This window comes from Paenibacillus sp. FSL H3-0302 (assembly GCF_037982245.1).
Classification (GTDB): domain Bacteria; phylum Bacillota; class Bacilli; order Paenibacillales; family Paenibacillaceae; genus Paenibacillus_AQ; species Paenibacillus_AQ odorifer.
The window spans coordinates 4210012-4671384 of record NZ_CP150284.1; the positions used below are offsets into that span (position 1 = coordinate 4210012).

Here is a 461373-nt window from a genome sequence, read left to right on the forward strand (position 1 = left end):
CCGGATCCACAGGTTTGCCACGCAGTGCCTCTACACCTAGGAATGCCAGACGGCTTCCATCGAGTGCCGGAATCGGCAAGAGGTTAAATATCCCCAGATATAGACTCAAAATAGCGGCCCAGTATGTAAGATACTGAATACCTTGTTGAGCAATTTGACCGGTTACCTCAAACGTACGAACCGGACCTCCAATATCATCCATATTGAATTTATTGATCAATTGTTTAAAGCCCAAAAAGATAGCTTCTGTCGTATCGACCATAGCTTTTCCTGAACCTGTTATCGTCTCGCCAAAACCAGCTTTACGAGTAGGCAGCTCAGGAGTGATGCCTATTTTACCGCCTTCTTGCCCTTCCATACTACGAGGAACTAGCGTAACGTTAAGGGTTTCCTCTCCCCGCTGCAGCGTCCAGTTCATTTCTTTCCCTTTGGACTCCGAGGTCAAGCTAATCATTTTTTGGTAATCAGCACCGATCTTCTCACCATTGATGGAGACAATGATGTCGCCCTTTTGGAGTCCTGCTTCTTGCGCAGGCATTCCTTCGGAGACGTCGCCAATCTTAACAAAAGTAGGATTTTCAACTTGAATACCGACCATTTGCAAATGGATGGCAAAGAGTACAAAGGCTAACAGAAAGTTCATCACAGGACCCGCAACGATAGCCAACGCACGCTGACCCACGGTCTTGCTGCCGAATTGACGATCTTTAGGTGCAATTTGTGTCTGTTGCGTTCCTTTAATCATCATCGCTTGCGGATGAACATCATAAGTTGTAACTTCTCCGTCCACATCTAAGGTAATCTGCAATTTATCCTCGAGATCGGTATTCAGCGCCTCACCACGGATAACATTTCTACGGGTGTCTAGTGCATCCAGATAAATGTTTTTAACTTTATTGTCTTGTCCGAGCCTTACCGCAATGGTCTGTCCAGAACCTATCTCGACAATCTCAGGATCTTCACCAGCCATGCGGGCATAACCGCCAAAAGGCAGTAAGCGAAGAGTGAACTGAGTCTCATTCCGTTTATAAGAAAACAGTTTCGGACCGAAACCGATAGCAAATTCCCTCACGAGAATACCGGCGCGTTTGGCAAAATAATAGTGACCCCATTCGTGTACAGTCACAAGTACAAAAAACATGAGCACCGTTAAAAAAACGACCTGAACCATTTCCAAACGTATCATCCCCCTTTAGGTGTAAGACCGAAGTATGTCCTCTTAATTTATCATTATTCTCCGATCAGGCACAAGAGAATCAACTGTCCCAACCTATTTTTAGGGCAAAGTAAGTATTTCCAGTCAAGCAATAACACCATCGGTGTCCCTTAAGGAGTCGGTACGCGTTTACGCGAGAAATATAAGGATACTGTATAAAGTGAAACTTATACTTTCTTATATTTCTAAAAGGAGATCTTTCAACGTTCTACAGCGTAGCTGCCAGTTCTCGAACACGTCTATCACAGGATTCAATTTGTTCCAGATTCGGATTATGCTCGTTATTATGACGATCTAGCACTTCTCCGATAATTTCCTCAATACGCAGAAAAGAGATCTCATGACTCAAGAATCGAGCAACAGCTATTTCGTTCGCAGCATTAAAAGCCGTAGTCGCTGTTCCACCAGCTTTTCCACAATCTATCGCTAGCTTCAGTGCAGGGTAACGTTCAAAGTCCATTTCACGGAAGGTCAAACGTCCTATCTCTGCTAACGACAAACGCTGTGCCGGAGATTCCCAACGAGCTGGATAAGTAAGTGCATATTGAATCGGGACACGCATATCGGGATTGCCAAGCTGGGCAATAATACTGCTGTCACGGAATTCAACATATGAGTGAATGATGCTCTCCGGGTGCAGCAGCACATTCACTTGTTCATACGGAAGACCGAATAACCAATGTGCTTCAATAACCTCTAGGCCCTTGTTCACCATTGTAGCAGAATCTATCGTTATTTTCGCGCCCATGCTCCAATTCGGATGACGAAGCGCATCTTTTACCGTCACATCCTTAAGCTGATCACGCGTAAAGTCACGGAATGAGCCGCCGGATGCTGTTAAAGTAATGTAGGCAATATCTGAGATGTTCTCGCCATTGAGACATTGATAAATAGCTGAATGCTCACTATCAATCGGCAACAGCTTAACTCCCTTACGATTAGCAAGATCAGTGACCAAATGTCCGGCCGTTACTAATGTCTCCTTATTGGCGAGTCCAATATGTTTGCCAGCTTCAATTGCCGCTAGTGTTGATTGAAGCCCTACGCTTCCCATAACAGCCGTTACGACCATTTCGGCATCGCCGCCAGCCGCCACTTCAACAAGCCCTTCATTCCCGCTGTAAAGCTCTATACCAGAAGGTAGGCTGGATCTAATCTCATCTGCCAGCTCTTTCGTTGCCACAGAGACTCTACGCGGGTTAAAACGACGAACTTGCTCCAGTAATAATGCTGTATTTGTTCCGGCCGCCAAGCCATCTACTTCAAAAGAGTCTGGGTGCATTGCGATGACATCTAGAGTCTGAGTGCCGATCGAACCCGTCGAACCTAGAACACTTATTTTTTTCATAGTTATACTCTCTCCCTTCGTTTAATAGTAAGGCATAAGCATTACAATATGTACGAATGGAAATACGATAATCCAGCTGTCACATCGATCAAGAATACCGCCATGCCCTGGCAAAAGTGTACCTGAGTCTTTAATGCCATACGCACGTTTATAAGCTGACTGCACAAGATCTCCAAGCTGTCCTAATATCGCACAAGAAAGCCCAATAAGCAATGCTCGTCCTATCGTCAAGTGTTCAGGAGCAAGCAGCGCAAACACGATAGAAATAAGCATCGAGATCAGTACCCCGCCAACAGCACCTTCCACCGTTTTGTTAGGACTGATGGCCGGCCAGAGCTTGTTCTTGCCAAAGCTTCTGCCTACAAAATATGCCCCCGCATCACTGCCCCAAATGCAGAACAGGAGCAAAAAAGTCCAGAACAAACCATGTCCGTCATCCGATGCACGAGCCACGGCCATATAAGAGAAGCCCATTCCAATGTATACAATACCAGTAAACAGCAAGGCTGTTACTCGAATATCTAATTTATTTTTAGTAAAAACGGTGACCAGAAGGAACAATAACAGCAGAATCCAAATCCCTTGCTCCCAGGACAACGGCTCATTAACACCAAGCAAATTCCATGGGATCATGAAGCTTAGAATAGCTGCGTAACCCAGAACAGTAGTACCGGAAAGCGTAGGAATACCTATCATTTTGACAAATTCATAAAAACCTATAAGAGCCATAGCAATAAGCAGAACCTGATACGGCCAGTTTCCCAGTACACATAACCCTAAAAATAATACTCCGGCAACAATTCCGGTAATCAATCGCTGCTTCAAAGGTTCCATCTCCTAACAAGCTACTTCAGTCCACCATAACGGCGTGTTCGTCGTTGATATTCAGCAACGGCCTGATGCAAATGCTCTTTGTCGAACTCAGGCCAGTACACATCAGTAAACCACAGTTCACTATAGGCAACCTGCCATAACATAAAATTGCTAAGCCGAATTTCTCCGCTTGTACGTATCAGCAAATCAGGATCGGGTAAACCAGCAGTTAATAGTCTGTTGTTAATCAACTCTGATGTAATTTCTTCTGGCGACAATATACCAGCTTGGATATCTTTCCCTAAGCTGCGCATACAGCCTTCTATTTCATTGCGTCCACCATAGTTAAGAGCAAAATTTAAGATCAATCCAGTATTCTCTTTTGTTCGAGCTACCGCCTCTTCCATAGCCTTACGGGTATATGAAGGTAAAGCGTCAGCGTCACCCATCATGCGTACTTGAACATTCTTCTCGATTAGCTCATCAAGCTCAATCGCCAGAAACTCCCCAGGCAAACGCATCAAGTAATCGACTTCTTCTTTCGGGCGTATCCAGTTTTCTGTCGAGAACGCATACATCGTTAAGTATTTAATACCTAATTCGTCTGCAGCGATCGTAGCACGTTTGACAGCCTTCATGCCGTTCTGATGACCCATAACGCGCGGTAAGCCGCGCCGTTTAGCCCAGCGTCCATTACCATCCATTATCACAGCCACATGCCGGGGAATGTTATCCGGTGAAATCTCGACTGACTGTTGCCTGTCTTTACGGCTCAGCCACGCTTGAATCCGTTTGATCATTTCCGTTTCCTCCAAGCTCTTATCAGAAAGAGACAAACCCCACCATTAACGGAGGGGCCTTAAGTCTCTTGAATATCATTAAACTTCCATAATCTCTTTTTCTTTGGAAACAAGCACTTTGTCAACTTCGGCTATGAACTTATCCGTTGTTTTTTGAATGTCTTCCTGATGACCACGGGACTCATCTTCAGAGATACCGTTTTTCTCCATCTTTTTAATATCATCGTTGGCATCACGGCGAATGTTGCGGATCGCAACTTTCGCTTCTTCACCAAACTTTTTAGTCAGCTTAACCAAGTCCGTCCGACGCTCTTCAGTCAGCGGAGGGATAGAAAGACGAATAATGGTGCCGTCATTGGCAGGTGTCAATCCGATATCGGATTTCATGATCGCCCGTTCAATATCAGACATCGATGTTTTGTCCCACGGCTGAATCAACAGTGTCCGGGAATCCGGAGTACTAATGTTGGCCAGCTGATTAATCGGAGTAGGTGCCCCGTAATATTCAACTTGAATACGATCGAGAAGCGATGTTGTTGCACGTCCTGCACGTAATGTCGCCAAGTCACGTTTCAGCGATGAAATCGCTTTTTCCATACGCTCTTCAGCATTTTTTTTGACCGATTGTGGCATTAATCTACACTCCCTTTAACAATCGTTCCGATCTTCTCACCGAGAACGACACGTTTGATATTGCCTTGTTCTGTAATGGCAAATACAATGAGCGGTATATTGTTATCCATGCATAAAGATGAAGCTGTTGAATCCATAACACCGAGGTTTTTGTTCAGAACATCCATATAAGTAAGCTGTTCGAATTTCTCAGCGGTACTATCTTTGAACGGATCAGCAGAATATACTCCATCAACCTTATTTTTCGCCATCAGAATAACTTCTGCTTCGATCTCTGCCGCTCTAAGTGCTGCAGTAGTATCTGTTGAGAAGAATGGGTTACCTGTGCCTGCTGCAAAAATAACAACGCGGCCCTTCTCCAAGTGGCGAATCGCACGACGACGAATGTATGGTTCAGCAATTTGTTGCATCGAGATCGAAGTCTGTACTCTTGTTGGCACATCGATTTGCTCCAATGCATCCTGCAGTGCAAGTGAGTTCATTACTGTTGCCAGCATACCCATATAATCTGCAGTAGCGCGATCTATGCCGCTTGCGCTGCCCGCGATCCCGCGCCAAATGTTCCCCCCGCCACAAACAATCGCAACCTGAACGCCAAGTTCTACAACTTCCTTGATCTGTTCAGCGATGGAAATAATCATGTCGGCATCAATACCATATCCGTTTTGTCCTGCCAAAGACTCTCCACTTACCTTAAGGACTACTCTCTTAAATACCGGCTGTTCCAAATGTATACCCTCACTTTCTGCAAAAGACGGAACACTACGTGTACGTGTTCCGCTCTTCTGATGCTTGCCTTTATTCAATTCTTCACATTTATGATGAAACTATTATTGATTAACTTGTGCCATAACTTCTTCAACAAAGTTATCCACTTTCTTTTCCAAACCTTCGCCTAGTTCAAAACGAGCAAAACGACGGATCGAGATGTTTTCTCCGATGGTGCTGATTTTTTCATTCAACAATTGGGAGATTGTTTTGTCAGGGTCTTTAACGAAAGTTTGCTCAAGCAAGCAATACTCTTCGTAATATTTACCAATACGTCCTTCAACCATTTTTTCAATGATTTTCTCAGGCTTACCTTCGTTCAAAGCTTGAGCTTTCAGGATTTCTTTTTCTTTCTCAACATCTTCTTGTGGAACTTCTTCACGACGAACATAACGTGGGTTTGCTGCAGCGATTTGCATAGCGATATCGCGAGCAAATTCCTTGAAGGAATCTGTTTTACCAACAAAGTCAGTTTCGCAGTTGATTTCTACAAGTACACCAATACGGCCGCCAGCGTGGATGTAAGATTCTACAACACCTTCAGTAGCAATACGTCCTGCTTTGTTTGCTGCTGCGGACAGACCTTTTTCACGAAGCAATTCTGCTGCTTTAGTGATATCGTTATTAGCTTCTTCAAGCGCTTTTTTACAATCAAGCATACCAGCGCCTGTTCTTTCACGAAGTTCTTTTACTGCTTTTGCATCAACTGCCATTGTTTATTCCCTCCAGGTAATTGTCGTTTTCTTACATTATTCAAGGCCTTTATCCTAAAAAAAGGGCAGTGAGAGGTTATCCACCTGCCAACCACCCTTTTCATTTAAGTTCTTGTATGTGTTAGTCGCTACTTAAGCAGTAGTTGTGTCTTCGCCTTGGTGAGCTTCAACAACAGCGTCTGCCATTTTACCAGTCAACAATTTAACAGCGCGGATAGCGTCGTCGTTACCTGGAATTACGTAGTCGATTTCGTCTGGATCACAGTTAGTATCAACGATAGCTACGATTGGAATACCCAATTTGCGAGCTTCTGCAACTGCAATACGCTCTTTACGCGGGTCAATGATGAACAGCGCGCTTGGAAGACCTTTCATGTTCTTGATACCGCCCAAGAATTTTTCAAGACGATCTTTCTCTTTGCGAAGAAGGATAACTTCTTTCTTAGGTAGTACTTCAAAAGTACCGTCTTCTTCCCAAGATTCCAATTTCTTCAAGCGATCAATACGCTTTTGGATAGTTTGGAAGTTGGTAAGAGTTCCGCCCAACCAACGTTGGTTAATGAAGAACATACCGGAACGTTCTGCTTCTTCTTTTACGGAATCTTGAGCTTGTTTCTTTGTTCCTACGAATAGGATTGTGCCGTTGTCACCAGCGACGCTTTTTACAAAGTTGTAAGCTTCCTCTACCTTTTTGACTGTTTTTTGCAAGTCAATAATGTAAATTCCGTTTCTTTCAGTGAAGATATAACGATCCATCTTTGGGTTCCAACGACGAGTCTGGTGACCGAAGTGTACCCCAGCTTCTAGAAGCTGTTTCATGGAGATTACTGCCATCTTCACACACCTCCTAAGTTTGGTTTATTGTGTGTCTCCTCCGCCATGCGTCATCTTTCAGCAAGACTTTCTTCAGAAGAAAGCACCCCTTGTCGAAATCAACCGGCGTGTGTTTTAACACCGTCAATTACTATACCATATTATCTCAGTGTATGCAACGATCACTTTAAAGTTATTAATTTTTCTATTATGGAGTCAATACTCTCTCCCTTATTAAAGCTATAAGAACCGGATTGAATTTTGGTATTAATCTTACGTTTGTTTGCAGCCTCTAGAAAAGTAGACTTATCTTTAATGACGCCAGCCTTCGCTAAAATATCTGTTGTTGCTGTCAATGTGCTGCCAGATGGAATTCGAACAGAAACACTAGCATTTGCTGTGACTTTAGGCGTTACAGGAGCTACAGCGGTTGGAGCGGCACTGGCCTTTGGAGTGACCTTTGGCTGCTCAACCTTCCCGTCAGTAGGCGTAGATGGCTTGTTCGGGGCAATGGCTTTATCAGAGCTATCAGGCGTTGTAGGTGACACTGCCGGCGTGGGGGAGGCTGCAGCAGCCGGCGCAGAGGGGCTGACGTTCTCCTTGCTTTCTGCTGTCGGCCCCCCGGTCTCTGTGACTTCCTCTTTATTATCATTCTCAGCTTCGCCCGAGGAAGGTTCTGCAGCTTCATCGATGACTTTCATATTCAATTTCTCCGCACCCTGTAGAACTTGTTCTTTGGTAAGTGGAGCCGCTCCACCGGAGATCATTAATTGAAGTAATAAAGCGCCAGTAATTAGCCCTGTGCCTAGCCCGAACAAGAATGAACGGTTCTTAATCATACCGATTCCTCCTGTTTGGCAAGTTGCAGAATCAGTTGCACTTCCCCTCGCTGAAGTCCAGCCGTCTTGGCAATGGAGTCTATCGATTTGCCCTGCTCATGCAGTTCAAACAATCTTGGGTAACGTAATTTTATCGAACTAATAGGTTTCGCTTTCACATCTGGCGACACTGAACTCATCTCTGCTGGGAGAGACGGATCTTCGTTAACACCAACTTTAACCTTCGAACCTTGTTCAACCGACACTGCAAGTTCTTTCAAACTCTTCTCTTCCTCGGCCACTCGTGCTTCTAGCTTTAAAGAGCTGTTCTGCAACTCTACCACTTGACGCTGTAATTCATTAACCTGTCCCTGCAGTACATTATGATTAGTTTGCGATTGTTGTTTAATACTACTAACTAATTGTACCAGTTCCTCATTCTCGCGCTCAATGTCTGCCATATATAGCTCAAGCGCAGCCTCTGTTTCTTTGAGGCTCTGCTGATTAGCTTTTCCTTCCTTAACACGTGCGGGAAGTAAAAGGGCATAAAGAATAGCGGCGACACCTACTAGCACAATATAAACCCATGGTTGCAAGTGCCTTATCTCCTTTTACATATCAGATGTTGATTCGTGTAGATTCTTATTAAAGACTTAGATCAATGCGTTGGCCTTTGTAAGGATGCTCAGCATCACGGGTTGCAGGCGGGTTCGAATGTTTATCTGACGAAGAATTGCCACCTGAATGCTGATTGCCTTTTCCACCGCCATCCCGTAAAGCTGATTCAGAAGACTCATCCACTTCAGTGCTCCGCATGGCCAATTCCTGACTTTGTTTTACATTTTGCCCAGCCAATTGATGTTGGTCGATAGCAGGACGTTGCTGAGATTCATTCTGAAGCTTGCCCGCCTCCGTGGTGCGAGGCAAAGCAATTTGCAGTTCCACCGGTTTTAGGCTCATCTTAACCCTTCTCTCACAAGTAATGGCCGGCCGCAAATGCTGCCCGCCCGATTAATTGTACGGCGTTAAAGATATATCCCCATCACTGTAAATAAACACAACCCGCTCCGTAGCATCCTTAACAAATCGGGTATATCTGCCGATCATGATCTTTGAACCGCCATAAATGGTTTTGATAACCTCAACTCTCGCTCTACCTGTATCTTCTAACATTCTTTCTATCTCTAGCACCCGTTCTTTAATTCTTTTTTCTTCACGTTGATGGGATTGTTTTGTAGCATTTAATTTGACGCGAAGCGCCACTTTATCCGCAGGGAGCTGACCGTTAGTAGCCAATTGATTTAATAGATACAAAGCTTTAGAGGTTTTATCCTCGTTCTCCAGCAGCTGCCGCAGCTCTTGACGAAGTTCGTTAATCTCATTTCTAAGCTCTGGAACCACACCTACCTCAATCACAGTCGCAGTGGACATGGTGTTACCTATAGTTCTTGCTACAACTCTTTCTCCAGACTGAACGATTCCACCCACTATCAAACCTTTAGAGCCGTTACAGATAACATCTCTACCAGCACGTATATTGGAGTGCATAATACTCTGAGAAACAATTACATCTTCCCCAGCGGTTACGTTTCCATCTTGAATGAAAGAAACCTTCACACTTTTTCCAGCGGTAACTTGGCCTTTGTTATATCCGATAATTCCACCAGTAATTTCAATGGAGCCCCCAGAGATTAACTCTGCACCTTCAACGCCGCCTACAACCCGAATATCACCGGCAGACTTTACCGTAAAGCCTGAAAGGACATTCCCACGTATGACGACTGTACCTACAAAATCAATATTTCCAGTGCCGTAATCGACATCACCATTCACTTCATATACAGGAAACACATTGATTTTCCCGTTATCAGTTAACGTGACCAGTCCATCAATCGCTGCGTACATCGAAGTGCCATCGTTATCAATGAGTACATTTTTCCCGATTTTAAAATGAGCTTCCTTTCCAGCCTTGAAAGCAAGCTCATCACCAGTAACAGTCATCCCTAACTTTCCAGGCTGGGCAGGGATAATTTTAGCTATTAACTTTCCTTTAAGCACATTACGAAGCCGAACCAAGTCCTTGTAGTCGACCTTACCATCCGCTTTCTCAAGCGGTTTGCGGTCCTCTTCCAGATCAACTGTAAGCATAACTCGTCCATCCGTGCCATGCACAGCAGGATAACCTGCAGCAATCGGAACTTTACTCCAAAAAAACTCCTCAGGATGACTACTAATACGTTCGACAACATCACTCTTGATACCGTAGCGAATATTGTGACTGTGCAGGAAGGCTTCCAGTTCTGTAGATGAGCAGGAAAAATTCTCATCCTTTTTGGAGAACTGCAAATACGCGATTCCTTTGTCCTCCGAAAAAGTTATACTCAAGTACTGATTCAAAGCATATTGACCGATCAAATTTTGCTCCCCCTTGTCACCGCTAACGGTTAATCGTTCTGCATAAGGAGATCACGGTTCTTCTCGAGCGTTCCCCTCAGCCGCAAAATAGCTTTGGAATGCAACTGCGAAATTCTTGAAGGAGATAACGACATGACCTCAGCAATCTCACTTAAAGATAAATCTTCATAATATAAAAGGGACACAACGGTCCTTTCTTTCACCGTTAATTTCTCAATACCTTTGGTGAGCGCTTCGCGCAAGTAGAATTCATTTACCTTGCTATCCGGATTCTTAGCTTTATCGTCCACCAGTATGGACATTCGGGTCTCTGATTCCTCTTCACGAATCGGGTCTTCCAGTGAACAAAGTGACATCACAGCCACATCCTGCAACATATTTTGAAATTCCAGTTCACTAATATTAAGGTATTGGCTCATTTCCTCGTCACTAACTGACCTTAAGTGCTTCTGCTCCAGCTGCTGATAAGCGTCCTCAATTTTTTTAGCTTTTTCCCTAACGGATCTAGGTACCCAATCACTTTGGCGTAATGAATCTAATATCGCACCACGCACACGCCAGGACGCATAGGTCTGAAATTGCAATCCTCGTTTGTAGTCGAATTTCTCAATCGCATCAATTAGTCCCATAACCCCATTACTGGCTAAATCATCTTTGGATACATTTTTGGGTAATCCCACAGCCAAACGACTGGATACATAATCAACAATATGGAGATAACTCTCTATCAGCTTCTTTTTGGCATCAGGGTCTCTGTGTTCTTTCCACTGTTCCCATAGCTCGTCAGTTTCCAATTGAGAAGCTTTACGCTCGTTCAATAGCTTTCACCCTTCCCAAAGTTTAGTCAGCGAGCATTCGCGGCGAAATGTACCTTCCAATAAGATCACCGATTCCGCCTCAGCCCTCACTTATTCTTCTTTCAGGTGACGAACGGCCTTGGCCAATTCTTCAGGATCCTTCATCGAAACTAGCTTAGGAGGTGTAAGAGGCTTAAATCCCTCGCTATTTTCGTTTCCTTGTCCTGGCTTCGGTTTTAGTAGATTGATTAATTCTTCATCCTCATTAGGCGTGCTGATATCCAGCTTCGCCCCAAGTTCTTCACCACCAGTATCCACTTCATCCGGAGGCGATGTTTGAATCATAATAAAACCCAATACCCATCTTACGAGGAAAGCAAGCAGAAACCAGATGATAAATGCAATTAGGCTTCTTAATAAACTAGTACCCAATACATTGTTACTGTAGGTTACAAAAAAGGTAAATATGAAACCTACCAAACCCGACACCAAGTTTATCAAAATGTTTCCAATCATATTCATAATTATAGTTCCTTAGCGCCTTTTTGCACACTGCGAATAAACAATATACCAGTGTTGCAGGCTATTTCTATCGTACGGCCATAATTGCCGCCTGTGTCTTCTGCGATTAACGGAATTTTTAAATTTTCAAGTGCTAGTTTACAAGATTCAACATTACGAGGCCCGATCCTCATGGTGTCGCTCCCCCCGGCAAAGGCAAACATTTGTGAACCTCCGGCCATCTTGGCTACGATCCGGCTCCGAACCGCCCCAAGCTCTAGCAGACGGGATAAGAGCTCCGGCACTGCAGTATCTGCAAACTTAGCGATGTTTAACTGCCCTTCCCTAGCAATCTCAGATGATGGGAGCATTACATGCGCCATCCCTGCAAGCTTTTTTCCAGGGTCAAACAATGTTAATCCCACGCAGGAGCCAAGACCTGTGGTACGAATTAATCTGTCTTGGCTACCCACGTTAAGATCCGCCATCCCTACTTTAATAATGCTTTGTTCTTCAATCATTTTCAAAAGGAACTCCTAGCGATTTGAAGATTTTCGGGAATGATTCCGGATCGGGAATAAGGAAAAATTGCCCTTCAATTTCGTTTTTCCCTTCGAAGAAGGTAGTGTCGATCAACAATGCATCGTCCCCCATCTGCCCGAATTGCAGCAGACCGTAGCTAAGGATAGCGCCAGCCATGTCCATAGCAAGGGCCGGCACCGTTGGATACATAGAAAGTGCGGTGAAATCTGCTAGAGAAGAAAGATACGATCCTGCCAAAATATTGCCAATTTCGCTTAGTGCAGAGAGCTCCATTTCTCCAAGCTCTTCATTACTCGATAGCTCAATGCCCGCAATACGACTAAGTAAGTTCATAGCCGCTTCTGGTGACAGAATGAAAAACAGGTTACCTGGAGCTTCACCCTCCACACGTAGAAACACCGCATATACAAGTTCTTCGGCTCCGCCAACTTTATCTGTTATTTCTTCAAAGTTAAGGAGCTGTACCTTAGGAACAGCCATATCTATCGGCTTATTCAAGAGCTGTGATAATGCGGTGGCTGCATTTCCAGCTCCAATGTTCCCAACTTCCTTAAGCACATCCATTTTGAAATCTTTATAGTGCTTAAATAGTTCCACAGGTTAGCCCTCTAGGCTTTCTAATTGAACGATTTCGCTTTTGTTAAGCACTTCTGACAAGTTAAGCATAATCAGTAAGCGCTCGTCTCCAATCTTGGCCACCCCATCCAAATACTTTGCCTTGATGCCGCCAACAACATCAGGAGGTGTATCAATAGAATCTCTGTTCAAATCTATAACATCATTTGCAGAGTCTACAATGAAGCCTACTTCCATTTCATTAACAGACACGATGATGATTCTTGTCTGATCGGTGTGTTCAGCCTCTTCGATGCCGAAACGGCCCCGTAGATCAATTACAGGAATAACAACCCCACGTAAATTAATTACACCTTTGATAAATGAATAGGTCTTAGGTACACGAGTAATGGGCATCATGCGCTCAATAGTTTGTACCTTTTCAACTTCAATTCCATATTCCTCTACGCCTAATTTAAACACTATCACTTTAATATCTTCAGCCATGGAATGAACCTCCCTGTTCTATCCTAGTTATTTAATAAAAGCGTTCGGATCAATAATAAGTGCTACTTGACCATCACCAAGAATGGTTGCGCCAGATATTCCTTGTACATCAGGCAAATATTTACCCAGATTCTTAATCACAACCTCGTTCTGGCCAATAAAATCCTGTACTGCTAAGGCAACTAATCTTTCTCCCTTGCGCACCACTACGATTTCTGTTTCTTCTTCGGTACTCTCATCATAATCTGGTACTGAAAAGAGACGACTTAGCGAAACCAGAGGAATATGCGAATCACGGAATTCTACCATTTTATTGCCATGGATTGTACGGATCTGAGATTGCTTCACGATTCCGGTTTCCACTATAGAGGTCAAAGGAATGGCATACTTCTCGGAACCTAATCGGATAAGCATTGCAGCAATGATTGATAGAGTTAAAGGCAGCTGCACTGAGAAATTTGTTCCTTTACCTGGAGCAGAATAAATCGTTACATTGCCGCCTAAAGAAGAAATCTTAGATTTCACTACATCCAGCCCTACCCCGCGGCCTGAAACATCAGAAATGACCTCTGCTGTACTGAAGCCTGGGGCAAATAACAACTGAAAAGCTTCATCGTCCGACATACTGGCTGCCTGCTCTTGTGTTATAACACCCTTCTTCACAGCAGATTTCAGAACCTTCTCCGGATAAATCCCTGTTCCATCTTCTTCGATCTCAATGAAGACGTGATTACCACTGTGGAAAGCCCGCAAATAGACCGTTCCGGTCTCAGGCTTACCAGCAGCAACACGATCCGCAATGGATTCGATACCATGGTCAACTGCATTACGCAATAAATGCACCAGCGGATCCCCGATTTCGTCAATGACCGTTCGGTCCAGCTCAGTTTCTGCTCCTGTGATGATAAGATCTACTTTTTTGTCTAGTGACTTGGCTAGATCACGAATCATACGTGGGAATCGGTTAAATACTGTATCTACTGGAACCATCCGCAGCTTCATTACAATATTCTGGAGATCTCCGCTTACCCGGCCCATATGCTCAACCGTTTCTGTAAGATCACCATTTTGAACCTCAGAAGCCAGCTGTTCCAATCGGACACGGTCGATAAGAAGTTCACTGAATAAATTCATCAACACGTCCAAACGTTCAATATCTACACGAATGGTACGTGATGGTGCCCCACCTGTTTTGTGAGCTGCCGGTTTGTTCCCTTCTTCTTTGGTTGGCAGGGGTTTAGCGGCAGAAGCCGCAGGTGTAGCTGCTGCTGGAGCCTCAGTAGTCGTGGCAGCCACTTCAGAGGCTGCTGCTGCTGTTTCTTGACCCAGCTGTTGCAGAGAGTCTTGATCCAATGCTACTGCCGATACCTTATCAATCTCAGACAGATTTAGTATCATAGCCTGAATTTGATCAGCACTTTTTTGAGTTATGTAATAGAGAGAGAAGCTTTGATCAAATTTCTCTTGTTCAATATCCTGAACGGATGGGAAGGATTTAACCACTTCACCTGAACGCTCCAAAAGATCAAACACCATATATGCACGTACTGCCTTAAGCTGACAATCCTTGCGAATGGTTACGTCCACATATAATACTTGATGTCCTTCTTGAATCGACTGTTCTAGAACAGAAAATTGAAACTCATCTAAATGAATCGGGGTTTCAACCGCTTGTGCAGCAGTTCCTGAGACAGAAGCTGCCTCACCACCCGCAACAGGAATCTCTCCCCGGACTATAGCCTGTAAGGAGGAGACGATAGACGAAACATCCGCTTTACCCTCGCCTCCTCCCGTAATATCCTCAACCATAGACTCCAAGGCATCCAAACTTTTGAACAACGTATCAAAAATGAAATCCTGCATGCGCAGTTTGTTGTTGCGTACCAAATCAAGAACATTTTCCATTTGGTGTGTGAGTGAAGCCAAATCTTCAAAGCCCATAGTTGCTGCCATACCTTTTAAGGTATGCGCAGAGCGGAATATTACCTGTACAATACTAATGTCCTCAGGATTCGCTTCCAGCCCCATCATGCTCTCGTTCAATGACTGCAGATGATCGTTCGACTCATCAATAAACATGGATAAATATTGGTTCATGTCCATCAGTGAGCACCTCCCCTTTGAGTTCGCTTTTCTGTTATTTAACAGCTTGCACCAGCCTTGGAGCAATTTCTTGCAAAGGCAGTACGTGCTGGACGCACTGTAATTCCACCGCAGATCGCGGCATTCCATATACGACACAAGTTTCTTCGCTTTCAGCAAAGGTTGAGGTTACCCCAGAGTCGTATAAGGATTTCATCATTCTTGCCCCATCACTACCCATCCCTGTCATTAGTAACAAATGACGTTCTAACGATGTGAGCGGCAGCAATGATTCAAATAAAACATCCACAGAAGGTCGATGGCCATTACGTGCCTCCTCCTTTGTGAGTACAACCGCATATTGCCCTCTAGAGGATGGGACAACTTGTAAATGATAGCCTCCAGGTGCTATATAAGCAGTTCCTTTTTGCAATATCATCCCCTGCTCAGCTTCAATCACTTCTAGCGGGCTGAAGGTATTCAGTCGCTGGGCTAGTGATTTGGTAAAGTTAGGCGGCATATGCTGCACAATAACAATAGGCGCTGGAAAATCTGCAGGAATCTTCTCCAGAAATACCTTTAGAGCACGTGGTCCACCTGTAGAGCACCCCACGGCAACCAACTTTTGCAGATCATTACTCCCATACTTCCGGACCTGAGGATTTGCAGGAGCGTCAGAAGACACTTCCACTTTAGGTTTAGGCAACGGTTTTGGTGGGGTAGCGTTATTCTCTACTCTTGACCTTGCATTACTCTTTTCTGATAAAGGTGGTGGAGTAGAGATTAATGGTTTTGCTGCTCTTTTAGGAACAGTATGATCTAACGGCTGCTTCACCCGCGGTTTTTTGGTCACTTCATTTTTGAGTGAAGCTTTAGGTTCTACCTTGGGTTTGCCGGGCATCACTCTCGGTACAGTTGGCGGTGCGACTTCTACTGGCGGTATGTCTGGCAACTTAAATGCAGAAGCACGTGCTTCGCGCTGCTCCCGGGCCATCATAGCCTCTTTCATTTGTTCCCTTAAGGATTCTCCCACTCCCATGATATCCTGAGAGTTGGTAATCGAAGGTTTACGAATAAAGTCAAAAGCGCCCCATTCCAGTGCAAGAATGGTTTCCTTCATGCCCTCTTCATTGATCCCTGACAGCATAATCACTGGCAGAGGGTCTGAGGCCATTATTATTTTCAGCGCTTCCAGGCCGTTCATTTCTGGCATTTCTACATCCATAGTAACCAGATCTGGACGAAGCTCATTAATTTTTTCGATAGCCTCACGACCGTTTTTTGCTGTTGCCGTCACCTGAAAGTCAGCGTCATTTTCAATTAAATCGGAAATGATCTTGCGCATAAATGCCGAATCATCAACAACCAATACTTTATATGGCTTCATATCATTTCCACCTCTGTCCCAAATTCAGAACAACTATTTACTTCGCTTTAACCATTTATGGATAAAGCCTTTAATCCCTTGGACTTTTGTGGTCTTTTTAGAATCAATGGTCAAATAACTTAGGGCAAGCCGATGTATATCCTTTGCAGCAATACAGTTTGGAAAAGCCAATGTGAATGGCGTTTGCCTTTTGACAGCCTGCACTACATGGGCATCTGAGCTTATATGACCAAGATAAGAAATATCTAATTGCAAAAAACGACTGGCGGCCATTCGGATCTTGTCGCTTGTCGCTATGGCTTCCCTTTCATCACCTGCCTGGTTCACAATCAATTTAAAGGAAGTCTCAGGATAGGTACGATTCACAACCTTCATTAATGCGTATGCATCTGTGATAGCTGTTGGTTCTGGTGTAGTAACGACTAAGCAATCGTCGGCAGAAGTTATAAACTTCATCGTTTCCTTAGATAATCCAGCACCTGTATCGAATAAAATATAATCCATGCTGTCCGCGATAAGTGCTATCTGATTTGTGAAATAATCAAGATCAGACTCTGAAAGAGTAAATAGCTCATCCATTCCAGAGCCACCAGCTATAAAAGGGAGCGAATTCGGACCGTATTGAATAATCTGCTCGATATCCGCTTCTCTTTTTAACAAATGATAAAGATTATATCTCGCCGATACGCCCATCAACACATCTATATTAGCCATGCCGATATCTGCATCAAACAGCAAAACCCGTTTGCCCATAGCCTTTAAAGTTAGAGCGAAGTTAAGTGTAAAATTCGACTTACCAACGCCCCCTTTACCACTACACACCGTAATGATCCTGGCGGATGATCCCCCTCTTACAGCTACTTTAGAATCCTGACTGGATACAAGCTGTCTTAAGGATTGTGCCTGATCCATCATGTTTCACCTGTTCCAAGAAGCAACTCACTAAGCTGTCCTTTGGTAGCCATAAGCAGATCATCAGGTACATTTTGACCATCAGTCATATAAGACAAGGTAAGTGGGAAGTCATTCAGGACATTAAAGAGCGGGCCGTAACTCCCCGTCTCATCCAGCTTTGTGAAAATAACCTTATCCAGTCTATATCTGCCGAAATGCTCTGCAATAAGTTTCATATCACGGCTTTTGGAGGTCAGGCTAAGCACAAGATAGGTTTCACTTCTCAATTCCTTCGCAAGCAAGCTTTGCAGTTCTGCTACTAGCATATCATTGCGATAATTTCGGCCAGCTGTATCCATTAATACTAGATCACAACTCTCCAAGCGAAAGAGTGCTCTTTGCAAATCTCCTGGCGATTGGACAACCTCCAGTGGAACATTGAGGATAGCAGCATAGGTTCGCAACTGTTCAACAGCTGAGATTCTATACGTATCGGAGGTGATAAAACCTACCTTGCGTCCGTGCTTAAATAGCTGTTCTGCCGCAAGCTTAGCTATGGTTGTGGTCTTTCCAACTCCAGTGGGTCCGGCAATATATACAATTTGAGTATCCCGGGCAATTCCATCAGCAATTCGTCCCGTCAGGAAACCATCAATCTGTTCTTTAAGAGATCCCATAAATTTCTCTGGTCCCCAAGTACGCCCTTCATCTACCCAACGTTCCGAGATGTTACTGATCCATTCCTCAACAAGCACAGCATCCATTTCTTGCTCTAATAAAAGATCCCGTAGCTCCTGCAGACTGTCTGGAAGTTCTCTTCCACCTGAGGATTGTCTGGCAATTCGCTCCATCCAGAGCTTCATATCTCTAATCTCACGAAGAACATCATTTTCGAGAGCAGTGGCAACCTCTGGCGATTGTTCTAATCCTAATGATTCATACAACGCTGATACAGAAGGTGCATCTTCCAGATTTAATTCAGGAAGTTTTTGCTCAGGTACTGGCTCCGGATGCTTGGCTATCGATTCTTGTACATTGATAGCTTCCGATAAGGCTGCGGCAATCTCAGCAAACGTCCGTGACTCTTCTGGCTTTTCTAATGAAACAGAAGGTACGGAAGGTATAGAAGGTGTAGTGGAAGCAGATGACGCTTTTTGATAAGCCTGTGGTACTGCACTCCGTGGAATGTTCATCGCTGGCGCAGCCGGCTTTTTTAGAACATTATTCTTCTCTGCCTTTTCTACTGCAGCTACAACTTCTATTTTTTTCTTCTTAAATAACCCTAAAAATCCGCCGATTTTGATTTCCTTTGTACTTAAAATGACGGCCTCGCTCCCAAGCTCGTTGCGAATGGAGAGCATGGCGTCAGGCATCGAATCGACCACGTAACGCTTCACTCTCATAAATTCACCACTCCGACGCTTTGTATTTCAATGTTAGGCTCTAGCTCGCTATAAGACAGTACAGGAATGTCCTGCATCGTTCGTTCAATCACCTGCCGCAAATACATACGAATAGTTGGTGATGTGAGCACTATTGGCTGTTGCCCTGTCTGCAGCAATCGATTGATCTGTTCACTTAACCGCTGATAGATCGTTTGTGTCGAAGTTGGATCTAGGGCCAAATAACTTCCCTGTTCAGATTGCTGCACACTCTCGGAAATTTTCTTTTCAAGATTAGGTCCAACTGTGATGACTTTCAGTGTCTCTCCTACTTGTGAGAATTGCTGAGTAATCTGTCTGGATAAGGACTGACGAACATATTCAGTGAGAATATCCGGATCCTTGGTGTATGTCCCATAATCCGCTAATGTCTCAAAAATCGTAACCAAATCTCTGATCGATATCTTTTCACGAAGCAGCTTAGCAAGAACCTTCTGCACATCCCCAATCGCCAATACGGAAGGAATAAGATCGTCGACGAGCACTGGATAATTATCCCTAAGGTTGTCCACCAGCATCTTAGTTTCTTGTCTTCCTATCAGCTCATGTCCATGACGTTTGATTAACTCCGTCAGATGTGTTGCGACAACAGATGGAGGGTCAACTACAGTATAGCCGGACAATTCAGCCCGCTCTTTAACCGATTCATCAATCCATAATGCTGGAAGCCCAAAGGATGGTTCGATGGTCTCAATACCGTTTATAGATTCATCATCATATCCTGGACTCATTGCAAGGTAATGATTAAGTAATAATTCACCACCGCCGACTGTATTTCCTTTAATTTTTATGACATATTCATTCGGTTTTAGTTGAATATTGTCGCGAATGCGAATAACAGGTACTACAAGACCCATTTCTAGGGCACATTGCCGTCGAATCATGATGATACGATCTAACAGATCGCCTCCCTGACCTGTATCCGCCAAAGGAATAAGACCATAACCAAACTCGAATTCAATGGGATCAACCGACAGCAAATTAATGACACTTTCCGGACTTCGTACCTCTTCAATCTGCTTCTCTTCAACAAGTTGCTCTTCGGCAATCTGTTTCTTATTTAAATTTTGTCCCATACGGTAGGCTGCAAAAGCCAGCAAACCGGCCAATGGGAGCGTTGTAATCATATGTATGGGTGTAAAGAGTCCAAGAAAAGCTACCGTAACTGCGACAATATACAACAATTTCGGATAAGACAATAACTGTCCTGTCAGCTCTTCTGCAAGATTACCTTCCGAAGAAGCTCTAGTAACAATCAAGCCGGCTGCTGTCGAAATCAGCAAAGCTGGAATTTGACTGACGAGACCGTCCCCGATGGTCAATACAGAATAAGTGGATAACGCAGTAGCAAAGTCCATCCCGTGAACCATCATACCGATGATAAATCCACCGATGAGATTGATCAGCAAGATGATAATACTCGCAATCGCGTCTCCTTTAACGAATTTACTCGCACCGTCCATGGCTCCGAAAAAATCCGCTTCGCGTTCTACGTTACGACGACGCTCACGTGCCTGGGTTTCGTTAATCATGCCTGCGTTAAGATCGGCATCAATACTCATTTGCTTACCGGGCATCGCATCCAAGGTAAATCTAGCGCCTACCTCAGCTACGCGCTCTGAACCTTTGGTGATAACAATAAACTGAACTACTACCAAGATCAGAAACACGATAAATCCAACAGCAATTTGTCCGCCAGCGATCCAGCTACCGAAAGTAGATACCACTGAACCGGCATCTCCATAAGTCAGGATCAGTTTTGTAGTCGAGATGTTAAGTGACAGACGAAACAGTGTGGTTACTAGGAGCAATGAAGGGAAAATTGAAAATTCGAGTGCATTTTTCGTATTCATAGCAACCAGAATGATAATTAATGCGATTGAGATGTTAATAACAAGCAAAACGTCCAATAGCCAGGACGGGATAGGCAGAATCATCATAAGCACGATCCCGATGATGCCTAGCAAAACTGTTAAATCTTTAGCTTTCAATGTCCTAACCCCCCCGCCTTATCTCCTCTTACCTTTAAGCTTATATACATATGCCAGCACTTCAGCCACAGCCTGGAACAGATCATTTGGAACGACATCTCCAATCTCTGCCCTTTGGAATAATGCCCGTGCCAGCGGTTTGTTTTCCATAGTCACGACGCCGTGCTCTTTAGCCAGCTCCCGGATGCGAAGTGCTACATAATCCTGCCCTTTTGCTATAATCTGCGGCGCTTCCATCTTGGTACCGTCATATTTAAGCGCAACAGCAAAGTGCGTAGGATTCGTAATGATTACATCCGCATTTGGAACTTCCTGCATCATACGCTGCATGGCCATTCTACGTTGGCGTTCCCTGATCTTACCTTTGATTAGAGGGTCACCCTCCATTTTTTTGTATTCATCCTTGATATCCTGCTTGGACATTTTCAGGCTTTTTTCATGCTCGTACTTCTGATACATGTAGTCCAGAAAAGCCATAGCCAATAGGGCAGCCCCGATTTTCAAACCAAGACTCATCGTCAGCTTGGCCGCAAATTTAAAAATCCCCTCCGCACTGATATGCGACAGGGATGCAAAGTTCTTCTTTTCTCCCCATAAAGTGCTATATACCAGATAAGCGATAATTAGAAGCTTAAATATGGATTTCAGGAACTCGACAAACGAACGCATGGAGAAAATATTTTTGAACCCTTTTATCGGATTAATCTTGCTGAATTTAGGGGTGATCCCCTCTCCTGTGGTCATAAATCCCACCTGCGCCAAATTGCTTACCAGCGCCATAACAAAAACTATTCCAAGTAATGGAGCTAGCAAAATCAGTATTTGTAGTCCATATTGATTAAATAGCAGCGTTATATTCTCAGGAGTAACCTCCAGTGTCATTTGATTCTGAAATACATCCATATATAGCTTCATGAAGCGCTCTTTCATAAAACCACCAAACATCATCAAGCTAACTACTGCTGATAACAATACAACTGCACCGGATAGCTCAGCACTTTTGGCTACTTGACCCTTTTTACGAGCATCTTGCCGTTTCTTCGGGGTTGCTTTTTCCGTCTTTTCACCGGCGAATTGTTGAAGATCCAGTCTATACCGCTTCGTCTTAGGCATAATACGCTCCCCTTACGGTCACCTACGGACTCTTCCCCATGAGACTCAATAAATTCTCCATGGATTCGAACATGATATCGAAGAGATTCTGAAACAGCACAGCCAGACCAGGCATGAGCACTAAAAGCAGTGCAAGACCTATAATGATTTTGAGCGGAACCCCAATAACAAATACATTATATTGCGGAGCCGTTCTCGCCAAGAAAGCAAGGCCAACATCAGTCAGAAACAGCGCAGTTACTAAAGGAGCCGACATTTGAAAAGCGAGTACAAAGGACTGCACAAATGTTCGAACCAGAAACTCTGATAAACTACCGTCAATCATGCCTAGAAATAAATCATTATTCATAGGAACCCATTTATAACTGTACACAATAGCATCTAGCAGATGGTGATGACCATTCATGCTCAGAAACATTAGCAGGGCAATCATATATTTGAAATTACCGATAACAGGTGCAGATGTTCCAGTCATAGGATCAATGACATTAGCAATACCGAAGCCAATCTGAATATCTATAAACGAACCTGCTGTCTGAATCGCCATAAACATCAAATATCCAATGAAACCTAGCAATAAACCTATTAATACCTCTCTGGCAATCAGCAAAATATAACTGAAATCCTGCGGGATTGTAAGTCCTGTTCCGTTAGCACTAAAGACAACCAATGCTACAAAAAAAGAAATGCCAATCTTAAAGGTTGTCGGGACCCCTTGTGAAGAAAATACAGGAACGACAACAAAAAAAGCGGTTATTCGACAAAAAATAAGCAAAAAGACGGGTAAACTTTGCAGTATGGTCTCCATGTTCATTGTTTAACCAATATACATGTAGAGATTACCTAAAATTTGGCTTGTAAAGTCAATCAGCTTCGTGACGATCCACGGACCAAATAGCAATAAAGCCAGTAGCACTGCGACGATTTTGGGAACAAACGCTAGCGTCTGTTCCTGAATCTGTGTCGTAGCCTGAAAAATACTGATTATTAGCCCTACCACCAGACCAAGAATCAGCATGGGTGCGCTGACTTCCAGCACTAAATATACGGCTTGGCTTGCTAGCCCGATTATAAACTCCGTACTCATCCCTCATGCCTCCTCTTTAGGTCAGGTGTTAAAACTAAGAAGTAGTGATTTAATGACTAAGTACCAGCCGTCTACCAGTACAAAGAGCATTATTTTAAAAGGTAATGAAATCATAACCGGGGGAAGCATCATCATCCCCATGGCCATCAGTGTGCTCGCCACAACAATATCAATAATCAGGAATGGTATGAAAATTAAGAAGCCCATTGTAAAAGCTTTTTTCAATTCACCAATTGCGAAAGCTGGCACCATCACCGTCAGTGGAATATCACTGTATGTAGCCGGCTTAGTAGATCCGGTATAACCGGTGTATTTCATAAATAACAGAAGATCTTTGGTGTTCGTCTGTTTAAACATAAATTCTTTCATCGGATCAGCAGCTTTATCGAAAGCCTCGGTCTGGGTAATTGTCCCCTTCATATACGGCTGCAACGCGTTTTCATTCACTGTGGCCAGCGTTGGTGACATAATGAACAGGGTCAGAAACAGAGCAAGTCCTACCAGCACCTGGTTCGGAGGCATATTCTGAGTACCCAGCGAGGTTCTCACAAAACCTAATACGATTACAATTCTAGTAAAGCTAGTCATAAGAACCAGAAACGCCGGAGCAATACTCAGAACCGTAACAAGAAGAAGAATTGATATGGAACTGGTACCACTGCTTGAACCTTCATTACCGACCTGAATATTAACATTAGGTATAGGATCAGCATGTATCGGCGTCATCATAACCACACTGATAATACCGAACAGCAGAATAGCAAGAATTAGCTTCTTTTTCATATATTCCTCGACTCATCCTTAGTAACATCATCCCGAAGCAGCTCTTCCATTTTCTCTTTACGCTCTGGTGCAGAACGAAGCTTGGATTGCAGAGTCTCGTAAAAAGATGATGTTTCACTAAGTTCAATTTCCTGAGATGGAACCTCCCCACGCAGCTTTACCTTAACCTTGGCAATAAGCGGTGCGAGGAAATTATTCTGGTTAGAGGACTGATCCTCAAATGCCGCAATGATCAATGCTACCTCATCCGGATCGGTGACTTTATCCAAAATGGATATATTCTCACCAATCCCGATTAAGTAAAGACTGCTTCCCAGTTCGATAACCTGCATCGACTTATTAGGTCCAAGCCCAATTGCACCAAGCGTTCTTATGGAACGGTTGCTCATAAAGGTCTGATTACGTCGTCCAAGAAAACGAATTAGTACCACTATAAGTACAATGATTATCGCCAGGACAATAATAACTTTAAACAAATTCAGCAGGGTGTTACTGCTTCCGAGCGTTTCGGAATATAACATGACTTTATCCTACGCGCCCAACGTTTTGTTAATAGCTTCGATAACCCGGTCAGCTTGGAAAGGCTTCACGATAAAGTCTTTAGCTCCTGCTTGGATTGCATCGATAACCATAGCCTGCTGGCCCATGGCTGAACACATAATAACCTTTGCAGCCGGATCTACTTTTTTGATTTCTTTCAGGGCGGCGATTCCGTCCATCTCAGGCATAGTAATATCCATCGTGATGAGGTCCGGACGCAGTTCCTTGAATTTTTCTATCGCTTGAGAACCGTCCTGAGCTTCGCCCACTACTTCAAATCCGTTTTTCGACAAAATGTCACGGATCATCATTCTCATAAATGCTGCATCGTCCACGATTAGAATTCGGTTAGCCATTTTTACAAAATCCTCCCTAAGTATGCTTATTGTAATTTCTGAATTCGGTCCCACTGGCTGACGATATCCGTAACGCGTACGCCAAAGTTTTCGTCGATAACAACGACTTCACCTTTGGCAATAAGCTTGTTGTTAACCAAAATATCTACAGGCTCACCTGCGAGCTTGTCCAGCTCAATAATTGAGCCTTGTGACATTTCTAAAATATCTTTGATCTGCTTCTGGGTCCTTCCTAATTCTACGGTTACTCTAAGCGGTATGTCCATCAATAAATTTAAATTATTTTCATCAATATGACCAAAGGCCCCACCATTCAGATTTGCAAATTGCACAGGCTGTACATTTACATTGCGATTTGCCTCAGAATTAAGCGGTGGTGTCTGTCCATATGGCATCCCTTGCGGTGGCATACCGTATGGTGGCATCCCAGGCATTCCGTATGCTGGCATACCCGCTGGAGGATAATAATACCCGCCTTCTGGCATCCCTGGATACGGTGGCATACCCTGCGGTGGATATGGTGGTTGCGTTCCTCCTGCGGGCTGTGAGGGCGCCTGTTGCACCGGAGGTGCTGGAGGTGGTGTCTCAGCAGAATTCGTTATGGCAGGTGTTTCAGCCATTGTGACCGCTGCCTCCTCCTCTGCAGGACTAACATCACCAAGAAGCATGGACACCATATCTTTTGCGAACTGAACAGGCAAGAGCTGCATAATAGTAGAATCTATCAAATCACCAATTTTAAGCCGGAACGAAATACGAATTAGGGTCTCATCGTCTGGCAGACTGCCTACTCCTTCTCCGCTGGACATATTCAAAATGTCGATACCCGGAGGCGAGATATTAACAAAACGATTAAAAATCGTAGACATCGATGTAGCAGAAGAACCCATCATTTGATTCATAGCTTCTTGCACAGCGCTAATATGAATTTCATTCAACTCTTCATCCTTAGGTTCGCCAGCACCGCCAAGCATCAGATCGGCAATAACCTGCGCATCCCTAATCTTAATAACAAGTGAGTTAATCCCTTGAAACCCATCCACATATTGAACGTGAACAGCTACATGCGGTTTAGGAAAAGCAATTTCAAACTCCCCGCGTGTAATGATCGAAACTTGAGGGGTTGTAATATCTACTTTTTTCCCTAGTAAAGTGGAAAGTGCTGTTGCTGCACTGCCAAACGTTATATTACCAATTTCGCCCAAAGCATCCTGTTCAAACGGTGTTAGATAGTCATCTACCGTTTTCTCCGTAGGAGCTAATGAGCCCTCCGCAGATTGTCTCAGAAGGGCGTCGATTTCTTCTTGGGATAAATAATCTTTACTCGTCAAATTCTTCAACTCCTTCATTGACAATTTCGTCTATTTGCACGGCTACCCGATCTTTAACCATTCCGGGACTTCCGATGAACTTAAGCTTCTCCCCTACCTTAATCGACAGTCCAGAATCTACGTTTCTGTTGAGAGAAATCACGTCACCGACACTAAGCCCTAAGAATTCAGATATGGATAAGCTCGATTCTCCAAGTTCAGCAACAATCGGCAGCTTCGCTTTATGAACTCTAGCTCTAATGGCCAGAAGCTCATCTTCATCCCGCGTCTTCTTCTCTGTCACAAACCATTGGTGAACAGAAAGTCTGGACATGATAGGCTCTAGAACGACATGCGGTATACAAAGATTGATCATGCCTGTTGTGTCTCCAATTTTGGTACTTAGAGAGATTAATGCAATGGTCTCATTGGGCGATACAATCTGCATGAACTGCGGATTCGTCTCAAGAGCTTCCATCCGCGGATGAATATCCAGCACCGTTTTCCAAGCCTCCTGCAGACTCTCAAAACATCTACTAAAGATGCGCTCCATAATTGTTGTTTCGATCTCAGTAAGAGCATTAATCTTAGAAGGTGCAGTTCCAAAGCCTCCAAGCAACCTGTCCAGCATAGCAAAAGCAATGTTAGGATGAACTTCCATTACCATGCGGCCCTCTAAAGGTTCTGCTTCAAAAATGTTCAATATCGTCATTTTCGGTATGGAGCGAATAAATTCATCATAAGGGAGCTGCTCTACTTGAACGACATTAATCTGAACGAAGGTGCGCAATTGGGCTGAAAAATACGTTGTAAGATAACGGGCGAAATTGTCATGTATCCGTGTAAGACTGCGGATATGATCTTTGGAAAAGCGGACAGCCCGTTTAAAGTCATAAGAGCGGATTTTCTTCTGAGTTTCTTCCTTTTTAAGTTCATCGGCGTCCATCTCACCTGAAGAAAGTGCAGCAAGTAGAGCATCAATTTCGTTTTGTGATAGTACATCAACCAATTCAATCACCCCCCCATCAAAGAATTATCAGGAATAAAGCTACACAGAAGCCAAAAGGAATTTGGTGATTTCGATCTGAGTAATTTGGCCCTCAGTCAATGTCTTATTGATCAGATTAATAAGCTTACTGCTAAGCTGATCTTTTCCATTCGCTCCATTAAGGTCCTCAGGTTTGGTATCTGCAAGCGTCTTGATAATTATTGGTTTGATTTTGATCTCTTTTATTTTTTCGAATTCTTCCTTTGATTTCGCAGAACTCAGTTGGAAGGCGAAATCTACTTGAAGGATAAAATCGGGATCAGCAAGATTTGTTTTGATATCAATGATCTCTGCCGTCAATTCGACGATTTCATCTGCAGTTAAATGTTTTGTTTCCACATTTTGAACAGCAGCACTTACCTCGTTCGTATCTTTCGGAAAGATCCTGTCCATTAGTAAAAATGCGGCGACCACGATCAGAGTAATCGCTAGTAATATCGTGATGAGCCACGGCATCATCTTTTTCATGTTAGCTCCTCCATTGACTGGATTTTAATGGTGGCAGCATATGTGCCTATGTCCCTGTTATAATCCCGGATCTTCGTAATAACCTCATCGGCTTTTTCGAGAACGATCAGTCTTTTTCCGGTTACGAGCGTAATATATGTATCCGGGCTTTCTTCTACCATTTCGACCAGTAGGGCATTGATCCACATCGGTGTTCCATTTAATCTTGTTACCGATATCATAACAGGCCTCCTAACAAAATAGGGGGAGGAGTAACTCCCCCACGACTCCGCATGAACCATTTAAGAAAATATAGAATTTATTGATTAAATTAACGCTTCAGGTTTACTACTTCCTGCAGCACTTCATCAGAAGTTGTGATGATACGGGAATTCGCCTGGAATCCACGCTGTGATACGATCATTTCTGTAAATTCATTGGTAAGATCCACATTGGACATTTCCAGCTGTCCAGAGATGATTGCCCCGGTGCCATCTTCTGTATTGTTCGCTGTAGTCGGAACTAGTTCGCCTTCTGCATTCGCATTAAGTGTCATACGATACAGATTGCCTCCGATTTTCTCCAGACCAGATGGGTTAGTAACCTTGGCTACACCAATCTTCACCCCAGCTCCAGTCGTTCCATCTTCCATGGTCTGAACAATTGTTCCATCATTAGAGATAGAAAACGCCGTTACATCGTCACCTAATTGAATGATCCCACCGTCGGAATCTAAAACATGAAGTCCGTCAGCGGTAACCAGATTACGCGCAGCGTCAATGTGGAAATCTCCGGCGCGGGTCAAAAATGCAGTATCTTGATCCTCAGTAAGCTTAACCAGGAAAAAACCATCTCCATCGATACGTAAATCTGTTGGGTTGTTGGTGGTTTGAGCACTGCCAGCCAAATGTAGGGTATCTATAGAAGCAATACTAACACCTAGTCCAACTTGTTTCGCATTTACCCCACCTTGACCATCCTCACCCGGTGCAGTAACACCAGAAACGGTTTGGCTCATAATATCCTTGAACATAACACGTCCGGATTTAAACCCGATAGTGTTTACGTTAGCAATATTATTACCGATTACATCAAGCTTAGTTTGAAAGCCTCTCATTCCTGAAACCCCTGAATACATTGATCTTAACATGTTTAATGTCCTCCCAGATTATAGAGTCCTAATAACTTTCCAAGTGAATTGGGACCGCGTCAGTCGGTCAGCGGCCGCCTCGGCTTTCCGTTAGGACCAGCCTATTATGAAATCACTATTGCACTATCGATTTGTGTAAATACATTATCTTTGATCGAGTTACCATCCATAGCAGTAACTACTGTGCGATTAGGAACGCTAACGATAAACGCCAAATCCTTCATTAATATCAAGGATTCTTTACTTCCCTTAGCAGCAGCTTTGTCCACAGCAGATGAAATTTGATCCAACTGACCGCTTCCAAGCTCTATCCCTCTTTGTTCTAGGCGCTTAGCAGCATGATTGCTGAATTTTAATAGTTTCTGTTGCAGTAAACTCTCAAAAGAAGCTTCCCCCGCCACAGACTGCTTAGGCAGCGAAGATCGTTGTAACGTTGTAGAATGCAGGGACGCAGGATACAGTTGGCCTATAGTTAGCCTGTCACTCATATGCTCGCCCCGCTTCCTCCGCTATTCTCCGGAGTATTACTATCTGTACCAGAACCGCTTTCTGGTGTTGCTGCGGCATTCTGAATTTGTGTAATATCGGTTAAAGCAATTCTGTCTTTTCCCACAACCGCATATTGAATACCATTGCTAACAACGATAGATTCAACATTACCTGTCTTAGGCAGCTTTGTGGCGGTGTCTGTCCAAGTAATATCTTTACCAATCAACCCGGATACAGATCCAAGGGACTGATTCATAGCATTAAGCTGAGTAGAGATATTCATCAATTGCTCCACGGATGTAAACTGGGCCATTTGCGCAATAAATTCTTTATCTTCCATCGGTTGCATCGGATCTTGATTTTGCAGCTGAGTAATCAAAATCTTCAAAAACTGATCCTTACCTAAAGTAGAATTACCCGTTGTCCGTGCACTAGAGTCGGGAGTTGTATAATTCCACTGATCTTTAGTAGAGACCGGAACTGTTGTCGCCATAACCACTCACCTCTCTTTCCTTTGTTATTAAAGTTAAGCCTTAGCAGAAAAAGATCCACCTTGGGACTGATCTTCTTGTCCCGCATTTGAAACCCAGTCCTTCCATTCACCATTCAGCTCTGCGGCTAGAACAGCATCACTGGCTTCCTCTCTGCTTTCTTTGGAACGTCTACCCTGCTGTCCACTTCCGGAATTAGGTTGGCGTCCTTCCTGCCCCCATTGCGAATTGAGTGGGGTATTATTTTGCGTAACTTCCAGCTTCTCCACTTGAAGACCTTGAGATTGCAATGCAGCGCGAAGCTGGTTCATTTGTTGTTCCAGCATATCTTTAGCGCCGGTATGTTCAGTCATGAACTGGGCAACTAAATGACCATTTTGCATGGTGATCTTAACATCAACTTGTCCGAGATTTTCTGGAAAAAGGGATATAGTCGCTTCAGCGATCCCACCTTTTTGCACAATCTCTAATTTGCCTGTAATGAAACCTGTCATTTCTTGAGCAAATTGCTGAACCGGAACAGGTGCTGCTGGCACTTCAGCCTTCAGCGGTGCTGTAATTCCTCCGCGCAGAGATAACTGCCCCGCAGTAACAACCTCATGATCCCCTTCGTTAGCTGTAATTCCTAGCGGGGAATCTTGAGCAGATTCTGTTGTCTTCGTTTCCCCGGTTACGCCTGTCTTGATTAACGGTGTGTTCGCAGTCTCTGCTTCAGCTTCTTGCACAGTTCCTGATGTCACAGGCGAGCTTACAACCGTATCATTTTTCACTACAACAGCTTCTCCGGAACGACTGCTCACATTCTGAATTGTTTTATCCGTTGGGTTATTTTTGCTTTCAGTAATAACGGGCTGTTGTAAGGAAGAATCAGAATTAATACTCACATTGCTGGTCTTTCCCTTCCCCTTATTAGTGTTAGAGGAGGACTCTTCTAAAAGCGCTGTGAAATTATTCAATAAACTGATTCCCTTAGTTGCAACTTCCTCATTGCCACTTACTGCAGCTTCTTGAATCATAGAAACTAAACTTTGCAAGTCATCTTGAACTGCAAATCTTAATGTATCAGCATTCTGTGCCAATGGTGACAAGCTTCCAGCCACTTCTGCTTCCGTTGTAGTAGTAACATTCTCTGGAGCATGGCTTCCAGATAGAAGTGCAGATACCTGAAGAATCCAAGCTTGCAAGGCTACCAACAGAGCTGGATCACTACTGATACTTTCATCCAGCTTCTCAACATCAGCAGCAAGTTTTTCAAGGAGCTCACCCTTCTGAGTGTCTTGCCCTGCTTGCTCTTCTCCAGTCGGCTGCACTTCCTTTAACAGGCCTTGCAGCAAAGAAGCTAGATTTCCCAATAGGGGTTCAGCTGGAGTCGACGAGGTGTTGGTATTGCCTCCCATGGTTTGTACCAGGGTTTGAGCAAATGGTGCAGCCGTCGTTGTTGTGCCAGTTGTAGTCGATGAACTCCCGTTTACTGCAGTTGTGTTTGCACTGACAAGCGATTGAACGACTAAACTCATTTATTTTTCACCTCCTTTCCCTATCTATTTAGCACCCATCAGACGATTAACAATTTTCGCAGTTTGCGCGCTATCATTTTTAGTCATTTCTCCCAAAATAGATGAACGAACACTATCACTAACGGTATTCATAATCGTCACGACCTTATCAGGGCTAATCTTGTACATTTCTCCTAGTAACGATGCCGCATTAGCAGGAGTCATTGAGCTGAAGGTCTGATTCAACTTTTCCTTATCCAAATTTTTACTGGTTGTTGCTGTTGCTGTTGTGCCGGCATCTTTCTTCAATCTAGATTGAAGGGCTGCGATCGCCATGTCACTCGAAGATGTGGTTTCTTTTAACTTAATCGTTACATCTGCAGCCTTTTGCGGATCCATTTTTTCCAAAATTGCAGTTTTACTCGCTTTATTCATGACACTGAAGATCTGTACCATTTCTTCTGTAGTTAAATTCTCCATGATCGGTGCAGCCTTCGAAGCTTTCATGCCCGCATACAGCTTAGCCAAATCAGAAACCTGTTTCTGATAAGGATCTTCAGTTTCTTCTGTGCTTGCCTCTGCGGTTTCAGCTTCCTTCTTCATACCTTCAATCTGTGACTCTAGCGCCTGAACCTTGGTATCCTGGGCTGTTTTTTCATCTGTAACCTTCTTCAGGTTTTCTTCCTGCTGGGCGAGCTGAGCTTTAAGCTCCTTAATCGTTGTCGCTGAGCTCACTTCCTGCTTTTTGCTTTCTTCCTTCGGTTTAGAAGGATCTGCAGGCGGATCAGGAACCCATTTTTCCAGGATAGGAATTTTATTCGCAACTTCAAGCACATTATTACGAATGTCCATATTAAAAAGCGTCAACAGTACTCCAAGCAGTACTAGCGTGAAGATAATCGGTATCATTAAGAATAAGAACCGCTCAAATTTCCCCGCTGACCCTTCATTTTCAAGTTCCATATCATTATCAATATTAGCCACTAGCGGAAACCTCCCGGGTTAGAGGGATTTCATCGCGAAGCGGACGGTTGCCATCTCATCCAGTTCGTTTTGTTCCCGTAAAATCATACTTTGCTGAAACAGTGTCTCAGCCTTGTCTTTTGCCTTCAACCATACTTTTTCATCTAAAACCTTAGTGCTTAACTGATCTTGTTTCTTCTGGACTTCTTGATGCGCACGGCTAATGTCCGTATGCTTACGGGCAATGCATTTATCCAGATATTCCACATACTCCTGCATTTCACGAATCTTAATCATAGGTGTCTTTTGCTCTGCGGCATTTTGTAAGGATAGCATGATAGCACTCCGCTGAAAGATGAGTTCATCCAGGCTTCTTTCCTGTGCCTGCAATTCTCCAAGCGCGCTTGAGAGCATCCATTCTGCCTGTGTCTTCTCATTGCCCTTCAAGTCAACGACTTTTTGAAAAGTATAATGAAACCTCATAATACCGAATCAACTCCTTGAGAACTGTGAAATTAAAGACTGTTGAACTTCAGCCAGCGTAACTTTTTCATTCACCTTTTGTTTGGTGAAATCCCATATACTGTCGATAAATTCCATCGACTCGTCGATTTGAGCATTAGAGCCTCTCTGATAAGCTCCAATATTAATCAAATCCTCTGAATCCTTGTAAACGGCCATAAGGCGCTTCACATTCTCCGCTGCTGCAATCTGTTCTTCTGGAGCAATATCCTTCATTACTCGACTTATGCTGGAAAGAACATCTATTGCTGGAAAATGTCCTTTGTTAGCAATATTTCGATTGAGTACGATATGTCCGTCAAGTATCCCTCGGACTGCATCTGCGATTGGCTCGTTCATGTCATCACCATCAACCAGTACCGTGTAAAAGGCTGTTATAGAGCCTGTAGGACCTGTACCGGCACGTTCCAGCAGTTTGGGTAAGCTGGCAAACACCGAAGGTGTATATCCCCGCATGGCTGGCGGCTCTCCAACTGCAAGTCCAACTTCACGTTGGGCCATGGCATAACGGGTGACCGAATCCATCATCAGCATTACATTAAGGCCACGATCGCGGAAATACTCGGCAATCGTTGTAGCGATAAGCGCACCTTTTATGCGAATCAATGCAGGTTGGTCTGAGGTAGCAACAATTACTACGGATCGCTGCAAGCCCTCTGGTCCCAAATCCCGTTCAATGAAATCCAATACTTCTCTGCCACGCTCACCAATCAGAGCAATAACATTTACGTCAGCCGATGTATTCCGGGCAATCATCCCCATCAAAGTACTCTTGCCGACCCCCGAGCCAGCAAAAATACCGACCCGCTGTCCCTTGCCAATCGTTAGCAAACCGTCAATCGCTCTCACACCAATACTGATGGGTTCCTGCACCCGCGGTCTATTAAGTGGATTGGAAGGAATATTAAAGGTAGAGCTATGTGGCATTCGTGCTGGAATGAGAGAGCCATCAAGCGGCTGCCCCAGACCATCCAGTACTTTTCCTAACAATTCAGAACCTACTTGCACGCTAAGCGGCTTACCAGTGCCCACTACATCACAACCAGGTCCAATCGCCTGCAGTTCACCAAGTGGCATCAATAGTACCTTGTTATCACGGAAACCAACGACCTCAGCTTGCAGCGGTTTGTTTCCTTTAGAAGGGTAGATGTAGCATACATCACCTATACTTGCGTCAGGACCTTCCGATTCAACCATTAGACCGATTACCTGCGTCACTTTCCCATTGATCCTCACCGGATCGAGATTACGAAGTTGCTCCTTATAACGGTTGCTATTAAGCATCGTCTTCCCCATTTCTCTGCTCATCGGTGTCCAGCGCAATTCTTACCAGCTCTTTCTTGATCTCTGCGAGCTGAGTGTCGATTCGAGCATCAATGCTGCCAAAGGAAGAGCGGATAACACATCCTTGGTCTTTTACCGTTGAGTCGGGCAAGATTTGCAGTTCAGCCTGTGAATCAACAGCTAGTGATAATTCTTCCCGAGCAGCATTCACAAAAGCGAACTGCGCTGGGGATACACAAAGTGAGATCAAACCTTGTTCTCGCTTACGAGCCAGATTTTTGCGAATTAAGTCCATTGCGAATTGTGGTTCTACCGTTAACTGCTTGTCCACAATTTTCTCTGCAATATCACAGCTTAACTCTACTAAAAAAGGCTCCGCTTCCTGAATAATCACTTCTCTTGCTTTATACGCCTCAGTCAAAACAGCACGCGCTTCTTCCATCATCTCTGCGATCTTATGCTTCATCTCTTCCTCAGCCTGAGAAACACCTTCCTCATAACCTTGCTGATGAGCTTCAGCTTTGATAGCTTCGATCAGATGTTCATCCTGCTCACGCCGTTGTTTCCACCACTCTTCAGCCTCCGCTTTCGAGGACTCTACAATCTGTTCCGCTTCAAGAGATGCATTCCGAACCTGCTCTTCAGCAAAATCCTGAGCGTCCTTAAGCATTTGCTTACGCGTCTCTTCTGCCTCTTCACGTGCGGGATCATGATAGTCAGTCTCGCTTAAAGTCTCCTCGGGAACGGGCTCCTCAGTTAGGCCCGCATATTGCCGGGCCTGTTCCAGTCTCTTAAAGACATCAACCGGAACATACTGGGAGTGTTTGATCAGCTTAGACAATGATGTCATCTCCTCCGCCACGAGCGATGATAATTTCACCAGACTCTTCGAGTCTGCGGATCGTGCCTACAATACGAGTCTGTGCTTCTTCAACATCACGCAGCCGCACAGGACCCATGTATTCCATTTCTTCTCGGAACGTTTCTGCCATACGCTTGGACATATTTCTGAAAATAACATCCCGTACTTCTTCGCTGGCAACCTTGAGTGCAAGCTGTAAATCCGCATTATCGATATCACGAACAATGCGCTGTATTGAACGATTGTCCACATTAACAATATCTTCGAATACGAACATCCGTTTTTTGATCTCTTCGGCAAGCTCTGGATCTTGAATTTCGAGAGAATCCAGAATCGTACGTTCTGTCCCCCGGTCAACCCCATTCAAGATTTGTACAATTGATTCGATACCACCAGCATTTGTATAATCCTGGGTTACTGTAGCGGAAAGCTTCTGCTCCAGCACACGTTCAATTTGCGTAATTACTTCTGGAGAGGTACTGTCCATCACAGCAATTCTTCTCGCCACCTCTGCCTGCTTCTCTTGAGGAAGTGAGGAAAGGATTGCAGCAGCTTGTTCAAATTGCAGATAAGACAATACAAGTGCAATAGTCTGTACATTTTCATTCTGGATAAAGTTGAGAATCTGATTAGGATCCGCTTTTCGTGCAAAATCGAAAGGTCTTACTTGCAATGTTGCAGTCAGACGATTAATGACCTCCATTGCTTTTGTTGACCCAAGCGCTTTCTCCAGAATTTCTTTAGCGTAGTTAATACCGCCTTGTGATATATATTCCTGGGCGAGGCATATCTGATGGAATTCAGACATGATCGACTCTTTTTCACCGCTGTCCACTTTGCGAACATTAGCAATTTCAAGAGTCAGCTGTTCAATCTCCTCGTCTCTTAAATGTTTGAAAATTTGCGCCGATACCTCGGGCCCTAGTGTGATAAGCAGGATCGCAGCTTTTTGACGGCCACTAAGTCCCTGCTGGCTAGCCTTTGCCATTAGTTCACCTCTGTTCGTCTGCAAGCCATGTACGCAGCAGATTTACGAATTCGTCTGGCTTCTTCTTGGCCAAACTTTCCAATTGCTTACGAACTTGACTTTCATTCGTCACGCTCTCCAAGTTAATAGAAGGAAATTCAGTAGGAACCTGCAATGGAATGTCTTCATCTTCCTCTTCCACAGTCTGTTTACGACTCCGGTAGATTAGATATCCTCCACCTGCTCCAACCAGCAATGCTGCTGCTCCGATAGCCCATATCATCCAAGAAGCGAGACCACCTTTAACGGTATTGGCATCGGTGCCACCAAATTGTTGCGAGTAGACCGAAACCTTTTTGGTCAAATCAGCGTCTGTATATGTAGTACCTGAATCTGCAAGAGAAGCGCGAACAATATTCACCAAAATATTTTGAATTGCAGCTGATGTTGCATCATCTAAACTTTTTTCTCCTGAAGGTGGTTCAACTGCAACATTTATGGTTAAGTCTTTAACAGTATACGGACTAGCAATAACATCTTTAGTAATTCGGTTAACTTCGAAGTTCCTCGTTTCCGAAGATTCCTCCGAGGTAGAAGTATCCGCACCCGCATTAGAAGGATAGCCCGTAACATCTTGAGAACCAGTGCCAGCCACTCCGCCAGTCGTGTTACCTTGACCCGAATACGAATTACTAATTATTTGTGAACTGATCTCAATCCCCTTCATGTTCTCTGTATCCACAGGGGTAACAAGATCTTCCTTCCGGTTTTCCTTGTCAAAGTTCAACTTTGAGAACACAAGAACATCCACTTTATCAGGACCGGTAAGAGTGCTAAGGAATTGTTTCACATTTTTCTTTACTTCTTCTTCGAATTTCTTCTGAAGAGCGAAGTTTTCTTCAACTTGGTTTGTGACACCAGCCTGTCCACCTTTAGCTGTTGGCATTAATTCAATTTCATTATTTGCAATAGTAATGTTGTCAATTGGTAAATTAGGCACAGCAGTTTTCACAAGATTGAAATACCCGTCAATATTGTCTTGGGTAGGTCTAAATCCTGGATCAAATGAAAGCACAACGGATGCAGACGCCTGCTCCTGATCAGCCTGTGAGGCAAAAACTGTCTCTTTAGGCAAATTAATCAGCACTTTTGCATCTTTAATCCCTTGCATACGTCTCATTAACTGTTCAACTTCACCGTTTAATGCATTATTGTACTTCACGTTAAACTCGCTATCTGTTGTACCTATCATTGACGAATTTTCGTCAAAGACTTTATATCCGATAGAGCCACCTTGAACAATCCCCTGAGAACCGATATCCACCTTGACCCGAGCTGCTTCTGTACTTGGTACAGAAATACTCTTTCCATCTTGACTTAATCGGTATGAAACACCTGCTGAATCTAAGGCTTTCATTACTCCAGCCGAATCCGTACTGTCCAAATCTTGAAATGCTACTTCATATTCTGTTTTTGAAAGCTGCATGGTCATAACTACGATTATTATTAGAATGATAAACAATGTTGAAAAGAATAAAATCTTCTGTTTACCACTAAATCTGTTCCAATACAAGAGAACCTTCTCCCGATATTGGGCAAATCTTTCATTCACAGTGTCACCCCATCCGAAACTAAGCTAGGATTTATTATATTTGAGTTCTCATAATTTCTTGATAGGCTTCAATCACTTTGTTCCGGACTTGTGTAGTCAACTGTAAACTCAGTAGAGCCTGTTGGGAAGAAATCATCACTTCGTCAATGTTCACTTCTCCCAATACAAATTTATTACTCATATCCTTAGCTTGTTGTTCCTGATCAGCCACTTTATTGAGCGCATCCTCAAGATAAGAGCCAAAGCTCTCCATCGAATTAGCAGGAGTGGATGAAACTTCGGAAGATGTCGGTTTCATTGCAAGCTGCTGTACAGCCTGAACCCCATTAGATATATTCTGTATCAACTGTTTCCCCCCCTTAAGTTAATTAACATTCATTTATCTACCAATTTCGAGTGCCTTGCTTACCATAGCTTTGGATGCATTAAGCATCGTAACATTGGCATCATAAGAGCGAGATGCAGATAACATATCAACCATTTCTTTGGTAATGTCTACGTTTGGCATATAGACATATCCTTCAGCATCCGCATCGGGATGGCTCGGATTGTATACCGGCTTCAATGGTGAAGTGTCTTCTATGATCGACTGCACCTTAACCCCTTCATTGCTATTATTCATTTTCGAATTTAGTATATTCGAGAATTTATTACTTTCGTTCGTTTCCAAAACAACCAACTTACGTCGGTAAGGAACAGCCTTGCCATCCACCACGGATGCTCTTGTAGTTTCAGCATTGGCTACGTTGGAAGAAATTACATCCATCCGCAACCGTTGAGCCGTTAATGCAGATGCGCTGATCCCAAAACTACTTCCAAAGTTCATACTCTCTTATCCTCCTTGAATTACGGCTCGCATCATCGAAATCTGACTGTTAATCTGTTCAACATAAGAACTATACCTAAGCTGATTCTCTGCGCTTAACGCCATTTCGCGATCTACATCCACATTGTTGTCGTTATTGTTCATAGAGGTAGTTTCATCAGTATTTTCAACAGCAGCGGGAACAATTGTGTTGCTGCCAAATTGATAATGCCGGGTATCCGAAACTTTCGCTCTAAGTGTAGATTGGATTCCACTTTCCTGTTGTTGCAGGATACTTTCGAATGAAACATCAGAACGTTTGAAATTGGGCGTATCTTGATTAGCCACATTATTTGCTAGAGCATTTTGTCGTTTATAGGCAGCATCAATGCCTCCCTGCAATCGTTGAAAACTGACACTATTCAGCAATCCCAAGACAATTCCTCCTTTCAAAGCTATCATAATGAAAAGAATTCCACAACTTCCATCAAAAAACCTGCTTGCTTTCGACAAATAAAGAAAAAAATACTCTAAATTTACGGTATTCCGTCGAACGCTGTCGCAATGAATAACACTTAGCATTTTCACATACATTGATTTTCATTTAATTTGTATATTATTACAATAAGAAATAAGCCCTATCTTTTTAGAAAAGACAGGGCTTTTAGCACTTTATTACTATTTATTTACATTTTCAACTCATTTTTTTCTTTTTAATTGCATGTTTTGACATAATTTTACGTTTTCACGACACCAATTTGTAATTTATCTAATCCGTTATGCCCAAATTCAAAATACATAGATTTTTTGTTTTTTTGTCGCTTTAAAGAATATACTGACTTAAATCACGATCCTGAGCTATACTTGCCAATTTCTCGCGCACATACTCCGGGGTAATAACCATTTTTTCTAAAGTCAGCTCAGGTGCTTCAAAAGAAAGATCCTCTAACAGCTTCTCCAAAATAGTATGAAGACGCCGTGCACCTATATTCTCCATATTTTGATTCACTGAAGCCGCTATTTTGGCGATCTCATGTATAGCATCCTTCTGGAATTCCACTTCTAAATTTTCTGTTTTAAGCAGATTCACATATTGTTTAGTTAAAGCATTCTCTGGTTCCGTCAAAATAGAAACGAAATCCTCTAACGTTAGACTACTCAGCTCTACGCGAATCGGAAAACGACCTTGAAGTTCTGGAATCAAATCTGAAGGCTTAGCAATATGGAAAGCTCCGGCAGCCATAAAGAGTACATAGTCAGTCTTCACAGGACCGTATTTCGTCATAATGGTCGAGCCCTCTACAATCGGCAAAATATCCCGTTGCACGCCTTCACGCGACACATCCGGTCCAGACCCTTTTCCCTGACTTGCTACTTTATCGATTTCATCAATAAAAATAATGCCTGATTGTTCAGCCCGAGTCACGGATTCCTGGATCACATCATCCATATCTATCAGCTTGGCCGCCTCATCCTGAATGAGTACCTTGCGCGCTTCGCGAATAGGAAGCTTACGTTTCTTCGTCCGCTTAGGCAGCAAACTGCCGAACATCTCTTGCATATTCATACCCATCTGGTCATTTCCTTGACCTGCAAACATATCCATCATAGTTGGAGCTGTATCCTCAACATCAATTTCAATGATGTCATCTTCCAGCTGACCAGCTAACAGCTTAAATCTAACCCCACGGCGGCGTTCACTTAGGCTTCCATCCTGCTCAGCGTCTTCTTTAGAGTCCTCTTGGGCAGAATTCCCTCCAAAAATCATCTCGAAAGGATTCTTTTGTGATTTATTTTTGGAAGAGGAAGGGACCAATATAGAAACAATCCGCTCATTAGCCAGTTCTTCCGCACGATCCTTAACCTTCTCCGTACGCTCAAGCTTCACCATACGAATAGAAGTCTCTACCAGATCACGAACCATAGATTCCACATCTCGACCTACATAACCGACTTCAGTAAATTTAGTGGCCTCCACTTTGATGAACGGTGCATTAACAAGCTTTGCTAGACGCCGGGCGATTTCTGTCTTTCCCACACCTGTAGGTCCGATCATCAAGATGTTCTTAGGAACGACTTCATCACGCAGTTCCTCTGCTAGCAGACTGCGCCGATACCGGTTACGAAGCGCAACGGCTACCGATTTCTTGGCTTGCTTCTGACCTACGATATATTTATCCAATTCGGCTACAATTTGACGGGGTGTAAGCGATTGATTCACCATCGTGAATTCCTCCTTGTCTCTATGGCACTGAGTCTATAATTGTTCAACAATAATGTTGGAATTAGTGTACACACAAATTTCAGATGCTACCTGAAGCGATTCTCTAGCAATATCCGCAGCGGAGAGATTGGGTGCATGACGTTTGAGTGCTCGACCTGAAGCCAGCGCAAAATTACCACCGGAACCAATCGCAAGAACGTCATCATCCGGTTCGATAATTTCACCATTTCCGGAGATCAGGAGCATTCCTTCCTTATCCATAACAATCATCAAAGCTTCAAGCTTCCGAAGAATACGATCTTGACGCCAGTCCTTCGCTAATTCAACTGCAGCCCGCTGCAGGTTCCCATGATGCTCCTCCAGCTTGCCCTCGAATTTTTCGAATAGGGTAATAGCATCCGCAACGGACCCCGCAAAGCCTGCTATTACTTGTCCTCTGTACAGGCGACGGACTTTTCTGGCCGTCGTCTTCATAATAACACTCTCTCCGAATGTAACCTGTCCATCACCTGCTATAGCTGCCTGTCCGTTATGTCTTACAGCACAAATTGTAGTCGCATGAAAGCTGGGTACCATGATTGTAAGTTACCTCCTTAAGATGGGCTTTGTTCGCTATCGACAACCTCCGGCTCCGAATAAGCGAGTCCTGTACGGTTGGCATACTCGGCAAGACTGTCCAGAGCGCGATGAGCTAACATTTCATTCTTTTCCTTCTTATTGCGGATCTTCTTCTCTACCTTCGGCAACAAACCGAAATTGGCATTCATAGGCTGAAAATGCTCTGGATCGGCAGAAGTAATATAAGCTGGCATGCTGCCTAGAACAGTATCCTGCGGGAAGATCAGTCCTTCCTGTCCGAGTGCTGCCCGTGCAGCATTAATGCCAGCAATGAGCCCGGAAGCAGCTGATTCCACATAACCTTCTACACCTGTCATCTGTCCAGCAAAAAAGAGTCTTTCCTTGCCTTTCATCTGATAGGTTGGGTGCAGAAGCTTAGGAGAATTAATAAATGTATTTCTGTGCATCACACCATAACGAACATATTCAGCATTCTCAAGACCAGGGATCAGCGAGAATACACGCTTCTGCTCGCCCCATTTCAAATGGGTCTGAAAACCAACAAGATTGTAAAGTGTGCCGGCAGCGTTATCCTGACGGAGTTGCACAACCGCGTAAGGAAGTTTACCTGTATGCGGATTGATAAGTCCTACTGGCTTCATTGGGCCAAATAACGCTGTTTGCTTGCCGCGTTTCATCATGATTTCAATAGGCATACAGCCCTCAAAGTATATCTCTTTCTCAAAATCCTTGAGTGCTGCTGTCTCAGCAGAAATCAACGCATCATAAAACACGTCGAACTCCTCTTCTGTCATCGGACAATTCAGATAAGCCGCTTCTCCCTTATCATAACGGGAAGCCAAATACACCTTGTTCATATCAATGGTGTCTTTCTCAACAATCGGTGCTGCTGCATCATAGAAGTAGAAATACTCTTCACCCAGCAGCCCTTTTATTTCAGCAGATAATGCCGGTGAAGTTAGTGGGCCCGTTGCAATAACAACAATCCCTTCCTCCGGTATATGCGTAAGTTCTTCATTTATGACTTCAACGAGCGGATGATTATGCAAAGTATGGGTGATCTCACCTGAGAATCCGTCACGATCTACGGCGAGTGCTCCTCCTGCGGGTACCGCGTGTCGGTCAGCAGCACCTAATACAAGAGAGTTCAAACGCCGCATTTCTTCCTTCAATACACCTACAGCATTTCCTAATCCATTCGCACGCAAGGAGTTGCTGCATACCAGTTCAGCAAATTGATTCGTGTGATGGGCTGGTGTCTTTACTACGGGTCTCATCTCATATAATCTTACCGGAACTCCTAGTGATGCTATTTGCCAAGCGGCTTCGCTTCCTGCGAGACCCGCTCCAATTACTGTTACTTTTGCTGTATCTGACACTGTCTTTTTTCCTCCCATAGAGACTATTAATCTGCTAATTCTTCTTCGTTGTCTAGAACCGCCTCTGTATGATCACAAGATGTACATTGTAGCTTGGTTCCTTGCTTATTACGTTTCTCAATCATCCAAGATCCACATGATGGACATGGTTTTATAGAAGGTCTATCCCATGAAACGAAATCACAACCAGGGTACTGGTCGCAGCCATAGAAAACTCGCCCTTTTTTGCTGCGTCGCTCCACAACCTTACCTTCATGACATTTAGGGCAAGTTACGCCAATATCCTTGATAATCGGTTTCGTGTTTCGGCAATCCGGAAAGCCAGAGCATGCTAGGAATTTCCCAAAGCGACCCAGCTTATACACAAGAGGTTTGCCGCATTTCTCACAGATCTCATCAGAGACTTCATCTTCAATCTCAATTTCTTTCATCTCTTCTTCCGCGAATACCAAACGCTTCTCAAACGATTCGTAAAACTCTGCAAGAACCTTTACCCAGTCTTCTGAGCCCTCTTCCACATGGTCAAGATCCCCTTCCATGTTCGCGGTGAATTCAACGTTTAGGATTTCCGGGAAAAATTGCTCCATCTGCTCTATAACAAGCTCGCCAAGTTCGGTTGGCATGAATTTTTTCTCTTCAATAGCCACATAACCACGCTTCTGGATGGTTTCCAGCGTTGGGGCATATGTACTTGGACGACCTATACCCAGCTCCTCAAGCGTCTTTACAAGTCTTGCTTCCGTATATCGTGGAGGCGGTTGTGTAAAGTGTTGCTTAGGCTCGATCTCCTGCTTATTTAAAGCATCTCCCGCTTGAAGCGGCGGCAAATACTTGTCTTCATCTGTAGTTCCGTCATCGTTGCCTTCTACGTAAACCTTCATGAACCCGGGGAATGAAACCTTCGAACCAACAGCTCTGAATGTAGCAGTACCTGCAGCAATATCGACCGAAAGCGTATCCAGCAGGGCAGAAGACATCTGACTTGATACGAACCGCTCCCACACTAGCTTGTAGAGACGGAATTGATCACGGCTCAAGAACTCTTTGACCATTTCAGGTTCGCGTAATGCCGAAGTAGGACGAATCGCTTCATGCGCTTCCTGTGCTCCAGCTGCCTTTTTAGAATACTGCCGTGGGGATTCTGGCAAGAACTTCTCACCATACTTAGCTGTTATAAGCTCTTTAGCTTCATCCTGAGCGGTGACAGAGAGACGCGTGGAGTCAGTACGCATATAAGTGATCAAACCTACGGTACCTTCTTTACCGAGTTCCACACCTTCGTATAGCTGCTGTGCAACAGACATTGTCTTAGCGGCACGGAATCCAAGCTTACGGGCTGCTTCCTGTTGTAGGGAGCTGGTGGTAAAAGGAGCCGAAGGATGACGTTGTCTTTCCTTCTCCTTCACATCACTCACCTTAAAAGATGCGTTCTTAATGGCTTCAAGAACTTCCTGAACATCACTTTCCTGGTTCAGTTCTTTTTTCACACCATTCAGCTTATGAAACTTAGCTTCAAAGACGGAATCCCGGATTCCAAGCTTCGCTGTTATGCTCCAATATTCGGTGGGTACAAAAGCGGAGATTTCATTCTCACGATCCATAATGATCTTCACGGCAACGGATTGTACACGTCCAGCAGATAAACCTTTTTTGACTTTCTTCCATAATAGAGGGCTAATCTTGTACCCTACCAGTCGATCCAGAATACGTCTAGCCTGCTGTGCATTCACGAGATCCATATTAATCTTACGCGGTGTCTTAAAAGCATCTTTTACCGCTTGTTTGGTGATCTCATTAAAAACAACTCTGCATTCTTGTGTATTATCTAAATCCAGCGCATGCGCCAAATGCCAAGCAATTGCTTCCCCTTCGCGGTCGGGGTCAGCTGCGAGATAAACTTTTTTAACTTTTTTACTAGCGTCTTTCAATTCCTTCAATATAGATCCCTTACCGCGGATAGTAATATATTTGGGACTGAAATCATTCTCCACCTCAACACCAATTTGACTCTTCGGTAGATCTCTAATATGTCCCATTGATGCCTTTACAATATATTTACTACCTAGATATTTGCCAATTGTCTTCGCTTTTGCAGGCGACTCGACAATAACTAATGCATCTGCCATAGACTCTTCCTCCTCGTTAACACTCGCACCTCTATATTAAATTACCTTATAAATAGCTCCTGGTAATTGTGTTACCGCTTTTTTTATGATTAAAGATAACAGAACTGAATGCAAATGTCCAAAATCCCATCCTGTTCTTACAAGCAGATCGTCCAATATAAAAGGGCCTTGATGCAGTATATGGTATAGGTGAGACTCCTCATTTGTCAATTTCTTTTCAATCATAAAGTCGTCTGCTGTCTGTTCGGTAGTGCTATTATTCCCTGTTTTTATTACGTTTGTCGGCAAATAAGAAGTGTATTCTTCTATAATATCTAATCCACTGGTTACCAGCTTTGCACCCTGTTTGATAAGCTCTAACGCCCCTCTGCTCTTAGGTGATGTAATAGGTCCGGGAACTGCGAAGACATCCCTTCCAGCTTCCAAGGCAGCATCGGCTGTAATAAGTGATCCACTGCGACTGTCAGCCTCCACTACCACTGTCCCCCGTGATAAACCTGCTATGATCCGATTACGCTGTGGAAATAATCCAGGATGACTTTTAGTTCCAAGAGGATACTCTGTAATGACAAGCCCATCCTGAGAGATACGCCGCTCCAGTTCAATATTCTCAGTTGGATAGACTTTGTCCAACCCTGTTGCCACTACCGCTATGGTCCCTCCACCACTTCTTAGCGCCGCTTCATGACAAATGCTATCGATCCCCCTCGCAAGTCCGCTAACCACCGTTAGACCTGCTGCACTAAGCTCCTCCGCGAGAATCTCCCCTACCTTTCGTCCATAAGCTGTTGGCACACGAGTGCCAACCATCGCCACACTAGGAGTTGATAACAGTTCCAAACGCCCTCGATAATAAAGGATCCACGGTGGCTGTGCCGTCTCCTTCAACAAAACAGGATAAGCCGCATCAAACACAGTGACCATCTTCACTGCACATTCTTCCATTAATAAGCGCCTTTTGGTGATCCATTCTAATGTATATATGGAAGCAAGATAATTCGACAGCTTTCCGTTCAATCCGATCGTTTCCCAATCTTTTGCACTACAGGAAAATGCTCGTTCTGACATTAAGCCGGCTCTGCGAATCTTGTCGATACTCTTCCAGCCAATCCCCTCCACTTCATTAAAACCAAACAGCAGATCTTTTTCTTCCATATAAGCTTACTCTCCTTTAATGGAAGGGTTAGCCTTCCCTATTTTGTAACATGAATTAGAGGAATGCAATATTTTCTTGTAATTCAATATTTTTCTATGTTAAAAAAACAAAAAAAGCAACCTTTTATCCCTTGGATAGGAACAAAAGGTTGCTTACCTCTGAAATAATTATACACGAAAGAAGCCCACTCGCGTAGAGTGAATTCCTTCAAGTAAATAAAATAATTAATGCGTTGTAAAAGCGCTAAGAATACCGCGTTCTTCAAGCACACTTACTAGCGTTGAGCCCATTTCGGCAGGTGTAGGAGCAACCTTGATTCCGCACGATTCAAGTACGGCAATTTTCTCACTCGCTGTGCCTTTGCCTCCGGAAATAATAGCACCCGCATGCCCCATACGTTTGCCAGGAGGTGCAGTAGCGCCGCCAATAAACCCTACTACCGGCTTAGTCATATGCTCACGAATCCACTCTGCTGCTTCTTCCTCTGCGGTTCCGCCAATTTCACCAATCATGATGACTGCCTTTGTACCCGGATCCTCATTAAAAAGCTTCAGAATATCAATAAACTCTGAGCCTTTAACAGGGTCTCCGCCAATACCTACAGCTGAAGATTGCCCGATTCCACGCGTGGTCAGCTGATGAACAGCCTCATAGGTTAGAGTTCCGCTGCGCGAGACAACACCTACGTACCCTGGCATATGAATATAACCCGGCATAATTCCTATTTTGCACTCACCAGGAGTGATAACTCCCGGACAGTTAGGTCCGATCAATACAGTAGAGCGCCCCTCCATATAACGGGACACTTTTACCATATCAAGTACTGGAATCCCTTCGGTAATACAAATCACCAGGTCGAGTTCTGCGTCCACGGCTTCCATTATGGAGTCTGCTGCAAATGCTGGCGGTACATAGATTACACTAGCGGTTGCGCCTGTAGCCGCCTTAGCAGCTACAACAGTATCGAATACCGGAAGGCTAACCTCACTGCCATTTTCAAGCGTGATGTTGACAGATGTTCCACCTTTACCCGGTGTTACCCCTCCAACCATCTGTGTTCCATAATCCAGCGCACCTTTAGTATGGAACAAACCCGTTGATCCTGTAATTCCCTGCGTGATAACTTTCGTATTTTTATCTACAAGAATGCTCATGCCTTAAGTCACATCCCTACTTATATTGTCAAATACGATAACTGGCTTCCTAAATCAGGCCATTATTGCACAAGAGACACAATCTTACGGGCACCGTCCGCCATAGAATCAGCAGCAACAATATTCAGTCCCGATCCGGCCAAAATCTGCTTGCCCAATCCAACATTTGTTCCCTCAAGACGCACAACCAGCGGTTTGGTCAAACCCAGTTGACTAGCCGCTTCTACAACACCGTTAGCGATAACATCACAGCGCATAATACCACCGAAAATGTTAACAAAAATTCCGTTCACTTTTTCATCGGATAAAATGATTTTAAAGGCTTCTGTTACCTTCTCGGTCGTTGCACCGCCCCCTACATCCAGGAAGTTGGCGGGTTCGCCCCCATAATACTTAATAATATCCATAGTCGCCATCGCGAGACCTGCACCGTTTACCATGCACCCAATATTGCCATCAAGTGCAATGTAACTAAGGTCATACTTCGAGGCTTCGATTTCCTTTAAATCCTCTTCATCCAAATCCCGCAGCTCTAGAATATCCTTATGACGGAACAAGGCGTTGGAATCAAAATTCAGTTTGGCATCCAGTGCCATCACATTCCCATCCGCAGTCACTACCAATGGGTTAATTTCGGCAATAGAGCAATCTTTATCCACGAAAGCTAAATATAGCGCTTGCATGAATTTCACAGTTTTGCCTACCAGCTCATTAGGAATAGAGATACTGTAAGCCAGCTTACGCGCCTGGAAAGTCTGCAAACCCACTGCCGGATCAATGATCTCTTTAAAAATTTTCTCCGGATGTGTTGCAGCTACTTCTTCAATCTCAGTACCGCCTTCTTCAGAAGCCATCATGACCACTCGGCCAGTACCTCTGTCAACTACGATACCAATGTAATACTCCTTAACAATTTGACAACCCTCTTCAATGAGCAGTCTTTTTACTACCTTACCCTCCGGTCCAGTCTGGTGAGTTACTAGAGTCTTGCCCAGAATCTCAGTTGCGTAACTACGCACCTCATCGATATTCTTAGCAACCTTTACTCCTCCAGCTTTACCGCGTCCACCTGCGTGAATCTGAGCTTTAACTACAACAACCGGTGTGCTCAGTGACTCTGCGGCTTCTACCGCTTCCTCCACTGTATAAGCTACTTTTCCATTCGGTACGGCTACACCGTACTTCTTAAGCACTTCTTTTCCCTGATACTCGTGGATATTCATAGCGGTAGCCTCCTAAAGTAGCGTGGTGACTAAACAGGCAGCCTGTTGTCATCTCGCTTTCCGTTTTGATTGCCGCGGGGTTAGGGATAGGCTGATGTTATACATGCAGCACTATTCCGGAACCAGCAGAAAATGATCTACCACTCGTAAAAAGAATGGCATTATTTCTGCAAGAGACATTGTGTAAATCTATAAGACTAAGCTTATATTTACCTATATGCCATACAAAGGAACCCAGAATAGTGTAACATGTTTTTAAAACGCTTACCTTAAATATATTCATGATTTGTACACATTTTTTCGCTTGATTTGATGCCGGAATGCGAACGATCGCATTGACTCCTTACTACGCTTACTTTTTACTATCTTGGATATTAGCTTCGTGAACACGATTCAGTAAGTCTTTAAACTGATCAAGTAGCTCTATGGATTCATTATTTGTCAGTGTCGTTTCTTCCATCATTTTGCCGGGAATACACACGGCATCACTTTGAAGTGCCCAGCCTTGTTTCGTTAGTGAGATTAATACCTTTCGCTCATCCTGCATCGAGCGTTCACGTATAATTAGGCCTGCAGCTTGCAAGCGTTTCAATAGCGGAGTCAGCGTGCCTGAATCCAAAAATAACGCCTCACCAATCTCTTTTACTGTACATTGCTGCCGTTCCCATAACACAAGCATTACTAAGTATTGGGAGTAAGTTAAACCAATCTTATCCAAATACGGTTGGTACAGCTTTGTAATCTCACGCGAGCAAGCATAAATGGTAAAACAGAGCTGATTCTCGATCAGCAGCTCTGGGGTTGTAGTCATTTTCTGCATATCTTCTTCACTCATTTTCATATTTATTCACCCGCCTTATCTCTTTATTTTATCATAATTCCCTCATATATCATAATAATAGCAAAAAATTAATTTGACTTTTATATTAATTGTGATAAATTAGATTGTACACAAACTAATTAATGAATAGGAGAGATTTATTATGATGACAATTCAACAAAAGATGTATGAAACCACAGTTAAAGCCGTTGGGGGAAGAAACGGTTATATAGAATCAGAAAGCCCTAAACTCAACCTTACGATCAGTACACCACGTGAAATGGGGGGTGCCGGTGGTGAAGGCACTAATCCTGAACAATTATTCGCAGCTGGCTACTCCGCTTGTTTTGACAGTGCTCTAAACATGGTTGCTCGTCTTGGAAAAGTGAAGATTGAAGGCAGTGAAGTTACGGCTACTGTAAGCTTTGGTAAAGTTGAAGATGGCGGATTCGGCATTGCGGTTAAGCTTGACGTGCTGGTTAAAGGCGTTGACAGAGAAACCGCAGCATCTTTGGTAGAAGCTGCCCATGGCGCATGTCCTTACTCCCGTGCCACTCGTGGCAATATCGAAGTAGAACTGAATGTACTGTAAGAAATTATAGAGAAAAATGTATGTGAAATTTGCTAAACGATCTAACCTTCGTTTGAATACGTGGCATTTCACATTCGAAGTCGCTAACGGACACAGTTGATCTTAAACGCAACTTAATCCCATATTTGGGATGCTATCGGACCTCATAGCAGCTATTGGAATGAAAACCACTCAATCGAAGGAATAGCGTCTCCAGAGTCCGAATCTACGCTCCAAGGGCTAAAAACTTGCAAACAACGTCCTCTAGGTCCGTTCCATAAGCATCAGAGCATAATAATGGTTCGGCGGTGCTCGTCACTACCGGTCCATAGTATAGAGCAGCGATTCTCATTAACGGGAATCGCTGCTCTTTTATCTTTATTCCTCCGCTAATACCTGTCGATCCAGATTACGGTATTGCACAGCTTCCGCGAGATGTGCAGAAGAAATATCCTGTGCACCCTCCAGATCAGCTATGGTACGGGATAGCTTAATAATCCGATCATGCGCTCGCATGCTTAGACCTAAATTCTCCAATATGTCATACAGTATTTGAGCACTCTCACGGTTTAGGCTTGCATATTTCCGAAGGGAAGCACCGGAAAGTTCGCTGTTCCATGAAATCGCCAGTCGTTTGTAACGTTTAGCTTGGATGGCCTGAGCAGCCAACACCTCCGCACGCATCTCTGCTGACGATAAAACATGCCCCTGCCGATTCCATTCCTTCGGGCGGGGAACATCAACCTGTAAGTCGATCCGATCCAATAATGGACCGGATATTTTGGCTCGATATTGGGCAATCCTTGATGGACTACAGGTACAATTTTGCTGGGAGATACCGCTTCCAAAAAAGCCGCAGCTGCACGGATTCATCGATGCAGCGAGCATGAATTTGGCAGGAAAAGTAAAGGAAGCCCGGGCACGACTTATAGTAACCACCCCATCTTCGAGTGGCTGTCGCAGCACTTCAAGCACATTCCGGGAGAATTCAGGCAATTCATCCAGAAACAGAATACCTCGATGCGCAAGACTTACCTCACCTGGCTTGGGAATACCGCCCCCTCCAATTAATCCGGCAGAAGATATCGTGTGGTGTGGAGAACGAAATGGACGACTTCGCAGCAAACCGTTGTGTGCATCCTTCAATTTTCCAGCCGCACTAAAAATTTTGGTTACCTCAAGTGCCTCACTGTCCGACAATTGCGGAAGGATACTGGGAAGGCGTTTGATCAGCATCGTTTTGCCTGTGCCAGGTGGGCCGATGAGCATAATATTATGCATCCCTGCAGCCGCGATAGTTAGTGCTCTTTTCACATGTTGCTGTCCAAGCACATCACTGTAATCATCCATTATTTCATTCGCTTCGGAAGAAGCAGCCTCAGAATCAGAATATTTAGGGTTATATTTGAGATGCTCTACAGAAAGAACAAGCACCGGAGGTTGTTCTTTTGCCCCCGTCCCCATACTCACGGATACAGGAAAAGGAAGTGGTGATCCTTCAGATTCTTCAAGAGGAACTAGCTTATCTATAATCGGACCAAAGCTAGCCACAGATTCAGCAGCATTCGCTAACGTTTGCAAATGGTCGATGGTATAAACATTCATGCCACTGATTAAAGCGGCTTCTGCCGCATTGCCTTGCGGGAGCAGAACGGCTTTAAACCCGCTTTTACGCGCTGCTTCAACCATCGGCAGCACACCCGAAACCGGACGCAGACTGCCGTCGAGCGCAAGCTCTCCAATCAAAAGCATCTCTTGAGCTGAAGGCATAATCAACTGGCCACTAGTTATCAGTATCCCTAAAGCAATCGCTAGATCAAAAGCGGAACCTTCTTTACGCAGGTCAGCTGGAGCAAGATTGATCGTAATACGCTGCTGTGGATAGCGGTAACCGCAATTTTTAACGGCAGCCCTAACTCGCTCAACAGCCTCGCGAATCGCTGAATCTGGTAAGCCAATGATATTCGTCTGCGGCAGTCCATTTGCAAGATCGATTTCCACACCGATCATTACCCCTTCAATCCCATACAGACACGCGCTAAACATTTTCCCATACATAATAAAAACACCTCATCTCCTGAATTACACCCTAATTTGGGGTGTCATAGCTTCAAGAAAAAAGGTGCTTCCTTATTTTCCAAATATATATTAGCTGTTAAGTACATTATAGAAGTTGTGTCCTAACGCAATCTGTGAGCAATTTATCTTTAGAATAAGAAATTCAAGTTTTACATAAAAGCGAAAGCACATCTCTAAAGACCTACATCAATCCCCTTCTTTAACTACGACCGAGTCCCTAATCTGCTCAAAAGTCAACGGTTTATAGTTCCAATGCTCTACACAAATGTTAAAATGATTGTTCCCCTCATATTTTTGCCCATGAATATGGCCGTGCACATTTACGTAAGGCATATGTTTATTCATGTACATAGGCTCATGTGAGAGGAAAAAGAAATCCTTATAAATCAAAGGATATTCACTAACCTCATCAAAACCTGCCTCAAGCCACCAACTTCGGCTGCGGCCGCGATCATGATTGCCAAGGATCAGGATTTTGTATCCATGCAGTCTGGCCACAATCGCACGAGTTGCCTCCTTATTCAGAAAAGAAAAGTCTCCCAAATGAAATACTTTGTCGTCCGGATTCACTACCGAATTCCAACTTTCAATCATAACTTCATTCATTTGCTCTACATCGTTGAAGGGTCTGGATTCAAAATCAATGATCAACTTATGCCCAAAATGATGATCTGATGTGAAAAAAACCTTAGCCATGTGCACCCTCCTTTTGTTCCTATTCTAATGACAGTATGTATGAAAAAAGCTCCGACTACCCATAAACCCTAGGAAATTCGGAGCCCCGAGGACTTTTCCGCCTAATTTCTCACGAAATTATACGTATCATTCTATGTCATGAGGCGATGACGGAATACCTCTTTATTGTTAATGTTACTTTTCCCAGTCGCGCCGCTTACTCGAACGTTTATTAACATCACTCTGAATCAGTTCAGCTAAAGGAGGCGCCTCCTCATTGTCAATGAGCCAGCCACGCATCTCCTTGATCGCTTCCACCTGTCCATTGCCTTTGTCACGCCATGTAAGCAGTTCAATAACTCTAATTACAAGCGCTAAGAGACTGCTATTGCTGTTTTGCGACTTTTCAGCCCGGATTTTTTGAAATAACGCTTCATTTTCCCAATCTATTAATATTTCCTCCGCTATAGTGGGCCGCATTACCGTGAAGGTCTTATTGCAATTATCGCAACAGACGACAGATATTGGCTCTGCTTTAAATTCCACTTCAATCTTCTGCTGGCAATATTGGCATGTAAAACTAACCTGCATTTCAGAAGGTTTATTCTTCACTAGACAGCCCTCCTCATGATGACATTAAAAAGTTACTCCTAATGTTTACCCATTTCTTTTGAGAAATGACCCACAGTGCGGAAGGTATGTAAAGACTTTTTTATCAGAACAGCAGCAAATTCATAAAGAATCGCATGAGAAAATAGAGTTACTCTTAAAACGCCTCGCGAATATGACTAAGTGAAGCTAGGCTAAGATCGTCATTTAACAAGACGCTAATTACATCAAAAGAAACCCGCCGTTCCTCATAACCCTTCATATGCAAATAAACCTGTGTTGTACTCCGAACCTGGTTTATTTTGCGAGCATTCACCGATTCTTCTGGAGTTCCCTGAAGCAGCTCTCCACTGCGGCTACGAACTTCGACAACAACAATACAGTCTTCACGCTCCGCAATGATATCAAGCTCTCCAGTACGACAACGCCAATTCCGTTCCAATATCATATACCCGCTAGAAGATAGGTACTGCACAGCTCCGTTCTCTGCAGCAGTTCCTTTCTCTTTGCGGTTATAGTGCTTTCTTACATAGGGCTCTTTCATTCTTGTCCCCGTTCACCAGCGGAACGATCGCTCTGATACACAAAGCTGAGGATTTCCGCCACCAGCTGATAGAGCTCAGACGGAATCTGTTGGTCCAGATCAAGCTTTGAAAGCACCTCCACGAGGGCTGCATCTTCCTGAACAGCAACCCCGCTCTCCTTAGCCTTTTGCAGAATAAGGTCTGCTATCGCGCCTTGTCCCTTGGCTACTACGACAGGAGCCTCGTTTTGTCCGGGACTATATTTGAGAGCGACCGCTTTTTTGAGCCCTTGTGAAATTGGCTGTACAGGCTCATTCATATACGGTAATCCACTCCTTTGTAAGCCTCAGGAACATAATCAACAAACTTATTAGTATTGGAGCCAGCAAGCTCTTTAGGCAAATTCAATTCTGGCAAGGGTTCGGTTCTTAAACCTGATAATTGATAACCGATGGATTCTACCGCAGTTTTTATATCTTCACGCCGCGTCTCCAGCAGCTCAAGCACCCACGGATGATCATTATGAAGCTTAAGACTAACGATTCGATCTACAACCTGCACATCTACCAATGTCTGCCCTAGCTGCTTCATGTCCAAATCGAACCACAATCGACAGTTAGCTGCATCCAGCTCCCCTTTGCGGCCCCGCCTGGACTGGATATGAACCGATGCAGTTTCCTGCCCATCTGGACCTTGCAGCGGCAAGAACAGTGTAACCTGCGCGAAGGGAGCAGTCCGATCTGTATTCAGCAGCAGCTGTTGGCCTGTCAGCTGCTGCACTAGCCCGCTCGCGGCATCTTTTACCGCGGGCGGCACCTCGCTGCTGCTCATAAGCTGCAGCAGCACGCCCTTCAACGTGTCGGCAGCTTGCTCGCCGCCGACACTGCCTAGCGCGGCTGCAGCTGTCCCCGCTGCCGCTCGCGCCGTCTCCGCGGCCGGCAAAGCGCCGCCGCGCACGGCCTGCTGCTCGTGCTCCGCACCGAGCAGCTTCAACACCCGCCCCACCCACGACTCCGCATCCGCGGGTGGGGCGGTGTCTGGCTGCACTTGAAGCCGCAGCAGCCGTGGTCTCCCCGCGCGGCGCTGCTTACGCGGGGGCAGGTTCTTGTCCCGCCGCGTCAGCGGGCGGGACGTTCGCGAGCTGCGGCATGCTGCCGCGCAGCTCGGTGAGCACGCCCTGCAGCTTCGCGAGCAGGGCAGCCCCGCTAGGCGCAGCAGCTTGGCTTGCTGCAGCAGCTTGGCTATCTGCACCAGCTGATCCAGTGGCGCTTGTAATCGCGCCACTGACACTACCCTGCGCTCTATCTTTATTTAGACTCATTTCATTGCCATGAGTTTCGCTCTGATTAGAACTATTTTGATTGCTTACAATTCCGTCCCCTTGCGTGTTAGCAGCACTACTCTGAGTTCCTGAAGCAAGCGTAGAAGTTATTTTCCCAGTCAAAGGTTCACCAGTATTTCCACTCTTCAAGAGCTGAACTACCTCACCAGCCTCTTCGGGGACCACTGGCTTGGCAGTTACAATACCGGTTTCATTCTCAGGAGTTTCAGCTGTACTTGCAGCTGCACTTCCTGATATTTCTGATTTCACTGAATTCAAAGGAATTATTGGTTCATCAGAAATAACTCCGGCTCCCGTTGCCCCTCCTGTTGCAGCAGCACTTCCGCTTGTAGTAGTAGCACCACCACTACCCTCAGCAGGTTTACTTACAGGTTGTCCAGTTCCTTTAACCGCCACCTGGTCCATTTCCGCATCAGCATCACCTGCTGATACCGCTTCCGCGTTAATCACAGCGCCCGTACCTGTCGTTACAGGAGCATTCAGCTTTCCGGTTGGGGTACCCATTCCAGTTTTAGCTTCGGCTGTTGTTGTTTCTTCACCGGCGACTTGACCTGCCCAAATCGTAATCTGTTCTTCGAGCGCTGACAAAAGCTGATGAAGCTGCGGACCAAAAACCGCCTGCTGCAATCCTTTCACACTTTCAGGGGTAACCGGCAAGCCCCGCTTTACAGAAATGACAGCTGCATCAAGCCACTCTGAGGTCGGCACGCCCGCAGGTTTCGCACTCATTACAGCATCCAGAATCGCCGCTGTCTCTTTGGTAAGCGGAATACCACCCGACTGCATCGCCAACACAATTTCCCGACCCGCTTTGGAGTCAGTAAGCCCAAGCGATTCCAATGCCTCGCCCATGTTTTGCGGGGTGGCTAACACCGTTTCGCCGAGGGAGACCGGCTTCAATACGGGCAATCCGCCTTCTCCGGGTGCTCCAACCTGTAAGTTCAGGGTCTCTCCTGGCAGTAGTGGTGTTTCCAACTCCGCACGAACAGGTGTACCTTGAATCTGCACAACGGCTTCTTTTCCCGAATCCGAGACAGACAATACAACACCACGTACAACCTGCCCTTCCTTCAATTCCAAAGACTTGGCTGCTCCCGGTTTATTATCCCCGAGCAATCCACGGATCAATGTTCCGATATTCATACCGTTTCTCCTCCCTCCATTTTCTCTCTTCTTACTATATCGGTATTAATCCGACTTTTTTGAGCGGTGAATTCATCCAAGCTTAAACGCCTTTGGCGTCTTTTATATTCTGATATTTCTAAAAAAGGGTTTGCTGTTCAGCAAGAATCTTCCCAATAAAGCTGCGCCGATGCATAGGTGTCGGACCTAACGCCGTAATTTGTTCCCTGTGAAGCTTGGTCGCATAACCTTTATGTATCGCAATCCCATAATCAGGGTATAATTCCTCCCACACCCCTTCACACAGTCTATCTCTTGTTACTTTAGCTATAATCGAAGCTGCCGCAATGGACTGGCTGTTTGCATCTCCTTTTATGATCGCCTGCTGCGGCAACGGAAGATCAACTTTTTCAGCATCGATTAACATATAGTCCGGGGTATGACTAAGACCTTCTACCGCTTTTTTCATCGCCAGACGAGAAGCCTGTTTAATATTAATTTCATCAATCATGTGGGAATCCACATAACCTACACCAATAGCTATCGCCTGCTCCATAATAATCTCGAATAAGGCATCTCTTTTTTTCGCTGTAAGCTTCTTAGAGTCGTTGACGCCATCAATAATAAGCCCTTCCGGCAAAATCACCGCTGCTGCAACAACATCCCCAAACAAACAACCTCTGCCTACTTCATCTACGCCGGCTATACGGCGATAAGACTGTTCCCAGCCCTCTTTTTCATAACTCAACATATCTATCGTACTCACGATCTGTCACCGCCAATTATAAATTATTCTATAAACTACATAAGTCAGCTTACCATAGTAAAGCTCACATGGTCATGTACAAATAACCACTCCAATTTGATCCAAATCGGCAAAAAAAAGAGCCCCCGAAAATTTCCGGATGACTCTTCCATACCCATTCATTTAAACGCCTTTAAGGTGTTTCCAGCGTAAAACGACCAAGCTTACCTGCCCGCAGCTCATGCAGCAAAGCACGTGAAGCTTTTTCCAGATCAACACGTCCACCGCTAATCAGACAACCGCGTTTGCGGCCCACGGCTTCCATAACTGCAACGATCTCATCAGGGTTCTCAAGATCCTCAGGAAGCTTCTCAATACCAAAGCGTTCTTGAAATCTGGAACCATAATCCTTGACCAAATACTTCACTGCATAAAAAGCAATGTCCTCAATGTTCAGGATTTCTTCTTTGATCGCACCCGTCACGGCCAAGCGGTAACCCACGTCTTGATCCTCAAACTTCGGCCATAAGATACCAGGAGTATCCAGAAGCTCCAGATTACCTCCTGTTTTAATCCACTGCTGGCCCTTAGTAACCCCTGGGCGATCACCCGTAGCAGCGATACTCTTACCAGCCATTCGATTAATCAGCGTTGATTTACCGACGTTAGGAATACCGACGATCAATGCGCGCATAGCTCGTGGGTTCATTCCCCTTGCGATCTGCCGATCAATCTTTTCCTTCAACAGCAGCTTGACCTGCTCCGGAATCTCCTTAACGCCTGTTCCAGTAGATGCGTCCACAGGATGGGCAACATGCCCTTGTTCCTTAAAGTACGCCAGCCACTTCCGAGTAATTTCCGGATCCGCCAGATCCGCTTTGTTCAAAATAATTAATCTCGGCTTGTCCCGCAAAATATCGTCAATCATCGGATTGCGGCTGGAAAGCGGCAGACGGGAATCGAGCAACTCTATAACAACATCAATCAGCTTCAGCTTATCCTCGATTTGCCGCCTAGCCTTCGTCATATGACCAGGAAACCAATGAATGGCCATTGCCGTCACCTCCTTTGACTTCTGTCAACTTAATGGTTAATCAGTGTAATATCTTTTATCGGCCAGAAGATTAAATCTGCACGACCCACAATATCACCCAGCGGCACATAGCCAATCATCCGGCTGTCTGTACTATCCGAGCGATTATCCCCCATAACGAAAATATGTCCTTCTGGTACAGTACCATCCGTGAATTTTTCATTTGGGAAATCTTTATTATTATACAGAGCGTTGTTACTATGCGCAGCATCAATAGCGCCTTGGATGTAAGTCTCGTTAACAACCTCACCGTTAACTGTAACTACATCTCCTTCTACTTTCACAGTATCTCCAGCCACACCAATTACACGTTTAATAAAATCTCTGCCTTCAGATGGCACGTGGAATACAATAACCTCACCCCGCTGCGGAGATCTTATATCGTATAAAATTTCATTAACGATAACACGTTCCCCCGTATGGAAATTAGGCTGCATGGAAGGTCCATCTACAATAAAAGGCTTGAATAAAAGCCAGCGAATCAGTATAACCAGAACTAAAGCAATCGCAATGGCCTTGACCCATTCCAGCACTTCATTTTTCTGTTTACGTGGGTTCTGCTCGCTTGATTCCAAAGTTTCGCTTTGTTCCTGCTGCATAGTTCACCGTCCTCTCTTAATACTACTCTTACTATACAACACAAAAAAACTCCTGCCAAAAACCCCTCCACAGATACTCCTTCAGGAGGCCTTTTCGGAGAAGCTTATCCCCAAGCGTATATGTCACACGCATTGTATACCAAGCTAAAACGCCCTCAGCGTCCTTTTAAGGACGGTATGCGTTTATGCGAGAAATATAAGAATAATGTATAACGTAAAACTTATGCTTTTCTTATATTTCCAAAAAAAAATAAAGCGAAAGGGGCTTGAACTCAAGCCCCTCTCCTCTGTCACTATTCTAGCGACGAATTTCTTTAATTCTCGCTGCTTTACCACGTAGTTCACGAAGGTAATAAAGCTTAGCACGACGCACTTTACCACGACGAGCCACTTCGATTTTTTCGAGTTTAGGCGAGTTGATTGGGAATGTTCTTTCCACACCAACACCGTAAGAAATTTTACGAACCGTAAAAGTCTCACTGATTCCACCGCCACGACGTTTGATTACAACGCCTTCGAACAACTGGATACGCTCACGAGTTCCCTCGATAACTTTTACATGCACCTTCAAAGTGTCACCCGGACGAAAACTAGGGATATCTTTACGAAGTTGCTCTTGCGTAATAGCTTGTAGGATATTCATTAAGGACTTCCTCCTTCCGTACAGGTGTTCTTGCCTCTTCCGGAGAGATCTGAGCTCTCCCTCATTATCCGCAGCGGACCACCGTATTCCACACAACAGAGTTAATAATATCATAAAGGACGGGCTAATACAACTTATTTTTCTATTTTATAACGGTAACATATCTCTTTTTTTTGCCTTAGACTGGCAGTCTTTACACAAGCCGACCACGGTTCCATTGTCTTGAGCGTAGAAGATCAACTTCCCATTCTTCTTCTTGCAAGAAGAGCAAGGTTGCTCCCCTGGACTCTGTTTGGCTTTGCGATGACTATCCATTGAGATCACATTACTGCTAGTCGTGCGCAAAGGATCGCTTGAGCTACTTGTTTTCTTTTTCTGAACGATATAATACCCAACACCCAGCGCTAGCAAGACAAGCAAAATAACTACATATTTCATCTGGCTCCCTCCGCTCTTCATGATTTACTTGAGGTAAGAAAATAAAAAGACCGCCCTGTGATGCAAGTAAGGCAACGGTCTATATCGTATTCGCAAACTAGCCTTAGCACATCTCACTATAAAAAGCGCTTTTCAGTAGCTGCTGAAGATTATATATGAGAGCATCTTCGCTCTTTTTATATGTACCCTTACCCATTTTAATGTGAGCGTAAGATCTATATTTCATTTTAGCACAATTGAAATTTGAAGTGTAGTGAACACTTTTTAAATACCTAGTCTTTGGTCCAGTATATTAACCCGCCTACAGCCGTTTTTACAATAAATCCCCATAGGCTATACTTACAGAAGTACGTACATAACGTAGCGCTTAGGGAAGAACACATATACCCAAAAATAAGGAGGATTTTATTCAATGAAAAAGAGTAATACAACTAGCGTAATGGCAGCTGTAGCCGTCTTGTCCATCGTACTTCTGGCAGGATGCACAGAGTTACCGGGTAGGCAATCCGCTAATAATGAACTAGGAAAGAATATTACTGAAGATGTGCAGCAAAATATTGGTGAGGCTGTGAAGCAAGAGCTGGGTAAAGCCGCTGCAAGCGTGGAACAGGCCGTTCAGGATACAGCTACCAAGGTGGTCGACGAAGTTAAAGCAAACAGCATTAGCAAAGAACTATCCTTATCTAAAGAGATCGGCTCTGCTTCAGTGCTTAGCATGAACAATGCAGTGGGAGAAATAGAAGTTACATCAACTACGGGTGATCAAATTAATGTGAGTGCGACAATCTTAGCCCATAACGGCTCCGCTCATAAAGCTGACCGCCAGAAAATTTTGGATGACGCTGAGATTTCAATAGACGTTAGTGGCGATACTCTGAAGGTATCTACAAATTCCAAATCAAATCCGAAGAAGGATTTATGGACTTGGGCTCAAGACAAATACGGTTATTCAGATTTTAGCATTAACTATACCATTGAGATCCCCACCCGTATGGATGAATATCAAATCACCAATAATGTCGGGCAAATTCGTCTCCGCAATCTGGACGGAAATTACCGCATCGTCAGCAACGTTGGAGCTATTGATATCGAAGGAGCTAACATCACCGGTAAGTCCACTCTAGAGTCTAATACAGGAAGCATACGTATGGATATAGCCGGAATGAAGAGTGATAGCCGTCTTAAAGCGACAACAAATGTAGGTAGCCTCAATGCTGTTCTAGCCGATGGCGTGAAATGTAGCTTGGTGGCTAAAAGTGATCTAGGCCAGATCACCGGGGTTGAGGGTGGCAAACGTGATGTTAACGGAGGAGGTCCTTTGTTGTCCTTAAGCTCTGATATAGGTGCAATTACAGTAGAGTAACCAACCACTAAAAAACAGACCGTCCGGATTAGCGGACGGTCTGTTTTTGCATCATCATATCAGATTAATGCAATAGCCAACAGCGTGAACAAGCTGAGAGTTAAAATATTGTCAGCAGCATAAGGGTAACCAAAAAATGCAGAAGTCTGCACAGGTCCATTGGACCCTGTTCTTAAGTAAACATTATATCTGTCCACATCTGTAATCACACCTTCATGCTGTCTGCCATCAGTAGTCAGGATACGTACCCTTCTATTCTTACAACGTAAGCAATTATAATAAGCCTCCACTAGTGTACTCCTCCTCATTCGTAATGATATACTCTATGGTGAGGAGTACAGGTCGGTAACGGCTAAGTTACATAGGTCATTTGTTTGGATCGATATTTACTTTCCGTTCTCTGCATTTTTTGTATTCCCAAAGGTTATATATAAGGAAAGACATATTCTCGGCTTGTTAGCCGTACCATCCTATCCATTCAAGGAGGCCAATCGAATGAATGTAGCACGTAAACAGTTTATTAAGGAAGGCGTACTGCGTATTACCATCTTTATTATTTTATCATCGCTTACCTATACCGTTCGCAACTATGCATGGGCAGTTACTGTTCTCGTATGTTTTGCGCTTTACGCTCTACTTACAGGAGTATATCGCCTCTTTCGCAAAGAGTAGAATGCGCCTCCACGAATTTTTATAGTTAACCAAACGCCCCCTTTCCAAAGAGTTTTTAATTCTCCTTGAAGAGTGGGCGTTTACATTCTGATCAGAATCACAGGGTTTGACCTCTTAGTAGAGCACAATAAAACCATTAGATGTAGTGAACTTTCGTTCGCTATACTCTAATGGTTTTATTGGACTTGCTTATTCATACTTAATTATTAATCTTATATGTTCAAGCTTTAAAGGGCGAATGGGAATTACGATTTGCGATTTGTATAATAATCGATAATATCATTCACGGTGCGGAGCGGCTCCGCATCTTTGTGGATCGTGTCCACGCTAGGCTTGAATTCTTCACGCGTCTTCGTAGTCACTTCAGTTCATTCCTTTCAATAGTTAAGCTTGCTGCATCGTAAGCTGCATATAGTATTACGCCACCTCTATCTATTACCCCAAATAGAAGAGTTCAACGCACCTATGCTCATTTGTTTTGGAAATTACGCAAAAAAAATACGAGATTATTGCCCTTCTTATACTTAAGTAAACATAACAAAAACGCCTCCTTAACGTAAGATACGTTAAAAAGACGTAAAATATGCCTGTTTTATTAAAATTTTACTCCGGCTTGATTTCATTTTTCAGACGTTCCAGTGTTTTCTTGTCTTTCAATGTTAGTTCTGCACTTTCGAGCAAATCAGGTCTACGTTCAAGTGTACGCTGTAACGCTTGCTCTCTCCGCCATACTTCGATGTTGGCGTGATGGCCACTCAGCAACATATCTGGTACCTTCCAGCCGCGAAATTCAGCGGGTCGAGTGTAGTGAGGATATTCCAACAGCCCTGTACTGAACGAATCGGTGATCGCAGAGGTTTCGTTTCCAAGCGCCCCTGGCTGTAGCCGAACTACTGAATCAATAACCGTCAGTGCTGGTAGTTCTCCACCCGTTAACACGTAATCGCCAATCGACAGTTCATCTGTAACCAGATGCTCCCGTATCCGCTCATCGTAGCCCTCATAATGACCACATATAAAGATTAGATGCTGCTCTTGTGCCAGTTCCTCAGCAATCTTCTGATTATAGGTCTTTCCTTGTGGACACATAAGAATGATGCGCGGCTTCACAGAGGAAGGCGACGGGACTGCAGATTCAGAACCATTCTCCAAAGGACTAGCCTCGATCCCCAATACATGTTCTACCGCTGCAAAGATCGGGTCAGGCTTTAGTACCATACCCCCGCCCCCGCCATACGGTGTATCATCCACACTGTTGTGCTTATTTCCTGAGAAATCACGAAAGTTCACAGCATTCAAAGATACAATCCCTTTTTCGCGTGCCTTACCAAGAATACTTGTGCTAAATACGCCTTCGCACATCTCCGGAAAGAGCGTTAGCACATCAATTCTGATCATGGCAATAGTCCTTCCATTAAGTGAACCGTAATTCGTTTGGCCTCAATGTCCACGTTCAGCACTACATCGTTAATTACAGGGATAAGGATGTCTTGACCTTTAGCAGGCTTAACAACCCACACGTCATTTGCACCTGGCTGTAAAATTTCCGTAATTGTGCCAAGCGGTTCACTTCCAGCATCATCCGTATAAACTTCACAGCCAACGATTTGGTGGAAGTAATATTCGTTCTCTGGCAGATCAACCAGATCATTACTTGGCACCTTAAGCAAACTTCCCTTATACTTTTCCACTTCGTTAATATTGGTATATCCCTTAAGCTTAACGATAAACATACCCTTATGCTCTCGAGCGGATTCTACAGTCACTTCGAATTTTGCACTGCCATCCGCAGGGATGACGAACAGCTTCTTGTCTTTAGCGAAACGAACCTCAGGAAAATCGGTATGGGATAATACTTTAATCTCCCCGCGAATTCCATGTGTATTCACAAGCCGGCCTACGGTTAATTCTTCCGTCATATAACCCTCTCCTCTACAAGCTTCATCTATATATTTGAACAAAAAGGAGCCGGGATATACTATCCCTAGCCCCTCATTGTACGCATTATTTAAGATAAAATATCTACAGTTACGCGTTTATCGCTCTTGACTGCTGCAGATGTGACTACTGTACGGAGCGCCTTGGCGATCCTGCCTTGCTTGCCGATGACCTTTCCTACATCATCTGGATGTACGGACAGCTCATAGACAATCAAATGCTCTTTCTCCACAGCCCGTACCGTCACATCTTCTGGATGATCCACTAAAGCCTTAGCAATTACTCCAACTAATTCTTCCATAGAGGACCCTCGCAATCAGTCATTATTTCTGTTGCTTAAGCTCATGAAACTTCTTCATCACGCCTGCTTTGGAAAGCAAGTTGCGGACGGTATCAGATGCTTGCGCACCTGTTTGAAGCCATTTAAGAGCTTTTTCCTCATCGATCTTAACTACTGCCGGTTGTTCAATCGGATTATAATAACCGATTTCCTCGATAAAACGACCGTCACGAGGGGACCGGGAATCGGAAACCACTACACGATAGAAAGGCGCTTTATGCGCTCCCATTCTTTTTAGACGAATACGTACTGCCACGAAAAATCACCTCCTTATAATAGTTTCCAACATTAGTTGGACAGACATTCAAGATCATTTAAAAGGGAATTTCAGCCCTTTTCCACCACCAAGACCTTTAAGCTGCTTCATGGCATTTTTCTTGGAGGCTTTGCCGCCTCCGCCCATCATGCCGGAGAATTGCTTCATCATCTTACGCATCTCATCAAATTGTTTGATGAGGCGGTTGACCTCAGCGACTGAGGTTCCGCTGCCGGTTGCAATACGCTTGCGGCGGTTATGGTTAATGATCTCAGGCTGTTGCTTCTCCGCCTTAGTCATAGAATGAACTATGGCTTCAACGCGTCCCATTTGCTTATCGTCGACCTTTAAATCTTTAATGCCCTTGGCTTTGTTCATACCCGGGAGCATATCAAGAATTTGATCGATAGGGCCTAGCTTCTTCACCTGATCCATTTGCTCTAGGAAATCGTCGAACGTAAACTCTGCATTACGCATCTTACGTTCCATTTCTTTAGCCTTGTCAGTATCAATGTTCGCTTGGGCTTTCTCAATCAGCGACAGCATGTCGCCCATACCCAGAATCCGCGAAGCCATACGTTCCGGATGGAACGGCTCCAGCGCGTCGATCTTCTCCCCTAAAGCAGCGAATTTAATCGGGCAACCGGTAACAGCTTTTACTGACAGTGCAGCACCACCACGGCTATCGCCGTCGAGTTTCGTCAATACGACCCCTGTAAGCTCAAGCTGTTTATTAAAGCTCTCGGCTACATTCACGGCGTCTTGACCCGTCATAGCATCTACTACAAGAAGTACTTCATCAGGATTTACAACATTGTGAATCTGCTTGAGTTCTTCCATTAGTTCTTCATCAATATGCAGGCGGCCTGCAGTATCGATAATAACATAATCAAGTCCGTTATCCTTCGCATGTTGTACAGCTTGTCTGGCAATTTCTACCGGACTAGTCTGATCACCAAGTGAGAATACAGGAACCTTAATCTGTTCTCCCAGCACTTGCAGCTGCTTGATAGCAGCAGGCCGGTAAATATCTCCCGCAACCAGGAGCGGACGATGATTGCCCTTCTGTAACAGCTTAGCTAGCTTACCCGAAGTGGTTGTCTTACCAGCCCCTTGTAGACCCGCCATCATAATGACGGTCGGCGGCTTGTTCGACTTGGCCAGCTTCGCTTGGCTTCCGCCCATCAGCTCGGTTAGTTCCTTGTTGACGATGTCGATAATTACCATGCCAGGCGTAAAGCTGTCCATGACTTCCTTGCCGATGGACTTTTCTTTCACCTTAGCCACGAATTCTTTAACTACCTTGAAGTTAACATCGGCTTCCAGAAGGGCTAACCGCACTTCACGCATAGCTTCGTTTACGTCTTCTTCGGATACTTTACCTTTACCGCGTAGCTTGCTGAACACATTCTGCAATCTTCCGGTTAAACCTTCAAACGCCATATGCAGATTTCTCCCTTCATGCTACTCTAACCTCTGCAAGCGATCCACGATCTCCGCGAACCGAAGTTTATATTGCTCAGGCAGCATCCCATTCTCCGGCAGTCTGCGCAGCTCTTCTAAATATTTAGTACGACTCTCATGTTTTACTAATAGTCCAAGTTTTTCTTCATAATTCTCAAGGACTTGCTCAGCGCGCTTAATATGCTCATAAACAGCTTGGCGGCTGATTTCAAATTCAGCGGCAATCTCTCCCAAGGAAAAATCATCGTGAAAATAATATTTAAGAAACGTTTGCTGCTTATCTGTAAGCAGTCGTTCATAGAAGGCAAAAAGCAAATTGATACGATTCGTTTTCTCGAGCCTATTCTCCTGACTCATTAAGGACAACCCCTTCGTCAAGGAAAAACACTTTACACCTTCACAACGTCCCTTATGATACCTAAAAGAAAGAGAGATGTCAAGCACTTTTGCTTGTCATCTCTTTCTTTATTAAAAATCCATATTTTCCGCGATAAATCCGCTTGAAATTATTGGATTGGCAGTACATAAACCAATATGGCGAAGAAATGTGTGACACTGCCTGCAAGAACAAATACATGCCAGATCGCGTGATGGAACGGAAACCCTCTCCATACATAAAAAACTGTACCTAGAGTATAAAGCACTCCGCCAGCCATCAGCAGAATCATACCACCGTCCGCTACCACTGCCGAAAGAGGATTCCAGGCGATAACAATCAGCCAACCCATAGCAATGTAGAATACCGTAGACATGAACAAGAACTTTTTAACAAAAAACGCTTTGAAGAAAACGCCAAATACTGCGATTCCCCATATAACACCAAATAAACTCCAGCCAAGTGTTCCCCGAATAGCTACTAGCAAAAAGGGTGTATACGTGCCTGCGATAAACAGATAAATAGAGGAGTGATCGAAAAATTCGAACAAATCCTTTGCCTTGCCCTCTTTGAGACTATGCACAAGTGTTGAATTGAGATACAGAAGCAGCATTGTCGTTCCATAAATGGAGAAGCTGACTACATGCCATGCCGTTCCTTTCAGACTTGCAAAAACAACAAGCAGGACAAGTGCAGCGACGCTTAATACAGCTCCGATCCCGTGCGTAATCGCATTCGCGACTTCTTCTCTCCGGGTGTAGGTGTGAGTATTTGCCATATCCATATCCTTCCGTCTAAGCTTTCTTTCTATTATACCACGCGGACCTAACTGGATTACAGTTTGTAAATCTCCGTGTATTTCTCCTCCAAATAATCAGCCAGATAATCTGGACTGAGCGGCTCACCTGTTACTTGTTCGATAATTTGCGAAGGGGTCAGACTTTTTCCGAAACGGTAGATTTTTTCTGTTAACCATTCTTTAATCGGCAAAAGATTTCCCGCAGCAATCCATTCATCGTAGTTCGGCAGCTCCTTGCGGAGTGTATTCAAGATTTGGGCAGCATACATATTTCCCAAAGAGTAGGATGCAAAATATCCGAAGTCTCCACCGGACCAGTGCACGTCCTGCAATACACCAAGCGCATCATTAGGCGGTGTAATACCTAAATATTCTTGATATTTAGCATTCCATACCTGAGGCAGATCTTTGACAGATAGTCCTTCATTAAAAATAAGCTTTTCGATCTCGTAACGCACAATAATGTGCAGATTGTATGTAAGCTCATCTGCTTCAATTCGGATGAATGAATTTTCCACACTGTTAATAGCCCGGTAGAAATCCTCTACATCTACATTAGCAAGTTGCTCTGGGAAATGCTGCTGCAGATCACCGTAATAACGTTGCCAGAACGCACGGCTGCGGCCAATCATATTCTCCCATAGTCTCGACTGAGATTCATGAATCCCCATCGATGCGCCTTGAGCCAGCGGTGTTCCCACTAAATCTTGGCTGATATTTTGTTCGTAAAGCGCATGTCCACCTTCATGCAGTGAGCTGAAGACGGCGCTAGTCACGTTATCAAGTAAATAAGCGGTCGTAATACGAACGTCACCTGGATTCAGCCCTGTAGCAAAAGGATGCACACTCTCATCCAAGCGGCCTGCGTCGAAGTCATAGCCCATTTGCTTCAGAATAAAGTTACCAAACTTTTGTTGCTGCTCTTTAGGGAAAATCTGCTGCAAGAAGCTGGTATCTGGTTTATTAGGTGAAGCAGCGATAGCTTCCACTAACGGAACCAAGCGGCTGCGGAGGCGACTGAACACTTCATCCACCTTTTCTACTGTGAGATCAGGCTCATACATATCTAGAAGCGTATCGTAACGTGTGCCATTAACACCCCAATAATCGATGAACTCTTGTTTCAGAGCTACGATTTTACTCAAATAAGGTTCAAATGTAGCAAAGTCATTGTTCTCCTTAGCTTCTTCCCAGATCGTTTGGGAATGAGCAGACAGGACAGCGTACTCTTCAAATCTTTTGGACGGAATACTCTTACTGCGCTCATACTCTTTGCGGCAATCGTTGACGATCTTTTGTTGATTAGCTGTAAGCTGGCTCAACACTTCTGGACGGCTGAAAAATGCTGTAAAGTCACCCATCTCCTGTGAAATCTCAAGTCTGAACAATTCTCCACTCAGCATCCCAATCGTACCGGAACGAACTTCTACTCCCTTACGTGGTGCACCTGTGCGCAAATCCCAGTGCATTAATTCTATGGCCTCTGAATATCCACTAATTTTTGCTAATAACTCGCTGAATTGTTCCCATCGTTCCTTTACTTGTTGTTCCATTCTACTCCACCTGCTTTCTCTGTTTTACAGACTCCTCTTGATGATACTTTTTTGAATGAGTATAATCAACTTCAGAGATACATCTCTAATTTTAAATATTTAATGAGTTACATAAGAAGCAGACCATGCTTCGAACAAAAATCAAGGAGCGTGAACAGGGCTATGATGATTCAAGTTACACCTCTCGCAGAAAGGAAGTTGAAGGAAAGGCTTGGAGATCAGCCAGGATTTTTCAAGCTCTTTTATGATACGGTAGGCTGCGGGTGTGACGGAATTAATGTGTTACTGATTGTTTCAGAAGTGGAGCAAGGCGATTCTAGGATAGAGACGAATTCTCTTCCCTTTATCGTAAGCCGGCAACAGGAAATCTTTTATGAAGACAAGATGCGACTCGATGCAGAGGAACGTTTCTCTTCCTATAAGCTGGTCAGTGATTCTCAGATTTATGGCAACAATATCATGGTAAGAGATATGCGCAACGTAAGTACAATTCAAGGAATTTAAGGGAGGAAGCTAATATGAGCCACGTATCAGAAATTATTAACTTTAATAAAAGTTTTGTAGAGAATAAGGACTATGAAGCTTATTTAACCAGTCGTTATCCTGACAAAAAAATGCTGATCATCACCTGTATGGACACTAGACTCGTTGAATTATTGCCGAAAGCCATGAATTTCAAAAATGGTGATGTCAAAATCATCAAAAATGCTGGTGCGGTTATTTCTCAACCTTTTGGTAGTGTTATGCGTAGTGTAATGGTAGCTCTATATGAACTAGATGCTGAAGAAGTAATCGTGGTTGGACACTATGAATGCGGTATGGCCTCCCTCAATGCGGACCATATGATCAATTCCATTAAAGAACGTGGAGTATCTGAAGAAGTGCTGTCTACACTGGAGAATTCCGGAATCAAACTTACAAAATGGCTGCGTGGGTTTGACAATGTCGAAGAAGGGGTAATTCAGACTGTGGACCTGATTAAACGTCATCCACTGCTTCCCCCTAATGTACCTATCCATGGCATGATCATCGATCCGGCAACCGGAGCGCTTGAGCTTGTCGCTGATGGGTATAAGTAACAAATGACGACTCTCTAACTGCTGTTTGCGTGGATCCTGGATCCACGCTTTTTTTGTGTATAAAAGTATAAATTATGATAAATAAAATTGAAACCTTGTGGGGCATGTCTGCGTATTACCGACCATACACAAAAATTCATGCTCACAGGAGGGTTTTCGTACTAAATGAAACCAATGAAACGCGTAATGATGATTCTAATGGCCTTCACTCTGTTTTTTGCAGTGGTTGCTCCAGACTTTGCCGATGCACGTCGAGGTGGCGGCGGATTCAAATCCGGCACTCGCAGCTATTCAACAACTCCAAAAAAATCAACAACAACAAATAACATCAAAAAAAGTGACAGCACTAAAAGTTCCACAGCAGGATCTGCTGCAAATACAAAACGTGGCTTCTTCAGCGGCGGCAGCTTAATGAAAGGCATGATGATCGGTGGTTTGGCCGGATTATTATTCGGTGGAATGTTTGGTGGAATGGGAGCTTTTGGTGACTTCCTAGGCTTTGCCGTTAATATGCTAGCTATTTATGTATTGGTTATGCTCGTGATGTCCTTCTTCCGTCGTAGAAAAGAACGTCGCCGCTTAGAAGAACAGGATGGTCGGTACTAATGTCTACAATTGTTCTAAGCATGGATGAGATCATCAATGCCCTCTGTCTGCACATGGCGGAACGAAAGGCTGTTCGCCCAGAGGATGTTCAGGTAGAACTGAGCTGGGAAGAAGATACCGGTTACTCTGCAGAGGTTTGGGTACAGGGCCGCAGTCAATTTCTAGTGGAGTCCAATATGATTGAAGCGATCTTGCGTTACATGCTCAGCGAATATGGTGTTCGCGCCTATCGTGAAGATGTAAGACTGGACCTGGATGAGGAAATCACAGCGATTGTAAATACAGGGAACTAATGATAGTAAAAGGGACAACCCGAGGGGTTGTCCTTTTTTGATATAACGCTATTCATAGAAATATTGCTTTACCGTCCCTACTCCGTCTGCCACTTCAATTTCTGCATAAGCTCCATTAATAAAAGTAACCTGCGGCGGGACATGACCACAATCGATATCATAAACGATCGGTACCTTAAGCTCTTCGAATAGTTCAGCATAGATATCCTCGGCAGTATAGTTATCCACAGGCCGATTAGCTGGACTTCTGCCAAACATAATCCCCGAACAATTCTCAAACCACCCTGCCAGCTTCATCTGCACTAAAGATCTGCGTAAATCCGCTGTGTTCAATTCACAATTTTCCAAATACCAAACTATAGGTTCGTCATGAATCATTTCTTGCTGAAAATGCTGGAGCTTTCCATAAGGTGTGCCGATCAAATGCCTAATTACATCTATACAACCACCCAACAGACGTCCTTTCATCGTTACAGCATCTGTAGTTAGAGACTTCCAATAAGTCTCCTCTGTCAAATGAAAAACGCATGGCGAAGGCACATCATGTTGCCATTCCCGCTGATATTTAAGAGATGAATGCTGCACAATGGACTCACCCACTGGTGTCTCTAGAACCGCATGCCAGAGGGCTGTAGTATCATCCGAATACTCTCCCCGTAAATCAATGAGATTCGCTCCGTGGGCAGTAGCCAACCCGGTTGTCAGCGTGACCGCAAGCAGCAAGACGCTTATATCTGAATATCCCACGATCCATTTGTCCTGCAAAGCATCAAAATCAATAAATTCCAGAGCTTCAATTAACAATTCCCCGCCCCAAGGCGGAATTAGGGCATCGATTCCATCATCTTTGATCATCTCATTAAACTCATGACCACGAACATTGGCTGGTGCAGATTTAGCCTTATCTTGCTTCCATGCCGTTTCGCCGATAATGACATTAAATCCTTGCGACTTCAACCGGCTGGAGGCCAGTGTTAGTAGTTCTGCATTTTGAATGCCTACTCCAGATGAAGGTGCTGTAACGCCTATCGTCGCATTTTTTTTCAAAAAAGGGTATCTAATCATATGCCACCTCCCAGAGTTTGTACCCATTATATCCCTAAAGTGATAATGAGAACACCTTCTTCTAACACATACTTTACGCCTACAAAAAAAGGACCTGGCGGGATGCGTCAACGTATGACCGCAAATCCTGCACATGTCCTTCTTCAATTAAACCCAAACACTAGATTAAAGAGATAGCAAGCAGTTCAAACAACACAAGCGGTAAAATCACATTATTATTGTATGGGGGACCTGGATAAGGTCCTGGATATGGGCCAGGTCCCGGGCCCGGATGAGGATGATAAGGCTGATGAGGGTTGTAAAACCCTCGGGGCATTTGCCCATTAGCTGCAACGTTCAGATACAAGTGTTTATTATCTACTCCGGCTATAACGCCTTCATGTACAAAGCCATCTATTGTCTGTACGTTCACCTTATGGTTAAGGTATGGCTTGCAAGATTGATGTAGGGAATCGCGGACACCGTGCAGGTGCCGGATCACAGCAGGATCAGCCTGATAAATCACATTCTGTTGCTGCCCAGTGTTAAATGTCGACATGGATGTTCTGACCTCCGTAAATGGATTTGCTCCATTCTATGCAGAAGCCTAGATTACGGTGCCTATTAAATGGGCTATTCTTAGAATGGCAGAGCGACCTTCTCAACCTTAACATTTACAGAAACTAGAGACAGTCCCATCATATTTTCAACAGCATTTCTTACATTTTGCTGCAGTATATAGCAGACCTCTTGAATCACACATCCGTAATTAACTATGACCTGAAGATCGATGGCAACATCCACTTCTTTTACTTCAACGGACATTCCTTTTTTTACATTTTTACCGCTTAGACGTTTAGCCCAGTTGTCCGAGATACTGCTTCCTGACATGCCGGCAATACCCGGTGTGTCCAGAACCACTTGCCCGACGATCGAAGTCACCACATCATCTGAAATATGAATTAGTCCTTGCTCCGTTCCTTCATTCATAGAAATCCCTCCATAATGTTTTATTAACTTAAGAGATATCAGGACTCTCCTCTACCTCTATCTCTACCCGGCGTTGCTTGACAAACAAATAATAGGCCTTGGTCAAGACGATTTTAACAATCATATACAGCGGAATAATCAGCAATATCGCAATGATCCCGCCTAAATCACCGCCAACTAATACCAGGATAATCGTTGTCAGTGGATGAATATCGAGCTTTTTCCCAAAGATGTAGGGAGCGATTAAATTATCCTGTATCTGCTGCGCTACCAGAACAATGATGATGGACCAGACGGCGATAGACGGCGATTGAATGAATCCGATGATGAAAATAGGGATACTAGACAGTATCGCACCAATAAAAGGCACGAAGTTCATCACAACTGCGATTACAGTCAACAGCAATGCATATTGCAGGCCGATAATAAGGAAACCAATATACATCAGAACGCCTAAGGCTAAATTAACAAGCACCCGGCCCACGATAAAGCCACTAAGCGCACTGTCGATTTCAGTCATCATTGTAGTTCCTTCTTCACGATACTTCTTTGGAAAGAAACTTACAATCTTACGTCCGAATTTCCCACCTTCCTTAAGCATGTAGAATAACATAATCGGAAAGGTGAATAAAATGATCGCGAAATTCGAAACAAAAGAGAACAATCCTGATACGTAATTCGTTAACAGCGTAAACCCTTTATTCAAATAATCCGTCAATGTGGAGGCTGGATTCGCATCAGCAGGGATCAACGCAGACAGAAATTCATTATCTTCTAGTTTCAATAGCTGTTGATTCAAGGAGGCAATGAGATTCGGCATATTATCGACGAAATTAACTAATTGTGTGCGAAGTGAAGGCCAAACGCCGATAATAAAAGCAAACAGAAGCACTAAAATAACTACATATACGATGATAATCGCCAAAGAACGATTCAGCTTATATTTCTCCAAGGTATCGATCAGTGGCCGCAGCAAGTAATAAAAGAAACCCGCCAGCATTAAAGGCACTATAATGACACTGAACAAAGACAGGATCGGTGTGAATAAAAAATCTACGCGTGAGCCTAAAAATACAATGCCTAACACTAAAAGAATCGCTAGACAAACTTTGATGAAATTGTTCAGTTTAGCCATACTTTCTCTCCCGTCTTCTGATTTGGATGTCTTCCAGCTCGTTATTTCGGAATCCGGATGGTGAATACCGTAGGTTCCTTCTTTCGGCGACTGAGATGAAGCGTCCCCCCCATTTTCTCTGTATTTTTCATAGCTATCGAGAGACCTAGCCCTGTCCCTCCCGAAGCTGTCCGCGCTTTATCTCCCCGAACAAACGGATCAAACATTGTGGACCACAGCTCTTCTGGAATACCCACTCCAGTATCAGCGATTTCAATCGTGACTTCTTTCTCCAAAGGAATCACCTCCACACGCAAATGTGTACCTGGAGGATTATAGATCAGTGCATTGGAGATCAAATTATGAACCACACTCGAGAGCAGCTCCGCATCAAAGTTCAAGAACACATCCTCTTCGGGAACATTTAGATGCAAAACAAAATTCTTTTGTTCAATCTCTCCGTAGGTATCTGCAATGATTTCACGAATAAATTCGCCCAGTTCTTGATGCTCCATTCGTAGCAAGAAATCCGGTGAATCTATTTTTAACAGCTCCAGCATGTTCTGAATCAGCTTAGTAACTTGTGAGGATTTATTATAAATATAGCTTAAATATCTTTTTTGGCGTTCTTCATCCTCGCCTCTACCCTCTACAAGCGCCTGGGCAAAGCCCTGTATACTCGTTATCGGCGTCTTCAGATCGTGGGACAGATCAACCATCATCCGTTTCTTACTTTCCTCTGCCTGGCGTTTTTCTTTGGTCGTCTTTTCAATTACGTCTGCCATATAATTAAAAGTCTCTCCAATTTGCGAAAATTCCTTCTCTGCATATAAAGCGATTCGAGTATCATAATTCCCCTGAATCATCTGCTTCAATCCAAGCGTGATGATACGCAGTGGTTTCCTGATTCGCCGCGCCACCCAATAGCTGTACACGATAATTAGCAAAAGAATCATTCCCACACCCAAAAAGACGTAGTATGAAAGCGAATGATTAAAGTAGGCCACGAAGGGATCACTATTAATGGTGATGGTGATAGCTTCCCGCGGCAGCTTCAGCAGCAGCCACTCCGATTCGCTCTGAGCATTTAGCGTGGTCAACGAGTAAAAGTAAGCTTGTTCTTCTCCATTTTCCAAACTTTTTAAAAGCTGGTTACTGGTATATTGGGTTACACCGTCTTTTTTTTCTCCAACAACCTTGGTGACCTTCATGTCTTGATCCAAGACCTCGATCCATCCCCCGCTACGCAGAAGACGTTTGGTTTCTATCCCATGCTCCAGATTATCTCGATAAGCACTAGCTTCCACCTTCAAATCAGGATCAGCGATTTTATTTTTTTCAAAAATATGGGTCACATCAAGATTAATAAACAAATAATATACAATCACGAGAAAAAACAAAATACAGATAAACAACAAAAAATCCAGCGTCAGCGATGATTGTAAAGGTCGTTGATCTCTATTGCTCCATAGGCGCTTCAATTTTGTATCCCAGCCCTCTAATAGTCTTTAAATATACTGGCTTTTTGGAATCTTCCTCAATTTTTTCCCGGATATTGCTGATATGTACCATGATACTATTATCTTCGTACACATAGAAATCTTCCCACACGGCCTCATATATTTTTTTGCGTGTAAAGACTCGTCCAGGCTGCTTCATCATTAGTTCCAAAATTTTGTACTCGGTAGAAGTAAGCACCACAGGTTCACCTGAACGATAGAGCAGACACTGGCTTTGATCCAGCATTAATTCACCTAATACAATCTGTTCAGCTTCTTTTTCCTCAACGACTTGCGCATCGAAATGATGTACACGCCGCAGCAGTGCTCCAACACGGGCTACTATTTCTAATGGATTAAACGGTTTGGAAATATAATCGTCGGCTCCTAGTTCAAGACCCAGAATTTTGTCATGATGTTCGCTTTTGGCAGATAAAAATAACACTGGAAAATGATGCACCTCGCGGATCTTTTTCAATAATTGCAGTCCATCCAGACCCGGCATCATAATATCCAGAATTGCCAAATCAACTTTATGGTTCTGTACCTGCGTTAAGGCTTCAGTACCACTATTTGCTTCCAAAATGTTGTACTCTTTCTCTAGATATAATCTTAGCAATTCCACAATTTCTGCTTCATCATCAGCGATCAATATTGTATACATGATAATCCCCCCATCTAACTATATTCTGTGATTATTAACAGAGCCTAAACACAATCTAAAGAATAGCTAAATTATCACATAGTAATAAAATAAAAATCGCACACGGGAAACCGTCCCATGTACGATCGTAATTTGTCTGGATTGTGAGGATCACTACTTTAAAAAGCTACGCCAATTCCGCCTTCCCCAGCATAGGTTCCCATAACCGGACCCATACTTGAGAGTAAGACTTCTTTGAAGGGATGCTTTAGTAAAATGCGTTCTTTAATCTCGAGTGCCAGCTTCTCACAATTACTGTGTACAATAGCGATAACCGCTTTCTCGTAATCATGCTGCTTCTCATCCAAATGCGCTAGCAGACGATTCAGTGCTTTTGGAAGACCCCGGGTCTTCTCCACTACTTCGACAGTGCCTTCTTCGCTGATTTTGAGCAGCAACTTTATATTGAGTACAGACGCTACGGCTCCCGAGAGCCGACTTAGACGTCCGCCTTTCATTACATTCTCCAGAGTGTCCAGCGTAAAATAAGCGTTAACTTCCTCTATCTGCTGAAGTACCTTTTCCTTGAGCTCTTGCAAGCTTGAACAAGTTAAGGACCACTGCGCCGCCAGGCCGACAATCAATGACAGCCCGCCTGAGAAGTTTTTGGAATCTATAACCTCTATTGCATTGGTATGTCCTTCATCCTTATACATTTCCATAGCAATCATAGCCGTCTGATAAGTGCTACTAATATTAGAGGACATACAAATGACCATAATGTCAGTTCCCTCCTCCACTTGCTTGAACTTCTCAAGGAATTCGTTGGGACTTGGACTAGCTGTGGTAGGCAGCTCCTTGGATTCGCGCATTTGAGCATAAAAGCTTTTCGTGTCCGTATCTGCCGGCATTAACTCATGCCCAAAATGAACCGGTAGGTGGATCACGGAAACATTATACTTCTCCATGTAGTCAAGGGGTAGGTCTGAACCGCTGTCTGTTATGATCTTGATTGCCATAATATAAGTACTCTCCTTTCAATATCAGTACTATTATAGCCACCATAAAATGAAATCTCCAGTAACCTTTATAACTTGAAAAATTCTTCGATCTGTGCTATGTCTTTCTTCCTTAACTTGTCCTTATATGATATGGTTTATGAATAAGCGTATAGAAATGGAGTGTATGTATGAGTAAGGGTAGAGTATGGAACAGAGGCAAACATGATGGTACAGGACTATCGAGGAAAAAAACCGTAGATCAAGAGGGTGCAGCTTCTACTGAAACTGAATCCACAGAACCTTCGAATGAACCTTCCAATTCAAGAATTGATACCGTAAAACCGATGAATCGCACGAATTGGGTGACCAGACCCACCCGTGTCAGCAATAAAGATTCGAAAGACAAACGATAATTCATACATTCTGAGATTTGAGGACCCAGATGACGTTATTGGCAAATTTCCAGCCTTTTGAGCAGAGTTTCGGACTCCAGAGCCGTTATTCCGTAGAATGAGGTTCATATATGGTGTTTTCCGTGCCAATAGTGGCTATGGAGTCCGTTAGCATCCCAAATGCGGAATAAAACTGCGTTTAAGGTCATCTGTGTCCGATAGTTATCTTTGTACATGCAAAAGTAATGAAATCCAGCGAACAACAAAATGGGTTGTCCCAGTAGCCATTTCATCATTTCATGGCTTATGGAACAACCCTCTTCTATTTTCTACGCCATATATCCTAACTCCGCTTCATCTCTGGAGGGGGCTTCGCCAATTAACTGCTTCAATAGTTTTTTCATCATTACCGAAGCCTTTACTTTGGTATGAAGACACGGAGAAACCTCTATTTCATAGTTCCCTTGTTTGATAGCTTCCTTCAATTCTTCCACAGTTGAGCAGGAGTCTTGCAGACGATTCACAACACTGCCATATTGCAAACACTGATGACTGTCACTGCCAGCAATCACAGGCACACCCAACTTCTCAGCAAAGGGCGTGATCAGGTTCTTATAAGTCTCCACCCCCTGCATGTAAATATCCTTAGCGTTGAAATCAAAAGCGTCTAATCGCTGAAGCAATGCCGGATCCAGTTGATGTAAAGGCGTAGAAGTTCGGAAGGGGTGGGCTCCGATTTTCCAAAGATTATGTTCATCGGCCATATCAAGCAACTGCTTAAAAGGTATGAATTCCCCCTCCTGCGTATGCTCATCTAGTAAAGCGCGGACAGCTAGAACATTCTCCTTCAGTCCGATCAACAGGATGTGACCTGTCTCCGCGATATCCACTTCCATGCCTGGAAACAGTTTAAGTCCGTTCACATCGTAATAATGCCCGTTATAGGGATAAGTCTGATCCAGCGCATCATACATCGCAAAGAAATTAGAAGTATTAAAATGCTCGGTCAATGCTACAGCCTGTAATCCATTCGCCTTGGCTTCGAACATCATCTCCGCAAAATATTCGGGTGAAAACGTAGATTTCTTAGATAATTTACCATGGGTATGCAGATCAATATTCATCATGTCTAATTCGTCTCCTTTGAGCTTGTAAGTTATGTTAATACACCAGTTCAGGGTAGAGATAACCAATACAGAATATCAAGATGACATAAGCAGTGGATCCGGATAAAAAGTACCAGTCGGACCGCTTCATTTTCAAATAAGATAACTTGATCTTCTTCACTTTCTTATTATTAAGGCCGTAGCTAAATCCCCGAGTCTCAAGTGCTTCAATCGTTGTTCGAGAACGTTTAGCTGTGTTCAACATGAGCGGGTAAAATGCCAGAATGACGATTCGCAAATAATACGTTATTGTTCGCCAATAGAAAATTCCATGTTGAAGCGGTCGTTGCCCTCTCAATCTAAAGGAAAGTAGGATCTGATGGAATTCCTCTAGTAAAGTAGGCAAAATACGATAGCCATAAGATAAGCTGAATGCAAAGGTATCAGGGATTCCTAAAGACAGTAAGCCGTCACTAAGTCGTTCCGGATCAAGACTAGAGAAAACCGTTATACTCGCCAGCGAAATCACCGAAAGCTTAAGCGTCAGTGTCAGCATAGGCAGCAAGGATTCAATCCCCCCACCGAAAAAGAGCGACAATATAAACATCCAGCCAATCTGGCTGATTAAGCCGAGACATAATATAAAAATAATATAGGGGCTGACCCGGGAGAGGACGGTTGTTAAAACCATAAGCACGAACATCCCTAACAGGATTGTCCGGTTATGTACAAACCAAGGCACGATGGCAAAAAAGAGATACCAGAGCAGCAGGGTTCGCGGGTCCAGCCTGCCCAGAAAAGTGCTGCTGCTGTTATATGCGGTCCCGAGCAACTCCAATTTGATTTGTTCTACAGATATACGGTCAAGTGCCCGTTTAACGGCTTCCATGGATTGCAGCTACCTCCTTCTTTTCCACTAAACTCACAAACTCTTCTAAGCTACTGCAAATTCTAGGGAGACCGAGCATACGACTTAGCTCCATCAATTGGGTCTGAGCCAGACCCGCACGCCGTAAAAGAAGGCCGTCAGCGAAAATTTCATCCTTCGTCCCATCCGCAATTATCCGCCCTTGATGCATTACAATTATTCTGCTGGCCCATTCAGAGACAAGCTGCATATCATGAGTTGCGATGACGACCGTCTTCACATGATTACGAAGCGTCTCCAGCACATGTACCATTTCTTGTTTGGTCGAAATGTCCAGATTAGCTGTCGGTTCATCAAGCAACATGATAGCAGGCCTAACCGCGGCACCAATCGCCAAGGATACCCGGCGCTGCTGCCCTCCACTTAGCAGTCGGGCATCCCGTTCAGCCAGCTCGCTTAAGCGAAATGCCTTTAGCATCTCATCCACTCTTCCATCCGTATCTGGTAGTTTCCGCGCCTTCAGATAATAAGCAATTTCCTTACGCACAGAATCCTCGATAAACATTTCCTCCGGATTCTGGAATACGTAAGCTACCGTACCGGAGAGACGTTCAGGCGGCAGCCCGTTCACCGTCATATCTTTAACCTTTACGGTTCCAGCTGTAGGTCTGACAATACCAGCAATCAGCTTCATTAATGAAGATTTACCTGCTCCGTTGTTGCCAATAAGAGCAATGGACTCTCCCTGCCCCAGTTCTAGCTGAATTCCATTCAGTACAGGATGCAGCACCTTATGAATCGTACGGTAAGAGAGGTGAACATTCTCCAGCTGAACGATAGAATTTTCTTCTTTTGCAGCTATGGGGAGCTGCTCTTGCATACGTCCGATTGGAAGTGTCTCCTTGGCATCCTGACGAAGCGTCATGCGGGTACTGCCTTCCTCAGCATTTAAGGGAAGCAGCTTTGACTTCTGATCATCAGGCTGTAGCAGCCAAGCCGCCCGGGTCACATCCGGTGGGTATATGCCCAGCTCTAGCAATTCTTGTACAGATGACAAAGCTTCACGCACAGGCTTCTGCCAGCGCATTTTACCCTGATCCATCAGGACAACATTTTTGCAATAATCCGCAATAAATTCCGCATGATGCTCAATCACTACAATGGTCTTTCCATGCTCCTCATTCAAACGCTGCAAAATATCATAGATATGACGGGCATGCTGCGGATCCAGCTGGGCTACGGGTTCGTCGATCACCAGAATTTCCGGATCCATAGCTAGGGCTCCAGCCAGAGCGAGCAGATGTTTTTGCCCACCACTTAACTGCCAAATAAATTCATGCCTCAAGTCACTAAGTCCGGTTAGCGCCAGCGCACGCTCTCCCCGTTCCTTGTAATCCGTAAACCCATAATTCAGAGGTGTAAAAGACACATCATCAAGCACAGTCGGTCGTACCAATTGATTCTCGAAATCCTGATAAACATAACCGATACGTTTGGACAGCTCTGCTACACTTTTTCCATCCGCAGATTGGCCGCAAACTGTCACCTCTCCACTGAAATCACCAGTGTAATAATGAGGAATTAAGCCGTTAAAGCATTTGCAGAGAGTAGATTTCCCGGAGCCATTACTGCCGATGATCGCAATAAAATCCCCTTCTCCCAGTCGTAAGTCTACGTCTTGCAGTACTGGTTGTTCAGCTCCCGGATACGTAAAGTTAATTTTGTTCAATTCAAGAATTGTATTACGCATCTGCTTGACCCGCTTCCTGTCTTTTTCGTGCCGAACGCCGAAGCAGTGCAATAATCGCCGTTGCCGCTACTACAGCCGCCACCAACATACTGAGCCAAATCAAGGTCTTTTCATTCGATTCCGCCCCTGCAAGCTCAAAATCACCGAAGTTCCAGCCCGATTCCGATAACAATTCCGAACCCACTGCTACCATCACTAGAAAGGTTCCGGCAATGACCAGCTTAGGAGATAGCCACGCTCCTGTTGCATATTTCATATTCCGCTCACGCGGTTTCATGCCGAGTAATGGTTCAATTTTTCCATATAAACGCGGAACCAGATACATGGTAGGAATTAGCGCGAACAAAATGCCGGAGAAAAGGACATCATTCAGGAACCCTACTCCCTCAATTACAACGATACTTTCTGCCAGCCCTTTAACAGCCTCTAGCTCTTCTACCCCTACCCACACCTTCACAATATCTATAACGGAGCTAAAAAACTGGTGAATCGCCACGCCGGTAATCGCAGCCACTCCAACTTGTCTTCGATTTTTCGGATCAGACACCATACGGCCTGCGGTATACATCGCCAGTGAGAAGGTAATGAATTTCTCCAGCTCCCCTAAACCTCCAAATTGGCCTAACATCAATTCCCCGAAGATTACCTCACCAACAGCTGCTCCGACCGCCGCATATAAGGGGTGAAACAACATACATAATGTCAAAGGAATGAAGGCGAAATATTCAATGGATAATTCAATCGGGCCCAGTTTGATCCCAGGCACTAGCTCGGTAAACATATTGGACAACCCGTAAAGCGACATCGACAGTACAAAAATCATCATTTTTTGTGACTGAGTCAGTGTGTAACGCGTTTTTATCGTGCTCATGAAATATTTGGCCTCCCAATAAGAATTTATCTTCATTATAAGAAGGCCATGTCATCACAGCTTTTTTCATTTGTTAAATGAGAGTAATATTTTTTTCAATATTTTTAACGTTGTAAAAATATTTACAACATATTCACACGTTATATTCTATCTATCGCATCATCATAGGAGGATTGAGAGATTGTATAAAGATTGGAACCACCGCGCTTTTTCGCCTAATCAACGGATAATTGCCGACTTTATTCAAAAAAATGAGCAACGTGTGGTCTACATGACCGAACAAGAAATGGCAGACGAGCTGCATTTGAGCATCGCCTCCGTTTCACGGTTCTGGAAAGCTGCGGGATACAAACATGCCAAAGATTTTAAAAACCGGCTCCGTTTCCGCTTTGAATCCACACCTTCTGTAAAAATGCGTGATGCCATGCAGCGATCAGACGATACCTCACTCCCTCAACTGCTGCTGGACAATTGTTCACATCATTTGCAAGAAACACGCCGCTATTTAAGCGACGATGTACTAAAGCGTGCAGTAGATGCGATATCTACAGCTCGGATTATTTATGTATACAGCCCTGGACCTTGCGCCGGATTAGCAGAGCTAATGATCTATCGAATGGCGCGTTTTGGTCTTCAAATGAAAAAAATGGCCCCCAGCGGCCATGAGCTGCTAGAGACCTTAATGCATGCTGACAAACAAGATGTCTTGCTTGTGTTTGGGTTTGTGCAAATACTGCCTGAGATTGAAGTCATACTGAACCATGCACGTGAAGCAAATTACCAGGTCATCCTGATCACAGATAGACTTGTCTACCCGCGATCCCAAGATGCAGATATCGTACTTTATGCGGGGAGAGGTGAGGTTTGGGAGTTCCATTCCATGGTTGGCCCCACCTATATTATTGAGAATCTGATCCTTGGAGTGGGATTAGCGAACAGGGACAGTAGTCTAAGCAAGCTGGATAAATTGCAGCAATTGCGCGCGCAGTATGGGGGGAAGCTCCCACGGAGTTAGGTTTAGATTTGACTGCAAGGATAAGGGGAATTTAATTCATTCCTAAAGCTTCTTTAATTTGTGGGATAGATAAACCGTTTGCTTTCATTTCTTTGATCCAAAGAATGCGCGCGACGGTTTCTTCTCTTTTATATCTGCGTGTTAAATTCTCCTCTGCCTGTTCAAAGGGCAGCATGCCTTCTTCTGTATAATGTTTGAGTGTACTATAACGAGCATTTGTGATTCTTACTAATTCCCCTATCGATACATATTCTGACGCCATAATATTCTCCATGGATCGTTGTCTAGACATTGATAACCAACTCCTTTACAGCGGGCGCTTCGGAATAAGACGCACACCTTGAATTGGCACTTTCATCATTACAAAATGTGGGATCGCATCGTAGACCAAATTATCAATTTTAAGGGTCGCAATCGATCCTCTCTCCAGCACCTTAACTTCATGTCCATAGGACATTAATCTTGTAATAACTGCGTCTAACCTTTGATTAGAATTATCAAACCAGGACTCTGTTTCTATAAAGACAGCTCGTGATCGCTCTAAGGCAGGGAAGATAAGATTGAGACTGCTGCCGATAAATGTCTTCGCAAACTTTGTCTTCAATGCTAAAAAACGTTTGATGCCTAACTCAACTCCCTGGCGGATTTGTATAGGAAACAATGCCTTTGCCCATAAGTTACTTTGGTATAGATCATGTAATTTGATATTCACCTGTTCTAATTCGTTCAGCGAGAAGAAATCATGCATACATCCACTTTCACGAAGTAGCCATAGCATACAAATGACCTCATCCGTTACTGGACCCTCTTCCAAAATTTCAGCCCGCATATTCTCTGTAATGCTTGTGTACGCCTCCATATTGCTGCGATAGGCTCTAATTTCAACTTCAGCTGAATCAAAATACATGTCGCTCCCTATCAGGCTTGGTATATCTTCAAGCAAATTCATTGCTTGAAGATAATCTGAAATCGCGGTTTCGAACTTTTTTAATTGATGGTTAGACTTCCTCGAAGCCTTCTTTAACCACCAATTTAGGTCACCCGTTACCTCAGCACTATTATGAAGTATGGGTTGTAGAACAGTTTCTCTATAGAGTGTTGAATGAGATTGATCAAGTGCTTCCTTGTGCAAAGTTAACTTGTTCTCAGATTGTGTAAAACATCCCTCTAAGTAAAGCTCCAATATAACCGCTGCTGCCATGCAGCGCAAAGACACTTTCTTAACAGTAGTCATCTGAAGACTTCTCTGTGCATTAAGCGCAATCAATGAAAAATTTGGTGCTAATTTAAGATCCATCATAACCATCCACCCCTATCCATTAATTCGTATTTACAGGATGATATTTATTCCGTATGGTGAGCGTTTGATTTACTTACTACTTACTACTTACTACTTACTACTTACTACTTATCACTTACAATACACCATCTTTACAATAATTGTCAATGGTCTGGAATAACGTACAGCAGGCCCTGCCCTTAGCACCTGCATGAGCCAACAGATAGTTCTAAGCGCTATCCCAACAAATAATAATCCGCAGCACAAACAAGCTCCTGTGATAATCACAGGAGCTGTTCACGTTTAGGCTAAAAATAGCCTGAAATTAGGGGATGCTCTTAGATACCGCTCAGGCCAGCAAGGTACGGGCTACCTGATCCACAATGTAATTGATACCTGTCGGTCCGTAGCAGCCGATCCATGTAGCGGCATCTACCGGGTATATATACGGCCGCTCATCGGAATCCAACATCCCTCGGACGCTTTGCTCTGTCGCTGATACCCCCTCCTGCATCATCTCGTTACTAAGTAAAAAATAATGGTTGGCATGCACAGCTGGCAGTCTATCAACTGTAATATGATAAGCCGTGTCGGAAGTGTCTGCGACAAATAGAGGAGCAGGCAGACCAAGATCACGGTACAGCACGGCACCTGTGCGATGGGAGGCAGTATGTACCCGTACCAGCGACTCACGCGGACGGATCAAGGCCACGCTCTGACCCGCCAGCGCCGTTGCAAGCTGCTCAGACAGCAATGCTGTTCGGCGCAGGTAATCCGCAATAATACGCTCCACCTCTATCCGCTTGTCCGTCAATTCACCGAACAGGCTCAAAATCGTCTGCCAGCTCTCATTCCGTTGAAACATTAGGGTTGGCGCAATCCGGTTTAACCGTTCATAATGCTGGGCATGCACCTCAGTACAGACAATCAAATCCGGCTGCAGCCGTTCGACAGCTTGCAGGTCCGGGTACTCATAAGTTCCGAGCATTTCCGTTGTCTTAAGTCTTTCCCTGATATATTGGGGGAATCTTAACCCTGCACTGCCCGTTCCTACACTCCCTGCCGGGGATATCCCAAGCGCAAGCAAATGGTCTGCATATTGAACGTCGAGTACGGCGATACGCCTCGGAGAAGCGGTGACGCAATATTCGCCTCGCATATGACAAATTACCGGGCCTTGCAGCGACTCGTACGATGAGGCCAGGCGATCCGGCAGCCCAGAATATGCTGAGAGAGCACGGATCCCTGAAGCGGTAGTGCGCCTGTAGATCTGCGGGGGAACTCCATGATATTTCTTAAATGCCCTGCTAAAGTAATACATGTCGCGATAGCCCGTTTTTTCTGCAATTTCGCCGATGGGAGCATCCGTATGACGCAACATCCGCTCGGCACTCTCCATCCGCAGCTGGATTACATATTCCATCGGTCCTAGTAACTTCTCCTGTTTGAATCGCCGCTGTAACTGTCTTGTACTGCATCCGGCAAGCGCTGCCAGCTCCTTAAGCTCCAGCTCCTGACGATAATGCCCCGCTATATAGGCAGCGACAACATCCACCATATCCGCCTCTGTGCCTTTCTGACCACATTCATACTCCATAATAAGCTCGTAAAGCATTCCTTGCAGTAGCGCATTCGCATGGAAACGCTCCAGCCCTTCGCCCCGGCTCCATTTGGCTTCGATTTGTTCCGCAGTCTGATGCAGTTCAGCCAGGAGCACAGGACGGTGAACAAATGAAGTTCGTAATGGGTGATTGCTCTGCGGAAACAGAACATGGGCAGCCCCCAACATTGGAAAAGCCTTGTACATAATAACGGTATAATGAATGGTTTCTGATCCAGCAGTCAAAGTAAATGCTGATCCCTTGACTGCGTGACAAGCGAAATAGGCCTGGATATGGCAAATTTCGCCATTCATCACAAGCCTACCTTCCCCGCCGCCTGCCAGCAGCAACACATTGGCTGTTAATCCGGTTTCGCTCATAACGCCGCCGGGTGGCAAAGTACCGCTAAGCACATCAAGCATCTTGATCGTTGTATCACTCCATAAACTTGCCTGTTCTTTGAGCGGCATTTCTCTCATCTCCTGACAATAGCATCCTCTGTTTAACGGGCGCACTTGAATAGGATTAAATGCTTTAGTGAAAGCGCGTCCGCAACATAAGTGAGTGCGTTACTGTTGTCATTTTAATTGAGATTCATTCTCATTGTCAATTTTCGGACATTTTCCGCAATATTCCGCCGACATCCTGTAATAAAAACAGCAGGTGATACGCTTGTTTTTTGCAACCGGAGCTAGGTCATTGTTCTCTGTGAACCTGGTAAACGGATTGCGTCTTACGCCGAACAATTGTCCGGGAGCTATCCGGGTTAGGAAAGCAAAATCGGCTTGCATTCGTTGCCTTTCTTGCCCAAATTCATCTGTTCCAGGAGAATACAACGGGGCAATGCGTACCATAATATTCTCCCAAAGTACTGCCATGGAGACGGGACCAATTGCAGCAAGTGTGTGCAGCAGCGGCGCAAGACGTACCGCGAAAATTTCCTCTACGATCTCTTCTCGCCAGGCTTCCCTGTCTTCGGGTGCCGCCGTCGCTCGAAGCCCGTTTAGCGCAAGGAAAGGAAAACGCGTATCCCCTTTAAAAGCTGGGGAAGCCGGATGATAGAGGAAGCAGTTCTCCAGCGGGATGGAGACTTCCCGGTTATGAAGGGTCATAGCGGTCAGCATCGGCGCGATCCACAGATAACCGATCCGCTTGGCCAGCATGGAAGCGGCAACCTGCATATCAGGCGCACCGATATAACCCTTAAGCCAGCTTACATACTCGCGGCATGCAGCTTCTTCGTGCAACTGGCTAAGAGCAATTGTACGAACGTTGCCTTCAGGCGGTTCACCTACCCACAGACGATATTCCTCCGCCATTTGCTTCCAAGAGGCAGACGACAGATAGTTGTCCATTTTAATGTGATCCCAACAGCGCTTCCGCCGTTTGATCTACAATAATGTTGAGGGCAATTGGGCCATAATAAGCGATCCAGAGCGTTGAATTCACATTGTATACGCGGTTATTTTTAACGGCATCATGAGATTTCCAGACCGGACTGTTCGCCATTGCCTCTGCCTCTTTGGCAAACAATTCATCCGATAACAGGAAATAGTGATCTGCTCCGATATCAGCGATGGTCTCCATCGAAATTTCAACGGAGGTATCATCTTTGATCTCCTGAACGAATGCAGGGATATTCAATCCCAAATCCTCATAAAGAATGCTTCCGGTCCGATGTTCGGGACCGTGTACGCGAATACCTTCCGGTCTTGGGCGAATCAGAGCTACCGTTTCGTCACCCAGCTTCGCCGACAGCTGTTCCCGCAGTCCGACGATTTTGTCCTCGTAGACTTGACGCACTACCTTCGCCTCCGCCTGCTTGCCCGTTATCATACCGATGGTAGCCGATGTATCCCGCCAATCTTCATAGAAGTCGAGTACTATTGTGGGCGCTATTTTACTAACGCTGTCATACACCTGCTCCTGAAAGTCCGTCATCAATATAAGATCCGGATTCATCGCTACAATAGCTTCAAGATTGGGCTCATCGCGTGTGCCCAGGACCTTCACATCACCCAATTGTTCACTTAAATATTCTGGAAACTTTGCATCTTTCGCTCCAGCCACAACGCTGCCTGCCGGATGCTCGCCTATCGCTAACAATTGATCGACGAATTTCACATCAAGCGCGGCGATGACCTTCGGCTTCTCAGTCAGCGTATATTCACCCTTCATATGCGAGATGGTAACCGGGAAGGCTGTAGTCTGAGCCTGTGTCTCAGATGTAGGTGACGGCTCGGCTGAAGCAGATGGCAGTGCGGCAGTGCCCGCATTTGCTCCCCCTCCAGTACCGCAAGCCGTTAGCACAAGTACCAGTGCCATCATCCATATCATTAATAGTCCTGCTTTTTGGGCAGCATCTACCTTTCTAGCGGTTGCTTGCCTCTTCTTTGTTCTTTTCATGCTGACTCCCCCTTATGTATGATAATGATTTTCATTATCAGATCAATAAAGCGAGTATAATCTATCTTCATACTCTATTTCCATGTACTTTTGCGACATTGCAGCCGGATTAATGCGACATTGCACACCATAGGAACGACTCAGGAGAATCGCGACTGACTACAAAAATTCCACACAAGCACCCAATTCTCCAATTTCAACAAATTTTCTTTGCTCCAGTTCTGCAATTATGCCAACACAGTCGATGGTAATATTGCTCAATTCAAGCTTTTCCTTCTCCAGAAACTGATCATCGAGCAATCTGGCTACTTCAGAAATGTTTCTCCCATTGCACTCCCTGCTTCTTCCCAAAATGAAAAAAGGTATCTTTGTGTAAAACAAAGATACCTTTTTTCATTAAAAGCTTACGGCTCAATCCCCCACACAAGCTGACCATTCATATACCCGGTGACCTGTTCATTGTTGATGAACTGACTGCTGGATGCCTTGAACGAATAATCATTAGCCTGGTTGTAATTGGACCAGTCGGTTTTGGAGAAACGGGTTTGAATTTCTGCGCTCTGACCTGGATTAAGTGTTCCAGCCGAACTCGTGAAACCAATTTCCAAAACATAATCTGCACTGGCAACAGGAGTCGCCAGCTTAACGAAATTTCCGGTTACATTCGCATTTCCGATGCTGGCCCAGTCGATCCAGAAACTCTGATCTTTCTCGCCATCAATCGTATAGTAATACCGGACCTTCACATCACTTAGTTGAATCGCTGAATCACCGGTATTGACTACTTTGATTTTGGGTGAAATCCCGTTGGTGGAGGCACTTGTGTTGCCATTAAAAGCTTGGACCGTCAAATCTCCAGTGGGTACTGGAACACTGCTATCCGCTACGTTCACTGTAAGAACAGCATTATTTCCTCCATTAAAATGAAAGGTTAGGGTATTCTGTCCCAGCGGCAGCGTGGAAAGATAGGATTTTTTCAGAACAACAGCAGCGCTTGATGCCGTATAATCCTGACTCGCTAAAAGTGTAGAATTTCCATTTGTGATACTTGCAAGCTGGTGTCCATTTAAGGTAAGGACTACGGAAATATCCTGGGCTAGATTCGCCGCTTTATCAAATGCAGCGCTCACGGGCGCAATGGATGCGCTTGGCGTGGAATCGACAATTTTCACTTTTAATACGGGATCTTGTCCTTTATTAAAATTAAAGATGATCGAATGCTCGCCAACCGGCAGTGTCGCCAGAAATGCTTTTTGAGCAGCAGCGTATTTCCACTCAAGGTATAATCCTGAGTCGCTGTCAATGCATTGGCGCCTGCCCGGAGAGCGGTTAACGTATTGCCGTTTGAATTCACGGTGATGGCTTTGTCATTCTGATTGGAGGCATTTTTATCAAATTCGACGTTTGCAGGTGTAATAGACGCACTTGGAATTGGATTGTTAACCTTCAAATCAGGCAGCTCATCGAGCGTGATTACATAATTGCTTTGGTACAGCGTTGTTAAGGTAGCCGGATAATTAAAGGCGGAACTCATGAGATGCTCACCATACCACGGTAAGAAATAGAGCCAGCCCGATTTTTCCTCTGTCAGATTCTGAACGCTTGGAACGGTGTCGTTCTCCGTCATGGCTACCATTTTCGTACCGCCGGTTAAATCAACAAGCTGATAGAAAATCGAGGTAATCGCGTCCTCATTGGGCACACCAGACAAACCGTCATAGCGGTTATAGATCGTGTTGTATTTATCATAGCCTACAATATCCACCTGATCATCGCCGGGATACCATGCGGGAGAAGTGCTGTACACATAGCTGTTGTAGGTCCAGATCAAATTGTGCAGACCGTACGTTTCTGTAAGTTCAGTATAGAGCAGGTCCCACAACTGCTTGTACACCTCCGAGCCTGCCGAAGCCCACCAGAACCATGCACCTTCTCCATTCAATCCACCGTTGCCCTCCGCCTCATGGAAGGGTCTGAAGATAACCGGCACATTGTTATTTTGCAGAATCTGCAGTTGCTCCGCCAAATCCCCAATGGCCAGTTGTACATATTGGTATTCTTTCGTACCTGGAACTACTGCATTGGCTGTATTAAAATTGGTTTCTGTCGGCTTGTAGGTGGCTTTCTTCCAATCCACAAATTCCCCGAGCTGATAGGCGGTGAAATCTCGGGGCACAGTGATATGCCAGCTGTTTGTCGCAATACCACCCCGGTTATTCACCCAATCGATCATCCGGGCGGTCGTACCATCCTCCCAGCCGTAAAGCGGATTGTAGTTCATCAGATCAAATCCGCGGATGGCCGGATACTTTCCCGTTAAATTATGAATCCAATCAAACTCCAGCTCGGAATTGCCGTCATTTCCGCCTCCGTAAATCTCCTGCTGGCCGGAGATCATATGATTGCCGTAAACCTCCGTTAAATAATTCATCAGAAGCTGAGTTTCTGGAGTGGCTTGAGAATCACTGAGGACAGGTTGCACATCCAGGGGATCAAGGTCAGCATAATCCACAGTGAAGGTATCAAAATAAGCGAAACCCCAGCCAGCCTTCAGTTGAATAGTGTTGCTGCCTTGATTCAGCTTGTGATAGCCAAAATCGAAATTCGACCATGTGGTCGTATAGGGCAGCATATACGACCCCTTCGTAACGCCGTTAACGGCTAAAGATTGAAGCCTGCCGTCAGCACTGAGCTCCTGCATATAACGTGTGGAGATCGTATACATGCCGGTTTCTGGGACAGTCACTGTGAAGGAAATTGTACCGGAATTCTGCATCCAGACAAATCCGCTTCCAGAGTATCCGGGTTTGGGCTGTCCGTAAATTTGGGTCGTCACTTGAAGATCGGAGGTGAGCTGAGCGTTTTCGCTTTCAATTGTGAAAAGTGCGTTGTCTGCATGAACGGGCGGCGCTGTCATCAATCCAAGTAGCAGAGTAAATGCCAGCATCATTGTGATTGCCTTCTTGAGCAAATTTTTCATTTCCACCTTTCCTCCCTATGTTAAATATGGTAAATAAAAGTTCAATATACCATCTCTTGGATGCGCTTTCATAGATAAGATAGCATATATTCCATATTTTGTAAATCTATCAAATCGAGAAAATTTCCACATGCAAAAAAACTCCCACCAATATTTATTAGGAGGAGTTAAATAACATTGATTCATACAAACTACTCATTAATGACAGGTACGTGTGAATCAACAAATAGTTTACCCAATAGATAAGAAGACAGGTTTGTTATCATGTTTGTAGATTTCAAAACTTCTTCGGACCACGGGGAACCAGTTCACCGGATTAGAAACACTTATGGTGAAACTAGCTCGGCATTTTTACAACTTATAGAAAACTCACTTATACTTGTGACATGAATTTTTTCGGAAATGATATTGTGTGTTATATTACATACATCTCTAATTATAATTTCATTTTTATTTTCAAACACCCTGATTCCTTCAATACTTTGAACACCATTTAAATCAAATTCTACCTTTACATAATCCATGTCAAAATTAGATATACTTTTGCCGAAATAACCAGTGATATAAAATGTATGTGTTAATAACACAAATAATATGAAAAATGAGACTATTGGCGATAAGATATTAAACAAAAGTTTAGATAATCTGCCTTTTCTTTTATTCGAAAGAATTTTCATGCCAATTAATAGCAGTATTGGAACCAAAAGCATCCATACTTCGATTATTAAAGAATACTTGATCTGAGAATTTAGATACTCTACATTTAACAAAACTATATTGGGTATCGACGTTATTTGTCCCATTATTCTTCTAATAATAAGTTCTAATAAACTTGCATCCTTCGATTTATATAACATGATATAAGCAAGGTATGGAACTGAAATCAAAACACCCCAGAGCAATGAGAAAAATATGAATAGATATAGTAATGTTATTACTATAAATTTCAAAAATCTTTTCTCACTATTTCTTTCAGAAATGTTTTTCATAGAATCCTTTAAGTAAATGTGTACTCCACATGGAATTACAAAAGGAAGTAGTGTACAAATGACAATAAAACAAAATAAAAATGAATAGCTATAAACTAATGTATCATCAAATTTAATCGGATTTTGATAAGCTGTAATTATTGAAAGAGCTTCATTTTTAGCCTTACTTTGCAAAACAATAAACCCAATTGTGTAATACAATTTTACTGTAATGAAGCCTGTAACAATCCCAATGACTAGTTTTAAATACCAAGGCACTTTTAAATACCAGATAAAAAAAGAAGAAAAAGGAATGTACTTTTTATTTCTTTCTAAGAAATCAATTATTTTTTTGATAAAAACTTTATAAATCTCAAAATAGTTCATCAAAAAATACTCCTCGGTTTGCTAGGCTCGTATGTTTAAAATCTAAAAATAGTTGATTACTTTTGTAACTTCCATAAAAAATAATATGAACTTTTTTCAATTTCTTCATCAGATGTTAGTGCTTTCCCCATTTTGTTATACATGTCATATAAAAGTCTAGTTCCCCCTACTGCTGCTACAATTTTCCCAATATCTTTTGGAAGTAATCCACTATACAGACCGATTGAAGCAATAGAAGATACAAAAATAATATCTTTGACTATTGAGCCTGTGAGATGTTTTCTATTTCTCTTAATAGTCTGTTCTATTTTATTCAATTCCGGATTAATTTTATCTCTAAATATTCCCTTTAATTCTTTTGAATTATAATTATGATTCCCCTTAACTACACTTGATAAGGAATCTCTATATACTGAAAAAGCTTCACCATCTTTTAATCGAAGATTTACAATCTTCTCAATACTTGTATCTCTAAGAACCGGTAGTAGATGCGTAAGGCCTTCCATTAGATTTGTGGACTTTTGAGCGTCCTCTTTGGAGTGAAGAGCATTTAAAATATCAAAGTCAATATCTCTATTAGTAAGGTATGAAATATCGTATAAATTCACTAAAGAATTTTGATGATATAAATCTTCAAAGATCGGAGAGGTCAAAGATTCTAATAATCCGCTCTCGATAATAGCGCTTTTGGGTAGTTGAATAGAGCGCCCCTTCTTAGCTAATCCTTTTATGGAATCAGGGATATAATTACGGAAATGCACAAATGATTTTCCATGTATTATGTATTTTTCAGGACCACTTATTTCAACAAAAGGCTCTTCATCTACATAATTAACTGTATAATCTACATTATCAAGGTATTCTTCTATAAGAATTTCCTCGACTAATGACATATTCTCTCCGAAACTCACTTCTTCTTTTGCTAGTTTATCTAAGCAAGAAGAACACAAGCATAGATACTCAGATGAAAATTTAATAATATTATTTTCTACCAATGGCCGCAATTTTAGTAAAAGACATACATCAAAAAAAAGTTCACTTAAAGGAATATTGGTATCTTCTTGATACTTATCAAAAGGTGAAGGTATAAAAATCGTATCAGCATATAAAGATGCAAATCTGGCTAGATTATCAATATTATTAATTCTACAATCAAAATCTGAACATGGCGTCGGAAATCCTGCTAAACTCCTGTTTACACTAAAGTTAAATAAAGAATGATCTAGAGGGGGACTGACATCCACTAGCACAAACAAATTTTTCATGAAAGTCTCTCTATCTCTCTTATTCCATTCATAATGAATTTTTTTGAATGCTTTATCTGGACGCTTCAGACCAATTGAGTCGAGATATTTATATAACTCCATCAACATCACCCCTAATAACTTTGTAGTTCAGATACCGCATCTATCAGTAATTCCATATATAGAAGTCCAATTAGGCCATCCTATTGTTGCCTGTTCATAGCTCTTCCTAGTAAGGATAACATATACTTTTCACAAGTGGAATATATTGTACTTTATTGTCATGTTTTGTTTCAAAACCCAATTCAAAGTCCTATCCTTATTAAATACTGACTAATAAAAATAGAAGAACCAAAAGCACTATTAAGGCGAGGACAGCAGCTTCTTTTTTTACTAAAAATTTTAATACATCACCTATAAAAACCGTCAACTCCACCCGATTCCCTTCCCGATCATACACAATCCGCTCCACCAGCTTCTTCAAAGCTCGATTCTTCTCTTCACTCGTCACTGAAGTGCTCCACAACTCCCTAAACTCACCTATCCGCTCATATATCTGCTCCACAGTCGGATAATTACCTTCATCTACTACTACCTTCCGCAAATCCTTCAACTCTTCCTCCAGCTTCTGTATCTGCCTTGACCGGATAGCTTTACACTCCAAAAAAACTTGCTTCGTTATCATGTCCTCTTCATACGATTCATGCAGCTTGTCCAACGCTCGTTTCTGCTTCTTCAATTCCTGCGCTTTGACCTCGATGATCACTTGAGTATCATTATACCGACTGCCATGCATTTCAATTTCCCGCAAAATGTTTGGATCAACATGGATAATCCGATCATACAGAGCATTGAAAAAATCAGCATCCATTACCTTGCCACGCTGTTCACATTTGCTGCCATCTTTGTACTGGTGATAGCACAATGCACTCCAATGTTGCCCCTGCTTCTTGTTCTCTCCCACCCGGAACCTCATCCGCGAACCGCATTTCTCACAATAAAGCAAGCCTGACAAAGGAAAAATATTACGTCTTGAATTGGGATTCAACATACGATTTTTAAGCAGCCGCTCCATAATCGCTTCATGTTCTTCCGGCGTTTTCATCTTTTCATGTGTTCCCATGACTTTAATCCGCTCTTCTACGGGTACAAGTTCCACCTGACCACGCTTGGAACGGGTTTTGCCATAAGTGATATAACCCAAATGGATCTCGCTTGCTAGCAATCTTTGAACCGTAATATTTGACCATCCCTTGTTCTTTCCATCGGGCTTAATGTTGTATGGCATAGGTATCTTGTTATCCGTCAATCAAATGGCGATATGACCAAGGTTTGTTCCATTCAAATACTTTTCAACAATCGCTCGATAAATCGGACGCTTGGTTTCATCCACCAATACCGACCTTATGTTCTTATCGTAGTAGTAAGGAAACGGTGGCTTTCCGTTTGTCCACATGCCTTTCTTCGCTCCGGCCTCCTTGCCCTGCTTCATTCTTCACTTAATCGTTTTGTATTCTATTCGGGCAAAAATAGACATGAAATCAAAGGATACATCGTCATTGTCTATTTCTAGATCGTATATCTTGTTTGGTGTGATAATGACCGTTTCTGAGTTTAAGAATGTATCTTTAATGAGTGCCCAATCCTTGTTTTCTCCACGCCCTAAACGGTCAATATCCATGACTACTACCCCATCATAGAGCTGGTCTTCAACATGTCGAAGAAACTTCTGCATTTCCTTACGGGACTCGATCTTTTCACCTGAGGCCACTTTTTCATATAGCCTATAAGTCCAATTTCGATTATCGACCAAGGTCAGAAGGGTATCCCTATGCTTCGAGAGAACGTCTTCAAACTCACCATCATCCCGTGATTTTCTTAAATAAACGGCTACGTGTTTAATTGTTTTACTTTCCATAATAGTTTCTACTCCAAACCTGTTAAATTTTTGCTGCCTTTCAAGTAGAATGTTGAGCATTTTTGATGACAAATCATCGAATATGACAACTGTAAAATTTCGGAGGCGTAGTTCATGAAGAAATGTGAATATGTAATCAAGGAAAGTAATCAGCCATCCGACAAAGCGTTGCGGCAATTTCATGAACATGTGGCCCGGATATTGAGCCAAACTGTCCAAGCCGAGGCCGAGATAGACATACCTCTCCCCAAGTGCATCATTCTACGCAAGACAGTCAGAAAAATTAACAAAATAAAAACAAGCCAGAGCACATGACAAATCCATGCTCCGACTTGTTCTATTTCAGGCTATTTTGAATGAATTCCCGTTTCGACTTTTTCAGATACCTTAGCGAATTCTCGAAGGAATACAGGTACATAGAGCAAAGCATCTTCAGCTTTTCGACTGAGCCATCCGCAATCACTTGCATAATGGCCGGGTGCAGAATCTTACTAAACATAATGTTTTATTTTTATAATCTAGGTCTTATAAACCACAGTCCCATTGTACTGTAACATGGTAGAAGATGTAGCGCGATATTTCCATGATTCAACGCAAAAAACTTCTAATCAACACTGAGCCGCAAAAGCTTCTTTGAAAAATTGATTCACCCAAACATCCCATCAATGACAAGTCAAATATCCCATACGGAGGGAAATTCGCTTATTTATTTATTTGTTTGTTTACTTAAATGCCCATAACTTCAAGCGTACCAAGGCTTCTTACAACTTAAAGTTTCGGAGCGGCTTTCCGTACCATACCAAAACATGCCATAAGAGTTTTAATTCTTGAAGTACTTCTTTTTCGGTTCCTCGGTCCCGCCATGCTGAAGGATCATGCTTTAAGTGCATAGCAGCAGATCCAATCATGCTCGCATCAATATAACCGTGATGAGCAATACGCTTAGCCAAGGAGGGCATCGAAGGCCCTCTAAAATCTGAAGGCACTTCGTTTACCCACATCGCGAATCCCATGTGCCAATAGAGTTGGATGGCATACTGTAAACATATTTGCTCCAGGACTCGCCCTGTTGGAGTACCCTTGAATGAAGGATCGGCAACTAAAATTTCCACATCTTCCTTTAGACGAATGTTTCCATGAACTTGCGCCTCAATATAGTGGTTAAGATTACGTTTAGCTTCACCCTTTGAAGGGTCTGTAAACGGCATTGTGAGGTTGACCCGAAGATGGTCGACTAATTTTTGTGATTGAAGATCTTTTTCCCCTAGAGCGGAATCTCTTAAGAAAATCTCCTCTAATAATGCCGCCATCATATCCTCAAATTCTGCATATGTCCCTTTCTGTACAGGGTTTTGATGCGAATCCATATAGGTGTATGTACTGCGATAAGAAACCTCAGGGGATAGGAGGAAATAGCAGGAGCCAAAGCGCGGAGCTGGCCCATCCGAATGACGCATCAAATCAAGAGCGCCATATTTAGGGCGTTCGCTATTCGAAGCACCCTCTTGTTGGTATGCCCCTCCAAATAGTCTTTCCTCCCACAAATCACGTGGACCGCCAGAATAGGCTGATACACTACCACTGGATAACAAGGTCTCAAATTGGCTCTTGTACACGCCTTGCTCCAATAGCGCCTCTGCAACACTTTTCTTTACCGGATCTAGTCGATCTGGATGGAAATGTAGAGCAATCTTCGCATGTGACTTTATCTTGACCACAGCATCTTCAAACTCTTCCCGATCCACATTAGACATTTGAAGAATTTCATGGATGGTCTGAACTGCTTCACTTTTTCGAGTTCGCGCGTAATTCGTAACATATTCTAAAGCCGATAATTGTGACTCCGATAGTTCCTCAGTGAACTGAGACTCTCTTTGTTTATTGGCATTTGCATCGCCTTTCCACTCCATTGCTTATTCACTCCTTTCTAGACCCAGTACATAAGAAAAGAGACTTGATTTCTCCTCTCACTGTATCAAACGCTTCTTCACTTAAAACTTCATATCCTTACCATCGCAGATTCCGATAACTTTACATGGATCTCGAATGATATAAATTCAAGATCGAATGTTGCTGGCTTGAACATCGTATGCGCGTTATGCGTAATCTTCCTTTTTCGCAGGAGTAATCAACTCGATTTGCTCGTAAGGTGCTGTCAAATAGGGACTCAAAACAAATACCATTCAGTTAATCGTCAGTGTCACAACCACTCAACCATAATTAGAGCGTCTCAGCCAATTTCTGAATCTTTGAGTGGGAAATTAAATATACATTGCCTATAATGTCGATTTTGCTGCCCTTCACACGTACAGCACCATCTTTGTCTGCCGCCACATAAATATCCATTTTATTTGATAAAGGGAAACGCTCCTCAATCATTGCGGTGTTATCATGATCAAAATGAGCTTCAAAAGAAAAGTGATTAAGAGCCATACCTTCACAAACAGTGCATTCATCCACATATTCATCAGACATGTTCATCCCACCAGCACTTGTTCCCATTACAACAGCATTGCTTTTTTTAATCAAATCCGATAATTCATATTCCGTCAAAAGGTGCTTTTGGTCCCGAGCGGTTCCACCACATAAAAAAACGACAGAGGCGTTTTGAATTAATCGCTGGGCATCTTCCTTCTGCGTGCGGTCATCAATGAAATGATATTCATCAAAAAAAATGTTAGCCTGATTAAACCATGTCCTTTCAAAAACACTATCAATATTAACTTGTTCATCACTAAAATCAGACGATTCAGCGCTAATCATAACCAGCGATTTTCTGTCTGTTATATCCTCATGCAACACATTGACTAGCTTCTCAGAAAAACCCTTATCATAAAACCAATCTAAGTAATAGTGAGTTTTCATCCGTAATTTTACCTCCATATGTAATATTTAAATTTATCCATTCCATTTATACCATGAATATCGTACCATATAATGGAATTCAATAAATCTTACAAATTGATTAAAACAAAATAATGCCAGCATCATTAGTTCCTTCGGTGAATAGCAAAAAGACTTACTCGAGGTATCGATCCCTTCAAGTAAGTCTTTATTTCTAAAGTTATAACGTTACTAGTCCCTTAAACGAAAACATACTCCCCATCACCAATCGAAATCGTCTTCCCTTTCAGCTCTAACGAATCCGTTTCAAAAACCACCTGCTTGAATTGGTTCTCGTCTCCTTGCACGAAAGCAAATGATCTATCGCCAATCTTAAGGCTGAAGGTATCATCCTCTGACTTCGTAACAGGCAGTCCGAATATGGTTCCCCAATGGTTGGCTGCAGCTTCAGGATCGGAGACATGAAATACAGCACGGACGATTTCGACTTCTCCCGCAGGATGAGGTTTAATGACTCCAGATGATGTTAATCTTTCCACTCGCTCTGTATCCGTTCCGCTCCATTGAATGATGAACGGATAGACCAGTCCCCCAAAGTCACCAGCAATGGTCATCATCCGCCACTCTATTAATCTGCCCTCGTTATCTAGACGTTTACCATCGATAATTGGAGATAATGATAAGCCTGCTGCTTTCAGGGAAGCCGCTACTTCTTCAATATCATCCGTCCGGATGACTACTCTACTTAGAACTTCATGTTCTGGTAAAAGTTCAACTGCATCTTTCACCACTAGATTATGTTCAGTTGCCTTTGCCAGCTCAAGATTCTCAATGCCCAGAAACTCGAGATAGGTTAGCCCAAAGTAACTTAAGGCATTATAGGTTCCCCAATCTTTATGAGAGCCTCCCTTAAAAGCAACCAATCCATGAGCTCCAAAGATCTCAACCGGTTTGGCCAAATCATTGACATAGTGAACTAAATGATCCCATTTCATCGTTGCCATGATTACTTCACTCCCAGCTCAGTAGTACGTTTTACGGCTGCCAGAACACTTCTTTGCAGACCCGCTGCGAAATCACTGTTGTTTAATTCGTACAAGCCATGCATTCCGACACCGCCAGGTGAATTATTAATATCCAGCAGCTGTCGTGGATGCAGCCCTGTCTGTTGCAGCATTGCTACCGAGCCCATCAGATTCTCCAGTGCAACCTTCCAGGCTTGCTCACGCGGCAGTCCGGCAAGTACACCTGCATCCACGAGAGATTCAATGAAATAATAGATATAGTTAGGACCCGCCACACCAAATCCAGTGAAAACATCCATTAACGCCTCATCCAGATATTGTACTTTTCCAAAGCCGAGTAGGAAATGCTCCACTTGATCACGAGTAGCATAAGCATTTAACGCTACACCACTATAGCCATATCCTGTATCGGTTAAAGTATTGGGGATAACCCGGATAATGGACCGTTCAACTCCAAAATACCCAGCTAACTGATCATTTGTCACACCCGCCACAATCGATACGATTGCGGCAGAAGCTGTAGCGAATTGTTGTACGTTTTGACCAAGGGTAGTTAAATCATCCTGTGGGCGAACTGCCACTACAATCACATCTGCTGTAGACAGGTTATGCTCTTGCGAACTCTCCGTATCTACACCGTATTTGGTATTCAAAAACTGCAGACGCGTTTCATTAATATCCGATACACTAATTTGATTTACAGACAAGGTGTTATTCGCTATACATGCGCGGATGATCGCTTCCGCCATCTGTCCGCCACCAATAAAATGAATCTTTTCTTTGGTCACTTCGTTCACTTCCTTAATTAATTGTTGTCCCAAGCTTCAGGTAAAATGAAACCATCATATTTTTCTAATCCAAGAATATATTCTTCAAACTCTTTGGATTCATAAGCAGCTTTCAAATCTTTAGCCCACTGAGAATTTTCATCCTTTTTATTAACCGATACGATAATTCTGTGTTCCATAGGTGTGTTTTCTATTTTCAAAGCATCCGTAATCTTTCTGTCCGAATTAGCAATATAATTACCATTTACAACGCCATAATCAACATCTTGAAGGGAGACAAGGATTTGAGCGGGGTCCAATATTTTAATATCAATATTATATTTATCCGGTTCCATACTATTAATATTAAAATCCGCTACGCCTGCCCCTTCTTTAATTTTGACCCAACCCAATTCTTCCAGAATACGCAGTGCACGCTCTTGGTTTACCGGATCGTTCGGAACAGCTACGGTTGTACCGTCTTTAACATCGTCTAGCGTGGTATGATTTACAGAATAAAGACCTTGTGGAGCACCTGGAACATAAGCAATTCCGACCATATCTGCATTGATTTCTTCGTTAATGGCCTCCATATAAGCTGTACTTTGGAATATGCTTGCGTCAATGGAACCTTCCTTCATTGCTGGATTGACCTGCATGTTTTGCGAGAAGGTTTTAATGTCAACGGAATACCCTTGTTTCTCTAGAATCGGTAGAATCGATTGGCGGAATTGTTCCTCATAGGTTCCAACACCAAATCCAACGGTAAGCTTTTTCTTATCTCCAGAATCCCCCGCCTCTTTATTGCCACAAGCCGTCAACACTGCAAGAACACCTATCATCATCACTAACATTAACTTTTTCATACTTACTTCCCCTATTCCAATATAGATTTTTTAAATTGTGCCAACGCCTCATCCGTCACATTGAGTGGGATTGCGCAATTTGGAGATAGAATAAACGGCTGGTCTTTCATTAACTTTAATGCATCTTCAGCCTGCTGCTTGATTTGGGCAATATCGTTTACCGCAAACAACCCATGATCGACTCCACCCACTTTAGTAGCTTTGAGATTTGCCTCTAACCCTGGATTCCCCTCGGCTATCGTATCCCAACTGATCCCGTCAATCCGATAATCGTTGAACTTCTCAGGCTGGGCGTAGGCTCCACAAGTATGAAGAATGTTTTTTCCATAGCTTGCTGCTTCTAACACAATAGAATCATAAGGTCTGGAGAACTCATCAAAACTTGCTTCATCAAATAATCCGGGGTGAGCTGTGCCCGTCACTGCGTAGAACAAACCGTCAGAACCCGCTTGCTGTAACTCTTGTACATAATCGGCTAAGGTTAAGGAAATCGCATGTAGCGCATGATGTGCTGCCGCTCGATGTTCTTTAAACAAGGATTCCAAAGTTACCGGGTGCTCAATACCAAACACCGTTTTAGTAACGTAAGCAGAACGCCCTACAATAAATAGCAATACTGTTAATGGAGAAAATACAGTTTGGATTAGCGGGGTGTCTGGTAACCCTTGACGAATTCTTCTAACCGCATCTAAATGCTCTGCCAAAGGGGCTGACTGGACTGCCTTTTTGACGTCGATATCCCACAGACTAGCCGCTGTTGGAATAGCCGTCGTTTGCTGTCTCGGAAATACGGTCTGATAATCCGTAAAATCGTATTGATTCCCCCAAGCTTCCGCCAGATAAGTCGCTCTTGGATTAATCTTGACCCAATCCCAATCATATTTTTTCGTAAAAGAAATCGTAGTTTCTGCTAAATCATCTGCAGTTTGTTCTTTGTCGATAAAATGGCGCCAACCACTTCCGATTGGACGATCCGCCCGTTCTCCAGATAATAATGCTTTAAAACGATCTTGCTTACTCCATTCACTCATCTGTCGAGTCCCTCCCAGAATATGTAGTAACTAGTAACGGCGAATTTTTCTTGCTAGCGTGTTGCCTAAAGATTGAATACCTTGCACTAAAATAATCAGGATAATCACGGTGGCTACTACGACAACAGTGTCAAAGCGTTGGTATCCATATACGATCGCCAAGTCTCCCACGCCGCCTCCCCCTACCGTTCCAGCCATTGCAGTTGCACCTATCAGACCAATCGTCGCTGTTGTAAGAGACAGGATTAAGGATCCAACCGCCTCTGGCAATAAAAAGTACCAAATGACTTGAAAAGGAGTGGCTCCCATCGCCTCAGCGGCTTCAAGGATTCCCGGATTCACTTCAAGCAGTGAGTTCTCTACCAACCGTCCTATATAAGGTGCGATATAGATAATCAAGGGTACGATCGCTGCGCTTGTCCCAATTGAAGTATGAACAATCAATCGTGTGAAAGGCACAATCGCAACCAGTAAAATAATAAAAGGCAATGAGCGAATGATGTTGATAATTGGATTTAGTACGGCGTAAAGCGCTTTGTTCTCCAAAACCCCACCCGGACGAGTGATGACAAGCAATATCCCAAATGGGATCCCAATCAGGGAACCAACAAACAAGGAGAACCCTACCATTTGAATTGTTTCTATAATCGCCTGCAGAAATTGATCACCTGTTACTGTGGTCGAAAACATTAGATTCTACCTCCTCTACACCGACTCCATTTCTTGTTAAGAAAGATAATGCATTGTTAATCTCTGCTGCCTCACCATCGAATTGAATGATCACTGTTCCCAGTGTTGTTTCTTGAATCTCCGTCGTATTCGCAAATAAAATATTGACCTTTATATCGCAGGAGCGAATCATTTCAAACAGGATAGGCTCAGAGGCACTTGCTCCCACAAAATTAAGCTTGTACAGCTGACTTCCGGGTTCTGTTTTGATAGATTTCCGCATGCTAGAGGTCATGCTATTTTGAATAACCGTCTTCACGAAATTTTGCGTGGTCAGATGTTTTGGACTTCCGAATACATCCAGAACACTTCCTTGCTCAATAATCCGGCCTTCTTCCATGACCGCTACCTTGTTACAAATCTCTTGAATCACGGACATTTCATGTGTAATGATCATCACGGTAATGTTGTATTCAGCATTGATTTTTTTTAATAGCTGTAAGATAGAATGTGTGGTCTGTGGATCTAAGGCAGAGGTCGCTTCGTCACATAAAAGGATAGACGGATTCGAGGCAAGCGCTCTGGCAATCCCGACACGTTGCTTCTGACCACCTGATAGCTCACTCGGGTAACTCCCCGCTTTGTCACTTAATCCAACAAACTCTAGCAGCTCCATTACCCGCTGGCGGATTTCATTTTTATTCTTTTTTAGGAGAACTAGAGGGATCGCCACATTATCAAATACTTTTTTAGATTCTAGTAGATTAAAATGTTGAAAAATCATTCCGATATTTTTCTTAGCGGTACGCAACTCTTTATCGTTGTATGTTCCCAAATCACGTCCAGCGACCATAACTTGTCCTTTGGTGGGTCTTTCCAAATAATTGACTAAACGAATTAATGTGCTTTTCCCAGCACCGCTATAGCCGATAACCCCAAATATATCGCCTTTTTCGACCTTTAAATCGATCCCCTTAAGAGCATCAATAGTGGTCCCTTTCCGAGTGAACGATTTGTAAACATTCTTTAATTCAATCATTTCCATTCCCCTCAATCATCTTTAGGATTAAGCTTCCTCTTGCAGCTTCACCAGCGCTTGTTCTGCCAATAAAGCGAAGTACTTAGCAGCTGGCAATATCGCAGCTTCATCAACATCGAAACGAGGGTGATGTAAGGGATAGGCTGGACCCGATCCTATATTCACAAAAGCACCCGGTATCTGTTGTAAATAAAAAGAGAAATCTTCTCCACCCATCTGTGGAGGAATATCATGTACTTCATAGCCGAAATCTGCGGCGATCTCTTTGGTAAAGTCCGCCCATTCCCCATGATTTATCGTTGCGGGTGGACCTGGATACCAGTGTAACTGGGCCTCTGCCCCAGCTCCCGCAGCAATCCCTTCGATAAGACGAGTCATTTGTATTGGAATATTGCGGCGAATCTCTTCATTGTAAGTTCTTACTGTACCTTCTAATTCGACTTTTTCCGGCAATACATTCCATGTGAAGCCTCCATTAATTCGGGTAATACTTAACACTACTGGTTCCGTGGTGCTGTTTTGGCGACTTACGATGGTTTGTAGTGCGGTAATGATCTGAGCCGCAGTTACAATCGTATCCACACCTTTTTCAGGATAAGCAGCATGAGCGCCGACACCTTTTATTGTAATTTCAAACCGGTCAACACCGGCTGTTAAAGCTCCTGTTCTTGTTCCAAAAGCTCCCGTAGGCAAGTCAGGTGAATTATGGAGACCAAATATAGCCGCCACATCCTGGAGTCCTCCCGAGGCTAAGACGCTTTCCGCCCCATGCCCTGTTTCTTCCGCGGGTTGAAACAATACTCTAACCTTTCCAGGTAGTTCATTTTCACGAGCCTTTAATAATAATGCAGCACCTAAAATAGTAGCCGTGTGAAAATCGTGACCACAGGCATGCATCTTTCCTGGGATCTCTGAGGCAAAGGACAATTCAGTTTGTTCCTCTATGGGAAGTGCATCAATATCACAACGAATGGCCACTATGGGTCCGTGACCCTGCCCGATCTCTGCGATGAGTCCGGTTTGTAAAGGCAAGTCAAGGATGTGAATATTGGCTTGGGTCAGCCATTCCCGTAATTTTGTTGTGGTTTTAAACTCTTCATACGCTAATTCAGGCTCACGATGCAGGTTTCTGCGAACCTCTATTAATTGATTAGCTAAAGCTTGCTCAACTTCAGTCAGTGGTTTCATAGGTGACGTACTCCCCTTTCGTTATGCTTCCAGCTTTTCTTCAATCCCTTTGATGCGATCAAGCGCAGTCGATAGACTGCTTAAAATATGATCTTGCATGGCTTTTTCAGCACCATCTTCATTTTTAGCAGCGATCATTTGTAAAATAAGATCATGTTCTTCATCCGCTTGTGTGTTCCAATCCCCATGCATAGAGACGAATCGACAATAACGAAGCGAATGATCTCTTAATTGATTCAGAACCTTCTCGAAGGTTTTTAGTTCGCTGATTTCTGATAAATAATCATGGAACTCAAATCCATATGTAACAAAATTCTGATTATCACCAAGCTGGAACGAGTGTTTCATTTTTGTAATCATCGTCGTTAAATTCACAATATCTTTCTTTGTGGCATGCTTAGCTGCACTTCTTGCAATATAGCCTTCAAGCATGCTGCGAATAAGAAATATTTCTTCAACCTCTTTAAGGGTTACTGAAGCTACCCGCAGTCTTCCATTTGGCTGTCGAACCAGAAAATCCTCGTTCTCCAGTCTCTGTATCGCCTCTCTTAGAGGTGTGCGGCTGACCCCGAGCAAGGCCGCCAAATTTTCTTCATTTACAGGTTGATTCGGTTCAAACTCGCTATCAATAATTTTTTGTTTTAATTCATAGTAGGTATTATCCTTTGATAACCTTCGTGATCGTATCGCCATTTCTATACTGCTCCTCATCGATAATCTGTGGGGTCCGAATCCCAATAATATATTTGTATAATTGTATACAATTATTAGTTAAGAATGGATTGGTTAGTTACATTCCCTTCCATACCGTTCAAGCTTTTTTATACTATATTCCAATTATTCCACCTAGTCAAGTAGGAATTAAAAATCAATTTAATCCCCTCTTTTCAACACAAAAAAACCCTACAACCCTCAGGGGTTGTAGAGCTATTTTTGGATAAATAAATTTCAGAATTAGAAGGAAATAATCCCCGAGGTATGGAGTAGCACTAGGAACACTAGGATCGGCGCCACATAACGGAGCATAAACAGCCAAACACGGAACCAGCGCGCCTGTAGTCCAGCGGCTTCCGCTGCACCTTTCCAGAAATAACCGGCGAAGATGGTAATCAGCAGACCTCCAAGCGGCAGCATAATGTTAGAGGTGATAAAGTCCAACCCATCAAATAGAGATTTGCCACCAATCGTTAGCTCCGGGAACATCCCCAGTGACATCGCTAAAGGAATACTAAGAAGGAAACAGATCAGCGTCAAAATCCAAACCGAACGTTTCCGGCTCCAATTCCAGCGCTCCATTGTGAAGGATACAGGCACTTCAAGCAGCGATACAGCTGAGGTTAGAGCAGCAATCGCCAGCAAGATAAAGAACAAACCGCCGAAAAGCGCACCAAAAGGCATAGCCGAGAAAGCGGCTGGCAAAGCGATAAAAATCAGCGAAGGCCCCTGATCAGGAGCAATACCAAATGAGAACGTCGTCGGAAAAATAATCAAGCCTGCGATAAACGCGTATAACAAATCTCCTGCACCGATTGCGATGGCAGCGGTACCCAGCGATTGTTTTTTATCAACATAAGATCCGTAAGTCAGGAGAATCCCCATCCCGAGCGATAATGAAAAGAAAGCATGTCCCAATGCAACTAGCGCAGATTCCGCTGTCAACACTGAAAAGTCCGGTTTTAGGAAAAAAGATACCCCTGCGGATGCACCCGGTAAGGTTACTGCGCGAATCATTAACACTACAAGGAGTACGACCATACCAGGAATTAATACTTTGTTAAATTTCTCAATCCCGCCTGATACGCCAAGGATGACTACACCTGCCGTAATCAGAATGGCTATCCCCTGCCAAACGATCGGCATATATCCGGAGACAAACGAATTGAATTCACCTGCATAATCAGTAGTGCTGAATAGTTGTCCATTAAAAGCAATCATCGAATAGTTCAGCGTCCAGCCAGCAACAATAATATAAAAGGAGAGAATTAGAAACGGCGCAAGTACCTGCAACATTCCAGCTGCAAACCAACTCTTCCCGCCTCCAGCCCGCATAAAAGAGGTCGCCGCGCTACCACGCCCGCTGCGTCCGATAGCCAGTTCTGCCAACAGCACCGGTAACCCTATCAGCACTAAACAGACGATGAAAAGCAGGAAAAAAGCTGCCCCCCCATTTTCTCCTGTAATATAAGGAAACTTCCACATATTCCCTAGCCCAACCGAGCTGCCGATGGCGGCAAAAATAAAGCCCGCGGAAGAGAAGCGTTCCTCCTTCTCCGAGAGAAGATTTTTGTTACCCTTCATTTGATTCATTATAACGCCCCGTTTTCTTTTTTAGACCTCATTATAGCTTAAGTAACAAAGCACGTCATATGGAAATTTTCTGACTATTTTTATAACCACTCGAATTCTCTGTTTGTAAACGCTTATATTATTCATTCGGCCCTTGAATCTCATTATATCCACTAATGTCGTGCCCCATTGCTTTAATGAAACGAATTGTCTAGATCCTGACAATATTTTTAACGAAAAAGACTCCCACTAAGGGAGCCTTTTCTAAACATTATTTGCGGACAGAGAGAATGAACCTCTCAAGCTTAGCTGTATCGGTTATGCTCCGATTACATTCCAGATTATCCAGACATACGTATTGACCCACAGCAGAAATATTATCCGGCGAAACGTTCACATTCTTGGTCTTAACATAAAAGAAAGCAAGCTCTTGATGCCGATTGCAGAACATGCAGTACCCTTTTTTGTGCGTTGGTGTGATTCTACCCTCAATACCAATGAACTGTCCTTCGTACGGATAGATAATGAATAATTTATTACTGGCAATATCTATCCAACTCAAATACGTTATGTTGCGATAGTCGATGAGTTGTAGATCAGGTACTTTCAGTTTCTTATTCTTAGGGAATAGCTTCTGAATCTGCTTCAGCGTAATCGTCGGATATGACTCTAGGTATGGTTCTAATTCACTAAGATATCTCTGGAAATCTTCTGCAGTTTCGAAAGTCGATATTTGTTCCAGCATCTGCTTGTGATTCTCCGTAAGAGAAGGAAATGCCTCAATAATGTTCGTAGCAGCACTATATCTTACAGTCTCCAAGACTCTACGATCCGCAACGGTTCGCAGGGTATGCAGAACAAATTTCGTTTGTTTCTTAATTAAGTTATATTGATGGTTTCTAATAAATGGTGTACACATCGCTTTTCAGCCCCTTATTTATATTAAAAGTTCATAAGGTGCAAAGCCCATTTATAGAAACGATAAAATTAAGTTGGGCGATATATCCATCCATCGCACCTCACGCAAAGTATCGCCCTATATTAGGCTTTGCGTGAGAAACTTCTAGCTAATGGGCATTTCAACATTAGCACTGTACCACCTCCGAGCATATTTCATGCCAAAAGTATAGCACCGTATTTTAGAAGGCGCAATTCATCTGGGAATGCTTATTTGCATGCCATACCTACAAAAAAAAAGGGAGCTACATGGACTAGTCCAGTAACTCCCTCTTTTTTGACTATTCTTTTACAGCGCCGACTACGATCCCTGTCACAAAATAACGTTGCAGGAATGGATAAACTAATAATATCGGTAGCGCACTTATGAAAATCTGTGAAGCCCGTATGGTCCGTTGAGACAAGTTAGCTACAGCTGACGGATCAAGCTTGGACATATCTGCCTGAACGATAATGGTCTGCATAAACGTCGCCAGTGGCAGCTTATCCGAATCTCTGATATAGATTATACCGTCAAAGTAAGAGTTCCAATGGCCCACCATCATGAATAGGGAAACTGTTGCAATGACTGGTAAGGAGACTGGTAAATATATTTTCAAAAAGGTCTTAAAATGTCCTGCTCCATCAATAAAGGCTGCTTCCTCAAGGTCCTTAGGTACACCACGGAAGAAGTTCAGCAGCAAAATGATGTTAAACACGGCTACCAATCCAGGTAAGATAAGTGCCATCAAAGAATTCATCAGCCCGAGCTTTAGAATCAGGATATATCCCGGAATCAGACCCCCACTGAACAGCATGGTTACGACAAAATACCAAAGATAGATATTACGCGCCCGGAAAACTCTAGTTTCCTTAGAAAGAGCATAGGCTGCAACCGTATTTACTACCAGTGCAAGTGCAGTTCCTAGTATTGTCCGCTCTACCGACACCCACAGGGATGTAAGAAAATTAGTATTGTTAAAAGTTTTTGCATAGGCCTCCAAAGTGAAGCCAATTGGCCAAAAGGTGACCAACCCAGCATTGGCTGGGGCGGACGCACTAAGAGATACCATGAGTAAGTGATACAATGGCAGCAAGCAGAGCACCGAAAGGATAGTTAGGAGCACATTATTGAATATGCTAAATATTCGATATGGAAGGGTTTTATGGTACATTTGTTGTCATCCTTTCTAGAAAATTCTGTACCCTGCAAATCTATAGGCAAGTCGGTATGAAATAACGATTAGAATTAAACTAATTGCTGATTTAAAAAGATTAACTGCGGTCGCAAAGCTGAATTGTCCGCTGAGAAGACCTTCTCTATACACAAAGGTATCAATGATATCCCCTTGTTGATAGATCAAAGGACTATATAGGTTAAATACCTGGTCAAAGTTGGCGTTCAATACATTGCCCAGTGCCAAGGTCGCAATTACAATAGCAATTGGAATAAGTGCTGGTATGGTAATATACATCGTTTGCTTCCAGCGACCTGCCCCATCCACTTCAGCAGCTTCATAAAGTGATGGATTAATGCCGGATAGCGCAGCTAGGAAAATGATCGTGTTGAAACCAAATTCTTTCCAAACATCACTGGCTATGATGGTAAATCGGAACCAGTTGCCGTCCCCTAGAAAAAAGATCGGTTTTATGCCGAAAACGGACGAAATAAACTGATTCACGATCCCTGTTTGAGCTAGGATATCGATCAGAATTCCTGAAAGGGTAACCCATGACAAGAAATGCGGTAGATAGACGAGTGTTTGAATCGATCTTTTAAGGCCCATATTCCTTACCTCATTAAGCAACAAGGCGAATATAAAAGGAATAATCAGGTTCAAAACAATCTTGGAGCAAGCAAAAAACAGTGTATTCCAGGTAATTTGCAGGAAGTAATCGTTCTCCCACATGTACCTAAAATGCTTAAGTCCGACCCATTCGGAATCAAAAAATCCTAATGCAGGCTTATAATCCTGAAATGCCATGAGTATTCCTGACATGGGGATATAAGAAAAAATAAAAACCATAATTGCCGCCGGTAATACCATGAAGTGGAGCACCCATGGTTGTTTATAGCCTTTTTTTCTTTTTCTTTTTATACTTGGTTTATTTTCCAGGCCTACCTGCTGTATTGAATTAGCCTCCATAGCTCTCTCCTGTTCCCAAAAAAAATATTTTGTGTGTGATGGGGATCTCTGCTATAAATAGTATCAGGCGTTTCTCAGGTTTGACTATATAACATTGTTAGGCTTGATATGGTTTTATTAGGACATCATCTGGAGGGTACATTTATGAATATTTGGAAGCGCTTTACATCCTTGAGAGAATTAACACAATCCCGGTTTAGTTTGTTTGCCAAAATAAACTGCCTGATCATACTCTTATTCATCCCCATCATTATCATGTATACCTTTTCAAATAACGTCACATACGATGTTGTAAGCAAAGAGCTGCAGGTGTCCAATACGAAGCAGCTCACTTTTCTGTCCAGTCAAATTGATTCGCGTATTAATCAGATGATGGACTTCACCCTTATCCTTTCTAGAGATCCCAATGTCAGAGCCTTCAACGGATTAAACATTTGGGCTGATCGATATGATCAGATGCAGACCCGGTATGTCATTCAGGAAAAGATGGTGCTTCAATCTGGGGTTGCAGATATTTGGCCTGCCAGATATGCCGTACATTCACAGCAAAATAAAGATGTCATCTCCAACTACAATCGAGCATTTGGGTATGATGAGGATTACTTAAAAAGAAATATGAGTGGAAAATGGACGTATGGCGATCACAGCTTGGAATCTAAAGACGAGTTAAAATCCTTCTACTGGTTCTATACAGATTCCTTAGCTCAGCCGGGGATGTTGACGGGAAGCAACTTGGTGATTGAGGCCAGCTTCAGTTATGAGAATATTCAGAACATGCTGGATACGTACAAGGAAGGTGGACAAGGTGATCCTTTTCTCTATCATAAAGGGAACTCGCCAATTCTGAATCGCAGTGCGGACAAGCAGCTATCTGAAGAACTCATTCGTTACCTGGATAAACACTCACCTGAGAATACTACCCAGGATGTAGTCAAACTCAATGGCAAGAACTACCTGGTCAGCTCTGTGAAGTCCTCCTATTTGGATTGGAATTTAATAGATGTTGTCCCTCTATATCAAATTCTAAAACCCATTTCGCTCAGTCAGGATTTGTTCTATATCTCGATGATTTTGCTGTTTGTTATGGGAATTTCCGCTTCCATATTACTATACAGAAATGTTCAATATCCTATCAAAAAGCTAATTAAAGGCTTACGGCGCGTGCAGCGTGGAGATTATTCTGTACGTCTTCATAATGAAGGCCGGAACGAGTTTTCGTTTCTATTCCATCGCTTTAATGATATGTCCCATCAAATTCAAGACCTGATAGAGAATGTGTTCAATGAGAAAATCCGTGCCCGCGAAGCTACACTTAAGCAACTGCAGGCGCAAATCAATCCGCATTTTCTCTATAACTGCCTTGGTTATATTATCAATATGGCCCAAATGAAGGATGAGGACGCTGTCGTCTCCATGGCTTATAATTTAAGTGCTTACTACCGTTATACTACCCGAATGGAACGGGAAACTGCGTCACTGGATGAAGAAATCAAGCTGCTCGTCAACTATTTGGATATTCAAAAGCTGCGCAATGCCAGAATTGATTATCATATCGAAATCCCTGAGAACATGTTAAGCCAGTCTGTGCCACGTCTAATGCTACAACCTATTGTGGAGAATTCAGTCATTCACGGAGTGGCAAAATCGTATTCTTCGGGTGAGATCAGCATTAGTGGTGAGATTTCGAACGGCTTCTGCAAGATCTACATTGATGACGACGGACCTGGCTTGAATCCGGAGCAGCTGGAAGCTTTGAATCGTAAAATGCAGGAGCCATTGCAGGAAGAAATGGGCTGCGGGCTCTGGAATACGAATCAGCGGATCATGCACCTGTTCGGTAATCAATCCTGTCTAACCTTTAAACCATCCCCTCTTGGAGGTTTCCGAACAGAGATTATCTGGGAAATCCCTACGGAGGATGAATATTCTAAATTTAAGAATCATCAAGGAGAATAACAACATGCAAATGATTATAGTAGACGATGAAGCACACTGGGTAGATAATCTTGCCATGACTAAACCCTGGCATACGCTAGGCATTGAACAGGTGCATAAAGCGTATTCAGCACGTGAAGCGCTACAAATTATCGATACAAACCCTATTGATATTGTGATCTCGGATATCCAAATGCCCGAAATGACGGGAATTGAATTAATAGAGCGGATAAGAAAACGTGATAAAAAGATCAAATGTATTATTTTATCAGGCCATTCGGAGTTCGATTACGCCAAAAAAGCACTTCAGCATAATGCCGTCGATTACTTGCTTAAGCCACCTACCGATGATGAAATTATCGGTGCAGTCAAAACTGCCATCGAGCAATTGAACACAGAATGGGAACTTATCAGTTCGCTTAAACGAACCCAGTTTACCCTACGGGAAAATCTGCCGCTTTTACGTGGTCAACTGCTGCTTGATGCCTTGCAAGGTCATCAATTTCAAGCTGGCGAATGGGAACGGAAGCTCGTAACTTATGATTTGCCCTTCCATTCTGGCGATTGCGCTTTGATGCTTGTACGCATGGAAGAAGAATTTAGCCATTATAACAATAATGATCAAACCTTAATTGAATATGCCATCATCAATATGGCTGAAGAGATTATGGGTGAGTTTATGCAGGTCTGGGGCGTTAAAGAGGAACATGGATATCTTGTGTTTCTGCTTCAGCTTAAAGAGAAAGGATCCGACATCGGCAAAGAAACCATCCTAGAAAAGCTTTCTTTACAGCTTCAGTATAAGGTTAAGCAATTTCTGAAAGGTTCCCTGTCCATAGTAATCACTGAATGGTTCCAGTTTCCCGAGAAGGTGTCGAGCCGTTTCCGTCAGGCTACAGCTTATTTCCGGCAGATCGTGGGAGACGAGCGCGAATTCGTAATGCGGGTCAGCGAATTTGAACCTTCCACTACCCAAGGACCTTTGGATGCCCTTTACACCCCGCCGACACTAATTCACCTGCTTGAAAGTGGGCATTGGGATGCTGCGGAAGAGAAACTACTCGCTGTCTGCGCGGAGCTGGATGAGAAATGGTCTGAATCGTGGGAGCATTGCATGGAGGCCGGTTTTTTAATCACTGCATCCTTCACGAATCTCGCACACCGAAATGGGCATACTCTAGCTAACTTAGTGGGAGACGATCTCGGTTGGTTGCAAAGCGGTGAAGCGTTCTCGACCATCGGTAAACTTAGAAAATGGTCCCTCAGCATTCTGAGCAAATTGAAAGAAGGAACGTCTAACGAAATTAAAGACATCAGGTCTGAATATGTGAAAAAGATTCAAGATTTCACAGACAAAAACCTGCATTTAGATGTTTCATTACGGGTTCTGGCTGACCATGTAAACCTCCATCCGACTCATTTATCAAAAATTTATAAGATTGAAACGGGTGAAGGAATAAGCGATTATATCTCGCGCCTGCGCATGGATCGCGCCTGCCATAAGCTGAAGACTACCTCTAAAAAAGTTTATGAAATCAGCATGGAGATTGGCTATATGGACCCTGCTTATTTTATAAAAGTGTTCAAACGACAGTTCGGAGTAACGCCGCAGGAATATCGAGACAATAATAAATAGCATGATAGAGTCCTATCGAAACTAAAAATCTCATATAGATGCCATCCCCGACTAGTTGTTAAAGTTACACTTGTAAAGATCATACACAGTAGGGGGAATTAAAGAATGATCAAGTTCAAAAAAATGTGGTCGTTGTTAACGGTCACAGCACTTATCACACTCACAGCCTGTGGCAGTGGTGGCGGAAATAATGAAAACGCCAAACAAAACAATACCACATCGTCTGAGACTAGTTTATCTGAAGCAGATGCTGCTTTTGAAAAAGGTAAATACGATCCACCCATCGAGTTCAGTTCGGTATTGATGCCGAAGAAATATGTTCAAGGTGATACCAAAGAAAACAATGTTCACGATCGCTGGATGCTGGAAACACTGGGCATGAAGCATAAAGATACTTGGTATCCTGCCAATGACGATCAATACAGACAAAAGCTTCAGCTTGCCATTGCTTCTGGCGAAAAGCTGCCTGACTTCGTTTCTGTACCAACCAATGCAGTATTGACCAATCAACTGATTGATTCCGGTCAGTTCATTGCTATCGATGAGTTGTTCGACAAATATGCTAATAAAATTCTAAAAGATCATGCTGCAGCACACCCAGAACTTTGGTATCCATTCACAAAAGACGGTAAGAAATACAATATGCCGATCCTTGAATATACTGATAATGACGATACTCTTCTCTGGTTACGTGAAGATTGGATGGAAAAGCTGAACCTTCAGGCTCCAAAAACAATTGCCGATCTTGAGAATATCATGGACAAATTTAAGAACGAAAACCCTGATGGTCTAGCACCTAAAGATGTTTTCCCACTTGCGATTTCTTTGAAAAATAATACAAACACCTGGATGGGCCAACTCGACTGGTTATTCGGTGCTTACGGTACGATTGAGGAACAATGGAATAAAGATGCCGACGGCAATCTGGAATACGGTTCCATTAACCCTGGTGCTAAACAAGCCCTTGCTAAGCTTAGTGAGTGGATGGACAAAGGTTATATTCACACAGACTCTGCACTTTGGGATGAAGGTAAATCTGCTGAAAGCTGGACAAAAGGCGCCGCAGGTATTCTACCAGGGGCAAACTGGGTTCCAGACTGGCCGGCTCCCGATCTTATGAAAAATGTACCTGGAGCGAAGATCAAAGCTTATCCGGTTCCAGCAGGTCCAGACGGACTCATCGGTACCAAATGGCAGAACTCTGGGGTAAACGCTAGTATCATGATTAACAAAGATGCTAAGCACCCTGAAGCAATTTTCTTATACTACAACTACTTGCTTGATAACCTAGCTAATCCAGCAGCTGGTAGTGAATTTGAATACGGCTTTGCTAAAGGCTACGATTGGGACATGATTGATGGAAAGCCTACTAGTGATAAAGAGAAGATTAAAGACTTCTCCAATGAGTTTCCTTTCTTAACTGGACCGGCTCGTATTCCTGATCTGTTCATGAAGACATTGGTTAAACTTGCTGATGGTGAAACCCCTGTAACTCCTTATGAAAAACAAATGGCTGAGTTCCGTAAACCGGAAAACTGGGCCGCTGCAAAAGTTGTTATGTCACAAATAGACATTCGTAGACAGAACTATTTCACTGGCGCTGCGACACCAACGATGGTATCCAAATGGAATCTGCTTCGTCAATCCGAAATGGAAACCTTCAACAAAATCATTTACGGTAAGCTACCTGTAGATGCCTTTGACTCCTTTGTTTCCAACTGGAAAGCAAATGGTGGTGATCAAATCACCAAAGAAGTTAACGAATGGTTCAAGTCTGTATCCACCAAATAGACTAAAGTAAATAAAAACAAGCCAGAGCGTGATCCTTTCGCTCAGGCTTGTTTTTTTATGAATTCCTATTAACTTTCGCTCGCTAGAATCCCTTTCAAATACCCCGTCAACTCTTTTGCCGCTTGTTCATGAGCTAATGCTCCCGGATGACTTCTTGCCCCTATGGTCTCACCCGTCATATTTGGAAGCTGCAATACAGAAACCTGCTTGTCCCCTGTTTTCTTGCTATAAACATCGACCGCCCGGTAGATCGCTGGCATCATCGGGATACCAAGCATCCCATATGCCCATACGAGATGTGCATGTTGATTATTTTTTCTAAGCTTCATCAGAAATTTCTCAGCGGCATCGACAAAAGCTTGTATATCATCCTCATGATAGGTCCCGTCTTCATTTAAGCGTTGTTTATGGCTCTCCCCTGTTACCTCATCTTTCCATTCTGGCGATTGAAAGGCGCCCCCATCATTTGTTCCTAGATTAACTACCACAACATCTGGCTGCCAGGTTTCAAAAGAATGTTCTTGAAAAGCTCCTAAAGCTTCGTTTTTTGCTCCAGTTAGAAGACCACAAACCTGCTCATAACAATCAGGGATATTACCGTGCGGATTATTATCCCAGCTAGTAAGGACTCCCCAGCCACTTTGAGAAATAACTCTATATTCTGCATTTAAAGCATCTGCTGTCATTCTGGTATAGTTGTTGATGGCGCTAAACCACATTGGAATCCAATCTTCTTCAGCCTTGGCACCTATACTTCCTTCTCCGGATGTGATGCTGTCACCTATGAACTCTATCTTGTGGGGTTTGTCCGCAACCGGCAGGAATTTTCCATCCATCTTCACCGCATGTATCTGCAAAGAGCAGCCAGGATCTCCACTCATTGCCTGCACATCTTTTACAATACGAATATTGTTGACAACACGATCATTCATGCCTCTAAATACACAAATCCAATACCTGCCTGCTACTAACATTTGTCTGCTAACAGGAACGGAATTGATCAGGATGCTAATCCAGGGTTCATAAACATCATAATCTGCTTCTACTTCAAGCCATAGCTCAGAACTTTTAACATTTAATTCGACCGCACTGCCTGTCCAAAATAACGTTAGTGGAGAAAGTGACCCTGTTGTTCTGCCGTGAATTTTCAGATGTTCGATATCAGCTAATGTATGTACCTTTAAGTTTGTATTCTGCTTCATAAAATCCCTCCTAATTTACCGCTAGAATCCTAATCTATACTTCTACTTCACTACTTCTTCAATACTATCTTATAATCCTTTTCCAAATAGCATATACTCTTCCTCTGGTACAATAGAATTAAATGAGGTCATGAACAAAGGTGGGATTGAAGTTGAAAGTTATACCTAACTGTATCACACTTGGCAGAATTTTTTTGGCAATAATGCTGTTATTCTTCGAGCCGCTAAGTTCGGCCTTTCTTGCAATTTATATCCTTTGCGGAGTCACCGATCTGATAGATGGTCCAATTGCCCGAAAATCAGGCACAACAAGTAATCTCGGAGCAAAGCTGGATTCTGCTGCCGACACGATACTAATCGGGATCTGCTTATTTACTTTGTATCCGTATCTGGGTCTTACCCTCGACTTCATCCTATGGATCTTCTTGATCGCGGCCATCCGCATAACATCGACAGGGATTGCCCTCCGCAGATTCAAAACTTACGCAAGTATCCATACCTACGGCAATAAACTCACCGGGCTTCTCTTATTTGTAACTCCTATATGGCTTTCCCATAGTAACCCCACCATTTGGACAACCATTGTCTGTATAGTTGCAACCTTATCCGCCGTGGAAGAATTGATGATTCAAATCACATCCACTCAATTACAGCTGGACAGAAAAGGATGGTTTTACAACCCTCCTAATCAGGAATAATGAAAGACACCGTAGTTCCCACCCCAGGAATACTTTGAATCTTCAAGCCTTGTCCATATAATTGTGTTAATCTCCGATCTGTATTAAGGAGCCCAATTCCTTGATCCTTAAGACTTTTTGGTTGCAATAACTTACTGACTTGAGCTTCATCCATTCCAATCCCCGTATCAGCAATGATAAAATGAACAGCCTCCGCATGTGTCTCGATGTGAATACGCAAGGTTCCACCTTTTGCCCGACTTAAGATCCCATGCCGGACGGCGTTCTCGACCAGTGGCTGAATGGTCAGCGGAGGAATTAGAAGCTGTAGATTCGCGTCTACCTCCCATTCAACCTGCAGCCTCTCCTCAAAACGCTGCTGCTGGATATATACATAATTCTCGACCAGCTCCAGCTCTTGCGACAGTGAAACAAGTTTGCCTGCATTTAAGAAGTCAAAGCTGATCCGCAGATAAGTAGTGAATGCATCTGAAAGATCTTTCATTTTGACAGTGTCAAAATCACTCAAGGACATAATCGAATTTAATGTATTAAAGAGAAAATGTGGATGGATCTGCGCTTGTAAATAAGCAGCCTCCATTCTCAAACGATCATTGACTGCTTGCTTCATAAAAGTGAGCGACGAAGCACGATACTTCAATTCCATGGCATCTACTGGCTTGGTTACATAGTCATTAGCGCCAGCCAAGAAACCTGCATAGACATCCTCCTGCTCACTGCGAGCGGTCAATAGAATAATAGGAAGTTCATACATCGTGAACCGCTCGCGTATCAATCTTGTCAATTCATATCCAGACATGCCCGGCATCATCACATCAGCGATAACCAAATCGAACTGCTCATGATGCAACATATCCAGCGCCTCACGGGCTGAAGTCGTTGTATCAATCCGATAGGCTCCATCTGATAAAATATTTTGCAGAACTTTTAAATTGACCGAATCATCATCAACCGCTAGCACATGTATGATGTCAGCGTCTGTATCGAGCTTCGAGAGTGCCTCTACTTCCTTTGTGTTATAGGTGGCAGCCACCATAGCTGATTTCTCCGCAGTTATCCACATGCTGAATGGTGACAATGGATCCGAATCTTTTTCAGTATGAACATCTGGAATAGATGACTGCAGACTCCCTTTGGCTACAGGTAATTTAAAGCTGAACTTACTTCCCTGACCCGGCTGCGATTGCAGCAATAATTCACTGCCATGCAGTTCGACCAGCTCCTTACAGATACTAAGCCCCAGCCCAATGCCGCCTTGACCGTAAGCCCCTTGTTCATAGCGCATAAAAACACGCTTTTTCAAAGCTTCATCCATACCTACTCCTGTATCCGTAACATGTATCCATACATCCCCACCCACTTGTTCTGCGGCCAGTTCAACACTTCCCTGTTCGGTGTACTTTAGTGCGTTATGAACTAAATTAATCAGAATCTGCACCAATCGCTCCTCATCAGCATAAACACGAGGCAGATTCTCATCTATAGACATTCGAAGCTCCACCTTCGTCCCACCGGTTAAGAAACGTAACATATCCAGTACACCTTCAGCCAATGACCTCACTTGCAACGCCTTTATATTCATCACAATCCGCTTATCCTGCAATCGCACAACATCAAGCAAGTCATTCAGCATAAGCGACATCCGGCGACTGACCATAATTAGCAATTCCATGTCACGCTGGCTCTCTTCATCCAGCACATGTTTTTTTCTTGTTAACACACTTTGGGCAATATTCATAATCCCATGCAGTGGAGTGCGCAGCTCATGTGACGTATTGGCTAGAAAACGGTCCTTTAATTTATTGGATTCCGCCAATTGAGCGTTCAGTAACACATTTTGATGGGATTGATGAAAATATCTCCTAAACCAATAGGCGGAAAATGCGGCAAGGGCAGCAATTAAATCTACGGGATAAAACATAAATTGTGAGCTACCGGCATAGTAGACAGCCCCCCACAACATATTATTTAGTACTGCTAACACTGAAAACAATAAAAATAGAGCACCTTCAGCTCGTAAGGCTACCATCTTCCAAAAATAATATACCGTCCAACACACTGGAACGTAATACAGGATCATGTAATACCCTTTTCCGATGATATATAACACTGCCTCTTCAGGACCTACAATAATAAATAAAGTAAAAATGAGAACTGACAGGATGTAACTATAAAACGCCTTGCCTTTCCGTCGATTCCCCAATAGTTCTCTTCCCATCAATAAAAGGAATAAACAAAACCCTATATACGAAAGAACCTTTAACCTCAGCATCCAGGCAAAATCAACATGAAGAAACCTGAACAACAGTCCATTATGTTCAACCCCAATGGATACAGCCGCAGCGACCATCATTAGGAAAAAAATAATCAGCTCTGTTTTTCGTACATCCATCAGATAGATAATCAATAAATACAACCCATGTAGAAGAAGCATGACCCCTACGACTAGCTGCAAGCCAATGGAATTCCAGTATATAGTGTCTACCCCATGTTGAATGCCAAACTCCACGGACCGAATTATGCCCCCTTTTAGTGGAGACTCATAGTTTGACGTCCGAACAAACAGATCCAGATGCTTCTGATCTGTAGGTGTATAACTGATTAAGAATGCTTTCGTCACATAAACATGCTCTTCCTTCTCGTCAGATAACACTCCAAACCGTGAGAGAATTGTTCCATTAATCTCCACTTCAGAAGAAGTATAGATGGATTGGAACCAAAAGCTAAGTGGCTCAGACAAGGGACGATCTAGCAGAATCCGCAAATGATAAGTTCCGTATCCATACGCCTTCTTTTGCTCAGCAGAATTGAATACAGAATTCCAGTTACCCGGCACCTGAAGCATCTGGCCTTTTAAAACACCATCCACATTGGCGGCATTCACCCATTGTTCAGGATAAAACTCCCATTCTCCATCCAATGGAAAGGAGCTTAGTGATTCAAGGTCTACTCCCCGCAAATCGAGCACACCTTGCTCCACTACAGGAGGATTGGACAGAGTAAAATGATTGTACCAGCTCCAGCGTATTGCAATCAGCAGGCAGATGAATACTACTATGTACAACATATGACTTAACTTAATTTTATTCTCCGAAGTTCTCATAGACTCCTCATTCGTCAATAGTATTTAATAGTGCTATATCCCTATCTCCAACTTTGAGCAATACAGTATGATTATACTATATTAAGAGGCCTATAGACGTATGTAATCCTATGTTCAGAGGAAAAAAACCAACCATCCCAAAGAGCAGATGGTCGATTCCTTTATTGTGATTTATTGATTAAAGCAGATCGCATCGCCGCGAACTTACTAGGCATTACTCCCACATTTGTTTTGAACGTCCGACTGAACAGATGAATACTAGAAAACCCCACATCTTCGGCAATCTTCGTTAGATTTTGCTTTCCCTGAATGATTCTCAATTTAGCCTGCTCGATACGAACATGCTTCAAATAATTATGAATGGTCACCCCAAGCTGAGTCTTGAACACATACGACAAATGATTGGCAGTCACACCAACATGCCTACTGATAGATTCATTACTTAACTGCGGATCTTGATAACACTGGTGTATGTGATGAATGGCGCCTTCAATTAAAGGCCATCCTTTGGTTCTCTTCCCTTCCGTTCCTTTGGACAGGTTCTGATTTCTAAAGAACAGAAACAACAATTCCAAACAGATAGACTTGTTGATTAATACCCCGCCGTACGTTGGATCTAGCAGCTCTTTTTGCAGTTGCATGAATCTTCTCTTCAATTCGATTCGATCTGGGAGCTGCAGATGAGATAGCGGATAAATATCAGCAAGCTGCATTTCACTTGGCATGATATCCTGGATCCCGGGCCTAAGTCCATCCGCTTGATCCGATGAGCTTTTATCCTCGTTATCATACAAATCAAAATGAAAGATATACTGCACTAAGGGTAAAGCCGAGGTGGACCTAATTATATGGGGCAAGCATGGATGCATGAGCAGCACATCCCCTTCTCGAACCAGGAACTTCACCCCATTCAAGAAAAACTCCGCCTCTCCCTGATCTATATAGGTATACACGTGATCTTGATCCAACCATTCACCTGCTAGTAAGGAGGATTCCATGACTTTGGCTACTCGAACATAAGGGGAAATGCTGTTCATCCACGACTCATTCACCTCGAATCTTCTCCTTCTTCTGACATTTTATTGATCTTATTTTATATCCTAACCGGAATCTTTAAGTGATCTTCTACATAATCTCGGCAGATTTCCATGGTATTGTACGGGCTATTTAGCGATTCGTCCACTTCGAGTGTCATCCAACCGGAATAATCAATTTCATTCAGCGCTTCAATAGTTGCGTGTAGATCAACAGATCCTTTGCCTAACTCACAAAAATGAGGAAGCTGTGTATCAAGTGTAGCGGCAGACCTGTCTGTCAGGTCCTTCAAATGAACATAAGCTACCCTGTCCTGATACGTTCGGATGATAGATGCCGGGTCCATCCCCGCTCCGAGCAGATGTGCTGAATCCGGGGCAAGATATACCACCCGCGGATCTGTCAGGCTCATCACAATCTCAATTTCTTTCTCGTCTTGCAATTCCGTCCACAAATGCGGATGAACACATGTCTTTACCCCTAAGGCATAGGTTCTTTTCGCCACTTCATTCATCGTGGCTGCGGCAACCTTCAATTCTTCCAGCGATGAGGGTTGATCCCGAGTGCCACCTGGCCCTAGGACAAGGATGTCTGCTCCACACTTCGCTATGATTTTAGCAAGTCGCACATTGTAGTCAATGATACTCGAAGTGTTCGCGGCATTGCCGAATTTTTGCTGCTGTCCCCCAGCCGTACCTCCATACAACGCAGTCATCTCCAGCCCGTACCCAGCCATGAGCTCTTGTAATTGTTCTGGACTTTCTTCATATTGAAGTGCAAAAGACGCCCACGGCTCAATCCCCGTGAAACCCAGTCTGGAGACTTCCTCCAACGCTTTGAAATGCGCTTGCCCCCAAGTGATGGTGTGTGCAGCGATTCTACCCTTGAACAGACTCATCCTTAACGCTCCTTCCAATGTTGGATTCGATGGGGTTAGATTTCCAGTGATGAGAATACTTTATCGAAGCCTGCTTTGGAACGAGAAAATAGTTCAGATGAACTTTGTGATGAAGCTGGCGCTAGCACTTCTTGAGCGATAACGCCCTTGTATCCGATCTTTTTCAAGCTTCCCAAGAATCCGGTAAGATCAATGGATCCTTCCCCTGGATACAATCGATCGGAATCTAGCAATTCCTCTATCGGCAGAGGTTTAGCATCATTAATATGGACATACGCAATTTGATGCGGTTGTAATTTCAGCAGGTCCTCACTCGTTAATCCATTCGTATGCCAATGATAGGAATCCAGTAATAAACCGATATTTCTCACTTGAATTGTATCCATCCAGTCCAACGTATCTTGCATCGTCCAGATTAGCGGATTTGCCCATTGTGTACGTAAGTGATGAGGACCAACGAACTCTAAGGCTAACGAAATACCATAGGCGCCTAATATTTCTGCACATAGTCTTAAACGTCTAGTGGCTGCAATCATGAACGATGCGACCGGAAGATCTGTCGAAGGCAAAATATAGGTACAGCATGTGGTGCAATTTAATGCAGCAGCGGCCTCAGCCATCAGCGTAAGCGATTTCAGACTTTCCCTAAAGCTTTCCTCTGTCGTGCGCCAATCTACCTCTAAACCAAATGATCCTAGCATGATGCCATGACTTTCCAGTAATTGGATGGCCCCATCCTTGCCATACTGCTGTACCAACTCTAATGGATTGACGTCTATGGCCTGAAACCCGAATTGGCTCGCAAGTCTGATATATTCTTCATTAGAAGCAATTTCTCCCAAACCCGCTGTTGTTAATCCTCTTATCATCGTCGTTCTCCCCCTTTATGACCAATCAAACAGTACGCCATTATACTGATCTTTGTTGGTTCTTAATCCCTCATAGGCTTCGCTAGCTTGCTCCGGCTTGATGACATGGCTAATCAAAGGTTCGATGTGCAGCTTCTGTTGTTGCATAAGCTCGAAGACAATGCCAGAATTACGCACCAAGGAATGTTTCACAAACGAATTAGGCTCTGTTGGATAACGCCATTCGTGAGCACCTTTAAATGTAATGCATCCCCGGTTATACAGATGACAGTAATTAAGCACATCCGTAATATCTGTATTGTATTCTCCACGCGGGCTACCCAAAAAGATGATTTCTCCCTGTGAGCCGATGTATTGAAGACTATCAACCCCAACTTTGGAAACACCGGTTGCCTCAATATGACTGGAAACACCCTTGCCCTTAGTTAACGTCATAATCTGCTCTTTTACCAATCCTTCGCCACTGTCCAGTGTGTAATCCACACCGCATTGACGCGCGGTCCGCAGCCGTTCTTTGGACAAATCCATACCAATTACCGTAGCCCCCTGCAAACGCGCCAATTGAGCTGCAAGATTGCCTACCAATCCAAGACCTGTCACACTCACTTTGTCTCCAAGTTCGATATCCGACACACGTATCGATGTAAAAGCTACCGTAGCCATCCGGGTAAACGGTACCCATTTCAAGTCTAGCGCATCCGGCACTCGAATGAAAACATCCCTAGCTTCAACCACTTGATATTCGCAATGAGTTCCGTAATGAAAAACCACATCGCCCGCTTGAAATTCCTGAACACCTTTACCACATTCTACGATACGACTGACGCTTGCATAACCTGGACACAGCGGGAGTTTTGCCCAATCCTCTTTGCCAGATAACATTGCCATCTCCGTTCCCGGACTAATCAGCGAATAAATCAATTTTACGAGTACCTCATGGTCACCTAAAGCCTTAAGTACAAGCTCCTCTTCAACCGTTTCCACATGGTGTGGGCTCATAAACATTATCTTTCTATTTTTCATCCTCATTACCTCCCATGATCCTCAAACTTTCTATTTAAATGTATGCGTTTTTAGACATCATGTCTTTGACTGCAAAAATGTTTTTTTGTCTAAAAGTAAGATGGGAGGTAGAGTTTAAGTGAGGAGACGACATGTCATTCCTTTCATTTTCGTTCAAAGATCCTTATACTTGCTTGGAGAAGCATTTCAAGGGAGAATGAAAAATATGGACATAAAAAAATTACAATACTTTATCGCAGTAGCAGAGGAACTGCATTTTAACCGTGCAGCTGAGAAGCTAAATATGACGCAGCCTCCCTTAAGCCAGCAAATTCAAGCTCTGGAGAATGAGATTGGTGTGAAACTATTAGAACGGAATAAAAGACAAGTTCGTCTCACGTCAGCGGGGGCGGTATTTCTAGAGGAGGCTAAATCCATTTTATCTCAACTGGAACGCTCTATTAAAACAACACAATTAGTCGATCAAGGAATTATCGGACATTTGAACATTGGATTTATAGATTCTGCAGCTGGTGGAGTATTGGTTGATATGTTAAAAATGTTTCGGGAACGTTATCCACAAGTACAACTCACATTACATGAGATGACGTCTGCTCAGCAGTGGCAGGCTTTACATGAAGGAACGATTCACATTGGATTTGTACGTTATACAGAGTCGGGCAAACATATCGAGCATCGTCCCTTAGTCAATGAATCGCTTATTGCCGTTTTGCCAGAGCAGCATCACCTAGCTCATTTACCGGTGTTATCCATTCGCTCTTTAGCTTTAGAGCCATTTATATCGTTCCCACGTCATTTAGGAGCTCCTTTTCATGACCTCATTATGAGCTTCTGCGCCCAACACGACATGTATCCGAATGTTGTACAGGAAGCCATTCAGATGTACACCATTGTAAACTTGGTAGCTGCTAATCTTGGAGTTTCCATTGTGCCCTCATCAGTTGCTATTTTTCAGCGTGAAGGTGTCGCATTTCGTCCCTTTGAAGAAAGCACACCATCGATTCCCCTTTATGCCGCTTGGAGAACCGATTGCGATCGTGCCTCCTTATCCGCGTTACTAGAGATCATAGGACAAATGAGTTCAGAAGCTATTAATGGTGAATAATATAATATTCAGCCCGTTTTTCTAGGATCACGTTCAACGAGTCCTTCTAGCACCCTATCGATTTCCAACATCACTTCCCTATCCAGACGAACTCCCGCAGCTTTGGCATTTTCTATAACCTGCTCAGGTTTGGATGCCCCAATAATTGCAGATGAGACTTGTGGATTTTGCAACACCCATGCTATAGCCAACTGCGGAAGCGTCAACCCAACTTCACTGGCGATGGAAGAGAGATTCGAGACCGCCTCAAGCACCTCAGTCCGAAGCCACTGACCCGCCAATTTATTCATAAATGGTGAGCCCGCAGCTGTTGAAGCACGAGAACCCTCTGGCAATGGTTGACCTGGCATATATTTGCCTGAAAGAATCCCTTGAGCTAGCGGTGACCAGACCACCTGTCCAATCCCTTCCCGCTCACAAGCTTGAACTACCTCCGTCTCCATCACACGCCATAACATCGAATATTGAGGTTGACTAGCCACCAATGGCACCTTCAATTCCCTCGCCAAAATAGCACCTTCTGCTATCTGATCCGCCGTCCACTCACTTATCCCGACATAGAGAACCTTACCTTGACGCACCAGATCCGAAAAAGCCAAAAAGGTCTCTTCAAGGGATACTGATGCGTCAAAGCGATGCGCATAATAGATATCAATATAATCGGTCTGTAATCTGTTCAGTGAAGCATGGCACGCCTCCATAATATGCTTGCGAGACAGACCTCTTGCGTTACGTCCCGTCCCTGTGGGATGGCACACCTTGGTACACAATTCGATATCAGCTCTGTGCACTCCTTTTAATGCTTGGCCCAGCACCATCTCAGCTTTCGTATCGGAATATACATCTGCAGTATCAAATGTTGTGATCCCTACATCCAATGCAGCGCGAACACAAGCATGGGCAGTATCATTGTCCACTTGAGCACCATGTGTAATCCAATTACCATAAGCAATCTCACTTAGATGTAAGCCACTCGTTCCTAATTTACGATAGTTCATTTTATACCCTCCTTTAGATAACAATCTGATTGTAACAAAGAGATATTAATACGAGAAATACTCTTTAAGATGCGATTTAATTCAAAAAAGATATTACTGAGATCCTTAAAGATAATAAAAAACGCCCTTTAGGCGTTTTTTTCGGTACATATTCTGTTTCGAAACTCTAACTTCGCCTATACTCCGGTGAGTATTAACCTCCAAGCCTTGTTACCGCACCACAACTAACAGTACAATAATTCCGAGCCAAAACAGCCAGCTTACTGGGTGACCGAAATTTAATCCCCAGCCGACTCCGAGCCTTTTCTTGACGATTAGGTTTGGATCTTTGCGATTGAAATAAATCATACCTAATCGCCATTTATCATCGTCATGGACAGGTCTGACATTGGAGCTATCGGCAGATCGCTCCAAGCGGCTTTCGCCCTGACCAGCCCAGAACGTTAAGGCCAAGGCGTATAGGATGACAAGGGCTATTATGATTAGGATAATAGGGATAGCGAAACTCATGTTAAGCAGAGATATCATGTTTAGTTGCACGACGGAAAACAGGATAACTATTAAGAAGCTTGCTGTAAGCATAAAATATGACCAAGTACGGCGGTAAGCTGCGTCTTGTCTGATGGAACGGTTAGTATCATTGGGTTGAACCTGCTGCTTTACTCTGCGAATACTCCAATTCTCAAATATGAACAAAAGTGTTATGAACACTTGCATGATCGTAGGCATAAACACAGAACTAAAAGATTTAGCTGCATAGCGGTCTACGTTCCAACTGCTGTTGTAATGGATCGGAATCTGATCAGGAATCAGATCGTAGTTGCGCAGCACAGTTACAATACTAACAACAGTAATTAAAACATGAATGAGGAACCAATTATTAGACAAGCCAATGTTTCTTTTCCGAAATCCAGTGTCCACTGCCATGATCGATGGTTCCAGAGCAATAGGCAGCATAGGTAGTAAACTTTTCATTTTGAAATGATAGCTAATGTTTATGACTAGGGAGATTCCGACCATGGCGAGTGAATAAGTGACAATGATCCAACTTTGTTGCTTGGAATGTTCATCACCGTATATTAGACAGAGGATACAAACCATGAATAGGATGGTATGCACGGTAGCACTAATCCTAGCATATGACTTCCGCATCTGGCGCAGAGGCTCACTATGGAATTGTACAGGGCTGACGGTGACCCCAAAACTAATCGTCTCTTTTGTTAAATAAGGCATGCATACCATGAGTACAATGGCAGGTACAAATACAAAGATCATTACTATAACAGGCATTATCGTCATATCATTCGCCTCCTCTTATACATAAGTGTGTATTTGAAAACTCTATAACCCTTATAGCATAGGCAATTGAGCGCTATGCCTTTTTGCGTATGATGATCCTATTAACTTAGGATAGGTGATCGACTTGAACATAAATTTTATTATAATCGATTTTAGTGACTATAGGGGTGAAATTAACATTTATCCAGTTTTTTTGCTGCGCAAAGCTACTCATCTGACAACTCAATTATGGCAATTACATCTGTTTGAAATTCTGTGTTGGTAAAGGACTCGCCTCTTATCTGCAATGGTGCGGATTACTGCGTCAGAGTATAAATAAGTCCGTCCATGCTTAATATAGTACTTGCTCAGGTTTGTTCCATTAACTCATGCATGGTCATATGCAGCACTTCTTTAGCATTTGCAAGAATGTACTCCGCTACTTTTTTCTCTGATTCTGGCAATTCATTTAAGTCTAGCTCAATTTGCGAAATCATACTTCCCCGCAATTATACCCGCTCCAACAAATGCAGGAATCATCAGTATGAAAATATTTCCGATTTTTTGCAAAAAGTTCTTGAACGGTTTATCATTCTTCTTTTTAAGCTGCCCCTTCATTTGTGCACTTTGTGCTTGTAATTGCTCAGCCGAAGTCGCTATTTTCCTAATACTCATTTAGACTATATTGAGCAATCTAAATTTTGTATCACTTCTATGATTCCCCACGTTCCATTATTGACGAAATTTTTTTTCAACATTAAACTATAAGGTAAGAAATTAAATTTCAAAGAAAACCGTTTTTTTTCATTTATTAAATTTATCCCAACATTACGGCGCAGGAGGAAATGAAAGATGACGACGACACCAAACATCATCGTAATGAACCATCCAACTAGAGAGCAGCTTGAAAAGATTTACGATATTTTAGATGAATGCTTTTCCGTAGGCCGAGCTTTTTTCCAAGAAAGATTAGACCTAGACACCACATATGATCCAGATACAACATGGTTTGCGATGGTTGACGATAAGATTGCATCTAATGTACAAATTTTTCCGTTTCATATTAGAGTCGGTCAAGCGATCTTGAAAACGGGTGCAATGGGGAGTGTCGGTACAGATCTAAATTACCGCGGGCTGGGGCTTGCACACAAAATTCTTCATGCGCAGACCAACTATATGAAAGAAACCGATTATGATATAAGCTTGCTTTTGGCTAGTAAGCATGCGTTTTATGAAAAAGCTGGCTGGAGACTTATTCCCGAGACTGCTTTCGCAATTGAAAAACCAGCAAGTTTGGAGCAGCAGCAAAGCAGTGATGAAATCATTCCTTTTGAAGCCTGTTATCTCGATGATATCCGTTTCATCTATGAACAATTTAATAAGAATCGTACCTACACCGTGATCCGAAGTAAAACGTATTGGAATGATTTATTGACCTGGCCGGAATGGAAGAAAGTTGACTGCTTGCTCCTTCGCAGAAATGGAAAAATCGTCGCTTATGGCATCATTGAAAAGAAAGATACTGAACAAGTATTTATTAATGAATTATTGTATTTGAACGAAGCCGAAAACGGTGTTGAAGCTTTGTTTCATGCCTTATGTCAGCTGCGCCAAAATGCAAAGCAAATATTAGCGATGCTCCCAGAGGACCATAAGCTATATTCCTATTACCAACAGCATCATGCAAATTCAATTCAAATCAATATGGCGATGTGGAAAATGATCAATCTCAGTTCAACTTTCCATAAGCTTCAGCCTGAATTAGAAGATCGCCTAAACCGTAGCAACATAATTGCAGGCCAGGAGCTGCATATTGCACTTCGCAGCAATGAGGACTGTATCTACTTGGATTATAAGCAAAAGCAGCTTTCTGTTTCGGATGCTAGTAATCATACCAATCCCTATACTTCAATAGAAGTAGATGAACGCGAGCTAATGACTTATATCATGTTCGGCTATAATGAAGCAGGCGCAGCAAAGGACAGTACGGAGGACGCTAACATCCTTCAAGCTCTATTTCCGAAACAACAAGCCGTGTTTTATTTGACCGATAAATTTTAAGCCATTTTTGATTCCTACCATTTTAAAATAAGGGTGTGTCGCAAGTCCAACTGCTCGGACTTATGACACACCCTTATTTTTCCATAGCAACAAAAACTAGTCGTTGTTCATTTTTGATCTTCCTAACAGGACAGCACCGTAGGCTGCATCCTTAATCGGCAAAATCAGCTTTGTTTGCGGGTAGCTCTGTGCGAGCTTTCGCTCCAAGGCTTCTTTCACAAAGCGAGACTTTTGCAGCACACTTCCTGCAATCGCAATCGGACTTTCATATAGCTTAAGCCGTTCAATAACAGGCACAACAAGCTCATATAGATTGGCTGCACATTTCTCCGCTAACGCTAGTGCATGTGCATCGCCCTTCTCGCATGCGGTCGTCATAATCGGTGCGAGCTGCGCAATATCTTTTTTCGTCGTATTTTTATCATAAACAAAGCCAATAATCTCTTTCACAGTACTTAAGCCAAGCCGCTCATATACCATCGCTGGGATGACCGTATCGGTTATTCTTCCGTCCTCCACTTGAACTAATGCGGATAATAGATCGCGCCCAATGCTATAACCGCTTCCCTCGTCATCAATCAAATGACCAAAGCCTCCTGTGCGATGCTGCTCTCCTTTTTCATTCACCCCGAAGCAAATCGATCCTGTACCGGCAATGAGAATGATGCCTTGCATCGCATTTTGTGCCCCGTATAATGCGGTTTCTTGATCGCCTGTAATCGTTAATGGCCCGATATAACCGTTATTTCTCACATGCTGCTCCAAAAAATTGATGACCAGCGGATTACTTATTCCTGCCGCACCTATACATATATGAGCAACTTCTTGTAAATTACCGCAGTAGAGCTTCGTTTGACTAAAAATTTCCTCAAAGGAGGCGGCAATAGAGTCAGCATCACCACCGTTATAATTAATAGGCCCTACAGTAAAGGTGAATAAAGAGTCATCCTGGTCATGCGTAATGGTGACAGCTGTTTTCGTGCCACCCCCATCAATTCCAACGATAAATGCCATACCTATGTCCCCTTGTTGTACTTTTTATCTACATCTGTATCGTAATCTTGGCGGTGGGTACAACCTCACCATTTAGGATTGGAAGGAGTGATTTGAATGCATCAAGTGTATACTCAAATGCCGCAATTCCGCAGAACTCGCCTTCGATTAACGGTAAATCATACGGGCGACCTAATGTAATGGCCGTTACTTTGCAGCCTGCTGCCAGCAGCTTCTGAACAAGCGCAAGCTGACCTTTGTTTTCACGCGCATTGAACAAGCCGATAACAATATGCTTGTAGCCTTGTACCTTTGGCAGCGCAGCGTTGATTTGCTCCTCGCTCGGGTCAATGTCGATAATCTCATAAGCTGTATTAAAATGCTCCCCCATATATTGCGGAAAGCTAAGAGCTTGATTCAAGCTGCTGGACGCAAGATCGGTGCGGTATGAATAGGAACCCATAAATAACACTTGCTCGTCACCGGTATGAATGGGCTGGAGCTCTCCTTTCATGAGGCAGATCGTTTCCGTACGCATTAGCTCATTTGCTCGGCGATGTACATCGCAGCCAACTAGTTCATAATCCAGCTCCTCAATCGTCGCATATTGTGCTTTATAAGCTATAATTTTTGTAACAGCTGCATCAATCAGCGCTTCATCCAAATCACCGGTGGCTACAGCTTCTTCGATCAAATGAATCGCTTCCTTCACTGTCTCAGGAGTATGACTAATGAATACCAAATCAATACCTGCTTTAACAGCTCCTAACGCTCCTTTTGCCGTACCATAGTATCGTTTGATCGCGTCCATTTCTAAACAATCCGATACAACTAACCCTTTATATCCTAATTTTCCTTTTAATATCTCTGTAATAATGGTATGAGACATAGTTCCGGGCACACCGGATTTTTCAATTTTCGGAAATAAAATATGTGCACTCATAATCGCTTGAGCGCCTTGCTCAATTGCGGCCTTAAACGGCAGCAGCTCAAGCTGCTCTAATTCCTCAAGTGTTTTTTCAATGGTAGGCAAGCCAATATGTGAATCGACATTTGTATCACCATGACCTGGAAAATGCTTAAGTGAGGACATGACGCCTCCATCGAGCAATCCCTTCATCATTTGAATTCCATACTGGGATACTGTTGCAACAGAATCACCATAGGAACGAACATTTATGACTGGATTCAATGCATTATTGTTAACGTCCATAACTGGAGCTAGATTAAAATTAATACCTAATGCTTTCAATTCTCTGGCAGTCATTCTGCCTGCTGCATACGCATTTTCAGGTCGTCCTGAAGAAGCAATTGCCATGGCTCCAGCAACATTGGTCGCGTCTTTAGGCATACGAGTGACTCGACCGCCTTCTTGGTCGATCGTAATAAAGCCCGGGATACCAGTATGTGTCGTGTACCATTGCTGCAGCTCAGTAACAAGCTCGCCTAATTGATATTTATTGTCGATATTATGTGAGAATAAAATAATATTGCCGACTTTATAATGCTCAATAACTTCCTTCAGCTCAGGAGTGATCTCGGTTGAAGGGAAGCCTGTTACGAACATTTGTCCAATCTTTTCGCGCAGGCTCATATGTTCTATTGTTCTCATCAATTATTCACCTTCCTCTAGCGATATAAATGATACTGCTGTGTTATTTCTGCAAATTGCTTGCTTTCCGCTGCAAACTGTTCAAGCAGCTGCTTGGCTTGCATATTGTCCGTACGATACATGTTGTCTCCCCCCAGCAAATCGATAAATGGACGAGAGCCCTCCTTCACAGGAGGCAGGAATGAAAATTGCTCGTACAAATCTCTTATCGTAAATAATAAGATTACCCCAACTTCTAAAGGCCTCAGCACTTGGAGATCTGTAATGTAAATTTGTACCCCGCCGCATAGCTCGCCACAATGTTTAGATGACGTTGGCTTGAAATGAACTGGACGAAAAAGCACACCCGGGATACCTTTTGCATTCATCTCATCTGCCAATTGCTGCGCTTGAATGAACGGAGCACCAATCATTTCAAAAGGGAACGTTGTTCCACGTCCTTCGGAGCAGTTTGTGCCTTCAAATAAACATGTTCCTGTATATAATAACGCCGTTTCATATCGTGGTATTCCAAGTGAAGGATGAACCCAAGTTAATCCTGTATCCGGGAAGGACATACTCCGTTCCCAGCCTTCCAAACGAACGACATGCAGCGATGCATTCCAATTCATTTGATCATTTGCCATCGTTGCTACCTCACCTGCTGTTAAGCCGTATCGCACGGCTAGCTCGTAATTTCCAACAAATGATTTGAAGCCGGGCTTCAAGACATTCCCTTCTACCGTTACCCCGTTAAGCGGATTAACACGATCAAGAACAACAAATTCCACACCTGCATTTGCACAATCTTCAAGTGCATACAGCATCGTATAAATAAATGTGTAATAGCGTACACCAACATCTTGAATATCGTATACAATGATGTCTACTTCATTCAGCATTTCTTTTGTTAAACGCTTGGAGTCTTTACGGTACAAGCTATAGACTGGAACATTCGTAAAAGGATCCATGTAAGTGTCTACTACTGCCCCTGCATCCAAATCTCCGCGAACGCCATGCTCAGGTGAAAACATCGCAGCAAGATTAAAATTTTCATGTAAAATAGTAATCGTTGATGCAAAATCCTTCGTAAGACCTGTCGGCGCTGTAATCAATCCTACGCGCTTACCTTCGAACAAATAACGATAATTCGTTATAGAATCAATCCCATTTAACACCATATGAAGCTGCCTCCTAGCTGCTTTTTCGCATAAATGGATAGAACAAGGGAATGTTTCCTGCTATACATAGAAACACTCCCTCTTAGCTAGTTGAATAGTTACCAAAGACTAGACTGCCTAACCTTCACCGTTTCAGCAGGCACCATAAATGCTTCTGCATATGTCTTTCTTGCTTCACAGCCGCGAACAACTGCTAGTGCTTTATAGTAATCCATGTATTTGAAAGATTTGCTATTCGTCACAAACCAATGCTTGCTTAAAGCATCTATCCATAGATCAAATGCCGCTTGATCAAAATCCACATATACGTAAGGGACATAATCAACCGCATCCTCCCAGTTTTCGGAGTAATATAATCTTGCTGCAAAGTGCGCGGGGAGCGCTCGTTCAAAGGATGATAGACTTGCGAAGAAACGGGCATCATTTACGATATGATGCGTTAGCGCATGGTCCTTATGCATACTGTTTTTCCAGTGTGTAATAATAATGTTAGGCTTCACGCGACGAATTACATCACAAACCTCCATACGAACTTCCTGATTGTCAGGCAACTCTCCGTCACAATAACCATCGAATACAATGGCTTCACCGCCTAGCATATCCGCAAAAACCTGTGCCTCTTTCACTTTTTGCTGACGATATTCCTTCATATCCTGTCCTGCCGGGACCCCTCGTTCACCCGCAGTTAACGCTAGTGTCACAATGCGATCTCCCTTTAAACTATGACTAGCGAGCACACCACCAGAAGCTAGCTCCACATCACCAACATGCGCTCCAATTGCTAATACTGTGAATTTTTCGCTCATCTTTAAAGTTCCCTCCGCAATATAGAAAATTGTTTTTCAATAGTAAAGCCCGCTTTTTGATAGATTCGAAGAGCCGGATTATTATTTCCAGTGAATAGAGACATATATTGACAGCCCACATTTTGAAAAGCTTCAACCATTCGGAAAAATAATACACTGCCAAGACCATGACCCTCATGCTCTGGGTGCACTCCGATACCGCAAAAAAATGCTCTTCCATCAGGCTGCGAAATAATTGGACCTGCAAAGCCCACAACCTCGTTGCCGTACACAGCTACTACAAGTGGTGCGCCAACCTTCACATAAGTAACAATATCCTTCTTCCACTGCGGATTTTGCAGGGCAGCAAGCGTTGCTTCAAGCCCTGTATGTAAATCAGGGACATAGGACGTAATGTAATAGTCCTTGCTATTTGCATTGGTTTCCTTATCTAAAATATCTTCGGGAACTATAAAGCTTCCGAGTTTTAAATACATGCCGCATTGCGTCGCTCGATCTTCGTAGCCTCTAGCCATTAAAGCTTCATATAATGGCTGGTCCTTACTGATGCCCGGGGCATTATTATGCTCATGCTGAGGTGCACTTGGTATACTCCACTTCAGCTTAACAGGGTTGAAAAACAATACATCCGCTTGTCTTTTCCCAAGTTCTTGGAATCTTTTTTCTAAACGCAATAGAAAAGCATCGTAAAGCTCCAGAGAAGCCACATGGGTATCTATAATAACACTCGTAATATAACCGGCCACATCTCCAAGAGGGAGATCGTCACCGCAGCAGCCAGCTGCAAAACCAACAATCCCTTTTTCGTCACAGCCTACCCATATACAGTCAGCGTCAAAATAAGGATGGTCGATGAATGTATCTTGAAACTCTCGCTCTGTAAATGGCTTATAATCATATTTTGTAGCCTCACGATTCCAAAGCTCTACAACTGCAGAGTGATCTTCAATTGAAAAGGATCTGATTTGCATCATTTAAGCCTCCTGTGAACGTCCAATATAGGGCCAGGAAATTTTGCCCATTACTACTGGCTGTGAAGCTCCAGTTACTAGCGGGATATTGTTTGGTAAGCGCTCCATCGTGTAATACGCTAGCAGAGCAAAAGCAATTGCTTCCTTAGCATCACTATTACCACCGATATCCTCCTGCGTCAGCACCTGCACGTTATGCGGTGCAAATAAGTGCTGCAAATCACGCAAAAGCGTCTTGTTATAGCTTCCACCGCCGCCAATTAACAATTGCTCAGCCTGGTGCTGCGGTGCAATATACCTTTCATAGCTATCGACGATGCTCCAGGCAGTTAAGTACGTAGCTGTTGTAACAACATCTTCTGCTTTCCAGTGATTAACCTTCATCATTTCAATAATTTGTGCCACGTATTGTTGGCCAAACCGTTCTCTGCCTGTCGATTTTGGTAACGGCATCGTATAATATTTATCCTGCTGCATCCATTTCAATAGCTCATCAATCACTTGACCGCCCGCACCAATTTCGCCATTAACATCCATTGTCATTGGTATAAATAATTGCGATACAAGGCCATCGATAATCATATTTCCAGGACCCGTATCAAAAGCAAATACCTCATCCGGTGAGGCATTTACAGGCAAAACAGTCACATTGCCTATTCCGCCAATATTTTGCATCAGAAGTGTTTTCTCTGGATTATTAAACAATAAGTATTCGGTAAATGGTACTAACGGAGCTCCTTGTCCACCCATTGCCATGTCAGCAACTCGAAAGTCTGATACGCAAGGAATCCCTGTGCGATTGGCGATAACTGCACCATCCCCAATCTGAACGGTACAATGCAGATTATAGCCGCCCATAACATTCTCTTCCGGAGCATGATAGATTGTTTGACCATGCGATCCTACTGCGAATATTTGCGAAGGCGAAAGGCCGCATTTCCCTATAACGGATAATGTGGCTTGGGCGTATAATTCGCCAAGCCACATATTCATTGCGCCAACCTTATCAATCGTAGCGCTAGCGGGATCAAAAAGCTCAAATATGGAGTTTCTAACTTGCACCTCAAAAGGTGTGTTTTCAAAAGCCAGTAATTCAATCTCTACTCCATGCTCTTTTTCGGCTGAAGGGAAAAGCTTAACTACTGCTGCATCAATACCATCTACTGATGTACCTGACATCAAGCCAACTAAGTATGTTGCATCCACTTTTGATTGTTTGTCCATTAACCTTTCACCGCTCCAACTGTTACCCCTTCAAGGAAGTATTTTTGTAAACTGAAGAACAAAATAAACATTGGAACTGCTGAAATGGTTGCCCCCGCCATCATCGGTGCAAAGTAAGTTGTATTCGCAAAGCGAAAGTTTTTCAAGCCGACCTGAATGGTTTGCATATCCATCGTATTCGTTACTAGGAACGGCCAGAAAAAGTCATTCCATGCCGCCATGAACGTTAGGATTGCTAGTACTGCCATAATTGTTTTAGATAGAGGCATAATGATATACCAGAAGATTTTAGGCTGGGAACAACCTTCGATTTTAGCAGATTCAATAATTTCACCTGGAATGGAGGACATGAACTGCTTAACCAAGAAGATATTGTATACCGTTACTATGCTCGGCATAATCAACGCAGTGTACGTATTTTGTAATTCAAAAATATTTACGATCAAAATATATAGTGGAACCTGAGTAACTTGAACAGGAATCATCATAGATCCCAGCAAAATAGCGAACAAAATGTTTTTCCCTTTAAATTTCATTTTTGCAAAAGCATATCCAGCAAGAGTAGCAAAAAATACGTTAGATACCGTGATACACGCTGCTACTATAAAAGAGTTCAATAACCAGTCCCATGTATGTGGGCTAAAGTTAAAAAAGAATTTATAAGATTCAAATGAAATCTTCTTTGGTAGGATAGAATAGCTCATTGCACCAGCTTCTACCGGATCACCGAACGAGGAAATGACCATAAAGTATATCGGGAATATGGTAGCTGCGGCGAATAGGATAAGGAACGTAATGTTTGCACCATTACGTATAAACAGATACCCTTTGCTTCTTAAGCTATTGTTGTACAAACCCATAGTATTCTGCTCCTTTTCCTAGTATTCTACATCTTTACCTATAAACTTGAATTGAAGGAATGAGATAAATCCGATAATCGCTGCTAGAACTAATGATTGTGCCGCTGCCTCACCAAACTCAAAATATGTGAACGCATTGTTAAAGATTAACAAACCTACCATTGTTGTTGCATGGTCTGGTCCACCGCCTGTCATAAGATAAGCGTTTTGGAATACTTGGAAGGAACCGATAACACCCGTAACAAGTAGGAATAGCGTTGTTGGCTTAAGGAAAGGGACAACGATAAACCAAAGCTTTTGCAGGAAAGACGCGCCATCAATTTCAGCTGCTTCATAATAGCTGTTATCAATAGCGAGTAATGCGGCTATATAAATAATAATTGCTGTACCATGACTTGATAACCATGACATTAACACAAGTGAGAACATTGCAGTTGCACTGGAACCAAGCCAGTTTTGATTTTCAATACCTAAAAAACTCACGAGCTTATTAGCAATACCTGATTTTAACGGATCGAAGATCCACAGCCACACAACAGAAAGCGCTACACCAGATGCTACGGCTGGCAAGTAATATAGTGCTTTAAAGATCGTTTGTGTTTTTTTCTTGAAAGGAATAATCAAAATTGAAATTAAAAATGATAGAAGAATATTAAACGGAACAGTTAATAGCGTATATACTAACGTGTTTTTCAGTGCTTTCCAGAAAAGTTCATCTGAAAACGAGTTAACGAAGTTATCCATGCCGACAAAAGTGGATCCTAATGGACCATATTTTTGTAAGCTGATAATAAAAGCATTGATGACTGGATATGCGGTAAATAAAGAAAACGCAATAAGTGCTACTGCGATAAACGCGTATCCCCAACCTGAGTCACTTTCGAGCTTCAATTTTTTTCTTTTAGTCAACGTTTGATTCATTGGGTCGCACCTCTCTTCTAAAAACAGTACAAGCTCTAGCTAATTTAGAAGGAAAGCTGTACGTTCTAGCTACGCACAGCTTTCACATGTCAGCCTACGACAGACTAGTCAACTACAATACCATCTTTACCGAAAGATTTAATTGCAGCCGCTTTAACTGCATCATACATTTCTTGTGGAGCAATCTCATTTGCAAGTAAGGCTTGTAGTTTAGGAATAATAACTTCTGTTTCAATTTTTAATGCTTCAGCAGCCAGATCAGTAGGAATATCTGTACGAGCCGGAAGCGCTTTTGCCATCATAGCTTTACCTGCAGCAACGTTATCTTCGTTACGAGGGAATTTTTCAAGTACTTCTGCATTACGTGCAGATTCAGTAATTGGTGATAAGAACAGCTCATTACTGTAGTTAGCAGCAATTGAACCAGAAGACAAGAAATTCGTTGCTAGGGCAATATTTTTGATGTGCTCTTCAGATGGAGCTTTTTTACCACGAAGTGCGATATAACCATCAACGATTGAAGTAGGGACATAATCGGCACCGTTGAATGTTGGGACTGGAAGTGAAATATAATCAACTTCAATAGAATCTGCAACAGCTGAACCATCGTTCGCTTTAATCTTCTCATTGTTTAGACGAGCAGAGTTTTCAAATGCAGATAAACCTTTACCTGTGATCATCGTTTGGCCCGTTAGGAACATGTTCCACCGTTTGCCAGCATCGATAGAGCTTAGCTCTTTAGGCATAGAACCATCGTTGATCATTTCGCGAATAGATGTAAGTAGACCCAAGAAGTTTTTGCTTGTATACGTATATTTAAGATCTTTATCGAAGTAATCTGGTAAACCTGCAGTTTTAGCAAGAATAGCTAGATAGTCTTTAGATGCTACACCAGATGTTGCGAACACGAAACCATAACGAGTAGTTTCACCTTTATCATTTTTCACTACGCCTTTAGAAATTGCATTACGGAACTCTTCATAAGTCCAACCGTTTTGTTGAATGCTTTTCCAATCAATTCCGGCTTCTTCAAGGAATTGTTTGTTACCACCGATAGTGTGGATTTCCATATATGCTGGTAGGCCGTATTGAGCGTCACCTAGTTGGAAATATTTCAATGGAACTTCGTCATAATCGGCCTTGGCTTCATCAGAAAGGGCACCGTTAAGGTCGATTAGTACATTAAGTGCTGCATATTTCGAAATTCCTGAAGCACCGATAAAAGCAATATCTGGAGGAGAACCTGCATTTACTTGAGTATCAAGTTTTTGCGTCATATCTTCCCAGCTCGCTGGTTCGATTTTCAAAGTCAAGTTAGGATGTAGTGTATTAAATTCTTTTTCCATATCAGCAAAACGTGTTTGATAGTTCGCTGATATCGGAGGTAAAAGTGCTGTAATCGTATCCTTTTTAGGCTCAGAACCACCGTTACTAGTTCCTGTATTACCGGAATCTGTAGAAGTTGTAGCGTTATTTCCGTTTCCTCCGCAAGCCGATAAGAGTGATACCATCATGATTCCTGACAAAAACAGAGTTAATCCACGTGATCTTTTTTTCATCGAAAACAGCCCCCTCAATTATTAATAGCATCCATCCTGTTATTCCACTTTTCACACCTAAACCAATGATGCGATTGCCTGTTTCAAGCGTCCTCCGTTTGCGTTAAGTACTTGTTCTGCTTCTTTTGCATCTAACCCCGATTTAATCATCATAATTGCCAGCTTACAGTTCATAGATGCTTTATCAAGTGTTTCTGCGGCGGTTGATGTATCTACACCAGTCGTGTTCATGATGATACGAATCGAGCGATCTACGAGCTTAAAATTACTAGCCTTCAGATCAACCATCAAGTTGTTGTACGTTTTTCCTAACTTGACCATTGTGCATGTTGTCAGCATATTAAGCACCAACTTCTGAGCAGTTCCTGCCTTTAATCGAGTCGAACCGCTAATGACCTCAGGTCCTACAACAGGTGTTATACAAACATCTACAATGGGTTCGAACTTTGAGCCTCTGTTGTTACAAACACCGATAGTGGCTGCTCCAAGTTCCTTTGCTTTCGCTAAAGCTGCAATAACGTAGTTTGCACTACCGCTTGCCGAAATCCCAATTAGTACATCTTTGTTTGTTACACCAATGCTTTCGATTAATGCGATCCCTTCATCCATATCGTCTTCACAGCCTTCAACCGCAGTACGCAAAGCAATATCACCACCAGCGATATAGCCCTGCACCAAGGAAGGATCTGTACCAAAGGTAGGAGGACATTCGGAAGCATCCAGAACACCTAATCTTCCTGATGAGCCAGCTCCTATGTAAAACATTCTTCCACCATTAGACAACCTATGATGTAGAATATCTACCGCCTTTGCAATCTGCGGAATCTCCTCAGTTATAGCTCTGGGGACCAGTGCATCTTGTTGATTCATTAACTGGATCATTTCTTCCGTAGTACATTCATCAATCATTAATGTGTCTGGATTCACAGCCTCTGTTGTCAATCCCGCAAGGTAGTCATTCATAGCCATCCTCCTTCTTCCCAGTCTCAATCTGTCACCTAGTTAACAAAACGTGTTATATTAACTTACAATTATTATGCTCTTATACTAATACAACACCATCGCTTCGTCAATAGATTTTGAAATATAATTTCATAAAGAAATTAAATTCTGATGTTTTATTTCATTTCTTACATACTATGTTATACCACATTTATAAAGCGCTTACAAGATACAATTTAAATTTTTACCAATTGCTTTGATCGCTATGGCTCTAAGGTTAAAGCGATTTTAAAAAATGCATTATTTGCTGATTATCGCTCCAAACGAAACATAAAGTTACATCATCCGCGTTCAACCGGATGATGTTTCGTCTTCGATTCCATTCATTTTCTTCCTCATTATTGTGTGCCAAGCTATTAATTATTGAATTAAACTACTTATTATATTCATTAGATCAACGTATTCATCATGTAGATAATCTGACATAGATTGATAAGTAGTACATTTTAGTACACGAATAAGCGAATGAAATACAAAAAAAAGGAAAGCATTGATCCATGATCAATGCTTTCCTTCACATTCATTCTATCAGAACCTAATTTCTAAGTTTTTTCTTTAATATATTATGCGTTTTTGTTAAGTAGGTTTTTACTTCTTCATATTCTGCACTTGCGACACCAGCAAATAATATGTCGATGATCGTAAGCATCGCAATACGTGAGCCCATAGCCCCACTGCGGATTGTTATTTCAGGTGTGGATATGCTCAGTACAATATCCGCCCGCTCCGCAAGCTCACTTTTATTGTACTTCGTAATCGCAATACATTTCGCTCTATTCTTTTGGGCAATTTCCAGTGCATCAATAATATCACTAGTTGCTCCAGAGTTAGAAATGAAAATGGCAACATCATCTTTCTCAAGTAAAGTTGCTGCCGTGAGCTGACTATGACCATCTGTATAGGCGTGACACATCTTATTAATTCGCGAGAACTTCTGTTCCCCGTCCATACAAACGAGTCCCGAAGCACCTATTCCAAAGAAAACAATTCGCTTACTATGACATAGTAATTCTACAGCTCTTGTAATTTCTTTTCGATCAATAACACTAAGCGTATCCTCAATGGACTTGCAATTATTCAATGAAATATTTGATATAATTGTCGAGAGATCATCACCTGGCTGAATATCTGTATATTGAGCCTTTGAATCCTCATCACGAGAACCCAAAGATGCCGATATACTCACAATAAAATTGCGGTATCCGCTGTAACCCATCGTCTTACAGAAACGAAGGACAGATGCATCGCTTGTCTTACTCGATTGAGCCAATTCCTTAATCGACAAATGAGGGATCTCTTCCGTATTTTCTAAAATGTAATCTCCGACCAATCGTTCAACTGGTGTAAAACTCTCTCGCATATCACGAATTTTAATTAATACGTTGTCATTTAGACTCATAATCTACCTACTCTAGATTTAATTAACACCTTTATTAATATCATAAACAATATAAACAACCAATTTCAATAACAAAATACGTTTCGGCATATCAAAGCTAATATTAATTAATCTATTAAAATCATCCTACTCTTAGGTCATCTGGTGACTTTACGTTGATTATAGCGTAATAAAGTTGTAAGGTATAGTCGATAATTATATACTTTCTGATATGGTGAAACAAGGGACCACAAAGGTCCCCGAAGATTCTTTCTATTGTTCTCAGCATACGTAATACGCATGTATTTTTAAATTTCACTGCCGTCTAAATATGACTCAATTTGTCAACTACATCCTGTGATGTAGCACCGTACTTGAACCATTTAATTTGCTAGCAAGCTGCTTTAATGTAGTCAAGAACACCGGCATGGCCGCTACACTTAGTAATAATAGTGCAATGATTAATACGAATGCTACCTGTATAAGTGTCGTTACGCCCGAAGGAATCAACGCGGCGCAGGTGATCCAACATCCCCTTCAAGCTCGTTATACCGCATCATCAGGAAGTAATCAACGCCCAGGGCTGCAATCAAGCCATCTAATGGCATTCCAAAAGCTGTCTGCAAGTTCTTCTTCGAGCTCAAGCGAATACAGTAACTCACCTTCTTCCATCATTTTAGCGAACTTCTTCAAAGGGCCATATACAGTGCAGACAATTTCTCCTCCTTACCTGATTTGACTATATCTAGAATGAATTTTAATAAATGACCGAATATTGCTTTGCTATGTTCGTCTAAGTAATATCCATCTTCATGCAAGCCTTTCTTTTGCGATTTTTTTGCGCAAGAAATAAAGAGTTCTTTATAATGTAATAATGTACATAAAGACGGATTTGGAGGGAAATAAATGGCAAGTCGTAAATGGGTATTAATCATAGACGATGAAGATGATTTAGCGCGTCTGATGAAGGCTGTTTTACATAAAGAAGGTGTTCCAGACGTTGTAACTGCCGGGACCGTTGCAGAGGGTTGGGACAAGTTCCAGGAGTATAATCCTGAGCTTATATTGCTAGATATTATGCTCCCAGATGGAGAAGGATATGACTTATGCAGAAAAATTCGGGAAACATCAAATGCACCCATCTTATTTATGTCTGCAAAAGACGAGGAAATTAATAAGCTGTTAGGACTGGCGATAGGTGGCGATGATTATATTACTAAACCATTCAGTCCGAAAGAAGTCGCTTATCGGGTAAAGGCACAACTGAGAAGAGCTGGCTTTACAGAAGAAAAAAAAGCTCCGAAAAGCTTACAAGCTGGCCCCTTTGAGCTTAGTGCCAATGAGACAGAATTAAAAAAGAATGGCGAGGTCCTCGTGCTAACCGCCAAAGAAGTCGGTTTAATGAGCTGTTTTATGCATCATCCCAATCAGATTCTAAGCAAAGAAACCTTGTTTGGACAGGCGTGGGGTGAGGACTTTTTTGGTTCCGATAATACAGTGATGGTACATATTCGGCGCTTACGCGAAAAAATTGAGGCAGACCCTTCAAATCCTTCCTTTATTTTGACGGTTAAAGGGTTAGGTTATAAATTAAATACCAAGGAGTGAGACTAGTTGAAATGGAAATTGACACTCCGCTTTTTAAGATCGGTTATGACTATTGTTGTGATCGTTGGTATTGTAAACGCGATTTTGTTCCTTTCCTTATTCGTTATAAAGGTAAATAATAATAACTTTGGCACTGAAGAAGCATCTGCAGAAACCTTTAGCCGAACCTTTTCACAATACGTAGAATTACAGGCTGGCAAACCTGTTGTGAATGAAGAAGGTCTCAAAAAACTACAAGAAATGAGCGCCTGGGTACAATTCTTGAATGACCAAGGGGAGCAAGCAGCAGCATTTTATACCCCTGAAGAATTGAAAACAGAGTATTCTCCTATTGAAATTGTACAAATGTATAAATATAAAGAATTAGATGCACGCACGACGGTTTTTGTCAGCGAAGCCCAACATTTCAGTTACTTTTTAGGGATTAATAATCCTAAAATAGGCCGCTACGTAATGACCTATGACTACGCTAAAATTTTCAAAGATGTTAATGTTTTTCTTTTCATTTTTTTAATCGTTGATGTGCTTATTGTAATCCTCATTGGATTTCTATTTGGGAAAAAGTTAACTGCACCCCTTCATACATTAATAGAGGGTATTCAACAGCTCAGGGAACGACGTTTTAAGAAAATGCCTACTCCCAAAGGTGTTTATGAAGATGTTTTTCGTAATATGAATGAACTATCTGAAAAGCTCGATCGACATGAAGAGGAACGTAAACGTCTCGATCAAATGCGTGAGGAATGGATTAGCAATGTTTCACATGACATGAAGACACCACTTGCTTCTATTCAAGGTTATGCAGAATTTATTAACGACAGTGCCACAGATCTAACAGCCCAAGAATTACAGGAATACACATCAATTATCAAGAGTAAATCGATGTATATGAAAGATCTGTTAGATGACCTCAATTTAACGACACGTTTGCGTAATCACCAGCTATCCCTGCAATTTGAAGAGGTGAATCTCGTTCAGTTTCTACGAGAAATGACGATTGAACTTTTAAATGACCCGACCTTTGGTGAACGGCAGATAGAGTTTGAGGCGAATGTGGCTAAAGCAATGCATAAAGTAGATAAGAAGTTACTAAAACGAGCGATCCTTAACTTGATCTACAACGCGCTGGTGCATAACGATGAAAATGTCGTGGTGAAGATTCGAGTGGATACAGGTCCAGAATCTCATACCCGAATTTCGATTTCTGATAATGGTCATGGAATTCCAGCTAAAGATCTGGAACAGATTTTCGAACGTTACTATCGGGGTACAAACACAACGAGTAAGCATGGTACTGGTTTAGGAATGGCCATCGCAAGAGACATTATTTGGGCTCATGAGGGGAAACTCGATATGACGAGCATTGAGAATACCGGAACCACCATTACTATACTTTTATAATACAAATGCCTTACTTACTCATTAGGCAGAGAAAAGGGCTGTGCTCCATTACCTTTATTGGAGACAGCCCTTCTTCAATTTATTAGTTTTTTATTGCTTTTAGCGGAATATCCTCTACCTTCACTTCATCATATGAGGAGACTTGATCACCTTTTTTTACATACATTTTTAAGTAGGCGCCTTTACGAAGATTTTTTTGTGCATTAAATTCCAGTGGAATTGTATTCCCTTTGGCATTTGTAGCTTCTAGTGTATAGGAATAGGAAGTCATCACTGTACCATCACTCAGTTTATATTCATGGGGTTCCCCATCCTCTGTAATTTGTAAATAATAATTTTCGGCATTCATGCGATTGAAATCAATCTTTGCTAGAGCAAAGACACCTACAACCCCAATAACAAACAAAATACCCATAGTAATTAGAAATTTTTTCATCTCAATCATCCTTCTGTTCTATTATTTAGTGTGATAATACGATTGTATGAAGCTACGGTTAAGAAATAATACAACCCATAAATTATGGTATAAGCAATCATCCAGAGCAACACTGGCTTTGCTAAATCTATCATCAGTAGACTAGAGAATGCTTTTAAAGCCACTACACTATGCAATAACCCTACTATAAGCGGTACAACAAAGATAACGAATACCTGTGACGCAATGGATTTCCGCATTTCTTTTGCACTGACACCCATTTTATGCAGCATATTGTACTGTGCTTTATCTTCTTCTGCCTCAGTTAAAACTTTAAAGTAAATGATACTGCCTGTTGCAGCCAGAAATACGAGTCCAAGGAAACTTCCTATAAAAAGTAGAGAACCCACACTTTCCAAGCTTGTTTGGTAATCTTGAGGCCTGCTTGAAAATAGCGCTTCTTCAGGTAATTGGTTTGCAATTTTTGCAGATAAATCCACAGAGGCGTCCTCTACCCCAAGAACACGATAGCGTAGCACTTCTCCATCATTCCGTAATACTTTATACTGTTCATCCGAGACTACAACTGTTATACCTGCTGTACCTGCATTTAATACGGTTTGTGTTTTAAAGCTTTGGAATGTGAGTGGATGGCCGTTGCCTGTTGTTATAGTTTTTCCTGTATACATAGGTGAGAACCTTTTGTTATATCCGATATCTAAAATAACCGCGTAGCCATCCTTTACATTTAATTTTTCTTTATGCTGTACATTTGCTAAGTTGTTGTATGTTATTTCATCGATAACTGTATACCCTCTTTTATCAGAGCTATCGAACGAGGATCGCGAGTTTAATTCTTTCGTATGAAATGTAATGGATAGCGCTTCGATATTTTCATCGTATTTTGTAGCTGGCAGTACAGCACTTACTTGTTTATCCATTTCTGCATCTGTTAATTGATACATAAAGGTATTCGGATTAATCGTTTTTGCCGAGTCGTTCGTATTGTAATACAGGCTATAGACCGCTCCACCGGCAGTTACTGTTGTAGCACTCAACACAGCAATCACAGTTAATGTACGTGCATTCCCACGGATACGATAGAGCAGCTGCGAAATGGTTATTACATGAAGGCCCTTCCACAGCCACTTTTCATTTTTCTTAATCATTGCTAACAGAAAGCCAGTCACACTGTGGAACAATAAAAATGTACCCACAATTACCGTTGTTAAAATAATTAATACGGTCATGAGAAATCCGATTTTTGCCCATACCTTAGAAGTGAAAAGGTCCTGCATTGCAAGCCAATAGCCCAAGACAATAAGTAACACTCCAAGAACAGCTACTATCATAGATGGTTTAGGCGCCACTTCTCCCTTTTTGGAAGCATGAAATAAATCAATCAGCTTAAATTGATAGATCAAGCGATAGCCTTGAAACGATGTCACTAAGAAAATAACCAGAAATACGATAGCCGTGTTCATCGCTGCCGCCATTGAAAAAGTAAAGGGTGCTACAACGTCATAACCCATTAAATGAATCAAAATCGTCATAAATCCTTTTGAACAAAGGAAGCCAAATACAATCCCTACTATTAAAGAGAATAATCCTAATAATAAATTTTCAAAAAAGAGCATAAAACCGATTTGACGATTACGTACCCCCAGCAACGCATACAGTGCGACTTCTTTTTTACGTCTTTTCATAAAAAATGAATTGGAATAAGCTATAAATATGAACACGAAAAAGATAAGAATGACTGCCGCTCCACTCATTAGGGAACCCAGTTTTTGGGATGAAGCCGTCTGTTCTGCTATCGTATCACTATATTTTAAGGTCACAAATGTAAAGTAAATGATGATACTAAACACCATCGATGCGATGTATAAAAAATATTGCGAGAAGTTTCTGGCTATATTTTTTCTTGCTAGACTAAATAACGTCATCTACCTCACCCCCAATGGCCGCATGAACATCTAAGATCTCTTGGAAGAAGGCTTTGCATGTCTGATCACGACGATAGATTTCTGTTGAAAATGAACCATCCTTGATGAAAATGATCCGGCGGCAGAAGCTTGCGGCAAAGGCATCATGGGTCACCATCATAATGGTCGAATTGTTATTTTCATTTAAAGTACTTAAGCTTTCCAATAAATCTGTTGCTGATTTAGAGTCAAGTGCACCTGTTGGTTCATCAGCCAAAATCAGTGCTGGCTCTGTCACGAGCGCTCTAGCCGCAGCGGTTCTTTGCTTTTGACCCCCAGAGATTTGGTAAGGATATTTCCCCAGTAAATCTTCAATCCCAAATACTTTAGAGATCTGAGTCACAAGGTGATTAATTTTCTTCGCTGGAATTTTAGCAATCGCCAGGGGAAGCAATATGTTCTCCTTTACCGTCAAGGAATCGAGTAAATTGTAATCTTGAAAGATGAACCCGAGATGTTCACGCCGGAAGTCTGACAAAGCTGCTTCCTTCAGATCATGAATACTCTTGTTCTTCATATATATCTTTCCTTCTGTTGGAGAATCTATGGTTGCTAACAAATTTAGCAAGGTTGATTTTCCCGCTCCGGAAGGTCCCATAATCCCTACAAACTCACCTTCATGAATGTCAAAAGACACGTTTTCCAACGCTGTGTAAGCAGCACTTAACTTCCCGTACACTTTTTTTACGTTTTCTACTTTTAATAATGGTTCCATTCATTTCACCTCATAATTTGCTGATACTTATACTATAGGCACCGAACCTTACAGCAAATTCATGCCAACCTTACAACAAGCTTAAATCTACAAAAAAAAGATACCCTGTAGCCATTTAAGACTACGGAGTATCCCTTTGCTATTGAATAGCATTCATTTTTTTCTGGTTGTATATAAATCAGAAGCTTCATCAAAGTAAAAGCGGCGTTTTTGTTTGCCAAACACGACTAATATAACATGAACGAACAATACGATCGTTAAAATGAGAGAGGTCAATCCAGCACCTAGGGTTAAGAATATAGATGCCTTATAAAATGGAGAATCCATTGATATTTCCACATTATTCAACGTTTTCGCAATGACTGTTATGAAGTACATCGCGTAAAGGGCACCAAAGCGTTTAAATAATCGCTTGTTAGTTTCCACTCGACTTATTTTACTGTCATAGCGATAACGCATTATTTTCGTACCGATTGTCGATCCATTCCAAATCATCGGAATAATAAAAAAGGTTACAGAAAGTGTAATGGTGCTCGCAATAAATTCACTAACGATATTAACGTTGGTCATACTCAACACAACTTTAACTACTAGGTTGCTGATAAATAGATCAATGATAACAGCCAGTAACACAGACATCCCTCTTACTTCATCAAGCGCTAATAATCTTTCCGCTTTCTCCTTAATTTTCTTTTTTGACGGGAATAACGCCAACACAGCTGGAGCAATAAAGAACCCCAGTACACCGCCAGTAGTATTTAACAATAAATCATCCACATCAAAAATACGATAAGGGCAATTATAAATCCCGTAAATGCCGGTTACCTGTGTTATCTCATAAAATAAAGTTAATAAGAACGTGAAGCCTAGAGCTTTCTTCCAATATTTCTTATCTTGAAAAAAGTATCGCAGATAAACACCAAAAGGTAATAATAGCAAGAAATTAAAAAACGCTTGATAGAATGAGGGTTGGCTAAATAATAGCCTATAAGTTGCAGGCTGTGATAACACGATGCCACTATTCCCAAAGGTGCCCACTATAAATTGAAATGGCATAAGTGAATAATGTTGTGTGTCCGGTTTTTGTAGCGAACAAGTGTTACGTATTTCCGGCAACGGCAACAATACTAAAAATAACGCTGCTAGAAAGTAAAAGATAAACGAAAACGAAATTAACGTGGTAGAAAAGGGAAGGTAATTATATTTTCTATAGGTATAAATGAGCCATGGGATAAAAAAGGCAAATGCTAAAACCACAAAAAAGATCGCTGCCACAAAGATCGGTTGAGTATATGCTGACATTTCTAGTTCACACCCCAAAATGATTTAGTATTCATATTAACCATAAAACTGATTCTAATTCAACTGGAGTTGGAACATTTTATCAAATTTAAGGATCCTGTAATGTTGGCATCAATTTAATGTAAGGTTCGCAACTTATACTGACTCCTAGGCAAATAAAAATATTTTCAAAGGAGCACTATTAATGAATCCCTCCATCTCGCAAAAAGAAAGAATCATTTCACTCGACATCATTCGCGGACTTGCTCTTTTTGGCATTCTGCTTATAAATGTTGGAGCCTTTAAAGTTATTATGGAAGGAGATCCCTTACCAGACTATAGTGGTATTAATGGAATCATCCATAGCTTGATAATCATCTTCGTACAAAAAAAGTTCTTTTCTATTTTTTCATTCCTATTTGGTGTAGGTCTATACATTTTCGCCTCAAGAGCCGAAAGCCGGGGAGATAAACCCAGATGGCGTATGGCTAGACGTTTACTAATCCTTTTGCTGCTGGGAATCATTCATGTATTTATCTTTTGGGGAACCATTCTGCCCGCATATGCCATTATCGGATTGTTTCTGATCCCTTTTTATCACACAACGGTTTCTACACTTAAAAAGTGGCTTATGGGTATGACATCCATTTACATCATTTCCTTAGTGGTAAAAATATTCCTGCCTTCTCAAGGGGCAATCTCATCTATTCTTGATATTTTTTCTAATGACGCTATACAAATCTTTATTATGTTTTTAGCTGGTTTTTTAACCGCAAAGTCAGGTTGGCTGACACACATACAAGAATTAACAAGACCCATTAGATGGATTCAAATGGTATCATTTCTGTTGTTCATTGGTTTTTCACTATGGATTTGGAACGCTTCTCAAAATGGGAACAGCAATGTAGATTCAGTTACGGGCTTAGGATCTCTCCCAACCACTTTGTTCTACTTAACAACATTATTTCTACTATTAGAAAATAAACAAATGGTGAAATTCCTGAAACCCATATCACGGGTGGGTCAAATGGCGTTTACAAATTATGTAGCACAAAGCATTATAGGGACGGCAATCATTTCAATGATAGGTCTCGAAGTCGTTTCACCAAAAGATATTCTCTACATCGCAGTTCTGATTTATATGATTCAAATCATTTTTAGCACCATTTGGTTCAAGTTTTTTTCCATGGGCCCTTTAGAAAAGGTTTGGCGCTTGATGACCTATGGAACAAAGCCTGCAATAAAACGATAAAAGCTTCGCTTTCCTCGCCTCAATTCAAGTCGAAATTTCTTATCTAAACCCAAAAACCCCTTTTAAAAAGGGGTTCTCAAGTTTAAGCGCTTTAACTTTTAGGCGACAGATCACAACATGAACTTTAAGAATTAGAGAATTAAGTCCAAAGCATCCTGCGAAATCCACACTTTATCTTTAATCATTACTGTCAGCACATTTAGTTTCGTTGTTTTGCCATCCTGAATGGCGATATTTTTATCTATAGGCAGCTTGAGAACTTGGCCTGCTTTTTTCACTACAACCACCGGATTAGTCTTATCGGTCTTATCTAGGGTAATCGTAGCTCCTTTGGCCTTGAATTTATCACTGGATACGTACAGTGTATCCTGAAGCTGCGCCAGATTGAGTCCGGTCACTTCTTGAATATACTTATTCACATCCGTATTCTGGATTACACCGCTGTTCATGAAATCGGTCGGTTTAAAATTAGCCGGATGGTAGGCGAACAATCCAACTTCTTCCGATGTGTGATCATCCGTAGAGAAGGTTACACCTATTTTATCCCCCAAAATTTTACCGATGACTGGCGAAAGGTTATCCTGCATTCCCAATCTGACTTGATCCGCTTCTTCTTTGGTTAGATCACTAAGTCCATAATTATCCGCAAGGACCTTTTTGAAATTGCTCTCATTAATACTGCCTTCAATGTAATAACTGGTGTGCTTCGCTTTCTTCAGCACGGAGATTAGATCTTTGGTAGAATCATAGTTCGTCATATTGAGCCCGCCGGTAGCATGATCCGAAACCGATAAGACTGCTGTATTCCCGTCCTTTTCTGCAAAATCAACAGCGGCTTTGAAGGCTTTATCAAACGCTAAGGTCTCACTCATAATCCCCACTGGATCGTTATCATGACCATACCAGTCAATCTGGCTTGCTTCGACCATCAGAATAAAACCATTCTCGTTCTGTGACAACTTCTCTATCGCTACATTGGTCATTTCGGCAAGGCTCGGTTGCTTTTGCGGGTTCAGGTCAAAATCAGCATCCAGTGCTTCGGGGTTGAATAGTCCCCAGATTTTATTCGTTTTAGAATTCATTAAACCTGCTTTATCCGTTACGTATTCATACCCATTTGATTTCAGGATTTTGGTTAAATCTTCTCCGTCCTTGCGGTTAATGTCTTCTTTGCCGGGTACCAAATACCCGGAACCGCCCCCAAGTAGAACATCTACACCACTATAGACCATCTGTTCTGCAATAGACTGCGCATTGTCACGCGTGTATGCATGACTTAAAAATGTAGCCGGTGTCGCATCCGTTAATTCACAAGTGAATACCGTTCCTGTACTTTTCCCTGCCATTCTCGCTGCATCCATAAGGGTAGGCAGAGGTTTGTTCATGTCCTCTGGTTTAACTGCGCTTACGAAAGGCATCGTTATTCGGTCTGGAAGTATGGATACCGTCTCACTCTTAACCTTATGGCCTGTGGCATAAGCCGTAGCTCCGGCAGCGGAATCTGTGGTCAGTGAATCCGTAGAATAGGTTCTCACCAGCCCGCTGAAATACTTATCCATCGCAAGCGCCTGACCTCCCTGATACCATCTGGCCAAGTTCACATCGGATAAGCTCATCCCATCCGTAATAAACAGGATTACGTTTTTGACCGATTTGTTGGTAGGAGCATCAGAGTTATTGGCGTAGGATGTTCCGTTGCCTGCTGCAAGCAGACTGCAAACCATAACTGTACTGCAAATTCTCCCGGTAACCTTTTTGCGCATTTGAATCCTCCTCTAGCAGATTTTGTTAAGTACGTTACTAGTTTAAAGGAGGATTGTTTGCGGGAGCAGCACCTATTCTCTTATTTTATATTAAATTCTATGCATATTTTGTCTTGACCTGTGCTACTGATATTTGTAAAAAAGGGGCGCCCTAGGGGCACCCTTTGCATTATTATTGTCTTATTACGAGGACATCTCGAGGCGCTCTACCCGTGCTTTGAATTTGGGAAATTTCGGAGCTTGTAAGGATACGGCCTACCAATATCAACGAAGATGTGACATTGTTAAAGTTAAAATTATTCAAGTTCGCTACGTTTTGGCTGCCACGGAATACACGGAACGATCCCTGAAAGTTAATTCGCGAAAATAGTACAAGCGTTACTTGAGAGCTCTGCACAACATTTCTGAGACGGAAACTCGAGAGAACGTTGTTAAACCGAAACGCTCCAAGATCACGAACCGCAACTCCCCCACGTCTGAATCGAATCCGGCGATTGGTAAAATTAGTACCCGACCAAAGAGTAAGACGTATATCACTGTTAGCCAACTAAATCAACTCCTTCTCTGAGATTGATATAGTCTATTACTAACTTCAAAGAACGGTACAAGACAAATACAGTTGTACAAATGATTGTTTTTCAGATTTCCCTACAGTGGTATTATCCAAATCACCGGGTCGAGCCTCGGATAGGTTAGCAGTCGAAGTGATTTTCCAGTTATATTCATCTAACTATTAGGTAGTACAATGTTGGCTGCAGCTTTACTGTCATGGATCTGCGTATTTTTGATTCACGGCTTACCTGGTGTCTATGTATGGATGGCACTTAAATTTATCATCCCAATTCTAGGTTTCGTAGGACCCACCCCAAACCCTCTTGCCGATTCTGCTCATGATCTGGTAAAAAGTGAAGCTATCTTTTGGAGGAGTTACCCTAGGAGGAATGGACAGCTTCAACAACTATGAAAAAAGACGTTAACGGATGCCTAAGCTCCGTCAACGCCTCCTCTATCCATTCATTGCATTCCTGCCTCTGCTGGAAGCGAGTTATTTCTTGTCCCCACTGCTTTAATCACGAAATTGTAGGCTTTAGCAGAATCTATGCCGTTTAATGTATAACTGTAACTCGTCTGACCGCTTACCGTCGGCACATACACGCTCCAATTTGTGCTGACTTTATCATTATTCTCGTAAATCCGGTAACCTCGCACAGGCTCAGAGCTATTTGCTGGCGCTTTCCACGAAAGAACTGCACGGTTCCCTGACTGTCTTACTGCACTTGGATTTTCTACAATGCCGGGTTTGACGTCAGTCCGTTTAATACTGTAAGCATCATAGACGGCAAGAGGTTTATCTTTAACAGCTGTGTAGGATGTGAATTTCAGCACGTCGCTTGTAATGGAAACATCCACGAACATTTTCTTATTGGGCTGGTCGTTTTTTGCTGCAAAAAAAGTGTCTGCATCTGGATTAATGGCATAAAATTTCGAAGCGGCCGAGTTGCCCATCAGATACACGGTCCCTTTGGGATTCAGCACATTTCCTTGCTCATCGGTAATAACATTCTTAATCGGAACGTTGTTCAGCATTTGAAAAGACCTCATATACATATGGTCATGTCCCTCAAACACCATATCCACACCCAGCTCATCAAATACAGGAATTAGATATTTCCGGTAAAATTCTACCCGGTCGCTTTCTGCTGAAGCATTATCCCCTGAAGAATACGCTCCCTTATGCATCGAGACGAATTTCCACTTCTTGTCGGTCTTTGCCACTTGATTCCGCATCCATTCCAATTGCTTCGTGAACTGAATATCCGCTTTATACGGCTTGACCTCCCCTTCGTACTGGGAATTGATCTGCATAAACAGGGCATCGCCGTATTCGAAAGCATATACCGACCCGTCATGAGCGCCCGTCCCGACATCTTTTGGAAGATTAAAATGGTTATAGAAGTTGTTATTCGGATAATCCTCTATCTCATGGTTGCCGATAATCGGTGCAAATGGCACATTGGCAAATTCTTTTTTCGGCACACCTAAGAACCACTGCCACAGCTGCTCCAGATCACCGTCATCCGTTAGATCCCCTGTAAGAAGAACAAACTTGGGATCTACCGTTTTCTCAATAGCTTTCTTAAAAGTATCCTGCCACAGATCGAAATTCGATTTACTTGAGCCTTGGGTGTCGGTTACATAGAGGAAATGGAAATCCTGATTATCCGCCTTGTCCGTGGTAAAAGAACCCGCCTCGCTCCAGCCGTCCGCATCACCGTTACCGGCCCGGTAGATATACTTAGTTCCAGGCTTAAGACCGCTTGCAATAACCTTGTGGCTGGCGAACTTTTTATACTTTTTGGAGCTTCTGTCTCCTGATGTCATTAAGGTTTCAATAACTGTTGCGCTGCCCTCATAAGAAGCTGCCAGTTGTTCCGGGAACTCGCTTCCTCCCACATTGGCGGCCTCCACTACTTGCACTACTGTACCTCTGACGGTTTCAGCTGTATACCAGTCAAAGGCAATACTTGTCTTCGGGTCTCCATTAAAAGTCATGTTCAGCAGCGTTGGAGTTTTGATGCCGGTATCCGGAGACTTCGTCTTAAAGCTCCAGGTAATATCGTTCTCAGGTGTACGGCCATCCGTAGTCCCCTTAACAAGCTCTTTAGGGACGGTCACGTTGTAAGTTTTGCCGGCAGTGAAATTAGGGTGGCTGACTTTGACTGTGTCTTGACCGAGGAGTGAAGCAGAAATGTTGGTAAGAGGAAGATTGTTTTCTGTGATTACAACTTGATAACTACTGTCGAGACTGATGGCTTTGTTAAACTTCACGGTGATCTCTGCGTTAAGGGGAACATCTGCAGCCCCTGAAGCGGGAGTTTTGCTTACCTCAAGTGTGGGAGTGTCCCCAGGTTCGCCGCTGCTGCGTGTTCCTTTAATTATCACATCTTTGATTCTGCTTGAGCCTGAGCTGGACACCGTTCCCCCGCTTACGCTTTTCGCAGAGTTTACCACCCAGCGGATATAGAGTACATCTTGATTGTTTGTTCCGGCAGGCAAAGCGAGGTTAGTTAATTTGCAGGAATTATTGGAACAATTAAAATTGTTCTGGGCTAGAACAAGGTTGCCGCCCGTAACATCTATCCATTCCTGTTGATCTTTACTGTATTGCACCTTGAAATCCCTAGGTCCTGTACTTGAAGAGGTTTGCTGTGAAGAGAGGAAGATCCCTTCGAAGCCTTGGGTAGAAAGCGTGGCAAGCCAGTATTTTAGGCCCGTTCCTTCATGCCAGCCCTGGTTGCGTACGCTGTTCTCACTTGACTCATAGGTGTACGCATCCGTATTAGTTCCTACATCACGAATGGATGAAGACGTCTGATATACCCCGCCGGTAGCCGGAAATACACCGTTTTCGCCTTTGTCTTTAAAAATCCACTGGGCAATCGTTTCCTGAACTGCAGTTGCTTCATTTACAAGGTCTTCCTCAATTTCTTCCCTCCCTGCTGAGACAAAACCAGTCAACTCCATGGCAAGCAGCAAACCTATAACCATTAGACTGATTACCTTGTAAAATCTATTTTTGAGATAAGATTGGTTGTTATCCATTCAGCCCATCTCCCTCTTCCTTAATCTCACTTATCATCGAACCGCCGCCTCCGAGAAGAACGGCGGTTCTGCTACCCTTACCTTCCTGTTATTGGAGTTCCCAGTCGGTGACTTGAAGGATTGCTGAATCTGCACCCTTCAGGTCTGTCTCTCCCATGTTCAGCAAATTGCTCCACTGCTTCACACGGTTCTTGCCGTTAGGCGGAGAGTTGTACTCATTAGTATCCACAATCTTGGTCCGTTCTTTATAAAATTTGGTCATAAAAGTCTTCTCATCCGTGCTGCTTCCGGATTTACCCAAAAGCCCTTGAAGGGTCTCGGAGCCGCCGGTAGCTCCATGGTTCAGCGCTGCATCCACGAAGGAACCAATAGTTAATGCCGAGTTAAAGCCGCGTTTGCGGGCCTGCTCCACACTGTATTTAATATAGATATTGTAGAACGTTTTCCACATAGCCTCTCTCCACTCGGGATCATTTTGCAAATTGCCGATTTTTCTACAAAAGCTCTCTTCGCTTTCATTGATTTCGAGGATCTTCCCTTTCATCGAACCCTTAACACCGATCCGGGCCAATGCGCCTTTAACCGAAGGATTACTCGCGCCTTTGGCAGCGTCATATGCCTTGAACAGATCCGGACCGTCGGGACCGGTATCATTTGAGCCGCCTGTAGTCGCACCGAATATTCCAATCGTATACCCGCGGTCATCATCAATATCTTCACAATATCCGTAAAAATTGATCCAGTTCAGATCGTCCTGCTCCGGTTTGTTGACAAGCATCATAATATTGTTCCACTGCTCACCATCCAGACCTGTGTTGTCACGCAAGAATTGAAGTGTTGCCGGTGAGAAATTAGAATCAGGGTTCCCTGCCGCATAACTTTTCTGTTGAGATGTTTTGGACAGACAGCCATAAGAAAAAATCATTGAAAAACTGAGCAGAATCATCAATGAAAATTTCATCTTCTTGGAAACCTTACTCTTCGTTGAATTTAGCACCGCAATCTCTCCTTTAATTGAATAGTTTAAGCGCTTTAACTTTTAGTGGCAGTGAACCTTATCCCTAACCTATCTGAGCATGACAGCCCTCCTTTTTCCAACACTTGGTAATTCAATTTAAGCTTATCTCAAAAACTTTGTCCAAACAGCACGTATTTTCTTGTAAATATTAATTTTTATACATATGTTGCTACAAACCATAGATTAAGTCTACAATCCTCTTAGGAGGTGCTGAATGAAACCGGTATTTTATGAGTCTACTCTTTTTGACATCAGCCGCAAGAAACAGGTATACACCAGCATGCCTTCAAGACACTATCATGATGCATATGAGATTCTGTATTTAATATCCGGGGATTTTTATTATTTTATAGGGGACAGAACTTACCAGGTTGCGGGCGGAACACTACTATTTATGGATATTCACGAAATGCACAAACTGGTCAATTCCGGCTGCAATATGTATGAACGGGTTACACTCCTGTTTAAAAAAGAATTCCTGCAGCATTTCTGCACCGGCAGTCAATGTGAGGAACTGCTCGAATTGTTCAAAAGTGATTACCGTGCTTTGAAGATGACCGGGATGGATCAATATTTCATCGAACAGCTTTTTCAGAAAATGATCCAGGAGGGGAAGAAGCAAGCCCGCGGATATGAACAGTACCAACAAATATTATTGGTGGAGCTGCTCCTCTATCTTAATCGTAAACTATTTGACAGCCGCGTAGCTTCATTTGTAGAATCCAATCGTACACATAAGAAAGTCCTGGACATCGTTAATTATGTAAATCAACATTATATGGAACCGCTCAAGCTCTGTGAGATTTCACGGCAATTCGACATAAGCTCTTCCTACCTTTGCCGCACTTTTAAAGAATCCACCGGGTTCAGCTTCATTGAATATATCAATAACATCCGCATTAAAAAAGCGCGTGATTTGCTGGTTGGCTCTTCTTTTAATGTTACTGAAATTGCGGGAATGGTTGGGTTCGATAACACCTCCCACTTTGGACGAACCTTCAAATTAATAATGGGCATCTCGCCGCTCTGCTTCCGCAAACAATTTAAGTCTTAATAACAAATCACTGGAATACGTCAAGACATTTCATCAAGCCTAACAAATTGCAAGTTTCTTGCCTGTAGTTGGTTTAGCACTTCTTCTAAAGCTTGCAGCATAAAATAAGGAGCATGCCGGTCCGCGCCCGCAGTCTCTCCGCTGTCGTGAAGTAAAACAACGGAGCCATCGGTGATTCCACCTAATAAAATGGCCTGCATCCGGGTTTGACAGGCCCGGATGTTCCAGTCACTCGCCTTCAGCGACCATAGAACAATTCGATACTGCTTGTGCCGAAAGAAATCAAATAGATTGATTAATCCCCAGGGTGGACGGTAATGATTGGGTCTGATTCCGACAATAGACTCTATAATATCAGCGGAGCGTTCCAGATGTTCTCGCCTAATTGTACTGGGCAGCATCAGCCAATTAGAGGTATGGCAGTAATTATGGATGCCAATCTGATGGCCTTCCCGATCCATCCTTCTGATCAGATCTGGATACTGCTCCGCTCGCGATCCAAGCACGAAAAAAGTAGCCTTCACTTGATGTAACTTCAATAAATCCAGCAATTCCGGCGTATATTTCGGATGTGGCCCATCATCAAAAGTGAATGCCACCTGTTTTTCTACCGTTCCTTTGCGAAAAACACCAAAGCCGCTCACTCGCGTAATCAAACTTGGAATAAACATGTAAAGAGTAGCGGCACATAGTATTCCTCCTATCAGATATGTAAGTATGATTACACCTCCTTATAACAAGCATAAGACCTATCCAGAGTAGTTCTGTCCGGGTGAAAATCGATTTTTCAGTGAGGCGCGTGAATGGATCAGTAACATCGGGACCAGTTGCTCTGTTCGCCGATTGATTCTTTGTCTCCCTTCAGGATGCATGGCAGACAGCAGCAATCGAAGATAGATGGTGGTGATGCGTTCGAAAACGCCGGACTTTATATTTTGTTGTTCAAAACCAAGACCGTGCGTTAATCCCCGATGGAGCAGTGTAATCCCCAATAAAGCCTTGACCTGCCTGAACTCCGACTGCGATTCGAACGCTTCATTGATTTGCTGCATTGATTTGCGCAGCATGCGAGCCGTTTGCAGTGCGGCACGATCCGATCCTTCGGACCGGATCAACTTCAGGATTCTTTCATTGTCGAGGTGGAGTTCTCCCACCCACTCTCCCTGATTGATGACCGTGGCGTCTTGGCATACAATAGGCTGTCCCCGGTGCTTTTTTAGCATCACGGTACATATACCAAAGCGTGACTTATGTGATCCGCGAAAATGTGAAAGCAACGCAAAAGTTTTTTCCCACATCATCCAGACGGACTGCACCGTGTTTTTACGTATTTTGAAACCCAACTTTTTCACCATCCTTAAACCGGTTATTGTCTCTCATTTCATCCATTGTACCTAACGAAACTTTCTTTTTTCCTAACGTCTACTTCTATTTGACGCTATTCACCGGAATTTCTCTGCGTGTAAATCTAAATTTTTGGCATCTAGTTAAAAAAACTTTCTGACCTAAAAAAAGGACAAAATTTAGTAGGTCTTAAATTAGACAACTTCTGCAAGAAAATCCAACTACATAAAGAAAAACCCATGTCTCTTGGACATGAGTTTCGGATGTTATCTTTTTGACTAAATCAATCTGGTTTCACTATCATTCCAAACTACCCAACTCTACCACATCTCCGCTGGTGGCCTTCACGGCATAATCACAATCCAGCTTTCCGCACAGCACATACCTCTTCTGCCCAGGATCATACACATATACGGGTGTTAATTCGAACCATCCCTTGAGCTTATCATAAGCTTCGTCATGGCTCACAGCAATTTTCCCTTCACTCTTGAATTCATCAAATGTATCGAGCATTAGCTTGTTATCCATATAATTTATAACCTTATAATTGTTCGTATCGATGAACAGAAGGAGCTTACGCTGAAACATACGATTACTTGACACATTCTTCCTCAATGTCGCTTGAATATGTCCTCTTTCCCGATGTAAAGTCTTCAATATCCATTGTCCGGATTCTTCCGGATAGAGCTGGCTTAAACCAATTTCGACTGCGGTTATACATTGGGCTTGTTCTATGTCTGTGATTGAAAATGAATCTGGATGCGGCTCACGTGCTATTGCCTGTTCGATTGTAACCACTTCTTGCAGACGGATCTCCGTCCTTGCGAACTGTTTCGTGTCCGCTTGCTCCCACTGCATTACTTGATCAATACTCAGTCGTGCTCTCGTTCCTGATATCATCTCAAATGGAATTGTGGTTGTTCCATCATTTGTAATGTAGATTTCTTCTATCCCATAGATCGGCAGGAGATGCTTCATCTCGTACACTGGATATTCTATAAGCTGTAGTTGGTTTTTAGCCAGTAGCTCTACCGCTTGAAGCGTGAGAGAATAATCCTCTTTTTGCACAAGGGAGCTGGAAGGAAACTGGCCATAGACACTATAAAAAATAATCCTACCTTCCCCATCGAAGCGTAACTCCATTCGCCCGCCGGGAGAGATAGGTATACCGTCTATACATTCGGCAAAATAATATTCTCCTCTTTCTTCCTTCAATAGGTAGAATTGTTTACCATATTCAAGCCCTACTTCAGCTTCCATCCACTGAATAACGCCGTTTAATTCAATGTTTTGGAACGGTGTTCGATTTGCATAAGATTTCCCTCCAACAAAAATAACACTTTTATAGTTATTGGATAGCAAGTCAAGCGTAATGACTGCAGTTCCTTCCGGATTATAATCTTCCTTCCATTCCTTAATGTGAGAAGGAAACCATTCCATACTAAGCAAATAGTCGGTTTCTCCCAGCATCGTAACTTCACGATAAATTTCATTTGTATGTAAATAGTAGTTGTCCAGTCCATAGGTTTGCTGTGTAGCATTAACTAGTTCTTTGATTCGGAAATCCATATCAGTGCACCCCACAAAATTGATACCTATATCATATCATTACTTAGCAATGATTATGAAGCGCAGCGAATCATATCTCCTACATATTCTACGATCTTATGTAACGGGTTTTGCTGGTGTTCAGAAAATGATCAGTAGCTTGGGGTTTAATAATGCAGAGTGTATCAATCGATTGGACAAGTCAGGAAAATTCACCCTGCTGACTCAGACCTTGCCAGAATACTAAACGTGTATAGTGAACACATATTTTAATGGAGGTATATCATCATGATTGACATCATCGACGGAAATGCGGCATTAATACATTTTTTTCCACTTCCGGCGCATCTTTATTCTAAGAATATTGCTTGTATTGTTGCTGTGGCGCATGCAGAAGAACGGGGTCCAAATTTAACAGGCCTCATAAATGCTCTATACTCGAAGGGATATACAGATCTTGAACATCTATTAGATTCCACATGGAAAAAACTATACCAAGTTCCGAGGTTGGGCCAGCAAAGACTGGTGCTTCTACTTAGTTTACTAGAACGAATTTCTGCAGATCCCAAGACTATAGAAACCTATACAGCTGTCCCTCATGTTACCATCCACAGTAAAAAGGAAATGAAAGAATTAACTTTAAAGAGGATCATTAAGAAGTATAACGAAACATCTGTAGAGGTATTAACTGAAGACACCGAAAAAGAAGCTCGTTTAAAGAAAATTAAAGATAGACTCCGAGAAATGGGGATGATCGTATAACAAAACCCCGTCAGTATAGTGAAGTGCACCCCTTAGAATAGACATTGGACAAACCTCTGGGTCATTCCGATTTCTATTCTAGGGGTGTGACTTTCAATTCATTTAGTAATCGCGCGCTGCATCGAACCAGCGTTGAGCCATCTCCTCTGTGATAGGCTGGCCAATCAGGTGGTCAGACTGGCTAAGTTGCCATACCGCTTCACCAAGGTCTTCTCGTTCGGTGGTTTCGATGCCCTTAAGATTGTTGAAGCGCACGGTGAAAGCGGTAATGGCGGCCTCGGCTTCAGCAAAGCTACGGGCTTCGGACAAGGTTACCTGTGCAACGTTGTAAGCTTCATTAGCCAGCTTGGCTAGACGTTTAGCCCAGGAGGAGAATGGGCGGCCAAACTCGGTCGTCCACCACTCTGGCTTTCGTAATTGGCTCACTGAAGCATGGTCGGTCCAAGGACGGGTTTCAGCGCGGGTTTTCATTTGCTTTTTTATACGCTTGCCAGCGCTTTCTTCGACATTGTAGGCGATGAATCTGTCAAGCAACGGCCACGCGTTCAAGGTCGGCAAGTCCCCCAGATCAGGCATGAAGCGCAGCTCCAGATTCGTTAACTGGGTATGATGAGCTAATAAATTCAGGTCGCAGAAGTTTCCCCACAAACTCAGTGATTTAAGGTTTGGGTACCGGTTTAGACACTCTAGCGAGATGGGCTGTCCCAGCGGTGCGTTATGTAGCGTCAAGCTCGTTACCTGGTGCAGCTCCCCCATATCGGGCAGCAAAAAAGGGGGATCATTCTTACGTCGGCCGGTGCGCGGTGCTAGTGTAAGAGAAGATGGCATTTCGCCTGTGGCCGAGAAGCGTGATAGATCGCCGGACACACTCAGGCGGAAAGGCTGCTTCGGAAGTATTAGGCTAAGGGACCTCCCGGATGGTTCCAACTCGACATGCAAGCCATGCAAATTGGACTGACTGGCGTCCGCCACCGTGTCTGCAGACAGGATCGGAGTCCATGTCATCTCTTCAATGGGACGTTTCTGTGCCCAGTCAAAGAAGCCTGAATCACTGCCTGTATAATGCAGAAATCGCGGCCAGGGAGAGCCAGCCGGTGTGGCAAAGACATCGAATACGGTCCAATCGATAGGCGCATCAGACGCGACATGAAGGTCAACCTTTTTCCCCAATTGCGACGGACCCATGGATAGACTGCCCACACCGGGCTTAAGGACAAGAGTATGACTACGTGGACCTGTCAGGTTGATAGGATAACTACCAACTTCTCTAACAGAACCAGCTGAAGGACCAGCTTGGCTATCATTTGGCATTTCTATCATCCTTTCCTCTAATGCATATCAAGATCTAACCATTCACACCTGACTCTATCTTCTCAGTAATAAATTGTTTGAATCTTGTAAAATACCGCTCTGATGCTTCCCAGCGCCTAAGATCCAAATAGGACATGTCCTGCTTGCCATATTGATCGGGCGGCTGATAATGCCGGGAAACATAAGTTCCATTGTCCACTGTATAAAAATAATACGCTTCATCTGGAGTCCTGATTTCAATCCGACCATGTAGGAGGTCTCCGTCCTCGTCCGTATGCGTTTGACGGAAGCTGTAACATTTAGAGCCGTCCCAGAACCCGCCATTATCCTCCACTTCCGAATATAATTCCCGAATTACAGTGTGTTGCAAAATGTCTTGCACATACTGTACCTCAATGTTTCGTAAATAAAGCTCAGCCATATTAACGCAGGTCAGCAACATCGTCCAGCAATCGCTAATCTCTGCTAGTTGTTCCTGAGACTCTTCTGTAATGTCCTCCCACTCAGACCCTTCTTCTATGGTTCTCTTCAACAAACCGACAGAATGATCTTGCTCCAGCCAAATATAATAGTGATGCCGGTTATCATTCATATAAACGCTAAGATCCCGCTCATCCCCGTCAGCATCAATATGCTCCAGTTGAACTTTGAAAAAAACGTCTTGCTCCCGAAAATTAAAAGAAGGCTTGTCACTTGGCATTAAAATACACTGCGTCAACTTCAATATATTTTCTTCATTGATTGTGTTATGGGTGAAATATAAATGAACAGCTTTCTTGCTAGCGGGGGATTCCTTTATTTTTTTTAGAGCAGAACGGCCTTCTTTAATTACGTTCACCAGTGTGCCAAAGGAAAAGTCCTCCTCATCCTCTTCCATATCCAAAAAAACTTCATCAATCAACACTTCATGAATGTCTACCGGAAGCTCCTGAAATACGCCGTCCCCCTCCCACACATTTACTAAGCAGGCGATCGATTTATGTCCGTCCACTTTGAAACTGTACTCGTCATCCTGAACCAAAACCGCAGCGCTGAGATCACCTTTAACAATCGTTTCCCCATGATTGTAGGAGCCGCATAATATTTCCTCAATCATCAGGTTGCCCGAAACATAAATTTCCTGACCGCCTACAGCTATATTTTTCGCACTCATATTACCGGTCACCAAAAGCCCTATGGCACCATCCGTTTCTTTATTATAAAGATTGTCTACAGTAAAATTTCCTTCTATAAAAATGATGATTACCTCTTTTTGTTGCGGGAAAGGTTGCTCCCAATCTAGATTAAGAGAAGGCAGCGTCAAATCCCCTTCATAGTAAGCGGCAAGTTGCTCGTCACTAAAATCTTGGTAAAACTTCGCCCACCAAGATCCTTCGGGAAATTTATCTGCTAGTTGGCTAATAGGAATGAATCTGAAAAGATTGCTCATAAATTATTTTCCTCTCATTTTAAATCCGAATATAGTAGACGATTTCCGAAAGCGGAGGCTTCTACTCCGCCGCTTCCGCCAACCATACTTGCATAGCTGGAGATTCTGCCCGATTCAAACGGAGGGCGATTTCAGTATTGATCTCATCCGGAGGCATGACTTCGACAAGGACGCATACTGACTCTCGCAGTTGATTCAAGGCAAACACACCTTCATCATCGAGTATTTTCATCGCCAGCTCCATGGCCTTCAGCCTCAAATCAAACTCGCGATTCCCTTCGTCATTCTCAAGAACCGCAATGAAAGAACGCTCGGTAAATCGTTGTTTAACATTATCAAAGTTCTCATCGCCGAAACAACAATAGGGCGAATCCGCATAAGACCATTTGATAAGTTCCGCAATCGTCGATGCCGGTGTGTCACTTTCGACGCCTTGCCTGGCTGCTTCTACCTCCAAAGCTTCCCACGACCAGGCGGAGATACTTGGCGCATGTCCCTCACCAGTAGTGTAAAGGGTACAGTAATAGTAACGTTCGCCATTTTCAAAAAGAGCGCGAAAAGACGTTCTAGCAGCATCGGCGATCTCTATCGCCAGCCTCTCTATTTCTTGCATCGGCTTCCTCCTTTCCGTTAGTGGATCCGTTCAGGCAGGATGTCTTCTATTTGCTCCAGCCTTCTAGAAATGATATGGCGGTGCTTTTTCTACTACAAGGTTATCAGGATGAACATCAGTTGGCTCATAGTCATTCATACGGAGAAGGATATACTCAATCTCTTCTAATGGCATCTGCAATTTCTGGCTGACTTCATAAAGATCCATGTCTTGCGAAAGTAGGTCCCGTGCTTGATTTAACTTTCCATTTAGCCAATTGTTTTCGAGCATCCATTTTTTCACTAGGTCCAGTAGTTGATTTTGGTTTTCCTTAACTGCATGCTTATTATATTTAGCAACTGACTCTGACAAATAGTTAAAAAGGTGAATACCTAATCCCTCACGTTGCTCATGCTTGGACATCCGTTGGTACTGTTCATAACTTATGCTGATATCTAATTCGAGGGTATGATCCCTGCTATCAAACCGTCTGGATGTTTTTCGACCATAACCTTCAGGTAAAACACGCAACACAAAAAAGATATCATAGGGAAACTCCCATGTATTTGCTAATTCCTCTAAGGGCAGCAGTTCATCTCTCAATTGACCCACACACGTTCCATGTGTATCCAAAGTAAAAACTAGTTTCATGCATACCTCCCTCTCCCAGACTTACGGAGCACCCAGATCAGCTGTTATTTTCTGAAATCGCTTCGCAGCCTTTCGACAAGAGCCACTGCTCCATTACGGCAAACGCCTGCCCCATATCCTGTTCATAGAAAATGGCCACCTCTTGCTGGTAGGCATAATTCAACCGTACATAGCCTCCCAGCTGCCGGTAGAACAGGAAACAAGCATAGGCATTCTCAATAAACAAATCCGGCGGAAATTCATGTTGGCACAATCCAGCCAGTTCGGGTAGCGTAAGCTGGTCCTGCCCTTGTGGCAAACGCAAAAAGCGATGGCTGCGAGTGCCCGTCCACGGTTCATAATAGACGCTCTCCCCTTGACTGATTCCATACACCTGACGATAAATTTCGTCCAGCACCAAGGCGTACAACCCTTCGTCTTCCTGCTCCCCTGCCTGCAGGGAAATCGCCTTTACGTGCTCCGCATGCCGAGGTAGCCAAAGCAGCCCAGCTGTCTGGGGATGTATTGCCAGAAAATCTCCGTCCACCGTTGTACCTATAACGATACACTCACCGATCTGTTGCTCAGTAATGGGGCTATTCTCGTCATGCTCCCATAATCCGTACTCTGCAAAAGGTTTAAGCACCTCCGCATCCGGAAACTGAACATTCAGCCACCCTCTGTAAGTCCCTTCGCCGAATCGCCGCAAAAAACGGAGGTAGCCCGGTGGATAAACAGTGGCGTCTTCCTTTGCAAGTGCTTGGTTTTGACCATCAGACAGCGGTTTTGGCCGAGATACGATGTACATAAATACTCCTCCTGCTGCCCCCAACATGCAACTCTTCCAGATAGAGAATTCTTTAAAATATTGCAGGTTGAGCAGCTTTTTTATCCAAGATAATACTGAAATTTTAGAGAGTGCAACATATCAATCCCCAATTTTTGAATTCTCCAGCTTGGCCAATGCCTCGGTGTAATTTGCCCTGGACTATTTGCCACCCATCACAAGCCCATATTTATTGAAAATCCACGATTTGCTCAAATCGTGAATCGCACCATGGCTTATACGCACAGAAGGCTTTTGCTCCTTCATAGCATCTGCATCATGCGCCGAGAAGCGAAGCGGCTTTGTCATTTTTTTAATAGCACCCGTTATTTCATCGAAAAACGTATATGTTAACGGCTTATGATCCCGAATATCCTCATAGATATAATACTTCCCTTTTTCATCTTCCAAATCTATTTGAAAGCCTTTAGGAAATGATAGCAAGATACACGGCAGTTCATCCTCTGCCCATTGTCCGTAATATGGAAAATAGACACTCTCATTTCTCGCGAAAAATCCGGAGCTTTCATTATCAGACGTAACAGAAATGGAATAAACAAAGAAAGGGGGACCCTCATTCCTTTTTTTCTCTGCCGTAAAATAATGATAAAAGGTCTGATATGCTTCATACACCTGTTTCAGATCATGCTCTGTCTGGGCATAATTGATTAGATGAAATTGCGCTTGCTTATGTTCAAAACGCTTCAAAACGCCTTCAAACTCTTCCGGCCTGATGAAGAATCTAAGCTTATAAAATCCGCTGTTCTTTAATTTATCCATTTCTTTTCGCTCACCGCCATGTATTAAAATGTCATCTCAGATGTCCTTAGCCATTTACTCGTGTATTTTCAAAATTCATATTTCACAAATCGATTTTTGAGAGCTTCTTCGTACGGGATCCACTCCCAGTCACTCCATAAAGACATGCTTACGATTTCTGACAGCTTATCTACGGCTTGTCCCGGACTCGTAATGCCAATGAAGCCGTCAAAATTCTCATTACGGATATCCAACGCTTTTCGCAAGTAATCATCATTGAGACGCTCTTCCCGGAGTTGTTCATATTCATCCCTCGTCCACTGCTCACAAAAGATCTTTTCGGCTTGAATGTCTCCATTCTCGAACAACGACAACTCGAATATCTCCTCATTCATATATCCGGCGGTCATCACTGGCTCCCCGGTAAGCTGGGACAACGTTTTACCGGCCTTCTTCACCGTACCCCATACAAAATAATCGTGGAGCACGCTGATCCAGTTTTCGTTGCTTTTGCTTACATACATGACAACTTTGCTCTCTGGAGCTTCATGATTTTTCTTGCCTAATACTTTGGCATGCGCTTCGCTTAGCTCTCTTAATGCTTCGACAGTCTTCTCAAGGTTATTCGACTTGATATGCAAATTTGCAAATGATCTTCCCACGAAATGGCCTCCTCTAATCGCTTTTTTAATCAGCCGGATTCTTATTTATATCCTATTGATCGGTTCTGTGAATGTCTCATATTTCCATTATAGTGATCGCTTGTCCTGAGTCTACCTACTTTTCACCTGGATTTTAGAAATAACCTTTGCACAAAAAGAATTATAAACTTGACCGTTCAGCACAATCTCTAGTCCCTTCCCCACTCCGCTCTTAAAAAAAGGAGGGTATCCCTCTGCCATTTTATGACGTTTAGGACACCCTCTGTCGAGCTATTCCGCACCCCCACAACACTCTTCATCTTTCCAAAACAAAATTTTTTCGTCGTCACTTATGGTAAGGATCAGCGCGCTGGCTGTAACGGCAAGTTCTGATTTTATATTACCGTTCGATCAATCCTTACTCTAGGCAGTTACCGACTCGCTGCCTCGATGATCCAGTCGGTCAAATCGTTGATTTGTCTTTTCACGGCGATTGGGTCGCGGTACCAGGATTGGTTCTCCGTCCATAAAAATACCCGATTGTTGCGAATCGGCTCTAGCGACCCCCAGATTGGATCAGCCTGCAGCGATTCCAAGCTGGCTTCCGTCGTCAGAATCAAATAATCACCCATGTACTCCGAAAGTTTCTCCAGCGAAAATTCATAGTAGGATTCCTTCAGCATAAATTCTGGAACCGTCGTCGGCGGCTTCAGCCCCATTATTTCATACATCAGCCGGCCGCCTCGTCCCGATTTCGGACCAAAAAGGCTCACGTTTCCATCGTACTCTTGCATAATCGAAAGCGTCTCTCCTTTGGGAACGGCTTGTTGGACTTTCTCCCGAATGTCTGCAATTTCCTTCTCGAATTGTTCGTTCCATTTCTCCGCTTCCTCACGTCTATCCAGCAACTCGCCAAAATACAGCATTTCTTCCTGAATGGATACAAACTGATTGTAAGGAACCGATACCGTAGGTGCGATCATCTGATATTTCTCGACTACCTCAGGCTGTGGATTATGCGTTATGATTAAATCCGGATTGAGTTCCAGCAGCTTCTCTAACGAGTCGCCTACATCCGTCACGACGTCCAGCATTCCCTCGAGATAAGGACTCGACATCAAGAACGATTCGGCTGCGATCGGCTGGACTTCCAGAGCAAGTACGGTGCCGAGATAAGAAATTGCCGCTACGCGCTGAGGGTGTGCAGGAACTTCGACATCGCCGAAAGCGGTCTTGACTACCTTGATCTCAGAAGATGCCAAAACCTCTGACTCTTGAGTGATCATGGTTGGAGAAGCGCTGACGGCAACCTGGCTGTTCGTTGCACCTCCGTTGTTCACCGACCCGCCACAAGCTGTTAACATCACGGTCAAACATAACAGCATCACTGCATAAAAACTTCGGGTTGCTCTAGTCATTTTATTCGCCCCATCCTGTTGAAATTGATAATCAATATCACTCACATAAAAAGGATAGCTTAATGACCGGCTTAGAACAACGGACGATTGTGACCTATTCCTTGCATAATCTGAAACGAACTGGCCGTATCGTTTACGATATTGACCTGGCGTCATGCCGGCATGCTTTTTGAACATGCGGCTGAAATAAATGAGGTCCGGATAACCGACATGTGATGCTATTTCCTGTTGTGTTGCTATCGTACCGGCCAGCAGAGCCTTCGCATCTTCCATTCGGAAACGAATGACGTAGTCCAGCGGACTGAGCCCTGTCTGTTCTTTAAATTTTCGCGATATATATTGTTGGCTGTAATTCAATTGCCGAGCAAGCTCCTCAAACGAGATCGGCTGGCGATAATTCCTGGACAAATGTCGAATAACTTGCTCCGATAAAGATGGCTCGCCGGCTCCGAACAGACGCTCCCTCAGGACAGCGTGAACGAAGCGGATAAAGTCTCCCTTGGCCGACAGCCGGGTCAATCCGTCGTCAGATTTAAGCCAACCGTCGCGTATCGTTTGAAGCAGCTCAAGCATGGCCAGCGGTTCGCCAGGCGGGAACCCCCAGCTTTCCAGAAACGGGTCGGATTCCTCCATCATCATATGAAATTCGCGCGAGGCCGAAGCGGGGAGAAACGCTTTGTAGAGTACGATATATACATTCAGCGCTTCTCGGCTCCGAACCGTCACCAGAGAGCCTTTGCCGGCGTGCAGTACATGGAAACGATCGCACAGCCATACCTCATCGTCAACCCACAACTCGCCTTGTCCTTGAAAAGCGAATAAAAATGCGCTTGCCGGCAAACGGTATTGATTCAAATCGTTGTCGATTCCGGCCTGCTTTAGCCGTACGTCCAGTACACTCATAATCACCTGGTTCCATATTTGTATAAGTTTCAGAACATCCATAACTGATTCGCAAACTCCCTTTAAATTCTCAAGAGATAATCATTCTCAATTGAATCATGTTTCTAAACACAATAACGAATACGTCTAGCGCTGTCAATAAGGTGTTGCCGAATGAGACGAGGATGCGAATAGCGAGGCATACGGCTATTTTGCCGGAGCCTAGCCCAAAAGCAAAAGACGCTGATCCGCAAACATACGTGCGGAACTAGCGTCTATCAATGAATCGTGAGGGCCCTTTTTTTGATCTCACAATTATCTTAATCATTGGCATACTTTAATGTCGCCTGCTTAGTAAATGCCTGTCTCTTTCGCAAGGGAATTTTTGTAGGCTGCAATTTTGTCTTTCAACATCTTCTCTGTGGCTGTTAAGTTTCTGATTTGGCTCTGTATAGAGTTACTATGATTCTCAAGAAGGTTCAAGCGGGCTTGGGCCGTATGCTCTCCTTCTAAATATAACTGCGCATATTCTCTAATTTGTGAGATCGGCATTTGGGTTTGTTTCAACCTCATCACAAATCGCAGCCAAGCAAGATTGGAGTCATCATATATTCTTTCTCCATTCGCATTCCGCATCGGAGCAATAATCTTTTCCTTTTCATAATATCTCAGTGTATATGCGGTAATCCCTAGTAATTTGGCTACATCGCTGATCGTATACATACAAGCCCCCGAATCTATGTTGATTTTAAGAGTCCCCATAATTATAAAAAATATTTGACTTAGAGTAAACTCTAAGCTTTATGATTACATCGTTGTTGAAACACTAAATATTCTTGTAAAAACGGAGGAATTCACATGAAATATACTGTAATTACAGGCGCCAGTTCAGGTATAGGTTATGAAACCGCTCTAGCCTTTGCGGCTCGCGGTAAAAACTTAATTGTTACAGCCCGCAGAAGGGAGCAACTGGAGGAGCTAAAATCTGAAATCAATCATAACTCCCCCGATGTAGATGTCGTTATTCGAGTAACTGACTTATCCGTTTCTAGTAATGCTTATAAGCTTTATGAGGATCTACAAGGGTTCGAAATCGAAACTTGGATCAACAATGCGGGGTTTGGAAATTTCGCTTCAGTGGCCAAGCAAGATTTAGATAAAATTTCTGCAATGCTGCATCTGAACATTGAATCGTTGACGATCCTTTCCTCTCTATTCGTTCGTGATTATTCCAATGTTGAAGGAACACAATTAATCAACGTTTCATCCGGTGGCGGCTATACGATTGTGGGAAATGCCATTACGTACTGTGCGACTAAGTTCTATGTGAGTGCCTTTACTGAAGGACTCTCTCATGAGTTGAAGAGTCAAGGTGCACTTATGCAGGCTAAAGTGCTAGCACCTGCCGCAACAGAAACAGAATTCGCGAAGCTTTCTTTCGATATCCCCGAATTCGAATATCATGGGACTGTGCCGAAATATCATACCGCGAAGGAAATGGCTGGATTCATGCTTGACCTGTATGATAACGATCATGTTGTGGGGATTGTTAATGGTTTGACGTACGAGTTCGAGTTGAGAGATACCCTCTATAATTATGTGGCGAGCACGCGATAAGCTCATCTTGTAATGGCAAGTTAAGAAGCATTACCATCCATTACGGATCGCTATGCTTCGACAATGATGTATCACCTAAATCCCCTATCAAAAAAAGGCTGCCAATCCCTTATGGGCGGCAACCTTTGATTTTTACTCTACGACAACGCCAACATCGCGTTCATATCTTCTTCAGCAGTAGTAATTAGCTTCAATCCAAAAAGCTCTACCAGAACATCCAGTACACCTGGTGAAATGAACTCGGGTGGCTTTGGTCCGATGCGAATGTCCTGAATGCCGAGACTGAACAAGCCTAGCAGAATGGCTACTGCTTTTTGCTCAAACCAAGACAGCACGATGCTGACAGGCAGCTCGTTCACCGTACACTCAAATGCCTCAGCCAGAGCCATGGCAATCTTCACTGTAGAACCGGAATTATTACATTGCCCAAGGTCAATGTAACGCGGAATACCGGTGTCTCCAACGGTGCCATAATCTACGTCATTGAAACGGAACTTTCCGCAAGAAGTCGTTAAAATGACAGTATCGTTCGGTAAGGAAGTCGCCAACTCACGGTAGTAATTCCCGCCAGTACCTGGCGCATCACAGCCAGCAATGACGAAAAACCGGCGGATATGCCCGTCTTTGACAGCTTGAATGATCTCTGGTGCTAACCCGATTACAGTTTCATGATGATATCCGGTCGTAAGTACCAGATCTGACTCTACATCAGCCGCAGGTAGGGACAACGCACGATTAATTAATGGGGAGAAATCGTCGCCCGTTATTTTCTCTACACCTTCCAGCCCCGCTACTTCATATGAGAAAAAGCGGTCTGCATACGTGCCTTTAATCGGCATTACACAGTTTGTGGTAGCAAGAATTGCACCGGGAAACTTCTCGAACAATCTACGCTGATCATACCATGCTTTGCCGATGTTGCCTTTCAGATGTTTATACTTTTTGAGTGCAGGATATCCATGCGCAGGCAGCATTTCTGAGTGGGTATAAATGTTGATGCCTTTCCCCTCTGTCTGCCGCAGTAATTCCTCCAGCGCATATAAATTATGTCCTGTTACAACAATACATTGACCTTCAATTTTGTTCTGACTGACTGTGATCGGTTGCGGAATGCCAAAGCGGTCCGTATGCGCACGATCCAGTACATCCATGATGCGAACCGCCGCATCCCCGACCTTCATCGCCATCTCCAAATGTTCCTGTGTATTAAAGTTGGAATTGGTCAACGTCATATACAAAGCTTCGTGGGTGATACGATCCACCTCGGGATCGCTATATCCTAGCTGCCGGGCATGTGTCGCATACGCTGCAATTCCTTTTAATGCAAAAATCATCGTATCCTGCAAACTCGCAATGGTTTCATTTTTGCCACATACCCCTACAACGGTGCATCCGCCATTCGGTGTCTGTTCACATTGGTAACAAAACATATCGTTATCCTCCATATCTAGATAATCATTCGTTACTTCCAACGTAACAGAACACCAAAGCTTGAGTTGTGATTACACACACATTTTTTTAGATCAAGCAGATTTAAATGTCCTTCTATTTATAACAACCATTAATACAATAACGCTTAAACAAATGAAAATATTAATCTCAAAAACCAATTTGAACGCCTGCAACTGACTCCCTTGTCCTGTCTCTCCACTCATCACACCAAGTCCAAGTGCTGAGCCAAAGACCATACCCGCATTTCTTGTTAAAGCAATTAATCCGCCAATCGAACCCACGTGTTCCCGAGGTGTCTGCTGCATAATGAAGCTATTATTAGGAGAGGCAATGAGCCCCATACCAAGGCCAATAAGAGATAGAATCGCCGCGATTCCATAAATCGGTATATGATCTAAATACACCAGTAACAAGATAAACCCGCTTCCCATGCAGCTCAGTCCCATAAGCATCAGACGATGAGAGCCATAACGGTCGGAGCAGTAGCCTGCGAGAGGACCTGCAAACGCCAAGGCAATGGGATAAGCCGCCATAATATATCCTGTCGTAGATGACGAGAACGGAGCCGACGCCCCCATCAAATAAAATGGAATGAGGACAAGCAATGTATTAGATAAAATAAAAGAGGCACAGCTAACGATCAAGCCTCCCGCTACAGTTGGAATTTTCAATGCTTGTAAGGGTAGAAAAGGATTCTTTTGCTTCCGCTCCCAGAATAGAAAAGTAATCAACAACAAGGAAACCCCCACCAAACTTGTCATTGTCCGCACGGACACCCAGCCCCATTTGCTCCCATTTGTTATTACGAGAAGGACCAAGGTGATGAATACCATAAACAAGCTGGCCCCCACGAAGCTGATAGCACCCGGCTTGCGCTTTTGCACACGGTTCGGGATGTACCGATATGCCATAATTGTAGCCACAATCGCCACAGGAACATGGATTAAAAATAACCATTTCCAGCTCAGCCACTCTGCAATCAAACCTCCCGCTATAGGTCCCGTCATCCCGCCCAGCGCGACAGCTGTACTTAAAATTCCGAGTGCACGACCTCTTTGCTCTTTCGGCATATGAATGGTGATGAGTGCAATATTAGTTGCTTGGAACATCGCAGCTCCTACTCCCTGTACAACTCTGAGCGTTAGCAATATTGGCAGATTAGGTGAAAAAGCGACCAGGATAGAACCCACAGTAAAAATCACAAATCCAAGATTGTGAATCCGGCGAAAACCATAACGGTCTCCCAGTTTCCCCATAATAGGAAGAAGAGCCGTAATCACTAGCAGATAACCTGTTGTGATCCATAATCCCTTCCCAAGCTCTGTCTGAAAATAATTCACAATAAAAGGAAGCGACACATTCACAATTCCAGCTGTAAAATGGGAAATAAACGCCCCCATACAAATAGCCGCCATCATTCCCAGCCGCTGCCCGTGTGTGCTTTTAAACTCTATATCTTTTGCTGCCATCATGTTGATCCCGTCCCTACTCATATTGTTTAAGAATTACTAACAATTATAAGTAGATCCCTTGCAAGAACAATCCCATAAAGATGGGATGGGAATGGTTTAGGCGAATATGTCTATCAGTATAGGTGACGAAAATCAGAGGTAATGCAAAACAGCAAAAAGCGGCACATTTAAGTGCCGCCACTGAATTATTATCTATAAGAGTCATGCGTTGGGCGAAACAAATCTTCTTCGGAACTTCTGACCATAGAAAAATGTTCGACATTGTAGTGCCCATGTAATGTTTTATTGTGATGCTTGATGATTTGTTCTGCACTTAAAACATCATTGTCCGTTGTAGAATGACCATCTCCGACCAATGTAACATCCATGCCGCTAACCGTAGCCGTCCGAACCGCAGTATCGATGCAGTGTTGAGTTTTACATCCCATAATCACCACATGCTCAATCTGCTGATCTTTCAGATATTGTAGCAGCTCAGTTCCGTGAAAAGAATTCGTTGCCAGCTTATCAAAGATTTTGGCATTTGCAGACCTGTTGATTTCATTGTGAACTTGAAAGCCTGTACCTGTTCCTTCAGCGACATCTAGATCCCTAACGAACACAACTTCGACATCGGCTTCTTTTGCTTGTTCAATCACTTTATTAATATTCCGGATAAGCTGCTCTTTATTGAATACTGCACTTTCCTTTTCGTTTCCATCCATTAATTCTTGTTGTGCATCGATGATTAATAATACCTGATTCAAATGATTTTCCCCTTTCGAATGGTGGGGAAACGTCAACACGCTTGATCAGTTAAACGTTATCCCCATATCATTTTGCAAGCTGACATTGTTTTTCATAATATCTACCTCCCAATAAAAATGGTATATAAACTTTAATCTTATAATTTAAGACTTTTTTAGTTTACCATATTTTTAAAATGTACTCTCTAAAAACTTTGATTGCTACATCCATTGATACATCATAAAAATGGTGGAAATCAGATTAGTCAGCCCGTGCAGAACCCAACCTGGAATGATCGAACCGCCGGATAATTTCTCATCTAACATTCCGATGCTCCAACCCACAAAACCTGTAAGAATCATTACAACAGCAGAATTCAATAATCCGGAACTGCTGTATAACAGCACAGCATGTACGACACCAAATAATAAAGCTTGAGCACAGTTTCCAATTCCGAATCCGAATTTCGAACTTAACCGTTTACCAATGAAGCCGCGGAACAGAATCTCTTCGGACAAGCTAGTCTGTAACCAAGAATAAATCAATGCCGGAATCAAACCTTTAAGACCTGTACCATAAAACTGTGAGCTGGCCAAAGTATTCTTATCCAGCATATAGATTGCTGTAAGCATTCCCAGGCTGGTGAATATAGTCATGGTAAGTATAAACCATAGTATGAACTGCTTCCTAGAAAGCAATTGGGGTTTCTTCCAGCCAATCCACATGGCAAAGGATGAAGTTGTTCTGCTTGTAAAAAACCAGTATGTATAGGGAATGATGCTGAATAAGATGAGCTGAAGGACTGCACTGATGAGCAATGACAATGTCAATGGAATACCCTCCCTTTAATAAGAACAGCCTCAATATATCATGGACCGCTGCTTACCAGCGGGAAGAGACCGTAACTTGCAGGTTAGGTGGAGTAGTTGGTTGCGGATTGCTACTCAGGCAGTGGTAATACCGCCAACATCATGAACTGCCCATTCTCATATCTGAAACTGACGCTTCCTTGAAGCTGTTGAACCGCATACTCAATGCTTTCGATTCCGAACCCTCTACGCCCAAAGTTCCGCTTGCTGGACAAAAAAGAGCCCTGCCCGTCCTCTGTAAGCAGAGATGCAGGATTCTTTAAAGAAATCACCAATAACCCGTCGCAATAAATCACTTCCAGCCCAATAACATTCTGCTCTGACTCTGGTAATCTCTGAACCCCTTCGATTGCATTATCTAATGCATTGCCTAAAATAATTGCAATTTCAACCTCTTTGCCTGCAAGTGACAGGTCCTGCGGGATGCGAAAATGAGATTTCATTGTAACTTGATGTAGCTCGGCTTTGGCGAACTTCTCATTATAGATGGCATCAATAGCTATATTTCCAGAAGAAATATACTTTTCTCCTGCCTCCTGTGTCGAAGCAAGCTCCGCAATATATCGCTTGGCTTCTTGTACAGCTCCTTCATCCAGCAGAGAATGAATAAGGATCAACACATGGTTCAGATCATGCCGCAAACGCTGTGCTTCCTGATTATCTTTCAGTTTACTCGTGTAATCCTTCACTTGCTGCTGTAGCACATGATTATGCAATTCTATTTGCATCCGTTTCATTAACTTTTGATATATAAACATTACAGCCACATTAACTACAAGAATCCCAAGCAGGATGAATACAAAATCAAACGGAATATTAAAAGGTTTATCACTGGAATTTCTCAGATTCACAATAATAATAAGCAAAGAACCCGCAGAAACAAGATTCAGCACAGCCCAATCCTGATTCGACAGTAACGTTGTGGTATCCACTTTGAACAACCGCAGCAATAGCAGACATAACATGATGCTTAGCAAAACAACAAATAGGAAAGCAAAAGATAACCACCAGAAATTAACTGTATCTATTCCCTCGGCATTGAGTGGGATATGCTGAATCCCATACCATACCAGCATCTCAATAACCACCGTAAACACTGTATAGAAACTGCTAAAGAACAGCTTTTGTAGCACACTGCCGCGGAAATAAAAAATAGTAATCAGACTATACACAAGCAGGTGAAGGATGACCGAATCAACTAGAGGTAAGCTAGCAGCGGTAAGCGATTTAATTATATAAAAGATAATAAGACAACCTATAAATGACTGTTTGCTCCTGCTCAGGATCAGGAATTTCTTGAGAAAAATATAAAATGTGACCCCTTGCGGGACATATATAAGGACGAGCATAAATACACCAAAAAAATAAGGACTAATCTCCCGGATGAAAGACATTTATCTTAAGAGCCTCTTTTCTATAAAGGCATGGTAGGACCGTAAAGAATCAGAGCTTCTACTGCGGCTGACGGGAAGCTCCACCCCGTTCTTCAGCTGAATAAGTTCTTTGCTTAAAGAACGAACATACAGCCAATTTACTAGGAATCCCGTATGTACGCGACAAAAATCATGTGATCCCAGCTGTCCTTCCAACTCTCTCAGTTTGCCATAATACGAGTAAGTCCCTTGTTCAGTACAAAGGACCAATTTTTTGCCTCGTTCTACCGTGATATACATAATATCATCTACCCTTAAATTATAGCTCATATGATGGATTGAGAATGACAGCACGTTGTTTCTTTGCATGCATTGCTGAATGGCTTTGACTGTGGCGGTCTGCAGTTCATGTTCATCAATGGGTTTCAGTAAATAGCGAAAGGGATGAACCGCAAAGCTTCTTCTCATATAACTTGTATGGCTGGTGACATAGATAATTAATACCCTGGCATCTTTGAGCCGGATCTTCTCTGCGACTTCTATACCGTTATACTCGGGCATCTCCATATCCAGATAAACTATATCGTATGCGGTAGTCGTCATTGCCTGAAGCAGGGTTTGGCCTGATTCAAAAATCTCAATAGAGGCAGTCATCCCTTGCAGGCTAGTTATCTGCTTCATGAGTAATTCTTCCAATCGCGAGGCATCTTGCCTCTGATCGTCACAGATTGCAATGTGAAGATTCATATTATGTATCCCTCCAAGTGAACGTAATTCTATCATATTATAATTTGAAAAAATATGAAGAACCGCCAAAAAGCCGATCCTCTCGGACCGGCCTATAAACTCTTTTTTACAGGGAAGTTTCTACCCTAGTCAATTCATCGGAATCGCGGACGCCAGCCGCCGAAACTGGATGAAAATAAACAGAGCGGTCAGCATCACCACAATTCCTGAACCGAGGAACCATAGCTGCACACCGTATCGATCCACCACAGGTCCTGCCAACAGCAGCCCTATTGGCGAAGACAACATCATAATGCTGGTCACGAGTGAAATGACACGCCCAAGCATCTCGGGTTCAAAAGAACGTTGGATCATCGCCATGAAGGGACCATTGAAGAAGGGTGCCGCACTGCCCATCAAGAACGAGAGAATGGCAAAAATCACAAATGCATTCGGACCAATCAAACCACTGATCACACAGGTAAGACCGATGACTAGCAGACCTACGCTCATATAGCTAATGTCGCTCCATTTAGATGAGAACATCGACAATAGCAGACCACCTAAAATCATCCCGATGCTGAACACCGCTTCCACCAGGCTGGCACTGTATCCTCCACGGCCAAAATGAGACAATGTCATATAAGGAAACAGTGTCGCCAATGGCATAAATGCGATACTAAACACCGCAGTAGCCCCCGTAATCAACACAATGGGTTTCGCTTGAATGAGTGCGTTCCAACCCAAACGGAATTCTTGAACGAAAGACGGCGCAACTGTAGCCTGCACTTTAGGCTGATGGATCTTCACCATGAACAGCATCAGATTCGCAATCAAAGCCCCGGCCACATCGAGTAGTAATACTGCCCCGAGCGAAGTTGCCGAGTAAACCGCTATCCCAAGTGCAGGACCCATTACATTCGAGAAAGAGAACACCATCTGCTGCCAGCCCGCGACTCTTGTCAATTCTTCTTCAGGCGCAATCAACGGAACAGCCGCCTGAAAAGCCGGAGCATGAAAGGCTGATGCCGCCGAACGCAGGCTCAGAATGACATACACAAAGCCAAGTCCCGGTTCCCCCCACATGAAATAAATACCTAATATCAGACTGAAGAGCGCAATTGCGCTATCAGCAATAATCATCGTTATTTTACGATTCCAACGGTCCAGCCAGACCCCTACAAAAGGACCCAAGACCGCTTGCGGCAAAAACGCTGCCAACCCAGCAATCATCAAAACTGCCGCTGACCCTGTCGATTCCGTTAAGTGCCAGATCACCGCGAATTGAACCATCGAACTCGTAAGAATCGAGAAAATCTGTCCGCTAAAAATAAGGGCGAAGGCTTTTTTCCATTGTATTCGCATAAGGTCATCTCCTTTGATTAAAAACTTAAATAAACTCATTCCATGAGCATAGGCACACTGAAACAGGCACATCACAAATAAACTCATTTCCTTATCTCAAAAAAAGAATGAGTCCACTTGTCTTGCACCACTGATTACCATAAACGAATGGAATGAGTCACAAGGAGCACCTCCTGAAAAAAATTATGTTCATTATAACATCGCATCTCTTCCCTGAGCCAGTTCCAATTGTTCTTTTTGCGAAAAATTTGATCTATCTCCACCTTCCGAATAAATTCCTAAATAAGGGAGAAGATAAAAATCACTTAACATCTCATTTATTTAAGGAGAATTGCATGCGGAAATTTTTTAACGCCAAGACACCTCCGTCTAATCCTAAGGTGCACCCTCAATTCGAAGCCGAAAATGAGCTTTCAATGAAGGATCTTTTTTCCCATGCTATCTCTGCGTCTCTCGAAGACAACTTACAGATTATTAATAATTGTTTTGCGAATTGTTCGGACCTAAAGGTTATTCCATGGCATTATGGCCCGGATCTTAAGTATGAAGCCTCATCCGTCTATTTCAATACACTTACTAAGTCTGACCCTACAAATTATTTTAAAGATGTCTTGCAGAATTTAGTTCCGCATGAGCTGGGTCCCACCTTGGACGTGACCGTTGAAGATGTCATCTCCTATTTTGAAAAAAATGGTGTTTCATCACCGCTGCTTGAATTAATGGACAATATCGGTCAAGCCATTAAGGGGATTCTTGATGGGAAAGTTGTCCTTTTCTTTACAGGTTGGCAAAAAGCCGTTGCCTATTATGCCTTCGATGTAGAACAGCGCCAAACCTCTGAGCCCATTTCAGAGCCTACTGTTCAAGGTCCCCACGTCAGCTTTATAGAAAGCTTGGAGCGTAATGTAGGTGTTATTCGTAGTTTGCTGAAATCTACTAATCTTAAGTTCGAGTTCTTTACCTCTGGTAAGCAGGTTCAAAGAACGTTGTCCTATGGTTATCTGGATGGAGTAGTCAAACCAGAAACATTAAATCAATTCAAACAACGGATAGCAAGTATTGATCAGGAAGAAATTCTTGACGTTTCCTATCTCGAAGAGTGGATCGGTGATTCGCTCTACTCACCATTTCCACAAGTCCGCTACACAGAACGACCGGATACAGCTATAACAGCACTGCTAGACGGAAAGATTATTGCTATGGTTAACGGAAGTCCTTCCATTCTGATCTGTCCCGGGAATTTCATGGAGTTTTTTACGAATAGCGAAGATTATTACTACCGGACCATTTTTTCATCATTGATAAGAATGATTAGGGTCGCTGCCTTCATCATCGCCCTGCTGTTACCCAGTACCTATATTGCCTTATCCAACTTCCATTCCGAACTAATTCCCACGGTTCTGCTGCTTGCCATTCTAAACACACGCGAAGGAATCCCCTTTCCGGCTATGGTTGAAGCTTTGATCATGGAGTTTTTCTTTGAGCTATTGAGAGAGGCGGGCATACGCTTACCCAGACCGATTGGATCGGCCGTCAGTATCGTTGGGGCTTTGGTCATTGGACAAGCTGCTATTCAATCGCAGATTGCCTCTCCGGTCATGGTCATTGTCGTCGCTTTGACGGGCATTGCCTCATTTGCGCTACCTCAATACAATATGGCAATTGCGCTGCGGATTTTACGGTTTCCCTTAATGATTCTCGCGGCAACATTCGGAGGACTTGGCATCATGGTCGGTTTTATTCTAATTTATCTCCATCTGGCTACCTTGCGCTCTTTAGGAGAACCGTATTTAGACTCGTTAGCTCCGTTAGATCTTAAAAGAGTACGTGATTCTATTTTTCTACTTCCGAGAAGACTGCTGCTTCATTCACCACGGAATCGACACCTATATAAAAAGACTTCGGGAAGGAAGTAGATATAGTGAAGCGGCTTACTACCATACTAATTTCCCTTCTTGTACTCACTCTAACTAGCGGATGCTGGGATAATAAAGAATTGGACGAGTATGGGTATGTGCAGGCGGTCGCCATTGACCAAAGCGAAGACAATCGGATTGTAATCACGACACATTTCTATAATCCTTCCACCAAAATAGAAATGGGACAAGCAGGGGATCCAGCGTCCAAGGGAATTAATATCGTTACGAGTGGAGAAACCTTTTTTGAAGCAATAAGGGAGATCCCGGCAAAATTTGGTCGAAAAGCCAAATGGGATCATATGCGTGTCATATTAATCGGGGAGCAACTAGCCAGAACCACGAACATCCGGGAGGTACTTGATTTTTTCTCCAGGGATCAAGAACCGCGTGGTACCGTTCTTCCTCTCATCGCTGAGCAATCTGCGGCACCATTTTTAGATATCAACCCGTTTATCGAGCAGACCATTGGTCAACAGTATAAGAGAATGGAGACGAGCGGTGCTCTATATGCCGCAAAAACTTCCAAGATTCCTCTCTATGAGCTGGCTATACAAATGTGTAGCCCCTCCAATACTTCCATCATCCCTTACCTGCATAAGACCAGTTTGGATCATAAACCATTGATATCTGGGCTGGCTGTAATTCATGACGGTAAAATGATTGACATTCTAAAGGAGAAGGATACCGAAGCATTCATGATGCTGACGGATAGATATATCTATGGAGTACTAGAATTTCCTTGCCCGGATGAGACCGAAGTACCGCTTCGGAAAAAAGAAACGCTTGAAGTGCTTACCTTCAACAGTACGCTTACTCCAATCGTAAAAAATGGTTCTGTGTCCGTCGGTGTAAAAATTGCTATTGAAGGAATGATCGGAGAATTACGTTGCTCACATTTAAAAAACAATAAGGACATGAAGCTTTTTGAGCAGCGTATCATAACTCAGGTTGAACAACAGGTTGAGCACGCAACCAAGTTTTTGAAAACAAAAAAGATCGACGCACTCGGAATTGGCAATCAGATTTACCGGAAAAATCCGCAGCTGTGGAAACAACTAGAGCCTCAATGGAAGGATACATTCGCCCAGACTCAGTTCGATATCAACGTTGATGTCAAAGTGTTAAGCACTGGAATGAACTCAGGCACAATATTTGGAACAAAGGAGAAGTAGCTATGGTGGGAAAAATAATCTGCGTTCTCTTATTAGCTTCCGCTATGCTAGCCCATGACATCCCAAGGTTTAGACAAGCCTCCATCCGCGATCGAGTAGTTTATGGAGTATTATTACTACCCGTACTTTATCTCGGATTTATCTTTATTGCAGCTAAGCCATGGCCCAATTTAGATTCCATCTTCAATTTATTCACGGCTCCAGCTGAGCACATCGTCCATTGGATCAACCCTGCCATTTCATAAGCTTAAAGAATGAGGAGGAACGTATGAATAAGCAAGAACGTGTTAGTTCGATCCAAATGTCCATGCTGTTTCTCTTCTTTATGACCGGTTCCTCAATCGTTATCGTCCCTGCGTCACTAACTAACTTTGCTGGCAACGGAGCCTGGATATCCCTCTTAATCGCCTCTGCCATAGGAATGGCTCTGCTTTCCGGTATTCTATATTTGAACCGACGAGCGCCAGATCTTTCGCTTGTGGAACAAAGCCGCTCCGTACTTGGAAACGGACTGACCCTCGTCCTCCTGATTCCTTTCACTTGTGTGCTGTTTTGGAATGTCGCAGGAATTGTAATTGAGATCGGAACCTTTTTCAAAAGTACGATGTTAAAAGAAACGCCCACTTACGCGGTAAATACCATGTTTTTTATAACGATTGCGATGACAGCTCTAGCTGGAATCGAAGTAATTGCACGCATGGCAGCCGTCCTAATGTCACTAATGTTCGGATTTATCATCTTAGTCTGGATACTCGTAGCAGGGTTGTATCATCCCGAGTACCTACTGCCCATCATGCCTGATGGATTTAGGCCTATCCTAAGCGCTGCATATGTAGTCTATGGCTTCCCCTATTCCGAGCTTATCGTTTTTTCGATGATTTTACCGTTCGTGCGTAAAGAAGACAATTCTAAACTGGGAAAACAGATGTATCTTGCACTCATCATCAATGCCCTGACGTTAATTGCTTCTGTCATTAGCAGTATTATGGTATTGGGACCACTGTCCGGCAGCTTGAAATATTCATTATATCAGTTGGCGAGACTCATTTATTTTCAGGAAACCATTGAAAGAATCGAATCCGTGATTGGTTTTTCACTCATTATCGGCTTCTATTTCAAGGCTTCTATCCTGCTGCTTATTCTTATTAAAGTACTAAAGGAGCTTCTGAGATTGAAGGATGAACGTTTAATTGTTTTCCCACTTGCTTTTGTCTGCCTGCTGTTATCTGTAACGACTTACACACAGGAGTCTGAGCTTGAGAAAATCGTGAATACTACATGGCCCTTGATCACTAACCTAGCTTACATCCTGCCGTTTCTTCTAATTCTATTGGTCACTTTTATTCGTTATCATATAAATCAACACAAAAAATAACCCGTTCTAAACGGATTCAATATCCCCTATCTCATTTCGCAGACTTCAGCTTCTTCTTTTCTTGGATCCAGCCCGCCAGCAAAAGTATTGCTCAACATAATTGCTTGCCATCGCGATTGAAGATTCTGAGATTTCCGGACCCAGAGGACGTTATTTGCAATTTTTTGGCCTGTGGAGCAGAGTTTAGGACTCCACTGACGCTATCTCATATAAAAAGACTCATATTGAGTGTTTTTTTATGGGAATAGCTGCTATACAGTCCGCTAGGATGCAAAATGTAGACCCATGACACGTTTAAGGTCAGCTGTGTCCGATGGGCTTGGTCTGTGCAAGTGTTATTGGATCAAACGAAGCAAAGTAGGGATGCCCAACAGCCACTTTTAGCTTATTAGGACACCCCTGTTAAGTTTATTACGTTACTCGCTCTAACCAATAAATTCTTGAACCCACTCGCTGTTATAGTAACCTATTCCAATTTCTGTAAAGCTACTATTCAGGATATTGGCACGATGACCAGGACTGTTCATCCATTGGTTCATTACTTCTTCTGCGCTCGACTGACCTTTGGCGATATTTTCCCCTGCTGAATTGTATGAGATCCCGAATGCTTTCATCATATCAAACGGAGATCCATACGTAGGAGACTGATGGTCAAAATAGTTATTGTCATACATATCCTGCGCTTTAGCCAAAGCCATTTTCGAAAGTTCGCTATTTAAGCTAAGAGGCTTCAAGCCTGCATTCGTTCTTTCTTTATTCACCAAATCCAATACTTGCTGTACCGATTGGGATGTATTGGTGGATGGTTGTGGATTTGCAGACTTCTGTGGGACAGCAGAATGTTGCGGATTTGCAGAATATTGTGGTTTCGCCGACTGCTGCGGATACGTTGTTTGATCTGTTGTGCTTCCTGTAGGTGGATTGGTACGGATGAACCCATCCAGCCATTTCGTTACATCGCCAGGAACTTGTTTAGTCTTAATTGTTGTATTCCCTGCATTCTCCGTGGAAATGGAAGATGCTTGCGTTAAAGTTGAACTTGAGGTAGTTTTACGAGCATGATTGTCAACCTTCGTTTGTTGAGTTGTCATTTGGTTGTTGGCCGAGTTATTACCCGAACAAGCAGTAACGAGTAATAGCGCTACTATTACGATAAATGGTTTAATTAGAACCCCTCCTGATTTGGCAAAGTAGTGACTTAATCGAATAAAGTTTTTGTAAAGTACCCCTGATTTATTCATCTCTAATTCAAAAATATAAAAAGCAAAAAAGTCCACTCGCAACATGGTTGCTGTGGACTTAATCTTAGTGGATATTTTAGATGCGTCGATATAGTTACATTTATAGTAATTTATAGAATTTTTTACTAATTAATGTTATGCTTTGTTAAGATCATAAAGTATAACATCAAATAAGATTTGGACAAACAAGCTTATAGAAATAAGCAGGCTTTGTTAGGTAAATAGATACTTTTAGATTACTTAATGTAATGTGATTGCAAAATTATTACAAGGAGTGATCATGCTATGTTAGAAGGTATCTCGATAAAACAAGTCTCCATTTATTGTCCTGAAAGAGTGATTAACAACCAATATTTTATTGACCATTTTCAAAAGCAAGGTATAGATATTAAGCGGATTCTTAAAAAGACAGGCAGAAAAAACCGCCATGTTATTGAAGGAACGAAGGAGAACTCGTTGACGATGGCGATTAATGCCGCTCAACAGGCAATTGATGCTGCATCATTGAAATCTGCAGATATAGACCTGATTCTTTTTTCCAGCTCAACTCCGGAATATTTATCACCTACGAATTCATTGCTTATTCACAAAGCTATCAAAGGTAAAGATGATACGCTTTGCTATGACTTAAATGGTAATTGTATAGGAATGTTTATTGCGGTTGAACAGGCTGCTCGTACTTTATACGATGATCCTGATAGAGATAGAGCGTTGGTTATCGGTTCGGATTTTTTAAATTTATGGGCTGATCCTTCACATCCAATAACATATTCAATTTTTGGCGATGCCGCCGTAGCCCTCATTTTAGAAAAAGATCATTCAGAGAGTGGATTAATTGACGTAAGGTATCTTTCGGACAGCCGTTTTACAGAAGAAATTGTGTACCCCGCTCAAGGATTGGCTAAGTCTTTGCGTGATGGGGCTGAACACCGCTACTTACACTGGGGGAGATTCAGCGGAATAGACAGTGTACGATTTGCGGAAGCATCTATTGTTGAATTATTAAACAAACATCACCTAACATTCGAGGATATACAAGTTTTTTGTTTTTCACAATTTACATTGGCTAATATTAAATTACTTCAAGCTAAGCTGAACCTGGATCAACATAAAATTATTTATGTAGCCGACGAATATGGCTATACAGGCACAAGCAGTCCCTTTCTGGCCTTATATTGTGCTATTGAACATGGTTTGATCAAACGTGGCGACAACTTATTATTTTGGACATTGGGGTCAGGTTATCAAGCCGGTTCAATGTTATGGCGTTATTGACATGAGGCTCCATTCATTCATCCTATCACTATCGAAACTCCACAATACACTAACAACAATCCCATAAGTATATTAAATTGACTTCTATATTTAGATATCATTTTTTTGAAAAGAGAACCGCATAAACACCAACTAAAAGTGCCCATAAACCCGATGAATGCTAAGACTATAGAGTAACTCAATAAGCTAAAATAGGAAGAATGAGAGGTAAGAATAAATGTAGATGTAACTGTGATTCCATATAATATCCCTTTAGGATTAATAAATTGTAAAAGCATACCCGCAATAAAACTGTTGTGTTTATCGCCACTTCCATCACTTTCTTGATGTTTACTTGTAATAATTTTAAATGCTAAATAAAACATGTAGACTCCGCCTATCACAGCCATAATAGATTCAATCTTAGGGATAAAATTGATCAGAAGTATATTAAAATAGCAACATAACAATATAATCACGAAAAAACCTGTGCCCACTCCTAAACAAAATCTCATTGTTTTTCGTAAACCAAACTGGTTTGCAAAAGTCATTGCCATAATGTTATTAGGTCCCGGAGTAAAGCTAGCAACAAATGCATATAAAAACAAAGAAACAATCACTGAATTACACCTCGTTGTATGTTATAATGTATTTATCAGACGCTATAACGTCCTTATGTGCGTTTTATTGTATATCCTGGTCGTTATAAAGTAAATAGGGATAGGAGAATTACCGTGGAAGAGATAAATCAAATCATTGCGGAGAATATAAAAAAGATTAGAAGAAGTAAAGATTTAAGCCTGGAAAAGGTGGCTGAATTAACAGGAGTAAGCAAAACAATGATTGGTCAAATCGAAAGAGGCGAATCGGCACCTACCATTACAACCATTTGGAAGATCGCCAATGGATTAAAAACTTCATTTTCTGCGCTGATAGATTACCCAAAGCCTGACACAAGAGTCGTATTAAGAAATGAAATTCAACCACTGCTTGAAGACAACGGAAAATATCGGGTGTACCCATCTTTCCCATTTGATGAAAGCAAACGATTTGAGGGTTATACAGTTGAGATAGACAAAGGTGGATACCTTGATGCCAATCCACATATGGAAGGAACTGAAGAATTAATCACTGTATTTGATGGTGAATTGTCTTTGCGTGTCAATGATAATGAATATCTATTAAAATCTGGTGATTCTATCACGTTTAACGCAGACAAACCCCATGTATATTATAATCCAGGACAATTATTGACCCGTTTAAGCATGATCTTATATTATTCTAGTTAGCAAAAAAACCAAGGTTCTTAAACCTTGGGATCAAATCTTACTATGATAACCTGCGGAGATAACGCTCAGCCTCCCCATTATGAACCGTCCAGCATTAACTTATAAACCTTACCGTCTTTTGCATATTCATTATTAAAAAGCAGGGCATCCCCTTCTCTTTTCAGGAATTTCAGATTGTCTCCAAAAAAAGGAAGGTCGTTTGTTTCGGCATATTTTTGCTGCTCTACGTCAAGAAGTGCCTTGTACAACAATGTTTTGGCACCTGTTTTACGATCTATCATCATGAGGAAACCTTGCTGATTGGACCGAATCAGCAGAATATCCTCGTCCATTCCCTCCACTAAATAATTATCCGAATTACCACCTAGGGTGTTCAGATTAATCGTCTCCGTTACGTTCCCTGTTCCATCTTCAATTAATCGTAATATTTTCCCATCGGTAAGCAGGAGCTGATCGCCAGCTATTTTCACATTGTCACCATAACGAAGATAGTATCCTACACTTGCGTGGCGAATGACCATTCCATCCTTAATAATCATCGTATACCATTTATTATTGATATGTGGTTCTCCGTAAACATCTGTTACGGTCAGATAGATTAGGCCTTTCGGCGTCTTCTGAAAATCGAACTGAACAGCATCGAATAACTGCGAACCAAGGTTCGTTAGCAAACGAGTTTGTCCTGCGGAATCTGTTAGATATAAACCCCCTGTTTTTTTATCCACTGTATAAGTAGATCCAGCAAATTGTGCGCTGGCACTAGCATAGTTCAATAGCCCAGTTGCTGTATATATCCTCTTCGTCGCATCCCAGCTGACCGTTGTTCCTCCTAATGAATTTACAAGAAAACGGGCAGGTACATAGAGTTGACCATTAATTTCAAAAGGAACACCTTCTACACTTACCAATTTACCATCAAGGGCCCCCTGTTTACTTCCAATACGAACGGCTATCTTTTTTCCCCATCCAGTAAACTCCGCTCTTTGATGCGATTTATCCCATACAACCTTAAGTCCTGCCGCTTCCCAGTGACTGGCTGAAACATAAGTAATCCCATCCTTTACTAGTGCAGCGCTCGTACCTTTCCCGCCTCCATCCATAATGAAAGTGAAGTAAGCGGGCAATGCCGCATTCGCAACTGGAGCAGCAAGCAATGATGCAACAAGTATTGGAGCTAGCAACCATCTTTTATCCATATCTTGATCAACCTCCATGTTAAAAAATCATAAATTCTTCATAGGGTATAGACGCAGTTTAATTCCAAAGGTTCCTAGAAGTTAACAATAATAGTAAATTCCAAGATCAAAGTCTCTCCTTCTATTCATCCTCTCATCTGCCTCTTTTTCTCCCATTTCGTTGTTCCCCCAAGAATCTGTGAAAGTTTTCTCATAAATTGATAGGGAGGTTGGCGCCAAACCTTAAACAAAAAAATTGAAAGAAGGCAATTACAATGGCTTTAGGTTGTGATACAGCTACAAATGTAACAGCAGCAAGATTAACTACACTTAAAAATAATAAATTCACATTCGTTTGCCGATATTTGAATCGCGTCGAAGGATACCAGGATGGTCTCACCTCAGCTGAGATTACACGGATTTCAGATGGGGGATTATATATCATATCCCTTTATCAAATCAGCAAATCGCTCGATCATTTTACGAAAGCCAATGGGGTTAAAGATGCTGAAACGGCTGTAAGCTTAGCAAGTGATTTGGGACAAACCAGCAGCACTCCGATTTATTTTGCGATAGACCGCGATATGACCTCTACCGAAATCACAAACAATATAGTACCTTATTTTCAAGGCATAAAATCAGTGCTAGACAGCAGTACTAAAAATTCCAAAGGTTATAAAATGGGTATCTACGGATCACGAGCAGTCTGCTCTCATATTCGAGGCACTAATTCCGCCACAACACGTTACACCTTCATCGTAGATAATGACTGGCAGGGAACCTTCGAGGATTGGAACCTGCGACAATATAATTTCAACACTGAGGTAGGAACAAGCACTGGCAAAATCAACGTAGACTATGTAGAGTCCTCCTCACATAGCGGTGGAGGCTGGAAAAAGTAATTTATTCCTCTTTTATCGGTGACGAGGCGTCGTACGAAAGCAGATTATGATAGATTCAAATAAAGTCTCGTTATTATAAAAATAGTAAAAAGACAACCAGGCATGGATTATCCGATTAATGGAGAAGCTCTGCCTGGTGTTTTTGGTTTGTAGCGGTTTGTTTAAGCAGATAATCATAAATCGTAGCTATCCGATTTTAATGTCTTCTTTGGGCAACCCTCGGAGAAAAATACGCAGAATTTTCCAATTCCCAGCCGAATTACGATCGAGCATCCATTCCACACTGACAGCAACTCGCTTTTCTCACTGATAGCAGCTTGCTTCTTCACTGACAGCAGCTTGCTTCCGCTATCCTCTCCCCGTATATTTTATCGCTGTAACTTTATGCAACCTATGAGATAATTGCACTTTATACACTTATTTCGTCTGTAAAAGGCTAACTTCTCACTTTAACTGTATTCTATACAATTAAAAATCACAGTTATCAGCTTTAGCGGCAAAAAACTAAAAAATAGCTGTACAAAATACAACTATCTTCATGAGCGAGTTTTTCGAGCGAAAATAGCTGTACAAAATACAATTAAAAGCCGCTACATATTAAATTCGTCCGCTCTCCATATAAAAAAGGGGCGAGATCTTTGTAGATCACCCCCTGCTCCACTTGCTCCTATTTAGAATCGCCTATTTGATCATATGCTGGATCATACGTCCACTTCAGGCCGTTGTCCTTACTCGACAGATAGATGGTACCTACAGTGTTGCCCTCTTTGCTGAGCAGAATAGGATACAATCCTTCTTTTCCATTAAAAATAGGTGAAAGCGGCGTTTTTTGATATTCATTAAAGGTTTCCGGAAGGGATACCACGAGCTTTTCCCATGACTGTCCCTTATCTTTGGTCCAATAAATAACAGGCCCATTATCTTCATAATATCTGAACCCTAAGAATCCGATATCCTTGTTAGAATACCCTGCCCCGGCTAAACTTTCCGCGTATAAATCGTTAGGATTTCCAAGCTCCGTCCATGTCTTCCCGCCGTCAGAGGTCTGGTATACATAATTTAATGAGCGTCCCACGCCTGCAGAACCTCCGGAGACGATCCATCCATTTTGTTTGTCGGTAAACCCGATGAACTTGGCGTCATAACCCTTTGCACCTGCAATGTTGTAGTTATTCCACGATTTCCCCATGTCATCACTGATTAATACATGTAGAGGGGATTCTTTACCATCCGCAAATCCATATACAATTGCAGTTTTGTCCTCGGAGATATAAAATCCGGTATCCGCTCTCCCCATCCCCATTTCTGTTCCAGTCGTATCAAGTTTTAAAGGCGTTTGCGCTTGGATCTCCCCTTTCCGATAGGAGACAGAGACATTACCATCCTCGTCCATGGAATACGCATTCCCAGCGTCATGCACAACCACTTGTTCGCCACTAGAGCTGTAGGAATAGATAGTACTTGGTTTGAGCGCGGTATCTGAAGATTGGCCGTTTAGGTTCGTACAGGCTGCTAGCACTGCTGTTACACCAACCACCATTAAGACCGCAAGAAATGCGCCTACTCCATTTCGTTTTTCTTTCATATTTAAAATACTGCCAAATCGCTGCTTCATCGAGTGTTTTCCTCCTGCAAAATTCGTTGATAAAGCTACATGCCGTGTAGCATTACTTTGCATAACCGATAAAATGGCTTCGCAGTATTTCTTTCGATATGCCGCATTTTGCTTACGTACAACGGTGTCATCACAATAAATTTCAATTTCGCGGACAGCTTCGCGTGCCATGAACCAGACCAATGGATTAAACCAATGCAGTGCCTGCACAATCAGTAGCAGTAGCTTATATATGATGTCATGCCTTTTGTAATGGACCAGCTCATGTTTTAAGATAAACTCCAGCTCTTCGTCACTATATTGATCATGCGGCAAGAATAGTGTTGGCTTGTAAAAACCCATTAGCATCGGATTCGGAACTTTACTGCTTATCAGAACCGCAATGGTGGTTGTTACATGCATTTCTTTAGCGACTTGTTTGAGCTTGGAGAACATATCCTCTCTCTGAAGAGAGCTGCTCCAACGTAACACCTGTTTCCTGAAAAAGAAATAACTCAGCAAATGATACCCTAAAAAAAGCACAGCGCCAGTAACCCAGATGTAAGCTAAAATATTAATTATAGAAGGGATATGGCTTACATCCCCTGTCTGGACCGGCTGAGAGATTACTGGCGTATCCGCCTGCAAATTCTGGGACACTGAGCTTTGAAAGACAGTTGCTATGGCCTGACCTTCGGGTAGCTGAATCGCCACAGGAGGATTGGTAAAGGAAAAGTTGAATGGCAACAATAATCGCAAGGTTAGGATCAACCATATCCAATAGCTCAACTTAGCCGAATAATGTTTTCTTAACAAGGGAGTTAATGTGATTAAGCCGATAATAACTAAACTAAGGGTCACAGAAATAACCAGAAAATCTGTAAAAAGACCTGTTATCATCAGGATTCCTCCTTATCTACTCTATCGAGCAGTTCCCGCAACTCAGCAAGATCGCTTTTATCAATCGCCTTCCCGTTGTATAAGGACATCACCATATCCTGCACAGAGTTGCCAAACAGCTTTTCAAGCGTAGACTTCCCTTCGCTCTCTTTATAATCTGTCTCAGAAATTGCAGCGAGATAACGGTTGCTCCGCCCTTCTTTTTCGCAAGATAGAAAGCCTTTTTCAACCAGCCGTGACAGCACTGTCATCAAAGTAGCAAGCGCCCACTTACGTTTATCCCCCAGTTGATTCAAAATATAAGAGGAGCTAACCCAACTCTCGGCTCTCCAAATCACCAGCATAATTTCCAGTTCAGCATCTGGCAAGCGTTTGATTTTGTTATTCATCCATATTTCTCCTTGTTATACATTTGTGTAATACATTCATTATACAAACGTATAATTAAAAAGCAAGCACATTATTTCTAAAATATGTATACATTCTTAGACGTTTATTATTTTAATAAAGGTTTCACAAGTCCAGTAGCAAATAATAAATAGAACCCTAGGAATTTTTATAAGATTCCAACAATGATAACCAACGCACACTCAGCTGAAATTTATAACTATTTTGGAAACTAAGTGATTGGTCTGCATTATTCTTAAGTAAGGAGGTAGGTTATGAAAAAATTTAGTATTCTATCATTTTCACTGATAATTTTACTAATTTTATTATTTGTATTAGTCAGACCCACGCAAAAGATCGTAAGTGTCAATCTTGCATCCGAAACAACAGAAATTACTTATACTGACCGTGAAAGCCTTCAAATCTTCGAAGATGCTATAAGAACTGTAAAAAAAGTACGCGGGTCTGTTGATGTGGGTGAACCGACTTATCGAATGACTGTTACTTACGCTAATTCAAAGGTGGCCGGATTCAGCCTTTATATGGATTTTAAAACGAAAGATGGTTTCCTGATTAAAGCTAGCAATAGCGAAAAGATGCTGGATTTAAGAAATAAGAATTCGGTTGAGCTAGCTGATCTGTTAAGTAAAGAAAAGGAAGATTAAAATTTGGAAACTCAATCTAAAAATAGGCATGGTCATCATACAAATGTAAAAACAAGCCATCCTTTAGTACTAACTAAGGATGGCTTGTTCGTAATTATATTATATTCCTGCGCTTCAGATATACTGTCCCGCTCCGCTCAGAGCGCTGCAATTCTCTGCTGGATGCGTGGGAATAATGCAAAGGCATTCTCATAAAATACTTTCTCGTGGTGCTGCTCAGGCACAAGCCGGCGGACGAACTCCGCATACAGGTCAATAGGCGCGAGTGGCCAATCGGTACCGAACAACATTTTTTCATAGTGATCAGAGTACACCAACGCCCGGCGAAAATGATCCATAAACAGGGGTTCATTCATGAACCGCTCAAAATGAGGCCGGTCACCAACAACGAGACCAGACAAATCGGCATAGACGTTCGGATTCTTGGCGACCACTTCGGCAGCATCCATCACCCAGGGATCGCCTAGATGGCAGATCATAAAGTTCACGTCGCGCCGTTGGAACGCCAGTTCGTCCACGGTAAGCGGATGCGCATACTTAAGCAATCCATTCATCGAATACGTATCACCGGTATGAATAACCACAGGCGTGCCGTACTTGGCTGCCAGCTCATAGATCGGCGAGTAGATTTTGTCATAAACGTAATGATGATAGTACCCGGCATAGAGCTTAATACCAGCTACCTCAGGAGCTTGCAGCCGTGCCTCAATTCGGTCCAGCTCATCCAAAGCATCCTTTCCTCCGAGCATATTCGGATTAATGCCCACGCATTCCATTAAGAATGGCGGCACACTGGCTTCCAAGTCGAGACCCATCGGATTGGGAGAGGCAGAGTCAGGAAAGGCTCCCTTCGTCTGCTCCGTGACCCCCATTCCAATGCCGAGAACAACGTCGTTCTTGTCAAACTCCGCTTTGAGCCCAGCAGCTGTGTAATCAACTTTGGAGAGGTCCAGTGCTGTCTGATGAAAGCTATCGATGTCCGACAGATGAATGTGAATATCAATGATTGGCATTTATAGTCTCCTTTTTGTCAGAAGCACTAGCAAAGGTCACCTTCATAAGATTACGAACTGCCTCTGGATCCAGAATGAGCTCTCCCATGATCATGAAGGTCGGCTGTGTCCAAGCGGTTTCTCCGTTCAGTAGTAGTAGATGGTGATTCACACCAAATGTGAATACCTTATTGTTCACGTAAGACATAGCTCTCTGATTAGGATAACTATGCACCACATGCAGCATGTCTTTACGTGAACTTGCACCGATTCGGATAAGCCCCTTGGATTCCAGATGGGCTTCGACCTTCCCTATAGGGAAGTTGCCTTCCTCTGGGAGCTCCATCCAGCCTTCCGAATAGATTGGTGAAGGCTTAAAGTAACTATCCTCGGATAGCGAATAATGCGGTAGCGTCATTCCACTTTCATTGGTTACTGAAATCAACACACAGAGCACAGGAACTCCGGGCAGCATAAGGTAATGCTGATTGATCGTGATCCCCCGGTTTGCTTCCTGCTTCTCCATCGAAGTGGTCAGTCTCAATCCCTTCCAGACGTTGCCGTGATCATCCATCTGCTCCGTCCAAGCTGCGCTTCTTGGCTCCTGCAACCGGCTAAATCCGCCTATGCCAGATATACCCACACCGAGTCCACCATGCCAAGGATTCCACCAGGAACGTGGTTCAGCTTTCGGAAAGGTGCTGTCCAGCCACTCTTCTCCTTGGTGCTTCAAGGAATGCACAACGCTGCCGAAATCAGGAGCAGCTGCAATAGATAGAACTCCGTTGCTCACTGTGTAAATGGGACCCGCAGGTCCTTCTTCTATCCCACAAACAACGCTTGTTTCCGTTTGTGGAAACCAGAGGCCTGTTCGCTCTTGAATGCGATCCTCACCACGATAGACGACCCGGACCTTACGGCCAGATTCGTTGTGTTCTGGTGATTCTGTATCCTCAGTAGAGAGTTCAAAACCAGCGGAGTGCAAATTTTGTCCTCTTTGCAACTCCATCTCAGCGACACTTCGCTCCTCTTCTCCATCAGCCTGTACATACAATTCAAGGCTTCCATCAAGCGGTGTCATCTTTCGTTCGATTAGCTCGGCATGAAGTGCCCCTGCCGCAAAAGGATTTCCACCGCCGAGCGTTAGCTCAAGATGGTCATCCAACACCGGTATGACCGAATTCTCCTGTTTTAGGGCAAAGGCGCGGAATTCCGACCACTTAAGGAAGGTGTTAAGAGCAAACACCATAGTTTTTGTCCGTACGACATCTCCAGCGGAGATTCGGCCAAGATTATGCTCCAGCCCAAGCGGATATTCCGGACGAAGCAATTTTAGCGAAGGATCCCAGCAGATTCCGCATGTGATGTTCTCTTCCTTGCAGAACAACCAGTTCTCCGTAATTTGTGCACTGTCCCAAAGACTTGGATCGCCTGAGTAAGCATCGCCCATGTCCACGTATTGGCCCTGATATGGCAAGATGAGCTGTTTACCGAAAAAGCCGAAATTCGTCAACAGATACATGTCTTCTTCCAGGATATCACTATTGGTATTGCAGACCTCACTATAAAACTCAGCGATTCCGTTGGCAAATAGCTTAGCCACTCTTTTTATCTCAAGACCCGGGAATTCTTCCGACTCGTAAAGAGATTCGAGAACCTGGCTCTCCCCTTCAGAATAGATCTTTACTTCTTTGACCTGTTTCTTAGAGAATTCTTCTGCGAATGGCTTGCCTAACTTCGGATGGGTCAACCAGAAATTATGGCTCGAGCCGGGATATTCAATCCACATTCCATTGTCGGTATTATTAAGATGAATAGAGTAAGCGCCATTCACAGCCACCCACTGATCCCCGTTTTCCCCGCCAAAGCGGCCATGCGTTCCCTTCATTAGAACGGATAGTTTGCTTATGAAGGTGACTGCCTTCTCTCCAACCGGAACGGCCGTTACCTCAATAGCCTGTGAATAAAGACCGTATGAATTTAGGGTAAAGGGTACTTGAATAGAAGCCTTACTCTTAGCTGGAACAGTAAAGCTTACTGTACGGTCCGCCCATACGAGGAATTCGTCTTCGGGCAAATCAAAAGAAAATTCTGCTTCTGCAGCAAAATTATTCTCCACATTAAGGTACAGTTCCGAAGGAAGACCAAGATACAATTCCCGGTGTGGCAGCGCTATCTTCATTTTGAGTGGAAATTTAGGAGCAACGCCAATGCGGAATTCCGCACGCTTGCCACCGATGATCCACTTGCTCATAACAACGGGGTGTGTCTTCTTATCGTTCTGTTCTTCCCGAACTGAATCAAGCTCAAAATCACCTTCCACGATAACCGTTTCACCTGGAGCGAGTATTCGCGCAGCAGATAGAGCAAAACGGATATTTTTATCGTTCTGGCCTTCGATCTCAATGGCCAGCTCAGACGTCGAACGATTCTTGATGCGATAGCGAATCTTGTAGGTCGAACCAAACACAAGATCATGATCATCAATTTCCGTAGAGATTTCATAGTCTGGTGTATCAAGAGCGGTCAGACCGCGGCCAGTCTTCTCGAATTCCGCCCGCAAGGAGAGTTTTCCCTTTTGCCAAGTGTAATCAAAGAAGTCAAAGCCACGCTCCTGGCGGCCATCTGGCTGGATGGGAAGTTCACGGGTACTGTCTGCATACCAATCCAGTTCTTCAAAATAAGGAGCAAGTGCTTCCGTTTGCAGTACTGTTGGAATGAAATTCATCAGATGGACGTAATCTTCATTTTTCTCCCAAAAAAATCCGCATTTCTTATACATCGGTACGGCTTTCGTATTACCTGCCCAGGTGAACAGATCAAGACGTGGCCAGCCCGCTTCTATTGTTTGGCGAACAGCGTTCAGAATCAGATTGCGGCCAACCTTGTATCCGTGATAATCGGGGCGTACATTCAATAGCGGGACATACAAAGCCCCTTCATCTTGACGGTAGTGGGCGAAGCTGCAGAAGCCGACTACCTCTTTGCCATCAACGGCAAGAAAGGCATTAAGATTGGACGAGATCTCCATCTCACGGCGCACACTGTCCTCAGTTCTTTGATTGGTGCCTCCGCCCCAGCTTTCGTTGCTGCGGTTCCACATTTCTGCGACTGCCCCAGCATAAGAAGAATCGTATTCGATAATGCGGATTTGTTCCGCTGTAGTTTTTACAGTCATGTCTTCATCTCCTTATTCCTCAAAAAAATATGAGTATGTATTCGTATACAGTTATTCTGGATAACCTCTCTACAACATATTGAAATAACTCCTACGAGTTCTTATTATACTATTAACTGGAAGCTCAATACGAGGTAAAAAACTCTTTCTCCTTATTTTCTACATAAACTCACTGCCAGCAGAAAGCTACAAAAAAAGCTGTCGAGTCACCCTCGACAGCCTGAAGCTGCTCCTAAGAGGAGCCTTTCTTCTTTAACAATTCTCCACACGATCCGCCGCTCTTTTCTTCATATTAGCGAGACCTACAATACATATCAGCAGTACGCAGATAGAATAAGGAAGCGCCATATTAACGGTGTATAAAGCCGTACCTATAACTGGCCCTATGAATGACCCGCCCCCTTGCAGGGCCGCAATAAAGGAAGCAACGCTTCTTTGCTCATGGTCTTGAACCGCCATTGAAGCACCCGCACTGTAGCCGAGCAGTGTAAAGCCGATGCCAATACCCAAAAATGTAAAGTCTACATACGCAAATCTGATGAACAATAACAATCCCAGCAAGCCTAAGGCAACAAATAAGAGTCCCACGAGCAGCACTTTTTTAGGATGCCATTTGAGATACTTACTGATTACAATTTGCGAGAGCACTACCATTATTCCCGAGATCGCCAGCCCCATTCCAATTAACTGAGTGGCTTGCTGAGTACTGTAACCCAAGCTATCCTGCACAAAAAATCCGATAGTAACCTGCACGATATTCAGAGCAAACGAAAGCAAAAGTCCAATCCATAAATAGAGGCGTATACGTCGATCATTGGGGGAAAGTGAAATCGCCTGCCGCTCAATCTCAATATTCTTTTCTTTAGGAATAAACACCAGAAACAATATAGCCAAGGTGAACAATAAAATAGCGGCCGCGTACATTGGTGAGGTCAGGCCCAGTGAAGCCATTCCTCCACTCATTGCGGGTCCCACTACGAAACCAAGACCGTTGGCCGCACCAAATAATGCCATTCCTTGTGTACGGGTTTCTTTTGTACTCCAGCCCATAACATAAGCTTGTGCTAATGCCGGAATTCCTCCAAAGAAAAAGCCAGCGATTGCGCGAAGTAAAAAGAAACTCCAAAACAGACTCTCTTTACTCTGTGCATTTACTGCATAATCAGCCAATAGTGCAAAAATGATGAGTGTGGCCATATAGACGAACATAATCGAAGCAAGCAGCCACTTTCGGCTCATAAACGTTTGTTTTTCCCAGAAATATCCTCCGAGCAGCCAACATAACCCCGCCACCGATACTAAACATCCTGATTGAAAATCACTCAGCCCCAAATTTCGCGCAAGCGGACCAATAATCGGATTAAAAGCAGCTATTGAGATCATTCCTGTAAGTACGATTAGAAACATAATACCCCGTCTGTATTTCATAAAATTCCCTTCTCCTCTCAAGTAAACCAGAAACAATATACGATTCGTTATAATCGCTGTGTTTATGGTACTATGCTGGAAGTCAGGCCTCTACCTCTTGGCGGATTACTTTACTGGTTAGCGGGATTTATAGTAGAACAAACAAAAAAACCTGCTCTTAAGAGCAGGGTTATAGATGTTAATCCACCGTTCCAACATTCTCCAAGTGTAATGAGCTTTCGGAGCTGACGCCTGCTTCCGTACTCAGAGTAGTAAGTGCTTGTTTTAGATCCTCTTTATTCACATAGACATACGGGCTCTTCCAAAGAGATTCTACATGTAAGGAATTAATATGCTCTGGTTTAAGTTTAGGGAAGTTGAATAACCACTGCTGCAGATCTGCTTGAGGAATATCCGTCTTCACATTTTCACCAATGATATCCAATACATTTCCCCATTGGGACACACCTTGGAAGTTTCCTAGCTTATCCAGAATCTGCTTGATTACTTGCTGCTGCCGATCATTACGCTGGAAATCGGAGGATTCAGCCGTTCCTTGATTCGATTTACGGTACCGCACAAAATCAAGAACTTGTTGGCCATCCAGCTTCTGCAAGCCTTTCTTTAAATCGATGTGTGTACCATCTGCCGTATCGGTATATTTCATATCCATATCGACATCTATAGTCAGTCCGCCAAGCAAATCCACGGTCTCCTGCAACACATCAAAATTCACCACAACCATGTGATCAATCGGCAGACCGAGCAAATTGCTGAAAAACTCTTTTGTATTCGGAATAGCCTCTGTTTTGTCTTTTATGTAATGATAAGCATAATAATAATTGGCTTTACGGGAAGGTAACGATTTAGGTTTTAGCAACAAATCCCTGGGTAAAGATAAGAAACTCGTTGATTTCGTGTCCGGATTGAAGCTGACAAGCATCAGAACATCAGTATTCATTACCCCACCGCCACCGTCCCGGCTATCTACCCCGGCAAGCAGAAAAATCATAGGTTCAACCGATACCGTCTCCTTTTTTTCCTCTGGAGCAGCAGTGGGTTGGATGGTGACTGGAGCTGCCATACGCTGTATCGCATCATCCGTCTTTTTGTATAAATACCCTGCATATACTCCAATCCCTATAATAGTTGCGCCTAAGACAAGACCAATGCTCGTCAGAATTTTACGGGTTGTTGTCCACTTGCGTTTGTTAGACATAATTTCCTCCACTCAGTTCCAATAGCTTATTCAATCAGCGCTTTCATCCTTATGAACTTTAACACTTAGCACTATGCCAATCGCTATCATATTAGTTAGCAACGAGCTGCCTCCATAACTAATAAAAGGTAATGAAATCCCCGTTAGGGGCAGTAACCCAATATGCATCCCAAGATTAACGGAAACTTGAAAGATGAACATAGCGATAAACCCGGTGACAATATAGGTACCCGCACGGTCCCTACTATCCAGCGCAATAAAGATCATTCGGTACACGAGCAGCAAATAAAGCATCAGCAGCACGGATGAACCTATAAAACCGTATTTCCCCCCGATGACTACATAGATCGAATCGGAATACGCATATGGAATATATCCTTTTCGCAAAAAAATACCTTCACTGCCCGATAATCCTCCGGAGCCAATGGCTATCATTGCGTTTTTCACATGCCAAGACTTATCTGGATCGCTCTGCGGGTCCAAAAAAGCTTGGATTCGTGACAGTTGATGGGGCTCGACAATCTTGGATAACAGGTCGAAGTTAGCATAATACAGCCATAGTATCGTGCCGATCGAAATAATCACAACACCAAGGATCAGAATCATATATAGAGCACGGATGTTACCAATCCACAGCATACTAAGTAATATGCCAGCAAATACGAGTGCTGTACCCAAATCGGGCTGATCCATTATTAAAATGAAAGGAATTAAAAAAACGAAACAGACCGGCACTAAATCTTGAAAAAATCGCAGCCGCTGGCCCTCTCGTGTACCTAATAGATGAGCAATGAGCAGCACCGTACATATTTTAGCCAGCTCGGAGGGCTGAAGCTGAAAGCTCCCAATACTTAACCAACGCACAGCACCATTGAGGTTTTCTCCAACCAGCTTGACTAGTACTAGTAAACCTAGCCCCACGCCATAAAAGAGATAGGCTAACCTGCCTAATAGAATCTTATAATCTACCAAAGCAATGAATAACATGGGTAGGCAAAATAAAGCAAATAAATACAAATAACTTATGTAAAGACCGTCTAACCGCGTATCCGTAGTCGCTTCATAAATAGCAACAGTACCCATGCCAACTAAGCAGGTGGTGAGAAAAAGTACGGATCTGTCCAGCTTTGCAATTTTGGTAGAGATAAGCATTTACAACCTCTATTTAATTTCTGTAGTTTTCTTGTTGTGTAGGGGATATATACATGAAAATGGGCATTATAAATAATCCGCTGAGCACTTTTACTTCTTTTTTCTCAATGAAGCGCTGCGGATGATTAGGTTAAATGATTACCTCAGATCATATTTGCCCTGATACGCCTTCTTCGATAACAGCTTAAGTTTATCTTCACTTAGCGTATAAATATCCATACCATTACCTGCCTCACCCAATGACCAGCCCAGTGCAAGCTCGTTATGGCCATCTTCATCAACATCAAAGAATCCGGCATAATCTAGACCATACCCAAACCCCTCAACCTCGGAAATCTTCTGCCAAGCTTCATTTTCCTGCCTCAACAACATTGCTTTTATAGTGTATCCTTTGTTTTTACTGTACTCATACACAACTACAGCTTCGTCGATTCCGTCTCCATCCATATCGCCAAAGGAGATGGCATTATCTTCTTGTCCCTTCATCGGAGTTATCAATTGAGCTTTGTCTGGAAGCCACTTAATAAATTCCTGGCTCGTTTTGTCTCGCTGCAGATTTGCTTCTGATGATGGAGGTTTAATCAGCTCTCCGGGTGTCGCCGGGACTCCGCATCCTCCGAGCAAAAATAAAGTTGTCAACAGGGTACCTATTTTTATGAATTTGCTCGGCATTTGGATCATCGACTCCTCGCTTGTCCGCATATATAGTATTTTATCTGTGAAAGAGATGAAAGTGGTTATGAAATAGTTAAATTTGAATTCTTATTCTATCGGTAAGTCAAATTGGACAATCGTTCCTTTGCCTAAAGTGCTGCTTATTCGCAGCTCTCCATGATGCAATTTAATGATCTGTTCCGAGATGGATAATCCCAAGCCGCTGCCCGAAGCCTGTTGATCCCCTTTGTAGAATTTTTGCCGCACATTCTCTAAATCCGTCTCAGCGATGCCTGAGCCTGTATCCTCTACAGAAATCACGACTTTCCCTGGAACCGTATGAGCGGTGATAAAGATTCGACCTGATGAACCAGTAAATTTGAGTGAATTATCAATGAGATTAATCATGACTTGCTTCACACGATTCTCGTCAGCTTGAATCACTGGCAGATGTTCTTCTATTTTTACATCTAGTGAGATGCCTTGTCGGGTCGCTCTAGGGGTAAGTTGTCTGCCGATATGCTGCAGTAGTTCTGTTAGATCCACAGATGTGAAGTGAACGGCGATTCTTCCGTTATCCAACTTGGAGAAATCCAACAATTCATCCACCATATGAGTTAACCTGTCACTTTCGGATTCAATAATATCAAGCCCATCATAAAACAGAGGTTGATTACTCACCTCACTCGCCTTTAAGGTAATTGCCCAACCTTTGATCGAGGTCAAGGGTGTTCGCAGTTCATGGGATACGGAAGCGATAAAATCATTCTTAAGCTGTTCACTCTTGGAGATTCGGCTTGCCATCATATTTAACGTATCCGCCAATGAACCAAGCTCATCTTGATAGCGCTTATGCACTCTGATGCTGAAATCACCTTCGGTCATCTGGTCTGCTGCCTGCTTCAAATCTTTAATGGATCTGGTTATGGTCCAAGACAGTAATAATCCAAGTAAGGTGACAATGCCAATGACGATGATCCCCACCCCGATCAGTAAAACCGTAATCTGTTTAACTGTATGTATAGTTTCCGTTAAGGACGTGATAAATCTGACTCCCCCCACGATGTTTCCATTCGCTTGTAAAGGATAGGATACCGCGTAAATCGCTTCCTCTGTGTTAGGGTCCGCACCTTTCCAACTGCCGGGCTGCCCTTTTATTGCTGCTTGCACATCTATGTACTCAGTCATAGTAAGATCGCCTTGAAGTCCATTTGAATCCTGCAACAGCCGGCCTTCAACATTAATAATCTGTACCTGTGCATCGGAATGACTCGCAAAACCCTTCAGTAACCTATCCGATTGTTCCTCCAGATCCTGGTCCCCAAAGTATTGCTGAAAAAAAGAAGCCGATAGCTCTGCTTGATTCATCAGGGTTTCCTCTATGTTATGAAAATAATAATATCGCACAGATACATTAAGAATGATTTCAAGAATGAGCACAGTAAGACAGATGACTACAAAATAGCTTCCTACTAATCTTTTCTGAATCCCCATTCTTCAACCATCCTTTCTAAAGCGGTATCCGAGCCCCCATACCGTCTCAATCCAAAGCGGATTAGAAGGATCAACCTCAATTTTCTCTCTTAACTTACGCACATGAACATCTACCGTCTTAGGATCTCCAATATAATCCTCTCCCCAGACAAGATTCATTAATTCATTCCTAGAGAGTGCTGTATCCGGATGCTCCAGAAAGGTCTTCATCATCTGAAATTCCTTCGGAGTTAATTCAATGCTGTCATCCTGCTTAAACATCTTGTTTGCATTCAGATCCAGCCGAATCGGTCCAGCTTGAAGTATCGTTTTTTGCGGCTTGAGAGCTGATTCTGTACGGCGCAAAATCGCTTTAATACGTGCTACCAATTCTAATGGATTAAAAGGTTTAACAATGTAATCGTCAGCACCCATTTCAAGGCCATTGATTTTGTCCATATCCTGTCCACGAGCGGTTAAGAAAATGATGATGACCCCAGCGTCTTTCTCTCTTAGCTTTCGGCATATTTCGAACCCATTAGAATCAGGCAACATGATATCCAGAACCAGAACATCTGGACGGCTCACCTCAAAGCTCTGCAAGGCTTCTTCTCCACAAGCAGCTTCACTAACCACAAACCCGTTATTCGTTAAATTTATAGATATAAAACGTCTAATATTATCGTCATCTTCCACAATAAGCACATGATTGCGATCAATAGTATCCACGATTTCCACCCCTATTACCCAGAGTCTAAACAAGTAAAAAAACAAAAAAACTCTCCCGGTAAAGAGAGAGTCTTGTCTCAGATCCCTATAATTAAATCACAAGTGGATATTACTCTAAATCGCTATAGTTGTCAAAATCTAATCCAGATACACAGCCTTGCCGGTCTGCGCCGATTCATAAATAGCTTCCAATATTTGCGAAACAACAAAAGCTTGTTCAGGAGTTACAACCGGGTCCTTATCCTGTTCAATCGCTTCAATCCACTTTCTTAATTCTATATCCGGAGCACTTTCAGCTTTACCTTCATAATAGGCAACGCCGCCTGCCCCAAGCTCAATTTTATTAGTGTACAGCTTGCTGAATTTCTCTCCGTTAATTCTAAGTCCGTCCTTCATATCTGCGCCTGCTTCCGTTCCACTTAAGCTGCATTTCGCTTCATGTACGTCTAGTGAATTCAGAGCCCAGCTCGCTTCCAGCATGATTGTTGCGCCATTCTCCATTACGACCATTCCAAAGGCTGAGTCCTCCACGGTGAACTTTTTAGGGTCCCACGGTCCCCATGCGTTGGCGGCTTCTTCCTTTTGTGAAAGTTCATGATATTTAGTGCCCAGCACGACTTTTGGTTTATAGTTATCCATCATCCAAAGGGTTAGGTCCAGCGCATGAGTTCCGATATCGATAAGCGGACCGCCGCCTTGTTTCTCTTCATCAAGAAATACTCCCCAGGTCGGTACGGCTCTCCGTCTGATGGCATGTGCTTTTGCAAAATAGATATGACCAAGCTCTCCGGACTCACAGGCTTTTTTCAAATATAAGCTGTCTTCTCTATATCGGTTGTCATATCCAATGGTCAGCTTCTTGCCTGTACGTTTCGCTGCTTCAACCATTCGTTTGGCATCTGCCGCTGTCTTAGCCATTGGTTTTTCGCACATCACATGTTTTCCGGCTTCTAGTGCAGCGATTGATATTTCCGCATGGACATCATTAGGCGTAAGCACATGAATAATATCAATGGATTGATCTTTTAATAGTTCAGTGTAATCCGTATAGACAGTAGCTTTATTATTTCCGTATTTCTCCGCTGCTTCTTCAGCACGTTCTTTAATAATGTCACAAAAAGCCACGATCTCAACCTTACTTTGTCTGCTCAAGCTTGGAAGATGTTTGCCATTCGCAATACCACCACATCCAATAATCCCTACACGAAAAACCTTACTCATATCCTTCACCCTCACCTCTAATGGATTTGTTTGCTGTTTCGATAAGTTGCCGGTGTCATGCCTAACCGCTTGCGGAAGACAATATGCAAATAGGTAGCATTGGTAAACCCTTCCGACTGTGCGATTTGTTCTATCGGATAATTGCTTTCTTCAAGCTTGCGGCAGACCGCTTGCAATCGGATGTCCTCAAGCGCCCTACTGAATGATTGTTCTGCATTTACTTGCTTAAACACCCGCTGCAGCTGCCTTGAACTAATATTTAGCTTTTCCGCAACATTTTCTAAGGTAACCGTTCCTGAATAATTCGCTTCCATATATTGCATTGCGTATTGATACCGGTAAGTCAGCATATCTCTAACCGGCGCCTCCGTGCGGATCCCGCCTGAATCATACGCTCTAACGGCCTTTAATAAAATACTAATCACGAGATGCTTAATTGAAGTATAATATCCGGTCAACTTCCCATCGCATGCTTCGTACGCTTCTCGAAAACACTTCATAGCCCCGTGATAATCTTGTGCTGGGACCAAGGGTAAACACTTCAGCTTCTCCACACAGGTCTCAGCTTCCGCAACCTCCCAAAGATCCGCATCATCCCGGATCCTCTTCTTGATGTCAACATGCAGGCATAGCTCTTCCATGGATTCATCTGCGGCTGCCTCTTGACGATGCATAACACCTGGTCCGGTTAGATAGAACATCCCCTCTGACAGAGGATACCTTTGATCCCCAAGAATGACTTCTCCCTTCCCGCGCGGAATGAAATGAAACTCAAATTCAGAATGATTATGGAACTCGACTACTCTGCCCGGTGGAAAAGATGTCAAATGAAATCTAAACACTGTAATCTCGTAATGTCCCCATAGAATCGTGATATCCAATCTTTCAAGCATGTCCTGCTTCTCAAACATCATCTCATAGGGAAAGCTGCTCAACGTTAAGTCCTCCCAATCGGAATTACACAGCCTTCTTTAGCCGAGCGGTTCGCCGCCTCCATTAATCTGGTAAGCTCAACTGCCATTTCAACATTTTGAGTGGCGAGTGTATTATTTTGAATATGATCAACCCATTGATGGAAGGCGCTTTCACGATTGCTTTGCAGGGCTACTTCTTTCCAGCCTTCTTCTTTATCTGTGGATTTGTTCGTTCTAAGAAGAAGCTTATTCTCTGGTGTTCCGTAAAGCAGCGTTCCTTCAGTTCCATGCACCTCGATAGTAAACGGCGAATGACTATTCACGAAACCAGCCTCCACCACACCAATTGCTCCTGAATCCGTAAATAATGTCACTACAGCATTATCTTCCACTTCTTTACCGGTTACATACCCAAAATTAGCACTAACCCCAGTCACATCTTGATCTAAGAAAAGCTTCGCCAAATACATGGGATGACAGCCCAGATCAATCAAAGCTCCGCCTCCACATTGCTCCAAGCTAAAGAAATGATCGGGAAGCCAGCTTTCCGTTGCTCCGTTATGGGATAAGCGAACTCTAACGTAAGTAATCTTGCCGAGCAGCTCCTGACTTAGAATCTCTTGAATAGTTAATGTATAGCCGTCATTTAAACGAGGCAAGGAGACCGTTAGCTTCACTTTGTTCTCGTTAACTTCTGCGATAATTGCGTTAACTTCTTTTAACGTTGGGGCAATAACTTTTTCTGTGAAAATATGTTTACCCGCTTTGGCCGCAGCCATGATTACGTCTCTATGCATATTCGTTGGTGCATCCACGATAACGGCATCTATATCCTCTTGCGCAAGCAGATCATCCAGTGATTCAAAAAAAGGAATATTCAAGCTTTCCGCAGCTTTGTTCCCACGCTCTACGTTTTCGTCCCAAACTGCAGCTAATACGGTATCTTCATGCTCCTGAGCTTGCTTGGTATAATCCCATGCATGCACATGCCAATAGCTGAGCTTACCAATTCTAATGGTCATTTACTTGTGCCTCCCGTATATATGTTATTCTGACATCTGCTATAAAAATAACACATAATAAACAGCTTTTTTAGTAGGAAAATGCGACAAAACATATATAATATTACGACACATAAAATCCGGAGTGAAATACGATCCCTAAAAAAAGAAACCCTTGCTATAAAAGCTAAAGGTTTCTTTATACTTGGCTTAATGGGTTAGTGGCTTATTATATCCTTTGTCATCAAAGGGCCGCAGTTTCTCGAACCACTTCTTTTTCAATAGTTTAAGCTCCCAGCGCACGTCGGTTACGTCTTCTGACTCCTTCTGCTCTAACACCTCATAGCTGAAGGCTTCTGCTCCAAGTTCCTTCCAGTCCTTTTGCAGCTCTGCATTTGCAAATCTGCCCATATCTAATTGCATCTGTATAGTCATCCATTTATTTTTCAGGTTGGGATAGCTGTCAACGAATATTTTCCCGCTTCTTTTGTTTGTAATTTGAATAGCACCCATGTACGTCTTGAGCTGCTTATATTGCTCCTGAAGTTCTTTACGTTTACTTTTGTCCATTATGATTTATGATTCTCCTTTCACAGGCCATTCTGCTAAATTTCAGTACCCCATTTCTTTTAATAAACGGGACAATACCGAAAGCCGTTCTCCGATCATTTCACCATCATCACTAAGCGCCTGAGCGAACAGCTTAATATCATTATCAATCATGGGATTATCTGCACATACAGATACACTCATTGCATCTCCCTGCAGTCCAATACGATCAATCATAGGGCTCTCGGGATCATACATTTTTGGAAAACGATAGGCCTCTTGAAAATACAAACTACTTCTGCAAATCAAAATTGCCAGGTCAAGCACTCTGTGCATTGGCAGCTCTTCGGACTGTCTCGACCATTTGTCCCCTGTATGTCTCCATACCTTTGCTGAGATGTCGACCTTTCCTCTATCGTTCCATTGTGCTAATCCTAGGGACAGACCTTTTGCATCTGTGTCTCCGGCGTAGCGGCCATCAACCTGCTCGTAATTTTCTGACACGACTACAGGTTTATGTTTTAGAGTTGTTGGAATTTTCATGTTAGTCACTCTCCATTTTATGATTTACTAATTTACTCATTTACTAAATTACTAATTTACTAAATCTAAGATTCATATTACCCGGCAAAAGATCATCTGTCAAACGACATTACACCCGTTTTATCCAACAAAACAAAAAATCCCTCTGCGCGTAGCAAAGGGACTGTTATTTTCATGTAAAATATATCTCTAGCTTAAATGATCATTCACATTACAAAACCAAACCATATGGACAGAATCAGGTCCCCAATAGTCTTCTACTACTTTATAAGGCTGCCCAAATTTACGTTGCCACCTGACCTGTGCACGTTTATAACCGCTGTCCAGACAAAACTGCTCTACCCCTTGCTTTTTTAGAAATATCATCATTTCCTTAATTAAGGCTGAACCCACACCTTGGCCCTGATAACTTGGCATAATGTATAGACTGCCCAATTCCCCTATTTCATCTAACTGATGATCCGTGCAGGTTTGAATATCTTCGCCACAAGGTCCAAAGGAAATCGTACCGACAACCTGCTCTTCTATTTTTGCAAGAAGGAAGTAAGGCTCTCCGGTCGTAGTATCTAGTGAAGTCATCACCATTTGCTTTTTATGATCTATTTCACTTTGGATATCGTCTTGTAAATGATCAAGCCCTTCTTTTTCAAAGGCATCTTGGATTGAAGTTTCAAAAACAGAGCATGTGGATTCAAAATCAGCTGGAGAAAGCGTGCTTATGGTCAATTGATTACTCTTATTCATTGATTCGGACACCTCTTCTATTCCCGGCCGGAATTCTTAAAAATCCTGCAATAATATACTATCAGCATTCAGACTGAAAGGTTTATATTCATAGAACTACTTTACTGGAGGTCATCATGAATATATTGTCCTTTCTGATCTATTGCGTTGTCGCTACATTTACACCCGGTCCTACCAATATTGTTATTCTTTCTTCCGTGCAGCATTCCGGGGCTAAAAAATCAATGGGGTATGTATACGGATCCACGCTGGCTTTTGGCTTATTACTTATCCTTTCTACTCTGCTGAACCGTATTCTAGTAGAAATCATCCCAAATATCCTGATCATTATGCAAATCATTGGGAGTTTATATATGCTCTACCTTGCTTATAAAATCTTTAAAATGGGTTCAATGGAAGACCAGCCTGACCCCAATGCCAATTTCCGCTCAGGCGTGCTTATGCAGCTTGTGAATCCTAAAGTGCTAGTATTTACACTAACGGTTATTCCCAACTACGTAATGCCATTCTATACCTCTTCGCTTGCCTTGTTTATATTTGTTATAATTATAACTGTGATCGGATTTTTTGCATTTACGACATGGGTTGTATTTGGGACAATCTTCAGAACATTTATGAAAAATCATCAAAAAGTTCTAAATACCGTGATGGCACTGTTTTTAGTATACTCGGCCATTATGATATCGGGAATCCTATAAAGTCGTGGAGGTTAAGAACGTGGAGAAATTTAACTATAAAAAGTCAGCAGAGATCCTGTCCTTATCCGCCAGCCTTACTGATTTCACCTATAAAAAACATTGCCATGAGGAATATGCACTCGGTGTGACCCTTCGTGGCATTCAGCAATATAATCTTGACGGTAGTTTGCAATCCTCTCATAAAAATGGCGTAATGTTGTTTAATCCAGAACAAACGCATGATGGCAATGCGTATGATAAAGGTGGCATTGATTATGTCATGCTTTATATTAAGCCAACCCTAATGTTAGAGATATTAAGAAAAAAAGAACTCCGCTTCGCCACTCCTATCTTATACGATGACAAATTGGCGCAGTGCATATTAGCCCTAAACCATGCCATTCAGAATGGCAAAGAGGAGTCTTTGTGCAGTGAACTGCTATTCACTCTGGTTCATTTAGTATCCAATACTGAAATAGTTACCGATCGTAGAACGAATAATAAATTTCTCAAAAAAGCAAAGGAAATGATGTACTGCAGTTTAGACCATGTGCTGAAGCTGGACGATCTCTGCACAGAGTTTGGTCTATCCAAATATCAGTTTATTCGCGAGTTTAAGACACATACAGGAATATCGCCCTATCAATTTTTCTTAAATTGCAAGGTAGAGCGTGCCAAGCAGTCCATAGAGAGAACCAAGGATATCTATGCAGCTGTTGTAGATTGCGGATTTGTGGATCTAACTCATCTGAACAGGCATTTTAAAAGCGTGTTCGGAATAACCGCACATGAATACCGGTCACAGCTGTAAGATCTGCCCTCCTACCATTGTCCAGAGCACTTTGAATTCATCATCCAAGAGAACCAGGTCAGCATCCAAGCCAGAGGTGATCGTCCCCTTTTGTTGAAGTTCAAGAATATTGGCCGGTGTAGTTGAAGCCATTTGCACGGCATCTGTGAGCGAAATTCCAGTTTCGACAGTATAACGTAAGGCTTCATTCATGGTAACTGTACTGGAGGCCAGCGTGCCATCTTCCAATCGCGCTATGCCACCAGATACCGTAACCTGATGTCCTCCAAATATATAATTCCCATCCCCTAACCCCATTGCCTGTAAGGCATCTGTGATCAAGACCATTCCTTCCGGTCCTTTCATGGTATGCATCAAGCGGATAATTGCAGGATGCAGATGGACATTATCCACAATAGCTTGCAGGCTCACATGCTTCTCTTCGAAAGCGGCAACCACAATCCCCGGATCTCGATGATGGATCGGCCGCATGCCATTAAAACAATGCGTAACATGACTTGCCCCAGCGGCAAAAGCTTGTTTGGCTTCCTCATATGTGGCATCCGAATGAGCAATCGCAATCACCACTCCCTGTTCTTTCAAAAAGGAAAGAAGCTCCATGCCTCCCGGCAGCTCGGGAGCAATCGTAACCATTTTTATGAGTGATCCAGCTTCTTGGAAAATGAGCTTCATTTCCTCTAAGTTAGGATGCCGCAGATACTTTTCATTTTGCATTCCTTTTCTCTTGGGGTTTAGATAAGGTCCCTCTAAGTGAATGCCTGCGATCTTTGCTCCCACTTCATACCCAATGACACGTTTGACACTACGAATCATCTCTAAAAGATCTTCCATCGTAGAACTCACAGAGGTAGCCAGAAATGAGGTGCAACCAGAAGCTGCACAAGCCTTCGATACTTCTTGAATACTCTCTTCAGTACCGTCCATCATATCAAACCCGTTAGCGCCATGAATATGCACATCTATCATTCCGGGCACTAACAAATGCCCTCCGCCATCAATCCGTTCATACTCACCCTCTGGGATAGAAATATCTCCTGAGTCTATCCTCATCACCTTTCCTTCAGAAATCCATACATTGGCCGCTGAAACTATACTATTCTGAAGCACTACTTGTACATTTTGCAAAATATAAGTCATAAACATTCTCCTCCAGTCGTTATCACTCTTGATTTCGAACCTCTTCAACTTCATCTAGGCACTCAATAACTGTGATGTTCTTCTGATCTAGAACTTCTCTGATCTCGATTGGAAGCTCTCGATTTGTAACTAAAATATCAACGAAATCAAAGTCTAGCCGATAAAAGGATTTAGCATTAAATTTGGTGTGATCCGCTACTAAAATCACTTGATCAGATCTTCGAGCCATTTCTCTTTTTACCCGCGCATCTTCTTCATAAGGATAATAGAGTCCATCAGCACAGATCGCCGATGCTCCAATAAAGGCTTTATCCGCACGAATTTCACTAAGTTTATCGATAATGGAAGAACCATATAACAAGCGGTTTTTCACATTCAAGTAACCACCAAGTACATAAATTAGCAGATCCTCGCGATGGGATAAAATCCCTACATTATCTATCGAGTGCGTGACAACCGTAATATCCTGCGCACTAATTTGTTCTGCAACAAACTGTACAGTGGTCGATACATCTAAAATCACAGTCTCACGATCTTGGATAAGCCCGGCCGCGATCTTCCCTATTCTCTGCTTACTCTCGGATTCATCGATCAAACGATCCTGATAAGATAATAATTCTTTTTGCAATTCAGGTAACGCTAGACCGCCATGCGTCCGAACAACGACGCCCTCTTGTACTAACCTAACAATATCCCGTCGGGCAGTATCTCTTGAGACTTCAAATTGCGTACAGATATCTTGAACACTCATCGATTGGTGTTGTTTCAAATATTCGAGTATTTTTAATAATCGTTCCTCTTGATACATAATGAAATTCACCTCCTAAAGTCATCATAAGTCATTTTATAAGTATTTACAAGCATTTATAAGTTAATAATTAAGTATATATAAGTATTAATGCGTAAAAAAAGACGAAAGCCAGATGCATGTGCATCCGCTAACGCCTTTAAAATGTCTATTCTTTAGGATTCACTTCACAATGTCACTTCACATCGCGGTTCCAGCTCTTCTGTATCTTTCGAATATAAACAATTTGGCCCACATGATAAGCATTATGTGTTGTTACATTTCCGAGAACTTCCCACCATTTACTGTCTGGAAATCCTTGAACATCAGCTTCCAATTGTTCTTTCTTAATCAATTCCTGCCAGTGTAAAAGAACCTCTAAAAGTTGTTTTTGCAGCGCTTCGAACGTTTTCCCTTCTGCAACGACAAAGGTATTATTATTACTATCCACTGGAGGAACCGCCTGAACACTGGCTTCTTTATACCTTGTTTGCCAAGTTTCATTCCAGTAAAGCAGATGCTGCACAATCTCAGCAATACTATTGCTTTCTTCCGTTACCTTCCAAAAAGCTTCTTCTTCACTTAAGTCTTTAACCGCCACTTCAAAGGGCACATACCAACTCGGATCATTCGCATTGGCCAGCAACTGGTTGGCTAGAACATCATAAGCATGAAACATTCTTCCTTCCCCCATTTTCCAGATAAATTATATGCAAATCAAGTACCGCAGAATGTACGATATGGACATGCGGATTCCTCAGGAAGTGCCGAGTATTCCTCTTGTTCAGAGGAGTAGGCGTATGGGTTAGTCAAAGCTTGAAGTAACCTCTCCATCACATCGTAATCTTCCCGCTCTACCGCAGCCTCAAGCGCTTCTTCTACACGATGGTTCCGCGGAATAATCGCAGGATTGCTGCTATGCATCAGCTTCTGTGAAGAGGATTGTGATTCCTGCTGCCTGCTAAGCCGCGCCTGCCATAGCTCATTCCATTGCTTAAATTCAGGGGTGCCAAACAGATCAGCATCTTCCGTTACGCCTAAAGTTAAGGACCGAAATGTATTAGTGTAGTCAGCCCGATATTTTTGCATCAGTTCAAGGAGGGTATCAATCAGAGCAACATCCTCTAACTCTTCGTTAAAGATTCCCAGCTTCGCTCTCATTCCCGTTAGCCAATATTGATAGGACCGCTCCGAAAAATCTGAAATTGCCTCCTCAGCCAGCTTAATCGCCTGTGCCTGATCGTCAGCCAGCAATGGCAAGAGAGTCTCGGCAAATCTGGCGAGATTCCATGCGCCAATCCCGGGCTGATTGTGGTAAGCATAACGACCCTGCTGGTCTATGGAACTAAATACTGTCTCAGGATTATACACATCCATGAAGGCACATGGACCATAATCAATCGTTTCTCCGCTAAGGGCCATATTATCAGTATTCATCACTCCGTGAATAAAACCTACAAGCTGCCATTTAGCAATTAGCGCTGCTTGACGTTCCATTACTTCCCGAAGCAGAACAAGATATGGATTATCTTCCACAGGAGCTTCTGGATAATGTCTTTGCAACGTGTAATCAGCCAGAATACGCAGATCCTCCACAGTCCCCCATGCAGCAACATATTGGAAGGTTCCAACACGCAAATGACTGGCAGCAATCCGGGTCAGAACCGCCCCCGGCTGTTCCGTTTCCCGAATTAGCGACTCCCCTGTAGCTACCACCGCCAAGCTGCGAGTCGTAGGAATCCCAAGTCCATGCATAGCTTCACTAATGATATATTCGCGTAACATCGGTCCAAGCGCTGCCCGGCCATCGCCACCACGAGAGTATGGGGTTCTTCCCGCACCCTTCAATTGAATATCCACACGATCACCTTGAGGGGTGATCTGTTCGCCCAGCAGCACTGCTCGACCGTCTCCCAACATGGTAAAATGTCCGAATTGATGTCCAGCATAAGCTTGCGCAAGCGACAGGGTACCTTCAGGAACTTCGTTGCCGGCAAGAATCCCAAGACCCTCCTTACTCTGTAGTGCGGTGCTATTCAGCCCAAGAGTAGCAGCCAATGGTTCATTAAAAATAATCAGTTCCGGTTTACCCACAGGCGTTGGCTTAATCCTTGTAAACATTGATTCCGGCAGTTGAGTATAACTGTTCGCAAAATTCCAGCCTATATCTATTTTCTCTGTCATATTATCTCCTTTTTATACCCTCAGTCTCTATGCCTTTATTAACTCAGAATAAGTTATGTTAAAATTTAATGCAAATCTTCTCGCAGACCTATGTTTTTGCCGAAGTGTTACAAAGACCGCCCGGCTTCCTGCCATTTTATGCAGGGAACCGGGCGGTCTTAATTATGATGTTCTATCTTGTTTTCAAATTATTTGGAAGCTAATTCGCTCCGCCTTTGGAGAGCATAATATTGAGAATGGTCTTGTCAGTATCCGCCAGCCCTTCCTGAACCAAACGCTCCATGTTGCGGATGGTATCTTCCACCTCTTCGAAAATCACACCATCCTTGGTTGTAGGAGCAATGTTGTTCATAGCCAGAGTGGCTGCCTGGATCGCCGTATTGGTGGAGGTGGAAATCTTCAGCGCACAGGTAGAATTCGCACCGTCACAGATCATGCCTGACAAAGAAGCTATCGTATTCTGTATCCCATGCTTGATCTGCTCAAGACTGCCGCCCATGAGATAAATGATCCCGCTATTTGCTCCTACTCCCCCTGCAATCCCTGAACCACATAATGGGGACAAACGCCCGATATAATGTTTGATGTGCACAGTGACCAGATTGCTCAGTGCAAGCGCCCGAGCTAGCATTTCTTCATCTTTGTCCAGCAATTCCGCCAGAGCTATAACGGGAAGCGTACAGGCGATGCCTTGATTGCCACTGCCCGCAGTTGTCATCACAGGCATTGCACTGCCATCCATTCGAGCATCTGAAGCCGCTGCGGTAGCCGCGATAATTCTGTTCGCTACATCATTGCCGAACAGATTCACCGCAGATTGCTGATTCATTTTCTTACCTACTTGCAAGCCATAATCGCCTCGCAATCCCTCATCAGAGATCGCTTTGTTCATCCGCGCCCCTTCCAAGAGAAAGCTAAGGTCTGAAAAAGGAGCGGTACAGATAAACTCGAATATCTGGTCAACTGAGCCCGCATACTCTTCCGTGTCGGAAAGACCAGGCTTGCCACAGTCGGCTTTTGAATTCCGGGGTGTTATTTTCTCCCCGTCCAGAGCCAAATATTCTATATGGGTGTGCTCTCTGGCAATAATGGCAGTCGCCGTATGGTTCTGCGTAAACAATTGGGCTTCAATATATAATTTCTCAGGAGTGTCCTTTATCTCCACTTTTAGCAGCTTTCTATCCAGCAGGTCATTTGCCATCTTCAACTCAGCCTGCGTCAGACCTGACAGAATTTCCAGCTCCTTGTGAGAACGGCCGACCACCGCTCCAAGGGCTGCTGCGATGGGCAGGCCTGTCTGGCCTGTCCCGGGAATGCCCACTCCCATTGCATTTTTGATAATATTACCGCTGAGATGCAGCTGAATCCCCGTAATTTCTTCCTCGAGAAGCTCTGCCGCCAAGGAGACGGCATACGCAACTGCAATCGGCTCCGTACAGCCTTCTGCCGGCACGACTTCCTTGTGTAAAATTTCCAATAAGTTGCTCATGTATGCATTTCCCCCTTTTCTCTCGCTGTTGGACTTATTTATATATAGTAACTCAGAGAGAAGTTTCAGGGAATCCTTTTTCTTAGGAATCACTCCTTCATCCCCCTAATATAGTGTAGGAAAGAAAGGCGGGATGTACGTGAGTAAGAGGGATGAGCAAGAGCAAAGGGCGATCTTTCTAGCTGCAGTCTGCGGGCAAACCTATACACAATTTTCAAATATAGATGGAGTTTTCGTCATTCCATTAGATTATCAGCTATGTCATCCCATTGAAGCACAATCCTTCAATAATGTATGGGAACGTTTCGGCTTTATTTTGGAGTCTCCACAAGAGATTATTATCGCTTTTCGGGGAACCAGTACGACGACCAATTGGATATCCAACGTCCTCGCTTCACAGGAACGGTTCAAATATCTTAAAGAAGACTCTCTCACCCATCGTGGCTTCACCAACATTTATTCTTCAGCTCGGGACGGCATCTTCTCTGCGCTCTCCAAGCTATCTCCTGACAAGACCTTATACATTACGGGCCACAGCCTCGGTGGAGCGCTCGCCACCTTATGTACCTTAGATATTGCGGCAAATACCTCTTACACCTCACCTAACCTATATACTTATGGTTCCCCACGGGTAGGTGATCCGGACTTCGTTAATATTTTCAAACAATATGTGCGGAAGAGTTACCGGTATGCCAATCTTTTTGATGTTGTAACCTACGCACCTCCACATGTCTATAAGCTCCCCAAACGGGAAAAAAAGTATTATTACAATCATGTCCATACTTTTAACTCACTGTCTTTCCAGAATAGATCTACAAGTGGTAATCACGTAATCAGCAGCTATTTCGCCGAGCTCTCCAAGCTCCAACCGGAATTCGCTCAAGAATTATGTATAACGAACCCTGGATTCTGTCCACTCGTGGCTACGAAAGCAGAAGTATAATGTGAACACAAAAAGAAGGTGCCCAACAAGCCATATGCTGGCCGCCGGAACACCTCTTTTCTTCGTATGATTCGAAACCATCAGCAGTCACAAAGTCACTAACGGACCCCATCGACTCTAACAGCAGTATATTTCCACTTTAAGAATTCCATCGGACTCCATGGCCACTATTGGCATAAAAAACCCGTAATATAAGTCACTTTCTAACGAATAGCTGCACTGGAGTCCGAAACGCTGCCCAAAAGGCGATTATTTAGCAATTAACATCATCTGGGTCCGATACCGGTACGAATGAAACTAGATCAGAATATAAAATAAACTAATACCACACCTAGGACTAACAGAATAAGTGAAACTATGTGCTGTTTCGTATGTTTTAGAAATTTCCAGTCGATAAACGACTGAAATCCTATTGCTACTATTATAACTACAATCCAAAACCACTTCATAACCGTACCCTCTGGGCCATCGGCAATTATTATCACAATCCCCGTAATTAATCCCACAAGTGCAAGTATAAGCTTCCCTTTTATATTAAGCTCATAACCGTCCTCAGGAAGTTTTTCTTTATCCGGGCCAACAATCCATATCCTTAGAAATAGGTTAGAAAAAGCAAGGATTATAAGTATAAGTCCAATTTTCACTTTCGTTCACCTCCACTCTTATATAGAATTCATTCGTATTTATTTCTGATCATTAGTTCTTTGATTTCTCTTAACTCATTTAATATTTCTTTTGATAGTTGTGTACTTCTAGAGTTATCGATGCCTACTTTAATCACGAATATTCCAAGCAACAAATAGATGATTAGCATTACGATGATCCCCAATTCACGTTCACTCCTCTTATTTTTGTATATTTCATTAAAGATATAGTTAGCATTAGATTAATATTATTCCCATGATACCATAATAAGGATATCTAATTAACACTCAGGAGCTTGCCGTTGGCTTGACAAATGATCAGTATATTCGATAAAATATACTATATCTTGATAATCGAGATAATTGATGTGCGAGACTTTTTTTCTATGCGGGAACGCGATTAATCTTAACTGAAAAGAGGGAACACAATGGCAGTACTTATTCTATACGCTACAAAATCTGGAGCAACAGAACAATGTGCAAAAGTATTATCAGAAGAGCTGCCTCAGAGCAAAATTTGCAATATCGAACTAGAAAAGCCAGATATCGAGGCATTTGATAGCATTATTTTAGGAGCAGGAGTAAGAGATGAAAAAATATATAAAGCCATTCGTGACTTTATCAAAAAAAATAAAGATGAGTTACTGACTAAGAAGATGGGCTACTACATTTGCAACGAGAAACCTAAGAAAACCGAAGAATTAATAGAGAAAAATTTCCCTGATGATCTGAAAGAAGCTGCGATTTGTATTGAATCTTTTGGAGGTTATAAGGCCTATAAGGCTCCAAAGGAAGGTACTGATCAGCTCAAGGGGATATCGGTAGATAAAATAAGAGAATTCTCACAAAATTTCAAATAAAAAATCCTGTTACCAAGACGAAAATCTTGATAACAGGATTCTTTTTTTATATACGTTTATTGCGCCTTGAGGGTCACTTCAAACTTCGCACCGACATCACCAACAAATACAATTTTGCCGTTGCTAGGAAGTTTGACTTGTTTAAGACCGCTAATGGTGAAGTAATTCACACATACACCATTCTCATCATAGACGGCAAAGGAACTTTTGGTTGGCAGCTCTACTGTCATTATCTTACCTGTTGCCGTTTCAGGAACTCCATACCATCTAGCATATCCATCTGATTGGATAGTTACCATAGATTGCGGGCCTGCATAAATAGGTTTAACCGCATCTTGATGTATAAACAATTGATTGCCAATCTTTAAATACTCCACACCATTTTTCTCTTCAAAAATAAGATCCGCAAGATCGCGTCCAGCGATGGTTGGGATTTGCACGGTCATTTCTGCTTTATTAGGCCCAGTTATTTTATTCGAGCCCATATAACCAGGTGCGTCAGGGAACATAGCGATTCCAGCTACCGGCATACTCATGTAATATTGGGAGCTGTACTTCTCGCTGACATCAAAATACAATTTCCCTTGGCGCTGCTGCCATGCAGTAGTGACCTCTTGAGATAGAGCATTAGGTTCAAGCTTCTCAGCTGCATATTGGGTAACGGCAGTTTCACCAAGTCCTGGAATCACCCCATACCCTTGACTCCAAAGATAGATACGGCCATTGCTCTCCTTCACAAAGCTAACTTTACTTGTACCCTCTGCATCTAAGAATTCACCGTTCGAATTATAGGAAAATTTCTGCGCCGGCATTGTAGGAGCTATAATTGAAGATATACTCAATTCCCCAGTTTTACTAACCTCTATCTTCATCAGTTGCGTAGAATCACCATAGACACCCGCATAGTTTAGCAATTCTTGCGGCATATCCTCTTTGTTCGAAGTTTTAAATGTAGGTGTAGCTTTCAGTTCCTTAATAACTCCCTTTTCCTGTAAAGCGCTGAGTAAAATTTCGTTGGCAAGCATCTGGTCCGTTGTACTTGATCCGCCAGAAGATATTACTGCTGCTGCCATCTGCTGCTCGGGCAATACAACTAATGAGGTATGATACAGACCTGTATCTCCACCCTTTGTCAAAGCCTTGATTTCGTACTGGTTAAATGGATATAAGTTCACACTGTCCCAGCCTAATCCATAAGCTAACGAATTATCGGTTCCTTTAGGCCATATTCCACGCTTATATTCCTCTTGTTCCATCGCTTTTACAGACTTTTCTGACAAAATGCCAGTCGATTGGCCTGTAAAAATAGTTGCAAAACGCACCAAATCCTCAGCAGTGGAATAGATACCACCTGTTCCAATCACGTTAATGGTTTCTTTGGGTAAAGCTGCTGAGTAGGTAGCATTATAGACACTAGCCAGCTGAGAAGAAGCTACAGAATCTACAGGCGTTTTCGTATGTTCAAGCCCTAGAGGTTCTGTGAAATTTTGATGAATGAATGTGGTAAAGTCCGTGCCACTGACCTTTTCAACAATCAACTCAGCCAACGTAAATCCATCATTACAATATACTGAGTAGGCGCCTGGATCGGCCTTCAGACGTTGTGTTGACAAAGTCTCTAGCAAACTATCTTTTGCAATAGGATCGGAATCATTAAATAAGAAAGAATTGGATAAGTTCGAGCCAGCAAGACCTGATGAATGATTCAACAGCATCCGTACAGTGATTTGCTTATAACGAGAATCTTCCATCGTAAAATTATTCAAATAAGATACGACTGAACCGTCCAAATCTACTTTTCCTTGCTCAACAAGCTTCATAATAGAAGCTGTTGTATACATTTTACTCGTCGAGCCAATACCATACATCGTTGTGACGCTTGGTGCTGTCTTACTCTCCACATGGCTAAATCCAGATTGACCGCTCACAACGATATTATCGCCATCAATAAGAGCATATTGGAGACTAGTCGTCCCCAGCTTCTCCGTTAAGAACGCCGCCTTCTCTGCTGCCACTTTCTGAGTGTTCACATACGTTTGCCCTTTGCTGCTATCCGCTGCTAAAACACTAGTAGGGACATACACCAATAGAAGCAATGCAACTAATAAGGATGCCAAATTTTTCTTCATACATAACCTCCCGATATGAAATCGTCATCCTTTAAAGGATAATTTATCCATGGAGTAATGTAAAGGAAGTTTATACTATTGGGATTATATATCTAATCTACTATTTCTACTCTATCTCCGATTCGAATTCCCCCTGTTTTGATTACTGAGGCATAGACTCCGAAATGCAAATCAAACTCTTTATGTAATTTTTTCAAAAGCACTGGGTCCTTCTGAAGACTATCCGGGTCCATCGTAATCACAACACATCTCTCACAAAAACTATCTACCTGTAGCTGTACATCCCCAATGTTGAGCCGGCGTCCAATCCAATCTCCTTCAAAAAGAGAATCATCATTCAGCGCGATAACAAAATTCCCGCGAAAACGCCGTTGATCCAAGGAATGCCCCCAGGTTGCCTCCAGTTTTTTTAAGCTGGCATCCGTAATGAGTAGAATACTAGCGCCATCCACGGATAGGAGCTGCGGATGTTCTGGCTGTGGATGTGCAGCTTTTAGACCAGACATAGTGATTGGAGTTTTGGTTTGGCTTTGGATTTCTTCCAATAGATTATCATCCCATCCAAAGGTTCGCCCGTCTGATGCCGTTACATGGATTTGTCCATCTATAAATTGCGCTTGATAGGTAAGCATATTCGGTATATTTCTAGCGGTGATATATCTTCGCCAGCCCTCTTTTGACTCATCGTAAAAGGAGCAAAAACGGTCACCAAGCATTCCATACGGTTCAATCATACAGCTTTCTAATTTTTCACCCGCAAATGACTTGACCGGGTAACGATTAATTCCTTGAATTTCACCAACAACTGATAACATAATACAACGCCTCCACTTGTCTTAAAATGCAACGTATCTTCCTATTCTACCTGATTTTATTTAACTGTTGTATGAATATCTAATAACCCAGAAATTTTATATGTTTTATTGAGTTATATGTTTTATACTATGACTGTTAGACATATTGCATTTTGAAATAACACTCACTCCCCCATAAAGAAGAGAGGTAACCTGCTGTGCGGACAAATGATTTTCAAGGTTTTGACTTTGTTTTTACTCAAGCCGTGATGGGTATGGCCCTTATTTCGCTTGATGGAACGTTCCTAAAACTGAATTCAGCATTATGCGACCTCTTGGGGTATGATGAAACCGAATTAACTACACCCTCTCCAACCGTCCGTACCCTTCTAGATCAGATTCATAAATTCATTTCACTAGGAAGCTCTCTTCCATCTACGAGTACTGATCCGCAGAGACTCGAAGTAGATTATTTCCATCCCACCGGACACCGGTTATCTTTAAAAGTCTCCATATCTATCCTTTCGGATGACATTGGTAAACCCATATTTTATTTTACTCAATTCGAGAATAAGACCCTGATCAGGGAAATGGAGACTCAGCTTCAGGTTGTGAAGACCCATCTACTTGAAAAAGAGAGCTCTTTTCTACAGCTGCTGGAGGAACTGCCTCAGCCCGTGCTTATCACTAGGGAAGGGATCGTTCTGTATGCAAATTCGGCAGGTTTACAATTAATCCATGCAGAAAGCCTAGATCAAGTGCTTGGTCTATCGACTATGGATATTGTCGACTACTCTAATTATGAAATTCTCTCAGAACGAAGAAAGAAATTCAACACTGATAGAACAACAGGTTCTGTCTGCTACCTGATTAATTGTTTAAATAACCAGCAGAAATATGTGGATGGAATTACATTGCCGATTATCTTCGAGGGAAACGAAGCGTACATTGGCATATTTAAAGATATATCCGAGCAAGTATTGGAAGATGAACGACTGATTCAGTCCGAGAAATTATCCACAGCAGGACAGTTAGCAGCTGGAATCGCTCATGAAATACGGAATCCTCTTACAGCCATTAATGGTTTTATGAAGCTACTGCGCTCTTCCGAGCGGATGAATGATAAATATATTTCCATTATTGAGTCAGAATTGAAACGCATCGAGTTCATCGTCAACGAACTGCTTGTCTTATCTAAACCCCAAACCACTCATATTAGTAAACCAGTGGATTTATTGTCTTTGCTGGAACAAGTCACCACACTAATGAATGGACAAGCTGCCCTAAAAAATCTCAAGATCCTCCCTGTCTGTACTGATCATTCCATTTGGATCAATGGTGAGGCTTATCAGCTTAAGCAGGTATTTATTAACTTACTTAAAAATGCGATGGAAGCAATGAATCATGGGGGAAACATCTATATTCATGTGCAAACCTATGACAGAGAAGCCCGAATCAGTGTGCAGGATGAAGGCTGTGGGATGACAGAGGAACAGATCAATGCCCTCGGCAAACCATTTTATACGACCAAAGAAACAGGAACAGGCTTAGGTTATATGATCACACAAAATATTATACATAATCATGGCGGAGCGATCTCTGTAGAAAGTATTCTGGAGCAAGGAACAACTTTTACTGTGAGTATTCCAACGATCATTACACCTGAGGAACCTATCATGTAGAAGTGAGGTATCGCAACATCATGCAAGAATGCCCCTAATTTTCACATTATAATGGTTATACATAATTGGAAAAGAAGGTGCAGCAATGACTCGTGAAGTTCGAACAGTAGTTTTCGATCGTGACTTAAAATTTGAGGCCTATCGATTCGAAGGTATTATGCAGAAGTTTCCCAACCATTTTCATGACTATTATGTCATAGGTTTTATTGAACAAGGAAAGAGACATCTGCTATGTAACCAAGAAGAGCATATTCTTAACAGCGGAGATGTGGTCATCTTTAATCCGGCGGATCCCCATGCCTGTGAACAGATAGACGGGAGAACGCTTGACTATCGCTGCATCAATATTCAGCCGGAAGTCATGCGTGAGTATGTGCTAGAAATTACCGGCATAGACTACTTACCGCGGTTCACACACAATGTCCTCTACCAAAGTGAACTGTCGAGCCCTTTACACGATCTGCACCAAATGATATTAGAGGATCAATCCGATTTTCAAAAAGAAGAGTTATTTCTATTTCTCCTTGAGCAGCTTTTGAGAGAATACACGGAGACAGAAACCCTCTGTCCCGCTCAAGAGCCTACTTCTGAAATTAAAATCATTTGCGAATACATAGAGTTACATTATGCGCAGAACATTACGCTGAACCAGCTAAGTGAATTGAGCGGCTTAAGTAAATATCACTTGCTGCGTTTATTTACCAGACAGAAAGGAATATCACCTTACCGTTACTTGGAAACTATTCGCATCAACCACGCCAAAAGGCTTTTAGAACAAGGAATATTGCCAATAGAAGTGGCCTCTCTAACCGGATTCAGTGATCAGAGCCATTTCACAAATTTTTTCAAAAGACTTATAGGCTTAACCCCTAAGCAATATATGCGTATATTTGTTCAACAAACGGGAGTAAAGTCATCAATGGAACTTACGAAATGATAGATCAACGCAAGATTAACACAGGACATCTGCTGGCATTACTTACGATTTTAATCTGGGGAACCACCTTTATCTCCACAAAAATACTGTTAAAAGACTTTACGCCTGTGGAAATTCTGTTCTTCCGTTTTCTTATTGGGTACTTTGTACTGTTACTGATCTATTCACGTCCAATCCGAACTACATCCTTTAAAGAGGAATTACTCTTTATCTCAGCAGGTCTTTGTGGAGTCACGTTATATTTTCTTATAGAAAATATTGCCCTAGTCTATACCCTTGCATCCAATGTAGGTGTAATTGTCTCCATCGCTCCATTTTTCACGGCGGTTATCGCTCACTTCTTTTTAGAAGAAGAGAAATTTCACAGGCAGTTTTTTATAGGATTTTTGATAGCCTTGGCAGGAATTATATTAATTGGGCTGAACGGGAGTTTTCTTCTCCAACTGAACCCCATCGGTGACTTGCTGGCATTGCTGGCACCTGTGGTTTGGGCAATATATTCAGTGTTGATGCGAAAAATAAGCCTACTAAAGGTTCATACTATAGGGGCTACCCGCAGAGTATTTTTCTATGGTCTGCTGTTTATGCTGCCTACTCTGTTTCTGTTTGATTTCCAGCTGGGTCTGAGTAGATTCAAAGAGATTTCAAATGTAGCTCACCTGCTTTTCTTAGGTCTGGGTGCCTCGGCACTGTGTTTTTTGACTTGGAATAAAGCTGTAGGGATTCTAGGGGCTGTAAAAACAAGTGTATACATCTATATTGTGCCTGTAATTACAGTGGCAGCTTCCGCCCTTGTTCTGAATGAAAAGATCACCTGGGCAATCCTGACGGGAACTTTTTTAACGCTCACCGGTTCATATATTTCCGAACGCAAACCTAAATAACCACACCATCTTTAACATTTAATAAAAAGAAGCCCCAGCAGCGTGATGCATACTGGAGCTTCTTTAAGTTTCATTCCATACTCAGAACAACGAGACAGGAATAAGCTTTCTTCCTCCCTTGATCAGGGTCGATTCCAGCATGTCCCCTTTGACGCCTCCAAAATAAAGCTGCCAATACACGCCAAAACGCACGCTGACATCATTCTTCACCAGCTCCGGCGGCGTAACAATCAGCCATTGGAATTTGAGCGCCTTGGAAATTTCGAAGACGGGGTCAAGCACGTTATTGGAGACCATTTCTCCGAAAGGATTGTCATATAAAAAGACCGTCCAGCCTTTATTCTCACGATTCACCCGTTTATGCGTCATGATCATCATTGCGACCAGCAGCTGTACAGATTGACGTTGCCCACCACTGCCGACTGCTTCATCCAGTGCGCCGCGATTAATAATCTCCCAGTCCGAATAATGATAATCTTCCGGTGCGGCGTAGAGGAAATAATTCTCCGTTACCGGTTTATACACTTGAAGTATCGGAAAGCGGTTCTGCAGCGCCGCATAGACAATTCGTCCGTCATTAATAACCTCTTTGATTACCAGCGCCGGCACTTGTTCTATCTTGGGATACTTTTTGAGCAATTCATTGATGCATTGATTGAAGTAGTCACTCACCATCGGCTCTACCTCATCGCTTGTTCTTGGCACATTGATATTCTTGTAATTCAGACGTACCAGCGGGAAGGCATAATTATTCTCGTTATGAATAATCATCCGGCGTTCCATTCGCTTCATAATATCAATGATTTGAACCACTCGTAGAGATGCCCGGCCAACCCACATCTTGCGGGAGAGATCCATGCCTTCCTTATCGCTTTGAATGCTCTCGATCTGATCGCGCGAACTGCGTAGCATGGAATCTAGGACTTGCAGTGCAATGGCGAAATTATCCCAATGGACCGTATTCAATCGATCTAGAATCTTGGTCTCCAGTTCGGAATTCCGTTCATTTTTCGTAAGTTTTTCGGTTAAGGAATTTTTCTCTTCCTTCACCTTTTTGGAGATCTCATCCTGTCTAATCCGGCTATCCTTAATGCGGAGAAGCCAGTCGGCTACTAGAGGCTCGCAGCTTTCTCTAACCCTCAGCGTTATTTCTTCTGGCACACTCCGTAGGTTGACGCGATCCTCAATATGCGCGTTCATTATTTTGATTTGATTGGATAAAGTCTGAAGGAGGACATCGATTCGGTCCAAGGATCTTTTACACTGATTAAGCATAAGCTCATTCGCTTGGCAGCGCTCCTGAATTTCTGTCTCCTTATCCCCTAGCGCCTCATTCCAAAGCTCCACGGCACGTTCATGTTTCTCTTTGATCCCCTTCTCTACTTTGCGCAACTCTTTCTGCAAGTTCTCCAATTCAGTCTGGCAGCGGATGTAACCGTCGTGAACAATCTGATAGTCTTCCTCCAACGAAGTAGTATCCGTCTTTTGGCGATTTCTTGCAGCCATAATGGTCTCAGACGTTTCCGTAGGTTCAGTCGCCTTCCGCCAATTCACATCCACTTGATTCAGGCTGGATTCAAGCTCAGCCAGATTCTCGCTTGCTGCTTTAATCTGTGCAGCTCTTGTCCGAACTTCCAGTTCATTTTCAGTTAATGATTGCTGTAGACTTTCCACGGTACTGAGCTGCTGCAAGAGAAGATTCTGCTCTACAGGATCTATAGGTATGACTTCTCCTTCATCAGAAAGCTGGGGATCTGTTGGGAAAACAATCTCAGGAAACCATCGTTGCAGTCTAGGGAACATCGCATATTCGGTTTCTCTCGTCCATTTATTGCGTTGTCCACTCAAGCTTTCCATTTGCACCTTTAGGTGTTCAAGCTGCTGATCTTTACCTGCTAACTCTTTGCTCACCAGATTCTTTCGTTCGATTATTTTTTGTTTTTCCTTATAATCTTGTTCCTGTTTCTTCGTCCGTTCAATCCAAGCTTGCAGAACCCCCGCTCTCTGCTCATGCTCCACACTTAGAACTTTGTTCTCAGCGAGCTCCCGTCCGATCCGGGTAAGCGTCCCTTCGTTCTCATCCATCTCATGGCTCAGATTGATAATGCTCTGCTGAAGTTCAGCCTGCAGTTTAATAAGGGCATCATGCTTGGCTGTAAGCGTCATGGTATTCTCAGTTTGGAATAAACGTTCATATTCTTGACGCACCGATTTTAACTTAGATAAATAAGCTTCAGAGTCCTGAAGGATCTGCTCCTGTTCTTTGAGTTTCCCCTGAATACTGCTCTTCCAATCCTGGAAACGATCCGGCTGCAAGACCATTTGCGGCCCTTGATTCGCAAAAAGCATGAAGTATGCTTGATGCGGAGCTGCCATCTCTTCACGGATAAAGATCGGCACCGCTGATTTAAGCAAGATGTCCTTCATCAGTTCCGGCTGAATTTTATCAGCTTCGCGCCGGGTCATAATCAAACTATATGGAAGTAACGGATATTGCTCCAGTTCTTCCTCACGTTCAAGATACGGACGGTCATTTAAGTAGGAACTACCTAGTGTTGATTGAATCTTTAACGAATCGAGTGTATCTTTGACCGTCAGAATATCTGAATTGGGTAGCCAGTAGGATTGGTTCTGAAGTTCCACATCCATGAGCTGATTATAGTAATCCCTTCTGGAACGTTTAGTCTGTTGCTCTACTTCATCTATTTTTCGGATAAAACGTGCCGGGATAACATCTTGTTCTTCAAAAAGGCCAGTAGCTCCTAAACGATTATGCTCTTCATACATTTCCAGCAGTACAACGAGCTGTGACCATAATTGGGATTCTTTCTGAGTCTGTGACTCAAGCAGAACCCCAAGCTCGTCCGCTTCACGCTCATAAGAACGCCGTTTCTCACTCAGCTCAGCATGACTCTTATGCAGTGCCAGCTTCCGAATCTCTTCCTGCTTGTGCTGTTCTTCCAAGTCTCCAATGTCTTGAAGAATCGTTTTGGCCGCTGAGATCGTACGCTGCAGGGCAGCTGCCGGAGAATGGGCGGCATCCTGCCCATATTGGGCTGCGAATGCTCCGAGTTCTTCCGTGTATTGGCGAATAGATAAGGTCAAATCATTGATCTGATTATCCAGCCCGGCCAGCTCTACCAAGAAACTTTCCCTTTCCTTGCGCAATCTTCTCTCTTCCGCCGTTAGGTCTTGCTGTGCTGTCCCAAACTCTCTGATCGTTTGCTGCCAGAGATTAAACACCACATCCCACTGTTTCCGCAGCTGTTCCTTGGCTGCCTGAATGACCTCCTGCCGTTCTTTCATCTCCAGAGAACCTTCGATAGCTTGAATTTCTTTTTGCCACTGCTCAATTTGCCGGGTATGGAGCAACCGTTTAGCCAGAAAATAAGCTACTTCAAGCTTCTTCTCTTGCGCTTTGGAATCCTCCAGCCGACCACGCGCACGGCTCTGATCATCACTGAGCTTCTTAAACTCTTCTTGCTTCAGTTCCGTTTCTTCCTTACTGCGTAAGTATTTAAGATTGTCTGTCTCAAAGCGCAATTGCTTCGCATCCTGATAACGTCCAGCCAGTTCATCAGCAATCTTACTTCGCTCAGCTTCTGCATTTCTCTGCTCTTCATAGATAACCGTATAGATTTGGCGTCCACGTAATTCCGTTTCTTGAACTACGTTTTCTGCTTCCACGCCTAGTTTTACCAGCTCATAAAGTGGTGCAGCCATACTAAGAAACTCTGTATAGACCTGCTCCCGCTGTTCAAGCATCGGCAAGCGCTGAGCCACTGTTGCTGTATCGATAAACATCCGCTGCAGCGTATTTTCGTCTTCCTTTAATCCTTCATTCAGACTAGATCCGATTTCAGGAATAATCAGCTTTTCGAACAAGTTATGATTGGTGAAGGCATCATTTTTTTTAAAATAACCTTTGATACCGCCCTCTTCACCATTGATCCGCCGCATATTACGCCACTCGGCGATATGGATATCCCGGGTAGCCAGGAAGTCATAATATCTTTTCAAATCCGAGCTATGGCTGCCAAAAGGTACAATCTCTCCCCGCCGATCGCGCACAAATTGCTGGATCGTTTCAAAACTCGTAGGTTCAGCAGTCACCTCGTCAAATAACGGCAACGTTGATAGCGTAAGTTCAGCCGCTTCACCGTAATCTGTAAGTGCGTACAGCAAGTAATCCACTTTGATATCCTGCTGATCAAGCGAATTATGTGCCGTCATAGCGATTCCCGTGGTCATATACTCATTGCGCTCATTGTTGTCGAGATGCCATTCGATAGCTACGTGAAAAGTGTAAGGTTTAAGTTGTTTTTTATGATTATGAAAGAATGCCTCAACCTGGTTCTCACCGTCTTTGCCCCATGGTGTTTTGGGCATCAATAGCTGGAAAATAGATTGTAGCAGCACGCCCTTTCCACCGCCATTCATGAGCGTAATAAGCGTATTAGCGGGTCCCTCTTCGTTGCAGAGGTCCAGAATCATGTCGTCGTATTTCTTGAGCATCTTCTCGTATTTAAGTCCTGTAATTCGTATGCGTTCAATCCGCGGCATAGGTAGCACCGTCTTTCTCAGCTAAAGTTCTTCCAATGAGGCTCTTTAATTCCTGGTATCGATCGACATCATGATATAAATAACGCATTCTCTCATAAAGCTCTTCCCGAGGAAAGATACGCTTCTCTGTTTCAGAGATGAATACGAGTTTCTCCTCTTCCAGAAGTTTCATGCCTTCATGAATCAGCCCAATTCGTGAGCCTGCGCCTCTGGTCAGAAGATCACTCTCTTCCTGACTCTTAGTCTGCATGTAAAGACTGGTCCATACCTTAAACATCGCTTGGATATCAAGCTGCCACTGCTGGCTGAATCGTCCTTCCTCATCCATCTGAATCCACGTCTGAAAGAGCGAGGACACCTGATCAGCAATTTGAATATAGGACATACTGTCCTGCCCCGACTTAAAATGAGTCTCATCCTGATCCATTTCGGCTAGAAAAACCAGGATAATAATATTGATAATATGTAAGTGAGTTTTACGCTCAACACGTGAATATTTGTTCTTCAACTGGGTGAAATTGGTTGCAAACACTGACCCTAGCGGATTAACTAGCAGATGGAGACGGTGCCCGGAATTCATCACCCGACAGCCCCCTTCTTTAGCAACATACTGAAGTGCATCATAAGTTCCTGCATCCTGAAGGCATTCTGCCGCTGCAGGGTCATCGAGAGGAATTACTTTTTTACGGAGCAATTCAAAAAATAGCCGCGAAGCTTGCTGTACCTGTTCTAATGTATAACTCATGTTAGTAACTTCTCACCTCTCCACGATCGTAATCATATATGGACTCATATCCAGACCAGGACACCGTACCCTTGAGGCTGGTTCTGGAGCAATGCTCGTCCGCAGCGTTTTGCCGCGTAAACTCTCCAACAGAAGATCTTCTGCAAGCACATATTGGATTAGCTGTTGGCATTCATCAGAGACGCCGCTACCACCTTCTGGTGCCTGTTCCTGCACTAAAATATCTGTATGAAAAAACTGCACCCACAGATCAACAGCATCCGGTGTGTTTGCCCACCCTGTTAGTTCTTCGGCGGAAAAAGCGTCTGCAGTAAAGGTAAAGCTTCCCTGCTCAGCCAAGGCAGCAAAAACCGGCTTCCACAGCTCCACTACTCTTGCCCACGGAATACCTTTAGGAATATATTGAACAGGCTCAGTGTCCACCTCATCTTCGAAATCATCCATCATTAAGTCAGGGATAAACCCTACCTCTTGTTCCTCCCAAGCCCAAGGAAGCGGATAAACGAAGTCCTGATTCGGAGCGAATAATCCGCTGAGCAGCAGTTCAAGACTGTCACCGCTTGGCAGACCCTCCTCTTTCACCCATTCCTCCCATACATGTGTACGGAAGTTAAACCCGGCTGCTCCCCAGAATAATTCAGGGAAGTTCAACCTTAAATTGGTCTCCATCTCAAAAATATTCAACACTACCTCAGCCAGCTCATCGTGTACACGCCTAGAAAGCTCGACTCGTTCAGAGAGAATACGGATCTCATTGAAGTCGATCACGTCTTTCTCATCATTGGCCAGCCGGGCCAGAGAACGGTGAATACTGTCAAAATGTTTGCGTTCCTCCTCGAACTGATGATGAATCTCTTCGAGTCGCTGATGCCGAGCTACTCCGAATTCACTAAAAATATGCTTTGGATTGCGGCGTAACGCATTGCGGTATTCTTGCTGTTGCTGGGTCATCTTGCGGACACGGGAGATCAGTTCATTAACATCCTGAAGAGCCCGAGTTACGCGCCCATGCTTTATATGCATTTGAATCTCGAGCAGTTTGATGCTGATCTGAAATTCATCAATAATCTCATGGCTCATAAAAATGAGCTCCATTGCATATTCAGAGAGACGATAGATGGTTCTGCCGTTCTCTTCCCAACTGCTGCGAGTCGCATCCTCATCCACCGTGAAATACTTATATTTCTGCACGGACATTTGCCGGGTCACATCATCATAGAAAAAGGATTCGAAATCCCCACCATTCCCGCTCCACAATAAACCGTCCACGAGACGCTCTACGGATTCGGTAGTCCCAAGATTGGCGATATTAAAACGTTCCAGCGCAGTCCAAGTAAGCTCAATAATATCCTCTTTGGATCTTCTCTCATTCGATTCTAGCTCCAGATAATAGACTTGCAGCAGAACGCTTAAAGATACCATTTCTTTGTAAGGTTGGATTTCGCCAAGGTTCATGCCAGCACCCAAATTCCACAGGGGATTCAATCGTTTGTTTCGTTCGCCAAAATCCGACCAATTCATCTTTCTGCTAACCTCGCCATCACTTCATAATTTAAAATTTCCTGCGGAACTCTCCGGTCCTCTTCCAGCAATCGTTCCATATATGACTTTAGTTCGGGATAATTAGAGAATTCTTGAAGTACATTGTGTAGATGATCTGGGTTACAACTCTGGGGAACATTATACATATACGGTTCCTCAGTCAGTTTCATCATCTGCTCATAAATAGGGAGCGCCAGTCCAAGGTTTAAATCCGGATAACTAACCTTTAGTTTACCGTATATGTCCAAACCTGCTTTATCCATATCCCCGACATATAACAAGGTGGTTTGAAGGGGGTCAATATCCAATTCTTCAAGAAAGAGTAGGCTACTATCAATCTTCCAACCTTCACCGTAAATTAGCATGTCTGGAAACAGACCACAGATCTTCTTTTCACTAAGCATTAATCGTTTGGCTGAATGGAAAAGACTTATTCTCCACAATAAGAATATTCCGAACGGGAACTAATGAACTGAAGTAAATAAATGGCTCCCTTGCGTTTACACTTTTTAAACTTTCCAGCGTAAGTTTAAGTCTAGTAAGAAATTGTTTACCTTCAGTTTCGGAGAGCCACTTCTCCTTACCAAACAGTTCCAGTGACCTTTCTTCTGTTGTAATGATTTCGCGATCCTTCGCCGTACGCAAAAAATTAGATACCTGCACAATCTGATCCCAAACCTCTTGTGTCTGAGTTTCAGGACGAATCAAGTAATAATGAAGATCCAGTAGATTCTGTACGCTTAACACGGCTGAAGGATCCCACCCCACTTGAGTTGAAACACTCTTATTTAACCAAAAATATGTATACATATAAGGCTGTTTAGAACTCATCGGACTGGACTTCACCGGTTCTAAGAAACTTTCAGCAACAAGCTCGTTTATACTATCCGCCAAAACACGAAATCCTCCGGCCCATAGATATTCTTCCTGTGTTTTATAAGCAGAACTAATGACTTCTTGTTCAATGCTGTCAAGATTTATTTTTCTTCTCCCTGTACGCACAGTTCCGTACTTATTCTCCAACAAATTAATTATAATTACTCTCAATTCATCACCCTCACTAAAAGAAATAAAACCCCTATACATCCTGTATAGGGTTCTGAAGCACGGGAATATATGTTTCTATTATAACAATCCTTCAAAGGTTATGCTATTTTTGTTAAACAAAATAATAGATTCTATTGTTTACACTTTCCTATCAAAAAAGAGGTTATACTACGGATTTTCACTTTAACACATAGACTTTTTTACAGTGTTAGGTATCGCTAGAACATAATTAGGGAAAAACTCCCTGAAAACAGTCGATATTCGCTCTAAATGATCTGAATTAGGGAATTGCTCCCTAAAAATCAGGGAAATCTCTTCATTTTCCACCAAATCAGCTAAATAATAGGGAGGTTTTCCCTAATTATTAGCCGGATGACAAAAGATCGCAGAATTACAGGGAGAAATTCCCTGATTTTTCTGTTGAAGCTTCATTAACCCTTATAGACTCCGCAAAAAAAGACTGCCCCAAAAACCATGAAATGGCTGAATGGGACCGCCCTTTTTTATTAACTACTCGGCAACTCCTGGCGTAAACGCCATACAATACTGCTCAAGTGTGCTATTAGATAGAGGCATGACCTTAACCGTACGGAACTGATAATGCTCATAAACGGGCAAATTGCTCGGTGTCTGTGTCTCTAATGTACATAACGTATTGCTCATACGACATTCCGCGAGTAGCGGTGTCATGATTTTTGATACATATCCTTGACCTCGATATTGATCCTGCACTGCAAGCATATCCAAATGTTTATACTTCTGATCCCCAAACATTGATAACCACAAGGAACTCATACTACGCAAAATAGATAAACCACGTATAAATCCTCGCACCCCAATGATTCGGCAAATCGGTAATGACTTAATTATCGCAAAGACAATCTGTTTCATATACCTGACGTTCGAAATCACTGTCCCTGTCTGACGCTCCGAATGGAACACTAAAGCCACTGCTTCAAAGTTAGTAGAAGTCGTTAGTAAATCCGAATATGGATACAACATCTCAATGTAACGATGAAAAAAAATATTCAACACGCGTAATCGGGTTGATTCATCAGGCAAGATATGCTGATATAACGGATCATTTTTGGCAAATGCTTCGGCCAGAACACTGGCTGCTCTTGGAATATCATGCTGCTGAATTTTTAGTACTGTACTACAAATAGTTCCACCTCATTTAATAGTCTTACGAATTAGTATAACTCGTTCAATTGAATATGGCACGATGGTTCTATTGTCATTTCTTTATTGAATACGATATGATTGAAAAGATTACAAAAATACTGGGAGGTAAAATGGAAGATATTATACTGTGGCTTAAATACTTGTTTCTAGGGTTTGTTCAAGGGGCAACTGAGCCAATCCCCGTCTCTTCGAGCGGCCATTTGATCATCGCACAGAAATTGCTAGGCTTAAAACAAAATGGGCTATCATTTGAAATCTTAACAAATACGGCTTCACTAATTGCGATTTGTTTTATTTTCCGCAAAGATATCGGAAGATTGATCACTGGATTCGTTCAATTTATTCTGACCCGCAAAGAGGAATATAAGTCGGATTTCCTCTTCTCTTTGTACATCATCATCGGTACCTTGCCTGCGGTAATTGTTGCCTTACTCTTCAAGGATCAGATTGAGGATATCTTCTCGTCGGTTCATACCGTATCCATCGCCTTGCTGGTTACAGGGGTAGCTTTATGGTTGATCCGTAACCTTCGCGGACGTAAACAAGATGGTGACTTAAAAGCGAAGGATGCAGTTATAGTCGGACTTGCCCAAGCAGTCGCCCTTATTCCTGGGATAAGCCGCTCTGGTGCAACTGTCATCTCTTCCATCGCTGTGGGAATGAAGCAAGAAACTGCTTTACGCTTTTCTTTTATGCTTTATATTCCTGTCAGTTTGGGCGGACTCGTTATGGGCGCATCTGATATTGCCCACGACCCTAACCGCTCGCAGCTAGCCATTCCATACTTGATTGCATTTATTACTACACTTATCGTTACTTATTTCTCCATGCGCTGGTTTATGGGGATTATGGCTAAAGGTAATTTGAAGTATTTCTCTTATTACTGCTTCTTAGCTGGGATACTTCTCCTCATCTTTATGTAAGTCATAATTTCAATTAAAAAACCTCATGACAATCTCTGAGATCACAGAGAGAGCATGAGGTTTTTTTATATTATTTCAACATGGATATTACTTCATCGCTCGACCGGATCTTACCTATGCGAGGGAAGATAGTTTTGCATACATAATCATGCTCTTCTTTAGCCATCGCGGTCATAGCATCTTCTACAAAAACTTGATGATAACCAAGCTGATAAGCTTCTCTAGCAGTAGTATCCACACCAATCGAGGTAGAAATACCACATAATACGATCGTGTCTATACCGCGGCGTCGTAACTGCAAATCAAGATCTGTACCGAAAAATGCCCCCCACTGCCGTTTGGTAATCAGATGTGCATTTTTGATATTCGCTAATTCTGGTACGATGTCGTCCCAACCTTCTGGATAGGTCACGGAATTCATTTTCAAATCAGTTTTAGGTTTAAGCATATCTTGCCCATCTAGCCATGACACCCTCACCAGAACAACAAATCCTCCTTTCTCCGTAAAGGATTGGGCTAATTTGCTGGCATTCTCAACCACTTGAGCACTTGTATGCGGCCCCTGCTTTGGACTGTGGACAATTCCCTGCTGCAAGTCGATCACGACTAACGCCGTTTTACTTGCCTCAATACTTTCAGATGCTAAGCTTGTTAATTCTTCCATTGTCTTCTCTCCGATTACTATCAATTTTTGTATACTACAATTACCCTATATTACCCAATAGGTGTCCCATTAGGTAATTTAATATCTGGCTTCAAGAGAACCACATCCCCTTTATCCAGTATTCCTCCAAGAACTAATACTTCTGATTGGAAACCCGCAATATTTCGAGCAGGAAAGTTAACTACCCCAATGATTTGTTGCCCTACAATCTCTTCGGCCTTATAACGTTTAGTAATCTGTGCACTTGATGTTTTGCTTCCGATATCTGGTCCAAAATCAATTAGGAGTTTAATCGCAGGTATTTTTGCTTTTGCAAAAAACTCCGCATTAATAATTGTTCCAACACGAACATCAAGTTTTAAAAAATCATCAATAGTTACCATTTGCCAACCCCCTATTTAGCTAAAATATTTTCCGACTGCTTATTTACTTATTTTGAATGTTGTACTTTAAAGATTTCGCCCAAAAATACATTCCCATACCGAATAAGGTTATTATGCCACCTATAAACTGGAATAACGATATAGTTTCCCCTAATAATAGATATGCAAGGACTATAGCAAGAACAGGCTCACCAATAATCCCAACCGAGACAGTAGTTGCTCCAATCGACTTTAACAAAAGGTTAAAGATGTATTGACCAAAAATAGTTGGAATTATTGCAAGAAGCAAAAAATAAATCCAATCTGATGAAGCATAATTAATTAATGAGACATTATTTATCAAATTGTACACGAGCATAACAGTACCACCAATAAAAAAGACGAAAATGCTGTATAGACTTGCATTGATTTTGCCGCTTACTTTTTGCCCGGCCAACAGATAGACTGAAGCAAAGAATGTGCCAATTAACGATAAACCATCGCCAATTAGTGCATCTTTCGAAACCCATATGTCTCCCCATGCAATAACAATCGAACCTAAAAGAGCAACAATCAGGCAAAAAACGGTTAGCAGGTTAACATGTTCTTTGAATAAAAAGTAAGACCCCATCATAACAAATAGCGGCTGTAACGATAAGATCACCATGGAGCTTGCAACTGAAGTATAGACCAAAGATTCCATCCAGAATAAAAAGTGTAACCCTAGAAATAGGCCGGATAAAATAACGATGACCCAATCTTTTTTATTCATCTCAGTAGACCGAGCCATTTTCCCAGATGTAAAACAGAGCATGATGATTACAGAAATAAACAATCTATACATCCCGGCCACTGAAGTAGGTGTATCTGAAAGTTTAATCATGATTGAAGAGATAGAAACGGACAAGATACTGATAAATAACAGAATAAACGGATGAAATAGTATAGACGGTTTATTTGAACTAACCATAGTTCCTCCAAAATGTGTGACAATCCCTGTGCACAGAATTGTATGATAAGTCTAGGCTGGATATAATAATATCACCGTCATGGTCTATATTGTGCAACTATATCTTTAATTTATATAGAAATATCGTCAAATAAGGAGAATAAGCACTTTGAAAAAGCAATTGCACGAATCCATTCAATTTCCTGATGATGCATTTCCATACATCATGTACACTCATACCAATTATGAATCTATTCCTAATGGCAGAGGGGTTAACGATCTACATTGGCACCAAGAACTACAAATTACTTTAGTGACCAAAGGGAAACTAACCATACAAGTCAACGGAATCAATTATGATTTAGAAGCAGGTCAGGCCATCTTTATTAATAAGAGCGTACTTCATATTGTTACGTACCTTAACCAAGAGGGTGAATATGTTAGTTTTAACTTCCCAGAGAAGTTACTTGCCTTTTATTCTGATAGTGCAATGGAAAAAAAGTATGTACTTCCGTATACCAATTCATTCTTGTTAAGTTTAGAAATCAAAGGAGATAAGGACTGGCATAATCAAATCCTACAAATTCTTTGGGATATGAAAAAAGAATTTGAATCGAAAAAAAATGGGGATGGGAGTACGAAGTTTCTATCAAAACAGTCCAGTTATGGTTAATCCTTATATCAAATTTTTCTCTATCCTCTGAGGAATCGTCTAAATATAACAGACTCCAGCAAGAGAGACTACAATTAATGCTTAGTTTTATTCACAAAAACTATTCTAATAATTTGACATTGAAGGAAATAGCAGATACAGCACATCTAAGTGTATCGGAGTGCACTCGAGGTTTTAAGAAAAGTATCCATATGACTCCGTATTTCTACTTAATTAAATATCGCATTAATAAAAGCTGTGATTTGTTAATAGCAACTGACTACACGATAACTGAAATCGCACAGCGAGTTGGTTTCAATAACGCAAATCACTTTATCCAGTCTTTTAAAAAACACTTAAACATAACTCCTAAGGAGTTCAGAAAAATTAGAAATGAACGAACTTAAAAAATCAAAAAAGGCAGAGTCGATCACTTTGTCTGATTGCCTTGTGTTAGCGTAATTTCGATGTCCTTCGTAAATCTCGAATATATTTCCAAGACACAAGCTTAATGTTTTCATTTTCTAATAGTCTATGATTTCGGGATCGCCATATAAACGATACCCCACTCTTTTCCAATAAAGTTACGTTTATATCTTCAACCTTTTCGTCCTGCATAAATTAGTGTTCAATTCTCCTATATGATAAACTTGCAAGAAGTTATCTGCTATTTATCTATTAATAAAGGAGCGGAAAAATGAGATGGGCAAAAAGAAAAAAACATTACCCGCCAATTTTGCCGAGCTGGTTAAAACGAATGATATATCTGCCTTAAAAGAGGTATTTGAGCTATGCGAATGGGATGCCCGTGGGGGTTACAGCAAAGGTACCGCCCTCAGCTTCCGGCAAATACCGGATGAAATGGTTTCCTGGCTTGTGGAGCAGGGTGCTGACATCAACGCTGCCGACAACTATAAGCGTACCCCTCTTCATGCTCAGGCTGCAACCTGGTCCGGAAATGTCCCCTTACTCCTTGAACTAGGTGCAGATATGGAAGCTCTGGATTACCAGAATGAGACACCGCTGCACTCAGCAGCAGCTTCTTACAAAACAAAAGTAGTGCGTGATCTGGTGGTACGCGGCGCAAATGTCCATGCAGAAAATAACCGAAAAAACACACCTCTCGCCAAAGGATTATTACAATGCCGGAATATCGATATAGTTCACATGGCAGAAATCTCGCGAATTATGCTGGATGCAGGAGCAGTAATCACGCCGGAGATGAAGGAATCCGTGCGGCGTATCGGCAAGGATTTTGAATTCGTCAGAACAAATTACAATAAAGATCGACTGGAGGAAACTGCAAATGCTCTCCTGGAGCTGTACCGGCAATTTGATGTCGAGCCTATAGCGAAACTGCAGAGACATGATGGAATCTCTCCTATCGAGGTAACGGAAGCCGCATGGCCCGCACAGCACCAAGAGCTGTGGGATTTTCTCGTCCCTGCTTCAGGACACGCGACAACGGTGCAGGGTGAGGTTATCCGCATCACAGGGCGGGTGTCTCATGAAATCCTTAATAATGGCGGAGGAAACTGGGATGCCGATTACCGTAAAATGCTGGATGCACTGATACGGCATTTTAGCACGGGAACGCCTTTAGAGCCCGTCCTTCTTCAAGAGGCAACATCACTCGCCAAACGGTTCCGCAACATCGCTGGCAATGAGCAACCGGCCAGATTATGCGAGCTGGCGGTGCGATGGGTACTTGCCAATCCTCAGCCTATTTCTATGACACAACCCGATTATTCCCGTTAAGTCTATCCAGAATCCTTAACGTTGTCTATTAGTTAACTAAAGAAAACAAAGAAACGCCCCGAAGAAAAAACTTTGGGGCGTCAATTTGCATATATTCTAGATCCAACAAGTTTTAAGGATAATGACGAGAAGAATGTAAAGCACAAGAATTGTACCCGTTGATGTCCAAGGATTAATACAAACTGGAGCCTTTTTTTGTTCTTGAACGCCCCCAACACAATTATATCCCATTTTAATCCCTCCCTAATTACTTTTTTAAATTTCAATTTCACAACAGCATATGACTATGTATCATCAAGTGATTGGGCATTAAATAACTTTGTCGCTTGTATCTAAGCCTATGACTCTATTCATTTTCTTTACCTTGACAAGCATCTGTTACTTTATGCTAATATAGACAAATCAATAACGTTGATATATCATCTATTCTTCTATTAGGAGAGATCATATGGATTCCAAAGACCCGCTAGGTTTAGTTATTCGCGATTTACATTTGGAAATAGCAAATTATTTAACAAAATTGCTTGCCCCTGTTCGACTTGCGCCTGAACAACATTTACTTATGGCTTTGTTGCTTGAGAAAGAAGGTTTATCTCAGAATGAGATTGCTAATAAACTCGGGAAGGACAAAGCCAGTGTTGCCCGAATGATCGCCAGCTTAGAGAGCAAAGGTTATATACGCAAAATAACAAGTACGCAGGATCGTCGTTCAGTAAATGTTTTTGTCACAGACGAAGGCAGAAAATTAGAGTCTACAATAAATGAGGTGACTATTAAATTAAACGAAGTTATCGCAACAGGACTATCTCCTGCGGATTATTCAACACTTAAGACTTTGTTAACTCGTGTGCAGGATAATGTAAGAGATGCTTAAAGCATTTCTCTCTCCCTTATAGTTGATATATCATCTATCATGCAAAAATAATCCGAATCAAAATTCTGAAAAGAGGTTCATCATTATCATGGAATCAACATCAACTGTTCAAGTTAAACGTCCCGCTCTTATGGCCTTCTCGCTTATGCTAGGTGCATTCGTCGGGCTATTCAGTGAAACCGCCTTAAACATGGCTTTTACAAATTTAATGGATGAATTTTCAATCAACGCCTCAACGGTTCAGTGGCTAACCACAGGATATTTACTTGTATTAGGAATCCTCGTTCCAATATCCGCCCTATTAATGCAATGGTTTACCACTAGACAATTATTCACAGCTTCTTTACTATTATCTATCGTCGGCACATTAATTGCTGCCCTCTCGCCCAATTTCACCTCATTATTAATTGCACGATTAGTGCAAGCCTTAGGGACAGGCTTATTGCTTCCATTAATGACCAATATTATTCTTATTATTTTCCCTGCACATAAACGCGGAACTGTCATGGGAATGATGGGACTCGTTATTATGTGTGCACCGGCCCTTGGACCTACTCTATCTGGTTTAATTGTAGATCATTTGGGCTGGGAGTATATCTTTTGGATAAGCTTACCTTTATTGTTATTTACATTAGGTTTCGGATTAACATTCATCAAAAATGTAGCCAACATCACAAAACCTAAAATAGATGTTTTATCCATCTTGCTTTCTACTCTTGGATTTGGTGGAATCGTCTTTGGTTTTAGTAACTTTGCTGATCATTCTTTGAGTGAAATCATTGTTTTGCTGCCTCTTATTATTGGTTTCATCAGCTTGATTTTGTTTGTATTACGGCAATTTAAATTGGAAACCCCAATGCTGAATTTACGGGTATTTAAATATCCTATGTTTACGATAGGTCTTATAATGCTCTTTTTAGGGATGATGATCATTTTATCTTCTGCAATTTTATTACCTTTATATTTAAAAGGAGGTTTATTGTTATCGGCCACAATGGCTGGTACTCTACTTCTTCCAGGCAGTGTTATCAACGGGGCTATGGCTCCAGTTACGGGTAGAGTATTCGATAAATACGGTCCGAAATTATTGCTGCCGCTTGGATTTTTTATCGCAACCATTGCTGGTTTTCTATTTACAAGAAACTCTACTGAAACCAGTAGCCTAACCTTTATTTTAATACACTGCGCAATGTTTATCGGATTAGCTATGGTCATTATGCCCGCTCAAACCAATGGGTTAAATCAATTACCCGTGAAATACTATCCGGATGGGGCTGCTGTTATGAGTACACTTCAGCAAATTGCAGGTGCTCTTGGTACAACGTTCGCTGTTACGCTAATGTCTAGCGGACAAACACGATTCGCAAACACACATCCAACCGCTGCACAGCCTGAAATATTAACCGCTGGAATTACACATGCTTACTTATTTATCGCAGCAATTGCAGGTATTGGATTGATTATATCGTTATTTGTGAAGCGTATTCGAGTGTATTGATTTGTATGTGAAAAAGACAGTGGACATGAACTGCCCGCTGTCTTTTTTTAAAGTATAACCCTAAGGCTTTAACTCATATGTTTTTCATAAAAAACTAATGTTAAGTTGTCATTTATTTTTTTGGTTTCCCCCGTGCTTCTATACCCTAACTTTTCATATAAATAGCAATTTCTTTGCTCCTGTATAATACTATCCAGCTCCCATTTCTTTGCATCTTTATATCTCTGTTCAATGATTGCAAAAACCTGCTGGGCAATCCCCTTTCCATGGTGTTCTGGCAATATAAAGATGATGCTGACCCGATAAGCTTTATTATCCTTTTTAACGATACGGACACCGCCCACAGCAATATCAAAATACTTAATCATATAATAATCTGCAAAAGACTGATTAATTCGATCCCTGATTTGTTCCACAGATTCATTGGCTGGGCTGGTTTCATAATCTTTATATTTCTCCAGCAATGGCATAAAGGCTTTGACTTGCATTTCATGAATAAACTCTGCGTCGCTCGCGTCTGCTTTACATAAAGAAATCTCCATAAAGTTATACCCCTCCGAAAGTTAGTAAATATATAAGCTGTCAGATATTCTTTTTATCCTTCGGTTTAGAGGAATCTCTAAAAGAGCCCAAGATCCCCGTAAACAGTCCAATTAATCCAATAAAAACGCCTATCCCGTGACCACCCTCATAGGCTAATATCACAACTACTCCAAACAATGTAATGTGAAGACCAAAAAGTTGAGTTTGTAGCACACTAGGCCGGATAAAATCTAATAATGCTCCTGCGTGAAACATTACAACAACTAGCACAATTAGAGCGGTTAAGATCCATAATCCTAAACTAATCATCCATACCTCCATTAAAATTTATTATCCACTGGGCACTCCTGATTTCAAATAAAGACACTTGAGCCTCCCGGCTCCAGCGTCTCATCATGTTGATTTATGGTTTGTTTTTGGGAAGGATATAGAGCGTTCCGTCTTCTTTATATTCAGCATAGGCAATATCCTCAATGCAATTATAACCAGACTCTCTGACGCGTTCCTGAATCTGCTCCTTGTTCATCGATCTGCCCCGCATGGACTCTTCCAGTACCCTGCCTTTATCAATAACTGTTATGGAAAAAGCAGAAGACTGCTCAGCTTCAGACTTGCGCATAACCGATAGAGAGCCGTTCGTTTCAAGCAGAGCATACCGTACTTCACTTAGGGAGAAGATATTTTGTTGCCTCAGCATGAACAGCAGTTGGGTATACTCAATATCGTATTTCTCCAACAAATCCTGATTCACTTTGCCATCGTCAATTAGCAGCACTGTCCGGCCTTCCGCCATGTTCCCGAATTTCACAAAATGGGTGGTCACCTTTTCGAACAGATAAGATAATGCGGTCCAAATAAAAAGAGCAAACAGCAGATGCCAGATCTTCACCTCATCATCATATATCGTATTGCCGACAATTTCACTTAAAATCAATGAAGACAGAAAATCGAGTGGTGTCAATTGACTAAGCGTCTTGCGGCCGGTAATAAAGGTAATGATCCACAAACCAAAAAAGCTGATGACCAATTTGACGCCTATAGATACAAATATCTCCATTGCTGCACCTCCAGATGGGACTCGTACAGGCTCATTGCCCTTTTTACACGAAATCCATTCATGAGAGGTATTACACACTCCTAGTGGGGTATAAACAGCAAAAGATACTCTCTGCAACTTGCCTATGTTGGGATAGTTATAAGGAACGTTGTCCCTTTGCCTTTTTCACTATCGACTTCAATAGTTCCTTTCACTTTATCGACGGTACTGTAGACCATAAGCATACCCAGCCCCGTTCCTTCTGCTTTAGTCGAATAATACGGCTTACCGAGTCGCGATATTTCATCTTTAGTCATGCCGACTCCGTTATCTTTAATACTGATCATAATATTTTGTTTTTTTTCAAATATATCGATAAATAGCGTACCGCCATCGGTTTCCTTCATCGCTTCTATACCATTTTTATATAAATTAATTAGACACTGCTGAATCTGGTTTCGGTCATAGTTTTTATTTAACGAATTATTAAAACTAAATTGGACATCTACTTTGTGCATAGTGGCATAAGGCATTATGATATTTTTAGTATATTCTGATTCTGCCTTCATATTGGAGTAAACCATGTTTTCAGATTGTGGCTTGGCAAAGGAGAGATAATCACTTACAATTTTTTCTGCTCGCTGTAGCTCTTGTAGAGATAACTCTACAAAGCCCTTTTCCTCTGGCGTCATCGTTTTAGATTTATTTAATAGCTGCAAAAAACCACTAGTCACTGTAAGTGGATTTCTGATCTCATGGGATACACTTGCCGCTAGCTCGCTGACGACATTTAATCTTTCCGATTGGACAATCCGTTCCCGATTTTTAATATTGGAGATAATTTTCTCAATCAAAATCATAATGACACTCATCACCCCAACATGAGTTGTCAACGCATTTAATGAAAGAATCCAAAATTGCCTGTCTAAGGAATCCTGAACAAAACCTAAAATTAACAGATAAACCCCCATAATTAGCAAAGCAATCAGACTTGCCGCAATCACACGGCCCTTCGATGGTAATTTTAAAAATCTATTTTTATATAACGGCACCAAAATCAGAATCGCTGTCGCAAATAGAAACGAATAAAATACTCCACCTCCACCCACATAGAATCTGTAAGCATTCAAAATAATATATAGAGGAAGAACGTTCCTATATCCTCCAAACAGTGCCACAATAATAAACGGAATGTACCTTAAATCAAAAATATAGCCAATTTCAAGTCTGATAGGTTTTGCAATACAGAGACTCATGGTCACTGCAGACATAAAAACGAGAATCAATCTATTGTAGGAATAGGCCCGATTCTCAAAGAATATTAGAAATGTTAATACTGGAAAAAGCAAAAACAAAAAATTTAAAAGTAGGGTTTCAAACAAGAGATGACTTCCTTTCAGCCTTTTGCTGCGTAAATGAATATATTCAAGGTTATATTAAGAGTTTTAGATCATTACCTAAGCTAACATTATAAGTCACAGTATTGACTATACACTATGTATTTCTCAACCATTTTTCAAATAATCCCAAAAAATCATACTATAGAACCACAATTAGCAAAAAAATACAGACATCTGAAGTCTGTTTGGGGTCATCAATTTTCGTATTCCTGAATATCTAAATTGTAAACTGTACCTTCGTAGTTTTTAAGGGCGCATAAATCTAGAGCTGCCACCTTTCTGTATCTGAGAGAAGGAGAGGATTTCATTGCATCCCATAACCGTAATCGAAATTGTAACGTCGGTTGGGTTTGTCCTTGTCATTTTTGTTATAGTATTAGTTTCACCTACGAGGATTAGAAAACTCGGTTTAATCGTAGCCTCTATATTAACATTACTTTTGCTTTTATCCTTTGCGATTCGTCCCGTTTGGATTGAGTTTCAAGTTTCTAAAAAAACAGAACAACTTAATCAATATCTGGAGAAAAAATACCCTTATCAAGAGTGGGAGATTAGCCGGCCAGAAGGCAGACAATATAATCCTTATCATTTAACGGTTAGATTTAAAAATGAAGCGGGCTGGGCTTATACCTATTTAGTAGCAGACAATAATATTCATCAAATCGTTTGGATCCCACCAGAAGGCAAATCTCCTGAGGAAGGAACGCATTCGGAAATGAATCATTAAGTTGTCTTTCACAGAAAACAGCCATCCCCTCAGGATGGCCGGTTTTTATTTCACTAAAAATCCGTTAACTGTGATATGGAGCGGCGCCTAATTTAACTTCGCTCGGATCTCCACTTTTGATAATAGCAATGGAGACAGCTATAAGCAATATTTTCCGGAGAAGAAATAAGTACTACAGCCTAAAAACAATTTGATTTCCTGTCTCATTGTTCTTGAAGGGCTTACCATGTTCCCTGAACTCTAATATAACACCTGAAGGATCGTCAGAAAGCGGTGGAGAAATTACGTAATTATAAGAAGCTTGTCCGGTTGAACTTCCGCCATTCATCATTCGACTATCATATTCTTCTCCTATAAACAGCTCGAAAAAGCTATGGTTATGAGAATTTGTTGGAAGCTCAGTTGTCATGTCCCAATCTATATTAAGGGTGACCACACTAGCATTACTATATTGGCGTATAGAGGTCAGTGTATAAAAAAATCCATCTTTCTCAATTGATTTAAGAACTGCAATATGTTTTCTAAAATCAATTGGCTCAACCATCGGTTTAAAATGATCTTCACTTAGCAACGTCCCAAATACCGCTTTCAAAAAATCCTCATAGAGCTCATAATTTTCTGCCCATTTAGAGATAGATTCAAACGGTGGGAATCCTGGATTATTATTCGAGATTTTCTTTCGTTGCTTGATCAATGCACATATTTGCTCGTCAATATCCTTAATTTGCAGATCGTAATGTTCGGTTGGTCGTACAAAGGGCATCCTTTTCATTTTGAACCTCCTTTTTGCACAAATGCAAAAGAAATCTCAGCTTCACATACAAGCTCACTATTTACTGTTGCGGTGCCTTTGCCTTTTACAATTTCACCTTTCATCCGATTGACTTCGAATTCGAGAAGAAGCTGATCCCCAGGCGTTACTTGGCGCTTAAAACGGGCATTATCAATGCCAACTAATAACCCTATCTTGCCCATCAGCTTCTCGTTTTTGCACATTGTGATTCCGCCTACCTGGGCTAATGCCTCCACAATTAAAACACCCGGCATAACAGGATGCTCAGGAAAATGGCCGCTAAAAAACGGTTCATTAATGGATACATTTTTAATACCTACTGCTCTTTTGTTCTCCTCCAGCTCTATAATTCTGTCCACTAAAATAAACGGATACCGATGAGGAATAAGTTCTACAATCTGCTGTATATTTAGCATAATTCCCGTCTTAGCCTCCTAAAATACTTTTTGGGTAATTTTAACATCAGAAGTGATTTTGTACTACTCAAAAATACCCGGACAACTGGCCTATAACATCACTTCTGGAGATCCTAAAAAAACAACGGCAACCCTGGACTAGAAAATAAAGTCCACGACTGCCGCTTTTTATTGATCGATTGTACCCTAGCTTAAGATTCAACTCGATTAACAAACACCTGTGTCTTTCTCCCTGCTTCAATTCGTTCAGTGAATTTTCCGCCAGTGTATTCCTCTATCACCTTTTTCCAAAAGCGTTGTGCGGGCTCGTTATTATCTATTTGGTAAACTTCCCATTGCCCCTTATGTATATTAAAAATATCTTTTGCAACTAGTCTACCTAATCCTACTCTCCGATACTTTTTTATAATAAAAAACTCTGCAATGGAAAAGTATAAATCATCATCTCTATTTTTTATTTTGACTAAAACGAATCCAGCATTTTTCCCATTCAGAGTTAACAGATATGGGAAATTCGATTCTTCTGTCCAGTAATCGTTGAGAGGATAATCATTAAATTTTCCGTTTTCTTCAAGGTGCAAATCCATATACTCGGAGAAATCATACATATAAAATTGCATTAGGTTGTTGAGGATTTCTTTTTCTTCAAGGGTCGCCCTTTTAATTTGATAGTTCATCTAAAAATCATCCCATATCTATATTTTATCTAATTAGTAACGGACTCTTCTATTTTCTCAAATAAGTTTCTTTGCATCCTTTTGAGAAATAAAATGATTGTTGTTGTACGCTTCAATGGATTGATTCCCAATGACTTTGCAGTAATATGTTACCACTCAAGAATACTCTCTTTCAACTTTACAAATTTTTACTTTGTAATTTTGGTACCATTCTTTCTTACCTTTCTCCTGAGCAACTTTGTGAGATTGATGCTGTTTCCAGTTCCTAATCGCGTCCAAGCTCTCCCAATAAGAAATCGTAATACCTGCTCCTGAAGAATCCCTGACACTTTCCACTCCTAAAAACCCAGGTTGCCCGGACGCAAGCTGCTCCATTTTTTCAGCCATAAGGTTATACCCGTTATCCCCCTCCGTACGTTGACTTGAAAATATGACTGCATAATAAGATCCGTTTGATTCATGAACCATTCCGCTCAAACTCCCCTTTAATCGTAGATGTTTTTATATAAAACAGATTATACTATTATAATTAAGATAAAAATAATGAATATTAATTGTTAGTTTAATGAATTTTTTTCATACATTATTGAGGAGAGAAATCATTATGAATCTTTTAAAATATCAAATTTTCAGTAAGGTAGTTGAGATCGGCAGCATTACCAAAACAGGAGAGATATTAAATTTAACACAATCAGCCATCAGTCATGCGCTTTCTAGCTTAGAAGCTGAATTCGGACTGTGTCTTCTCATAAGAAACAGATCGGGTATCCGGTTAACCAACGATGGCGAACGTTTAATCCCACATATCAGAGAAATCCTCCAACTTAATGAAAAACTCAATCAAGAAGTTGCTGCATTAAAGGGTGTCGAAATCGGCACTGTGAAAATAGGTACTTTCTCTAGTGTATCGATCCAATGGATGCCCCAAATCATTAAACAATTTCAAAATCAGTTTCCACATATTGAAATAAAACTACTTGATGGTAACTACTCTGAAATAGAAGAATGGATTGCCGATGGAACCGCTGACTTGGGATTTGTTAATCTGCCTACTCGAGATGCTTTTCATGTGGTCCCTCTTCAAAAAGATAGGATGGTCTGCATTATGTGGCAGAATCATCCTCTCGAGCGCCAATCAACCATCCGCCTTGAGCAATTGATTGATGAACCTTTTATCATGCCCATTGCGGGTTGTGACACCGATGTAAAGCGAATTTTCTCGCAAAATAAACTCACACCCACGATCAAATATGAATTAGAAGATGATCATGCCATAATAGCCATGGTACAAAATGGTTTAGGGTTAAGTATTCTCCCAGAAATGATTTTGTCCCATCTCCCCGACAATGTATGTTATCGCCCATTGGAAGGCGAGTATTATCGTTCTATTGGTATTGCAGCCGCCTCCATTAAAAATGCCTCTCCAGCGGCAAAAAAACTAATTGAATTCATAACACAATGGATCACCAACGTGCCCATCCCTCCGCATTACCGTGATTTATGAGATGGCTCAACGCGCTGTCTGTAACGGCAAGCTTTAAGGCTATCCTTCGCAGAGTAGTCCCTTTTTTGATCCAGCATTAACGTTAGCGTCAGGGGAAACGATTCTTCACTATGTATCTTTTGAGAAATTCACAACTCCCGGGACACGATAATTTGCACAACATAGAGAACAGCCTGCTGGCTGTTCTCTATCGCTGTCTGCCTTAGAAGCACGTGAACGAGCTAATCCGATTCAAATCAATGCCGAAGTACGACCAGAAAAAACCGTTCCATCTGAACCCTGCAATAGAATTACGTCCGACGAATACCGGAAAGAACCAGAATTGCTCGCCGTTGTTCAGCCAAATGTATGTGTTGCGGAACAGGCAGCGTCTGATCCCGCCGGGATCAATGGCAAATGTGGTAGACGACATTTGTGGCACGAATTGCGGTGGAGGAGCCGTCGGCGCTTGAACGCCTCCCGGTGCACCCCCCGGAAATTGTCCGGGGGTTCCACCCGGAAACCCTGGTCCTCCTGGTCCTCCTGGTCCTCCTGGGAATCCTGGAAATCCTCCGCCGGCACCCGGTGTTGGAAAAAATCCCATATGTGATCGCTCCTTTCAATGAGTAGGCATAATCATCATATGCATTCGCGGAGAGAGCGTTTGGGCGCAATAGACGTTTTTTCAAAAAATGAAAATCAACAATAAGATCTAACATAGGCACTATCGGAAACCTAACTTGCCTCTACTTATGGTACGTTCAGCGCATCATAGATAAACTGACCAATTACACTCAGCTTTACCTGCAGAATTTATTCCGTCCACATCACTTTACTAAGTTCTTAACTTTAATATTGAATCTTCACTGATGTGATGTAGATGCCTGGTCAGCCTTCACACAATCAATAGCGACAACGAATGCAATCATGAGCGTCTCCATCTCATCCTTCAATATTTGAACCTTATAGCTATCCCCCCAAGTGAACCATTCCTTGTTCACTTTACCGATGACTACACCATGCTGTAAAACCTGAAAATCCATGTCCCACCAATTACCATGTACCTCAATGTCAGCCGCATCAATCGTATAACGTGCTTTAAAGAAAGAAAACTCCTTCTTAATCGTCAATACCTCTCGACCATCTACTTCTACAAAAAACTTTGGTAAAAAACTGAACACTTTTTTCGTAATAAGTGCGACTTCATCTCTTGTTGTATTCATGATGGAGAATGTCTTGGGAATTTGCATAAAACTGCCCTCTACGTAATAGACATCTTGCTCCTGCTGATTCTTTACCGTGAATTTACCACTTAGACTGAATACCTTTTGTTTTATATAAAGTTGCTTCATTCTAAGCCTCCTATCGTTCCTCTTAGTTAACATCATTTTAGACAAATGTTATAGTTGTTTTGTCATAATAAAATCTATTTGTTCTTCTTCACCCATATAAAAAGAATGAGTTCCTGTATGAACAAACCTCATTTTTTCATAAAAGCTAATAGCGTTTTTATTTTTTTCCCAAACCCCTAACCAAATCTTCTCTTTATTACATTGTACCGCTATTTCTATAGCTTTATTTATTAGATATTTCCCAAGCCCCTGTTTATGAAATTTTTTTCTAATATAGATCCTCTCGACTTCAAGTGAATCATTACCCATTACTTCAGATTGAGCATCCTCGGTGTTTACCTTTAAATACCCAGCGATTTCTTCATTAAAATAAATAAAATAGAATTCTGATGAGCTATCCGACAATTCTTTTTCTAATTGTTTTAAGTTAAATGCTCTATCCAGGTAGGCCTTCATATTTTCAGGTGAATTTTGATTACTAAATGTCTCATTAAATGTTTCAACACTAATTCCTTGAAGTGAACCTAGATCTTCGACCGTGCACTTTTTTATATTGATAGCCATATTGTTTTCTCCTTTTAAAATATCAATTTACAAATAAACTCTTATTTTGAGCTCTAATTATATGGTGTTATGCAGATGTGACAGGAAAATAGTATAACATAATTGTTGTATTTGCAACAAAAAAACTAAGGATTTACCATTCATTCTACCTATTAGCGTATTGGGGTAATCAGTCTCTCTACGGCAGTCAGAACTCCAAAAGGAAGCGAGCGAGGTTTGGGGATTCGATGATGGAAGATGGTTACTTTCGGACCCAGATGACGTTATTTGCGAATATTTCGGCTTTGGAGCAAGGTTTCGGACTCCAGTGCAGTTATTCCTCCGAAAAGGCTGCTTTTGGGGTGTTTTTCAGGCCAATAACGGCTATGCGGTCCGTTAGGGTTCCAAAAGTGGGATATGGCGCGTCTAAGGGTCATCTGAGTCCGTTAGATGCTTCCGGGCGCGCAAACGTGATCGAAGAAAGTGTGGCTTGGGAGTTTGATGATGGATGACGGTTACTTTTCGGACCCAGATGACGTTATTTGCGAAGATTTCGGCTTTGGAGCAAGGTTTCGGACTCCAGTGCAGTTATTCCTTCAAAACGTCATCTTTCGGGGTGTTTTTCAGGCCAATAACGGCTATGCGGTCCGTTATGATTCAAAAAGTGAGATATGACGCGTCTAAGGGTCATCTGAGTCCGTTAGATGCTTCCGGGTGCGCAAAGTGACTGAAGAAATTGTGGCTTGGGAGTTTGATGATGGATGGCGGTTACTTTCGGACCCAGATGACGTTATTTGCGAATATTTCGGCTTTGGAGCAAGGTTTCGGACCCCAGTGCAGCTATTCCCTCGAAAAGGCTGCTTTTAGGGTGTTTTTCAGGCCAATAACGGCTATGCGGTCCGTTAGGGTTCCAAAAGTGGGATATGACGCGTCTAAGGGTCATCTGAGTCCGATTGATGCTTCCGGGCGCGCAAACGTGATCGAAAAAAGTGAGGCTTGGGAGTTTGATGATGGATGACGGTTACTTTCGGACCCAGTTGATGTTATTTGCGAAGATTTCGGTTTTGAAGCAAGGTTTCGGACCCCAGTGCAGCTATTCCCTCGAAAAGGCTGCTTTCGGGGTGTTTTTTAGACCAATAACGGCTATGCGGTCCGTTAGGATTCCAATAGTGAGAGATATGACGCGTCTAAGGGTCATCTGAGTCCGTTAGATGCTTCCGGGCGCGCAAACGTGATCGAAGAAAGTGTGGCTTGGGAGTTTGATGATGGATGACGGTTACTTTCGGACCCAGATGACGTTATTTGCGAAGATTTCGGCTTTGGAGCAAGGTTTCGGACTCCAGTGCAGTTATTCCCCTGAAAAGGCTGCTTTCGGGGTGTTTTTCAGGCCAATAGCGACTATGCGGTCCGTTAGGATTCCAAAAGTGAGATATGACGCGTCTAAGGGGCATCTGAGTCCGTTAGATGCTTCCGGGCGCGCAAACGTGATCGAAGAAAGTGTGGTTTGGGGATTCGATGATGGATGGCGGTTACTTTCGGACCCAGATGACGTTATTTGCGAATATTTCGGCTTTGGAGCAAGGTTTCGGACTCCAGTGAAGTTATTCCCCTGAAAAGGCTGCTTTCGGGGTGTTTTTTAGACCAATAACGGCTATGCGGTCCGTTAGGATTCCAATAGTGAGATATGACGCGTCTAAGGGTCATCTGAGTCCAATAGATGCTTCCGGGTGTGCAAATGTAATCGAAGAAAGTGTAGTTTTTTTGGGGGATAGCGGAGGTGACAAAAGTAGGGGGTTCGATGATGGAGGAAGCAAACGAAGTTTCAGGATTCGCGGATGGAGGAAACGAGCGACGTTTGGGGGGCGATGATGGAGCAAAAAAAAGGGCGTCCAGCAGCCATTTTCGGCTTTTAGGACACCCATCCTCTCCGCTGTGCGCATATAGCGCGGTATGGTGGACTGGTCAGAGCCCGGTTAAAGCCATCTCATAAATCTTTTTTTAGATAGTTTAATCTGATTACTTTCGGCCCATGCGGTTAGTTCTTTCATTCCCTTGTATTCTTCGTCAAGAAAACTAAAACATAATTTATAGGGAGGAAATTTGTGATCTACAGGTTTAATGCCTATTACGGGTATGAAATAGCCCTTTACATAAATATTATCAATTTGATTCGCTTGAATTTCTTTGTTTTCTACTATTATAGCGTCCGGATGAATTCGAACCTCAATGAACTTTCTAATCGTAATGATCCTATAGAGCAATATGATTACAACAATCAGACAGAAAGCCGACCATATATAACCAAAATAAAGTAATACTTTATACTCCATATTATTTCTGGTATTTAACAATAGTATGCCACTTGAAAAAATCATAGAAAACAGAAGCGACATTAACGACGGACGACTCACCTTATAAGCACCTATATTTTCCATAACCCCCTCACTTTCTCAGACTATTATAGCTTACTATATTTCATAAATTATGGATATGGCACTTCTTTTTAATCCACAGGAATCTCAATGACCTTGTTATATTCCTTCATATAATGTATTCCTTCTATCAGAATACTTTCAGGTTTCGTTTGTGTATCAAATAATAAGGTGCGTTCCTTCATGAGTTTACCGTTCGTTTGTTCTGACTCTTTTTGATTAATTGTTGTTTTTAAAGCCGTGTTTTCGTTAGCATTTTCTATAGACACACCATCCAGCATTACATCCTCATCTGTAGCAATAGTTATTTCAATCCCTTGAGCGGTCTTGGTCACATCTTTAATCCATAATTCTTTATCCCCTAGTAGAATCGGCTCATTACTATCAGCATTTAGAGGATACTTCTCTTCCAGCTTCTGATATCCAACAAACTCTTTAACAACCAGCTGCAATGAATGTAATTCTTTTGGCAAGGTGTCATAACGAATATCAAATGATCTCCCACCCAGCGAGGTTTTATTGCTACTACCTAATATTTCTACAGGCTTTCCATTGGCAATTAATTGAATGCCTTCTAACCCTAATCTTATTCGATCGAAATTCTCGACATTCATACTCCCTTTAATCACAGTCATGGTGGGTGTGGCCGTGATCGACTTGAAGGTAATTGATCCTTTGTCGGCTTTGACCTTTTTATTAATCGACTGTTTGATCTGAGTCACCATCGCTTGATTTGGATTATAAGAAAACGTTATGCTCCCTTCACTCATCTGCCCTTTCTGGGGAGGTCCCCAGTAATGAAGTGTTAGTTTTTTCGAGAATGGGCTTACGCTATCAAATGTCATCGTGCCTTTTATTTCTGTATGTTCGTCGTTGATTAAAGATACGCCGCTTCTTATGTTGGAATTCGTGAGAAACCCTTCTATTTTTGAAGGACTAAAATGATCTCCCGTCTCCTCTAGTCCCTTAGGATTGTTTAACGTGTAATACACAATAAATTGATTGGCATCTGCCATAATTCCGTTAATCGTAAGTTCTGTTCCATCTGCTAACGTCGTCTTTTTGTCTATGCTTTGTCCCATTCCTTGTTCATTGAGTTGTTGTAAAGTTCCCTCTAACACCTCATCAAAACCAAATAACTTTTTTCCATAATAAGCGAAGGCATTATAGCTGTTTCCAGAAACTACTATCACTAATATAATGACGGCTGCAATCTTCCAGAGGGGCGAGCTTTTTCTTTTTATTCTTTTTGGAGGTGCCGAGTCTAAAGCATTTCTTAATCTCATTTCTAAACCCTCAGGTGCAGTTATGGACTCTAAATTCCTCTTCTCATCCACTAATCGTTGTTCGACGTTATTGTTCATCAACATCACCTCTGTAATAATTTTTCAGCGTTTGTAATCCATTGTAGATCCTTGATTTAACAGTTCCGATCGAGACCTGTGTGATCTCAGCTATCGTTTGATAATCGAGATCATGAAAATATTTCAATTGAATTGCTTCTCTTTGCTGCTCGTTCACATGTAACAATAACGCCTGCATATCCATTTGCTGTTCACTTTTATGATAAGGATCGCCTGATGTAACATCGGCTTTTTCCTTCTCGTCAGTGATGCTCCAGTCCTCTAATAACACCAGCTTGCTTCGCTTATGAAGTTGCCTTTTACAGCCGTTTACCAAAATCGTCTTACTCCAGCTGTAAAAAGACTCCTCTTTCTTAAGTTGGTCAATCTTCTCGTATAACGTAACTATCATTTCCTCCATGGCATCCATAGCATCATGCGCATTTCCCATATAGCTGTAAGCAAGCCTATAAAAAACATCCTTTTCATACATGATTAATTGCAGCAAAACTTCTTTATTTCCCTTTTTAGCTTTTTTCACCAATCGAACAACATCCATGCCTTCACCTCTCTCCCCTATATGAGTCAGGAGCACTGTAAAAAGTTCATCTTCATAAAAAATTTTTATATATCGTGAACTATTCAATCCACCTAAACTGTAATATTCAGGAAAATTTCACTCAGACATACCCAAATCTAGTTGATTTTAAACGCTTCAATGTAATAGAATGAACTAATCTAAAAAGAAAAGGATGGGCATAAGCAATGCCGTTTAAAGAACCTCGTACACTTAGTAAAAGATCTCTGCTATTCTTCTCTCTCATTATGCTTGTAAAAAGCTATTTTGCCTGGTATTTTCTATTTGAAGATGGCCCTACTTGGACCACTTGGCTTAAAGAAATCCCTTTTGTACTTCTAGTCTTTTGCTTGATTGAATGGTTCGCTACGAAACGAAAAATTGCAATTTACATGCTTGTCAATGTATTGATTACTACTCTATTTTTCTCATTAATTGTATATCATAATCATTTTGGCATCATTGCTACTTCGCAAGTATTAGATCAGGTCAAACAAGTGGGAGCCGTAAAGAAAAGTATATTTTCGGTCCTTCGTCCTCAATATATGCTTATCTTTGTGGATATCATTGTCATCAGCTTGGTTATGTTTAGAAAACAGAAAGCGCTGGATTGGAAAAAAGCCATGTCGCGCAAAAGTAACCGTAAAGCGGTGGCAGTCCTGTTCTGTATTTCCATCATCATTTGTGCAATGAATATTTTTCCAAACCGTGCCAGTATGAACGAAACGATTAAAGCGGAACAAATGGGCATTCTTAATTATGAAGCCTACTCTCTGCTAGCTGATCAAGAGGAAGAACAAATTGACGTTTCTGAGATTACGCAATCCACTATTGATAAAACTAAAGGAATTCAAGCTAGCTCTAATCCGGTTTTATTTGGAGCCGCCAAAGGAAAAAATCTAATCATTCTGCAAATGGAGTCTTTCCAGAACTTCTTAATCAATCTAAAGATTGATGGACAAGAAATCACACCAAATATGAACAAGCTTGCCGCCAGCAGCTTCTACTTCCCGCGTTTCTACCAGCAGGTTGGACAAGGCAACACTTCAGATGCAGAGTTTATTGTGAACACTTCTTTTTATGTACCCCCTGATGGTCCAGCTACCCAAATGTACGCTCCTAAAGAGCTACCAAGCTTACCCAAGCTGTTGCAAGCACAAGGTTACGATACGGCAACATTCCATACGAACGAAGTCGACTTTTGGAACCGTGGTGAGCTTTATAGTGCTTTGGGATTCAATCGTTATTATGATAAAACTTACTTCGGGGAAGAAGACACTGTATTCTATGGCGCTTCTGATGAAGTTTTGTATGAAAAAACAGCTGCAGAGCTGGCAAGAATGGATCAGAATGAGCAACCTTTCTACTCCCATGTAATTTCGATGTCATCTCATAATCCGTTCTCCATCCCAGAGGATAAATACAAAATGACACTTCCAGAGCGATTCGAAGGAACGCTTGTTGGCGATTATATTCGGGCTCAGAATTATGCTGATTATGCGCTGGGACTTTTTATCGATGAGCTCAAACAAAACGGTGTGTGGGATAACAGCTTGATCGTATTGTACGGGGATCATCGTGGACTGCCTATCTTCTCTCTAAAAGAGGATGATCATCTCCTACTGGAAGAGATTCTCGGCCATGAATATTCGGAACGTGAATTGATTAATATTCCGTTGATCATGTCAGCGACAGGGATTACAACTCCTAGTGTAAAAGAACAACTAGGCGGGCAAGTGGATATTTTACCTACCGTATCTAATTTATTGGGTGTCTCTCTTGCAGATCATATTCATTTCGGACAAGATCTCTTGAATCAATCAACTTATAACTTACTACCACAACGGTATTACTTGCCTACAGGATCTTTCGTAAATAACGAAGAGCTCTTCTTATCCGGCAGTGGCTTCGAGGATGGCCAGCATTATACTTTATCTGGTAACGGCAACCAACCTCTGCAATCCACAGAAGACGAATTCGAGCGTGCCTTACAGCTGCTCCATTTGTCAGACAGCTATGTTACACAGCTACCGGATAGAGTTATTGAAGAATAAGCTGCAATGTATAGCAAAAAAGACTGTGCTCACCAAATCGGTGAGCGCAGTCTTTTTCTATAATGATTATTATTTTGACTCTTTAACAACTAGTTTAAGCGGTGCCGCAATCAGCTTCTCTACGGTTTTGCCTTCTAATACATCCTTAGCGGCTTGAATGGCTAGTTGGCCAATTAATTCAGGCTGCTGCGCAACGGTTCCTGTTAATTTACCAGCTTCGATGGATTTAAGTGCATCTTCATTTCCATCAAAACCAATCACAGGGATATTCTTGCCTGAACTTTGAATCGCTTCAATAGCACCTAGCGCCATTTCATCATTATGAGCGAAAACTGCTTGTACGCCAGGATTTCCTTGTAGAAGGTTCTCCATAACGGTCAGCCCTTTCGTACGGTCGAAATCAGCCGTTTGCTTAGCAATGACCTCTAGCTGGCTGTCCGCAATCTCATGGAATCCCTTACCGCGTTCCCGAGTCGCTGAAGCTCCTGGGGATCCTTCTAGCTCGATGACCTTTGCACCTTTCCCAAGCTGCTCTACAATATATTGTGCCGCCATAGAGCCACCCTTTACATTATCAGAGGCAACAAGAGCTTTGATATCCCCTTGATCTGCGGAACGGTCCAACGTAACGACGGGAATATTTAAACTGTTAGCTGTTTGCACTACTGTCGAGATCGCTGATGAATCCACTGGATTGATCAATAACGCATTCACACCTTTTTGCATCAAATCTTCGACGTCATTACTTTGTTTAGCAGAATCATTTTGGGCATCAATGACAAGGACTTCCAAGCCTTGCTTCTTAGCCTCGGCCAAAACACCATCTTTAACGGATACAAAGAAGGGGTTATTTAAAGTAGATATGGATAATCCAATCTTCATATTCTCCAGGCTTCCACCACTGCTAGGCTTAGCCCACTCTGGAGGCTCCAAGGAACAACCTGTCATGAGAATTAATAGTAAGGAAGTAAGAATCAAAGTTAACTTTTTCATGTTGGAATCCCCCTTATACGGCTTTCTTACGGTCTATGAGTACGGCAATAGCAATAACGATCCCTTTGACCACCATTTGGTAAAAAGAGGATACGCCGAGCAAGTTCAATCCATTGTTCAAAATCCCGATAATCAATGCACCAATCAATGTACCCACGATACGTCCACGACCACCAGTTAAGCTCGTACCGCCTAATACTACAGCTGCGATAGCATCCAACTCATAAGATGTGCCTGCTGTGGGTTGCGCTGAGTTCAATCTGGAAGTCAAGATCGCTCCTGCCAATGCGGACAACATACCCGTCAATGAATAGATCATTATTTTAATGCGGTCGACTTTAATCCCTGAAATAATAGATGCTTTTTCATTACCACCAATGGCATAGGTTTTACGACCAAATGGAGTTTTGTGCAATACAACCCATAAGACTGCGAAGACGATGATCATTGTTATAGCAGGTACAGGTATTCCCAGTAAATATCCACGGCCAAACAATTGGAAGGTCATGCTGTCTCCGAGACCTGTGATCGGATTACCGTCTGTGTATACAAGTGTTAATCCCCGGAAAATCGTCATGGTCGCCAACGTAGCGATAAATGGCGCCATTTTACCTTTTGTAATCATCAGTCCGTTAACCATCCCCATCAAGCCACCCGCTAAACAACCTACAATAATGGCTAAGACAGGATCCCAACCAGACAACATCAGGTTAGCGGTGAAGGCACTGGATAGGGCTAGAATAGAACCCACCGATAAATCGATACCACCCGTTAGAATAACAAAGGTCATCCCAAAAGCGATAAGCGCATTTATGGCAACTTGTCTAAGCAAGTTCAGGATATTAAGGGGCTCCATAAAGCTTGGGTTCAACACCGTAACGATAACAATTAGAATAATCAGCCCTAGTAATGGACCTAGCTTCTGTGTAATTTGCCCGATTTGAAAACCTTTATTTTCTCTCTCACCTTTGATAGTTGTCATTACTATTGCCCCCCTGTAGCTAACGTCATGATTTTTTCTTGCGTAGCTTCTTGTTGTGATAGCTCTCCACTAATTTCCCCTTCATGAACCACTACGATCCGGTCGCTCATTCCTAAGACTTCAGGAAGCTCTGACGATACCATGATTATGGCGACTCCACGTTCCGTTAATTCGTTCATGAGCTGATAGATCTCCCGTTTAGCTCCTACGTCCACTCCACGGGTAGGTTCATCGAGGATAAGCACACTTAAGCCGATCCCAATCCATTTGGCGATGACCACCTTTTGTTGATTCCCCCCGGATAAATTCCGGACTAAAGTGGAGGAAGACTGTGTCTTGATGTGCAGCCGTTTGATAAGTATGTCTACAAATTCTTGTTCTTTTTTATCAATGATTACACCCTTAGGAGCGAAGCTATATAAATTTGTAAGCACCATATTGTCTCGAATAGAGAAATCAAGCACTAACCCTTCATCTTTACGGTCCTCCGTAACGAATCCTATCCCCGCCTTCATCGCATCATTGGGATTTCGAATCGTGACCTTTTCTCCCCGCACCATAATTTCTCCACGGTCTAACGATTCCAAACCGAATAAGGTTCTCATCATTTCTGTTCGTCCAGATCCCATTAATCCCGAGAAACCTAAGATCTCACCCGAACGAACGGAGAAATTAACATCTTTAAATTGCCCTTTTTTCGTGGCATTTTTAACTTCAAGAACAACCTCTCCGGGTTTGGAGGTACGCTCAGGAAACCGGTCGGTTAATTCACGCCCTACCATCTTCCGAACTACATCATCGAAGTTAGTCTCTGGAATGGGCTTCGTGTCTACTGTTTTCCCATCTCGCATGACCGTTATTCGGTCACATATCGTAAAAATCTCTTCCATCCGGTGCGAAATATACACGATGGAGACGCCTTCCTTTTTAAGGGAAGTTATGACTTCGAACAATTTCTGGATTTCCCGTTCGGTTAATGCCGCTGTCGGTTCGTCCATGACGATAACTTTTGCATGAGTCATAAGCGCTTTTGCAATCTCAATCATCTGTTTCTCCCCTACCGAACATTCCCCCGCCTCTTGATTTAAGGGAATCGTTACGGAGAGCTTACGAAACTGTTCATTTGCTAACGCTTTCATTTCTTTCATATTTAAGATCCCTAGTTTGGAGGTTCGTTCCTTACCAATAAACAGATTATCTAGAACTGTCATATCCGGCCACACATTCAACTCCTGATGGATAAAAGCGATCCCATAACGTTCAGCCTCTTTGGGATTGTTAAAGTATGTTTCCTGACCATCTATACTAATGGTTCCTTGATCACGCTGATGCAGTCCAATCAAAATGTTCATCAGAGTAGACTTTCCTGCACCATTCTCTCCCATTAGGGCATGAACTTCACCATCCTTCAGCTCAAAATCCACACCCGTCAACACACGGTTAGCCCCAAAAGATTTATAAATATCCTTCATCGTAATGTGCATATGCTTTGAACCCCCTTTTTATCAAAAATAGACCCCGGCTTGTAAAATACAATTTGCATACGGCTTAGCTTCCCCCGTACGAATGATGACCTTCGCATGCCGGGTTAACAATTTAAATTGTTCATGTGAAATCGCCTCTATAGGTATTTCCTTAAATTTGTCATTCAAGTATTCAGAAGTGCCTTTATTTTTTGCTGCTAATTCCTCTGCCACGATAACTTTCTCTATGACCATATCCTCTGATATGATTTCGACAATCTCTTGAAAGCTGGGAACTCCCAATTTAAGCGCTAAATCAATCTTTGGAACACCAGATGGAACGGGTAATCCAATATCAGCAATGACAATCGTATCGGTGTGGCCTAAGTCAGTAAGCACTTTGGAAATATGACTGTTTAAGATTCCTTGTTTTTTCATAATTAAAGACTCACCTCCACCTCTACTCTTGTTGGCATGCCACCTTGGGCACCAAATTTTGTGACGGATAAAGAAGCGGCGCGATTGGCAAACTTTACACTAGTTCGAATAGACTTGCCTTCAGCTAGAGCAACAGCAAATGCCGCATTAAAAGTATCTCCTGCTCCAGTGGTATCTATAGCATTCACTTTATAGGTGGGAACTAAAACTTCCTGTTTACCATCGTAATAACGCACACCATTGCTGCCCTCGGTTATAAATAACTTATTGGGATATTTGCGTAAAGCTTCAGCAGTACTCATCTCAGGAAATAATATTGCACATTCATGTTCATTGGGAGTTAAATAGGTGGCATTGTTTATAATCGTTTCACTGATAGACCGAGCAGGTGCTGGGTTAAGCAACATAGGCACATTGAATTTATAGCAAATCTCACTTACATAAGACACCGTCTCTTCCGGAATTTCTTGTTGGATTAATACCATGTCAGAGCCTTTAATATTCTCAAGTGCCCGTTCAACCAATGCAGGAGTAACTAAATCATTGGCTCCTTTTACAACGATAATGCTGTTATCGCCTTCCGCTAAAATGATGTGAGCTGTCCCACTTTCGACATGTGTAACCGGTTCCACATTGGCGGTAAAAACGCGATTCTTTTTCAGATTATCCATGATAGCGGTACCATAGAAATCATCACCTACACAACCAACCATCGTAACTTCTGCTCCTAGACGGGCAGCAGCGACGGCTTGGTTCGCACCCTTACCGCCCGGAACGGTGGAGAATTGTTCTCCAAGCACAGTCTCACCCGCGTGAGGCCGCTTATTCGAAGTCACTACTAAATCCATTGAACAGCTGCCAATTACACATATCTTAGCCATATTCATCAACCTTTCTCATGTTGTCATCTATTCTTTACTTCTTGTAGTTTCCCGCTCCACAAAGCTAACGGGTAGTTGAATAATCTTCTCTTCCACCTTATCTTGCTCAATTAGCTTAATAAGTAAACCCGCTGCTTCTCTACCCATATCATGTGCCGGCTGGCGAATGGTGGATAAAGCAGGTGACAACAAGCTGCTGAGCGGAATATCATCAAATCCGATGATTTGCAGATCCTGCGGCACTCTTTTACCTAAACGATGTGCTTCATGAATGACTGCCGTCGCCACAATATCATTACTGGCAATTACGCCATCCGTATCTATATATTTATCAAATAACTCCACAGCCCATTGTTCTGCTACTGTATGGGAGAAGGATGAAGTTTCGATCACATTATAGCTGATTCCCATTTCATTAAGGACTTCAATCGCCCCAAGAAATCGATCTTGTGCAGGTTTGATATGCGCCGGTCCTTGTATCACTGTAATTTTTTTGCTTCCCCGTGCGATAATCTCCTGTGCTGCAAGACGTCCGCCCTTTTTGCCATCTGCGTATACGGAAGGGCTATCATTAGAAGTACGGTCCAGAAATACAACCGGAATCTTCAAGTTAGAATAAACGTCACTCTCAGGGAAATTGGTTGACGATATCATGCCAATGACATTGTTTTGGATAAAGGTTTGAATATAATCCATCTCTTTGTCCTCGTTCTCATCACTATTGCCAAAGATGATCCGATAACCTTGCTCCTGCATCCGATCCTCTATCCCCCGCGCTAACTGCGGGAAGAACGGGTTAGTAATATCAGGCAAGAGCAGCCCGATTAATTTAGATTTCCGCTTGTATAATGATCTTGCAACCTCATTAGGGGTATAATTCATTTCTTTGATCGCTGCCTCAACCTTTTTGCGAGTATCGATATTCACATATCCAGATTCATTTATAACCCGTGAGACTGTTGCTACCGAAACTCCAGCTATTTTTGCGACATCTTTGATCGTCATCATTCTTTCATTCATCCCCCAATATGTAACCGGTTACATGTATTACATAAATTAGATTATCACATAACCTTTTCATTTACAAATCTTTTTTTCGATCATAAAGCTAACAAAAGATACCAACTATATATCGATATCTTTTGTTATTTGAATTTATTTATCTGCAAAGCGATTTAATAATTTTATTGTATTGAAATGCATACCTTCATGGTAAAGTGTGAAATTTATGAATTCACCGATTGAATTTAAGGTTAATCCACTTCCTGTTGTAAGAGGGGTTACTTGCTCACTTAAGCGATTGTGAAAAGCTTCCTGGATCCGTTTGGGTTGCTCCGTAAGCATCTCAAGTAAAACTTCAAGCGTTGGCGGTTCCTCATTCCACTCGGCTGGTTTAGTCCCTTTCGCAAATAAGCGTTCAAAGCTTGCCGGCAATTGCATAAGCTCCCGAGCAGAATGAAAGGCAAACTTCTCTTGCACCAAATAAATATGTCCCAAATTCCATCGGATATTGTTATTAAACCCTTCTGGAATGCTATTCAAAGTTCCCTCAGATAGTCCCTCGACAGCACGCACAGTAACACTTCGCACAAACTTAATTTGTTTGAATACAATTTGATCCATTATGACCCCTCCTAATATTTTCATCCATAGTTTACCATGAGATTATCTTTAATTTCCTAAAATTATTTTATACTTAATTGTTTCATAACGAGCGTAATAAACGACTGCATATAACTTTCTTGAAGTTCCTTCTTTCTGTAGCCCATCCATATCGAATGCTTGGAGACTACATTTTCTACTGCTATTTTAGCTAATGTTCCCTGATCAAGATAAGGTTTCGCCAACAAAGCGGATACATAACTAATTCCATAACCGGCAATGACAGCTTGAATAACTTCATTCACTCCATTAAATTGAAGCCCAATCGTTGGCTGCTGTACACTTCTTTCTTCACACAACCGGACAAGCCGCTCTCTGGCTGCACTGCCCTCTTCCCTCATAATAAATGCTTCAGACATTACTTCTTCAAAGCTAGCCTGCTGATTGGCAATAGGGTGATGGGAAGAAACCACGAATACATACTCGTCCCTATATAACTCCCGATGTTCGAACACTCCTGTATTATGCGAAGGAAACTCCATATCACTGTAAATCGCCACGTCTGCTTCAAAATTATTTAATTTTTCCATGACACCATGAGAATTAGTAGTAGTGATCTGAATGTTAACTTCCGGAAAAGATTGTTTGAATAATGACGCCCACCGGGGAATGAGGATGCTTGTCGCTAAATAATTACCTGCAATCCGCAGATTCCCCTCAGGAAATTTGTGATAGTCTTCAATGATTTGCTGGACTTGATCACCCATGGCAAAAAACTTTTCAAGAGGTTCGATTAACCTTTTTCCTAAAGGGGTGAGCACCATCCTCTTTCCTTTAATTTCAAATAATAAAATATGATTCTCCCGTTCAAACTTACGGATTTGCGCTGATATAGCGGGTTGACTGATATGCAAACGTTCAGAGGCTTTGGTCACACTACCTGTGATCGCAACGTAATAAAACAATTTTAATACATGATAGTTCATCGTCAACTCTTCCTCACTTTATAAAATAATATCTGTATTCGCCGCTTATCCTCAGCCATTTTATTATAACTATACATTATGGATGTTAACTATTATATATTGTTTATTTATATTTATTTATCTTATACTTACAACTATTCATAAGGGAGGTCACGTTAATGACAAAAACAGTATTCTACTTAACCCGCCACGGGCAAACAGAATGGAATTTACAAAAACGAATGCAAGGGCATCAAAATTCTGCGCTTACAGCCTTGGGTGAACAGCAGGCGGAATGGTTAAGAGATCGTTTGGAAGTAGAAAACTTAGGCGCAATTTATTCTAGTACTAGTCCAAGAGCATTGCATACTGCGCAGATTTTACGGGGAAAGCGGAGTTTACCTATCCATCAGCAAGTTTCTTTAATGGAAATTAACATGGGGAGCTGGGAAGGAATGAATACGGATCAGATACAACTAGAATCCCCTTTACAATATTCCCATTTTTTCACCAGACCCGATCTATATATTCCTCTAACCTCAGGTGAAACTTACAAGCAGCTTGAACAAAGAGTAGTGCCGACAATGGAGCGCATCATAAACGATAACGTAGGGCTAGAAGTGCTCATCGTCACGCATCGGATGACTTTAAAAGTCATTATGGCTTATTTTCTCAATAAATCATTGCAGGAAATTGGGGAGTTACCGGATATTCTCTCTACAGCATTATGTAAAGTAACCCTAACTGATAACAATACAACCATCGATCTGTATGGAGATACTTCACATTATCAATGACTATGGGTCAAAAAATAAAAAGGTAACTCCGATTAACGGGGCTACCTTTATAGGGTTTAACATTAAATATCCACACTTTTGATTATAAAACTGCGGACCTTCATCCATTTGCCTGAAATGAATTCATCAATCGTTTTCGTCTTTGGTCTAACGCAAAAGCGATGTTTTGCCCCTTTATCAAAGCCCACAGCTTCAAAAATTAAGCTATCCCCTATTTGCTCCTTGAAGAACACCTGCTTTAATCCCAACCTATTTAACATTTCAAGCTTTACGCTCTCAATATATGTGCGCGAATACTCCTTAGACATATGTGTTCCTCCTAGTAGTGGTAGTAATATTATAAGTCAATATGAAGAAAATCAACAATAGTTCATATATTCATCCACAAAAAACAACCAGGCAGCGATTCTCCGTTGGAGGTTCACTGCCTGGTGTTTTGGGTCTGCGGTGGTTTGCTTGAGTAGGTTACGAGCTAAGCTTAATCATTCGTAGCTTTCGGATACCCACTCCGTTGTAACGCACTATCTTGTTGAAATTTGTAAGATAACTGCATTCTATACACTTATTCCATATCCACAAGGGCTAATTCTAACTTTAAGTGTATTCTATACAATTAAAAACTAGAGAAATAGCCTGTAGAGTATTAAATCAAGAAAATAGATGTACTAAATACAGCTATTTTCATTGGCCGAGCATTTTGAGCATTTTAGTTGTACAAAATACAGTTAAAACCATCTACTGTACACTTCAATACTCCATTACTTGTTACTTCAAAGCTTCCGTCGGCTCTCATATGGTAACTAGATGGGGTGTAGTCCATTATGAGTTTGCCCATTCATACTGATTCCTTTTTCCTGAACCTATCCGGATAATTCTATCTATTTAGTCCTTCAACTTCTACATCTAACTAATCGAAAACATCACTAACTTATTTAACTTCAGTTGCCCCAGTCACTTTACCTTCAATCCCTGCAGTTGCTTTCACATCTTCGTTTGCGAAGTAAAGATTTCCATCAATAGTCGAGGTTTCATGCAGATTAAATCCGTTCGCTTCTACATAAACATCACCTTTAATGGTTCCGCCTTGAACCCGTAAATTTTCACTTTGTACAGTTAACTTAGGTACAGTGAGTGTGTAATTGGCAGTAACTTTGTGATCAGCGTCTTGGGCATAAAGAGCAATCTTACGGTAGATGTCGCCGTCTGCGGCCCCTTTATCATGGAATTCGCCTTCAACAACAACATCTTGGGCAATCGTCACATCATTTAGAATGGCAATAATCCAATTTCCATCTTTACTTACAGCCTTGGTAAACGCATCTGCTTGATTTACGATTGAAGCTGTAGTAACTGCATCCGTTTGCTCTGTAGTTGGAGCCGTAGTAGCCGCCGAATTAGTCGCATTATTATTATTCGCACCACAACCAGACAAGACTGCAACCGAGACGCCTGCTACTAACATCATTTTAAATAACTTCATTTGAAATCCCCCTTGTTTTTGATTATAAATTAATTATATATTAAAATTTTTAATAAACAGGTGAAAATTTTCACAATATTGTGTCGTTATCTGAAGCGGTTTCACAAAGATCACTCCTTTCCATCCGGAATCGTATCCATAAGTAACACCTCATCTCGCTGCCCGTTTTAAGTTCATAGATCTTAATACTTATTTACCCAAATTTTAAGAAAGGTCACAAAGGTGATTAATTCCACACAAAAAGGACACTCCCAATAACTGCGGAAGCATCTCATAATCTTTATTACTATAAATCTTTAGATTAGATATTCTCTTGAAAAAGATATGGAACCATCATACTCTACACTTACTTTTTTAATGTTAGGTTTATGCAAAACTCCAGCATAAAAATAATACAGCGGAAGGATGACCATTGGGTTAATAAGCATTTTTTCAGCTTTTGCATAAAGCTTGTTTCGTATAATTTAGCTTAAGACGATTATCAAGCAGATCTTCCCAGAGTTGAATCTCAAGGGCTACATTCTTCCATTTCTAGCTACTTAACAGGGTCATCTGACTGCTCTCTCACCCCCCATTGACGCTTTAGAATCAGAATGTTAATCTTTAGAAAATATCACAAGGATAAGGGAGCTATTTACTGGTGAAAAAGACAACCATGAAGGACATCGCACTTCGTGCCAATGTCTCCGTCGCAACAGTGAGCTATGTTCTGAATCGTGTCGGCAACCAAACCATTCCTGAGAAAACGCGCCAGCAGATTCTTCAGCTTGCCGAGGAACTGCATTACATACCAAATCTGGCAGCACGTTCACTTGCGAATCAGAAAACAGGATTGGTCGGTGTGCTTGTTAACACAGCAGCCCATACCCCACACTGGAAGCTCCATGCCCAGTTCTCATTTATACATGCCTTGGAACAACGGTTAACAAATGCTGGTTACCATACGCTGCTATATTCACTTGATGTTGACCAGCCTTCTTTGGATATTATCGTAGAAAGAAAGCTGGAGGCTGTATTTCTGATCGATGTGCGCGAGGAAGCCTTTTATTCGATCTCCAAGCATTTTGTAGAAGGAATTCCTTTGATTCTGATCGACAGCATGATTGAAGATAAACTCTTTAAGCAGGTCCTTTTCAACTATCGAGCAGCTCTGCAAAAGGTAAAACCACAGGACCTTTCACAGGTATGTTTAATTATGGAGAGCTTCAATAACTCTTTCCTCACCCGCTTTATTCAGGACAGTCTTCCATTACCTCAAGAAGCGATATTCACCGTTGTCAATTTGGAGGAATTAAATACATTCTTACAGGAGGGGGGCTATAAAGAGGCCATTGTCATTAATGAGTTTATTGGAAGTTACGTTGAAAAAAACGGGAGGTTCGAACAACTCTCTGTTCTTTGCACCTGCAATTGTCCGGAAATATTAGGAGATGACGTTCATAAATTCATTTTCACAGGGGATAAAGCGGCTACTGCATTTGAACTCATGAACAAATTATTGCATCATTCTGACTACTCCGCACAAGAAAATAATTGTTATTTTGTAGAATAATTTTTTTGGCCATTCGCTTAAGCGTTTAAGTTGAAAGGAGCATAACTTATGCCTGGTCCTGTATTAGTGAAACAAGTTCCCTCTGCTGTTCAAGCTCATCCCTCTCTTTGGGGAAATTGGAGATTCCTGCTTCTACTCAGTTCGTACTCCATTTCCTTGTTCGGTAACACTTTTCATAGTATTGCTTTAAGTTTATGGGTACTGCAAACGACCGGCAGCGCCAAAATGATTGCCATCATCACGATAATCAATTTATTGCTTAGTTCTTTGCTCGGATCGATAGGGGGAACTTTTGCGGATAGGGTCAATCGTCGAACCCTCATGCTGATCACAGATCTGATAAGTTGCGGACTCGTAGTGACACTAGCTTTAGCCATTTCCCTGCCCTCTACTTCGTTCATTATCGTCGCCATACTGACGGGTCTTACGACCATTTCAGCTTTATTCCAGTCCCCGGCATACCAAGCTTCTATCACTACTGTTGTTGGTAAAGAACATCTACAAAAAGCGGTAGGACTGTTGAACTTGTCTGAAAACATCTGCCGGACTATTGGTTATTCCGCCGGTGGGATTTTCGTAGCGAGTTTTGGAGCAGCCGACGCTATTTTATTTGATGGAGCTACATTCTTCCTCTCCTTTCTGCTCGTGTTAGCGGTCCGTTCCCTTCCTTTGCCAACTCAATTAAACAACGTGCCCAAGAAGGAACGGAAATTCACACAGGATTTGATCGATGGAATTCGCTATATTTGGAGATACCCTTTTGCAAGAGCCGTTATGATTATGCTTCCTACCTTAACCTTATTTTTTGTCCCCTCCCTGATGTTGACCCAGGTTATGGCCGTCAACGTGTGGGATTCCACTCCCTTTCAGTTTGGACTTATTGAAGCCTGTATTCCACTTGGTTATATGATCGGATCCGGTCTGATCTTACTGCTCGGCTCCAAATTGAAGAATAGAGGATTTCTTATTATGACTGGACTGCTATGTCTCGGTCCCCTGTACCTCCTGTTATCATTCGTCACTTCCGCTGCGATTGCCATTCCTATCATTCTTGTAATTGGCTTCATGTTCTCATTCTGCACGTTGCTGATTAATACAATCCTTAGGCTGGAAGTTTCAGAAGACCTCCAAGGTAGGGTGTTCGGTGTATTAGGTTCTATCATGAGTGTAGCCCCATCCATTGGTCTTACTGCTGTCTCATCCTTGTCTGATCTCTTCAGCCCTGGTCCTGTCATGGGTTCAATCGGAGTCTTACTGCTGCTGTTTGCCTTATCAACTATCACTAAATTAAAGGTAATTCGAAACTACAAGTAATTTCAGAACGTATCCTGTGTTCTTTATCGCCCTCTTTTTCTAATAACGCGTCTAAGATGAAGCTCAAACAGTAATAAAACAACCAGAAAAATCAATAACAGGAGACCCGCTATTCCAGTTAGAAACGGAAATAGGAGTGGGAAGAAAATACTAGGATAGGCCTTAGTAACATCTGAATAATAGCCCATACCCATAAGGGAGGTACCGGAGAACTCGATTAGCTTGACGCCTAAATGATTGTTGCTTCTTTGCGCATAGCTGAGAACCTCTTCGTCTACTTCTCCGTCTTGTGCAATCGTGATGATTTTCCATTTTCTTGTTTCCATGGGTTGACTATCGTCGGTCAGTCTTTGGACTATATTTATTTGATTCTCACCAGTCTTTCGGTCCTTTACTGTGAGAATATCTATCCACGAAAAATACCTGCTGCCTCTGTCCCGATTGGATAGCCATATTTCATCAGGGGTGGAGATTTTTTGATCATTTAATAAGAACTGAACTTTGACAATATCACCAGGCGGGACCTTCTCCTCTTCATCCCATGGGGTCAACTCTGCTTTCCTGCCTGTTTTTTCTTCCCTGATTTTAATATTCTTATCATCAACCGTTATCTCTTGTACGTTTATTGGGTTATATTCTTTTTCAGCATGCTTTATCTCATAACGCTGATTAATTTGATCAGAGATTATGTACTCACGTATATAGTTGAACAATGGGTTAAAAGAAATCGCCAGCAAAAATAGCGAGACGCCAGATATAACTATAAACTTCTTCATAAGTCCTCCTTTTTAACGTACAGTCAGTTTAAACTTTTGGCGTGAACCCCCTTCCGGTCCATCGGAACACACTCATCCATTTATATCTTCCATCGTAGCGTTAATAACATTCATAAATAAGTTCTCCTTTAATAGATTAGGCACTACCTTCCTCTAAATCTCCCAACCATAATAAACATTGTGGAATAAAATCAGCGTAGTCGTGTAATGCATTAATCGTACGGATTACCTCACGAGTACCCAGCTCCCGTTCTGCATCATCTGAGCTCTCCAGTCCTAGCGAACGTCTGATATTGTAAGCTAACCATTCTAATTTTCCCAAAAAGCCATAGTTGAGCACAACCTGCCAATCCGCATAAATCTCTCCGCCATGCTCCAGATAGCTGTTAATCAAATTTGAGAATGCCTTTTTGCTTAAATCTCCCGATTCAGAACCTGACCAATATAAAGCTACATCTATCAGCTCTAACGTAGGATGAATAGGTCCTGCTGCTTCCCAATCGATTATTATCGGAACTTTCTGCTCATCCCACAAGACATTTTTGGGGTCTAAATCCCGATGGCTGATAACATAATGATTCGTCAATAGACTCGCTGAAGAATGAATCAATGACTCCCAATTCTCTATCTTATGCAGGTGATCTGCCAGCAAGCTTGACCATTCTGCACCCTGCTGCTCTCCTTTGAGAGCAAGCTCCTTCCAATTTTCAACTGCAGCCTTAGACGCTATAAGCGTTTCAAAGTGATGATCATCCGTTCCCTGTGAGAAATCGATGATGTGGAGCTGCGCAAGAATTGCCCCAATCTTTTTACAACAATCTAAATCTATTTCATCTAAAGGTAATGCCTTCCCCTGAACCCATGGAAACAATAAATAAAATTGCCCTTCAACCTCGTGCATACTACTGCCATTAGATACGATTGCCGGAACAGCATGGATTCCCTTTTGATAAGCCAGATTCGCAACCATTTCAGAAAAAATATAATTGGACATTGCTGTATCTCGTTGCATAATTTGAGGATTTAAGGCCTTTACTGCGTATTGCGCTTTATCCGTTTGCAGGCGATACATTCTGTGCAAGAGTCCGCCTGTTATCGGTTCAGGTTCATTCATCAACAGACCCAGATTATATTTGGCACAAAGTGTAGCGAATTTTAAATTATAGCTTATATTTTCCATGTTATGTATTCCTTTCTGTGTGAGTAAAGTCGTACTCATTTAAAATGGTTCAAGTAAATTTAAAACATATTTTTATCTTTATGAAATATTATGTACTGTTCACTATGACATCCTGTGTAACCCTCGTGAACCAAAAATGAAAAGGAGGCTTCGTTAATGAGTAAGCGGTTACATCAATCAGGGTATCTTGTAATCATTTGGTTTTTAGTCTTTACCTTAGGGACGGCAGCTTTTGGCTCTCTTTCCTCTGTGTCGGCAGCATCTGCCCGGCAAGCGGAAAAGCTAAATCGGGGACTAGTAGCAGTGAAGGTATCCAGCGGTGTATTTGTGAGCTGGCGGCTACTCGGAACAGAAGAACTGTCGGTTTCTTTTAATTTATACCGCAATGGTACAAAAGTAAACGTTACCCCAATCACGGACAGCACGAATTATCAGGATAACGCTGGCATAACTTCGTCTAGCTATACAGTTCGAGCAATCGTCGGCGGTATTGAGCAATCAGATTCCCCAGCAGCAAATGTATGGGCCAACAATTATTTGGACGTTCCGATTCAGATTCCGGCAGGCGGCACTACGCCAGATGGCGTAAGTTATACCTATAGTGCCAATGATGCCAGCGTGGGCGACTTAGACGGTGACGGAGAATATGAAATCGTGTTGAAGTGGGATCCTTCCAATTCCAAAGACAACTCGCAAAGTGGCTATACAGGCAACGTCTATCTGGATGCCTATAAGCTGAATGGAACTCGGCTATGGCGAATTGATCTGGGTAAAAATATTCGGGCTGGCGCACATTATACTCAATTTCTAGTCTATGATTTCAATGGTGATGGTAAAGCCGAAGTAGTCTGCAAAACAGCAGACGGTACAGTTGACGGAGTTGGCGTAACCCTTGGAAACACAAGTGCAGATTATCGCAACTCCAGTGGATATATCCTGACCGGGCCTGAATATCTGAGTGTATTTTCCGGACAAACGGGCAAAACCTTAACCACGATTGATTATGTTCCTGCCAGAGGAACCGTATCCAGTTGGGGTGACAATTACGGCAATCGAGTAGACCGCTTTTTAGCAGGTGTAGCCTATCTGGATGGAGTACATCCAAGCATCATTATGGCACGTGGTTATTATACACGCACAGTCGTTGTAGCTTTTGACTGGAATGGCAGTGCTTTGACCCGTAAATGGACCTTTGATAGCAATAGCTCCACCAATGCTGGAACCGCCGGTCAAGGTAATCATAGTTTAAGTGTTGCCGATGTGGATAACGATGGTAAGGATGAGATCATTTATGGTGCCTTAACCATTGATAATAACGGTGCGACCTTATACAATACAGGGCTGGGTCATGGAGACGCGCTGCATGTAGGCGATTTAAATCCGAACCGCCCCGGTCTCGAAGTTTTTAAAGTCATGGAAAACACTAGTTCTCCCTATGGTGCTGCGGTATGGGATGCTGCAAACGGGACGGTCTTATGGGGTGTATACACGGGAAAAGATACCGGCCGGGGGATGGCTGCCGATATTGATCCCAATTATCCCGGGGAAGAGGTATGGGCTCACGGCGTTGGCCTATACTCCATTACAGGCACCAAAATAAGCAGCTCAATGCCTTCTGTGAATTTTGGAATCTGGTGGGATGGCGACTTGTCCCGCGAACTGCTGGATGGTGTCAAGATTGATAAATGGAACCCTGCAAGCAACTCCGTTACCAATTTATTAACCGGAGCGAGCGTAGCATCCAACAATAGTACCAAAGCAACGCCAAGCCTACAGGCCGACCTGCTTGGAGACTGGCGCGAAGAGGCTATCTGGAGAAAGTCCGATAACTCGGCTCTACGAATCTATACAACTACGAACATCACCACTAATAAAATATATACCTTAATGCATGATCCAGTATATCGGTTAAGCATTGCCTGGCAGAATACAGCTTACAATCAACCTCCGCACACAGGATTTTTCCTAGGCAACGGTATGGCCACTGTGTCTAAACCCAATATCTACGTAGTGCCGTAAGCTTTCTAAAGAATCAGTAAGTGAACAAAAAAGCAATTGCTGTTATCCGGATGTGCCGGGGCAACTGCTTTTTTGTTCGGTTTATACCAGCATCAGCAATGATCGAGGTGCGTTAATAGTTTTTTTAATTGTTTAATGCCTTCGCATTGAGTGGTTATTATTGCATATAGGATAGGTTTTAGTGCTGGGCAGATATTAAACTGCAAAACGTTGTTTGACATTCGTACAGCGCTAGATCCCCAATTAGAACCCCAGCTTTAATAGCCAAGCTGCAAGCTTCTCCTCCCGCCTTTTCAATTCCCCATCTACGCGATTATATTTTCCAAGCCGTTGCTCAGCTGCAATGCTGCCATCTAGCATATACAAGACACGCTCAGCTTGAGCAGCGACTTTAGCATCATGTGTGGCGATTATAAGCGTTGTTCCTGATTGATTAATATCTGCTAATATGTCCATGATTTCACTAGCTGCTTTTGAGTTAAGCGCCCCGGTTGGCTCATCGCCAAATAATATATCAGGCTGATTAATGAGTGCTCTGCAGATTGCTGCTCTTTGTAATTGTCCTCCTGACACCTGTGTAATATCACGTTCAGCCAGCGCAGATATTCCTGTTTTGTTCATTAACTCAGCTGCTCTTTTATTGATAGTTCTACGGCTGCTGGTTCTCGCCCGATAAGCAGACAGGATGATATTGTCGCGGATATTCAAGTTTTTTAACAGATGCATTTGCTGAAAAATAAAGCCCATATGCTTTAAGCGCAGACCGGCTAATTCGTTCTCTGAAACTCCGCTGATCTCCTGCCCTTTAAAAATAACACTTCCCTCTGTCAACTTATCCATCCCGCTGATCGTATACAGCAATGTTGATTTTCCTGAACCAGAAGGTCCCATGACAGCTATGAATTCCCCCTGAGACACCTGAAGCTGAACATCCTTTAATATCGACTGCGGAGTTCCTTGCCCTGTTGAATAACTTTTTATTAACCCTTTCGTCTCTAATATGAACATTCTGCCACCTCCTATCATTCGGCAATTAGTTTGGCTATACTGGATTTTCTGATTGAGATCGTGCTTGTTACGGTGGTGAGCGCTACAATCAGCATGACAAGTAGAGGAAGCATAAGATAGGCTACCGCCGGATTGACTACAAACTGTATCTTAGAAGCCCCCATGAAAGAGCCTAGCATTTGAGCAATTTTTTGCCCGAGAGTGTTAGCCGCAAAAGTACCAAGAATGACGCCCAGCCCTGATATTATCAGCATCCTTACCAGATACTGCCTACGAATATCTCCTAACGTAAAGCCAACACTTCTCAAAATAGCGGTTTGCGAAGAATCCTTGGCAAGCAGCATTTTCAGAAATAAAGAGGTAATCAATATCGAAATCGAAAATGCGATAACGATGGATAAGCCTGTAACCAGCTTCAATTGGCGAATTGTATTTCCTAATGTCTGAGCTAAATAGCTTTGCAGATGAGTGATTTTTGCTGGATAAAATAATTTGGTGTACTGATCCATTTTTGCCTGGACGGAAATTCCCGGATTCACATCCAAAGCTACTACATACCAGAGAACCGTCTTCGAATCATATGGCAATTGCGCTTTTGCGGTTCGGCCACCATTAGTTATATCCTGATAGATCCCGCTAACGGTCAATTTTCTTGCCACCCCAGCAACCTCTAAATGAACGATATCCCCCATCTTTTTATTCAGTTCCTTGGCGTTCAGGTCAGAAAGAGCGATCTCATTTGCACTTCTAGGAGTTCCTCCATGAACATACGAGAGCGGAAAAATAGTAAAGTCACCGGTTTCAACATTTAGCGATTCCCATACACCATCACTACCTAATACCTTAAATCTAGAAGTAATCAGTGGAGAAAATTTAGAGATGTCCGGGTCATTTTCAAGCTTGGTTATCATCTCATTAAAACGCTTCTCTATTTGGTTCGATTGCTGCAAATCAATGCGAATATCGCTCTGACCGACGCCCATATAAGAAACAAACCGGGGAGACTGAAGAGTATTCAATATATTCACTGGCACTAGAACGATAAACAAACTGATCACAAATACGAAGAACAATAATCCGTACATGGTGAAGCGCCCGTAAACATCTTTTACCCCGAGAAAAGCATTCACGTTAACAAATTTACGCTTGCTAAGTGAAAATCTGCTTGTGTTCATCCTTGCTTCACCCCTCGTACCTGACCGTAAAGCTTCTACAACCGTGATGCGATTAAAGCGTCTAAGAATCATCCGGCAAAAGAATACAACAACTCCAAAGATCAAACCTACCGCCAGGACAGGAACAAAATAATGAAGGATACTGGCAGGAGCAACGCCCAAATACAAAGTAATATTAGCTGTAAACAAACGAACCACACCTAAAGACAGTAAATATCCACATACAGAGGCGACGGCTGCCATCACGATATATTTTGCTAAATAAATGCTGCGAATATCTTGCTGCGTGATCCCAATCGCTTTCATGACACCTATCTCTCTGTAATCCTCTTCCAAGGTAGCGATCATCGTAAATCTGAGACATAAAATAGCAATCAGCATCAGCAGAACACTTACCAAAATAATAACAACTGCGATAATCCCGTCCGTCAGTGCATTTAGCGTTTTAAATAAAGGATAGTCAATGGAGGGGCCTTTATTGGGCAGATTTGAGGATTGATACTCATTGCGGAAATCATTGAGCTTAGATAGATCTGTAAGCTGAAATTCAATCAGGTATTCAGGTTCGCCGAGCTGTTGTTTAAGCGCTGTAAAGTCAGCAGCATTTACGACAAAACGTTTGGAGCTGACCATGGCTGGATTCATTTGGACATCCCTTACAAAATCAGTAATCACAAACTTTTTATCGAACTGTTCACCTAGAACGCTAACTATGTCGCCGACTTTCAGATTCTTTTGCTTCATATAATAAATGGGGACAGCGATTTCTCCTGCCGATACCTCAATCACCTTGTTCTCTAAATTCAGCAGCAAATCAAACGAAGGGTTCTGCTCTACAAAGCCGATATCCATCACGCTGTTTGCTTCCGAGCCTTGGTTACTGCCTAGATAAACGTTAGATCCATCCAAGTTAAGCATCTCTACGGTTTGTTGATCTTTCACCAGTGGATTAGCGGCTGTAAAGCTCTCGATTGCTGAGCTTTCGATTTGTCCTGCGTGCATCTGCACGAAATGAGGGGCTTTAGATTTAATCAATAGCTGATTCAAGGACCCCGACAATTCTATAATCACTTGCGACGCTGAAGCAACAAGCAAAGCCGATAACATGATAAACACAAATAATCCGAAGGTAATGATTTTATTGCGTTGAAGGTCTCTTTTTACAATTCGTAGCAGCATTGACGGGCCTTCTCCTCTCTAATACGGAATTCAATTATTCACGTTCAAGGCAGCGAATTGATTTCATTCGGGGGATCACAAATGCCATAATAATGATGAGCAAACCAGAGATGATAAATAATAAGCCGATTCCCCGTCCTTCCCCTGTGCCTATCACCTTACCTACTGATGAAGCAAGCAGCCCTCCCTCTCGTAAAAGAGGATTAAACACTTGATCAGCCAATATGCCAGCAAAAGCATACGCAGCCACATAACCAAGTTGTGATAAAATGCCAATGATCCCCCATGCCCGCCCCTGTGTGTCATTTGGGATATGGTTGCGAATCATAACGTCAGCACTGGTATTAACAAAAGGCAACGTTGCAAAAAATAAAAAGCCAGCAGCTGTAATAAAAGCAACATTCGTGGTCAGACCCACCAAAGAAAAAAACAGTCCGGCGAATCCTAGGCCGAGCGCTAATACTTTGATATATTTACGATCGATGCTAAAAACTCCAATAATCAGACTGCCGAGCAACATCCCTATAGCACTTACAGATAATACCGTGCCTAGAGTTTTCGTATCCGTAAAGGGTAAAAGCATAGGTGTATATAAGGTTTGGAGAAAACCCACATAAAAAGTAACGACAGACAAAATGATCGTAAGCTGCAGTACACCTTTCGTGTAAATAAGAGCATCCCAGCCCTCCTTCAAATCTTTTACAAACGACTGATTCGTTGGAACTCTGTGTTCAGTCTGTAGATTCCTGCGAACAGCCATCACTGCAAGAACTGTAACTAGAAAGGTTGAGATATCTATAAGCAGGATAGTTTTTATATCCATAAAGCTAAGCAAAATCCCGGCAAGGATAGGGGAAAGAAGATATTTTGAGGACGCAGCAAGCTGAACTAAACCACTAGCCTTGGCAAATTGCTCCTCTGTTAATAAATCTGTAATGGTAGCCTTGTAGGCAGGTTCAAGCAAGGATACAAAAATCGAACTAAACGTCACGCCCAGACAAATCTGCCATAAATGAGGTTCACCCAGCAGCATGATGATGAGAACATATACAAGTCCAAAAGCAGACAACAAATCCCCTGCTATCATCATCAATCGCCGATCAAACCGATCCGCTAACACGCCGCCAAAAGGACTGAGCACAATGGAAGGGAGAAAAGCACATAAGGTTAAAAGTGCCACGCTAGAGGCAGTCTGTGTCATCTGGAACACATAGACCCCTAAGGTGAAAGCCGTCAACCCGCTGCCAATACTGGATATCCACTCCCCCATCCAAATGATCATAAAATTTCCGAAGGATTTGTTGTTCAGAATATTCCCTCTCCCCTACTCAAACATTTGAAACACATAGTCGAAGCTGCCCTTCTCCGCCCCCAGCGTAATTTCCATCGTATAGATAAAAGCTCTTATCTTCTGGATGATTTCCTCAGGCTGCCACTTGAATATCCCTTCATCAAAAAGAAATTGAGAGGTAATCAATAGAAATTCCATCGTCTCCCGGGGATACGGATTGTGAAACAGTCCCTCCTCTATGCCCTGCTCAATGACCTCCGTCAAAACAGGAGTTAGCCGCAAAATGGTTTCCACCAAGCTTTTCTGGTGCAGCTGTGCATTATCAGCCTGATGGAACTGCTCAATCATTTGGCTTTTTCTGTCCGTATCCGGCTTTTGCGCCATAATGATTTGCAGCAGCTTTTCATGAACGGTCAGCTTAGGATCTGCAGCAATTTGCTTAGCAACTGCTACACCAGCATCAATAAATCGCAGCACAACAGCATCCATGACCTCTTCCTTCGATTTAAAATAATAGTAGAAGGTTCCCTTCGCGATACCTATAGCCTGCAAGACATCATTCACTGTCGTTTTGGTATACCCTTTCGTAAAAAACAGCATTTCTGCTGTATCCAATATTTCATTTCTACGTTCTTCCGCTTCTTTGGAAATTCTCATCTGCAACGTCCTCCATTCTATCGACCGACCGTCGGTCTATTCCAATTATATACAAATATTAGATCGTGTCAAGATTAATCCGGCATCACAAAAAAGAGAGAATTCCAAAAGCTACGTTATAGCAGCTGGAACTCCCTCGTTTTGGGATATACTGTTGGGTTTAACTGTTGAGTTTTAGTCTTACTGTTTACTGTTTGGTCTTATTGTTTACTGTTTGGTTTTACTGTTTGGTCTTACTGCTGCATCTTATTTTTAGCTTGCTCTTTGATCTGATCCATGGAGATACCTTTGCTCGCGTTGTAACACTAAACTACTAAACTTCGTTTGCTTGGATCACATTTGCACTTACGACGCAGCTTATCGGACACAGCTGACCTTATACGCTGCATTATCCCCCATTTGGATTCCTAACGGACCGCATAGCACCTATTGGCATCAAAAACACCACAAAAGACCGCTTCCTCAAGGAATAGCTGCACTGGAGTCCGAAAACCGGCTCAAAGGGCTATAAATTTGCAAATAGCGTCCTCTGGGTCCTTAAGCAACACGGGATAGGGATTCAATAGGTAATCAATAGGTATTCAATAGGTATTAATTACCTAAGTTCGGACTAAGTGGCTTCCGGCTGCAGATTTTGCCCCCAAACGGCTTCCCTGTATAGAATGCTGCTATTTCGCATGAGCTTCTGCAATCCCGTCTCAAATAGATTATCTAATCCGCCGGATTGTACTAATGAAAATTTGCTGCCCAAGGAATAGGCTATATAATAATCCGCCCAACTGCTATAACGTTCTTGTAGCTGCCTTGCGGCTTCTATTTTGTATTCCCAGGCTTCTTCCTTCTTCAAATAATCCTCAACATAACCAATCCGGCTCAGATAAATTACCCAAGCTAATCCAAAAGCAGAAATGTCACCAGAAGGCAACTGATGTATACCTTGTGCAACAACCTTCAGATTAACAAAATCCTCATGATCCTTATGTGCCTCAAGATATTTACTGCGTGAGGTTTCGGAAAGTGTGGCTAAACGAGCATGTAAAGATCTATATTCTGCACGGTTGCCATCTTCTAGAAGCCAGCGAATCTGGCGATGAAAGGAGTTAGCATCCTCGATATTCCATCTTTCACAAGCATTTTTGATTAATCCTCTTTTGAAGAAGACATTACTAAAATCAAATTCATAAACCACATAGTATCTCCCTAAGAGACCACGTATGCAGGTAGAGGAAAGACAGCGGAAATACATTTCCAATCGTTTTCTTTGCTTAACATTGTATTCCTTCAGCATGTAGAGCCTCCTGATATTAGTTCGAGAATAGGTATGCTGTTTTGCAAATCTTCCTGATTTTCCATAGAAAAATAAGAATGAACACCGCATTGACAAGCGGGGGAAGCTCAGATACTGAAAAATAATATATGGTATATACCAAAATATAGAACCAGCTTAATTTCAGGAAAACCAATAGATAGAATAATATAGACCCTATAATGCTCTTTCCAATGCTTACGAGCGAAGAGATACGAAGACGTTGTGGATACATTTTTTTGTTCTTCAACATGAACTTATTCGCAAGGTAACGAAAATGAATGAACTCGTCCTTTTTAGGCTCATTAGTCTCCGTTTGTGTAAGAGCTTCCTCAATTTGAGAACATGCAATCTTACATTCCAGAATTAAACATTGCACATCTCTATTTCCAGCATCCTCTTGCAGCAAATATTCACAATCCTTCATCGCTTCCTCATAACGCTGCAAATAGTAGAGAAGCCGGCCTCTTAATAAGTAACCGTCTCTTTCGTTAGGCCACATAGCGGTTACTTGGTCCAAACACACCAGCGCTTCCATATAATCAGCAGTATCCAGACAATACTTAGCTCGCAATAATTGCAGATCAGGATCATACTGAAACAGCTTATTTGCTTCGTCGAGCAGTTGACCCGCTTCAGTATGTTTATCCTCCATCAGCATGAATTGAGCGGATTGCCTCAGATTTAGATAGTGTTCTATGTCAAACTCAAGAGACTCCTGCAAAAGGAAACACTCATAACGCATCTCCATGCTTCCGTCGACCTGCCCCAGTATGTACTCGACTAACTTATTATCATAACGTTGAAGAAATATTTCCTTGTCCTCACGAAAATGAAAAAATGAATCCAACGCCTCCCATACGGCATGAGGCAAATTCCGATGCTGATCAAGGAACAATATAAGCTTATCCCTTAGCCGATCACGATGCTCTATACTCCACATGAAATCTTCATTCAAAAGTGAATGCCACGAAGCTTGTTGAATCCGCCGCGAGAAATCCGCATACAGTTCCCTAATTTGTCTGTCAAAAATATCTGCTGGCTGTTCTTGAAGATCAGCATCAAGTTGAATGGGAAGTGGGCGAAACAGCGCCCACTCGTTTTCATGCGGTATAGTAGTAGCCCCTTCTACTTCTTCCTCGGTGTCTTCCTCCGCAACTTCTTGTTCTTCCTCCTCGCTTTCTTCCTCCTCAGCTTCATCTACTCGTATTACTGTTTCTGCTTGTATCACCATTTTTTCTATTTCTTTTGATATTGCTTCTGCTATTTCTTTCTTATCCTCACCTATAAATGAAGGGACAGTACTTGCTATACGCTGCCCGGAGCGGGCCCATTTCACAGCTGTATCATAAGCTTCTCTAAGCTGTTGGTATCCTTCAGGGTCATCTTCGGGGTGATGCGATTTCAGTTTTTTGGCATAGGCTTTCTTGATGATAGCTAGTTCATCTGTGGGTTCAATCTCCAACATACTCCAGATTGTCATGTGAAGTATGACCACCCTTCAATTTCCGCCAATTGCTCATTGAAAGCTTGTGCCGCTTTTTCAATCACTTTCTCGTTCTGAGTATATAAAGCATCTTCGAATACTTTCAGACACTGTGCGATAAATTTCCGTTGGTCCCCAAGCACCTCTTCATATAAACGCTCACCTCTAGCAAGCAGAAGCCTGTTCTCGGTACGCTCACGCGGATGAATTTTGATACTCCGCAGTTCCAGTAAACGAGCTTCAATTTGCTTTTTCGTCATTGCACCAGCATTTTGCTCAATGATCATCTGATGCTTCTGACCTGTTGAAACGGTTGTAACCTCCACCTCAAGAATCCCATTCACATCATATGTATATCTGACATCTATACTTTCTTCTCCCCGAGGTGCTTGCGGAATCTGAAACTCCATTTCTCCCAGGAAAAGATTATTTTCAACGCGAGGACTCTCCCCCTGATACACATCCACACTTATGATCTTTTGATTATCTGCGGCTGTATATAGACGTTCTACCCGGCTAACAGGAATCGGAGTGTTACGTTCAATGATCGGAAAGTAATGTCCAGATGACGTTTGTCCGCTTGAACCTCTTCGCAGAACACTGGTTCCTAATGTATAGGGGCAAACGTCCGTCAAAATCATTTCATCCAGCGCTTGATCACGCTGCTTCAGCGCCACCTGAACCGCAGCTCCCAGTGCGACGGTCTCATCTGGGCTGATATTCGCATAAGGCATTTTCCCGAACATACGGCTGATAATTTGCTTAATCAGAGGCATTTTAGTCGCACCCCCAATCATCACAATCCCATCCAGATCGGAAGGCTGCAGAGAAGCATCCCGCAATGCTCTTTCTATCGGCTGTCTTAGACGTATTAGTAATGGTTGTACCAATTGCTCAAGCTCTGAGCGTTCTATAGTCAGCACGTATTCTTCCTCTTTAATAACTATCCGCATAGTCGCAGCAGACTCTGTACCAAGAATTCGTTTACTCTGCTCAGCCTGCTTATACAACATCGACCTCGTTATTGGTGTTAACGATTCAGCGTCCAGCTTATTCTTTTGGATAAAATAGGCCACTAGTATCTCTGTGAAATCTTCCCCACCAAGATAGTTATCTCCGGCAATCGACTTAACATCCATTACCCCTTCGAAAAGCTCCAGGATTGACACATCAAAGGTTCCTCCACCCAAATCAAAAACAAGAAATGAAGTCTCCTGATTCTGATGCAGGCCATAAGCGAGTGCTGCCGCCGTAGGTTCACTAATAAGCCGCTCTACTTGTAAGCCAGCCATCTCAGCCGCTTTCTTAGTTGCTTTCCGCTGAACATCATTGAAATAAGCCGGAACACTGATTATAGCGTTCGTTACGGACTCACCTAGATGATTTTCCGCATCCTCTTTCAGTGACCGCAGAACAAAAGAAGATAACTCTTCAGGAGTAAAAGTCATCGTACCTAGCGTGTATTTCTTTGCTGATCCCATAAAGCGCTTAAAAGTCGAGGCGGTTAGCTGTGGATGTGTAATCAGTCGTTCCTGTGCGATTCTTCCAACCAATACTTCTCCCCCTGCATCTACACTAACAATCGAGGGTGTTACATGCTCCCCGAGTACATTGGGAATAATTACAGCCTGACTGCCGTCCCAATAAGCAGCAAGACTATAGGTCGTTCCTAAATCAATTCCGATTGTTCTCACTACTATCTCCACTCCTTTTATATACAATAATATACAAAGAAAAGAGTCCAAGAATCGAAATGTCACTAATTCAACATATTTACATCCAGAGCATAATAATGAAATTGCACTTCTGCAATAGACATAAAAAAGGTATCTCAAAAGCCACAATGGCTGATGGAATACCTTCATTTTTTGGCGGAAAATATTTTTCTGTACATCATCTATAAAAAAACAGTCTCATTCGTTCTCTGGACGTCCTAACATCTGATCTATCTTCTCTTTTGCACCTTCCCATGAGGTCAATAATGGAAAAGCATATTGTTCACGGGCCCGCAAATTCCATGGATGCGGAATACAAAGCACTTTTCTTCCCTCCTGCAATGCCGGAACCAGGTTATGTACCCCGTCATCGATCAATAGATCGTAGTTAATAAGATTTTTCCGCTTACAGGTAAAGAAATTTTCAATCGGAATAAACGGCATATGCTTCTGCAGCCAGTTCCATTTTTCCACCACCGACTGGGGTTGGGCTGCCGTAACAATAATTACATCATAAGCGTTATGCAGTTTCTCCATTTCTCCTACGACATGTTCGTCAAACAGTTCAAGCTCTTCATACAGACCGGGCCGCCCATAGAAAATCTCTTGTGTACAATCCGGATGACGTAAATGATCCGTATTCCAATCAAGCATTTCCTCATACCGCAGCAGATGCGTGGGAAAATCATTATTATTATGGTATATGGCTCGCTTCACTAGATGGCAAATTGTATCATCCATATCTACTGCAATTATTGGCTTCCTCATCTGCGCCTCCATTATTTTTTTAGATTACACTTTAATTATATACAATGAAATTACGGTTTTCGTCGAGAGTTAATTAAAATCCCGGTTAATGTTTATTAAATGCTTCTACGCATTTTTGGCAGATACAAGCTTTCCCTCTCAGTTCTTCCGGGATCTGTTCTTGCAATTCGAGTGGAATTTCTGTATGGAAACACCAACAGTCACCGCCTTCAGCGCCACAACGATTCAATTCTTTACATAAAGGACAATGGCGTTCTTCAACCAGTATGTTCATCATATCCAAAATTTCTACTCCCCCAAAAATCACAAACTATTTATCTTTGGAAAACCATATCAATAAAATAAATCCAACTTCAATTTCTCTATTATTCCTACACTTGTGAACTCGGTTCACTTGCATTAAGATAGTGAACATTACGAACTCAAATGGGAGAATAACAGATGAATGATAAGAAGCTGAGCTTTTTAGATACCCTACATAGTGACTTACTTGCTACCATGGAAGAAGTATATAATCCTTGCAGGTTTGATTGCTCCGAACCAATTCTTGAACCGCAAAATGCGGAATACGGAGCATATATCTTTACCTTAAATGTGCTGGCCATTAGATTCCGGGTGGCTAAAATCACACCCACTAAAGTCGGGCAATTTGTGACACTATGGGAGCGAATTGGAGATCATCCCATCCAACCCTATGACATCTCAGATCCTGCTGATCTCTTCGTTATAAGTACACGAAATGGGAATCACTTTGGCCAATTTATTTTTCCAAAAGCTGTCCTAAGAGAACAAGATATTCTATCTGATAAAGGTGAAGGTGGAAAAAGAGCTTTTCGAGTCTACCCGCCTTGGGATATTCCCACGAGTCGCCAAGCTCAAAAAACGCAAACATGGCAGTCGGAATATTTCTTGGATATCCCTGCAAATAAACCCATAGACTACCTTCGTGCGCAAGCACTCTACGGTTTACCCGTAAATCTTACGGTCTGACCTATCTCCTCCACATGTCCCTTATCACCCTGCAAAATAAAATAATAGTATACATCATCTCCTATTTTCACCGCTTCGGGATATTTAATTATAAGCGCCGCTTGATGATTCCATTCCTCCCCTTGGTCAGCAGAAGGCATAATCAACTTTGCCTTCTCTTCCTCTTTCAACCTCTCTAATGTCAGTTCAGTAATTTGCGGATTGGACCCATAAGGCTTCAGCTGATGGGAGGCAACGATTTCAGCAACTTCATCTATTGATTGTCCCTCTCCAGACATAGCGGATAATTGAAAAAAACCATCCTCCCCCTGACCCTTCTTATCATCTGCTGAATCTACGACCCATTCCGTTGGATACTTCAAAGAGACTCCATAAGCATTGGAAGTAAAGGTTGCAAGCCCAGTTTGCGTAACCAGCATACCGATTACAGTACCTGCAAGTACAATAACCGCGATAACCAACACCCATAGCCACCGTTTTTTGTATACTCTTATTTTCACGATATCCCCCTAAATCAATAATTAGTTGACATGTACAATATTAGGAAATAAGATATAAACAAACATATGAGCAATCATTCATATGTATTAGTGAGGAGGAAATTAAAATGAGCGATCTTAAAAATATCCTATCTCTACTTCTTTTCTGCATCTTCCTAATTTCTTATCTATTAAAGCTCCTTATACTTTACAAGAAAAACCACATTAAAGGAAACGTTCTGGCTAAAGGCGCTAAACTATCTAAGATCCATTATACCGAGCTATTGGTAAAAACCTCTACTTTTTTATGGGGCGCAGTATGGTTTGTTTTTTCCGTAGCAGAGTCCTTTATGGTTACACTTGTAGACAAAACGTTTGATATTCCTGTAATTCACTTTAGCGGTGTGGGTGTAGCTGCCCTCGGGTGTTCCATTTTCATTCAAGCTATGATTGCTATGCGCACTTCATGGAGAGTTGGGATTGATAAGACTACTGTAACCAAACTCATCACACACGGTATTTATAAATATAGTAGAAACGCTGCATTTGTCGGGTTTGATCTCATGTTTTTGGGATTGTATCTGATGTACCCCAATCTGTTAACACTCCTAATATTCATTCTTAACATTGCCGCGATTCATTTACTAATTCTTCAAGAAGAGCAACATTTAATGTCCGTATTCGGAGATGAATATATCCAATATGCCAATAATACACCCAGATATTTTTTATTTTAAAATCTTTTATCAAGCTCCGATAATTTATATTCACTATATCATTTTACATTTTTTACAAGTCCAGAAAACATTCTCTTAATGTAACTACTATAATATGAGACTGTAAACATACATTAGGAGGGAAATTATGAAATCACCGAAAAAGTATGGCGTCAGAACAGCAATTGTAGCGACAGCGGCAACTGCTCTTTTTGTATCCAGCATAGTCACTACAAATGCACCTAATCAAGCAGACGCAGCATCTTCGAACACAAGAAATGTAATTCTGTTTATTGGAGACGGAATGGGTGCTGCTCAGCGTGATGCCATCCGGCTTGCCACCGTAGGTGAAAAAGGAAATCTAGCAATGGATTCCATGCCATACGTTGGATTAATTCATACAAGCTCCACTGTCCCTGTTACAGATTCGGCTGCTTCTGCTTCTGCTTATGCCAGCGGTGTGAAGACTTATAATGGTGCTATCGGAATGGATGCCGATAAAAAAAGTGTTAAGACCATTATGGAATATGCTAAAGATGCCGGGAAATCAACAGGTGTCGTTACCACTAGTCAGATTACAGACGCGACTGGCGCCGCATTTGGTGCTCACGTTGAAGACCGCTCAAAGCAAAGTGATATCGCTCTTCAGCTTCTGACAAAGAGCAAGGTTGATGTTCTGCTCGGTGGGGGTGAGGATTTCTGGTACCCGGCAGGCAATCCCGGCAAATTCCCAGATGAACCCGCTGAAGATCCTTCAGAAAAAAGCAAAGGAACGCAAGGTAACCTTGTGGATAAAGCTAAACAATTGGGCTACACCTATGTAACGAACAAAGCGGATATGCAAAAAGCAAAAGACGGCAAGCTGCTTGGAATATTCGCAAACGAGGAAATGTTCCAGCAAAAGCCTGAGGGTGAAGGAGATATTTATAATCCGGTGGTATCGCTGCCCGAGATGACTAAGAAAGCTATAGATACGCTAGCAACAAATAAAAAAGGATTTTTCCTTATGGTGGAAGAAGAAGGCACTGACGAATTTGCACATCAAAACAACGCTAAAATGACGATTAAATCAGGTCAAGAACTGGACAAATCCGTGCAAGTAGCCAAAGACTTCGCCAAAAAGAATCCAGATACACTGGTTCTAGTGCTTGCCGACCATGAGACCGGCGGATTTTCTATTGAAGCAGTTGACGCAGATGATGAGTCCGGTGACGGCATATCCAAAGAAGACGGTCCATTCGCCATCGCCAATTCCAAACACAATTTTGTAGTGGACTGGACGACCTCAGGCCATACTGCGGTTGATATTCCAATTACAGCTATGGGCAAAAATGCACAATTATTTACTGGAATCTACGAAAACACCGAAGTATTCACCAAGCTTATGCAAGCATCAGGTTTTAAAGCCAATAAATAAAAGCAAATAATAAAAGACTAGCCAGATTTTTTTCTGGGTAGTCTTTTTCATTTTAAAATACAGTATTTACTTAGCATCTGTTCGCACAACAAAAAGGATATCCTTAGTCTGATCCGCCCATTTACCTGTCAGATGAAATCCTCTGATCGTTGCTCCAGGCTCATAATCTTTACTATTTGAACTCAAAAAGGCTGCCAGATTAGACTCAAGTTTAAACGTTGCTTTTCGATCTGCGAATTAGTGGATGGTTTCACCAAGCTTTACATAAGGAATAGAAGCAGCAGAATCCTTCATTAGTGCTTGAAAAAGCGCACTCTCATCATCCAGTTCTATGCCCACCTCTCTGGAGAGGGGTTCAACTAATCTGATGTGAAATATTCGATTCCCAATATGATCAAACCCAAAATAAAGATGATGATACCAATCACAAGCGGAAAACCTAAAGCTAAACTATGAATCGATTTTACAAATATACCGTTAATTAACGATTACAGCGAGGTGTGTTTATAAAATTCTATTTTTATAGCTAATCCAACGGTTTCCTTATGCTTCTAATTTACGTGACAGCTCCTTAATTAACTCGATCTCTCGTAAAACCATACTTCGGGTGTAAAAATAGAGCTCCTCAGAGTAATCCATATCCTCACTATTGCCAACTACTTTGGATAACTGCTGTAAATGGTCCAGCTTTTCGTTCATATAAGTCTCTCTGTAATCAAGCAATCTTCTACGTGTCTCCTGATCCAAAAGCTCATAATAAGCAAGACGAATAGACCATTCATTATCAATTCGAATAGTCTCCAGCGTAAATTCTGTTAAGCAGGTGTTAAACCGCTCCTCACCCTCAGTAGTTATAGAATATACATAACGTTTAGGCCGGCGTTCCTGAATTTCCGTTTTTTTGATTACCCATTTTCGCTTTTCAAATAATTTCAGCTTTGGATAAAGCGAGTTATTGTTTACGATTTTATCATTGCCCATTACAAAAATAATGTTTTTTTTAATTTCATAACCATGTTTGGCCCCTTTCATTAATTGGGCCAGAATCAAAACTTCAATATCCATAATCATCCTCCGGGCTTCCGGAATACGTATCCGGTTCATCATTTTCTTATATTACCTCAATTACTACATTCCTGCCAAATCACTCGTGATTTTTTGCACATACTTCCACCCTGTTCTTTCGCTAATATAGGTTAAAATAACCTATTTATTTTCAACCTATATGTAGAGAGGAAGTTATCATATGGAATTCACACATTTATTTAGCAAGGGCACAATCGGAAATATGGAGCTTAAGAACCGGGTCATTTTACCAGCGATGGGCACGAAAATGAATGCGCCGGGTGGATACGTCAGTGATCGTCTGATTGATTACCATGTAGCACGAGCTAAAGGCGGCAACGGCTTAAATACTGTAGAAGTAACAACTATTCACCCAACGGCGGCCTCCGATGATGCTCCTGCCCTTTATGATGATAAATTCATTCCAGGTATGGCTCAATTAGCATTAGCTATTCGAGAGGCAGGAGGCAAAAGCTGTCTACAGTTATGGCATGGAGGTAAAGTAACTCCCAACCTAATTCAGGTCTCCTCTTCACCTGTTCCGTTTGAAGGCGTGACTCATATACCACGTGAACTTGCGCATCATGAAGTCGGCGAGATGGTTCAAGCTTACGCAGATACAGCATTACGTGCGAAGAAAGCCGGATTTGACAGTGTGGAATTCCATGCCGGCCATGGTTATTTGCCCCAACAATTTCTAAGTCCTGCAATGAATTTTCGTCAGGATGAGTACGGCGGTTCTTGGGAGAATCGCTGCCGCTTCCCGCTGGCTTGTATCCGGGCTATCCGGAAAGCGGTTGGACCTGGGTTCCCTATCTTGATGAGAATCTCTGCGATTGAGGATCTACCGGGCGGACTTACGCTGGAAGATATGAAGCTCTTCTCAAAGCTCGCTGAAGAAGCTGGAATTGATGCTATTAATGTATCTCGTGGGGTCCCTGCTGGCGCTGCGATTAAATATGAAGTTCCGCCGATCGATTTACCTGTAGGCTTCAATGTAGATAACGCAGCACAAATTAAATCTGTGGTTAACATCCCTGTTATTGCCGTAGGCCGTATTAATGATCCAGCAATTGCAGACCGGATTATTGCGGAGGGTTTGGCTGATTTTGTAGCCATTGGGCGTGCGCAGCTGGCAGATCCGGAATTCTGCAATAAAGCTTTAGCCGGACGTGCAGACACGATCGTTAAATGTGTGGGTTGCGACCAAGGCTGCTTCGATGGATTCGTGAATCCTAATGTTCCATTTATCAGCTGTGTGTTTAATCCTGCAACCGGCCGTGAAAGTGAATATGAATTGCAGCAAACGAGTATCCCAAAAAAAGTACTTATTGCTGGTGGTGGCCCTGGCGGATTAGAAGCAGCTGTCACCCTGAAACGACGTGGGCATCATCCAATATTATGCGAAAAAAATAACATTCTGGGCGGACAGCTTTATATTGCCGGTGCCGCACCACGTAAAGAGGAAATGGCTGCAGCCGCTCTGAATATGGGAGAAACCGCTAAACGTGAAGGTGTAGACATTCGAATGAATACAGAGGTTACACCTGAATTAATCCAGGAAATTGCTCCAGATGAGGTCATTCTTGCAATCGGATCTTCTCCTGTTATTCCGCCTGTGGAAGGCATCGACAGTTCACATGTGGTCAATTCACATGATGTGTTATGGGGAACGGTTCATCCAGAAGGAAGAGTCGTTATTATCGGCGGTGGTTTAGTGGGGCTTGAGGTCGCAGAACTGCTTGTAGAGCGCGGACATCAAATCACTGTAGTTGAAATGCAAGCTGATGTTGCTAATGATCTAGGGCTTCTGCGTAAAATCTGTGTCATGGAAAGTCTATATGGACATGGCGTTGAATTAATGACCAACAGCAAATGTATGGCGATTCAAGGGGATAGCGTAATTGTTGAAAAAGACGGCGAACGTCACAGCCTACCTGCTGATTATGTAGTAATTGCTGTAGGTTCACGCGCCCTCAACAAACAACCCCTTCAGGACTTCTTGGAGGAAAGCTCCATCCCTTATCATGTAATTGGCGATGCGGTGCAAGCGCGTAGAGCGCTGAATGCGATTTGGGAAGGCGCTGAATTAGCTAGACGAATCTAATTAAGCTAACTATATGCTTCATGAAAATAACCCGGCAGGTCCGCCCTGCCGGGTTATTTTTTACTCAGAGTGCATTCGTGAGCGGCTATTCGGTAATCGGTATCCATTTAATCCTTCACCCTTCACCCTTCACCCTTCACCCTTCACCCATTATGCCGTTCGGACTCAGGAGACGCTATTGAGCTAAAAATAGCCTTTTTACGAATCTATCGGACCCAGATGCCGCTATTCCGCAAAAATAGGGATCAAAAGAGGTGCTGCGACGGGAATAACTGCATTGGAGTCCGAAAAGCTCAGCAAATCAGCATTTAGGTGTTAATAAGTGCAACGGTGTCCGTTAGCGAGAAAGAAGCACACAAAAGTATGGTAAGAAAGATGAAAATGGTGAGAATGATCAGAATGGTGAGAATGGTGAGAATAGTGAAATACTCATCTCAATGACCACTCACAATCATTTTGAGTATCGGCAGCCCAATAAATGAGGCATATCGCTCAGCTTCTTTAAGAACCAACTTTTCCGTATCGCCCAGCTCGGCAAAAGGATGGATCATAATCTCAATCCCCTTGGTCTTTAGGGTTCTTTTCCATGTACCCACAACCTGACCCTCCACAACAATCATCGGAAGAAAAACACCATTATTCCCCGGAACTATTAAAGGAGCAACGTCGGGCTCTAGAACGGCACTTCGGTCTTTATAACCCAGAATGTACTCATCAAAACCCGGAACCAGATGAACGCCGGAGTCCTCAGCAGCTGGCTCTAGCCGATCAGCAGACATCCAATACTCACTGCCATCAATAACCTCTGATTGCAGTTGACTTTTGGCCGCTTCCAGACCTCTTCTAGCATCGGTAAGGGTGATGCCTACCCACCAAGCAAAATCTTGAACAGTTGCTAAACCATGTCCGGTGAAATATCTCCAAGCGAGTTCATACAATGATTCATCGTAAGAAAGTTCTCGAAACTGTGGCACCCATTCCTCTAACAAAACAATCGTTTGCTGCTTACCATTCATCGGTCCGAAACAAATCAACCCTTGGTACGCAACATTCCACAACATATGATAACCACGCTGGTTCCCTGTGTGAATACCTTCTTCTTCTATTAGCTGAAGTAAAAGAGCACGATCTAGCTGCTTTCCACCTTGTAAAGCATTAACTATAATATGTCTACAACGTTCTAGTGTCTGATCATCTAGCCCAAGCTCTGCATTCCGCCGCTTTGTTTGTCCTGCTAAACGCGGCACAGATAGCTGATGCATCCACTTTACATCTTCCGGTGGGACAAAATGAAGCGTACCTCGCAGCGTCCAATTCAGAATCATCTTGCGATCAGCGATAGCACGCTCTATATCAGCTAAACTCGAAGATGGAATACGTAACCCGATCGCCCACATCGCCTGCATGTAATCCTGCGCCTGTACTGCCCCTAATTCTTTAACGACCTGTTCGGGCTTGATTAGCTTGGAATCAACGATCTTCTGGTTATATAAACGTTGCGCAGCTATCATTTTATTCGTCACACTTTGCCTCCTTAAGTGATCCTTCTCAAACCATCGTTTAACTTTATTGGAATAATTTTAATATAATTTTTTCCAATCTCATAGTTTTTCTTATTTCTTAGCTGTGGCCCGTCTTACGGCTGGTGCGACTACCGATCCCAACAAATCAATGATTTGCTCAACCTGAGCATAAGGTAAACCACCAATATCAATCTGAGCCAGAAAACGATTGTGTCCGTACAGCTCATGTTGATAAAGGATTTTTTCAATAACCTGTTGTGGGCTGCCTACGAGCAGCGCATTTCTCACACTCATGGCTTCAGCAAATTGGTCTTTAGGGTACGCTGATCCACGAAGCTCTTTCATCATGTGATTTAAATATGGGTAATAGTTACGGAATGCTTGCTGTGAATCTTTATCGATATATAAAAGGGTGGTTGTACCCACCGGCAGCTCTGCCGGATTAAAACCTGATTGTGCGGCAACCTGACGATACATATTCACAGAGGTCTTGAACGCTGAAGCAGGTCCACCTAGAACAGCCAGCATCATCGGGATGCCCATTCTTCCTGCCTTAACTGCACTTGCCGGAGGTCCACCAACCGCTCGCCAGATAGGCAGTTTACCATTCAGAGGCTTCGGAAAAATCTCCATATCATTCAGAGCAGGACGGAATTGCCCTTCCCAGGTAATTCTTTTTTCGTTATTTATTTTCATAAGCAATTCAATCTTCTCTTCGAACAATTCTTCATAATCCCTCACGTCATATCCGAACAGTTCATAAGCTCCTAATCGTGATCCACGTCCAGCAACAATTTCTGCTCTGCCTCCGGATAACAAATCCAATGTCGAAAATTCTTCATGTACACGTACAGGATCCGCTGTGCTCAATACAGTCGCTGAACTGATGAGTTTGATTCGTTCCGTTGCGTTTGCTATAGCTCCAAGTACGACCGATGCTGCTGAAGTAATAAATTTCGCCTGATGACTCTCCCCCACTCCAAATACATCTAATCCAGCATCCTCTGCTAATTTGGCGGCAGCAATGATCTCTTGAATCCGTTGTCGTTCACTGATTGGTTTACCTGTTAAGGCATCTGCAACATGATCACCTAAAGTATATAAACCTATTTCTAAACCCTTATTCTCGTCGATTCTATATTGTTCCATCATGATGATGTCCTACTTTCTTAGCTGTATTATTGGATAGGATGAAGCTTCGATGCAATCTCTTCCCGGCGTTCTTCCAGAAAAGAAGGCAAGGTCAAATTCTCGCCCAATGTGTCAAAAGATTCATCAATCTCAAACCCTGGACCATCTGTAGCAAGCTCGAAAAGAATATGGTTCGGATCACGGAAATACAAGGAATGGAAGTAATAACGATCAATGACCCCTGTGTTCTTGAACCCTGCAGCTGTGATTTTAGCAGCCCATGCGGTTAATTCTTCCAGATCCTTCACTCTTATAGCCACATGATGGACACTCCCTCTTCCCGGTCTTTCCCGGTCTTGATCATTAACTTCTTTGAGCTGAAGTTCAGTGTACAAGCCGCCTTTAGCTGTTTCATAAATATCCACCATAACCTTCGGATCACCCATGGATGGAACTCTACGAACTTGTGTATAGCCTAAAATATCCTCCAAAACAGCCTTTGTACGGCTAGCCTCACGGACAGTCAATTCAACGGGACCCAATCCAACAATGGCATATTGTGGTGGAATATCATCAGTAATCCAAGGTTCTACCAGCTGAGTCACATTATCTTTTTCTGCGGACACCAGATGAACCGTTAATTCATCACTATCCTGAAAAGTAAGCGAATTGCGCTCCTCTATACTTACGATAGCTTCATGAGCAACTTCAAATGTATCTAATCTGCTAGCCCAATATACTAAAGCCTCATCGCTAGGAACGAGAAGAGAGATTGCAGAAATACTGTTCGTTCCTTTCCGGGTCTGGCCTGCATTCGGCATTTCAAAAAAGGATACCTCGGTGCCTGGAGCGCCATTAGAGTTGCCATAGAATAAATGGTACATGGTTGGATCGTCCTGATTTACGGTTTTTTTGACAAGTCTTAGTCCCAGTACCTCTGTATAAAACCATAGGTTTTGTTTAGCGTCTTTAGTAATCATTGATACATGATGTTGTCCGGTTATTTGTGGTTGGCTCATTTTAATTTCCTCCTAATATGATTATGGTTTACTAGTAAACTGATGCTGAAAAAAGGAAGCTTTATTCAGAATAAAGCTTTTACAATACTACTGAACTCCTTGTGGAATTCGATTCTCATTCAGGCTATGGCGGTGAATCTTCTTAAGCATGCTGTAAAATACTTTCTTCTCGTCGTCCGTCAGTGGATCGAATAACGAAGCTTGGAAATCCGATTGCAAAGGAAGAACCTTCTCGATAAGCGCTTGGCCCTTTTCAGTTAAAGAAATATACTTCACCTTCCAATCCTGCTTGCGTTCAATCCATCCTTCTTTTTCTAATCTGCCAAGCATATGTGATACTCCACCTTTAGTAATGGTTAAATGCTCGGCCATTTCCATCTGTGTCACAGGCTGATGTAATAGTATTTGTACTAACGCATCAAACTGGCTAACCGTTAAATCAAACTGCTTCAAGAACTCATTGGAAAGATCGTTACTATTGTCATAAACTCTTACCAGCCGCAGCCAGATCAATAAGCTTAGTTTGTTGTCTTCAGTGAATCCATTGTCTCGCATTATGCCACATCCATTGCTTTGGAATTGGATCTATTTGATTATCAGTTTACTAGTAATCTGATATGAAGTCAAATTTCGTATTAACTTAAGAAATAGAGAAGCACAGATAAACCATTACTAAGCATGTGCGCGCCTATAGGCACTAATATATTTTTTCTTTTCTCATATAGGTAGGCAAAGATTAATCCAGCAGCCATATAGGAGAAGACATTCCACATTTCGTTATAGTTGCTCTGGAACATCACGGCTCTATAGACATGCTGGAAGCCAAATAAAAAGGAGGATATCAGATAAGCCAGAAGACGACTTTTCCTGCGGATCGTTCTATAAATGGTAACCCGATATACTAATTCTTCAATCACGGGGCCAATCCATACCACGTTCACTGTAAAAATAAATGGATACCAGGACAACATTGCCCGTAAATCCACCTCATTAACAGACTTTGTAATAGGATGAAAAATGGAAATTAGTATGGGAATCAACATACTTCCGATGATAATAATCAAACAAAGTCCCCAAACCATCCATAACATATTACGGACCCAGTATTGTCTGAAATCATGAATAGCTTGTTTATAGAATCCCCTAAAACCTATAATCACTCCTATGTAGATCAGACTATTCAACAGTAAGGCCATTCGATTTTGTTGTTCTGGCTGCCAAATAAAAACATGGTTGAGAATCCCCATAACCGGCCTGATCAAGAGAATGGAGAACAACCCTAAAAAGTACATTACTGCTAATATAACGCCTAAGATCAATTGCCTTTTACTTAATTTTTCATCAATCATTATAATCTAATCCCCCAAGTAAAATTGTTAATAGACTGAATATCAACCATTTTAGCATTGGGAAATTTCATACGACTTAATGTAATCTTACATAGACCTTAAATTTGCCGGTTCAGCTCAATTATAATTTCAAACTGGTTATCTTGCGTATTCAGCTGAACAGTCCCTCCATGAGCAGCTATTATTTTTTGAACAATGAGTAACCCTAATCCAGAACCTGCCGGGTTCAAGGCTGATGGTTGGCCGTAATTAATAAAAGTAAGCTTGGCTCCATCATTCACCTTTTCCAGCACAGCTTGAAACGTAGAACCTTGCTCCTGATAAGCGATGGCATTATAAAGCAGGTTTGAGAATACTCGATTCATTCTTTTTTTATCAAACTGTAGAATTATTTCTTCTGGCTCGATTACAAAATCAGGGATCAGACCCGCAGCCTCAAGCTCGGGCAACATATGTATCATTTCTTCTCTCAAATATTCTGAGAAATCATCTGTTGTAACATCCAAGCGGAATTCGGGACTTTCCATTCTCGATAATTCAAACAAATCCTGAATCAATACATTGGCACGGATACTATTTTCGTATATTATTTTGGCAAATTCCAAATGTTCTATCCGACCGCTCACCTGTTCTTTTAGTTCAAGCTCTGCGTAACCCATAATACTTGTTAATGGATTTTTTAAATCATGGGATATATCCAATATTAGATTTTTTCGATTGTTTTCACTCTGTTCTTTTAACGAGGTCTGGATCTGAATCACTTCTGCCATATGATTAAAAGCCTGCTCCAGTTGACTAAACTCCCGATTCCCGCCTACCTGCACTCTTGCTGAATAATCCCCATTCTTAACTTTTTCAACAGCAGCGGACAACTGGTCTAAGGGTTTAATGAAACTAACCGCCGTAATTCTCGCATAAATCATCGTGCTTAGAATCAGAATAAACAAATAACCTAACCCAATAAACCCAAGCATTTGAAGGGTATGATCCTGCATAGGTGAATCTGAATTCCAATGGAAACTGCCTGTCATTTTCACTTGTATAGGTAAAGAGACGATCAGCCAAAATTGTTCCTGCTCATTATATTCAACAGTGATCATATCTTTGTTAGCGCCAGTATTCATTAGAAAATCCGTAAATTCTTTGACACTAATCTGCTTGGACGTAAATGGATTGTTGCCAATGGAATGTATGACTTCGTAATTGGAATTCACAACCTGTAAACTGCCCCCGACATCATTAACAACACTAGTGTCAATTCTTTGATAGTCATTTTGCATAAGCTTAGCAGCCGTTAACTGATTATAAATAATGTCCTTAGATCCCAGCCTGTTCATGCAAAACAAAGCAACAATCACCAATATCGTTATAACCGTTGTTATAAGAAAGATCGCGATATAGTTTTTTAACAATTGATAGGATATATTTTGTTTTCTCATCTTATTTACCTGGGTTGTAGAATTTGTAACCTAGTCCACGCACTGTAACGATATATTCGGGATGGTGTGGGTCCCGTTCGATCTTATTCCTTAGACGGCTGATGGTAACCATAATCGTATTATTATCACTATAGAAATCTTCTTCCCACGCCGCTGCATATAACTTTTTGGGCGTAAAAATTTGATTAGGACTCTGCATCAGACATTGTAACACCTTATATTCCTTGGCATTTAGAAGAACTGGACTTTCATTTATGTACAACATACATTCCTTTAAATTCAGCTTCAATTCTCTATGTTGGATTGTTTCTTCAGTTATCGATTGGCTAAGATCGTATACATTTCTTCGTCTCAGCTGCGCCTCAACCCTAGCCACAAGCTCTGAAGCACTAAATGGCTTCACCATATAATCGTCTGCTCCAAGGCCTAAGCCCACTATCTTATCAATTTCTTCACCGCGGGCAGTTAACAAGATAACCGGAATATGGCTTTTCTCTCTTATCCGTCGCAGCAGATTAAGCCCATCAAGCCTGGGCATTACAATATCCAGAATGGCAAGATTTATTTCATGTTGATTAACAACCTCTAAAGCCTCAATGCCATCCTTGGCTTCGAATACTCGATAGGATCGATCTTCTAAATGTATTTTCACTAGTTTTCTTATATCAGTTTCATCTTCAGCAATCAGTATATTCATCGCTTAATTCCCCTAACTATTCTCAAATAGCTGAGTCTTTTCACTCAGTATAACTTGCCAATACCACTTCGGTATATAAAGCCTAAAGAATACATCTGGAACATCATGATTAAAATACCCATGGATTCAACCCGATGCGAACTCTGGACTCGTTAGTGCACACCAAGGAATGCGATTAAATTCCTCCCAAGGATCACCATAATCAAATCTATCCTTTGACCAGCCCTTATGAACCGGTTCAACTACCTCCCATGTAGAAGCATTCAGGATGTCACTAAAAAATGGAATCATTTCACGACCTCCTTTTAATCAAACTGCTTCACAAAATAGAAAAATTTTCTTATTTATTTCTCAGAAGATTATTTTATTCAATTGATGTTGGAACAACAATAGTGTATGATGCATAGTATAGATCGAATACTGTATGACACATAGTAAGTATAAACGACTTCGACGTCCTCTTAAGGACAGCAAGCGTCTAAACCAAAAATATAAGAACAATTTATAAGAGATTATAAATCCTTATATTTTAAATAATGAGGTGGGTGAATGAGTACTTTATTAAATTCTTTAATCACAGAGCTTAGAAGAGGTACGTTAACGCTAGCCGTTTTAAGTCAATTACGAACGCCCCAGTATGGATATTCGCTCGTTCAATTGTTGGAGGAATCCAGCATCATCATCGATCAAAGCACCCTATATCCATTACTTCGCCGACTAGAGAAACAGGAATTAGTGACGAGCAGTTGGGACACATCCGAGAGCAGACCCCGTAAGTATTATGTTCTAAGTGACTATGGCGTAGAGATTTTTTTACAGCTAAAGGAAGAATGGCTTAAGAATTCGAAAGAACTCTACGGCCTATTACAAGGGGAGGATGACCATGAAGCTGATTGAGATTTACATTCATGAAGTTACTCGGAGGTTACCAGAACAAAATCGGGAAGACATCGCATTAGAATTACGATCAACCATCGAGGATATGTTACCGGATGATTATGACGAAAAAGAGGTAAAAGCCGTCCTTGCAAAATTGGGCAATCCAGCTATTTTAGCTAGTGAGTACCGCGATCAGCCCATGTATCTCATCGGCCCACGCTATTTCGATTTATATGTTACGTTATTAAAAATGATTATACCCATCGCTGTAGTTGTTTCTTTAATCGCTCTGGTTGCTGATTACTTGATTGGCTACAGCGGCGATAAAACAGTTGCGGATATTGTTACTGCAGTTATAAGTACAGGAATTGGAACCTTTCTTGAAGTAGGCATCCAAGTCTTTTTCTGGATAACTGTTGTGTTCGCTATTATCGAACGGGCGGATAAAGGAAAGGAAGGTCATCCTCTTACTACAAAATTAAGGAAATGGACTCCTGATGATTTGAAGGATATCGCGCTTGTCCATAAGAAAAAAGCAATTACAAGCTTCGAAGTGTTCGGAAGTTTACTGTGGACTGCCATTTGGGCTACTGTTTATTTTAATGCTGAACAACTGATCAGAGTCTATAGAGGCGGTGAAGGCGCACTTAACTTCGTAGCCCCAGCTTTTAATCAGCATGTATTACTTGATTATTGGCCAATTATTCTTATTGTGATCGGATTAGAAGTCGCGTTAACTATATATAAATTAATCAAGAGACAATGGACTAGAGAATTAGCATTATGTAATACGGTCCTTGAGCTCATTGTACTTATTGTATTCGCTGTTATCCTTATAAATCCGAGTGTATTCAACCAAGAATTTATTAATTACATGTCTAATTTATTAAACACTACAGCTAACCAATTTGAAACGGGACTAGTAGGTGGAGGAATAGCAATCTTGATTTTAGTCGCGGTCCTCAATATATATGAGGGCTTCCGCAAGGCTCGCCTTTAGTATTCACAGAACGGCGATTCTCCTGTTATTTGGAGAATCGCCGCTTTGTTTTCTGACTCGTTGAATGCCTGCTTCAAATGCTTCAACAACTTCAACATTGTCACCCCCCTCTGAGAGTTGCGGACCCAGATGACGTTATTTGCACATTTTCTGCCTTTGGAACAGGGCTTCGGACTCCAATGACGCTATTCCCTAGAATCAGCTCCAAATCGGGGGTGTTTCAAGGCAATAGCGGCTATGCGGTCCGTTGGCATCCCAAAAGTGCGATATTTCTGGGTTTAGAGACATCTGTGTCCGATAGGTGTTTCGTATGTGCAAATGTGGGCGAAGAATACGAAAAAAAGGAGTTGTCTCAGCAGCCATTCAGGGCATATGGGACAACTCCTTCTGATTTAATTAAATAGTTCAAGCTCGATAACCGTATCCATCTCATCAGGTAACATCGCGCCTTTTAATGTAATAAAAGCTCCACCGTCAACATCCGAATATTCCTCAGCCATCCACGGCACCTCCACCTTTAGCTCGGTACCATCACGTAGTAATCTTGCCTTTTTAATCTTCCCTTTCAGACCTTGGAAATAGATCGGGCCAATTCCACGGTCGTAGACATGCGCATACAATTTATTGCCCTTTTGCGTATAACGTCCCCACTCCGGCTTAGGTAGCAAAGACTTCCCGCATCCATAAATACTATCTCCATTAAGGCGCATCCACTCCCCAACTTCGTCAAGGATAACCAGGGATTCCCGCGTCATTTCACCTTTGGCATCTGGTCCAACATTGAGGAGCAGGTTACCATTCTTACTGATACATTCGACCATCGTACGGATGACTTGCTTGGTCGATTTATAATTCTTATCCTCGGAATGATAACCCCAGTTGTCATTCAGGGTAATGCAGGCTTCCCAAGGGATGGATTGGCCGTTTACGTCAACAATGCCGCCAGGCGGAATGATCTGCTCGGGGGAGAAGAAATCACCAGCATACTCCTCAGGTTCTGCCGCACGAATATTGCCACCTAATCGATTGTCGATAATAATATCAGGTTGTATGGAACGAATCATCCGGATAAGCTCCGTCGCCTTCCACTTCTCCCCTGTCATATTATCGTAGGAGAAGTCAAACCACATAATGTCGATTTTACCGTAATTGGTGAGCAGTTCCTTTACTTGCCCATGCATATACTCCAAGTATCTATCGAAATCAATCGGCTTATCTTTGACCGCTTCGTTATCCCGATCAGGATGTGCCTTATCTCCATAACCGGGATAATCCTCATGGTGCCAGTCTATGATAGAGTAATATAGACCTACTGCAATCCCTTCAGCACGGAAAGCGTCTACATATTCCCGCACTAGATCACGTCCAGCGGGCGTATTAGTCGCTTTGAAATCAGTCAGCTTACTATCGAACAGACAGAACCCGTCATGATGTTTGGTCGTAAGCACAGCATATTTCTGACCCGCAGCTTTGGCTGCACTTGCCCATTTCTTCGGGTCATATCGAGAGGCGTCAAATTCATCGAAATACGTCATGTAATGCTCTCTACTCATCCGCTCGTTGCCGCGTATCCATTCCCCTCTAGCAGGAATTGAATATAATCCCCAATGGATAAACATCCCGAACCTATCCTGTAAGAACCATTTCGTTCTTTCTTCTCTTGTACCCATCTCTCCAACTCCTCCGTTAATGAAAGCTGTGATCAATCATTCACTCCACCTAAGCGGTATGAAATAATGCAGCTGCTCCAATTAGGCCTACATCGTCTTTGAGCGCGGCAGGTTCAATTGTAAAAGTACCCTTATAAGGATCCATGATAAATAGCTCCGTCTTCTCCACCAGTGCAGGGAATAACAAATCTCCAGCCTTACTCACGCCTCCACCGATCACGATCCGATCAGGATTGAACGTATGTACTGCATTGGCTAGACCTAGTGCCATATAATGAATACTCCGGTCAATAACCTCGACGGCCACGGGATCGTTAAGTGCCATGGCTTCAAATACGTGCCGCGAAGTAATTTTTTCTCCATTTATATTAGCCAGTTCCGTAATCATCGACGGTCTGCTCTCCATACTTCGCAGCGCCATATCCCGAATCGCTGTGCCCGAAGCGAAAACTTCCCAGCAGCCGAATCTTCCACAGCTGCATTCCGTTCCGTTCGGGTCAATAATATTATGACCTAGTTCACCAGCAAATGAATTTTTGCCAAGAAGCAGCTTGCCGTCAATGACGATACCTGCTCCAATCCCTGTGCTAAAGGTAACATAAACCATGTTGTCTGCACCTTTGCCAGCACCTCGGACATACTCTCCCCAAGCCGCAGCGTTCGCATCATTCACTACCTTTACTTCAACGCCTAGCTCCAACTCCATCCAGTGCTTCAGTGGAACATTGTCCCACTCCGGAAGATTGGTGCCGTGAATAACGATCCCGTCCTGGCTATTTACAGCTCCGGGAGAAGCCAGACCCACTCCTGTGAGTGGTCGCCCTTCGGATACGGAGCGGATCATATCGATCATTCGCTGCACCACTTCTTTAGCGGTACGTGCCCCAGCCGTTTCCATCAATTCCCGTTTCAATACGGTCCCCTTTGAATCAAACAATGCTGCGGCAATTTTTGTGCCTCCTAAATCGATTCCAACTACGTAGCTATCAACCTTCTGCATAACCCATTCACCTTTTCACTATCTATTATTAGCCGTTAGAATGAATACTCTCCGCTAACGCCCGTAAGGCTGCTGGATCGATTGGCGACAAAGCGTCTTTGTCATAACGTACAGCCGACCCAAAATGTACTTCTGTTACTCCAGTCTGATGTATAAATGAAGTAATACCTTCCGGCTTCAGACCGCTTCCAGCCAGTATACTTACCGATTTCCCCCTTGATTCCTCGACTAGCTTCCGCATAGCAGGAATAGCTTCAGGTGCCGGACCTGGCCCGGCAGAAGTGAGCACACGCGTAATTTGCGGATACTTACAAAGCGTTCGATAACCTTCTATTTGATCCTTCAACTCATCAAAAGCACGGTGGAAGGTTACTTGCAATCCCTCGGTCAACGGCAATAATGTTTCAAGCGCTCGCTCGTCGATAGTCCCTTCTGGAGTTAACGCACCAAGCACAATCCCCGCCGCACCGCTGGCTGCAATTTGCTTTATCTCTGCTGCCATGGTCAAAATGTCATACTTTGAATAGCAAAAAGAACGGCTATGCGGGCGAACCATAACAAACGCAGGAATGTTAACCGATTTGGCAACTTGTTGCACCAATCCTATCCCTGGTGTTAATCCGCCTTCCGTAATCGCAGTAATGAGCTCCAGGCGGTCAGCCCCATTCGCTTCGGCTGTAAAAGCATCGTCCATACAAGTAGCGATGACTTCCAATCTCATAACTTTCCTCCACTCTTCCGGTTGTTATTGTTGTGCCTGTTTCATAACATAATCAGCGAGCAGTCGAGCACCATAGCCCGTTGCTCCAGCTTCTGAATACCCCACATCCTGTTTGTACTGAACCGTCCCAGCCATATCAATATGGACCCAGCTCAGCGATTCCGCTACAAAGCGCCGTATAAAAAGCGCTGCTGTAATCGCACCTGCAAAAGGTGAAGTACTAACGTTGCGCAGATCAGCGTAATTGCTTCGAAGATCGACTTCGTATTCATCCATAAGCGGCATGGGCCACAGTCGTTCTCCATTGCGCTCACCGATTTCGACGAGGCTCTGCGTCATCTCTCCATCACCCCATATGCCGGCGATACCTAATCCTAACGCTGCGCCAACATTTCCAGTAAGTGTTGCAATATCAATGACCTTAGTTGCCCCGATATTTGCTGCATGAATAAGAGCATCCGCGATAATAAGCCGCCCTTCGCCATCCGTATTTGCAACCTGAACCGTCAGCCCATTAGGATAGCGTATAACAGACGATGGCAGCACTGCTTCAGCATCTGGTACGTTATCAACAACTGGGATCAACGCGGTCACATTTACATGAGCTTGATTCCGCACTAAAATATCCAGCGCCCCAAGAACAGCTGCTGCGCCACCCATGTCCATACGTGCATCGCTAATATCACTTGCGGTCTTAACATTCATCCCACCCAAATCGAAGGTAACACCTTTACCCACCAATGCCAGCATTGGCAATTCAGGGTTACTCTCATAGCGAATTTCAACGAGGGCTGGGGAGTGTTTACTGCCTGCTCCAACCGCCAGCAACCCATTCATCTGTAGGTCAACCAGCTCCTGCCCCCGGTAGACATGAACTTTCACTGCTGCGTTATCACGCTCGAAATATTCGACCATCCATTCTGCGAACCGATCCGGATTTAGAGTCCCGGGCACCTCATTCACCAGATCGCGAGCAACCACTGCTCCTTCAGCGCGCATGCGGCCAGTACTTAGTACAACTTCCAGTTCAAGCTTAGTCAGTTCAGGCCAATCGGCTGTCTGGAGCAGCAAATCAACTGAAATGTCTATTTTAGTAACACCACGATAGGTTTGAAAACGATATAATCCGAGAAGCCAGCCTTCAATCCATGCTTGCAGCTCATCCGCAGCGGAAATATCACTTTCTGCTGTCCTACGAACAAATGAAGCTGAATTTCGTCCTTCTCTTAGGGCTGTACGGGCGGCAGAGCCCGCTGCTCGGCGAACTTTCTCAAGCGTAAGAGCCCGGCGTTTTCCCATTCCGATAGCTATCACATCGGACTCTTCCTCAGAGCGAGCATATAACCATGTCACACTGCCACTCTGTTTGTGAGCTTCTCCCAGCCGAAGAGGAAAAGGCTCCTCTTCATAGGCTAAGTAGATAAGCGTATCCGCCCCATTAGCGGAATCGAACAAGATATTCATAGCTGTCCCTTCTTTTCCGTAAAGTGTACTCACATTTAAAATTATCGTTCTAGTTTCAACATTTCTTCATCAAACAGATGACAAGCGAGCTCATGACCTGGTTCAACTTCCCGGAATACAGGCACATGTTGCTTACAGATTTCCATACAGGAAGGGCATCTTGTATGAAAACGACAGCCCGTCGGCGGATCAACTGGACTTGGAAGATCCCCTTTTAGAATAATGCGTTCCTTCTTCAAGCTTGGATCGGGCACGGGAACTGAAGATAGCAGCGCTTGGGTGTAAGGATGCAAGGGACGGTCATACAATGTATCCTTATCAGCCGTCTCCACAAGGGAACCCAGATACATGACCCCAATTCGATCACTAATATGCTCGACCACACTGAGATCATGAGAGATGAATAAATAGGTCAGGCCATATTCTTCCTGCAAGTCCTGTAACAAATTCAACACTTGGGACTGAATCGATACATCCAGTGCTGACACGGGTTCATCCGCCACGATTAGACTAGGGCGTACTGACAGAGCCCGGGCAATCCCAATCCGTTGCCGCTGTCCACCGCTGAACTCAAACGCGAATCGCTCGGCGTGGAGACTGTTCAATCCAACGGTCTCTAGCAGTTCGCAAGCTAGCTTATCCCGTTCTTTAGAGGACAGCTTCGTATGAATAAGCAGGGGTTCGGCGACAAGATCCTTCACCTTCATGCGGGGATTAAGTGAAGCATAAGGGTCTTGAAACACCATCTGCATATCTTTGCGCAGAGGCCGCATCTGGTTGTCTGAGATATGGCTAATATTTTGTCCCTTAAACCACACTTCTCCATGATTGGGTTCCAGTAAGCGAGTCACTAGCCTGCCCGTAGTCGATTTCCCACAGCCACTTTCACCTACAAGGCTGAACGTTTCTCCCTTACGAATGGCGAATGAAATCCCATCAACGGCGTGTAAATATTTAGTCGTTCCGAAGAAGCCCTTCTTCACAGAAAACAACTTCTTCAAACCCTTAACCTCAATTAATGGAGTCTCTTTCATAAACATCCCGCTCCTTCCGTGTCCTCCTGCTGTGTAAGCCAACAACGGCTTTTGCGCTCTAGCCCCTCAATCGGAAGTAGCTCAGGTTCTTGCGACAGACAACGCTCCATGGCAAATTCGCAGCGTGGCGCAAACTTACAGCCGGCAGGCATTTGTGAAAGGTCTGGCACATTCCCTTTTATAGACTCCAAGCGATGTACATTCTGGCGCAGCTTAGGTACCGATTGAATCAATCCCCTGGTATACGGATGTTGCGGTCTGGCGAACAGCTCCTGAACAGAGGCTTCTTCCACCACACGACCTGCATACATAACAACTACCCGGTCACATAATTCGGCAACTACTCCAAGATCATGGGTAATGAGCAGCATTCCCATATCCTGTTCATCTTTCAACTGCTTCATCAGATCAAGAATTTGCGCTTGAATCGTTACATCGAGTGCGGTCGTGGGTTCATCGGCAATCAACAGCTTTGGATGACAAGACATGGCCATTGCAATCATAACCCGCTGTCTCATCCCGCCGGATAGTTGATGCGGATATTCATCGATTAATTCCTCTGCGCGAGGGATACCTACAAGCCGCAACATATGAATCGCATGCTCACGAGCCTTCTTGCGTCCATAACCCAAATGCAGTCTAATCGGCTCTGTTAATTGCAGCCCAATCCGCAGCACTGGATTAAGAGAGGTCATCGGCTCCTGAAAAATCATTGCCAGATCATTTCCCCGGATTTGGCGCATCTCCTTCTCAGAAATCTTCGTCAAGTCCTTTCCTTCAAAACGCACAGAACCTTCAGAAATTCTGCCCGGCGTATCTTTAAGCAACCGCATGATCGATAATGAGGTTACACTTTTGCCACAACCAGATTCACCAACCAGGCCTAACACTTCGCCTTTTTTAATAGCAAAGTCTACCCCCGCAACCGCAGTTATACTTCCATCGCCGCGTTTGAACTCCGTTTTCAGCCCTTGTACATCCAACAAATGTTGAGTCATGTCTTGTCCCTCCTTAGTTTTTCATTTTGGGATCAAGAGCATCACGCAGTCCGTCCCCGACCAGGTTAAATGCAAGTACTGTTAAAAAGATGGCTATCCCCGGAAAATAAACGATATGTGGAGCAATACTTAAATAATCCCGTCCCATACTTAACATTGCGCCCCAATCGGGCTCTGTTGTTTTTGCACCCATTCCGAGAAAGCTCAATGAAGCAGCGGCCAAGATCGCTCCGCCAATCTTCATGGATAGATTAACGATAATGCTGGGCACGGTCTCAGGAAAAATATGACGCCAAATAATCCGGCGATGCTTCGCTCCCATGGAACGAGCCGCTTCCACAAACAATGTTTCTTTCGCAGACAGCGTTACGCTCCGAATAATTCGGGCGAACGATGGAGTACCAAAGACTGCAACTGCGATAACAACGTTGGATAGACCCGGACCGAGAATGGCGACGATCCCAATGGCAAGCAGCAAGTCAGGAAAAGAAAATAGTACATCACTGCCACGCATAATTATCCGATCTAGCCAACCGCCATAATATCCGCTTAACAGACCTAGGATAGTTCCAAGTACACCTGCGATTAAGACGGAACTGAGACTGACCGCTAAGGTTAAGCGAGTACCATCAATCAGACGGCTTAGAATATCACGGCCATATTCGTCTGTCCCGGCCCAATGTGCAGCAGAAGGACCTGCCATAAGAGCATCGTAGTTTGGTTCATCAGGATTATACGGGGTGAAAAATGGCCCGAAAATTGCAATTAGGAATAGCAATATAATAAAAAATGCGGCCACAAGGGGCATCTTTTGTTTACTGAACTTACGTAAAAAAACACCCATACGGCCTTTTGTTTTCTCCGGGGCCAGTACCTCTCCGGGTAATGGAGATTTTGCTCCCATCACCGCCGAATTGTCACTCATGATATCCCTCCTGATCCTAAATTCACCCTATAAATCTATTGAAATTCTGCTTCTTAGTCGCATTAGCTACTGAGAAAACCTTATTTTCGGATTAAGTACGCCATACAATAAATCTACTAATAGATTGATAAGAATAAATTGTGTAGCAAACAGAAGCAGTAAGGCTTGAATGACTGTATAATCCCGGAACAAAATGGAGTCTACTAGCAGCCTGCCAAGACCCGGAATACTGAATACCGTCTCAACCATTACAGAGCCGCCGAGCAGGAACCCAAACTGAAGTCCAGCTACGGTAACCACCTGAATCAAAGAGTTGCGCAGCGCATGCCTGCCGATAACAACATACTCGCGTAAGCCTTTTGCACGTCCTGTACGGATATAATCCTCCCGAAGGGTCTCCAGCATAGATGACCTAGAATAACGGGCCAACATAGACATAATTCCCATCCCGAGTGTAATGGAAGGAAGAATATAGGACTTCCAGGAATCAACACCACCCGTTGGAAACCAACCAAGCTCTACCGAGAAAATTTGAATGAGTACCAAGCCTAACCAAAATCCAGGAATAGACATCCCTGAAATGGCTGTCAACGTCCCTAAATGATCCGGCCACCGATTGCGATAAACGGCTGAAACCACGCCAATTAGAAGACCAATAATTAGAGCCCAGGCCATACTAAGAAAAGTCAGCCACAACGTAGGCATTACTCTGCTTTCCAGCATGTCAGTAACCGGGATCCCTGAACGGATCGAATTGCCCAGATTCCCACTTAGCAGATCACCCATGTAGTTTATGTATTGCTTCCACAAAGGCAGATTGAGACCCAGCTGCTCCTGAATTCCACGAATCTCTTCAAGCGTGGCATCTTTACCGGCAATAAGTCGGGCTGGATCGCCTGGGATTAAGTGAATAAACAAAAAGACAAGCACCGATACAATGAACAACAGCGGAATAACCCCGAGGAGTCTTTGTAAAGCATATCTACCCAACTCATAAGCCCCCTTCAGTATCGACAAATGATTTAGTGAGGCCGCTTCCCACCATACTACAGAAGCGGCCTCGTTCATTTCTTGGGATATTAAACCTAACGTTTGTTTAGCATTATTTCACTTCTGCATTCAGGACATTAATGGAACCATCCGGGAAGACCTTAACTCCTTCCAGATACGATCTTTTGCCTGAGATGATTTGGTCGACGCCCATGAATGCCCATGGAGCATCTTCCCAAATTGTTTTTTGAATATTGCCATAGATGGATTTAGCCGCTTCTGGATCAACAGATTTATTCGCCTCAGCGATCCATTTGTCTACATTTTCATTTTTGTAATAGGCTGTATTTGAGCCAGCAGGCGGGAACATTTCACTACTGAACAACCCTCTGGTTGCACCATCTGCATCACCTGAAGACGGAGACCAGCTGACATACCACATTTGAATTTTTGCTTCTTCTGGTGTCTTAGCAGAGTTAATTTGGTCGGACAATGTGCCTCCTTCCATGGATTTCACGTCTACCTTAATCCCTACAAGTGCTAGCTGTTGCTGAATAAATTGCATACCCTTCATAGTTTCGGATTCATTTTCACCCCAAATTTCGGTTTCGAATCCATCAGGATAACCTGCTTCAGCAAGCAATTGTTTAGCTTTTTCAATGTCATAGTCATAACCTGTTTGCGGGGAATAGTATTGTGTTTTGGAAGACATCGTGGAATCAAGCTTAGCACCAAGACCCGATTTCACAACTTTGATATAAGCTTCTTTATTGATAGCATAGTTAATGGCTTGACGTACCTTCACATCATCAAAAGGTTTTTTCATCGTATTCAACGTTACATAACGGACGATTGTCGAATCGATGGTATCTACAGTAATTCCTTCAAGACCTTCAACCTCAGATACTTGCTCCGTTGGCATTGGATAAATAAAATCCGCCTCGCCGGTTTTTAGCATGGCTATCCGTGATCCATTCTCTGGCACAGGTCTAAAGGTCACACTATCCACTTTTGGCAAGCCCGCTTGCCAGTAATCAGGGTTCTTAACGACAACCAAGCGGTCGCCTTGCACCCATTCTTTGAACTTAAATGGTCCCGTCCCTACAGGATTTTTCGAAATATCGGTGCCATTTTCTTCTAAAGCTTTCGGACTAATAATAGGTGCCATAGCTACTTTATTTAAAAATGCGTTGTACGGCTCACTGAGTGTAATAACCACGGTTTTAGCATCAGGAGTCTCCACTTTCACTACCTTTGCGAAGCTTTTGCGCAGTCTCAGATTGTTCTTCTCATCTTGAATACGGGCGATGTTTACTTTAACCGCTTCAGCATTAAAGTCAGTACCGTCTTGGAATTTAACATTCTCTTGCAGCGTGAACGTGTAGACCAACCCGTCTTCACTTATGGAATGGCTTGCGGCAAGAACAGGAACCACGTTCATATTCTCGTCAAAACCCATCAGACCTTCGTACATCGTTCTGGCAGCGCTGATTGAATGCGTATCGCTTGCGTTATGAGGGTCCAGCGTAATAAAGTTAGAATTGATGGCAATTACAATGTCTTTATCATTCTTTGTAGTTGGGGTGCTAGTTTCAGTTCCACCAGCAGTATTGCCTTTTTGTCCCTCGTTGCTCGCTTTGTTGCCGCACCCTGCAGTCACTACTACTGTAATAAGCAGCAGCATGAACATTGACCATACTTTTCCTTTTGCTTTCATTTTTTACACTCCCCTATTCAAACGATGTATTAGAAAAGCTTCTAGTCCGATTAATCACCAAACTTGAAGATTATTCTTGACCTTATGCTCTAGATCTCCCATTGAAATACAGCACGGCGTTCGCCGACTACAGTACCGCCATCATTAACAATCGTGTTAGGCACGAGTGCATATAGGCGATCAATTGTGTCTTGATTGCTGTAACCAATACGTTCTAGAATCGATGCGATAATACATGGCCAGACTTGTTCTGATCCGTCGGATACTTTCAGTGATATACCCATTCGTTCCTTACGGAGTCCGATACCGTATACCCCTTTTGCTCCACCCTTAGCCGTCAGATTGTCATCCTTCAGGAGCTCTGAGCATACAAATTTCGTGTCAGCAATCATAACCGGGTTATCGTTCATAAGTTTTGCAATGGCAGCGGCTGCGTTACGTATATCCGTATCCTCAATTAAATCGGGACACGCTAGCTTTAGATAGGAATAAGCGATTTTATGAAGCGGAAGTGCGAAGATAGGAAGTCCACAGCCATCAATACCTTGCGGGATGGACGCTTTGGGAACTTCAGCGATATAAGCCATCATCTCAAGAATCTCCTGTTGTACAGGATGGTTAGGATCGTAATAAGTGTTTATATCCCAACCCATATATTTGCTAAGGCCCATTAACCCTGCATGTTTGCCTGAGCAGTTATGAAAGATTTTACGAGTGGGTTCATTTGCCCGGTGACGTTCTGCTTTGGCTTCTTCATTCAGCGGGTATGTAGAGCAGCAATGTAGTGACTCTTCTTTTAATCCCATTTTCTGAAAAAGAGCTTCAAGCGCTTCAATATGGAAGGCTTCTCCCCGGTGTGAAGCGGTAAACAGCGAAGCTTCTTTACTTGTCAAACCATATACTTCATCGATCCGGCGTTTCATTACCGGCAAAGCTTGGAATGGCTTAGCAGCAGAGCGAAGATAAGTCATATGCTCCGGATCGCCTGCTTTGTACAAAATGTTGCCCTTCTCATCAACTACACTAACTGCACCATAATGCACATTCTCCAGCAGGCCACCACGATATTCTTCTACCAATGTTGTAAATCCCATCTGTACAACCTCCCCAGCAGTAGTTAATTTAATCTAAGGCAAAAAATCGATTCTGCGATAAAAGTCCCGATCCTATAATTACACCCTTCTCATTCAGCAACGAGCGATGAATCGTAAAGGAACCACGAAGCGGCTCCCAGGTAAAGCGCGAGAGGTACAGCTGCTCAACTTCTTCGTATATATCCGGGAATTTGTCCACGAGTTCTCCACTTAAAATCACGCTGTCGGGGTTATACATGCATACGACATTATTAATGGTGATGGCCATATACATGAGTGCACGGTCGATCAAGTGAATCGCCCATTGTTCTCCTGCATGTTTTGCTGCGAATAACTCCTCAATCGTACGGATCGGGCGAATCCGATTAGCTTCAGATAATAAAGAACTGATATTTATATAGGTCTGTAAACAGCCCGCTTTGCCGCACTCACACATCATTCCGTTAGGATCTACTGTCGTGTGCCCAATTTCACCCGCACTGTTCATCACCCCTCGATAAATCTCTCCCTCGAGAATCATCGCAGAGCCCACGCCTTGACCGAAACCCAATAATGCCGTACGGCTGGAGCCGACTGCGGCTCCTTTAAGATGTTCAGCAAGAGCCCTTACTTTCAGCTCATTGTCCACAGCGATTTCAAAACCTGTCAGCTCTTTCAAGCGTTTGGCTAACGGCACATTTTTCCATCCTAGCTGAACAGAGAAGACAACAATTCCTTCTTCGTTATTCACAATGCCGGGAAGTCCAACGCCAATACCCACGATGCGTGTTCTGTCAATCACATGCTGCTGGAACAATTGCTCAATGGCTTCATGAATCCGTTCCAGCGTTCGATCCGGGCTTTCGTCTGGTGTACGGGGAAATTGACTACTGCAGATAAGCTGTCCTTGTAAGTCCACAATTCCAATAGACATAAGACTGCGATCCAGTTCAACGCCAACCGATAATACAGAAGCGTCCATCATACCTATTAACGTTGATTTCCGACCTAATCCTGATGATACCTGCTCTGAATCGAGTAAATATCCTTCCTCCGTCAACTCTCCGACAATTCGACTTACAGTCGTAGGACTCATACCAGTCTGTTTAGCAATAGAAGCGCGAGAAATCGGTTGTTGATTTTTTATAATTCCGAAAACCGTTAAACGATTTTGTCGCTTCATAAAATCCTGATCGTGCTTTTTCACGGGCATTCTCCTAATTATTTTCTCCAGTGCATTAATTGGATTAATAAACCACAAAAACAAGAAAATATTTGCAAATAAAGCGCTGATAATGTATTCTTTGATTTAAATTTTAATTTAGTTTCTCCAGTGATGGGATTAATAATAAAGGGTCATGGTTTATGTGTCAATATAAATGACATATTTTTTATTTAAAAATAAATGTAAGCGGTTAACGAAAGATAACCAACACAAAAACCACTCAATATATAACACATACATAACATACAAGCCCATGAATTAGCATTTAATTTGAATCTTGAACCTATTAATTGGAATAGAAAGACTGAAAGTGGTATTTTACTTGGATTAATGTGAGGGTGTGTGAATCGATGGTAAATTGAAGGTAACACTCGCATCAAAAGGAAACTCTCAAAAAGGAGGTAGCTTTTGATGCGAAGTGAGTTAGTTACATCGAAGGTGCTAAAATCATTGAAACTCAACGGTCTTAACCGCTGCGTCCTCTTGGATCATCGATAACAATTGTACTGGATTAAATGATTCAGGCAATCTTACAACGATTTCTACGTTTAATTCGGATTCTACACTGTTATTTTCAGCATGAAAACTTAGAACAGCGATTTTGTGTTCTTTAAGCAACTCTTGAATTCGGCCCATAGCGCCTTCTGTGTTAGCTAGACTTATAACGAGCTGTTGGGTTTTTGGTGCGGCCAGCCAGCTGTTACGACTGTGTAAGATCTTTTGCCCAAGTAAAATGATTATCGTTGCTCCTACGCCAAGAATATAAAGACCAGACCCTATAGCCATGCCCACTCCGGCTGTTGCCCAAATCCCTGCAGCAGTAGTGAGCCCTTTGACTGTGTGTCTTTGCATAAAAATCATTCCTGCGCCCAAAAAACCTACTCCGCTTACTACCTGAGCAGCTATCCGAGCGGGATCAAGAGAAAGATTAGGCCAATCCGCTTGATCCTGAAACCCATATTTGGAGATAACCATCATAAGTGCAGCACCTAAGGCCACAACAAAATGTGTTCTAACTCCAGCTTCTTTCATCCGGCTTTTGCGTTCATATCCAACTAATACGCCACAAATTCCCGCGCCAATTACACGAAGCAAATACTCAAACTCCATACCTTCACCTTCTTTCATCATGATATGTATGTTGGATTAGTACCACGTAGGATAAAGTCGATAATCTATTTATTGTATCACAAACAAAAAACCATAATACGTCCTCTCGCATTATGGTTAACTCGCTTTTTTTAATTTTATACTTCTTAGTTCGTATCGGAAGCTAACAAAGAGCAAATCTCCGCATCTACAAATCTACCTTTTTCAAAAAAAGATTCGCGCAACAATCCCTCATACTTAAAGCCCGCTTTCAAAAGAGACTTCTTGGAGGCAATATTAGCCGGATCATAAAACGCCTCAATTCGATGGAGCTTCATATGCTCAAAGCCATACGCAATAATCGCTGTCAGGACTTCTGTCATCACACCCTGCCGCCAATAAAGTGGAGATAATTCATACCCAATCTCTGCTTTGAAATTTCTGTGCGCCCAGTTATGATATCCGCATGAACCCATCATTATATTATCCTCACGCCTGGCTATTCCCCAGCGAATACTTTGTTTGCCTTTGAAACGTTCATCCCATCTTTCGATAAGGTTGATCGCTTGCTGTATATCGGTAAAGCTATCCAGATCATAATACTGGGTCACTTCATCTTTTGAAAAATAATTATATATTTCTTTAGCATCATCCAGTGTAATTCTTCTCAAAATAAAGCGGTCTGTTTCGAGCACAGGAAATCCTTCAACGTTACCGATCATATTTTCCTTAAGTCTCCTCTCATTTCTCTAGTAGTACAGTTCGTCGTGGAAAGTGAAACTTCCTTTAGGATATAATGTATTTTATAAACTAGTGATTTTTTTCACCTTGTAATCATTTGTTCATATTGCGTTCTTAATTGCTTGATACACTTCAATCATAACGATAACTACAAAGGAGATATTCTTATGAAAAAATTGTATTACACGTCTTTTTTCTATGCAATTCTTGGTTTGATAGCCGGAGTGGCCTATCGCGAAATTACTAAAATGAATGATTTCACAGGAGATACTATATTAGTTGCGCTTCACACTCACATTCTAGTCTTAGGATTCTTTTTCTTTATTATTGCTATGATCTTAGACAAGTTATTTAATATCCATGAGGCTAAATCTTTTGGTGCATGGTACATTGTCTATAACATTGGTCTTCTAATCACGATTGGTGCAATGGCTACACGTGGAATGCTGCAAATTAACGGCAGTGATATTAGCTTCCTGCCCCATATTGCGGGGCTTGGTCACGCCATTGTTGGGGCTGGAATCATCTGGCTGCTTGTGCTACTCGGTAAACGAATTAAATAATACAGAAAGAGCCGCCAGGATCACTCCAGCGGCTCTTTTAAATATCCCCTGCTTCCGTTACGGAGCAATTCCCCATACGAGAGCATCACTTTGATAAAGCGTCACTTTATCCCAGTTAGTATAAGCAGTTTTAGTAGCATCATAGGAGTAGTCATTGACTTCGTTAAAATTAGTCCAATCTGATTTATATATTCTGAGTTGAATATCTCCGGACTGGCCTCCAGCTGGAATGGAACCAGACGAAGAAGCAAACGAAAGTTCAACGTAAGTGTCTGCATTCGTGCCAGTGTAGTCTGCAAAGGCGACTTGAACATTATTATTGCCGATCTGTGCCCAATCAATTGTGCCATTTAACGTCTGATTACTATCTTTAGTGAAATAATAACGGATTTTAAGATCGCTTAAGTTCACTGCGGTTGTGCCGTTATTTTTAATATTAAAATAAGGTTTGATCTGATTGTCTGTCGCATTAGTATCTCCCGCCCGATACTGCAACGTCAGACTAATTGCTGCCGGAACTTGTGGAACAGCACTCGCTTGTGCCGAATTCACACTCTCTCCTGTACTATTGGTTGCGCTTACAACATAGTAATAGGTTGTTCCGTTCGTTAAGCCCGTGTTGATGTAGCTCGTTGCCGTTAGCCCTGTTGCTACAGTGGTGTACGGCCCTCCGCTTGTGGTCGCACTTTTCACAGTGTAACTAGTCGCACCACTGGATGCACTCCAGCTCAGGTTTACTTTTGCATCTCCTGCTGTCGCTACCAAATTGGTTGGCGCCGCGGGAACAGTCGCCACTGCTGCTGGAGCCGCACTCGCTTGTGTAGAATCCGCACTCTCTCCCACACTATTGGTTGCGCTTACAACATAGTAATAGGTTGTTCCGTTCGTTAGGGCGGTGTTAGTGTAGCTCGTGGTCGTTAGCCCTGCTGCTACAGTGGTGTACGGGCCTCCGCTTGTGGTTGCACTTTTCACAGTGTAGCTAGTCGCACCATTGGATGCGCTCCAGCTCAGGCTTACTTTTGCATCTCCCGCTGTCGCTACCAAGTTAGTGGGTGCCACTGGAACTGTCGCCACCGCCGCTGGGGTCGCACTCGCTTGTCCCGAATTCACACTCTCTCCCACACTATTGGTTGCGCTTACAACATAGTAATAGGTTGTTCCGTTCGTTAAGCCTGTATTGGTGTAGCTCGTTGCCGTTAGCCCGGTTGCTACAGTGGTGTACGGCCCTCCGCTTGTGGTCGCTCGTTTTACAGTGTAACTAGTCGCACTGCTGGATCCCGTCCAGCTCAGGCTTATTTTTGCTTCTCCCGCTGTCGCTACCAAGTTAGTGGGTGCCGCAGGAACTACAGTGCCCCCTCCGTTACTCAGAGGAATTACAGGGTAAGCATTCTGTACCAGCTGAACAAATTGATCATGGAACCAGTGGCCTGATACAGGCGCATTAGGTAATGCACCGGTCAGTGTGCCGCTTGAGCTGGTATAAGTCGGATCACACATTCTGTCAAAGCCCTTGCCCTCATTATTTGGAATGGCACTGCTGGAGCCGTCAGATTCTCCCGGAGGTTTCACCCAGACGAATGCATCCAAATGTGAGGCTGCATAACCTGCGGGTGCTGCTTGTGGAACTTCTCCAATTCCGGCGCCGCTGGCATTACACCAATTGCCGCGATGGAGACGTTTATCAATCCGACCGGAATCCGCATAAGCGTTAACGGTTGTTCCGCTTGCACTAGTCGGACGATTTGGTCCTCCCCACCCGTTACGGGAAGTATCAATAAGGAAGCCGATCGTGGAAGGCCAACCTTTTGCTACAAAACCTGAATACAATGCTGCTGTGAAATCGGCTTCATCAAAATACGGATTCCATTCATAATAACTTGCAGAACGAAGCTGCTGGCTGCCTACCGTAAGATTCGGATCTGGAAGATTAGGTTCTACTAGTGGAGTGGTATTGGCTGTATTCGTAATGAATCCATCGACACTAGCAAGTCCAGCTGTAGTGCCTGACACAACCGAAGTAAAGAGGTCTATAGCGGGGCCACGGTTAGTATCCCATCCGAGCCAGCCGGAGTGACCAATATCCATGTAAGTATACACATTTGGAATGGCATGGAGAGCATTTAAAGTGTAACGTGTAGCATCACGGTAAATATTCGTGGAGTTAGCTTGAGCACACTGTGGTGTGCTGAGATTGGTAACTAGATTCGGAAGCGAATCCGGCTCTACGATCGTCACTATACGAATGTCACTATATTTGGGCTTTGCAAAAATACTGGCGATTACGTCAACATAATCTGATTTGTAAGTTGTCAAACCCGCTGCTGTCAGTGGCAGCTCGCCATTGGAGGCCAAAGCGTGGCAATCCCGCCCAGGCATATCATAAATTACGAATGTGGCTGTAATCGGCGTGTTGGGTTGCTTTTGCGCGAGTACGGAATCTAATGTTTCCTCAAGACTTTTTCTGCCTCCGTTTTCTGTCCCGCCATAAATTGCAGCAATTCGATCCAGCCATACGGCTGTCGGATATTTTTTAATGGTCTCCATCTTGGAAACTAAAGTACTATCGGTAACCTGAGCAATAGAGGTATCAATCAGTGCGGCATAATCAGGATTAACATATGCTGTAGCTCCTACAAACGGATTGTCAACATGCGCCTCACTGGCATACGTGGTAGAAGGAGCATATCCGGTGATAACTAAAGCCATGATCGTAAGCAATAACAACATTTGCTTCCTTAGTGCTTTTGTCATTTATTATTCTCCTTTCGACAATTAAATAAATTCGTAAATAATTTATTAATAGCCACGCGATGCTACAATTGCAGTATTCACTCCTTTAAAGAATGGTCACCTCCTCTATGCCTTACCCGCACTCATCATCACCTCCTCTCCGTTTTAAAGATCTAACAAGAGCCTAAATACCCTAACTATTTAACATAAATATAATTTTATTTAATTTATAGAAAATTATCCCTTTTCTTGAATACTACCATATCCTATTTTTAATTAGAAGATAGTAGATGAAATAAAAGTTTAATAATGAGACTATAAGAATATTTGTTTATAAACTGGTAAATGATACAATGTGGAAGTGACAAGGTATTTTGAATTTTAAGTATTTTCGAAGTAACGCTAACAAACCTTTAAGGAGTGAAAAAAATGTCCATCGATGTTTATCTTAATTTCAATGGGAATTGTCGTGACGCAGCAGAGTTTTACGCAGAGGTGTTTGGCACTGAACGTCCACAAATCATGACCTTTGGTGAAACACCACCCGATCCCAATTTCACTCTTCCTGAGGAAGCTAAAGATTTGGTTATGCACACCCGCTTGAATATCGAAGGCAGTAATGTAATGTTTTCTGATGTTTTTCCAGGCATGCCTTTTATCGAAGGAAACAATATTAGTCTTTCCGTAGTTAGTAAGGATTTAGATAACATAAAGAAATATTTCGATAAGCTTCAAGAGGGCGGTAAAGTAGTTATGGAACTGCAAGAAACCTTCTGGAGCTCTTGTTATGGTAGTCTAAAAGATAAATTCGGCATCGACTGGCAATTCAATTATGATGACGGACGAATGAATATGTAATAAAAAACAACGGGCATGGAGTAACTAACCTCCTGCTCGTTGTTTTTTTTGTTTTTCGCTTAAATTAGTCCATAATCAAATCGTACACACTAACCTTCCGAATTCGCCGGGCAACAAGCATAGACACCGCATAAGCAACTACTAGAATGGCTGCACACAATAGCAATACTTGAGGCAAACTAACCGCCAGTTGGACATTATAAATCCCTAAACTCGAGAGCAATAGTACAAACGCTGAGTCTGAGAAAAAATACCCCCCTATGCTCCCCAAAGCTACTCCCACCACAATCACCGGAAACAGACTAAAGGTAATCTGCGTCATCAGATTAAAAGTGGTATAACCCATTCCTTTAAGAATGCCGAACTCACGTTTCCGCTTCAGAATCAAAGTCTTAATCACTAAATACAAAATCAGACTGACTACTATAATCGTCACCACAGTGATGACTGCTGTCATAGAAGATACTGCAGCAGTGAATGTACTGAGCGTACTATCAACCGTTTCTCGAATGTTAGTAATGTTCCATTGCTTAGGGAAGCGTGCTTCCAGATCCTTCACAAAAGCTTGCGCATCTCCCCCCTCTTTCAGATACACATTGATGGACAGAGGGGTGTACTCCGGTTGAAGTCTTCTCATTCCATCACCGGTCATACTCGCCACCATTCCAAGTTGGCTAATCTGCTGGCTTAAGCCAGTAACCAAATAATTCTCCGTCACACCATTAAAAGTGATCGGGACCTCGTCCCCTATTTCTGAATTTTCCAACATAGCAATAACACCGGAAATCACAATTTCATTATCATAAATTGGCTCTCGCCCTTTGTATATGGTTTGTGTCTCCAGCTTGCTATAATCGTCAGATACCCGGAGCATAAAGCTGGTGTTCTTAATGGAAGCGACCATGCTATCCAATACAGTCAACTTTTCAACCCCTGGCATGGCTTCTAATTCTGTAAACTTCCCCTGCTGTAGGTCACCGTTTTTCGGCAATAACAAAAAGTCGCTGCGTTCTATACCTACCAGTTCTATAACTGCTGAGGTGTCTCCCTTAAAGTTGAAATTCAATATAGAGCAAAAAATACTAGAAAAGGTTAATCCGGCAACGATCAATACGATCATCATATTCTGTTTCGCCTGCCTTACTAAAGCTTTAAGGCTTAAGCTGAATTGCAGATTCATCCGGGATGTTTCCAGTGGCATTGGGTTCCGCTTGAAATTGTGAGTGAGGATTCCGCTCTGCAGAGCTGTAATCGGAGTAATGTTCCGAATTCGCCGGCTCGACAGATAGGTAACAAGTAGCACTAGTCCAGAGACAATAACCAAACTAAGCACTGCACTGACCCCTTCAAAGGATATTGGCCACAGAAGTCCGATTGAAGACGAAATCATATTCCCTACCAACGGCATAACCAGCCCAGATAACCCGCCTCCCGGTATAGCTGCAATGATGGAAACTGAGGTGAACTGTAGCAGAAGCGCATTTTTAATCTGCCATGAAGTATAACCGTTAGCTTTTAAAATACCGATGTTCGTTAAATTGTCTTCAATATGCCCCAATATTTGAAACCTGATGACAATAAGCGAGATTAGAACCATAATCAGTGCAAATACGATTAAAATGGCTGCTAAAAGATTAACAAAAACACGGTTTCCTTCGAGCCCAACCTCTGCCCGCATGACTTGAAATTGATCCGTACTTCCTGAGGCAAAAATCCGCTCACTAAGCATTTGCTCCAGCTTTACATCCTTTGAAGGATCGGTTAAATCTGCTGATAGAAAGCTGTACTGAGCTTCAGTTCCAAGACGTTCCCCCAACTGTTTATAACCTTCATCATTCAAAAATACTTTTAAAGCTCCATTAGTTAACGTCCCTAGCAACGGCTCCTCAATAAAGCCACCTATAGTATAAGAAAATGAGTTATTATCGTATACAAAAGTAAAAGTATCCCCAAGGTTATACCCCGATCCAACATGGAACAAATAAGGCAGATAGATCATATTCGCATCCTTAGATCCTGGTGGAGTCGTTGTCTTGAACAGTCCCTTGGTCCGCGGTGTATCCATGTTAAGAATTATAAAAGCTACCGTAGTGTCCGTTTGTCCGTACTTCATTTTAGCATCTGCTAACAGAATTGCTGCTTCATTCTCCCAGGATTCTGTATATGAATAACTATCCACAAGCTCCTCATACTCTTCTAGATAATCATCTTTTGGAAAATATGCACTTATTTCTGGAGTCCTTAATTCAGTCATTTTTTCTTGCTGGAAGGAATTGAGCTTCAAAATGACCGTAAGACCAATGTTCAGCAGCAGCACAGCTATCATGATAAGAATGAAGAGCGTAACCGTAGCACTTTTTCTTTTACGAATATTGGACCAAGCTAATTTTCCTATTAGGCTGCTCATCCCTACCACCCCAATTCGGTTAGAAAGGACTGTAATTGCTGCTGCCGTTCAGGTCCGTTATCTTCGCTATAAGGGGTAAGACGCAAATCTCCCACGATGACTCCATCCCGCAAATACAATATCCGATTTCCACGCAACGCGGTTTTAAGATCATGAGTAACCATAATTATACTTTGCCCTTGTCTATTCACCTCAGTAAGGACGCGCAGTACACCTATTCCTGCTGAACTATTTAACGCACCCGTCGGCTCATCGGCGAAAACCGCTTTTGGACTGTTGATCAATGCCCGGATAATCCCCGCCCGCTGAGCTTCGCCACCTGAGATTTGCGCCGGAAACTTGCCCCAGACAGAGTCATCCAGACCTACATCAGAGAGTAGCTTTTTGGCTTTTTTTACAGCCCCTGCTCTATCCTTTTGTACAAGAAAAGCACTTGATAATACATTGTCGAGGACACTCATCGTATCCAGCAGATGAATCTGCTGAAACACGAACCCACAATTCTTCCGCCGGAATATCGCAAGCTGATCATTACTCATGGCTGTAATATCCTGACCTTCAAATAGAACCTCTCCAAGTGTTGGCTTATCCATACCCGAAATGGCATACAGCAGTGTTGATTTACCAGAACCAGAGCTGCCCATGATAATCGTAAAATCACCATGATATAAGGTCAGATCCAGATTTTTCAAAACATGCTGCTGAGTTCCTCCATGGGAGAAGGTTTTTCCAAGCTTATTAGTCTGCATCAGCACTTTATTATTCACTTCGCTCATGTTGAACACTCCATTTACATTCATGCTCATTAATTGCGCTAAAAAAAATCATAGCTCTACGCGAAATATAATGGCTGCAATCACAAGCTCATTCGTAATTGCAACCTTATCGTACGTTAAATGTTCTTAACATGTCTTTGTGCAATCCTTAGCTAATTCTTAATTCTGTCCTGCTAAAGGAATTAGCAGTTTGACTGTAAATCCGTCCTCCCGATTGGAGCACAGAATATCGCCTTGCATTTTTTGCATCATATAACGGGAAATGTACAGGCCTAGACCTGCACCATTCTGGCTCACGGCCAGACTGCCCCGAAAAAATTTATTGAATACTAAAGGCAGCTCCTCTTCAGGAACCCCGGGACCATAGTCCAGAATATCTACCTCCAGATAATGATCCGTGATCTCGAACTTAATATCTATGGGTGTGTCTGTGTAGGCATATTTGTAGGAATTATTCACAACATTATCGATCACCTGCTGCAACCGCAAGGGGTCCACCGTAATGAGACAGTCAGGCACAGATGCTGCTGAAATCCGTTCATAGAAATTTACATTATTTATAATTTGGATCAGCAGGTGGCTTTGCTCTTCCGTTAAGCTGACTTTAAGTTCATTTAGTTCCTCCAAGGTCGAATGGAACATATCAGTCACCAGACGATCAATCTGATCTGCTTTGGAGTACAAAGTGTTAAGCTGTCTGCCGGTCTTCTCATCCCTTGCGCTTAATAACATCAGTTCCGTGATCGCCTTTAACGAAGCAACGGGTGTTTTAATGTCATGACTGAGACTAGCAACCAGTTCCTTTTTACTTTTATTCGCCAAATATTCGCTGTGTCTAGCCGCTGCAAGCTCTTCCCGCATCATATCAAAGCTTTCGGTAAAAGCACCAAACAGATGATTACGATCCATCTCCAGCGGCACTTCCAGATCACCTCTCGCGATATGCTTCGCGAATTGCTGCATTTTGCGGAACGGACGGAGAACCGATCGATTCAGGAACCAAATATAGAGAACGCCTAGAACCGTAAGCAGAAGCAGCATCACAATAGAAACTTGTATAAATTGTTTTTTCATATGTATAAAGATCGCACGGTAATCATTATTAATAATCACCTTCCCCACCATCTTATCCTGAACAAAAACGTCCACTAGAGTATCCCGATTATAGATGGCTTCGTTAACAGTAACGGAAATCGCATTTCCCGTCTGATATTTAAGTACTCCCGTGGTATCGATAATGGCAAATTCATAAGGACTTTCCTTGTACAGCTTCGGATCAAGCTTGTCCCAGTTCTGTTCCGTGAGCTTCACAATGGTATTGATCGCCACTCTATCTGTTCCTGTCTCCACCTGCAAATTAAGAATTAGGAAGGTGAGCGCTAAACTTGCGGCAAATATAGTAAGCAGAAGGGCCAACAGCAGTTTTTTTGTCATAACTATTTGTCCTCAAAAGCATAACCGATGCCCCATACTGTACGGATGTACTGAGGATCATTAGGATTCTGCTCAATCTTCTCACGTAGATGACGGATATGTACATTTAAGGTGCCATCCCCCGCAAAAACATCTCCCCATACCTCAGTAAATAACTCCTCTTTGGGGATTACCCTATTTTTCTGCTGAATCAAATAGCTGAGCAATTTATATTCCATCGTTTTCAGCTTGAGAGCTACGCCATTAAGGCTTGCCCTCCTAAGTTCGGGGTCTATCTGGATAGGGCCGGCTTGGAGGATAGCTGCCTCAGCTATAACTTCGTTATTGTGGCGTTTAAGCACCGCCTTCACTTTTGCGAGCAGCACTCGCAGGGTATACGGCTTATGAATATAGTCATCTCCTCCGATATCAAGAGCAATCAATACATCATCTTCACTGGAGCGGGCACTAATAAACAAGATGGGAATCCCCATCGTCTGACGCAGCTCTTTGCATAACTGGAAGCCGGATTCACCGCCTAAATTAATATCTAGCAGTAACATTGAGACCTGATGCTCACGTAAAAAGCTTCGACAGGCATCAGCGCTTGTAACAAACGCGGTTTGAACATCGAACAAATTAAAATATTCGCAGGTGGTCTCCGCAAGTTCAGTTTCATCATCAATAATTAAACAATCATATCTCATGGATTTCTCTCCGCTTCAACAGAATTTAGTATTATGTTAGAATATGCCTTTAAGGAGGGGTTACCTGTGGATAAACAATCCCAGCGTCTGGAGCAATTTTTAGATAAATACGAACAAAGCTGGCCATTGAGCGGCACAGTCTTGATAGCTCAGCATGGAGAAATCAAGCTACAAAAAGCATATGGGTATGCGAATCTAGAACATCAGGTCCCGAACGCTATAGATACCAAATTCCGGATCTGGTCGCTAACCAAGTCATTCACTGGCATGGCGATTCTGATGCTAAAAGAACAAAAACGTCTGCGACTGGAAGATCCGATCTTAAAATATCTTCCTGAACAGCATGCATTCGAGGGGATGACCATCCTTCATCTGCTGGGACATACCTCGGGTATAGCCAACTACACTTCTCTACCCGAATATAATCAAAAATTAAATAAACTGAAGCTGACTCCCTTGGAGATGTTACAGCTATTTGTGAGTCAACCGCCTGCATTTATGCCTGGCACATCGTTTTCTTATAATAATTCAGGCTATTATTTATTGGGGATGATCATTGAAAAGATTACTGGCATGACATTTGAAGATTATATCACTACTTTTATATTACAGCCTCTTGGCATGGTAAATACAGGAGTTTATAACAATCAGCAAATCATTTCAAAATTAGCCTCACCTTATCATTCCTCATGGGGAGAGTATACTCAGGGTGAATACATACATATGAGCTCTATCCTGTCAGCGGGTGCTATGTATTCGACGGCTGCTGATCTTTTCCTGTGGGATCAAGCTTTTTACTCCGATCAATTAGTGTCTCACGATACTCTGGAGATGGCTTTTCATTCAAGTAATCTCAAATATCGATTTGGTTGGTTTTTGGACGAACGTTATGATCGTAAAAGAATGTATCATGGTGGTGCTTATCGCGGCTTCCGAAGTGAAATGCACAGATATCCAGAAGAGCAGACAACCGTCATCATGTTGACCAATTATGATTGTGTCCCCATTACTAAGTTAACGGAATCTCTATCTGGATTAGTATTCGGTGAGCCTGCTGAAATGCCGATATTCCCGCGAGCCTTTCCACTTGATGATAGCCTGTATGCTGAATATATGGGGACCTATGAGGGATTTGGCTGCAAAGCGAGCGTAGAGCGTAGGGGCCAGGACTATTATTTTGTCTGGAATGATGAAGAGGTTACACCGTTCTATCCTATCTCAGAAACAAGATTCCATCATACCAAGCATGACAGTGAATTTGAATTTAAACGGAATGAACAGGGTGAGCTTTCATTTCTGGGGATGAAAAAAAACAAACGAGTGCCGCAATAGCCATAAAATAGCTACTGGGCACCCGCCTTTTTTCAGCTAAGGCCTAAGCCTTGGCCAAAATTATAAATTGCGTGAGCATCACGATTACCGCTGAAGACACCCCCAGCGAATTAATGATTGTTAAAGCATTTGGATAACTTTCTTTCCGAAATTGTGAGAACAAAGACACCGTCCATAACACGCTGAAAAATAACGACGACAACCCAGATACAGCTTCACTATCAATTCGTCTGCTCCGGAGAAACAATCCGGCAAGGGTGGCGACAGTATAAACAATATATATTACTAGCTCTATCGATGTGATAACGATCGCCTCGCCGGCAGAGAACAAACGCATTAACAAGTATTGAAAACCTAAACAGATAAACACAAGCTGGTTAAAAGATAGTCTCTTCACTCTCATAGCTTAGCTCCTTTAGGATATATTTTCACAAAAGACAACGCTTACATTGTACTAGTGATTGAATATATCTTCTGTGACTTTCCATACCCTGCCAAATATTAGTCAGATAATATCCTCATATACAAAAAAGGAAGTACACTTTGCGAAAAAGATCCGCAAGGCATACTTCCTTTTTTTACGATTCGATTGTAGATTTAGACGGAATGGGACATCTTAGTTCCAAAATAGAATGAACAGTGGATTTATAAGATGTTTTCTTAAAATTAGGAGGTCATTGCTGTGAGAAACAAACAATCCATTGTCTTCGTGACCATACCATTATCCGAGATCAAGAAGTTCATCCTTATTGATATTGTTGCTGGATGGGTCTTTTATTTTGCTATAAAATTCCCCTTCCATTCCTTAATTGCCGCCTCTGCCGGAAGCATGTTTGGTCCTATCCTCATACGCCAATCCATGAAGTTAGTTCAAAATCGCGCCAAGTTTTAAGGTTTTAAGAACTGCTCAATCTGTTTTTTATGATGCTTATCATGTGGGATAAAACTTCTCAAGTACTTGCGAACGCTGAATTTCTTGCGATCTCCATCCTTATATTCCTGATTGAATTCCTCTTCCGTTAACCCTGCAGCTACATCTATGATTTTAGTTCTATAACGTACAAATTGTTCAATTAATGTTTGTTCAGATAATAATTTAGCATATTCTACAGCGTTAGCATTAAACTCGTTAAAATCCAACTGCTTGGTTGTGATCGGTTCCCGGAGAATTATTTTCTTAATCGCACCTTCATAAAAATATTTATCCCATAACATAAGATGACAGATGATATCCTTTAAAGTCCATTTACCAGCTGCAATAGGCTGATTCCAATGTTTGTCTGATACTTCACCTAAAGATTCTACGAACGGGATGAGGGACTTAAATTCGAGTAACATTTGCTCATTTGTTTTTGCAGCCAGAGAGATCAACCTCCACATGAAAAATAAAATAATTCAGTCACAACATCTATGCTGCGTCATCCGCAGAAGCTGCGGACAGATCCGTATCGGTAGAGTCAGGATTCAGCCAAATCTCAATCAACTCATGGGTACGCTTCACATCATTTTCGTCAAGCATGTAATACCATTGATCCTTCCGTCTGCCCTCACCCTGCAACATATGGCTTGTGATCTCAGGAGTACCCCCTTCAAGAATTACTCTTTTCGCCAAATCAAGAATAAAGTCTGACTTCATATTGGTTTGGAAATTACTGCCTGCTATTTCGATGATTTTCTGTATATTAAGGATATTATCTACTCTCTTCATCCGTTCAAGCGCAGATTTCAAAAAGATCCGCTGCCGCTCCGTTCGTTTAAAATCAGAATCCTCGCGGTATCTTACATACATTAACGCTTCAGCGCCAGAATAAATCGGTTTGTTCGGTTCAATTCTTAATTTCTCATGATCCGGGCTCTTGTTCTCAATCACCTTGGTAATCGGAAGTTCAACACCCCCTAGAGCATCTGTAACGCCCACAAGACCGTTAAAATTAATAGTAGCGTAATATTCGATAGGCGCGTTTAATAAATTTTTAACGGTGTCTACACTCATCTGAGGACCGCCATAGGAATGAGCTGCATTAATCTTGGTTTCTTTCCTAGCTCCTTTAACCTTTTCCGCTCCGATAATTTCTGCATAGGAATCACGAGGGATCGACACGAACAATACTTTATGATCAACTGGCCGGATCACAGTATATATAATCGAATCAGAAAGCCCGTTCTCTTTTCCCCGCTGATCAGTACCCAGTAGGAGGATAGAAAATGGACGATGCTTGTTATCCGCCGTTGGTTGTAATCCAGGAGCTTCAGCGTTTTCATTATTTTCTAAAGGAACGTATGATCCATCAAGCGTGTGTTCAATAGTCGGAGCCACAACATTATTAAATCCGAAAATCAGCAGTTCTTTACGAAAAACATAAGATCCTAGCCCAGCAATAAGTACGATAGCAAGCGTAAATAACCAGATCTTTTTTTTCTTGCTGGTCTTAGTTTTCTTCTTCACCTTTTTTTTCTCAATTCTACTTAAAGAAAATGAAGAAGCTGAATGGGTAGTCTGTTTATTTTTCATTCGGATCCTTAACCCTTCCTGATGACGGATTCTACCAGCCGATAATAGGGAATCATGTAGGTTGTCTCAAAGCCTAATCTATGCGCTAAGTTGAAAGAACCCTCGTTATCCAGACGACACGCCCACACCGGCTCAAGCTGATGTTCTAGACAGTATTCTATTAAGGCTGAACAGACCGCGTAGGCATAGCCCTTCCCCCGATATGCTTCTGAAGTTTCTATGCCAATTTCCAGTTGATGCTCATTAACAAAACCCGAAAATGCCGTAGAGGCAATTTCCCCAGCGTCAAGAATATTGAAGCCCAGCCCCTCAGCAAGAAATTGCTCTTCATTCCTCCAAAACGCCTTAGGATTGACACCTCCTGTTGCCGCCAAAAACCGTTCTTTGTTCATTCGCACCACTTCAAGGTCTTGGTTAAGATAAGAAGCTTTCTGTTTCAGATATTTCTCGCAATTAAAGCTGAAGTTGACCCTTGTATTTCTATGGAGCATTTCCTGTTCACTCCAATGAGCGATAACTTCCGTCCAGCCTCCCGCTGGATCAGCCTGCAGCAACTCTTGATGATGCCGAATCATATTTTTATTGGTTATGTAATCAAAAAGATCGCGCTTAAACTCTTCATTATCCGACTCTCCAATTAATAAAGACATTCCACAAGGGTGTGCAATGTAAAAAGCACGCGGGTTAACGATATCGTCAACATATACGCTGCCAGGTATGACTTGTTTAACCACGGACTCAGCAAACATCGTATTTATTTTCACTTTTCCTAAAGGCTCAATAGCTTTGTAATAATCGTTACGCTCTAGTCGTTTCATAATTTTCTCCTTAGATCTCACGTAATGTTTTGATAGATAACCACCAGTATGTGAGGATATTTTTTTGCTGGATGACACTGTTACCTAAAATATCCCATTATTATAGACGATCTTAGGGTCGATAAGTTTCTATTTATAAGAAATTTGTGAGACAAAAAAAGACCATATCCTATCAAGGATTGGTCTACCCTATTTATTAATGATGATCTTAGGTTTTTTTCACAATCATATCGATCTCACTCTTGAGTAAAAGATATCTGACGACACTTCTCATGATCGGAACTTTAGTCAACTTATGCTGATCTACATAACTTTTCATTTGGTCTTTAGACAGCCCGAGCAAGCTTCCCGCTTCAGACACCGTCAATACTTCTTTGTTACTTGTAGCGTTAAAGGTTTTCTTAACTTTTAAATTCCAGTCTTCAAACACCTGCATTTACATCCGCCACCTTTCTATAAAAAAATCCCCAAACGATACGTTTGGGGATTCATTTTACTACTTACAGTTTTACAACATTCTCAGCTTGTTGACCACGATTACCTTGAACTACGTTAAATTCTACACGTTGTCCTTCATCCAGGGACTTGAATCCGTCACCAGTAATTGCGCTGAAATGTACGAATACATCTTCTCCACCTTCAACCTCGATAAAACCAAAACCTTTGTCTGCGTTAAACCATTTCACTGTTCCTGTTTGCATAATATAATTACCACCTTATTTTTATTTACATGTTATTCTTATCCTCAAAAAATCTCTTGCAAAATCTCTAAAAAAATAAAAATTCACATATGGTACAAGGTTATTAACGTCTAAAGAATAACCCTCTACGCTATGTGAATTCGCCAGGTAAATACTTTCGATAGATTGATTATAACACAGCTAACACCAAATAGATACTCTTCTGCATTATGAAGAAAATGGGAGGTAAGAAGGAGCTGTGCCATAATTGATTCTACGAGCGGAGACTGACCTCCTCACTTTCAAAATCCTAAAATCAACAAAACAGCGATTCTTCTGTTATCGAAGAATCGCTGTTCAGCGTTTTTTGGTCATTCGCGGCCTGCTACGACTACACATTCATTATCCTACGGGGCTTTCGGACTCGGTAGACGTTAGTTACATGTTTTTATTCTTTACCGCTAGATTTCGGACTCCAGTGACGCTATTCCTTGGAAAGAGGCTCATAATAAGCATTTTTCAGGCCAATAGCTGCACTGGAGTCCGATAACATTCCAAATATCGGATAATCGTACGTTTAAGGACCACTGTGTCCGTTAGCAGATTACTAAGCGTATTTTCCAGTGACTAAGCATGTGCTTTCGACACAGCAGTCATTTTCATAGTTTTAGGTGCCAGCCCTTCTCTATATTTGAAAAGGCAATCTAAATTTTAAAGTAAGATAATTTATCCAACAGGTCTTGCACCATTGAGCTGAGTGACTCCGACGAGGCTGAGATCTCTTCCATAGAAGCAAGCTGCTCCTCAGAGGCTGCTGCCACACTTTGGGAGTCAGAGGAAGCTTCCGAAGCAAGATCGGCTAATTGTTTAACGGTAACTGAAATTTGCTCCGTTCCCGCGGTCATCTGCTGTGCAGCTGCTGAGACCTCTTGGATCTGATCGGTTACCTGTGTCATCTCTGTCAGAATCGACGTAAATAAAAGATCACTATCAGATACACTCTGCACACCAAGAATTACTTTTTCATTGCCGACAGCCATCGCTTGTGAAGCTTGATTAGTATCTTGCACCACATCTTCAACCAAAGCAGTAACTTGTTCGGCAGCTTTTTTAGTCTGATCTGCCAGCATGCGAATTTCTGAGGCCACCACCGCAAAACCTCGGCCATGTTCACCCACTCTGGACGCCTCAATAGCCGCATTTAGTGCCAACAGATTGGTCTGTTTACTTATGTTCGAAATCAAGCCGATAATCCCGCTGATCTGAGCAGATCGTTCGCCTAAACGTTCAATCGCCAGACTCGTCTCATCTACAGACAGCTTTAACTCCGACATTTGATTCACTGCCATTTGCAGCTGGGCACTGCCCTTTTTCGTCTGATCGGTAACTTCATCTGCAGATGCAGATACCGATGACGAAGAGTCAGCAATCCGTTGCACTCCAACATTCAGCTCGCTCATCGCCATTGAAGAATCACCCGCATAATCACTCTGCAGCTGCGCTCCTTCGGCTACTCGTCCAATTGCCACAGCAATTTGTTCAGCAGCTTTCCCAGTCTGCTCAGCGTTAGCTGTCAGCTCTTCAGAGGTAGCTCCCACGGACATTGATAGATCAGCGACAAGTCCAAACATTTCTCGAAGCTTATGGGTCATATGATTAAAATGTGTAGCCATTTTCCCGAATTCATCATCATTTCGAACCTGCAGGCTTTGAGTCAAATCCCCCTGAGACATCAGCTGCAATTTCTCAGATAACAAGCGAAGCGGTTTAACTACCATCAACCATAGTTGAAGACCAACAATAACAGCTAAAATCAAAATCCCAATAATCATAATGATAAAAAATTCTGTTTTAGCTTGTTCATAATCAGCCATGATAACATCCTTAGAGATCGCTGTCTGTGTGTACCAGACCTGGTCACTTCCAGGCATTGGTATCGGAACAAAAGTCCGCAGCACGTCTTCTCCCTTGGAATTTATCGTGTATCCCAGTTTGGCCTCCCCATTCTTCACACGCTTCCACAGTACTGTTTTATCTTCTGTATCACCGAATTCTTTGAGTACACTTTGAGGATCATTTGGGTTGGCTGCATATTTGCCATTAGCAGTGATTAAAGAAACATAACCTCCCAGAGGTTTATAGTTAACGGCTTCTTCCTGCAATTGGGTTAACGAAACATCGAACCCTACAGTCCCCAGAAATGCACCCGTTTTATCCAAAATTGGCAGCATGACCGAAATCATCTCTATAGCTCCACCAGTCGTCTCATAGGAGTAGGGTTCAATATATACCGGTTTTTTCTCTTTTTTTGGTAAAAGGTAATAATCACCCGCACCTTCTACATCATAATTCTTTAAGGGTTCAACCTTTATTGCACCTTGATTTCTAAAGACATAAGGAATAAAACGCCCCGTACCATCATCATATGGCATCTTATTTATATTAGCCTGATCGTTCTGATCAAAAGCATTGGGTTCCCATAATATGCTCATCCCAAAAATTTCTGGTCTGTGCTCAAGCATAGTTTTCATTGTAGAAACAACATCTTCACGGTCCAAGGTTTGACGTTCTCTTGATTCAAGGAGTACTTCAGCGAGCGCTTCACCCGTCGACTGAATGTCTATCATTCTATTCTGAATGGTCTCCGCATAACTTTTTCCTGCGACCTCTGCCTGAAGTTCACCGTTGGATATGCTCACACTACGCAGATTAGCCAGGTTTGCGACTAAACTAAAGAAAAAGATCACAATAATTACTAAACTTACCACCATAACAAATTTAAACGTTAATGAAAGCCTTCGATACAATGCCATCTGAACAACTCCACTCTAGGATAATATATCTTTAATCGACAAAATACGACCTCTATTCAATAGGACTTATTACCTATAATTCAAGGGGTGAAAATTTAAAATTCTATCCATTCCAAAAGTATGTTTAAATAAAAGTAGCCTAATCAAAAAATAACATAATACAAAGGAGTTCATGCCGATGGAAATATCCTCTTTTTTGTTGCCAAAAGATCAAGTCGCCTATATCACTAACTCACTATCCATGCTGGAAGCCTTAGAACAATTAGAACAGCACCATTACACGGCTATCCCTATTATTGATAATGAAGGAAAATATGTAGGAACACTTTCGGAGGGTGATCTATTGTGGAAGCTGAAAAACACAGCAGATTTAACCTTTGACAATATAGGGGAAGTTCCAGTAAGCGACATCCAAAAGCATGTTCATAACGAAAGTGTTCTCATTAATGCAGAAATGGAGGATATGCTGACGCTTGCTGCGGATCAGAATTTCGTTCCTGTGATTGATAATGAGGGTGTATTTGTTGGAATTATTAGGAGAAAAGATATCATTGAATATTACACTCGCAACATTACAGATTAATAAAAAATGACCAATCTCCATTACGGAGACTGGTCATTTTATTTTTCATCAAAATTACAGTTCAGTCAGGATAATCGTTCCTTGTGGGGTAATCGCTAAAGTATGCTCATATTGTGCTGACAATCCGCCGTCAATGGTACGCGCAGTCCAACCATCCGCATCAATTTTTGTTCTGTAACTGCCTGTGTTCAGCATGGGCTCAATGGTAAATACCATCCCCTCTTTAAGACGAGGCCCTCTCCCTGCTGGACCATAGTGAGGTACTTCCGGAGCTTCATGCATTTCTGAACCGATCCCGTGGCCAATAAAATCACGCACTACAGAAAACCCGTTAGACTCTGCATAAACTTGGATGGCATGCGCAACATCGCCAATACGGTTGCCTGCAACCGCCTGCTCGATTCCACGGAATAAAGATTCCTTAGTAGTGTCTAGAAGTTTGGTCGCCTGTTCACTAATATTGCCAATCCCGTAAGACCAGGCCGAATCTGCCAACCAGCCGTTTAAGTTAACAACCATGTCAATGGTTACGATATCCCCGTCTTTTAGCGGCTCTTTTTTCGGGAATCCGTGGCATATTACATCATTTACAGATGCACAGGTTGCGTACGGGTACCCATTATATCCTTTTTGCTCAGGAGTAGCTCCTTGAGACAATATAAATTTTTCTGCAAATTCATCAATTTCCCAGGTCGTAATACCAGGCTGCAAAATTTGCGCAATTTGACGATGACATTCAGCGAGAATTTTTCCCGCCGCACGCATTTTTTCGATCTCTTCCATCGTTTTCATGATAATCATAATATCGCCTCTTCTGTACAGAACACATCGCTCTCGGGCAACGGTTCTTCTTTTGTATTTAGTTTACCCTTTATATTATGAAAGAAAATCGCGAGAAATCCAAATCATTAGGCAAAAAAAATTATATTTTCCTTCCTGAATCTAAAAATAACATCATTTCTTATGAGAATGTTAGATGAAAGACGAGTGCCTTATCAGCAATTTCTCTTATCTTTCTAATAAAACATAAAGTTATTGTTATCGTTAAATTATTTATTATTCCTAAAAATTCCTTTATATGTTATATTCAAAATAACTGAGGAGGTGATACATGCCTGTAATTGAGTGCATTTACTGCAACCACCTGGAGGATACGCATAATCAAAGAAGCAACCCTATTTGATTAAGGAGGAAATGTTGATGAAATTCAGAAAGCATTTTTCGTTCCGGAAAATCAGTTTGTTAGTATTAATTAGTATCCTTACTCTTTCTATTTCTTTACCTCAACAGCAGGCAGCGGCAGCAAACACTTCTGTTAAAGGTTTTTATGTAAGCGGTACCAATTTATACGATGCCACCGGCAGTCCTTTTGTAATGCGCGGGGTGAATCATGCACACACTTGGTACAAAAACGATCTGGCTACTGCAATACCGGCCATCGCAGCGACTGGCTCCAATACCGTCAGAATTGTACTTTCTAATGGCAGCAAGTGGTCTCTCGATACTTTAGCTGATGTCCAAAATATTCTAAAGCTTTGTGATCAGTATAAAATGATTGCCATGCTGGAAGTGCATGATGCTACGGGCTCAGACAACACCTCTGACCTTAACGCTGCAGTAAACTATTGGATCAGCATCAAGGATGCTTTGATCGGTAAAGAAGATCGTGTCATTGTGAATATTGCTAATGAATGGTACGGTTCTTGGAACACTGCAACATGGGCCAGTGGATACCAAGCGGCAATTCCTGCGTTAAGAAATGCGGGCATTAAGAACACTTTAGTTGTAGATGCAGCGGGATGGGGTCAATACCCACAATCTATTTTCACTAGTGGTCAGGCTGTATTTAATTCAGACACCTTAAAAAACACTATTTTCTCAATTCATATGTACGAATATGCTGGAGGTAATGCTGCTACAGTCAAGAGTAATATCGATAGTGCCTTGGCTATTCGAGCCCCTGTGATTATCGGCGAATTCGGTGACAAGCACACGGGTGGAGATGTCGATGAAGCCACCATTATGAGCTACACGAAGGAAAAAAAGGTGGGCTGGCTCGCCTGGTCCTGGTATGGTAATGGCGGAGGCGTTGAATATCTGGATCTAGCCAGCGGTCCAGCAGGAACACTCAGCAACTGGGGAAATACAGTCGTTAATGGAGCAAACGGAACCTTAGCAACCTCCGTGCTTAATAAAATTTACACAACACCTGGTTACCAACCTGTGCCGGATGGTGGCACTACACCAACACCAACACCAACACCAACACCAACACCAACACCAACACCAACACCAACACCTACACCAACACCAACAGCTACACCTACGCCAACACCTACACCTACACCTACACCTACACCTACACCTACACCTACACCTACACCTACACCTACACCTACGCCAACACCTACACCTACGCCAACAGCTACAGTAACACCTACAGCCACTCCTACCGGCTCGCCATCCAGTAATCTGGCACTTTACTACCGTGCAGCAGATACCAATGCTACTGATAACTCAATCAAGCCCTACTTCAACATCTATAACAACGGAACAACGGCAGTCAATTTAAATGGACTGAAAATTCGTTATTACTTTACTAAAGATGGAAGCGCCTCTCTCAATGGAGTAATCGATTGGGCGCAGGTCGGTGCTTCTAATATATCGGTTGCCCTCGGGTCCACAAGTGGGACGAACGCCGACTCTTACGTTGAGCTTACTTTCAATGCTAGCGCGGGCTCCATACCTGCCGGTGGACAAACAGGAGAAATCCAATTACGCGTGCACAAAAGCGACTGGTCTAACTTCAATGAAGCAAATGACTATTCGTTCGATCCAACCAAAGTTTCCTTCAGCACTTGGAACAAAGTAACCCTGTATCATAACGATGTACTGATCTCCGGCATCGCTCCTTAAAAACATAAACCAGCGAGCCTCCCGGAATTGGAGACTTGCTGGTTTTTAAATTGAATCTGTTGTAGCGCAGATGTTGGGATCTTACTAGATTATTGTAGATCAAATGAAGGCTGTTGCTAGATTTGTCAGTCAACGGTGATCTACTGCTGTTAGCCTGCTCCCGGAATGTTACTACTCTGATGTTAGTCTACCGCTGGACTGTTACTACTTTGATGTTAGTCTACTGTCGATCGTCTATTGTTCCGCTAGTCGGTTACTTCTCTTTTATTTGGCTGTTCTGCGTACTACTCCACTATTGCTACTGCTGAGCTAATCTAATTTTACTATTTCACCATCTAATGTTATTTTACTATCGATTTAATTCGACCCTTTCACCACTCTGATGTTAGTCTACTGCCGCTCGTTTATTGTGCCGCTAGTCGGTTACTGCTCTTTTGTTTGCCTGTTCTGCGTTACTTCACTATTGCTCCTGCTGTTCTGCGTATTACTCTACAATTGCTCCTACTGCGCTAATATCACTCTGTCCCACTATCTAATATGACCCTTTTACTACTCTGATGTTAGTCTACTGCCGCTCGTTTGCGCTCATCTACCGTTCTTTACCTATGGAGCGCTTTGTCGTGATTTTCGGACTCAGATGACGCTATTTGTGCGATTTGAGCCGTTTTGAGCAACTTTCGGACTGGAGAGGCGCTATTCTTCTGAAAAAGGCCGGTTCCTGTCTCTTTTCATCCCCATAACGGCGCTGGTGTCCGAATACTCGTCAAATTGGCAAGATTTCAGGAAATAAGGGCTCCTGAGTCCGTCACCTTGTTAGTCTACTGCCGCTCGTCGCGCTCCTCTACTGCTCATCTGCTGCTCATCTCGCTCGTCTGCGCTCATCTGCCGTTCTTTACCTTTTGAGCGCTTTGTCGTGATTTTCGGACTCAGATGACGCTATTTGTGCGAGTTAAGCCGTTTTGAGCAACTTTCGGACTGGAGAGGCGCTATTCCTCTGAAAAAAGCCTGTTTTGGCCTCTTTTCATCCCCATAACGGCGCTGGGGTCCGAATACTCGGCAAATTGGCAAGATTTCAGGAAATAAGGGCTCCTGAGTCCGTCACCTTGTTAGTCTACTGCCGCTCGTCTGCGCTCATCTACTGCTCTACTATCGCTCATCTACTGCTCATCTACTGCTCATCTACTGCTCATCTACTGCTCATCTACTGCTCATCTACTGCTCATCTACTGCTCATCTACTACTCGTCTGCGCTCATCTGCTACTTATCTGCTGCTCATTTACTCTTGTCTACCGTTCTTTACCTCTGGAGCATTATGTGTACGACACGACACCCCGCGCATCTAACTACGACCAAACCACAAAAATCCCGGCAGCCATCAACTGGCCCCGGGACATTTTTAAATCTACTTTCATTTAGTCATGGAAATTAAGTCCAGAGGTAACGGCTTTAACATAATCTGCACGGATCACGAAATCTCCAAAATGCTCGCCTTGTTGACGTTCTTTGGCATATCGGTGAAGAATAGGTTCAAGCGTCTCTAGGATCTCCTTCTCATCTATGTTTTCTTTATACATTTTATTGAGGCGATCACCCGTAAAGCCTGCTCCTAAATACATATTGTATCTGCCAGGAGCCTTGCCGATAAACGAGATTTCACCCAGCGCCGGTCTAGCACAGCCATTAGGGCAGCCGGTCATTCGGATCACAATTTCCTCGTCACGCAAACCAGCTTTATCTATAACAAGCTCCAGCTTATCTATCAGCGAAGGCAGATAGCGTTCCGCTTCAGCCATCGCAAGTCCGCAGGTTGGCAGTGCTACACAGGACATGGAGCTGCGCCGCAATGCAGAAAGATGTGCTCCATCTGTTAGTCCATGCTGTTTAGCCAGCTCAGCTACTTTTCGTTTTTTGGCAGTAGTGACGTTGGCAATCGTTAGATTCTGATTCGGCGTTAGCCGGAAATCTCCAGTATGAATCTTAGCAATCTCCCGCAAGCCAGTCATCAAGGTGTATCCTTCTTGGTCATGAATCCGTCCGCTTTGGATATAAAGTGTCAGATTCCATTTTCCGTTGGTCCCCTTCACCCAGCCGTAACGGTCTCCGTTGTGATCAAAATGATAATCACGTGCTGCTTCAAGCTGCCATCCGAGTCTTTCATGCAGTTCGTCTACGAACCATTCCAGACCATGGCGGTCAATTGTATATTTGAACCGTGCATTTTTGCGGACAGAACGATTACCATAATCCCGCTGGATCGTTACGGTCTTTTCTGCCACATCAATCAACTGTTCCGGACGGCAAAAACCAATTATACGTCCCAACTGAGGATAAGTACTGGTATCGCCATGAGTCATCCCCATACCGCCGCCTACAGAAACGTTGAAGCCGACTAGTTTCTCATTTTCCAGAATAGCGATAAAACCCAGATCTTGCGAGAATACATCCACATCATTAGAAGGAGGCACCGCTAGACCAATCTTGAATTTACGCGGTAAATATACCGGTCCATAGATCGGTTCTACTTCCGCACGTTCGCCTAAGCTATCTACTACCTTCTTACCGTCCAACCAGATTTCATGGTAAGCAGGCGTACGTGGTGATAAGTGATCACTTACTTTGCGCGCCCATTCGTAGACCTCTGCATGCACCTCTGACTGGTAAGGATTCGGATTACTCATTACGTTACGGTTAACATCGCCGCAAGCTGCCAGCGTCGTCATCAGCGTATCATTAATGCTGCGGATGGTTTTCTTAAGATTCCATTTGAGTACCCCATGCATTTGAAACGCCTGTCTGGTAGTCAGACGTAAGGTTCCATTGCCGTATTTTTGTGCCAGATCATCCATCACTAGCCACTGCTCTGGTGTCGCTACCCCGCCTGGGGCAACTACACGAAGCATGAACTGGAATGCAGGCTCCAGCTTTTGCCGTTCGCGCTCGTTGCGTAAATCCCGATCGTCCTGCATATAGCTTCCGTGAAATTTCAGCAGCCGATTATCATCTTCCGGCAAGCCTCCGGTAATCGGATTGCTTAATGTCTCAACAAGCGCGCCCCGCAGATAGTTACTCTCTTGCTTAATGTGCTCAACATCGCTTGGAGGCCCGCCGATCGGCTTAACCTTTTCATTGTTTGCCATTGTTGTTATCTCCCCCCGAAGTCATTCGATAACTTTCCTCTATCCATTAGTAAACATCACGTTGGTAGCGCTGCGCCTGCTGCATATTATCCAAATAAGCTGCCGCTTCTTCAGGACTCAAACCACCCTCATGCTGGATGACAGTAATCAGAGCAGAATGAACATCATGTGCCATATGCTTCTCGTCTCCGCAAATGTAAATATGAGCTCCCGCTTGCAGCCATTCGTAGACCTCGCGGCTCTTTTCCAGAATGCGATGCTGAACATATACTTTCTCTTCGGTATCACGGGAGAAAGCAACATCCAGCTTAGTTAACAAGCCGTCTTTAAGCATTCTCTGCCAGTCCGTCTGATAGAGGAAGTCCGTCACAAAATGCCGATCTCCGTAGAACAGCCATGATTTACCTTCCGCCCCAAGCTCGCCACGTTCCTCCAGGAAAGAGCGGAAGGGTGCAACACCTGTGCCCGGTCCAATCATAATGATCGGTGCATCAGGATTCGTCGGAAGCTTAAAGTTCGGATTATGTTGAATGTAGATGGGCAACGTATCTCCCGGCTGGACTCTTTCAGCACAATGTACCGAGCAGACCCCATAACGCTCACGGCCATGTGCCTCATAACGTACAGCTCTAACCGTTAAATGAACCTCATCTGGATTAGCTTTATAGCTGCTGGCAATTGAATAGAGTCGTGCCGGAAGCTTGCGCAAAATAGTCACAAAGCTACTGGCCGAACCCTCCCATGGAGAGAAGTCCTGAACTAAATCGAGCAGATCGCGGCCTTGAATATATTCCTTAAGCTGTTGCGCACGTTCTGGCGACAATAGATCACTTAATTGGTTAGAAGAAGATAACTTCGCCGCTTGTTCAAGTAACGGTTTGGTCAATACAGTGATTTCATAGTGGTGAAGAAGGGCCTCACGTAAGGTGCCGTCTTCCCCTTTTTTATTAAAAGGAACAATATCATTAGGATTCCAGCCCATAGTATGAATAATAGCGTCTACCAATTCAGGATGATTCTCCGGATAGACACCCAGCGCATCCCCTGGCTCAAATTGTATGTTAGAACCTTCTAGGGATAGCTCCAAATGGCGGGTCTCCCGGTCAGAACCACGTCCGTTCAGATTTAGATTCTCCAATACTTCCGCTTTAAAAGGATTGTTGCGGGTATACAAAGGCTCCTGAGAATCTGCGTCTTCTGCAGCTTGAACCGCTTTTGCCGCAATGGCCGGAGCATTTAAATGTGCATTTAAGGCACTAATGACGCCTTCAAACCACTCGGTAACCGAATCATCATAATCAAGATCACAATCCACACGTGGACTTAACCGCTTGCCGCCAAGTTCCTCAAGCCGCTGATCGAAGTCCTTGCCGGTCTGACAAAAGAATTCATAGGAGGTATCCCCCAGTGCCAGCACTGAGAACTTCAGATTCTCTAATTGAGGAGCTCTTTTGCTATAGAGAAATTCATGGAACATCCGTGCATTATCTGGCGGCTCGCCTTCACCATGTGTACTGACCAGCAATAGGAGGTTCTCAACCTTCTTAAGCGCATTGGGCTTAAAGCTGTTCATCGCAGTGAGTGTGACCTGAAATCCTTGCTCCTCCAGCTTGCGGGACAAGCTCCCAGCCAGCCGTTGGCAGTTCCCTGTCTGGGACCCAAACAACACGGTCACTTCACGTGAAGCTGCAGGTTGACTAACGGCACTACCTTCCACATTTCCTATCGTATTTGATTGTACTGCTTGAACCCCGGCACCTGCCGATGGTGCAGTAGTAAAGCCCATGGCTGACAAATAACCGCTAAGCCATATTTGCTGTGTCTCCGTTAAGGATGGTAGAAGACGATTGAGTAGCTCGACTTGGCTCTCGTTAAAAGGACTGTTCGTTACCTGTAGTTGCAACAATATCCACCTCTCCTAAACATGAAATCTTCTGATGATCCGTACCTCATGAAATCAGGCTATCACAATAATTGTAAACGATCAATGATGTCGATTTACCCTAATAATTGTATTTTATTGAAAAATCATCTATAAAGTACTTAAAAACCGATCAAAACAGTATGATTTAACCTGTTTTGATCGGTTTCATTATAAAAAGTGATACTATTTATAAAATATTGTGATAAATAAAAGCTATAATTTTTGCTTACTTTCGGGAAATAACACCTCGCCGCTCCCCGTCTTAATCTTCACTATCTCCTCAAGCGTATTCGACAGCTCGCCGGGTGGATAAGGTTTAGTTAAATATTTTTGAATTACATCGTTTAATTGATTCTTATCCGATTGATCCAGAGCAGAAGAAATAACGATAGGTATATTTTCAGTTCTTGGATCTTCTTTAAGCATTCGGATCAAATCCCAGCCATCCAGCTCTTCACCCAACATCAAATCTACCACAATCGCCACAAATGGTGTTTTCAAGGCCTGATCAAAAGCTTGCTGTGGATGGTAATGATGGGTAACACGGAAGCCCTTCCCTTTAAGCTCTTCTGATAAAAGCAACGATAGACTGTAATCATCTTCAACGATCATCACATTAGGCTTGAGCTCTTTATCGGTGCTCCATTTATTAAGCTCATCCTGTTGCCGGCTCGCTTCCGCATGGAGGATAGGGAGGCTAAACCAGACGGTAGTGCCCTCTCCTTCAACGGAATCTATACCGATATTTCCCTTTTGCTTCTCAATAATCTCCTTACAGATGGCAAGCCCGAGTCCTGTTCCTCCAATTCTTTTAGAGGCGCTATTATCCACTCTTCTGAATTTTTGGAATAGCTGTCCTATTTGATCCTTAGGAATGCCAAGACCATTATCCTGGATACGTACAATAATTCTATCCGACTCGTTATGCAGCAGTACTTTAACTTCATTGTTATCAGGCGAGAATTTAATCGCATTACTTAACAGATTCGTCAGAACTTGGACAATCTTATCCTTGTCCACGTCAACATCCGCATTCAAAGCCTCATCCACTAGGAGTACATGATGGGTACTGCTCAGTTTATATTGATCAATTACGCCTAATACAATTTCACTGAGATTCAAATGCTCCGTGATATATTGCTGCTTACCTGACTCCATTCTCTGCAAATCAAGAAAATCATTAATGAGCTCCGTCAGTCGTTTAGCTTCTTTATGAATCGTCTCCAGATATTTAAGCTGCTTCTCAGGCTTCATGGTCTTAGATAATAACAGTTCTGTGAAACCAAGTACACTCGATAGCGGTGTTCTTAGCTCATGACTTACCGTACTGACAAGATCAGATTTCATAAGGTCCAGCTCATATTCTCTAGTGATATCTCTGTAGACAAACAATGTACCAATACGCAGTTCGCGACGGAATACAGGGATCGCATACACATCAATATGCTTCATCGATTCAGTTCCAATGGAGTATTGCATGCTGCTCGATTCCAGAGCATCCTCAGCAATCGCTTTTTCAAAAAACATCCGAAGTTCATGATTCTCATTCGAGTGCTCAATGAAATAATCCATCCATTTCTGACGAGGAATCAAAGCTCCTTCTGTCCACTCATAATTAAAAATGTTGCTCAACGCTTTATTCATCTGCAGGAGCATACCTTCTGTATTCACAAATTGTATGCCCTCGTTCACATTATTTACGATGTCCCGATTCAGCTTTCGTCCATGTTCAATCTCTTCATACATGAATAAACGTTCAATCGCCAGCGCTACGCGGTTCATCATCCCCTGAACCTCATTAATCTCTTCTTTGCTGAAGGAATGACCAATCCGGCTGCCACAGAACACTGCAAGAATCTCATCCTCTGCGTTCACAACAGTAGTGTAGAAGTCGTAAACATAGACCTCACTCGCAGAAATCCCTTGCTCTGATTGTGTGGCCAGGCGCTTGATTAGGTACGTTTTTTCCGCTTGCAAGCGATATAACATCTCATTATTCTCATGATCAAGATAACGCTCCACATTCTCCTGGGGAATGCCTTTCACAGCCGCGATATTATCTTTCACAAGCAGGAAGAAACTCGAATCAAAGGCATACAGGCGATGCATAAACTCAATAAACTTATCGGCAAATTCATGTTTATCCAAAGTATAAGTAATATCATGATTCAGCTGATTATTTAGCTCTAGCATCATCTTGGTCTGTTCTGTGTTTTTTAACGTTTCGGCTAGCTCCTGCTGCACGCTTTTCATTGAGGTGATATCGTTCGCAATAAGGATGTATTGATAAATCACACCCTCTTCATTCAGGTACGGCACAATCGTCAGATGCAGCCAGATGGGCAATCCGTCTTTGGCTAGAATCTGCAGCTCATTGTTCCACACTCCGCCTGTATTTAATTTGTTAAAGATTTTCTGATAACCCTCATCAGAGAGATTATAAAGTTCAAATAACTTATAGGTGTAACCGATAATCTCAGACTTTTTATAGCGGGTATATCCACTTAAATTATCATTCGCGTAGGTAAAGACACCTTTAGCAGTAAGGATCCCTACCGCAGACGATTGATCCAAGGCTTTCATCATACTCTCAATTTCACTAAGCGAGCGCTGCAGCCTATATTGCTGATCCTGAAGTTCATCCTGCTGCGCATGCAGCTCTTCATTCTGCATCATCAATTCTTCTTCTTTATCTTGAATACTTCTAGCCATATTTAGAAAAGCATCATAAAGTCGGCCAATTTCATCTTGATTCTTAAGCTTGCCCAGAAGAATTTCTTCTCCTGCAGCCAGGGAATGGGTTGCCCCTTCCAGCTTCAGAATAGGATCTATTAGGTTCTTCAGAATCCGCCAGATCATAAAGGTGAAGATTAGCAGAATAATCGTGCTGAAAAAGAATGCGATAAAGGTAAACTCATTGGCACGTTTGATGTAATCCATAGCCATAGTATTTAATGCGGCGTCGGATCGTTGCTTGTACTCTTTTGTATACATTAAAAAATCATTCACTGATTTCGTGTTCCCATCTGCGGATAGAGCTCTCAAAGACACATAATCATCTGCCTCGACAAACCGAATCGCTTCCGGCAAAACTTTAGTTTTGTACTGAACATAAAAGGCCTTCAAACCATCTCTAAACAAAGCTTCTTCCGGAGATAAACTGAGATTAGAATAGGTATCCAGAATCTTATCAAAGTTAACAAGTCCTAAGTTTAAGAGCTCTAATTCATTGTCACTCTTAAGTGCGCTGAATCCCCTCGCTCGGAAAAAAACCTCATTTAACGCAGTCGCCAATTCGTTAATCGTGTCCGCCTTATTTTGCAGAACTTCACGGTCTCTACTTAATTTGTTCTGCTCATTGTTTATGAAAAACAAAAATACAGATCCCATAAGAATGATTAACGAAAAAACCAAGGCAATGATACGAATATATCTATTTTTAATACTGTGATTAGAGCTGCTACCCTTTGTCACTTAGGATCCCCTCCACAATCTGCAAGAGTTCCATCGGACTAAAAGGTTTTGGCATAAAATAACGTGCGCCTGCATCTACCGCTCGAAGACGATCTACATCTTGGGCTTTGGCTGTTAACATTAAAATAGCTGTAGCCTTCTTTTTCTCATCATCCAGTTGACCTAGGACTTCAATCCCTGTCATTTCAGGCATCATATAATCCAATATCACCAAATCATAATGATCCTGTGACAATTTTGAAAGCGCCTCTAATCCGTTCTCGGCAGTGTGGATCTCCACGTCTTCCAAATCTTCTAAGGTGTCTACGATTAACATTCGTAATACTTCTTCATCATCCACTACCATTACCTTTTGCATAGCTGCCTAGTTCCCTCCGCTTTAGATCTCTCCTGGTGCTCACAACATATTCAGAACCCAATTAGAACAAAAATCTATGAGCCAACCGCTCTATCCTCGACAATAACTCAGGCATATGGACCGGTTTGACTACATAATCATCGGCACCCATCTGCAGGGCATGTACAATATCCGCCTGATTGTTTCTTCCCGTCAACATGATCACTAATATATTTACTTCCGGATACGTTTTGCGGATTCTTTCCAGAACTTCTACTCCATCCAGATCAGGCATCACACCATCCAGCAAAATAATATACTTCTCATCCACGGCATACCAATCCGATTGCAGGAAATCAAGCCCATTCGCATAGCTGCTAACCTTCACCTCAGCAATATTCTCCGGCTCCCAAATGGCGAACTGACTGGTCACAATTCTCCGAATTAGCGTATCATCATCCACAACAATCACATTCAGAACCGAATGCTTTTTAGTAGTGGATAAATGGTCCGAATAAAGCGTTGTCTGATTCCTTCCAGCATGCTTACTGGCATAAAGAGCCTGATCTGCTTCCTCAATCAATTTATCGGCTATATTCTCGGCATCTGTTACCTCAGAAATCCCGCTAGAGATAGTCACATGAAAGATTTCATTTTTCGCAAAAAAGTCAGTCGCCGCAAACCGCTCTTGAATACGTTGTATAACCAACATTGCAGATTCCGCATCCGTGTGAGGTAAAAATACTGCAAACTCTTCTCCCCCATAACGGCAAAAGGTATCCTCCAGACGGATGGAATTCTTCACAAGCTCGGAAAAGCCCAGCAGCACTTCGTCTCCGATTAGGTGACCATATGTATCATTAACGTTTTTAAAATAATCCAAATCAATCAGCGCTAACGAAAATACGCGGTTGGTCCGCTTAAAATCACCAATCAGCTGCTTCATGACTTGATTGAAGTGTTTGCGATTGAATGCGCCGGTCAAATCATCCACGATGATGGACTCCTGCCATTCTCTTTTGAGCTGAAAGCGATTTTTGATCAATACCAGAAATAAATCAATATCTACAGGCTTCGGCAAAAAATCCATCACCCCCAGCGAATACGCCTGCATTTGGGTAGCTTTGGAGTACTCCCCACTTATAATGATAATGGGAATTCGTTCTTTTTTAGCCTTGCCGATAATTTGGTTCAACACCTCAATCCCGCTTTTATCCGGTAAAAGAATATCCAGCAGAATGAGATCTGGTTTCGTTTCATAAAAGATTTTGAGTCCCCGTTCAGCAGATAAGGCAATGCTTACATAGTAATTCTGCCTCTCCAACGACTCTTTCAGATAAGCAACTAACTCTACATCATCGTCGATAAGAAGAATATCATTCTGCGTGAGTGTCTCAGCAGGTCCCTTTTTATCCAATGCTTTGACAGAGCTTGAAGCTGCCAATGAATGGACATTAAACAATGGAATCAGTGGATATAAATAATCCCCCCATTCCTCGACTGACCAACTCTTAAGACTGCTTTCCATGAAATAGGGCAGCGTATCCTCGGCAAATTGTTCGACATCTGGTAATCCGACAGTTCCAGCAGTGCCTTTTAAATTATGCAAAAAACGATAAATGTCCTTTTCCTTCACTTCCGCCTGTTCCGTCCATTCCTGGAGGGTCATCTTCGTTCTTTGCTCAACCATGTCTTTATATTTTTGTGTAGTCATATTTACTCCTTCAGACTATCATATCAAACTCTCAGTTCATCACATTTTTTATAGGCTGTCAAATGAATTTTCTATAATTTCAGCTGCCAAAACAAATATTTAATCAAACTGACAAAAAACCTTTGGTTGAAGCTTGTTTCATCATTTGCAATAATAGTTGGAATGGTTCATTCCGTATACACGGTGAAATCAACAAATACAAAGGGAGGCTGTATTCATGAAGGGGATTATTACTGTATTAGGAAAAGATAAAGTAGGGATTATCGCTAAAGTATGTACATATCTAGCCGAACACAATTTGAACATTCTGGATATTTCGCAGACGATTGTTCAAGATTATTTTAACATGATGATGATTGTAGACATTTCTAGCTCAACTAAAGCTTTTGAGAATATTGTAGAGGAATTACATTTGCTTGGCGAATCGATTGGCGTGGAAATCAAGCTTCAGCATGAGGATATTTTTAATATTATGCACCGAATCTAGGAGGATGGCTGACCATGATATCACTAGTGGAAGTACAAGAAACGAATAAGATGATTCGTGAAATGAATCTGGATGTGCGTACCATAACGATGGGGATCAGCCTCATGGATTGTGCCCACACGGATATGCGCACCTTTAATCAAAATGTATATGACAAAATCACCAGATCCGCTGAAAAGCTCGTAAAGACGGGGGAAGATCTGGAAAGACAATTTGGGGTTCCTATCGTTAACAAACGGATTTCTGTCACACCCATCGCTATTGCCGCTGGTGCGGTGAAGACAGATACCTATGTACCTGTTGCTGAAATCCTGGACAAGGCTGCAAAAGAGGTAGGCGTTAACTTTATCGGCGGCTTCTCTGCACTTGTACAAAAAGGCTGCACCAAAGGCGATCGTATTCTGATCGACAGTATTCCAGAAGCATTGGCAGTCACTGAAAGAGTCTGCTCCTCGGTCAATGTCGGTTCCTCCAGAAGTGGAATCAACATGGATGCTGTGAAATTAATGGGTGATATCATTATCCAAACTGCGGAACGCACCAAGGATCGGGATTCCATCGGCTGCGCCAAGCTGGTAGTCTTCTGTAATGCCGTTGAGGACAACCCTTTTATGGCCGGAGCATTTCACGGGGTTGGAGAGCGGGAATGTGTCATCAACGTTGGCGTCAGCGGTCCTGGTGTCATCAAACGTGCGCTTGAAGAGGTTCGAGGACAGGATTTTGAAACCTTATGTGAAACCATTAAACGGACAGCCTTCAAAGTCACACGTGTCGGTCAGCTAGTTGCTCAAGAGGCTTCCAAACGGATGAATGTTCCTTTTGGGATTATCGATCTATCCTTAGCTCCTACTCCAGAAATCGGAGATTCCATTGCCGAAATCTTTCAAGTCATGGGTCTGGAGGAAGCTGGGGCTCCGGGAACAACTGCTGCTCTGGCGATCCTAAATGACAATGTTAAAAAAGGTGGCGTGATGGCCTCCTCCTATGTAGGTGGACTTAGTGGAGCCTTTATTCCAGTCAGTGAAGATCACGGCATGATTCAAGCGGTTCAGCGGGGTGCCCTTACACTAGAGAAGCTGGAAGCTATGACCTGTGTGTGTTCCGTGGGACTGGATATGATCGCTATCCCCGGAAGCACCACCAAGGAGACCATTTCCGGCATCATCGCGGATGAAGCTGCAATCGGCATGGTGAATAACAAAACCACTGCGGTTCGCGTGATTCCAGTAATCGGCAAGGACGTTGGTGAAATGGTCGAATTTGGCGGCCTGCTCGGATATGCACCAGTTATGGCAGTGAATGGCTTCAACTGCGCGAATTTCGTTAATCGTGGCGGACGAATCCCTGCACCAATTCATAGCTTTAAGAATTAATAGAAACCTCTAACAGCAAGTCCCTATTTGTACTTAGGAGACTTGCTGTTTTTTTATATTCTAAAGCTGAGAATATTAGTTTATCTTGATTAAGCCCGTTGAATGCCGATATTAGGCGTTCCGCCAGTCAAATCGATAAATAATACATAATCATTTCCATCTGTGCCCTTCAGCACGAGACCCGTCTGACCTACAGCACCTACAGAAAAGTATCGAACCTGTTGCAGGCTGGTAGGAGCGCCTGGTGGCAATGTTGCTTGGTTCGTAGCGATCAACCGGGTTGCAGCTCTGATGGTGCCTGCCCCGCTAATTTCACCGGTAACCCCCAGATGACCGAGTATGGATTCACTGCCGTTCACATTTAGGCTTCCCATTATAGTCTGACTACCATTCAAATGCAGATTCGAATCGATAGTCTCATTTCCATTAACGTGCAGATCATTTTGAATGGTCTGACTTCCTGTAACTAGAACGCTATCGAAGGTTGGCAAGGCGATCATCCCTTTCAGGTTTTATAGTATATCTTATGTTAAACAAGCCAGCCCTGTCATAGATAGATATACAGCTTTCACTAAATCCGCTTTTTATCTTCGAGACTCTGATTAATGGTCTTATACCTAAAGTCAAAATAACCCCCTACACATATAATGATTAGCAAGACTCGGTGCTAGAGCGGACGACTGGCTCCACAGAACACAGGAGGAATTATGAAGAAGACAGCTAATAGGCTCACTCCTGAAAGGCCTTCAAGTCACGAAGTCACCATCAGCCAAGTTAATCCATCGCAACACCATAACCTCATCCTAGAGATGAACTCTTATAGAGCAGAGCCTTTGCAACGGGAACTCAAACAATTAAGAATATTGCTGCTGGTTCCTACAGAGGCAAGCGGTAAAATGCCTAATGTACGACTTTTTAAAGATCAACTAAGGCATCTGGTCAAAGAAGTACTTGCTATTAAATTCCAGCATAATCTGGAGGAATATTTAGCCCATTTTCAACCTGATCTAATATTAGCTCTAGGATCGGAGACCCTATTTCCGGAGGAGAACCTCCCTGCTCTGAAAGCTTCCAATGTTCCCAAAGCGGTATGGATGGCAGATGCCGCTTGTCTTACTCCAATAGAACGTAATCTGGCATTGTTATTCGATTATATTTTCACACAGAACATAGCTAATCTGATCTATTACCAGGGTTTATGGGGCAAACACTCCAGCTATCTCCCATATGCTGCGGATACGGATCTCTATTATCCAAGACGTGTGGAGGACTGTTATCAGAGTGATGTACTCATTCTGGGCGATTTTCAAATCGATAGTGTGCTTTACACGTTGGCGTATTCAGACCTACTTCAAGGCCTTAAGGTAATGATCGACGGGCGTGGTTGGGAACCCCCCAGAAATTTCATTGATATCACCCATAGTAAAGATATGTCCAGCTATTATAATGGAGCAAAAATCGTCATCAATTGCACTGGTTCTGTGCAGCAGATTATGGAGGTCACCGCTTGCGGTGTATTTCAGTTAGTGGAGGATCATCCCCATCTTCATAATTACCGAATTGCAGAAGAAGATCTCATTCGTTTCCAGAACTTCAAAGAGCTCTCCGATAGCTTTAAGCACTATTTTTCACATAGTGAAGAAAGAAGAATTTCTGCCTCTCGTGCCCTAAAGGAACTTAAATATAACCATTCTTATATCCAGCAAGGAAAGTTACTGCTGAGAAAAATATTCAAGGAACCATAGGGGGTGACCTGACTTGAAATGCATTGCTTTTGTATTGCCTCAGTTTCATCAGATCTCAGAGAACGATTCCTGGTGGGGTGAGGGTTTTACAGAATGGACGAATGTCAGGAAGGCTGCAGCCCTTTATCCTGAACATGATCAGCCCAAGAAGCCATTAAATAGTAACTACTATGATTTAACGGATCCTAAAGTGAAACAATGGCAGGCAGAGACCGCAAAGGCTCATGGCATTTACGGTTTTTGTTATTATCACTATTGGTTTAATGGCAGGCGACTGCTGGAACAACCGGTTCAGCAGATTCTTGCGAGCAAAGAGCCTGACTTCCCCTTTTGCCTTTCTTGGGCTAACGAACCCTGGACACGTAGCTGGGATGGCACCGAAGAGGATGTCCTGATGCCACAGGAATACGGAGAAGAACGGGATTGGCGAATGCACTTTTATGCTTTACTGGAAGCCTTCAAAGATGATCGTTATATCCGGGTGGAGGATAAGCCTGTCTTTATCATTTATCGGTCTGCTAGTATCCCGCACTGTGAAGAAATGCTTCAATATTGGCGCGAATTGGCTCTGCAGAACGGACTTAAAGGACTTCATCTGGTCCGGACACTGGGCGGTTTCCCCCTAAAGAAAGAGCAAGGATTCGATGCCAGTCTGGAATTTGAGCCGCATTACACATTCGCACATGGCGGGGTTAAGCATTTATGGAGCTCAAAGCAGGTGGAGGATCAGAGGCATATCGTAATTGATTATGATGAGTTATGGGAATCTATGTTGGAGCGGACACCCCATAGAGACGGAGAAATCATATATCCGGGAGCCTTTGTCAACTGGGATAACACACCACGTAAAGGCCCTGCCGGACAAAGCACCTTAGGCGCTAATCCTCAAAAATTCGGCCAATACCTTTCACGACAAATTGAGCGCGCCAAAAAAATGTTCAAAAGTGAATATATTTATATCAACGCCTGGAATGAATGGGCTGAAGGGGCCTACCTAGAACCGGATGTACGTTATCAATATCAATACTTGCAAGCCGTTAAGGAAGCCTTACAGTTTCATCACAAAGAAGATCCTTCTTAGCCGTAGCGCCAGAAGGATCTTTTTCATGGTATGTTATCTTTCCGATGACTGCACTCTGGCGCTTCTTGCACTCACCAATCTCCAGCCAGTTAATAAAGCAGCCACTAGACATATCGATGCCGAGGTTACAAACACTACATGCATGCCCTCGATAAATAACTCTGGCCGACCAGGAACTAGCCCTGTCACCCTATAGCCGGCTTTACTGCTCATCACTTGAAAAAGAATTGTAGTAGCAATTGTTATGCCGACAACCATACCCACATTACGAACTAACGAATTGACACTACCCGCAGAACCAAGCTGTGTTCTTGGTACCTTAGACATGACAAGCGAATTGTTCGGCGATTGAAATAAACCACTTCCTATCCCCAGCATAGCGATCCACACACCTACCAGCACAACAGAGCTTCCTACATGAAGCTGTGCTAATCCGAACTGCGCAATAACCATGACCACCAGCCCTGCAAAAGTCAAAAATTCCGAGCCTATTTTATCCGATAGCGCTCCACTCATTGGAGCCACGACTACCATACATATCGGCAACAGCATTAACAAAAAGCCTGCATAGAATGGCGATAAATTAAGCATGTTCTGTGCATAAAACGGCGCGATAATATTGAAGCAGAAATTCGCTGTAAATACGAGAAAACCACATAAGATACTTAAAGAAAACAACGGATTCTTAAATAATGACAGCTGCAACAGCGGTTCTTTTCTGCGAAGCTCCATCCATATGAAAGCAACGAAGCTGACTACAGCAACAATTATTGATGTAACAATTAAGCTGTTACCATATCCAAGCTGTTGACCTAGTAATAATCCTGCGAACAAAGTAATGATAAAGACAGCGAACAGTAAACTGCCCGGCACATCAATCGAAGATTTCACTCTCGTTAAATCCTTAGGCAATACCTTCCAGCCAAAAAATATAGCGATCAGGCCAATAGGGACGTTTACCCAAAAGATATACTCCCAGCCTAAGGTGGAAACCATAATCCCGCCTAAACTTGGACCGGCTATACTTCCCAGAGACACGAATGTACCAATAAAACCAAGGGCTTTGCCACGCTCCGTGGCAGGAAAGATATCCGTAACAATTCCCTGACTGTTCGCCATGGTCATCGAAGCACCTAAGGCTTGAACAACGCGTGAAGCAATTAAGGCTGGTAAGCTTACACTAAGCCCACATAGCATAGATCCAATAACAAATACAATCGTGCCAATCTTAAAAATTCGAATCTTTCCTACGATATCTCCAAGCTTGCCGAAGAAAAGGATCGCCGCACAGATCGCCATTAAATATCCTGTTGTTACCCATTCGATTTGCGCCATGGGCAGCTTCAGTTGTTTGGATAGCTCAGGCAGAGCAATATTGACAATACTACCATCAAGGGTGGACATAAACGTAAAAATATTCAGAACAATTAAGATCATCCAGCGCTTCTTCTGAATTTCTTTATCCTCCTGATAGGTTGCACTTACAGAACTCATAACTAACACCTCATTAAATATTAATAATTTGTTTAGTTGCGCACGCAACAAAAATCGCCATACCCAGTGTACAACAATTTAGTTGCGTGCGCAACGACTTTATTGTACACTTTATTTCAAGGCAACAAATGAACGAACATATAACCCAAAGAGGTGTCTATATTGGCAAGAGAGCCTATCGGGAAGCTAATTTCCCATCTTCACCGTCAAAATCAAAAGAAACTGGTTAAGCAATTTGTCCCCTATGGAATCGGTAGTGGTGGACAGCATAGCTTTCTTAAATTGATTCTCTCTCGGCCAGGCATTACTCAGGATCAGTTAACTGCCGAATTGAAGTTCGATAAAGCAACTACAGCACGTTCTGTGAAGCAATTAGAGAACTCGGGGTATATCGAGCGCAAAGACGATCCTAATGATCGACGCTCTCACCTTCTATATCCTACCCCAAAAGCCATCAATTTCTTCCCAGTTTTACAGTCCATCTTAGATGAATTTAATAAAAGCCTTGTGGGCCATTTAACCGATGAAGAAGTAGAGCAACTACATTTCCTGCTGCAAAAAATCAGCAAAAACGAAGAATAGAACACAAGAAAAAGGATGTCCCACAGCCATTAGGCTGTTGAGGCATCCCACGTTTACTTTTGCTTTACAAGCTCAGTAACTTCTTCCGTAATCTCTTCTCCGCCCATACTCTTCCATTTAGCTACAAACGCATCAAAATCACTAAGCGGTGAATCACCCACAATGATATTTAAGAACGTCTCATTCTCCAGATTCTGCAGTTCCGACCATTTAGTCTTCATAAGTCGGGTGTTCCCATAAAAGACCCCACGCACTCCCTCTATAGCAGTTGAGGTTAACACAGCTACTCCATATTTATACGCATTCGCTGCTTTCCAGCCTTCTAGATCTTTTTTGGGCTGCTCTGTTTCCGCTACCCATTGATCATAAATGAGCCGGGTATCAGAATTTAATGTATCCGGGTCTATCTTTCCGTGCAAAGCCTGCTGGATATCAGCATAATGTTTCTCAATCGCATCCCTATAATCTATCAGAAGATCGAACGGATAATAAGCACGCAGCTGAATGCCTGTCTGCGCAGAGAAATCACCCAGCTTTTTTACCTCCTCTTGATTAGGATCCTGTCTTCTTTCGAGTCTTGTAAACACGTTTAATTGCTTGATTACAGCCTCAGGATGTTCAAACCCTTTACGCACAACAAGATATCGATCTGTTACCGGCGCTAAATGAGCGACAAACTTACCGGAATCGTCAACTGGAGCTGCATATGCTCTCCATTCTGCCTTCGTATCCAAAGCCACTGCCTCTGATAAAGGATAATAAGGCATCCACCAAGGACCAAAAAACATCCCGGATTTACCTGTAATAATAGGCTCCTGAGTTTCCTTATATAGTGCAAAGTCCGGATCCAGCAACCCGCGTTTATACCAATCAGCAAGTTTAGCAAGCGCTTGTTTGGTCTCTGGTGTAATGGAGCCATACACGATATTGCCGTTGTTATCCTTAATCCAATTCGTGGGGAAAGCGTGAAATGCACTAAACACAGCATCCAGACCATTAACTAATGGTTTAGTTCCATATACGATATTTTTGTAGCCGCTTAGACCGACGGTATCTCTTTTTCCATTTCCATCAGGGTCTTTTTCAATAAAAGCTTTGGCAATTTTCTCGATGTCTTCAAAAGTTTGAGGAGGCCGCAGCTCCAGCTTCTCCAGCCAATCCTGACGTACCCAGAGCAGCACGGGAGAGTCAGCATCAATAGCTACATTCGGTAATCCATATAGTTTACCATCGCGGGAAGCGTCCTCTAATGCCTCACCCTTTGTAGAATTGTACATATCCTTGATAAGTTCAGATCCATATATTTTATAAGTCTCTGTCAAATCTTCAATCATATCATTATCAATTAATTTCTTCAGTTGATCACGATCCACAACCATGGCATCAGGCAAATCGTTGCTATCAATGGCAAGCTGTACCTTTTGCGTAAAAGCATCCTCACCCTTCGCTTCCCAGGAGTGAACCACTTTTATATTCGTAATGCTCTCTAAATAACGGGTGATTGGATTGTTATCGTTGCTGTCACCTGTATTAAGTCGCGAGTCGGGAACCTTAAACCCTACTCGGATCACAATCGGATCCTCATATTTGCTATAAGCAATAGAAGTATCTTCATCCCCTGCCTGAGGGCTTGCAACCGAATCTACAGTACCGATATTGTCACGACATGATGTCATTCCAATAACCATAAACACTAGGAGGATAGATTTCCAAAATTTCATATTTGGTTTTTCCCCTCCACACGGAATTCACTTGGTAATTTACCAATACGTTCTCTGAACAATCTGCTGAAATAACGATCATCCTCAAAACCTGACCGCGAAGCAATCTCACAGACGGGAAGTGTAGTCTCCAGAAGCAGTGATTTGGCAAGCTCCAGCCGCATTCCCCGTAAACATTCACCAAATGTCTCTCCGGCAAAACGAGCGAAACATTGGCTGAAATAACCACGGCTCATATTAATGACGGCTGCTACGTCGCTCTGATTGATTTTGTCACCTGCATGGCTCTGCATATAACGAACTGCGCGAATAAGACAAGACATAACCTCTTTAGTTAATCCAAGCTCCAGCATTCTTCGTCCCACATGATCAGAAAATCGCCGCAGCCAGTTCTTCCAATGGCACCAGTTCAGATTATGGGAAATGTCCCTTTCCAGTTGAGCAGCATCTTCAGGCTTTAATAGTAAAGAACTCCAGCTTTGTATTAGAGAGTGTGCAAACGCCAGAAACTGATCAGAACGGGGTTTCTGCTGAAGTATGTTTGCTACAAATTTCTCCCACTCATTTCCATCAATTGTCCACTTCAAATTCTGTGCTTGCTCCAGCAGATTATCCGCCTCTTGTTTTGAGTAGGGAGCCGCTGGTTCCTTCTTTATGTCTTCATATTTCAATGAGGTCAAATCCTCAGGTTCAGGATGATAAAATAGAATACGGCGTAATTTCGCAGTGAGCTGTTCCTCCAGTTCCTGCAAGGGTTGATCTCTCAATCCACTGATCAGCGCGGTCTGCCATCGTCCGGATAGCTGGATCTTAAGCTCACGTTTGCTCTCATCTATTGAGAAACGATGTAATAAGGGCGACATCCACATCTCATGAAAAGTAATGAGCGGATTATTTTTCACGCTGGACAGCTGAAATAATTCTTCTTCATTGCATTGATGATTTAGTGGCAAATACAGCAGAGCCTTATCAGCAGCCATACGTTTACTTTCCCCACGAACCAGAGCATCCCGTGTATTGTCCTCCCATTTAATACGATCAACAAGACGTCTGATGGTTTCATCCGCATTTTCCATCTCAAGCAGTGTTTTTACAATATAGTCAACGGCTCCTAAACGCATAGCCTCCTGAACATAGTCAAATTCATGATGACAAGTAAGAACAACACAGCGAATGCCTGCGAACCGTTGTCTAACCATTTTAATGAGCTCGAAGCCTGAAATGCCTGGCATGGTCAAATCCACAAATAATAAATCTACTTCCTGCTGTTGAAGCAGCTCCAAAGCAGATTTACCATCACCTGCCTCCCCAACTATAACAATCCCTAAGGATGACCAGTCGATCAGGGATATGAAGCCTTTTCGCACGAGTCTCTCGTCATCGACAACTACAGCCTTAATCATCGAAGTCCTCCTTACCTTTCCTCGGAATCACAATGGATACAACCGTACCTTCTCCTGGCTTACTGAACATCTCTAGCTTCATTTGTTCTCCATAATAGGTTCTAAGCATCCGGTTCACATATGAAAAACCAATTCCAAGTCCCCGTTTTTTCGCTCCATCATCAGACAACAGCTGATCTAATGTATCTGCATCCATCCCAGCGCCATTGTCTCTCACACATAGCTGAACCTCTCCTTCACCATGTTTCGTTATCTCAACATCTACCTTGCCATTATCGCTTAATCCATGATAAATCGAGTTCTCCACCAGAGGCTGAAGCAAAAATCTCGGGACAGCCACAGACAATACATCCTCATCAGCTTCAACGTTAAATTCAAATTCATAATCATAACGAATACGCTGCAGCTCCATATAATTTCGAATCGCTTCAATTTCCTCGCCAATGGTAACAATGATGCTTTGCTTTCCCAGATTATAATGCAGCACCTTTACAAGAAGAGTGACCAGCTTGTCGATCTCCTTCTGGCCGTTTAGCCGGGCCATCCACTGTACCGTATTTAAGGTATTATGCAAAAAATGAGGATTGATCTGGCTGAGCAACTTCTCAATCTCAAATTGGCTTTTCTGTTTCTCATTATGGGCAACCGCAACAATCAGCTCATTCACCTGTTTTTTCATCTGCTGAAAGTTGGTAAGCACGAAATCAAATTCTTCCACATTCGTATAGGCTACCGGAGCGGTAACATTTTCCGCCATTCGGTTGATTTCAAGGTTGACCTTACGCAACGGACCATAAATTTTCCTCCAGATGATCCAAGCCAGAAATCCGGCAAAAAGAAGGGTGGAGAAGGCAAGTAAGATCATTTTATAAAACCAAGAGTAAATTTCACTGTTGAATTCTGATTTTTTCACAACAGCAATAAGTTTCCAGCCCTGAGGACTCGCGTAACGAAACAGATGATATCCGCTTAGCGTTTCATGGGTGAGATTGGAGTTGCTTCCCGCAGCTTTAATAATACTTAGCGGAAGTTTGCCATCGATCACTTTTGTACTATTACCTTGCTGATTGACCAGCAGATGATTTACTTTCATCCCGTAGGACTCCTGATTGAAGATTTTGCGAAACAAACTATAATTCGTCTCCAAATAAATATAAAGCTTATGCTGGCCCGGCACACGGACAATCCGCTGCTCCGAGAATACGAGATTATCACCAACAGCGTACATAGTGGGATGTGGTCCATAATAGTCAGCCCCGTTATATCGCATAAAAGACGGCAAAGTACTGATATCAAAATTTCTGCGTGCGCTCATGTTGGTGAACAGAACGGGATCATCGCTGTCCGGCATAATGTAGGCTGTAAGTCCAATATAAGGGTTCGTAAAATTGACTAGATTGATCTTCTGGTTGATGGAATTCATCATTTGCGATTTGCGAAAAATTTGTTTTTCCTGAATAAATGAGGACATCTCCTGCACAATCTGACCGTCCAGAGCAAACTGTTTGGAGGCAAAATCCATATTGTCGATGGCATTCTCCAGGCTTGAGGCTTCCTGTCTCAGACTAGCGCTGATCCCGTTGCCAATTTTACCTGAAAGGATGGAGTAAATAGAGGTGTAGGTTACGAATCCTACTAAGAGAAGCGGAAGTAGTGTTCCGATTACTAGATAGATAAATAAGGTATTGCGTAAGGATTTGACAGCTGGAGTATGACTCCGCAGGGGTACTCTTACCATCTGGATTATCCTCTTCTTTCTATCTGAAAGCGTTTTATATTAATGTGAGAATACCACATTTATCCCTAATTGAATAGAATAAGGCAGAACAGCCTCCACGCCGCCCCGCCTTATTTTATAGTTACTAGCCGTGTTTATTTAACGCTTTTACGGGCCTCGAACAATTCCTCAGCCTTTTTAATCGAGAAATCCATAACTTCAGAATACCCAAGACCATTTACCTTATCATGCATTTCTTTATTCAATTTATCGTATTCCGCTTGATCTTTAGCAAAGACCATTTTCCAGGAAATCTGTTGAATAACCGTACCGATTTGTTTATTCTTTTGTTCCACTGTTTTATCCATGGTTAATGGCTCTTTGCCAGTGAAGCCTTGTGGTGCTACAGCCAATAGATTGTTTTTCTCAAAATACTCCTTAGGAGTCAGGACGCCCATTTTCGCTCTCCAGTCACTATCAAGCTTGGATGGGTTACGCTCTAGGGTTGTTGTCCACAGATTATGATCGAATGGCTCACTATTCTCTGGATTCACCATCGCCGGAACCACAAACGAGAAGTTCATTTGATTGGAGCCATAGTAGTAGTCACCCCCGCCGTATTCAGCAGGAACTTGAGTATTCTGTTGATCAGTATAAGCTTTCCAACCAAAATCAGTCACTGCAGGTTTGCCGTTTGCATCAATGTCCCAAGTCAGACCTTGAGGTCCGTTAGGTACTGCTGTACCACTTCCTGCAGAGATCATTGCACCTTCCGGTGTGTACATCCAGTTAATGAATTCCATAATTCTAGCAGGCTCCTTAGCTTTTGCGCCGATTGCAATAATACCGTTACCACCGTAAACATTGAACCCTGTGGAATACATCAATTCATCTTTGAACGGAACCAGCGCAAAACCTTTACCTTCGGCTGTTCTTTCTGGTGTATTGTAGTTAGCAGCTCCAAGCCATGGGAACCAAGAGAACAATAGACGACCATCTTTGTATTTCGCAACAACATCGTCAAATTTTTGCGTCATAGAGTCCGGATCAACCAGCCCCATCTGGTTAGCTTCAAAATACAGTTTGAGCGATTTCATGTACCAGCTATCTTCGGATAAGAAGTCATAATACTTTTCTTCATCTGCCTTAACATACACAGCAGTATCAGGAATTTCGTCATAGCCCATCATGTTAGCGAACTGTTTAGCCAATGTCATTTTATAGTTGCCATCCCAATCAGACCACATCGAGAAGGCATAGGTTTTTTTGCCTTGTTCATTCTTAGGCTCGAGCTCTTGCATTTTTTTCAGCACAGGCAGATAATCTTCAATCTTTGTAATTTCTGGCGCTCCAATTTGTTGGTAAAGATCAAAGCGCAGGTCTGGACCCCAAGTCATATCTTTTCCTTCAGAAGGTCCGGATGGGTTAGAAGCTACGCTGTTCCCCATACCAAAGACTGATGATCCACCGCCAAAAGCTACCTTTGCTTTCTCAATAGCTTTTGGAAAAGTGCTGGAAATGTCTTTTCCGTATTTGTCCAAAAGACCGTCCTGTGTCCAGTCCAAGAGCAGCTTTCCTTTGATGGCGTTTGGATAGTGGTTCTTGTCGTCACCGAAAATGATGATATCTCCAAGATCTCCGGAAGCCATCATTGCAGAGATTTTGGTATCTCCACCAGTCAGGTTTGAAGCTACAATGTCCATTTCGATGTTGAACTTATCCTTGATGATTTTTGCAAACCATCCGGTCTGTGGACCGGCATAGTTAGCGGTTGTTGAGAATACAGTCAGCTTCAGCGGCTTGGAATGATCAAGCGCTCCGTCATCCGGTGCTGCTGTCTCTTCCGCCGGGGCATTCGTGGCAGCCGACGTAGGTTTCTCTGTGCTCGTGTTTTTGCCCGAGTTAGCCGCATTATTCCCCCCGCCACATGCTGCAAGAACGAAGACCAGAATTACGGATAGCATGACAAGCGATGCTCTTCTTAATCTCATTGCTTTATACCCTCCCTTTCATCTCTTCACTTATAGTTCAACTCTGCTTATAACAGAGGAAAACCCAGTTCTAGTCCAGAGCGGCCACCCATCAGCCTTTAACCGCACCGATCATAATTCCTTTGACGAAAAAGCGTTGGAAGAACGGATACACGATCAAAATCGGCAATACGACGATCATCGTTACAGTCATCCGCACAGAGGTTGGAGTCTGCATATTCGCTGCACTAGCGGCCATATCTGGCGAATTACGAATTAAGGCTGCGAGCGAGCTGGATTCGTTCAAATAACGCCATAATAAGAACTGGAGCGTAAAGTATTTCGTATCTGTCATCAGAAACGCCGTATCAATAAAGGCATTCCACTGATTCACCGCTGAGAAAATCGTAATCGTAGCCAAGATAGGTGTTGTAAGAGGAACAATGATACTCCAGAACACCCGGAAGTAACCTGCTCCATCCATTGACGCCGACTCCTCAAGTGAGGGAGGAATAGCCTCGACGAAGGTTTTGACCAAAATGATATTAAAAGGAGTAATAATGGTTGGCAAAATATAAGCCAGGTAATTATTAGTCAGATGCAAGTTATGCATGGTGATATACCATGGGATCAGCCCTGCACTGAAATACATCGTAACTACAACACTGCGGTACCAAATACTCCGGCCCCACATTTCCTTTTTGGTGAACAAGTACCCAAGAAATGCCGAAGATCCAACGGTGAGCAAAGTACCAACAACTGTTCTATAAATAGAGACTGTAGCCGCATGACCTAAACCACTGATTCTTAGAACCTTACTATAGTTATCAAAATGGATCTGCCTTGGATAAAATTTGATATACCCTGCTGCGCTAAGATCATTCGAACTGATCGTATTAATGAACAAATAGTAGAATGGATAAATGCATGACAGGGTGAACAATCCAAAGAGTGTGTAGATAATAATTTGAAAGATTAATTCTCCAGAAGTTAGTTTTTTCTTTCTCAAATGGGATCACCCCTGCCTTAAATGATAGATTCGTCACGCACCATCTTGGATAATGTGTTTGCCGCGAACAGTAGAATTACACTAACAACCGACTTCAGCATACTGACAGCTGTGGCAAACGGAAAGTTGTTAGCGAACGCAATATTGTATACATAAAGATCCAGCACTTCTATGGAATCTTTATTCATCGCATTTTGAAAGGCAAAGTACTGCTCCATCCCGTTATTGACCAGGTTACCTATGGAGAGCAGCAGTAGGACAAAGAAGGTTGGGATAAGACCCGGAATGGTAATATGCCAGATTTTACGGAACCGGCTTGCACCATCCACCTCTACGGCTTCATACAACTCCTGATCAATGCCTGCGATTGCAGCAAGATAGAGAATGGCACCCCAGCCTAACGATTTCCACCAATACCAAATGATCATCGTGACCCAAATATTCGAGCTGGAGGCTAAAAAGTTATAACCCTCATCAACGATTCCAAGCTGCACTAAAATGTGTGTGATGACCCCGTTATCAACGGAAAACAACGAGAAGGCCAATGCATATACCAGAATCCAGCTGATAAAGTTCGGAATCGTGGTTAGCGTCTGCACCATCTTGCGATACCAGCCTGACTTAATCTCGGTCAGAAAAATCGCAAAGATCACTGGAAATATTGAGGTAATTAGTCCAAGTGAACTCATGGCAAGAGTGTTCTTCAGCACGCGCACAACCTCTGCGGTCTGTGTTGGATTGGATACAATCGTCTTGAACCATTTCAACCCGACATATGGCGTGTCAGACAACGGTATTCCGGGAATGAAATCATAAAATGCATAAATCCATCCGCTGATCGGCAGATAATAGAAAATAAAGGTGACAACAAGAAACGGAAAAGCCATGAAGAACAACTTATGTTTGTTCTTCATCTTCCAGCGGGATCGATGAACCGGATCGACGCTGGGAAGTAATTCACCAGAAGGTACCCCCATGTCGGAATCTCCTATACCCAGATTTTGATTACGTTTTCATAGTATCAGAACCTTTACGTATGACGAGATAGATCACAGAACGGCCTCACTGGAGAACCGTCTGATGCTTGTGAACCAAATTCGCATCTATTTCGACCATTTTCTACCTAATCGCTGTAGGTCTAGTAATGGAGAGCCTACATGCCTTTTGGCTTATAAAAAGCGGCAGGATGACAGGGAATTCCCGTCATCCTGCCGCTGATGGATATGCTTTGTTAAGGGTCGCTATGTCTGCTACATCAACTATGGTGCGCTTTGTCCTCTTCGTCTGCCACATCAACTGTGGTGCGCTTTGTCCTCTTCGTCTGCTACATCACCTACGGTGCGCTTTGTCCTCTTCGTCTGCTACATCACCTACGGTGCGCTTTGTCCTTTTCGTCCGCTACATCAACTATGGTGCGCTTTGTCCTCTTCGTCTGTATGGTCTTTCACACTTCATAGTTTTGGCATCGGACCCAGATGCACTTATTTCCGGAATTCAGCGCTTTTCATCGTGCTATCGGACTCAGGTGCAGCTATTCACACAAATATAGTCCAAATATGAGCAAATTCATGCCGATAAGAGCTATACAGTCCGAAAATACGGCAAAGTTGCTCAAAAATCAGCAATAGCGACTATACGGTCCGCAACACTCCATCCATCATTCTTGGGCACCCTACTATCACGTCTCCATCACATTTGCTCACGCTGTCGGACCCAGATACACTTATTTCGGAAATCCATCGCTTTCCCTCATGCTGTCGGACTCATTCTTGGATCCATCAAATTTGCTCACGCTTTCGGACTCAGGTGCACTTATTTCCGGAATTCAACACTTTTTCTCGTGCTGTCGGACTCAGGTGCAGCTATTCACACAAATATAGTCCAACTGCGAGCAAATCCGTGGCAATAAGAGCTATACAGTCCGAAACTACGGCAAAGTAGCTCAGAAATCAGCAATAGCGACTATACGGTCCGCAACACACTTCATGCAGCAAAATCAGGCACTCTTCTCTCGAGAATTCATCGCATTTGCTAATACTGTCTGACTCATTCTTGGATCCATCACATTTGCTCACGCTATCGGACTCAGGTGCACTTATTTCCGGAATTCAACACATTTTCTCGTGCTATCGGACTCAGGTGCAGCTATTCACTCAAATATAGTCCAAATAAGAGCAAATGCATGCCGATAAGAGCTATACAGTCCGAAACTACGGCTAAGTAGCTCAAAAATCAGCAATAGCGACTCTACGGTCCACAACACTCCACCCATCATTCTTAGGCACACTTCTATCGAGGATTCATCACATTTGCTCATGCTGTCGGACCCAGGTGCGCTTATTTCCGGGTTTCAACACATTTTCTCGTGCTATCGGACTCAGGTGCAGCTATCCACACAAATATAGCCCAAATACGAGCATATGCATGCCGATAAGAGCTATACAGTCCGAAACTACGGCAAAGTAGCTCAAAAATCAGCAATAGCGACTATACGGTCCGCAACACTCCACGCATCATTCTCAGGCGCACTTCTATCGAGAATTCAGCGCACTCCCTCATGCAGTCTGACTCATTCTTGAATTCATCGCATTCCCACCTGCTGTCTGACTCATTCTTGAATCCATCGCATTCCCTCATCCTATCGGACTCAGATGCTCTTATTTCCAGAATTCAGCGCATTTATTCACCTTCGTACTCAGCTCCCTTACTTCGAGGGTTCATGCTCATTTGCACTCCCAACCACACATAAAAAAGCAGCCTCTCAAATGAGAAGCTGCTCCATCACTTTACAACCCTAGTTTGTTTACAACCAATTCAATGCATTCCGCATAATGCGCACTACATTCCGCTCGTCATTCGAATGCCCGCGCCTTCCGCCACTGCCTAATGCCCGGGCGTCTGAACTTCCCCCTCCGCGGAGGCATCCATTTTCTGGCGCCCCATAAAAAAGGAGGCCAGCAAAGCTAACGCAGCAGGAATAACCGCCCAAGCGAAGGTGTTCGCAATGGAAGAGGAAAGTCCCTCTGTAATTTTGCTCAAAATTTCCGGTGGAATCAGTGCTCTAGTCTCAGGCGACAGCAGAGAATGCGGATCTTTAAAATCCATAGCCCCAGCAGCCCCCGCAGAAGCAGCTCCTCCTCCATTTGCTGTGAGTAACTTAGTTAGACTGCCCGAGAAATAATGACTTTGAATAATGCCAAATGTGGTTATTCCGATGGTCATGCCAAGCGAGCGAATGAAATTCAGTGTTGCGCTGGCGGAGCCGCGTTGCTGCGCAGTCAGACCATGAATAGCTGCTGTGCTTAACACAGAGAAGGAAGCGCCGATGCCCAATCCGATTAAAATCATATACAAGGTAACCAAGAGACGTGAAGCTTCCGGAGTAAGCGTTGCTACCAGTCCTGTGCCGATCACCAAAAGTACAAACGTAGGAATCAGCAGATTGCGGTAACTGGTTTTTGCCATCAGGAATCCTCCCGTTGTGGCGGTAATTACTGAGCCGACCATCATCGGCAGCAGGACAAGTCCTGAATTGGTAGCCGAACCCCCTAATACACCTTGGATAAAGATCGGGATATATACGGAAGCCACGATAAATGCAGCACCACTAAATAGCGCGCACAGAATGCTGACGGCGTACAGTCTTTTTTTGAATAACGCAAAGGAAATGATCGGCTCTTTCGCTCTCGTCTCTACAAAAAGGAACACTGCCGCCAATATAGCAAAAGCTGCAAATAAGCCGAGGATCATCGATGAGCCCCAAGCGTATTCTTTTCCACCCAGCTCCAACGCAAACATTAAGCAGATGACAGAGCCCAGCAATGTGCCCGCACCCAGCCAATCAATAGGTTGTTTGGAATGCTCATGTGACTCTTTATAAAAGAAAACGACCATCACAAAAGCCAACAGTCCAAGCGGTAAGTTAATATAAAATATCCACTGCCAAGCAATATGATCGGTGATATACGCGCCTAGCAATGGACCAAAAATACTTGATAATCCAAATACCGCACCAAATGCACCGCCCAGCTTGCCCCGTGTCTCCAGCGGTACGGCGTCGAACATTATGGCAAAAGCAATCGGCACTAGCGCGCCGCCTCCAATTCCCTGAATCGCCCGATAAGCAGCCAGCTGAGTAATCGTATCTGCCGTCCCGCAAAGCGCTGAACCCGCCATAAATACAATAATCCCAAAAACAAAAAACTTTTTACGCCCATACATATCAGACAGCTTGCCAAAGATAGGCATCCCCGCCATCTCAGCTACGAGATAAGCTGATGTTACCCAGACAAATTTGTCCATACCGCCTAGTTCCCCAACAATATTGCCCATTGCTGTAGCAACGATGGTGCTGTCCATGGAGGCCATCAGTATTCCCAACAGCAGACCTGCGATTACAATGCCCAGATTGGGCGCTTTGGCAGCACTCATTTATTCCACTCCCCATTGTCAAAAGATCTATAACTATGTGTTACAGCTTTACTTGATGCCTCACTATTGCATTCTTGTGAATCTCCAAAGCACTACGGTATTCCACAGTATCAATCTCACAGTCCACACCGATGATTACCCGATCTCCTCTGACAATATTTGCTTTTGTATTATTCAGCTCTATCGTATCGCCTTCAATGAGCCCAGCCTCAAAAAGCACTTTAGGATTCTGCTTCATCAAATGCAGGAATTTTCCGGTCTTGCTTTTTTTGATCGTTAAAGCACTGCCTCCAACCTCTTTCGCTCTACTTAGACCATATAAATTGATCTCCAGTTGCTCCGCACTTAGCAGTCCTGCCACATTGAGAGCCCCCGAAATACGCAGATGTTCACCTTCACAATCACCATTAACCTCCAAATTACCGTTAAGATGAATATCGTCGATTTTTACGGAGGCTGCTTTAATTTCCCCCTGCCCCCGCAAGGAATCCCCTTCAAGATTACCCATAAGTGTCATCTCACCGGTTATTTTCATTTTGGTCATTAGCAGGTTTCCATCTACCCTTGCATTTCCAGTCAGGCTCAACTTCTCACAATCTACATCCCCTGCAAAATGACCTTCCCCAGTAACCTTAATATCCCGAAAAAAGCCTCCCGCTGAGGTCGTTGTGCCCATTATTTTCAAATTACTCCGAATTGTTTCTTCAGTCACCGATCTTCTCCACCTTTCCAACCTTTGCTTCAGGATGTACTGTAATCTGATCACGATACTCTATCCGCTCAACAGTACAGCCTGGACCTACAATCACAATATTGCCCCTGATAACATCAGCCGTTGTATATTCCAAATCAATAAAATCTCCTTCAATAGTCCGAGCCCGCAGCTCCGATCTTAATTTAGGGATGATTCCACTTAACATTTTGCTCCAGACTCCACTATTCGTTTGCCGGATCACTAGACTCTCCACACCAATTTCATGCGCCTTTCCCTGCCCTTGCAGTTTGAAGTCTACATGTCCTGCACTAAGTAAACCTCCGACACTAAAGCTTCCTTCCCCCGCAAAATCCTCAAGCTCACAATCACCCTTGATATTCAGCATTCCATGAAGTGTGCAGCTTTCTCCCCGAATGCTCTCCCCGACAGTAATCATTCCGTCCACTTTTAGGGAGTTAAAACGCAAATGGCCCAGCACTTTCATCGTTCCATTGCATTCCGCTTCTTCCGCCGAGAGATCATTCTTCAAATTCATATGCCCGTTTCCTTTAAAAATTCGCGTCACGATGGGTCCCGTTACTTTGCCTACACCATCGATTCGCACGCTGTTATAAGTACCTCCGGCCCCCCCGCTGACTCCGTTTATAATCAGATCCGGCAGCTCTCGTTTGTCCATTACACTACCCCCCCTATTCAACAAGCTTAAAAGCAAGCTTACCTTTCAATTGTTCTATTACATCTGCACTGAGTATTTTACTGACCAGCTTTACCCCTTCATCGAACCATAACTCCGCTGGTGCCTGAGCCAGAATAAAGGATGACACCCCCATTTTGCGGATAAAAAATAACTCCCAGCTGCCACTCTCAAGATTGGAGGCTTTATCCATTAAGGTTCGAAACAGCAGCTCTGCTTCCTCCATACTCATCTCCCCTGCACTAAGCAGGCGGTCTACAGCCAATAAATAAGTGAGCTGATCGAAGCTATATCCATTCTTGACACCGAGCCTCTCTCCAAATTTCCCCAGCGTCATCGACGAAACAATGTTACGTTCTATAATTTCCGCAGCAGATATACTTACTCTGTCAAAAGAAGCCTTATCTGATAGCTTATCAGCCATTTCATCCAAAGAAAGTCCATCTTTCATATTCACAATATTATCGATACGGGACAAAATCATGTCTTTTGGAAAAAAAGTCTCCTGTCCAGTAAACGTAGATTTACGGATAAACCATTCCTCTGGAATCAACTGCTTCCGCTTCCAGCGGTACAATTGCCCATAGGATATACCGGTTAAATCCAATAGCTGCTTCTTTGAGATCAAATCCTCTTCCATGCTTATCACTCCTTGAAGCCATCGTAACATAACACTGTTACGTTGTAAAACCAATAAATTAAACTCCCCTCATACCTACCTACGCTAGTAACCATCGTGTCCTAACGTCTCCCCCAAAGATTTTAAAGCATACCTTAAGAGCAGACCTCCGTCTTGAGAAGGATTTAACGGTCATTCACTATTTTTCCCACAAAAAAAGACTGCCCCCGCCGCTATAAATAGCAGCATGGAACAGCCTTCTCTTAGAATGATTTTTACGATCTGCTAATCTTACTGAACAAAAGTATAATGTGCTGAATCATATTGCGGGCCGGATTTTTCGTAAGTGAACCAGTACTCAATACTGCTGCCAGCGCTTAATCCACTCACCGTCTGCTTCCATGTTCCTGAGTTATTAGTCATCCTGTAATTAAGCTGGGAACCCCCGTTAATCTTGTAATGCACATCTACATAAAGGGCACTGGTTACAGGTGTAATATAGATACTCGCCTCTGTAGCAGAAAGTCTCGTTACCCCTGCTGTAAAGTCAGCCGTCACATGATCACCGCCTCCGCTGCCTCCAGTGGGATTAGTAGTAACTGTTGCGGTATTACTAGCGGAGGATAAATTACCTGCTGCATCCGTGGCTTTTACTGTAAACGTATAGGCTGTGCTTGGAGTAAGTCCACTAACAGTAGCTGTAGTTCCCCCCACAGTGGACACCTGCTGTGTTCCGCGATAAACAATATAACCTGTAACGCCAACATTATCGGTAGAAGCGGACCAGCTTAAGCTAACTCCTGTATCCGTCTTACTGGTTACCGTTAGATTAACGGGAGCGGTTGGCGCGGTTGTATCCCCAGTATTACCACCACCCGTCAAATATTGACCTGTGAATGGATTAAACCGGTGCAGGGACATTATTAACCAACCTGTGCTGGAAACACAGTTTTGCTGCGCCATCACCCAATAACTGTTGCTGGACCCTTTCAGCGAGTAGGGAATACCCCCAAGCGAAGCACCGCTTGTGCCTTGTTTTTTAATAATCTCTGTATTAATAGCGTCTGCCTTTGAGGCATTGCCTTGCAGATAATAAGCGAGCGACATGAATGCGCTTCCTTCAAACCATACGTCAGCACCCGTATTGCCAATTTGATTTCCGTTATCGTCATACGCTGGCAATACTTCATCTGTCCAGTCAAAATCATATCCGGTGAGCGTATTCCCAGCATCATTGTAAGTAAGCGTCTGCTTGTAACGCGGATTCGCAAGTGTTCCCGGGGTGCCGGAGGCATTTTCCACATAGGTTAAGCTTGCGCCGTAGTTATGTGTTCCGGATACGCCTAAAGCTAATACTCCCCAAGGATTCACGTCTAAAGGTATTTTGGGGTCGATCAGATTTGTATCGTTTTTCCAGCCCCCCTTGAAACGTTTGACTGTGTCATCCCACACATAATTATCCAGGAAGGTTTTGACTCCAGAAGCCGCACTGTTATAAGTGGCTGCCTTTGAGGAATCCACCGAAGCATAATACTGCAATACCCGGTAAATATCGATATTGTGCTCGGTTGAGCTCCAAGGCTCATCGGAATTACTCCAACCACTCCATCCCCCTGCGATACTGCCATTAGCCTTTTTATACTGTAAACTCCAATCTAGTGCTTTGAGCGCCATTGGACGATACCGTGAATCATTATATTGCTTCTCATAAGCCATAGCAGCCATTGCCATCCATACAACGGGTCCCACATGTTTACGGATTTCTTCTCCGAAGCCGTTGTTATACCAATAAGAATTCAGCCAGAAGCCTGATGGATCTTGAATGTCCCGCATTTTGTTCAAAACCTGCTCTGCCCGCGTCCGTTCACCCTTTACAATAAAGGCGATAGCTGCAACCGCTTGATCATATGTGTATACAATCTGTTTGGGGTTGTTTGGTCCCCAGAAATCTTCAAAGCTATCTACCAGTCCCTCAAAAGCATACCCCGCTGTTGCATCCTGCTGGGCCTTCAGCCAGATTAAAGCACGATTTGAAGCGTCACTTGCAGCATCTGCATTCGCTTTTCCACCAAAGGGTAGAGCTACCCCAAGCACCAGCAAACTTGTCATTAAGATCGAAAACAGCTTCCTCATCTTCATAACTTTCCTCCTCTTAATCATGATGAACTAGGCAATAAGAGTTCTTTGAAGCATAAAAACTAAAGCGTTTTCAAACAGCAACAACAGGGACTTTTGAATATTTTACCATGGTAATTGTCCTCATTTTCAGGCTTAGAAACCCGTTCGTCAACGATTTTATGTAAATTTTTAACTAAATGAGGCGAAACAACCAAAATTGCCATTTGAGAAATCATACGAAAGACCAGCATCATTTTTATGAATTCATATTTATGAAGACAAAACAAAAAGAGCAGACAGCTCCTTTATAAGGATTCTATCTGCTCTTTACTATTTATCTCTATACTATTCTGCTTTATCTTCGCCAGCAGTTTCAGCTACAGCGGGTTCAGCAGTATCTTCTTCTGTTGGCTCTTGCGCTGCTGGAGGTGAAATACGGACAATCAATGTGTCCTCAGGCGTCAATACTTCCCAGCCTTCATGCTTCGGCAAATCAGATACCAGCAATTGATCACCAATATCTAGTCCACTGATATCCACTTCAAAGGATGCAGCTATTTTATCTGGAAGTGTGCGAATATCCAGCTCATGCAATTCAATTTGTTGCACGCCGCCGCTCTTCACACCTACTGGTTCACCTGTAAAGTGGAACGCTACTTTTGTATCCAATTTGGCCTTCATATCAATCTGCTGAAAATCAATGTGCAGCAGTTGTTTGGAAATTGGCTGACGTTGGATTTCTTGAATAACCACGTTCTTTTTGCCCGAGTCTGGCAATTCCAAAGTAAGAACAGCCCGTGGGTTGCTGGCTAAAATACCTGAAATTGTCTTAGCATCCGCTGTAAAGGACTGGCTATCTGAACCTGCACCGTACACGACTACCGGTACAAAGCCTTTTCTGCGCTGTGAAGAAGTCGAGCCGGATCTTTCTGTCAAACGTACTGTTGTATTCACGATGATTCCTCCTAAGTAGGGATTTTATACTAGACCGATTAGATATGTACGCCTAACCTAACCACTCTCTAATTACCCCATTGACCTGGCTTTGAAACCTCTCACGACTTTTGAGCCCAGGCAAAAATAAGGTCAAATTGTATTATTATACAATTCAACATTAATTATTCATGTCTTAGGAGTAAATCATTGCTATATTTGTGACAACGATTAAACTAAATGACAAGCTACAAAATGGTTACTGCCAACATCACGAAATACCGGGATTTCAGATCTGCAAACCTCTTGCGCAAAGGGACAACGGGTATGGAATTTACAGCCAGAAGGCGGGTTTACCGGACTCGGAATATCTCCCTTAAGTACAATTCTTTCCCTTTTCAGCTTTGGAATAGGAATCGGAACAGCCGACAGCAGCGCTTTGGTATACGGGTGGAGCGGATTCTTAAACAGTTCATCTCTTGAAGCCGTCTCCATCATAGAGCCCAGGTACATGACACCGATTCTTGAACACAAATGCTCCACAACACTCAAATCATGGGAGATAAACAAATACGTTAACCCTCGACTCTGCTGGAGCTTACTGAATAAATTAATAATCTGTGCTTGGATGGAAACATCCAGTGCTGAAACTGGTTCGTCTGCAATGATCAGCTCAGGATTCAAAACAAGCGCACGGGCGATCCCGATCCGCTGCCGCTGCCCCCCGGAGAATTCATGCGGAAAGCGATCAATATGATAAGAAGATAACCCGCAAGCCGCTAGGGCTTCAAGCACCAGATCTCGCACCTCGGATCTTGAGCATAAACCATGATCCAGTAAAGCTTCACCAATGGCATCACCTATACGAACCCGTGGGTTAAGTGAGCTATAAGGATCTTGGAAGATCAACTGCATTTGGGGTCTAATATTGCGCAATTCAGCGGGCGACAGGGAGTGAATGTCTATCCCTTTGAACTTGATCTCACCTGCCGTTTTATCCGTTAGCCGTAAAATCGTCCGTCCGACTGTACTTTTGCCGCTCCCAGATTCCCCTACAAGCCCAAACGTTTCCCCAGGTTGAAGTGTGATGCTAATATCGTCAACAGCCTTTACATGCCCAACGGTTCGGTTAAGCAGCCCCTTAGTAACAGGAAAATATTTCTTTAAATGATTGACCTCAAGCAGTGCTTCAGGCATGAACAACCGCCTCCTCATACAACCAGCAAGCTACCTTTTGTCTGCTGGCCACCTCTTTAAGCTGGGGCTGCTGGCTGACACATACAGGCATGCAATGCTCACAGCGGTCATGAAAATAACAAGACGGCACCAGCTCAAGCGGATTTGGCACTTGACCTGGTATGGAATACAGCTCATCCTGTCGCTGATTGATTACCGGCTTCGATTTGAGCAGCCCTTTTGTATAGGGATGTTTGGGGTTGTTGAACAATTCAACAACTTCACCCTCCTCCACAATCTTTCCGGAATACATAACAATCACATAATCGGCCATCTCTGCCACTACGCCAAGATCATGGGTGATTAGTAGAATGGACATGCCCGAGCTATCTTTAATTTCACGCAGCATATCCAGAATTTGCGCTTGAATCGTTACATCCAGCGCCGTAGTCGGTTCATCAGCAATCAATAGCTTTGGACTGCAGGCAATGGCAATAGCAATCATAATCCGCTGCAGCATACCTCCACTTAATTCATGCGGGTAACTATCAGCAATTTGCTCTGGTCGTGATATGCCTACCTGCTTAATCAGTTCAATCGCCCGGATGCGCGCCTGTTTCTTGTTCATCTTCAAATGTACAATCAGCGGCTCCATGATTTGCTCACCGATCTTGATTACAGGATTAAGGGAGGACATGGGCTCCTGAAAGATCATCGCGATCTCATTCCCGCGGATGGTCCGCAGTGTGTTTTTGTCCATTTTCAACAAATCTTCACTCTGAAAATCAATTTTCCCTTGGGCTACCTTGCCCCCGGGTTCCTCAACAAGCCCCATGATGGACATCGCGGTCACGCTTTTGCCGCAGCCCGATTCTCCAACGATACATACCGTCTCTCCCTCGCGAACACGGAAGCTTACATCATCAACGGCTTTCACTTTTCCTTCTTCCGTGAAGAAGTATGTACTTAGACCGTCTATATTCATTAAATCACTCATCTGAGGGTCACCTACCTCTTCTGTTTAGGATCAAGCACGTCCCGGAGTCCGTCCCCAAAGATATTGATCGCGATCACTGTCGCAAAGATCGATAACCCTGGTGGAATCCACAACCACGGCCGATCCTGAAAGTCGATCATATTATTCGCAGCATCAATCATATTGCCCCAGGTTGGAGTTGGCGGCATAACACCTAGTCCAAAAAAGCTAAGAACCGATTCACTCAATATAGCACCACCGATGTTAAGGGTAGCCATAACAATCAGCAACGGAACGATATTCGGCAGCAAATGATTAAACAATTTACGCCGGTCACGGAGGCCTAATACTACCGCCGCCTGCATAAACTCACGTTCACGCAGACTAAGCATTTGCCCCCGTACCATACGTGCCATACCCGGCCAGCTAACAATACTAAGCATCAGCATAACGATATACATCCGATAATCCGTTGGGATCTTCCACTCCGATAATAACGCACCAAAAATAAAGAGCAGTGGCAGACTCGGAACCGTCAACAGAAGATCCGCAATCCGCATTATGATTTGATCGGCAATACCGCGGTAATACCCAGCAATAGCCCCCAAAAGAGCACCGATAAACACCGAAAGAACCATTGACGCTAGTCCCACGGTCAGTGAAATGCGCCCCGCCTGCATTACCCGGGTCAGAATATCTCTGCCCAATGCATCAGTGCCCAGCCAATGCTTCATATTGGGCGCCTTGTTCATCATAGCCATATTAATTTTGTTATCCGTATAGGGTGAGAACAGCGGACCAATAAAACAAAGCGCAAACATAAAGATCACCACCACAAATCCGGATACCGCCAGCTTGTTCTTCAGCAACCTCCGCATGGATTGCCGGAATAAAGAGGATTTTCCTTTGGTGGTCTGCGGCTTCGCAATCCCAGCTACATTACTTTGAACTGCCACGTCAGCTTCCTCCTCTCTATAGCCGAACTCTAGGATCGGCAATCCGGTACAAAACATCCGAAAGCAACGTTCCTATGACGGTAAGTATGGCAATAAACATCGTAAAGCCCATCAGCAAAGGATAGTCCCTTAGTCCGAAGGACTGCATATACAGTTGGCCAATCCCAGGCCAATTGAATATTTTCTCAATAATAAGTGATCCGCCAAATAGTGCCGGAAGCTCAAAACCAACCAGTGTAATTGCGGGCAGCAAGGCATTACGTAAGGCGTGTGTAAAGAGCACCTTGCGTTCTTTCAGGCCTTTGGCGCGTGCCGTACGGATATAATCCTGTTTTAAGACATCGATCATATTGCTGCGGAAATAACGAGTGAGCGAACCTAATCCCAGAAGGGTCATAACCACAACCGGAAGGGTCATGTGCGTTACGATCTCCTTAAAGTAAGCCAAACCCGTAGCATTACTACCCGTGGTGATTATTCCACCTGGAGGCAGCCACTTGAGATCGACGGCCAGGATTTTGATCAGGAATAAGCCTATAAAAAATGACGGTAGCGACATTGCTGCGAATATAGCGATCATCACGAGTGTATCGAACCAGGAATATTGCTTATAGGCCGAGATGACGCCAATAATGACCGCAATCACCCACGTCAGAAACGTAGATACGGCAGCCAGCAGAAAGGAATTCCAAATATAATCATTAAAAAGCTGCAGCACAGGCTTTTGTTGGGCTAAGGAATACCCGAAATCACCATGCAGCGCATTCTTCATCCAGATCCCATACCGTTCAAGCACAGGCTTATTTAAGCCGTAGATTTCACGCAGCTCAGCTTTGCGTTCAGCGGTCAATTTAATATTTCCGGTTATGAAGTCACCGGGAGTTGAAGCATACAAACAGAAGATCAATAATGATGCCGCAAATAAGATGATGACCATGTACAACAGTCTTTTCGATAAATAAGCGCTCATGACAGACTCCTTATGATTCGTCCCCTGCCCTTGAATCCAGTCAGGGCAGGGGACACTGGTTTATTTATTTCAGGCTCCAAGTTGGCAGACTGCCAGCAAGACCGATGAACGGGCTGACCGATAGATTCTCAATACGTCCGTTATAGGCGTATACTGTCTTTTTATAACTTGTAAAAATAATAGGCAGTTCATCATTGAAAAGCTGATACAGCTCTTTATATACCGCTTTGCGCGCCTCAATATCAGTAGTGGCCAAGGCTTTGTTGTACAGCTCCAGGAATTTCGGATTGTCATAATCCGTGATTTCTCCATCGAAGAATTGCATGAACCCGTCAGACGGATCAGTCAACATGCTTGTGGAGAAGGATACGAGATCGTAGTCCCCACCTTCTACTTTCGATACCAGTGAGTTAAAGTCTGCGAAAACCTCAGGCTGGAATTCGATACCCAGCGCTTCAAAATTCTCTTTAGCTACAGCGATGAAAATATCTGTGTTTTTACTCTTCGAACCGAGGTAATGGATGGACAGCGGTTTGCCATCTTTTTCACGGATCCCCCCCGCGCCTACCGTCCAGCCAGCTTCATCGAGTAATTGTTTTGCTTTTTCCGGATCATATTTGTAAGGATTAATACCTTCCTCAGTGTAAGACCAGGAAATCGGCGATGCCGGGATGTTGGCAATAGACCCTGCACCTTGTGCTGCATCCACATAAATACTCTGACGATCCAAACCGTACACAATAGCTTGACGTACAAGCTTATCCTTGAGCTGCTCATGCTTCAGGTTAACTTGCAAGTAACCATAGGTGCTTGGAGTGTAAGGAATAATATTCACAAAACCGAGTGCTTTCAGCTTCTCGATATTCTCGTCTGTCGCACTAAAGGAAGCGTAGTCCACTTCACCAGTTTCTACGAACTGCCATACGTCGCCTTCCGTAGTTTTGTAGATGAAATGCTCCGTCTTTGGTTTACCTTTGAAATAATTCTCATTTGCTACAAAACGCACTTCTTGACCTGGAATAAATTTTTCCAGCTTGTAAGGTCCATCGCCAAGTGGCTTCTCATGCAGCTTTTTAATGTATTCAAGATTTCCAATTTTATAGTCCTTGCCATAGTAAGCTTTCGACAGTACATTCGAGCCGAGCTGTACCAGCGCCGTTGCGTTTGGTTGCTCAAGGGTTGCTGAGATCGTCTGTGGATCAATTACTTTAATGCCCTCAACTGTAGGGGATGTACCTTCCTTATAGGCTTTGCCGCCTTTAACATTTAGCGATGGAAGCTGGGAGCTACCATCATACGATTTGTCGTATTGGATCGTCCATGTAAATGCCACATCATCCGCTGTTAACGGTGAACCGTCGCTGAATTTCAAATCTTTTCTCAAGTGGAAAGTGTATGTAAGCTGATCATCCGAAACATCCCAGCTCTCCGCAAGTTCCGGCGTTGGAACGCCTTTGTCATCAACAGTTACGAGAGAAGCGTATAGCAGTGAAGAGACATTGCCATCATAACCACTTTGTTGAAAATAAGGAGTGAACGCTCCGCTTGGGTCCGTAAGCCCGACGATAATGGTATCTGTACGTTTCTGGGCCACCGCTGGAAGTTTGGATAAATCCGTGGCAGTAAAAGGTTCGCTTAGAGCACCCGCAGGAACGATCTCTGGTGCAGTGGTTGCTTCCACATTGGTTGAATTGGAGCCTGCAGCCGCATTGTTTGCGGATGAGGATTCGTTATTACTGTTGTTAGCGCAAGCAGAAAGTAACAGTGACCCCGTAAGCAGTAATGAAGTGATTACAATCGCATTTTTTCTCATGTACCTATCTCCCTTTTCTCTCTGAATAGAATAATAACTATAATTCCTACCCGTTAAGTATGAATAATATCTGATGTTCATTATAGAAAGGTTTTTTAGTTCTGTAAAGAGAGAACTTCAAAAAAATTCTCCATAAACAGAATTAGGCGATAATTAAAACAAATAAAAAAAGCCAAAACCCTCTCTGCATAAGAGAAGTCCTGGCTTTCAGGCGGTTATATTTTTAAAAAATCATTATTTCAAATACTCGAATAGCTGCTCATTCATCCGATGAATGCCTTCAAGACGCAGACTGTATCCGGTGACATTCTCCCCTTCAATATAGGCATGAAGTAAACCTGCACAACGAAGATTAAAAATATGATCATGCACAATCCCCTTCGAGATCCCCGCATGCTTAACAATTTCGGTAAACGTCTTACGGCCACCACTCAGGGCTTGGAGGATTTTTAGCCGGCTTTTTTCACTCAGACTACGGATCGCTCTGTACATAAAAGGGGAGATTTCCTCATTCTCCATCGATATCCACGCCGCATAATGGCAGATCGTTAATTCACCGTAGCAATAGATAATATTAGCAGGCTGAAAATGATACTGTGGAATCAGTACGAGCTTCTTAAGCCCATCCGTAGGCATGAAGTAAAATCCGTTGGTCGTCTTGTTCACGAAATCCGCAGTGTCCAGTCCATTAAGCTCCATGTTCTTGGAATCCGCATGCTGCTGCAGTTTTCTCAAAATCGCAGGATTGCATTGGCTAAAGTACTGGCGGTTCCACTCGGAGAGTAAAAATACTACGCGGTTACGGTAATCCTCCATATGGCTTGGAAATACCTTTACATATTTTGATAAGGTCTCATATAACTCGCCAACCGATAACCCTTCAATCCAGTTCAACACACTGTCTACTTCATCTTTAAATGGACAACAGTAAATGAGCAGATTCAACATTTTCCACTCATTGTTTAGTTCGGTTTCTTTCAGACGGGATAACAGCTCTTCACTGAGCGTGCTTTCAATTTCATTAGCCCACGCTACCCCTAAATCAATCTTCTTATAGGATTTTTTGCAGAGATAAGTATGTAAGCTGTTCAACAATTCATAAATCGATCCAAATTCAACCTCAACCTTGTATTCCACAATGATTCCTCCTGCTAGCGGTTCTTTTCAGTAGTGAGATATTCTCTTAATCTTATTGTATTATCCTGAGAATACGCAAGCTACTCTATAAACGGGAGTGCATAAAAATTCATTAGCTGTTATTTCAGCGCCAAATTTTTTTTTATTGCACGGTGGTTTAGCTGTTATTTCCGTTAGCGTGGACGCTATCGGACTCTGTAGAGCTTGTGCTAATAGCGTCTGCCGTAGGCTTCAGCGGGAGATCAGGACTCTGCGCTATCGGACACAATTGACCTTGTGCTAATAGCGTCTGCTGGGTCCGCAATCTCCAGCGGGAGATCAAGACTGCACTATCGGACACAACTGAGCTTGTGCTAATGGCGTCTGCTGGGTCCGTAATCTCCAGCGGGAGATCAAAACTCTGCACTATCGGACTCCATAGGCGCTATTGACACTATAAATGCCTATTTCGTGCCTATTCCAAAGGAATAGCTGCACTGGGGTCCGAAACTTTGCTCAAAAGGCTAAATATGTGCAAATAGCGTCTGCTGGGTCCGTAAACATCAGTGGGGAAATCAGGACTCTGGTCCATAAGCATCAGTGAGGAATTAGGATTCTGGTCCGTAAGCTTCTGCTGCGGATTAGGATCCTACGCTATCGGACTCAGTTGACCTTATTCGCAGGATTATCCCGTTTTTTGTTTGCGATCGGACTCCATAGGCGCTATGGGCATTAAAAATGCCTATTTCGCGACTATTCCAAAGGAATAGCTGCACTGGGGTCCGAAACTTTGCTCAAAAGGCTAAATATGTGCGAATAGCGTCTGCTGGGTCCCTAAGCATCAGTGGGGAATTAAGACTCTGGACCGTAAGCTTCTGCGACGGATCGGGATCCTACGATATTGGACACCTATCGGACACAGTTGACCTTATTCGCAGTATTATCCTCTTTTCAGCATGCTATCGGACTCCATAGGCGTTATGGGCATTAAAAATGCCTATTTCGCGACTATTCCAAAGGAATAGCTGCACTGGGGTCCGAAACTTTGCTCAAATGACTAAAAATGTGCAAATAGCGTCAATTGGGTCCGTTAGATTCCGCAGAGGATTAGGACAAGCGAGAGTTCGGGGTTCGGGGTTCGGGTTCGGGTTCGGGGTTCGGGGTTCGGGTTCGGGTTCGGGTTCGGGTTCGGGTTCGGGTTCGGGTTCGGGTTCGGGTTCGGGTTCGGGGTTCGGGGTTCCATAGATCCAGCGTTCTGAGGTTCCGAGGTTCCGGGGGTTCCAGCGTTCCCAGCGTTCCCATCATTCCAGACTTCCAGACTTCCAGACTTCCAGCATTCCACCGTTCCCAGCTTACCAAAACAAATACTCGAGGTTAGTTAACTCTCACTTGCTCATATTCTGCTATAGCCATGTTGCCCACATGAACAAAAATGCAGTGCAGCGATCCTCGGGTAACAAGGAAAACAACATTCAACCCGAAGAACAATCAATCTGGTTCGCTCCTCGCTTTTTGCAATTCATGGTAGTAAAATATAGGCAATAACTAATTAGGAGTGAAGCCATAAGATGCAAATTCAAAATGAAAACGGACGTTTTTTTGTTGCTAATGACGGTAAGGACCTTGCCGAAATCACATACAGTTTGGATAAAGAAGCCGGGGAATTAGTCATTGACCACACCCGTGTCTCCGAAGAACTGCGCGGTCAAGGTACTGGACAAGAGCTTGTACGTGCTGTTGTGGACAAGGCTCGGAATGAGAATTTAAAAATTGTACCCGTGTGCTCCTATGCTGCGCATCAATTCGAGAAGCACCCGGAGTACAAAGACGTGCTGAGCGGGAATACTGGCGGGAGAGCTTAAACCTGCTCCCGTTTCCGCGAAGCTTTTTTAGTAACTATGCGAACTTATAATAGTTCAAATACACTTTAGGGGGAAACGGGTTTGACGACTGCCGACACTTTTAAGAATATTGAGGAATTACAACAACGCTGTGAGCAATATGAAGGAATCTCATTAAAACTGAATTGGGATATGCTCCGCCAGCCATCAAGCGCAGGTGATACGGAATGGCTCGTGACTTATGAGGACGAATTACTGGTCGGTTTCTTGGGACTCTATGGTTTTGGAAGCGATATGGAGGTCTGTGGCATGGTTCGGCCAGGCTACCGTCGACGCGGAATCTTCACCTCTCTGTGGAACCGAGCACAAACCATAATCAAGCGCAATAAAGTCTCTACTCTTCTTCTAAATGCACCCGCCGCTTCTTCATCTGGAACTGCTTTCCTGCAAACCTTGCCTCTGCAGTTCAATCACGCTGAATATCAAATGAAATGGGATGGCAATTCCATGGTGTCATCTGATGTCAGCTCAGCAACAGGGACTGTCGTCTTACGGCCAGCTCGTGAAGAAGAGGCACACATTCTGGTCGAACTGGATTGTGGAGGTTTTGATATGAAGACAGAAGATGCTGCAGAGCAGTATGAGTTGCACAAACAGGAAGGTATGCAAGAGAATATTATGATCGAGATGGACGGCAGGCCTGTTGGGAAGATGCGAGTGTGGACTGAAGATAATGAATCCTGGATCTATGGATTTACAGTCGATAAAAAGCTACGTGGGCTTGGCATTGGCCGCAGCGCCCTTCTTCAGACCATCGAACGAGAGCGCAAAAATTATAATGGAGTAAATCTGGAGGTCGCACTGGATAATCCCAATGCACTTAAGCTGTATGAGAGCTGCGGCTTTGTCATTCAGAATAAACAGGATTATTACCGATATATCGGCTAATCCCCAGACCTACTCTTGAGATTTTAATAAAGCAGTCACAATAAGACCTCCTTACTTGCTGGTGTTCTAACCTGCAGATAAGGAGGTCTATTTATTATAGTAAATAATTCGCTTCGCCTCTCTCATTTCTACGATCGCTGCAGCTTAAGGAACCGTCAGCTAACACTTCCCGCTCAAGAAATACGGATAACAGACGCACATAATCCAGTGACTCCATAATCGAGATTGCCTCTCCATCAAAGCAGTATTTACGTCCATCCAGCAGCGAGAAAACTTCCACGGTCTCCGCTGGCTCACCATAAGCATGATGGCAAAAAACATTGGCCATATGCATAAATCCAGTGATGATATCCTCATTGCCATTAACCATAAATTTCTGAATGTTCACGCTTCGGCCACTTTTTGAAGAGTTCCAAGCCAGCTGCGTAATCATCGATAACTCCAAATTCAGCGCTGGAACTGGAACATGCCACTGTTCATATAACATCACTGGAATCTCCTGTAGATGATTGCTTGAAACGATACGCATAAGCTCATCAGCTACACTCGTTTTGATATCCCAATATTGCAAAAGGGAGGGAAAAGCATCTCCCCTAGGAGGCCACCGGTGTTCTAACAGAAATTGTATAGGTGTCTCTCTTCGCACTTCCGGCAACAGACTATAGAAGTCATTAAGTGTATGCCCCACAGCATATTGAACCTGCTGACGCCAGCGTGGGAGCCCCGTCGCTGGAGCTCCGCTAGCTAAATTCTCAGTCCCGCCCAGCATAATATGCTCCATGCGATAATCGTGCAGCCGTTTATACGGAGGGGTATGTACATCCCTTGGTTTGTTAAACCAACTTCCCACTGGCCCACCCATCTTAGGTTACCGCCATACAGGCTTCGATGAATTGACGTCCGAATTGACGGCAGGCTTCTTTTTCGGCAGCATTCGGGCCATACTCAATCTTTAGGCTATCTTGCAAAATGACTGCTCCACGCTCCTTTAGCTTCTCCTCGATAACATCCACTGCCCCACAATAAATGGCGTAGCCTGTATCTCCACTACCAAAAACTGCTGACTTCATAGCAGTCAAATCAAGTTCATCCATCTCCTCATAGAAATCAAGAGATTCATCCGGCAACTCTCCGTCTCCCCAAGTGTATGCCCCTAGCAGAACGCCTTCATATGATTTTATCTCAATCGCATTACATTCAGTGACCGACTTCAAAACAGCCTCACCGCCTGCTTGGCGTATTCCCTCTACAATCAATTCAGCCATTTCCTCAGTGTTGCCAGTTAAACTAGCATATGCCACAAGCACTTTAGCCATAAACTCCTGTTCCTCCCCTACTAACACCTTAAATTTAAATCATATACGCTTCACCTCATTCTATTTGATAATGATTATCATTGTCAATAAATAAAGTTAAAAAAACGCAAACTCCCCGTTATTACACACGGTTGAGGTTTGCGCTCCGTCTCATTTTTCTTAAAAAGAAGCTTAATAAGCACCTTCCAGCAAGGTTATGTGATTCCCATCAGGATCACGAAAATTCATTTCTTTACCGCCATATTCCATCGTAACAGGTGGCTGACAATCCAGTCCCTTAGCTTTCAACTGCTCGTATGTCTCATCCAGATTATCACAGCCGAATACTAAATTAACAAAACCTGTCGTAAGATTTTCCCACTTTGCAGCATCCCAAATAATAATTCCCGGCTGTTTCTTGCCAAAGCCAAGCTTTGCCCCGTCGAAATTACCGTAACCTTCGAAAGGCATAGGAATTCCTAGTACCTCCGTATAAAATTTAGCTGACACCGCAGTATCTTTAGTGTAAATGTTAGTCCCTTCAAAAGACGAAATCATAACTTGTCCCCTCTCATTCTCATAATATGTCTCATTTCTTACTTGGGTTTAGTCTAACAAGGTTGACACGCTTTGTATTGCAAAATCACGACATTCTTCGGCCTGCATAGACCAAGGCTTCAAGTGGGGTTCTTCCTGCATATTTTTTGAAATTATTGATAAAATGGGACTGGTGACTGTAACCATACGCGAAAATAAGATCCTGCATATTCTTTGTCTGCCCAGGTAAATGACACATCTCCCGCCATACATTCTGAAACCGCACGAGATCTGCTGTTTTTTTGGGCGATACACCTATATATTCTTGAAAAAGCCGTTCAAGTTGTCGTCTGCTTAAATTAGAACTGGTCTCCAAATCCTCTGCGGTCACAATCCCTTTTTGTTTAACCATAGTATAGACTGCGTTCATCATCCGATCGTTAGTCCGCCCTCTACGCTCAAGACGACGAAGCAGATAGGCTTCAGCGGCCGCAATCCTTTCGTCCATCGAGTTTACTTTCTCCAATAGATGACCAAGCTCTTTTTTAAAAGTGCCAAAATATTGTTCTACATCGACATGTGCGTTCAAGACATTCCGCAGATGATCATCTGCAAAAAAATGAACCGCCCAGAAATGAAACCGGATACCAAAGGTTGAACTCCCCCCTGGCTTTCTGTCTGAAGAGACTTCAAATGGATTGTCATTAATGCCGGAGAAAAAAGTGTTTGTATTGCCTGATTCTCTATCCAAATCCCAAATAATATCCATACAGGTGTCCGGAATTATTGTCTCCGTCTCAGGTTGTTGTATAGACTCCACATCTACAGAACCCCAAAAACAGCGAATAAACGGCTGCAAGGCATGGCTGGGCAGAAACTCACTAGTGTGGTTGGGTTTTGCAGTTATAGGGAAATACAGCGGTGAGAGATTGAACATAGCTTTAGTTCTCCGATCGTAAATAGGGTAAGAACTCTACTATCTGATCATACACAATCAAGTCATGAAGCACCAGTTGAATAGCCGCATAAGCATGGGAATATTATACACTTCATTAGCATTGGACAAAATAATTGGTGAAGCTGGCTGAGGCGTAATTTGTTTGTAGCAATCAGGTGAAATGTTGTACAATAAAGGCTAAATGAATTTTTTTGAAGGATGGATTAAATCATGTATATAGCGAGCGATTGGAAAGACTATGAAGTAATTGATACAGGCGGTGGAGAGAAGCTCGAACGCTGGGGCGATATTATCTTGCGTCGTCCTGATCCACAGATTATTTGGCCTCTAAATAATGAGACCGCTAAATGGCGTGATGTGCACGGACATTATCACCGTTCCTCCGCTGGTGGCGGACAATGGGAAATGAAAAAAACCATTCCGGACGATTGGAAGATTAGCTATGGTAAATTAAAATTCCACTTACGTCCTACAAACTTCAAGCATACAGGACTATTCCCGGAACAAGCAGCCAACTGGAGCTGGATGATGGACAAGATTGCAGCGGCTAACCGTCCAATCTCAGTGCTGAATCTTTTTGCTTACACAGGTGGAGCTACTGTGGCAGCGGCGAGTGCCGGTGCGTCTGTCGTTCACGTGGATGCAGCCAAAGGTATGGTGCAGTGGGCGAAAGAAAACGTTCAGCTGTCTGGTCTTGGAGAACGTCCAGTGCGTTTTATCACGGATGATGTATTCAAGTTCGTACAACGTGAACAACGCCGCGGCAGCAAATATGACGCGATTATTATGGACCCTCCTTCTTACGGAAGAGGACCTGGTGGAGAAATGTGGAAGCTTGAATCAAGTTTGTACCCTTTCCTTGAGAGCTGTATGGAGATTATGAGCGACAACCCATTGTTCATGCTCATTAATTCCTACACCACTGGAATTTCTCCAACTGTACTGCGCAACATGTTGTCCATGACCATGGGCAAACGTTATGGCGGAAAACTTACCTCCGGCGAAATTGGTCTTCCGATCACCTCCTCCGGCATGAACCTGCCATGTGGTATCCTGGGTCGCTGGGAGGCGTAAGCCATGACACAGCATAATTCCGGCAACAATGAGGCTGTAAGCGGCGGATCACAACGCTTTGAAGTGTTGTACGAAGACAACCATCTTCTGGGGATTGTAAAACCCGTGAATATTCCTGTTCAGGAGGATGCAACAGGCGATCCTGACCTGCTGAACCTGCTGAAAGAAGATGTGAAGGAACGTTTCAACAAACCCGGCAACGTCTATATAGGTCTGGTCCACCGTTTGGATCGACCGGTTGGGGGCGCAATGATTTTTGCCAAGACTTCCAAAGCGGCTTCAAGACTATCCGAGAGTGTCCGTACTCACGGCTTTCATAAGGTGTATTTAACAGTCGTGCATGGTAAACCGCCAGCCACTCGTGGCCGTCTTACAGATACGCTGCTTAAAGACGCAAAGAGTAACACCGTCACCGTGGTTCGAAAAGGAACTTCCGGCGGCAAGGAAGCAATTCTGGATTACACAGTGCTTGACAGTGCAGAAGGATACAGCCTGCTTAAGATTGATTTACTTACAGGGCGTTCCCACCAAATTCGGGTGCAGCTGAGTTCGATCGGCTGTCCATTATACGGTGATCAGAAGTACGGGGCTTCAGTGAACAGACCGGGGCAACAAATTGCGTTATGGTCAGCACTTGTAGGATTCCCTCATCCTGTTACTAAAGAAGAAGTGGAACTCATCTCTCTGCCCCCACAAACCCATCCTTGGGATCTGTGGCCGCGTGAAACACTACAAAAAGGGCTGTCCTGAAGCAGCCCTTTTTAGGCAATGAAACGATAAAAACGAGGCAGTGACTCTCCGGTTAGTGGAGAATCACTGCCTTTTTTTTGTTTCTGCGTCTGCTACATGAACAGAAAATGGGAAGAGGGTCCACGTTGGAGTGTTCTTCCTAGCTCCGCACGAATGCTTAGTCCGATTATTCCAGCCGGGCATTGAATATCCCTTTGAGATTAAAAATCCCTTCGAGATTAAACATTCCTTCCACCTTCCAGCCTGAACTTAGCTAACGATCCACCGCTCTGTTTAGCGATGGATCAGCAGTGGTACAGTAGTGGATCAGTAGTGGATCAGCAGTGGATCAGCAGTGGATCCTAGATGGAATCTGAAATGAAAAGTAAGATAACTGCATTCTATACACTTATTCCGAATAAAAAAGCAATAGATCGGATTTTAAGTGTACTCTTTACAATTAAAAATCAGGGAAACTGCAAAAAGAGAAGTAAATCAAGAAAATAGTTGTATAAAATACAGTTATATTTCATCACTCGAGTAAATAGCAAACAATAGCTGTACAAAATACAACTAAATACATCTAGATGCCTCTAATTGCTCTAAAACACTCTAAACGCTTCTACATACTCTAAACGCTTCTACATACTCTAAATGCTTCTACATACTCTAAACGCTTCTACATACTCTAAATGCTTCTACATACTCTAATGCTTCTACATACTCTAAATGCTTCTACATACTCTAAATGCTTCTACATACTCTAAATGCACTAGTGATACAGCCAAGCTATTTGCTTCAAGGTGTAGAACCCTCCGGTGTAGTTGTAACAACCATTTTGCCCATTAAGTAGAGCAGTAACTGTTGGTTATGAGAGGAGATCGGATCAAGCGCTTCCGCAAAAAAATCACTGCGGATCTTTAGACCCCGTGCAGTTTCTTCCATTCCAGTCTCCGTTATACTCACCCATACAATCCGCCGGTCCGAAGCATCTCTTTCCCGCACAATAAGCTCATGCTTCTCCATCCGATCAAGTAACATCGTAACCGCTGCAGGACTGGTCGCCAAATGTGGAGCCAGATCAGAAGGCTTCATGGCGTCGCGTTCCTGAAGCAGTTCAAGTACAGTAAGTTGGGCATCCGTCAGCGTTGGAGCAAGATTACTGTCCATATGTAATTTATAATCTTTTAAAATCTTATGCCAAATTTTACTGAATTCAGAAGCATGCACACTTATTCCTTCCTTTCCTCGCGGTTCTATCCGGTATATCTACATTTTCGCGAAACAACTTCCATTTCCTGCAAACGAAGAAAAAATAAATCTGCCGGACCTTCAGCATAAAAAAATAAAAAACGACGCTTAGTCAACCCTCCAAAAGAGCGGACTAAACGCCGTTATAAAATCACTTGTTAATCGCTAGTTTTAATGAACTGATGGGAAAAGATTTATGATCTCATCCTTTTTCTCCACAGCTACAATCTGTTTGCCTGTAGAACGACGCTCGCCCAGCGGCGCTGATTCAGAGGAGAACGTATGGTGGGCATTCTCACGGGTAACGGCATTCAGTTCCAACGGCTCCTTGCAATAGAAAGCCCCTGCTAACCTGCTGCCATTTGGACGTATTCGTTTGCCTTCCTTGAATTCGAAGGTTGGCATTCCTTTGCCACCACGGCTTTGTGATGGATAATCCACAAGTAATGAACGTTTCGCATAACCAATATCAGAAATAGCAAGGATTTCGCCTTCATCTTCGCTGACCCAGAAGCAGGAAATCACCTCGTCGCCCTCGCGCAGCTGAATTCCTCTTACACCGGATGCAACGCGACCCATAGGGTTAACCTCATTCTCATGGAATCGGATACTCATTCCCTCACGGGTGACCAGCACAATGTCCTTGTCATTCGTACTAGAAGCCACTGTAATGATCTCATCACCCTCGGCTACCTTACAGGCCGCTACAGCTCCAGAACGGCTTGTAGAGTATTCCTTGAGCTCTGTACGCTTCACCTGACCCCGACGGGTGACAAACACAAGGCTCTGCTGCGGATCATCTAGATTATTCACCGGAATCACACTAACGATTCCATCTCCTTTAGACAATCCAATAACATTCACAATCGCTGTACCAGGCTCTTTCCATTTAAACTCCGGGATCTGGTGCACAGGAAGCAAGAAGTATTGCCCTTTGCGGGTAAATACCAGCAGACTGTCACGGGTATTTACATCCAGCAGCCTGACGATATGATCGCCTTCTTTGACGCCTGAGGTATGACGCTCCCCACCAGAACGGGTGAAGGAAAGCATACTAGTCCGCTTAATATAACCATCTGCTGAAAGAGCAACGAGCACATCCTCCGCATTGACCAGCGCTTCAAGGCTAACCTTGAGCTCCTCGACTTCGCCTTGGATCAGAGAACGGCGATCAATGCCGTATTTGTCGCGAATCTCCAGCAGTTCCTTACGAATTACAGCAACTAGCTTTTTGTCGCTATCCAAAATGCCGCGCAGATGTGTAATCTTTGCCATCATTTCATCTAACTCTTTCTGGAGTGAAGTGATCTCCAGATTGGTCAGACGATACAATTGCAAAGTAAGAATCGAATCGGCTTGGCGTTCACTGAAGCCGAACATCCATACGAGATTGTTCTGAGCATCCTGACGATTTTTCGACGCTTTGATCGCAGCGATAACCTCATCCAGGATGTTTAGTGCTTTAACTAAGCCCTCTAAGACATGAGCACGGTCTTCAGCGCGTTCCAGATCGAACTGGGTGCGATGAGTCACAACTTCACGCTGATGTGCGATATAAGCTTCCAGGATGGCTTTTAGACCAAGCTGCTGAGGTGCTTTGTTAACAATAGCAACCATATTGAAGTTATAGGTAATTTGAAGATCGGTTTTTTTGAGCAGATACGCCAACACGCCTTGAGCATCAGCCTCTTTTTTGAGTTCGACTACAATCCGCAGTCCCTCACGGCCGCTCTCATCACGAACCTCGGCAATGCCATCGATCTTTTTCTCCAGCCGAATATTCTCCATGGAAGTAACCAACCGTGATTTTACAATCTGGAATGGAACTTCCGTGATCACGATTTGCTGCTTGCCGCCCCGCATATTCTCAATCTCTGTTTTGGAGCGCAGGTAAATACGGCCTTTACCTGTGCGGTAAGCATCCATGATGCCGTCTCCGCCCATGATTGTGCCACCTGTAGGGAAATCCGGACCTTTCATGAAGGTCATAATTTCTTCCAGCTCAATATTTGGCTTCTGCATCACTGCGATACAAGCATCAATTACTTCACGCAGATTATGTGGCGGAATTTCAGTAGCAAAACCCGCAGAAATCCCACTCGTGCCATTTACGAGCAGATTCGGATACCGGGAAGGAACCACAACAGGCTCTTTGGCCGTATTGTCAAAGTTATCTTTAAACAAGACCGTCCGCTTCTCGATATCACGCATCATCTCCATTGCAATGGGAGACAGCCGTGCTTCTGTATAACGCATTGCCGCAGCTGGGTCATCGTCCATGGAGCCCCAGTTGCCGTGACCGTCAACTAGCACATGCCCCATCTTCCAAGGCTGTGCCATACGTACCATACCATCGTAAATAGAGGAGTCACCATGTGGATGGTAATTACCCATTACATCTCCGACAGTTTTGGCTGACTTGCGGTATGGCTTGTCAGGGGTGTTGCCGGAGTCGTACATCGCATAAAGAATCCGGCGCTGCACGGGTTTAAGTCCATCACGGACATCGGGGATTGCCCGGTCCTGAATAATATATTTGGAATACCGACCAAAGCGGTCACCGACGACCTCTTCCAGAAATGCCGGCAAAAATTGTTCTGATAAACTACTCACTTTGCTCACCTTCTGTTCCTCAAACTGCCCGTTTTAAAATAGTGTGGTGAGTCTCAGGTACTTCAGAGATTTTTGGAATTCCGGGCACTATCTCTCCTACAGTTCCAAAATTCCCCTAGGTCCCATAAATCACCAAGCTCTTAGAAAATCGGGATTATCGTCACTTGCAGCACTGACATTACTCTACAATTTCGGTGAAATCGACATTTTCAACAATCCAGCGTTTACGTGGATCGACTTTGTCACCCATAAGTGTTGAAACACGGCGCTCCGCCTTAGCGGCATCCTCAATCTGTACCTGAAGCAGCGTACGCGACTCTGGATTCATCGTTGTTTCCCACAGCTGATCGGGGTTCATCTCGCCCAATCCTTTATAACGCTGAAGCTCGAAGTTTTTGCCGAATTCCTTTAAGTAATTTTGCAGCTCTTCATCACTCCATGCATACCTTACGGTCTCCAGCTTACCCGTTTTGCGGGTCAACTTATAAAGCGGAGGCTGAGCGATAAAGACCTTACCTGCATCTAATAAAGGCTTCATATAACGATAGAAAAATGTCAGCAGCAGCACCTGAATATGCGCTCCATCGGTATCGGCATCGGTCATAATGATAATTTTAGAATAATTGCTGTCTTCGACGGTGAAATCCGGACCAATTCCAGCACCTATTGTAGAAATAATTGCTTTATACTCGTCGTTCTTCAGGATGTCCAGCAGCTTAGCTTTCTCCGGATTCATCGGTTTACCTTTTAGCGGCAATATCGCTTGAATCTTAGAGTCACGGCCTTGCTTAGCTGAACCACCGGCGGAATCACCTTCCACGATGAACAGCTCCGTACGTGTAACGTCCTTTGATTGTGCAGGAGACAGCTTACCGCCAAGATTCGAGCTTTCGCTGCGTTTCTTGCCTGTGCGGATCTCATCGCGGGCTTTACGTGCCGCTTCCCGCGCTTTCGACGCTTGAATCGATTTCTTCAGCAGGCTCTGCGCAACTTGTGGATTTTCTTCCAAGAAACGCGCCATATTTTCAGAAACGATATAATCTACTGCACTACGGGCGGAAGCACTGCCAAGCTGATCCTTCGTCTGTCCAACAAATTCAACCTCGGACATTTTTACACTGATGACAGCCATCATGCCTTCCCGCAGATCATTACCTTCCAGGTTTTTATCTTTTTCTTTAAGCAATTGCGTGCGGCGGGCATATTCATTTAATACACGAGTGTACGCAGTTTTAAAGCCGGTCTCATGTGTGCCTCCGCTGCGAGTTGGAATGGAGTTTACGAAGGAAGCCAAGGTTTCTGTGTAGCCTCCGTTGTATTGCAGAGCTACTTCTACCTCGATATCATCCTTTTCTGCACTGAAATGGATAACATCATGGAGAACATCCTTACCTTCGTTGAGGAACTGCACAAATTGACTAGCTCCACCTTCATAAAAGAACTCATCCTGACGGTTGCTCCGCTCATCTTGCAGTGTAATACGCAGACCGGAATTCAGAAAAGCAATCTCCTGAACCCGCTCTGCCAGCGTGTCATAATTCAGAGCAATTCCATTTGGGAAGACACGAATATCTGGCTTGAAAGTAATTTTCGAACCCGTTTTATTGGTGTTACCCAGAACTTCAAGACCAGTTACAGGTTCGCCAACATGCTCCTTGCCCTTCTTGTCCACCCAGTACTCAAACCGCTGCCGATGGATTTTGCCCTCACGATAAATCTCTACTTCGAGCCATTCAGACAAAGCGTTTGTGACAGAAGCCCCTACGCCATGCAAACCGCCTGATTTTTTATAACCCGATCCACCGAACTTACCGCCCGCATGCAAAATTGTAAATACAACTTGCGGGGTAGGTACCCCTGTCTTATGCATTCCAGTTGGGATCCCCCGTCCATTATCGCTAACGGTTACCGAGCCATCCTTGCGAAGCAGTATGTCAATCTTTGTACAATACTTGGCTAAATGCTCATCTACGGCATTATCTACGATTTCCCATACTAAATGATGTAGTCCTGAAGAACTCGTACTGCCGATATACATGCCAGGTCGTTTGCGTACTGCAACCAGACCTTCGAGCACTTGAATGTCGTCAGCATCGTATCCAGTACGGCCATTCTCGCCGTTATTAGAAACTTCAGCAAACATATCGATCTGTTCGAGCATTCATGCTCCTCCTTCTTTTCTCTATACTAAGAAGAAACGGCTTGGCCGTCCTTTATGTTAAGAACGGTATCCGTTACTGCCAAAAACCTAAGGATAGAATATAACGTGAAATTATACTCTCCTATATTTCTAAGAAATGCAAACAAACGTTTTGGTCACTTTGTTCATTCTAATTCAAAATATCCCTTTTCGTAAAGACGGCGAATGAAATGATCACCGAAGCGGCCCCCCATACAGCCAGCACAGCCATGGAAAATGACAAGGACATCCCTTCAATGGGGGCGGGAGTACCAGACAAATAGCTGGTCAGTCCAAGATTTACCATAAATAAATATTTTGCTGTTGTCCAGGCAGAGGCCATATTGGTCAGTATACTACCTGCAATCAGCGCTGCCATCATAACTACTATACTCGCCGCAGTACTGCGAACAAGCACCGAGATCATAAACGCGAGCAGTGCAACCACTACGCTGACGAACCAAATCAAACCACCTTGCATAAGCATATATTTCCACTGGGGCACTGCATGTACAGTAGACATATCTAGCGAATCACCACTGATTTTAAAGCCTGTAAAAACAGGAATATTAAAACCTTTAAAACCAAAGGCGAGACCAGAGATAAAGTAACTGATTGCAAATGTGGAAAGTACGATAAGCGAGACAAACATTAGCAGTGCTGTCATTTTGCTAAAGAGCACCTTCCAACGCTTGACCGGCCTAGTCAACAGCATTTTGATAGTTCCAGTTGTCCTTTCGGCCGAGACCAAATCTGAGGCCACCGCCATAATGAGCAACGGAATAAATAATGTAACCGAATTATCCATAAATTCTCGGGTAAAGGTAACCCCGCTAGGTTCATTCGGATTAACGTCATGGTGAAGATAATACTGAAGCTGTTGTACAAATATTCGCCGATAAGTCTTCCATTCCTCTGGAATCCGGTCACTGCCCAGTGAATTTTGATTATCGATAATCTGCTGCTGGATCTCAAGCCGCCAATCGGAATTAAATTTCTCCCGACTCCGTTCGGCTGAACGCATCTGTGCATAGGTGAACATAGGCACCAGTACAATCAGAATCAGCAGTATAACATAAAACCGTTTCTTTTTTATAATCTTCAAGCACTCATTACGGATTAGCGGAAGCAAGTTACTCAACATTCTCACCCTCCGTTAGTTTCAAGAATAGCTGTTCCAGTGTCGGATTAATTTTATGCACAGCTCTCACCTCAATTTCAGCAGTAACCATTACGGCCACAATCTCGGGGATCAGATCCTGATCCATGATCGTTATTAAAGAATTGGGGCCCATCCCGGCAATAATTGAGTCATCTAATGTGACGTCTTCCAGTTTCTGAATTTGAATATCTGAACGATCAGCCAGCATTTCCCGGGCCTCAGCAAAAGGCTCCAGCTCCCAAAGTACATACGGCGAATTACGAGCGATCAGCTCATCTACCGCACCTACTGCCAATACACGCCCTTTACTAATAATCGCTACACGGTCGCAAAGAAGCTGAATTTCACTAAGCAGATGGCTCGATACGAACACCGCCAGCCCTTCATCCGCCAGCTTGCGAATGAATTCTCGCAGCTCTTTAATGCCTTTAGGGTCAAGTCCATTCGTCGGCTCGTCCAAAATAAGCAGCCGTGGACGTCCCAACAGCGCCTGCGCAATGCCTAATCGTTGTCTCATCCCAAGCGAGTATGTACTTACCTTATCATGTATCCGCTGATCTAATCGAACAATATCTACCACTTCGCTAATACGTTCATTGTCTACGCCAGGCTGCATCCGGGCAAAATGCTGCAAATTCTCCCACCCGGTCAAATAGGTATATACCTCAGGATTCTCAACGATAGAGCCTACATATTGCAATGCTTTTTCCGGATTTCGGTTCACATTGTACCCACATACTGTAATCTTGCCCTCAGTAGGTCGAATCAAATCCACAAGCATGCGGATCGTGGTCGTCTTCCCAGCCCCATTAGGCCCGAGAAAGCCGAAAATCTCCCCTTTTCTCACATCGAAAGTGACATCATCTATAATCCATTTTCGTCCTATTTTTTTACGTACCCCGTCCACAGACAAGACGACTGTGCCGGAGTCTTCACTATTCGCTTTTGTCATATTTAATTTAGCTCCTTGTGACTGTCATTTTCTCGGTTTGTACTTGCTCAAAGGGCATTTACCTACATGATCTTACTGCAAAATTTAACACTCACCTATATACTACTGCACAGCCTGTATGAACCGTTCTCCGATTCGCTGATAGCCATCACCATTAGGATGAAAATGATCGGTGGATAGATACTTGTCCAAATGTCTGTTAAACAAGTCAAACGTAGGAACCAAGGTCATGTTGCTATGCTCATTAATAATATCCATTGCCGTATTATTCCACTTCGTTACCGCTTGATTGCCTGGTGCCAGTAATTCTGGAATATCGCCAAAGGGATTATACAGCCCCATATAGTAAACTTGCGCATTCGGATTGATCTGTGAGATTTTATCGAGAATCTTCTCCAGTCTAGCTGCTGCTTCTGGCAGAGCGGCTAATAAAGACTCTGGAGTCAGCTCCTGCCCAGAGGTTGATGAAGTTGTGTTGCCCTGTTGCGCCCCATTATTCTCAAGAATATCCGAATCCTTAAACAGATCATTTCCTCCGACGGATAGCAGAACAACATTCGACATGCGCAAGGCATACTCCACACCATCTTCGTTCAGTTTGCTTAACAGCCCCGCAGTAGTCAACCCGTTAATCCCCATATTGCCTAAAAAGTCTACTGTGACACCTTTTGCGGATAAACCAGTAACCGTACGCTTAACAAACCCTTCTCCGGTGTTATCACCGGTCCCCTTGGTAAGCGAATCCCCGAGCGCAACAATTTTGAGGAGCTTGACAGTCTCCGTCACCGGTGCGGCTGTTTGCTGAGGCAAGCTGCTCTCGGTAACCTCTCCGACCGGATAGATAATATCTTTAACCGCATAAACTAAACCAACCATCAAAACTATAGTTGTTACTATGGAAATCAAGCTGACGCTGCGCCATGTCCATTTCGAATCCTTCAAAGCTATCCCTCCGTATGCCGTTCTATTATGTATTGTTCCACAATTTACAAAGATCTTAACTATGTTACATAAACATAATTCTTCCATACAAGTTTTGCAAATGTCTAGCAAAGAAAAAAATCCCGCTGCTACAGTGTTTTTGCCGAGGAACGAGTGTGGACTTTTTTGAAAATAAAAAAATACTGGCTTTTTAATTAATGCCATTATATAATATTCACCGTTGACTCTTTAGACATTACGGGTTATTAGCTTAGCTGGTAGAGCAGCCGACTCTTAATCGGCAGGTCGCAGGTTCGACCCCTGCATAACCCATAGAGCTAGACAGAAGAAGTAAGGACAAGTTCCTTACTTCTTTTTTTGTTGCATTTTTATTCTTCACCACACAAAAAAAACCGCTCCCCGACTTACATCGGAGAACGATTTCTTCCTGAAGCATCTACTCGTATTATTTACCAATAAACTCTTGAACCCAGTAATTATTATCATAACCGACACCGATATAATTGAAGTTAGCATTCAAAATATTAGCGCGGTGACCTGGACTATTCATCCATGCCTTCATTACTTCTTCTGGTGTTTTTTGTCCCATTGCGATGTTCTCACCTGCGGCTTTATAAGTGATGCCAAAGGATTTCATCATATCAAAAGGTGAACCATACGTAGGTGAAGTATGTGAGAAATAGTTATTCGAACGCATATCTGTAGCTTTTGTAGCGGCAACTTTGTGCAGGCTGTCCAATCCAGCTACAGGTGACAAACCAGCTGCTGCACGTTCTTTGTTTACCAGCGTTACGATTTGCTGAACATAGGTTCCTTTATTGCTCACAGCACCTGTTGTAGTTGTATTATCAGTTGGCTTAGTTACAGTAGTTGTGTCTGCTGGCCTTGTAACCGGTTTTGTAGTTGTAGTTGTGGTCGTGTTGTCTTTGTTTGGTACTGTTCCAGTTTGCGGCTTAGTCACCACGATTGTGCTATTCGAAAAAGGGAATCCCTCAAGATTAGCTTGTTTAAAATATTGTAATATTTGCTCATAACTTGTGCCTTTTATTGTTACTGTCGATTCATTCGATGCCGCATTTGCTTCCAATGGAAGAGAAATACTAAGTGCCATAACAGCTGCCACGCTACCACCGATGATTGCTTTTAATGTCTTGTTCTTCAATCTGCCATCTCCTTTTTTCTTGCGTGTAATATATGCTTCTGCCTAGAGTGACCATCTACAAATGTTACAAAGTTGTAATTTGTTCCTCAGTCATTGTAGCATAAATCTCTCAAATGTGCGCTTCTAATTTTTTACATATAATAGTCTTAACTGTAAGATTTCCGATTCCTAGATACATTCGCTTTCTTTCGCTGTTTTCCTGCCTAAAAATACCATTTTACCTGTTATGCGCGAAAAAAAAGCGAAAAAAAGCGAAAAAAAGCGAAAAAAAGCGAAAAAAGTCGCCCTCCCCGAAAGGACGGCAACTTCAGCAAACCTATGGATACCTGACGATTAATGAAACGATTGCCAGAACTCGCCCTCCGTAGAGATCAATCCCATGATTTCCGCATAAGGAATCCGGAAGGTTGGAAAACCTGCAGAATACGGAGCGATCTCATAAGGTGCGAAATATAGATACAACGCTTCATTATCTACAAAGAAGGGCTGATCCGAGGTAATTCCTTTATACGTATCCGGAAAAACATATGAATATTGTGGATCGTTCTCGATCTGTTTGCCCACAATTTTACTGAGCTTCTCCACATATCTGCTGCCTGGCTTGAACAAATCCCCCAGCTTATAGAACCTGCCGCTGCGCAAATTAATATGCGGATAGATTTTGGTAGGCATTCCATGTGCTGCTCCAAAAGGAAAACGATACCCGGTCAGCTCCAGCACCAGCAGGTTTTTACGGAAGAAAGAGACTGAAAAATCACCATTATAACTAAAGTCCTGGGAAACCCCTCCACTCCCAACGTCTTCAGCAAGGGATAGCTTGCGCAGCTTATCGTTAACCTCTCGCGAAACTTCCGCACTTGCAATCCCCTCAACGACCGGATAATACACCAGATAATCCCTGTTCGGTTTGTATTTCTTCTCTACTACGGAATAGGGAGGTCTCAGCGGAATGACTCCATTTTGGCGCCAAACCTGCTTTCCCTGCCGATCATAATAAGATGTGCGTTGATCTACATCTGCTCTTATCAAACGTCCGCTAAGGGTGAGTGTTCCTGCCCCTGGAATAACTGGGGGCTGGGCTGCCTTTTTTCCACTTCTATCGATAAAATAAGTATCTTTAGCATCAAATACAGACGCCAAGCCTTCCTGATAATTGTTCACGCCAAGCAGGGTGTGATTGCTCAGGACCGCTCCCGTTTCCGCATCTGCAATTACGTAACGTGATCCGCGATAAGGCTGGCTGGGGAATACAGGCGTTCCTATGGCTACTCTGCCTTCACCTAGCTGCAATACTTCATAATATTTTGCCGGGATGATCATTTTTCCTTGTTTATCAATCAGCCCGTAGGCGTTGCCATAATTTTCAGCGGTATTCACCACCGCACGTCCCTCTGAAAAAGGTAAAGCAGAGGTGAATTGCGGCTGAATAGCTACAGAACCATCCGTATTTAAATAGCCATATTTACCGTTTTCAGTCGCTTGATAGGCTAGCAAACCTTCTCCCGGACTTCCAACGAAAGGATGGTTATACGTATGCAGAATGTTCCCATCCGGATCGATGAGCGCATACTCTCCTTCTTTGATTTTAACCAAAGCCACGCCGTTCATAAAATCATTGGCATCTACATAAATCGCGGGTAGCACCTCTTTGCCTTGCGCGTCCACATATCCATATAGCGATTGGCCGCCGGTCGTATTTTGTTTTGAAAATAGTGCTCGCCCCTCATGTAATGAGTTCAAATAATCATACCGGGCGGACGTCACTTCTTTGCCTTTTTCATCAATAAAAGTGTAGCCCTTGGCATCCGACACGACCGCGCGCTCTTCCGAAAAAGGCGCAATAAAAGAATAGATCGGCTTCACTCGTTCTCTTCCAGTGCTGTCAATCAGCCCGCTGTTATTTTTTCGCTGAACTACGGCAAGACCGTTCTTTTGAAAATCCTCAGCATATTCGTACCGGGGTTCAATCTGAACACGGCCCTCGTCATTAATATATCCCCAAAGTGTGCCCTCTTTGAGATTAAACGGCGCCGGATGCAGACCCGTGGTCCGCAGATCGTCCCCCACCCACTCCGGCAATAAGTATGGCGCCTCAAAAGGTTTATTAGAGTAATCTACACGATATAATCCCGCTTCTCCCGGAATCGTGACGAATAACTCCTCTTCCGTGCGTATGAAATCCTCATCCTGCTGAGTAATATATTCGTTCCAGCCAATGCCATCCCATTTCCATACATCCGCCTGTATCAGACCATTGTCATTCCCTTTCCCTAGCTCATTCAACCTAATCCTTAACATCCAGTCGCTCCCCTTTAACAAAGGCATTTGCCTATAGAATATGGGAGAACGTTGGTTTATGTGCTTTTTGATCTTTGGGGTTAGGGGGAGGCGTATTCTAGGATACTTTTGCCTCTCTTTCCACTTCCGTTGCTCGATTTGGCGTATTCTAGGGCATTAATGACTCTCTTTCCTCCTCCGTCGCTCGTTTTGGTGTATTCTAGGGCATTTTTGCCTCTCTTTCCTCCTCCGTCGCTCGTTTCGGCGTATTCTAGGGCATTAATGACTCTCTTTCCACTTCCGTTGCTCGTTTCGGCGTATTCTAGGGCATTTTTGACTCTTTTTCCTCCACTGTAGATCGTTTTGGCGTACTTTAGAGCATTAATGCCTCTCTTTCCTCCTCCGTAGCTTGTTTCATCTAATTCTGCGGGATTTATACCGTTCTTTCGCCTCACGTGGCTCATTTCAGCCAATTCTACGGGATTTATACCGTTCTTTCGCCTCACGTAGCTCGTTTCAGCCAATTCTGCGGGATTTATACCGTTCTTTCGCCACACATAGCTCGTTTCAGCCAATTCTACGGGATTTATACCGTTCTTTCGCCTCACGTAGCTCGTTTCAGCCAATTCTGCGGGATTTATACCGTTCATTCGGCCCACGTAGCTTGTTACAGCTAATTGTGCGGGATTTATACCGTTCTTTCGCCTCACGTAACTCGTTTCAGCCAATTCTACGGGATTTATACCGTTCTCTCACCTCATGGTGCTTCTGTTCTGTAACTAATATTAGTTTGTTGATATTGTTGGTGAGCAATGATGAATATGATGTGTTTTCGTGGTGCTCCTGATGACGATGGTCGTGTTATTACTGCTGATATTGATTTGTGGCGGTGATTGCCATGTTCATGCTGATAATGTTGAGAGGATTGTGATAACCGTGTTTGTGTTGATGATATTAATTGGTGATGGTAATGATGCTATAGTAGTACCGTGGCGGTTATGGTGCAACTATTGGGTGGAGTAAATCCTATTGGTGGAATATTAGATTTGATGGAGCAGGGGTGGCAATGTTGATAGAAGTTGGTGGTGGTAAGTAATGTTTATGTTAGAGTTGCTGGAGCTGTTTAGTCATGGTGGCATTTTGGCGGGTATTTTTAGTGGTGTGTTTGTTTCATGTTGGTAATAGCCATTGGTGATCTATGTGTTAGTGTTGTTGGCGCTATTTGGTCGTGGTGGCATTTTAGTGGATAGTTTTGGTGTTGTGTTTAGTTGTTAGTACTGTAGTTAGTCGTGTTTTGGTTGACAGTGTTGTGGTTGACAGTGTTGTGGTTGACAGTGTTGTGGTTGGCAGTACCGTAGTTAGTGGTGCTTTAGTTAGCAGTGCTGACAGTGACATTATTGGTGTAGTTGATATTATTGGCGTAGTTGATATTATTGCTGTACTTGATGCTGGTCCCAATGGTACTAGTGGGAGCGAAATTGGTTTATCCCTAACTAATTAAACTAGTTTTTGTGGGTAGTTTTTCATACATAGTTTTTGTGGTTAGTTTTTGTGGGTAGTTTTCGTGCTCGTGCGTAGTTTTCCTATGCGAGGAGCAAGGGGGCGACGTTCAGTACTTATGAATTTGTACTTATGAATTGCTTCTTATAAATCGGTACTTTTAATTTGCATCATATGAATTGGCACTTATGAATTTGTACTTTAAATAGGTTCATATGATTTGTATCTTATGAACTGATTCTTACGAGTTGCTTATATCCGCAAGCGAAAATGGACAAACCAAAAAGCGTTTGCCATAAATAGCAAACGCTATAATCACCACACATCCCCCACACAACTACTTCTTCGAAGAATACTTCCGCATATCAAACGCGACCGCGGCGATGATGATCAGACCTTTGATAATCAACTGATAGTAAGGGCTGATGCCGATAAAGGTCAGGCCGTAGTTGATTAAGGTAAAGATAATAACACCGACCAGAACACCTGGCACTGTTCCGATACCACCGGTTGTGGACACCCCGCCCACGACGCAAGCAGCAATCGCATCAAGCTCATACATGTTCCCGTAGTTATTGGTTGCGCCACCTGTTCTGGCAGCCTCCAGCACACCCGCCAAACCATAAAGGGCTCCAGCAATCGCATAGATGTAGATCAAGTTCTTGGAAACATCGATGCCAGATACTTTTGCTGCCTGCATGTTACCGCCGATAGCGTACATGTTCTTGCCCAGCTTAGTTTTATTGAACACCACCCATACGATGGCGGCGACACCCAAGGCTATCAGCACGATATACGGGATTGAATATTGCCCCTTGCCGATAAACCCGGAACCGATTGTAGTGAAATCTGGACGCAGACCGCCAATCGGCTGTGATTGGTTGGGGTCCATGTCAAAGTACAAGGAATTCAAGCCGTAGACGATAACCATCGTACCCAGTGTTGCGATAAACGGCGGGACGTTCAGCTTGGAGACGACAATACCATTGACTAGTCCGCAGAGAAGGCCAGCGATAATAGCTATAAGGATCGGAAGCCACACTTGCACCTGCGGCAGATCAGGAAAAAAGCGCCGGGAATAATCCGGAATTTGCAGCATCGAAGCAGAGATTACCGCTGTAAAACCAACCACACGTCCAGCAGACAAGTCCGTCCCAGCTGTGATAAGGATGAAGGCAACACCAAGCGCGATGATAATCCGTGTTGACGACTGAATTAGAATGTCCCGTAAAGTATTTACAGAGATAAAGGCCGGCTCATATAAGGCAATACCCATAATTAGAATTACCAAGACAATATAAATAGCATTTTGAGTAATAAAAGATTGGGCTCGTTTAGCGTTCATTAGTAGTGTTCCTCCTTAAAGTTACGCGAAGAGTACTTCTCTTCGTAAACCAAATCTAGTTTCGCCCAGCAAAACTATCATTGAAATCCTATCCTAATGCTGTGCAGCGAGCCGCATAACTTCGGTTTCCGTAGCTTGCTCGCCTTCTAGTATTCCGGTAAGCCTACCCTCCGACATGACCATTACACGGTCAGACATTCCGAGCAGCTCCGGCATTTCTGAGGAGATCATAATGATGCTTTTCCCTTGCTGCGCCAAGTCGGCAATAATCGAATAAATCTCGAATTTAGCCCCTACGTCGATACCGCGAGTCGGCTCGTCCAGAAGCAGGATTTCGGGCTCGGTTAGAAGCCATCTGGCGAGCAGCACTTTTTGCTGATTCCCACCAGAAAGATTCATGATCAGCGTTTTGGTTGTTGGAGTTTTGGTCCGTAATTTTTCAATCATTTTATCGACTTCTTCTTTTTTCTTTTTTCCATCTAGTAGAAGTAGTAGTTTCTGGTATCGATGCAGATTAGCGATTGCGCCATTTTCATGAACAGACAAGACTGGAAAAATACCGGTGACACGCCGTTCCTCCGTAAGCAAAGCCATTCCGTGTTTCTTAGCATCCTTGGGAGATTGGATATGAATGCGCTTACCATCGATAGAAATCGTCCCCGATTTGATAGCCCTCAGGCCGAATAATGCCTCAATAACCTCTGTTCTCTGAGCGCCTACCAGACCACCAATCCCTAAAACCTCACCTCGTCTTAATTCAAAAGAAACATCTTTAAACGATCTTTCTTCAGGGGAGGTTAATCCTTCAACCTTCATATATACTTCGCCAGGCACGTTAAAACGTTCTGGGAATCGATTGGTCAAGTCGCGGCCGACCATTTTGGAAATGATAAGATCTGTAGTCAATTCCGCCGCTGGCCAGGTTCCGATTTTTTTACCGTCCCGCATAATGGTAACCTCGTCAGAAATTTCGAGAATCTCTTCCATTTTGTGAGATATATAAATAATAGCTACGCCTCTACTCCTAAGGTCCCGTATGATCCGAAATAAATGCTCCACCTCCACACTGGTCAGGGAGGAAGTAGGTTCATCCATTACAATAACGCGGGAGTGAAAAGAGACAGCCTTCGCAATTTCAATGGATTGGATTTTGGATACAGACAGCTTACCCACTAATGTCTCGGGATTCAGATCGATATCCAGATCTTTAAACAAATTCTCCGTGTCAGTGTACATTTTCTTATGGTCAATAAACTGAAAAGGTCCAATCCCTTTGGTTGGGAAACGTCCTAACCAGATATTCTCCATCACACTTCGGAACGGCACGGGATGCAGCTCTTGGTGAATCATGGAGATCCCATTTTTCAAAGCGTCATTTGAGCTTCCGATAGAGGTCTTCTCACCCTCCAAAAAAATCTCACCGGCATCCGGTGAATAAATACCAAAGAGACATTTCATTAAAGTGGACTTACCCGCACCATTCTCGCCCATAAGGGCATGCACCGAACCTGGTCTGACCTTTAAACTAACTGCATCCAGCGCTTTGACGCCGGGGAATTCTTTAGTAATATCATTCATTTCTAGCAAAAACTCAGCTTTTTCCATGTTGTTACGCCCCCTACGCTTTTTTCTTTTTTCATGAGAGGCACAGCGGTTTCATCCTGTTCCCTGCCTGAAAGAAATCCGAGGAGCGAATATCCGCTCCCCGTTGCTGCCATATGATCATGAATTCCATCTAGATTAGAGCGTTATTATTTGGCGTCATCGATATTGTCTTTGGTGATCTTTTTATAGGAAATCCACACGTATTGGTTGTCTGTGATATCAAAGCCTACGTTATCTTTTGTAGGTGTTTCTCCTTTAGCAAGCAGAGCAGCAACTGTGATCGCAGCTTTACCTTGGTTGTTCGCATCATTCAGCACGGTACCAAGCATCGTTCCATCTTGCAGCGCTTGAATCGCAGGAGCAGTAGCATCTACACCTACTACCGGCATGAATTTATCACCCGTGAAGTAACCTGAAGCTTTCAGAGCTTCGATGGCACCGAGAGCCATATCGTCATTGTTCGCAAGCACAGCTTCAATTTTGTCGCCATGGGAGCCAAGGAACGCTGCCATTTTTTCTTGCCCTTTTACGCGGTCCCACATCGCAGTATCTTCAGCCAGCTTTTCTACCTTGATGCCGGCATCTTCAATTGCTTGGATGGAGTAAGTAGTACGAAGCTCAGCGTCTTGGTGCCCCGGTTCGCCTTTTAGCATTACGTATTGGAGGACACCGTCGCCGTTTTTATCTGCTTCAGGATGTGCCTTCCAGTAGTCCACGATCAGTTGACCGGACATAGTTCCGGATTCTTCCGCTTTAGCGCCTACATAATAAACCTTATCCCATTTCTTCATATCTTCTGGCAGCGGCTCGCGGTTCAGGAAAACCACCGGAATATTTGCCGCTTTTGCTTTTTCGATAATAACGCCAGCCGCAGTACGGTCAACCGGATTGATCAGCATGCCTTTATATTTTTTGGTGATGAACAAGTCAACTTTGTCATTTTGTGTGGGTTGAGAATTTTGGCTATCTACGATATCTACAGTAGCAATGCCTTTGGCAGCAGTGTCGATTGCGTTACGAACACCTGTCATGAAGGTATCGTCAAATTTGTAAATGGCTACCCCTACTTTTGGCGTTTCAGTGGAAGAGCCCGCATTTTCAGTTTTTGGAGCGTTGGTAGCTTTACCACTGTCTGCATTATTGTTGCTATTGCCACAGCCTGCCAGGGCGGCACCCAGTATTGCGCTTGCTAAAAGAACGGAAGTGATTTTTTTCATTATTCATTGACCTCCTGTTTATACTTCTTTTTTTTGGTTTAACCCTGAATTCTCTCGGGCACATCCATATTATGCCTTAGGTGAAAACGGTTTCGAATATAAAATCCTACTCACTTTTATAAAAATTCTACTGAACCCAAAAAACGAATACCTCCCATTTTAAGGATGGCATTCGTCTTTTCAAAAATAAACCGTCCACTATCTGACGAAGGGAAATAACAATTTCTGATTCTCAGGCCACAGCATATTGTCCAAATCAATGAGTTTAGTGCCCGTATCGACACGTTCAGGAACATCCATTCCTTCGATTACCTCAACGGCATGTTTTACGGCTAAATACCCGTTACTAAAAGGATTTTGGATTACGGTCGCTTGAACCGTACCCTCCTGCAGCAACTCCATCATTGACGGGGAGCTGTCGAACGCAACCATTTTAATATTATGCAGCCCTCGGCTCTGGATAGCTTTTGCCGCCCCCTGTGAAGCTGTCTCATTCAAGCTGGCGATCCCGCGAAGATTTGGATGTTTCAGCAGCATTAACCGTGTCAGCTCTTCAGCATCACTAATACTCGAAGTGGTATAAGAAATCTCTACTACCTGTATGTTCGGATATCGGGCAGCGTAATTTAAAAATCCCTTTTCCCGCTCCTCCGCGTCCCTAGCACCATATTCAATGCCGTTTGAAGACTCCTGCTCCGCCCCCAAAGATGAATTTGTGAAGTTAATGATGCCAACCTCCCCGTATCCATTTAGCAGCTGAATGAGTCTTTCTGCAGACTTTTGTCCCGCTTCATAGCCGTTTGAACCCACATAGGCTCTTACTCTGGCCGAACCGACTTCTGCATCCACAGACAATACGGGAATCTTGGAATATGCCGCCCGATCAACCACTTGTGCAAGTCCCATATAGCTACTGGCAGCTAAAATAATAACGTCCGCTTTTTCTTTAATGGAGTCCTCAACCATTCTGACCTGTTCCGCAATATCACTCTCAGCATTCGGAGCTTTGAACGTTAGTTTCACATTAAATTCCTGTGCCGCAGCTTCTGCCCCCAATCTAACTGTATTCCAATAGTCGCCTTTGTTCATTTTTACAATAAGATGAATATTGCGGGTTTTGTTCGTGTTGATATAATTAGGTGCCGAATTAAAACAAGAGGTGATGGTTGTCCATAACATCACACATACCAGCAGGGTTAGCCAAAAACGAACGATTCTCATACCGATGTCTCATCCTCCTCATGTCCAGGATTGCCCTCGCCTGCTGTGAGTGCCGGGAAGATAAGAGTAACCGTAGTGCCTTCTTCAATTTCACTTTCAAAAGAAAGACCATAATCACGCCCATAATACAGCTCAATACGCTCGTTAACATTTCTAACGCCTACCCCGGAGCCATGCATACTCTTACTGCCGCCAGTCAAAAGAACCTTCATAGTCTCCTCGGACATTCCCAGTCCATTATCACGAATGCGGATGATGACAAGATCATCCTTCAGCTCCGCTTGGATCGAAATAAAACCTTCATCAGGCATCATTTCAATCCCGTGATACAGGGCATTCTCCACAATAGGTTGTAAAATTAGCTTAATCGTCTGACACTGCAGCACTTCATCCTGAGCCTCGATCTCGTAGCGGAACTTATTTTTGAACCGAAAGCTCTGAATCACAAGGTAATGACGAACATGATCAAGCTCTTCCTGCACGGTAATCATATTATTCCCTTTACTAAGGCTAATCCGGAAAAACTTCGATAAGGACTGAATCATCGTGACTACCTCCTCAGTCTTGCCGCGTTCAGCGAGCCGGATCACAGAATTCAAGGTATTGTACAGAAAGTGCGGATTGATCTGGGATTGCAGTACTTCAAGCTCACCTTTACGTTTGGTTTCCTGTTCATAAATAATCTGATCCATCAGTTGACGGATACGTTGCAGCATAAGGTTAAACCGTTTGGACAGCTGTTCCACCTCATACGCCCCACTGACATCTATTCGGGTGTTGAGATCCCCTTCGCCCACCTGCTGAAGCGTCCGTTCCAGCTTGCGGATAGGGCGGGCAATACGTGCAGACAAAAAGACGGATACAATAATTACGCATAAAATGACTACCGCTAAAAACCAGGATAAAAAAGTGTTTAGATCACGTTTGGTGGTTACAATCTCATCGTAATAAGCCACGCCCACGATCTTCCAGCCTGTCTGTTCCAGTGTCCTTACGGTGATAAAACGTTTTTCACCCGTAGACTCATCCAAATAGCTACGAAAAGCATATTCCAGTACTGGCTCCACATTCTCATATTTTAAGCCAGCGTAAATCAGCTGCTGCTGGGGATGGTACACAATATTTCCTAGCTGATCGAGGATGTAAGCGTATCCTCTTTTGCCAAGCTTAACCTGCTTGCTCAGCTCATCAATGGTTCGAAAGTTAAAATCCATCAGCAGGATGCCGGTTTTTAAGACTCCGTTCTCCTTATATTGAATTAATTTGCTGATAGACACAACCCAGATATATTGACCTTTGAACAAATTCTGAATATGAGGTGCGGAATAGGAGAGCTCTGATGTTCTTTGCGCCGTCGTAAACCAGCTCTGAGTCTCCAACTGTGTGTTACTGCGCAGCTTCTGACCGGGTGTTCCCACGACATATTTCCCCTGTGGGGTAAAAACAGCCGCCGAGACCAGATCCTCTCTGCTCCCCATTAGCATAGCCATTCTTTCCGTCAATAAAGCGGAATCCACGGAAGGGCTATTCGTAATCTGCTCCTCCGCTGTCTCAAAAATATTGCGCATTCCCTTAACATAAAGACCTAGATTATAATTCACTTGCTCAATGATCTGCTGCATATTCATATTGGCATTCTCTTCTGCGGTCTTGGCAAACTTGTTGTACAGCATAAGACTTACAACTACAGCTACTAGCACGGCAACAGATGTAAAAGTGAGTGTAATCGTAACTTGAATGCTTCGGAGCTTGGAGGACAACCGACGTTTTCCACCTTTGGGATGCTGCGGTCTTAGAGGAAAGGAATATGGTTTATCCTTCAGCATCTTTACCCTCCTCTGGAGCTGTTTTTATACTCTTTAGGAGATTGGCCATATTTTTTGCGGAAACAAAAGCTGAAATAGTTAGGATCGGCAAAACCTATTTTTTCTGCAATTTCAAAGGCCTTCAGCTCCGTGGACCGCAAAAGTTCCTTGGCTGCTTCTAACCTAATTTGCAAAAGATAACTAACGAACGTCATTTTCATTTCCTTCTTGAAAATACTGCTAAAATAGCCGGTACTTATATGTAAATGCTGACAAACCTTGCCGATGGAAATATCAGATTCAACATAGTGGCTGCGTATATATTCTTTAGCTTCATCAATAAGCAGCTTATAGGAGGATTGACGTTCTAATGCAATCGTATCCATTAAACCGCTACAGACTGCAATAATCCATTGCTTGGCTTCGGCCATACTATTAAATTTATTGATGGCAGTTAGCGACGAAATGCCAGAACCAATATACTTTGCAGCCTCACTGCCGGATTCTTTAGCCACTCGCAGGATAGATGTAAAAATCTCCAGCAAAAAAATCTGATAATCCTGTGTAGACACCTGCTCTGCGTCAAGACCGGCAAATAAATCCTCAACAACCTCTTTGAGTTCTTGCACCGTACCTAGTTTAATCGTCCGGATTAAGGATTGCTGGGTTAGTTCATCATAGGTTAGCAGTGTGCTGGAACGTGACTCAACGTCCTCAATCCAGATCACCCGGTTATTGCCGAGAATAAGCCGATAATCTAATGCCTGTAAGGCATCCCCAAAAGAATTAAATAACAAAGCAGGCGATGAACAGACCGTTCCGGAGCCTGCCGTGACCGTCAGCTTCAGAAAACGCTGTACGTTCTGGCGGATTTCTTCAAGAAGCTCAAATGTCTTTCCAGTAATATCAGTTTCTTCCCCTTCTTCATGGATTGTGAGCAATACGACCTCATCACGATGAATAAACACCCTTCCAAAACCATGCTTCGAGCATATTTCTTCAGCAATATTCAGCACAGCGAATAGCTGTAAATTCTTTTCACCAGTGTCTCGTAAAGAAATTTGTCCGCCTGTTGCACCCCCAGCAGATTCCCGCTCAGGACGAATATAATCCACACTAATTACCGAAGCCTGAAACCACCGTCCCGTTAATTTTATGCCATATTCAGTGCTTTTCTCAGCAATTTCATCCGTACGCAATCTACGCGAAATAAGGGACGATAAAAATTGCTCCCTTAACACAGGCAGACTTTTCCGGTAATGCTCACTGAGTACAAATACATTTTCTTTTTCTGCAATTTCAGCCTCGATAGTGGCTCTAACCTTAAGCAATACTTCAATTAATTCCTGTGAAGAGAACGGTTTCAAAATATACTCATCAATTTGCAATTTTATCGCCTTCTGAGCATATTCAAATTCATCATACCCAGTCAAAATGATAATCTTAGTGTTAGGATGATGACTACGAATCCATTCAGCCAGCTGAAGTCCATTCATAAAAGGCATTTGGATATCGGTAACTACCACATCCGGCAGCAAACGGTCTATGGCATCCGCAGCTTCCCGTCCATTCTCCGCCTGCTCGACAATCTCAAATCCGTAACGCTCCCAGTCAATCTGCCCGATAACGCCTTCCCTAACGTCTTCTTCATCTTCAGCAAGAACTAGCTTATACATGTCTCATCCCTCTTTGGAAACGTTTTAGATGTCATAAATTTTATTGTATATGATTCAAACCAATCCATCTATGGTTAAGTTATTTAAATAGTTTTAGGTATTAATATATTAAATACATATAAAAAAAGAGTTCCAGAGCAAAAAAAAACCATCCCGCCGTAGCTGGGATGGGGATGATCGGTAACCTATAAGTATTATAGCAACGCTTTGTTAAAGCGATAGCCTGCTGTCTTTTCGAAACCGATATGACGATAAAAAGCATGTGCCGGTGCGCGTTCTACGCGGTTGCCACTTCTAAGGAAAAGCTGACAGCAACCTTGCTCACGTGCCCATTCTTCTGCTGCGGCCACAAGTCTTTTACCGAGTCCGTTTCCTCTGAGTTCTTCTGATACGATAAGTGCAGTAATCTCAGTGATACAATCTGTCTGTTTGTAATACGAGCTTACCTGTCTAAGGCCGATCATACCCACAACTTCATTGTTCAGCTCTGCTACAAGTGTGCATTGGAGATTGCTGTTCTCCATGCTTTCCAGTCTCTCTTTCATCACGCTTAGCGTTGTTGGATAGCCGAATTCCCGCAGAAGCGCTGTAACTCTCTCCAGATCATTCAAGCCGCATTTGCGAATTTCCAGTACAGGTGCCATGGTACTACTGTTCATCCTCATATACCTCCACTTTTAGCATAGACGCCGCCTGCTTGGCTATCGTCCGCGCGATTTCCACATCTTCCGCCGCACTTAACGCTACTGCCATCCGCCGACCAGGACGAACTTCCGGTTTACCAAATACGCGAACCTGAGTCCTAGGCAGTTCCAAAGCTTCACCAATTCCGGTCACAGCAAAGGCTCGTCCTTCTCCATCAGCCTTCAGCGTAGCTGAGGCACCAGGTGTCAGCAATTGTACTGACTGGACAGGAAAACCAAGAATAGCTCTGACATGCACTGCAAATTGAGATAAATCCTGCGTCGCCATCGTGACCATCCCCGTATCATGGGGTCTAGGTGACACTTCACTGAACAATACGCCTCGATCTGTCAAAAAAAGTTCCACTCCAAAAATACCGAAACCTCCGAGCTGATCCGTTACTGCTTTTGCAATAGATTGCGCTTCTTCAAGCAGCTCTGGCTTCATAAAGTGAGGCTGCCAGGATTCCACGTAATCTCCATCCTTCTGAATATGTCCAATAGGTGGACAAAATACCGTACCAGACACAGATCGCACCGTCAAAAGAGTAATCTCGCTCTCAAAAGTAACAAAAGCCTCCACGATAACCCGTGTTCCTTTAGCTCTCGCTCCATCCAAAGCAGTGTTCCAGCAGTTTTCTGCATCTTCAGGTCTTTTGCATACGCTCTGACCCTTGCCAGAAGAACTCATAATCGGCTTAATGACACAAGGAGTGCCTAACTCGGCTATAGCTTGTTGCAGCTCTTCCAGACTATCCGCAAAACGGTAATCAGCAGTTGGCAGTCCAAGGTCTTCAGCCGCAAGACGACGAATCCCTTCTCTGTCCATGGTCAGCCGAGCCGCCCGCGCCGTCGGAACAACGAAAAAGCCTTCTTCTTCAAGCTCTTGAAGAGCATGAGTGGCAATTGCCTCAATCTCCGGAACAATGACATCCGGTTTCTCAGAGCGAATCAGCGCTTTCAGCGCCTCTGCATCCAGCATATCAATTACATGTGAACGATGAGCTACACCCATCGCCGGTGCATCGGTATAACGGTCTACAGCTACGGTCTCTACGCCAAGGCGTTGAGCTTCAATTATGACTTCCTTACCCAGTTCCCCGCTGCCCAGCAGCAACAGCTTGCGGCTTTGAGCTGAAAAAGGAGCTCCCCACATTGTCGATTCCAACCTCTTTCGGCAAATTGACTGTCTCGTTTTTATGAATTTCAGAAAACGTAACAGTTTCATTGTATATTTTCAGGCTTCTTTATTTTCATCCATCATACGCCAGATTGCAAGTGTTCTTCGACATTTTCCTACAAACTTCACAGAACTTTGTCGACTTTATCAACGAAAGTTTGTTCTAGACGTGATAATTGGTGGCTTATTTGGCCCCAATGATCTGCAGTCTCACCCCCTTTAAGGAGATCTAACATCGCTTTCTCTTGCTCCGCAAGCCCTTCTTGCAGGCTTTCGGCAGCAGATTTTAATTCTCTGCTGATATTCTCGACGTAATGAGCAATTAATTTTTCCTTCTGCACTGCCGCTGCAAGATTAACCGCTTCTTTCAAAAGCGGCTCTGCCGCACCTTTGACTAATTCCCGCCCAGTTCCCTCAAAGAAATAACGCGGGGATTTGAAATAGCCCCATAAAGCGGACCACTGCACAGGCTGAAGCTGGCATTCCAGATCCTTAGGAGATGGCCAAGCCTGCTCCTCATTCTCCATAAGATGAAATTCCTCCGTGGAAAAGAGTAGCTCTGTAGCTGCCGCTTCAGCAGCTTCATGTACAAGCCTGCGTCCCGTGCTCTCTAGCCGCAGCGTTGTTGCCCATAGCTCTTGCTCAAGCTCGCGCTGAGTAGTACGCATTAGTTCGGCACCACAGGCAGAGAAAATGGCTTTTAAATTCCCTGCATCCTCACGCAGTAAGGAGGGATGAAAAGATTCCTGAAAATTTCTGTTGAAGGAGAAGCTAATCCGCTGGCACACATGATAGATCAGTTCTTCACTTTCATGAATAAGATCTCTGCTAGGACGTTCCTCAGTCTCCAAAAGAGATAACCGCTTCATGGCGAACTGCCGCCGTTCCTGCAGTTCTTTTAACCCGGCTTCACGCTCGCTCGCCGCCTTGGAAGCCAGATTCTGCCATTCCTCAGCCCGGCGCCGAACCGATGCGATGCTCTCAGCAGCTGCGTTAAGTGAAAGCTGTGGAAGCTCATCACCAGCAAAGCTGGATAATGCTTGCTCAAATTCATTGAAGCGGGAGGTTTCATAAAGATCGTGATTATGTTGAGTTTTAGCTTCTAGAGCAAGCAAGCTGGACAAAGCATAGATTCTCGGAGACCGCAAACCTCCGGCACGCAGATTTTGAACGACATGTGCTTTAACCTCATCTAGTTCTTCTTCGCTTGAAGCGAGATCAGAAGCATTAATAATAAAGAACATTTTATCGAGAGCAAAGCTGTCTTTAATGCGGCCCAGCTGGGCCAAGAGGCCGCGATCCGCCTTCGAAAAGGCGTGGTTATAATAGGTCACAAAACAGATCGCATCCGCATTTTTCATGTAACTAAAGGTTACGCCAGTGTGGCGTGCATGCAGTGAATCTGCTCCTGGTGTATCTACGAGCACAATCCCGCTCTCCGTCAAAGGACAGGCATAATATAGGTCAATCCCTTGCACGAAGCAAGCCCGGGTCTCTTCCGCAACTAGGTTTCGATATTCATCCAAATCAACCGTCCGCACCGTTCCTAATAGCGGCTCAGCTTCAGCCCAACCGGATGCTGCGGCTCTTAGAAATCCTGCATGCGGCAGCGCAGAGGGGTGAATTCCCCGTGTTGGCAGGCTCGCAAGTACTGCTGTCCACGTCTCCTGTTGCGGCTCTCCAAGCTGCAGCACGCTGAAGGAATGGCAGATGTCATCCCAGAAATCCGCCATGCTCTTCATCGTTACAACCGCGCTGGCATGGCGGAAGTCTCCTTCCGGCGCCAATATGCGGTTAACTGCGGCCGTGGCAGGGTGTGGCGACACGGGCAGCACTTCTTCGCCGAGCAAAGCGTTGGCGAAGGAAGATTTGCCTGCGCTGAACGCACCGAACAACGCAAGGGTAAAGCGGCCGCCGGCGAGATCCTCCGCCCGCGCGGCCAGACTGCGCGCCGCCGATGCCATCGCTGGCTCGCTGCGCAGCAGCTCTGCCGCAGCCGCCAGCGCGTCAGCGGCTGCCGAGAGCCGCGGCGTCCGCCCGCCGGCGAAGCCGTTCCCGCCGCCCAGCTTGCGGCGGCGGCACTTCCAGCCGCGGCGCGTTCGCGCGGCTGGGTCGCCCGCGGTGCGGCGCTCTGCGCAGCCGCACGCGGGGTGACCCTCACCTCCGGCAGGATGCCGGGGGTGAGGGTCCGGCGCGGCGGCAGCAGCGCCGCTAGCTCGTGCGCGCGGGCGTCAGCCGCGCGGTCCAGGGCGGCTAGCGCGCGGGCAGCGCTCGCCTGCCGCGTAAGGGCCTGTTCGCGGCGCTGGAGTTCCGCGCGCTGCTCCTCGATAAGCGATGGCAGCTTCGCCAGCAGCTCATCGCCAACTAACAGCGCAGCGCGGCGGAATTGGCTCTTCAGCTCTGCCGCAAGTGTGCGGCAGAAATTGAGCAGCGCCTCGCCGCTATACCCCGTTCCCGGCTTTACTGCAGCCGCCAGCCATTCTTGGCTCACCGCCGGGAACCCTTGCTTCAGAGTCGTCTCTGCCTCCTCTGCCCACAGTCCGAGATTCTCCGCCCATTGACGTACCAGCTGAATCAGATGCCATTCCAGCTGAGCGGAAACCTCTCGGACCAGTAATCCTTGCCAGGCATCCAGTCGTTTGCCTTGCTCCTTCTCCCGCCGTCCGGCTGTAGAGAACAAACCTAAGCGGAAGCCTGGGCTTACACTCTCCACATAGCTCCCTGCCGCCTCTCTAACATCCGCAGGCATTAAGTTAGCATTATTGAGTAAGGCATCAAGATCACTTCGCAGGCTAGCTCGTGATTGCTGAGGCAGCTCCTCAAGCAGTGCCTTCTCTTCTTCCAGCGATTTCAGCTCTTCCATCACAACTGTAACCTCTGCACCCTCTAGCTCAGCTAAAAAAGTTTCCCGTTCCTCCTGCTGGTCTTCACGGAACGCGGTTAGCGAAGAATCTGCTGTATGATGAATGGAACGTGACAAGCTATATTGAAGCAATTGTTCCCTGTGCTCCAACAGCTCTGTTATAAGGTTCAGCAGATTATCCCAATGATTCAGTGGATGCTCTTTCATTTTGAGTGAGGTAAACAGAATCCCCGCACAATGAATCCCCCACTGCTCAAAAGCATTTTCAAGCTGGCGTTTATATTCTTCAATGGAAATTTCTTGTCCTCTGTGCTTGTCTATCTGATTAACAATAAGATAGAGCGGTTTGCCCCAGTCACTGAGATTTTTGGCAAAAGCCAAATTATTCTCTGACTGAACATGGTTATAATCCATAACATAAAAGACGACATCAGCTAAATGCAGCGCGGAACGAGTGGCTGCCTGGTGGCCATCATCCGTCGAATCCACGCCAGGCGTATCCAATAGAACACCATGCTTCCCTAGAAGAGGAATCTCATTCCAGACTTCAATCGCGGAATATTCTCCGCCATTTCGACAATATTCCTGTAATCTTTCTGGTGTTGTCTCTACAGGGGTAGATTCATTTTCACTTCCCTCAACCCTTGGATAGATAAGCACTCGTGGAGCCCCGCTGCGAATAGAAACAATATTGGCACTAGTCGGCACAGGTCCGGAAGGCAACACTGAGCTGCCGCATAAAAGATTAATCATGCTGGATTTCCCTGCCGAGAAATGCCCACAAAAAGCAAGGGTCAGTTCATTCCCACCCTCTTTATTTTGTAAATCTTCATATATTCGTTCAGCACTCTCATCGCCCCAGTGGCGCATTAAATCTTTCAGCCGGGAAAGCTGCGATGCTGTTTCACTTAATGTTTCTCTCTGAATTCTAACCTGTTCCGCTCCCACAGACATTCCACCTCCACAGTTACCTTCTAATCATGCACTGATCTTAATCCATTCATGAATACTGATTTAAGCTCTTTTTTATGCAAAACTTATATAGGTGCAATTTCTGAACTTTAGCGCGGAACATTTTTATAAATAATAATTACAGTTTATCACCAGTTTGACACAAATTAAATACACACTACTTACAAAATAACCTATCGTCTCCTACGAAATGATACCAAAAAAGGAAGCGTGGTTGTCGTCCTGTAAAGCCAACAGTCGTTTCTCGTAGAAATATAAGGATATTCAATAAAAAAAGGAGCCAGCCCCAAGGGCCGACTCCATTTCAGGTCACTTCTCAATTATGCAGTTTCCAAAACAGGCAACAGAATTTCAAAAACTTTTCCGTGCTGCAGAATAGTCAATCCACGAGATTTGTCTCTCATTACGACAACCTCTGGTTTTACAGACATACGCTCCAGATAGTGCTCAGGCACATCACCGGAATGACTGATCGTAATGCCCTCTACTTCTTGCTCTTCATTTTCTTCCAGCGGGCTTTCCACTACGCGGTCAAAAATATCCGAGAATACCTCAAAATTATCTGTGTATACAGAAATGCATTTCATCTCTATCCCATCCTCTTCTTCAACTCTAACTTTTAACTTTTTGGCGTATGATCTTTAGCTTTCCTGACGACAGCCGTTTTCATACGTTTTTTGCCCTCTCGACATACATCAAGGAGCGGACAAACCTGACATTTTGGATTCTGAGCCTTACAGTGATATCGTCCGAAAAAGATTAGCCGGTGATGCGTGAGCGTCCATTCATCACGTGGCACAGCCTTCATCAGCTTTTTCTCCACTTCCAGCACAGAATCTTTCCAGCCTGCCAATGCAAGTCGTTTAGCAACCCGATCCACATGAGTGTCCACAGCAATGGCAGGAACTCCAAATGCGTTGGATACTACTACGTTAGCGGTTTTACGACCTACTCCTGGCAACGTTACAAGCAAGTCATGTGCCTCAGGCACTTCTCCGCCATACTGTTCTATGAGTATAGAGCACAGGCTTTGGATATGCTTAGCTTTGTTACGATATAAGCCGATGCGCCGGATATCGCCCTCCAATTCCTCCAGCGGCACAGAAATATAATCGATGGGGGCTTTGTACTTTTGGAACAGGTCCTCGGTCACTTTGTTCACCGTTGCATCCGTACATTGGGCTGACAGCAGCACCGCTATTGTCAATTCAAAAGCGTTACTGTGATTCAGCTCGCAATGTGCATCCGGAAACAAATCTCCAATCGTATCCAAAATGTGGCGGACGTCTGCAGCTTTCATAGTGTCCCCTCCACGGAGCAAAAACGCTCAGAAAATTCTATCGAGCGTCTCACCTCAAATGTTAGAAATATAAGCAAAGTATGTATTATAACGTATGGATTCATACATTTCAACAGATACGATACTGGCATTATATTTCAAGTATTAACGCCTGGATTGTCCTAATAAGAACAGTAAGCGTTTAAGCGAGAAATATAAGACATACAGTATAGGAGCAATACTTATACTTTCTTATATTTCAAAAAAAACGTCTTGACACAGGTAAAGCCCCCTGTGTCAAGACGGTGATTCACTCAGAAATCCACCATTGCAACTATTGTTTCACAATTTCAACCAAAATATCATTATTGAAATACATTATAATATTATCATTTTCTTTCAAAGATTGCACGGATAAAGTCGAATCTCCCTGATGAATATAAACATTAACAGGAACAAAGAATTGATATTTATCATTTAGATTAGCTCTCTTAGTCGACAATAAGTTAGTTGCACTTTCATAGCGTGAGAATGTTCTACTAAGTTGAGACATTACACGAACGATTGTAGATCCATCCGTATCCTTACGAATCTCTACTCGGTCACCTGTGGTCAAGTTGCTAAGAGCAGTCGTTGTCGAGCCATCACGAATGATTTTGACTCCTCCGCTCACCGCTAAAGTCTGTGTTGCTCCAGCAAAATCTTTCACAACCAAGCTATTCGCAGCGGTATCTACAGAACTAACCTGACCTGTTGTAAGCTTAATCGCTTGGATAGCCAGCGGTGTGCTTCCATCGAAGGTCACGTTAAGATAATCACCCGCTTTTAAAGCTGTTAGCTTAATGCTTTCACCAGCTTCATTGGTCATCGGGATAGCATAAGTATTGATCTCGCTGGTTCCCCCATTCCATTTGATGCTCAAACGGTTGGTTCCAGAATTAACCGTTGCTGCTTCAACCTGAAGAACTGACTTTACTTTCAGGACAGCGATTAGGTCCTGATTTGCAGTTAACGAGGCTGTCACATAACTGCCAACAGGAACATCTGTTACGGTTGGATTTGTTTTACCAAAAATATCAATAAACTGTGGAGTTGGCAGTGTCAGACTCTGTCCGTCATTTAGCTTCATAACTATAGTTCTTGCGGCAACATTGATTGAAGTAACGGTTCCTTCGTACTTCGTAACTACTTCCAATGATAACGCACGTTGTCCGATTGCCTTTATATTCACCTTGCGATTCTCTGTCAGTCTTGCCCCGATGCTAGTTAAGTTAGGAAGTACACCTTCATAGGACAGCTTTGTTTTTTCATCCAACTGAACCACATGTGCCTTATTGCTAGTATCCATAACCGTCAACAGCTGCGTTTTAGAATTATAGTCTATAACCGCTGCTCCACTATACTGTTCAATTTGACGGCTTAACACTTCAATTTTGGTGACTTGATCGCTGCTGTTTAAGGTAACCTGAATCTTGTCCCCACCTACTGCATCAGCAATAAGATCATCAGCTACTGCTCCACTCATGTTCGGAATAACAATCGTCGGTTTAGTGCCAAGCAGTTTAACCTCACGATTTCCGTCTGCTTTTTTGTAAACAACTGTGGAACTAGTCAGCTCGGTGAGTACCCCATCAACTGTCCGTTCAACACCTTCTGTCACTTCTACAGTGCGGATCACATTATCTTGAATCGTATATTTGACCGCATTACCTGTCTTCAAATCTGCAGGTTTCAGCACTGATGCTTGGGAGCTGAATAATGAAGTCCCATCTTCCCATTTAAAAGTTTCTACAGTACCCGCAGTATTTTTGAAAGTAATGCTTTTACCAGTAAGATCTACACTTTGAATAGTGCCTGTGGTTGTTTTGTTAACAACCCCTGAAGTCACTTGAACCTTTACTACTTTATGCGAACCACTATACGTTTCACGTTGCAGTGAAACTACACTGTCTGTTATCAGCGAAGCAGGTTCAATTCCATCTCCATTTACATCCACAAAGGAAGTAGTCTCATCGTAGTAGTATTCAGTGAACCCTGTTGGTGACTTTAACCAAAGCTTATTACCTGGAGCTACCATGGCGAAGTTTCCTGACAGAGTCTCTACTTGTTGTGTAGGGTCAGTCACTTCAACATAAGCCGCGTTATATGTCGCGCCAATTACAGTAACCTTAGTGTAGGGTTGGACATCACTTAGATTGATTCTGCTTTCAGAAGCACTTGTGTAATAAGCAGTGCTTGCTCCCAGAGTATATGTAGAAGTCTTTCCGTTGTTATAGACGGATAGTTTCCCATCAGCTAATTGACTGATCGTTCCTGATATTGTGTTGTCATATTCAACCGTATTGTGAGCTTCAGCGCGACTGAAAAAAGTCGCCAATTGCGCACGTGTTACAGCACCTTGCGGATCAAAACGATTTCCGTCAAGTCCATTGGCTAGACCTAAATTAACGGCAACGTTGATGTAACCACGTTTGTTGGCAGACACTTTGGTATCATCCGCAAAGCCAGTTGGCTCACTAGCGGCCCCTGCTGCATCTGCGCTTTTTCCAAGGGAGCGGATTAGCAGCTCCGCAATCCATTCCCGGGATGCTTTACGCTCTCCCCAAGAAGTCTTCAGATTATCTGGAGCCATTTCAGTTGCTTTATCGAGTAATCCTTGTTGAAAAGCTAACACAACATAATCCTTGTAATAATTCGTAACTTTAAAATCGGTAGGCAACGCTACCGCAGAAGAAGCATCCACTTTATCCTGCAGCTTCATAAACCGCAGGGCCATAAGCACTGCTTCCTGCTGAGTTACAGAATCACCCGGACGGAACAATCCATTATTTCCAACCACAATTCCTTGTGAAGCGAGTTTATAAATATGTTTTTCAGCCCAGAAGCCTGTCTTTACATCGCTAAAAATCCCTACAGATTGTGTAGTGGTTGATGTCGGTGTAGTGGCAGCTGTGTCTGCAAACACTGCACTTGCACCACCAAAAACCATAACGCCAGCCATAACAGCCGACACTGCTTTATTAGAATAAGCCTTCAATGGACGTTTTGACCTTTTTTGCGCGGACAATAGATTATTCCCCTCTCTATGACTCAAATAAATAGTATGTTTAAAAATTCGTCAGCTAGATACCTAATTCCTTTGTTGCATAACCATTTAAGAATTATCTCTAGTCATAGGATGCAATAGATCCACATGGCCCATTAGACTTTCTACCTTTTCACCATCAACTAAAACTTCGATACTCTTTACTTCCGCAAATTGAAAATAAGTTTTGGCAAGTGAAGTAATGGCAAAGGATTCTCCACCCGCACCAAGCTGAGCTTCATCTGGTTTATGAATATCCATTACGATTTGACCCTCTACGAATTTTAATGATTTCAGTTCAATTTTCCCCCACAAAGGTACAAGATCTGTATTCTCACTACTTTGCAGTGCTTTGAACGTCTCTGTATATTTCTCAACATCGTCAGAGTAGTTAATCGTAGTCTTAGCAGGCACTAAATCCATAATTTGCGAATCAGTGTAATAAACTTCAATACTCTGGCTTTGCTTTTGTGTCTCATTTTCTACCGGCTTCGAAGACGGCTGAGTTTCTGCATTAGTATTATCTGCTGTCGGTTGCGGAGTGCTAGCCACTTCGGTTTCCTGATCATCAGACGGAGCTGGGGTACTTTCTCCCGCACCACTTACAACGTTTGTAGTATCTTGCTCCACTCCATTAGCAGGAGCTGCAGTAGGCTTATCTCCACAGCCAGCTATCACTAGTAGAAGTAGCGCAGCAACCCCAACCATAGTCCATTTTTGTTTAAACATTAATAAACGCCTCCTCTAGATGAATACGGGCAGACAGGTACCGCAAAACCACTTCTTGCCTTTTTATTGATAAAAGCAGAAAGCTGACTTTGCGGCGCTCGTCTGCCACTGGTCTGTTATTTTATACCCAAATATTCCTTGATCCCACTCACTATTGAAGCAGCAACTTTATTTTGTAATGCTTCCGTAAAGAGCAATGTCTCATCCTTCTTATTGCTAAGGTATCCTACTTCAAGTAGAACAGCAGGCATTTTCGTTTCACGAATGACATGGAAATTTCCGTATCGTACACCGCGATCACTAAGCCCTGTAGCCTCAACAAGATACTTATGCATTACTTTCGCTAAGGCCTTACTGGCTTCCCGCTGATAATACGTTTCTGTCCCGCTTGCCGCAGAAGATGCGGAACTGTTAGCATGTACAGAAATGAATAGATCTGCTTTTAAATTATTAGCCATAGCCGCTCTATCCTTGAGCTCCAAGAATGTATCGTCACTGCGTGTCAGTACGACATCGATATTACTTTCTTTTTTCAGCAATGCTGCTGTCTTAAGTACTATAGCTAAATTAAAATTCTTTTCGTATTTTCCTGTTACTCCTACTGCACCAGAATCTTTGGCTCCGTGCCCCGCATCCAGTACTACGAGCTTCTTGCCATCATTACCTGGCTGTGTTGAAGTATCATCCGTACTTTCTGCATTCAGGTCAATGATAACCAACTTAGAATCCGTCCCAGATACGCTGATGTTATAATTCTTAGGATAATTCAAATCAATTACAAAACGTACAGTATAAGGATTGGAGCTATAAAGCGAATACCGGACACCTGATACATCAGGATAATCCTTCACTTCCAGTTTACCATTCAGATCAGGATCAAGAACTTGTCCCGTACCAAACAGATCTGAGAAAGTGGCATTAGGAAAATCAATAACTAACCGATCCGGCCCTGTCATTACACTTACTTTTGGCTCGGAATTACCTTCCATCGCAATGCTCAAACGATTCTCACTAAAGCTCAAACCATTTATCATGGTTAAATTTTTAGTAGAATCTACCGGCGGAACAACAACTTCAGATCCACCATTTCCAGAGTTCCCATCAGAACTGCCGTTTTCATTTGAGGATCCTGGGGTAATAAGATACACGATCTTCTTCGCATTATCCCAAGTGACGGTGAGACCAAACTGCTCACTTATGAACCGTATAGGTACAAGTGTCGTATCACTCCGCAGGACAGGCGCAGTGGTAAGCTGTACTGTTTTGTCATCAACCGAAGCTGTCTTTTGATTAACAATAAGTTTGATGACCTTCCCTTGCTGTTCAATCGTCACCGTTTTGCTTTTTTGATCCCAGCCCACGGTATAACCAAGACTCTCGGAGATCAATCTCAACGGTACCATGATAGTATCATTCACATTTTCAACCGGTACTTTTTGCCCTGCAGTAATCTCTTTGCCGTCTAGATAAATCTTGCTATTCGCGGCAGCAGCATGTCCATGCTCAGGCAAAACCAACACAAAGAGCAACAATAACAACATCAAACTGAATTTCTTCATTCTTCACCTCTAAGAATCTAGTATTCGCCTGTGAATGGCGATCGTGGTGCCCCTGTCTCCGTCAACCTCAGACCTCTATTAGACGCTGGTAATCTATAAAGGTTGCGAATATATTCCATAAAAATTGAGAAATCTCACCAACCGCAAGTGTTAAAGCCCCAGATATTCCTTAATTCCAGCAACAATTTCTCTCGCTAATTTCTCTTGAAGCTGCTCACTATACATCGCCGATTCATTTCCTGAATTTGTAAGATATCCTACCTCTAGCAAGACTGCTGGCATTGTGGTTTCCCGTGTAACATGAAGGCTTTTCGTACGAATCCCGTTGTCTTTAAAACCAGTAGCGGCTAATAAATGCTTATGCATAATCTGAGCAAGAGGCAGACTATCACTGCGAGAATAATAGGTTTCACTGCCATTTATTTTATCTCTATTTGGATATCCAACCTCTAGCGAATTCGCGTGCACTGAAATAAAGAGATTCGCTTTAGCAGCCTCCGCAATTTTCACGCGATCCTGAAGCCCCAATGTAGCATCGTCAGTTCGAGTAAACACCACGTCAACTAATGCTTCCTGCGTTAACAGTGTTTGTACTTTGCGGATGACGGCCAGATTGAAGTCTTTTTCCAGCTTACCTGTGAGACTGACAGCTCCTGATTGAGTTCCGCCATGACCCGCATCTAGAACTACAATTGGCTTACCTAACGTTCCATTAGCCCCTGTGGTGTTGCCTCCGTTGTTAGTTACATTCAAATCAATCGTAACCAGCCCGGTGCTTTCATCCGTACTAAGCTGGTACGGTTGATTTCCAACCGTTTGAATTACGAATCTGACAGTGGACGGACTCACACTGAACAGTGCATAACGGATCTCAGAAACGAGCGGGTAGCCGGCAACGTCCAGCTTACCTTGTGGACCGCCAGTGGTGGTAACACCCGTAAGACTTCCAATGAAATTCGGATCGAACGCAGCACCCGGAAAATCTACGACGATTCGATCAGGGTTGCTCATTTTTGTAACGTTTGGCTTAGTAGCCCCCGACACAGCGATAATAAGTCGGTTCTCAGTGAATACTGCCCCGTTTACTAGAGGGCCTGTTGGAATTCCTGCTGTGCTTCCCGGTGCCGTAGTTGTTTGTGGAACTGGTGTCGGGCTGGGTGAAGTTACTACACTGCCAGCAGTTGTCCCGTTGTCACTTCCCGGCGTAGCACTTGGAGTTGGAGCAGGTGTATTAGTTGCTGTTGGATTGGTAGTATTCCCCTCAGGTGTCATTGCAGGATTGCTAACTTGTCCACCTGTCAAATAGACGGTTTTATCAACATTATCCCAGCCCACCTTTAAGCCGAACTGCTCGCTTACGAAACGAATTGGAACAAGTACTGTGCCGCCACTCTGCTTAGGAGCTGCATTTAAATCAAATGTCACCCCATCTGCATCAGCTGTTTTCCGTCCTACCGCCAGCTCAATGCTTTTACCATCCTGGTGAACGGTTACTTTCCGGGTCTGCTGCTCCCATAACACCTCGAATCCAAGATTCTCTACTACCACTCTGACCGGAATCATAACGCTACCATTTACATTTTCGAGTTTAATTCCTTTTGGCAAAGCAAGTTCCTGATTGTCCATAATAATTCTGCCTGTGCTGCTACCAGCTGCGGCAGCTTCTTGTCCGGTGGATGTTAAAAATAATAAAGGCAGTAACAAAAGCAGCAATACACGAAGCCCAGCTCTTCTCATTCTCATTTTCCGCTCCTTCTGCAAGTAATAGATCCTAGATAAGTATTTAGACGACAGAAATCACCAAATGTTTCCTTAATGACCAATGAATATATCGATTATAGCAAAAAAACTTCTATTTCCGACACCCGGAAATAGAAGTTTTGCGTATTTTTTGTAAAGTTTAAGAATCAGACCAGTTATATCCTCTTTTTAAGAGAATAGCTTTGCAGCATGACGCTCTTCATAAGCAGCAATTTCATCTGCATGTTGAAGGGTCAAACCGATATCATCCAAGCCTTGCAGCAGGAATTGACGACGGTGCTCATCCAGATCAAAGCTGATGCTCAGTCCGAATTCATCTTGTAAAGCATTGTTCTCAAGATCAACTGTCAGCTTGTAGTCCTCATGCTCAGCTGTCCGTTTGAACAATTCATCCACTTGCTCTTCCGAAAGCTTAATCGGCAGAATGCCGTTCTTAAAGCAGTTATTGTAGAAGATATCCGCATAAGAAGGTGCAATTACAACTCTGAACCCATAATCCATAATCGCCCATGGTGCATGCTCCCGAGAGGATCCACAGCCAAAGTTAGCGCGTGAGATCAGAACAGAAGCCCCTTGATAACGTGGTTTATTCATTTCGAAGGCTGGATTATCGTTACCTTCTTCATCAAAACGCCATTCATAGAACAAAAACTGTCCAAATCCCGTCCGTTCAATCCGTTTCAAAAACTGTTTTGGAATAATCGCATCCGTATCTACATTTACCCGGTCAACTGGTGCAACAATTCCTGTTAATTTTTTAAAAGCATCCATAGTTTTATCCTCCCGTGTTCTCTCTAGTTCTATGAGCTGACGGCTTCCGTCTTATAATTCCAATCACGTACATCAGTGAAACGACCTTTGATCGCAGCTGCGGCTGCCATAGCTGGAGATACAAGATGTGTACGTCCTCCGCGTCCTTGGCGTCCTTCAAAGTTACGGTTCGAGGTAGATGCACAGCGTTGTCCAGGCTGCAGAACATCCGGGTTCATGGCCAAGCACATGCTGCATCCCGCTTCACGCCATTCAAAGCCAGCGTCAGTAAAGACTTTATCAAGTCCTTCTTTCTCAGCCTGCATCTTAACACGGCCCGAGCCTGGAACAACAATGGCAGTAACCTTTTCAGACACCTTATGACCTTTAGCTACCACTGCTGCAGCTCTCAAATCTTCGATCCGCCCGTTAGTGCAGGAACCGATAAATACATAATCAATCGGAATTTCGGAAATAGGTGTTCCAGGAGTCAAATCCATATATTCAAGCGCTTTTTCAGCAGCTTTACGTTCATTTTCAGTGGTGAAGTCCGCCGGATTCGGAACGCTGGAGTTGATGTCAGTTCCCATGCCCGGGCTAGTCCCCCAGGTCACTTGTGGAATCAATGTTTCCACATCAAATTCAACAACCGTATCGTACTGGGCGCCCTCGTCACTTACAAGACTCTTCCATGCTTCTACAGCAGCATCATAAGCTTCGCCTTGCGGTACGTATTGACGTCCACGCAGATAATTAAAAGTAGTTTCATCAGGGGCAATCAAGCCAGCTCTTGCTCCGCCTTCGATCGACATATTGCAGACAGTCATACGTTCTTCCATCGACAATTCACGAATAGCTTCGCCTGTATACTCAATTACATAACCTGTGGCAAAATCAGTACCGTATTTAGCAATAACACCCAGGATCATATCTTTTGCTGTTACGCCAGGGTTACGTTTGCCTGTAAAGCGTACTTCCATAGTCTTAGCTTTGGATTGCTGCAAACATTGGGTAGCCATTACATGTTCAACTTCACTAGTTCCGATACCGAATGCCAGCGCGCCGAATGCACCATGCGTGGAGGTATGGCTGTCGCCGCAAACGATAGTTTTACCAGGATGTGTCAACCCGATTTCAGGACCCATTACGTGTACAACGCCTTGATCAATATCATTCAGATCGAACAGTCTTACACCAAAATCAGCACAGTTCTTAGAAAGGGTATCAATTTGCTGCTTGGAGATTGGATCTTTAATGTTAAAACGATCTTTAGTTGGTACGTTATGATCCATCGTTGCGAAAGTCAGCTCAGGACGGCGAACCTTCCGGTTGCTGAGGCGAAGCCCTTCAAAAGCCTGCGGAGAAGTAACTTCATGAACCAAATGCAGATCAATATAAATAATGCTAGGTTTGCCTTCCTCTTGATGAATAACGTGATTCTCCCAAATCTTCTCAAACATTGTCTTGTTGCTCATAATTTCACCTCATTAATAGAATCGTTCATTGGAAGAGAGCGTGGAGTCTCTCTTGAATGATCTAAATATAACACCCCTGTCTTTATAATTCCAAGATATGATATCTATAAAAGTGATAGTCTGAACCTATAAGCTGAGTTAGGGTGTGTTGAGGCGCAATATGTAGGTGCGATGCACAACCGGAATGTATAGGAGCGAGGCGCAAGCTGGATGTGTAGGAGCGTTTCCGCAACCGGGATGTGTAGGAGTATTTAGTTGTATTTTGTACAGCTATATTCCTGTGATTCATTCGTTAATAGATATAACTGTATTTTGTGCAGCTATTTTCTTGAATTATCACCCTATAGCTAGGAAATCTGGTTTTTAGTTGTATAGAATACACTTAAAACCAAAATCATCCCTTTTGCATACGAAATAGCTGCACAGAATGCAGTTATCTCATAGATACTCTCAAGATCCGGCGCAATAAATATATTGTGAGAGGATATCGGATACTTCGATCAGTGCAGTAGGGATAATTCTTGAAAACAGGCCCGGCAGATTCTGGGGAGTGAAGAAGTGAATGCTCCTTCGGGTTGCCTATACAAAACTATAATCCAATAGGATATACTTATAAGTAAATCATTTCCCTAAGGAGTCCATATATGGAACTGAGACAACTGCAGTATGTGCTGCAAATCGCAGCCGAAAAAAACTTCTCACGTGCAGCGGACAAGCTGCATATTGCCCAGCCCTCGCTCAGCCAGCAGCTTTCCAAACTGGAAAAAGAGCTCGGCGTAATGCTTTTTCAGCGTAATACCAGCTCAGTTGAGCTGACCTACGCAGGTTCTAAATTCGTTGAACAAGCCCAGATTATCATTGACGCAGTGGAGCTGCTGCGACAAGAGATGTCCGACATATCAGAACTGCGCACTGGACGTGTAGTTGTGGGCAGTATGCCGATTACAGGTGCACATCTTCTGCCGCATGTGCTTCCAGTTTTCAAACAAAATTATCCTGAGGTAGAAATTACGCTGCTAGAAGACTCGTCGATGAACCTAGAGAAGCTCACGGCAAGTGGCCAGACCGATTTAAGCCTGCTCTCCTTACCCCTCGAAATTCCAGCTTTAGCTTATGAAGAGCTTGGAGAGGAAAGAATTGATCTTGCCGTCCCTCCTGAACATCCGCTCGCTAAACGAATCTTAGATGGAACACGGACCTCACTTGAAGAGCTTAAGGACGAACCTTTCATCGTACTTAAGGAAGGTCAGGGCTTCCGCAAAATGACTGTGGAGCTGTGTCGGAAAGCCGGATTCGAGCCACGAATCGTTTTCGAGAGCAATAATATGGAAACCGTTCAATCCCTAGTGGCAACAGGTATGGGCGTGACTCTTGTTCCTCGTTTTATCGCTCGTGCACCGCGAAGTGAATTTGTTCCAGTCTACTTACCGCTCGCTGATCCGGTGCCTAGTCGTACGCTAGTTGTAGCATATCGACGCGGACGATATTTATCCAAGGCCGCAAAGGCTTTTGTAGAAACATTCAAATCAACAGTGTCTGAATTAACGGAAGAATAGAATATATACAAATAAAGTGCCCCAGTAACCATTCGCGTGGTTGCCGGGGCACTTTTTCAGGTAAACCTCTTTTAACAGTACTAGATTATTTACGCAAATTACGCTGTGTAATCAGGCGGTTCTGATCATCCGACACACGTGCTTTACTTGAATCAGTCAATCCCTTATCAACTGGAGCCCCGGTGTGATCTTCCACAAATTCACGAGTCACACTATTCTGAAGCTCTGCTACTTCGTTTGAATCTTGATTCTGTCCCTGCTCGGCATTGTTGTCTTTAGTCAATTTAATCCACCTCCTGGTAACAGATTATAAGTTCTTTACCCCTTCTCTCTGAGGTTAAACATAATATATAGAGCTTTCTGCATGAAGAAATATATCCTACGTTTTCCCTTTGCAATGCAACCAGCTCCATGGTATTCTATTGAAAATAAGTGAAACGTGCAGACGGGACCAGTAAGAATGAGTCTAACCGCGCCTAGAGAGTAGATTCCGACAGGCTGAAAGAATTTACCGCGGTTTTCGTTCCGAATCCTACCCCCGAGCGGCCTGTGTCTAACAGGACGGATCCTCCCGTTATGAGAATGAAGTCGGATGATCCCTCATCAATGAAGGTGGTACCGCGGAAGTTTATAAGCTTTCGTCCTTTGCTAAGTCTAAGGATGGGGGCTTTTTGTTGTTTTCAGGACTTAATAAACGAAGAGGATGTGGACAGAAATGACGACGCGAATCGTGGTCAAAATAGGCAGCAGCTCGCTGACCGGACCCGAGGGCGGTTTGAATCGTGAAGCAGTCTCCTTTTTTGCCTCAGAGATTGCCGAGTTGAAGAAAAACGGCTGTGAGGTGTTGTTAGTAACCTCTGGTGCGGTAGCCGCCGGCTTCCGCAGTATCGGTTATCCAGCACGTCCGAAGCTGCTGCATGAGAAGCAGGCCGCTGCGGCTGTGGGTCAGGTACTGCTGATGCAGGCTTATCAGGAAGCTTTTGCCCAGCATGGAATTACTACCGCGCAAATATTGCTGACTCGCACCGATTTCTGCAGCCGCAGAGCCATGAATAACGCTATGATGACTGTAGAAGAGCTACTTCGCCAAGGAGCGGTGCCCGTATTTAACGAGAATGACACTGTCTCCGTAGATGAACTGAAATTTGGCGATAATGATACCCTCTCTGCGCTCGTAGCCAACCTGTTAAAAGCCTCTAGACTGCTTGTCTTAACCGACATGGATGGTTTATACAGTGGAGATCCCCGCAAGCATCCGGATGCTGTCCGTTATCAGTTCGTAGATGACATTACACCAGAGATATATGCTATTGCTGGTGGAGCTGGCTCTAGTGTTGGAACAGGCGGTATGCGATCCAAAATCGATGCGGCCAAAATTGCTACTCGGGGTGGTGTTCCTGTCTTTGTCGGAAGAGCCACCGAACCTGGTGATTTACAGCTTGCTGCAACGGGAGAAGGCAGGGGCACTTATTTTGCAACGAAGCTATCCTCTCTTCCCGTCAAAAAACAATGGCTAGGCTTTATGTCTACCCCTCTCGGCTCCCTATACGTGGACGAAGGGGCTGTAGAAGCTTTGCTACATGGCGGACACAGCCTGTTGCCTGTAGGCGTCAAACAGACAGAAGGTAGTTTTCACGCAGGAGATGTTGTAGAAGTCCTTGGACCCGACTCCAAATTGCTTGGACGTGGGATTGTAAATTACGATGATGCTCAGCTGCGTAGCATTCAAGGTCTGCCAAGCCGTGAAATTGTACCGAAGCTGGGAGAAGTACACCGGCTTGAGGTCATTCACCGTGACGAATGGATTACACTGAGATAAGCATTTTTTTCAATTCAAATATAGGGAGGAAACGTCATGAGTGAAGTTATTAATAAGAGTAAATTAGCCAAGGAGACAACAGGAGTTCTAGCAAGCTTAACAACTGGCCAGAAGAATGAAGCACTGCTGGTCATGGCCGATGCACTTCGCCGCGAAGTTCCCGCCATTATCACCGCCAATGCGGAGGATTTGGAACGAGGAAGACTTAATGGAACTCCGGAATCCATGCTCGACCGGCTGGCATTAGATGTTGACCGGATTAACAGCATTGCCGAAGGCTTGCAACAAATCGCTGTATTACCGGACCCTATCGGTGACACGCTAGAAAGCATTGAACGTCCTAACGGCCTCAACATCCAGAAGCTGCGTGTTCCGATTGGTGTGATCGGCATCATCTACGAAGCACGTCCCAATGTTACTGTTGATGCTGCGGGTCTATGTCTCAAAACCGGCAACGCTGTTGTGCTGCGCGGGGGCTCCTCTGCCCTGTCCTCCAACCGTAAAATTGTCGAGGTTCTGCACAATGCTCTTGCTGAAACCTCAATGCCGCCTAACGCGCTTCAGCTGATTGAAGACCCAAATCGTTCTTCAGTAGATGAAATGCTAAAGCTGAACGGACTTTTAGATGTGATTATCCCGCGCGGAGGCAGCTCTCTTATTCAAAATGTAGTCCTTAACGCAACCGTTCCCGTAATTGAAACTGGAGCAGGCATCTGCCATACTTATCTCGATGCAACTGCCTTGCCAGAAATGGCACAGAACATTAGTTTAAATGCCAAAGCTCAGCGCCCTTCGGTATGTAACTCTATGGAAACACTACTCGTTCATCAGGATTACGCGAGCAAATATCTGTTATCCTTAGCCGAAGCATTCCGTGAGGTTCATGTAGAACTTCGTGGCTGTCAACAAACCATCTCTCTTGTCCCATGGGTATTACCTGCAACCGTAGAAGACTACGCTACAGAATACAATGATTATATCCTTAATATTAGAATCGTCAGTGATTTGGAAGAAGCTATGCAGCATATCGCCCAGTATGGCACGAAACATTCGGAATGTATCGTAACAGAAGATCAGGAGAACTCCACACGCTTTTTACAAGAAGTGGATGCTGCCGCTGTTTATCACAATGCCTCAACCCGCTTCACGGATGGCTTTGAATTTGGATTCGGTGCAGAGATTGGTATTAGTACCCAGAAACTCCACGCTCGTGGCCCGATGGGTCTGCCTGCACTAACTTCAACCAAATATAAGATCTACGGAACGGGACAAATTCGGGGTTAGTATACACGTTTAAGTATTCTATCACACAACTTTTAGGAGGATTTTAGCCATGTGTCAGCAACCTTCAGTTCCACTCATGAATCATAATATTGTTTTTTATGGCGCAGGCTCCATGGCAGAAGCCATCGTTCGCGGGATGATTAGCCGCAATATCGTGAAGTCCGATAATGTCATCATGCTCAATCGCAGCAGCAGTGAACGTCTGGCAGAATTAAAAAGCCGTTATGGTGTAATAGGTACAAATGATCCCGAACAAAAAATAGAATACCTACGTAACGCACCAGTAATAGTACTGGCAATGAAACCTAAAGATGCTGCAGAATCCTTACGCGGACTAGGCCCGCTTCTTTCTCCGGATCAGATTGTAGTTTCTGTCATTGCAGGTCTATCTATTCGAACCATGCAAGGTCTACTTGGCAAAGCACAGCCTATTGTTCGCACAATGCCTAACACCTCCAGTTCCATCGGTCTGGGTGCCACTGGTCTAGCCTTCTCCAAAGAAGTAGACGAAAGAGGCCGTCGCCTTGCTCTTAATATCTTTGAGGCTGTCGGGCTTACAACAGTCATTGATGAGGAACGTATGGAAACCTTGACCGGAATTTCAGGCAGCGGGCCTGCGTATATCTATTACATGATGGAAGCCATGATCGCCGCTGGTATCCGTGGTGGGCTGCCACTTGATCAAAGCACCGAATTAACTGTTCAAACTGTGCTGGGAGCTGCCCGAATGGTACAACAGACGGGAGAAGAACCCGCAGCACTTCGTAAGAAGGTTACTTCCCCTAACGGTTCAACACAAGCAGCTATAGAAGTGCTTGAACGAGGGGAATTCTTTGAAACTGTGATTGCTGCCGTTAACCGATGTGCCGAACGCTCACGTGAAATGGGTGCTGCCCTAGAGAAAGAGCTTCGTTCTTAACCAAAAAAAGATCGCAGCCCATCCCCTCATCGGGTGGGAAGCGATCTTTTTTTACCTTGTTACAACATTTCCATAATTATCTCTTACGATTACCTTTAGATTTACAGGAGCCGCAACGGTCACGTTCAACGCATTCCTGGAGTTTTCGAATACTAGATGTCTAGGTATGTCTCCTAAGATAACGTAAAATGTGTCTCCGACTTGCTTAGTTTGCAACAGCCGCTTCTCTTGCTCTTGCTTGAGTTGCCCTTCTGCCGTGGAATAACTCCCAAATACATTCAACTCGTTCCCAGCCGTTCGATCAACCATAATTCCATAAGGTTCGGCAGCCTGGATTATAAGTGTACCTACACCCTGTGGAACATTCCCCTTCCATTCCGGCAAGGAATAATTCTCCTCCGTAGATGAGATCACATGTCTAAGTTCTTGTGTTAATCCTAAAGAGCTGACTCCTGCGAATACTAAACAGCACACTGCCAGAAATCCGACGAACAGAACACTTAGCACATCATAGTACATTTTCCCTTTACCACGGAACCATAAGGTGTAAATTACAATTTCTAAACCAAGTAAGATAAAAATGAGCGGCCACCAAGCAAGCGTTGTCTCGAACACATCCGCTCCTTTCCACTGCGAAACCATTATTAATGCCCCGAGAAATAAAAGGCTCAGTCCCATCGACAACGTACCTACACGCCAACTTCTAGATTTCCCTTCGTTCACTGGAAACTCGCTAGTTACCATGACTCCCGGCTCTACTTCTATTGGATTATTCAAGATTGCCCCCCCGCCCCTTTTCTACCCTTATTATTCTTACTTCCAGTCATCAGCTTCACCCCACCACCAATCAATAACACGGAGACAACAATGGTCTTAAAATATTCATTTACGCGATATTCCAGCCGCCATTCTGGAAATCTGATATCAATGGCAGGAACTGCGACATTCACAACAATAAAGTATAATCCGAGACACATCAGGACTGCTCCGAGCCAGCCTTGATGATTTAAGAAACCTTCGATAACCGGCTTATCCTGCAAAGGTTCACGTCCATATCGGCTAACTAACTGTAAGCCATCGAATAAGCTATAGAACCAAATGACCGGGATAAGGAAAAAGAGCAATGTTAACCGCAATAGATCCATGACATAAATACTTCCTAAGAAAAGAAGCATGAGCTGGAGCCCTCTTTTTTGCAGTCCCAGATACATCTGTCCAGCACCAGGAAATGCGGATAGTAATGTCGCTAATACTTTGCTGCGTCGTCCTTCCTCACGTCCAGCCTCCATCTCTTCGAATAATGTGCGGTCAACAAGCATTTCTCCTGCTTGTTTACGATGGATCAACTGAACTGCATCAAACATGCAATACAGCCAAATTACTGGCAATACTCCAAACAGCAGCAAAAATGCATCACTCGAAGTAATTCCAGCCAAGAATAACATAACGGTCATGAATCCGAAAAAAGAAATCAGAAAGGATAGTCCACGCTGCATCAGCCCCATATGAAAATGACCCAATCCAGGAATGAAAGACAATAGGATGACATGCACACGTTCATTATCCTCCGTCTTTACGGGCATAGTAGAACTAAAATCCAGCATTGATCCATCAGGCGCTACAATTGGAGTGGGCATTTGCAGTAATTTAATCACCAGATGAATCATCGAAAGGATCCATAGAAGTAAGAATCCGATCACCCCTAATGCCAGAATTCCCTCATCCCCTTCAGCCATAGCGATTAAGAATGACATAAATAACACACCAAAGCTTAGCAAAAAATAAACAATCCCTTGTGGGCGTCTTCCCATATAATAATGACCTGCTCCAGGAATCATATTAAGAAAAAGACCCTTAATTTTATTACGCTGCTGTTGCATTGTTCATTTCTCCTCTCATTTCTGTCTTCCGTCCATAATCCGGCTCAACCATCCGCTGGTGGCTTGCATGAATTGTTCGCTATAAGATGGCGAATTATCTTTCTTAGGGACAATAAGCTCCATTTCACCCGTGAGTAACTTATCAAACATCCCGGAAGACATAATCAACAGCGTTAACGAAGCAGCAACGGCATAATGAAAGATTGTTTTTTCATACCAGCGATAACGCCGTGATCCTTCTTCTTGCCCCGCTACTTCTTCTATGACTACTGAAGATCTCACCGTAGCCACCCAATCTCCCATAACTCTCTCTGTAAAAGCAGACGAATTCTCCAATGAAGGCAGGTCCTCCTTTAGCTCATCCAGCATCTCCATGTATGAAACAAATATGTCTTCATCCTCGAGCAGCATTTGTTCCCATTCTTCTCGTTCTATACTATCTTCTTGCCCTTCAAGATAAGCTTTTGCCTGCTCGCGGCGAATTAAGTTTTCTCCACTCTTCATCATAGCCATTCGTCCTCCTTCCAATGTTTTCGCATCCATTGTCTCGCCCTATATAGTCTGGACTCCACCGTCTTCAAAGTAATTTCATTTTCAGCAGCAATTTGCTCATATTTTTTATTTTCCAGATAATAAGCCACCATAATTTCCCGATGACCCTCCGGTAAATTGTTGATCTCACCCGACAGACGATTCATCCGGTCACGACGGACAACAGTGGCTAGTACATCCTCCTCATTTGAAGGTGTCTGGCTCAGCACAAGCTCATAGTCACCAGGTAACTCTCGTAGCCGATCACGTTTACGTTTGGCATCAATAGCCTTATTTAAGGCGATCCGCGTAATCCATGATTTTAAGCCTTGATAACGGTAGTCAGGGAGAGATCTATACATCTGAAGAAAAGCTTCCTGAGCAGCGTCTTCAGCCCCTTTGACTTCACGTAATACAGAATAGGTGATTTTGTATATGTGCTGACTGTATGTATTTACAAACTGGCGAAACGCATCTTCGTCTCCTTGGCAAATCCGCTTGATTAATAGCTCTTCCTCAATGACTCTCCCCTCCTTCCCACAGCAATAGACGCTGAGATCTTCGCCTACCCCTGCACTTATCTAAAAAAAATAAAAAAAGAACCGTACAGACTCTAGCAATAGCTAAAGCAATACGGTTCTCTCCTAAACGATCTATCTTCCACCATTGCGGAATTTTTGTGTATACGTCTTAACATCCTGAGCGTTCTTGACCCGGTTACGGGCCCATTCCAGCAATATCCGGTCGATATAACGAAAATGGACCTTCCCCGCAAATACGGATTCCTTGAGTGCTAACAGAATCAGCTCCTCAGGATATCGGTCTTGATCCACCCAGCTGGAAATCGTCTCACATTCCATTGGAGACAGCGGGCGCCCGAATTCCTTCTCGAAAATACTGAATAGATTCCGGCTCTCCTCTTTATCTCCAAGTGAAGAAGGAGATGTGGGGGGAGTTCCGAATCCTCCACCTGACGCAGCAGCCCGGGGAGCTGATGTTGCATATGCCCCTTTGTCCTTATCTTGCTCATTTTCTTGTACAGCTGTCGCAAGATAAGCACCTAGCTTTCCATATAGCCCTGAGAAATTGTAGCGTTCATAATGGATATCTCTTAGCTCATCGTTGTCTCCATCGATGCTAATGAAACCCTCCTTCATGAGCTTCTGCAATTCTCCGGCGAGAACGGAAATGCTACGACCAGTTACGACCTGAAGCTCCTCTAGAGAAGGGAACTCAATCCCTTCCACTTGCCTGAAGGAGAGCAGATGAATCAGCAGCATCGCTTCACTTCCGCTTAAATTCAGCTTCCGGTAATACTTCAGTAAAGCGTAAGGTATGACGGCCATTCCGTTCTCCAGACCGAAGGAGACGCCTTCGCTCCAGGTACTCCATGTCTTGCCGTCCATGTGCTTCCCCCTTTGTTCAAATCCTAAGAACTTATGGGTAGAGGCGGTACAGTGTACGTGGGAATGGAATAGTCTCACGTACATGGTCAAGACCACAGATCCAAGCTACAGTACGCTCAAGCCCAAGTCCAAAACCGGAGTGAGGTACAGATCCGTAAGTACGCAGATCCATGTACCATTTATAAGAATCCATCGAAAGATTGTGCTCTTTATAACGCTCTTCAAGCAGCGCAGGATCATCGATCCGCTGTGAACCCCCAATAATCTCTCCATAACCTTCAGGAGCGATCATATCAGCACACAGTACGACTTCAGGACGATTTGGATCCGGCTTCATGTAGAACGCTTTGAATGAAGCAGGATAATGAGTAATAAATACAGGTTTATCGTATGCTTCAGCGATTGCTGTTTCATGAGGTGCACCAAAATCATCACCCCAAGCAATATCTTCAAAGCCTTTATCATTCAAGAACTTGATCGCATCGTCATAAGTAATACGTGGGAATGGTGCTTTGATATTCTCCAGCTTGGAAATATCGCGGCCTACCGCTTCCAACTCCGCACGGCAATTCTTCAATACGGATTGTACTACGAAGCTAATAAACTCTTCCTGAACCTTCAAGCTTTCTTCATGATCTGTGAAGGCCATTTCCGGCTCGATCATCCAGAACTCGATCAAGTGGCGACGAGTCTTAGATTTCTCCGCACGGAAGGTGGGTCCAAAGGAATATACACGGCCCAGTGCCATAGCTGCAGCTTCCATGTATAACTGTCCGCTTTGGGTCAGGTAAGCATCCTCATCGAAGTATTTCGTGTGGAACAAGTTAGTAGTTCCCTCTGCTGACGTTGGCGTCAGAATCGGAGGATCCACCTTTGTAAATCCGCTCTCGTTGAAGAACTGTTGGATTGCCCGGATAATCTCCGCACGAATAACCAGAACAGCCCGCTGCTTCGAGGCACGGAGCCAGAGGTGACGGTGATCCATCAAGAAATCAACGCCATGCTCTTTCGGAGTAATTGGATAATTCTCTGTAAGGTGCAGAACTTCAATTCCGGTAACAGTCATTTCAAAACCGGATTGACTGCGAGGCTCCTCACGAATAATACCGGTCACATACAATGAGCTTTCCTGTGTGAGGCTCTTAGCTGCATCCCATACCTCTTCAGGCACTTCTGATTTCACTACAACTCCCTGAATATAACCTGTACCATCGCGAAGCTGCAGGAACTGAATTTTACCACTGGAGCGCTTGTTGTTTACCCAACAACCGATAACAACATTTTCTCCAACATGTTCATTCACGTTCTTGATTACACTCTTGTTAGCCATGCCTTCAATCTCTCCTCTAATTTAGCCGTTAATTCCTTGCACAATACGGTTTGTATCACGTGCGATGACAAGCTCTTCGTTAGTCGGAACTACAAGCACCTGCACTTTGGAATCTACCGTAGAGATACGACGCGGGTCGCCGGAGCGAACTTTATTAGCTTCAACATCCAACTCAATACCCAGGAACGTAAGGTTATTTAGCAGTTTCTCACGTAGCAATGAAGCATTTTCACCAACACCAGCAGTGAATACGATAGCATCTACACCGTTCATAGCAGCCGCATAAGAACCGATATACTTGCGCAAGCGGTACTCATACATTTCAAAAGCTAGCGTGGAATTAGGCTCACCTTTTTCCATACCCTCAATAATATCACGCATATCACTGCTTACGCCCGAAATAGCTAGGAGTCCACTATGTTTGTTCAACATGGAGTTAACTTCGCCTACGGACAATTCTTCCTTGTTCATCACGTAAGGAACAATTGCTGGATCAAGATCACCACTGCGAGTCCCCATCATCAAACCTTCCAGAGGAGTCATACCCATCGAAGTATCCACAGACACTCCATCTTGAACTGCAGTTACACTCCCTCCGTTACCGATATGACAAGTAATGATCTTCAGATCTTCCAACGGACGCTCCAAGTACTCCGCAGCAGCTTTGCTTACGAAGTCGTGTGATGTACCGTGTGCGCCATAACGACGAACTTTATATTTATTGTACAGTACTCTAGGAATCGCGTACATATAAGCTTTTTCAGGCATTGTTTGGTGGAATGCAGTATCGAATACAACAACCTGCGGTACACCCGGCATATTTACTTCAGAAGCCGTAATCCCCATCATTGCTGCTGGGTTATGCAGGGGTGCAAGGTCAAACAATTGACGAATCTTAGTCTTGGCATCAGCGTCCACAAGTGCGGAAGCTTTGAAGAATTCACCACCATGTACTACACGGTGACCCACAGCATTGATTTCTTTAATGGATTCAATAACGCCATGCTCTTTATCCGTTAGGCAAGCTAGAACTTTACGAATCGCTGTGTTATGCTCCAAAATTTCACTTACTTCTGTTACTTCAGCTTTACCAGTAGGTTTATGGTTCAGAATGGAGGAATCCATCCCGATACGTTCCACCAAACCTTTAGCCAAAACGGATTCATCAGCCATATTGTACAATTGATATTTTAAAGAAGAACTACCGGAGTTAATTACTAGAATATTCATATACGGTCACCATCCTTGTCGTACTGGAAGAAGCCTTCGCCTGATTTCATACCCAATTGTCCTGCACGCACCATCTTCTTAAGGATCGTGGAAGGACGATATTTCAGCTCACCATATTCACGGAACATATTTTCGAGTGCAGCAAGAACCGAATCCAGACCAAATCTGTCAGCCATTTCAAGCGGTCCATATTGGAATTGATAACCAATACGCATAGCATCGTCAATATCCTGTGCGGAGGCAACGCCCTCTTGCAGTACATGCATAGCTTCGTTGATAAACAAGCAAATGAGGCGTGATGTTACAAATCCTGGGGATTCATAAATCATTACACCTTTTTTCTCAACAATTTCATCAACAAAGGATTTTGTATCTTCAAAAGTAGCATCTGAAGTTTTCAGACCGCGTACAATTTCAACAAGATCCACTTTAGCTACAGGGTATATGAAATGCATTCCGATCACGCGTTCCGGATACATTGTAGAACTTGCAAGTTCAGTCAAGCTAAGTGTTGACGTATTGCTGGCAAGAATAATGTGGTTTGGACATACTTGATCCAGTTGATTCAATATTTTTTTCTTTTCTTCTAAATCCTCAACGATTGTTTCGATAACCATGTCACAAGAGCTCAGCTCTGCGAAATGTGTCACTTTTTGAATGCGGCTAAGAATCAGCTTCTTCTCAGCTTGAGTGATCGCCCATTTCTCCAGTTGCTTATCTAGACTTGTCTCGATCATTTCGTAGGAGTAGTCCAGTTTCTCAGGGGTTTTCTCCACCAGCAATACATCCAGGCCCTTGGCTGCCAGCATTTCGGCAATCCCTTGTCCCATTGTGCCACCGCCGATGACACCAATTTTCTTGAAATTCATAAAAAAGTCTCCATCCTTTCAGGTATCTATACTTTTGTATTGTACCTTGTCTGTCGCAAAAATTTATAAAGCCCGACATATAATGATATCTTAGCATGCCTGAAAAGTAAAAAAAAATAACCAGCATAAATATTTATGCTGGTAAACGCACGCTGTCACGAAATTGACATCGAAATTGCTCTCCAGAGAGCACTTCTTCCTTCATTAAAATGTCAAGGGAGTAATCAAATACATTTCGTTGCTTTTCAAGGTGGTCGTGAGTACGTACCATCAACTCGTCCAATATTTTACTGTTTTCCTTCATAAGCTCTTCAGTGGTAACCATTTCCAGTTTGGCAATACCCAACGAAGTCAATCCGGATTTCATCATGGTTTCGACAATATTCAGGGCCTGATCAAAATCGCCACGTGAACCTGTGCTTCGTCCGCCATAATACATTTCTTCTGCAGCCGCTCCACCAAGTGCGATCATAATCTGATCTTCGAGATAATCTTTGGTGTACAGATACTGCTCTTGCTGAGGATTGTGACGTACATAACCAAGGGCTTGCCCCCGCGGAGTCAGCGTAACCTGACTGACACTTCCCGGACGAAGCAGTTCTGCCATAATGGCATGTCCCAATTCGTGGATCGCCACCCGTTTTTTCTCTTCGTGGTTAGTTTCTCTGTCCGTTTTTTCCCCCATCATAACCTTGTCAATCGCCATCGACAGATGCCGCTGCTCAACCTCTGTCAATTCCTCACGCATCATATAAATTGCTGCCTCATTCATAACACTTTCGAGCTGAGCACCAGAAAAACCATAGGCTTCTTCGGAAATTTTGTCGAGGTTCACATTGGCATGAAGCGGCTTATTTTTGGCATGTAATTCGAGAATCGATCTGCGGCCTTTTTTATCAGGCATGTCCACTTGAATATGACGGTCAAACCGGCCAGGACGCAGCAATGCTGAATCAAGCATTTCTTTACGGTTAGTGGCTGCTACCAGTAGAATGCGTGGTGTTTCGTTGTTATAGATCCCGTCCATCTCAGTCAACAGCTGATTCAAGGTCTGATCATATTCTCGCTGCTGTCCGCCCTCACGCTTACCGCCAATTACGTCAATTTCATCTATGAAAATAATAGCGCTTTGCTTGTTTTCCTTAAGGGCGCGGGTACGGGCATCCTTAAACAAATCGCGGATACGGCCAGCACCGACACCTACGTACATTTCTACAAACTCACTGCCTGATGCTGCCACAAATACAGAGTTTGTATAATGTGCTGCTGCTCTAGCCATAAGGGTCTTACCTGTTCCTGGAGGGCCTGTAAGCAGAATCCCTTTCAAAGGCCGAATCCCGAATTTGCTGATTTCCTCATGCCGGATCAAAAAATCCAACGCTTCACGAAGCTCCTGCTTTGCATTGTCTTGCCCGCCAATTTCTTCAAAAGTAAGCTTTGAAGGTCCATCCTTCTTGCGTTTCTTCCCGGCACCTGCATTTACCGCAAGTCCGCCTCTTAAATGAGCAATGATAAGTAAGGCCGTGAGCATCCCAGCAGCAATTACTATCGGGAATATATTAATGCCTAGAAAAGCCATAAAAATAAACAAGACAGGAATAAATCCGATTAGAATTTCTTTAAGGTATTTAGGCATTATTCCATACCCCCAATGTCGCAGGTTTACGCGGCAAAATAATAAATTTGCTTTCTTTTCCATTACTCAAGCTTACATAGACATTATTGTCATCAATTTCTGTTGAGGCTATCACATTTTTATATTGCGGATATTGCGCTTTGAGTCCATCAAGTTCTGTGGGTATAAGTGTATATTTACGGCTCTCCATGGCTTCGGCTACAGAGAACATCGCTTTATCCCAGTATTCATCCAGCAGTTCACTGGAGTTCTGTTCTACATCAAGTTTTAGTGTACGTCCATCAATCATCGATTTTCCTTCTTGGGAGACGTACTGAACCAGTTCACGTAATTTCGTGCCTGGCTGGAGATCAAGTTTCAAAGTGACCTCATTGCGGTTAATACTGATATGAGAATTATTGACGCCCTCATATTGAGATACAATCTTCTGAAGTGGTTCCTGCATTGCAAACTGACGATACAAAAAGAAGCCACCAAACAATAGAGTAGCCGACAGTAGAGACGTTATCAGCACAGGTACAAGACGTAATTTCAAGAAACGTCCTCCTCTCAAAGATGACAAAATATAAAGCTCATTATAATAATTTATAGCTACTTGAGAGCTCATCAGAGAGACTGAAGTCTCTTATTGCTGTTCTAATTACAAGTAGTAGTATATCACAGGTGTATATACTAATTTCAAAATAAATGTGAATATATTTAAAATTTAATTTTTTAAATATTTCCATCAATACCAAATAAATTCCTCACTTTCGACAAAATCGGCCTTGATTTTTAATCAATCGGCCTATTTTCGTATGTGAATATAAGAGAATATTCGGTGATAACCACCCATTCAGTATATCACTTAGTATATCACTTTTGTACATCAAATAAATGTAAACAAGCGAACTTATAATAAGTTCGCTTGTTTACTATGCCACCCTTAATTTCCTTATGTTCAACTTAACTTTTAGGTAAACTGTAACCTTCGCCCATTCGGGACCCATCCGAAAAGCGATAAAATTGATAATAATACCGACCGCTCTGTTTATAAAAAAGCTGCCAAGCATACTCTCCGTTATATACTCCCGGCAGCAAGCGTTCAATCGTTATGTCCGGAAGATCAGCTTTGATAATGCCGCGTATTTGGGCTTCCGAGGTTCCTTTACTTAGTTCCTCAGCAAACACTGCGTCGTCGCCTTCAGCAAATTTTCCATCTACCGTAAAGCGGACCCAGACCATAAGAGCAGTCCCGGCTTCATTTTTCCCAGTTAATACCCAGTACACTGCATTTTCATCCCAAACCGATTTTTGTGCTTTGGTTACCTGTGTTAGACCCGCTCTGGTTTTGGCAACATCCTTAGCGATATCACGCTCGTTCCATTGATCTTTCATAATATAGGCATAGAACTGGATAAGTCCAAACCCCAGGAGCAGAATCAGAACTGACCCCAGGAGGATCCATTTTTTCCTTTTCTTCAAGGTACAGCTCCCTTTCTAGTAATATATCTTTTTTGATTATATAACACACCCGCGCGTTTATCCAAAATTTCATAATTTTCTAGCTTTCCCAGCCTTAAAAATACACAAAAGGCCGCAACTTTTGCTAAAAGCAAAAAGTCGCAGCCTATTATTTATTCGTTATTCTCCAGACTTAACGCTTCAATAAACCTTCGAAGGCTTCTTGCGCTTTACGCCGGATAGCTTCCTCATCCAGGGTTAAGCATTGTCCATGCTTGATGACCTGTATACCATTCACCCACACATGCTCAACATCCTTAGCGCTAGCAGAGTAAACTGCATGAGACAACAGATCTGTGTGTGGCAGCAAATGCGGCTGATCGATATCAACAGCAATGAAATCTGCTTTCATCCCTACAGCAAGTCTGCCTACATTATTTAAAAAGATGGACTGCGCGCCATATTCTGTAGCCATACGCAGAGCCTCTGGAGCTGGAACAGCCGTTGGATCACCGCTGACACCCTTATGAATGAGAGCTGCAAGCCGCATCTCTTCAAACATATCCAAGTTATTGTTGCTTGCCGCGCCATCCGTGCCAAGAGACACCTTCACACCAGCTTTTAGAAGATCAGTAACCCGAGCCACTCCGCTAGCCAGCTTCAAATTACTGCCCGGATTATGAGATACACCCACATTATGGCGAGCCAAGATCTCAATCTCTTCATCATTTAAATGAACACCATGTGCAACTATCGAGGGACGTGTGAACATGCCAAGCTTCTCTAAGTGAGCTACAGGACGCAACCCGTAATCCGCCACATTTTGTTCCACTTCACGTTTCGTTTCGGACATATGCGTATGCATCGGTAAATCCAGATCATGCGCTGCCTGCACGAACTTAACCAGGAAGTCCGGAGGGCATGTATAAGGGGCGTGCGGCGAGATCATAGTAGTAATTCTACCTTCAGCCTTTCCATGCCAGTTACGGGCAAAAGAAATCGCTTCCGCAAGCTTGTGATTCTGTACATCCTCTGGACATAACCCGATCACACCACGCATCAATACGGAACGGATACCTGATAACTCAGCTACCTCGGCTACTCGGTCCATATGATCATACATATCGAGGAAGGTCGTAGTTCCACCCTTCAGCATTTCCAATACAGATAAGGAGGTTCCCCAGTATACATCATCACCGGTGAACTTTTCCTCCATTGGCCACATCTTCTCCTGAAGCCACACTTGTAGCGCTAAATCATCTCCATATCCACGCAGCAAAGACATCGCCGCATGACCATGTGTGTTTACAAGTCCAGGCATGAACAGCAGACGGCTGCCATCAACCACTTGCACTCCAGCTTCCATCTGAGGCTCTTCTTTTCCTATGTAAGTGATTAAATCATCTTCAATAGTCATATATCCACTCAGAACCGGCTCATCCGTTCCCGGAGTCAGAAAATACCCGCCCTTAATTATCGTTTTATTGTTGTTCATGTTCGCTTTCTTCCTTTCCATCCCGCAAGTAATAAGCAAGACTTTGCAGATCAGTTGTAAAATCAGCTGCATGCACCCGGATATTCGGTGGTGTCTTCAGAATCACAGGGGCAAAGTTCAAAATCGCTTCAATCCCAGAAGAAATGAGAATATCTGCTACATTTTGAGCTTCTGAATCAGGTACGGTAATAATGGCAATGCGAATACCTTGCTCACGAATCGTGCTGCCTAGTTCATCCATCGGTTGCACAGTAAGGGAGTTGATCTTACGTCCAACCTTAGGAGCGTACGAATCAAATATAGCCGTGATTTTCATAGTATCTTTAAGATATGCATTGTAATTAGACAAGGCATGTCCGAGATTACCTGCTCCAACTAAAGCTACATTAAGCTGTTGATCCAGCTTCAGGATATGACGGATTTTCTCAATAAGATACGTTACATCATAGCCGATACCTTTTCTGCCGAAGTCACCAAAATATGCTAAATCCTTACGAATCTGTGCGGGATTAAGATCAAGCTTTTGTCCAAGTTCCTGAGAGGAAACTGTTAATATTTCGCGATTCTGGAGATCATTCAAAAAACGCAAGTACACAGGTAGTCTGCGAACAACGGCTTCTGATATTTTTTCCGATTTCATATTTTTCCTCCTAAAAATAGTAATGTTCTTGTGAAAATCCATATTCAAACGTCTACCTCTCCTTATTAAGGACGGTACTGTAACACACCGCCCTTAAGGATAAGGAGGAGCTAAACTGAAGACGAGCGTTTTAAGAAGCGCCGCCATCCTCTAGCCATTCCGCTATGCGTGGGACCATTTGATCAGTAAGCATATGCTCCATTTTGGGACCAGGCAATGAATAAAGGAAATACTTCCCGTAATGAGATTCAATAACCCTTGTATCATAAACAATAACTATTCCGCGATCCTGCGCCGTGCGAACCAGTCTTCCGAATCCCTGCTTAAAACGAATAACCGCTTGAGGAACAGATAATTTCATGAACGGATTCTTCTTCTGGGCCTGTAATAACTCCGACTTCGCTTCCGCCAACGGGTGATTCGGCGGTTGAAATGGAAGTCTCACGATGGCCAGGCAAGTCAGTGCTTCACCTGGAATATCTACACCTTCCCAGAAGCTGCTCGTCCCCAGCAATACGGATGCTGCACTGTCCTGAAAGCGGCGGATCAGCTTGCTCCGGCTGCCACCTTCTACGCCTTGACCAAGCACCGTAATCTCTTGTGAGGCTAAAGCCTCTTTAAGCGGATCATATACCTGACGCAGCATTTTATAAGAAGTAAACAGAACCAGCATCCGCCCACGTGTTGTTTTAGCAGCTTCCGATAATGACTGTACGAGTGTATCGACAAATCGAGCATCGCCCACACTGCCCTTCACACTAGGAAAATCACGCGGTATAACTAACAGTGCCTGCTCGCGATACTTAAAGGGAGAAGGAAGAAGTGAGGTCATTAGACGTCCTTCTTCCGCAGCTTCGTTAAGTCCGAGATTATCAATCATAAATTGAAAAGACTTATCTACAGACAGCGTCGCCGAGGTAAGCACGATGCTTTTTTTCTTATCGAAGAACAACTCTTTAAGCTGGCTGCTAACATCCACAGGGACGGCATACATCTGCAGTGATTTGCTGCGGTAATTTCCATTTGCCTCCAGCCAATATACTACATTATCGTCATTCAGCCCCATAAAGAATCTTACTTGCTCACGGATGGAAGCCAAATCCTTAAATAAACCGCTAATATCAGTAACAAGACTGTCTGCTGAGGATTGGCTTTCCTGGTCGCGCATCTCGTTAAGCATTTTATCACCCTTACGGATGATGTCGCTTAACGTCAGATTCATAGTGTTCTCTAGTGCAACCAATTCATCCCAATCCTTCGGCTTACGGGCGGGAATCAACCGCATAACCAGTTGTCCCGCTTCCCCTGCCCCTGCATCACTGCGTTCCGGCAAAAGGCTGAACAGCTTGTCGCTGAGTGCATCCCAGGTTTCTTTGACGTTAAGCAGATCCGGGTAGATCCGATCGATGACTCCGCTCCATTCTGAAGCCTCTTCACTGCCTGACGACTGTAATATTTGACGAAGAGCAGGAAGCTGTCCGTTTCGGCTATCTTTATACAGCCGCGATAATGTGTGTGCCACAGTGAAATGCTTCATATGCATGCCAAGATGTTTACCAGCCACATCTTCTAAATGATGTGCTTCATCAATGACAAGATGCTCGTAAGCCGGAAGCAGCTGGTGCCCAGCCTTAACATCTGCGAATAGCTTGGAGTGGTTCGTAATAACCACGTCAGCAATCCCAGCTTCATGCTTGGCCCTATGATAATAACATTTGCGGAACCAAGGACAAGAACGGCCCAGACAGGAATCGGTATCGCTTGCCACCGTCTCCCAGAAATCACCGCCCCGGCCGCTTAAATTCAGCTCTTCATCATCCCCTGATTCACTTTGAGTGAGCCATACAATCATCTGAGCGGCAGTAAGCGCATCTTCCCTTGGGCTTATAAAGTCCTTTTTATTAATTTTATGCTCAAACTTACGCAGACACAAATAATGCCCTCTTCCCTTAAAAATAGCAGCTTTAAACGGAAAAGGAACTACCTGCGTTAACAAAGGGATATCCCGCTCGCGCAATTGGTCCTGCAGATTAATGGTATGAGTGCTGACCATGACTTTTTCATTGGTGCGAACGCTTTGATAAATGGCAGGCAACAAATAACCGAGCGATTTACCGGTTCCTGTGCCCGCTTCGATCAGTAGGTGTTTGTCTTCGGCAAGTGCCGTCATCACCTCATTGATCATAATATCCTGAGCTTCCCGGCTTTCATACTGCGGTAATGTGTCTTTAAGTCGTTTGGTTACTTCGTCCATATAATCAGTAAAAGATAAATTCGCTAGCGGATTCTCAGCATGTTCATCTCTAGGTGGCGCTAACTCCGTCCAATCTCCTACTGCAAGCGCTAATTGACGATAGAAAGTCAGATCACCTTCGGGCTGTAGCGTTTCCGCTTCCCGCTCTCGCAGCAGACCATCAAAGTACCAGCCCAGATCACTATCCTCTTCGGTAAACAGCTCACAGAGTCTCTGGATCGTAAGCAGCGGCAGCTCGTAGAGCTCCTCCAGACATTTCAGCAGCACTAAAGCAGTCGCAAGTGCATCACTATCTGCCTGGTGCGGACGATCATGTGTCACTCCAAAATGAGCACTGACAGAGCCTAGTTGATAAGATGTGAGCGAAGGAAAGCAAATTTTCAGAAAATCAATCGTATCCAAAATCCGCCCTTGAAATGGCAAATAACCACAACGATCTAAAGCATTTTGTAAAAAATGGAAGTCGAAAGCGACATTATGCCCTACAAGCACAACATCATCCAAGAGCGGAACAAGCTCCATCATCATCTCATCCAGCTCAGGCGCATCCTTAACATCATCATCGGTAATCCCCGTCAGACCTGTTATAAAAGGAGGAATCGGCGTTCCGGGCTTGACATAGGAACCATATACCCGGGAGATGGACCGGTCTTCTTCTATAATTGCAAGGCCAACCTGGATAATTTCACCCACGGATTGGGTTCCTGTTGTTTCAAAATCAAGCACGGCAAATTTCATTATAATTCTATTCCCTTTCAATTGAGACTCTTAATCAGCATAACAGAAGTTGCGAAAAAAGGCGATGCACACCACTGGTTCAGGGGATGCATCGCTTGAATGGAAATTTCCAAAACCGTTATTCTTTTACAAAAGGGAAACCAGCTGATTTCCAAAATGCAGCTTCCCTCCACGACGGCGGCATACCTCTAAGTTAACGTTTGGTTCCGGAAGCGCAGGGTCATGTTGCAAAGCAAGATCAAACAATTCCTGCGCTTCATTGAAACGTTCCTGTGAGGCTCGTATGCAGCCTAAAGCATTATAAACCATGGCTTTCAGCTTGGTTTCCCGTATCAAGCCCAGCATATGGTTCAGATGACTCCAAGCGGCCTCACCGTCACCTTCCTGCAGATAAGAGATGGCTAAATATAATCGAGCAGCCAAGCTATCCGGGTATTGCGCAATAACTTCTTTAAACTGATCAATACACTTTCCATACATCAGCAGCTTATAATACCCCTGACCTCTTACAAAGGAATCCATACATAGCTCTGGTGCTTCCTGTTCCGGCACTTCCTCTTCGACCACTGCTGTAAAATCCGCACTTTCGCGAAAGGAACTAAGCTTCTCAGCAAAAGCGAGCCATTCATCCATCACTTTGTCGCTCAGTCTATGCAGCATATTATAATTGCATAAAAGCTCGTTCCGGCGGGCACCCTCCGCTGTAGGGTAATCTGTTACGATCTCCTGAAGCACCTTGTTCATTTCAGCAAACAAATGTTGAAACATGGGCGATCCCCCCTTACTGAAGATGAAATCAGTTCAGCTTGCCTGACTTCATTTTCTGCGAGATCGGGGTCTTTCATCCCTGCCATTCATTACATGGCGTAAGTCCATACATTATGCGATTGTAGCATGCAATTCATGATCAGCCAGCTTCACTGGTTTGTTATTCTCATCCACGAATACCACCGTTGGCTTATGTGACTCCAGTTCTTCCGAGGACAACATCGCATAGGAAATGATAATTACTGTATCGCCCGGCTGAACAAGACGAGCTGCGGCACCATTAAGACAGATCACTCCGCTTCCACGCGGTCCAGGGATTACATAGGTTTCCAGTCGTGAACCATTGTTGTTATCCACAATTTGAACTTTTTCATTCTCAAGAATGTCCGCGGCTTCCATCAAGCTCTCATCAATGGTAATACTGCCCACATAGTTCAAATTCGCTTCCGTTACTGTTGCGCGGTGAATTTTGGATTTCATCATATGTCTAAACAAGTGCAGCAACCTCCTTTGGAATAAATACATTATTATCAATCAAGCGTGTTCTGCCAAACTTCACGGCGAGCGCTATTATAATTTCCCCATCCACTTCTGATAAAAGAGCTTCATCCTCTAATCCTTCAAGATCCGGGAATGTTAAGATCTCCGCGTATTCAATCACCGCTAAAGGAGAGCTGGAAATAACCGATGTCAACAATTCCCGCACTTCAGCAACGGTTGTTACTTTTCCTTCTTCAATGGACTGACGTGCTTCTCGTAAGGAACGAGATAACACCAATGCCTGACTACGCTCCTCTGGAGACAAGAATACGTTACGTGAGCTGAGTGCAAGTCCATCCCCTTCACGAACGATCGGACAAGGAATAATTTCAACATTCATATTAAGATCGGATACCATACGGCGAAGTACAGCAACTTGTTGAGCATCCTTCAGGCCAAAGAAAGCATAATCCGGCTGTACGATATTGAAGAATTTATTAACCACTGTGGTTACACCATCAAAATGCCCAGGGCGGGAAGCCCCACAAAGCCGGGTAGTAAGCTCCGATACCGAGACCGTAGTCCGAGTAGGCTGCGGATACATTTCTTCCACACTGGGGATAAATACAATATCTACTCCCTCACGTTCAGCGAGTTCCAAATCACGACGCTCGTCACGCGGATAGGAATCATAATCCTCGTTTGGCCCGAATTGCAAAGGATTCACAAAAATGCTCATTACCACTGTGTTGCTCATTTCTCCAGCCCGGCGAAGCAGACTGGCATGTCCGTCATGCAAGTATCCCATCGTAGGAACGAACCCAATCGGGGCGTGCCCGCCTTGTCTCATATACTCCAAAGCTTCGCGCAGCTGCTCCATGCTTCTGACGACTCTCATTTATTTCCCTTCCTTTCTTGCAGCGCCATATAAAGATTCCAAAACCGTTTCATCTGCATTAAAAACGTGACTTTCATCTGGGAAGGAACGTTCCTTCACTTCCTTCACATATTGGCTGATGCCCTCATGGATTACATTACCCACATCCGCATAGGTTTTGACAAAACGTTTCTCACGGTAAGGTGAGGCATACCGCAGCAAATCATGGAAAACCAATACCTGTCCATCACAGTAACGGCCTGCACCGATCCCAATGGTTGGGATGCTAAGCGCTTCAGAGATCGCTTGGGCTACTTCTTCCGTTACCAGCTCCAGAACGATTGCAAAAGCACCTGCGGCCTCAAGCGCCTTAGCTTCATCCATCAGGCGTTGCGCATCTTTGGCATCTTTGCCTTGAATCCGGTAGCCACCAATCATATTCACGGATTGCGGAGTAAGCCCGATATGTCCCAGTACAGGGACTCCCGCAGCTACCACCGTAGCTACAGTCTCACAAATCTCGAGTCCACCTTCCATTTTGACGGCATGAGCCCGCCCTTCCTGCATTAATCTGCGCACTCCCCGCAGAGTTTCATCTACACTTCCGTGATAAGTCATAAATGGCATATCCGCCACGATAAAGGTGCTTTGTGCTCCTCGAGTTACCGAGCGGGTATGGTACACCATATCTTCAATCGTTACCGGTAAAGTTGTATCGTATCCAAGGACTACATTCCCAAGAGAGTCCCCAACCAAAATAAGGTCGATACCTGCTTCTTCTGCAAGAACTGCAGACGGATAATCATAAGCGGTCAGCATGCTCAGTGGCACACCTTCTGCTTTCATTTTTTTCATTTTTACAATATTTAGCGCTTGTTTGTTTGCCATTTCTCTTTTCGTCCTCCTTTTTTAAGTAACCTGCCCGTAAAAATCGCAACAAAAAAACCTTTTAGCAATCATTTGCTAAAAAGGTCCGAAGGGCAAAAAAGAGTCACTTGCGATCGTCCCTTCTGTCTCGGTCCTTACGGCTCAGAGCAGAATCCAACGTAACCGTCAAACGCAGTTATGAAGGTATTTCCAATAATAAAAATATAAAAAAGTTCTTCAGTTCAAGAGTACAGTTCGTTAAACGATACCGCCTCCGACCCATAGTATAACAAAAAAAGCTCGGAATTACACGAAAAAAATATGACAAGGGATGATACCCTTGTCATATAAAAAATATTATAAAAGTTCAATTTCACCTGAGCATACGTTAGAGATCTCTCCTAAGCTGTTTTTAAGCAACAGACCACCTATTTCATCCAAACCTACTACCACACCTTCGGAACGCCCCTGAGGGCTATTCAGTGCGATCTGGCGGCCCAAAGTCACTGACATGGACTCCCATAGTTCTTTGATGGGTTTAAAACCTTGCTTCATGTACAAATTGTAATGCATCTCCAGCTCGTCCAAAACTGCTTTTACCAGCTCAGAACGGTCAACTGGAGCATCCCCCCGCTCAATCCGAAGTGAAGTCGCGACCTCCTGCAGATGATCAGGATAATCTTCCTCTGTCATGTTCGCGGAAATGCCAATTCCAGCAATGCAATAATGAAGCTCCCCTTCTCTTAGAGAAGATTCCAGTAAAATCCCACAAATCTTACGACCGCCTGCGAGCAGATCATTCGGCCATTTGATGCCGGCATCTACACCTGTTACCCGTCGAATTGCCTTACAGACGGCAACCCCAGCCAGCAATGTCAGCTGCGGAGTCTCCGACAAGGGTAATTGGGGCCGTAACACAATACTCATCCAAATGCCCTTGCCACGGGGAGAAAACCACTTTCTTCCCATTCGGCCTCGGGCGCCCGTCTGTTCTTCCGCGATGACAGTTGTCCCTTCCGGCGCGCCGTTTTCCGCTAAAAACTTAGCTTCTTCTTGAGTGGACACCACAGATTCCAGCAACTGAATGTCGCCTACCCAATTCGAAGCGGAGGTCTCTCGCTTCAGCTCAGTTAGCGACAGCGCTTTATCATCGCTCATGTCCATCCATCCTTTTTGCTTCAAGCAGTAATAATTGTTTATCGTTAGGTAAATCACCTGAAGCGACCGCTTGCAGGAGTCCATTTAACATTTTGCCTAGCCATGGTCCCGGACGTTTGTCCAAAGCCTCCACCAGCTCATTGCCTGTAATCTCAAGCTCTGAAAGGCTGGTTAGCGGCATTTGAGCGATCCATTCTCTTGCCGCTTGTACATTTACAGCGGCAGGTGTTGTTGAGGCCTCTGTCGATTCCACGACGCAACAGGCAGAAGAGGCCGCAGTAGGAAGTGCAGGTGCGGCTGCTGGCAGGATCGCCAGCAGCGAGAGCCACCCTTCGGCAGCTTCCACGCCGAAGGCCAGCACGGCGGCGATCCATTGCCGCCGCAGACCTTCCATGCCGCCCGTACCCGGCGGCAGGGCCTCTATCGCAGCGGTCCAAGCTTCGCGGACCCGCAGCACCTGGACGACGCCGCTCCGCGTCGTCCCCGAGAACGTCCATGCCCGCAGCAGCACATCGGCCTCTTGGGCCGACTGCTTCAGGGCATGGAGGAGAAGCGCCCACCGCAGGCGGGCGCTCTCCAGTTCCCCGATCCCGGCCGTTAAGGCGGCAGCAGCCGCCATATCGGTTCCGGTCCAGGGGAACGGGGCTTTGCCGCGCGCCAGCAGCTCGCAGCGCGCTAGCATGCCGAGGCCGCGCAGAGGATGCGGTCCCTCGACGATGCGGTCCAGCTCCGCGCGGACACGCTCCACAGCAATATGCGCCAGCTTATCCCGCTGGCGCATCAGGCCCCTCCACGTGTTCTTCGCGATGGAGAAATCCAGCACCGCTGCAAAACGAATGCAGCGAAGCATACGAAGCGCATCTTCGTCAAACCGCTCCTCCGCATCGCCTACACAGCGAATCACCTGCAGCTGTAGATCCTTCTCACCCTCAAAAGGATCAATAAGTTCCCCATTTAATCCACAGCAAATCGCGTTGATCGTGAAATCACGACGACGAAGATCCTCCTTCACATCGTTGACGAAAAAAACATGCTCTGGACGACGATGGTCTACATAACCACTTTCTGTCCGGTATGTTGTCACTTCAAACCCACAACCATCCTGTATCACGGTGACCGTACCATGAGCTAATCCTGTTGGCACACTGCGCGCAAAGATAGCTATCACTTCCTCCGGCAGTGCTGAGGTTGTAATATCCATATCATGCACTGGCCTACCCAATAGCTCATCGCGAATACATCCTCCAACCCAATAAGCCTCGTGACCATTTTGGGTTAACTCGGAAATTACAATCTCCGCTGCAATTGCCATCGCAGAAGGTGCCATTGTCCATTCCATATATGACTCCTTACCCCCGAACCGGGTCCAGTCCAAGTACCTTGCGCCCCAGCACCCGGTAATAAATATCTTCATATTGTTTCGTTATCGAATCCTTACAGAAATCTTTGCAGGCTGTTTGTAGACAAGCTTCTCTGAACTGTTGCACCATACGTTCATCCGACAGGAGCTTAACTGCATATTTAGCCATAGCCGTTGTATCGCCAATCGGGGCAAGGAATCCAGTCTTTCCATGCTCTATAAGCTCAGGGATGCCTCCGGTTTGCGAGCCAATCGTCGGTACGCCGCAAGCCATTGCTTCCAGAGCAACCAAACCAAAGCTTTCCTTCTCGGAAGGTAGCAGAAGCAGATCAGCTAAAGAGATCACCTGAGCGATTTCATCCTGCCTTCCCAGAAAACGAACTTTATCTTCCAGACCCATTTCGCTAATTTTGGCTTGAATTTTGGGAAGATCCGGACCTTCACCTACAAGCAGCAGGCGTGAAGGCAGTTCACGATTCACTTTGGCAAAAACGTCAACAACATCGCTGACTCTTTTTACAGGACGGAAATTACTGATATGCATCAGAATCTTTTCATCAGGCGCTGCGAAATCTCCCCGCAGATCCGTTACATCACGCGGATAATAGACCCGATGATCCACGAAGTTATAAGTGAGATCAATGTCGCGGGTAATATCGAGTACGTCCCGTGTTTCTCTAATAAGATCCTGAGAGACCGCCGTAACGGCATCACTTTCATTAATCCCCAGACGAATCAAATCTTTAAGCGATTCATCCTGACCAAGCACCGTTATATCCGTACCATGCAACGTAGTTACAACCTTCATATCGTTCCCAAGCATTTGCTTTGCAAGGAAAGCACACACTGCGTGTGGCACTGCATAGTGAACATGGAGAAGGTCCAGATTTTGCATTTTGGCAACCTGAGCCATCTTCGTAGCAAGCGCTAGATCGTACGGGGGATAGCGGAATACATAATAATCGTTTACTTCTACCTCATGGTAAAAAATATTTTTCTGAAACGTTCCCAACCGGAACGGGATACTATGTGTAATAAAATGAACTTCATGACCCTTCTCGGCCAAGAGTTTACCTAATTCAGTCGCAACTACGCCTGAACCGCCAAGAGACGGATAACAGGTAATTCCTATTTTTAGCATACGATCCATCTTCCTGTCTCCTTCTTCTCCAGTATTGATTCGTGTAATGAATCATCTATTGTTTGTCGGCCGCTTTCAAAAAAGCGAACACCGTTTCTTTCAAAATCACACAGGACTTCATTTCTCTAAGCTGTTCAATAAAAGCTCTCAGGAGCGCAATGGCGTATTAATTCCAAGCGCTCCTGGATCAATCTTAATCAGCTTATTATATTATCATACAAACTTCGTTATATCCGTTCCTTAAGTAAACAATTCCACCGTATGAGGTACCTTGGTTGCAAACCCTTCTGCATAAGGAATCAGTCTGCGCTGGCCAAGCAGCATATCTCTCGAACGGACTCGTTCAATGTAGCCTTCCGTTAACGGTGTGGATACAGTATCCGCACCCGGAGGTTTGGTGAACTGGGAGCGATAGCAGGACAATGCCTGCTCCTTCAAGCCATATTGTTCAGTAACATCAACAATAAGATCGGTACGTCCTAAATCATTGATAAAATAGAAGTACAGCTGAGGAGCAGGAATTGCCGGCTTGTCCGGCATATATTTACGTAGCTTGGCATTAAAAACAGCCTCTTCCACCAGCTTGCTACAGGCGATATGATCGGGATGACGATCCTCCCAATAAGGAGCAAAAACTATCGTAGGAGAAAAGCGGCGAATTTCAGCAGTCACAGCCGCCACATGCTCTGCTGTAATAAAAAGCCCTCTATCTGGCAGACCCAGGTTTGTCCGCACGGATGCTCCGAGAAGGTCTGCAGCTTGCTGCGCTTCTTGCTTGCGAAGTTCTACTGTACCGTTCGATGACATTTCCGCGGCTGTTAAATCGCAAAGTCCCACCTTAAGTCCCGCAGCGGTATGTTTTGCAATGGTTCCTGCCATACCAATCTCCGCATCATCTGCATGCGCACCAAATACAAGAATGTCCAGCTTCATTCATCAACACCTGGTTTGTATTTGTGAACCAGTGCACGCCAAGCAAAATCACCACGATCAATCGCCTTCACAAGAACCTCCGCTGTGGCAATATTCGTAGCTACCGGTATCCCGTATACGTCACACAAACGAAGCAGAGCTGAAATATCAGGTTCATGTGGCTGCGCCATTAATGGATCCCGCATGAAAATAATAAGATCCAGTTCATCCTGTGCTACCATTGCACCGATTTGCTGATCTCCACCTAATGGACCAGACATGTAACGATGAATTTTTAAGTTAGTTACATCCATAATCCGTTGGCCAGTAGTGCCTGTAGAAAAAAGTTCATGACCTTCAAATACATGTTCATAAGCTAATACAAAATTTACAATTTCATCTTTTTTACGATCGTGTGCAATAAATGCGATCTTTAACATGGTGTTCTCTCCTGTCTATTCTATAAAGTGCTCGAATCCATAGATCAAGCCTGTATATCCCATTACCTTTTCAATACCCATCTTAACGCCTGGCATATATCCTGCACGCTCATAAGAATCATGGCGAATCTTTAAGGATTGTCCGAATCCACCAAAAATCACTTCTTCTTGAGCAAACACACCAGGAAGACGGACACTATGTATCCGGAATCCGTTATAGTAACCACCACGGGCACCTTCAATGGTTTCTTCCTCTTTAGGATTACCTTGACGAAGTTCCTCACGAACTTCCGAAATCATCTCTGCGGTTTTGACCGCAGTTCCAGATGGAGCATCCAGTTTCTGGTCACCATGATACTCTATAATTTCCAGATGCGGGAAGTACTTTGAAGCTTGTGCCGCAAATTTCATCAAAAGAATAGCTCCAATGGAGAAATTCGGAGCAATAAGTCCGCCGATCCCCTGTTCTTGACACTGCTTGTCCAGTTCCACCATCTGCTCCGGCGTGAATCCGGTTGTACCGATAACCGGACGCACTCCGTACTTAATAGCTAGCGCTGTATTCGTATACGCTGACTGCGGTGTAGTGAAATCCACAAGGACATCTCCGTTGCTTCCCGCGAGGGCGGCCTCAAGATCAGAAGTTACAATAACGCCTGAGTCTTCCAGACCTACCAGACGCCCTGCATCAATATCGCCCGAAGAACGATCTACTGCTGCTGCTAACTCCAGCTCTTCGTCCTGCAATACAAGTTTAACAACCTCTTTACCCATTCTTCCGCCTGCGCCGGATACAACGACCCTGATCTTGTTATTCATATTTTTTCCATCCTCGCTCTCACTAGTTATATAGTTATTGCATATACGATTGTATGGATTTCTGAAGGTCTCTCATCAATTCCCGCAAGCCAGAATCATCCGGATGTAACGAAATCACTTCTTTTAAGGCAGTCATAGCTTGTAAATGTTCATTCACTCGGCTATGCGCGATAGCAAGCCATACATAAGCATCCCCATATAATGGATCAAGGGTAATAGCCTCTTTGAGCAGTGTAATCGGATGATAAGGGTTGCGAGTTTTGTTGTCTTCATCTTCTATCAACCGTTTGGCTTCTTGTACATGCATCATAGCCTGCAAATGCTGCAGATGCAGACTATACTCAGGTTTGCTGGTGTCCAGCTTTACAGCAGCCTGAGCATGAACTAAAGCTTTATCTAGCATACCACTGCGGGCATACGTTATGGAACAACGATATCTAACCTCGGCATCAGCAGGGCTTGCTGCAATTGCAGACTCGAAGCAAACAATAGCTTCGGCAAAGTCACTGCGCAATATCGAGCGGTAGGCCTCTCTTACATAATCCTTATGATCCATATACACACCATCCTCACGGCTAAATCCCGTTGGTTTGGTACAGCATATGTTATAGAGGCCTAATCGGTGTCTTTCGGTGTCCAACGTCCCGCATCACGGGTATTAAATTTATGCATTACCTTATTATGCGCTTCCGTCAGGTCTATCCCGAGAGAATTCGCAAAACAAACGGTAATAAACAGAATATCTCCCAGTTCAAGTTCAATGGAATTCTCAGCTTCATCAGACTTTTTAGGCTTCTCGCCGAACTCGTGATTGACTTCTCTAGCCAGTTCTCCGACTTCCTCGGACATGCGGGCCAGCATAGAGAGTGGACTGAAGTACCCTTCCTTAAACTGCGATATATAAGCGTCTACTTCACGCTGTATGTCACCAAGACTTTTGTCCATAAAATGTAACTTCTCCCCTCTGTATATCTTGCCTTCTGTTTGCCCCTATGTTATCGTAAAGACGTTTTGAAGACAATCTTTTTTGAATATTTTAACACACGCAAGAAAAGGTATACTTATTATAGGAAAAGAAAAACTGCCTACAAAAGGCCTAACGAGGGATTTCATGAATTCAAAAAAGGTAATTACAATCAGCAAGACAGTCGCTCCCATCTTGCTCGGAGCCGCAGTATATGCCTTCGGGCTACTGTATTTCATCATTCCTAATCAGTTGATGGAAGGCGGCGTAACCGGGATCACACTTCTCCTTAATTATGCCTTTAGTATTCCCATCTTTTTATCCACACTGCTGATCAATCTTCCTTTGTTTCTGCTGGGCTGGAAAGTTCTAGGCGGGCGGCAAATTGTGTATACAGGTGTAGGGATTGGGGCCTTGACCTTTTTCCTGTGGGTTTTCGAACGAATGATTACTGCGGGATGGATTATCCCCTTCAGTACCGAACACGACTTTATTCTTGCGGCACTGTACGCAGGAGTAACGCTTGGAACGGGGCTTGGGCTTGTATTCCGATTTGGGGGTACAACAGGTGGTGTTGATATTGTCGCAAGAATTCTGGGACGGAATTTTGGCTGGAGCATGGGGCAGATTATTTTGGCCATCGACATTATTATTATTGGCTCTTCCATCCTCTACATTCCTAAAGAAAAAATACTTTACACACTCGTCGCAGTTTTTATCTCATCACGAGTGATAGATTTTATCCAAGAAGGCGCCTATGCTGCCAAGGCATTTACAATTATCAGTGATGAAGCACCACAAATTGCCGATCTGATTACAGCCGAAATGGACCGTGGTGTAACCCTCATTCCTGCCATTGGTGCTTATTCCAAGCAAGCCAAATATATGGTGTACTGTGTAGTCTCAAGGCAAGAAATCCGCCGGCTAAGTCTGCTGGTCAAATCCGTTGATCCACGCGCCTTCGTAATTATTAGCGATGTACACGACGTACATGGAGAAGGCTTTCGAGAAACCTAAATAAAAGGGAGTGTAGGCCATTTCAAGCCCACACTCCTTTTTACTGTTTATAATTTCACCCTACGGAATCGGCTTCCAATGCTGATTCTGACCACGGTACTTGCGATAGGCTACATAGGCTAACGCAGCTATAATGAAGCTTGCGGCTAACCCTCCCCAAATCCCAAATTCTTGCGATGCCAGCGGCAAGGACAAAGCAGGTTCATCCTTCTCTTTTCCGAACATTACTCTTACCGCATCCTGACCATAAGATACAATTTCAAGCAGGCGGGCACGTTCAACCTTTTGTGAGGACGAAGGAATGCCGGCCGCATATGAGAGCCAGGAATCAAAAGCATTCACAACTTCAGGCTGGCGGGAGACAATCACTGCCGGCCGGATGTTATCATACCTGCCCTGCAGTCTTTCCAGAGCTGTTTTCCAGCCCGCCAAATCATTTGCAACCGCACTTTGCTCCATCGCATTTAAATCCTCGCGAATCAGCTTGTAGTACTGAAGCCAAATAGGCTGGCGCGGATGATTAAGACTGTTGGCAGCTAGACGTAGCTTGGCGGCTGCCGCTTCCCATTGCTGTGGATTTATTTTCGCGCCTGCCACGGTAGCCTTCAGGTCCATAATGACCCCTGACAATGCATTAATACCCTCCACAGAGGTCATTCCTTCAAAGGATGAGGACACAAAGATCTTGGAGATCGCTTCGGTCTCCTGTCGGACCTTCATTACATCCCCTTCCAAAACATACCCATACAATGCCTCAGCAGCTTGTTCCAGCTGCTGCGCTCCGGTCTTTCCGCTCATTACTGCCAAACCGTTGCCCGAACTAACGTTGGCGCTTTGCTTCGAAGCTTTGCCAGACCCTTCACCAGCATCCCCTAGCGCTGCTGAAGCCTTTACAACATCCATACTGGACAGCAGCCAGCAGAATACTAGAACAACCACTACATAATATCTCCCGCGGAGCATGAGACATCCCCCTCCTACTTAAGAAGAAATGACGTTGTCGTCTTTTAAAGACGATATTCGTTTCTCGTAAAATTATAAGGATAAAGCATAGTATAAAACTTATACTTCTTATAATTCTAAATGTATGGCAGGGGGACAAGGGATAGAACTGCTTACTAACGTCTATTCTTGAACTGATAGATTGACTCTACCGGTCTTTGTCTTCTACTAAACAACCAAGCAGCTGCAACACTAAGCAGCGTAAGCGCCATTGTAAAGTACTGTACCTGTATAACATAATCGTTCAAAACAGAAGGTAACCACGGATAGATTCCGTAAGAATAATCCAGCATATCGTTGGCGAGTGTCCAAAGCAGGGCTAATGGAATCATTTTGCGGAAAGAAAAAAACCTCGCATAAATCAATGCTTCAACTGCCATCCCCGTATGGGAGATTACCAGCATCCAATCTTTCCAAACCAAAACATCACCGTGATAACCCCCGGCAAAAATAATACTCACTGCCCATATCCCGTACTTCACTGACGTAACGACCGCCAAAGCCTCAATAAGTTCCCTTACATTGTTTCCTGTGTAGCTTTTTGGAGGGAAGAGCATCAGCAACAGAGCCAAGGTAAAAAACAAACTTGCGGTTGGACTATCCGGAACAAATGGAAGCAGCCAGTGTGGATAATTAGCCGCAGTGAACTCCAGTTGATTGCCATACCATATGTAACCATAAATTGTACCCAGGAAATTTACGATAAATAACAACCAGATAATTCCCCGGTTCTTAAACAGTTTGTTAAACCAATAAACTGGCATACAGATTATTAACCTCCCCAAGTAATGGCACTTCGCATTTAGACATACAAAAACCTGACCGCATGCACGATCAGGTTGCGTTATCATTATTTTACTGTTCGCTTTTTTGTTTGGCAAGCCAGCCGGCCAAGGTATCAATATCCGCTTCTGATAGACCTGCTCCCAAAGCGGTATCGTACATTTTTGGCATCTGCCCTTGACCCTCTTTTATAATAGTAAGGATTGCTTCTTTGTCATGGGTGTCTCCAACTCCACGAAGTGAAGGACCGCCCGCCCCTTTCAAATCTGCTGCGTGACAGGAGATACAAGTGGCTTGCTTGAAGAGTCCCATAGCAGGATCATCCTTGTCCACAATCGCTACTTCTTTTGGCTTAACGGCACTGGAGGTTGGAAGACCCTTAGCCCTGTTCTCCGCCGCCTTTTCTTCCCGTTGAACATCTTCAGGAATCTGACCCGTTTCAGCCATTTCATGTTTGTATTCAGTCCAGGCTGTATTGGTCAAATAAACAATCGCTGCAAGTGACAAGAACATTAAAGATGAAGCAATCGGTCTACGGTAAAAGCGACGCTCTCTACCCGTATCCAGAAAAGGAGCCAACAGAAGTGAACCAAAAGCCACACCAGTAACTCCTAGTGTACCCAGAACGATATAATCGCCTGAAGCATATGGGAGCTTCAAATACTGATAGAGGAACAAGAAATACCAGTCAGGAATCGGGATAACCGTAGCACTAGCATTTGCTGGAAAACCTAGCGGAGCTGGCTCTGAAATAGTAAGGACTAATATTCCTACAAGTACAACGACTCCGACCATCCATTCCTTCAGTAGAAAGTTAGGGATAAAGGCTTCCGATTTGCCGGGGTAAGCCGTGTAGTCCGGAGGTGTGATAAATCCGTTCCCTCTGCGAACTCTGGAATCACCGACATATACAACCTTTTCCTTAGAATTGTTTCCATGCGCCATCCGTATTCCTCCTCTCTCAGATTAACTTACAACGGTCCGGAAATCCCTTGTCTGCGGATCATAATAAAGTGTCCTACGAGCAGACTAAGAAGCACCGCTGGGAGGAAGAATACATGTAGTGCGAAAAAACGAGTTAAGGTTTCGGCACCAACAATCGTTCCACCTTGCATCAGTTCCTTCAGCACCGGCCCCATCACTGGAACAGAATTGGCTATTTCAAGAGTTACCTTTGTTGCGAAATAAGCTTTATTATCCCAAGGCAACAAGTAACCTGTTAAACCAAGTCCCAACATTACGAAGAAAATCAGCATTCCAACTACCCAGTTCATCTCGCGCGGCGCTTTGTAAGAGCCTGTAAAGAAGACGCGCATTGTATGAAGGAACATCATAACAATTACTAGACTTGCGCCCCAGTGATGCATCCCGCGGACAATCTGTCCAAATGCAACACTTGTCTGCAAATACTCAACACTAGCATAAGCATTAATAATGTCCGGAACATAATACATCGTTAAGAACATACCTGATAAAATCTGAATGACAGTGATAAAAAAGGTCAGTCCGCCAAAGCAATACACGAACGCAGAGAAATGATGGGCCGGATTAACATGCTCAGGAACCTCGTGATCGGCCACGTCTCTCCAAATCGGCGTAACATCCAGACGTTCGTCAATCCAGTTATAGACATTTTTAAACATCAGAACTACGCCTCCTCACGAGCTACTGTATTTGGCACAATGTCTCCCAAAAGCACCCACCCGTTATCGAATTTCGTTTTATACTGGTCAAGCGGCTTAGGAGCAACTTCGAGATTTTTGCCAAGCTTTGTATAACGTGCACCATGGCATGGGCAGTGATATTCGTCCGGATGAGCTTTATCGTTGTTCCACCCGACCGTACATCCCAAATGTTTACAGATCGGTGAAAGCGCATAAATATCACCCTTCGCGTCTTTCCGGATCCACGCAGTGAGTGTCGCTGTACTGTCGTACCATCCGTCCTTCTGTTTCAATTCAAAAGTAAATTCCTGGGGCTCTTCGGTGATTTTGCTTATCTCAGCAACCTTGATAAAATCTCCAGCACCCTTCTTATGTAATATCGGATCCACGACAAAACGGACCATGGGGAGAATTGTACCCGCCCCCATAAAAGCAGTGGCGCCACCAAGCGTGTAGGTCAAAAATTGCCTGCGCGACATCTCTTTACGGCTGGGTGGTTGTTCAGGCCATGTCTCCTGTTGTTCATTATGGCTGCTCATACTGTTATATAACCCCCTTCTCAAGATATAAGAAAGTATCTGTGGTGTCCGATCAGAGATGTCTCAATATAAATAATCCGTTTTCAAATCTTTTCAATGAAATACATCACATACCATTTGGATTCAACCTAATAATAGCTTAGGCTCCAAAACCCGTCAAGAATATTGTCTAATTTGTGACAGGCTAAAAAGCGATTTCAACCTATAATTGTTGATTTTCTGTCACATTTATAAGGAGTTCATCTCCGCCACATGTCTTGAATTTTCATCCTAATTTCACTGTCATTCTTCCCTTCATGAGAAGCCTCAATGATAGGCAGAGAGAGAACTAAATCGCTTTCATAGATTTGGCCTTCTTGGAGAGGTACATCCGCTGTCAACACCACTACATGCTGGAAACCACTGGATTTGACTTTTTGGCAAATCTCATTAATTAAATTCACATAGCCCTCTCCAGCGTACTGAATGGCTGGGTAAGTCACGATCCGCCCCTTGAACGGTATTTCCACCATATCCATGAAATTACGTAATCTTTCGAGTGCCTGAACGGTCTCAGGAGGACTCTCCAGTCCACTTAATCCTGTAAAAGGTATGAGACATGTATCATAGAATTTTCGATTCTCTTCCCAAGTGTCCACTTCAAAATCGCTGAATTTCATTCCCATTCATCTCCCTATGTATAATTGTTAATTTTTCCGGTCTTTCGCAGATCTTCCTGAAGTTATAGAACCCATTATATTGAAGGAGGAGGAGGAACGTCCAGATTTAGATTTTTTATTTTCGTCCGATTAAGCAAATTGAGTAGATTATAAGCAAAAAAAGAAATGCGCTTAGCGCATTTCTTTATGCCAAACTTTTAAGTTCCTCAGTAAG

General features: G+C 43.3%; 434 protein-coding genes, 1 tRNA gene and 3 pseudogenes (2 of these 438 cut by a window edge). 80 read left to right on the forward strand and 358 right to left on the reverse strand.

Annotation, left to right across the window (positions count from 1 at the left end):
- The 53 genes from rseP to MHH50_RS18825 form a co-directional block, all read right to left on the reverse strand.
- A protein-coding gene (gene rseP, locus MHH50_RS18565) for an RIP metalloprotease RseP (protein ID WP_076127839.1) crosses the window boundary here: on the reverse strand, positions 1–1177 show its 5' portion. 98 nt of this gene lie to the left of the window's left edge; only the first 1177 of its 1275 coding nucleotides appear in the window; the start codon lies at positions 1175–1177; its stop codon lies beyond the left edge, outside the window.
- 247 nt (positions 1178–1424) lie between these two features.
- Positions 1425–2564, reverse strand: a complete 1140-nt coding sequence (locus MHH50_RS18570; RefSeq protein WP_340033262.1) for a 1-deoxy-D-xylulose-5-phosphate reductoisomerase — start codon at positions 2562–2564, stop codon at positions 1425–1427.
- Between the two features lie 21 nt (positions 2565–2585).
- Positions 2586–3389: a phosphatidate cytidylyltransferase gene (locus MHH50_RS18575; protein ID WP_076127836.1), complete on the reverse strand. Its 804-nt coding sequence runs from the start codon at positions 3387–3389 to the stop codon at positions 2586–2588.
- A 20-nt stretch (positions 3390–3409) separates the two neighbouring features.
- Complete coding sequence (locus MHH50_RS18580; RefSeq protein ID WP_076127834.1) at positions 3410–4177, reverse strand: isoprenyl transferase; 768 nt, start codon at positions 4175–4177, stop codon at positions 3410–3412.
- Between the two features lie 78 nt (positions 4178–4255).
- Entirely contained in the window at positions 4256–4810 is a 555-nt protein-coding gene (gene frr / locus MHH50_RS18585) for a ribosome recycling factor (RefSeq protein WP_076127832.1), read from the reverse strand.
- Positions 4810–5538: a UMP kinase gene (gene pyrH, locus MHH50_RS18590; RefSeq protein WP_036688491.1), complete on the reverse strand. Its 729-nt coding sequence runs from the start codon at positions 5536–5538 to the stop codon at positions 4810–4812. The genes frr and pyrH overlap by 1 nt, the downstream gene beginning before the upstream one ends.
- Positions 5539–5640: 102 nt before the next feature.
- Complete coding sequence (gene tsf, locus MHH50_RS18595; protein ID WP_036688492.1) at positions 5641–6291, reverse strand: translation elongation factor Ts; 651 nt, start codon at positions 6289–6291, stop codon at positions 5641–5643.
- Between the two features lie 132 nt (positions 6292–6423).
- Positions 6424–7125 carry a 30S ribosomal protein S2 gene (gene rpsB, locus MHH50_RS18600; RefSeq protein WP_036688493.1) on the reverse strand — a complete coding sequence of 234 codons (702 nt, stop codon included), beginning with the start codon at positions 7123–7125 and terminating at the stop codon, positions 6424–6426.
- Between the two features lie 161 nt (positions 7126–7286).
- On the reverse strand, positions 7287–7943 hold the full coding sequence (locus MHH50_RS18605) for an endolytic transglycosylase MltG (protein ID WP_076190898.1): 657 nt from the start codon (positions 7941–7943) through the stop codon (positions 7287–7289).
- The gene (locus tag MHH50_RS18610; RefSeq protein ID WP_076190895.1) at positions 7940–8518 is read right to left on the reverse strand and encodes a hypothetical protein; all 579 of its coding nucleotides are present in this window, start codon (positions 8516–8518) and stop codon (positions 7940–7942) included. The genes MHH50_RS18605 and MHH50_RS18610 overlap by 4 nt, the downstream gene beginning before the upstream one ends.
- Positions 8519–8567: 49 nt before the next feature.
- Positions 8568–8882: a hypothetical protein gene (locus tag MHH50_RS18615; protein ID WP_076127826.1), complete on the reverse strand. Its 315-nt coding sequence runs from the start codon at positions 8880–8882 to the stop codon at positions 8568–8570.
- Between the two features lie 51 nt (positions 8883–8933).
- A complete protein-coding gene (locus MHH50_RS18620) occupies positions 8934–10337 on the reverse strand; it encodes a FapA family protein (RefSeq protein WP_036688497.1) in 1404 nt (467 codons plus the stop codon).
- Between the two features lie 29 nt (positions 10338–10366).
- Positions 10367–11155 (reverse strand): FliA/WhiG family RNA polymerase sigma factor, encoded by a 789-nt coding sequence (locus MHH50_RS18625; protein ID WP_076127824.1) that lies wholly within the window; start codon positions 11153–11155, stop codon positions 10367–10369.
- Between the two features lie 90 nt (positions 11156–11245).
- Positions 11246–11650 (reverse strand): hypothetical protein, encoded by a 405-nt coding sequence (locus MHH50_RS18630; RefSeq protein ID WP_076127910.1) that lies wholly within the window; start codon positions 11648–11650, stop codon positions 11246–11248.
- Positions 11651–11658: 8 nt separating this feature from the next.
- Positions 11659–12156, reverse strand: a complete 498-nt coding sequence (locus MHH50_RS18635) for a chemotaxis protein CheD (protein WP_340033264.1) — start codon at positions 12154–12156, stop codon at positions 11659–11661.
- Complete coding sequence (locus tag MHH50_RS18640) at positions 12149–12775, reverse strand: chemotaxis protein CheC (protein ID WP_076182646.1); 627 nt, start codon at positions 12773–12775, stop codon at positions 12149–12151. Before MHH50_RS18640 ends, MHH50_RS18635 begins: the two co-directional genes overlap by 8 nt.
- 3 nt (positions 12776–12778) lie before the next feature.
- Positions 12779–13240: a chemotaxis protein CheW gene (locus MHH50_RS18645; protein WP_036688501.1), complete on the reverse strand. Its 462-nt coding sequence runs from the start codon at positions 13238–13240 to the stop codon at positions 12779–12781.
- A 27-nt stretch (positions 13241–13267) separates the two neighbouring features.
- A complete protein-coding gene (locus tag MHH50_RS18650) occupies positions 13268–15343 on the reverse strand; it encodes a chemotaxis protein CheA (RefSeq protein ID WP_340033265.1) in 2076 nt (691 codons plus the stop codon).
- Positions 15344–15377: 34 nt separating this feature from the next.
- Positions 15378–16709 carry a chemotaxis response regulator protein-glutamate methylesterase gene (locus MHH50_RS18655; RefSeq protein ID WP_076127819.1) on the reverse strand — a complete coding sequence of 444 codons (1332 nt, stop codon included), beginning with the start codon at positions 16707–16709 and terminating at the stop codon, positions 15378–15380.
- Positions 16710–16742: 33 nt separating this feature from the next.
- A complete protein-coding gene (locus MHH50_RS18660) occupies positions 16743–17624 on the reverse strand; it encodes a MinD/ParA family protein (protein WP_076127818.1) in 882 nt (293 codons plus the stop codon).
- Positions 17621–19006, reverse strand: a complete 1386-nt coding sequence (gene flhF / locus MHH50_RS18665; RefSeq protein WP_340033266.1) for a flagellar biosynthesis protein FlhF — start codon at positions 19004–19006, stop codon at positions 17621–17623. The genes MHH50_RS18660 and flhF overlap by 4 nt, the downstream gene beginning before the upstream one ends.
- A complete protein-coding gene (flhA, locus tag MHH50_RS18670) occupies positions 19003–21036 on the reverse strand; it encodes a flagellar biosynthesis protein FlhA (protein ID WP_036688509.1) in 2034 nt (677 codons plus the stop codon). The genes flhF and flhA overlap by 4 nt, the downstream gene beginning before the upstream one ends.
- Before the next feature lie 18 nt (positions 21037–21054).
- The gene (gene flhB / locus MHH50_RS18675) at positions 21055–22149 is read right to left on the reverse strand and encodes a flagellar biosynthesis protein FlhB (protein WP_340033267.1); all 1095 of its coding nucleotides are present in this window, start codon (positions 22147–22149) and stop codon (positions 21055–21057) included.
- 22 nt (positions 22150–22171) lie between these two features.
- Positions 22172–22957 carry a flagellar biosynthetic protein FliR gene (gene fliR, locus MHH50_RS18680; RefSeq protein WP_076220245.1) on the reverse strand — a complete coding sequence of 262 codons (786 nt, stop codon included), beginning with the start codon at positions 22955–22957 and terminating at the stop codon, positions 22172–22174.
- Positions 22958–22966: 9 nt separating this feature from the next.
- Positions 22967–23236 carry a flagellar biosynthesis protein FliQ gene (gene fliQ / locus MHH50_RS18685; protein ID WP_076220246.1) on the reverse strand — a complete coding sequence of 90 codons (270 nt, stop codon included), beginning with the start codon at positions 23234–23236 and terminating at the stop codon, positions 22967–22969.
- A 21-nt stretch (positions 23237–23257) separates the two neighbouring features.
- On the reverse strand, positions 23258–24019 hold the full coding sequence (gene fliP / locus MHH50_RS18690; RefSeq protein WP_076220247.1) for a flagellar type III secretion system pore protein FliP: 762 nt from the start codon (positions 24017–24019) through the stop codon (positions 23258–23260).
- Complete coding sequence (locus MHH50_RS18695) at positions 24016–24540, reverse strand: flagellar biosynthetic protein FliO (protein WP_036688521.1); 525 nt, start codon at positions 24538–24540, stop codon at positions 24016–24018. The genes fliP and MHH50_RS18695 overlap by 4 nt, the downstream gene beginning before the upstream one ends.
- A 9-nt stretch (positions 24541–24549) precedes the next feature.
- Positions 24550–24915 carry a response regulator gene (locus MHH50_RS18700; protein ID WP_076127811.1) on the reverse strand — a complete coding sequence of 122 codons (366 nt, stop codon included), beginning with the start codon at positions 24913–24915 and terminating at the stop codon, positions 24550–24552.
- A gap of 26 nt (positions 24916–24941) precedes the next feature.
- Positions 24942–26246, reverse strand: coding sequence for a flagellar motor switch phosphatase FliY (gene fliY / locus MHH50_RS18705; RefSeq protein ID WP_076281606.1), 1305 nt, complete (start codon positions 26244–26246; stop codon positions 24942–24944).
- Positions 26236–27234: a flagellar motor switch protein FliM gene (gene fliM / locus MHH50_RS18710; protein ID WP_036688529.1), complete on the reverse strand. Its 999-nt coding sequence runs from the start codon at positions 27232–27234 to the stop codon at positions 26236–26238. Before fliM ends, fliY begins: the two co-directional genes overlap by 11 nt.
- 39 nt (positions 27235–27273) lie before the next feature.
- Positions 27274–27741, reverse strand: a complete 468-nt coding sequence (locus MHH50_RS18715) for a flagellar basal body-associated FliL family protein (RefSeq protein WP_076100380.1) — start codon at positions 27739–27741, stop codon at positions 27274–27276.
- The gene (locus tag MHH50_RS18720) at positions 27738–27962 is read right to left on the reverse strand and encodes a flagellar FlbD family protein (protein WP_036688535.1); all 225 of its coding nucleotides are present in this window, start codon (positions 27960–27962) and stop codon (positions 27738–27740) included. Before MHH50_RS18720 ends, MHH50_RS18715 begins: the two co-directional genes overlap by 4 nt.
- Before the next feature lie 89 nt (positions 27963–28051).
- Positions 28052–28870, reverse strand: coding sequence for a flagellar basal body rod protein FlgG (gene flgG / locus MHH50_RS18725; protein WP_036688538.1), 819 nt, complete (start codon positions 28868–28870; stop codon positions 28052–28054).
- 104 nt (positions 28871–28974) lie between these two features.
- Entirely contained in the window at positions 28975–29358 is a 384-nt protein-coding gene (locus MHH50_RS18730) for a TIGR02530 family flagellar biosynthesis protein (protein WP_036688541.1), read from the reverse strand.
- The gene (locus MHH50_RS18735; RefSeq protein WP_036688543.1) at positions 29355–29852 is read right to left on the reverse strand and encodes a flagellar hook capping FlgD N-terminal domain-containing protein; all 498 of its coding nucleotides are present in this window, start codon (positions 29850–29852) and stop codon (positions 29355–29357) included. The genes MHH50_RS18730 and MHH50_RS18735 overlap by 4 nt, the downstream gene beginning before the upstream one ends.
- Before the next feature lie 33 nt (positions 29853–29885).
- Positions 29886–31367 carry a flagellar hook-length control protein FliK gene (locus MHH50_RS18740; protein WP_340033268.1) on the reverse strand — a complete coding sequence of 494 codons (1482 nt, stop codon included), beginning with the start codon at positions 31365–31367 and terminating at the stop codon, positions 29886–29888.
- A gap of 24 nt (positions 31368–31391) precedes the next feature.
- Complete coding sequence (locus tag MHH50_RS18745) at positions 31392–32309, reverse strand: kinesin (protein ID WP_076127908.1); 918 nt, start codon at positions 32307–32309, stop codon at positions 31392–31394.
- A 39-nt stretch (positions 32310–32348) separates the two neighbouring features.
- Complete coding sequence (fliJ, locus tag MHH50_RS18750; protein ID WP_036688544.1) at positions 32349–32792, reverse strand: flagellar export protein FliJ; 444 nt, start codon at positions 32790–32792, stop codon at positions 32349–32351.
- A gap of 9 nt (positions 32793–32801) precedes the next feature.
- Positions 32802–34115 carry a flagellar protein export ATPase FliI gene (gene fliI / locus MHH50_RS18755; protein WP_036688546.1) on the reverse strand — a complete coding sequence of 438 codons (1314 nt, stop codon included), beginning with the start codon at positions 34113–34115 and terminating at the stop codon, positions 32802–32804.
- A complete protein-coding gene (locus MHH50_RS18760; protein WP_036688548.1) occupies positions 34108–34956 on the reverse strand; it encodes a FliH/SctL family protein in 849 nt (282 codons plus the stop codon). Before MHH50_RS18760 ends, fliI begins: the two co-directional genes overlap by 8 nt.
- Positions 34949–35965, reverse strand: coding sequence for a flagellar motor switch protein FliG (gene fliG / locus MHH50_RS18765; protein WP_036688550.1), 1017 nt, complete (start codon positions 35963–35965; stop codon positions 34949–34951). The genes MHH50_RS18760 and fliG overlap by 8 nt, the downstream gene beginning before the upstream one ends.
- A gap of 4 nt (positions 35966–35969) precedes the next feature.
- Positions 35970–37556: a flagellar basal-body MS-ring/collar protein FliF gene (gene fliF, locus MHH50_RS18770; protein ID WP_076127802.1), complete on the reverse strand. Its 1587-nt coding sequence runs from the start codon at positions 37554–37556 to the stop codon at positions 35970–35972.
- Between the two features lie 34 nt (positions 37557–37590).
- A complete protein-coding gene (gene fliE / locus MHH50_RS18775) occupies positions 37591–37902 on the reverse strand; it encodes a flagellar hook-basal body complex protein FliE (protein WP_036688553.1) in 312 nt (103 codons plus the stop codon).
- A 33-nt stretch (positions 37903–37935) separates the two neighbouring features.
- Positions 37936–38382, reverse strand: a complete 447-nt coding sequence (gene flgC / locus MHH50_RS18780) for a flagellar basal body rod protein FlgC (RefSeq protein WP_036688555.1) — start codon at positions 38380–38382, stop codon at positions 37936–37938.
- Between the two features lie 6 nt (positions 38383–38388).
- On the reverse strand, positions 38389–38796 hold the full coding sequence (gene flgB, locus MHH50_RS18785; protein WP_036688558.1) for a flagellar basal body rod protein FlgB: 408 nt from the start codon (positions 38794–38796) through the stop codon (positions 38389–38391).
- Between the two features lie 388 nt (positions 38797–39184).
- Positions 39185–40585 carry an ATP-dependent protease ATPase subunit HslU gene (gene hslU / locus MHH50_RS18790; RefSeq protein ID WP_036688559.1) on the reverse strand — a complete coding sequence of 467 codons (1401 nt, stop codon included), beginning with the start codon at positions 40583–40585 and terminating at the stop codon, positions 39185–39187.
- Between the two features lie 33 nt (positions 40586–40618).
- Complete coding sequence (gene hslV / locus MHH50_RS18795) at positions 40619–41161, reverse strand: ATP-dependent protease subunit HslV (protein WP_036688562.1); 543 nt, start codon at positions 41159–41161, stop codon at positions 40619–40621.
- Positions 41162–41178: 17 nt separating this feature from the next.
- Entirely contained in the window at positions 41179–42561 is a 1383-nt protein-coding gene (trmFO, locus tag MHH50_RS18800; RefSeq protein WP_076100371.1) for an FADH(2)-oxidizing methylenetetrahydrofolate--tRNA-(uracil(54)-C(5))-methyltransferase TrmFO, read from the reverse strand.
- Positions 42562–42569: 8 nt separating this feature from the next.
- Complete coding sequence (topA, locus tag MHH50_RS18805; RefSeq protein ID WP_036688567.1) at positions 42570–44669, reverse strand: type I DNA topoisomerase; 2100 nt, start codon at positions 44667–44669, stop codon at positions 42570–42572.
- 36 nt (positions 44670–44705) lie between these two features.
- Positions 44706–45824 carry a DNA-processing protein DprA gene (dprA, locus tag MHH50_RS18810; protein WP_340033269.1) on the reverse strand — a complete coding sequence of 373 codons (1119 nt, stop codon included), beginning with the start codon at positions 45822–45824 and terminating at the stop codon, positions 44706–44708.
- Between the two features lie 225 nt (positions 45825–46049).
- Positions 46050–46979, reverse strand: coding sequence for a succinate--CoA ligase subunit alpha (gene sucD, locus MHH50_RS18815; protein WP_036688571.1), 930 nt, complete (start codon positions 46977–46979; stop codon positions 46050–46052).
- A gap of 62 nt (positions 46980–47041) precedes the next feature.
- Positions 47042–48202 (reverse strand): ADP-forming succinate--CoA ligase subunit beta, encoded by a 1161-nt coding sequence (sucC, locus tag MHH50_RS18820; protein WP_038571984.1) that lies wholly within the window; start codon positions 48200–48202, stop codon positions 47042–47044.
- A gap of 352 nt (positions 48203–48554) precedes the next feature.
- Positions 48555–49037, reverse strand: a complete 483-nt coding sequence (locus tag MHH50_RS18825) for a MarR family transcriptional regulator (RefSeq protein WP_232061396.1) — start codon at positions 49035–49037, stop codon at positions 48555–48557.
- A 148-nt stretch (positions 49038–49185) separates the two neighbouring features.
- Between MHH50_RS18825 and MHH50_RS18830 the strand changes: the two genes are divergently transcribed.
- On the forward strand, positions 49186–49614 hold the full coding sequence (locus MHH50_RS18830; RefSeq protein ID WP_036688575.1) for an organic hydroperoxide resistance protein: 429 nt from the start codon (positions 49186–49188) through the stop codon (positions 49612–49614).
- Positions 49615–49971: 357 nt separating this feature from the next.
- Here MHH50_RS18830 and MHH50_RS18835 read toward each other — a convergent pair whose 3' ends face one another.
- From MHH50_RS18835 to MHH50_RS18885, 11 genes are all read right to left on the reverse strand, one after another.
- Positions 49972–51651, reverse strand: coding sequence for a YifB family Mg chelatase-like AAA ATPase (locus tag MHH50_RS18835; RefSeq protein WP_340033270.1), 1680 nt, complete (start codon positions 51649–51651; stop codon positions 49972–49974).
- 207 nt (positions 51652–51858) lie between these two features.
- On the reverse strand, positions 51859–52368 hold the full coding sequence (locus tag MHH50_RS18840) for a metallophosphoesterase (RefSeq protein ID WP_036688580.1): 510 nt from the start codon (positions 52366–52368) through the stop codon (positions 51859–51861).
- 174 nt (positions 52369–52542) lie between these two features.
- Positions 52543–52959 (reverse strand): hypothetical protein, encoded by a 417-nt coding sequence (locus MHH50_RS18845; protein ID WP_081383206.1) that lies wholly within the window; start codon positions 52957–52959, stop codon positions 52543–52545.
- 154 nt (positions 52960–53113) lie between these two features.
- Positions 53114–53500, reverse strand: a complete 387-nt coding sequence (locus MHH50_RS18850; protein WP_076127091.1) for a YraN family protein — start codon at positions 53498–53500, stop codon at positions 53114–53116.
- The gene (locus tag MHH50_RS18855; RefSeq protein ID WP_038571992.1) at positions 53497–53799 is read right to left on the reverse strand and encodes an EscU/YscU/HrcU family type III secretion system export apparatus switch protein; all 303 of its coding nucleotides are present in this window, start codon (positions 53797–53799) and stop codon (positions 53497–53499) included. Before MHH50_RS18855 ends, MHH50_RS18850 begins: the two co-directional genes overlap by 4 nt.
- 768 nt (positions 53800–54567) lie before the next feature.
- Positions 54568–55965 (reverse strand): hypothetical protein, encoded by a 1398-nt coding sequence (locus MHH50_RS18860; RefSeq protein ID WP_340033271.1) that lies wholly within the window; start codon positions 55963–55965, stop codon positions 54568–54570.
- A 118-nt stretch (positions 55966–56083) separates the two neighbouring features.
- On the reverse strand, positions 56084–56695 hold the full coding sequence (locus MHH50_RS18865) for a ribonuclease HII (protein ID WP_076179938.1): 612 nt from the start codon (positions 56693–56695) through the stop codon (positions 56084–56086).
- 187 nt (positions 56696–56882) lie between these two features.
- The gene (gene ylqF / locus MHH50_RS18870; protein WP_036688587.1) at positions 56883–57743 is read right to left on the reverse strand and encodes a ribosome biogenesis GTPase YlqF; all 861 of its coding nucleotides are present in this window, start codon (positions 57741–57743) and stop codon (positions 56883–56885) included.
- 29 nt (positions 57744–57772) lie between these two features.
- Positions 57773–58381 (reverse strand): signal peptidase I, encoded by a 609-nt coding sequence (lepB, locus tag MHH50_RS18875; protein ID WP_036688589.1) that lies wholly within the window; start codon positions 58379–58381, stop codon positions 57773–57775.
- A gap of 298 nt (positions 58382–58679) precedes the next feature.
- A complete protein-coding gene (gene rplS, locus MHH50_RS18880) occupies positions 58680–59024 on the reverse strand; it encodes a 50S ribosomal protein L19 (RefSeq protein WP_036688590.1) in 345 nt (114 codons plus the stop codon).
- Positions 59025–59171: 147 nt separating this feature from the next.
- The gene (locus tag MHH50_RS18885) at positions 59172–59462 is read right to left on the reverse strand and encodes a hypothetical protein (RefSeq protein ID WP_051491579.1); all 291 of its coding nucleotides are present in this window, start codon (positions 59460–59462) and stop codon (positions 59172–59174) included.
- A gap of 412 nt (positions 59463–59874) precedes the next feature.
- On the opposite strand from MHH50_RS18885, the gene MHH50_RS18890 reads away from it, so the two are divergent.
- The gene (locus MHH50_RS18890; protein ID WP_076143833.1) at positions 59875–60825 is read left to right on the forward strand and encodes a hypothetical protein; all 951 of its coding nucleotides are present in this window, start codon (positions 59875–59877) and stop codon (positions 60823–60825) included.
- 59 nt (positions 60826–60884) lie between these two features.
- Here the strand turns inward: MHH50_RS18890 and MHH50_RS18895 are convergent, their stop codons facing one another.
- Entirely contained in the window at positions 60885–61115 is a 231-nt protein-coding gene (locus MHH50_RS18895) for a hypothetical protein (RefSeq protein ID WP_036688596.1), read from the reverse strand.
- 205 nt (positions 61116–61320) lie between these two features.
- On the opposite strand from MHH50_RS18895, the gene MHH50_RS18900 reads away from it, so the two are divergent.
- Positions 61321–61497: a hypothetical protein gene (locus tag MHH50_RS18900; RefSeq protein ID WP_155288145.1), complete on the forward strand. Its 177-nt coding sequence runs from the start codon at positions 61321–61323 to the stop codon at positions 61495–61497.
- A 603-nt stretch (positions 61498–62100) separates the two neighbouring features.
- Here the strand turns inward: MHH50_RS18900 and trmD are convergent.
- From trmD to MHH50_RS18940, 8 genes are all read right to left on the reverse strand, one after another.
- A complete protein-coding gene (gene trmD, locus MHH50_RS18905) occupies positions 62101–62892 on the reverse strand; it encodes a tRNA (guanosine(37)-N1)-methyltransferase TrmD (RefSeq protein WP_036689109.1) in 792 nt (263 codons plus the stop codon).
- Entirely contained in the window at positions 62892–63416 is a 525-nt protein-coding gene (gene rimM, locus MHH50_RS18910; RefSeq protein WP_036688599.1) for a ribosome maturation factor RimM, read from the reverse strand. Before rimM ends, trmD begins: the two co-directional genes overlap by 1 nt.
- Before the next feature lie 89 nt (positions 63417–63505).
- On the reverse strand, positions 63506–63736 hold the full coding sequence (locus MHH50_RS18915; protein ID WP_036688600.1) for a KH domain-containing protein: 231 nt from the start codon (positions 63734–63736) through the stop codon (positions 63506–63508).
- A gap of 22 nt (positions 63737–63758) precedes the next feature.
- Complete coding sequence (gene rpsP / locus MHH50_RS18920) at positions 63759–64031, reverse strand: 30S ribosomal protein S16 (RefSeq protein WP_036688604.1); 273 nt, start codon at positions 64029–64031, stop codon at positions 63759–63761.
- A 54-nt stretch (positions 64032–64085) separates the two neighbouring features.
- Positions 64086–65474 carry a signal recognition particle protein gene (ffh, locus tag MHH50_RS18925; RefSeq protein WP_036688607.1) on the reverse strand — a complete coding sequence of 463 codons (1389 nt, stop codon included), beginning with the start codon at positions 65472–65474 and terminating at the stop codon, positions 64086–64088.
- Positions 65475–65495: 21 nt separating this feature from the next.
- Positions 65496–65852: a YlxM family DNA-binding protein gene (gene ylxM, locus MHH50_RS18930; protein WP_036688609.1), complete on the reverse strand. Its 357-nt coding sequence runs from the start codon at positions 65850–65852 to the stop codon at positions 65496–65498.
- 149 nt (positions 65853–66001) lie between these two features.
- Positions 66002–66649 (reverse strand): hemolysin III family protein, encoded by a 648-nt coding sequence (locus MHH50_RS18935; RefSeq protein WP_076279607.1) that lies wholly within the window; start codon positions 66647–66649, stop codon positions 66002–66004.
- 56 nt (positions 66650–66705) lie between these two features.
- Positions 66706–68223 (reverse strand): carboxypeptidase M32, encoded by a 1518-nt coding sequence (locus tag MHH50_RS18940; protein ID WP_076127097.1) that lies wholly within the window; start codon positions 68221–68223, stop codon positions 66706–66708.
- A 162-nt stretch (positions 68224–68385) separates the two neighbouring features.
- Here MHH50_RS18940 and MHH50_RS18945 point away from each other — a divergent pair, with 162 nt between their 5' ends.
- From MHH50_RS18945 to MHH50_RS18960, 4 genes are all read left to right on the forward strand, one after another.
- Complete coding sequence (locus MHH50_RS18945; protein WP_076127099.1) at positions 68386–68727, forward strand: iron-sulfur cluster biosynthesis family protein; 342 nt, start codon at positions 68386–68388, stop codon at positions 68725–68727.
- A gap of 14 nt (positions 68728–68741) precedes the next feature.
- A complete protein-coding gene (locus MHH50_RS18950) occupies positions 68742–69302 on the forward strand; it encodes a carbonic anhydrase (RefSeq protein WP_036688619.1) in 561 nt (186 codons plus the stop codon).
- Positions 69303–69467: 165 nt separating this feature from the next.
- Entirely contained in the window at positions 69468–69908 is a 441-nt protein-coding gene (locus MHH50_RS18955) for a hypothetical protein (protein ID WP_076127101.1), read from the forward strand.
- An 8-nt stretch (positions 69909–69916) separates the two neighbouring features.
- Complete coding sequence (locus MHH50_RS18960) at positions 69917–70201, forward strand: YxcD family protein (RefSeq protein WP_036689115.1); 285 nt, start codon at positions 69917–69919, stop codon at positions 70199–70201.
- A gap of 48 nt (positions 70202–70249) precedes the next feature.
- Here the strand turns inward: MHH50_RS18960 and MHH50_RS18965 are convergent, their stop codons facing one another.
- From MHH50_RS18965 to MHH50_RS18995, 7 genes are all read right to left on the reverse strand, one after another.
- Complete coding sequence (locus MHH50_RS18965; protein ID WP_076306637.1) at positions 70250–71266, reverse strand: S66 peptidase family protein; 1017 nt, start codon at positions 71264–71266, stop codon at positions 70250–70252.
- Between the two features lie 160 nt (positions 71267–71426).
- On the reverse strand, positions 71427–71804 hold the full coding sequence (locus tag MHH50_RS18970) for a hypothetical protein (RefSeq protein WP_036688624.1): 378 nt from the start codon (positions 71802–71804) through the stop codon (positions 71427–71429).
- An 80-nt stretch (positions 71805–71884) separates the two neighbouring features.
- Complete coding sequence (locus MHH50_RS18975; RefSeq protein ID WP_076127105.1) at positions 71885–72235, reverse strand: Asp23/Gls24 family envelope stress response protein; 351 nt, start codon at positions 72233–72235, stop codon at positions 71885–71887.
- Between the two features lie 28 nt (positions 72236–72263).
- Positions 72264–73370: an AI-2E family transporter gene (locus MHH50_RS18980; RefSeq protein WP_076306638.1), complete on the reverse strand. Its 1107-nt coding sequence runs from the start codon at positions 73368–73370 to the stop codon at positions 72264–72266.
- Positions 73371–73411: 41 nt separating this feature from the next.
- Positions 73412–74830, reverse strand: a complete 1419-nt coding sequence (locus tag MHH50_RS18985) for a HAMP domain-containing sensor histidine kinase (RefSeq protein ID WP_340033272.1) — start codon at positions 74828–74830, stop codon at positions 73412–73414.
- The gene (locus tag MHH50_RS18990) at positions 74808–75515 is read right to left on the reverse strand and encodes a response regulator transcription factor (RefSeq protein ID WP_170914177.1); all 708 of its coding nucleotides are present in this window, start codon (positions 75513–75515) and stop codon (positions 74808–74810) included. The genes MHH50_RS18985 and MHH50_RS18990 overlap by 23 nt, the downstream gene beginning before the upstream one ends.
- 155 nt (positions 75516–75670) lie before the next feature.
- A complete protein-coding gene (locus tag MHH50_RS18995) occupies positions 75671–76510 on the reverse strand; it encodes a DegV family protein (RefSeq protein WP_036688632.1) in 840 nt (279 codons plus the stop codon).
- Positions 76511–76680: 170 nt separating this feature from the next.
- Here MHH50_RS18995 and MHH50_RS19000 point away from each other — a divergent pair, with 170 nt between their 5' ends.
- Positions 76681–76905 carry a hypothetical protein gene (locus MHH50_RS19000; protein WP_076190853.1) on the forward strand — a complete coding sequence of 75 codons (225 nt, stop codon included), beginning with the start codon at positions 76681–76683 and terminating at the stop codon, positions 76903–76905.
- Positions 76906–77213: 308 nt separating this feature from the next.
- On the opposite strand, the gene MHH50_RS19005 is transcribed toward MHH50_RS19000, so the two are convergent.
- The 4 genes from MHH50_RS19005 to MHH50_RS19020 are packed head-to-tail and all read right to left on the reverse strand — an operon-like array spanning position 77214 to position 81479.
- Positions 77214–78011, reverse strand: a complete 798-nt coding sequence (locus MHH50_RS19005) for a PHP domain-containing protein (protein WP_305953990.1) — start codon at positions 78009–78011, stop codon at positions 77214–77216.
- Between the two features lie 34 nt (positions 78012–78045).
- Positions 78046–78879, reverse strand: a complete 834-nt coding sequence (locus MHH50_RS19010; protein WP_076100351.1) for an energy-coupling factor transporter transmembrane component T — start codon at positions 78877–78879, stop codon at positions 78046–78048.
- Positions 78866–80608 carry an energy-coupling factor transporter ATPase gene (locus MHH50_RS19015; RefSeq protein ID WP_076307716.1) on the reverse strand — a complete coding sequence of 581 codons (1743 nt, stop codon included), beginning with the start codon at positions 80606–80608 and terminating at the stop codon, positions 78866–78868. Before MHH50_RS19015 ends, MHH50_RS19010 begins: the two co-directional genes overlap by 14 nt.
- Positions 80601–81479 carry a cell division protein FtsQ gene (locus tag MHH50_RS19020; RefSeq protein ID WP_076127114.1) on the reverse strand — a complete coding sequence of 293 codons (879 nt, stop codon included), beginning with the start codon at positions 81477–81479 and terminating at the stop codon, positions 80601–80603. The genes MHH50_RS19015 and MHH50_RS19020 overlap by 8 nt, the downstream gene beginning before the upstream one ends.
- Positions 81480–81660: 181 nt before the next feature.
- Here MHH50_RS19020 and MHH50_RS19025 point away from each other — a divergent pair, with 181 nt between their 5' ends.
- A complete protein-coding gene (locus MHH50_RS19025; protein ID WP_076127116.1) occupies positions 81661–82494 on the forward strand; it encodes a MurR/RpiR family transcriptional regulator in 834 nt (277 codons plus the stop codon).
- 31 nt (positions 82495–82525) lie between these two features.
- Here the strand turns inward: MHH50_RS19025 and MHH50_RS19030 are convergent, their stop codons facing one another.
- The 26 genes and pseudogenes from MHH50_RS19030 to MHH50_RS19155 form a co-directional block, all read right to left on the reverse strand.
- Positions 82526–82786 carry a helix-turn-helix domain-containing protein gene (locus MHH50_RS19030; RefSeq protein WP_036688642.1) on the reverse strand — a complete coding sequence of 87 codons (261 nt, stop codon included), beginning with the start codon at positions 82784–82786 and terminating at the stop codon, positions 82526–82528.
- Positions 82787–82801: 15 nt separating this feature from the next.
- Positions 82802–83794, reverse strand: a complete 993-nt coding sequence (locus tag MHH50_RS19035) for a hypothetical protein (protein WP_340033273.1) — start codon at positions 83792–83794, stop codon at positions 82802–82804.
- Between the two features lie 328 nt (positions 83795–84122).
- Positions 84123–85844 carry a helix-turn-helix domain-containing protein gene (locus tag MHH50_RS19040; protein WP_340033274.1) on the reverse strand — a complete coding sequence of 574 codons (1722 nt, stop codon included), beginning with the start codon at positions 85842–85844 and terminating at the stop codon, positions 84123–84125.
- 108 nt (positions 85845–85952) lie between these two features.
- Positions 85953–86729, reverse strand: coding sequence for an IucA/IucC family C-terminal-domain containing protein (locus MHH50_RS19045; protein WP_076316293.1), 777 nt, complete (start codon positions 86727–86729; stop codon positions 85953–85955).
- A gap of 1 nt (position 86730) precedes the next feature.
- On the reverse strand, positions 86731–87780 hold the full coding sequence (locus MHH50_RS19050) for an iron-siderophore ABC transporter substrate-binding protein (protein WP_340033275.1): 1050 nt from the start codon (positions 87778–87780) through the stop codon (positions 86731–86733).
- A gap of 159 nt (positions 87781–87939) precedes the next feature.
- Positions 87940–88131 carry a hypothetical protein gene (locus MHH50_RS19055; protein ID WP_248548605.1) on the reverse strand — a complete coding sequence of 64 codons (192 nt, stop codon included), beginning with the start codon at positions 88129–88131 and terminating at the stop codon, positions 87940–87942.
- Between the two features lie 53 nt (positions 88132–88184).
- Positions 88185–90760 (reverse strand): annotated as a pseudogene (locus MHH50_RS19060) (glycosyl hydrolase).
- 326 nt (positions 90761–91086) lie between these two features.
- Positions 91087–92115 (reverse strand): hypothetical protein, encoded by a 1029-nt coding sequence (locus tag MHH50_RS19065; protein ID WP_340033276.1) that lies wholly within the window; start codon positions 92113–92115, stop codon positions 91087–91089.
- A 56-nt stretch (positions 92116–92171) separates the two neighbouring features.
- On the reverse strand, positions 92172–93482 hold the full coding sequence (locus MHH50_RS19070; protein WP_340033277.1) for a hypothetical protein: 1311 nt from the start codon (positions 93480–93482) through the stop codon (positions 92172–92174).
- A gap of 199 nt (positions 93483–93681) precedes the next feature.
- Complete coding sequence (locus MHH50_RS19075; protein WP_340033278.1) at positions 93682–94647, reverse strand: recombinase family protein; 966 nt, start codon at positions 94645–94647, stop codon at positions 93682–93684.
- A 21-nt stretch (positions 94648–94668) separates the two neighbouring features.
- Entirely contained in the window at positions 94669–94851 is a 183-nt protein-coding gene (locus tag MHH50_RS19080; protein ID WP_340033279.1) for a hypothetical protein, read from the reverse strand.
- A gap of 3 nt (positions 94852–94854) precedes the next feature.
- A complete protein-coding gene (locus MHH50_RS19085) occupies positions 94855–95496 on the reverse strand; it encodes a recombinase family protein (RefSeq protein WP_340033280.1) in 642 nt (213 codons plus the stop codon).
- 542 nt (positions 95497–96038) lie between these two features.
- The gene (locus MHH50_RS19090; protein ID WP_340033281.1) at positions 96039–97187 is read right to left on the reverse strand and encodes a DUF3626 domain-containing protein; all 1149 of its coding nucleotides are present in this window, start codon (positions 97185–97187) and stop codon (positions 96039–96041) included.
- A 310-nt stretch (positions 97188–97497) separates the two neighbouring features.
- The gene (locus tag MHH50_RS19095; RefSeq protein WP_076309703.1) at positions 97498–98142 is read right to left on the reverse strand and encodes a Type 1 glutamine amidotransferase-like domain-containing protein; all 645 of its coding nucleotides are present in this window, start codon (positions 98140–98142) and stop codon (positions 97498–97500) included.
- Positions 98143–98360: 218 nt separating this feature from the next.
- Positions 98361–99125 (reverse strand): VOC family protein, encoded by a 765-nt coding sequence (locus MHH50_RS19100; RefSeq protein ID WP_076306650.1) that lies wholly within the window; start codon positions 99123–99125, stop codon positions 98361–98363.
- 2 nt (positions 99126–99127) lie between these two features.
- Entirely contained in the window at positions 99128–99967 is an 840-nt protein-coding gene (proC, locus tag MHH50_RS19105) for a pyrroline-5-carboxylate reductase (RefSeq protein ID WP_340033282.1), read from the reverse strand.
- Complete coding sequence (locus tag MHH50_RS19110; RefSeq protein WP_076141012.1) at positions 99952–100779, reverse strand: MetQ/NlpA family ABC transporter substrate-binding protein; 828 nt, start codon at positions 100777–100779, stop codon at positions 99952–99954. The genes proC (MHH50_RS19105) and MHH50_RS19110 overlap by 16 nt, the downstream gene beginning before the upstream one ends.
- Before the next feature lie 11 nt (positions 100780–100790).
- The gene (locus MHH50_RS19115) at positions 100791–101810 is read right to left on the reverse strand and encodes a uroporphyrinogen decarboxylase family protein (RefSeq protein WP_340033283.1); all 1020 of its coding nucleotides are present in this window, start codon (positions 101808–101810) and stop codon (positions 100791–100793) included.
- 30 nt (positions 101811–101840) lie between these two features.
- On the reverse strand, positions 101841–102500 hold the full coding sequence (locus MHH50_RS19120; protein ID WP_036688669.1) for a methionine ABC transporter permease: 660 nt from the start codon (positions 102498–102500) through the stop codon (positions 101841–101843).
- Positions 102475–103518, reverse strand: a complete 1044-nt coding sequence (locus MHH50_RS19125) for a methionine ABC transporter ATP-binding protein (RefSeq protein WP_340033284.1) — start codon at positions 103516–103518, stop codon at positions 102475–102477. The genes MHH50_RS19120 and MHH50_RS19125 overlap by 26 nt, the downstream gene beginning before the upstream one ends.
- A gap of 27 nt (positions 103519–103545) precedes the next feature.
- Positions 103546–104706: an amidohydrolase gene (locus MHH50_RS19130; protein ID WP_340033285.1), complete on the reverse strand. Its 1161-nt coding sequence runs from the start codon at positions 104704–104706 to the stop codon at positions 103546–103548.
- Positions 104707–104727: 21 nt separating this feature from the next.
- On the reverse strand, positions 104728–105399 hold the full coding sequence (locus MHH50_RS19135) for a GntR family transcriptional regulator (RefSeq protein WP_340033286.1): 672 nt from the start codon (positions 105397–105399) through the stop codon (positions 104728–104730).
- Positions 105400–105660: 261 nt separating this feature from the next.
- On the reverse strand, positions 105661–107013 hold the full coding sequence (locus MHH50_RS19140; protein WP_076127152.1) for a sodium-dependent transporter: 1353 nt from the start codon (positions 107011–107013) through the stop codon (positions 105661–105663).
- 250 nt (positions 107014–107263) lie between these two features.
- Entirely contained in the window at positions 107264–107911 is a 648-nt protein-coding gene (locus MHH50_RS19145) for a FusB/FusC family EF-G-binding protein (protein WP_076179940.1), read from the reverse strand.
- Positions 107912–108230: 319 nt separating this feature from the next.
- Entirely contained in the window at positions 108231–109103 is an 873-nt protein-coding gene (locus tag MHH50_RS19150; RefSeq protein ID WP_036688680.1) for a carbohydrate ABC transporter permease, read from the reverse strand.
- Between the two features lie 15 nt (positions 109104–109118).
- On the reverse strand, positions 109119–110075 hold the full coding sequence (locus MHH50_RS19155) for an ABC transporter permease subunit (RefSeq protein WP_036688682.1): 957 nt from the start codon (positions 110073–110075) through the stop codon (positions 109119–109121).
- A 144-nt stretch (positions 110076–110219) separates the two neighbouring features.
- On the opposite strand from MHH50_RS19155, the gene MHH50_RS19160 reads away from it, so the two are divergent.
- The 3 genes from MHH50_RS19160 (at position 110220) to MHH50_RS19170 (ending at position 115437) form a co-directional block, all read left to right on the forward strand.
- The gene (locus MHH50_RS19160; protein ID WP_036688684.1) at positions 110220–112031 is read left to right on the forward strand and encodes a sensor histidine kinase; all 1812 of its coding nucleotides are present in this window, start codon (positions 110220–110222) and stop codon (positions 112029–112031) included.
- Positions 112032–112035: 4 nt separating this feature from the next.
- Positions 112036–113646: a response regulator gene (locus tag MHH50_RS19165; RefSeq protein WP_076307701.1), complete on the forward strand. Its 1611-nt coding sequence runs from the start codon at positions 112036–112038 to the stop codon at positions 113644–113646.
- Between the two features lie 105 nt (positions 113647–113751).
- Positions 113752–115437, forward strand: coding sequence for an ABC transporter substrate-binding protein (locus MHH50_RS19170; RefSeq protein WP_076127158.1), 1686 nt, complete (start codon positions 113752–113754; stop codon positions 115435–115437).
- A gap of 68 nt (positions 115438–115505) precedes the next feature.
- On the opposite strand, the gene MHH50_RS19175 is transcribed toward MHH50_RS19170, so the two are convergent.
- A complete protein-coding gene (locus MHH50_RS19175; RefSeq protein WP_076307700.1) occupies positions 115506–116639 on the reverse strand; it encodes an SGNH/GDSL hydrolase family protein in 1134 nt (377 codons plus the stop codon).
- A 152-nt stretch (positions 116640–116791) separates the two neighbouring features.
- Between MHH50_RS19175 and MHH50_RS19180 the strand changes: the two genes are divergently transcribed.
- A complete protein-coding gene (locus MHH50_RS19180) occupies positions 116792–117337 on the forward strand; it encodes a CDP-alcohol phosphatidyltransferase family protein (RefSeq protein ID WP_076307699.1) in 546 nt (181 codons plus the stop codon).
- On the opposite strand, the gene MHH50_RS19185 is transcribed toward MHH50_RS19180, so the two are convergent.
- From MHH50_RS19185 to MHH50_RS19205, 5 genes are all read right to left on the reverse strand, one after another.
- Complete coding sequence (locus MHH50_RS19185; RefSeq protein ID WP_076307698.1) at positions 117324–120440, reverse strand: ATP-binding protein; 3117 nt, start codon at positions 120438–120440, stop codon at positions 117324–117326. The two genes, MHH50_RS19180 and MHH50_RS19185, sit on opposite strands and share 14 nt — an antisense overlap.
- Before the next feature lie 161 nt (positions 120441–120601).
- A complete protein-coding gene (locus MHH50_RS19190; protein ID WP_340033287.1) occupies positions 120602–121492 on the reverse strand; it encodes an AraC family transcriptional regulator in 891 nt (296 codons plus the stop codon).
- A gap of 41 nt (positions 121493–121533) precedes the next feature.
- Positions 121534–122373 (reverse strand): sugar phosphate isomerase/epimerase, encoded by an 840-nt coding sequence (locus MHH50_RS19195; protein ID WP_076304571.1) that lies wholly within the window; start codon positions 122371–122373, stop codon positions 121534–121536.
- Between the two features lie 35 nt (positions 122374–122408).
- On the reverse strand, positions 122409–123242 hold the full coding sequence (locus tag MHH50_RS19200; protein ID WP_076307696.1) for a sugar phosphate isomerase/epimerase family protein: 834 nt from the start codon (positions 123240–123242) through the stop codon (positions 122409–122411).
- Between the two features lie 15 nt (positions 123243–123257).
- Positions 123258–124265, reverse strand: coding sequence for a zinc-binding alcohol dehydrogenase (locus tag MHH50_RS19205; protein ID WP_076127168.1), 1008 nt, complete (start codon positions 124263–124265; stop codon positions 123258–123260).
- 205 nt (positions 124266–124470) lie between these two features.
- Between MHH50_RS19205 and MHH50_RS19210 the strand changes: the two genes are divergently transcribed.
- A complete protein-coding gene (locus MHH50_RS19210) occupies positions 124471–125370 on the forward strand; it encodes a LysR family transcriptional regulator (RefSeq protein ID WP_076127169.1) in 900 nt (299 codons plus the stop codon).
- A gap of 8 nt (positions 125371–125378) precedes the next feature.
- Here MHH50_RS19210 and MHH50_RS19215 read toward each other — a convergent pair whose 3' ends face one another.
- The 4 genes from MHH50_RS19215 to MHH50_RS19230 form a co-directional block, all read right to left on the reverse strand.
- The gene (locus tag MHH50_RS19215) at positions 125379–126368 is read right to left on the reverse strand and encodes an aldo/keto reductase family protein (RefSeq protein ID WP_076127171.1); all 990 of its coding nucleotides are present in this window, start codon (positions 126366–126368) and stop codon (positions 125379–125381) included.
- 210 nt (positions 126369–126578) lie between these two features.
- A complete protein-coding gene (locus tag MHH50_RS19220; RefSeq protein ID WP_076307695.1) occupies positions 126579–127667 on the reverse strand; it encodes a DUF1648 domain-containing protein in 1089 nt (362 codons plus the stop codon).
- Positions 127668–128014: 347 nt separating this feature from the next.
- The gene (locus MHH50_RS19225) at positions 128015–128110 is read right to left on the reverse strand and encodes a hypothetical protein (protein WP_340033288.1); all 96 of its coding nucleotides are present in this window, start codon (positions 128108–128110) and stop codon (positions 128015–128017) included.
- 16 nt (positions 128111–128126) lie between these two features.
- Positions 128127–128321 (reverse strand): hypothetical protein, encoded by a 195-nt coding sequence (locus MHH50_RS19230; RefSeq protein ID WP_076307694.1) that lies wholly within the window; start codon positions 128319–128321, stop codon positions 128127–128129.
- Between the two features lie 177 nt (positions 128322–128498).
- On the opposite strand from MHH50_RS19230, the gene MHH50_RS19235 reads away from it, so the two are divergent.
- Positions 128499–129707, forward strand: coding sequence for a GNAT family N-acetyltransferase (locus tag MHH50_RS19235; protein ID WP_076307693.1), 1209 nt, complete (start codon positions 128499–128501; stop codon positions 129705–129707).
- A 96-nt stretch (positions 129708–129803) separates the two neighbouring features.
- On the opposite strand, the gene MHH50_RS19240 is transcribed toward MHH50_RS19235, so the two are convergent.
- The 12 genes and pseudogenes from MHH50_RS19240 to MHH50_RS19295 form a co-directional block, all read right to left on the reverse strand.
- A complete protein-coding gene (locus MHH50_RS19240; RefSeq protein WP_076307692.1) occupies positions 129804–130721 on the reverse strand; it encodes a BadF/BadG/BcrA/BcrD ATPase family protein in 918 nt (305 codons plus the stop codon).
- Positions 130722–130749: 28 nt separating this feature from the next.
- Positions 130750–132312 carry a glycoside hydrolase family 3 protein gene (locus tag MHH50_RS19245; protein WP_339187609.1) on the reverse strand — a complete coding sequence of 521 codons (1563 nt, stop codon included), beginning with the start codon at positions 132310–132312 and terminating at the stop codon, positions 130750–130752.
- A gap of 17 nt (positions 132313–132329) precedes the next feature.
- Positions 132330–133472 (reverse strand): DUF1343 domain-containing protein, encoded by a 1143-nt coding sequence (locus MHH50_RS19250; protein WP_076307690.1) that lies wholly within the window; start codon positions 133470–133472, stop codon positions 132330–132332.
- A gap of 98 nt (positions 133473–133570) precedes the next feature.
- Positions 133571–134278, reverse strand: coding sequence for a PIG-L family deacetylase (locus tag MHH50_RS19255; protein ID WP_076307689.1), 708 nt, complete (start codon positions 134276–134278; stop codon positions 133571–133573).
- A 2-nt stretch (positions 134279–134280) separates the two neighbouring features.
- Positions 134281–135252: a GNAT family N-acetyltransferase gene (locus MHH50_RS19260; RefSeq protein WP_256716012.1), complete on the reverse strand. Its 972-nt coding sequence runs from the start codon at positions 135250–135252 to the stop codon at positions 134281–134283.
- Entirely contained in the window at positions 135253–136473 is a 1221-nt protein-coding gene (locus MHH50_RS19265) for an anhydro-N-acetylmuramic acid kinase (protein WP_076307688.1), read from the reverse strand.
- Complete coding sequence (locus tag MHH50_RS19270; protein WP_076127188.1) at positions 136473–137333, reverse strand: carbohydrate ABC transporter permease; 861 nt, start codon at positions 137331–137333, stop codon at positions 136473–136475. The genes MHH50_RS19265 and MHH50_RS19270 overlap by 1 nt, the downstream gene beginning before the upstream one ends.
- Before the next feature lie 18 nt (positions 137334–137351).
- The gene (locus MHH50_RS19275) at positions 137352–138254 is read right to left on the reverse strand and encodes a sugar ABC transporter permease (RefSeq protein ID WP_060622964.1); all 903 of its coding nucleotides are present in this window, start codon (positions 138252–138254) and stop codon (positions 137352–137354) included.
- A 104-nt stretch (positions 138255–138358) separates the two neighbouring features.
- Positions 138359–139813 carry an extracellular solute-binding protein gene (locus tag MHH50_RS19280; protein ID WP_076190768.1) on the reverse strand — a complete coding sequence of 485 codons (1455 nt, stop codon included), beginning with the start codon at positions 139811–139813 and terminating at the stop codon, positions 138359–138361.
- Between the two features lie 57 nt (positions 139814–139870).
- The gene (gene murQ, locus MHH50_RS19285; protein WP_076217895.1) at positions 139871–140776 is read right to left on the reverse strand and encodes an N-acetylmuramic acid 6-phosphate etherase; all 906 of its coding nucleotides are present in this window, start codon (positions 140774–140776) and stop codon (positions 139871–139873) included.
- A gap of 574 nt (positions 140777–141350) precedes the next feature.
- Positions 141351–142214, reverse strand: coding sequence for a MurR/RpiR family transcriptional regulator (locus MHH50_RS19290; protein ID WP_042129113.1), 864 nt, complete (start codon positions 142212–142214; stop codon positions 141351–141353).
- Positions 142215–142541: 327 nt separating this feature from the next.
- A pseudogene (locus MHH50_RS19295) lies at positions 142542–142786 on the reverse strand (hypothetical protein); the annotation flags it as partial.
- Between the two features lie 313 nt (positions 142787–143099).
- Between MHH50_RS19295 and MHH50_RS19300 the strand changes: the two are divergent.
- Positions 143100–143801, forward strand: coding sequence for a response regulator transcription factor (locus tag MHH50_RS19300; RefSeq protein ID WP_076127196.1), 702 nt, complete (start codon positions 143100–143102; stop codon positions 143799–143801).
- Between the two features lie 6 nt (positions 143802–143807).
- Positions 143808–145202 (forward strand): HAMP domain-containing sensor histidine kinase, encoded by a 1395-nt coding sequence (locus MHH50_RS19305; protein ID WP_076307687.1) that lies wholly within the window; start codon positions 143808–143810, stop codon positions 145200–145202.
- 82 nt (positions 145203–145284) lie between these two features.
- Here the strand turns inward: MHH50_RS19305 and MHH50_RS19310 are convergent, their stop codons facing one another.
- The 4 genes from MHH50_RS19310 to MHH50_RS19325 form a co-directional block, all read right to left on the reverse strand.
- The gene (locus MHH50_RS19310; RefSeq protein ID WP_036688737.1) at positions 145285–145638 is read right to left on the reverse strand and encodes a YxeA family protein; all 354 of its coding nucleotides are present in this window, start codon (positions 145636–145638) and stop codon (positions 145285–145287) included.
- A 5-nt stretch (positions 145639–145643) separates the two neighbouring features.
- Positions 145644–147563 (reverse strand): ABC transporter permease, encoded by a 1920-nt coding sequence (locus MHH50_RS19315; RefSeq protein ID WP_076307686.1) that lies wholly within the window; start codon positions 147561–147563, stop codon positions 145644–145646.
- Positions 147550–148317 (reverse strand): ABC transporter ATP-binding protein, encoded by a 768-nt coding sequence (locus tag MHH50_RS19320; RefSeq protein ID WP_076307685.1) that lies wholly within the window; start codon positions 148315–148317, stop codon positions 147550–147552. The genes MHH50_RS19315 and MHH50_RS19320 overlap by 14 nt, the downstream gene beginning before the upstream one ends.
- A gap of 153 nt (positions 148318–148470) precedes the next feature.
- Positions 148471–149619 (reverse strand): VanZ family protein, encoded by a 1149-nt coding sequence (locus MHH50_RS19325; RefSeq protein WP_076307684.1) that lies wholly within the window; start codon positions 149617–149619, stop codon positions 148471–148473.
- A gap of 184 nt (positions 149620–149803) precedes the next feature.
- Here MHH50_RS19325 and MHH50_RS19330 point away from each other — a divergent pair, with 184 nt between their 5' ends.
- On the forward strand, positions 149804–150850 hold the full coding sequence (locus tag MHH50_RS19330) for a DUF418 domain-containing protein (protein WP_076182853.1): 1047 nt from the start codon (positions 149804–149806) through the stop codon (positions 150848–150850).
- Positions 150851–150981: 131 nt separating this feature from the next.
- Here the strand turns inward: MHH50_RS19330 and MHH50_RS19335 are convergent, their stop codons facing one another.
- The 4 genes from MHH50_RS19335 to MHH50_RS19350 form a co-directional block, all read right to left on the reverse strand.
- Positions 150982–152613: an alkaline phosphatase gene (locus MHH50_RS19335; protein WP_076307683.1), complete on the reverse strand. Its 1632-nt coding sequence runs from the start codon at positions 152611–152613 to the stop codon at positions 150982–150984.
- Between the two features lie 172 nt (positions 152614–152785).
- Positions 152786–153160, reverse strand: coding sequence for a hypothetical protein (locus MHH50_RS19340; RefSeq protein ID WP_076182861.1), 375 nt, complete (start codon positions 153158–153160; stop codon positions 152786–152788).
- Between the two features lie 467 nt (positions 153161–153627).
- Positions 153628–156216, reverse strand: coding sequence for a metallophosphoesterase (locus MHH50_RS19345; RefSeq protein WP_339187619.1), 2589 nt, complete (start codon positions 156214–156216; stop codon positions 153628–153630).
- 88 nt (positions 156217–156304) lie between these two features.
- Positions 156305–157177, reverse strand: a complete 873-nt coding sequence (locus MHH50_RS19350) for a chitosanase (protein ID WP_076127377.1) — start codon at positions 157175–157177, stop codon at positions 156305–156307.
- A 271-nt stretch (positions 157178–157448) separates the two neighbouring features.
- On the opposite strand from MHH50_RS19350, the gene MHH50_RS19355 reads away from it, so the two are divergent.
- Entirely contained in the window at positions 157449–158288 is an 840-nt protein-coding gene (locus tag MHH50_RS19355; protein WP_076217885.1) for an AraC family transcriptional regulator, read from the forward strand.
- A 20-nt stretch (positions 158289–158308) separates the two neighbouring features.
- Here MHH50_RS19355 and MHH50_RS19360 read toward each other — a convergent pair whose 3' ends face one another.
- From MHH50_RS19360 to MHH50_RS19370, 3 genes are all read right to left on the reverse strand, one after another.
- Positions 158309–158959: a polysaccharide deacetylase family protein gene (locus MHH50_RS19360; protein WP_175618995.1), complete on the reverse strand. Its 651-nt coding sequence runs from the start codon at positions 158957–158959 to the stop codon at positions 158309–158311.
- Positions 158960–159037: 78 nt separating this feature from the next.
- The gene (locus tag MHH50_RS19365; RefSeq protein ID WP_256716011.1) at positions 159038–159643 is read right to left on the reverse strand and encodes a polysaccharide deacetylase; all 606 of its coding nucleotides are present in this window, start codon (positions 159641–159643) and stop codon (positions 159038–159040) included.
- Positions 159644–159932: 289 nt separating this feature from the next.
- Positions 159933–161201, reverse strand: a complete 1269-nt coding sequence (locus tag MHH50_RS19370; RefSeq protein WP_076307680.1) for a hypothetical protein — start codon at positions 161199–161201, stop codon at positions 159933–159935.
- 55 nt (positions 161202–161256) lie between these two features.
- Between MHH50_RS19370 and MHH50_RS19375 the strand changes: the two genes are divergently transcribed.
- Both MHH50_RS19375 and MHH50_RS19380 read left to right on the forward strand, forming a co-directional pair.
- Positions 161257–161427 carry a hypothetical protein gene (locus MHH50_RS19375; RefSeq protein WP_175619925.1) on the forward strand — a complete coding sequence of 57 codons (171 nt, stop codon included), beginning with the start codon at positions 161257–161259 and terminating at the stop codon, positions 161425–161427.
- 41 nt (positions 161428–161468) lie between these two features.
- Complete coding sequence (locus MHH50_RS19380; protein WP_076281563.1) at positions 161469–161942, forward strand: hypothetical protein; 474 nt, start codon at positions 161469–161471, stop codon at positions 161940–161942.
- 102 nt (positions 161943–162044) lie between these two features.
- Here MHH50_RS19380 and MHH50_RS19385 read toward each other — a convergent pair whose 3' ends face one another.
- The 9 genes from MHH50_RS19385 to MHH50_RS19425 form a co-directional block, all read right to left on the reverse strand.
- Positions 162045–163253 carry a hypothetical protein gene (locus MHH50_RS19385; RefSeq protein ID WP_076307679.1) on the reverse strand — a complete coding sequence of 403 codons (1209 nt, stop codon included), beginning with the start codon at positions 163251–163253 and terminating at the stop codon, positions 162045–162047.
- A gap of 34 nt (positions 163254–163287) precedes the next feature.
- Positions 163288–164682 (reverse strand): hypothetical protein, encoded by a 1395-nt coding sequence (locus MHH50_RS19390; RefSeq protein ID WP_076306911.1) that lies wholly within the window; start codon positions 164680–164682, stop codon positions 163288–163290.
- A gap of 61 nt (positions 164683–164743) precedes the next feature.
- Positions 164744–165295: a DUF4303 domain-containing protein gene (locus MHH50_RS19395; RefSeq protein WP_076127224.1), complete on the reverse strand. Its 552-nt coding sequence runs from the start codon at positions 165293–165295 to the stop codon at positions 164744–164746.
- A gap of 63 nt (positions 165296–165358) precedes the next feature.
- Complete coding sequence (locus MHH50_RS19400; RefSeq protein ID WP_076127226.1) at positions 165359–165925, reverse strand: hypothetical protein; 567 nt, start codon at positions 165923–165925, stop codon at positions 165359–165361.
- 37 nt (positions 165926–165962) lie between these two features.
- Complete coding sequence (locus tag MHH50_RS19405; RefSeq protein WP_076127228.1) at positions 165963–166712, reverse strand: hypothetical protein; 750 nt, start codon at positions 166710–166712, stop codon at positions 165963–165965.
- A 180-nt stretch (positions 166713–166892) separates the two neighbouring features.
- Complete coding sequence (locus tag MHH50_RS19410) at positions 166893–167510, reverse strand: hypothetical protein (RefSeq protein WP_076127230.1); 618 nt, start codon at positions 167508–167510, stop codon at positions 166893–166895.
- A gap of 68 nt (positions 167511–167578) precedes the next feature.
- Positions 167579–168151 carry a hypothetical protein gene (locus MHH50_RS19415; RefSeq protein ID WP_076127231.1) on the reverse strand — a complete coding sequence of 191 codons (573 nt, stop codon included), beginning with the start codon at positions 168149–168151 and terminating at the stop codon, positions 167579–167581.
- Between the two features lie 410 nt (positions 168152–168561).
- Positions 168562–170451: an AraC family transcriptional regulator gene (locus tag MHH50_RS19420; RefSeq protein ID WP_340033289.1), complete on the reverse strand. Its 1890-nt coding sequence runs from the start codon at positions 170449–170451 to the stop codon at positions 168562–168564.
- A gap of 330 nt (positions 170452–170781) precedes the next feature.
- Positions 170782–171153: a MerR family transcriptional regulator gene (locus tag MHH50_RS19425; RefSeq protein WP_076182898.1), complete on the reverse strand. Its 372-nt coding sequence runs from the start codon at positions 171151–171153 to the stop codon at positions 170782–170784.
- Between the two features lie 135 nt (positions 171154–171288).
- Between MHH50_RS19425 and MHH50_RS19430 the strand changes: the two genes are divergently transcribed.
- Entirely contained in the window at positions 171289–172047 is a 759-nt protein-coding gene (locus MHH50_RS19430) for an SDR family NAD(P)-dependent oxidoreductase (RefSeq protein ID WP_076306915.1), read from the forward strand.
- Positions 172048–172184: 137 nt separating this feature from the next.
- Here the strand turns inward: MHH50_RS19430 and hcp are convergent, their stop codons facing one another.
- The 7 genes from hcp to MHH50_RS19465 all read right to left on the reverse strand — a co-directional run bounded on the left by hcp (position 172185) and on the right by MHH50_RS19465 (position 180030).
- Positions 172185–173477, reverse strand: coding sequence for a hydroxylamine reductase (hcp, locus tag MHH50_RS19435; protein ID WP_076127238.1), 1293 nt, complete (start codon positions 173475–173477; stop codon positions 172185–172187).
- 93 nt (positions 173478–173570) lie between these two features.
- Positions 173571–174992 (reverse strand): MFS transporter, encoded by a 1422-nt coding sequence (locus tag MHH50_RS19440; protein WP_340033290.1) that lies wholly within the window; start codon positions 174990–174992, stop codon positions 173571–173573.
- 167 nt (positions 174993–175159) lie between these two features.
- Complete coding sequence (locus MHH50_RS19445) at positions 175160–175717, reverse strand: cysteine hydrolase family protein (RefSeq protein ID WP_076127240.1); 558 nt, start codon at positions 175715–175717, stop codon at positions 175160–175162.
- Between the two features lie 201 nt (positions 175718–175918).
- Positions 175919–176527 carry a CPBP family intramembrane glutamic endopeptidase gene (locus MHH50_RS19450; RefSeq protein ID WP_076190720.1) on the reverse strand — a complete coding sequence of 203 codons (609 nt, stop codon included), beginning with the start codon at positions 176525–176527 and terminating at the stop codon, positions 175919–175921.
- A gap of 110 nt (positions 176528–176637) precedes the next feature.
- Positions 176638–177960, reverse strand: a complete 1323-nt coding sequence (locus MHH50_RS19455) for a sensor histidine kinase (protein WP_076309690.1) — start codon at positions 177958–177960, stop codon at positions 176638–176640.
- Positions 177961–178686: a LytTR family DNA-binding domain-containing protein gene (locus MHH50_RS19460; protein WP_076190714.1), complete on the reverse strand. Its 726-nt coding sequence runs from the start codon at positions 178684–178686 to the stop codon at positions 177961–177963.
- 129 nt (positions 178687–178815) lie between these two features.
- Positions 178816–180030 carry an MFS transporter gene (locus MHH50_RS19465; protein WP_076281557.1) on the reverse strand — a complete coding sequence of 405 codons (1215 nt, stop codon included), beginning with the start codon at positions 180028–180030 and terminating at the stop codon, positions 178816–178818.
- A gap of 335 nt (positions 180031–180365) precedes the next feature.
- Between MHH50_RS19465 and MHH50_RS19470 the strand changes: the two genes are divergently transcribed.
- From MHH50_RS19470 to MHH50_RS19480, 3 genes are all read left to right on the forward strand, one after another.
- Positions 180366–181946 carry a spore germination protein gene (locus MHH50_RS19470; RefSeq protein ID WP_256717474.1) on the forward strand — a complete coding sequence of 527 codons (1581 nt, stop codon included), beginning with the start codon at positions 180366–180368 and terminating at the stop codon, positions 181944–181946.
- Positions 181947–181951: 5 nt separating this feature from the next.
- Positions 181952–183121 carry a Ger(x)C family spore germination protein gene (locus MHH50_RS19475; protein ID WP_179088771.1) on the forward strand — a complete coding sequence of 390 codons (1170 nt, stop codon included), beginning with the start codon at positions 181952–181954 and terminating at the stop codon, positions 183119–183121.
- A gap of 268 nt (positions 183122–183389) precedes the next feature.
- Complete coding sequence (locus MHH50_RS19480; protein WP_076127252.1) at positions 183390–184496, forward strand: endospore germination permease; 1107 nt, start codon at positions 183390–183392, stop codon at positions 184494–184496.
- A gap of 425 nt (positions 184497–184921) precedes the next feature.
- On the opposite strand, the gene MHH50_RS19485 is transcribed toward MHH50_RS19480, so the two are convergent.
- A complete protein-coding gene (locus MHH50_RS19485; protein WP_081391877.1) occupies positions 184922–185587 on the reverse strand; it encodes a CAP domain-containing protein in 666 nt (221 codons plus the stop codon).
- A gap of 435 nt (positions 185588–186022) precedes the next feature.
- Between MHH50_RS19485 and MHH50_RS19490 the strand changes: the two genes are divergently transcribed.
- Positions 186023–187012, forward strand: a complete 990-nt coding sequence (locus MHH50_RS19490; RefSeq protein WP_076127253.1) for a ketoacyl-ACP synthase III — start codon at positions 186023–186025, stop codon at positions 187010–187012.
- 17 nt (positions 187013–187029) lie between these two features.
- Here MHH50_RS19490 and MHH50_RS19495 read toward each other — a convergent pair whose 3' ends face one another.
- Positions 187030–187611 (reverse strand): LysE family transporter, encoded by a 582-nt coding sequence (locus MHH50_RS19495; RefSeq protein ID WP_076304549.1) that lies wholly within the window; start codon positions 187609–187611, stop codon positions 187030–187032.
- Between the two features lie 114 nt (positions 187612–187725).
- Here MHH50_RS19495 and MHH50_RS19500 point away from each other — a divergent pair, with 114 nt between their 5' ends.
- Positions 187726–188280: an XRE family transcriptional regulator gene (locus tag MHH50_RS19500; protein WP_340010590.1), complete on the forward strand. Its 555-nt coding sequence runs from the start codon at positions 187726–187728 to the stop codon at positions 188278–188280.
- A 77-nt stretch (positions 188281–188357) separates the two neighbouring features.
- Here MHH50_RS19500 and MHH50_RS19505 read toward each other — a convergent pair whose 3' ends face one another.
- Positions 188358–189476 carry a copper amine oxidase N-terminal domain-containing protein gene (locus MHH50_RS19505; protein ID WP_340033291.1) on the reverse strand — a complete coding sequence of 373 codons (1119 nt, stop codon included), beginning with the start codon at positions 189474–189476 and terminating at the stop codon, positions 188358–188360.
- A 254-nt stretch (positions 189477–189730) separates the two neighbouring features.
- On the opposite strand from MHH50_RS19505, the gene MHH50_RS19510 reads away from it, so the two are divergent.
- Positions 189731–190357 (forward strand): glycoside hydrolase domain-containing protein, encoded by a 627-nt coding sequence (locus MHH50_RS19510; RefSeq protein WP_076217869.1) that lies wholly within the window; start codon positions 189731–189733, stop codon positions 190355–190357.
- A 667-nt stretch (positions 190358–191024) separates the two neighbouring features.
- Here the strand turns inward: MHH50_RS19510 and MHH50_RS19515 are convergent.
- Positions 191025–192851 carry a M56 family metallopeptidase gene (locus tag MHH50_RS19515; protein WP_340033292.1) on the reverse strand — a complete coding sequence of 609 codons (1827 nt, stop codon included), beginning with the start codon at positions 192849–192851 and terminating at the stop codon, positions 191025–191027.
- Positions 192851–193240 (reverse strand): BlaI/MecI/CopY family transcriptional regulator, encoded by a 390-nt coding sequence (locus MHH50_RS19520; RefSeq protein WP_076143756.1) that lies wholly within the window; start codon positions 193238–193240, stop codon positions 192851–192853. Before MHH50_RS19520 ends, MHH50_RS19515 begins: the two co-directional genes overlap by 1 nt.
- Before the next feature lie 273 nt (positions 193241–193513).
- Here MHH50_RS19520 and MHH50_RS19525 point away from each other — a divergent pair, with 273 nt between their 5' ends.
- Positions 193514–193903 (forward strand): hypothetical protein, encoded by a 390-nt coding sequence (locus MHH50_RS19525; RefSeq protein ID WP_076127262.1) that lies wholly within the window; start codon positions 193514–193516, stop codon positions 193901–193903.
- A gap of 137 nt (positions 193904–194040) precedes the next feature.
- Here MHH50_RS19525 and MHH50_RS19530 read toward each other — a convergent pair whose 3' ends face one another.
- From MHH50_RS19530 to MHH50_RS19595, 14 genes are all read right to left on the reverse strand, one after another.
- Positions 194041–194916, reverse strand: a complete 876-nt coding sequence (locus MHH50_RS19530; protein ID WP_076104960.1) for an amidohydrolase family protein — start codon at positions 194914–194916, stop codon at positions 194041–194043.
- Positions 194903–198073, reverse strand: a complete 3171-nt coding sequence (locus MHH50_RS19535) for a GNAT family N-acetyltransferase (RefSeq protein WP_340033293.1) — start codon at positions 198071–198073, stop codon at positions 194903–194905. Before MHH50_RS19535 ends, MHH50_RS19530 begins: the two co-directional genes overlap by 14 nt.
- Positions 198074–198325: 252 nt before the next feature.
- Positions 198326–199501 carry an MFS transporter gene (locus tag MHH50_RS19540; protein WP_076190691.1) on the reverse strand — a complete coding sequence of 392 codons (1176 nt, stop codon included), beginning with the start codon at positions 199499–199501 and terminating at the stop codon, positions 198326–198328.
- A gap of 178 nt (positions 199502–199679) precedes the next feature.
- On the reverse strand, positions 199680–200699 hold the full coding sequence (locus MHH50_RS19545) for an LCP family protein (RefSeq protein ID WP_076218415.1): 1020 nt from the start codon (positions 200697–200699) through the stop codon (positions 199680–199682).
- Between the two features lie 30 nt (positions 200700–200729).
- A complete protein-coding gene (locus MHH50_RS19550) occupies positions 200730–201851 on the reverse strand; it encodes an FtsW/RodA/SpoVE family cell cycle protein (RefSeq protein ID WP_076307667.1) in 1122 nt (373 codons plus the stop codon).
- A 138-nt stretch (positions 201852–201989) separates the two neighbouring features.
- Entirely contained in the window at positions 201990–202523 is a 534-nt protein-coding gene (locus tag MHH50_RS19555; RefSeq protein ID WP_076182931.1) for a hypothetical protein, read from the reverse strand.
- A 90-nt stretch (positions 202524–202613) separates the two neighbouring features.
- On the reverse strand, positions 202614–203999 hold the full coding sequence (locus MHH50_RS19560) for a HAMP domain-containing sensor histidine kinase (protein WP_076301712.1): 1386 nt from the start codon (positions 203997–203999) through the stop codon (positions 202614–202616).
- A 3-nt stretch (positions 204000–204002) separates the two neighbouring features.
- Positions 204003–204707, reverse strand: coding sequence for a response regulator transcription factor (locus tag MHH50_RS19565; protein ID WP_076127275.1), 705 nt, complete (start codon positions 204705–204707; stop codon positions 204003–204005).
- Between the two features lie 138 nt (positions 204708–204845).
- Positions 204846–205928 carry a Gfo/Idh/MocA family oxidoreductase gene (locus tag MHH50_RS19570; protein WP_076190679.1) on the reverse strand — a complete coding sequence of 361 codons (1083 nt, stop codon included), beginning with the start codon at positions 205926–205928 and terminating at the stop codon, positions 204846–204848.
- A gap of 17 nt (positions 205929–205945) precedes the next feature.
- The gene (locus MHH50_RS19575) at positions 205946–206863 is read right to left on the reverse strand and encodes an AraC family transcriptional regulator (protein ID WP_254857007.1); all 918 of its coding nucleotides are present in this window, start codon (positions 206861–206863) and stop codon (positions 205946–205948) included.
- A gap of 2 nt (positions 206864–206865) precedes the next feature.
- Entirely contained in the window at positions 206866–207864 is a 999-nt protein-coding gene (locus tag MHH50_RS19580) for a Gfo/Idh/MocA family oxidoreductase (RefSeq protein ID WP_076127279.1), read from the reverse strand.
- A 189-nt stretch (positions 207865–208053) separates the two neighbouring features.
- Entirely contained in the window at positions 208054–208413 is a 360-nt protein-coding gene (locus MHH50_RS19585; protein ID WP_076307666.1) for a GIY-YIG nuclease family protein, read from the reverse strand.
- 42 nt (positions 208414–208455) lie between these two features.
- Entirely contained in the window at positions 208456–208935 is a 480-nt protein-coding gene (locus MHH50_RS19590) for a DUF6530 family protein (protein ID WP_038572158.1), read from the reverse strand.
- Between the two features lie 189 nt (positions 208936–209124).
- On the reverse strand, positions 209125–209679 hold the full coding sequence (locus MHH50_RS19595; protein ID WP_076307665.1) for a GNAT family N-acetyltransferase: 555 nt from the start codon (positions 209677–209679) through the stop codon (positions 209125–209127).
- A 116-nt stretch (positions 209680–209795) separates the two neighbouring features.
- Here MHH50_RS19595 and MHH50_RS19600 point away from each other — a divergent pair, with 116 nt between their 5' ends.
- Positions 209796–210377 (forward strand): LysE family transporter, encoded by a 582-nt coding sequence (locus MHH50_RS19600; protein ID WP_076278710.1) that lies wholly within the window; start codon positions 209796–209798, stop codon positions 210375–210377.
- Between the two features lie 19 nt (positions 210378–210396).
- On the forward strand, positions 210397–211167 hold the full coding sequence (locus tag MHH50_RS19605; RefSeq protein WP_076127284.1) for an AraC family transcriptional regulator: 771 nt from the start codon (positions 210397–210399) through the stop codon (positions 211165–211167).
- Here the strand turns inward: MHH50_RS19605 and nagA are convergent.
- The 5 genes from nagA to MHH50_RS19630 all read right to left on the reverse strand — a co-directional run bounded on the left by nagA (position 211156) and on the right by MHH50_RS19630 (position 216764).
- The gene (nagA, locus tag MHH50_RS19610) at positions 211156–212304 is read right to left on the reverse strand and encodes an N-acetylglucosamine-6-phosphate deacetylase (RefSeq protein ID WP_076127285.1); all 1149 of its coding nucleotides are present in this window, start codon (positions 212302–212304) and stop codon (positions 211156–211158) included. The genes MHH50_RS19605 and nagA overlap by 12 nt on opposite strands.
- A 22-nt stretch (positions 212305–212326) precedes the next feature.
- Entirely contained in the window at positions 212327–213112 is a 786-nt protein-coding gene (locus MHH50_RS19615; RefSeq protein ID WP_076218423.1) for a DeoR/GlpR family DNA-binding transcription regulator, read from the reverse strand.
- Between the two features lie 175 nt (positions 213113–213287).
- Positions 213288–213770 carry a DinB family protein gene (locus MHH50_RS19620; protein ID WP_076190662.1) on the reverse strand — a complete coding sequence of 161 codons (483 nt, stop codon included), beginning with the start codon at positions 213768–213770 and terminating at the stop codon, positions 213288–213290.
- 38 nt (positions 213771–213808) lie between these two features.
- Positions 213809–215275, reverse strand: a complete 1467-nt coding sequence (locus tag MHH50_RS19625; protein ID WP_076190660.1) for a YdiU family protein — start codon at positions 215273–215275, stop codon at positions 213809–213811.
- Between the two features lie 199 nt (positions 215276–215474).
- The gene (locus MHH50_RS19630; protein ID WP_076218429.1) at positions 215475–216764 is read right to left on the reverse strand and encodes an L-serine ammonia-lyase, iron-sulfur-dependent, subunit alpha; all 1290 of its coding nucleotides are present in this window, start codon (positions 216762–216764) and stop codon (positions 215475–215477) included.
- A 133-nt stretch (positions 216765–216897) separates the two neighbouring features.
- Here MHH50_RS19630 and MHH50_RS19635 point away from each other — a divergent pair, with 133 nt between their 5' ends.
- Positions 216898–217707, forward strand: coding sequence for a lipase family protein (locus MHH50_RS19635; protein WP_076307664.1), 810 nt, complete (start codon positions 216898–216900; stop codon positions 217705–217707).
- Positions 217708–218009: 302 nt separating this feature from the next.
- Here MHH50_RS19635 and MHH50_RS19640 read toward each other — a convergent pair whose 3' ends face one another.
- Positions 218010–218351 (reverse strand): DUF4181 domain-containing protein, encoded by a 342-nt coding sequence (locus MHH50_RS19640; RefSeq protein WP_076127294.1) that lies wholly within the window; start codon positions 218349–218351, stop codon positions 218010–218012.
- A 428-nt stretch (positions 218352–218779) separates the two neighbouring features.
- Here MHH50_RS19640 and MHH50_RS19645 point away from each other — a divergent pair, with 428 nt between their 5' ends.
- The gene (locus MHH50_RS19645) at positions 218780–219211 is read left to right on the forward strand and encodes a flavodoxin domain-containing protein (protein ID WP_076307663.1); all 432 of its coding nucleotides are present in this window, start codon (positions 218780–218782) and stop codon (positions 219209–219211) included.
- 56 nt (positions 219212–219267) lie between these two features.
- Here MHH50_RS19645 and MHH50_RS19650 read toward each other — a convergent pair whose 3' ends face one another.
- The gene (locus MHH50_RS19650; protein ID WP_076307662.1) at positions 219268–221340 is read right to left on the reverse strand and encodes a serine hydrolase domain-containing protein; all 2073 of its coding nucleotides are present in this window, start codon (positions 221338–221340) and stop codon (positions 219268–219270) included.
- Positions 221341–221432: 92 nt separating this feature from the next.
- Entirely contained in the window at positions 221433–222155 is a 723-nt protein-coding gene (locus MHH50_RS19655; RefSeq protein ID WP_076281544.1) for an MOSC N-terminal beta barrel domain-containing protein, read from the reverse strand.
- 197 nt (positions 222156–222352) lie between these two features.
- Between MHH50_RS19655 and MHH50_RS19660 the strand changes: the two genes are divergently transcribed.
- The 3 genes from MHH50_RS19660 to MHH50_RS19670 all read left to right on the forward strand — a co-directional run bounded on the left by MHH50_RS19660 (position 222353) and on the right by MHH50_RS19670 (position 225637).
- Positions 222353–223816 (forward strand): ATP-binding protein, encoded by a 1464-nt coding sequence (locus MHH50_RS19660; protein ID WP_254847671.1) that lies wholly within the window; start codon positions 222353–222355, stop codon positions 223814–223816.
- A gap of 85 nt (positions 223817–223901) precedes the next feature.
- Positions 223902–224753: an AraC family transcriptional regulator gene (locus MHH50_RS19665; RefSeq protein ID WP_076190650.1), complete on the forward strand. Its 852-nt coding sequence runs from the start codon at positions 223902–223904 to the stop codon at positions 224751–224753.
- Positions 224753–225637 (forward strand): DMT family transporter, encoded by an 885-nt coding sequence (locus MHH50_RS19670; protein ID WP_256716018.1) that lies wholly within the window; start codon positions 224753–224755, stop codon positions 225635–225637. The genes MHH50_RS19665 and MHH50_RS19670 overlap by 1 nt, the downstream gene beginning before the upstream one ends.
- 81 nt (positions 225638–225718) lie before the next feature.
- On the opposite strand, the gene MHH50_RS19675 is transcribed toward MHH50_RS19670, so the two are convergent.
- The 6 genes from MHH50_RS19675 to MHH50_RS19700 form a co-directional block, all read right to left on the reverse strand.
- Positions 225719–230200 (reverse strand): hypothetical protein, encoded by a 4482-nt coding sequence (locus tag MHH50_RS19675; RefSeq protein WP_076307660.1) that lies wholly within the window; start codon positions 230198–230200, stop codon positions 225719–225721.
- Positions 230187–230945, reverse strand: a complete 759-nt coding sequence (locus MHH50_RS19680; RefSeq protein ID WP_076190642.1) for a DUF6063 family protein — start codon at positions 230943–230945, stop codon at positions 230187–230189. Before MHH50_RS19680 ends, MHH50_RS19675 begins: the two co-directional genes overlap by 14 nt.
- A gap of 12 nt (positions 230946–230957) precedes the next feature.
- Positions 230958–232466 carry a hypothetical protein gene (locus MHH50_RS19685; RefSeq protein ID WP_076307659.1) on the reverse strand — a complete coding sequence of 503 codons (1509 nt, stop codon included), beginning with the start codon at positions 232464–232466 and terminating at the stop codon, positions 230958–230960.
- Positions 232463–232891, reverse strand: coding sequence for a hypothetical protein (locus tag MHH50_RS19690; protein WP_076307658.1), 429 nt, complete (start codon positions 232889–232891; stop codon positions 232463–232465). The genes MHH50_RS19685 and MHH50_RS19690 overlap by 4 nt, the downstream gene beginning before the upstream one ends.
- Positions 232884–233534, reverse strand: a complete 651-nt coding sequence (locus MHH50_RS19695; RefSeq protein ID WP_076307657.1) for a hypothetical protein — start codon at positions 233532–233534, stop codon at positions 232884–232886. The genes MHH50_RS19690 and MHH50_RS19695 overlap by 8 nt, the downstream gene beginning before the upstream one ends.
- A 510-nt stretch (positions 233535–234044) precedes the next feature.
- Positions 234045–234596, reverse strand: coding sequence for a GNAT family N-acetyltransferase (locus MHH50_RS19700; RefSeq protein WP_340033295.1), 552 nt, complete (start codon positions 234594–234596; stop codon positions 234045–234047).
- Between the two features lie 233 nt (positions 234597–234829).
- Here MHH50_RS19700 and MHH50_RS19705 point away from each other — a divergent pair, with 233 nt between their 5' ends.
- Positions 234830–235642, forward strand: a complete 813-nt coding sequence (locus MHH50_RS19705; RefSeq protein WP_036688882.1) for an undecaprenyl-diphosphate phosphatase — start codon at positions 234830–234832, stop codon at positions 235640–235642.
- A 70-nt stretch (positions 235643–235712) separates the two neighbouring features.
- Here the strand turns inward: MHH50_RS19705 and MHH50_RS19710 are convergent, their stop codons facing one another.
- The 3 genes from MHH50_RS19710 to MHH50_RS19720 are packed head-to-tail and all read right to left on the reverse strand — an operon-like array spanning position 235713 to position 237638.
- A complete protein-coding gene (locus tag MHH50_RS19710) occupies positions 235713–236306 on the reverse strand; it encodes a hydrolase (protein WP_076127313.1) in 594 nt (197 codons plus the stop codon).
- A 50-nt stretch (positions 236307–236356) separates the two neighbouring features.
- The gene (locus MHH50_RS19715; RefSeq protein WP_076281507.1) at positions 236357–236689 is read right to left on the reverse strand and encodes a tRNA-binding protein; all 333 of its coding nucleotides are present in this window, start codon (positions 236687–236689) and stop codon (positions 236357–236359) included.
- 43 nt (positions 236690–236732) lie between these two features.
- On the reverse strand, positions 236733–237638 hold the full coding sequence (locus MHH50_RS19720) for a DMT family transporter (RefSeq protein WP_076218162.1): 906 nt from the start codon (positions 237636–237638) through the stop codon (positions 236733–236735).
- A 148-nt stretch (positions 237639–237786) separates the two neighbouring features.
- Between MHH50_RS19720 and MHH50_RS19725 the strand changes: the two are divergent.
- Both MHH50_RS19725 and MHH50_RS19730 read left to right on the forward strand, forming a co-directional pair.
- Positions 237787–238676 (forward strand): annotated as a pseudogene (locus MHH50_RS19725) (AraC family transcriptional regulator).
- Between the two features lie 295 nt (positions 238677–238971).
- Complete coding sequence (locus MHH50_RS19730) at positions 238972–240027, forward strand: ankyrin repeat domain-containing protein (RefSeq protein ID WP_340033297.1); 1056 nt, start codon at positions 238972–238974, stop codon at positions 240025–240027.
- A gap of 96 nt (positions 240028–240123) precedes the next feature.
- Here the strand turns inward: MHH50_RS19730 and MHH50_RS19735 are convergent, their stop codons facing one another.
- Entirely contained in the window at positions 240124–240204 is an 81-nt protein-coding gene (locus tag MHH50_RS19735) for a YjcZ family sporulation protein (protein ID WP_232061537.1), read from the reverse strand.
- A 271-nt stretch (positions 240205–240475) separates the two neighbouring features.
- On the opposite strand from MHH50_RS19735, the gene MHH50_RS19740 reads away from it, so the two are divergent.
- Entirely contained in the window at positions 240476–240901 is a 426-nt protein-coding gene (locus tag MHH50_RS19740; RefSeq protein WP_076218165.1) for a MarR family transcriptional regulator, read from the forward strand.
- 82 nt (positions 240902–240983) lie between these two features.
- The gene (locus MHH50_RS19745; RefSeq protein ID WP_143759977.1) at positions 240984–242399 is read left to right on the forward strand and encodes an MDR family MFS transporter; all 1416 of its coding nucleotides are present in this window, start codon (positions 240984–240986) and stop codon (positions 242397–242399) included.
- Between the two features lie 68 nt (positions 242400–242467).
- Here the strand turns inward: MHH50_RS19745 and MHH50_RS19750 are convergent, their stop codons facing one another.
- The 4 genes from MHH50_RS19750 to MHH50_RS19765 all read right to left on the reverse strand — a co-directional run bounded on the left by MHH50_RS19750 (position 242468) and on the right by MHH50_RS19765 (position 245249).
- Positions 242468–242941, reverse strand: a complete 474-nt coding sequence (locus MHH50_RS19750; RefSeq protein WP_076127325.1) for a GNAT family N-acetyltransferase — start codon at positions 242939–242941, stop codon at positions 242468–242470.
- A 40-nt stretch (positions 242942–242981) separates the two neighbouring features.
- Positions 242982–243251 (reverse strand): hypothetical protein, encoded by a 270-nt coding sequence (locus tag MHH50_RS19755; protein WP_076127327.1) that lies wholly within the window; start codon positions 243249–243251, stop codon positions 242982–242984.
- A 94-nt stretch (positions 243252–243345) separates the two neighbouring features.
- Positions 243346–243999 (reverse strand): DUF421 domain-containing protein, encoded by a 654-nt coding sequence (locus tag MHH50_RS19760; RefSeq protein ID WP_076190621.1) that lies wholly within the window; start codon positions 243997–243999, stop codon positions 243346–243348.
- Between the two features lie 122 nt (positions 244000–244121).
- The gene (locus tag MHH50_RS19765) at positions 244122–245249 is read right to left on the reverse strand and encodes an ATP-binding protein (RefSeq protein WP_256720976.1); all 1128 of its coding nucleotides are present in this window, start codon (positions 245247–245249) and stop codon (positions 244122–244124) included.
- Between the two features lie 436 nt (positions 245250–245685).
- Between MHH50_RS19765 and MHH50_RS19770 the strand changes: the two genes are divergently transcribed.
- Positions 245686–246105 (forward strand): hypothetical protein, encoded by a 420-nt coding sequence (locus MHH50_RS19770; RefSeq protein ID WP_076127333.1) that lies wholly within the window; start codon positions 245686–245688, stop codon positions 246103–246105.
- A 172-nt stretch (positions 246106–246277) separates the two neighbouring features.
- On the opposite strand, the gene MHH50_RS19775 is transcribed toward MHH50_RS19770, so the two are convergent.
- The 4 genes from MHH50_RS19775 to MHH50_RS19790 form a co-directional block, all read right to left on the reverse strand.
- The gene (locus MHH50_RS19775) at positions 246278–246877 is read right to left on the reverse strand and encodes a chorismate mutase (RefSeq protein ID WP_076218168.1); all 600 of its coding nucleotides are present in this window, start codon (positions 246875–246877) and stop codon (positions 246278–246280) included.
- A complete protein-coding gene (fabZ, locus tag MHH50_RS19780; RefSeq protein WP_076127337.1) occupies positions 246874–247314 on the reverse strand; it encodes a 3-hydroxyacyl-ACP dehydratase FabZ in 441 nt (146 codons plus the stop codon). The genes MHH50_RS19775 and fabZ overlap by 4 nt, the downstream gene beginning before the upstream one ends.
- 191 nt (positions 247315–247505) lie before the next feature.
- Positions 247506–247991, reverse strand: coding sequence for a GNAT family N-acetyltransferase (locus MHH50_RS19785; RefSeq protein WP_076127339.1), 486 nt, complete (start codon positions 247989–247991; stop codon positions 247506–247508).
- Positions 247992–248147: 156 nt separating this feature from the next.
- Complete coding sequence (locus tag MHH50_RS19790) at positions 248148–248459, reverse strand: antibiotic biosynthesis monooxygenase (RefSeq protein ID WP_076127341.1); 312 nt, start codon at positions 248457–248459, stop codon at positions 248148–248150.
- A 136-nt stretch (positions 248460–248595) separates the two neighbouring features.
- On the opposite strand from MHH50_RS19790, the gene MHH50_RS19795 reads away from it, so the two are divergent.
- Complete coding sequence (locus tag MHH50_RS19795) at positions 248596–249495, forward strand: LysR substrate-binding domain-containing protein (protein ID WP_076218169.1); 900 nt, start codon at positions 248596–248598, stop codon at positions 249493–249495.
- Positions 249496–249697: 202 nt separating this feature from the next.
- On the opposite strand, the gene MHH50_RS19800 is transcribed toward MHH50_RS19795, so the two are convergent.
- The 3 genes from MHH50_RS19800 to MHH50_RS19810 form a co-directional block, all read right to left on the reverse strand.
- Complete coding sequence (locus MHH50_RS19800; protein WP_340033298.1) at positions 249698–250078, reverse strand: collagen-like protein; 381 nt, start codon at positions 250076–250078, stop codon at positions 249698–249700.
- Between the two features lie 259 nt (positions 250079–250337).
- Positions 250338–250826, reverse strand: a complete 489-nt coding sequence (locus MHH50_RS19805) for an LURP-one-related family protein (protein WP_076183031.1) — start codon at positions 250824–250826, stop codon at positions 250338–250340.
- 48 nt (positions 250827–250874) lie between these two features.
- Complete coding sequence (locus tag MHH50_RS19810) at positions 250875–251390, reverse strand: GNAT family N-acetyltransferase (RefSeq protein ID WP_340033299.1); 516 nt, start codon at positions 251388–251390, stop codon at positions 250875–250877.
- A gap of 257 nt (positions 251391–251647) precedes the next feature.
- Between MHH50_RS19810 and MHH50_RS19815 the strand changes: the two genes are divergently transcribed.
- The 3 genes from MHH50_RS19815 (at position 251648) to MHH50_RS19825 (ending at position 252982) form a co-directional block, all read left to right on the forward strand.
- Entirely contained in the window at positions 251648–251881 is a 234-nt protein-coding gene (locus tag MHH50_RS19815; RefSeq protein ID WP_340033300.1) for a hypothetical protein, read from the forward strand.
- Positions 251882–252153: 272 nt separating this feature from the next.
- A complete protein-coding gene (locus tag MHH50_RS19820) occupies positions 252154–252387 on the forward strand; it encodes a hypothetical protein (RefSeq protein ID WP_340033301.1) in 234 nt (77 codons plus the stop codon).
- Positions 252388–252661: 274 nt separating this feature from the next.
- The gene (locus MHH50_RS19825) at positions 252662–252982 is read left to right on the forward strand and encodes a hypothetical protein (protein ID WP_340033302.1); all 321 of its coding nucleotides are present in this window, start codon (positions 252662–252664) and stop codon (positions 252980–252982) included.
- 360 nt (positions 252983–253342) lie between these two features.
- Here MHH50_RS19825 and MHH50_RS19830 read toward each other — a convergent pair whose 3' ends face one another.
- The 3 genes from MHH50_RS19830 to MHH50_RS19840 form a co-directional block, all read right to left on the reverse strand.
- The gene (locus MHH50_RS19830) at positions 253343–253804 is read right to left on the reverse strand and encodes a hypothetical protein (protein WP_340033303.1); all 462 of its coding nucleotides are present in this window, start codon (positions 253802–253804) and stop codon (positions 253343–253345) included.
- Between the two features lie 68 nt (positions 253805–253872).
- Positions 253873–255138, reverse strand: a complete 1266-nt coding sequence (locus MHH50_RS19835) for a DUF4179 domain-containing protein (protein WP_340033304.1) — start codon at positions 255136–255138, stop codon at positions 253873–253875.
- Positions 255139–255154: 16 nt separating this feature from the next.
- On the reverse strand, positions 255155–255703 hold the full coding sequence (locus MHH50_RS19840; RefSeq protein WP_340033305.1) for a sigma-70 family RNA polymerase sigma factor: 549 nt from the start codon (positions 255701–255703) through the stop codon (positions 255155–255157).
- A gap of 206 nt (positions 255704–255909) precedes the next feature.
- Here MHH50_RS19840 and MHH50_RS19845 point away from each other — a divergent pair, with 206 nt between their 5' ends.
- Positions 255910–257775, forward strand: a complete 1866-nt coding sequence (locus MHH50_RS19845) for an LTA synthase family protein (RefSeq protein ID WP_076218177.1) — start codon at positions 255910–255912, stop codon at positions 257773–257775.
- Positions 257776–257844: 69 nt separating this feature from the next.
- On the opposite strand, the gene rbsB is transcribed toward MHH50_RS19845, so the two are convergent.
- The 8 genes from rbsB to MHH50_RS19885 all read right to left on the reverse strand — a co-directional run bounded on the left by rbsB (position 257845) and on the right by MHH50_RS19885 (position 265120).
- Entirely contained in the window at positions 257845–258768 is a 924-nt protein-coding gene (rbsB, locus tag MHH50_RS19850) for a ribose ABC transporter substrate-binding protein RbsB (protein ID WP_076218178.1), read from the reverse strand.
- Positions 258769–258781: 13 nt separating this feature from the next.
- Positions 258782–259750, reverse strand: a complete 969-nt coding sequence (rbsC, locus tag MHH50_RS19855; protein ID WP_340033306.1) for a ribose ABC transporter permease — start codon at positions 259748–259750, stop codon at positions 258782–258784.
- Positions 259751–259752: 2 nt separating this feature from the next.
- A complete protein-coding gene (locus MHH50_RS19860; RefSeq protein ID WP_076218180.1) occupies positions 259753–261234 on the reverse strand; it encodes a sugar ABC transporter ATP-binding protein in 1482 nt (493 codons plus the stop codon).
- A 21-nt stretch (positions 261235–261255) separates the two neighbouring features.
- On the reverse strand, positions 261256–261651 hold the full coding sequence (gene rbsD, locus MHH50_RS19865; protein ID WP_076183047.1) for a D-ribose pyranase: 396 nt from the start codon (positions 261649–261651) through the stop codon (positions 261256–261258).
- A gap of 2 nt (positions 261652–261653) precedes the next feature.
- Complete coding sequence (rbsK, locus tag MHH50_RS19870) at positions 261654–262532, reverse strand: ribokinase (protein ID WP_340033307.1); 879 nt, start codon at positions 262530–262532, stop codon at positions 261654–261656.
- 27 nt (positions 262533–262559) lie between these two features.
- Positions 262560–263540 carry a LacI family DNA-binding transcriptional regulator gene (locus tag MHH50_RS19875; protein ID WP_076127368.1) on the reverse strand — a complete coding sequence of 327 codons (981 nt, stop codon included), beginning with the start codon at positions 263538–263540 and terminating at the stop codon, positions 262560–262562.
- A 147-nt stretch (positions 263541–263687) separates the two neighbouring features.
- Positions 263688–264155: a DinB family protein gene (locus MHH50_RS19880; RefSeq protein WP_076127369.1), complete on the reverse strand. Its 468-nt coding sequence runs from the start codon at positions 264153–264155 to the stop codon at positions 263688–263690.
- Between the two features lie 62 nt (positions 264156–264217).
- The gene (locus MHH50_RS19885) at positions 264218–265120 is read right to left on the reverse strand and encodes a LysR family transcriptional regulator (protein WP_312148331.1); all 903 of its coding nucleotides are present in this window, start codon (positions 265118–265120) and stop codon (positions 264218–264220) included.
- Positions 265121–265278: 158 nt separating this feature from the next.
- On the opposite strand from MHH50_RS19885, the gene MHH50_RS19890 reads away from it, so the two are divergent.
- Positions 265279–265896 (forward strand): histidine phosphatase family protein, encoded by a 618-nt coding sequence (locus MHH50_RS19890; RefSeq protein WP_076301738.1) that lies wholly within the window; start codon positions 265279–265281, stop codon positions 265894–265896.
- Positions 265897–265958: 62 nt separating this feature from the next.
- On the opposite strand, the gene MHH50_RS19895 is transcribed toward MHH50_RS19890, so the two are convergent.
- Positions 265959–266204 carry a hypothetical protein gene (locus tag MHH50_RS19895; protein ID WP_036688955.1) on the reverse strand — a complete coding sequence of 82 codons (246 nt, stop codon included), beginning with the start codon at positions 266202–266204 and terminating at the stop codon, positions 265959–265961.
- Between the two features lie 620 nt (positions 266205–266824).
- A complete protein-coding gene (locus MHH50_RS19900) occupies positions 266825–267376 on the reverse strand; it encodes a polymer-forming cytoskeletal protein (RefSeq protein ID WP_076183054.1) in 552 nt (183 codons plus the stop codon).
- 640 nt (positions 267377–268016) lie between these two features.
- Between MHH50_RS19900 and MHH50_RS19905 the strand changes: the two genes are divergently transcribed.
- Both MHH50_RS19905 and MHH50_RS19910 read left to right on the forward strand, forming a co-directional pair.
- A complete protein-coding gene (locus MHH50_RS19905; protein ID WP_340033308.1) occupies positions 268017–268928 on the forward strand; it encodes a LacI family DNA-binding transcriptional regulator in 912 nt (303 codons plus the stop codon).
- A 48-nt stretch (positions 268929–268976) separates the two neighbouring features.
- On the forward strand, positions 268977–270242 hold the full coding sequence (locus MHH50_RS19910) for an MFS transporter (protein ID WP_340033309.1): 1266 nt from the start codon (positions 268977–268979) through the stop codon (positions 270240–270242).
- 23 nt (positions 270243–270265) lie between these two features.
- Here MHH50_RS19910 and MHH50_RS19915 read toward each other — a convergent pair whose 3' ends face one another.
- Entirely contained in the window at positions 270266–271018 is a 753-nt protein-coding gene (locus MHH50_RS19915; protein WP_280753048.1) for a hypothetical protein, read from the reverse strand.
- Between the two features lie 136 nt (positions 271019–271154).
- Positions 271155–272198 carry a phosphotransferase gene (locus tag MHH50_RS19920; protein WP_076278733.1) on the reverse strand — a complete coding sequence of 348 codons (1044 nt, stop codon included), beginning with the start codon at positions 272196–272198 and terminating at the stop codon, positions 271155–271157.
- 156 nt (positions 272199–272354) lie between these two features.
- On the opposite strand from MHH50_RS19920, the gene MHH50_RS19925 reads away from it, so the two are divergent.
- Positions 272355–274217 carry a rhamnogalacturonan lyase gene (locus tag MHH50_RS19925; RefSeq protein WP_175617283.1) on the forward strand — a complete coding sequence of 621 codons (1863 nt, stop codon included), beginning with the start codon at positions 272355–272357 and terminating at the stop codon, positions 274215–274217.
- A gap of 243 nt (positions 274218–274460) precedes the next feature.
- Here the strand turns inward: MHH50_RS19925 and MHH50_RS19930 are convergent, their stop codons facing one another.
- From MHH50_RS19930 to MHH50_RS19970, 9 genes are all read right to left on the reverse strand, one after another.
- Positions 274461–275225, reverse strand: coding sequence for an ABC transporter ATP-binding protein (locus MHH50_RS19930; protein WP_076304866.1), 765 nt, complete (start codon positions 275223–275225; stop codon positions 274461–274463).
- 14 nt (positions 275226–275239) lie between these two features.
- Positions 275240–277579 (reverse strand): ABC transporter permease, encoded by a 2340-nt coding sequence (locus tag MHH50_RS19935; protein WP_340033310.1) that lies wholly within the window; start codon positions 277577–277579, stop codon positions 275240–275242.
- A 34-nt stretch (positions 277580–277613) separates the two neighbouring features.
- On the reverse strand, positions 277614–278861 hold the full coding sequence (locus MHH50_RS19940) for an MFS transporter (RefSeq protein WP_179088350.1): 1248 nt from the start codon (positions 278859–278861) through the stop codon (positions 277614–277616).
- Between the two features lie 42 nt (positions 278862–278903).
- Positions 278904–279527 carry a TetR/AcrR family transcriptional regulator gene (locus MHH50_RS19945; protein WP_340033311.1) on the reverse strand — a complete coding sequence of 208 codons (624 nt, stop codon included), beginning with the start codon at positions 279525–279527 and terminating at the stop codon, positions 278904–278906.
- 610 nt (positions 279528–280137) lie between these two features.
- Positions 280138–280815, reverse strand: a complete 678-nt coding sequence (locus tag MHH50_RS19950) for a DUF1266 domain-containing protein (RefSeq protein WP_051491590.1) — start codon at positions 280813–280815, stop codon at positions 280138–280140.
- A 16-nt stretch (positions 280816–280831) separates the two neighbouring features.
- Positions 280832–282316, reverse strand: a complete 1485-nt coding sequence (locus tag MHH50_RS19955; RefSeq protein ID WP_076310466.1) for a J domain-containing protein — start codon at positions 282314–282316, stop codon at positions 280832–280834.
- Positions 282313–284013: a molecular chaperone HscC gene (locus MHH50_RS19960; protein ID WP_076219594.1), complete on the reverse strand. Its 1701-nt coding sequence runs from the start codon at positions 284011–284013 to the stop codon at positions 282313–282315. Before MHH50_RS19960 ends, MHH50_RS19955 begins: the two co-directional genes overlap by 4 nt.
- A gap of 219 nt (positions 284014–284232) precedes the next feature.
- The gene (locus MHH50_RS19965; protein WP_076129874.1) at positions 284233–284802 is read right to left on the reverse strand and encodes a hypothetical protein; all 570 of its coding nucleotides are present in this window, start codon (positions 284800–284802) and stop codon (positions 284233–284235) included.
- An 85-nt stretch (positions 284803–284887) separates the two neighbouring features.
- The gene (locus MHH50_RS19970) at positions 284888–285079 is read right to left on the reverse strand and encodes a cysteine-rich CWC family protein (RefSeq protein ID WP_076129911.1); all 192 of its coding nucleotides are present in this window, start codon (positions 285077–285079) and stop codon (positions 284888–284890) included.
- 164 nt (positions 285080–285243) lie between these two features.
- On the opposite strand from MHH50_RS19970, the gene MHH50_RS19975 reads away from it, so the two are divergent.
- Positions 285244–285792 carry a MepB family protein gene (locus MHH50_RS19975; protein WP_076281482.1) on the forward strand — a complete coding sequence of 183 codons (549 nt, stop codon included), beginning with the start codon at positions 285244–285246 and terminating at the stop codon, positions 285790–285792.
- Here the strand turns inward: MHH50_RS19975 and MHH50_RS19980 are convergent.
- Complete coding sequence (locus MHH50_RS19980; RefSeq protein ID WP_312148312.1) at positions 285762–286292, reverse strand: hypothetical protein; 531 nt, start codon at positions 286290–286292, stop codon at positions 285762–285764. The two genes, MHH50_RS19975 and MHH50_RS19980, sit on opposite strands and share 31 nt — an antisense overlap.
- A gap of 107 nt (positions 286293–286399) precedes the next feature.
- Between MHH50_RS19980 and MHH50_RS19985 the strand changes: the two genes are divergently transcribed.
- Both MHH50_RS19985 and MHH50_RS19990 read left to right on the forward strand, forming a co-directional pair.
- Positions 286400–287008 carry an isoprenylcysteine carboxylmethyltransferase family protein gene (locus tag MHH50_RS19985; RefSeq protein WP_076281480.1) on the forward strand — a complete coding sequence of 203 codons (609 nt, stop codon included), beginning with the start codon at positions 286400–286402 and terminating at the stop codon, positions 287006–287008.
- A gap of 127 nt (positions 287009–287135) precedes the next feature.
- Positions 287136–288404, forward strand: a complete 1269-nt coding sequence (locus MHH50_RS19990; RefSeq protein WP_076219598.1) for an alkaline phosphatase — start codon at positions 287136–287138, stop codon at positions 288402–288404.
- 543 nt (positions 288405–288947) lie between these two features.
- Here MHH50_RS19990 and MHH50_RS19995 read toward each other — a convergent pair.
- Positions 288948–289469, reverse strand: coding sequence for a PadR family transcriptional regulator (locus tag MHH50_RS19995; protein WP_036688994.1), 522 nt, complete (start codon positions 289467–289469; stop codon positions 288948–288950).
- 181 nt (positions 289470–289650) lie between these two features.
- Between MHH50_RS19995 and MHH50_RS20000 the strand changes: the two genes are divergently transcribed.
- Positions 289651–291576, forward strand: a complete 1926-nt coding sequence (locus MHH50_RS20000; RefSeq protein WP_076307636.1) for an FAD-dependent oxidoreductase — start codon at positions 289651–289653, stop codon at positions 291574–291576.
- A gap of 434 nt (positions 291577–292010) precedes the next feature.
- On the opposite strand, the gene MHH50_RS20005 is transcribed toward MHH50_RS20000, so the two are convergent.
- From MHH50_RS20005 to MHH50_RS20040, 8 genes are all read right to left on the reverse strand, one after another.
- Positions 292011–293099 (reverse strand): winged helix DNA-binding domain-containing protein, encoded by a 1089-nt coding sequence (locus MHH50_RS20005; RefSeq protein WP_076307635.1) that lies wholly within the window; start codon positions 293097–293099, stop codon positions 292011–292013.
- A gap of 90 nt (positions 293100–293189) precedes the next feature.
- A complete protein-coding gene (locus tag MHH50_RS20010) occupies positions 293190–294251 on the reverse strand; it encodes an LLM class flavin-dependent oxidoreductase (protein ID WP_217696585.1) in 1062 nt (353 codons plus the stop codon).
- A 26-nt stretch (positions 294252–294277) separates the two neighbouring features.
- Positions 294278–295249: a ring-cleaving dioxygenase gene (locus tag MHH50_RS20015; RefSeq protein ID WP_076281476.1), complete on the reverse strand. Its 972-nt coding sequence runs from the start codon at positions 295247–295249 to the stop codon at positions 294278–294280.
- Between the two features lie 87 nt (positions 295250–295336).
- The gene (locus tag MHH50_RS20020) at positions 295337–295804 is read right to left on the reverse strand and encodes a MarR family transcriptional regulator (RefSeq protein WP_076219998.1); all 468 of its coding nucleotides are present in this window, start codon (positions 295802–295804) and stop codon (positions 295337–295339) included.
- An 80-nt stretch (positions 295805–295884) separates the two neighbouring features.
- On the reverse strand, positions 295885–296598 hold the full coding sequence (locus MHH50_RS20025; protein ID WP_076307634.1) for a type II CAAX endopeptidase family protein: 714 nt from the start codon (positions 296596–296598) through the stop codon (positions 295885–295887).
- Between the two features lie 98 nt (positions 296599–296696).
- Positions 296697–298037 carry a HAMP domain-containing sensor histidine kinase gene (locus tag MHH50_RS20030; RefSeq protein WP_076278744.1) on the reverse strand — a complete coding sequence of 447 codons (1341 nt, stop codon included), beginning with the start codon at positions 298035–298037 and terminating at the stop codon, positions 296697–296699.
- Position 298038: 1 nt separating this feature from the next.
- Positions 298039–298734, reverse strand: a complete 696-nt coding sequence (locus tag MHH50_RS20035) for a response regulator transcription factor (protein WP_076281473.1) — start codon at positions 298732–298734, stop codon at positions 298039–298041.
- Positions 298735–298860: 126 nt separating this feature from the next.
- The gene (locus tag MHH50_RS20040) at positions 298861–299025 is read right to left on the reverse strand and encodes a hypothetical protein (RefSeq protein WP_179086767.1); all 165 of its coding nucleotides are present in this window, start codon (positions 299023–299025) and stop codon (positions 298861–298863) included.
- A 258-nt stretch (positions 299026–299283) separates the two neighbouring features.
- On the opposite strand from MHH50_RS20040, the gene MHH50_RS20045 reads away from it, so the two are divergent.
- Positions 299284–299631, forward strand: coding sequence for a PadR family transcriptional regulator (locus MHH50_RS20045; protein ID WP_076129886.1), 348 nt, complete (start codon positions 299284–299286; stop codon positions 299629–299631).
- The gene (locus MHH50_RS20050; RefSeq protein ID WP_076307633.1) at positions 299618–300613 is read left to right on the forward strand and encodes a hypothetical protein; all 996 of its coding nucleotides are present in this window, start codon (positions 299618–299620) and stop codon (positions 300611–300613) included. The genes MHH50_RS20045 and MHH50_RS20050 overlap by 14 nt, the downstream gene beginning before the upstream one ends.
- A gap of 392 nt (positions 300614–301005) precedes the next feature.
- Here MHH50_RS20050 and MHH50_RS20055 read toward each other — a convergent pair whose 3' ends face one another.
- From MHH50_RS20055 to MHH50_RS20115, 13 genes are all read right to left on the reverse strand, one after another.
- Positions 301006–302283 (reverse strand): alpha-L-fucosidase, encoded by a 1278-nt coding sequence (locus MHH50_RS20055; RefSeq protein ID WP_076307753.1) that lies wholly within the window; start codon positions 302281–302283, stop codon positions 301006–301008.
- 49 nt (positions 302284–302332) lie between these two features.
- Positions 302333–303283 (reverse strand): ROK family protein, encoded by a 951-nt coding sequence (locus MHH50_RS20060; protein ID WP_076307632.1) that lies wholly within the window; start codon positions 303281–303283, stop codon positions 302333–302335.
- A gap of 28 nt (positions 303284–303311) precedes the next feature.
- Entirely contained in the window at positions 303312–304004 is a 693-nt protein-coding gene (locus MHH50_RS20065) for a copper homeostasis protein CutC (protein WP_076307631.1), read from the reverse strand.
- A 24-nt stretch (positions 304005–304028) separates the two neighbouring features.
- Positions 304029–305468 (reverse strand): leucyl aminopeptidase family protein, encoded by a 1440-nt coding sequence (locus MHH50_RS20070; RefSeq protein ID WP_076307630.1) that lies wholly within the window; start codon positions 305466–305468, stop codon positions 304029–304031.
- Positions 305469–305509: 41 nt separating this feature from the next.
- Complete coding sequence (locus MHH50_RS20075) at positions 305510–306502, reverse strand: dipeptide ABC transporter ATP-binding protein (RefSeq protein WP_094903192.1); 993 nt, start codon at positions 306500–306502, stop codon at positions 305510–305512.
- Entirely contained in the window at positions 306499–307500 is a 1002-nt protein-coding gene (locus MHH50_RS20080; RefSeq protein WP_076278748.1) for an ABC transporter ATP-binding protein, read from the reverse strand. Before MHH50_RS20080 ends, MHH50_RS20075 begins: the two co-directional genes overlap by 4 nt.
- A 13-nt stretch (positions 307501–307513) precedes the next feature.
- Positions 307514–308425, reverse strand: coding sequence for an ABC transporter permease subunit (locus MHH50_RS20085; protein ID WP_076307629.1), 912 nt, complete (start codon positions 308423–308425; stop codon positions 307514–307516).
- Between the two features lie 66 nt (positions 308426–308491).
- Positions 308492–309415, reverse strand: coding sequence for an ABC transporter permease subunit (locus tag MHH50_RS20090; RefSeq protein ID WP_036689023.1), 924 nt, complete (start codon positions 309413–309415; stop codon positions 308492–308494).
- A gap of 112 nt (positions 309416–309527) precedes the next feature.
- Positions 309528–311132, reverse strand: coding sequence for a glutathione ABC transporter substrate-binding protein (locus tag MHH50_RS20095; protein WP_076278750.1), 1605 nt, complete (start codon positions 311130–311132; stop codon positions 309528–309530).
- 89 nt (positions 311133–311221) lie between these two features.
- Positions 311222–312226 carry an asparaginase gene (locus tag MHH50_RS20100; RefSeq protein ID WP_076281469.1) on the reverse strand — a complete coding sequence of 335 codons (1005 nt, stop codon included), beginning with the start codon at positions 312224–312226 and terminating at the stop codon, positions 311222–311224.
- A gap of 28 nt (positions 312227–312254) precedes the next feature.
- Positions 312255–313412: an ROK family transcriptional regulator gene (locus MHH50_RS20105; protein ID WP_076307628.1), complete on the reverse strand. Its 1158-nt coding sequence runs from the start codon at positions 313410–313412 to the stop codon at positions 312255–312257.
- A 465-nt stretch (positions 313413–313877) separates the two neighbouring features.
- Entirely contained in the window at positions 313878–314561 is a 684-nt protein-coding gene (locus MHH50_RS20110) for an MgtC/SapB family protein (RefSeq protein ID WP_244886359.1), read from the reverse strand.
- Between the two features lie 125 nt (positions 314562–314686).
- A complete protein-coding gene (locus MHH50_RS20115; protein ID WP_076306963.1) occupies positions 314687–315241 on the reverse strand; it encodes a GNAT family protein in 555 nt (184 codons plus the stop codon).
- Between the two features lie 186 nt (positions 315242–315427).
- Here MHH50_RS20115 and MHH50_RS20120 point away from each other — a divergent pair, with 186 nt between their 5' ends.
- On the forward strand, positions 315428–315823 hold the full coding sequence (locus MHH50_RS20120) for a DUF2871 domain-containing protein (protein ID WP_076129897.1): 396 nt from the start codon (positions 315428–315430) through the stop codon (positions 315821–315823).
- Positions 315824–315880: 57 nt separating this feature from the next.
- On the opposite strand, the gene MHH50_RS20125 is transcribed toward MHH50_RS20120, so the two are convergent.
- Positions 315881–318529 carry a glycoside hydrolase family 6 protein gene (locus MHH50_RS20125; RefSeq protein WP_340034627.1) on the reverse strand — a complete coding sequence of 883 codons (2649 nt, stop codon included), beginning with the start codon at positions 318527–318529 and terminating at the stop codon, positions 315881–315883.
- A 453-nt stretch (positions 318530–318982) separates the two neighbouring features.
- On the opposite strand from MHH50_RS20125, the gene MHH50_RS20130 reads away from it, so the two are divergent.
- On the forward strand, positions 318983–319411 hold the full coding sequence (locus MHH50_RS20130; protein WP_076307627.1) for a VOC family protein: 429 nt from the start codon (positions 318983–318985) through the stop codon (positions 319409–319411).
- Positions 319412–319475: 64 nt separating this feature from the next.
- On the opposite strand, the gene MHH50_RS20135 is transcribed toward MHH50_RS20130, so the two are convergent.
- The 4 genes from MHH50_RS20135 to MHH50_RS20150 all read right to left on the reverse strand — a co-directional run bounded on the left by MHH50_RS20135 (position 319476) and on the right by MHH50_RS20150 (position 324714).
- On the reverse strand, positions 319476–321818 hold the full coding sequence (locus MHH50_RS20135; RefSeq protein ID WP_076307626.1) for an ABC transporter permease: 2343 nt from the start codon (positions 321816–321818) through the stop codon (positions 319476–319478).
- Between the two features lie 2 nt (positions 321819–321820).
- Entirely contained in the window at positions 321821–322594 is a 774-nt protein-coding gene (locus tag MHH50_RS20140; protein WP_076183127.1) for an ABC transporter ATP-binding protein, read from the reverse strand.
- Between the two features lie 159 nt (positions 322595–322753).
- On the reverse strand, positions 322754–324028 hold the full coding sequence (locus tag MHH50_RS20145; RefSeq protein WP_076278755.1) for a HAMP domain-containing sensor histidine kinase: 1275 nt from the start codon (positions 324026–324028) through the stop codon (positions 322754–322756).
- 2 nt (positions 324029–324030) lie between these two features.
- Entirely contained in the window at positions 324031–324714 is a 684-nt protein-coding gene (locus MHH50_RS20150; RefSeq protein WP_076129903.1) for a response regulator transcription factor, read from the reverse strand.
- Between the two features lie 66 nt (positions 324715–324780).
- Here MHH50_RS20150 and MHH50_RS20155 point away from each other — a divergent pair, with 66 nt between their 5' ends.
- Positions 324781–326046, forward strand: a complete 1266-nt coding sequence (locus MHH50_RS20155) for a serine hydrolase domain-containing protein (protein ID WP_076307625.1) — start codon at positions 324781–324783, stop codon at positions 326044–326046.
- 43 nt (positions 326047–326089) lie between these two features.
- Here the strand turns inward: MHH50_RS20155 and MHH50_RS20160 are convergent, their stop codons facing one another.
- The gene (locus MHH50_RS20160) at positions 326090–326449 is read right to left on the reverse strand and encodes a hypothetical protein (protein WP_036685802.1); all 360 of its coding nucleotides are present in this window, start codon (positions 326447–326449) and stop codon (positions 326090–326092) included.
- Between the two features lie 279 nt (positions 326450–326728).
- Between MHH50_RS20160 and MHH50_RS20165 the strand changes: the two genes are divergently transcribed.
- Positions 326729–326938, forward strand: a complete 210-nt coding sequence (locus tag MHH50_RS20165; RefSeq protein WP_076100132.1) for a hypothetical protein — start codon at positions 326729–326731, stop codon at positions 326936–326938.
- Here the strand turns inward: MHH50_RS20165 and MHH50_RS20170 are convergent.
- From MHH50_RS20170 to MHH50_RS20195, 6 genes are all read right to left on the reverse strand, one after another.
- On the reverse strand, positions 326935–327426 hold the full coding sequence (locus MHH50_RS20170) for a DinB family protein (protein WP_076307624.1): 492 nt from the start codon (positions 327424–327426) through the stop codon (positions 326935–326937). The two genes, MHH50_RS20165 and MHH50_RS20170, sit on opposite strands and share 4 nt — an antisense overlap.
- A gap of 28 nt (positions 327427–327454) precedes the next feature.
- Complete coding sequence (locus MHH50_RS20175) at positions 327455–328558, reverse strand: LCP family protein (RefSeq protein ID WP_081388211.1); 1104 nt, start codon at positions 328556–328558, stop codon at positions 327455–327457.
- A gap of 8 nt (positions 328559–328566) precedes the next feature.
- Entirely contained in the window at positions 328567–329376 is an 810-nt protein-coding gene (locus MHH50_RS20180) for a GNAT family N-acetyltransferase (protein ID WP_076307623.1), read from the reverse strand.
- A 208-nt stretch (positions 329377–329584) separates the two neighbouring features.
- A complete protein-coding gene (locus MHH50_RS20185) occupies positions 329585–329812 on the reverse strand; it encodes a hypothetical protein (protein ID WP_038572358.1) in 228 nt (75 codons plus the stop codon).
- A 64-nt stretch (positions 329813–329876) separates the two neighbouring features.
- On the reverse strand, positions 329877–330077 hold the full coding sequence (locus MHH50_RS20190) for a cold-shock protein (protein WP_036685790.1): 201 nt from the start codon (positions 330075–330077) through the stop codon (positions 329877–329879).
- Between the two features lie 683 nt (positions 330078–330760).
- Entirely contained in the window at positions 330761–332869 is a 2109-nt protein-coding gene (locus tag MHH50_RS20195) for a methyl-accepting chemotaxis protein (protein ID WP_076307622.1), read from the reverse strand.
- A gap of 178 nt (positions 332870–333047) precedes the next feature.
- Here MHH50_RS20195 and MHH50_RS20200 point away from each other — a divergent pair, with 178 nt between their 5' ends.
- A complete protein-coding gene (locus MHH50_RS20200; RefSeq protein WP_038572361.1) occupies positions 333048–333452 on the forward strand; it encodes a CBS domain-containing protein in 405 nt (134 codons plus the stop codon).
- A 54-nt stretch (positions 333453–333506) separates the two neighbouring features.
- Here the strand turns inward: MHH50_RS20200 and map are convergent, their stop codons facing one another.
- A complete protein-coding gene (map, locus tag MHH50_RS20205) occupies positions 333507–334253 on the reverse strand; it encodes a type I methionyl aminopeptidase (protein WP_036685786.1) in 747 nt (248 codons plus the stop codon).
- A gap of 399 nt (positions 334254–334652) precedes the next feature.
- On the opposite strand from map, the gene MHH50_RS20210 reads away from it, so the two are divergent.
- Positions 334653–336368, forward strand: a complete 1716-nt coding sequence (locus tag MHH50_RS20210; RefSeq protein ID WP_340033312.1) for a cellulase family glycosylhydrolase — start codon at positions 334653–334655, stop codon at positions 336366–336368.
- Positions 336369–337781: 1413 nt separating this feature from the next.
- Here the strand turns inward: MHH50_RS20210 and cysI are convergent.
- From cysI to MHH50_RS20235, 5 genes are all read right to left on the reverse strand, one after another.
- A complete protein-coding gene (gene cysI / locus MHH50_RS20215) occupies positions 337782–339506 on the reverse strand; it encodes an assimilatory sulfite reductase (NADPH) hemoprotein subunit (protein WP_340033313.1) in 1725 nt (574 codons plus the stop codon).
- A gap of 46 nt (positions 339507–339552) precedes the next feature.
- On the reverse strand, positions 339553–341409 hold the full coding sequence (locus MHH50_RS20220; protein WP_076309288.1) for an assimilatory sulfite reductase (NADPH) flavoprotein subunit: 1857 nt from the start codon (positions 341407–341409) through the stop codon (positions 339553–339555).
- Positions 341410–341643: 234 nt separating this feature from the next.
- Positions 341644–344904 (reverse strand): ATP-binding protein, encoded by a 3261-nt coding sequence (locus MHH50_RS20225; RefSeq protein ID WP_076281460.1) that lies wholly within the window; start codon positions 344902–344904, stop codon positions 341644–341646.
- The gene (locus MHH50_RS20230) at positions 344891–345262 is read right to left on the reverse strand and encodes a response regulator (RefSeq protein ID WP_076130763.1); all 372 of its coding nucleotides are present in this window, start codon (positions 345260–345262) and stop codon (positions 344891–344893) included. Before MHH50_RS20230 ends, MHH50_RS20225 begins: the two co-directional genes overlap by 14 nt.
- A gap of 61 nt (positions 345263–345323) precedes the next feature.
- Positions 345324–346955 carry a diguanylate cyclase gene (locus tag MHH50_RS20235; RefSeq protein WP_340033314.1) on the reverse strand — a complete coding sequence of 544 codons (1632 nt, stop codon included), beginning with the start codon at positions 346953–346955 and terminating at the stop codon, positions 345324–345326.
- Between the two features lie 217 nt (positions 346956–347172).
- Here MHH50_RS20235 and MHH50_RS20240 point away from each other — a divergent pair, with 217 nt between their 5' ends.
- Positions 347173–347442, forward strand: a complete 270-nt coding sequence (locus tag MHH50_RS20240) for an ACT domain-containing protein (protein ID WP_036685776.1) — start codon at positions 347173–347175, stop codon at positions 347440–347442.
- Between the two features lie 17 nt (positions 347443–347459).
- Entirely contained in the window at positions 347460–348815 is a 1356-nt protein-coding gene (locus tag MHH50_RS20245; RefSeq protein WP_248548616.1) for a PFL family protein, read from the forward strand.
- Positions 348816–348904: 89 nt separating this feature from the next.
- On the opposite strand, the gene MHH50_RS20250 is transcribed toward MHH50_RS20245, so the two are convergent.
- Positions 348905–349315, reverse strand: coding sequence for a hypothetical protein (locus tag MHH50_RS20250; RefSeq protein ID WP_248548519.1), 411 nt, complete (start codon positions 349313–349315; stop codon positions 348905–348907).
- Positions 349316–349522: 207 nt separating this feature from the next.
- On the opposite strand from MHH50_RS20250, the gene MHH50_RS20255 reads away from it, so the two are divergent.
- Both MHH50_RS20255 and MHH50_RS20260 read left to right on the forward strand, forming a co-directional pair.
- On the forward strand, positions 349523–350560 hold the full coding sequence (locus MHH50_RS20255; RefSeq protein WP_340033315.1) for a glycosyltransferase: 1038 nt from the start codon (positions 349523–349525) through the stop codon (positions 350558–350560).
- A gap of 13 nt (positions 350561–350573) precedes the next feature.
- A complete protein-coding gene (locus tag MHH50_RS20260) occupies positions 350574–351641 on the forward strand; it encodes a glycoside hydrolase family 99-like domain-containing protein (RefSeq protein WP_340033316.1) in 1068 nt (355 codons plus the stop codon).
- Positions 351642–351674: 33 nt separating this feature from the next.
- Here MHH50_RS20260 and MHH50_RS20265 read toward each other — a convergent pair whose 3' ends face one another.
- Positions 351675–353135, reverse strand: a complete 1461-nt coding sequence (locus MHH50_RS20265) for an MFS transporter (protein WP_076130768.1) — start codon at positions 353133–353135, stop codon at positions 351675–351677.
- Between the two features lie 162 nt (positions 353136–353297).
- Here MHH50_RS20265 and MHH50_RS20270 point away from each other — a divergent pair, with 162 nt between their 5' ends.
- On the forward strand, positions 353298–353717 hold the full coding sequence (locus MHH50_RS20270) for a MarR family winged helix-turn-helix transcriptional regulator (RefSeq protein ID WP_076309285.1): 420 nt from the start codon (positions 353298–353300) through the stop codon (positions 353715–353717).
- A 53-nt stretch (positions 353718–353770) separates the two neighbouring features.
- Here the strand turns inward: MHH50_RS20270 and MHH50_RS20275 are convergent, their stop codons facing one another.
- From MHH50_RS20275 to MHH50_RS20365, 19 genes are all read right to left on the reverse strand, one after another.
- The gene (locus MHH50_RS20275) at positions 353771–355438 is read right to left on the reverse strand and encodes an extracellular solute-binding protein (RefSeq protein WP_076305544.1); all 1668 of its coding nucleotides are present in this window, start codon (positions 355436–355438) and stop codon (positions 353771–353773) included.
- Positions 355435–356841 carry a response regulator gene (locus MHH50_RS20280; protein WP_340033317.1) on the reverse strand — a complete coding sequence of 469 codons (1407 nt, stop codon included), beginning with the start codon at positions 356839–356841 and terminating at the stop codon, positions 355435–355437. Before MHH50_RS20280 ends, MHH50_RS20275 begins: the two co-directional genes overlap by 4 nt.
- Positions 356834–358579 (reverse strand): sensor histidine kinase, encoded by a 1746-nt coding sequence (locus tag MHH50_RS20285; protein WP_076130772.1) that lies wholly within the window; start codon positions 358577–358579, stop codon positions 356834–356836. Before MHH50_RS20285 ends, MHH50_RS20280 begins: the two co-directional genes overlap by 8 nt.
- 134 nt (positions 358580–358713) lie before the next feature.
- Positions 358714–360549: an ABC transporter substrate-binding protein gene (locus tag MHH50_RS20290; protein ID WP_076190503.1), complete on the reverse strand. Its 1836-nt coding sequence runs from the start codon at positions 360547–360549 to the stop codon at positions 358714–358716.
- 91 nt (positions 360550–360640) lie between these two features.
- Positions 360641–361537, reverse strand: a complete 897-nt coding sequence (locus MHH50_RS20295; protein WP_036685756.1) for a carbohydrate ABC transporter permease — start codon at positions 361535–361537, stop codon at positions 360641–360643.
- A 17-nt stretch (positions 361538–361554) separates the two neighbouring features.
- The gene (locus tag MHH50_RS20300) at positions 361555–362514 is read right to left on the reverse strand and encodes an ABC transporter permease subunit (protein WP_076130774.1); all 960 of its coding nucleotides are present in this window, start codon (positions 362512–362514) and stop codon (positions 361555–361557) included.
- A gap of 1906 nt (positions 362515–364420) precedes the next feature.
- The gene (locus MHH50_RS20305) at positions 364421–365968 is read right to left on the reverse strand and encodes an MDR family MFS transporter (RefSeq protein WP_340033318.1); all 1548 of its coding nucleotides are present in this window, start codon (positions 365966–365968) and stop codon (positions 364421–364423) included.
- A gap of 40 nt (positions 365969–366008) precedes the next feature.
- Positions 366009–366680, reverse strand: coding sequence for a hypothetical protein (locus MHH50_RS20310; protein WP_076278768.1), 672 nt, complete (start codon positions 366678–366680; stop codon positions 366009–366011).
- Entirely contained in the window at positions 366673–367359 is a 687-nt protein-coding gene (locus MHH50_RS20315) for a hypothetical protein (protein WP_076130804.1), read from the reverse strand. Before MHH50_RS20315 ends, MHH50_RS20310 begins: the two co-directional genes overlap by 8 nt.
- 13 nt (positions 367360–367372) lie before the next feature.
- On the reverse strand, positions 367373–368047 hold the full coding sequence (locus MHH50_RS20320) for a YhbD family protein (protein ID WP_340033319.1): 675 nt from the start codon (positions 368045–368047) through the stop codon (positions 367373–367375).
- Positions 368048–368287: 240 nt separating this feature from the next.
- Complete coding sequence (locus tag MHH50_RS20325; protein WP_081386409.1) at positions 368288–370135, reverse strand: fibronectin type III domain-containing protein; 1848 nt, start codon at positions 370133–370135, stop codon at positions 368288–368290.
- A gap of 324 nt (positions 370136–370459) precedes the next feature.
- Positions 370460–371068 carry a 50S ribosomal protein L25 gene (locus MHH50_RS20330; protein ID WP_076130800.1) on the reverse strand — a complete coding sequence of 203 codons (609 nt, stop codon included), beginning with the start codon at positions 371066–371068 and terminating at the stop codon, positions 370460–370462.
- A gap of 210 nt (positions 371069–371278) precedes the next feature.
- Positions 371279–372244 (reverse strand): oligopeptide/dipeptide ABC transporter ATP-binding protein, encoded by a 966-nt coding sequence (locus MHH50_RS20335; protein WP_036685744.1) that lies wholly within the window; start codon positions 372242–372244, stop codon positions 371279–371281.
- On the reverse strand, positions 372237–373220 hold the full coding sequence (locus MHH50_RS20340) for an ABC transporter ATP-binding protein (protein WP_076281452.1): 984 nt from the start codon (positions 373218–373220) through the stop codon (positions 372237–372239). The genes MHH50_RS20335 and MHH50_RS20340 overlap by 8 nt, the downstream gene beginning before the upstream one ends.
- A gap of 11 nt (positions 373221–373231) precedes the next feature.
- Complete coding sequence (gene opp4C / locus MHH50_RS20345; RefSeq protein WP_036685740.1) at positions 373232–374155, reverse strand: oligopeptide ABC transporter permease; 924 nt, start codon at positions 374153–374155, stop codon at positions 373232–373234.
- Positions 374156–374171: 16 nt separating this feature from the next.
- Positions 374172–375125 (reverse strand): ABC transporter permease, encoded by a 954-nt coding sequence (locus MHH50_RS20350; protein WP_076130810.1) that lies wholly within the window; start codon positions 375123–375125, stop codon positions 374172–374174.
- A gap of 64 nt (positions 375126–375189) precedes the next feature.
- The gene (locus tag MHH50_RS20355) at positions 375190–376938 is read right to left on the reverse strand and encodes an ABC transporter substrate-binding protein (protein ID WP_036685737.1); all 1749 of its coding nucleotides are present in this window, start codon (positions 376936–376938) and stop codon (positions 375190–375192) included.
- 234 nt (positions 376939–377172) lie between these two features.
- Positions 377173–378075, reverse strand: coding sequence for a winged helix-turn-helix domain-containing protein (locus MHH50_RS20360; protein WP_340033320.1), 903 nt, complete (start codon positions 378073–378075; stop codon positions 377173–377175).
- A 157-nt stretch (positions 378076–378232) separates the two neighbouring features.
- Positions 378233–378481 carry a hypothetical protein gene (locus MHH50_RS20365; protein ID WP_340010687.1) on the reverse strand — a complete coding sequence of 83 codons (249 nt, stop codon included), beginning with the start codon at positions 378479–378481 and terminating at the stop codon, positions 378233–378235.
- 626 nt (positions 378482–379107) lie between these two features.
- Between MHH50_RS20365 and MHH50_RS20370 the strand changes: the two genes are divergently transcribed.
- The 3 genes from MHH50_RS20370 to MHH50_RS20380 all read left to right on the forward strand — a co-directional run bounded on the left by MHH50_RS20370 (position 379108) and on the right by MHH50_RS20380 (position 380843).
- Positions 379108–379299, forward strand: coding sequence for a hypothetical protein (locus tag MHH50_RS20370; protein WP_340033321.1), 192 nt, complete (start codon positions 379108–379110; stop codon positions 379297–379299).
- A gap of 323 nt (positions 379300–379622) precedes the next feature.
- A complete protein-coding gene (locus tag MHH50_RS20375) occupies positions 379623–379916 on the forward strand; it encodes a GNAT family N-acetyltransferase (protein WP_076134638.1) in 294 nt (97 codons plus the stop codon).
- A gap of 81 nt (positions 379917–379997) precedes the next feature.
- Positions 379998–380843 carry a GNAT family N-acetyltransferase gene (locus tag MHH50_RS20380; protein ID WP_076127613.1) on the forward strand — a complete coding sequence of 282 codons (846 nt, stop codon included), beginning with the start codon at positions 379998–380000 and terminating at the stop codon, positions 380841–380843.
- A 94-nt stretch (positions 380844–380937) separates the two neighbouring features.
- Here the strand turns inward: MHH50_RS20380 and MHH50_RS20385 are convergent, their stop codons facing one another.
- The 4 genes from MHH50_RS20385 to MHH50_RS20400 form a co-directional block, all read right to left on the reverse strand.
- Positions 380938–381705, reverse strand: coding sequence for a hypothetical protein (locus MHH50_RS20385; protein ID WP_340033322.1), 768 nt, complete (start codon positions 381703–381705; stop codon positions 380938–380940).
- Between the two features lies 1 nt (position 381706).
- The gene (locus MHH50_RS20390) at positions 381707–382159 is read right to left on the reverse strand and encodes a flavodoxin (RefSeq protein WP_076127609.1); all 453 of its coding nucleotides are present in this window, start codon (positions 382157–382159) and stop codon (positions 381707–381709) included.
- A 171-nt stretch (positions 382160–382330) separates the two neighbouring features.
- Complete coding sequence (locus tag MHH50_RS20395; RefSeq protein WP_076127607.1) at positions 382331–382696, reverse strand: VOC family protein; 366 nt, start codon at positions 382694–382696, stop codon at positions 382331–382333.
- Positions 382697–382781: 85 nt separating this feature from the next.
- Positions 382782–383612 (reverse strand): helix-turn-helix domain-containing protein, encoded by an 831-nt coding sequence (locus MHH50_RS20400; RefSeq protein ID WP_312151068.1) that lies wholly within the window; start codon positions 383610–383612, stop codon positions 382782–382784.
- A 231-nt stretch (positions 383613–383843) separates the two neighbouring features.
- Between MHH50_RS20400 and MHH50_RS20405 the strand changes: the two genes are divergently transcribed.
- A complete protein-coding gene (locus tag MHH50_RS20405) occupies positions 383844–384707 on the forward strand; it encodes a class I SAM-dependent methyltransferase (RefSeq protein ID WP_036685718.1) in 864 nt (287 codons plus the stop codon).
- A gap of 3 nt (positions 384708–384710) precedes the next feature.
- Positions 384711–385457, forward strand: coding sequence for an RluA family pseudouridine synthase (locus MHH50_RS20410; RefSeq protein WP_340033323.1), 747 nt, complete (start codon positions 384711–384713; stop codon positions 385455–385457).
- 777 nt (positions 385458–386234) lie between these two features.
- On the opposite strand, the gene MHH50_RS20415 is transcribed toward MHH50_RS20410, so the two are convergent.
- From MHH50_RS20415 to MHH50_RS20440, 6 genes are all read right to left on the reverse strand, one after another.
- A complete protein-coding gene (locus MHH50_RS20415; protein WP_076127601.1) occupies positions 386235–386666 on the reverse strand; it encodes a MarR family transcriptional regulator in 432 nt (143 codons plus the stop codon).
- A gap of 192 nt (positions 386667–386858) precedes the next feature.
- Positions 386859–389300, reverse strand: coding sequence for a DNA gyrase subunit A (gyrA, locus tag MHH50_RS20420; protein ID WP_076127599.1), 2442 nt, complete (start codon positions 389298–389300; stop codon positions 386859–386861).
- Between the two features lie 178 nt (positions 389301–389478).
- Positions 389479–391461 (reverse strand): DNA topoisomerase IV subunit B, encoded by a 1983-nt coding sequence (gene parE, locus MHH50_RS20425; protein ID WP_076127597.1) that lies wholly within the window; start codon positions 391459–391461, stop codon positions 389479–389481.
- Positions 391462–391630: 169 nt separating this feature from the next.
- A complete protein-coding gene (locus MHH50_RS20430; protein ID WP_036685819.1) occupies positions 391631–392620 on the reverse strand; it encodes an ABC transporter permease in 990 nt (329 codons plus the stop codon).
- Positions 392613–393593, reverse strand: coding sequence for an ABC transporter ATP-binding protein (locus tag MHH50_RS20435; protein ID WP_036685707.1), 981 nt, complete (start codon positions 393591–393593; stop codon positions 392613–392615). The genes MHH50_RS20430 and MHH50_RS20435 overlap by 8 nt, the downstream gene beginning before the upstream one ends.
- Positions 393594–393695: 102 nt before the next feature.
- Complete coding sequence (locus MHH50_RS20440) at positions 393696–394535, reverse strand: GDSL-type esterase/lipase family protein (RefSeq protein WP_076127595.1); 840 nt, start codon at positions 394533–394535, stop codon at positions 393696–393698.
- Positions 394536–394774: 239 nt separating this feature from the next.
- Here MHH50_RS20440 and MHH50_RS20445 point away from each other — a divergent pair.
- Positions 394775–394847, forward strand: a tRNA-Lys gene (locus tag MHH50_RS20445).
- 133 nt (positions 394848–394980) lie between these two features.
- Here the strand turns inward: MHH50_RS20445 and MHH50_RS20450 are convergent.
- The 3 genes from MHH50_RS20450 to MHH50_RS20460 all read right to left on the reverse strand — a co-directional run bounded on the left by MHH50_RS20450 (position 394981) and on the right by MHH50_RS20460 (position 398702).
- Complete coding sequence (locus MHH50_RS20450; RefSeq protein WP_340033324.1) at positions 394981–395697, reverse strand: CAP domain-containing protein; 717 nt, start codon at positions 395695–395697, stop codon at positions 394981–394983.
- A 333-nt stretch (positions 395698–396030) separates the two neighbouring features.
- Positions 396031–397995 carry a WG repeat-containing protein gene (locus MHH50_RS20455; RefSeq protein ID WP_340033325.1) on the reverse strand — a complete coding sequence of 655 codons (1965 nt, stop codon included), beginning with the start codon at positions 397993–397995 and terminating at the stop codon, positions 396031–396033.
- 80 nt (positions 397996–398075) lie between these two features.
- A complete protein-coding gene (locus MHH50_RS20460) occupies positions 398076–398702 on the reverse strand; it encodes a hypothetical protein (RefSeq protein WP_340033326.1) in 627 nt (208 codons plus the stop codon).
- Between the two features lie 566 nt (positions 398703–399268).
- Between MHH50_RS20460 and MHH50_RS20465 the strand changes: the two genes are divergently transcribed.
- Positions 399269–399475: a hypothetical protein gene (locus MHH50_RS20465; RefSeq protein ID WP_340033327.1), complete on the forward strand. Its 207-nt coding sequence runs from the start codon at positions 399269–399271 to the stop codon at positions 399473–399475.
- A gap of 336 nt (positions 399476–399811) precedes the next feature.
- On the opposite strand, the gene mglC is transcribed toward MHH50_RS20465, so the two are convergent.
- From mglC to leuC, 18 genes are all read right to left on the reverse strand, one after another.
- A complete protein-coding gene (gene mglC, locus MHH50_RS20470) occupies positions 399812–400819 on the reverse strand; it encodes a galactose/methyl galactoside ABC transporter permease MglC (protein WP_076127586.1) in 1008 nt (335 codons plus the stop codon).
- 93 nt (positions 400820–400912) lie between these two features.
- The gene (locus tag MHH50_RS20475; RefSeq protein ID WP_076101437.1) at positions 400913–402424 is read right to left on the reverse strand and encodes a sugar ABC transporter ATP-binding protein; all 1512 of its coding nucleotides are present in this window, start codon (positions 402422–402424) and stop codon (positions 400913–400915) included.
- Positions 402425–402570: 146 nt separating this feature from the next.
- Positions 402571–403641: a galactose ABC transporter substrate-binding protein gene (locus MHH50_RS20480; RefSeq protein ID WP_094903385.1), complete on the reverse strand. Its 1071-nt coding sequence runs from the start codon at positions 403639–403641 to the stop codon at positions 402571–402573.
- A 198-nt stretch (positions 403642–403839) separates the two neighbouring features.
- On the reverse strand, positions 403840–404862 hold the full coding sequence (locus tag MHH50_RS20485; RefSeq protein ID WP_076127584.1) for a substrate-binding domain-containing protein: 1023 nt from the start codon (positions 404860–404862) through the stop codon (positions 403840–403842).
- A complete protein-coding gene (locus MHH50_RS20490; protein ID WP_081387836.1) occupies positions 404859–406688 on the reverse strand; it encodes a sensor histidine kinase in 1830 nt (609 codons plus the stop codon). Before MHH50_RS20490 ends, MHH50_RS20485 begins: the two co-directional genes overlap by 4 nt.
- 2 nt (positions 406689–406690) lie before the next feature.
- Positions 406691–408343: a response regulator gene (locus tag MHH50_RS20495; RefSeq protein ID WP_076183962.1), complete on the reverse strand. Its 1653-nt coding sequence runs from the start codon at positions 408341–408343 to the stop codon at positions 406691–406693.
- A gap of 194 nt (positions 408344–408537) precedes the next feature.
- Positions 408538–409002: a GNAT family N-acetyltransferase gene (locus MHH50_RS20500; RefSeq protein WP_232061416.1), complete on the reverse strand. Its 465-nt coding sequence runs from the start codon at positions 409000–409002 to the stop codon at positions 408538–408540.
- Entirely contained in the window at positions 408992–410182 is a 1191-nt protein-coding gene (gene purT, locus MHH50_RS20505; protein ID WP_076192169.1) for a formate-dependent phosphoribosylglycinamide formyltransferase, read from the reverse strand. Before purT ends, MHH50_RS20500 begins: the two co-directional genes overlap by 11 nt.
- Positions 410183–410331: 149 nt before the next feature.
- Positions 410332–412056, reverse strand: a complete 1725-nt coding sequence (locus tag MHH50_RS20510; RefSeq protein ID WP_340033328.1) for a dynamin family protein — start codon at positions 412054–412056, stop codon at positions 410332–410334.
- On the reverse strand, positions 411951–414017 hold the full coding sequence (locus MHH50_RS20515) for a dynamin family protein (RefSeq protein ID WP_340033329.1): 2067 nt from the start codon (positions 414015–414017) through the stop codon (positions 411951–411953). The genes MHH50_RS20510 and MHH50_RS20515 overlap by 106 nt, the downstream gene beginning before the upstream one ends.
- Positions 414018–414361: 344 nt before the next feature.
- A complete protein-coding gene (locus tag MHH50_RS20520) occupies positions 414362–414628 on the reverse strand; it encodes a hypothetical protein (RefSeq protein WP_036676334.1) in 267 nt (88 codons plus the stop codon).
- Between the two features lie 32 nt (positions 414629–414660).
- On the reverse strand, positions 414661–415341 hold the full coding sequence (gene nth, locus MHH50_RS20525) for an endonuclease III (RefSeq protein WP_340033330.1): 681 nt from the start codon (positions 415339–415341) through the stop codon (positions 414661–414663).
- Between the two features lie 313 nt (positions 415342–415654).
- Complete coding sequence (locus MHH50_RS20530) at positions 415655–418387, reverse strand: S-layer homology domain-containing protein (protein ID WP_340033331.1); 2733 nt, start codon at positions 418385–418387, stop codon at positions 415655–415657.
- A gap of 87 nt (positions 418388–418474) precedes the next feature.
- Entirely contained in the window at positions 418475–419134 is a 660-nt protein-coding gene (locus MHH50_RS20535) for a GerMN domain-containing protein (protein ID WP_076281440.1), read from the reverse strand.
- A gap of 116 nt (positions 419135–419250) precedes the next feature.
- Positions 419251–420693: an N-acetylmuramoyl-L-alanine amidase family protein gene (locus MHH50_RS20540; protein ID WP_076281439.1), complete on the reverse strand. Its 1443-nt coding sequence runs from the start codon at positions 420691–420693 to the stop codon at positions 419251–419253.
- 150 nt (positions 420694–420843) lie between these two features.
- On the reverse strand, positions 420844–422436 hold the full coding sequence (locus tag MHH50_RS20545) for an N-acetylmuramoyl-L-alanine amidase family protein (protein ID WP_081386262.1): 1593 nt from the start codon (positions 422434–422436) through the stop codon (positions 420844–420846).
- A gap of 186 nt (positions 422437–422622) precedes the next feature.
- Positions 422623–423225 (reverse strand): 3-isopropylmalate dehydratase small subunit, encoded by a 603-nt coding sequence (gene leuD, locus MHH50_RS20550; protein ID WP_076127570.1) that lies wholly within the window; start codon positions 423223–423225, stop codon positions 422623–422625.
- 29 nt (positions 423226–423254) lie between these two features.
- Positions 423255–424679 carry a 3-isopropylmalate dehydratase large subunit gene (gene leuC, locus MHH50_RS20555; protein ID WP_076127568.1) on the reverse strand — a complete coding sequence of 475 codons (1425 nt, stop codon included), beginning with the start codon at positions 424677–424679 and terminating at the stop codon, positions 423255–423257.
- A 644-nt stretch (positions 424680–425323) separates the two neighbouring features.
- On the opposite strand from leuC, the gene MHH50_RS20560 reads away from it, so the two are divergent.
- A complete protein-coding gene (locus tag MHH50_RS20560) occupies positions 425324–426235 on the forward strand; it encodes a LysR family transcriptional regulator (protein WP_076101451.1) in 912 nt (303 codons plus the stop codon).
- 85 nt (positions 426236–426320) lie between these two features.
- Here the strand turns inward: MHH50_RS20560 and MHH50_RS20565 are convergent, their stop codons facing one another.
- Entirely contained in the window at positions 426321–426518 is a 198-nt protein-coding gene (locus MHH50_RS20565; RefSeq protein WP_340033332.1) for a hypothetical protein, read from the reverse strand.
- Between the two features lie 432 nt (positions 426519–426950).
- On the opposite strand from MHH50_RS20565, the gene proB reads away from it, so the two are divergent.
- The 3 genes from proB to proC (MHH50_RS20580) are packed head-to-tail and all read left to right on the forward strand — an operon-like array spanning position 426951 to position 430257.
- On the forward strand, positions 426951–428054 hold the full coding sequence (proB, locus tag MHH50_RS20570; protein WP_076101454.1) for a glutamate 5-kinase: 1104 nt from the start codon (positions 426951–426953) through the stop codon (positions 428052–428054).
- 36 nt (positions 428055–428090) lie between these two features.
- Positions 428091–429338 carry a glutamate-5-semialdehyde dehydrogenase gene (locus MHH50_RS20575; RefSeq protein WP_340033333.1) on the forward strand — a complete coding sequence of 416 codons (1248 nt, stop codon included), beginning with the start codon at positions 428091–428093 and terminating at the stop codon, positions 429336–429338.
- Positions 429339–429387: 49 nt separating this feature from the next.
- A complete protein-coding gene (proC, locus tag MHH50_RS20580) occupies positions 429388–430257 on the forward strand; it encodes a pyrroline-5-carboxylate reductase (protein WP_076134661.1) in 870 nt (289 codons plus the stop codon).
- Positions 430258–430308: 51 nt separating this feature from the next.
- On the opposite strand, the gene MHH50_RS20585 is transcribed toward proC (MHH50_RS20580), so the two are convergent.
- From MHH50_RS20585 to MHH50_RS20710, 26 genes are all read right to left on the reverse strand, one after another.
- Positions 430309–431034, reverse strand: coding sequence for a hypothetical protein (locus MHH50_RS20585; protein WP_312150968.1), 726 nt, complete (start codon positions 431032–431034; stop codon positions 430309–430311).
- Positions 431031–432137 carry a hypothetical protein gene (locus MHH50_RS20590; RefSeq protein ID WP_076127557.1) on the reverse strand — a complete coding sequence of 369 codons (1107 nt, stop codon included), beginning with the start codon at positions 432135–432137 and terminating at the stop codon, positions 431031–431033. The genes MHH50_RS20585 and MHH50_RS20590 overlap by 4 nt, the downstream gene beginning before the upstream one ends.
- A 15-nt stretch (positions 432138–432152) precedes the next feature.
- Positions 432153–432644 (reverse strand): hypothetical protein, encoded by a 492-nt coding sequence (locus MHH50_RS20595; RefSeq protein WP_076306200.1) that lies wholly within the window; start codon positions 432642–432644, stop codon positions 432153–432155.
- The gene (locus MHH50_RS20600; RefSeq protein WP_339174566.1) at positions 432641–433249 is read right to left on the reverse strand and encodes a sigma-70 family RNA polymerase sigma factor; all 609 of its coding nucleotides are present in this window, start codon (positions 433247–433249) and stop codon (positions 432641–432643) included. The genes MHH50_RS20595 and MHH50_RS20600 overlap by 4 nt, the downstream gene beginning before the upstream one ends.
- A 72-nt stretch (positions 433250–433321) precedes the next feature.
- Complete coding sequence (locus MHH50_RS20605; protein WP_076302747.1) at positions 433322–434074, reverse strand: DnaD domain-containing protein; 753 nt, start codon at positions 434072–434074, stop codon at positions 433322–433324.
- A gap of 31 nt (positions 434075–434105) precedes the next feature.
- Positions 434106–435404, reverse strand: a complete 1299-nt coding sequence (gene asnS, locus MHH50_RS20610; RefSeq protein WP_340033335.1) for an asparagine--tRNA ligase — start codon at positions 435402–435404, stop codon at positions 434106–434108.
- A gap of 21 nt (positions 435405–435425) precedes the next feature.
- The gene (locus MHH50_RS20615) at positions 435426–436634 is read right to left on the reverse strand and encodes an acetate kinase (RefSeq protein WP_036676305.1); all 1209 of its coding nucleotides are present in this window, start codon (positions 436632–436634) and stop codon (positions 435426–435428) included.
- On the reverse strand, positions 436631–437503 hold the full coding sequence (locus MHH50_RS20620) for a 3-hydroxyacyl-CoA dehydrogenase NAD-binding domain-containing protein (protein ID WP_036676304.1): 873 nt from the start codon (positions 437501–437503) through the stop codon (positions 436631–436633). Before MHH50_RS20620 ends, MHH50_RS20615 begins: the two co-directional genes overlap by 4 nt.
- Before the next feature lie 133 nt (positions 437504–437636).
- Positions 437637–439139: an AAA family ATPase gene (locus MHH50_RS20625; protein WP_076127550.1), complete on the reverse strand. Its 1503-nt coding sequence runs from the start codon at positions 439137–439139 to the stop codon at positions 437637–437639.
- Positions 439132–439674, reverse strand: a complete 543-nt coding sequence (locus MHH50_RS20630; protein ID WP_076127549.1) for a hypothetical protein — start codon at positions 439672–439674, stop codon at positions 439132–439134. Before MHH50_RS20630 ends, MHH50_RS20625 begins: the two co-directional genes overlap by 8 nt.
- Before the next feature lie 410 nt (positions 439675–440084).
- Entirely contained in the window at positions 440085–440603 is a 519-nt protein-coding gene (locus tag MHH50_RS20635; protein WP_340033336.1) for a DUF5590 domain-containing protein, read from the reverse strand.
- A 172-nt stretch (positions 440604–440775) separates the two neighbouring features.
- Positions 440776–442077 (reverse strand): amidohydrolase, encoded by a 1302-nt coding sequence (locus MHH50_RS20640; protein ID WP_340033337.1) that lies wholly within the window; start codon positions 442075–442077, stop codon positions 440776–440778.
- Positions 442064–442717, reverse strand: a complete 654-nt coding sequence (locus MHH50_RS20645) for a redox-sensing transcriptional repressor Rex (RefSeq protein ID WP_340033338.1) — start codon at positions 442715–442717, stop codon at positions 442064–442066. The genes MHH50_RS20640 and MHH50_RS20645 overlap by 14 nt, the downstream gene beginning before the upstream one ends.
- Positions 442718–442847: 130 nt before the next feature.
- The gene (dinG, locus tag MHH50_RS20650) at positions 442848–445709 is read right to left on the reverse strand and encodes an ATP-dependent DNA helicase DinG (protein WP_340033339.1); all 2862 of its coding nucleotides are present in this window, start codon (positions 445707–445709) and stop codon (positions 442848–442850) included.
- Between the two features lie 126 nt (positions 445710–445835).
- Positions 445836–446477: a hypothetical protein gene (locus tag MHH50_RS20655; protein ID WP_076127543.1), complete on the reverse strand. Its 642-nt coding sequence runs from the start codon at positions 446475–446477 to the stop codon at positions 445836–445838.
- A gap of 111 nt (positions 446478–446588) precedes the next feature.
- Complete coding sequence (gene panD / locus MHH50_RS20660; protein ID WP_036676288.1) at positions 446589–446972, reverse strand: aspartate 1-decarboxylase; 384 nt, start codon at positions 446970–446972, stop codon at positions 446589–446591.
- Entirely contained in the window at positions 446965–447855 is an 891-nt protein-coding gene (panC, locus tag MHH50_RS20665; protein WP_340033340.1) for a pantoate--beta-alanine ligase, read from the reverse strand. The genes panD and panC overlap by 8 nt, the downstream gene beginning before the upstream one ends.
- Positions 447856–448722 carry a 3-methyl-2-oxobutanoate hydroxymethyltransferase gene (gene panB / locus MHH50_RS20670; protein ID WP_076141305.1) on the reverse strand — a complete coding sequence of 289 codons (867 nt, stop codon included), beginning with the start codon at positions 448720–448722 and terminating at the stop codon, positions 447856–447858.
- Positions 448723–449058: 336 nt separating this feature from the next.
- Positions 449059–449859, reverse strand: a complete 801-nt coding sequence (locus MHH50_RS20675) for a biotin--[acetyl-CoA-carboxylase] ligase (protein ID WP_340033341.1) — start codon at positions 449857–449859, stop codon at positions 449059–449061.
- On the reverse strand, positions 449849–451198 hold the full coding sequence (locus tag MHH50_RS20680; RefSeq protein WP_340033342.1) for a CCA tRNA nucleotidyltransferase: 1350 nt from the start codon (positions 451196–451198) through the stop codon (positions 449849–449851). Before MHH50_RS20680 ends, MHH50_RS20675 begins: the two co-directional genes overlap by 11 nt.
- A gap of 10 nt (positions 451199–451208) precedes the next feature.
- A complete protein-coding gene (bshA, locus tag MHH50_RS20685; RefSeq protein ID WP_036676278.1) occupies positions 451209–452369 on the reverse strand; it encodes an N-acetyl-alpha-D-glucosaminyl L-malate synthase BshA in 1161 nt (386 codons plus the stop codon).
- Positions 452370–452600: 231 nt separating this feature from the next.
- Complete coding sequence (bshB1, locus tag MHH50_RS20690) at positions 452601–453293, reverse strand: bacillithiol biosynthesis deacetylase BshB1 (RefSeq protein WP_076127533.1); 693 nt, start codon at positions 453291–453293, stop codon at positions 452601–452603.
- The gene (mgsA, locus tag MHH50_RS20695; RefSeq protein ID WP_036676275.1) at positions 453290–453712 is read right to left on the reverse strand and encodes a methylglyoxal synthase; all 423 of its coding nucleotides are present in this window, start codon (positions 453710–453712) and stop codon (positions 453290–453292) included. The genes bshB1 and mgsA overlap by 4 nt, the downstream gene beginning before the upstream one ends.
- Before the next feature lie 15 nt (positions 453713–453727).
- Positions 453728–454531: a 4-hydroxy-tetrahydrodipicolinate reductase gene (gene dapB / locus MHH50_RS20700; RefSeq protein ID WP_036676273.1), complete on the reverse strand. Its 804-nt coding sequence runs from the start codon at positions 454529–454531 to the stop codon at positions 453728–453730.
- Positions 454532–454565: 34 nt separating this feature from the next.
- The gene (locus MHH50_RS20705) at positions 454566–455087 is read right to left on the reverse strand and encodes a tetratricopeptide repeat protein (RefSeq protein WP_036676272.1); all 522 of its coding nucleotides are present in this window, start codon (positions 455085–455087) and stop codon (positions 454566–454568) included.
- A gap of 59 nt (positions 455088–455146) precedes the next feature.
- Entirely contained in the window at positions 455147–455476 is a 330-nt protein-coding gene (locus MHH50_RS20710; protein WP_036676271.1) for a nucleotide pyrophosphohydrolase, read from the reverse strand.
- A 166-nt stretch (positions 455477–455642) separates the two neighbouring features.
- Here MHH50_RS20710 and MHH50_RS20715 point away from each other — a divergent pair, with 166 nt between their 5' ends.
- Complete coding sequence (locus MHH50_RS20715) at positions 455643–456512, forward strand: YitT family protein (protein WP_076127532.1); 870 nt, start codon at positions 455643–455645, stop codon at positions 456510–456512.
- 60 nt (positions 456513–456572) lie between these two features.
- On the opposite strand, the gene MHH50_RS20720 is transcribed toward MHH50_RS20715, so the two are convergent.
- The 7 genes from MHH50_RS20720 to MHH50_RS20750 form a co-directional block, all read right to left on the reverse strand.
- Positions 456573–457475, reverse strand: a complete 903-nt coding sequence (locus tag MHH50_RS20720; RefSeq protein WP_076310295.1) for a sporulation protein YpjB — start codon at positions 457473–457475, stop codon at positions 456573–456575.
- 155 nt (positions 457476–457630) lie between these two features.
- On the reverse strand, positions 457631–458278 hold the full coding sequence (locus tag MHH50_RS20725) for a DUF1405 domain-containing protein (protein ID WP_076306194.1): 648 nt from the start codon (positions 458276–458278) through the stop codon (positions 457631–457633).
- A 91-nt stretch (positions 458279–458369) separates the two neighbouring features.
- Positions 458370–459242: a menaquinol-cytochrome c reductase cytochrome b/c subunit gene (locus MHH50_RS20730; protein ID WP_076134674.1), complete on the reverse strand. Its 873-nt coding sequence runs from the start codon at positions 459240–459242 to the stop codon at positions 458370–458372.
- Positions 459243–459268: 26 nt separating this feature from the next.
- Entirely contained in the window at positions 459269–459940 is a 672-nt protein-coding gene (locus tag MHH50_RS20735) for a cytochrome b6 (RefSeq protein WP_036676266.1), read from the reverse strand.
- 5 nt (positions 459941–459945) lie between these two features.
- Positions 459946–460500: a ubiquinol-cytochrome c reductase iron-sulfur subunit gene (locus MHH50_RS20740; protein ID WP_076127525.1), complete on the reverse strand. Its 555-nt coding sequence runs from the start codon at positions 460498–460500 to the stop codon at positions 459946–459948.
- Between the two features lie 239 nt (positions 460501–460739).
- Complete coding sequence (locus tag MHH50_RS20745; protein ID WP_076192197.1) at positions 460740–461159, reverse strand: DUF2487 family protein; 420 nt, start codon at positions 461157–461159, stop codon at positions 460740–460742.
- Positions 461160–461343: 184 nt separating this feature from the next.
- Positions 461344–461373, reverse strand: partial view of an IDEAL domain-containing protein gene (locus MHH50_RS20750; protein WP_036676261.1) — the final stretch only. The gene runs 150 nt beyond the window's last position; only the last 30 of its 180 coding nucleotides appear in the window; its start codon lies beyond the right edge, outside the window; it ends in the stop codon at positions 461344–461346.

What these genes read in the sequence shown, in the direction of transcription:
- MHH50_RS18570 (WP_340033262.1), bottom strand. Translation starts at nt 2,564, where the DNA reads ATGAAAAAAATAAGTGTTCTAGGTTCGACGGGTTCGATCGGCACTCAG.
- MHH50_RS18580 (WP_076127834.1), bottom strand. Translation starts at nt 4,177, where the DNA reads ATGATCAAACGGATTCAAGCGTGGCTGAGCCGTAAAGACAGGCAACAG.
- frr (WP_076127832.1), bottom strand. Translation starts at nt 4,810, where the DNA reads ATGCCACAATCGGTCAAAAAAAATGCTGAAGAGCGTATGGAAAAAGCG.
- tsf (WP_036688492.1), bottom strand. Translation starts at nt 6,291, where the DNA reads ATGGCAGTTGATGCAAAAGCAGTAAAAGAACTTCGTGAAAGAACAGGC.
- rpsB (WP_036688493.1), bottom strand. Translation starts at nt 7,125, where the DNA reads ATGGCAGTAATCTCCATGAAACAGCTTCTAGAAGCTGGGGTACACTTC.
- MHH50_RS18605 (WP_076190898.1), bottom strand. Translation starts at nt 7,943, where the DNA reads ATGATTAAGAACCGTTCATTCTTGTTCGGGCTAGGCACAGGGCTAATT.
- MHH50_RS18615 (WP_076127826.1), bottom strand. Translation starts at nt 8,882, where the DNA reads ATGAGCCTAAAACCGGTGGAACTGCAAATTGCTTTGCCTCGCACCACG.
- MHH50_RS18630 (WP_076127910.1), bottom strand. Translation starts at nt 11,650, where the DNA reads ATGATTGGAAACATTTTGATAAACTTGGTGTCGGGTTTGGTAGGTTTC.
- MHH50_RS18635 (WP_340033264.1), bottom strand. Translation starts at nt 12,156, where the DNA reads ATGATTGAAGAACAAAGCATTATTAAAGTAGGGATGGCGGATCTTAAC.
- MHH50_RS18645 (WP_036688501.1), bottom strand. Translation starts at nt 13,240, where the DNA reads ATGGCTGAAGATATTAAAGTGATAGTGTTTAAATTAGGCGTAGAGGAA.
- MHH50_RS18650 (WP_340033265.1), bottom strand. Translation starts at nt 15,343, where the DNA reads ATGGACATGAACCAATATTTATCCATGTTTATTGATGAGTCGAACGAT.
- MHH50_RS18655 (WP_076127819.1), bottom strand. Translation starts at nt 16,709, where the DNA reads ATGAAGCCATATAAAGTATTGGTTGTTGATGATTCGGCATTTATGCGC.
- MHH50_RS18660 (WP_076127818.1), bottom strand. Translation starts at nt 17,624, where the DNA reads ATGATGGATCAGGCACAATCCTTAAGACAGCTTGTATCCAGTCAGGAT.
- flhF (WP_340033266.1), bottom strand. Translation starts at nt 19,006, where the DNA reads ATGAGAGTGAAGCGTTACGTGGTCGATTCGATGCCTGACGCCATGCTC.
- flhB (WP_340033267.1), bottom strand. Translation starts at nt 22,149, where the DNA reads ATGCCTAAGACGAAGCGGTATAGACTGGATCTTCAACAATTCGCCGGT.
- fliR (WP_076220245.1), bottom strand. Translation starts at nt 22,957, where the DNA reads ATGGAGACCATACTGCAAAGTTTACCCGTCTTTTTGCTTATTTTTTGT.
- fliQ (WP_076220246.1), bottom strand. Translation starts at nt 23,236, where the DNA reads ATGAGTACGGAGTTTATAATCGGGCTAGCAAGCCAAGCCGTATATTTA.
- fliP (WP_076220247.1), bottom strand. Translation starts at nt 24,019, where the DNA reads ATGAAAAAGAAGCTAATTCTTGCTATTCTGCTGTTCGGTATTATCAGT.
- MHH50_RS18695 (WP_036688521.1), bottom strand. Translation starts at nt 24,540, where the DNA reads ATGTTATATTCCGAAACGCTCGGAAGCAGTAACACCCTGCTGAATTTG.
- MHH50_RS18700 (WP_076127811.1), bottom strand. Translation starts at nt 24,915, where the DNA reads ATGGCTAACCGAATTCTAATCGTGGACGATGCAGCATTTATGAGAATG.
- MHH50_RS18715 (WP_076100380.1), bottom strand. Translation starts at nt 27,741, where the DNA reads ATGAAAAAGATGATGCCGTGGCTCATCACGATATTACTAGCGATTACT.
- MHH50_RS18720 (WP_036688535.1), bottom strand. Translation starts at nt 27,962, where the DNA reads ATGATATCGGTAACAAGATTAAATGGAACACCGATGTGGATCAATGCC.
- flgG (WP_036688538.1), bottom strand. Translation starts at nt 28,870, where the DNA reads ATGTTAAGATCAATGTATTCAGGGGTTTCAGGAATGAGAGGCTTTCAA.
- MHH50_RS18730 (WP_036688541.1), bottom strand. Translation starts at nt 29,358, where the DNA reads ATGAGTGACAGGCTAACTATAGGCCAACTGTATCCTGCGTCCCTGCAT.
- MHH50_RS18735 (WP_036688543.1), bottom strand. Translation starts at nt 29,852, where the DNA reads ATGGCGACAACAGTTCCGGTCTCTACTAAAGATCAGTGGAATTATACA.
- MHH50_RS18740 (WP_340033268.1), bottom strand. Translation starts at nt 31,367, where the DNA reads ATGAGTTTAGTCGTTCAATCGCTTGTCAGTGCAAACACAACTGCAGTA.
- MHH50_RS18745 (WP_076127908.1), bottom strand. Translation starts at nt 32,309, where the DNA reads ATGGAACTTGAAAATGAAGGGTCAGCGGGGAAATTTGAGCGGTTCTTA.
- fliJ (WP_036688544.1), bottom strand. Translation starts at nt 32,792, where the DNA reads ATGAGGTTTCATTATACTTTTCAAAAAGTCGTTGACTTGAAGGGCAAT.
- fliI (WP_036688546.1), bottom strand. Translation starts at nt 34,115, where the DNA reads ATGCTTAATAGCAACCGTTATAAGGAGCAACTTCGTAATCTCGATCCG.
- fliG (WP_036688550.1), bottom strand. Translation starts at nt 35,965, where the DNA reads ATGGCAAAGGCTAGCCAGCAGGGACTTAGTGGCCGTCAAAAAGCTGCG.
- flgC (WP_036688555.1), bottom strand. Translation starts at nt 38,382, where the DNA reads ATGAACTTTGGAAGTAGTTTTGGGATCAGCGCATCTGCATTAACGGCT.
- hslU (WP_036688559.1), bottom strand. Translation starts at nt 40,585, where the DNA reads ATGGTGAATCAATCGCTTACACCCCGTCAAATTGTAGCCGAATTGGAT.
- hslV (WP_036688562.1), bottom strand. Translation starts at nt 41,161, where the DNA reads ATGGTACCCAGCTTTCATGCGACTACAATTTGTGCTGTAAGACATAAC.
- trmFO (WP_076100371.1), bottom strand. Translation starts at nt 42,561, where the DNA reads ATGGGAGGAAAAAAGACAGTGTCAGATACAGCAAAAGTAACAGTAATT.
- topA (WP_036688567.1), bottom strand. Translation starts at nt 44,669, where the DNA reads ATGGCAGATGCATTAGTTATTGTCGAGTCGCCTGCAAAAGCGAAGACA.
- dprA (WP_340033269.1), bottom strand. Translation starts at nt 45,824, where the DNA reads ATGGAAGAAAAAGATCTGCTGTTTGGTTTTAATGAAGTGGAGGGGATT.
- sucD (WP_036688571.1), bottom strand. Translation starts at nt 46,979, where the DNA reads ATGAGCATTCTTGTAGATAAAAATACGAAAGTTATCACGCAGGGAATT.
- sucC (WP_038571984.1), bottom strand. Translation starts at nt 48,202, where the DNA reads ATGAATATCCACGAGTATCAGGGAAAAGAAGTGCTTAAGAAGTACGGT.
- MHH50_RS18825 (WP_232061396.1), bottom strand. Translation starts at nt 49,037, where the DNA reads ATGAGTGAAGAAGATATGCAGAAAATGACTACAACCCCAGAGCTGCTG.
- MHH50_RS18830 (WP_036688575.1), top strand. Translation starts at nt 49,186, where the DNA reads ATGATGACAATTCAACAAAAGATGTATGAAACCACAGTTAAAGCCGTT.
- MHH50_RS18835 (WP_340033270.1), bottom strand. Translation starts at nt 51,651, where the DNA reads ATGTATGGGAAAATGTTTAGCGCGTGTCTGTATGGGATTGAAGGGGTA.
- MHH50_RS18840 (WP_036688580.1), bottom strand. Translation starts at nt 52,368, where the DNA reads ATGGCTAAGGTTTTTTTCACATCAGATCATCATTTTGGGCATAAGTTG.
- MHH50_RS18850 (WP_076127091.1), bottom strand. Translation starts at nt 53,500, where the DNA reads ATGAAAGAGCCCTATGTAAGAAAGCACTATAACCGCAAAGAGAAAGGA.
- MHH50_RS18855 (WP_038571992.1), bottom strand. Translation starts at nt 53,799, where the DNA reads ATGAATGAGCCTGTACAGCCAATTTCACAAGGGCTCAAAAAAGCGGTC.
- MHH50_RS18860 (WP_340033271.1), bottom strand. Translation starts at nt 55,965, where the DNA reads ATGAATATCGGAACATTGATCCGTGGATTGCTCGGGGATAATAAACCG.
- MHH50_RS18865 (WP_076179938.1), bottom strand. Translation starts at nt 56,695, where the DNA reads ATGTTGAGTTATGAAAAAGAGGGCTGGGAACAGTCTTATCGCCGTATA.
- ylqF (WP_036688587.1), bottom strand. Translation starts at nt 57,743, where the DNA reads ATGGCCATTCATTGGTTTCCTGGTCATATGACGAAGGCTAGGCGGCAA.
- lepB (WP_036688589.1), bottom strand. Translation starts at nt 58,381, where the DNA reads ATGCAGCAGGAACAAAGCGAAACTTTGGAATCAAGCGAGCAGAACCCA.
- rplS (WP_036688590.1), bottom strand. Translation starts at nt 59,024, where the DNA reads ATGAATATCCTACAAGCTATTACGCAAGAGCAACTTCGTAAAGATATC.
- MHH50_RS18885 (WP_051491579.1), bottom strand. Translation starts at nt 59,462, where the DNA reads ATGAAATATGTAGTTATTTTGCTTGTCTTGCTAGCGCTGGGTGTTGGG.
- MHH50_RS18890 (WP_076143833.1), top strand. Translation starts at nt 59,875, where the DNA reads ATGAAAAAGAGTAATACAACTAGCGTAATGGCAGCTGTAGCCGTCTTG.
- MHH50_RS18900 (WP_155288145.1), top strand. Translation starts at nt 61,321, where the DNA reads ATGAATGTAGCACGTAAACAGTTTATTAAGGAAGGCGTACTGCGTATT.
- rimM (WP_036688599.1), bottom strand. Translation starts at nt 63,416, where the DNA reads ATGACGGAAGAATTAACCGTAGGCCGGCTTGTGAATACACATGGAATT.
- MHH50_RS18915 (WP_036688600.1), bottom strand. Translation starts at nt 63,736, where the DNA reads ATGGAAGAATTAGTTGGAGTAATTGCTAAGGCTTTAGTGGATCATCCA.
- ffh (WP_036688607.1), bottom strand. Translation starts at nt 65,474, where the DNA reads ATGGCGTTTGAAGGTTTAACCGGAAGATTGCAGAATGTGTTCAGCAAG.
- ylxM (WP_036688609.1), bottom strand. Translation starts at nt 65,852, where the DNA reads ATGAGTCAGGAGAATAGGCTCGAGAAAACGAATCGTATCAATTTGCTT.
- MHH50_RS18935 (WP_076279607.1), bottom strand. Translation starts at nt 66,649, where the DNA reads ATGGCAAATACTCACACCTACACCCGGAGAGAAGAAGTCGCGAATGCG.
- MHH50_RS18940 (WP_076127097.1), bottom strand. Translation starts at nt 68,223, where the DNA reads ATGGAACAACAAGTAAAGGAACGATGGGAACAATTCAGCGAGTTATTA.
- MHH50_RS18945 (WP_076127099.1), top strand. Translation starts at nt 68,386, where the DNA reads ATGATGATTCAAGTTACACCTCTCGCAGAAAGGAAGTTGAAGGAAAGG.
- MHH50_RS18950 (WP_036688619.1), top strand. Translation starts at nt 68,742, where the DNA reads ATGAGCCACGTATCAGAAATTATTAACTTTAATAAAAGTTTTGTAGAG.
- MHH50_RS18955 (WP_076127101.1), top strand. Translation starts at nt 69,468, where the DNA reads ATGAAACCAATGAAACGCGTAATGATGATTCTAATGGCCTTCACTCTG.
- MHH50_RS18965 (WP_076306637.1), bottom strand. Translation starts at nt 71,266, where the DNA reads ATGATTAGATACCCTTTTTTGAAAAAAAATGCGACGATAGGCGTTACA.
- MHH50_RS18970 (WP_036688624.1), bottom strand. Translation starts at nt 71,804, where the DNA reads ATGTCGACATTTAACACTGGGCAGCAACAGAATGTGATTTATCAGGCT.
- MHH50_RS18975 (WP_076127105.1), bottom strand. Translation starts at nt 72,235, where the DNA reads ATGAATGAAGGAACGGAGCAAGGACTAATTCATATTTCAGATGATGTG.
- MHH50_RS18980 (WP_076306638.1), bottom strand. Translation starts at nt 73,370, where the DNA reads ATGGCTAAACTGAACAATTTCATCAAAGTTTGTCTAGCGATTCTTTTA.
- MHH50_RS18995 (WP_036688632.1), bottom strand. Translation starts at nt 76,510, where the DNA reads ATGGCAATCAAGATCATAACAGACAGCGGTTCAGACCTACCCCTTGAC.
- MHH50_RS19000 (WP_076190853.1), top strand. Translation starts at nt 76,681, where the DNA reads ATGAGTAAGGGTAGAGTATGGAACAGAGGCAAACATGATGGTACAGGA.
- MHH50_RS19005 (WP_305953990.1), bottom strand. Translation starts at nt 78,011, where the DNA reads ATGATGAATATTGATCTGCATACCCATGGTAAATTATCTAAGAAATCT.
- MHH50_RS19010 (WP_076100351.1), bottom strand. Translation starts at nt 78,879, where the DNA reads ATGGAAGCCGTTAAACGGGCACTTGACCGTATATCTGTAGAACAAATC.
- MHH50_RS19015 (WP_076307716.1), bottom strand. Translation starts at nt 80,608, where the DNA reads ATGCGTAATACAATTCTTGAATTGAACAAAATTAACTTTACGTATCCG.
- MHH50_RS19020 (WP_076127114.1), bottom strand. Translation starts at nt 81,479, where the DNA reads ATGAGCACGATAAAAACGCGTTACACACTGACTCAGTCACAAAAAATG.
- MHH50_RS19030 (WP_036688642.1), bottom strand. Translation starts at nt 82,786, where the DNA reads ATGTCTAGACAACGATCCATGGAGAATATTATGGCGTCAGAATATGTA.
- MHH50_RS19035 (WP_340033273.1), bottom strand. Translation starts at nt 83,794, where the DNA reads ATGATGGATCTTAAATTAGCACCAAATTTTTCATTGATTGCGCTTAAT.
- MHH50_RS19040 (WP_340033274.1), bottom strand. Translation starts at nt 85,844, where the DNA reads ATGCCGCTCAAAGAACAGGCAAGTTTATGGAGTGATACAACGATCAAG.
- MHH50_RS19045 (WP_076316293.1), bottom strand. Translation starts at nt 86,729, where the DNA reads ATGGACAACTATCTGTCGTCTGCCTCTTGGAAGCAAATGGCGGAGGAA.
- MHH50_RS19050 (WP_340033275.1), bottom strand. Translation starts at nt 87,780, where the DNA reads ATGAAAAGAACAAAGAAGAGGCAAGCAACCGCTAGAAAGGTAGATGCT.
- MHH50_RS19065 (WP_340033276.1), bottom strand. Translation starts at nt 92,115, where the DNA reads ATGAACTATTTTGAGATTTATAAAGTTTTTATCAAAAAAATAATTGAT.
- MHH50_RS19070 (WP_340033277.1), bottom strand. Translation starts at nt 93,482, where the DNA reads ATGGAGTTATATAAATATCTCGACTCAATTGGTCTGAAGCGTCCAGAT.
- MHH50_RS19075 (WP_340033278.1), bottom strand. Translation starts at nt 94,647, where the DNA reads ATGCCATACAACATTAAGCCCGATGGAAAGAACAAGGGATGGTCAAAT.
- MHH50_RS19080 (WP_340033279.1), bottom strand. Translation starts at nt 94,851, where the DNA reads ATGAAGCAGGGCAAGGAGGCCGGAGCGAAGAAAGGCATGTGGACAAAC.
- MHH50_RS19090 (WP_340033281.1), bottom strand. Translation starts at nt 97,187, where the DNA reads ATGGAGTGGAAAGGCGATGCAAATGCCAATAAACAAAGAGAGTCTCAG.
- MHH50_RS19095 (WP_076309703.1), bottom strand. Translation starts at nt 98,142, where the DNA reads ATGAAAACTCACTATTACTTAGATTGGTTTTATGATAAGGGTTTTTCT.
- MHH50_RS19100 (WP_076306650.1), bottom strand. Translation starts at nt 99,125, where the DNA reads ATGGCAACGATGAAATGGGATCATTTAGTTCACTATGTCAATGATTTG.
- MHH50_RS19110 (WP_076141012.1), bottom strand. Translation starts at nt 100,779, where the DNA reads ATGAAAAAGTTAATGTTAGTGATGATGATAGGTGTTCTTGCAGTGTTG.
- MHH50_RS19115 (WP_340033283.1), bottom strand. Translation starts at nt 101,810, where the DNA reads ATGAGTGAATGGAGTAAGCAAGATCGTTTTAAAGCATTATTATCTGGA.
- MHH50_RS19120 (WP_036688669.1), bottom strand. Translation starts at nt 102,500, where the DNA reads ATGTTTTCGACCACAGTAACAGGTGATCAATTTCTGCAGGCGATTATA.
- MHH50_RS19125 (WP_340033284.1), bottom strand. Translation starts at nt 103,518, where the DNA reads ATGATTGAATTAAAGAATGTTTACAAATCGTTCACTCGGAAAGGGACC.
- MHH50_RS19130 (WP_340033285.1), bottom strand. Translation starts at nt 104,706, where the DNA reads ATGAAACCACTGACTGAAGTTGAGCAAGCTTTAGCTAATCAATTAATA.
- MHH50_RS19135 (WP_340033286.1), bottom strand. Translation starts at nt 105,399, where the DNA reads ATGGCGATACGATCACGAAGGTTATCAAAGGATAATACCTACTATGAA.
- MHH50_RS19140 (WP_076127152.1), bottom strand. Translation starts at nt 107,013, where the DNA reads ATGAATCAAATGAAGGGTAACAAAAATCTTCTCTCGGAGAAGGAGGAA.
- MHH50_RS19145 (WP_076179940.1), bottom strand. Translation starts at nt 107,911, where the DNA reads ATGTGTACACCATTTATTAGAAACCATCAATATAACTTAATTAAGAAA.
- MHH50_RS19150 (WP_036688680.1), bottom strand. Translation starts at nt 109,103, where the DNA reads ATGTACCATAAAACCCTTCCATATCGAATATTTAGCATATTCAATAAT.
- MHH50_RS19155 (WP_036688682.1), bottom strand. Translation starts at nt 110,075, where the DNA reads ATGGAGGCTAATTCAATACAGCAGGTAGGCCTGGAAAATAAACCAAGT.
- MHH50_RS19160 (WP_036688684.1), top strand. Translation starts at nt 110,220, where the DNA reads ATGAATATTTGGAAGCGCTTTACATCCTTGAGAGAATTAACACAATCC.
- MHH50_RS19165 (WP_076307701.1), top strand. Translation starts at nt 112,036, where the DNA reads ATGCAAATGATTATAGTAGACGATGAAGCACACTGGGTAGATAATCTT.
- MHH50_RS19170 (WP_076127158.1), top strand. Translation starts at nt 113,752, where the DNA reads ATGATCAAGTTCAAAAAAATGTGGTCGTTGTTAACGGTCACAGCACTT.
- MHH50_RS19175 (WP_076307700.1), bottom strand. Translation starts at nt 116,639, where the DNA reads ATGAAGCAGAATACAAACTTAAAGGTACATACATTAGCTGATATCGAA.
- MHH50_RS19185 (WP_076307698.1), bottom strand. Translation starts at nt 120,440, where the DNA reads ATGAGAACTTCGGAGAATAAAATTAAGTTAAGTCATATGTTGTACATA.
- MHH50_RS19195 (WP_076304571.1), bottom strand. Translation starts at nt 122,373, where the DNA reads ATGAGTCTGTTCAAGGGTAGAATCGCTGCACACACCATCACTTGGGGG.
- MHH50_RS19200 (WP_076307696.1), bottom strand. Translation starts at nt 123,242, where the DNA reads ATGATAAGAGGATTAACAACAGCGGGTTTGGGAGAAATTGCTTCTAAT.
- MHH50_RS19205 (WP_076127168.1), bottom strand. Translation starts at nt 124,265, where the DNA reads ATGAAAAATAGAAAGATAATGTTTATGAGCCCACACCATGTGGAAACG.
- MHH50_RS19210 (WP_076127169.1), top strand. Translation starts at nt 124,471, where the DNA reads ATGGACATAAAAAAATTACAATACTTTATCGCAGTAGCAGAGGAACTG.
- MHH50_RS19215 (WP_076127171.1), bottom strand. Translation starts at nt 126,368, where the DNA reads ATGAACTATCGTAAATTAGGAACGAGTGGCTTACATCTAAGTGAGATT.
- MHH50_RS19220 (WP_076307695.1), bottom strand. Translation starts at nt 127,667, where the DNA reads ATGACGATAATGCCTGTTATAGTAATGATCTTTGTATTTGTACCTGCC.
- MHH50_RS19230 (WP_076307694.1), bottom strand. Translation starts at nt 128,321, where the DNA reads ATGAGTATTAGGAAAATAGCGACTTCGGCTGAGCAATTACAAGCACAA.
- MHH50_RS19235 (WP_076307693.1), top strand. Translation starts at nt 128,499, where the DNA reads ATGACGACGACACCAAACATCATCGTAATGAACCATCCAACTAGAGAG.
- MHH50_RS19240 (WP_076307692.1), bottom strand. Translation starts at nt 130,721, where the DNA reads ATGGCATTTATCGTTGGAATTGATGGGGGTGGCACGAAAACAGCTGTC.
- MHH50_RS19245 (WP_339187609.1), bottom strand. Translation starts at nt 132,312, where the DNA reads ATGAGAACAATAGAACATATGAGCCTGCGCGAAAAGATTGGACAAATG.
- MHH50_RS19250 (WP_076307690.1), bottom strand. Translation starts at nt 133,472, where the DNA reads ATGGTGTTAAATGGGATTGATTCTATAACGAATTATCGTTATTTGTTC.
- MHH50_RS19255 (WP_076307689.1), bottom strand. Translation starts at nt 134,278, where the DNA reads ATGAGCGAAAAATTCACAGTATTAGCAATTGGAGCGCATGTTGGTGAT.
- MHH50_RS19260 (WP_256716012.1), bottom strand. Translation starts at nt 135,252, where the DNA reads ATGATGCAAATCAGATCCTTTTCAATTGAAGATCACTCTGCAGTTGTA.
- MHH50_RS19265 (WP_076307688.1), bottom strand. Translation starts at nt 136,473, where the DNA reads ATGGACAAACAATCAAAAGTGGATGCAACATACTTAGTTGGCTTGATG.
- MHH50_RS19270 (WP_076127188.1), bottom strand. Translation starts at nt 137,333, where the DNA reads ATGGGTTTGTACAACAATAGCTTAAGAAGCAAAGGGTATCTGTTTATA.
- MHH50_RS19275 (WP_060622964.1), bottom strand. Translation starts at nt 138,254, where the DNA reads ATGAATCAAACGTTGACTAAAAGAAAAAAATTGAAGCTCGAAAGTGAC.
- MHH50_RS19280 (WP_076190768.1), bottom strand. Translation starts at nt 139,813, where the DNA reads ATGAAAAAAAGATCACGTGGATTAACTCTGTTTTTGTCAGGAATCATG.
- murQ (WP_076217895.1), bottom strand. Translation starts at nt 140,776, where the DNA reads ATGAATGACTACCTTGCGGGATTGACAACAGAGGCTGTGAATCCAGAC.
- MHH50_RS19290 (WP_042129113.1), bottom strand. Translation starts at nt 142,214, where the DNA reads ATGAGTCTAAATGACAACGTATTAATTAAAATTCGTGATATGCGAGAG.
- MHH50_RS19300 (WP_076127196.1), top strand. Translation starts at nt 143,100, where the DNA reads ATGGCAAGTCGTAAATGGGTATTAATCATAGACGATGAAGATGATTTA.
- MHH50_RS19310 (WP_036688737.1), bottom strand. Translation starts at nt 145,638, where the DNA reads ATGAAAAAATTTCTAATTACTATGGGTATTTTGTTTGTTATTGGGGTT.
- MHH50_RS19315 (WP_076307686.1), bottom strand. Translation starts at nt 147,563, where the DNA reads ATGACGTTATTTAGTCTAGCAAGAAAAAATATAGCCAGAAACTTCTCG.
- MHH50_RS19320 (WP_076307685.1), bottom strand. Translation starts at nt 148,317, where the DNA reads ATGGAACCATTATTAAAAGTAGAAAACGTAAAAAAAGTGTACGGGAAG.
- MHH50_RS19325 (WP_076307684.1), bottom strand. Translation starts at nt 149,619, where the DNA reads ATGTCAGCATATACTCAACCGATCTTTGTGGCAGCGATCTTTTTTGTG.
- MHH50_RS19330 (WP_076182853.1), top strand. Translation starts at nt 149,804, where the DNA reads ATGAATCCCTCCATCTCGCAAAAAGAAAGAATCATTTCACTCGACATC.
- MHH50_RS19335 (WP_076307683.1), bottom strand. Translation starts at nt 152,613, where the DNA reads ATGCGCAAAAAGGTTACCGGGAGAATTTGCAGTACAGTTATGGTTTGC.
- MHH50_RS19345 (WP_339187619.1), bottom strand. Translation starts at nt 156,216, where the DNA reads ATGGATAACAACCAATCTTATCTCAAAAATAGATTTTACAAGGTAATC.
- MHH50_RS19350 (WP_076127377.1), bottom strand. Translation starts at nt 157,177, where the DNA reads ATGAAATTTTCATTGATGATTCTGCTCAGTTTTTCAATGATTTTTTCT.
- MHH50_RS19355 (WP_076217885.1), top strand. Translation starts at nt 157,449, where the DNA reads ATGAAACCGGTATTTTATGAGTCTACTCTTTTTGACATCAGCCGCAAG.
- MHH50_RS19360 (WP_175618995.1), bottom strand. Translation starts at nt 158,959, where the DNA reads ATGTTTATTCCAAGTTTGATTACGCGAGTGAGCGGCTTTGGTGTTTTT.
- MHH50_RS19365 (WP_256716011.1), bottom strand. Translation starts at nt 159,643, where the DNA reads ATGGTGAAAAAGTTGGGTTTCAAAATACGTAAAAACACGGTGCAGTCC.
- MHH50_RS19370 (WP_076307680.1), bottom strand. Translation starts at nt 161,201, where the DNA reads ATGGATTTCCGAATCAAAGAACTAGTTAATGCTACACAGCAAACCTAT.
- MHH50_RS19375 (WP_175619925.1), top strand. Translation starts at nt 161,257, where the DNA reads ATGAAGCGCAGCGAATCATATCTCCTACATATTCTACGATCTTATGTA.
- MHH50_RS19380 (WP_076281563.1), top strand. Translation starts at nt 161,469, where the DNA reads ATGATTGACATCATCGACGGAAATGCGGCATTAATACATTTTTTTCCA.
- MHH50_RS19385 (WP_076307679.1), bottom strand. Translation starts at nt 163,253, where the DNA reads ATGCCAAATGATAGCCAAGCTGGTCCTTCAGCTGGTTCTGTTAGAGAA.
- MHH50_RS19390 (WP_076306911.1), bottom strand. Translation starts at nt 164,682, where the DNA reads ATGAGCAATCTTTTCAGATTCATTCCTATTAGCCAACTAGCAGATAAA.
- MHH50_RS19395 (WP_076127224.1), bottom strand. Translation starts at nt 165,295, where the DNA reads ATGCAAGAAATAGAGAGGCTGGCGATAGAGATCGCCGATGCTGCTAGA.
- MHH50_RS19400 (WP_076127226.1), bottom strand. Translation starts at nt 165,925, where the DNA reads ATGAAACTAGTTTTTACTTTGGATACACATGGAACGTGTGTGGGTCAA.
- MHH50_RS19405 (WP_076127228.1), bottom strand. Translation starts at nt 166,712, where the DNA reads ATGTACATCGTATCTCGGCCAAAACCGCTGTCTGATGGTCAAAACCAA.
- MHH50_RS19410 (WP_076127230.1), bottom strand. Translation starts at nt 167,510, where the DNA reads ATGGATAAATTAAAGAACAGCGGATTTTATAAGCTTAGATTCTTCATC.
- MHH50_RS19420 (WP_340033289.1), bottom strand. Translation starts at nt 170,451, where the DNA reads ATGAGTGTACTGGACGTACGGCTAAAGCAGGCCGGAATCGACAACGAT.
- MHH50_RS19425 (WP_076182898.1), bottom strand. Translation starts at nt 171,153, where the DNA reads ATGTATACGATCAGCGATGTAGCCAAATTACTAGGGATTACCGCATAT.
- MHH50_RS19430 (WP_076306915.1), top strand. Translation starts at nt 171,289, where the DNA reads ATGAAATATACTGTAATTACAGGCGCCAGTTCAGGTATAGGTTATGAA.
- hcp (WP_076127238.1), bottom strand. Translation starts at nt 173,477, where the DNA reads ATGTTTTGTTACCAATGTGAACAGACACCGAATGGCGGATGCACCGTT.
- MHH50_RS19440 (WP_340033290.1), bottom strand. Translation starts at nt 174,992, where the DNA reads ATGAGTAGGGACGGGATCAACATGATGGCAGCAAAAGATATAGAGTTT.
- MHH50_RS19455 (WP_076309690.1), bottom strand. Translation starts at nt 177,960, where the DNA reads ATGTCTTTCATCCGGGAGATTAGTCCTTATTTTTTTGGTGTATTTATG.
- MHH50_RS19460 (WP_076190714.1), bottom strand. Translation starts at nt 178,686, where the DNA reads ATGAATCTTCACATTGCAATCTGTGACGATCAGAGGCAAGATGCCTCG.
- MHH50_RS19465 (WP_076281557.1), bottom strand. Translation starts at nt 180,030, where the DNA reads ATGCGAATACAATGGAAAAAAGCCTTCGCCCTTATTTTTAGCGGACAG.
- MHH50_RS19470 (WP_256717474.1), top strand. Translation starts at nt 180,366, where the DNA reads ATGCGGAAATTTTTTAACGCCAAGACACCTCCGTCTAATCCTAAGGTG.
- MHH50_RS19480 (WP_076127252.1), top strand. Translation starts at nt 183,390, where the DNA reads ATGAATAAGCAAGAACGTGTTAGTTCGATCCAAATGTCCATGCTGTTT.
- MHH50_RS19485 (WP_081391877.1), bottom strand. Translation starts at nt 185,587, where the DNA reads ATGACAACTCAACAAACGAAGGTTGACAATCATGCTCGTAAAACTACC.
- MHH50_RS19490 (WP_076127253.1), top strand. Translation starts at nt 186,023, where the DNA reads ATGTTAGAAGGTATCTCGATAAAACAAGTCTCCATTTATTGTCCTGAA.
- MHH50_RS19505 (WP_340033291.1), bottom strand. Translation starts at nt 189,476, where the DNA reads ATGGATAAAAGATGGTTGCTAGCTCCAATACTTGTTGCATCATTGCTT.
- MHH50_RS19510 (WP_076217869.1), top strand. Translation starts at nt 189,731, where the DNA reads ATGGCTTTAGGTTGTGATACAGCTACAAATGTAACAGCAGCAAGATTA.
- MHH50_RS19515 (WP_340033292.1), bottom strand. Translation starts at nt 192,851, where the DNA reads ATGATAACAGGTCTTTTTACAGATTTTCTGGTTATTTCTGTGACCCTT.
- MHH50_RS19520 (WP_076143756.1), bottom strand. Translation starts at nt 193,240, where the DNA reads ATGAATAACAAAATCAAACGCTTGCCAGATGCTGAACTGGAAATTATG.
- MHH50_RS19525 (WP_076127262.1), top strand. Translation starts at nt 193,514, where the DNA reads ATGAAAAAATTTAGTATTCTATCATTTTCACTGATAATTTTACTAATT.
- MHH50_RS19530 (WP_076104960.1), bottom strand. Translation starts at nt 194,916, where the DNA reads ATGCCAATCATTGATATTCACATTCATCTGTCGGACATCGATAGCTTT.
- MHH50_RS19535 (WP_340033293.1), bottom strand. Translation starts at nt 198,073, where the DNA reads ATGACTGTAAAAACTACAGCGGAACAAATCCGCATTATCGAATACGAT.
- MHH50_RS19540 (WP_076190691.1), bottom strand. Translation starts at nt 199,501, where the DNA reads ATGAAATACAGACGGGGTATTATGTTTCTAATCGTACTTACAGGAATG.
- MHH50_RS19545 (WP_076218415.1), bottom strand. Translation starts at nt 200,699, where the DNA reads ATGTCTAACAAACGCAAGTGGACAACAACCCGTAAAATTCTGACGAGC.
- MHH50_RS19550 (WP_076307667.1), bottom strand. Translation starts at nt 201,851, where the DNA reads ATGCTTATCTCTACCAAAATTGCAAAGCTGGACAGATCCGTACTTTTT.
- MHH50_RS19555 (WP_076182931.1), bottom strand. Translation starts at nt 202,523, where the DNA reads ATGCCGAGCAAATTCATAAAAATAGGTACCCTGTTGACAACTTTATTT.
- MHH50_RS19560 (WP_076301712.1), bottom strand. Translation starts at nt 203,999, where the DNA reads ATGGGGATTCAGAAAAGATTAGTAGGAAGCTATTTTGTAGTCATCTGT.
- MHH50_RS19570 (WP_076190679.1), bottom strand. Translation starts at nt 205,928, where the DNA reads ATGAGTAAGGTTTTTCGTGTAGGGATTATTGGATGTGGTGGTATTGCG.
- MHH50_RS19580 (WP_076127279.1), bottom strand. Translation starts at nt 207,864, where the DNA reads ATGACCATTAGAATTGGTAAGCTCAGCTATTGGCATGTGCATGCATGG.
- MHH50_RS19585 (WP_076307666.1), bottom strand. Translation starts at nt 208,413, where the DNA reads ATGGACAAAAGTAAACGTAAAGAACTTCAGGAGCAATATAAGCAGCTC.
- MHH50_RS19590 (WP_038572158.1), bottom strand. Translation starts at nt 208,935, where the DNA reads ATGAAAATTCCAACAACTCTAAAACATAAACCTGTAGTCGTGTCAGAA.
- MHH50_RS19595 (WP_076307665.1), bottom strand. Translation starts at nt 209,679, where the DNA reads ATGAATAAGAGTAATCAATTGACCATAAGCACGCTTTCTCCAGCTGAT.
- MHH50_RS19600 (WP_076278710.1), top strand. Translation starts at nt 209,796, where the DNA reads ATGAATATATTGTCCTTTCTGATCTATTGCGTTGTCGCTACATTTACA.
- nagA (WP_076127285.1), bottom strand. Translation starts at nt 212,304, where the DNA reads ATGACTTATATTTTGCAAAATGTACAAGTAGTGCTTCAGAATAGTATA.
- MHH50_RS19615 (WP_076218423.1), bottom strand. Translation starts at nt 213,112, where the DNA reads ATGTATCAAGAGGAACGATTATTAAAAATACTCGAATATTTGAAACAA.
- MHH50_RS19620 (WP_076190662.1), bottom strand. Translation starts at nt 213,770, where the DNA reads ATGTTTCATGCTTATGATGTTCTAGCCAACCAGTTGCTGGCCAATGCG.
- MHH50_RS19625 (WP_076190660.1), bottom strand. Translation starts at nt 215,275, where the DNA reads ATGACAGAGAAAATAGATATAGGCTGGAATTTTGCGAACAGTTATACT.
- MHH50_RS19630 (WP_076218429.1), bottom strand. Translation starts at nt 216,764, where the DNA reads ATGAGCAACTTATTGGAAATTTTACACAAGGAAGTCGTGCCGGCAGAA.
- MHH50_RS19635 (WP_076307664.1), top strand. Translation starts at nt 216,898, where the DNA reads ATGTACGTGAGTAAGAGGGATGAGCAAGAGCAAAGGGCGATCTTTCTA.
- MHH50_RS19645 (WP_076307663.1), top strand. Translation starts at nt 218,780, where the DNA reads ATGGCAGTACTTATTCTATACGCTACAAAATCTGGAGCAACAGAACAA.
- MHH50_RS19650 (WP_076307662.1), bottom strand. Translation starts at nt 221,340, where the DNA reads ATGAAGAAAAATTTGGCATCCTTATTAGTTGCATTGCTTCTATTGGTG.
- MHH50_RS19655 (WP_076281544.1), bottom strand. Translation starts at nt 222,155, where the DNA reads ATGTTATCAGTTGTTGGTGAAATTCAAGGAATTAATCGTTACCCGGTC.
- MHH50_RS19665 (WP_076190650.1), top strand. Translation starts at nt 223,902, where the DNA reads ATGACTCGTGAAGTTCGAACAGTAGTTTTCGATCGTGACTTAAAATTT.
- MHH50_RS19675 (WP_076307660.1), bottom strand. Translation starts at nt 230,200, where the DNA reads ATGCCGCGGATTGAACGCATACGAATTACAGGACTTAAATACGAGAAG.
- MHH50_RS19680 (WP_076190642.1), bottom strand. Translation starts at nt 230,945, where the DNA reads ATGAGTTATACATTAGAACAGGTACAGCAAGCTTCGCGGCTATTTTTT.
- MHH50_RS19685 (WP_076307659.1), bottom strand. Translation starts at nt 232,466, where the DNA reads ATGAATTGGTCGGATTTTGGCGAACGAAACAAACGATTGAATCCCCTG.
- MHH50_RS19690 (WP_076307658.1), bottom strand. Translation starts at nt 232,891, where the DNA reads ATGCTTAGTGAAAAGAAGATCTGTGGTCTGTTTCCAGACATGCTAATT.
- MHH50_RS19705 (WP_036688882.1), top strand. Translation starts at nt 234,830, where the DNA reads ATGGAAGATATTATACTGTGGCTTAAATACTTGTTTCTAGGGTTTGTT.
- MHH50_RS19710 (WP_076127313.1), bottom strand. Translation starts at nt 236,306, where the DNA reads ATGGAAGAATTAACAAGCTTAGCATCTGAAAGTATTGAGGCAAGTAAA.
- MHH50_RS19715 (WP_076281507.1), bottom strand. Translation starts at nt 236,689, where the DNA reads ATGGTAACTATTGATGATTTTTTAAAACTTGATGTTCGTGTTGGAACA.
- MHH50_RS19720 (WP_076218162.1), bottom strand. Translation starts at nt 237,638, where the DNA reads ATGGTTAGTTCAAATAAACCGTCTATACTATTTCATCCGTTTATTCTG.
- MHH50_RS19730 (WP_340033297.1), top strand. Translation starts at nt 238,972, where the DNA reads ATGGGCAAAAAGAAAAAAACATTACCCGCCAATTTTGCCGAGCTGGTT.
- MHH50_RS19740 (WP_076218165.1), top strand. Translation starts at nt 240,476, where the DNA reads ATGGATTCCAAAGACCCGCTAGGTTTAGTTATTCGCGATTTACATTTG.
- MHH50_RS19750 (WP_076127325.1), bottom strand. Translation starts at nt 242,941, where the DNA reads ATGGAGATTTCTTTATGTAAAGCAGACGCGAGCGACGCAGAGTTTATT.
- MHH50_RS19755 (WP_076127327.1), bottom strand. Translation starts at nt 243,251, where the DNA reads ATGATTAGTTTAGGATTATGGATCTTAACCGCTCTAATTGTGCTAGTT.
- MHH50_RS19760 (WP_076190621.1), bottom strand. Translation starts at nt 243,999, where the DNA reads ATGGAGATATTTGTATCTATAGGCGTCAAATTGGTCATCAGCTTTTTT.
- MHH50_RS19765 (WP_256720976.1), bottom strand. Translation starts at nt 245,249, where the DNA reads ATGTCTGCAGTGACCATGAGTCTCTGTATTGCAAAACCTATCAGACTT.
- MHH50_RS19775 (WP_076218168.1), bottom strand. Translation starts at nt 246,877, where the DNA reads ATGAAAAGGATGCCCTTTGTACGACCAACCGAACATTACGATCTGCAA.
- fabZ (WP_076127337.1), bottom strand. Translation starts at nt 247,314, where the DNA reads ATGCTAAATATACAGCAGATTGTAGAACTTATTCCTCATCGGTATCCG.
- MHH50_RS19785 (WP_076127339.1), bottom strand. Translation starts at nt 247,991, where the DNA reads ATGAACTATCAAATTAAAAGGGCGACCCTTGAAGAAAAAGAAATCCTC.
- MHH50_RS19790 (WP_076127341.1), bottom strand. Translation starts at nt 248,459, where the DNA reads ATGGTTCATGAATCAAACGGATCTTATTATGCAGTCATATTTTCAAGT.
- MHH50_RS19795 (WP_076218169.1), top strand. Translation starts at nt 248,596, where the DNA reads ATGAATCTTTTAAAATATCAAATTTTCAGTAAGGTAGTTGAGATCGGC.
- MHH50_RS19800 (WP_340033298.1), bottom strand. Translation starts at nt 250,078, where the DNA reads ATGGGATTTTTTCCAACACCGGGTGCCGGCGGAGGATTTCCAGGATTC.
- MHH50_RS19805 (WP_076183031.1), bottom strand. Translation starts at nt 250,826, where the DNA reads ATGAAGCAACTTTATATAAAACAAAAGGTATTCAGTCTAAGTGGTAAA.
- MHH50_RS19810 (WP_340033299.1), bottom strand. Translation starts at nt 251,390, where the DNA reads ATGGCTATCAATATAAAAAAGTGCACGGTCGAAGATCTAGGTTCACTT.
- MHH50_RS19815 (WP_340033300.1), top strand. Translation starts at nt 251,648, where the DNA reads ATGACGTTATTTGCGAATATTTCGGCTTTGGAGCAAGGTTTCGGACTC.
- MHH50_RS19820 (WP_340033301.1), top strand. Translation starts at nt 252,154, where the DNA reads ATGACGTTATTTGCGAATATTTCGGCTTTGGAGCAAGGTTTCGGACCC.
- MHH50_RS19825 (WP_340033302.1), top strand. Translation starts at nt 252,662, where the DNA reads ATGACGTTATTTGCGAAGATTTCGGCTTTGGAGCAAGGTTTCGGACTC.
- MHH50_RS19830 (WP_340033303.1), bottom strand. Translation starts at nt 253,804, where the DNA reads ATGGAAAATATAGGTGCTTATAAGGTGAGTCGTCCGTCGTTAATGTCG.
- MHH50_RS19840 (WP_340033305.1), bottom strand. Translation starts at nt 255,703, where the DNA reads ATGGATGTTGTTCGATTGGTGAAAAAAGCTAAAAAGGGAAATAAAGAA.
- MHH50_RS19845 (WP_076218177.1), top strand. Translation starts at nt 255,910, where the DNA reads ATGCCGTTTAAAGAACCTCGTACACTTAGTAAAAGATCTCTGCTATTC.
- rbsB (WP_076218178.1), bottom strand. Translation starts at nt 258,768, where the DNA reads ATGAAAAAGTTAACTTTGATTCTTACTTCCTTACTATTAATTCTCATG.
- rbsC (WP_340033306.1), bottom strand. Translation starts at nt 259,750, where the DNA reads ATGACAACTATCAAAGGTGAGAGAGAAAATAAAGGTTTTCAAATCGGG.
- MHH50_RS19860 (WP_076218180.1), bottom strand. Translation starts at nt 261,234, where the DNA reads ATGCACATTACGATGAAGGATATTTATAAATCTTTTGGGGCTAACCGT.
- rbsD (WP_076183047.1), bottom strand. Translation starts at nt 261,651, where the DNA reads ATGAAAAAACAAGGAATCTTAAACAGTCATATTTCCAAAGTGCTTACT.
- rbsK (WP_340033307.1), bottom strand. Translation starts at nt 262,532, where the DNA reads ATGGCTAAGATATGTGTAATTGGCAGCTGTTCAATGGATTTAGTAGTG.
- MHH50_RS19875 (WP_076127368.1), bottom strand. Translation starts at nt 263,540, where the DNA reads ATGATGACGATCAAAGATGTCGCAAAAATAGCTGGAGTTTCGGTAGCA.
- MHH50_RS19880 (WP_076127369.1), bottom strand. Translation starts at nt 264,155, where the DNA reads ATGGATCAAATTGTATTCAAACAAATTAAGTTTGTGCGAAGTGTTACT.
- MHH50_RS19885 (WP_312148331.1), bottom strand. Translation starts at nt 265,120, where the DNA reads ATGAACTATCATGTATTAAAATTGTTTTATTACGTTGCGATCACAGGT.
- MHH50_RS19890 (WP_076301738.1), top strand. Translation starts at nt 265,279, where the DNA reads ATGACAAAAACAGTATTCTACTTAACCCGCCACGGGCAAACAGAATGG.
- MHH50_RS19895 (WP_036688955.1), bottom strand. Translation starts at nt 266,204, where the DNA reads ATGTCTAAGGAGTATTCGCGCACATATATTGAGAGCGTAAAGCTTGAA.
- MHH50_RS19900 (WP_076183054.1), bottom strand. Translation starts at nt 267,376, where the DNA reads ATGAAGTTATTTAAAATGATGTTAGTAGCAGGCGTCTCGGTTGCAGTC.
- MHH50_RS19910 (WP_340033309.1), top strand. Translation starts at nt 268,977, where the DNA reads ATGCCTGGTCCTGTATTAGTGAAACAAGTTCCCTCTGCTGTTCAAGCT.
- MHH50_RS19915 (WP_280753048.1), bottom strand. Translation starts at nt 271,018, where the DNA reads ATGAAGAAGTTTATAGTTATATCTGGCGTCTCGCTATTTTTGCTGGCG.
- MHH50_RS19920 (WP_076278733.1), bottom strand. Translation starts at nt 272,198, where the DNA reads ATGGAAAATATAAGCTATAATTTAAAATTCGCTACACTTTGTGCCAAA.
- MHH50_RS19925 (WP_175617283.1), top strand. Translation starts at nt 272,355, where the DNA reads ATGAGTAAGCGGTTACATCAATCAGGGTATCTTGTAATCATTTGGTTT.
- MHH50_RS19930 (WP_076304866.1), bottom strand. Translation starts at nt 275,225, where the DNA reads ATGTTCATATTAGAGACGAAAGGGTTAATAAAAAGTTATTCAACAGGG.
- MHH50_RS19935 (WP_340033310.1), bottom strand. Translation starts at nt 277,579, where the DNA reads ATGCTGCTACGAATTGTAAAAAGAGACCTTCAACGCAATAAAATCATT.
- MHH50_RS19940 (WP_179088350.1), bottom strand. Translation starts at nt 278,861, where the DNA reads ATGATCATTTGGATGGGGGAGTGGATATCCAGTATTGGCAGCGGGTTG.
- MHH50_RS19945 (WP_340033311.1), bottom strand. Translation starts at nt 279,527, where the DNA reads ATGAGAATTTCCAAAGAAGCGGAAGAACGTAGAAATGAAATATTGGAT.
- MHH50_RS19950 (WP_051491590.1), bottom strand. Translation starts at nt 280,815, where the DNA reads ATGCTGAAGGAATACAATGTTAAGCAAAGAAAACGATTGGAAATGTAT.
- MHH50_RS19955 (WP_076310466.1), bottom strand. Translation starts at nt 282,316, where the DNA reads ATGACAATCTGGAGTATGTTGGAGATTGAACCCACAGATGAACTAGCT.
- MHH50_RS19965 (WP_076129874.1), bottom strand. Translation starts at nt 284,802, where the DNA reads ATGAGGAAGCCAATAATTGCAGTAGATATGGATGATACAATTTGCCAT.
- MHH50_RS19970 (WP_076129911.1), bottom strand. Translation starts at nt 285,079, where the DNA reads ATGATGAACATACTGGTTGAAGAACGCCATTGTCCTTTATGTAAAGAA.
- MHH50_RS19975 (WP_076281482.1), top strand. Translation starts at nt 285,244, where the DNA reads ATGAATGATAAGAAGCTGAGCTTTTTAGATACCCTACATAGTGACTTA.
- MHH50_RS19985 (WP_076281480.1), top strand. Translation starts at nt 286,400, where the DNA reads ATGAGCGATCTTAAAAATATCCTATCTCTACTTCTTTTCTGCATCTTC.
- MHH50_RS19990 (WP_076219598.1), top strand. Translation starts at nt 287,136, where the DNA reads ATGAAATCACCGAAAAAGTATGGCGTCAGAACAGCAATTGTAGCGACA.
- MHH50_RS19995 (WP_036688994.1), bottom strand. Translation starts at nt 289,469, where the DNA reads ATGGATATTGAAGTTTTGATTCTGGCCCAATTAATGAAAGGGGCCAAA.
- MHH50_RS20000 (WP_076307636.1), top strand. Translation starts at nt 289,651, where the DNA reads ATGGAATTCACACATTTATTTAGCAAGGGCACAATCGGAAATATGGAG.
- MHH50_RS20010 (WP_217696585.1), bottom strand. Translation starts at nt 294,251, where the DNA reads ATGATGGAACAATATAGAATCGACGAGAATAAGGGTTTAGAAATAGGT.
- MHH50_RS20015 (WP_076281476.1), bottom strand. Translation starts at nt 295,249, where the DNA reads ATGAGCCAACCACAAATAACCGGACAACATCATGTATCAATGATTACT.
- MHH50_RS20020 (WP_076219998.1), bottom strand. Translation starts at nt 295,804, where the DNA reads ATGCGAGACAATGGATTCACTGAAGACAACAAACTAAGCTTATTGATC.
- MHH50_RS20025 (WP_076307634.1), bottom strand. Translation starts at nt 296,598, where the DNA reads ATGATTGATGAAAAATTAAGTAAAAGGCAATTGATCTTAGGCGTTATA.
- MHH50_RS20030 (WP_076278744.1), bottom strand. Translation starts at nt 298,037, where the DNA reads ATGAGAAAACAAAATATATCCTATCAATTGTTAAAAAACTATATCGCG.
- MHH50_RS20035 (WP_076281473.1), bottom strand. Translation starts at nt 298,734, where the DNA reads ATGAATATACTGATTGCTGAAGATGAAACTGATATAAGAAAACTAGTG.
- MHH50_RS20040 (WP_179086767.1), bottom strand. Translation starts at nt 299,025, where the DNA reads ATGATTCCATTTTTTAGTGACATCCTGAATGCTTCTACATGGGAGGTA.
- MHH50_RS20045 (WP_076129886.1), top strand. Translation starts at nt 299,284, where the DNA reads ATGAGTACTTTATTAAATTCTTTAATCACAGAGCTTAGAAGAGGTACG.
- MHH50_RS20050 (WP_076307633.1), top strand. Translation starts at nt 299,618, where the DNA reads ATGAAGCTGATTGAGATTTACATTCATGAAGTTACTCGGAGGTTACCA.
- MHH50_RS20055 (WP_076307753.1), bottom strand. Translation starts at nt 302,283, where the DNA reads ATGGGTACAAGAGAAGAAAGAACGAAATGGTTCTTACAGGATAGGTTC.
- MHH50_RS20060 (WP_076307632.1), bottom strand. Translation starts at nt 303,283, where the DNA reads ATGCAGAAGGTTGATAGCTACGTAGTTGGAATCGATTTAGGAGGCACA.
- MHH50_RS20065 (WP_076307631.1), bottom strand. Translation starts at nt 304,004, where the DNA reads ATGAGATTGGAAGTCATCGCTACTTGTATGGACGATGCTTTTACAGCC.
- MHH50_RS20070 (WP_076307630.1), bottom strand. Translation starts at nt 305,468, where the DNA reads ATGAATATCTTGTTCGATTCCGCTAATGGGGCGGATACGCTTATCTAC.
- MHH50_RS20075 (WP_094903192.1), bottom strand. Translation starts at nt 306,502, where the DNA reads ATGAAAGAGACTCCATTAATTGAGGTTAAGGGTTTGAAGAAGTTGTTT.
- MHH50_RS20080 (WP_076278748.1), bottom strand. Translation starts at nt 307,500, where the DNA reads ATGACTCAACATTTGTTGGATGTACAAGGGCTGAAAACGGAGTTCAAA.
- MHH50_RS20085 (WP_076307629.1), bottom strand. Translation starts at nt 308,425, where the DNA reads ATGAGTGACAATTCGGCGGTGATGGGAGCAAAATCTCCATTACCCGGA.
- MHH50_RS20095 (WP_076278750.1), bottom strand. Translation starts at nt 311,132, where the DNA reads ATGAAAGCAAAAGGAAAAGTATGGTCAATGTTCATGCTGCTGCTTATT.
- MHH50_RS20100 (WP_076281469.1), bottom strand. Translation starts at nt 312,226, where the DNA reads ATGGGATTTACAACATTGGTAGAAGAATATCGTGGTGGCCTGCTGGAG.
- MHH50_RS20110 (WP_244886359.1), bottom strand. Translation starts at nt 314,561, where the DNA reads ATGATGAAAGAAGGTGAAGGTATGGAGTTTGAGTATTTGCTTCGTGTA.
- MHH50_RS20115 (WP_076306963.1), bottom strand. Translation starts at nt 315,241, where the DNA reads ATGATCGGTAACGTTGAAGGATTTCCTGTGCTCGAAACAGACCGCTTT.
- MHH50_RS20120 (WP_076129897.1), top strand. Translation starts at nt 315,428, where the DNA reads ATGAAAAAATTGTATTACACGTCTTTTTTCTATGCAATTCTTGGTTTG.
- MHH50_RS20125 (WP_340034627.1), bottom strand. Translation starts at nt 318,529, where the DNA reads ATGGCTTTAGTTATCACCGGATATGCTCCTTCTACCACGTATGCCAGT.
- MHH50_RS20130 (WP_076307627.1), top strand. Translation starts at nt 318,983, where the DNA reads ATGTCCATCGATGTTTATCTTAATTTCAATGGGAATTGTCGTGACGCA.
- MHH50_RS20135 (WP_076307626.1), bottom strand. Translation starts at nt 321,818, where the DNA reads ATGAGCAGCCTAATAGGAAAATTAGCTTGGTCCAATATTCGTAAAAGA.
- MHH50_RS20140 (WP_076183127.1), bottom strand. Translation starts at nt 322,594, where the DNA reads ATGAGCGAAGTGAATAATAAAGTGCTGATGCAGACTAATAAGCTTGGA.
- MHH50_RS20145 (WP_076278755.1), bottom strand. Translation starts at nt 324,028, where the DNA reads ATGACAAAAAAACTGCTGTTGGCCCTTCTGCTTACTATATTTGCCGCA.
- MHH50_RS20150 (WP_076129903.1), bottom strand. Translation starts at nt 324,714, where the DNA reads ATGAGATATGATTGTTTAATTATTGATGATGAAACTGAACTTGCGGAG.
- MHH50_RS20160 (WP_036685802.1), bottom strand. Translation starts at nt 326,449, where the DNA reads ATGAGAGTGAAGAGACTATCTTTTAACCAGCTTGTGTTTATCTGTTTA.
- MHH50_RS20170 (WP_076307624.1), bottom strand. Translation starts at nt 327,426, where the DNA reads ATGTGGAGGTTGATCTCTCTGGCTGCAAAAACAAATGAGCAAATGTTA.
- MHH50_RS20175 (WP_081388211.1), bottom strand. Translation starts at nt 328,558, where the DNA reads ATGAAAAATAAACAGACTACCCATTCAGCTTCTTCATTTTCTTTAAGT.
- MHH50_RS20180 (WP_076307623.1), bottom strand. Translation starts at nt 329,376, where the DNA reads ATGAAACGACTAGAGCGTAACGATTATTACAAAGCTATTGAGCCTTTA.
- MHH50_RS20185 (WP_038572358.1), bottom strand. Translation starts at nt 329,812, where the DNA reads ATGCAGGTGTTTGAAGACTGGAATTTAAAAGTTAAGAAAACCTTTAAC.
- MHH50_RS20190 (WP_036685790.1), bottom strand. Translation starts at nt 330,077, where the DNA reads ATGCAAACAGGAACAGTGAAATGGTTTAACGCAGACAAAGGTTTTGGT.
- MHH50_RS20195 (WP_076307622.1), bottom strand. Translation starts at nt 332,869, where the DNA reads ATGGCATTGTATCGAAGGCTTTCATTAACGTTTAAATTTGTTATGGTG.
- MHH50_RS20200 (WP_038572361.1), top strand. Translation starts at nt 333,048, where the DNA reads ATGGAAATATCCTCTTTTTTGTTGCCAAAAGATCAAGTCGCCTATATC.
- map (WP_036685786.1), bottom strand. Translation starts at nt 334,253, where the DNA reads ATGATTATCATGAAAACGATGGAAGAGATCGAAAAAATGCGTGCGGCG.
- MHH50_RS20210 (WP_340033312.1), top strand. Translation starts at nt 334,653, where the DNA reads ATGAAATTCAGAAAGCATTTTTCGTTCCGGAAAATCAGTTTGTTAGTA.
- cysI (WP_340033313.1), bottom strand. Translation starts at nt 339,506, where the DNA reads ATGGCAAACAATGAAAAGGTTAAGCCGATCGGCGGGCCTCCAAGCGAT.
- MHH50_RS20230 (WP_076130763.1), bottom strand. Translation starts at nt 345,262, where the DNA reads ATGCAAAAGGTAATGGTAGTGGATGATGAAGAAGTATTACGAATGTTA.
- MHH50_RS20235 (WP_340033314.1), bottom strand. Translation starts at nt 346,955, where the DNA reads ATGACTACACAAAAATATAAAGACATGGTTGAGCAAAGAACGAAGATG.
- MHH50_RS20240 (WP_036685776.1), top strand. Translation starts at nt 347,173, where the DNA reads ATGAAGGGGATTATTACTGTATTAGGAAAAGATAAAGTAGGGATTATC.
- MHH50_RS20250 (WP_248548519.1), bottom strand. Translation starts at nt 349,315, where the DNA reads ATGATCGCCTTGCCAACCTTCGATAGCGTTCTAGTTACAGGAAGTCAG.
- MHH50_RS20255 (WP_340033315.1), top strand. Translation starts at nt 349,523, where the DNA reads ATGAAGAAGACAGCTAATAGGCTCACTCCTGAAAGGCCTTCAAGTCAC.
- MHH50_RS20265 (WP_076130768.1), bottom strand. Translation starts at nt 353,135, where the DNA reads ATGAGTTCTGTAAGTGCAACCTATCAGGAGGATAAAGAAATTCAGAAG.
- MHH50_RS20275 (WP_076305544.1), bottom strand. Translation starts at nt 355,438, where the DNA reads ATGAAATTTTGGAAATCTATCCTCCTAGTGTTTATGGTTATTGGAATG.
- MHH50_RS20280 (WP_340033317.1), bottom strand. Translation starts at nt 356,841, where the DNA reads ATGATTAAGGCTGTAGTTGTCGATGACGAGAGACTCGTGCGAAAAGGC.
- MHH50_RS20285 (WP_076130772.1), bottom strand. Translation starts at nt 358,579, where the DNA reads ATGGTAAGAGTACCCCTGCGGAGTCATACTCCAGCTGTCAAATCCTTA.
- MHH50_RS20290 (WP_076190503.1), bottom strand. Translation starts at nt 360,549, where the DNA reads ATGAGATTAAGAAGAGCATCGCTTGTCATGCTATCCGTAATTCTGGTC.
- MHH50_RS20300 (WP_076130774.1), bottom strand. Translation starts at nt 362,514, where the DNA reads ATGGGGGTACCTTCTGGTGAATTACTTCCCAGCGTCGATCCGGTTCAT.
- MHH50_RS20305 (WP_340033318.1), bottom strand. Translation starts at nt 365,968, where the DNA reads ATGAGTGCTGCCAAAGCGCCCAATCTGGGCATTGTAATCGCAGGTCTG.
- MHH50_RS20315 (WP_076130804.1), bottom strand. Translation starts at nt 367,359, where the DNA reads ATGGACAAACGAGAGCTGCCGGATCTGATTATAAACGGAGTCAGCGGG.
- MHH50_RS20320 (WP_340033319.1), bottom strand. Translation starts at nt 368,047, where the DNA reads ATGTTACGATGGCTTCAAGGAGTGATAAGCATGGAAGAGGATTTGATC.
- MHH50_RS20325 (WP_081386409.1), bottom strand. Translation starts at nt 370,135, where the DNA reads ATGAAGATGAGGAAGCTGTTTTCGATCTTAATGACAAGTTTGCTGGTG.
- MHH50_RS20335 (WP_036685744.1), bottom strand. Translation starts at nt 372,244, where the DNA reads ATGCCTGAAGCACTGCTTGAGGTCAATCATTTAAAGAAATATTTTCCT.
- MHH50_RS20340 (WP_076281452.1), bottom strand. Translation starts at nt 373,220, where the DNA reads ATGAGTGATTTAATGAATATAGACGGTCTAAGTACATACTTCTTCACG.
- MHH50_RS20350 (WP_076130810.1), bottom strand. Translation starts at nt 375,125, where the DNA reads ATGAGCGCTTATTTATCGAAAAGACTGTTGTACATGGTCATCATCTTA.
- MHH50_RS20355 (WP_036685737.1), bottom strand. Translation starts at nt 376,938, where the DNA reads ATGAGAAAAAATGCGATTGTAATCACTTCATTACTGCTTACGGGGTCA.
- MHH50_RS20370 (WP_340033321.1), top strand. Translation starts at nt 379,108, where the DNA reads ATGACTAAAAATGTGCAAATAGCGTCAATTGGGTCCGTTAGATTCCGC.
- MHH50_RS20375 (WP_076134638.1), top strand. Translation starts at nt 379,623, where the DNA reads ATGCAAATTCAAAATGAAAACGGACGTTTTTTTGTTGCTAATGACGGT.
- MHH50_RS20385 (WP_340033322.1), bottom strand. Translation starts at nt 381,705, where the DNA reads ATGGGTGGGCCAGTGGGAAGTTGGTTTAACAAACCAAGGGATGTACAT.
- MHH50_RS20390 (WP_076127609.1), bottom strand. Translation starts at nt 382,159, where the DNA reads ATGGCTAAAGTGCTTGTGGCATATGCTAGTTTAACTGGCAACACTGAG.
- MHH50_RS20395 (WP_076127607.1), bottom strand. Translation starts at nt 382,696, where the DNA reads ATGATTTCGTCTTTTGAAGGGACTAACATTTACACTAAAGATACTGCG.
- MHH50_RS20400 (WP_312151068.1), bottom strand. Translation starts at nt 383,612, where the DNA reads ATGTTCAATCTCTCACCGCTGTATTTCCCTATAACTGCAAAACCCAAC.
- MHH50_RS20405 (WP_036685718.1), top strand. Translation starts at nt 383,844, where the DNA reads ATGTATATAGCGAGCGATTGGAAAGACTATGAAGTAATTGATACAGGC.
- MHH50_RS20410 (WP_340033323.1), top strand. Translation starts at nt 384,711, where the DNA reads ATGACACAGCATAATTCCGGCAACAATGAGGCTGTAAGCGGCGGATCA.
- parE (WP_076127597.1), bottom strand. Translation starts at nt 391,461, where the DNA reads ATGCTCGAACAGATCGATATGTTTGCTGAAGTTTCTAATAACGGCGAG.
- MHH50_RS20435 (WP_036685707.1), bottom strand. Translation starts at nt 393,593, where the DNA reads ATGACAAAAGCGAATAGTGAAGACTCCGGCACAGTCGTCTTGTCTGTG.
- MHH50_RS20455 (WP_340033325.1), bottom strand. Translation starts at nt 397,995, where the DNA reads ATGTTAAGGATTAGGTTGAATGAGCTAGGGAAAGGGAATGACAATGGT.
- mglC (WP_076127586.1), bottom strand. Translation starts at nt 400,819, where the DNA reads ATGAACGCTAAACGAGCCCAATCTTTTATTACTCAAAATGCTATTTAT.
- MHH50_RS20475 (WP_076101437.1), bottom strand. Translation starts at nt 402,424, where the DNA reads ATGGAAAAAGCTGAGTTTTTGCTAGAAATGAATGATATTACTAAAGAA.
- MHH50_RS20480 (WP_094903385.1), bottom strand. Translation starts at nt 403,641, where the DNA reads ATGAAAAAAATCACTTCCGTTCTTTTAGCAAGCGCAATACTGGGTGCC.
- MHH50_RS20485 (WP_076127584.1), bottom strand. Translation starts at nt 404,862, where the DNA reads ATGAGAATCGTTCGTTTTTGGCTAACCCTGCTGGTATGTGTGATGTTA.
- MHH50_RS20490 (WP_081387836.1), bottom strand. Translation starts at nt 406,688, where the DNA reads ATGCTGAAGGATAAACCATATTCCTTTCCTCTAAGACCGCAGCATCCC.
- MHH50_RS20495 (WP_076183962.1), bottom strand. Translation starts at nt 408,343, where the DNA reads ATGTATAAGCTAGTTCTTGCTGAAGATGAAGAAGACGTTAGGGAAGGC.
- MHH50_RS20500 (WP_232061416.1), bottom strand. Translation starts at nt 409,002, where the DNA reads ATGAACAGTAGTACCATGGCACCTGTACTGGAAATTCGCAAATGCGGC.
- purT (WP_076192169.1), bottom strand. Translation starts at nt 410,182, where the DNA reads ATGTGGGGAGCTCCTTTTTCAGCTCAAAGCCGCAAGCTGTTGCTGCTG.
- MHH50_RS20520 (WP_036676334.1), bottom strand. Translation starts at nt 414,628, where the DNA reads ATGAAATGCATTTCTGTATACACAGATAATTTTGAGGTATTCTCGGAT.
- nth (WP_340033330.1), bottom strand. Translation starts at nt 415,341, where the DNA reads ATGAAAGCTGCAGACGTCCGCCACATTTTGGATACGATTGGAGATTTG.
- MHH50_RS20535 (WP_076281440.1), bottom strand. Translation starts at nt 419,134, where the DNA reads ATGTTTAAACAAAAATGGACTATGGTTGGGGTTGCTGCGCTACTTCTA.
- MHH50_RS20540 (WP_076281439.1), bottom strand. Translation starts at nt 420,693, where the DNA reads ATGAAGAAATTCAGTTTGATGTTGTTATTGTTGCTCTTTGTGTTGGTT.
- MHH50_RS20545 (WP_081386262.1), bottom strand. Translation starts at nt 422,436, where the DNA reads ATGAGAATGAGAAGAGCTGGGCTTCGTGTATTGCTGCTTTTGTTACTG.
- leuD (WP_076127570.1), bottom strand. Translation starts at nt 423,225, where the DNA reads ATGGATGCTTTTAAAAAATTAACAGGAATTGTTGCACCAGTTGACCGG.
- leuC (WP_076127568.1), bottom strand. Translation starts at nt 424,679, where the DNA reads ATGAGCAACAAGACAATGTTTGAGAAGATTTGGGAGAATCACGTTATT.
- MHH50_RS20560 (WP_076101451.1), top strand. Translation starts at nt 425,324, where the DNA reads ATGGAACTGAGACAACTGCAGTATGTGCTGCAAATCGCAGCCGAAAAA.
- proB (WP_076101454.1), top strand. Translation starts at nt 426,951, where the DNA reads ATGACGACGCGAATCGTGGTCAAAATAGGCAGCAGCTCGCTGACCGGA.
- MHH50_RS20575 (WP_340033333.1), top strand. Translation starts at nt 428,091, where the DNA reads ATGAGTGAAGTTATTAATAAGAGTAAATTAGCCAAGGAGACAACAGGA.
- proC (WP_076134661.1), top strand. Translation starts at nt 429,388, where the DNA reads ATGTGTCAGCAACCTTCAGTTCCACTCATGAATCATAATATTGTTTTT.
- MHH50_RS20590 (WP_076127557.1), bottom strand. Translation starts at nt 432,137, where the DNA reads ATGCAACAGCAGCGTAATAAAATTAAGGGTCTTTTTCTTAATATGATT.
- MHH50_RS20595 (WP_076306200.1), bottom strand. Translation starts at nt 432,644, where the DNA reads ATGATGAAGAGTGGAGAAAACTTAATTCGCCGCGAGCAGGCAAAAGCT.
- MHH50_RS20605 (WP_076302747.1), bottom strand. Translation starts at nt 434,074, where the DNA reads ATGGACGGCAAGACATGGAGTACCTGGAGCGAAGGCGTCTCCTTCGGT.
- asnS (WP_340033335.1), bottom strand. Translation starts at nt 435,404, where the DNA reads ATGGCTAACAAGAGTGTAATCAAGAACGTGAATGAACATGTTGGAGAA.
- MHH50_RS20615 (WP_036676305.1), bottom strand. Translation starts at nt 436,634, where the DNA reads ATGAATATTCTAGTAATTAACTCCGGTAGTTCTTCTTTAAAATATCAA.
- MHH50_RS20620 (WP_036676304.1), bottom strand. Translation starts at nt 437,503, where the DNA reads ATGAATTTCAAGAAAATTGGTGTCATCGGCGGTGGCACAATGGGACAA.
- MHH50_RS20625 (WP_076127550.1), bottom strand. Translation starts at nt 439,139, where the DNA reads ATGCCTAAATACCTTAAAGAAATTCTAATCGGATTTATTCCTGTCTTG.
- MHH50_RS20640 (WP_340033337.1), bottom strand. Translation starts at nt 442,077, where the DNA reads ATGAACAACAATAAAACGATAATTAAGGGCGGGTATTTTCTGACTCCG.
- MHH50_RS20645 (WP_340033338.1), bottom strand. Translation starts at nt 442,717, where the DNA reads ATGAAATCGGAAAAAATATCAGAAGCCGTTGTTCGCAGACTACCTGTG.
- dinG (WP_340033339.1), bottom strand. Translation starts at nt 445,709, where the DNA reads ATGAAATTTGCCGTGCTTGATTTTGAAACAACAGGAACCCAATCCGTG.
- MHH50_RS20655 (WP_076127543.1), bottom strand. Translation starts at nt 446,477, where the DNA reads ATGTTTCAACATTTGTTTGCTGAAATGAACAAGGTGCTTCAGGAGATC.
- panC (WP_340033340.1), bottom strand. Translation starts at nt 447,855, where the DNA reads ATGAGAGTCGTCAGAAGCATGGAGCAGCTGCGCGAAGCTTTGGAGTAT.
- panB (WP_076141305.1), bottom strand. Translation starts at nt 448,722, where the DNA reads ATGGCAAACAAACAAGCGCTAAATATTGTAAAAATGAAAAAAATGAAA.
- MHH50_RS20675 (WP_340033341.1), bottom strand. Translation starts at nt 449,859, where the DNA reads ATGAGCGATGATAAAGCGCTGTCGCTAACTGAGCTGAAGCGAGAGACC.
- MHH50_RS20680 (WP_340033342.1), bottom strand. Translation starts at nt 451,198, where the DNA reads ATGGAATGGACAATGGCACCTTCTGCGATGGCAATTGCAGCGGAGATT.
- bshA (WP_036676278.1), bottom strand. Translation starts at nt 452,369, where the DNA reads ATGGATCGTATGCTAAAAATAGGAATTACCTGTTATCCGTCTCTTGGC.
- bshB1 (WP_076127533.1), bottom strand. Translation starts at nt 453,293, where the DNA reads ATGAAGCTGGACATTCTTGTATTTGGTGCGCATGCAGATGATGCGGAG.
- mgsA (WP_036676275.1), bottom strand. Translation starts at nt 453,712, where the DNA reads ATGTTAAAGATCGCATTTATTGCACACGATCGTAAAAAAGATGAAATT.
- dapB (WP_036676273.1), bottom strand. Translation starts at nt 454,531, where the DNA reads ATGAATAACAAGATCAGGGTCGTTGTATCCGGCGCAGGCGGAAGAATG.
- MHH50_RS20705 (WP_036676272.1), bottom strand. Translation starts at nt 455,087, where the DNA reads ATGGATCATAAGGATTATGTAAGAGAGGCCTACCGCTCGATATTGCGC.
- MHH50_RS20710 (WP_036676271.1), bottom strand. Translation starts at nt 455,476, where the DNA reads ATGGACAAAAGTCTTGGTGACATACAGCGTGAAGTAGACGCTTATATA.
- MHH50_RS20715 (WP_076127532.1), top strand. Translation starts at nt 455,643, where the DNA reads ATGAATTCAAAAAAGGTAATTACAATCAGCAAGACAGTCGCTCCCATC.
- MHH50_RS20720 (WP_076310295.1), bottom strand. Translation starts at nt 457,475, where the DNA reads ATGCTCCGCGGGAGATATTATGTAGTGGTTGTTCTAGTATTCTGCTGG.
- MHH50_RS20725 (WP_076306194.1), bottom strand. Translation starts at nt 458,278, where the DNA reads ATGCCAGTTTATTGGTTTAACAAACTGTTTAAGAACCGGGGAATTATC.
- MHH50_RS20730 (WP_076134674.1), bottom strand. Translation starts at nt 459,242, where the DNA reads ATGGCGCATGGAAACAATTCTAAGGAAAAGGTTGTATATGTCGGTGAT.
- MHH50_RS20735 (WP_036676266.1), bottom strand. Translation starts at nt 459,940, where the DNA reads ATGTTTAAAAATGTCTATAACTGGATTGACGAACGTCTGGATGTTACG.
- MHH50_RS20740 (WP_076127525.1), bottom strand. Translation starts at nt 460,500, where the DNA reads ATGAGCAGCCATAATGAACAACAGGAGACATGGCCTGAACAACCACCC.
- MHH50_RS20745 (WP_076192197.1), bottom strand. Translation starts at nt 461,159, where the DNA reads ATGAAATTCAGCGATTTTGAAGTGGACACTTGGGAAGAGAATCGAAAA.